At 63.0% G+C, this 459,439-nt stretch carries 403 protein-coding genes, 10 tRNA genes and 4 pseudogenes (2 of these 417 running past the window's edge); 166 read left to right on the top strand and 251 right to left on the bottom strand.

Annotated elements, in window-relative coordinates:
* Positions 1-1,225: the 5' portion of a glycoside hydrolase family 15 protein gene (locus tag ACN9M1_RS07730; RefSeq protein WP_426398627.1), read on the bottom strand. Its footprint begins 662 nt before the window's first position; only the first 1,225 of its 1,887 coding nucleotides appear in the window; the start codon lies at positions 1,223-1,225; its stop codon lies off the left edge, out of view.
* Between the two features lie 35 nt (positions 1,226-1,260).
* Here ACN9M1_RS07730 and ACN9M1_RS07725 point away from each other — a divergent pair, with 35 nt between their 5' ends.
* From ACN9M1_RS07725 to ACN9M1_RS07715, 3 genes are all read left to right on the top strand, one after another.
* A complete protein-coding gene (locus ACN9M1_RS07725; protein WP_426398626.1) occupies positions 1,261-2,493 on the top strand; it encodes a DUF2252 domain-containing protein in 1,233 nt (410 codons plus the stop codon).
* 154 nt (positions 2,494-2,647) lie between these two features.
* Positions 2,648-4,189 carry a methyl-accepting chemotaxis protein gene (locus tag ACN9M1_RS07720; RefSeq protein ID WP_426398824.1) on the top strand — a complete coding sequence of 514 codons (1,542 nt, stop codon included), beginning with the start codon at positions 2,648-2,650 and terminating at the stop codon, positions 4,187-4,189.
* Positions 4,190-4,294: 105 nt separating this feature from the next.
* Positions 4,295-4,762 (top strand): hypothetical protein, encoded by a 468-nt coding sequence (locus ACN9M1_RS07715; RefSeq protein ID WP_426398625.1) that lies wholly within the window; start codon positions 4,295-4,297, stop codon positions 4,760-4,762.
* 18 nt (positions 4,763-4,780) lie between these two features.
* On the opposite strand, the gene ACN9M1_RS07710 is transcribed toward ACN9M1_RS07715, so the two are convergent.
* The 12 genes from ACN9M1_RS07710 to ACN9M1_RS07655 all read right to left on the bottom strand — a co-directional run bounded on the left by ACN9M1_RS07710 (position 4,781) and on the right by ACN9M1_RS07655 (position 16,818).
* On the bottom strand, positions 4,781-5,503 hold the full coding sequence (locus ACN9M1_RS07710) for an MgtC/SapB family protein (protein WP_426398624.1): 723 nt from the start codon (positions 5,501-5,503) through the stop codon (positions 4,781-4,783).
* 108 nt (positions 5,504-5,611) lie between these two features.
* Positions 5,612-6,715 carry an SDR family oxidoreductase gene (locus ACN9M1_RS07705; RefSeq protein ID WP_426398623.1) on the bottom strand — a complete coding sequence of 368 codons (1,104 nt, stop codon included), beginning with the start codon at positions 6,713-6,715 and terminating at the stop codon, positions 5,612-5,614.
* Between the two features lie 316 nt (positions 6,716-7,031).
* On the bottom strand, positions 7,032-8,063 hold the full coding sequence (locus tag ACN9M1_RS07700) for an XdhC family protein (RefSeq protein ID WP_426398622.1): 1,032 nt from the start codon (positions 8,061-8,063) through the stop codon (positions 7,032-7,034).
* Between the two features lie 54 nt (positions 8,064-8,117).
* Complete coding sequence (locus tag ACN9M1_RS07695) at positions 8,118-8,762, bottom strand: SRPBCC family protein (protein ID WP_426398621.1); 645 nt, start codon at positions 8,760-8,762, stop codon at positions 8,118-8,120.
* Positions 8,753-9,985, bottom strand: a complete 1,233-nt coding sequence (locus ACN9M1_RS07690; RefSeq protein WP_426398620.1) for a vWA domain-containing protein — start codon at positions 9,983-9,985, stop codon at positions 8,753-8,755. The genes ACN9M1_RS07695 and ACN9M1_RS07690 overlap by 10 nt, the downstream gene beginning before the upstream one ends.
* Before the next feature lie 3 nt (positions 9,986-9,988).
* Positions 9,989-10,885: an AAA family ATPase gene (locus tag ACN9M1_RS07685; protein WP_426398619.1), complete on the bottom strand. Its 897-nt coding sequence runs from the start codon at positions 10,883-10,885 to the stop codon at positions 9,989-9,991.
* 8 nt (positions 10,886-10,893) lie between these two features.
* On the bottom strand, positions 10,894-11,700 hold the full coding sequence (locus ACN9M1_RS07680) for an FAD binding domain-containing protein (protein ID WP_426398618.1): 807 nt from the start codon (positions 11,698-11,700) through the stop codon (positions 10,894-10,896).
* 15 nt (positions 11,701-11,715) lie between these two features.
* Complete coding sequence (locus ACN9M1_RS07675) at positions 11,716-14,094, bottom strand: xanthine dehydrogenase family protein molybdopterin-binding subunit (RefSeq protein ID WP_426398617.1); 2,379 nt, start codon at positions 14,092-14,094, stop codon at positions 11,716-11,718.
* An 18-nt stretch (positions 14,095-14,112) separates the two neighbouring features.
* On the bottom strand, positions 14,113-14,640 hold the full coding sequence (locus ACN9M1_RS07670) for a (2Fe-2S)-binding protein (protein WP_426398616.1): 528 nt from the start codon (positions 14,638-14,640) through the stop codon (positions 14,113-14,115).
* 362 nt (positions 14,641-15,002) lie between these two features.
* Positions 15,003-15,179 carry a hypothetical protein gene (locus ACN9M1_RS07665; RefSeq protein WP_426398615.1) on the bottom strand — a complete coding sequence of 59 codons (177 nt, stop codon included), beginning with the start codon at positions 15,177-15,179 and terminating at the stop codon, positions 15,003-15,005.
* 159 nt (positions 15,180-15,338) lie between these two features.
* Positions 15,339-15,818 carry a CreA family protein gene (locus tag ACN9M1_RS07660; protein ID WP_426398614.1) on the bottom strand — a complete coding sequence of 160 codons (480 nt, stop codon included), beginning with the start codon at positions 15,816-15,818 and terminating at the stop codon, positions 15,339-15,341.
* A 37-nt stretch (positions 15,819-15,855) separates the two neighbouring features.
* Positions 15,856-16,818, bottom strand: a complete 963-nt coding sequence (locus ACN9M1_RS07655; protein ID WP_426398613.1) for a LysR family transcriptional regulator — start codon at positions 16,816-16,818, stop codon at positions 15,856-15,858.
* Positions 16,819-16,882: 64 nt separating this feature from the next.
* Between ACN9M1_RS07655 and ACN9M1_RS07650 the strand changes: the two genes are divergently transcribed.
* Complete coding sequence (locus tag ACN9M1_RS07650) at positions 16,883-18,436, top strand: MFS transporter (RefSeq protein WP_426398612.1); 1,554 nt, start codon at positions 16,883-16,885, stop codon at positions 18,434-18,436.
* Positions 18,437-18,706: 270 nt separating this feature from the next.
* Here the strand turns inward: ACN9M1_RS07650 and ACN9M1_RS07645 are convergent, their stop codons facing one another.
* Positions 18,707-21,742 carry a transglycosylase domain-containing protein gene (locus ACN9M1_RS07645; RefSeq protein ID WP_426398611.1) on the bottom strand — a complete coding sequence of 1,012 codons (3,036 nt, stop codon included), beginning with the start codon at positions 21,740-21,742 and terminating at the stop codon, positions 18,707-18,709.
* A 103-nt stretch (positions 21,743-21,845) separates the two neighbouring features.
* Positions 21,846-22,757 (bottom strand): LysR family transcriptional regulator, encoded by a 912-nt coding sequence (locus ACN9M1_RS07640; protein ID WP_426398610.1) that lies wholly within the window; start codon positions 22,755-22,757, stop codon positions 21,846-21,848.
* A 110-nt stretch (positions 22,758-22,867) separates the two neighbouring features.
* Between ACN9M1_RS07640 and ACN9M1_RS07635 the strand changes: the two genes are divergently transcribed.
* From ACN9M1_RS07635 to ACN9M1_RS07605, 7 genes are read left to right on the top strand one after another with little or no spacing between them, the layout of a single operon-like run.
* A complete protein-coding gene (locus ACN9M1_RS07635; protein WP_426398609.1) occupies positions 22,868-23,977 on the top strand; it encodes a muconate/chloromuconate family cycloisomerase in 1,110 nt (369 codons plus the stop codon).
* Between the two features lie 34 nt (positions 23,978-24,011).
* Entirely contained in the window at positions 24,012-24,302 is a 291-nt protein-coding gene (catC, locus tag ACN9M1_RS07630) for a muconolactone Delta-isomerase (RefSeq protein ID WP_426398608.1), read from the top strand.
* A 36-nt stretch (positions 24,303-24,338) separates the two neighbouring features.
* Positions 24,339-25,274, top strand: coding sequence for a catechol 1,2-dioxygenase (catA, locus tag ACN9M1_RS07625; RefSeq protein ID WP_426398607.1), 936 nt, complete (start codon positions 24,339-24,341; stop codon positions 25,272-25,274).
* Positions 25,275-25,302: 28 nt separating this feature from the next.
* Positions 25,303-26,661, top strand: coding sequence for a Rieske 2Fe-2S domain-containing protein (locus tag ACN9M1_RS07620; RefSeq protein WP_426398606.1), 1,359 nt, complete (start codon positions 25,303-25,305; stop codon positions 26,659-26,661).
* Positions 26,658-27,146 carry a benzoate 1,2-dioxygenase small subunit gene (gene benB, locus ACN9M1_RS07615; protein ID WP_426398605.1) on the top strand — a complete coding sequence of 163 codons (489 nt, stop codon included), beginning with the start codon at positions 26,658-26,660 and terminating at the stop codon, positions 27,144-27,146. The genes ACN9M1_RS07620 and benB overlap by 4 nt, the downstream gene beginning before the upstream one ends.
* A 48-nt stretch (positions 27,147-27,194) precedes the next feature.
* Positions 27,195-28,223 (top strand): benzoate 1,2-dioxygenase electron transfer component BenC, encoded by a 1,029-nt coding sequence (gene benC / locus ACN9M1_RS07610; protein ID WP_426398604.1) that lies wholly within the window; start codon positions 27,195-27,197, stop codon positions 28,221-28,223.
* Positions 28,220-29,002 carry a 1,6-dihydroxycyclohexa-2,4-diene-1-carboxylate dehydrogenase gene (locus ACN9M1_RS07605; RefSeq protein ID WP_426398603.1) on the top strand — a complete coding sequence of 261 codons (783 nt, stop codon included), beginning with the start codon at positions 28,220-28,222 and terminating at the stop codon, positions 29,000-29,002. The genes benC and ACN9M1_RS07605 overlap by 4 nt, the downstream gene beginning before the upstream one ends.
* A 78-nt stretch (positions 29,003-29,080) precedes the next feature.
* Here ACN9M1_RS07605 and ACN9M1_RS07600 read toward each other — a convergent pair whose 3' ends face one another.
* A complete protein-coding gene (locus tag ACN9M1_RS07600) occupies positions 29,081-29,254 on the bottom strand; it encodes a hypothetical protein (RefSeq protein WP_366171515.1) in 174 nt (57 codons plus the stop codon).
* Positions 29,255-29,614: 360 nt separating this feature from the next.
* Here ACN9M1_RS07600 and bioA point away from each other — a divergent pair, with 360 nt between their 5' ends.
* The 5 genes from bioA (at position 29,615) to ACN9M1_RS07575 (ending at position 34,209) form a co-directional block, all read left to right on the top strand.
* Complete coding sequence (gene bioA, locus ACN9M1_RS07595; protein ID WP_426398602.1) at positions 29,615-31,021, top strand: adenosylmethionine--8-amino-7-oxononanoate transaminase; 1,407 nt, start codon at positions 29,615-29,617, stop codon at positions 31,019-31,021.
* Entirely contained in the window at positions 31,008-32,255 is a 1,248-nt protein-coding gene (gene bioF, locus ACN9M1_RS07590; RefSeq protein ID WP_426398601.1) for an 8-amino-7-oxononanoate synthase, read from the top strand. The genes bioA and bioF overlap by 14 nt, the downstream gene beginning before the upstream one ends.
* A gap of 1 nt (position 32,256) precedes the next feature.
* Entirely contained in the window at positions 32,257-32,946 is a 690-nt protein-coding gene (gene bioD, locus ACN9M1_RS07585; protein WP_426398600.1) for a dethiobiotin synthase, read from the top strand.
* 56 nt (positions 32,947-33,002) lie between these two features.
* Complete coding sequence (locus ACN9M1_RS07580) at positions 33,003-33,530, top strand: hypothetical protein (RefSeq protein ID WP_426398599.1); 528 nt, start codon at positions 33,003-33,005, stop codon at positions 33,528-33,530.
* 154 nt (positions 33,531-33,684) lie between these two features.
* Positions 33,685-34,209, top strand: a complete 525-nt coding sequence (locus tag ACN9M1_RS07575; protein ID WP_426398598.1) for a hypothetical protein — start codon at positions 33,685-33,687, stop codon at positions 34,207-34,209.
* A gap of 10 nt (positions 34,210-34,219) precedes the next feature.
* Here the strand turns inward: ACN9M1_RS07575 and ACN9M1_RS07570 are convergent, their stop codons facing one another.
* Together ACN9M1_RS07570 and ACN9M1_RS07565 are read right to left on the bottom strand one after the other, a co-directional pair.
* Positions 34,220-34,429 carry a DUF1653 domain-containing protein gene (locus tag ACN9M1_RS07570; protein ID WP_426398597.1) on the bottom strand — a complete coding sequence of 70 codons (210 nt, stop codon included), beginning with the start codon at positions 34,427-34,429 and terminating at the stop codon, positions 34,220-34,222.
* A 7-nt stretch (positions 34,430-34,436) separates the two neighbouring features.
* Positions 34,437-34,784, bottom strand: coding sequence for a hypothetical protein (locus tag ACN9M1_RS07565; protein WP_426398596.1), 348 nt, complete (start codon positions 34,782-34,784; stop codon positions 34,437-34,439).
* A gap of 157 nt (positions 34,785-34,941) precedes the next feature.
* Between ACN9M1_RS07565 and ACN9M1_RS07560 the strand changes: the two genes are divergently transcribed.
* Positions 34,942-35,280, top strand: coding sequence for a zinc ribbon domain-containing protein YjdM (locus ACN9M1_RS07560; RefSeq protein WP_426398595.1), 339 nt, complete (start codon positions 34,942-34,944; stop codon positions 35,278-35,280).
* 64 nt (positions 35,281-35,344) lie between these two features.
* Here the strand turns inward: ACN9M1_RS07560 and ACN9M1_RS07555 are convergent, their stop codons facing one another.
* On the bottom strand, positions 35,345-36,217 hold the full coding sequence (locus ACN9M1_RS07555) for an SDR family oxidoreductase (RefSeq protein ID WP_426398594.1): 873 nt from the start codon (positions 36,215-36,217) through the stop codon (positions 35,345-35,347).
* Between the two features lie 104 nt (positions 36,218-36,321).
* Between ACN9M1_RS07555 and ACN9M1_RS07550 the strand changes: the two genes are divergently transcribed.
* The 4 genes from ACN9M1_RS07550 (at position 36,322) to ACN9M1_RS07535 (ending at position 40,080) form a co-directional block, all read left to right on the top strand.
* Positions 36,322-37,221 carry a LysR family transcriptional regulator gene (locus tag ACN9M1_RS07550; RefSeq protein WP_426398593.1) on the top strand — a complete coding sequence of 300 codons (900 nt, stop codon included), beginning with the start codon at positions 36,322-36,324 and terminating at the stop codon, positions 37,219-37,221.
* A 155-nt stretch (positions 37,222-37,376) separates the two neighbouring features.
* The gene (locus ACN9M1_RS07545) at positions 37,377-37,619 is read left to right on the top strand and encodes a hypothetical protein (protein WP_426398592.1); all 243 of its coding nucleotides are present in this window, start codon (positions 37,377-37,379) and stop codon (positions 37,617-37,619) included.
* A 603-nt stretch (positions 37,620-38,222) separates the two neighbouring features.
* Positions 38,223-39,116 carry a rolling circle replication-associated protein gene (locus ACN9M1_RS07540; RefSeq protein WP_426398591.1) on the top strand — a complete coding sequence of 298 codons (894 nt, stop codon included), beginning with the start codon at positions 38,223-38,225 and terminating at the stop codon, positions 39,114-39,116.
* Positions 39,117-39,828: 712 nt separating this feature from the next.
* Positions 39,829-40,080, top strand: a complete 252-nt coding sequence (locus ACN9M1_RS07535; RefSeq protein WP_426398590.1) for a hypothetical protein — start codon at positions 39,829-39,831, stop codon at positions 40,078-40,080.
* Between the two features lie 75 nt (positions 40,081-40,155).
* On the opposite strand, the gene ACN9M1_RS07530 is transcribed toward ACN9M1_RS07535, so the two are convergent.
* Positions 40,156-41,367, bottom strand: a complete 1,212-nt coding sequence (locus ACN9M1_RS07530; protein ID WP_426398589.1) for an MFS transporter — start codon at positions 41,365-41,367, stop codon at positions 40,156-40,158.
* A 66-nt stretch (positions 41,368-41,433) separates the two neighbouring features.
* Here ACN9M1_RS07530 and ACN9M1_RS07525 point away from each other — a divergent pair, with 66 nt between their 5' ends.
* Positions 41,434-42,477 (top strand): AraC family transcriptional regulator, encoded by a 1,044-nt coding sequence (locus tag ACN9M1_RS07525; protein ID WP_426398588.1) that lies wholly within the window; start codon positions 41,434-41,436, stop codon positions 42,475-42,477.
* Between the two features lie 136 nt (positions 42,478-42,613).
* Here the strand turns inward: ACN9M1_RS07525 and ACN9M1_RS07520 are convergent, their stop codons facing one another.
* Genes ACN9M1_RS07520 through pdhA form a run of 3 tightly spaced genes read right to left on the bottom strand, consistent with a single transcriptional unit; the run spans position 42,614 to position 45,806 of the window.
* Positions 42,614-43,732 (bottom strand): dihydrolipoamide acetyltransferase family protein, encoded by a 1,119-nt coding sequence (locus ACN9M1_RS07520; protein WP_426398587.1) that lies wholly within the window; start codon positions 43,730-43,732, stop codon positions 42,614-42,616.
* Positions 43,733-43,735: 3 nt separating this feature from the next.
* Positions 43,736-44,716, bottom strand: coding sequence for an alpha-ketoacid dehydrogenase subunit beta (locus ACN9M1_RS07515; protein ID WP_426398586.1), 981 nt, complete (start codon positions 44,714-44,716; stop codon positions 43,736-43,738).
* Positions 44,709-45,806 carry a pyruvate dehydrogenase (acetyl-transferring) E1 component subunit alpha gene (gene pdhA, locus ACN9M1_RS07510; RefSeq protein WP_426398585.1) on the bottom strand — a complete coding sequence of 366 codons (1,098 nt, stop codon included), beginning with the start codon at positions 45,804-45,806 and terminating at the stop codon, positions 44,709-44,711. Before pdhA ends, ACN9M1_RS07515 begins: the two co-directional genes overlap by 8 nt.
* 228 nt (positions 45,807-46,034) lie before the next feature.
* Here pdhA and ACN9M1_RS07505 point away from each other — a divergent pair, with 228 nt between their 5' ends.
* Positions 46,035-46,241 (top strand): YdcH family protein, encoded by a 207-nt coding sequence (locus tag ACN9M1_RS07505; RefSeq protein WP_426398584.1) that lies wholly within the window; start codon positions 46,035-46,037, stop codon positions 46,239-46,241.
* Here the strand turns inward: ACN9M1_RS07505 and ACN9M1_RS07500 are convergent.
* The gene (locus ACN9M1_RS07500) at positions 46,220-47,164 is read right to left on the bottom strand and encodes a LysR substrate-binding domain-containing protein (protein ID WP_426398583.1); all 945 of its coding nucleotides are present in this window, start codon (positions 47,162-47,164) and stop codon (positions 46,220-46,222) included. The genes ACN9M1_RS07505 and ACN9M1_RS07500 overlap by 22 nt on opposite strands.
* A 140-nt stretch (positions 47,165-47,304) precedes the next feature.
* Here ACN9M1_RS07500 and ACN9M1_RS07495 point away from each other — a divergent pair, with 140 nt between their 5' ends.
* Positions 47,305-47,985 (top strand): FMN-dependent NADH-azoreductase, encoded by a 681-nt coding sequence (locus tag ACN9M1_RS07495; protein WP_426398582.1) that lies wholly within the window; start codon positions 47,305-47,307, stop codon positions 47,983-47,985.
* Here ACN9M1_RS07495 and ACN9M1_RS07490 read toward each other — a convergent pair.
* From ACN9M1_RS07490 to ACN9M1_RS07465, 6 genes are read right to left on the bottom strand one after another with little or no spacing between them, the layout of a single operon-like run.
* Positions 47,982-48,830 carry a phosphodiesterase gene (locus ACN9M1_RS07490; protein ID WP_426398581.1) on the bottom strand — a complete coding sequence of 283 codons (849 nt, stop codon included), beginning with the start codon at positions 48,828-48,830 and terminating at the stop codon, positions 47,982-47,984. The genes ACN9M1_RS07495 and ACN9M1_RS07490 overlap by 4 nt on opposite strands.
* A 5-nt stretch (positions 48,831-48,835) precedes the next feature.
* Positions 48,836-49,897 carry an ABC transporter ATP-binding protein gene (locus ACN9M1_RS07485; RefSeq protein ID WP_426398580.1) on the bottom strand — a complete coding sequence of 354 codons (1,062 nt, stop codon included), beginning with the start codon at positions 49,895-49,897 and terminating at the stop codon, positions 48,836-48,838.
* Positions 49,894-50,691, bottom strand: coding sequence for an ABC transporter permease (locus ACN9M1_RS07480; protein WP_426398579.1), 798 nt, complete (start codon positions 50,689-50,691; stop codon positions 49,894-49,896). The genes ACN9M1_RS07485 and ACN9M1_RS07480 overlap by 4 nt, the downstream gene beginning before the upstream one ends.
* A complete protein-coding gene (locus ACN9M1_RS07475) occupies positions 50,688-51,539 on the bottom strand; it encodes an ABC transporter permease (protein WP_426398578.1) in 852 nt (283 codons plus the stop codon). Before ACN9M1_RS07475 ends, ACN9M1_RS07480 begins: the two co-directional genes overlap by 4 nt.
* A gap of 2 nt (positions 51,540-51,541) precedes the next feature.
* Positions 51,542-52,573 (bottom strand): ABC transporter substrate-binding protein, encoded by a 1,032-nt coding sequence (locus tag ACN9M1_RS07470; protein WP_426398577.1) that lies wholly within the window; start codon positions 52,571-52,573, stop codon positions 51,542-51,544.
* Complete coding sequence (locus tag ACN9M1_RS07465; protein ID WP_426398576.1) at positions 52,570-53,640, bottom strand: LacI family DNA-binding transcriptional regulator; 1,071 nt, start codon at positions 53,638-53,640, stop codon at positions 52,570-52,572. Before ACN9M1_RS07465 ends, ACN9M1_RS07470 begins: the two co-directional genes overlap by 4 nt.
* A 261-nt stretch (positions 53,641-53,901) precedes the next feature.
* Here ACN9M1_RS07465 and egtB point away from each other — a divergent pair, with 261 nt between their 5' ends.
* Entirely contained in the window at positions 53,902-55,200 is a 1,299-nt protein-coding gene (egtB, locus tag ACN9M1_RS07460) for an ergothioneine biosynthesis protein EgtB (protein WP_426398575.1), read from the top strand.
* Between the two features lie 17 nt (positions 55,201-55,217).
* On the opposite strand, the gene ACN9M1_RS07455 is transcribed toward egtB, so the two are convergent.
* The 6 genes from ACN9M1_RS07455 to mltG form a co-directional block, all read right to left on the bottom strand.
* The gene (locus ACN9M1_RS07455) at positions 55,218-56,051 is read right to left on the bottom strand and encodes an ankyrin repeat domain-containing protein (RefSeq protein ID WP_426398574.1); all 834 of its coding nucleotides are present in this window, start codon (positions 56,049-56,051) and stop codon (positions 55,218-55,220) included.
* A 25-nt stretch (positions 56,052-56,076) separates the two neighbouring features.
* Positions 56,077-56,880: a TatD family hydrolase gene (locus ACN9M1_RS07450; protein WP_426398573.1), complete on the bottom strand. Its 804-nt coding sequence runs from the start codon at positions 56,878-56,880 to the stop codon at positions 56,077-56,079.
* Between the two features lie 52 nt (positions 56,881-56,932).
* Positions 56,933-57,352, bottom strand: coding sequence for a PilZ domain-containing protein (locus tag ACN9M1_RS07445; protein WP_426398572.1), 420 nt, complete (start codon positions 57,350-57,352; stop codon positions 56,933-56,935).
* A 21-nt stretch (positions 57,353-57,373) separates the two neighbouring features.
* A complete protein-coding gene (locus ACN9M1_RS07440) occupies positions 57,374-58,384 on the bottom strand; it encodes a DNA polymerase III subunit delta' (RefSeq protein WP_426398571.1) in 1,011 nt (336 codons plus the stop codon).
* An 81-nt stretch (positions 58,385-58,465) separates the two neighbouring features.
* The gene (gene tmk / locus ACN9M1_RS07435) at positions 58,466-59,083 is read right to left on the bottom strand and encodes a dTMP kinase (RefSeq protein WP_426398570.1); all 618 of its coding nucleotides are present in this window, start codon (positions 59,081-59,083) and stop codon (positions 58,466-58,468) included.
* On the bottom strand, positions 59,080-60,078 hold the full coding sequence (gene mltG, locus ACN9M1_RS07430; RefSeq protein WP_426398823.1) for an endolytic transglycosylase MltG: 999 nt from the start codon (positions 60,076-60,078) through the stop codon (positions 59,080-59,082). Before mltG ends, tmk begins: the two co-directional genes overlap by 4 nt.
* A gap of 320 nt (positions 60,079-60,398) precedes the next feature.
* Between mltG and ACN9M1_RS07425 the strand changes: the two genes are divergently transcribed.
* The 3 genes from ACN9M1_RS07425 (at position 60,399) to ACN9M1_RS07415 (ending at position 62,705) form a co-directional block, all read left to right on the top strand.
* Positions 60,399-61,439: a YgfZ/GcvT domain-containing protein gene (locus ACN9M1_RS07425; RefSeq protein WP_426398569.1), complete on the top strand. Its 1,041-nt coding sequence runs from the start codon at positions 60,399-60,401 to the stop codon at positions 61,437-61,439.
* A 17-nt stretch (positions 61,440-61,456) separates the two neighbouring features.
* Positions 61,457-61,747, top strand: coding sequence for a DUF4936 family protein (locus ACN9M1_RS07420; RefSeq protein ID WP_426398568.1), 291 nt, complete (start codon positions 61,457-61,459; stop codon positions 61,745-61,747).
* Positions 61,748-61,880: 133 nt separating this feature from the next.
* On the top strand, positions 61,881-62,705 hold the full coding sequence (locus tag ACN9M1_RS07415; protein WP_426398567.1) for an NRDE family protein: 825 nt from the start codon (positions 61,881-61,883) through the stop codon (positions 62,703-62,705).
* Positions 62,706-62,711: 6 nt separating this feature from the next.
* Here the strand turns inward: ACN9M1_RS07415 and ACN9M1_RS07410 are convergent, their stop codons facing one another.
* Positions 62,712-63,608 carry a sterol desaturase family protein gene (locus ACN9M1_RS07410; protein ID WP_426398566.1) on the bottom strand — a complete coding sequence of 299 codons (897 nt, stop codon included), beginning with the start codon at positions 63,606-63,608 and terminating at the stop codon, positions 62,712-62,714.
* A gap of 104 nt (positions 63,609-63,712) precedes the next feature.
* On the opposite strand from ACN9M1_RS07410, the gene ACN9M1_RS07405 reads away from it, so the two are divergent.
* Positions 63,713-64,618, top strand: coding sequence for a LysR family transcriptional regulator (locus ACN9M1_RS07405; RefSeq protein ID WP_426398565.1), 906 nt, complete (start codon positions 63,713-63,715; stop codon positions 64,616-64,618).
* 11 nt (positions 64,619-64,629) lie between these two features.
* Here the strand turns inward: ACN9M1_RS07405 and ACN9M1_RS07400 are convergent, their stop codons facing one another.
* From ACN9M1_RS07400 to ACN9M1_RS07390, 3 genes are read right to left on the bottom strand one after another with little or no spacing between them, the layout of a single operon-like run.
* Positions 64,630-65,085: a GNAT family N-acetyltransferase gene (locus ACN9M1_RS07400; protein ID WP_426398564.1), complete on the bottom strand. Its 456-nt coding sequence runs from the start codon at positions 65,083-65,085 to the stop codon at positions 64,630-64,632.
* Between the two features lie 9 nt (positions 65,086-65,094).
* A complete protein-coding gene (locus ACN9M1_RS07395) occupies positions 65,095-65,532 on the bottom strand; it encodes an acyl-CoA thioesterase (RefSeq protein ID WP_426398563.1) in 438 nt (145 codons plus the stop codon).
* Positions 65,533-65,560: 28 nt separating this feature from the next.
* Entirely contained in the window at positions 65,561-66,535 is a 975-nt protein-coding gene (locus tag ACN9M1_RS07390; RefSeq protein ID WP_426398562.1) for an alpha/beta hydrolase, read from the bottom strand.
* 112 nt (positions 66,536-66,647) lie between these two features.
* Between ACN9M1_RS07390 and ACN9M1_RS07385 the strand changes: the two genes are divergently transcribed.
* Positions 66,648-67,796: an iron-containing alcohol dehydrogenase gene (locus ACN9M1_RS07385; protein ID WP_426398561.1), complete on the top strand. Its 1,149-nt coding sequence runs from the start codon at positions 66,648-66,650 to the stop codon at positions 67,794-67,796.
* 11 nt (positions 67,797-67,807) lie between these two features.
* Here the strand turns inward: ACN9M1_RS07385 and ACN9M1_RS07380 are convergent, their stop codons facing one another.
* The 12 genes from ACN9M1_RS07380 to ACN9M1_RS07325 all read right to left on the bottom strand — a co-directional run bounded on the left by ACN9M1_RS07380 (position 67,808) and on the right by ACN9M1_RS07325 (position 81,634).
* Entirely contained in the window at positions 67,808-68,734 is a 927-nt protein-coding gene (locus ACN9M1_RS07380; RefSeq protein WP_426398560.1) for an alpha/beta fold hydrolase, read from the bottom strand.
* 27 nt (positions 68,735-68,761) lie between these two features.
* Complete coding sequence (locus tag ACN9M1_RS07375) at positions 68,762-69,664, bottom strand: SDR family oxidoreductase (RefSeq protein WP_426398559.1); 903 nt, start codon at positions 69,662-69,664, stop codon at positions 68,762-68,764.
* Positions 69,665-69,717: 53 nt separating this feature from the next.
* Positions 69,718-70,674 (bottom strand): glutathione S-transferase family protein, encoded by a 957-nt coding sequence (locus tag ACN9M1_RS07370; RefSeq protein WP_426398558.1) that lies wholly within the window; start codon positions 70,672-70,674, stop codon positions 69,718-69,720.
* A gap of 26 nt (positions 70,675-70,700) precedes the next feature.
* Positions 70,701-71,549 (bottom strand): class II aldolase/adducin family protein, encoded by an 849-nt coding sequence (locus tag ACN9M1_RS07365; RefSeq protein ID WP_426398557.1) that lies wholly within the window; start codon positions 71,547-71,549, stop codon positions 70,701-70,703.
* Between the two features lie 97 nt (positions 71,550-71,646).
* Positions 71,647-72,657 (bottom strand): NADP-dependent oxidoreductase, encoded by a 1,011-nt coding sequence (locus ACN9M1_RS07360; protein ID WP_426398556.1) that lies wholly within the window; start codon positions 72,655-72,657, stop codon positions 71,647-71,649.
* A 41-nt stretch (positions 72,658-72,698) separates the two neighbouring features.
* The gene (locus ACN9M1_RS07355; protein WP_426398555.1) at positions 72,699-74,090 is read right to left on the bottom strand and encodes a serine hydrolase domain-containing protein; all 1,392 of its coding nucleotides are present in this window, start codon (positions 74,088-74,090) and stop codon (positions 72,699-72,701) included.
* Positions 74,091-74,176: 86 nt separating this feature from the next.
* Positions 74,177-74,626: a PaaI family thioesterase gene (locus ACN9M1_RS07350; protein WP_426398554.1), complete on the bottom strand. Its 450-nt coding sequence runs from the start codon at positions 74,624-74,626 to the stop codon at positions 74,177-74,179.
* A 33-nt stretch (positions 74,627-74,659) separates the two neighbouring features.
* Positions 74,660-75,442: an SDR family oxidoreductase gene (locus ACN9M1_RS07345; RefSeq protein ID WP_426398553.1), complete on the bottom strand. Its 783-nt coding sequence runs from the start codon at positions 75,440-75,442 to the stop codon at positions 74,660-74,662.
* 27 nt (positions 75,443-75,469) lie between these two features.
* Positions 75,470-77,338: an acyl-CoA dehydrogenase gene (locus tag ACN9M1_RS07340; protein WP_426398552.1), complete on the bottom strand. Its 1,869-nt coding sequence runs from the start codon at positions 77,336-77,338 to the stop codon at positions 75,470-75,472.
* A gap of 320 nt (positions 77,339-77,658) precedes the next feature.
* Positions 77,659-78,837 carry an acetyl-CoA C-acyltransferase gene (locus tag ACN9M1_RS07335; protein ID WP_426398551.1) on the bottom strand — a complete coding sequence of 393 codons (1,179 nt, stop codon included), beginning with the start codon at positions 78,835-78,837 and terminating at the stop codon, positions 77,659-77,661.
* 57 nt (positions 78,838-78,894) lie between these two features.
* Complete coding sequence (pncA, locus tag ACN9M1_RS07330) at positions 78,895-79,527, bottom strand: bifunctional nicotinamidase/pyrazinamidase (protein ID WP_426398550.1); 633 nt, start codon at positions 79,525-79,527, stop codon at positions 78,895-78,897.
* 25 nt (positions 79,528-79,552) lie between these two features.
* Positions 79,553-81,634: a 3-hydroxyacyl-CoA dehydrogenase NAD-binding domain-containing protein gene (locus ACN9M1_RS07325; protein ID WP_426398549.1), complete on the bottom strand. Its 2,082-nt coding sequence runs from the start codon at positions 81,632-81,634 to the stop codon at positions 79,553-79,555.
* Positions 81,635-82,001: 367 nt separating this feature from the next.
* On the opposite strand from ACN9M1_RS07325, the gene ACN9M1_RS07320 reads away from it, so the two are divergent.
* The 3 genes from ACN9M1_RS07320 to ACN9M1_RS07310 all read left to right on the top strand — a co-directional run bounded on the left by ACN9M1_RS07320 (position 82,002) and on the right by ACN9M1_RS07310 (position 85,686).
* Positions 82,002-83,543 (top strand): amino acid permease, encoded by a 1,542-nt coding sequence (locus ACN9M1_RS07320; RefSeq protein WP_426398548.1) that lies wholly within the window; start codon positions 82,002-82,004, stop codon positions 83,541-83,543.
* 88 nt (positions 83,544-83,631) lie between these two features.
* Positions 83,632-85,176, top strand: coding sequence for an amino acid permease (locus ACN9M1_RS07315; protein ID WP_426398547.1), 1,545 nt, complete (start codon positions 83,632-83,634; stop codon positions 85,174-85,176).
* 93 nt (positions 85,177-85,269) lie between these two features.
* Positions 85,270-85,686 carry a hypothetical protein gene (locus tag ACN9M1_RS07310; RefSeq protein ID WP_426398919.1) on the top strand — a complete coding sequence of 139 codons (417 nt, stop codon included), beginning with the start codon at positions 85,270-85,272 and terminating at the stop codon, positions 85,684-85,686.
* A gap of 80 nt (positions 85,687-85,766) precedes the next feature.
* Here the strand turns inward: ACN9M1_RS07310 and ACN9M1_RS07305 are convergent.
* Positions 85,767-85,928, bottom strand: a pseudogene (locus ACN9M1_RS07305) (SGNH/GDSL hydrolase family protein); the annotation flags it as partial.
* 291 nt (positions 85,929-86,219) lie between these two features.
* Here ACN9M1_RS07305 and ACN9M1_RS07300 point away from each other — a divergent pair.
* The gene (locus ACN9M1_RS07300; RefSeq protein WP_426398546.1) at positions 86,220-87,590 is read left to right on the top strand and encodes a hypothetical protein; all 1,371 of its coding nucleotides are present in this window, start codon (positions 86,220-86,222) and stop codon (positions 87,588-87,590) included.
* Positions 87,591-87,643: 53 nt separating this feature from the next.
* Here the strand turns inward: ACN9M1_RS07300 and ACN9M1_RS07295 are convergent, their stop codons facing one another.
* The 6 genes from ACN9M1_RS07295 to ACN9M1_RS07270 form a co-directional block, all read right to left on the bottom strand.
* Positions 87,644-88,363 (bottom strand): ABC transporter ATP-binding protein, encoded by a 720-nt coding sequence (locus tag ACN9M1_RS07295; protein ID WP_426398545.1) that lies wholly within the window; start codon positions 88,361-88,363, stop codon positions 87,644-87,646.
* A complete protein-coding gene (locus ACN9M1_RS07290; RefSeq protein ID WP_426398544.1) occupies positions 88,363-89,139 on the bottom strand; it encodes an ABC transporter ATP-binding protein in 777 nt (258 codons plus the stop codon). The genes ACN9M1_RS07295 and ACN9M1_RS07290 overlap by 1 nt, the downstream gene beginning before the upstream one ends.
* Positions 89,136-90,458: a branched-chain amino acid ABC transporter permease gene (locus ACN9M1_RS07285; RefSeq protein ID WP_426398543.1), complete on the bottom strand. Its 1,323-nt coding sequence runs from the start codon at positions 90,456-90,458 to the stop codon at positions 89,136-89,138. Before ACN9M1_RS07285 ends, ACN9M1_RS07290 begins: the two co-directional genes overlap by 4 nt.
* Positions 90,459-91,406 carry a branched-chain amino acid ABC transporter permease gene (locus ACN9M1_RS07280; RefSeq protein ID WP_426398542.1) on the bottom strand — a complete coding sequence of 316 codons (948 nt, stop codon included), beginning with the start codon at positions 91,404-91,406 and terminating at the stop codon, positions 90,459-90,461.
* A 123-nt stretch (positions 91,407-91,529) separates the two neighbouring features.
* Complete coding sequence (locus tag ACN9M1_RS07275) at positions 91,530-92,786, bottom strand: branched-chain amino acid ABC transporter substrate-binding protein (protein ID WP_426398541.1); 1,257 nt, start codon at positions 92,784-92,786, stop codon at positions 91,530-91,532.
* 226 nt (positions 92,787-93,012) lie between these two features.
* Entirely contained in the window at positions 93,013-94,641 is a 1,629-nt protein-coding gene (locus tag ACN9M1_RS07270) for a 3-(methylthio)propionyl-CoA ligase (RefSeq protein WP_426398822.1), read from the bottom strand.
* A 340-nt stretch (positions 94,642-94,981) separates the two neighbouring features.
* On the opposite strand from ACN9M1_RS07270, the gene ACN9M1_RS07265 reads away from it, so the two are divergent.
* The 9 genes from ACN9M1_RS07265 to ACN9M1_RS07225 all read left to right on the top strand — a co-directional run bounded on the left by ACN9M1_RS07265 (position 94,982) and on the right by ACN9M1_RS07225 (position 103,101).
* Complete coding sequence (locus tag ACN9M1_RS07265; protein WP_426398540.1) at positions 94,982-96,565, top strand: protein adenylyltransferase SelO; 1,584 nt, start codon at positions 94,982-94,984, stop codon at positions 96,563-96,565.
* Positions 96,566-96,692: 127 nt separating this feature from the next.
* On the top strand, positions 96,693-97,079 hold the full coding sequence (gene msrB, locus ACN9M1_RS07260; protein ID WP_426398539.1) for a peptide-methionine (R)-S-oxide reductase MsrB: 387 nt from the start codon (positions 96,693-96,695) through the stop codon (positions 97,077-97,079).
* 33 nt (positions 97,080-97,112) lie between these two features.
* A complete protein-coding gene (locus ACN9M1_RS07255; RefSeq protein ID WP_426398538.1) occupies positions 97,113-97,685 on the top strand; it encodes a septation protein A in 573 nt (190 codons plus the stop codon).
* Positions 97,685-97,957 carry a BolA family protein gene (locus ACN9M1_RS07250; protein ID WP_426398537.1) on the top strand — a complete coding sequence of 91 codons (273 nt, stop codon included), beginning with the start codon at positions 97,685-97,687 and terminating at the stop codon, positions 97,955-97,957. Before ACN9M1_RS07255 ends, ACN9M1_RS07250 begins: the two co-directional genes overlap by 1 nt.
* 41 nt (positions 97,958-97,998) lie before the next feature.
* Positions 97,999-98,796 carry a peptidylprolyl isomerase gene (locus ACN9M1_RS07245; protein WP_426398536.1) on the top strand — a complete coding sequence of 266 codons (798 nt, stop codon included), beginning with the start codon at positions 97,999-98,001 and terminating at the stop codon, positions 98,794-98,796.
* A 281-nt stretch (positions 98,797-99,077) separates the two neighbouring features.
* Positions 99,078-100,058 carry an ABC transporter substrate-binding protein gene (locus ACN9M1_RS07240; RefSeq protein WP_426398535.1) on the top strand — a complete coding sequence of 327 codons (981 nt, stop codon included), beginning with the start codon at positions 99,078-99,080 and terminating at the stop codon, positions 100,056-100,058.
* A gap of 172 nt (positions 100,059-100,230) precedes the next feature.
* Entirely contained in the window at positions 100,231-101,139 is a 909-nt protein-coding gene (locus tag ACN9M1_RS07235) for an ABC transporter permease (protein WP_426398534.1), read from the top strand.
* 1 nt (position 101,140) lies between these two features.
* Positions 101,141-101,935, top strand: a complete 795-nt coding sequence (locus ACN9M1_RS07230) for an ABC transporter ATP-binding protein (RefSeq protein WP_426398533.1) — start codon at positions 101,141-101,143, stop codon at positions 101,933-101,935.
* 62 nt (positions 101,936-101,997) lie between these two features.
* Entirely contained in the window at positions 101,998-103,101 is a 1,104-nt protein-coding gene (locus tag ACN9M1_RS07225) for a J domain-containing protein (RefSeq protein ID WP_426398532.1), read from the top strand.
* 74 nt (positions 103,102-103,175) lie between these two features.
* On the opposite strand, the gene ACN9M1_RS07220 is transcribed toward ACN9M1_RS07225, so the two are convergent.
* On the bottom strand, positions 103,176-104,252 hold the full coding sequence (locus ACN9M1_RS07220; RefSeq protein ID WP_426398531.1) for a porin: 1,077 nt from the start codon (positions 104,250-104,252) through the stop codon (positions 103,176-103,178).
* Positions 104,253-104,459: 207 nt separating this feature from the next.
* Here ACN9M1_RS07220 and ACN9M1_RS07215 point away from each other — a divergent pair, with 207 nt between their 5' ends.
* The 6 genes from ACN9M1_RS07215 (at position 104,460) to ACN9M1_RS07190 (ending at position 111,395) form a co-directional block, all read left to right on the top strand.
* The gene (locus ACN9M1_RS07215; RefSeq protein ID WP_426398530.1) at positions 104,460-105,128 is read left to right on the top strand and encodes a response regulator; all 669 of its coding nucleotides are present in this window, start codon (positions 104,460-104,462) and stop codon (positions 105,126-105,128) included.
* Positions 105,125-106,558 carry a sensor histidine kinase gene (locus ACN9M1_RS07210; protein WP_426398529.1) on the top strand — a complete coding sequence of 478 codons (1,434 nt, stop codon included), beginning with the start codon at positions 105,125-105,127 and terminating at the stop codon, positions 106,556-106,558. Before ACN9M1_RS07215 ends, ACN9M1_RS07210 begins: the two co-directional genes overlap by 4 nt.
* Positions 106,559-106,976: 418 nt before the next feature.
* Positions 106,977-108,065, top strand: a complete 1,089-nt coding sequence (locus ACN9M1_RS07205) for an ABC transporter ATP-binding protein (protein ID WP_426398528.1) — start codon at positions 106,977-106,979, stop codon at positions 108,063-108,065.
* Positions 108,066-108,136: 71 nt separating this feature from the next.
* Positions 108,137-109,177, top strand: coding sequence for an ABC transporter substrate-binding protein (locus ACN9M1_RS07200; protein WP_426398527.1), 1,041 nt, complete (start codon positions 108,137-108,139; stop codon positions 109,175-109,177).
* Between the two features lie 96 nt (positions 109,178-109,273).
* Positions 109,274-110,542 (top strand): ABC transporter permease, encoded by a 1,269-nt coding sequence (locus ACN9M1_RS07195; protein WP_426398526.1) that lies wholly within the window; start codon positions 109,274-109,276, stop codon positions 110,540-110,542.
* A 16-nt stretch (positions 110,543-110,558) separates the two neighbouring features.
* A complete protein-coding gene (locus tag ACN9M1_RS07190; protein WP_426398525.1) occupies positions 110,559-111,395 on the top strand; it encodes an ABC transporter permease in 837 nt (278 codons plus the stop codon).
* Between the two features lie 900 nt (positions 111,396-112,295).
* Here the strand turns inward: ACN9M1_RS07190 and ACN9M1_RS07185 are convergent.
* Entirely contained in the window at positions 112,296-113,060 is a 765-nt protein-coding gene (locus tag ACN9M1_RS07185) for an SDR family NAD(P)-dependent oxidoreductase (protein ID WP_426398524.1), read from the bottom strand.
* Between the two features lie 127 nt (positions 113,061-113,187).
* Between ACN9M1_RS07185 and ACN9M1_RS07180 the strand changes: the two genes are divergently transcribed.
* The 3 genes from ACN9M1_RS07180 to ACN9M1_RS07170 all read left to right on the top strand — a co-directional run bounded on the left by ACN9M1_RS07180 (position 113,188) and on the right by ACN9M1_RS07170 (position 117,200).
* Positions 113,188-114,114, top strand: coding sequence for a LysR family transcriptional regulator (locus ACN9M1_RS07180; RefSeq protein WP_426398523.1), 927 nt, complete (start codon positions 113,188-113,190; stop codon positions 114,112-114,114).
* Between the two features lie 120 nt (positions 114,115-114,234).
* On the top strand, positions 114,235-115,857 hold the full coding sequence (locus ACN9M1_RS07175) for an NAD(P)/FAD-dependent oxidoreductase (protein ID WP_426398522.1): 1,623 nt from the start codon (positions 114,235-114,237) through the stop codon (positions 115,855-115,857).
* 104 nt (positions 115,858-115,961) lie between these two features.
* Positions 115,962-117,200 (top strand): serine hydrolase domain-containing protein, encoded by a 1,239-nt coding sequence (locus ACN9M1_RS07170; RefSeq protein ID WP_426398521.1) that lies wholly within the window; start codon positions 115,962-115,964, stop codon positions 117,198-117,200.
* Positions 117,201-117,308: 108 nt separating this feature from the next.
* Here ACN9M1_RS07170 and ACN9M1_RS07165 read toward each other — a convergent pair whose 3' ends face one another.
* The 5 genes from ACN9M1_RS07165 to ACN9M1_RS07145 form a co-directional block, all read right to left on the bottom strand.
* Complete coding sequence (locus ACN9M1_RS07165) at positions 117,309-118,202, bottom strand: transporter substrate-binding domain-containing protein (protein WP_426398520.1); 894 nt, start codon at positions 118,200-118,202, stop codon at positions 117,309-117,311.
* Positions 118,203-118,442: 240 nt separating this feature from the next.
* Positions 118,443-122,264, bottom strand: coding sequence for an autotransporter domain-containing protein (locus tag ACN9M1_RS07160; RefSeq protein ID WP_426398519.1), 3,822 nt, complete (start codon positions 122,262-122,264; stop codon positions 118,443-118,445).
* A gap of 328 nt (positions 122,265-122,592) precedes the next feature.
* Positions 122,593-123,285, bottom strand: a complete 693-nt coding sequence (locus ACN9M1_RS07155) for a Pr6Pr family membrane protein (RefSeq protein WP_426398518.1) — start codon at positions 123,283-123,285, stop codon at positions 122,593-122,595.
* A gap of 3 nt (positions 123,286-123,288) precedes the next feature.
* On the bottom strand, positions 123,289-127,389 hold the full coding sequence (gene purL / locus ACN9M1_RS07150; RefSeq protein WP_426398517.1) for a phosphoribosylformylglycinamidine synthase: 4,101 nt from the start codon (positions 127,387-127,389) through the stop codon (positions 123,289-123,291).
* Between the two features lie 137 nt (positions 127,390-127,526).
* Positions 127,527-128,105: a winged helix DNA-binding protein gene (locus ACN9M1_RS07145; RefSeq protein ID WP_426398516.1), complete on the bottom strand. Its 579-nt coding sequence runs from the start codon at positions 128,103-128,105 to the stop codon at positions 127,527-127,529.
* Between the two features lie 85 nt (positions 128,106-128,190).
* Between ACN9M1_RS07145 and ACN9M1_RS07140 the strand changes: the two genes are divergently transcribed.
* Positions 128,191-129,786: an NAD(P)H-hydrate dehydratase gene (locus tag ACN9M1_RS07140; RefSeq protein WP_426398515.1), complete on the top strand. Its 1,596-nt coding sequence runs from the start codon at positions 128,191-128,193 to the stop codon at positions 129,784-129,786.
* A 70-nt stretch (positions 129,787-129,856) separates the two neighbouring features.
* Positions 129,857-131,476, top strand: a complete 1,620-nt coding sequence (gene pgi, locus ACN9M1_RS07135; protein ID WP_426398514.1) for a glucose-6-phosphate isomerase — start codon at positions 129,857-129,859, stop codon at positions 131,474-131,476.
* Positions 131,477-131,492: 16 nt separating this feature from the next.
* Here the strand turns inward: pgi and ACN9M1_RS07130 are convergent, their stop codons facing one another.
* A complete protein-coding gene (locus ACN9M1_RS07130; RefSeq protein ID WP_426398513.1) occupies positions 131,493-132,203 on the bottom strand; it encodes an ABC transporter ATP-binding protein in 711 nt (236 codons plus the stop codon).
* 73 nt (positions 132,204-132,276) lie between these two features.
* Between ACN9M1_RS07130 and ACN9M1_RS07125 the strand changes: the two genes are divergently transcribed.
* Together ACN9M1_RS07125 and lepB are read left to right on the top strand one after the other, a co-directional pair.
* Complete coding sequence (locus tag ACN9M1_RS07125; protein ID WP_426398821.1) at positions 132,277-132,879, top strand: arylesterase; 603 nt, start codon at positions 132,277-132,279, stop codon at positions 132,877-132,879.
* A gap of 89 nt (positions 132,880-132,968) precedes the next feature.
* Positions 132,969-133,661 (top strand): signal peptidase I, encoded by a 693-nt coding sequence (gene lepB / locus ACN9M1_RS07120; RefSeq protein ID WP_426398512.1) that lies wholly within the window; start codon positions 132,969-132,971, stop codon positions 133,659-133,661.
* Between the two features lie 77 nt (positions 133,662-133,738).
* Here lepB and ACN9M1_RS07115 read toward each other — a convergent pair whose 3' ends face one another.
* From ACN9M1_RS07115 to cyoA, 23 genes are all read right to left on the bottom strand, one after another.
* Complete coding sequence (locus ACN9M1_RS07115) at positions 133,739-135,679, bottom strand: SurA N-terminal domain-containing protein (protein ID WP_426398511.1); 1,941 nt, start codon at positions 135,677-135,679, stop codon at positions 133,739-133,741.
* Positions 135,680-135,743: 64 nt separating this feature from the next.
* Positions 135,744-136,304, bottom strand: a complete 561-nt coding sequence (locus ACN9M1_RS07110) for an NADPH-dependent FMN reductase (RefSeq protein WP_426398510.1) — start codon at positions 136,302-136,304, stop codon at positions 135,744-135,746.
* A 92-nt stretch (positions 136,305-136,396) separates the two neighbouring features.
* Positions 136,397-136,473, bottom strand: a tRNA-Asp gene (locus tag ACN9M1_RS07105).
* Positions 136,474-136,517: 44 nt separating this feature from the next.
* Positions 136,518-136,593: transfer RNA gene (locus ACN9M1_RS07100), tRNA-Val, on the bottom strand.
* A gap of 77 nt (positions 136,594-136,670) precedes the next feature.
* Complete coding sequence (locus ACN9M1_RS07095) at positions 136,671-136,943, bottom strand: HU family DNA-binding protein (RefSeq protein ID WP_426398509.1); 273 nt, start codon at positions 136,941-136,943, stop codon at positions 136,671-136,673.
* Positions 136,944-137,102: 159 nt separating this feature from the next.
* Positions 137,103-139,523, bottom strand: coding sequence for an endopeptidase La (gene lon / locus ACN9M1_RS07090; RefSeq protein WP_426398508.1), 2,421 nt, complete (start codon positions 139,521-139,523; stop codon positions 137,103-137,105).
* Positions 139,524-139,740: 217 nt separating this feature from the next.
* The gene (gene clpX, locus ACN9M1_RS07085) at positions 139,741-141,015 is read right to left on the bottom strand and encodes an ATP-dependent Clp protease ATP-binding subunit ClpX (RefSeq protein WP_426398507.1); all 1,275 of its coding nucleotides are present in this window, start codon (positions 141,013-141,015) and stop codon (positions 139,741-139,743) included.
* 186 nt (positions 141,016-141,201) lie between these two features.
* Complete coding sequence (clpP, locus tag ACN9M1_RS07080) at positions 141,202-141,849, bottom strand: ATP-dependent Clp endopeptidase proteolytic subunit ClpP (RefSeq protein ID WP_021194574.1); 648 nt, start codon at positions 141,847-141,849, stop codon at positions 141,202-141,204.
* A 35-nt stretch (positions 141,850-141,884) separates the two neighbouring features.
* Positions 141,885-143,228 carry a trigger factor gene (gene tig, locus ACN9M1_RS07075; protein WP_426398506.1) on the bottom strand — a complete coding sequence of 448 codons (1,344 nt, stop codon included), beginning with the start codon at positions 143,226-143,228 and terminating at the stop codon, positions 141,885-141,887.
* Between the two features lie 242 nt (positions 143,229-143,470).
* A complete protein-coding gene (mnmC, locus tag ACN9M1_RS07070) occupies positions 143,471-145,489 on the bottom strand; it encodes a bifunctional tRNA (5-methylaminomethyl-2-thiouridine)(34)-methyltransferase MnmD/FAD-dependent 5-carboxymethylaminomethyl-2-thiouridine(34) oxidoreductase MnmC (RefSeq protein WP_426398505.1) in 2,019 nt (672 codons plus the stop codon).
* A 76-nt stretch (positions 145,490-145,565) separates the two neighbouring features.
* Positions 145,566-146,726 (bottom strand): aromatic ring-hydroxylating oxygenase subunit alpha, encoded by a 1,161-nt coding sequence (locus tag ACN9M1_RS07065; RefSeq protein ID WP_426398504.1) that lies wholly within the window; start codon positions 146,724-146,726, stop codon positions 145,566-145,568.
* Positions 146,727-146,765: 39 nt separating this feature from the next.
* Positions 146,766-147,566 (bottom strand): siderophore ferric iron reductase, encoded by an 801-nt coding sequence (locus ACN9M1_RS07060; protein WP_426398503.1) that lies wholly within the window; start codon positions 147,564-147,566, stop codon positions 146,766-146,768.
* An 8-nt stretch (positions 147,567-147,574) separates the two neighbouring features.
* Positions 147,575-149,452 carry an IucA/IucC family protein gene (locus tag ACN9M1_RS07055; RefSeq protein WP_426398502.1) on the bottom strand — a complete coding sequence of 626 codons (1,878 nt, stop codon included), beginning with the start codon at positions 149,450-149,452 and terminating at the stop codon, positions 147,575-147,577.
* Positions 149,453-149,467: 15 nt separating this feature from the next.
* Positions 149,468-150,064, bottom strand: a complete 597-nt coding sequence (locus ACN9M1_RS07050; RefSeq protein WP_426398501.1) for a GNAT family N-acetyltransferase — start codon at positions 150,062-150,064, stop codon at positions 149,468-149,470.
* Positions 150,054-151,301 (bottom strand): MFS transporter, encoded by a 1,248-nt coding sequence (locus tag ACN9M1_RS07045; RefSeq protein ID WP_426398500.1) that lies wholly within the window; start codon positions 151,299-151,301, stop codon positions 150,054-150,056. The genes ACN9M1_RS07050 and ACN9M1_RS07045 overlap by 11 nt, the downstream gene beginning before the upstream one ends.
* On the bottom strand, positions 151,298-152,677 hold the full coding sequence (locus tag ACN9M1_RS07040; protein ID WP_426398499.1) for a lysine N(6)-hydroxylase/L-ornithine N(5)-oxygenase family protein: 1,380 nt from the start codon (positions 152,675-152,677) through the stop codon (positions 151,298-151,300). The genes ACN9M1_RS07045 and ACN9M1_RS07040 overlap by 4 nt, the downstream gene beginning before the upstream one ends.
* Before the next feature lie 290 nt (positions 152,678-152,967).
* On the bottom strand, positions 152,968-155,184 hold the full coding sequence (locus tag ACN9M1_RS07035) for a TonB-dependent siderophore receptor (RefSeq protein ID WP_426398498.1): 2,217 nt from the start codon (positions 155,182-155,184) through the stop codon (positions 152,968-152,970).
* 95 nt (positions 155,185-155,279) lie between these two features.
* Positions 155,280-155,786, bottom strand: coding sequence for a sigma-70 family RNA polymerase sigma factor (locus tag ACN9M1_RS07030; protein WP_426398497.1), 507 nt, complete (start codon positions 155,784-155,786; stop codon positions 155,280-155,282).
* Between the two features lie 157 nt (positions 155,787-155,943).
* Positions 155,944-156,138 carry a hypothetical protein gene (locus ACN9M1_RS07025; protein ID WP_426398496.1) on the bottom strand — a complete coding sequence of 65 codons (195 nt, stop codon included), beginning with the start codon at positions 156,136-156,138 and terminating at the stop codon, positions 155,944-155,946.
* Between the two features lie 47 nt (positions 156,139-156,185).
* Entirely contained in the window at positions 156,186-156,614 is a 429-nt protein-coding gene (gene cyoD, locus ACN9M1_RS07020) for a cytochrome o ubiquinol oxidase subunit IV (RefSeq protein WP_426398495.1), read from the bottom strand.
* Positions 156,611-157,267: a cytochrome o ubiquinol oxidase subunit III gene (gene cyoC, locus ACN9M1_RS07015; RefSeq protein WP_426398494.1), complete on the bottom strand. Its 657-nt coding sequence runs from the start codon at positions 157,265-157,267 to the stop codon at positions 156,611-156,613. The genes cyoD and cyoC overlap by 4 nt, the downstream gene beginning before the upstream one ends.
* Positions 157,260-159,263 carry a cytochrome o ubiquinol oxidase subunit I gene (gene cyoB, locus ACN9M1_RS07010; protein ID WP_426398493.1) on the bottom strand — a complete coding sequence of 668 codons (2,004 nt, stop codon included), beginning with the start codon at positions 159,261-159,263 and terminating at the stop codon, positions 157,260-157,262. Before cyoB ends, cyoC begins: the two co-directional genes overlap by 8 nt.
* Before the next feature lie 91 nt (positions 159,264-159,354).
* Positions 159,355-160,416 (bottom strand): ubiquinol oxidase subunit II, encoded by a 1,062-nt coding sequence (cyoA, locus tag ACN9M1_RS07005; RefSeq protein ID WP_426398492.1) that lies wholly within the window; start codon positions 160,414-160,416, stop codon positions 159,355-159,357.
* Positions 160,417-160,570: 154 nt separating this feature from the next.
* On the opposite strand from cyoA, the gene ACN9M1_RS07000 reads away from it, so the two are divergent.
* The gene (locus ACN9M1_RS07000) at positions 160,571-161,890 is read left to right on the top strand and encodes an MFS transporter (protein WP_426398491.1); all 1,320 of its coding nucleotides are present in this window, start codon (positions 160,571-160,573) and stop codon (positions 161,888-161,890) included.
* A gap of 35 nt (positions 161,891-161,925) precedes the next feature.
* Here ACN9M1_RS07000 and ACN9M1_RS06995 read toward each other — a convergent pair.
* The 3 genes from ACN9M1_RS06995 to ACN9M1_RS06985 form a co-directional block, all read right to left on the bottom strand.
* Positions 161,926-162,012 (bottom strand) — tRNA-Leu (locus ACN9M1_RS06995).
* A 124-nt stretch (positions 162,013-162,136) separates the two neighbouring features.
* On the bottom strand, positions 162,137-165,256 hold the full coding sequence (locus tag ACN9M1_RS06990; protein ID WP_426398490.1) for an efflux RND transporter permease subunit: 3,120 nt from the start codon (positions 165,254-165,256) through the stop codon (positions 162,137-162,139).
* Positions 165,257-165,298: 42 nt separating this feature from the next.
* Positions 165,299-166,507: an efflux RND transporter periplasmic adaptor subunit gene (locus ACN9M1_RS06985; RefSeq protein ID WP_426398820.1), complete on the bottom strand. Its 1,209-nt coding sequence runs from the start codon at positions 166,505-166,507 to the stop codon at positions 165,299-165,301.
* A gap of 195 nt (positions 166,508-166,702) precedes the next feature.
* Between ACN9M1_RS06985 and hpnD the strand changes: the two genes are divergently transcribed.
* Entirely contained in the window at positions 166,703-167,536 is an 834-nt protein-coding gene (gene hpnD, locus ACN9M1_RS06980; protein ID WP_426398489.1) for a presqualene diphosphate synthase HpnD, read from the top strand.
* On the opposite strand, the gene ACN9M1_RS06975 is transcribed toward hpnD, so the two are convergent.
* The 3 genes from ACN9M1_RS06975 to ACN9M1_RS06965 all read right to left on the bottom strand — a co-directional run bounded on the left by ACN9M1_RS06975 (position 167,537) and on the right by ACN9M1_RS06965 (position 171,039).
* Positions 167,537-168,730 carry a DUF1501 domain-containing protein gene (locus ACN9M1_RS06975; RefSeq protein ID WP_426398488.1) on the bottom strand — a complete coding sequence of 398 codons (1,194 nt, stop codon included), beginning with the start codon at positions 168,728-168,730 and terminating at the stop codon, positions 167,537-167,539.
* Positions 168,731-168,753: 23 nt separating this feature from the next.
* Positions 168,754-170,364: a DUF1800 domain-containing protein gene (locus ACN9M1_RS06970; RefSeq protein ID WP_426398487.1), complete on the bottom strand. Its 1,611-nt coding sequence runs from the start codon at positions 170,362-170,364 to the stop codon at positions 168,754-168,756.
* A 228-nt stretch (positions 170,365-170,592) separates the two neighbouring features.
* Entirely contained in the window at positions 170,593-171,039 is a 447-nt protein-coding gene (locus ACN9M1_RS06965; protein WP_426398486.1) for a hypothetical protein, read from the bottom strand.
* A 188-nt stretch (positions 171,040-171,227) separates the two neighbouring features.
* On the opposite strand from ACN9M1_RS06965, the gene ompR reads away from it, so the two are divergent.
* The 4 genes from ompR to ACN9M1_RS06945 all read left to right on the top strand — a co-directional run bounded on the left by ompR (position 171,228) and on the right by ACN9M1_RS06945 (position 174,755).
* Complete coding sequence (gene ompR, locus ACN9M1_RS06960) at positions 171,228-171,950, top strand: two-component system response regulator OmpR (protein ID WP_004627064.1); 723 nt, start codon at positions 171,228-171,230, stop codon at positions 171,948-171,950.
* Positions 171,951-171,988: 38 nt separating this feature from the next.
* Complete coding sequence (locus ACN9M1_RS06955) at positions 171,989-173,350, top strand: ATP-binding protein (RefSeq protein WP_426398485.1); 1,362 nt, start codon at positions 171,989-171,991, stop codon at positions 173,348-173,350.
* Between the two features lie 274 nt (positions 173,351-173,624).
* Positions 173,625-174,173 (top strand): peroxiredoxin, encoded by a 549-nt coding sequence (locus tag ACN9M1_RS06950; protein WP_426398484.1) that lies wholly within the window; start codon positions 173,625-173,627, stop codon positions 174,171-174,173.
* Positions 174,174-174,233: 60 nt separating this feature from the next.
* Entirely contained in the window at positions 174,234-174,755 is a 522-nt protein-coding gene (locus ACN9M1_RS06945; RefSeq protein ID WP_426398483.1) for a carboxymuconolactone decarboxylase family protein, read from the top strand.
* Positions 174,756-174,768: 13 nt separating this feature from the next.
* Here the strand turns inward: ACN9M1_RS06945 and ispF are convergent, their stop codons facing one another.
* Positions 174,769-175,275 carry a 2-C-methyl-D-erythritol 2,4-cyclodiphosphate synthase gene (gene ispF / locus ACN9M1_RS06940; RefSeq protein WP_426398482.1) on the bottom strand — a complete coding sequence of 169 codons (507 nt, stop codon included), beginning with the start codon at positions 175,273-175,275 and terminating at the stop codon, positions 174,769-174,771.
* 16 nt (positions 175,276-175,291) lie between these two features.
* Entirely contained in the window at positions 175,292-176,032 is a 741-nt protein-coding gene (ispD, locus tag ACN9M1_RS06935) for a 2-C-methyl-D-erythritol 4-phosphate cytidylyltransferase (RefSeq protein ID WP_426398481.1), read from the bottom strand.
* 157 nt (positions 176,033-176,189) lie between these two features.
* Between ispD and mfd the strand changes: the two genes are divergently transcribed.
* From mfd to serB, 3 genes are all read left to right on the top strand, one after another.
* A complete protein-coding gene (gene mfd / locus ACN9M1_RS06930; RefSeq protein WP_426398480.1) occupies positions 176,190-179,621 on the top strand; it encodes a transcription-repair coupling factor in 3,432 nt (1,143 codons plus the stop codon).
* A 37-nt stretch (positions 179,622-179,658) separates the two neighbouring features.
* On the top strand, positions 179,659-180,840 hold the full coding sequence (gene argE / locus ACN9M1_RS06925; RefSeq protein WP_426398479.1) for an acetylornithine deacetylase: 1,182 nt from the start codon (positions 179,659-179,661) through the stop codon (positions 180,838-180,840).
* A 100-nt stretch (positions 180,841-180,940) separates the two neighbouring features.
* Entirely contained in the window at positions 180,941-181,798 is an 858-nt protein-coding gene (gene serB, locus ACN9M1_RS06920) for a phosphoserine phosphatase SerB (RefSeq protein ID WP_426398478.1), read from the top strand.
* A gap of 84 nt (positions 181,799-181,882) precedes the next feature.
* Here serB and ACN9M1_RS06915 read toward each other — a convergent pair whose 3' ends face one another.
* The 9 genes from ACN9M1_RS06915 to phaC form a co-directional block, all read right to left on the bottom strand.
* Positions 181,883-183,094 (bottom strand): cystathionine beta-lyase, encoded by a 1,212-nt coding sequence (locus ACN9M1_RS06915; protein WP_426398477.1) that lies wholly within the window; start codon positions 183,092-183,094, stop codon positions 181,883-181,885.
* A gap of 75 nt (positions 183,095-183,169) precedes the next feature.
* Complete coding sequence (locus ACN9M1_RS06910) at positions 183,170-183,919, bottom strand: hypothetical protein (RefSeq protein ID WP_426398476.1); 750 nt, start codon at positions 183,917-183,919, stop codon at positions 183,170-183,172.
* The gene (bktB, locus tag ACN9M1_RS06905) at positions 183,894-185,078 is read right to left on the bottom strand and encodes a beta-ketothiolase BktB (RefSeq protein WP_426398475.1); all 1,185 of its coding nucleotides are present in this window, start codon (positions 185,076-185,078) and stop codon (positions 183,894-183,896) included. The genes ACN9M1_RS06910 and bktB overlap by 26 nt, the downstream gene beginning before the upstream one ends.
* A 113-nt stretch (positions 185,079-185,191) precedes the next feature.
* The gene (gene rimO, locus ACN9M1_RS06900) at positions 185,192-186,553 is read right to left on the bottom strand and encodes a 30S ribosomal protein S12 methylthiotransferase RimO (RefSeq protein WP_063391196.1); all 1,362 of its coding nucleotides are present in this window, start codon (positions 186,551-186,553) and stop codon (positions 185,192-185,194) included.
* 67 nt (positions 186,554-186,620) lie between these two features.
* Positions 186,621-187,601 carry a tRNA dihydrouridine synthase gene (locus ACN9M1_RS06895; protein WP_426398474.1) on the bottom strand — a complete coding sequence of 327 codons (981 nt, stop codon included), beginning with the start codon at positions 187,599-187,601 and terminating at the stop codon, positions 186,621-186,623.
* 205 nt (positions 187,602-187,806) lie between these two features.
* Entirely contained in the window at positions 187,807-188,361 is a 555-nt protein-coding gene (gene phaR / locus ACN9M1_RS06890; protein WP_021194616.1) for a polyhydroxyalkanoate synthesis repressor PhaR, read from the bottom strand.
* 407 nt (positions 188,362-188,768) lie between these two features.
* Positions 188,769-189,509 carry a 3-ketoacyl-ACP reductase gene (locus tag ACN9M1_RS06885; RefSeq protein ID WP_426398473.1) on the bottom strand — a complete coding sequence of 247 codons (741 nt, stop codon included), beginning with the start codon at positions 189,507-189,509 and terminating at the stop codon, positions 188,769-188,771.
* A 122-nt stretch (positions 189,510-189,631) separates the two neighbouring features.
* The gene (locus ACN9M1_RS06880) at positions 189,632-190,813 is read right to left on the bottom strand and encodes an acetyl-CoA C-acetyltransferase (protein ID WP_426398472.1); all 1,182 of its coding nucleotides are present in this window, start codon (positions 190,811-190,813) and stop codon (positions 189,632-189,634) included.
* An 87-nt stretch (positions 190,814-190,900) separates the two neighbouring features.
* On the bottom strand, positions 190,901-192,694 hold the full coding sequence (gene phaC, locus ACN9M1_RS06875) for a class I poly(R)-hydroxyalkanoic acid synthase (protein WP_426398471.1): 1,794 nt from the start codon (positions 192,692-192,694) through the stop codon (positions 190,901-190,903).
* 267 nt (positions 192,695-192,961) lie between these two features.
* Between phaC and ACN9M1_RS06870 the strand changes: the two genes are divergently transcribed.
* Positions 192,962-193,183 carry a hypothetical protein gene (locus ACN9M1_RS06870; RefSeq protein WP_426398470.1) on the top strand — a complete coding sequence of 74 codons (222 nt, stop codon included), beginning with the start codon at positions 192,962-192,964 and terminating at the stop codon, positions 193,181-193,183.
* A gap of 4 nt (positions 193,184-193,187) precedes the next feature.
* Here the strand turns inward: ACN9M1_RS06870 and pgeF are convergent, their stop codons facing one another.
* On the bottom strand, positions 193,188-193,997 hold the full coding sequence (gene pgeF, locus ACN9M1_RS06865; RefSeq protein WP_426398469.1) for a peptidoglycan editing factor PgeF: 810 nt from the start codon (positions 193,995-193,997) through the stop codon (positions 193,188-193,190).
* Positions 193,981-195,105, bottom strand: a complete 1,125-nt coding sequence (locus ACN9M1_RS06860; protein WP_426398468.1) for an RluA family pseudouridine synthase — start codon at positions 195,103-195,105, stop codon at positions 193,981-193,983. The genes pgeF and ACN9M1_RS06860 overlap by 17 nt, the downstream gene beginning before the upstream one ends.
* A 15-nt stretch (positions 195,106-195,120) precedes the next feature.
* Here ACN9M1_RS06860 and ACN9M1_RS06855 point away from each other — a divergent pair, with 15 nt between their 5' ends.
* Complete coding sequence (locus tag ACN9M1_RS06855) at positions 195,121-195,975, top strand: outer membrane protein assembly factor BamD (RefSeq protein ID WP_426398467.1); 855 nt, start codon at positions 195,121-195,123, stop codon at positions 195,973-195,975.
* A gap of 61 nt (positions 195,976-196,036) precedes the next feature.
* Here ACN9M1_RS06855 and ACN9M1_RS06850 read toward each other — a convergent pair whose 3' ends face one another.
* From ACN9M1_RS06850 to ACN9M1_RS06840, 3 genes are all read right to left on the bottom strand, one after another.
* Positions 196,037-198,166 carry an ATP-dependent DNA helicase gene (locus ACN9M1_RS06850; RefSeq protein ID WP_426398466.1) on the bottom strand — a complete coding sequence of 710 codons (2,130 nt, stop codon included), beginning with the start codon at positions 198,164-198,166 and terminating at the stop codon, positions 196,037-196,039.
* Between the two features lie 82 nt (positions 198,167-198,248).
* A complete protein-coding gene (locus tag ACN9M1_RS06845; RefSeq protein WP_426398465.1) occupies positions 198,249-198,452 on the bottom strand; it encodes a DUF465 domain-containing protein in 204 nt (67 codons plus the stop codon).
* A gap of 36 nt (positions 198,453-198,488) precedes the next feature.
* A complete protein-coding gene (locus ACN9M1_RS06840; RefSeq protein ID WP_426398464.1) occupies positions 198,489-199,253 on the bottom strand; it encodes a hypothetical protein in 765 nt (254 codons plus the stop codon).
* Positions 199,254-199,373: 120 nt separating this feature from the next.
* Between ACN9M1_RS06840 and ACN9M1_RS06835 the strand changes: the two genes are divergently transcribed.
* Both ACN9M1_RS06835 and ACN9M1_RS06830 read left to right on the top strand, forming a co-directional pair.
* Positions 199,374-201,710, top strand: a complete 2,337-nt coding sequence (locus ACN9M1_RS06835; RefSeq protein ID WP_426398463.1) for a Tex family protein — start codon at positions 199,374-199,376, stop codon at positions 201,708-201,710.
* A 185-nt stretch (positions 201,711-201,895) separates the two neighbouring features.
* Complete coding sequence (locus ACN9M1_RS06830) at positions 201,896-202,336, top strand: hypothetical protein (RefSeq protein WP_426398462.1); 441 nt, start codon at positions 201,896-201,898, stop codon at positions 202,334-202,336.
* 81 nt (positions 202,337-202,417) lie between these two features.
* Here the strand turns inward: ACN9M1_RS06830 and ACN9M1_RS06825 are convergent, their stop codons facing one another.
* Positions 202,418-204,319 carry a potassium transporter Kup gene (locus ACN9M1_RS06825; RefSeq protein WP_426398461.1) on the bottom strand — a complete coding sequence of 634 codons (1,902 nt, stop codon included), beginning with the start codon at positions 204,317-204,319 and terminating at the stop codon, positions 202,418-202,420.
* Positions 204,320-204,628: 309 nt separating this feature from the next.
* Here ACN9M1_RS06825 and ACN9M1_RS06820 point away from each other — a divergent pair, with 309 nt between their 5' ends.
* Positions 204,629-204,871, top strand: coding sequence for a hypothetical protein (locus ACN9M1_RS06820; RefSeq protein WP_426398819.1), 243 nt, complete (start codon positions 204,629-204,631; stop codon positions 204,869-204,871).
* A gap of 12 nt (positions 204,872-204,883) precedes the next feature.
* Here the strand turns inward: ACN9M1_RS06820 and ACN9M1_RS06815 are convergent, their stop codons facing one another.
* Positions 204,884-205,927 carry a quinone-dependent dihydroorotate dehydrogenase gene (locus ACN9M1_RS06815; RefSeq protein ID WP_426398460.1) on the bottom strand — a complete coding sequence of 348 codons (1,044 nt, stop codon included), beginning with the start codon at positions 205,925-205,927 and terminating at the stop codon, positions 204,884-204,886.
* Between the two features lie 229 nt (positions 205,928-206,156).
* Between ACN9M1_RS06815 and ACN9M1_RS06810 the strand changes: the two genes are divergently transcribed.
* From ACN9M1_RS06810 to ACN9M1_RS06790, 5 genes are all read left to right on the top strand, one after another.
* Positions 206,157-206,233: transfer RNA gene (locus ACN9M1_RS06810), tRNA-Met, on the top strand.
* Between the two features lie 28 nt (positions 206,234-206,261).
* Positions 206,262-206,338, top strand: a tRNA-Met gene (locus ACN9M1_RS06805).
* Positions 206,339-206,507: 169 nt separating this feature from the next.
* Entirely contained in the window at positions 206,508-207,095 is a 588-nt protein-coding gene (locus ACN9M1_RS06800; protein ID WP_426398459.1) for an NUDIX hydrolase, read from the top strand.
* A gap of 27 nt (positions 207,096-207,122) precedes the next feature.
* On the top strand, positions 207,123-207,869 hold the full coding sequence (gene aat / locus ACN9M1_RS06795) for a leucyl/phenylalanyl-tRNA--protein transferase (RefSeq protein ID WP_426398458.1): 747 nt from the start codon (positions 207,123-207,125) through the stop codon (positions 207,867-207,869).
* Complete coding sequence (locus ACN9M1_RS06790; protein WP_426398457.1) at positions 207,856-208,617, top strand: arginyltransferase; 762 nt, start codon at positions 207,856-207,858, stop codon at positions 208,615-208,617. Before aat ends, ACN9M1_RS06790 begins: the two co-directional genes overlap by 14 nt.
* Before the next feature lie 3 nt (positions 208,618-208,620).
* Here ACN9M1_RS06790 and ACN9M1_RS06785 read toward each other — a convergent pair whose 3' ends face one another.
* The 5 genes from ACN9M1_RS06785 to ACN9M1_RS06765 all read right to left on the bottom strand — a co-directional run bounded on the left by ACN9M1_RS06785 (position 208,621) and on the right by ACN9M1_RS06765 (position 211,636).
* Positions 208,621-208,788 carry a hypothetical protein gene (locus ACN9M1_RS06785; protein WP_426398456.1) on the bottom strand — a complete coding sequence of 56 codons (168 nt, stop codon included), beginning with the start codon at positions 208,786-208,788 and terminating at the stop codon, positions 208,621-208,623.
* A 14-nt stretch (positions 208,789-208,802) separates the two neighbouring features.
* Positions 208,803-209,117, bottom strand: coding sequence for a TM2 domain-containing protein (locus ACN9M1_RS06780; protein WP_426398455.1), 315 nt, complete (start codon positions 209,115-209,117; stop codon positions 208,803-208,805).
* 69 nt (positions 209,118-209,186) lie between these two features.
* Complete coding sequence (locus ACN9M1_RS06775; protein WP_426398454.1) at positions 209,187-209,468, bottom strand: hypothetical protein; 282 nt, start codon at positions 209,466-209,468, stop codon at positions 209,187-209,189.
* Complete coding sequence (locus ACN9M1_RS06770; RefSeq protein WP_426398453.1) at positions 209,465-210,874, bottom strand: LutB/LldF family L-lactate oxidation iron-sulfur protein; 1,410 nt, start codon at positions 210,872-210,874, stop codon at positions 209,465-209,467. Before ACN9M1_RS06770 ends, ACN9M1_RS06775 begins: the two co-directional genes overlap by 4 nt.
* 36 nt (positions 210,875-210,910) lie before the next feature.
* Positions 210,911-211,636 (bottom strand): (Fe-S)-binding protein, encoded by a 726-nt coding sequence (locus tag ACN9M1_RS06765; protein WP_426398452.1) that lies wholly within the window; start codon positions 211,634-211,636, stop codon positions 210,911-210,913.
* Positions 211,637-211,888: 252 nt separating this feature from the next.
* On the opposite strand from ACN9M1_RS06765, the gene ACN9M1_RS06760 reads away from it, so the two are divergent.
* Complete coding sequence (locus tag ACN9M1_RS06760) at positions 211,889-212,686, top strand: IclR family transcriptional regulator (RefSeq protein ID WP_426398451.1); 798 nt, start codon at positions 211,889-211,891, stop codon at positions 212,684-212,686.
* A gap of 69 nt (positions 212,687-212,755) precedes the next feature.
* Here the strand turns inward: ACN9M1_RS06760 and pbpG are convergent, their stop codons facing one another.
* From pbpG to ACN9M1_RS06735, 5 genes are all read right to left on the bottom strand, one after another.
* Positions 212,756-213,946, bottom strand: coding sequence for a D-alanyl-D-alanine endopeptidase (gene pbpG, locus ACN9M1_RS06755; RefSeq protein WP_426398450.1), 1,191 nt, complete (start codon positions 213,944-213,946; stop codon positions 212,756-212,758).
* A gap of 437 nt (positions 213,947-214,383) precedes the next feature.
* Positions 214,384-215,091 (bottom strand): nitroreductase, encoded by a 708-nt coding sequence (locus tag ACN9M1_RS06750; RefSeq protein WP_426398449.1) that lies wholly within the window; start codon positions 215,089-215,091, stop codon positions 214,384-214,386.
* Positions 215,092-215,105: 14 nt separating this feature from the next.
* Positions 215,106-215,549 (bottom strand): acyl-CoA thioesterase, encoded by a 444-nt coding sequence (locus ACN9M1_RS06745; RefSeq protein ID WP_426398448.1) that lies wholly within the window; start codon positions 215,547-215,549, stop codon positions 215,106-215,108.
* A gap of 58 nt (positions 215,550-215,607) precedes the next feature.
* Entirely contained in the window at positions 215,608-216,531 is a 924-nt protein-coding gene (locus tag ACN9M1_RS06740; RefSeq protein ID WP_426398447.1) for a DMT family transporter, read from the bottom strand.
* The gene (locus tag ACN9M1_RS06735) at positions 216,528-217,532 is read right to left on the bottom strand and encodes a histone deacetylase family protein (protein ID WP_426398446.1); all 1,005 of its coding nucleotides are present in this window, start codon (positions 217,530-217,532) and stop codon (positions 216,528-216,530) included. Before ACN9M1_RS06735 ends, ACN9M1_RS06740 begins: the two co-directional genes overlap by 4 nt.
* Between ACN9M1_RS06735 and ACN9M1_RS06730 the strand changes: the two genes are divergently transcribed.
* The 3 genes from ACN9M1_RS06730 (at position 217,437) to ACN9M1_RS06720 (ending at position 219,359) form a co-directional block, all read left to right on the top strand.
* Positions 217,437-217,775: a hypothetical protein gene (locus tag ACN9M1_RS06730; protein WP_426398918.1), complete on the top strand. Its 339-nt coding sequence runs from the start codon at positions 217,437-217,439 to the stop codon at positions 217,773-217,775. The two genes, ACN9M1_RS06735 and ACN9M1_RS06730, sit on opposite strands and share 96 nt — an antisense overlap.
* A 112-nt stretch (positions 217,776-217,887) precedes the next feature.
* Positions 217,888-218,466 carry a phasin family protein gene (locus tag ACN9M1_RS06725; protein WP_426398445.1) on the top strand — a complete coding sequence of 193 codons (579 nt, stop codon included), beginning with the start codon at positions 217,888-217,890 and terminating at the stop codon, positions 218,464-218,466.
* A 332-nt stretch (positions 218,467-218,798) separates the two neighbouring features.
* A complete protein-coding gene (locus tag ACN9M1_RS06720; RefSeq protein ID WP_426398444.1) occupies positions 218,799-219,359 on the top strand; it encodes a hypothetical protein in 561 nt (186 codons plus the stop codon).
* Between the two features lie 104 nt (positions 219,360-219,463).
* Here the strand turns inward: ACN9M1_RS06720 and lpdA are convergent, their stop codons facing one another.
* From lpdA to aceE, 4 genes are all read right to left on the bottom strand, one after another.
* Entirely contained in the window at positions 219,464-221,248 is a 1,785-nt protein-coding gene (gene lpdA / locus ACN9M1_RS06715) for a dihydrolipoyl dehydrogenase (protein WP_426398443.1), read from the bottom strand.
* Between the two features lie 57 nt (positions 221,249-221,305).
* Positions 221,306-221,878, bottom strand: a complete 573-nt coding sequence (locus ACN9M1_RS06710; protein ID WP_048932532.1) for an MFS transporter — start codon at positions 221,876-221,878, stop codon at positions 221,306-221,308.
* A gap of 115 nt (positions 221,879-221,993) precedes the next feature.
* Complete coding sequence (gene aceF, locus ACN9M1_RS06705; protein ID WP_426398442.1) at positions 221,994-223,670, bottom strand: dihydrolipoyllysine-residue acetyltransferase; 1,677 nt, start codon at positions 223,668-223,670, stop codon at positions 221,994-221,996.
* Positions 223,671-223,824: 154 nt separating this feature from the next.
* Complete coding sequence (aceE, locus tag ACN9M1_RS06700) at positions 223,825-226,515, bottom strand: pyruvate dehydrogenase (acetyl-transferring), homodimeric type (protein WP_426398441.1); 2,691 nt, start codon at positions 226,513-226,515, stop codon at positions 223,825-223,827.
* Positions 226,516-226,890: 375 nt separating this feature from the next.
* On the opposite strand from aceE, the gene ACN9M1_RS06695 reads away from it, so the two are divergent.
* From ACN9M1_RS06695 to ACN9M1_RS06680, 4 genes are all read left to right on the top strand, one after another.
* A complete protein-coding gene (locus tag ACN9M1_RS06695) occupies positions 226,891-229,422 on the top strand; it encodes a PAS domain S-box protein (RefSeq protein WP_426398440.1) in 2,532 nt (843 codons plus the stop codon).
* A 178-nt stretch (positions 229,423-229,600) separates the two neighbouring features.
* Positions 229,601-230,233, top strand: coding sequence for a response regulator transcription factor (locus tag ACN9M1_RS06690; protein WP_426398439.1), 633 nt, complete (start codon positions 229,601-229,603; stop codon positions 230,231-230,233).
* An 87-nt stretch (positions 230,234-230,320) separates the two neighbouring features.
* Positions 230,321-231,190: a bifunctional methylenetetrahydrofolate dehydrogenase/methenyltetrahydrofolate cyclohydrolase FolD gene (folD, locus tag ACN9M1_RS06685; protein WP_426398438.1), complete on the top strand. Its 870-nt coding sequence runs from the start codon at positions 230,321-230,323 to the stop codon at positions 231,188-231,190.
* Between the two features lie 107 nt (positions 231,191-231,297).
* The gene (locus tag ACN9M1_RS06680; protein WP_426398436.1) at positions 231,298-233,412 is read left to right on the top strand and encodes a M3 family metallopeptidase; all 2,115 of its coding nucleotides are present in this window, start codon (positions 231,298-231,300) and stop codon (positions 233,410-233,412) included.
* 54 nt (positions 233,413-233,466) lie between these two features.
* On the opposite strand, the gene ACN9M1_RS06675 is transcribed toward ACN9M1_RS06680, so the two are convergent.
* Positions 233,467-234,741 carry an amidohydrolase family protein gene (locus ACN9M1_RS06675; protein WP_426398435.1) on the bottom strand — a complete coding sequence of 425 codons (1,275 nt, stop codon included), beginning with the start codon at positions 234,739-234,741 and terminating at the stop codon, positions 233,467-233,469.
* A gap of 141 nt (positions 234,742-234,882) precedes the next feature.
* Between ACN9M1_RS06675 and xth the strand changes: the two genes are divergently transcribed.
* Together xth and hpaR are read left to right on the top strand one after the other, a co-directional pair.
* Positions 234,883-235,692, top strand: coding sequence for an exodeoxyribonuclease III (gene xth, locus ACN9M1_RS06670; protein WP_426398433.1), 810 nt, complete (start codon positions 234,883-234,885; stop codon positions 235,690-235,692).
* Between the two features lie 159 nt (positions 235,693-235,851).
* Complete coding sequence (gene hpaR, locus ACN9M1_RS06665) at positions 235,852-236,319, top strand: homoprotocatechuate degradation operon regulator HpaR (RefSeq protein ID WP_426398431.1); 468 nt, start codon at positions 235,852-235,854, stop codon at positions 236,317-236,319.
* A 152-nt stretch (positions 236,320-236,471) separates the two neighbouring features.
* Here hpaR and ACN9M1_RS06660 read toward each other — a convergent pair whose 3' ends face one another.
* Positions 236,472-236,762 (bottom strand): DUF1488 family protein, encoded by a 291-nt coding sequence (locus ACN9M1_RS06660; RefSeq protein ID WP_426398429.1) that lies wholly within the window; start codon positions 236,760-236,762, stop codon positions 236,472-236,474.
* Between the two features lie 372 nt (positions 236,763-237,134).
* Here ACN9M1_RS06660 and ACN9M1_RS06655 point away from each other — a divergent pair, with 372 nt between their 5' ends.
* The gene (locus ACN9M1_RS06655) at positions 237,135-237,893 is read left to right on the top strand and encodes a DUF1223 domain-containing protein (protein ID WP_426398818.1); all 759 of its coding nucleotides are present in this window, start codon (positions 237,135-237,137) and stop codon (positions 237,891-237,893) included.
* 19 nt (positions 237,894-237,912) lie between these two features.
* Here ACN9M1_RS06655 and ACN9M1_RS06650 read toward each other — a convergent pair whose 3' ends face one another.
* From ACN9M1_RS06650 to ACN9M1_RS06640, 3 genes are all read right to left on the bottom strand, one after another.
* On the bottom strand, positions 237,913-239,343 hold the full coding sequence (locus ACN9M1_RS06650; protein WP_426398427.1) for an amino acid permease: 1,431 nt from the start codon (positions 239,341-239,343) through the stop codon (positions 237,913-237,915).
* A 187-nt stretch (positions 239,344-239,530) separates the two neighbouring features.
* Positions 239,531-240,604 (bottom strand): DNA polymerase IV, encoded by a 1,074-nt coding sequence (dinB, locus tag ACN9M1_RS06645; RefSeq protein WP_426398817.1) that lies wholly within the window; start codon positions 240,602-240,604, stop codon positions 239,531-239,533.
* A gap of 158 nt (positions 240,605-240,762) precedes the next feature.
* Positions 240,763-241,122: a hypothetical protein gene (locus tag ACN9M1_RS06640; protein ID WP_426398425.1), complete on the bottom strand. Its 360-nt coding sequence runs from the start codon at positions 241,120-241,122 to the stop codon at positions 240,763-240,765.
* Between the two features lie 317 nt (positions 241,123-241,439).
* On the opposite strand from ACN9M1_RS06640, the gene ACN9M1_RS06635 reads away from it, so the two are divergent.
* On the top strand, positions 241,440-242,378 hold the full coding sequence (locus tag ACN9M1_RS06635) for an aldose epimerase (protein ID WP_426398816.1): 939 nt from the start codon (positions 241,440-241,442) through the stop codon (positions 242,376-242,378).
* 17 nt (positions 242,379-242,395) lie between these two features.
* On the opposite strand, the gene ACN9M1_RS06630 is transcribed toward ACN9M1_RS06635, so the two are convergent.
* Positions 242,396-242,731 (bottom strand): carboxymuconolactone decarboxylase family protein, encoded by a 336-nt coding sequence (locus tag ACN9M1_RS06630; RefSeq protein WP_426398424.1) that lies wholly within the window; start codon positions 242,729-242,731, stop codon positions 242,396-242,398.
* A 116-nt stretch (positions 242,732-242,847) separates the two neighbouring features.
* Here ACN9M1_RS06630 and ACN9M1_RS06625 point away from each other — a divergent pair, with 116 nt between their 5' ends.
* Both ACN9M1_RS06625 and ACN9M1_RS06620 read left to right on the top strand, forming a co-directional pair.
* Entirely contained in the window at positions 242,848-243,774 is a 927-nt protein-coding gene (locus ACN9M1_RS06625; protein ID WP_426398422.1) for a cupin domain-containing protein, read from the top strand.
* 78 nt (positions 243,775-243,852) lie between these two features.
* A tRNA-Pro gene (locus ACN9M1_RS06620) sits at positions 243,853-243,929 on the top strand.
* 77 nt (positions 243,930-244,006) lie between these two features.
* Here the strand turns inward: ACN9M1_RS06620 and ACN9M1_RS06615 are convergent.
* The 15 genes from ACN9M1_RS06615 to ACN9M1_RS06545 form a co-directional block, all read right to left on the bottom strand.
* Complete coding sequence (locus ACN9M1_RS06615) at positions 244,007-244,453, bottom strand: MerR family transcriptional regulator (protein ID WP_426398420.1); 447 nt, start codon at positions 244,451-244,453, stop codon at positions 244,007-244,009.
* A gap of 42 nt (positions 244,454-244,495) precedes the next feature.
* Complete coding sequence (locus ACN9M1_RS06610) at positions 244,496-244,921, bottom strand: integration host factor subunit alpha (RefSeq protein ID WP_426398418.1); 426 nt, start codon at positions 244,919-244,921, stop codon at positions 244,496-244,498.
* A 71-nt stretch (positions 244,922-244,992) separates the two neighbouring features.
* Entirely contained in the window at positions 244,993-247,422 is a 2,430-nt protein-coding gene (gene pheT / locus ACN9M1_RS06605) for a phenylalanine--tRNA ligase subunit beta (RefSeq protein ID WP_426398416.1), read from the bottom strand.
* Positions 247,423-247,484: 62 nt separating this feature from the next.
* Positions 247,485-248,519 carry a phenylalanine--tRNA ligase subunit alpha gene (pheS, locus tag ACN9M1_RS06600; protein WP_311528905.1) on the bottom strand — a complete coding sequence of 345 codons (1,035 nt, stop codon included), beginning with the start codon at positions 248,517-248,519 and terminating at the stop codon, positions 247,485-247,487.
* Between the two features lie 130 nt (positions 248,520-248,649).
* Positions 248,650-249,006, bottom strand: a complete 357-nt coding sequence (gene rplT / locus ACN9M1_RS06595) for a 50S ribosomal protein L20 (protein ID WP_012762124.1) — start codon at positions 249,004-249,006, stop codon at positions 248,650-248,652.
* Positions 249,007-249,034: 28 nt separating this feature from the next.
* The gene (rpmI, locus tag ACN9M1_RS06590) at positions 249,035-249,232 is read right to left on the bottom strand and encodes a 50S ribosomal protein L35 (protein ID WP_004636003.1); all 198 of its coding nucleotides are present in this window, start codon (positions 249,230-249,232) and stop codon (positions 249,035-249,037) included.
* A 168-nt stretch (positions 249,233-249,400) separates the two neighbouring features.
* Complete coding sequence (infC, locus tag ACN9M1_RS06585; RefSeq protein ID WP_426398815.1) at positions 249,401-249,922, bottom strand: translation initiation factor IF-3; 522 nt, start codon at positions 249,920-249,922, stop codon at positions 249,401-249,403.
* A gap of 42 nt (positions 249,923-249,964) precedes the next feature.
* Positions 249,965-251,872, bottom strand: a complete 1,908-nt coding sequence (gene thrS, locus ACN9M1_RS06580) for a threonine--tRNA ligase (RefSeq protein WP_426398411.1) — start codon at positions 251,870-251,872, stop codon at positions 249,965-249,967.
* 365 nt (positions 251,873-252,237) lie between these two features.
* Positions 252,238-252,314: transfer RNA gene (locus ACN9M1_RS06575), tRNA-Val, on the bottom strand.
* Between the two features lie 22 nt (positions 252,315-252,336).
* Positions 252,337-254,574 carry a RelA/SpoT family protein gene (locus tag ACN9M1_RS06570; protein ID WP_426398409.1) on the bottom strand — a complete coding sequence of 746 codons (2,238 nt, stop codon included), beginning with the start codon at positions 254,572-254,574 and terminating at the stop codon, positions 252,337-252,339.
* Positions 254,575-254,613: 39 nt separating this feature from the next.
* The gene (locus tag ACN9M1_RS06565) at positions 254,614-254,982 is read right to left on the bottom strand and encodes a RidA family protein (RefSeq protein ID WP_426398407.1); all 369 of its coding nucleotides are present in this window, start codon (positions 254,980-254,982) and stop codon (positions 254,614-254,616) included.
* Between the two features lie 31 nt (positions 254,983-255,013).
* A complete protein-coding gene (locus tag ACN9M1_RS06560) occupies positions 255,014-255,883 on the bottom strand; it encodes an alpha/beta fold hydrolase (protein ID WP_426398405.1) in 870 nt (289 codons plus the stop codon).
* A gap of 156 nt (positions 255,884-256,039) precedes the next feature.
* Positions 256,040-256,819 (bottom strand): 3-hydroxybutyrate dehydrogenase, encoded by a 780-nt coding sequence (locus ACN9M1_RS06555; protein ID WP_426398403.1) that lies wholly within the window; start codon positions 256,817-256,819, stop codon positions 256,040-256,042.
* Positions 256,820-256,832: 13 nt separating this feature from the next.
* Positions 256,833-257,468 carry a 3-oxoacid CoA-transferase subunit B gene (locus ACN9M1_RS06550; protein ID WP_426398402.1) on the bottom strand — a complete coding sequence of 212 codons (636 nt, stop codon included), beginning with the start codon at positions 257,466-257,468 and terminating at the stop codon, positions 256,833-256,835.
* A gap of 10 nt (positions 257,469-257,478) precedes the next feature.
* On the bottom strand, positions 257,479-258,180 hold the full coding sequence (locus ACN9M1_RS06545; RefSeq protein ID WP_426398400.1) for a CoA transferase subunit A: 702 nt from the start codon (positions 258,178-258,180) through the stop codon (positions 257,479-257,481).
* A 190-nt stretch (positions 258,181-258,370) separates the two neighbouring features.
* Here ACN9M1_RS06545 and ACN9M1_RS06540 point away from each other — a divergent pair, with 190 nt between their 5' ends.
* A complete protein-coding gene (locus ACN9M1_RS06540; protein WP_426398399.1) occupies positions 258,371-258,916 on the top strand; it encodes a LuxR C-terminal-related transcriptional regulator in 546 nt (181 codons plus the stop codon).
* A gap of 22 nt (positions 258,917-258,938) precedes the next feature.
* Here ACN9M1_RS06540 and ACN9M1_RS06535 read toward each other — a convergent pair whose 3' ends face one another.
* The gene (locus tag ACN9M1_RS06535) at positions 258,939-259,724 is read right to left on the bottom strand and encodes an SDR family oxidoreductase (protein ID WP_426398397.1); all 786 of its coding nucleotides are present in this window, start codon (positions 259,722-259,724) and stop codon (positions 258,939-258,941) included.
* A gap of 223 nt (positions 259,725-259,947) precedes the next feature.
* Here ACN9M1_RS06535 and ACN9M1_RS06530 point away from each other — a divergent pair, with 223 nt between their 5' ends.
* Positions 259,948-261,633: a 4Fe-4S dicluster domain-containing protein gene (locus ACN9M1_RS06530; protein WP_426398395.1), complete on the top strand. Its 1,686-nt coding sequence runs from the start codon at positions 259,948-259,950 to the stop codon at positions 261,631-261,633.
* A gap of 65 nt (positions 261,634-261,698) precedes the next feature.
* Here the strand turns inward: ACN9M1_RS06530 and aroC are convergent, their stop codons facing one another.
* From aroC to ACN9M1_RS06510, 4 genes are all read right to left on the bottom strand, one after another.
* Positions 261,699-262,799: a chorismate synthase gene (gene aroC / locus ACN9M1_RS06525; RefSeq protein WP_426398394.1), complete on the bottom strand. Its 1,101-nt coding sequence runs from the start codon at positions 262,797-262,799 to the stop codon at positions 261,699-261,701.
* A gap of 100 nt (positions 262,800-262,899) precedes the next feature.
* Positions 262,900-263,313: an FKBP-type peptidyl-prolyl cis-trans isomerase gene (locus ACN9M1_RS06520; RefSeq protein ID WP_426398393.1), complete on the bottom strand. Its 414-nt coding sequence runs from the start codon at positions 263,311-263,313 to the stop codon at positions 262,900-262,902.
* Between the two features lie 63 nt (positions 263,314-263,376).
* Positions 263,377-265,284: an MFS transporter gene (locus tag ACN9M1_RS06515; RefSeq protein ID WP_426398391.1), complete on the bottom strand. Its 1,908-nt coding sequence runs from the start codon at positions 265,282-265,284 to the stop codon at positions 263,377-263,379.
* An 81-nt stretch (positions 265,285-265,365) separates the two neighbouring features.
* Positions 265,366-265,830 carry a CBS domain-containing protein gene (locus ACN9M1_RS06510; protein WP_426398390.1) on the bottom strand — a complete coding sequence of 155 codons (465 nt, stop codon included), beginning with the start codon at positions 265,828-265,830 and terminating at the stop codon, positions 265,366-265,368.
* A gap of 240 nt (positions 265,831-266,070) precedes the next feature.
* Between ACN9M1_RS06510 and ACN9M1_RS06505 the strand changes: the two genes are divergently transcribed.
* Genes ACN9M1_RS06505 through ACN9M1_RS06495 form a run of 3 tightly spaced genes read left to right on the top strand, consistent with a single transcriptional unit; the run spans position 266,071 to position 268,576 of the window.
* The gene (locus ACN9M1_RS06505; protein ID WP_426398389.1) at positions 266,071-267,405 is read left to right on the top strand and encodes an O-acetylhomoserine aminocarboxypropyltransferase; all 1,335 of its coding nucleotides are present in this window, start codon (positions 266,071-266,073) and stop codon (positions 267,403-267,405) included.
* Complete coding sequence (locus ACN9M1_RS06500) at positions 267,405-268,229, top strand: alpha/beta fold hydrolase (RefSeq protein ID WP_426398387.1); 825 nt, start codon at positions 267,405-267,407, stop codon at positions 268,227-268,229. The genes ACN9M1_RS06505 and ACN9M1_RS06500 overlap by 1 nt, the downstream gene beginning before the upstream one ends.
* 29 nt (positions 268,230-268,258) lie before the next feature.
* A complete protein-coding gene (locus ACN9M1_RS06495; RefSeq protein ID WP_426398385.1) occupies positions 268,259-268,576 on the top strand; it encodes an Mpo1-like protein in 318 nt (105 codons plus the stop codon).
* Between the two features lie 4 nt (positions 268,577-268,580).
* Here ACN9M1_RS06495 and ACN9M1_RS06490 read toward each other — a convergent pair whose 3' ends face one another.
* Positions 268,581-269,891: a YihY family inner membrane protein gene (locus ACN9M1_RS06490; protein WP_426398383.1), complete on the bottom strand. Its 1,311-nt coding sequence runs from the start codon at positions 269,889-269,891 to the stop codon at positions 268,581-268,583.
* A 78-nt stretch (positions 269,892-269,969) separates the two neighbouring features.
* Here ACN9M1_RS06490 and wrbA point away from each other — a divergent pair, with 78 nt between their 5' ends.
* Genes wrbA through ACN9M1_RS06475 form a run of 3 tightly spaced genes read left to right on the top strand, consistent with a single transcriptional unit; the run spans position 269,970 to position 272,382 of the window.
* Entirely contained in the window at positions 269,970-270,563 is a 594-nt protein-coding gene (gene wrbA / locus ACN9M1_RS06485) for an NAD(P)H:quinone oxidoreductase (RefSeq protein WP_426398381.1), read from the top strand.
* Between the two features lie 7 nt (positions 270,564-270,570).
* Complete coding sequence (locus ACN9M1_RS06480; protein WP_426398379.1) at positions 270,571-270,963, top strand: DUF2069 domain-containing protein; 393 nt, start codon at positions 270,571-270,573, stop codon at positions 270,961-270,963.
* Positions 270,964-270,969: 6 nt separating this feature from the next.
* Positions 270,970-272,382, top strand: a complete 1,413-nt coding sequence (locus ACN9M1_RS06475; RefSeq protein ID WP_426398377.1) for an FAD-binding oxidoreductase — start codon at positions 270,970-270,972, stop codon at positions 272,380-272,382.
* A gap of 12 nt (positions 272,383-272,394) precedes the next feature.
* Here the strand turns inward: ACN9M1_RS06475 and ACN9M1_RS06470 are convergent, their stop codons facing one another.
* Positions 272,395-272,598, bottom strand: coding sequence for a hypothetical protein (locus tag ACN9M1_RS06470; protein ID WP_426398375.1), 204 nt, complete (start codon positions 272,596-272,598; stop codon positions 272,395-272,397).
* A 661-nt stretch (positions 272,599-273,259) separates the two neighbouring features.
* Between ACN9M1_RS06470 and ACN9M1_RS06465 the strand changes: the two genes are divergently transcribed.
* Both ACN9M1_RS06465 and ACN9M1_RS06460 read left to right on the top strand, forming a co-directional pair.
* Positions 273,260-273,336, top strand: a tRNA-Arg gene (locus ACN9M1_RS06465).
* A gap of 293 nt (positions 273,337-273,629) precedes the next feature.
* Positions 273,630-274,715: a tyrosine-type recombinase/integrase gene (locus ACN9M1_RS06460; protein ID WP_426398374.1), complete on the top strand. Its 1,086-nt coding sequence runs from the start codon at positions 273,630-273,632 to the stop codon at positions 274,713-274,715.
* 33 nt (positions 274,716-274,748) lie between these two features.
* On the opposite strand, the gene ACN9M1_RS06455 is transcribed toward ACN9M1_RS06460, so the two are convergent.
* From ACN9M1_RS06455 to ACN9M1_RS06415, 9 genes are all read right to left on the bottom strand, one after another.
* Positions 274,749-279,521 carry a transglycosylase SLT domain-containing protein gene (locus ACN9M1_RS06455; RefSeq protein WP_426398373.1) on the bottom strand — a complete coding sequence of 1,591 codons (4,773 nt, stop codon included), beginning with the start codon at positions 279,519-279,521 and terminating at the stop codon, positions 274,749-274,751.
* Between the two features lie 66 nt (positions 279,522-279,587).
* Positions 279,588-280,076 carry a hypothetical protein gene (locus ACN9M1_RS06450; RefSeq protein WP_426398372.1) on the bottom strand — a complete coding sequence of 163 codons (489 nt, stop codon included), beginning with the start codon at positions 280,074-280,076 and terminating at the stop codon, positions 279,588-279,590.
* 416 nt (positions 280,077-280,492) lie between these two features.
* On the bottom strand, positions 280,493-280,903 hold the full coding sequence (locus ACN9M1_RS06445) for a hypothetical protein (RefSeq protein ID WP_426398370.1): 411 nt from the start codon (positions 280,901-280,903) through the stop codon (positions 280,493-280,495).
* A 7-nt stretch (positions 280,904-280,910) separates the two neighbouring features.
* Positions 280,911-281,234, bottom strand: a complete 324-nt coding sequence (locus ACN9M1_RS06440; RefSeq protein ID WP_426398369.1) for a hypothetical protein — start codon at positions 281,232-281,234, stop codon at positions 280,911-280,913.
* Positions 281,235-281,428: 194 nt separating this feature from the next.
* Positions 281,429-281,728, bottom strand: a complete 300-nt coding sequence (locus ACN9M1_RS06435) for a hypothetical protein (protein ID WP_426398367.1) — start codon at positions 281,726-281,728, stop codon at positions 281,429-281,431.
* Complete coding sequence (locus ACN9M1_RS06430) at positions 281,728-282,249, bottom strand: hypothetical protein (RefSeq protein WP_426398365.1); 522 nt, start codon at positions 282,247-282,249, stop codon at positions 281,728-281,730. Before ACN9M1_RS06430 ends, ACN9M1_RS06435 begins: the two co-directional genes overlap by 1 nt.
* A 129-nt stretch (positions 282,250-282,378) precedes the next feature.
* On the bottom strand, positions 282,379-282,609 hold the full coding sequence (locus ACN9M1_RS06425; RefSeq protein ID WP_316894960.1) for a hypothetical protein: 231 nt from the start codon (positions 282,607-282,609) through the stop codon (positions 282,379-282,381).
* A gap of 596 nt (positions 282,610-283,205) precedes the next feature.
* A complete protein-coding gene (locus ACN9M1_RS06420; protein ID WP_426398364.1) occupies positions 283,206-283,886 on the bottom strand; it encodes a hypothetical protein in 681 nt (226 codons plus the stop codon).
* A 555-nt stretch (positions 283,887-284,441) separates the two neighbouring features.
* Positions 284,442-285,107, bottom strand: a complete 666-nt coding sequence (locus ACN9M1_RS06415; RefSeq protein ID WP_426398362.1) for a recombinase family protein — start codon at positions 285,105-285,107, stop codon at positions 284,442-284,444.
* Positions 285,108-285,503: 396 nt separating this feature from the next.
* Between ACN9M1_RS06415 and ACN9M1_RS06410 the strand changes: the two genes are divergently transcribed.
* Together ACN9M1_RS06410 and ACN9M1_RS06405 are read left to right on the top strand one after the other, a co-directional pair.
* The gene (locus tag ACN9M1_RS06410) at positions 285,504-286,124 is read left to right on the top strand and encodes a hypothetical protein (protein ID WP_426398360.1); all 621 of its coding nucleotides are present in this window, start codon (positions 285,504-285,506) and stop codon (positions 286,122-286,124) included.
* Between the two features lie 11 nt (positions 286,125-286,135).
* The gene (locus ACN9M1_RS06405) at positions 286,136-286,921 is read left to right on the top strand and encodes a hypothetical protein (RefSeq protein WP_426398358.1); all 786 of its coding nucleotides are present in this window, start codon (positions 286,136-286,138) and stop codon (positions 286,919-286,921) included.
* A 61-nt stretch (positions 286,922-286,982) separates the two neighbouring features.
* On the opposite strand, the gene ACN9M1_RS06400 is transcribed toward ACN9M1_RS06405, so the two are convergent.
* On the bottom strand, positions 286,983-288,002 hold the full coding sequence (locus tag ACN9M1_RS06400; RefSeq protein ID WP_426398357.1) for a site-specific integrase: 1,020 nt from the start codon (positions 288,000-288,002) through the stop codon (positions 286,983-286,985).
* A 689-nt stretch (positions 288,003-288,691) separates the two neighbouring features.
* Here ACN9M1_RS06400 and ACN9M1_RS06395 point away from each other — a divergent pair.
* Entirely contained in the window at positions 288,692-289,807 is a 1,116-nt protein-coding gene (locus ACN9M1_RS06395) for a GGDEF domain-containing protein (RefSeq protein WP_426398356.1), read from the top strand.
* A gap of 166 nt (positions 289,808-289,973) precedes the next feature.
* On the opposite strand, the gene ACN9M1_RS06390 is transcribed toward ACN9M1_RS06395, so the two are convergent.
* Positions 289,974-290,495: an Lrp/AsnC family transcriptional regulator gene (locus tag ACN9M1_RS06390; protein ID WP_426398814.1), complete on the bottom strand. Its 522-nt coding sequence runs from the start codon at positions 290,493-290,495 to the stop codon at positions 289,974-289,976.
* A 144-nt stretch (positions 290,496-290,639) separates the two neighbouring features.
* Here ACN9M1_RS06390 and ACN9M1_RS06385 point away from each other — a divergent pair, with 144 nt between their 5' ends.
* Positions 290,640-291,656 carry a 1-aminocyclopropane-1-carboxylate deaminase gene (locus ACN9M1_RS06385; RefSeq protein ID WP_426398355.1) on the top strand — a complete coding sequence of 339 codons (1,017 nt, stop codon included), beginning with the start codon at positions 290,640-290,642 and terminating at the stop codon, positions 291,654-291,656.
* A gap of 57 nt (positions 291,657-291,713) precedes the next feature.
* Here ACN9M1_RS06385 and ACN9M1_RS06380 read toward each other — a convergent pair whose 3' ends face one another.
* The 5 genes from ACN9M1_RS06380 to ACN9M1_RS06360 all read right to left on the bottom strand — a co-directional run bounded on the left by ACN9M1_RS06380 (position 291,714) and on the right by ACN9M1_RS06360 (position 297,009).
* Positions 291,714-292,316 (bottom strand): DUF2894 domain-containing protein, encoded by a 603-nt coding sequence (locus ACN9M1_RS06380; protein ID WP_426398354.1) that lies wholly within the window; start codon positions 292,314-292,316, stop codon positions 291,714-291,716.
* Positions 292,303-292,956 carry an OmpA family protein gene (locus ACN9M1_RS06375; protein ID WP_426398353.1) on the bottom strand — a complete coding sequence of 218 codons (654 nt, stop codon included), beginning with the start codon at positions 292,954-292,956 and terminating at the stop codon, positions 292,303-292,305. The genes ACN9M1_RS06380 and ACN9M1_RS06375 overlap by 14 nt, the downstream gene beginning before the upstream one ends.
* A complete protein-coding gene (locus ACN9M1_RS06370) occupies positions 292,953-295,061 on the bottom strand; it encodes a DUF802 domain-containing protein (protein WP_426398351.1) in 2,109 nt (702 codons plus the stop codon). The genes ACN9M1_RS06375 and ACN9M1_RS06370 overlap by 4 nt, the downstream gene beginning before the upstream one ends.
* A gap of 10 nt (positions 295,062-295,071) precedes the next feature.
* Positions 295,072-295,815 carry a DUF3348 domain-containing protein gene (locus tag ACN9M1_RS06365; RefSeq protein ID WP_426398350.1) on the bottom strand — a complete coding sequence of 248 codons (744 nt, stop codon included), beginning with the start codon at positions 295,813-295,815 and terminating at the stop codon, positions 295,072-295,074.
* Positions 295,816-295,890: 75 nt separating this feature from the next.
* Positions 295,891-297,009, bottom strand: coding sequence for a 3-deoxy-7-phosphoheptulonate synthase (locus ACN9M1_RS06360; protein ID WP_426398348.1), 1,119 nt, complete (start codon positions 297,007-297,009; stop codon positions 295,891-295,893).
* A 442-nt stretch (positions 297,010-297,451) separates the two neighbouring features.
* Between ACN9M1_RS06360 and ACN9M1_RS06355 the strand changes: the two genes are divergently transcribed.
* Complete coding sequence (locus ACN9M1_RS06355) at positions 297,452-299,782, top strand: putative bifunctional diguanylate cyclase/phosphodiesterase (RefSeq protein ID WP_426398346.1); 2,331 nt, start codon at positions 297,452-297,454, stop codon at positions 299,780-299,782.
* Here ACN9M1_RS06355 and ACN9M1_RS06350 read toward each other — a convergent pair.
* The 5 genes and pseudogenes from ACN9M1_RS06350 to ACN9M1_RS06330 all read right to left on the bottom strand — a co-directional run.
* A pseudogene (locus tag ACN9M1_RS06350) lies at positions 299,782-301,296 on the bottom strand (thymidine phosphorylase family protein); the annotation flags it as partial. The gene ACN9M1_RS06355 and the pseudogene ACN9M1_RS06350 overlap by 1 nt on opposite strands.
* Before the next feature lie 40 nt (positions 301,297-301,336).
* Complete coding sequence (locus ACN9M1_RS06345) at positions 301,337-301,615, bottom strand: DUF1488 domain-containing protein (protein ID WP_426398344.1); 279 nt, start codon at positions 301,613-301,615, stop codon at positions 301,337-301,339.
* A 53-nt stretch (positions 301,616-301,668) separates the two neighbouring features.
* A complete protein-coding gene (locus ACN9M1_RS06340; protein WP_426398342.1) occupies positions 301,669-302,640 on the bottom strand; it encodes a ribose-phosphate diphosphokinase in 972 nt (323 codons plus the stop codon).
* A 2-nt stretch (positions 302,641-302,642) separates the two neighbouring features.
* Positions 302,643-304,001 carry an MBL fold metallo-hydrolase RNA specificity domain-containing protein gene (locus tag ACN9M1_RS06335; RefSeq protein ID WP_426398340.1) on the bottom strand — a complete coding sequence of 453 codons (1,359 nt, stop codon included), beginning with the start codon at positions 303,999-304,001 and terminating at the stop codon, positions 302,643-302,645.
* 35 nt (positions 304,002-304,036) lie between these two features.
* Positions 304,037-304,459 carry an Hsp20/alpha crystallin family protein gene (locus tag ACN9M1_RS06330; protein ID WP_426398338.1) on the bottom strand — a complete coding sequence of 141 codons (423 nt, stop codon included), beginning with the start codon at positions 304,457-304,459 and terminating at the stop codon, positions 304,037-304,039.
* A 338-nt stretch (positions 304,460-304,797) separates the two neighbouring features.
* On the opposite strand from ACN9M1_RS06330, the gene ACN9M1_RS06325 reads away from it, so the two are divergent.
* The 4 genes from ACN9M1_RS06325 (at position 304,798) to ACN9M1_RS06310 (ending at position 307,612) form a co-directional block, all read left to right on the top strand.
* Positions 304,798-305,271: a lecithin retinol acyltransferase family protein gene (locus ACN9M1_RS06325; RefSeq protein WP_426398337.1), complete on the top strand. Its 474-nt coding sequence runs from the start codon at positions 304,798-304,800 to the stop codon at positions 305,269-305,271.
* A 20-nt stretch (positions 305,272-305,291) separates the two neighbouring features.
* Complete coding sequence (locus ACN9M1_RS06320) at positions 305,292-305,531, top strand: hypothetical protein (RefSeq protein ID WP_426398335.1); 240 nt, start codon at positions 305,292-305,294, stop codon at positions 305,529-305,531.
* Between the two features lie 116 nt (positions 305,532-305,647).
* The gene (locus ACN9M1_RS06315; protein WP_426398333.1) at positions 305,648-305,995 is read left to right on the top strand and encodes an HPF/RaiA family ribosome-associated protein; all 348 of its coding nucleotides are present in this window, start codon (positions 305,648-305,650) and stop codon (positions 305,993-305,995) included.
* A gap of 42 nt (positions 305,996-306,037) precedes the next feature.
* Positions 306,038-307,612 carry a bifunctional aminoglycoside phosphotransferase/ATP-binding protein gene (locus tag ACN9M1_RS06310; RefSeq protein ID WP_426398331.1) on the top strand — a complete coding sequence of 525 codons (1,575 nt, stop codon included), beginning with the start codon at positions 306,038-306,040 and terminating at the stop codon, positions 307,610-307,612.
* A gap of 17 nt (positions 307,613-307,629) precedes the next feature.
* Here the strand turns inward: ACN9M1_RS06310 and ACN9M1_RS06305 are convergent, their stop codons facing one another.
* Both ACN9M1_RS06305 and ACN9M1_RS06300 read right to left on the bottom strand, forming a co-directional pair.
* A complete protein-coding gene (locus tag ACN9M1_RS06305) occupies positions 307,630-308,277 on the bottom strand; it encodes a response regulator (protein WP_426398329.1) in 648 nt (215 codons plus the stop codon).
* Complete coding sequence (locus ACN9M1_RS06300; protein WP_426398327.1) at positions 308,274-309,641, bottom strand: PAS domain-containing sensor histidine kinase; 1,368 nt, start codon at positions 309,639-309,641, stop codon at positions 308,274-308,276. Before ACN9M1_RS06300 ends, ACN9M1_RS06305 begins: the two co-directional genes overlap by 4 nt.
* A 276-nt stretch (positions 309,642-309,917) precedes the next feature.
* Here ACN9M1_RS06300 and ACN9M1_RS06295 point away from each other — a divergent pair, with 276 nt between their 5' ends.
* A complete protein-coding gene (locus ACN9M1_RS06295; RefSeq protein WP_426398813.1) occupies positions 309,918-310,712 on the top strand; it encodes a helix-turn-helix domain-containing protein in 795 nt (264 codons plus the stop codon).
* Positions 310,713-310,749: 37 nt separating this feature from the next.
* Here ACN9M1_RS06295 and ACN9M1_RS06290 read toward each other — a convergent pair whose 3' ends face one another.
* The 6 genes from ACN9M1_RS06290 to ACN9M1_RS06265 are packed head-to-tail and all read right to left on the bottom strand — an operon-like array spanning position 310,750 to position 314,475.
* Positions 310,750-311,397: a BON domain-containing protein gene (locus tag ACN9M1_RS06290; protein ID WP_426398325.1), complete on the bottom strand. Its 648-nt coding sequence runs from the start codon at positions 311,395-311,397 to the stop codon at positions 310,750-310,752.
* Positions 311,398-311,444: 47 nt separating this feature from the next.
* Positions 311,445-311,807 carry a TraR/DksA family transcriptional regulator gene (locus ACN9M1_RS06285; protein WP_426398323.1) on the bottom strand — a complete coding sequence of 121 codons (363 nt, stop codon included), beginning with the start codon at positions 311,805-311,807 and terminating at the stop codon, positions 311,445-311,447.
* Between the two features lie 41 nt (positions 311,808-311,848).
* Complete coding sequence (locus ACN9M1_RS06280) at positions 311,849-312,379, bottom strand: flavodoxin family protein (RefSeq protein WP_426398322.1); 531 nt, start codon at positions 312,377-312,379, stop codon at positions 311,849-311,851.
* Positions 312,380-312,436: 57 nt separating this feature from the next.
* Positions 312,437-313,090, bottom strand: coding sequence for a BON domain-containing protein (locus tag ACN9M1_RS06275; RefSeq protein WP_426398320.1), 654 nt, complete (start codon positions 313,088-313,090; stop codon positions 312,437-312,439).
* Positions 313,091-313,118: 28 nt separating this feature from the next.
* The gene (locus ACN9M1_RS06270) at positions 313,119-313,958 is read right to left on the bottom strand and encodes a universal stress protein (RefSeq protein WP_426398319.1); all 840 of its coding nucleotides are present in this window, start codon (positions 313,956-313,958) and stop codon (positions 313,119-313,121) included.
* A gap of 16 nt (positions 313,959-313,974) precedes the next feature.
* Positions 313,975-314,475 carry a universal stress protein gene (locus ACN9M1_RS06265; protein ID WP_426398317.1) on the bottom strand — a complete coding sequence of 167 codons (501 nt, stop codon included), beginning with the start codon at positions 314,473-314,475 and terminating at the stop codon, positions 313,975-313,977.
* 309 nt (positions 314,476-314,784) lie between these two features.
* Between ACN9M1_RS06265 and ACN9M1_RS06260 the strand changes: the two genes are divergently transcribed.
* Positions 314,785-315,252: a CBS domain-containing protein gene (locus tag ACN9M1_RS06260; RefSeq protein ID WP_426398315.1), complete on the top strand. Its 468-nt coding sequence runs from the start codon at positions 314,785-314,787 to the stop codon at positions 315,250-315,252.
* 32 nt (positions 315,253-315,284) lie between these two features.
* Positions 315,285-315,467, top strand: coding sequence for a YgaP family membrane protein (locus ACN9M1_RS06255; protein WP_426398313.1), 183 nt, complete (start codon positions 315,285-315,287; stop codon positions 315,465-315,467).
* On the opposite strand, the gene ACN9M1_RS06250 is transcribed toward ACN9M1_RS06255, so the two are convergent.
* A complete protein-coding gene (locus ACN9M1_RS06250) occupies positions 315,468-316,694 on the bottom strand; it encodes an MgtC/SapB family protein (RefSeq protein WP_426398311.1) in 1,227 nt (408 codons plus the stop codon).
* Between the two features lie 148 nt (positions 316,695-316,842).
* Here ACN9M1_RS06250 and ACN9M1_RS06245 point away from each other — a divergent pair, with 148 nt between their 5' ends.
* Together ACN9M1_RS06245 and ACN9M1_RS06240 are read left to right on the top strand one after the other, a co-directional pair.
* Positions 316,843-317,853: a zinc-dependent alcohol dehydrogenase family protein gene (locus ACN9M1_RS06245; protein WP_426398310.1), complete on the top strand. Its 1,011-nt coding sequence runs from the start codon at positions 316,843-316,845 to the stop codon at positions 317,851-317,853.
* Between the two features lie 79 nt (positions 317,854-317,932).
* Positions 317,933-318,388, top strand: coding sequence for a universal stress protein (locus ACN9M1_RS06240; protein ID WP_426398308.1), 456 nt, complete (start codon positions 317,933-317,935; stop codon positions 318,386-318,388).
* Positions 318,389-318,398: 10 nt separating this feature from the next.
* Here the strand turns inward: ACN9M1_RS06240 and ACN9M1_RS06235 are convergent, their stop codons facing one another.
* Together ACN9M1_RS06235 and ACN9M1_RS06230 are read right to left on the bottom strand one after the other, a co-directional pair.
* A complete protein-coding gene (locus ACN9M1_RS06235; protein WP_426398306.1) occupies positions 318,399-318,716 on the bottom strand; it encodes a hypothetical protein in 318 nt (105 codons plus the stop codon).
* Between the two features lie 65 nt (positions 318,717-318,781).
* The gene (locus ACN9M1_RS06230; protein WP_426398304.1) at positions 318,782-319,432 is read right to left on the bottom strand and encodes a LysE/ArgO family amino acid transporter; all 651 of its coding nucleotides are present in this window, start codon (positions 319,430-319,432) and stop codon (positions 318,782-318,784) included.
* Between the two features lie 73 nt (positions 319,433-319,505).
* Here ACN9M1_RS06230 and ACN9M1_RS06225 point away from each other — a divergent pair, with 73 nt between their 5' ends.
* Positions 319,506-320,402 carry a LysR family transcriptional regulator ArgP gene (locus tag ACN9M1_RS06225; protein ID WP_426398303.1) on the top strand — a complete coding sequence of 299 codons (897 nt, stop codon included), beginning with the start codon at positions 319,506-319,508 and terminating at the stop codon, positions 320,400-320,402.
* Positions 320,403-320,417: 15 nt separating this feature from the next.
* Here ACN9M1_RS06225 and ACN9M1_RS06220 read toward each other — a convergent pair whose 3' ends face one another.
* The gene (locus tag ACN9M1_RS06220) at positions 320,418-321,278 is read right to left on the bottom strand and encodes an MBL fold metallo-hydrolase (RefSeq protein WP_426398301.1); all 861 of its coding nucleotides are present in this window, start codon (positions 321,276-321,278) and stop codon (positions 320,418-320,420) included.
* A gap of 88 nt (positions 321,279-321,366) precedes the next feature.
* Between ACN9M1_RS06220 and ACN9M1_RS06215 the strand changes: the two genes are divergently transcribed.
* From ACN9M1_RS06215 to ACN9M1_RS06195, 5 genes are all read left to right on the top strand, one after another.
* Positions 321,367-321,729, top strand: a complete 363-nt coding sequence (locus tag ACN9M1_RS06215; protein WP_366172492.1) for an ArsR/SmtB family transcription factor — start codon at positions 321,367-321,369, stop codon at positions 321,727-321,729.
* 14 nt (positions 321,730-321,743) lie between these two features.
* Positions 321,744-322,565: a sulfite exporter TauE/SafE family protein gene (locus ACN9M1_RS06210; protein ID WP_426398298.1), complete on the top strand. Its 822-nt coding sequence runs from the start codon at positions 321,744-321,746 to the stop codon at positions 322,563-322,565.
* Between the two features lie 35 nt (positions 322,566-322,600).
* Positions 322,601-322,677: transfer RNA gene (locus tag ACN9M1_RS06205), tRNA-Pro, on the top strand.
* 131 nt (positions 322,678-322,808) lie between these two features.
* Positions 322,809-323,282, top strand: coding sequence for a phosphohistidine phosphatase SixA (gene sixA / locus ACN9M1_RS06200; RefSeq protein ID WP_426398296.1), 474 nt, complete (start codon positions 322,809-322,811; stop codon positions 323,280-323,282).
* Positions 323,283-323,422: 140 nt separating this feature from the next.
* Complete coding sequence (locus ACN9M1_RS06195; RefSeq protein ID WP_426398294.1) at positions 323,423-324,256, top strand: GNAT family N-acetyltransferase; 834 nt, start codon at positions 323,423-323,425, stop codon at positions 324,254-324,256.
* Between the two features lie 75 nt (positions 324,257-324,331).
* Here the strand turns inward: ACN9M1_RS06195 and ppx are convergent, their stop codons facing one another.
* Positions 324,332-325,873: an exopolyphosphatase gene (gene ppx, locus ACN9M1_RS06190; protein ID WP_426398292.1), complete on the bottom strand. Its 1,542-nt coding sequence runs from the start codon at positions 325,871-325,873 to the stop codon at positions 324,332-324,334.
* Positions 325,874-326,047: 174 nt separating this feature from the next.
* Here ppx and ppk1 point away from each other — a divergent pair, with 174 nt between their 5' ends.
* On the top strand, positions 326,048-328,219 hold the full coding sequence (gene ppk1 / locus ACN9M1_RS06185; protein WP_426398290.1) for a polyphosphate kinase 1: 2,172 nt from the start codon (positions 326,048-326,050) through the stop codon (positions 328,217-328,219).
* Between the two features lie 69 nt (positions 328,220-328,288).
* Here the strand turns inward: ppk1 and phoR are convergent, their stop codons facing one another.
* The 11 genes from phoR to ACN9M1_RS06130 form a co-directional block, all read right to left on the bottom strand.
* Entirely contained in the window at positions 328,289-329,617 is a 1,329-nt protein-coding gene (gene phoR, locus ACN9M1_RS06180) for a phosphate regulon sensor histidine kinase PhoR (protein ID WP_426398288.1), read from the bottom strand.
* A gap of 97 nt (positions 329,618-329,714) precedes the next feature.
* Positions 329,715-330,428 (bottom strand): phosphate regulon transcriptional regulator PhoB, encoded by a 714-nt coding sequence (gene phoB, locus ACN9M1_RS06175; protein ID WP_252684284.1) that lies wholly within the window; start codon positions 330,426-330,428, stop codon positions 329,715-329,717.
* 22 nt (positions 330,429-330,450) lie between these two features.
* Complete coding sequence (phoU, locus tag ACN9M1_RS06170; protein WP_426398286.1) at positions 330,451-331,164, bottom strand: phosphate signaling complex protein PhoU; 714 nt, start codon at positions 331,162-331,164, stop codon at positions 330,451-330,453.
* 32 nt (positions 331,165-331,196) lie between these two features.
* On the bottom strand, positions 331,197-331,988 hold the full coding sequence (gene pstB / locus ACN9M1_RS06165) for a phosphate ABC transporter ATP-binding protein PstB (RefSeq protein ID WP_426398284.1): 792 nt from the start codon (positions 331,986-331,988) through the stop codon (positions 331,197-331,199).
* Positions 331,985-332,869, bottom strand: coding sequence for a phosphate ABC transporter permease PstA (gene pstA, locus ACN9M1_RS06160; RefSeq protein ID WP_426398282.1), 885 nt, complete (start codon positions 332,867-332,869; stop codon positions 331,985-331,987). The genes pstB and pstA overlap by 4 nt, the downstream gene beginning before the upstream one ends.
* 38 nt (positions 332,870-332,907) lie before the next feature.
* A complete protein-coding gene (pstC, locus tag ACN9M1_RS06155; RefSeq protein ID WP_426398280.1) occupies positions 332,908-333,882 on the bottom strand; it encodes a phosphate ABC transporter permease PstC in 975 nt (324 codons plus the stop codon).
* Positions 333,883-334,002: 120 nt separating this feature from the next.
* Positions 334,003-335,034: a phosphate ABC transporter substrate-binding protein PstS gene (gene pstS / locus ACN9M1_RS06150; RefSeq protein WP_426398278.1), complete on the bottom strand. Its 1,032-nt coding sequence runs from the start codon at positions 335,032-335,034 to the stop codon at positions 334,003-334,005.
* Positions 335,035-335,223: 189 nt separating this feature from the next.
* A complete protein-coding gene (glmM, locus tag ACN9M1_RS06145) occupies positions 335,224-336,567 on the bottom strand; it encodes a phosphoglucosamine mutase (protein WP_426398276.1) in 1,344 nt (447 codons plus the stop codon).
* 107 nt (positions 336,568-336,674) lie between these two features.
* Positions 336,675-337,538 (bottom strand): dihydropteroate synthase, encoded by an 864-nt coding sequence (gene folP, locus ACN9M1_RS06140; RefSeq protein WP_426398812.1) that lies wholly within the window; start codon positions 337,536-337,538, stop codon positions 336,675-336,677.
* A gap of 144 nt (positions 337,539-337,682) precedes the next feature.
* Positions 337,683-339,566 (bottom strand): ATP-dependent zinc metalloprotease FtsH, encoded by a 1,884-nt coding sequence (gene ftsH / locus ACN9M1_RS06135; protein ID WP_426398274.1) that lies wholly within the window; start codon positions 339,564-339,566, stop codon positions 337,683-337,685.
* Positions 339,567-339,698: 132 nt separating this feature from the next.
* Positions 339,699-340,364 carry an RlmE family RNA methyltransferase gene (locus tag ACN9M1_RS06130; RefSeq protein ID WP_426398272.1) on the bottom strand — a complete coding sequence of 222 codons (666 nt, stop codon included), beginning with the start codon at positions 340,362-340,364 and terminating at the stop codon, positions 339,699-339,701.
* 96 nt (positions 340,365-340,460) lie between these two features.
* Here ACN9M1_RS06130 and ACN9M1_RS06125 point away from each other — a divergent pair, with 96 nt between their 5' ends.
* On the top strand, positions 340,461-340,961 hold the full coding sequence (locus ACN9M1_RS06125; RefSeq protein ID WP_426398271.1) for a YhbY family RNA-binding protein: 501 nt from the start codon (positions 340,461-340,463) through the stop codon (positions 340,959-340,961).
* A gap of 53 nt (positions 340,962-341,014) precedes the next feature.
* Here ACN9M1_RS06125 and ACN9M1_RS06120 read toward each other — a convergent pair whose 3' ends face one another.
* From ACN9M1_RS06120 to gloB, 8 genes are all read right to left on the bottom strand, one after another.
* A complete protein-coding gene (locus tag ACN9M1_RS06120; RefSeq protein WP_426398269.1) occupies positions 341,015-341,482 on the bottom strand; it encodes a DUF4149 domain-containing protein in 468 nt (155 codons plus the stop codon).
* A 22-nt stretch (positions 341,483-341,504) separates the two neighbouring features.
* Entirely contained in the window at positions 341,505-341,981 is a 477-nt protein-coding gene (gene greA / locus ACN9M1_RS06115) for a transcription elongation factor GreA (protein WP_426398267.1), read from the bottom strand.
* Between the two features lie 195 nt (positions 341,982-342,176).
* Complete coding sequence (gene carB, locus ACN9M1_RS06110; RefSeq protein ID WP_426398265.1) at positions 342,177-345,422, bottom strand: carbamoyl-phosphate synthase large subunit; 3,246 nt, start codon at positions 345,420-345,422, stop codon at positions 342,177-342,179.
* Between the two features lie 16 nt (positions 345,423-345,438).
* Entirely contained in the window at positions 345,439-346,113 is a 675-nt protein-coding gene (gene leuE / locus ACN9M1_RS06105) for a leucine efflux protein LeuE (protein WP_426398263.1), read from the bottom strand.
* A 16-nt stretch (positions 346,114-346,129) separates the two neighbouring features.
* Positions 346,130-347,266: a glutamine-hydrolyzing carbamoyl-phosphate synthase small subunit gene (carA, locus tag ACN9M1_RS06100; protein WP_064802661.1), complete on the bottom strand. Its 1,137-nt coding sequence runs from the start codon at positions 347,264-347,266 to the stop codon at positions 346,130-346,132.
* Between the two features lie 321 nt (positions 347,267-347,587).
* Complete coding sequence (gene prpE / locus ACN9M1_RS06095; protein ID WP_426398261.1) at positions 347,588-349,486, bottom strand: propionate--CoA ligase; 1,899 nt, start codon at positions 349,484-349,486, stop codon at positions 347,588-347,590.
* A 145-nt stretch (positions 349,487-349,631) separates the two neighbouring features.
* On the bottom strand, positions 349,632-351,176 hold the full coding sequence (locus ACN9M1_RS06090) for a transglycosylase SLT domain-containing protein (RefSeq protein ID WP_426398259.1): 1,545 nt from the start codon (positions 351,174-351,176) through the stop codon (positions 349,632-349,634).
* A gap of 139 nt (positions 351,177-351,315) precedes the next feature.
* Positions 351,316-352,155 (bottom strand): hydroxyacylglutathione hydrolase, encoded by an 840-nt coding sequence (gloB, locus tag ACN9M1_RS06085; protein WP_426398257.1) that lies wholly within the window; start codon positions 352,153-352,155, stop codon positions 351,316-351,318.
* On the opposite strand from gloB, the gene ACN9M1_RS06080 reads away from it, so the two are divergent.
* Positions 352,154-353,059 carry a class I SAM-dependent methyltransferase gene (locus ACN9M1_RS06080; protein WP_426398255.1) on the top strand — a complete coding sequence of 302 codons (906 nt, stop codon included), beginning with the start codon at positions 352,154-352,156 and terminating at the stop codon, positions 353,057-353,059. The two genes, gloB and ACN9M1_RS06080, sit on opposite strands and share 2 nt — an antisense overlap.
* Positions 353,060-353,114: 55 nt before the next feature.
* Positions 353,115-353,570 (top strand): ribonuclease HI, encoded by a 456-nt coding sequence (gene rnhA, locus ACN9M1_RS06075; protein WP_426398254.1) that lies wholly within the window; start codon positions 353,115-353,117, stop codon positions 353,568-353,570.
* Between the two features lie 22 nt (positions 353,571-353,592).
* Here the strand turns inward: rnhA and ACN9M1_RS06070 are convergent, their stop codons facing one another.
* The 4 genes from ACN9M1_RS06070 to ACN9M1_RS06055 form a co-directional block, all read right to left on the bottom strand.
* Positions 353,593-354,102, bottom strand: coding sequence for a hypothetical protein (locus ACN9M1_RS06070; RefSeq protein WP_426398252.1), 510 nt, complete (start codon positions 354,100-354,102; stop codon positions 353,593-353,595).
* Between the two features lie 26 nt (positions 354,103-354,128).
* A complete protein-coding gene (locus tag ACN9M1_RS06065) occupies positions 354,129-354,581 on the bottom strand; it encodes a lysozyme (protein ID WP_426398251.1) in 453 nt (150 codons plus the stop codon).
* Complete coding sequence (locus tag ACN9M1_RS06060; protein ID WP_426398249.1) at positions 354,578-355,342, bottom strand: DUF2589 domain-containing protein; 765 nt, start codon at positions 355,340-355,342, stop codon at positions 354,578-354,580. Before ACN9M1_RS06060 ends, ACN9M1_RS06065 begins: the two co-directional genes overlap by 4 nt.
* Before the next feature lie 109 nt (positions 355,343-355,451).
* Positions 355,452-356,123 carry a DUF2589 domain-containing protein gene (locus ACN9M1_RS06055; RefSeq protein ID WP_426398248.1) on the bottom strand — a complete coding sequence of 224 codons (672 nt, stop codon included), beginning with the start codon at positions 356,121-356,123 and terminating at the stop codon, positions 355,452-355,454.
* Positions 356,124-356,526: 403 nt separating this feature from the next.
* On the opposite strand from ACN9M1_RS06055, the gene ACN9M1_RS06050 reads away from it, so the two are divergent.
* The 3 genes from ACN9M1_RS06050 (at position 356,527) to ACN9M1_RS06040 (ending at position 358,431) form a co-directional block, all read left to right on the top strand.
* On the top strand, positions 356,527-357,033 hold the full coding sequence (locus ACN9M1_RS06050) for a LuxR C-terminal-related transcriptional regulator (protein ID WP_426398246.1): 507 nt from the start codon (positions 356,527-356,529) through the stop codon (positions 357,031-357,033).
* Between the two features lie 418 nt (positions 357,034-357,451).
* On the top strand, positions 357,452-357,730 hold the full coding sequence (locus ACN9M1_RS06045; protein ID WP_426398245.1) for a DUF1488 domain-containing protein: 279 nt from the start codon (positions 357,452-357,454) through the stop codon (positions 357,728-357,730).
* Positions 357,731-357,894: 164 nt separating this feature from the next.
* A complete protein-coding gene (locus tag ACN9M1_RS06040) occupies positions 357,895-358,431 on the top strand; it encodes a hypothetical protein (protein WP_426398244.1) in 537 nt (178 codons plus the stop codon).
* Between the two features lie 20 nt (positions 358,432-358,451).
* On the opposite strand, the gene ACN9M1_RS06035 is transcribed toward ACN9M1_RS06040, so the two are convergent.
* From ACN9M1_RS06035 to ACN9M1_RS06010, 6 genes and pseudogenes are all read right to left on the bottom strand, one after another.
* Complete coding sequence (locus ACN9M1_RS06035; RefSeq protein WP_426398242.1) at positions 358,452-359,960, bottom strand: SpoVR family protein; 1,509 nt, start codon at positions 359,958-359,960, stop codon at positions 358,452-358,454.
* A gap of 111 nt (positions 359,961-360,071) precedes the next feature.
* A complete protein-coding gene (locus ACN9M1_RS06030; protein WP_426398240.1) occupies positions 360,072-361,334 on the bottom strand; it encodes a YeaH/YhbH family protein in 1,263 nt (420 codons plus the stop codon).
* Between the two features lie 45 nt (positions 361,335-361,379).
* A complete protein-coding gene (locus ACN9M1_RS06025; protein WP_426398239.1) occupies positions 361,380-363,302 on the bottom strand; it encodes a PrkA family serine protein kinase in 1,923 nt (640 codons plus the stop codon).
* Positions 363,303-364,244: 942 nt separating this feature from the next.
* Positions 364,245-365,030, bottom strand: a complete 786-nt coding sequence (gene istB / locus ACN9M1_RS06020) for an IS21-like element helper ATPase IstB (RefSeq protein WP_426394882.1) — start codon at positions 365,028-365,030, stop codon at positions 364,245-364,247.
* Positions 365,020-366,535, bottom strand: a pseudogene (istA, locus tag ACN9M1_RS06015) (IS21 family transposase). The gene istB and the pseudogene istA overlap by 11 nt, the downstream one beginning before the upstream one ends.
* A 109-nt stretch (positions 366,536-366,644) precedes the next feature.
* Positions 366,645-367,097, bottom strand: a pseudogene (locus ACN9M1_RS06010) (tyrosine-type recombinase/integrase); the annotation flags it as partial.
* A gap of 1,582 nt (positions 367,098-368,679) precedes the next feature.
* Between ACN9M1_RS06010 and ACN9M1_RS06005 the strand changes: the two are divergent.
* Both ACN9M1_RS06005 and ACN9M1_RS06000 read left to right on the top strand, forming a co-directional pair.
* Positions 368,680-369,084 carry a hypothetical protein gene (locus ACN9M1_RS06005; protein WP_426398237.1) on the top strand — a complete coding sequence of 135 codons (405 nt, stop codon included), beginning with the start codon at positions 368,680-368,682 and terminating at the stop codon, positions 369,082-369,084.
* 522 nt (positions 369,085-369,606) lie between these two features.
* The gene (locus ACN9M1_RS06000) at positions 369,607-371,856 is read left to right on the top strand and encodes a DotA/TraY family protein (RefSeq protein ID WP_426398235.1); all 2,250 of its coding nucleotides are present in this window, start codon (positions 369,607-369,609) and stop codon (positions 371,854-371,856) included.
* Positions 371,857-371,899: 43 nt separating this feature from the next.
* Here the strand turns inward: ACN9M1_RS06000 and ACN9M1_RS05995 are convergent, their stop codons facing one another.
* The gene (locus ACN9M1_RS05995) at positions 371,900-372,391 is read right to left on the bottom strand and encodes a hypothetical protein (protein WP_426398234.1); all 492 of its coding nucleotides are present in this window, start codon (positions 372,389-372,391) and stop codon (positions 371,900-371,902) included.
* A 378-nt stretch (positions 372,392-372,769) separates the two neighbouring features.
* Between ACN9M1_RS05995 and tnpA (ACN9M1_RS05990) the strand changes: the two genes are divergently transcribed.
* Genes tnpA (ACN9M1_RS05990) through tnpC (ACN9M1_RS05980) form a run of 3 tightly spaced genes read left to right on the top strand, consistent with a single transcriptional unit; the run spans position 372,770 to position 375,169 of the window.
* Entirely contained in the window at positions 372,770-373,237 is a 468-nt protein-coding gene (gene tnpA / locus ACN9M1_RS05990; RefSeq protein ID WP_426396463.1) for an IS66-like element accessory protein TnpA, read from the top strand.
* Positions 373,213-373,563: an IS66 family insertion sequence element accessory protein TnpB gene (tnpB, locus tag ACN9M1_RS05985; protein ID WP_426396465.1), complete on the top strand. Its 351-nt coding sequence runs from the start codon at positions 373,213-373,215 to the stop codon at positions 373,561-373,563. Before tnpA (ACN9M1_RS05990) ends, tnpB (ACN9M1_RS05985) begins: the two co-directional genes overlap by 25 nt.
* A gap of 31 nt (positions 373,564-373,594) precedes the next feature.
* Positions 373,595-375,169, top strand: a complete 1,575-nt coding sequence (gene tnpC, locus ACN9M1_RS05980) for an IS66 family transposase (RefSeq protein ID WP_426398811.1) — start codon at positions 373,595-373,597, stop codon at positions 375,167-375,169.
* On the opposite strand, the gene ACN9M1_RS05975 is transcribed toward tnpC (ACN9M1_RS05980), so the two are convergent.
* A complete protein-coding gene (locus tag ACN9M1_RS05975; protein ID WP_426398232.1) occupies positions 375,127-375,402 on the bottom strand; it encodes a hypothetical protein in 276 nt (91 codons plus the stop codon). The two genes, tnpC (ACN9M1_RS05980) and ACN9M1_RS05975, sit on opposite strands and share 43 nt — an antisense overlap.
* A 77-nt stretch (positions 375,403-375,479) precedes the next feature.
* On the opposite strand from ACN9M1_RS05975, the gene ACN9M1_RS05970 reads away from it, so the two are divergent.
* Positions 375,480-377,555 (top strand): hypothetical protein, encoded by a 2,076-nt coding sequence (locus ACN9M1_RS05970; RefSeq protein WP_426398230.1) that lies wholly within the window; start codon positions 375,480-375,482, stop codon positions 377,553-377,555.
* Positions 377,556-377,568: 13 nt separating this feature from the next.
* Here ACN9M1_RS05970 and ACN9M1_RS05965 read toward each other — a convergent pair whose 3' ends face one another.
* From ACN9M1_RS05965 to ACN9M1_RS05915, 11 genes are all read right to left on the bottom strand, one after another.
* Complete coding sequence (locus ACN9M1_RS05965) at positions 377,569-377,994, bottom strand: hypothetical protein (protein WP_426398228.1); 426 nt, start codon at positions 377,992-377,994, stop codon at positions 377,569-377,571.
* Between the two features lie 298 nt (positions 377,995-378,292).
* The gene (gene tnpC / locus ACN9M1_RS05960) at positions 378,293-379,867 is read right to left on the bottom strand and encodes an IS66 family transposase (protein WP_426398811.1); all 1,575 of its coding nucleotides are present in this window, start codon (positions 379,865-379,867) and stop codon (positions 378,293-378,295) included.
* Between the two features lie 31 nt (positions 379,868-379,898).
* Complete coding sequence (tnpB, locus tag ACN9M1_RS05955; RefSeq protein ID WP_426396465.1) at positions 379,899-380,249, bottom strand: IS66 family insertion sequence element accessory protein TnpB; 351 nt, start codon at positions 380,247-380,249, stop codon at positions 379,899-379,901.
* Positions 380,225-380,692, bottom strand: coding sequence for an IS66-like element accessory protein TnpA (tnpA, locus tag ACN9M1_RS05950; protein WP_426396463.1), 468 nt, complete (start codon positions 380,690-380,692; stop codon positions 380,225-380,227). Before tnpA (ACN9M1_RS05950) ends, tnpB (ACN9M1_RS05955) begins: the two co-directional genes overlap by 25 nt.
* Before the next feature lie 85 nt (positions 380,693-380,777).
* Complete coding sequence (locus ACN9M1_RS05945) at positions 380,778-381,860, bottom strand: hypothetical protein (protein ID WP_426398226.1); 1,083 nt, start codon at positions 381,858-381,860, stop codon at positions 380,778-380,780.
* A 17-nt stretch (positions 381,861-381,877) separates the two neighbouring features.
* Positions 381,878-383,239: a hypothetical protein gene (locus ACN9M1_RS05940; RefSeq protein WP_426398224.1), complete on the bottom strand. Its 1,362-nt coding sequence runs from the start codon at positions 383,237-383,239 to the stop codon at positions 381,878-381,880.
* Positions 383,236-383,898 carry a hypothetical protein gene (locus ACN9M1_RS05935; protein WP_426398222.1) on the bottom strand — a complete coding sequence of 221 codons (663 nt, stop codon included), beginning with the start codon at positions 383,896-383,898 and terminating at the stop codon, positions 383,236-383,238. Before ACN9M1_RS05935 ends, ACN9M1_RS05940 begins: the two co-directional genes overlap by 4 nt.
* Positions 383,899-384,198: 300 nt before the next feature.
* Positions 384,199-384,540: a hypothetical protein gene (locus tag ACN9M1_RS05930; protein WP_426398220.1), complete on the bottom strand. Its 342-nt coding sequence runs from the start codon at positions 384,538-384,540 to the stop codon at positions 384,199-384,201.
* Positions 384,541-384,546: 6 nt separating this feature from the next.
* Positions 384,547-386,346: a relaxase/mobilization nuclease domain-containing protein gene (locus ACN9M1_RS05925; protein WP_426398218.1), complete on the bottom strand. Its 1,800-nt coding sequence runs from the start codon at positions 386,344-386,346 to the stop codon at positions 384,547-384,549.
* Entirely contained in the window at positions 386,343-386,684 is a 342-nt protein-coding gene (locus ACN9M1_RS05920; protein WP_426398216.1) for a plasmid mobilization protein, read from the bottom strand. Before ACN9M1_RS05920 ends, ACN9M1_RS05925 begins: the two co-directional genes overlap by 4 nt.
* A gap of 394 nt (positions 386,685-387,078) precedes the next feature.
* Positions 387,079-387,339 (bottom strand): hypothetical protein, encoded by a 261-nt coding sequence (locus ACN9M1_RS05915; RefSeq protein ID WP_426398214.1) that lies wholly within the window; start codon positions 387,337-387,339, stop codon positions 387,079-387,081.
* A 1,461-nt stretch (positions 387,340-388,800) separates the two neighbouring features.
* Here ACN9M1_RS05915 and ACN9M1_RS05910 point away from each other — a divergent pair.
* Genes ACN9M1_RS05910 through ACN9M1_RS05895 form a run of 4 tightly spaced genes read left to right on the top strand, consistent with a single transcriptional unit; the run spans position 388,801 to position 393,852 of the window.
* On the top strand, positions 388,801-390,060 hold the full coding sequence (locus tag ACN9M1_RS05910; RefSeq protein ID WP_426398212.1) for an N-6 DNA methylase: 1,260 nt from the start codon (positions 388,801-388,803) through the stop codon (positions 390,058-390,060).
* Between the two features lie 11 nt (positions 390,061-390,071).
* On the top strand, positions 390,072-390,962 hold the full coding sequence (locus ACN9M1_RS05905; protein WP_426398210.1) for a phosphoribosyltransferase-like protein: 891 nt from the start codon (positions 390,072-390,074) through the stop codon (positions 390,960-390,962).
* Between the two features lie 26 nt (positions 390,963-390,988).
* Positions 390,989-392,923: a hypothetical protein gene (locus ACN9M1_RS05900; protein WP_426398209.1), complete on the top strand. Its 1,935-nt coding sequence runs from the start codon at positions 390,989-390,991 to the stop codon at positions 392,921-392,923.
* The gene (locus tag ACN9M1_RS05895) at positions 392,920-393,852 is read left to right on the top strand and encodes a hypothetical protein (protein ID WP_426398207.1); all 933 of its coding nucleotides are present in this window, start codon (positions 392,920-392,922) and stop codon (positions 393,850-393,852) included. Before ACN9M1_RS05900 ends, ACN9M1_RS05895 begins: the two co-directional genes overlap by 4 nt.
* Positions 393,853-393,858: 6 nt before the next feature.
* On the opposite strand, the gene ACN9M1_RS05890 is transcribed toward ACN9M1_RS05895, so the two are convergent.
* The 9 genes from ACN9M1_RS05890 to ACN9M1_RS05850 form a co-directional block, all read right to left on the bottom strand.
* Positions 393,859-394,299: a pyrophosphatase gene (locus ACN9M1_RS05890; protein WP_426398205.1), complete on the bottom strand. Its 441-nt coding sequence runs from the start codon at positions 394,297-394,299 to the stop codon at positions 393,859-393,861.
* A gap of 347 nt (positions 394,300-394,646) precedes the next feature.
* A complete protein-coding gene (locus ACN9M1_RS05885) occupies positions 394,647-395,036 on the bottom strand; it encodes a hypothetical protein (RefSeq protein WP_426398204.1) in 390 nt (129 codons plus the stop codon).
* 6 nt (positions 395,037-395,042) lie between these two features.
* Positions 395,043-397,322 (bottom strand): RHS repeat-associated core domain-containing protein, encoded by a 2,280-nt coding sequence (locus ACN9M1_RS05880; protein WP_426398202.1) that lies wholly within the window; start codon positions 397,320-397,322, stop codon positions 395,043-395,045.
* A gap of 196 nt (positions 397,323-397,518) precedes the next feature.
* Entirely contained in the window at positions 397,519-399,930 is a 2,412-nt protein-coding gene (locus ACN9M1_RS05875; protein WP_426398810.1) for a DUF6531 domain-containing protein, read from the bottom strand.
* Between the two features lie 441 nt (positions 399,931-400,371).
* Positions 400,372-404,070 carry a discoidin domain-containing protein gene (locus ACN9M1_RS05870; RefSeq protein ID WP_426398200.1) on the bottom strand — a complete coding sequence of 1,233 codons (3,699 nt, stop codon included), beginning with the start codon at positions 404,068-404,070 and terminating at the stop codon, positions 400,372-400,374.
* Positions 404,071-404,096: 26 nt separating this feature from the next.
* Complete coding sequence (locus tag ACN9M1_RS05865) at positions 404,097-406,349, bottom strand: RHS repeat domain-containing protein (RefSeq protein WP_426398198.1); 2,253 nt, start codon at positions 406,347-406,349, stop codon at positions 404,097-404,099.
* 712 nt (positions 406,350-407,061) lie between these two features.
* On the bottom strand, positions 407,062-407,607 hold the full coding sequence (locus ACN9M1_RS05860; RefSeq protein WP_426398197.1) for an Imm57 family immunity protein: 546 nt from the start codon (positions 407,605-407,607) through the stop codon (positions 407,062-407,064).
* Positions 407,604-409,895 (bottom strand): RHS repeat-associated core domain-containing protein, encoded by a 2,292-nt coding sequence (locus ACN9M1_RS05855; protein WP_426398195.1) that lies wholly within the window; start codon positions 409,893-409,895, stop codon positions 407,604-407,606. The genes ACN9M1_RS05860 and ACN9M1_RS05855 overlap by 4 nt, the downstream gene beginning before the upstream one ends.
* Before the next feature lie 28 nt (positions 409,896-409,923).
* Positions 409,924-412,047, bottom strand: a complete 2,124-nt coding sequence (locus ACN9M1_RS05850) for a hypothetical protein (protein ID WP_426398809.1) — start codon at positions 412,045-412,047, stop codon at positions 409,924-409,926.
* A gap of 473 nt (positions 412,048-412,520) precedes the next feature.
* Here ACN9M1_RS05850 and ACN9M1_RS05845 point away from each other — a divergent pair, with 473 nt between their 5' ends.
* From ACN9M1_RS05845 to ACN9M1_RS05775, 15 genes are all read left to right on the top strand, one after another.
* A complete protein-coding gene (locus ACN9M1_RS05845; RefSeq protein ID WP_426398193.1) occupies positions 412,521-414,809 on the top strand; it encodes a secretin and TonB N-terminal domain-containing protein in 2,289 nt (762 codons plus the stop codon).
* 13 nt (positions 414,810-414,822) lie between these two features.
* Positions 414,823-415,389, top strand: a complete 567-nt coding sequence (locus ACN9M1_RS05840) for a hypothetical protein (protein WP_426398192.1) — start codon at positions 414,823-414,825, stop codon at positions 415,387-415,389.
* A 1-nt stretch (position 415,390) separates the two neighbouring features.
* On the top strand, positions 415,391-415,885 hold the full coding sequence (locus ACN9M1_RS05835) for a hypothetical protein (RefSeq protein ID WP_426398190.1): 495 nt from the start codon (positions 415,391-415,393) through the stop codon (positions 415,883-415,885).
* Positions 415,882-416,358: a type II secretion system protein gene (locus ACN9M1_RS05830; protein WP_426398188.1), complete on the top strand. Its 477-nt coding sequence runs from the start codon at positions 415,882-415,884 to the stop codon at positions 416,356-416,358. Before ACN9M1_RS05835 ends, ACN9M1_RS05830 begins: the two co-directional genes overlap by 4 nt.
* Positions 416,352-416,750 (top strand): type IV pilin protein, encoded by a 399-nt coding sequence (locus ACN9M1_RS05825; protein ID WP_426398186.1) that lies wholly within the window; start codon positions 416,352-416,354, stop codon positions 416,748-416,750. Before ACN9M1_RS05830 ends, ACN9M1_RS05825 begins: the two co-directional genes overlap by 7 nt.
* On the top strand, positions 416,737-417,201 hold the full coding sequence (locus tag ACN9M1_RS05820; protein WP_426398184.1) for a type II secretion system protein: 465 nt from the start codon (positions 416,737-416,739) through the stop codon (positions 417,199-417,201). Before ACN9M1_RS05825 ends, ACN9M1_RS05820 begins: the two co-directional genes overlap by 14 nt.
* A 739-nt stretch (positions 417,202-417,940) precedes the next feature.
* Positions 417,941-419,815: an RHS repeat domain-containing protein gene (locus tag ACN9M1_RS05815; RefSeq protein WP_426398182.1), complete on the top strand. Its 1,875-nt coding sequence runs from the start codon at positions 417,941-417,943 to the stop codon at positions 419,813-419,815.
* 484 nt (positions 419,816-420,299) lie between these two features.
* The gene (locus ACN9M1_RS05810) at positions 420,300-422,078 is read left to right on the top strand and encodes an RHS repeat protein (protein WP_426398181.1); all 1,779 of its coding nucleotides are present in this window, start codon (positions 420,300-420,302) and stop codon (positions 422,076-422,078) included.
* A 447-nt stretch (positions 422,079-422,525) separates the two neighbouring features.
* A complete protein-coding gene (locus ACN9M1_RS05805) occupies positions 422,526-424,391 on the top strand; it encodes an RHS repeat protein (protein ID WP_426398180.1) in 1,866 nt (621 codons plus the stop codon).
* A gap of 166 nt (positions 424,392-424,557) precedes the next feature.
* Positions 424,558-426,744 (top strand): hypothetical protein, encoded by a 2,187-nt coding sequence (locus ACN9M1_RS05800; RefSeq protein WP_426398808.1) that lies wholly within the window; start codon positions 424,558-424,560, stop codon positions 426,742-426,744.
* Positions 426,745-426,804: 60 nt separating this feature from the next.
* The gene (gene gspG / locus ACN9M1_RS05795; RefSeq protein ID WP_426398178.1) at positions 426,805-427,239 is read left to right on the top strand and encodes a type II secretion system major pseudopilin GspG; all 435 of its coding nucleotides are present in this window, start codon (positions 426,805-426,807) and stop codon (positions 427,237-427,239) included.
* Between the two features lie 3 nt (positions 427,240-427,242).
* Positions 427,243-428,439, top strand: coding sequence for a type II secretion system F family protein (locus tag ACN9M1_RS05790; protein ID WP_426398176.1), 1,197 nt, complete (start codon positions 427,243-427,245; stop codon positions 428,437-428,439).
* A gap of 1 nt (position 428,440) precedes the next feature.
* Positions 428,441-430,066 carry a GspE/PulE family protein gene (locus tag ACN9M1_RS05785; protein WP_426398174.1) on the top strand — a complete coding sequence of 542 codons (1,626 nt, stop codon included), beginning with the start codon at positions 428,441-428,443 and terminating at the stop codon, positions 430,064-430,066.
* Entirely contained in the window at positions 430,059-430,772 is a 714-nt protein-coding gene (locus ACN9M1_RS05780) for a hypothetical protein (RefSeq protein WP_426398173.1), read from the top strand. The genes ACN9M1_RS05785 and ACN9M1_RS05780 overlap by 8 nt, the downstream gene beginning before the upstream one ends.
* Positions 430,765-431,256, top strand: coding sequence for a hypothetical protein (locus ACN9M1_RS05775; protein ID WP_426398171.1), 492 nt, complete (start codon positions 430,765-430,767; stop codon positions 431,254-431,256). Before ACN9M1_RS05780 ends, ACN9M1_RS05775 begins: the two co-directional genes overlap by 8 nt.
* Before the next feature lie 100 nt (positions 431,257-431,356).
* Here ACN9M1_RS05775 and ACN9M1_RS05770 read toward each other — a convergent pair whose 3' ends face one another.
* The 6 genes from ACN9M1_RS05770 to ACN9M1_RS05745 all read right to left on the bottom strand — a co-directional run bounded on the left by ACN9M1_RS05770 (position 431,357) and on the right by ACN9M1_RS05745 (position 436,871).
* Complete coding sequence (locus ACN9M1_RS05770) at positions 431,357-431,899, bottom strand: exonuclease domain-containing protein (protein WP_426398169.1); 543 nt, start codon at positions 431,897-431,899, stop codon at positions 431,357-431,359.
* 1,182 nt (positions 431,900-433,081) lie between these two features.
* Entirely contained in the window at positions 433,082-433,963 is an 882-nt protein-coding gene (locus ACN9M1_RS05765; RefSeq protein ID WP_426398167.1) for a site-specific integrase, read from the bottom strand.
* Between the two features lie 271 nt (positions 433,964-434,234).
* Positions 434,235-434,309 (bottom strand) — tRNA-Val (locus ACN9M1_RS05760).
* Positions 434,310-434,394: 85 nt separating this feature from the next.
* A complete protein-coding gene (dnaQ, locus tag ACN9M1_RS05755) occupies positions 434,395-435,126 on the bottom strand; it encodes a DNA polymerase III subunit epsilon (protein ID WP_426398165.1) in 732 nt (243 codons plus the stop codon).
* A gap of 15 nt (positions 435,127-435,141) precedes the next feature.
* Positions 435,142-436,008 carry a formyltetrahydrofolate deformylase gene (gene purU, locus ACN9M1_RS05750; RefSeq protein WP_426398163.1) on the bottom strand — a complete coding sequence of 289 codons (867 nt, stop codon included), beginning with the start codon at positions 436,006-436,008 and terminating at the stop codon, positions 435,142-435,144.
* A gap of 8 nt (positions 436,009-436,016) precedes the next feature.
* Entirely contained in the window at positions 436,017-436,871 is an 855-nt protein-coding gene (locus tag ACN9M1_RS05745) for a DUF4743 domain-containing protein (protein WP_426398162.1), read from the bottom strand.
* Positions 436,872-436,975: 104 nt separating this feature from the next.
* Between ACN9M1_RS05745 and ACN9M1_RS05740 the strand changes: the two genes are divergently transcribed.
* Positions 436,976-437,368: a hypothetical protein gene (locus ACN9M1_RS05740; protein ID WP_426398160.1), complete on the top strand. Its 393-nt coding sequence runs from the start codon at positions 436,976-436,978 to the stop codon at positions 437,366-437,368.
* 4 nt (positions 437,369-437,372) lie between these two features.
* On the opposite strand, the gene ACN9M1_RS05735 is transcribed toward ACN9M1_RS05740, so the two are convergent.
* Positions 437,373-437,921 carry a hypothetical protein gene (locus tag ACN9M1_RS05735; RefSeq protein ID WP_426398158.1) on the bottom strand — a complete coding sequence of 183 codons (549 nt, stop codon included), beginning with the start codon at positions 437,919-437,921 and terminating at the stop codon, positions 437,373-437,375.
* Between the two features lie 267 nt (positions 437,922-438,188).
* Between ACN9M1_RS05735 and lpxO the strand changes: the two genes are divergently transcribed.
* The 12 genes from lpxO to ACN9M1_RS05675 all read left to right on the top strand — a co-directional run bounded on the left by lpxO (position 438,189) and on the right by ACN9M1_RS05675 (position 451,942).
* Entirely contained in the window at positions 438,189-439,091 is a 903-nt protein-coding gene (gene lpxO, locus ACN9M1_RS05730; protein ID WP_426398156.1) for a lipid A hydroxylase LpxO, read from the top strand.
* 305 nt (positions 439,092-439,396) lie between these two features.
* Entirely contained in the window at positions 439,397-440,002 is a 606-nt protein-coding gene (locus ACN9M1_RS05725) for a BPSL1445 family SYLF domain-containing lipoprotein (RefSeq protein ID WP_426398154.1), read from the top strand.
* A 199-nt stretch (positions 440,003-440,201) separates the two neighbouring features.
* Positions 440,202-441,320 carry an ABC transporter substrate-binding protein gene (locus tag ACN9M1_RS05720; RefSeq protein ID WP_426398807.1) on the top strand — a complete coding sequence of 373 codons (1,119 nt, stop codon included), beginning with the start codon at positions 440,202-440,204 and terminating at the stop codon, positions 441,318-441,320.
* A gap of 162 nt (positions 441,321-441,482) precedes the next feature.
* Positions 441,483-442,457 carry a LysR substrate-binding domain-containing protein gene (locus ACN9M1_RS05715; RefSeq protein WP_426398153.1) on the top strand — a complete coding sequence of 325 codons (975 nt, stop codon included), beginning with the start codon at positions 441,483-441,485 and terminating at the stop codon, positions 442,455-442,457.
* Positions 442,454-443,968, top strand: coding sequence for an NAD(P)-binding domain-containing protein (locus tag ACN9M1_RS05710; protein ID WP_426398151.1), 1,515 nt, complete (start codon positions 442,454-442,456; stop codon positions 443,966-443,968). Before ACN9M1_RS05715 ends, ACN9M1_RS05710 begins: the two co-directional genes overlap by 4 nt.
* Positions 443,965-444,948 (top strand): ABC transporter permease, encoded by a 984-nt coding sequence (locus ACN9M1_RS05705; RefSeq protein WP_426398149.1) that lies wholly within the window; start codon positions 443,965-443,967, stop codon positions 444,946-444,948. Before ACN9M1_RS05710 ends, ACN9M1_RS05705 begins: the two co-directional genes overlap by 4 nt.
* Positions 444,945-445,871 carry an ABC transporter permease gene (locus tag ACN9M1_RS05700; protein ID WP_426398147.1) on the top strand — a complete coding sequence of 309 codons (927 nt, stop codon included), beginning with the start codon at positions 444,945-444,947 and terminating at the stop codon, positions 445,869-445,871. The genes ACN9M1_RS05705 and ACN9M1_RS05700 overlap by 4 nt, the downstream gene beginning before the upstream one ends.
* A complete protein-coding gene (locus tag ACN9M1_RS05695; RefSeq protein ID WP_426398146.1) occupies positions 445,868-446,872 on the top strand; it encodes an ABC transporter ATP-binding protein in 1,005 nt (334 codons plus the stop codon). The genes ACN9M1_RS05700 and ACN9M1_RS05695 overlap by 4 nt, the downstream gene beginning before the upstream one ends.
* Entirely contained in the window at positions 446,869-447,870 is a 1,002-nt protein-coding gene (locus ACN9M1_RS05690) for an ABC transporter ATP-binding protein (RefSeq protein ID WP_426398144.1), read from the top strand. Before ACN9M1_RS05695 ends, ACN9M1_RS05690 begins: the two co-directional genes overlap by 4 nt.
* A gap of 30 nt (positions 447,871-447,900) precedes the next feature.
* On the top strand, positions 447,901-449,469 hold the full coding sequence (locus tag ACN9M1_RS05685; RefSeq protein WP_426398142.1) for an ABC transporter substrate-binding protein: 1,569 nt from the start codon (positions 447,901-447,903) through the stop codon (positions 449,467-449,469).
* Positions 449,470-449,474: 5 nt separating this feature from the next.
* Positions 449,475-451,355 (top strand): acyl-CoA thioester hydrolase/BAAT C-terminal domain-containing protein, encoded by a 1,881-nt coding sequence (locus ACN9M1_RS05680; RefSeq protein ID WP_426398140.1) that lies wholly within the window; start codon positions 449,475-449,477, stop codon positions 451,353-451,355.
* Positions 451,352-451,942, top strand: coding sequence for a peroxidase-related enzyme (locus ACN9M1_RS05675; RefSeq protein WP_426398138.1), 591 nt, complete (start codon positions 451,352-451,354; stop codon positions 451,940-451,942). Before ACN9M1_RS05680 ends, ACN9M1_RS05675 begins: the two co-directional genes overlap by 4 nt.
* 64 nt (positions 451,943-452,006) lie before the next feature.
* Here the strand turns inward: ACN9M1_RS05675 and ACN9M1_RS05670 are convergent, their stop codons facing one another.
* Together ACN9M1_RS05670 and ACN9M1_RS05665 are read right to left on the bottom strand one after the other, a co-directional pair.
* Positions 452,007-452,249 (bottom strand): hypothetical protein, encoded by a 243-nt coding sequence (locus ACN9M1_RS05670; RefSeq protein WP_426398136.1) that lies wholly within the window; start codon positions 452,247-452,249, stop codon positions 452,007-452,009.
* Between the two features lie 60 nt (positions 452,250-452,309).
* The gene (locus ACN9M1_RS05665) at positions 452,310-453,698 is read right to left on the bottom strand and encodes an FAD-binding oxidoreductase (protein ID WP_426398134.1); all 1,389 of its coding nucleotides are present in this window, start codon (positions 453,696-453,698) and stop codon (positions 452,310-452,312) included.
* Between the two features lie 272 nt (positions 453,699-453,970).
* Here ACN9M1_RS05665 and ACN9M1_RS05660 point away from each other — a divergent pair, with 272 nt between their 5' ends.
* Both ACN9M1_RS05660 and ACN9M1_RS05655 read left to right on the top strand, forming a co-directional pair.
* The gene (locus ACN9M1_RS05660) at positions 453,971-454,228 is read left to right on the top strand and encodes a DUF4242 domain-containing protein (protein ID WP_426398132.1); all 258 of its coding nucleotides are present in this window, start codon (positions 453,971-453,973) and stop codon (positions 454,226-454,228) included.
* Positions 454,229-454,432: 204 nt separating this feature from the next.
* Positions 454,433-457,360: an ATP-binding protein gene (locus ACN9M1_RS05655; protein ID WP_426398130.1), complete on the top strand. Its 2,928-nt coding sequence runs from the start codon at positions 454,433-454,435 to the stop codon at positions 457,358-457,360.
* A gap of 2 nt (positions 457,361-457,362) precedes the next feature.
* Here ACN9M1_RS05655 and ACN9M1_RS05650 read toward each other — a convergent pair whose 3' ends face one another.
* Positions 457,363-459,439: the 3' portion of a molybdopterin cofactor-binding domain-containing protein gene (locus ACN9M1_RS05650; RefSeq protein ID WP_426398128.1), read on the bottom strand. 224 nt of this gene lie beyond the right edge of the window; only the last 2,077 of its 2,301 coding nucleotides appear in the window; its start codon lies beyond the right edge, outside the window; its stop codon occupies positions 457,363-457,365.

Below are 459,439 nucleotides of genomic sequence, written 5' to 3'. Positions count from 1 at the left end.
CTTCATCGGGCGTTTGCCAGAGGGTTTCCAGATGCGTCATCAGCGCGACCTGCAGGCGCCAGGACGCTTCATCGCCATCGAGGCCGCCCTTGCGCGCGATGTAGAGGGCGTCCATCAGTTCGCCATACACGTCGAGTTGCAATTGCAAGGCCGCTGCATTGCCGATGCGCACGGGTTGCGCACCTTCGTAGCCAGGGAGCCACGGCACGGTCCATTCGCCCAGACGGCGTTCACCTGCTATGCCGTACATGATCTGCACCTGCGAGGGGCTACCTGCGATGGCGCGCTCCAGCCATTCACGCCAGGCACGGGCTTCGTTGTAGTAGCCGGCGTTCATCAGCGCGAGCAGGGTGAGGGTGGCGTCGCGCAGCCAGCAGTAGCGGTAGTCCCAGTTGCGCACGCCGCCGAGCTGTTCGGGCAGCGATGTGGTGGGCGCGGCCACCACGCCCCCGGTGCGGTGATAGGTGAGTGCCTTGAGCGTGATGAGCGAACGCAAGACGGCCTCGGTCCATTCGCCCGCGCCCTGGCAGCGGCCCGACCACGCCCGCCAGCGCGCCTCAATGTCGACCTGCGCTTCGAGCGCATCGATGGAATCCGGCAACGGCAGATGCGATGGCGAGTGCGACAACACGAAGGGCATCGCCTCGCCTTCGCTCACGGAAAAGTCCGCCACGGTGGACAGGTTCTCGCCCCGGATGGGCGCGGGCGTGCGCAAGGTCACCATGTCGGGCCCGGCGATGGCGCGCAGCACGCAGTCAGGCATGTCACACGGGGGCTCGGCGGGTGTACCGGTGGTTTCCGATACGCGGCTGACCCACGGTACGGAGGCGCCGTAGTCGAAGCGAAGGGTCAGATTCATGCGCATATCGACCGTGCCCGATAGCCCTCGCACGATGCGGATGAGGTCCGATGTGTCATCGCGTGTGGTTGTGGTGCCGGGAAGGCGCACGGTCATCAGGTCGGTCAGGCTGACCGTGCCGGTGTCGGTTTCAAACACCGTCTCCAGCACGAGCGTGCCGGGCAGGTAGCGCCGATGCACTGTACGTACGTTGCCCTGCGGGGCAATGCGCCACCGGCCATGGTCAGGCGTGCCGAGCAGCGCGGCAAAGCACGCCCCGGAATCGAACCGGGGCCAGCACAGCCAATCGATGGAGCCATCGCGCGAGACCAGCGCCGCGGTTTCGCAATCGCCAATCAACGCGTAATCTTCGATTTTCGAGGGCATTGCACTCCACTTCACATCATCGACGAGGCCGGACCATGCACGACAGCACGCGCACCATTCTTGAATACAACGCCGGGCGCGATCCGGAACGCTTTACCCGCAAGCTCGCCGCCATCGCGGCCGATCCGTTCTCGTTCTTTCGCGGCACCAATAACCTGTACGCCGCCTCCCTGGCCCACGCGCCGTTGCTGCACGAAGCGCCGCGCACGCTGGTCTGCGGCGATCTCCACCTGGAGAACTTCGGCAGCTTCAAGGGCGACAACGGCCTCGTCTATTTCGATATGAACGACTTTGACGAGGCCCTGGTCGCGCCTTTCACGGTCGACCTCGTGCGCGTGCTGTCGAGCCTGCAGGTGGCGGCACGCAGCTGGAAGCTGGCCGACGAAGACGCGCACAACCTGTGCCGGCGCTTTCTCGATACGTATGCCGCTGCGCTGGTCGACGGCAAGGCGCGCTGGGTGGAGCGCGCCACCGCCACCGGCATCGTGTACGAGCTGCTGCGCGGCTTGCGCAAGCGCAACCGCGCCGCTTACCTAGCCAGCCGCACGGAACGCGACGGCAACCGCATCAGCCTGCGCATCGACGGCCGCCGTACATTGCGTGCCAGCAAGGAAGAGGCCCGCCGCGCGCGCCGCATCCTGGAGGCGTATGGGGAACAGGGCAATGGCCATGGCCAGCGCTTCATCGCCATTGACGTGGCAAGGCGCATTGCCGGCACCGGTAGCCTGGGGCTGGAGCGCTATTCCGTGCTCGCACGCCCCGAGAACGACCCCGCCACGCTACGGCTGATCGACATCAAGCTCTCCGTGCCCAGCGTCTGGGCGGATACGCTGGGCAGCGCGTGCAGTGTGGCGCCGTGGCGTAGCGAGGCCGGCCGCGTGGTGGACATCCAGCGCGTGTCGCAGGCGATTTCGCCCGCGTTGCTGCGCGGGGTGGTCTATGGCGCCAAGGGCGAAAAACCGAAGTCGTACGTGGTCAAGAGCCTGCAGCCGACCGCCGACCGCGTGGCGCTGGGCTCGGGCAAGCACGTCATCGCCAACCTGGACGATGCCCTGCAAACCATGGCGCGCGTGGCCGCATGGTGCCACCTGCGCGGCTGCGGCCGGCACGGCACCGACCTGGTAGAGCGGGTGCAGGACTATGCCGCCGGCACGGCATGGCGCAAATCGGCGCTCAAGCTGGCGGCCCACGGGCGCCAGGTGTCCCTCAAGCAGTGGGCCGAATTTGCCGAGGACTACCGGCAGGCCCGCAAAGGCAATCCCGGCTGATCTTGCACCAAAATGAGGGCGAAGGGTGCGCTAATGCGCACGCTGCCCTCAAGTTCTGCACCAAGGCAACCGATAGTGCGGAGGTAGCCGGCCGCCCGGCGCGATCGTCGCGCCTGCGTGAGAAGCCGTGCACGCCACTCTCGCCGCCCCGCCCATGTCCGCCCGCCTGACCATCCGCACCCGTCTGGTGCTCTCGGTTTCACTCCTGTTCTCGCTCGCTTTGCTGATTGGCGTCGCCGGCTTGCTGGGGCTGCGTGATGCCAACCGCGCGCATGAAGAAACCTTCACCAACCAGTTTCCGTCCGCACTCGCGCTGGGCGAGTCTGACCTGAGCCTCACGCGTGCCCGTACAGCACTCGACAAGGCAATGCTGTATCCGGAAGACAAGGGTGCGATGAAGCTGCTGGATCGCACCGAAGAGCTGATTGCCGAGTCGGATGTCGCCTGGAAGAAATACCTGGCCCTGCCGCGTGATGCGGAAGAGGACCGCTTGGCCAAGGAGGTGGCCACCAAGCGTGAAGCTGCGTCAGGCAGCCTGCGCGACATCATCAAGGCACTGCGCGCCGGAGACCGCGCAACGGCAGACAAGATCATGGAAAAGGGCGTCTCGGCGGCCTTCCGTGATTCCAATGACTCCAGCCAGGCACTGAGCAAGAAGCAGCTCGCGTTCTCGAAAGCCAACTACGACGCATCGCGCGAGGCGTATGCGCGCTTCCGCATGATCGTGGTTACCGCCATCGCCTTTGCGCTGGTGGTGGCGCTGTGGTGTGCGTGGTCCCTGCTGCGCGCGATTGTGGGGCCGCTCAATGCCACGCTGGCGCAGTTCGACCGCATTGCTGCCGGCGATCTGACGCAACCGGTGCACATTGACCGCCAGGACGAAATGGGCCGCCTGCTCGAAGGCCTGGCCCGCATGCAAAACGCGTTGACCGATACGGTGCGCCGCGTGCGTAACGGCTCGGAATCGATTGGCTCCGCCACCAAGCAGATTGCCGCCGGCAACGCAGACTTGTCGCAACGTACGGAAGAACAGGCCAGCTCGCTGGAAGAAACCGCATCGAGCATGGAAGAGATGACCTCCATCGTGCGCCAGAACGCCGATAACGCACGCCAGGCCAGCCAGTTGGCCGACAGCGCCTCGGACGTCGCCGCCAAGGGCGGTGCCGTGGTGACCGACGTGGTCGCGACCATGCGCGAAATCAGCGCATCCTCGCGCACGGTGTCGGAAATCATCGGCGTGATTGACGGGATTGCGTTCCAGACAAACATCCTCGCGCTCAACGCCGCCGTAGAAGCGGCCCGTGCGGGCGAGCAGGGCCGCGGCTTTGCCGTGGTGGCTGGCGAGGTGCGCAACCTCGCGCAACGCAGTGCCGCTGCCGCCAAGGAAATCAAGGAGATGATCGAGGCGTCGCTGGCCAAGGTCGAGACCGGCAGTGCGCTGGCCGAACGCGCCGGCAGCACGATGGAAGACATCGTGTCCTCCATCCGCCGCGTGACCGACATCATGGGTGAGATTGCTGCCGCCTCGAACGAGCAAAGCTCTGGCATCGAGCAGGTCAACAAGGCGGTCACGCTGATGGACGAAGCCACGCAGCAGAACGCTGCGCTGGTGGAGCAGGCCGCCGCCGCCGCCGAATCGCTGGAAGAACAGGCCCAGGCGCTGAATGCTGCGATTGCGGCGTTCCGCCTAGTCTGAGCGTATCGATACGATTTGCCGTATGCGTCGGCATGTGTTGCGGTAACTTGCGTTGAGCACGGTTTCGGTTGATATAACCGGCTGGCTCAATCAAGGAATCACACCATGCCGTTCATCATTGCCGGGTTCGCGCTGATTGGTCTGCTCGTCTACGGCGCAGTCCGGTTGTACGTAATCGTCGCTGCGGCTTACGGCGCCGTGGCAGGCAGTGCGGCGGTGCTGGTTGCCACGGCGCTGCTAGCCTGCGCGGTCATCACCCTCATCCGACGTTACCGCGCTGTTCATGGCGTCAACGTGAAAGGGCAGCGGATCGTGTCGCTCAGCGGGAGCTGGGGCCAGGTCGCAGTAGATGCCGAAAGCAAGCGCGGGACGCTGCAACTCCATGGTCAGGACGCCCGCTTTCTCTTTGCTGATATTGCCGGCGCCGATGCGGTCGAGCGCGAAGGCGCCTGGACGGTGGCGCTGCGCCTGAAGCATCAAGCGCAGGCGGAGTGGCTGATCCCGATGCGCAATCATCAGGAAGCCAAGCGCTGGGCGAAGATTTTTGCCCTGGCAGCCACACAAGAGCTTTGAGCGGCGGCCTGATCCCGATCACTCCGTCGTGCTCGGGTTCCAGAACGCCTGGGCCACATGCGGCTGCGATTGCAGCGCATTGACGATGCGGTCCAGCTCGGCCGCATTCACGGCGGTGGACATCAGCATGGCTTCGATTTCCACATGGTCTTCCCCAAAGGGCTCGACCGACAGATCGCTGATGGGGTAGCTGGCTTCTTCCAGCAGGCGCTCCAGATCGGCCAGGGCTTCCTTCTGGCGCTCGCTCGTGGAGATCACGCACATCGTGTACGTGACTTCGCTGGCTTGGTTGTCCAGCGGCGTGCGGTTGATGCGGTCCACCACGGGCCGCAGCAGGATGTTCGACGCAAGCACGAATAGCGTCACCAGAATGGCCTGACCGATCAGATCCGACCCCGCCGCCGCGCCCACAGCGGCTGAACCCCACAACGTGGCGGCAGTATTCAGCCCGCGCACGTTCAGCCCTTCCTTCATGATGGTGCCGGCGCCCAGAAAGCCGACGCCCGACACCACATAGGCGATCACGCGGGTGGTGTCCGATGCCGTGCCGATCTGCGCGGCCATATCGACGAAGGCTGCGGCCGCCACGGCCACCAGTGCGTTAGTGCGCAGGCCAGCCGTCCGCTGCCTGATCTGCCGCTCGAAGCCGATCAATGACCCCAACGCAAACGCCGAGGCAAGGCTGATGAATGAATCCACCAGCGTGGCGACATTGAGATGGACGAGGGCTTGCAGCGTCATCGGCGGCTCCTTATTGATGTGGACCGGAGTCTCAGTTCGGGGCGCCGAGGGTTATAGCATGGCGCCATGACACGCCGTGCGGCCCGGTAGGTTGAACGGGCTGAACGGCTACTTATAGTCCCACTGCATCTGCTCGGGGATCGGCACGGCGTCCGAGGTTTCGAGGCAGCGGTCGAGGTAGGCGAGCAGGGAGCGCGGCTGAAAGCCGGTCTCTTGCACCAGCCGCGTGTTGTCGAACACGTAGCTCATGCTGGCGAACTTGGCATACAGATGGATGCAGCGCGCGACCAGGCGCACGTTGCCTTCGCCGGTCATGCTCAGGAATTTGCGCGCCAATGCTTTCTCGGCGATTTTTTCCTGGTACACGTAGCCAGCCAGCGCCTGGGCGTCTTCTTCCGGCGTCTGGCAGCGCTTGAAGCGCGGGTACAGCGTTTCAATGCGCTCGGAGTTCGCATCGCCGGCGCTGATGTGGTACAGGTTGTGCGCCAGCGTGGGCTTAGTCGACAGCCGCACGATGGCTTCCGCGCAATCATCCACGGGCAGGATGTCGACGCGGTCGCTCAGGCGGCAGCTGAAGGTCTCGAGCATGGCCACCATGCGCAGCATCCAGAAAATGCTGCCCGAGGGCTCGCAGCCGAGCGTGCTGTGGCCCACCACGATGGACGGCCGTACCACCACCAGCGGCAGCTCCGGCACGTCTTCGCGCAGCTTCAGCTCAGCCATCCCCTTGGAATACGTATAGGGCACCGCGTGATGCTCGATGGTCGGTACGTCCCAGCTTTCGCTGACATGGCGGTTGGCCAATTGACCACACGACATGGCTGTGCCGATCTGCAGGAAGCGCTTGAGCCGCTTGCCCTGCGCGGCCAGCTTGCCGAGCGCCAGCACGCCACCGACGTTGGTTTCCCACAGCGACGGGTGATTCGAAAACGTGGCCAGCGCCGCGCAATTGATGATGACTTCCGGATCGCCCAAGTTGGCGGCCCCGGCATCGCGCAGGTCGAACAGCACGATTTGCGATTCGGTGATGGCGTCGAGCGCGGCCGGCTCGAACGCAAACCGGCGCAGATTGCTGCGCAGCCGCGCCAGCCCTTCGGCAGGCGTGTCGCCGCGCACGGCAAAGCGCGTGTCAGCCAGCAAACCTTTGGCTGCCAGATTCGCGGCAATGGCGCCGCCTACGAAGCCGGTCGCGCCGGTCAACAAAATACTCATGCGAAAAAACTCGAAATCCTAAGGGGGCGAAGCGGATGACCTTTCCGCTTGCAAACAGTGTTCCGCTGCATTCCGCTGCAATACGAGCGGCGCCGCATGACGCGACTGTCACGCAACAGTTACGCGACATGCTCGGTAGGGAACGGGCGCCGCCACCCGCTCAGGGCAGCGCACGGTGCGGGGTTTGCCGGGGCCGCATGGCAGGCGCCATGCAGGGCGGCCGGAAACCCGCGCAAAACCGATCATTTATATGAATGTAACCTTTCAGCCACCTTTCTAGCGAGCGTTTTCGAGCCGCTCCTCAGGAGGATTGACGTCAGGCCTGTGGTAGGGCGCACCCCGATGTTGCATTTGCGGCAATTTCGCGCGCGGCCTTGGCGCCTTCCACCTGCAGGATGGTTGGCAGCGATACGCCGTTCTTGGCGGCCGTCACCTCGGCCAGGATGGAAATGGCGATCTCCGGCGGCGTGCGGCTGCCGATGTAGATGCCGACCGGCCCGTGCAGGCGTGCCAGTTCGGCATCGCTCAGGTCGAACTCCTTCAGACGCTCCCGGCGGTTGGCGTTGTTGCGGCGGCTGCCCAGTGCGCCCACATAGAACGCGGGCGTTTTGAGCGCCTCCATGAGCGCGAGGTCGTCCAGCTTGGGGTCATGCGTGAGGGCGATGACGGCGCTGCGCTCGTCAAGCTTCATGGCCATCACTGTGTCGTCGGGCATGGTGCGGACCATGGCGACGCCCGGGATTGACCAGTCTTCGCTGTATTCCTCGCGCGGGTCGCATACCGTGACCTGGTAGTCCAGGCCCACGGCGATCTGGCACAGATAGCGCGAGAGCTGCCCCGCCCCAATCACGAGCATTCGATAGCGTGGGCCGTGGATGGTGACTAGGCGCTGTTCGTCAAACTGCAGGCCGTCGGTGGCGTTGGCGTGTTGCAGCACGGTCGCGCCGGTGGCCATATCCAACGTGCGGGCGACGAGCTGACCGGCTTCCACGGCGTGCAGCAGGGCATCGATACCGCTGGAGGCATTGAGCGGCTCCAGCACCAGTTGCAGCGTGCCACCGCAGGGCAGGCCAAAGCGGTGGGCTTCTTCTGCGCTGATGCCGTATTTCACGGCTTCGGGCTTGGTGTGGTGCAGGCCTTCGCGGCGCACGCGGTCGATGAGGTCGTCTTCAATGCAACCGCCCGACACTGAACCCACGACGACACCATCGTCGCGCAGGGCGAGCATCGCGCCTTCCGGCCGGGGTGACGAACCCCACGTTTTGACCACCGTGACGAGCAGCACGCGCCGCCCCTGTTCCAGCCAGCGCACGCTGGTTTTCAAGACTTCAAGATCGACGCTGTCCATGATGCGGCTCCTGCGCGTTGGCGTCAGTGCGAGAGGGATACCAAGGGAGGCCGATTATGCCCCGTGGTGCAAAAACAGGTAGGCCGCCACCACGGCCACCACAGCCACGATGATCCACGGCCACGGGTTGCGCGGCTGCACCGCCGGGCTGATGGCGGATGTGCCTTGCCGTGCACCGTGGGCCTGGAGTTCGCCGCCTGCCAAATCGGGGATGGCGTGTTCGGCCGGCACGCCGTCCACAGTGGGCGAGGCGCCAAGCTCCGCCGCAAAACGCTGGAAAAATTCATCTGCCAGCTTGCGTGCGGCGCCATCGACGAGCCGCGAACCAATCTGCGCGAGCTTGCCGCCCACCTGTGCGGTGGCGGTGTAGGCCAGTCGCGTTACGGTCGGTCCCTCGGGCGTCAGTTGGACTTGCGCCGTGCCCTTGCCGAAGCCTGCGGCACCGCCTTGGCCGTCGAAATGCAGTGTGTAGCTGCGCGGCGGCGTGATCTCCGACAGTTGCATGCGCCCCTTGAAGCGCGCCTTCACGGGCCCGACGGCGGCTTGCATGGCGATGTCGTAGGCGGGCGTGTCGCCGTCGGAGGCAGCGGTCAGGCTTTCGCAGCCGGGAATGCAGCGCTGCAGCACGGCCGGGTCGTTCAACGCATCCCAAGCGGTTTGCAGGGGCACGGGCAGGAGGTGAGTCTGGGTCAGTTCCATGGGGCGGTTGGTCGTGCAGGGGTGGCGTGAGACGGCGTGCGCGGGATGCGTGTGCGGCGAGCATGCGCCAATTCCTGCTCCAGCGCAGTCAGGCTGTCGAAATGGTGAGCCGGCACCATCGCGTCCACGTATGGCAGGATCGCCCGCACACCGCGTGCCCGGGGTTCAAAGCCGGCAAAGCGCAGCAGCGGGTTCAGCCAGACGATGCGATGCGCGAACCGGGCCAGACGCGCCATTTCTGCGTCGAGCAGGTCGATATGCTCGTGGTCGAGCCCATCGGTCACCAGCAACACGGTGGCGCGGCCGGAGAGCGTGCGGCGTGCCCAGTGGCGGTTGAATTCGGCCAGCGCGGCGCCGATGCGTGTGCCACCGGACCAATCCGGCACAAGCTGCGCGATGGCCTGCACGGCGATGTCCGGATCGCGCTCCCGCAGTTGCCGCGATACGTTTGTCAGCCGCGTGCCGAACAGAAAGGCCTGGATGCGCTCGCGGGATTGCACCAGCGCGTGGCAGTAGTACAGCACCGCGCGCGAATAGCGGCTCATCGATCCGGAAATGTCGAGCAGCAGCACGAGCGGCGGTGTGCGGTCGACAGGTTGGCGGTATTTCCAGCCCGTCCATTCGCCGCCGGCGCGCACGGTTTGGCGAGCGGTGGCGCGCAGGTCCGGGTGCCGGCCGCGCGAGGCGGCCTTCAGCCGGCGCGTGCGCTCCTGCGCCAAGTGCACCCGCCTGCGCCGGATCATGTGTTGCAGCGTGCGCCATTCCGCGGCGTTGAGTGTGTCGAAGTCGCGCGTACGCAGGGCTTCGTTGGCAGAAAACGCCAGCGGCGCAACGATGTCATGGCGCTCGCCGTCGGGGGTGGATGTAGGCGGCAGGCTGGTCGATGATTGCGCGCGCAGCGCATCGGCCAGGCGGTTGCTGCGTGCAGCGGGGGGAACGCCACCGCGCACCTTGGGCAGCAGCAGGGCGCGCAGCTTGCCTTCCCAGTCCGGATCACGCCAGAACACATTGAAGGCGGCATCGAACAGCGTGCGTTCATCGGGGTGGGAAACGAGCAGGGCGGACAGCGCGGCCTTCACGTCGTCTCGGCGGCCGATGTCGATGTGGCTGAGCGCTTCAATGGCATCGACCGCACGTGACGGCGCCAGCGGCATGCCGGCATTGCGCAGTAGGCGCACGAAGTGCGTCACGTTGCGGGCGAGCATAGGCAGGTGCGCTTGCATGCCTTATTCCGGCAAGGCGGGTGCCGCCAGCAATTGCCCGATCGTCGGCGCGTCGACGCGGGCCAGATCATCCTGGTATTTGAGCAGCACGCCCAGCGTGTCTTGCACCGACTGGGGGTCGAGCTCCGTCACGTTCAGCGCGGCCAGTGCGCGGCACCAGTCGATGGCCTCCGCAATGCCCGGCGCCTTGAACAAATCGATGCCACGTAGGCGATGCACAAAATCCACCGCGCGCTGTTGCAGGCGGGCAGACGTTTCGGGCGCACGCTGCGCCACGATCTGCAGTTCGCGCGCCTTGTCCGGGTAGCCGATCCACTGATACAGGCAGCGTCGCTTGAGCGCGTCGTGCACCTCGCGCGTGCGGTTGGACGTCATGATGACCAGCGGAATCACCTGCGCGCGCACCGTGCCGAACTCCGGGATCGACACCTGGAAATCCGAGAGCAACTCCAGCAGAAAGGCCTCGAACGGCTCGTCAGCGCGGTCGATTTCGTCGATCAGCAAGACGCGGGGTGTATCGGGGTGGTTGGGGTCCGGCAGCAGCGCCTGCAGCAGCGGGCGTTTGAGGAGGAATTCATCACGGTAGAGCGTATCGGCGCTCGGTTTGTCGCCCGCCGCCTCCGCCAGGCGCAGGGCCATGATCTGGCGCGGGTAATCCCATTCGTAGAGCGCGCTGGCAGTATCCAAGCCTTCGTAGCACTGTAGCCGCAGCAGCGATGTGCCGAGCAGCCCGGCCGCCGCCTTCGCCAGCTCGGTCTTGCCGACGCCCGGTTCGCCTTCCAGGAACAGCGGCCGCTGCATGCGCAGCGCCAGGAACAGGGCCGTGGCCAGCGCGCGGCTGGCGAAGTAGCCCTGGCCCTGTAGTTGCGCGATGCAGTCGTCAATGGAGTCGACCGGCATGCCGCTCCTTAGTGGTGTTTCACCAGCGCGTGCTCGACTGCCCGCGCTGCCAGCACCGGAATCAGGTGCGCCCGATATTCCGGCGAGGCATGCAGATCGCCCACCAGATCATCGGCCGGCACCACCACGTGGCGCGCGGCTTCCGACGTGAAATTGGCCGACAGCGCCTGCTCCAGCGGCGTGCAACGGAACACGCACGGCGCCGCGCCCGTGACTGCCACGCGCACGTTGTTGCCCTTGCGGCTGACAAACACACCCACCAGCGCAAAGCGCGATGCTGGGTTGCGGAATTTCACGTAAGCGGCCTGATCCGGCACGGGAAACTGCACTTCGGTGATCAGCTCATCCGCTGCCAGCGCCGTCTCATACATCCCAAGGAAGAAATCGTCCGCCGCGATGTTGCGCCGTTCGGTGACGACGGTGGCGTTCAGGCCCAGCACCGCTGCCGGGTAGCACGCGGCTGGATCATTGTTGGCGAGCGAGCCGCCCAGCGTGCCCATGGCGCGGACCTGTCGGTCGCCGATACCGCCGGCCAGTTCTGCCAGCGCGGGTAGCATGCGGACGATGTCAGCGTTCTCGGCCACGTCGGCATGGCGTGTGGCCGCACCCACGGTGATGACACCCGGCTGCGAGCGGATGCCCGTCATGCCGGGAATACGCGTCACATCCACCAGCGTGGACGGCTGCGCCAACCGTAGCTTCATCGCCGCCAGCAGGCTCTGGCCGCCGCCGAGGTACTTGGCGTCCGCATGCGTCTTCATCGCGGTGACGGCGGTCTGGGCATCGGTGGCTTTCTGGTACTCGAAGTCGTACATGGTGGGCTCCTCTACCTAGGCCTTGGCCGCTTGAATGGCTTGCCACACACGATGCGGCGTCGCGGGCATCTGGATGTCTTTCACGCCCAGCGGTGCCAGCGCGTCGACGATGGCGTTGATGAGCGCGGGCGGCGAGCCGATGGCGCCGGCCTCACCGCAGCCTTTCACGCCCAACGGGTTGTGCGTGCAGGGCGTGCCCTTGGCCGTTTCCACCGTAAAGCTGGGTAGATCGACAGCGCGGGCCATGGCGTAGTCCATGTACGAGCCCGTCAACAACTGGCCGGTCTCGTCGTACACACACCGCTCCAGCAGCGCCTGGCCGATGCCCTGGCCGAGCCCGCCGTGCACCTGCCCCTCGACGATCATCGGGTTGATGATGTTGCCGAAGTCATCGACCGCAACGAATCGGTCGATGTGGACTTCGCCGGTATCGGAGTCGACTTCCACCTCGCAGATGTACGCGCCGGCCGGGTAAGTAAAGTTGGTCGGGTCGTAGAACGCGTTCTCATCCAGCCCGGGTTCGAGCTTGTCGAGCGGGTAGTTGTGCGGCACATACGCCGTGAGCGCGACCTCGCCGAAGGTCTTGGTGCGATCGGTGCCGGCCACGCGGAATACGCCGTCCTTGAACTCGATGTCTTCAGCCGAGGCCTCCAGCAGATGCGCGGCGATCTTCTTGGCCTTGGCTTCGATCTTGTCGAGCGCCTTCATGATGGCCGAGCCACCCACAGCAATCGAGCGTGAACCGTACGTGCCCATGCCGAACGGGATGCGGCCCGTATCACCGTGCACGACTTCGATGTTCTCGATGGGCACACCCAGGCGATCGGCCACCACCTGCGCAAACGTCGTCTCATGGCCCTGGCCGTGGCTGTGCGAACCGGTGAACACGGTGACGGAGCCCGTGGGGTGCACGCGGATTTCGCCAGCTTCAAACAAGCCGGCCCGAGCACCTAGCGCACCCGCAATGTTCGACGGCGCTAGCCCGCACGCTTCGATGTAGCAGGAGTAGCCCATGCCGCGCAGCCGGCCCTTGGCGCGCGAGGCGTCGCGGCGGGCAGGGAAACCTTTCACGTCGGCCAGTTCGATGGCGCGTTGCAGGAGGGGCTCGTAGTCACCCGTGTCATAGGTCAGGCCGACTGGCGTGGCGTAGGGGAACGTGCGGATGAAGTTGCGGCGGCGCAGTTCGGCGGGGTCGATCTGCAGTTCGCGCGCAGCGGTCTCAACGAGACGCTCGACAACGTAGGTGGCTTCCGGCCGCCCGGCGCCACGGTAGGCATCCACGGGCGCGGTATTCGTAAAGACCGCTTTCACCTCGGCGTAGATGGCCGGCGTCTTGTACTGGCCGGCGAGCAGCGTTGCATACAGGATCGTCGGCACGCTGCTGGCAAACGTCGACAGGTATGCGCCCATGTTGGCCGTGGTGTGCACCCGCATGGCGAGGAAGTTGCCCTGGGCATCGAGCGCCAATTCGGCGTGCGTGGCGTGGTCCCGGCCATGCGCATCGGTCAGGAAGGATTCGGACCGCTCCGCCGTCCACTTGATCGGCAGGCCAACCTTCTTGGAAGCCCACGTGAGCGCCACGTCTTCCGGGTACAGGAAGATCTTCGAGCCGAAACCGCCGCCCACGTCCGGCGCAATCACGCGCACCTTGGCTTCGGTCAGGCCCAGCACGAACGCCGACATCAGCAGGCGTTCCACGTGCGGGTTCTGGTTGGCGACGTAGAGCGTGTAGCTGTCGTCCTGGCGTGAGTAGCTCGCGTTGACGGCGCGTGGCTCGATCGCGTTCGGGATCAGCCGGTTGTTGACGATGTCGAGCTGCGTGACATGCGTGGCCTTGGCGAAGGCGGCATCAGTGGCGGCCTTGTCGCCGTGGCCCCAGATGTAGCAGGTGTTGTTCGGCACGTCGTCGTGGACGGCGGCACCGGCGGTGTCTGCCGTGGCAGTGTCCACCACGGCGGGCAGCTCGTCGTATTCCACGTCGATCATCTCGACGGCGTCCTTGGCGATCTTCACGGATTCCGCCACCACCAGCGCCACCTGGTCGCCCACGTGGCGCACCTTGCCTTGCGCGAGCACGGGGTGGGGCGGCTCCTTCATCGGCGTGCCGTCAATGCTGTGGATCAGCCAGCCGCAGGGCAGGCCGTTGACCTTGTCGGCGGCCAGGTCGTCGCCGGTGAGCACGGCCAGCACGCCTGGATGCTTGCGCGCCGCATCGGCGTTGATGTGCTTGATGCGGGCATGCGCATACGGCGAGCGCAGGAACACCGCATACGACTGGTGTGCCTGGACGACATCATCCGTGTACTGTCCGGCGCCGGTGAGGAAGCGGAAATCTTCCTTGCGCTTGACGGCCGCGCCGATCAGGTGGTGGTTGGGTTCTGCGGGAGCGTTCATGATGGTCTCCTCGCCGGATCAAGCGGCGTGGGCGCGCGCGGCGGCCAGGCTTTGCAGGGAAGCATCGTTGCCTTCGGCTTCGGCCATCGCTTCGGCGCCCTGCAGTACGGCGCGCACGATGTTGTGATAGCCCGTGCAGCGGCAGAGGTTGCCGTCAAGCTGTTCGCGCACCTGCCGTTCGTCCGGATGCGGGTTTTGCGCAACCAGCGCAGTGGCGGCCATCACCATGCCGGGGGTGCAGAAGCCGCACTGCAGGCCATGGCACTCGCGGAAGGCCGCTTGCATCGGGTGCAGTGCACCGTCTTTGGACAAGCCTTCGATGGTGGTCACGTCCGCACCATCGGCCTGCACGGCCAGGATGTTGCACGACTTCACCGCGCGCCCGTTCATGTGCACCGTGCAGGCGCCGCATTGCGCTGTATCGCAGCCGACGTGGGTACCGGTCAGACGTAGTTGCTCGCGCAGCAATTGGACCAACAGGGTATGGGGTTCGACACTGACGGTGACAGGCGCACCGTTGACCGACAGCTTGAGGCTGATCGCCATGGGAGTCTCCTTGGGGGATGGTCGCCGTGTGCATGCGTCGCAGCGAGGATGCGCGCAGTGTCTGGGTATGGGTGGTCGCGGCTCTACTCAGTAAAGCACAGGCGATGGAGAAGACAACCGGGAAGCGGTCTAGGTAAAGCGGAGGGGAGGGCGATGCCGCAGCGCGCAAAAATACGCGCCGCAGACATGACAAAGGGCCGGAATCCGGCCCTCGATTGGCACCAGGCGGTCATGACCTGGCGGGTGTGGCGGCAGGTGTGAAGACACTTGGCCGGCGCACGGTGCTACGGTGTTGCGAGTACAGCGATGCAGCTAGCTCGGGCACACGCCCATCGACAACAACGGCGGCTGATGACTAAAGATCAGGCCTTGGCGGTGCCATGCGTGGTGAACAGGCTCGCGATTGCCGAGAAGAACTGGGCAAACGAGAACGAGGTGCCGTTCGGACGGCGATAGTAGTAGATACCTTCGGACATTTCGCGCTCGATCAGTTCGCGTTCGAGTTGATCGGTCAGCTTCAGGTCGTTCGTGTTTTGCATGATTGGCCTCTTAGGGATTTCCCGGTTAGGGAATACCCTGACTATACACCAGATGATGCAATGCACCATACGTAGGCTTACGTATGCACCACTTCGCGTTGTTTGGCCGCCACGCTCGCACGACGCCGCACCGATATGGTGCGGCTAATGCTTTCCGCCTTATTTGACGGGAATCGGTTGGCTGGCTGGCACCGGCACGGCTGTCACGCTGTTCTTGGGGCTGCCGGAAATGACCTTGTCGGAATACGTCAGATACACCAGCACATTGCGCTTGCGGTCCACCACGCGCACCACGTGCAGTGTCTTGAAAACGAGCGACAGGCGCTGCGTGAACATATCGTCCTGCTGGGGCAGCGGTTTTACGAAGGTGATGTCACCGACCTGGCGGCAGGCAACGGCCGCTTCGCTCACGTCTTCGGCCACGCCCAGCGTGCCCTTGATGCCGCCCGTGCGGGCGCGCGACACGTAGCAGGTGACGCCTTGCACGAGCGGATCATCATAGGCCTCGACGACGATCTTGTCCGAGCCAGTGATGCGGAAATTGGTGCTGACGCTGCCGATGTCTTCAGCGCGGGAGCAGGCGGTGGCGCTTAGAGCAAGCAGGGCAACCAGAATGGGAAAGCGAGTAAATGGGCGCATGGCTTTGCGTGGTTGATGTGAAAAGGGCGTTGCAGGATCAAAGCAGGGATTCGGGCGGCCACGGCGCGGCTTCGTCCACGAAGGTGGGGCGCACGTCGCTGTGTTGGCGAGACTGTTCAATGCGACGGTGCAGGGCGTCCATGAAGACTTTCACCTTGGCCGGCATGAGGCGGCGGCCGGGGAAGATGGCGTACACGCGCATCGGTGGGGACTGGAAGTCGGTCAGCACCTCTTGCAGTGCACCCGATGCGATGAGATCCGCCGCAAATACCGAGGTGATACGTGCGACGCCCAGGCCGGCGATGGCCGCCTGCATGCGCAACTCGCTGTTGGACGTGCGCATGCGGAAATCCAGCGGCAAGTTGATGGTTTCGCCGCCGGGCGTGCGGAACTGCCATTCGGCTTCGTTGGAGGTGCCCAGGCAAGGCCAATCGGCGAGCTGGTCTGGGTGCGTGAGCGGGCCCAGTCGTTGCAACAACGGCGGGGCGACCACCACGGTGCGACGCAGATCGAAGACGCGCTGCGCGACGAGGCCGGAATCCGGCAGCGGCCCGCGCGGCACGGTCAGCATGATGTCGTAGCCCTGGGCGAGCGGATCGATCTGGCGCGGGGCGACATCCACTTCGATGCGCAGGCCGGTGTGTTCGCGCATGACTTCCAGCACCACCTCGGCAAATTGCCGTGCGGCAAACTCGTACGGCATGGCAACGCGCAGGGTGCCGGCGGGCGACTGGAATGTGGCAGCCGCATCCTCCGACACTTCGCGCAGACGCTGAAACAGGGGGCCCGCATCACGTAGCAGCGCTTCGCCGGCGTCAGTCAGGCGCAGGCGGCGCGTACTACGCTCGAACAGGCGGGCGCCGAGCTTGCCCTCCAGCCGCGACACCGCCGTACTGACTGACGACTTGGGCAACCCCAGCCGATCGGCCGCCCGGGTGAAGCTGCCGAGGGTGGCCACGGTGCAGAAAGTGTCCCAGTCGTTCCAGTCCGTCGTTCGCATAATTGAACAATGAATTTGTTGGCAGGCGATTTCCGCCGATTTGCGGGCAAATTACCATCCCTGCATGAACACGCCAAGCACAGACCACACCATTTCACCCGCCCCAGCGCCACGCCGTGCGCCGGCGGAATCCACCGTCGGCAGCCGGATGGAACTGCGCATGGTGGGCATGGTGATCGGCCTGGCGACGGGCGTGGACTACATGGCCAACCTGATGTTTTCGATTGCCGGCCCGCATATCGAAGGCGGGGTGCTGGCGTCACAAGATGTGTATCTGTGGGCCGTGACGGCGTATGCGGCGGCGGCCAGCCTGGCCATTCTGGTGATGGGGCGGCTGGCGGATCACATGACGTATCGCCGGCACACGCTGTTGTCTCTGCTGGTCTTCATTGCGGGCACGCTGATGTGCGCGGCGGCTGAGGGCGGCACGATGCTGATTGTCGGCCGCGCGGTGCAGGGGTTTGGGGCGGGGCCGATGCTGTCTACGTCGCGCATCTTCGTGCAGCACAGCCCGGCTCACGAACGCCGCACGATGATGAAGGGGATGATCTACGGCATCTTTGGGTTGAGCTGCGTGTCGCCCATGCTGTCAGCGGCGCTGACCGAGCAGTTTGGCTGGCGCGCCATCTTCATTGCGCAGCTGCTGGTGGCGGTTGTGGTGGCCGGGCTGGTGGCGGCGTTCTATCCGCACCCCAAGATGCATGAGCGCAAGGGCGATTTTGCGTCGCTCGACTGGCCCTCGGCCATTGCGTTCGGGCTGGCGGCATTGATTGCGCTGCACGGTTTTCAGCAGGCGCGGTTCGTGCACCCGGATGGCTCGCCTGCGCAGGTGCTGCCCATCATTGCGGTGGCGGCGTTGATTGCCTGGATCGGCATCCGCCAGACTGGACACCCGCTGCCCTGGGTGGATCTACGCGCTACGTTGCAGCGGCGTTTTCTGATGGGGATGGTGTTCTACGCCATCTATTACCTGTTTGCGAGCGCGTGGGGGTTTTTGTCGTCGAGCCTGCTGCAGAACGGGCTGGGGTTTCGCTATGAGACCACCGCGCAGTTGATGAGCCTGGGCGGGCTGGTGACGGTGGTGCTGGGCACCCTGAACTTTCAATTGACGAATGTGCTGCCGCCCAAGCGGGTGCTGATCTCCATCGGCTTTGTGTTGATGGCCGTGGCGTTCCTGTGGATGTCGCATGCGGCGATGCCGGGGGCGTCGGTGACGGCGGTGGCGCCGGGGTTTTTGATCGAAGGCATGGTGGGGATGTTTGTCGTTATTCAGGTGGCGGGGCTGACGTATGTCGATATGCCGGCCAAGGACTTTGGTCATGCGTATCAGTTCAAGGGGATCATGCGGGCCTGGGCGCAGGCGTTTGGGACGATGGGGGCGACGTTGTTGTTGCAGCGGGGACAGGCGCAGCATCGGACGGACCTGGTGGGGCATGTGAGTGCGTTTACGCCGGACTGGCAGTGGCCGCATGCGCTGCAGGGCGTTGAGCTGATTCGGATTTCTGCGGAGATTGATCGGCAGGCGGCGTTGTTGGCGGTTAGGGATTTGTTTGGGTGGGGGGCACTGATTGCGGTGGTTTGTGCTGGTGCTATTTGGTTGCAGCGGGCTTTGCGGTAAGGGTGCCGGTTCATCCCTTGTTTCATCCCCTGCCGGGGCTGACTCACTTTCTTTGTCTTGCCAAAGAAAGTCAGCAAAGAAAGGCGCGCCCGAGATGGCGAAAGACTCCTTGAATTTCCGTAACCGGGCGGAGACGGGAAAAACTCGCTTCGCTCAGACAGTTTCCCGTCTTTTTTCCGCCCGCTTACAGAAATTCAAGGCGCCATCTAGGGCAGGGTACGGCCACACCATCTGGGTGCGTGTGTTGGCGCCGGGTGGTTTGCTGCTGGTTCAATCCAGCTTCTGTTCCGGCGCTGTTGCCTGGGGCAGTTTGCAGTTAAACGCTGGGGCTTCGTCTTTCAGATCCAGGTGGTCCATCAGCGTGGGGGCCAGGACTTTGAGGACCTGCACGGTTAGTGCGCTGGTGAACTTGTATTTGGCGGCGTCTGCGCCGGCCACGTAGGCGACGACGGTGCCGAAGTAGCGGTCGCCCAGGTAGAAGACGAAGGCGCCGGAGCGGCTGACGACGCGTTCGGAGATGAGGCCGCCGCCGCGGCTGAAGGTTTTGAAGCGGTTGTCGCCTGTGCCGGTTTTGCCGCCGACCGCGAGGGGTTTGCCATCTTTCTGGACGAAGGTGCCGGAGATGCGCTTGGCGGTGCCGCCTTCTACGACGCCGGCCAGCGCGGTTTTGACCAGCGCGGGAATCTCGGGTGGGAGCACGCGTTCGCCGGCGTTGGGGTCGCGGCAGAGCATGACTTCATAGGGGGTGTTGGCGGCAAAGCGCAGGCGGTCGATGCGGACGCTGGGCAGGCGGATGCCGTCGTTTTCGATGATGCCCATCAGCTCGGCCAGCGATGCGGGGCGGTCTGCCGAGGCGCCAATCGCTGTGCCGTATGAAGGCACCAGCGATTCAAACGGATAGCCGAGGCGCTTCCACATGGCGTGGATCTGCTGGAAGGCTTCGATCTCCAGCATCTGTTTGATGCGCTTGTCCTGCGCGCCTTTGCGGTGCGATTGCAGCAGCCATTTGTAGACGGCCAGCCGCTCGTCGGCGCTGGCTTGGTTCACTTGCGCGAGCGTGGCTTGCGGGTGGGTTCGCAGGTAGGCCACCAGCCATAGCTCCAGCGGATGCAGCTTGGCGATGTAGCCGCGGTCGGCCAAGTCGAAGCGTTGGACGGAGTAGTTCACATACAGCTTGGTGAGGGCGGCCTCGTCCAGCTTGGCGCCGGGGAGATAACTGCGGATGAACGCGGCGAGTTTGCCCGGGCCGGCTTCCGGGTCGATGCTGCGGAAGATGGTCGCCAGCCGCACCGGCGTGGCACGCGTGCTTTGCACGAGGATGGCTTCGCGCTCGGCGTCGGTCTTGCCCTTGTACTTCGTGTAGAACCGGCCCATGAAGAGTTTGCCTTCGCGGTCGGCAAAGCGTTGCAGGTAGACCTGTCGCTGGGGCGACTCGGGATCGGTCAGCGCTTCGGCGCCTGCGCTGGGCAACTGGTGCTGAAAGTAGCGCGAGATGTCGCGCATGATCCGTACGAAGACGAGGTTGACGGAGTGCTTGAGCCCCTCGCGCACCGTGAAGAATTGGGTGCCTTCCCATTTCTCGAAGTTCTCGAAACTCTGCATGCCGCCGCCGGTGGCGAACCACTCGCCGGCGTTGCCGGAGTATTTGCGCTCCATGGAGGCATCGAGCATGGCTGCGAGCGAGCGGTCTTGGGTGTGGGCGAGGTAGTCCACGGCCCAGCGCTCGATCGGGTTCTGCACGGGGATGTTGATCTTGCGCAGCGCCGTGGCTGGCTGATCGGCATAGCGCTTGTGCAGCTCGGCCACGATTTCGAGATATGTCACCAGCGTGCGCAGCTTGGCGGTGGAGCCGAGGTCCAGCTTTACGCCTTCGTTGATGTCGAATGGCTTATCGAACGTATCGGCTTGCACCAGCACGCGGTTGCCGCCGGGGGCGCGCTCGTACAGCGTGAAGCTATACGTTACGCCGCGTGGGTCGCCGTGTTCTAGCATCTTGTCGCCGACGAGGCCGGCTGCCTTGGCGCGCTCGGGGTCGCGCAGCTTGCGCAGTTCGGTGGTGATGTCGCGCTGCAAGGGCGCGTCGAGCGTGCTGCTGGCCGTCAGGTCGAGCCGGTCCAGCGCGTACATGCGCGAGATGCCCAGCATGCCGGCCAGGTTCACGCGCACGGCATTCGTGCCCTTGTGCTCGATGGGCGGGGGCGGCACGCGCCTGTTCAGCGCCTGCTGCTTGAGGGATTGCGCAATGGCTGCATCGCGCAGCGCGGGTGGAATGACCGATGTTGCGGCCAGCACACGCAGGTAGGCGTCCGTCAGCGACTCCAGCTCGTCGAGGTTCTCCTGGTAGTACGACGGCCGCCGCTGCGACACCAACAGACTGAGCGCTTCCTTGTAGGCCAGCGCACGATCCGCCAGCGGCGCGGTCGACTTGTCCGACAGCAGCGCATTCACCTGCGCAAAGTCGCGCCCGTACCAAACCCACAGTGCATCGCCGATGCCCTGGATCTCGCCAAACCCGGCGCGCGCGCCCAGCGGCACGGTGTTCAGGTAATCGACGACAAGCTGGTGACGTGTCGCCGTGGTGTCTTCGCCGTTGAGGTAGGCGCGTGCCGATGCGGACGCCATCTGGCGCAGCTTCTCGGTGGGGGATTCGGTACGGCCTTCGGGTGAGTGGCGGTACTTCTCGATTTGCGTGGCGAGCGTGCTGCCGCCGGGCGATTCGTGCGCGGCGTTGACGGCATGCAGTGCGCGGTCCCACACGGCACGCGCGAGGCGCGACCATTCCACGGCCGGATTGCGCTTGGGATATTCGGTCTGCAGCAGTGTGCGGTTTTCGATGGCGAGCAGCGAGTCGACCAGCAGCGGCGGCACCGACGCGAAACTGTCATATACGCGTTCTGGGTGCCGCACGCTATAGATCGGACGGCCATCGTCGTCGAGCAATTCCAGACCGGCTTGATCTTTCTCGCGGTAGGGCGCGTTCATGCCGCGATCCATCCACGCGATCATGTCCTGGGAGGGCGCCGCCTGCTGCGCGACGATGTAGCCGCGTGTGCGCAGGCGTTCTAGAAACGTGGGGAGGTCGTGGTAGCCGAGCCGCTCATCGTAGGGCCCGGAGTTGGGGTAGCGGGCCACGTTGTTGGGCCCTGGCTTGACGGGAAAGGTTTGCGATTGCGCGATGCGCGTGAAGTACTGCGCCTGCCACGAGGACGTGCGGAACTCGCGGTCGGCGAACCACGCGGCCACGGCCAGCACCAGCGCCGCAATGAGGGCCAGCTTGATGATGACGGGGCGGCGTATTTTTTTCACTCGCTTGCGCTCCAATCGCAGGCGGACGGGCGCCTCACTTCAATCTAGCCCATGCGGGCGTCGTGTCCAGCGGCTTGTAACTTTGGGGCCACCATTGCAAGCCTTACGACGGGGCGTAGTACGGAATCTTCTGCTCGTCGTACAACCGGTAGGTCAGGGCCAGCATGGCCTGGATGTCTTCGGATTCATCCAGCAGGCGAGTGCTGAATATGATGGGCGACACCAGCTGCGGATCGTCCAGCTCCATATAGCAAACGTCTTCGCGCTTGAGGCCCGCCACGCTGCGCGGTACCACCGACACCCCTTCGCCCGCGGCGACCAGCCCCAGGGCGATTTGCAATTCCCGTGCCTCATAAATCTTGCTCGGCTCCAAGGCACGGTCATGGAACAAGGCAAGCACCTGATCCGCGTAGCTCGGACGCGGCGCGCGCGGGTAGATGATCAGCGTATCGCCCACTAGGTCGCGCAGCGACGCCGCAGGCTTGGCGTCCAGCAACGGATGGCCCGAGGGCAGGGCAACCATCAGCCGCTCATCGCGCAGCAGGATGCGCCGCACGTTCGGGTCTTCATAGCGGATGCGGCCGAAGCCGACGTCGATGCGGCCCTCTTTGAGCGCCTGGATTTGGTCCATGGTGGTCATCTCGTGCATGGTGAGATCGACCATCGGGTATTCCGCCCGGAAGCGCCGGATGACCTTCGGGAGCATCCCATACAGCGTCGAGGCAACAAAGCCGATCGACAGGCGCCGCTCAATCTGCCCGACACGCTGCGTCATCGAGGCCAGCTCGGCCGTCTGCGCCAGCAACTGGCGCGCGTGCGCGTGGAAGAAGCGGCCGGCTTCCGTGAGCTTGAGCGGGCGGCTGCCGCGCTCGAACAGCAGCACGCCGATTTCCTCTTCGAGTTGCTGAATCTGGCGGCTCAACGGCGGCTGGGCGATGTGCAAGCGCTCGGCCGCGCGCGTGAAGTTCAGCTCCTCGGCGACGGCCACGAAGTAGCGCAGGTGGCGCAGTTCCATATCCAACCTTATAGGTATGAAGCTGATACTAAATCGGTGTTGGACGCAATAAATCGCGCTGCGTAATCTGGTTTCCAAGTTGATCGTCATCACTCTGATACCTGGAAAACATGATTCGCTCGATCGAGGCCATTCTAGTGGATGTGCCCACCATCCGTCCGCACAAGCTCTCTGTCGCCACCATGCACATCCAGACGCTCGTCCTCGTACATGTGCGCTGCGAAGACGGTATCGAAGGCTGGGGCGAGGCCACCACCATCGGTGGTCTCAACTACGGCGAAGAGAGCCCCGAGAGCATCAAAGTCAACATCGACACGCATATCGCGCCGCTGCTGATCGGCATGGATGCACGCAACGTGGCGGCTGCCATGGCAAAGGTGCGCAAAACCATCCAGGGCAACCGCTTTGCCAAGTGCGCGCTGGAAACGGCGCTGCTCGATGCGCAGGCCCGTCGCTTGAATGTGCCGCTATCGGAACTGCTGGGCGGCCGCCTGCGTGATGCGCTGCCAGTGGCCTGGACGCTCGCCAGCGGCGATACCAAGAAGGACATTGCCGAGGCAGAAGCGATGCTGGCCGAACGCCGCCACCGCATCTTCAAACTGAAGATCGGTCTGCGCCCGGTGGCGGACGATGTGGCGCATGTGCTGGCCATCAAGCGCGCACTGGGCGACGCCGTGAGCGTGCGCGTGGACGTCAACCAGGCCTGGAGCGAACTCGACGCCGCCAACGGTATCGCTGCACTTCAAGCCGGTGGCATCGACCTGATCGAGCAACCCGTGCGCGCTGAAAACCGCGCCGCGCTGGAGCGCCTCGCCCGCCAGTTCGCCGTGCCGATGATGGCCGACGAAGCGCTACACGGTCCGCTGGATGCATTCGAACTGGCCTGCAGCGCCAGCGCAGATGTCTTCGCCGTGAAGATTGCCCAGTCCGGCGGCCTCGTGCCGGCCATGCAGGTGGCAGCCATCGCGCAGCTTGCGGGCATCAGCCTGTACGGCGGAACGATGCTTGAAGGCGCAGTCGGCACGGCGGCTTCGGCCCACGTGTTTTCCACCTTCGGTGACCTGCAGTTCGGCACCGAGCTGTTCGGCCCATTGCTGCTTACGCAAGAACTGCTGACCGAGCCGCTGCAGTACCGCGACTTCATGTTGCAGGTGCCCACCGGCCCCGGCCTCGGCATCCAGATCGACCGCGACAAGCTCGCGCGCCTACGCCGGCAATAAATCCAGAACGAACGACACCACCAAGGAGACCACGATGCTGTTCCACGTCCGCATGGATGTCCACCTGCCTGCCGACATGCCCGCCGATGTCGCCAACGAGATCAAGGCGCGCGAGAAGGCCTACTCGCAGGAGCTGCAGCGCAGCGGGAAGTGGCGCCACATCTGGCGCCTAGTGGGCGAGTACGCGAACGTCAGCGTCTTCGACGTGCAGAGCAATGCCGAGCTGCACGACATCCTGACGGCGTTGCCGCTGTTTTCGTACATGCAGATTGCCGTGACGCCGCTGTGCCGTCACCCGTCGTCAGTTCATGGCGATGACGCCTGAGACATTTCCCTAGAAAACCACGTGGAGACACCCATCATGAACGCGCACGTATTCCAAACGAAAGAAGTGCAGGACCTGCTGAAGGCCGCCACCAACCTGGACGGCAACGAGGGCAACGCCCGCCTGAAGCAGATCACCCATCGTCTGCTGGCTGACCTGTTCAAGGCCATCGACGATCTCGACATCACGCCGGATGAGGTCTGGGCCGGTATCAACTACCTGAACAAGCTTGGCCAGGACGGCGAAGCGGCTCTGCTTGCCGCCGGTGTGGGCCTGGAGAAGTACCTCGACATCCGCATGGACGCCGCGGACGAGGCGCTTGGCCTCAATGGCGGGACGCCGCGCACCATCGAAGGCCCCCTGTACGTTGCGGGTGCGACGGTGCGCGATGGCGTGTCCCGGATCGACGTCGATCCGGACGCGGCTGCCGGCCCGCTGATCATTCACGGCGTGGTGACGGGCCCGGACAACAAGCCGCTGGCAGGCGCCCTGGTCGAGTGCTGGCACGCGAACTCGAACGGCTTCTACTCGCACTTCGACCCGACTGGTGCGCAGAGCGCGTTCAACCTGCGCGGCGCAGTCCGGACCGGTGCCGATGGCAAATATGAATTCCGCACGCTCATGCCGGTGGGTTACGGCTGCCCGCCGCAGGGCGCGACCCAGCAACTGCTCAACGGTCTGGCCCGCCACGGCAATCGTCCGGCGCATGTGCACTTCTTCGTTTCCAGCGACGGACACCGCAAGCTGACCACGCAATTCAACATCGAAGGCGATCCGCTGATCTGGGACGACTTCGCCTACGCCACCCGCGAAGAACTGATTCCGCACGTGGTCGAGAAAACCGGCGGCGCCGCGTTCGACCTGAAAACCGATACGTACAAGGACATCGAATTCAACGTCGTGCTGACGCCGCTGGTGCAGGGCAAGGACAACCAGCGCGTGAACCGCCTGCGCGCTTCGGCCGAGGTTTAAGGCCCAACGCCTCAACGTGGAGACGACCATGTCCGCCTTGATCGACAAAGCCAACGAACTGGATCACCTGCTCTCAACCGCGGTGGTGGATGACGAAGAGGCGGGCGTTTTCCGCTGCCGTCGCGACATCTTCACCAACCCGGACCTGTTCGAGTTGGAGATGAAGCACATCTTCGAGAACAACTGGGTGTATCTCGCGCACGAAAGCCAGATTCCGAACAACAACGACTACTACACCACGTGGATCGGCCGCCAGCCGATCGTCATCACCCGGGACAAGACCGGCGAGCTGAACGCAGTCATCAACGCTTGCGCCCACAAAGGGGCCATGCTGTGCCGCCGCAAGCACGGCAACAAGGGCAGCTTCACGTGCCCGTTCCACGGCTGGACGTTCTCCAACACCGGCAAGCTGCTCAAAGTGAAGGACGAAAAGACCACCGAGTACCCGGTGCAGTTCAACACGCATGGCTCGCATGATCTGAAGAAGGTCGCGCGGTTCCAGAACTATCGCGGCTTCCTGTTCGGCAGCCTCAATGCCGATGTGCAGCCGCTCGAGGCGTACCTGGGCGAAGCGCGGGTGATCATCGACCAGATCGTCGACCAGGCGCCGGAGGGACTCGAAGTGCTGCGCGGCAACTCCTCGTACGTCTACGACGGCAACTGGAAGATGCAGATGGAAAACGGCTGCGACGGCTACCACGTCAGCACCGTGCACTGGAACTACGCCGCAACGATGGGCCGACGCAAAGAGGGTGGCACCCAGGCGGTGGATGCGAACAGCTGGAGCAAGTCGGTGGCAGGCGTCTACGGCTTCGAGCACGGCCACATCCTGCTGTGGACGCAGACGATGAACCCGGAAGTGCGGCCGGTCTATGCGCACCGTGAGGAGATCAAGGCACGTGTGGGCGAAACCCAGACTGACTTCATCGTCAACCAGACCCGCAACCTGTGCCTGTATCCGAGCGTGTTCCTGATGGATCAGTTCAGCACCCAGATTCGCGTGGTGCGGCCGATCAGCGTCGACAAGACCGAAGTCTCGATCTTCTGCTTCGCGCCGAAGGGCGAGAGCGCAACCGATCGCGCAACACGCATCCGCCAGTACGAGGATTTCTTCAACGTCACCGGCATGGGCACGGCGGACGACCTCGAAGAATTCCGCGCCTGCCAGAACGGCTATGCCGGTACCACCGCCCTGTGGAATGACCTCTCACGCGGCGCACCGCTGTGGGTGCACGGCCCCGACGAGAACGCCACCAAGATGGGCTTGAAGCCACGCATCTCGGGCGAGCGCAGTGAAGACGAGGGCCTGTTCGTCTGCCAGCACGAATACTGGGTGCAAGTCATGCGCGATGCGCTGAAGAAGGAATGCGAAGGGGTGCCAGCATGAGCGCCGATTACCAGAACATCTGCGCCGCCCTGTACCGCGAGGCGCGATTCCTCGACGACCGCCAGTGGGACGCATGGCTGGCGTGCTACGCCGAAGACGTCACGTACTGGATGCCAGCCTGGGATGACGACGACCAGTTGACCGAGGACCCACAGAGCCAGATCTCGTTGATGTACTACCCCAATCGCTGTGGGCTGGAGGATCGCGTCTTCCGCATCAAGACCGAGCGCAGCGGTGCCTCAACGCCGGAGCCGAGAACCAGCCACAGCATCACCAACGTGGAAGTCATGGCCGAGCGCGACGATGAAGTCGACGTGCGCTACAACTTCCACACGCTCTGCCACCGGTACAAGGTCACCGACCATTTCTTCGGCACGATGTTCGTCACCCTGCGCAAGTCCGGTGACGGCTTCCTGATTGCATCCAAGAAGATCGTCCTGAAGAACGACTACATCCGGCAGGTGCTCGACGTCTATCACGTCTGACCTCAGGTCAAAGAACAGCGCACGCAGCAAAGGCAGTGGAGGTATCCCATGTCCAGTTTCAAAGTTGCATTGAATTTCGAGGACGGCGTCACGCGGTTCATCGATTGCAAAGCGGGGGAAAAGGTGCTCGATGCCGCCTTCCGCGCCAAGATCAACCTGCCGATGGATTGCTCCGACGGTGTGTGCGGAACCTGCAAGTGCCGCGCAGAGAGCGGCAGCTACGACCTCGGTGACGACTACATCGAAGACGCCCTGACTGAAGACGAGAAGAACACCGGCCTCGTCCTGACGTGCCAGATGGTGCCGCAAAGCGATTGCGTGATCGCGGTACCGACTACCTCGACCACATGCAAGACCGGGCAGAGCAGCTTCGGGGCGACGCTGTCCAAAGTCGAGTTGCACAACGATGCGGCCGTCGTGCTCGAACTGGATGTGGATGCCACGGCTCCGGTGTTCCTGCCCGGCCAGTACGTCAACATCGGCGTGCCTGGCAGCGGCCAGCATCGTTCGTATTCGTTCTCATCGGCGCCCGGCGAAGCGAAGGTCAGCTTCCTGATCAAGAAGATTCCCGGCGGCGTGATGAGCAACTGGCTCGAAGCCGCGCGCCCGGGCGACAAGCTCGATCTGCAGGGGCCGCTGGGCAGTTTCTATCTGCGCGACGTGCAGCGGCCGCTGTTATTCCTCGCCGGTGGCACGGGCCTCGCGCCGTTCCTGTCGATGCTCGAAGTGCTGGCGCGCGGCCATTCACAGCAGAAGGTGCATCTCATTTATGGCGTGACCCGTGACCTCGACCTGGTGCAGGTCGATGCGATCGAGGCCTATGCGGCACGGCTGCCGAATTTCAGCTACGCCACCGTCGTCGCCGATGCCGCATCGAGCCATCCGCGCAAGGGCTGGGTGACGCAGCACATCCCGGCCGACGCGCTGAACGGCGGCGACGTGGATGTCTACCTGTGCGGGCCGCCACCGATGGTCGACGCCGTGCGCACCTACTTTGACGATGCAGGCGTGAAGCCCAACAGCTTCCACTACGAGAAGTTCACGCCCAACGCCACACCGATCGCAAAGGCAGCATGAGCATGCAACGATTCTCAGGCAAGGCCGTCGTCGTGACCGGCGCGGCGCAGGGCATCGGGCGCGGTGTCGCAATGTCCGCCGCAGAAGAGGGCGCCCAGGTGCTGCTGGTGGACCGCGCAGAGCTGGTCTACGAGGTGCAGGCCGAGATTGCCGCCGCTGGTTGCAAGGCTCACGCCACGACCGCTGATCTCGAAACCTATGCCGGCGCGCAGCACGCCGTGCAGACTACGCTCGACGCCTTCGGCCGCATCGACGTGCTCATCAACAACGTGGGCGGCACGATCTGGGCCAAGCCGTATCAGCACTATGAAGAGGCACAGATCGAGGCGGAGATCCGCCGCTCGCTGTTTCCGACGCTGTGGTGCTGCCGCGCGGTGCTGCCGCACATGGTGGAGCGCCAGCAGGGCGTGATCGTCAACGTCTCGTCGATTGCCACGCGCGGCATCTACCGGATTCCGTACTCGGCGGCCAAGGGCGGCGTGAATGCGCTCACGGCCAGCCTGGCGTTGGAACATGCGGACGACAACATCCGCGTCAACGCCGTCGCCACGGGTGGCACGGAGGCACCGCCGCGCAAGATTCCGCGCAATGCGGCACCCATGTCGGAGCAGGAAGCCGTCTGGTACCAGGGCATCGTCGACCAGACCCTCGCTAGCAGCCTGATGCACCGCTACGGCACGATCGACGAGCAGGTGCGGGCGATCCTGTTCCTGGCTTCGGACGAGGCTTCGTACATCACGGGGACGGTGCTGCCGGTGGGCGGCGGGGATCTTGGCTGACCGAATCGGATGCCCCAAAACAAAAAAACGGCGCCGATGCGCCGTTTTGTCGATACGTGCTGCTGGAACCGTTGTGTCTTAGCCGATATACGAACCGGACTTGCCAACCACTTCGGCGTTTTCCAGATTGTCATCCCAACCGTTGCGGAAGTAGTTGAACACGGCGCGCATCAGCGCCAGGGGCTTGCTGTCGGCGGCTTGTGCCTGGGCTTCGGCGGCGAACTTCGGGGTGTAATAGGCTTGCTGGATCATGATGTTGTTCTCTCTAGGGTTTTCCCGAGTATAGGGTTATCCCTAGGGTTGGACAATGTCGCACTCCATCCTTTCAGTACATTCTGAATATCACCCTCTCCTGATGTGCGGCCGCTCCCGCAGGTGCCGAAAAAGGCGCCTCGCCGCATTTCCCAAAATTTTTTTTGCGCAAAGATCACCGCAAGACCGCCGACGTTTTGCCTAAAAACCTTGCTTCATCGTGCTTTATCGACAATTTTTACGATAAAAAGCGCTGATCTGTCCGCTTGTTGATTGACCGACAAGCCGCCTACCATACGCCGCCATGTGCCGGCCCCTTCTGTTGCATCGTGGGGCCGGCGTTGTTACTTGGAGGTTCGTATGGCGTATCCCCCCATCCCTGTGCCGGTCGACGGCGTGCCCAGTGCCAACACGGCGTGGCAGGCGCGCAGCCGCGCGGCCGTCTGGCATCCGTGCACGCAGAACGCGCGGCTCGATGCCGTGCCTCCGTTGCCCATTGCACGCGGCCAGGGTCCGTGGCTGATCGACTTTGATGGCAAGCGCTATCTGGACGGCACCAGCTCGTGGTGGGTGAACCTGTTTGGCCATGCGAATCCGCATATCAATGCCGCGCTCAAAACACAGCTCGATTCGCTTGAACACGTGATGCTGGCCGGGGCCACGCACCGCCCGGCAGTTGAACTGGCCGAGCGGCTGATTGGCCTGACGGGCGGCGTGCTCGGCCACAGCTTCTTCGGCTCGGATGGCGCCTCCGCCGTGGAAATCGCGCTCAAGATGAGCTTCCACGCGCATCGCAATGCCGGGCAGGGCACGCGCAGCCGCTTCGTCTGCCTAGAACATGGCTACCACGGCGAAACGCTCGGCGCGCTGGGCGTGACCGATGTGGCGATCTTCCGCGATGCGTATGACCCGCTGATCCTGCAATCGCACCGTGTGCCGTCGCCGGATGCGCGCTTGGCGGCTCCCGGCGAGACCGCCGCTGATGTTGCCGAACGCGCGTTGGCGGCGCTGCGCGATTGCCTGAGCACGAACGCCGGCACTATCGCCGCCGTCATCATCGAACCGCTGGTGCAGTGCGCCGCCGGCATGGCCATGCACGACGTGAGCTATCTGCGCGGTGTGCGCGCGCTGTGCGATGAGTTTGGCGTGCACTGGATTGCCGATGAGATTGCTGTCGGCTGCGGGCGTACCGGCACCTTCTTCGCGTGCGAGCAGGCCGGCGTGTGGCCCGACTTGCTGTGCCTGTCGAAAGGCATCAGCGGGGGGTATCTGCCGCTGTCGATCGTGCTGTCGCGCGATGCCATCTATAACGCCTTCAACGACGACGCGCCGGTGCGAAGCTTCCTGCATTCGCATTCGTATACTGGCAACCCGCTCGCGTGTCGCGCCGCGCTGGCTACGCTCGATCTGTTTGCGGAGGAAGACGTGTTCGCGCGCAACCGCGTGACCGCCGCGCGCATCGCACAGGGGCTGGCGCCGTTGTCGCACGACGCGCGCTTCGCCCATCTGCGGCAGACGGGAATGATCACCGCGTTCGACGTCCACCCCGAAGTGGCCGGCGCGCGCTTTGCCGAGCGTTTTGCGTTGACGGCGCGCATGCATGGGCTGCTGCTGCGCCCGATCGGCAACACCGTCTATTTGCTGCCACCTTATGTGCTGAGCGACGAAGAGGCCGACACGCTGGTCGAACGTACGCTGCAGACGCTTGAAGACACGCTGGCCCAGGCCACGGGCGAAACCGAAGGACACACCTATGCGATTGCTTGACGACCTGCAGGCGGGCCTCGATGCCATCGACGCTGCGCACTTGCGCCGCGTGCGCCGCACCGCCTACAGCCCCACCGACCGCAGCCAGCGCACCAGCATGCCGGGCAGCGAGCCACGCGACATCCTTGGCTTCTGCGGTAATGACTACCTGGGCCTTGCAGCGCATCCTGCGCTGGCCGAAGCCGTGTCGGAGGGCGTACGGCAGTACGGATTCGGTAGCGGCGGGTCGCACTTGGTGAGCGGCCATTCGATTGCCCACACGCAATTGGAAATGCGCATGGCTGCGCTGCAGGCGCCGCATATCCCCGAGGCAGACGCGCTGTTCTTCTGCACCGGCTACATGGCCAACCTGGCCGTGGTGAGTGCCATGGCGCAAGCCGGCGGCATCCCGCCAACGCAGGACTGCACGGTGTTTTCCGATGCGCTGAATCACGCCTCGCTCATCGATGGCGCGCGGCTGTCTCGCGCACCGGTCAAGGTCTATCCGCACGCCGATGTGGCAGCGCTGGAAGCCTTGCTGGCGGCGAGCACCAGCCGCAACAAGCTGATCGTTACCGATGGCGTGTTCAGCATGGACGGCGATATCGCGCCGCTGCCGGAACTGCTGGCGTTGGCGGAGCGTTACGACGCCTGGCTGATCGTGGACGACGCGCACGGCCTGGGTGTGGTGGGCGACCATGGCGCGGGCGTGCTGTCGCACTTCGGCTTGCGTTCCGAACGCCTGGTCTATGTCGGCACCTTTGGCAAGGCGGCGGGCGGTTCGGGCGCGGCCATCGTGGCGCACCGCATGGTGATCGACTGGCTCATCCAGCGGGCGCGCACCTATATCTTCACGACGGCCACGCCACCGGCGATCGCGTGCGCCGTCGAGGCGGCGCTGGACGTGATTGCAAGCGAGGAGGGTGCCGAACGCTGTGCGCGCCTGAACCGCCACATCGCCGTGTGGAGTGCGCATGCGCAACGTCTGTCGTCCCGCTTTGGCTGGCAATGGATGCCATCGCCCACGGCCATCCAGCCGATCGTGATCGGCGAGAACGCCCCTGCACTGGCCCTGGCCGCCGCACTGGAACGCGAAGGCATCCGCATCGCCGCCATCCGCCCGCCCACGGTGCCGGTGGGCACGGCGCGGCTGCGCATCACGCTGTCGGCGGCGCATACGGAGGCGGACATCGAACGGTTGGCGCAGGCACTGGAGGCGGCTGGCCAGTCGCTGCAACCGGCAAAGGCCGCTTGAGATGCCCGCGCGCTTCGATTGCTTCGTCACCGGCACGGACACGGAGATCGGCAAAACGCTGGTCAGCGCGGCATTGTTGACCAAGCTGGCCGGTGCGGGGTATCGCTCGGTCGGTCTCAAGCCGATTGCTGCCGGTACGCTGGCAGGCGCGCCCATGCGGACCAATGAAGACGTCGAGCAGTTGCGTGCCGCAGCATCGCTCGATTTGCCCCTCGAAACCGTTTGCCCGTGGCTGCTCGAGGCGCCGATGTCTCCGCATCTGGCTGCCGCACGCGAGGGGGTAACCATCACGCTGCCGCCCATCCTCGATGCGTTTGCACAGGCGAAGTCGCTGGCCGATGCCGTGGTGGTGGAGGGCGTGGGTGGTTTTCGCGTGCCGCTGTCGGATGACTTTGATACGGCGGAGATGGCGGTCGCGCTCGGTTTGCCCATCGTACTGGTGGTCGGCCTACGTCTGGGCTGCCTGAACCACGCTGCATTGACGGCCGAGGCAATGGCCGCGCGTGGGCTGCGCCTGGCGGGCTGGGTCGGCAACGTGATTGATGCATCCATGGACGGGCTGGACGATAACGTTGCCACGCTGCGCCGCTGGATCAACGCGCCGCATCTGGGCACGATCCCGCGCCTGCCCCGCGCGGATGCGCACCTTGCTGCGACACACCTCGACATCACGCCGCTGCTTGCCCGGTGAGGCCGCACGCAGCGCTACACTGTTTCGCTTCAAGGAACGCGATGGAGGCGGCTGTCATGCGCGCAGTGCGTTGGCTGACGGTAGTGAGTGTGATGGCGGTGGCTGCGGCAACGGCCGGATGTGCGGCATTGGAATCCCCCGTGACCAAGGGGCAGCGGCTTGTCGGCGCGGACGAATCCGCCGTGCAAGCGCAGTTCGGCCCGCCGCGTGAGACGTATCCGCTGGACGGCGGCACGCGTTGGCTGTATCCGACCAAGCCGTACGGCCAGTTCACCTATGCGGCCGACTTTGACGCCAGCGGCAAACTCATCGACTTCAAGCAAGTGCTGCGCAGCCTGGAATTTGCCCAGGCCAAGGTCGGCGTTTGGACCAAGGACGATGTGCTGCGGCATTTCGGCCAACCCGTTGAGACGGCGTACTTCCCCCGCATGGATCGGCTGGTCTGGTCGTACCGCTTCAAGGCGGACGATGTCTGGCCATCGCTGATGCACTTCTACTTCGACCCCGCCGGCGTGCTGCAACTCACGCAAATCACGCCCGACCCGCTGTACGACCCAGACCGCCCACGGCTCTTCCGTCGGTAGTTGATGTGGCACAAGCGGGGGTGTGCGCTCAGGGTTCCTCCTGCGTTGCGCGCTTGGCCGCGCGACCTAAGCTAGAGAGCAGGGGAGGTAGACGCCGCCGGCGTTGGCCGACAGCAACCCGTCATAAGAACGGGCGCATCGTTGGGGGTGCATCATGCTGACGCATCACTGGGTCGACATCGATCCGCTGGAAGCGGAACGCCATCCGCTCTACGGCATGGCCGGCTGGCTGCCGTGGGTGGTTGCCGCGGCCATTGCCGGGCCAACGTGGGTGTTCTGGCAGGGCTTGTCGGTCGACGCCTTGCAGACGGCGGGCGCCGATCTGTTCAATGCCGACACGCCGGGCAGCGGGGCCATCAACCTGACCATGCTCCTGTATCTGATCTCTTGTGTGACGGTGCTAGTTTTGGCCACCACGCATGACAGCGCGTTCCGGCGCGCCATGATCGTGCATATGGCGCTGTTGCCGCCGATGATCGGGTTGACGCTGATGGCCGGCGGTGTGCCGGGTGCGTACCAGACCTTCGTCGACGGCGTGGCGGTCGCTGCCGCGTTGCTGCTGACTTGTGGCGTCTACCTGCAGGTTTCTCGCCGCGTACATGTCACCTTCGAACTGCGCGACTGGGCGCCCGGCGAGCATGCCTGGTTCAAGCGTCGCGCCCGGGCGGCAGCCAGTTAAGCGACGGTACTCACTCAATCAACGCAAAGCGCGGCACCTGCCGGCCATCGACTTCAACCATCTCGTGGAACATGGTGGAAGGGCGCGTCCAGATCGTGCCGTTGGCGGCGCGGTAGACCGTCATCTTGATGGTGGGATCGGGCTCGTACGTGGCCTCGCACAGCCATTCGTATTCGCCGCCCTTGTAGTGGCGGTAGCGGCGTGCCGGGGTGTTCTGCATGGCCACCTCAGTGCTGCGTGGGCTTGTCTTCGTCATCGACGTAGGGCGTGTGCTTGCCCTCTTGGGTCTGCGCGCCGAGCTTCGCGTCTTCCATGGCGTCTTGATACGCCAGCATGGCAGCGGCCACGGCTTCGGGCTCGCCGTTGAAGGAGATCACGCTCTCACCGCAGTTCGGGCATTCGCCGCCGAAGATGGCGTGGATGCCGGGCATGTCGCGCGGCTCCATGCCTTCAAATTCGGTAAAGGCGGTCTGGCAGGCGCCGCAGACCAGCTTTTCCGGGCGCAATGCCTCCAGCCGGCTTTGCGCCTGAGAAATGCGTTCGGCTTGCGTGCCGCGTCGTTTGGCTTCGCCCATGGTGGTCTTCCTGTGTTCAGAGATGGAGGAGGGGATCATACCGAACTGGCGTGGCAGCACGCGCTCAAGCGGACTCAGCGTGACGCTCGTCAACCGGCTTGCGCGACCCGACTGGTATAGTGCGCCCCCTTATCCGCTATCTACTTTCCCGTACGCCATGTCGACCATTCCAGCCTGCCCCCAATGCGGCTCTGAAAACACCTACCCAGACGGCGAGCTCTACATCTGCCCGGATTGCATGCACGAGTGGAACCCGGCCGCGCAGCAAGAGGAAGTAGAAGCCGAGACTGTCATCAAAGACGCCAACGGCAACCCGCTGGCCGTGGGCGACTCCGCGACCCTCGTCAAGGACCTGAAGCTCAAGGGCGGTTCGGGCACGCTCAAGGCTGGCACCAAAATCAAGAACATCCGCTTCGTCTCGGGCGACCATCCGATCGATTGCAAGATTGACGGCGTGAGCTATCTGCTCAAGCCGGAGTTTTTGAAGAAGGCGTAAGTCGCCAGCCACACCGACAGGGCGCCCAGGTCGTCGGTGTGGCTTCCAGACAATGTGGTCTGGCTCATGCGGCTGCGCCGGCCAGCGCAGTCGCAAAGTCTCGATACGAGCGCAGCGGGCGACCGAGGATGCTGGTCAATCGCTCCACATCGCCCGTGCCGGGCACCATGCCATCGCTGACATAGCGTTCAGCCATCAGACGCATTTCATACGCCATCCACTTCGGCAGGAAGTTCGCCGCGTTCTGCTCGAACCCGCTAGGGTCATCGCCGCCATAGGCCACGGGGCGATCAAGAATTTCTGACCAGATGGCTGCCAGTTCGGGGCCCGTCAGCGTATCTGGCCCGACGAGGTGGAGGGTCTCGATCGGCAGGTTGCCTGGCGCCTGGTCCCGGCGGATCAGTTCGATGGCCGCCACCTCCGCAATGTCGGCGGTATCCACCATGGCGACGCCTTTGCTGCCAATCGGCATCGGATACACGCCATGGCCGACGATGACGTCCTTGACCATGTGTTCGTTATCCATGAAGTAGGCCGGACGCAGGATGGTGGCGCTGAAACCCATCTGCGCGATCATGCGTTCCGCTCCCGATTTCACCGCAAAGTGCGGCACGTTCACAAAGCGTTCCGCGTGCATGACGGATAGATACACCACCCGATCCACGCCGGATTCGCGCGCCACGTTCAGGGCGATGAGCGCCTGGGTGAATTCATCACCCGCAACCGCATTGAGCAGGAACAGGGTCTTGATGCCAACGAACGCGCGCCGAAGCGATTCGACGTCGAGCATGTCACCCTGCACGACGTTCACACTGGCCGGGAAATCCGCCTTAGCAGGGTCGCGCACCAGCGCGCGCACGTCCGCGCCGCGGGTGACGAGTTGATTGACGACTTGGCGGCCGATGCGGCCCGTAGCGCCGGTAACGAGGATAGTCATCGTGTGGACTCCTTAGTGAGGGTTGGTTGCGTACCTAAGGTAGGTGATCCATTTTTGGTTCGGTAGATGCTATAAATAGACCACGTGTCTCATGAGCGGAACACATGGATCTACTTGCCCTTGCCGATTTCAACCTGGTTGCCCGTCATGGCAGCTTTGGCGAGGCCGCGCGCGCAACAGGGCGGCCGAAAGCGACGCTTTCCCGCAGAGTCTCGGAGCTGGAGGACAGCCTCGATCTACGCCTGTTTGAGCGCGGATCACGCGGGCTGAAGCTGACTCAGGAAGGGCGTGCCCTGTACGAGCGCACAGGGGCGCTTCTGGCTGAAATTGCCGAGAGCGCCACTGCCATCGCATCGGGAAGCGAACGACCACGCGGGCGGCTGCGCATCAGCGCACCGGTGCTTTTTTCTCAGATTGCCATGGGCAAACTGGTGGCCACGTTTGCACTGAAATACCCCGAAGTGCAGCTCGAGGTGACGACAGAAGACCGAGGCGTGGACATGATCGAAGAAGGGTACGACCTCGTCATTCGCGTCAACCCCAACCGAGACGAAAACCTGATCGGGCGCGTGTTTCTTCGCGATCGGCTGGTCGTCGTGGCAGCGCCGAGCCTGGCACGGCCCACTGACAACGCAATTGTGCCGGCGGTCTTGCGTCGGGAAGGCGATCAACGTGCTTTCTGGGAAGTTACCGGCCCGACGGGAACATCGCGCATCTCGATCAAGCCAGTCGCGCTGCTGTCGTCGTTGATCATGGTTCGGGATACCGTCCGCCTTGGGGTTGGCGCGGCGTGCTTGCCGGTATCGCTTGTGAGCCACGATCTGGGGGCCGGCACGCTGGTGCATTGGGGCGACGTCGAGGGCCCGGACATCGCCTTATGGGCGCTTTATCCATCTCGCCGGTTGCTGAGTGCGCGCGTTTCGGCGTTTCTGGATCACCTCAAGGAGGCGTTTCCTTTGGGGGCGCCGGAGGAGTTGGCGGCTTATGTCCGACCTGGGCCCTGAAAAAGGTGGAGGCGGCCGTATCGCCGGCGGCTGCCAGCCGGTTGTTATTTTACATAAGACAAATTATGAGAAATCTGGAATAAAGAAGCGGGGCCGGTTCGTGTGCGACCACGGGCCGGCCCCTAACCACAATGAATCTGAACAGGAGGTTCACTATGGCTCAAACCGATTCTATCGCTGCAGCTTGGGAGCGTCTGAATAACGGCATTTACGCCATCCAGGCACTCGGTCAAATTTTTTTAACAACTTCGCACTACTCCGGCTACGACGCGGAGGAGATGTCGTCTGTTTTTTGCTACATGGCCGACTGTCTTGCCCGTGATCGCGACGCTTTTGAGGAAGCCCAAGGGGAAAAAATTTCTGACGCTCCCCGGGTGCTGGAGGTGGCCCGTGGCTAAGGACCCGTCCCGCAAGTGGGCGCTGCACTCCGAGTGGTGCTACGAACGGCAGGGATTGTCGTTCAAGGCTTTGGCTCGCAAGCTGCGTACCGGGCGTAAGACGCTGAATGCGTGGGATGTCGGTACGCGCCCTGTCCCTCATTGGGCTCCGCAGGTGTTGCGCCTTCAGCGTATCGAATCCGCCAGCTATCTCAGGCAGCTTGGGCGGCCGGATCCTCGTAATGACAGTGCTGCTCGTACCGGGTTGGTGTCGGTGAACGATGTTCGGCTGCTGCCTGCGTCCAATGAGGCGGTAGCAGGGCGTGTGAGCGATGCTGCTGTAGCGGACCTGTGCCCGCCCCTACTCTGTTTGTTCCGGCGTGTGTTTGGCGCGTCGTGGTGTTGCGGGCGCAGCCAAGGGGCGGGCTCGTGTCACCCGGGCTATCTCGGCGCAGCCGGGGTGGCCCGGGTGGCGCGAAGCGCCGCCCCTACTTGTTTCTATAACACTTAACGTACAGAGAACCGGGGAACCCAACAGATACGCGGGTTCCGGGGCAAAAGAAAAGCCCCGCATTGCTGGCAGGCAATCGGGGCGGTGGCACACAACACATAGGTGGAGAAGTCATGCGCCATGACATTGTAGGTGAGCGGGCTAGCTTTGATAAGGGTTACGCCTACCAGGAAGGTATCGCCGTTCGGCAGATGGTCTTTCCGAACGGACAGGTTGAGGTTTCCGGTTTTCCGATGACGCAGTGGCAGCGTGCTGGTCAGTTGCACATGATGCCGCGTGCTGCTCGTGGTAAGTCTGAGAAGCGTGAGCAGAATGAGGCGTCAGCCACCCAGCGTGCTACGCAGGGCATTCGGTTGCGTTGCAAGGCGATCGGTGCGACGGTGATGATCACCCTGAACACCCGCAGGAACATCACGGACTTGGATGAGTTCATGAAGCTTTTTGATCGCTTCCGCCGCATCATGTCGTGTGCTCGGGTGTTCCACTACGTGGCTGTGCCGGAGAGGCAGAAGCGAGGCGCTTGGCACCTTCACATCGCGGTTGAGGGCCGTGTCGCTAGACACTTTGCGATCCGTGCTTGGCTGCGTGTTGTCGGTGGCAAGGGCGAGGGCTACTGTCATTTGCCGCGTCCGAATGGTGGCAAGGGTCGTGGGCCCTGGGCTACGCACAAGCTGGCCTCCTACATCAGCAAGTACATCGGCAAAGACATCGGTGATCGGGAGATGAACCGCAAGCGCTATTGGACCTCTCGGGGCATCGTTGTTCCCCGTCGCCAGGTCTACGGCAATTGGGGTAACTATCCCTCCATGTATGAGGCGCTCAAGCCCGTTCTGGCCGATCTGCATCGGGACTTTGGCATTCACGACCTCGTCGCCCATGTGAGCGCTCGTAATGGCACGTTCTGGCTGGCTACGGGGCCACGGCCGGGGCATTTCTTTGGGCCACCGTCTCCGTTTGCTACTGAGCAGGATCGGGTGTTGGCTGATATTCGCTCTGTGCTGCAGTAGCCGGTTCGTGGCGTGCCTCCCCTCTTCTGCTTGCTGGTTTTTCGCGCGCGTGTCTCTGTTGGATGGCGCATTCGTTTGTTCAGAGTGTCAGCCGCGTAGGTGCGCAGCGGGGTGTGTAGTGTAGGGAGGGGTCCCACTTTCAGCGATGAACGGGGGTGCCTGGAGTGGATGCAGACGGGGCCCACTTTCAGCGCCGAACGGGAGTACCCGCAGTGGAGCAGACACGCGGCGCGCGGCGGAAGGCAGACGGTGCCCTGGATGGTCGTCATGAATGAAATTCGTGGCGAGCGTAGCGGAATGGGTGTGGGCAAACCGGCGTTGACGAACCTGTGGGCAAGTTGTGTAGCGGGCGTGGGCAACGGTCGCATCGTTGTCCATCCCCGATGCACGGCTTGTCCACGGGTGAGTGCCGGAGTTGTCCACACTCTGTAGCGGAGTCCCCACGGGGGCTTGCCCCCGTGGGCCGTCTCGCACCGTCTGCCTTCCGCCGCGCGCCGCGTGTCTGCGGAACGGAGTGGGGAGGCTCACTTTCGGCGCTGAACGGGGGTGGATGCAGGAACGGAAGGCGGGGCCCACTTTCGTCGATGAAAGGGGGTGCCCGGAACGGAGCGCAACGCGTAGCACCGCAGAGGCGGGCGTGGTTCAGGCACCAAGACCTTAACGACAGGCCGCGCGCGCTCGGGAGAAACAGTTTTGCGTGATGGAGGTTGTTATGTTTGGCAAGCTGTCAGACTTTGAAGAGTTCCATTTCCCGTTTCGTTTGTTTGTTGACGGGTATTTGGCTGGTCGCTTACCTACCGATGGGGTGCGTGCTGAGGGTCAAGGCCCGGGGTTGCCTTCTCAGGCGGTAGTTGATGATTTTGTGGCTGGTTATATCGCCGATCTGCCGTCTGGTTACGGCTCGGTCGAGTGGTACGTCAAAAGCGGAAAGCAGGTGGTTTTAAAGGGAAAGGTGGATGTCTGATCGCCGATTTTCGAATTGGCGAGTAGACAAATTATGGGTGAAGTAGCCGGGTGCAACGCAGCACCCAGCAGCACCTCACTCAACCATCGCCGCCATCGCCCCAATCCGCTTTGGCACGCCGGCCACGATCGTCGCGACAGCAATGGCAAGGATCATGGCCGCGCCGACAAACACACCCGCCGCACCATTCGCGTCAAACACCACGCCGCCTGCCGCTGCGCCCGTTGCAATAGCGAGTTGCACGGCCGCGACGATCAGACCGCCTGCCGTTTCCGCCTCGTCGGGCACGGTGCGCGTGACCCACGTCGACCAGGCGACCGGCACGCCGCCGAATGCCATCCCCCACAGCGCAACGAGCACCGCATCCATGACGGGAGCCTGGCCCAGCGCAACGAGAGCAATGCCGAGCACAACCATCAGCGCGGGCATCGCGATCAGCATTGGCCGCAGCCGGTGTTCGAGCACGCGGCCTGCGAGCGACGTGCCGACGAAGTTGGCGATACCGTAGCCGAGCAAAATCGCCGACAGCCCGTTGACGCCAACACCCGCCACCTGCTCAAGGAACGGCCGCAGGTACGTGAAGAACGCGAAATGGCCCGTGAACACAAGGATGGTCGCAAACATCCCGAGGCCAACGGTTGGCCGGCGCAGCACGTCAATCAGCGTGCGCAACCGCGTAGTGCCGCTGGGCGCCATCGACGGCAGCGTCATCGCTTGTGACAGGAAGGCGATACCACCCAGCGCAGCCGCGGCCAAAAACACGTTGCGCCAGCCGATCAAATGGCCGAAGTAGCTGCCCAGCGGCGCGGCGGCGATGGTCGCCACGGCCACACCGCTAAAGATGATCGACAGCGCGCGCGGCACCATGGCGGCTGGCACCAGGCGCATTGCGGTGGCTGTTGCCATCGTCCAGAAGCCGCCCAGCGCGATACCGAGCACAACCCGGCCGATCAGGATCATTGTCAGATTGGCCGCAAACGCAACCATGAGATTCGATGCGACGAGCAGCACCGAAAACGCCAGCAATACGCGCCGCCGGTCAATCGTGCGTGTTGCGGCGGCGGTCAGCAGGCTGGTGATGAGCGCGATCGTTGCGGTGGCGGTAACGGCTTGTCCGGCGACGCCCTCGGTCACGCCGAGGCTTTCCGCCATGGGCGTGAGCAAGCTCGCCGGCAGGAATTCGGCCGTAACGAGGCCGAACACGCCGAGCGCCATCGCGAAAACCGCGCCCCAGGCGGGTTCATGGGGAGCCGCCATCGGGTCGGCTGTGGAAATTCCGGGATTCATGCGTCGGTCCGTATCAGGGAAAACACCAGTGAGAACGCATCGTAGGAAACTACAGCAGGACGGTCTATGACATACAATCCGCCATTATTGATTAATCGTCCGAATTCGATGCCCGAGGTCTCATCACCGTCCCTGCCCCACGTGCATGACCTTGTCAGCGAGTTGCTGCTCGGCATGCGGTTGAGTGGCGTCCAGTACCGGCGCATTCAGGTCGCGCGGCCTTTCGGCTTGAGCTTTGGCGATGCGCCGGGCCGCGCGCAGTTTCATTTCGTCGGGCGTGGGCCTGTGCTGCTGCGGGATGCGGCCGGCATGACCATGCAGCTTGAAGCCGGCGACGCAGTCCTGTTGCCGCGCGGCAGCATGCACGCCCTGGTGTCCGATGCCGATGCGCCCTGCCAGGCCATCGACGGCTTCGAAGCCGCGAAGATCTGCGAGACGGTAGCGTCGGTCGGCGCCGCAACGGAGCCGGCAGCCGGCGACGCGCTCATCTTCAGCGCATGCATGGAGTTCGATCTGGGCGGTATGCAGCCGCTTGTCGGCACGATGCCGGAGTTCATGCACGTCGGCACCCTGCTCGCGCGCTACCCGGAAATCCGCCCGATGCTGGATGCGATGGAGCGTGAATCCTGCTCGGAACGCGCGGGCTTTGCGGGCATTCTGGCGCGGCTCGCAGACGTGGTGGCCGCGTTTATTGTGCGTGGCTGGGTCGAGTGCGGCTGTGGCGATGCAACGGGCTGGGTGCAAGCGTTGCGCGAGCCCAAGCTGGGTCGCGCGATTGTCGCGCTGCATCGTGATCCGGGCCGCAACTGGAGCGTGGCCGAACTGGCCACCGAGGCGGGCGTCTCGCGTTCGGTCTTTGCCGAGCGCTTTCTTGCCGCGACGGGCATGACACCTGTGCGCTACCTGACCGAGTTGCGGATGCGGCTCGCTGCGCAATGGATCGCGCGCGACCGCGAGGCGATTGAAACCGTCGCATACCGGCTCGGTTATGGGTCGCTCGCGGCATTCAGCCGCGCGTTCAAACGGGTGGTTGGGCGGCCGCCGGGCGCCATTCGTACGGAAGGCTCAAAACGCACCGAAGGCACGGAAAACGTGGCATTCGATGCATGACGCGCGAGGCCGCGTTCAGCCGTGTCCATCGCGCAGCGCAACGCGTCGAGGGCGCGCCTGAGCCGTCGACGCTCGGGGCGCGCAGGCTGGGTGCCGGCGGTTTGCGTGCCGGAGGTCTGCATTGGCAGGCCGTGCGTCAGGCGGGGGCTTGCAGGTCGGCGATCACCGCCGCTAGAAACCGCGCCGCTTCACCGCCGGTGACAACGCGGTGATCGAACGTCAGGCTCAGCGGCAACACACGGTGGACGGCGGGCACGCCGCCGGCCGCAACCACCTGCTCGTGGATACGCCCGGCACCCAGAATCGCCACCGTGGGCGGCACGACGATGGGCGCGGCGTACTTGCCGGCGATCATGCCGAAGTTCGACAGCGTGATCGTGTTGCCGCGCAGCTCGTCGGGCGGAATTTTGCGGGCCTGGATGTCGGCGCGCATGCGGTCGAGCCCGGCGCGCAGGTCCGCCGCGCTCCGATGCGCCACGTCGCGCAGCACCGGCACGAACAGCCCATCGGGCAAATCCACTGCAATGCCCACGTCGATCTTGTCCACCACGTGGCGCCGCCCCGCATGGCCGTCGAACCACGCATTGAGCCCCGGCACTGCGCGGCAGCCGGCAACGAGTGCGCGGATCAGACGGATGGTGATGTCGGTGTTGGGCGGCCAGGCGTGAATGTCGGCATCGTCGATGACGGTGGCGGCGGCCACTTCGTTTTGTGCGCGGGCCATGTTCTGCGCCATCGCGCGCCGCACGCCGCGCAGCACTTCGGGCGGGCCCAGTTCGGCGAAGGTCTTGGCGGCGCGCTCTACATCCGCCGCTGTAATCACGCCGTCCGGCCCCGATGGCGTGACCATCGACAAATCCACATCCAACTTGCGGGCCAGCGCGCGGACGGCCGGGATGGCCTTGATACCGTTGGCTGCGTTTGCTGCGCCGCCGCCCACCACAGCCGGCGCTTCGCGCACGACGTGCTGCCCAGCGGGCATCTGGCCGACCACGGTGCCTGCATCGGCGTCATCGCTGCCGGTGCCCTCGAACGCAGCCAGTGGCGCACCGATGTGCACGATGTCGCCCGGCTGCCCGAACAGCTTGGCAATGCGCCCCGCTTGCGGCGATGGGATCTCCACGATTGCCTTGGCCGTTTCGACCGACACCAGCGGTTGGTCGACCGCAATGGTGTCACCGGCCTGCACGTGCCATTGCACGATCTCCGCTTCCTGCAACCCTTCGCCGAGGTCCGGCAGTTTGAAGACGATCATCGCTCAGGCACCCTCCAAGGCTTTCCGCGCCGCAGCAAGGATGCGCTCCACGCTCGGCAGGTAGTGATGTTCGAGCCGGGGCAACGGCATGACCACGTCGTAACCGGTCACGCGCTGCACCGGCGCCAGCAATGAGTACAACCCATGCTCGGCGATGTTGGCGGCGATTTCCGCGCCAAAGCCGGAGGTGCGCGCCGCCTCGTGCACGATCACGCAGCGGCCCGTTTTGGCCACCGACGCCAGGATCGATTCCATGTCCAGCGGCTTGAGCGTGGCCACGTCGATCACCTCGGCGCTGATGCCCTCTTCGGCCAACTGGTCTGCGGCGGCCAGCGTTTCCTGCAATGCGCCGCCCCAGCTCACGAGCGTGACGTCGGTGCCGTCGCGCAGCAGGAAGCAGGTGTCCAGCGGCAGCGCCTGGCCGTCGTCTTCCACCGGCTGGCGGAACACGCGATAGAGCTTGGTCGGCTCGAAGAACATCACCGGATCGGGGTCGCGGATGGCCGCCAGCAGCAGCCCATACGCCCGCGCCGGCGACGAGGGCACCACCACGCGCAGCCCTGGGATATGCGTGAACAGCGCCTCGGGGCTTTCGGAGTGGTGTTCCGGCGCGTGAATGCCGCCGCCCGATGGCGAGCGAATCACCAGCGGGCAAGACAGCCGCCCGCGTGTGCGATTGCGCAGCCGCGCCGCATGGTTGAGCACGTTGTCGATGGCCGGATAGAGAAAGCCGCTGAACTGGATCTCGACCACCGGCTTGAGCCCCATGGCCGCCATGCCGATCGCCGTGCCGGCCAGCGCGGTTTCCGCCAACGGGCTGTCGATCACGCGCTGCGGGCCAAAGCGCGCCTGCAAGCCAACCGTCGCGCGAAACACGCCGCCGTTGACGCCGATGTCTTCGCCCATCAGCACAACGGCGGAGTCGTGCTCCAGCGCATGCGCCAGCGCCAGGTTGATGGCTTCGACGAGGTTGACGTCAGCCATGGCGGCCTCCGTTGGGCGCGAAGGCGAGCGCCATGGCGCGCTGCCATTCCAGCGCGCTCGGCAACGTGGCGTACAGGTGGTCGAACATCGCGGATGGGTCTGGGTGTTCGACAGCCTGGTAGGCGGCCACCGCGTCTTCGACTTGCGCATAGCAGGCACGGCCAAGCTGCTCTTCCTGCGCCTTGTCCCACGCGTTCACACGCATCAGGTAGTTGCGCAAGCGCAGGATCGGCTCGGCCTCCCACGCCTGTTTGACGATGTCGGAATCGCGGTAGCGCGTGGCGTCGTCGGCGGTGGTGTGGTCGCCCAGGCGGTACGTCACGGCTTCGATGAGCGTGGGGCCGCCCCCTGCCCTGGCGCGGTCAATGGCCTCCTGCGCGGCCTGGTGCATGGCGATGACATCGTTGCCGTCCACCTGCACGCCCGGGATGCCGGCGGCGATGGCTTTTTGCGCCAGCGTCTGCGCGGCGGTCTGGCGGCTCCGGGGCACGGAGATGGCCCACTGGTTGTTGTTGACGACGATCACCAGTGGCGCATTCCACACGCCGGCGAAGTTCATGCCCTCGTAGAAGTCGCCCTTGGAGGTGCCGCCGTCACCGAGGATCGTCACGGCCACACGTGGCTCGCCGCCGGATAGGCAACCTAAGTGAAACGCATACGCCGCACCCGCTGCATGGCAGACCTGGGTGCCGATCGGCACGCAGTTCGGAAAGTCGCTGGCCACGGCGCCGAACTGGCTGCCGCGCTCGTCGCCGCCCCAGTACAGCAGGCTCTCGGCCATGGTGACGCCGCGCAGCAATTGCGCGGCATGGTCGCGGTACGAGGGAAACAACACGTCTTCGGGCCGCATGGCGCTGGCCACGCCCACGCCGATGGCCTCCTGGCCGACCGACGACGCAAACGTGCCGAGCTTGCCCGTGCGCTGCAGCGCAACAGCCTTGCTGTCGAACGCGCGCGTGAGCACCATGGCGCGATACAGCGCGAGGAGTGCCTGCACATCCTGCGCAAACGCCGGGAGTGGCTGGACCGGCTTGCCCTCGCGGTCCAGCACTTGCAGGAACTCGATCTGAAAGCTGCCGACTGTGGTCATGACTGCAGCCCCTCTTTGTTTTTCTTGGGGAGGCGGGCAGCGCTGACGCCCGCGTCTGTTTCCACACTAGACGGTGGGCGACCGAAAACAAGCTCAGTCTTTTGGCTGAGTCGAAGGTGGCACTTGCCCGACGGCGTAGCACTTTTCCATGGCTGCCGTAACACATGTCCAACTCCATCGAAAACCGTGGCTGGACAATGCCACCTCGTTTCTTTTCAAGGAGCCACGATGTTTTCCGAGTACCGCGATCGCATCTCGCAGCTCAAGACCGAAGATGCACATTTCGCCCGGCTGTTGCGCCGACACACCGCGCTGGACCAGCACGTCCGCAACATGGAGTCGAACGTCCGGCCACCCGCCCAGCCAGTGCTCGAAAGCCTGAAGCGCGAGAAGCTCAAGCTCACCGACACGCTTTACGCCATGCTGCGCGCCTGATCTTCGCTTGGGCCCACGTTGGTGTCGTCGCGGCACCGGCGCAGCCAATTCCACACCGCCCGTACGCCTGCGTCTTCGAGCCGCGCGGCGGGCGTCACCACCCAGAACGCATAGCGCCGGATCACCGGGCCGTCGAACGGCTGCACCAGCGTGCCGGCCTCCAGCGCATCGCGCACCAACGGCAGGTTCGCCAGAATCACGCCCTGCCCCGCCATTGCGGCAGACATGGCGTGCCCGTCGTCAGACAACACAATGCCTGCGTCCATCTTCAGCGTGTGCTCGATACCTGCCGCACGCGCCCACATCGGCCAGCCAATTGGCTGCGGCAATGTGCGCTGCCATTCGGAGTGAATGAGCGGCACGCGCGCCAGATCGCCATGGGACTGAACATTCAGGCCTGGGTGGCAGGCCGGCGCATAGGCGTCACCAAACAGGCGTTCAGCGGCAAGATCGGGGGCGGCAGCGGGCATATCGCCGTAGCGTACGGCCAGGTCAGCGCTGCCGCCGTGCAGGTCGACGACGGTGTCCGATGCATGGATGCGCAGATCGACCTCCGGGTGCGCCGTGGCAAATGCGCCCAGCCGGGGGACCAACCAGCGCGCCGCCAGTCCCATCGGCGCGGTGAGCGTGACACGCTGGCGCGCTGGTTGCACGTCGGGCGCGCGAATCGAATCAATGGCGTGTGCAAAGGCATCAAAGCCCGTGTTGAGCACCGGATACAACCGCTGGCCGGCCTCGGATAAGCGCAGCGCGCGTACTTGGCGCTCGAACAGCGTCACACCCAGCGCCTCTTCCAGGCGACGAATCTGATGGCTGACAGCCGTGGGCGTGACCGACAGTTCGTCTGCCGCACGGCGCATGCTGAGGTGGCGTGCAGTGGCCTCAAAGGCCCGCAGCGCGCTGAGGGGCGGGAGTTTTCGCATGCGCGGATTGTGTCACGGGTGCTTTTCCCCACGCCGGGCATGGGTGAATCCATGTCAGCTATCGCGCGTAAAAGATGTCGTTTGTCGCAGTGCAGCGTGGTTCGTAGAGTGGGCACACCTCCACTCATCAACGATTCACCATGACTCGCCTTCTGCATCTGGATTCCAGCGCCCGTCCGGGCCGCTCTGACACCGACCGCCACGGTTCGCACACGCGCCGGCTTTCTGCGCGGTTCGTCGCGCGCTGGCTGGAGCGCGAGCCCGATGCGCACGTCGCCTATCGTGACATCGGCGCCGAACCGCCCTCGCCGGTTGACGGCGGCTGGGTGCATGCCGCATTCACGCCGCCCGCGCGGCGCGAACCGTGGATGCACGACCGGCTGGCGCAAAGCGATGCGCTGATCGATGAGCTGCTCGCCGCCGATGTGATCGTGGCCGGCGTGCCGATGTACAACTTCGGCATGCCTGCGCAGTTCAAGGCGTATATCGACAACATCGTGCGTGTCGGCCGCACATTCGGCTTCGACCGCAACCGCACAGGCGAGCCCTACTGGCCGCTGCTGGCAGGCATGGGGAAGCGCCTCGTCATCCTCAGTTCGCGTGGTGACTTCGGTTATGGCCCCGGCCAGCGCATCGCCCACATGAACCACGTGGAAGGCGGCGTTGCCACGGCATTCAGCTATATCGGCATCATCGATGTGGCATCCGTTGCCATCGAATACGACGAGTTTGCGGATGACCGGCTGCGCGCGTCGATTGCTGCCGCGGAGGCGCAGGTTGATGCGCTGGTCGAGCGCATGGCTGCTGTCGAAGTGGCTTAGTCGATCAACCGCCCATCTGGCTCGAAGAACGGGTGCGGGCCGTCAAAGTCGCCCACATACGCGAGATGGCTCACCAAGCCTTGACTTGGCACCCACGCGTGCACCTTGTAGGCCGGTGGTTCCATCACAAAGCCGGGTTCGGCATCCGGATTGAGGTCCAACGCCACCTGGTGCGCGGGCGACGGGCACGTCGATGCCACCGTGCCCGCGAACCGCACGTCGATGGAGCGATGCAGATGGCCGCAGATGATGCGCTCGACGTTGCCGGCGGCACGCACAATCTGCGCGAAGGCGGGGATGTCGTCTTCGGCGAGCGATTGCACATCCATGTGGCCGATGCCGGTGGCAAACGGCGGATGGTGCATCGCGATGACGGTCGGGCGCTGTGTTTCCAGCGCCAGCGCATCGGCCAGCCAGTCGAGCCGTTGCGCGCCCAGACGCCCGCCCGGGTGGCCTGTGTCGAGCGTGTCGAGCACGATCAGGCGAACGTCGCCGATGTCGGTCCAGTACTGGAAGGCGTGCGGGTCTTGCGCCGCCGTGGGAATCGGTGCGAGCCAGTCGGCAAAGGCTGCGTGCGCGGCATCGCGGGCGTCATGGTTGCCCAGCACCGGCAGCATGCGGATGCCCGCCGCATCGAGCGGCGCCAGCACGGCGCGCAGGTGGGCATATTCCTCCGGCGCGCCGGCGTCGACCAGATCGCCGGTCAGGACGATGGCATCGGGCCGCTCCGGCTGCGCCAGGATATGTGCCACGCAGCGGGCCAGATAGGCGGCCGAATCCACGCGCCGGTACGCCAATCGCCCAGGGCGCTTGATATGAAGGTCGGTCAGTTGCAGAAAGTGCATGGGGCTCAGGCTTGCAAGGTCAGGAGGCGCTCTGCCGGCACATCGAAGCCGACCGCATGGCCCGGCGCAAAGTGCTGGCGGCCGGGCACATCGATGAAGAGCGGCGAGGTGGACACACCTGCCACACGCACACGGGTGCGGAAGCCGAGAAACACGGCCGACTCCACGGTGCCTTTAAGCGCTGCGTGCGCAGGATCGGCCAGCACGGCATCTTCCGGGCGGAAGAACACCGTATCCCCCTCGCCTGCCGGCACGGGCACGCGGCCTCCGGTACAGACGAACACACCATCCCGCCGCAGGCCATCAAGCCGGTTCATGATGCCGATGAAATCCGCCACTTGCCGGTTGGCCGGCTGGAAGTAGATCTCGCGCGGCGAGCCGATCTGCGCGATGCGTCCGGCGTCCATGACGACGATGCGATCAGCCAGCGCCATCGCCTCTTCCTGGTCGTGCGTCACGTAGATGGTGGTGATGCCGAGGCTGCGCAGCAGACGGTCCATCTCAGCGCGCACGGATTCGCGCAGCTTGGCATCGAGCGCCGTGAGCGGTTCATCGAGCAGCAGTACGCGCGGCTCCGGTGCCAGCGCGCGGGCCAATGCCACACGTTGACGCTGGCCGCCGGAGAGCTGGCTGACGCCCCGATCGGCATACGGCGTGAGGTGCATCATTTCCAGCAAGGTGTCGGCACGGGCGCTGATCTGCGCGTCCAACAAACCGTTCTGCCGGCGCTGGATGCGCAGGCCGTACTCCACATTGCCACGCACGCTCAGGTTCGGAAACAGCGCGTAGCTCTGGAACACCATGCCGACACGGCGGCGCTCAATCGGGCGTGCGGTGACGTCCTCGTCGCCAAAGTGTACGGTGCCGCCGGCATCCGGCGCTTCCAGCCCGGCGACGATGCGCAGCGTGGTGGTCTTGCCGCAGCCGGAGGGGCCGAGCAGCACGACGGTCTCACCGGCGGCGATGTTGAGGTCGAGCGGGTCCAGCACGCGCTGTTCGCCGAAGTGTTTACCGCAACCGCGCAACTGAATCGGCACGGGCGCGAGTTGAAGAGGTTCGTTGCTCATCGGGAAGCCTTTCCGTTATTCACACGCAGGCCGCCAAAGCGCTGCATCAGCACCAGCAGCGGCACGATCATGACGAAGAAGATCAGCGTGTAGGCGCTGGCAATCTCCAGCCGCATCGACGCGTAGGTGTCGGCCAGGCCGACCGGCAGGGTTTTGGTTTCGGGCGTGTGCAGCATCCAGGTCAGGTTGAATTCGCCCACCGAGAGCGTCACCACCGTCAGCGCACCGGCCAGGATGCCGGGCTGCACGTTGGGCAGCACGATAGTGCGAAAGCGCTGAACAAACGTTGCACCGAGGCTGGCTGCGCCCTCCTCCAGCGTCTTCAAGTTCTGCCCCGACGCCACGGCCGCCACCGAGCGCACCATGAACGGCAGCGTGAACACCACATGCCCGACCACGATGAACCACAGGCTCTCGCGAAACCCGCCAAAGCCGCCGTACGCCACGATCAACCCCAGCGCCGTCGCCAAGCCGGGCAACGCCACGGGCAGCGTCAGAAATTCTTCGATCAAGCGGCTTGCACGGCTCTGGCGGCGCGCCAGCACATAGCCGGCCGGCACGCCTGCAGCTAGCACGATCACTAGCGTGCACAGCGCCACCAGCAGCGACATCCAGATCGACGCGTGATACATGTCCCACACCTGGGCGACCCAATCCAACGTCCAGCCGCTTTTGAATCCGCGAATGTAGTTGCGCGTCAGGCCCACAGCCATCGACAGCATGACCGGCACGATCAGGAACAGGCACAGCAGCAGCGTAATCAGCCACTGAGCAATGGAAAGTGCGCGCTTCATGCCGCTGCTCCCGCTTGGCCGCCCGCAGCCGTCCGTGCAATCGCCAGCACCAGCCACGTCACGATGCCGAGCACGACCGACAACGCCGCCGCCATCGCAATCCCAGCGTTGAGGGTGAACTCCGTATAGATCGTCATCGGCAGCACGTCGATATCGGTAGCGAGCGTGAAGGCGGTGCCAAACGCGCCCATCGACGTGGCAAAGCAGATCGCGCCCGAGGCGATGAGCGCGGGCGCCAGCCCCGGCACCAGCACATCGCGCGTGACCTGCCACGACGATGCGCCTAGCGAGCGCGCCGCTTCTTCCAGCGATCGATCCAATTTCTCCGCCGCCGCCATGACCGTCAGCACCACGCGGGGGATCGAGAAATACAGGTAGCCGAGAAACAGCCCGCCGATGGAATAGGCGAAGACCCATTTCTCGCCGAGGAGCTTGTGCGTCATGTCACCCAGCAAGCCCTGGCGACCGGCCAGCAGGATCACCATGAAGCCAACCACCACGCCCGGAAACGCCAGCGGGAAGGTCAGCATGGCCGTGATCATCCGTTTGCCCGGCACGTCATGACGCACCAGGAACAGCCCGGCGATGGTCGACAGCACCAGCGTTGCCAGCGTGACGGCGGCCGACAGCACCACCGTCGAGAACAAGCTGCCCAGGTAGCGCGGCGTTGTGAGCGCCGCCGTGTACGTGGCGATCACGCCCTCGCTGCCGCTCACGCGCAGCAGCGCGGCCATCGGCAGCAGCCAGAACGCGCAGAACAGCGCGACGGCCGGTGCCAGCAGCGCCACCCGCCACCGTGCGGGCAGTACCGCATCCTCTGGCAAGGTGGTTCGGGTGACGGTGCTCATGCTCAGCGGACCTCGTTCAGATAGCGCGTGCCGAATGCCTGCTGGCCGGCTGCCATCTTGTTGAAATCGACTGTCTTGGCGCGGGCGTATTCGCTGGCCGGCAGGAAGCGGGAGGCGGCTTCCTTGCTCATGGCGTTGGCGCGCACTGGGCGCAGGTAGGCGTTGGCCCACAGCGTCTGGCCCTCGTCTGACAGCACGAAGTCGAGCACCTTCTTGGCGTTGTCGGCATGCGGCGCGCCGGCGGTCAGGCTCATTACGTAGGGCACGGCAATCGTGCCTTCCTGCGGAATCACGAACTCCACATTGGCGTGATCCTTGTACTTGGCGCGGTAGGCGTTGAAGTCGTAGTCGAGCAGGATGGGGATTTCACCGGCGACAACGCGTGCGTAGGCCGTCTGCTTCGGCACGATCGGCGCGTTCTTCTTCAGTTGCTTGAACCACTCGATGGCCGGGCTGAAGTTGTCCAGCGTGCCGCCCAGGGCCTGGTTGACCGCCACGGCGCCCACATAGCCAACGAAGGCGCTACTCGGGTCCAGGTAGCCGACCATGCCCTTGTATTCGGGCTTGAGCAGGTCTTTCCACGAACGCGGCACGGGCTTGCCTTCCAGCGCATCCTTGTTGACGAAGAAGCCCAGCGTGCCGGAGTGGATCGAGAAAAACGCGCCGTCCGGGTCTTTCATGCCGGCCGGAATGTCATCCCAGTGCTTGGGCTTGTAGTTGGCGACCAGACCCTTCTCCTTCGCCTGATACGCAGACGTGATGCCGAGGTAGGCCACGTCGGCCACCGGGTGCGACTTCTCCGCCAGCATCTGCGCGATGGCCTGGCCGGAGTTCTTGTTGTCGAACGGCACGGTGATGCCGGTCTTGTCCTTGATGGCCTTGATCTGGCTGGCCCAGTCGGCCCACTCCGGCGGGCAGTTGTAGCAGATGGCGACTTGCTGGCCGGCCGGCTGAGCCTGCACCGGCGCGGCCACGGCAAATGCGCCGGCAGCCACGAGGCCGCATGCACGCAGCCATTGAATGAGACGTTTCATCGAGACGCTCCTTGCGTATCAGACGTGAGGGAAGAAACAACGGAGAGAGAGGCTTCGGCTGGCGCCTTGGCAAGCGTGCCGCCGGCCAGCAGTCGGTGCGGCAACGTGATCGACGACACGGCCTCCCCGTCGATGCGGCGGGCCAGCGCCAGCGCGGCGTCGGTGCCGATTTGGCGATGCGGCTGCGCGACCGTCGCCAGCGCGGGCGATAGCCATTGCCCCATCGCCAGGCCGTCGAAACCGACCACGCTCACGTCTTCGGGCACGCGCAGGCCCATTTCACGCAGCGAGCGGATCGTGAGCAGCGCCAGGCGGTCATTGCTGCAGAAGATGGCGGTCGGACGCGGCGGCGCCAGCAGGCGGGCCAGTTCGGCGGGCAGCATGGCGTCGGCATTGAAGTCGATTTCGATGGGCGGTTGCGGGGCAATGCCGGCGGCTTCCAATGCTTCGCGATAACCGTCGTGGCGCAGCGCCGCACGGTCGGAGGCGGCCAACGTGCCGGTCAGCATGCGGATCTGTCGATGCCCCTGCGCCAGCAACGCGCGGATGGCATCCCGTGCGGCGGCGCGGTTATCGACCGTCACGCTGCATCGCGCGGGAATGCGCGCCTGACCAGTGGTTTCGTTGTAGGCCAGCACATACGGCACGCGCTCGGCATCCAGCCGATCGAGGTGCGGGTTGGCGGCTGCATCGGCCACCGTCAGGATCAGCCCGTCGACGCGCTGCTCGAGCATGGTCTCGATGGCACGGGCCTCGCGCTCGCGGTCATAGGAGGTGGTCATAAGCATCACGCGTTGCCCGGTGACCGAGGCGGCATCTTCAATGCCCTGCATGCATTCGGCAAACACCGGGTTGGCGAGCGACGGCAGCACCACGCCCAGCAACCCCGTGCGAACGGCGCGCAACTGCCGGCCCAGCGCGTTCGGGCGGTATTGCAGCGCGTCCATGGCGGCCTGCACGCGGGCCAGCGTCGAGGCGCTCACGCGCTCCGGCGTATTCACCGCACGCGACACCGTGGCGATCGAAATGCCGGCATGCGTTGCCACGTCCTTGATGCTGCTTCCCACGCCACCCCCTGGAATTTGTAAACGTTTACATCGTAGGTGCCGGGAGTGACCGTTTCATGACAACCGATGCTGCACTGCAGTCATCGCTGCAATGCAGCATCGCCATGGTTGCAATCCGTTTGAGATAGCAAAGTTACAAGGCTCGCATATGCTTCTTACCAACCTGAGCCAGCCAGACGCGCCAGTGCACGTACCCCGGCATGGCCCGCTTGCTGCTCTACCTCCTGCTCTGCCGCTCGCCGCCCCCGCTCTGGAGACTCCATGCGTGTATCGCCTGTACTCGATGTGCCCGCCACCGCCTTGCCAGTCTTGATGCAGCAATACGGGGTGGTACGGGCACAGTCCCTGGCCCTGGCCGCACCGCTGTCCGACGCCGATGCCACCGTCCAATCCATGGACGACGCGAGCCCCGCGAAGTGGCACCTGGCCCATACGACGTGGTTCTTCGAGGAGTTCATCCTTGGGCCGAACGCGCCGGGCTACCGCTCGCCCGATCCGCGCTATCGCTACCTGTTTAATTCGTATTACGAGACGGTTGGCGCACGGCACCCACGCCCGCGCCGGGGCATGCTGACGCGCCCGACGTTGGATGAGGTGCGCGCCTATCGGGCCCACGTCGATGCGGCCATGCAGCGCCTGCTTGCAGATGGCGTGACGGACGACCTTGCTAGGCTGATCACCCTCGGCCTGCACCACGAGCAGCAGCACCAGGAGTTGCTGCTGACCGATCTGCTCCACTTGTTCGCGCAGAACCCGCTGTGTCCGGCCTATGCCGAAGGGCCGGTGCCGCGTGTGCATGCAGCACCCGTGCAGCCGGGCTGGGTCAGCTTTCAAGGGGGCGCCGTGCAGATCGGCCAGACCGATTCCAGCACCGGCTTCATGTTCGACTGCGAAGGCCCACGCCACACGGTCTGGCTGGAGCCGTATGCCTTGGCCACGCACCCCGTCACCAACCGGGATTGGCTCGCTTTCATGCAAGACGGCGGCTACCGGCAACCCACGCTGTGGCTGTCCGACGGTTGGGCGTGGGTGCAGCGCGAAGGTATTGACGCCCCCCTCTACTGGCGTGCCGGTACGGACGAGGGCGAAGGTTGGCAGCAGATGTCGCTACACGGCCTGCAGCCAGTGGAGCTGGACGCGCCCGTGACACACGTCAGTTTTTATGAGGCCGAGGCCTTTGCGCGCTGGGCCGGCGCACGGCTACCCAGCGAAGCCGAATGGGAACACGCCGCAGAAGGCTTGCCCGTGCAGGGCAACTTCGCTGGCCGGGGTGCCCTGCGCCCGCTGCCCGACCACGGCATCGCCGAGGCCGGCAGCCTACGCCAGATGTTCGGTGACGTGTGGGAATGGACTGCCAGCCCCTACGGCCCCTACCCGGGCTTCGAGCCGGCCGAGGGCGCGGTGGGCGAATACAACGGCAAGTTCATGTGCAGCCAGATGGTGCTGCGCGGTGGGTCGTGCGTATCGCCCGAGGGGCACCTGCGGGCGACGTATCGCAACTTCTTCTACCCGCACCAGCGGTGGCAATTCACCGGGGTGCGGTTGGCGCGGCGGGCGTAGCCGCCACAGCCGGGCACCTAGCGGTTGCTGTCGAACAGCATGTTGGTGGGGGTGCCAACCGTGTCCGGGCTGCTGGGCGCAGCGGCAGCCGGCTTGGCGGCCGGCATTGGCGTTGGCGCGTCAGGCACTGCTGGTTTGCTAGTCTGAGCGGCGGGAACGGCAGCGGGTGGCGCTGTCGGCGTCGGTACGGGTGCCGGCTTGGCGCCCTGCTCGGCCAGTTTGCGGCGGCGAGATTCCAGCCCCGCCGCAATCTCATCCTGGTGATACCGCTTCGCAAAATCGATCACGTCCATCTTCTGCTGGTTGCGCAGGTTCATGTCCGCGCCTTCGTCCAGCAGCAGTTTGACCGTGGTGATGTGGCCGTTCATGGCCGCCATCATCAGCGGCGTGGTGGCGTTGGGGCTTTCCGCATCGATGTAGGCCGCGTGGTCCAGCAGGTATTTGACGACATCGTCGTGCCCATTGGTAGCGGCGTAGTGCAGCGCGGTCCAGCCGGTCTTGTTGACCTCGACTTCGTAGGTTTCCACCATCAGCTTCACCATGGGCATCAAGCCCTGGTAAGCCGCCATCATCAGTGCGTTCTCGCCGGCGGCGTTCGTCCGTTCGAAGTCGATGTTCTTCGCGCGGATAAGCGCCTGGGCCACCTCGATGTTCTTGTCCTTGAACGCATCCACCAGCAGCGGCGTGCCGTCACGCGTGTTCAGGTTCGGGTCGACACCCTGCGCAACGTACTTCTGCACCAGCACCGGGCGGTTGTATTCGACCGCCGTGCGCAGGTCGTCCTGCGGCGTGGCGAATGCGGCGCTCGATAGCGCCATCGCCAGGCTGGCGGCCAGTGTGATTTTTCTCATGACTTGCTTCAAGTGATACCGCAACTTATCGCGGTATTTTGTTGAATAGATGGAAGAAATTCTCGGTGGTCACGCTGGCGATGCGCTCCAGCGGCTCGCCGCGCAGCGTGGCGAGGAACTCGCCCACGTGCCGCACGTAAGCCGGCTCGTTGGTCTTGCCGCGGAACGGCACGGGCGCCAGGTAGGGCGAATCGGTTTCGATGAGCATGCGGTCCAGCGGCACTTTCTTGGCGGTCTCCTGCAGGTCCACCGCGTTCTTGAACGTCACGATGCCCGAAAACGAGATGTAGAAGCCCAGGTCCAGCGCGGCTTTGGCCACGTCCCAGCTTTCGGTAAAGCAGTGCATGACACCGCGCGCAGCCTCGGCGCCCTCTTCGCGCATGATGGCCAGCGTGTCGTCTGCGGCCGACCGCGTATGGATCACCAATGGCTTGCCCGTCTGCTTGGATGCACGGATATGCGTGCGGAAGCGATCCCGCTGCCATTCCATGTCAGCCACGGTGCGATCGCCCAAGCGGTAGTAGTCGAGCCCCGTCTCGCCGATGCCGACGACGCGCGGATGGTCGGCCAGCGCCAGCAGGCGCTCCAACGTGGGCTCTTCAATGCGCGTGCCTTCTTCGATGTCGGCTTCGGCATCGGGATGCACACCCACCGTGGCGTACACGTTCGGCTCTTGCTCGGCAATTTCGAGCACGCTCGGAAAGTCTTCCAGTGTGACGGAAATGCACAGCGCGTGGGTGACGCGGTTCTCGCGCATGCGCGTCAGCAGCTCAGGCAAACGCGCGCGCAAGTCGGGGAAATTGATATGGCAGTGGGAATCGACAAACATCGAATAATCAGAAAGTTACGGCGCAAACTTCGTGCGCCGTATCAGGGAAATGTCAGAGGGTTTGCGTGGGCCGCTGCGAGTTGAGCTGCTTACCCAGCAACTCTTCGATCACGCGACGCAGGATGCGGCCTTGCTCGTCTTCGCCCAAGTGCACGCCAATGCCGGGCGTTTTGGAGGGGGTACCCACGGGCGTAATCCAGGCCACCTTGCCGGCCACTTGGTACTTCTGGGGGCGGTCCAGCAGCGACAGCACGAGGAACACCTCCTCACCGATCCGGTACGGGCGCTGCGTCGGCACAAAAATGCCGCCGTTCTTCAGGAAAGGCATGTAAGCGGCGTGCAGGCCGGCTTCATCCTTGATGGCCAGGGAGACGATGCCCGGACGCGTCGGCGCGCCGGGTGCTGTGCCAGGCGCGGCAGGCGCACCAGGAGCGACGGGAGTACCAGGCGGGCGAAGAGGTGCAGTGCTCACGGAGATTCCAGAAGTTCAGGTTCAGGCAGCCGGAAAAAGCTGCCGGTAATCCAGCAAAAGGCTTTCGATCACGAGCCGCGCGGCCAGCGGATGCTGCTCGGTGCGGCGCCGCTCCGGCAAGGCACGCGCGAAACGTTCCAGGCGGTCCAGCGGGATGGCGTTTGCGCAACGCTGCAACGCATCACGTTGCGCGGGGAAATACCGTGGCCGCCCCGCCAGCCGTGCCGCCATCAAATCAAAGATCCAGCGGTGCATGGTACTGAGAACGGCAGGGACCGACAATTTCTGTAAATGTTCAGCCGTTGCCAGTGCATCGAGTTTTGCCCCCTGGCCAAGCTGTTCGAGCAGGAATTGCAGCAACGGGCGGTCTTCGGACTCGGCGGCGGCCAGTGCGGCCAGCGGCGCGTTGCCGAACTCGGCCAGCAGGCTCTGGGCATGCGGCACGCCCTGCTGCTCCAGCCACTGGCGCGCGGCCTCGGGCTGCGGCGGCTGCAGCGGAAACTGCCGGCACCGCGACAGGATGGTCGGCAGGATGCGGTCGATGCGGTCTGTCACCAGCAGGAAGACGGTGTTCTGCGGCGGCTCTTCCAGCGTCTTGAGCAGTGCGTTGGCGCCCTCGGTTTGCAGCGCGTCCAGCGGATATAACACCACCACGCGCAGCCCGGCCCGGTGTGTGCCGACCCCCACTGCCTCGATCAGGTTGCGCACCTGTTCCATGCGGATGATCTTGCTGGGTGCCTTCTTCTTGCCTTCAGCGTCTTTTTCCGTCTCGGGCGCGTCCTCCATGGCTTCGGGGCGCACGAGGTGGAAGTCCGGGTGGTTGCCCTGCGTGAACCAGTTGCAGGCCGCGCATGTGCCGCATGGCTGGCCGTCGGCCGCCGGCGTATCGCACAGCAAACCTTGCGCGAAATGCATGGCGAAATCGCGCTTGCCCGTGCCGGCCTGACCATTGAGCAGGATCGCGTGGGGCAGCTTTGCCCGCATGGCCTGCAGGCGGGACCAATCAGCGGATTGCCAGGGATAAAGCATCATGAATCAATGGGTTGCGTCAGATTGTTGATGCAAAAACTCGCCGTGAAACCATTATTTCTGGATTAGAAATTGCCCGCGAAATCAGAGCGTTGCGAGCAAATTCTCCAGGTCTTTCTGGATATCACTGCGCTCCCGATTGGCGTTCAGCACGACAAAGCGGCCGGGCTCAGCGGCTGCCCTGCGGAGATATTCCGCGCGCGTACGCAGGAAGAACTGGGCGGACTCGGCCTCAAACTTGTCGGGCGTACGGGCATCGGCCAAGCGCGCGGCGGCAATTTCTGGGGCCAGGTCGAAGAGGATGGTCTTGGTCGGTTGCAGGCCCTGCTGGACCCACTGCTCCAGTGCTTCAAGGCGGTCGATGGCTAGGCCCCTGCCCCCACCTTGGTAGGCGAAGGTGGCATCGGTAAAGCGGTCGGAGATCACCCAATCGCCAGCGTCGAGCGCGGGCTGGATCACCTCAGCAATGTGCTCCCGGCGGCTGGCGAACATCAGCAGCGCTTCGGTTTCCAGGTGCATGCGCTCGTGCAGCAGCACCTCGCGCAGCCGCTCGCCCAGGGGGGTGCCACCCGGCTCGCGGGTGATCACCACCTTTTTGCCTTGGGGCGCCAGCTTGGCTTGCAGTTGCTGCGCAAACCACGCGACGTGCGTGCTCTTGCCCGCGCCGTCGATACCTTCGAATGTGATGAATTTGCCGGTCATGGTTGGCCGCGCTGGTATTTGTTGACGGCCCGGTTGTGGTCCGTCAGGTTGGTCGAAAACTGGCTGCTGCCATCGCCACGCGCCACAAAGTACAGCGCGTCGGACGGCGCCGGGTTCAGCGCCGCCTGCAGCGATGCCATGCCCGGCAGCGCGATCGGCGTGGGCGGCAGGCCCGTGCGGGTGTAGGTGTTGTACGGCGTGTCAGTCTGCAGATCGCGTTTGCGCAAGTTGCCATCAAAGCCTGCGCCAATGCCGTAGATGACGGTTGGGTCCGTCTGCAGCAGCATGTTCTTGCGCAAGCGGTTGACGAACACGGCGGCAATCATCGGACGCTCCAGCTTCTGGCCGGTTTCCTTCTCGACGATCGACGCCATGGTCAGCGCCTCATACGGCGTCTTGTACGGCAAGTCGATCGCGCGCTTGGCCCAGGCATCGTTCAGGCGTTTCTGCATGGCCTGGTAGGCGTGGCGGTAGAGCTCCACATCGCTACTGCCGCGCGCGAACAGGTAGGTGTCCGGGAAGAAGAGGCCTTCCGGGTTGGCCTCGGGCGCGCCGATCTTGCGCATCAGATCGGCATCGGACAGTCCCGCCGTGTCGTGCTTGAGCGCGGGCTCGGCGTCGACCGCCGCGCGCATCTGGCGCATGTTCCAGCCTTCAATGACGGTGACGACGTAGTGCGTGACCTCGCCGCGTGCCATCTTGTCGATGATCGACCACGGCGTCGCACCGGCTTCCAACGCGTAGCCGCCAGCCTTCAGGCTCTTAGCGTTGCCCGTCGCGCGCGCTACCAGCGAAAACAGCTGCGGCTGCACACCCACGCCGGCACCGGCGAGCTGCTTGCCGACCGAGATCACGCTCGAGTTCGGCTTGATCACCACCTCCAGCGGCGAGGCCGCCAGGCTCACCGGTTGCTGGGCCCACCACACCACACCGCCTGCGGCTGCCAGCACAAGCAAGAACGCCAGCAGAATCAAGCGCTTGAAAAATGAGAGCATCGTATTTGTATCTGACATGTGGAACCCGCCGACGCCGACGATTCCCGCACGCTTGAAATGGATAGACAGGGCACAAACTGCCCATAGAGCGTGTTATGCACTTAGACAGGAGACGCGTTCGTCCCAAAACGGTTTGCGTGGTAGGCGCAGTCCGCCGCCCTTGGTGATTCCAAGGGCAAGGGCTGCAACACCCCACGCAAACCGTTTTGGGACGAACCCTCCGGGAAGCCCGGATGGGCTTCGCACTCCTGTCTAAGTGCATAACACGCTCTAGTACAGCCCAATATAATACCGGGTCACACTAGGCAGCCCCGCACACCATGAATGATGTCTTTCACGATTTCGTCGATACGCTGAGCTTTCCGCCCCTCGACGTGCAATTTGATGCCGCCGCCCGCGGCAGCGTCCTGTGCGCGCCGACCGATCTGGCGCGTATCGCCGTCGAAGGCGCCGACGCCGCTGAATTCCTTCACAACCAGCTCACCAATGCCGTAACGGGCCTCGGCCTGAACCAAGCGCGGCTGGCCGGCTACTGCTCGCCCAAGGGCCGGTTGCTGGCCACCCTGCTGGTGTGGCGTCAGGCCGATACGATCGTTCTGCAGACCGACAAGCAGATCGCGCCCGCGTTGACCAAGCGCCTGTCCATGTTCGTGCTGCGCGCCAAGGCCAAGCTGCGCCCGATGGACGAATTCATCGCCATCGGCGTCGCTGGCCCGGAAGCGGCGGAAGCGCTGCGCGAAGCTGGCGCCGTGTTGCCCGAGCCGGACGCCGTCAACGGCGTGGCACAGCAGCCCGCAACGGTTGGCCAGCAGGTCGGCGCGGTCGTCCGTCTGCCAGACGCCAACGGGCGCCCGCGCTACCAATGGATGGTGCACGCCGAGCACTTTCAGCATGCCTGGAAGACGTTGTCGGCCCGCCTGTCGCTGGTCGGTACCGAAGTGTGGGACTGGATGAGCCTGCAGGCAGGTGTGCCGCACATCACCCTGCCCACGCAGGAGCAGTTCGTGCCGCAGATGGTGAATCTGGAGTTGCTCGGCGGCGTCGATTTCAAAAAGGGCTGCTATCCCGGCCAGGAAATCGTCGCGCGCAGCCAATATCGCGGCACGCTCAAGCGCCGCATGCAGCGCGCGCACGTCAACGCCCCCACGTCGGCCGGTGCCGAGGTCTACAGCGCGGCCGATCCGAGCCAGCCGTGCGGCATGGTCGTCAATGCTGCCATGGCGCCAGATGGCGGCACCGATCTGCTGGTCGAGTTGAAGCTGGATGCAGTCGATACCGTCATCCACCTGGCCACGGCGGATGGCCCCGTGCTAACGCTGCAGAACCTGCCGTACACCATCCCCGCACCCGAAAACGCCTGACTGGCACTGAGCACATCATGGCCGACCACCTGTTCGTCTACTTCCGCATCGCCGAGCGCGACGCTGCTGCTGCCCTGCCGCGCTGGCAGGCTTGGCTCGACACCGTGGAAGAGGCGACGGGCGTGGCCAGCACCTTGATGCGCCGCCCCGAAATACGCGACGGGCAAGCCACGTGGATGGAGTCCTATCACGACGTTCCGTCTGCATTTGCCGCCACCTTGGCTGGCCTGTGGGAAACCGGCGGGCCGCGCGAATTCGTCGTCGGCGAACGTCATGCAGAGCTGTTTGTCGATCTGGAAATCGGCTGACAACGCTGCGCTGCAATCGACTCGCAAAAGTTCGGCAGGCTGCTATGCTTGGCCGAAGCCCGTGCAACACCGGTCATCACATTGGCCATTCGCATTCGTCGTGCGTTGTGCGGCATGTTCAAAGGAAGTCCTCATGTGTTTGATTCTCACGGCCTGGCACGCCCACCCCGCCTATGCGCTGGTGGTGGCCGCCAACCGGGACGAATTCTATGACCGCCCTGCCGCGCCACTGGCGTGGTGGAGCGATGCGCCCAACGTGCTGGCCGGGCGTGATATGGCCCAGGTGGTCGGCCAAGCAGGCACGTGGATGGGCATGACGCGAGATGGCCGCTTTGCCGCGTTGACAAACTACCGCGCCCCCTCCGAACGCCGCCCCGATGCGCGCTCGCGCGGTGAACTCGTCTCCAATTTCCTGACCGCGGACGACGCATCGATCCCGGCGTATCTCGACAGCCTGACCGCCCGCGACCGCGCCTACAACGGCTACAACCTGCTGACCGCCACGCGCGATGAGCTCTGGTGGACCAGCAACCGCGCAGATGCGCCGCGCAAGCTCGCGCCTGGGGTGTACGGGCTTTCCAACGCGCTACTTGATACACCGTGGTTCAAAGTGCGGCATCGCATGGCAGCCTTTGCCGAGGCGCTGGCCGCCGATACGGGCCAGACAGGTGGAAATGGCAACGCGCTGGACGTGGCGCGCTATATCGACCTGATGGCAGAAACGCGCGAGGCGCCAACGGGCGCCCTGCCCGCCACAGGCGTTGCCCCGGAATGGGAAAAGCTGCTCTCGGCCGCGTTTATCCGCTCCCCGCGCTACGGCACGCGTGCGACTACCGTGCTGCGCATTCGCCACGACGGCTGCTTCGACGTGACCGAGCGCCGCTTCGATGCCCAGGGCCAGATCGGCGAGGCACGCTACCTTGGCGTGCTCGACACCGTCACGCACGCCGATACCTGAGTGCCCTCACGCGGCCTCGCGTTGGGCTGCGGCAAGCTGATCCGCTTCCGTTACCGCTGCGCCGCCCGGGCGCAGGGCCGAGTGCTCGCGCTTGGAATGTACGAGCGGATAGAACATCTGGGCCGTCCAGCGTTCCGGGCCAAACAACTGGTCGTCTTGCAGGCCGATCTGCGCTGGGTATTGGCGCGTGATGTGAGCCGTGCCGAATAGCACGTCCCAGAAGAACAGCAGGTTGCCGAAATTGCCCTTGTAGTGGCCGATGCCGTCGGCATTGGTGAGCGCATGGTGTGCCCAGTGCGTGGCCGGTGTGGAGATCGTGCGCTCGACCACCCACATCAGCGGACGCAACGCGCGGATGCGGTACAGCGGCGCATCCCACGGCCAAGCGCAGTGCGCGCCAATGATGACCGCCAGCTTGATCACCAGATACGCCGCATAGACGGGGCCAAAACCCAGGTACACTGCCACGCCGCCGATCCACAGGCCGGGCATCATCAGGTAGTAGAAAAAGTTGTTGCGGTACGTGATCCGCACGCTCATGTACGACGCGCTGTGGTGCGCACGGTGCAGCGGCCACAGCAGCGGCGTATGCGAGGCGCGATGCCAGAGGTATTGCGTCAGGTCGTCGCCGATCAGCAGCAGCCCCGCCATGGCCCACCATGGCAGGTGACTCCAGGCATTGTGCTGCGCGGGAATGAGCCATTGGCACAGCGCGTTGCTGCCCAGCAATGCAATCGGCTGGGTCACGGCGAGCAGGCTGATGAACATCAGCGCCTCCAGCCACGCATCGTTGGCCGTCGCGCGGCCACGCACCGTGCGCTGGTAGCGTCGGCTGATGAATTCCATGGCGGTAAAGCCGAGGAGGCAGACCACGATCAGGGCATGCTCCATGTGCGAACTCATTCGGTGTCTCCTCGCGTTGGATATTTGTGGAGGCAAGCGTAGGAGTGGTATTTCAATGCGTCCAATGCATAATCAACATCCGTTCAATGCAATGGACGCAATACATGGATCTGCGCCGCTTGAGTCACGTTGTTGCCCTGGCTGACACGCTCCACTTCGCCCGCGCTGCCGAACGCGTTCACCTGAGCCAGCCCGCCTTCAGTCGCAGCATCCAGGCGATGGAAGATGCGTTGGGCATCCGCCTGTTCGATCGTGAAACCGGGGATGTGCGCCCCACCCCCGCAGGCGAATTCGTCATCGAGCGAGCGCGGCACTTGCTGTTCGAAGCGCGCTGCCTGCAGCGGGATGTCGACCTCTACCGCGACAGCCAACTGGGCGACACGGCCTTCGGTGTCGGGCCACTGTTGACGGCCACGCTCATGCCGCAAGCGCTGCGCGAACTGCGGCAGCAACATCCGCAAGTCGCGTTGCGCATGGAAGTCGGCAACTGGGTGCAACTGCTGGAGAGCCTGCGCAGCGAGAGCATCGAATTCTTCGCCGCTGACGTGCGTGACATGCCCAAAGATGCCGCGCTGGACGTTCAACGGATCGGCGGACAGCCACCGCACCTGTATGTGCGCGCCGGCCATCCGTTGGCCGGTCGTACGCCTACGCTGGGCGACGTGTGGGAATACGGCATTGCCGTGCCGAAGCTGCTGAGCCCGTCAAAGGTGGAATTGGCCGCGCTGCTGGGCCTGCCGGCGGGTCAGGAAGCCAGCATTGCGCTGGAGTGCGACAACTACGGCGTGCTGAAGGCGGTGGCGCTCACCACCGACACCGTGCTGGGCGCGACGGATGCTGCTGCCCGGGAGGAGTTGGAATCCGGCGCACTCGTGCGGCTGGCGGTACAGGGTTGGCTGTCGACGCCGTCCACGACCGGCATTGTGCGGCTGCACGGCAGAACTGCATCGCCGGCGGCGCAGGCGGCCATCGCAGCCATCGTGCGGGCCGCCCAGGCGATCAACGTTTAGGTTAGGTTGCGTTACAGCACGCGGCGCATGGTCCGGTGCGGAATGCCGGCCTCTTCAAACTCATCCCCTTCGGGGATGAAACCGACGCGGGCATAAAACGGCATCGCGTGGGTTTGTGCGTTGAGGACGAGCTCCGGATATCCCAGCGCCTGGGCCTTGCTGATCAGCGCTTCGAGCACGCGTGCCCCCACGCCCGTACCGCGCGCTTCCTTGCGCACGGCCATGCGCCCGATATGGCCATCGGGCAGCAAGCGGCCGGTAGCGACCGAGCGCCCTGCAGCATCACGCGCCAGGGCGTGCCAACACTGGTCGTCCCACTCGTCCCATTCGAGCTCAACAGGCACGCCCTGCTCGATGACAAACACGTCGTAGCGGATGGCACGCGCGTCTTCACGCACAGCGTCCCAGCGGTCAACGGTAATAGCGGCAGCACCGGCGAGCGGGCGGACAGATTCAGGGGCAGTCATGCTCAGTTCTCACACTTCAGGCTTCAGGACTTCAAAATTGACGATGCGCTCGCGCAGCATGTCGGGCACCGGCGCGGAGGTCTGCGTGGTTGGATCCGCGCACACGTAGATGACTTCGCCGGTGATGAGATGCTCGTCTGCGCGATACATCTCGATAATAAAGCGCATGCTGGAGCGTCCCAGGCGCGCCACGCGGCAGCGCAGGTCCAGCTCGTCGTCAAAACGCGCGGACGCATGGTATTCCAGCGTGGATTTGACCACGTAGAAGTCGACGCCAAACGTATCCACGACCTCCACTGGATACCGCACGCCGATGCTGCGCCAGTACTCGGTGATGCACACATCGGCGTACAGCAGGTAGTGGCCATTGAAGACGATGCCCTGTGCATCGACTTCAGCCCAGCGCACGCGCAACGGCGTGCTGTGGCGGAAATCCTCGATCGCCATGCGGTCTCCTTTCGTTTCTCGTTGTGGCTTATTCCGTCTCGGTGCCGAAGGCGCGGCGCAGCGCGTCGGCGGCGTCCCGGTGGGCGTCTTCGACGGCCGGCACGAAGCGGCCGATCTTGAAGAAATCGTGAATCATGCCTGTGTACAGCTTCAGCTCAACCGGCACTTCTGCCGCGCGCAGCTTGTTCGCATAGCCGATGCCGGCGTCGCGGATGGGGTCGAAGCCGGCGACCGCAATCCACGCAGGGCACACGCCGGTCACGTCGGCGCCATGGCCGCCGGCATTCAGCGGGGCGAAGCGCCAGTCGTCGCGATCCGCATCGGTGCGCAGGTATTGCGAGAAGAACCAGCGGATCATCTCCTGCGTCAGCAGGTAGCCCTCGGCAAATTCGCGGTGCGATGGTGTGTTCTCGTGTGCGGTGGTGCCGGGGTAGATCAGCAGTTGCAGAACCGGTGTGAGGCCTCGGTTGCGGGCCTCAATGGCCGTGACGGCGGCGAGCGTGCCGCCCGCGCTATCACCGCCAAACGCGATGCGCGCAGGGTCGGCGCCAATGGTGGCGGCTTCATCGAACACCCATTGCAGGACGTCGAACGCGTCGTTTGCGGCGGTCGGAAACTTCCAATCGGGGCCGAGCCGGTAATCGACCGACAACACCATCGCCCCCGATTTGGCGGCGAGCGAGCGGCACAGCGCGTCGTGCGTCTTGATGCTGCCCACCGTAAAGCCGCCACCATGGAAGTACACCAGCAACGGCAGCGGATCGGCCCAACTCGCTTCGCGCGCGGCGTACGTGCGAATGGGGATGGGATAACCATCGCGCGCCGTGACCGTCAGGTCATGCACCGATTCCAGCGCAATGGCCGGGATGTCGACAATGGGGCTGCTCTTTTCGTAGGCGATCTTGGCGTCGGCGGGGTCAAGTGCGTTCAACGGTGGACGCTTGGCACGCGCCACCAGATCCAGTAATTGGGCGACGTGCGGGTCGAGAGACGGAGACTGCATGGGCGACAACTGAACGATCGTTCTAATTTGGCTATTATCAGGGACTCCATTGAACCACGCCCGCACAGCACGACGGGCGACGTGGACGAACAACACCATCCGGAGACAGCGCATGGCCCTTATCTACTACCTCACCCACGTCCACCTTGGCTTTGGCACGATCAGCGAGCTGAAAAGCGAATGCGCGCGCGTCGGCATCCGCCGGCCGATGATTGTGACCGACAAGGGCGTCGCTGCCGTCGGACTGGCGCAGCGCGCCATCGATGCCACGGGCGGCCTGCCCGTCACCGTGTTCGACGAGACGCCCTCCAACCCGACCGAGGCGATGGTGTTGAAGGCCACCGCGCAGTACAAGGACGCTGGCTGCGATGGACTGATCGCTATCGGAGGCGGTTCATCGATCGACCTGGCCAAGGGCATCGCCATTGCAGCGACGCACCCGGCGCCGCTCACCACGTACGCGACCATCGAAGGCGGCAGCGGTAAGATCACCGAAGCCGCAGCGCCCCTGATCGCCATTCCCACCACCGCAGGCACCGGCAGCGAGGTTGCGCGCGGCGCGATCATCATCCTGGAAGACGGCCGCAAGCTCGGCTTCCACTCGTGGCACCTGCTGCCCAAATCGGCCATCTGCGACGCGGAGCTGACGCTGGGCCTACCGCCCGCGCTGACAGCGGCCACTGGCATGGATGCCATCGCGCATTGCATCGAGACCTTCCTTGCCCCCGCCTTCAACCCGCCTGCAGACGGCATCGCGCTGGATGGTTTGGAACGCGCCTGGGCCAACATCGAACGCGCCACGCGTGATGGCACCGACCGTGATGCGCGGCTGAACATGATGAGCGCGTCCATGCAGGGGGCGATGGCGTTCCAGAAGGGGCTGGGGTGCGTGCATTCGCTGTCGCACCCGCTGGGCGGCGTAAAGGTGAATGGCAAGACAGGGCTGCACCACGGCACGCTCAACGCCGTGGTGCTGCCGGCGGTGCTGCGCTTTAACGAGACGGCGGAAACGGTGGTGGGCGACAACCGCTACGCCCGCATGCGTCGCGTGATGAACCTGCCGGAGGGGGCCGACCTTGCACAAGCCGTGCATGACCTCACGGCCCGCCTAGGTTTGCCGACCGGCCTGCGCCAGATGGGTGTGCCAGATGATGCGTTGGAACACGTGGTCGAAGGCGCCCTGCTCGATCACTGCCACAAGACCAACCCGCGCATCGCCACGGCGGATGATTACCGCCGCATGCTGGCGGAGTCGATGTAACGCCGAGCGCGCTACGAAACGAACGGCCGGATCAACGCCGTGATGCGCTCCGGCTGTTCGTGCACGACCCAGTGCGTGCCGTTGGGAATGCGTTCGAGCCGCATATCCGGAATGAAGCGCTCCAGCCCGTTGAGCAGGCTCTTGGGTAGCGCCATATCCATCTCGCCCCAGATCACCAGTGTGGGCATCTTCACGACAAACGCTTCCGGCGGCATCTGGTCGATACGCAGCGGTGCGGCGCCCTCGGTGGGCGGATGCAGCGGCGAGGCGCGGTAGTAGTTCACGCCGCCCGTCAGACCATGCGAGCCGCCTTCGCCCGGTTGGCTCCACGCCGCGTGATAACGCGCCCGCACCTCGGGCGTAAACCACTCGGCCACCGGTTGGCCCATGCCGTGGAAAAAACCTTCGAGCTTCTCAAAGTCGTTGGCAGCCAGCGCTTGTTCCGAACCCGGCTGGCGCAGCCAGTTCATGTACGCGGATGACGCCTGCTGGGCCGGATCGCTTAGCAGCGCATTCGCAAACACCCAGGGGTGCGGCGAGTTGATGATCGCCAGCCGCTCGACACGTTCCGGATGCTGGATCGCCAGGTTCCAGCAGATCGCACCGCCCCAGTCGTGCGCGACCACGATAGCGCGCTCATATCCAAGCGCCGTGATGAACTGCTCCAGATCCTGCACCAGGAACTTCGGGCGATACGCATCCACTGCAGCCGGCTTGCTCGACAGATTGAACCCCCGCATGTCGGGCGCCACGGCAAAGTGCGTATCACCAAAGGCGGCAAGCTGCGCTTCCCACTCGTACCAGAACTCCGGAAAGCCGTGCACGAACAGCATCAGCGGCGCACCGCGCTTGCCGGCGCTGGCGTAATGCAGCCGCGTGCCGTTGGGCAGATCGGCGAATTGCGATTCAGTGATGGCCGCAGCCGTTGCTGTGTTCATGGCAATTCCAGAGTCGTAACAGTGTGATTACCCGCGCAGCGCATCCACCAGACGCGCACGCACGTCCGGCTTGCTTTCGAAGGGGTCGGACGGATTGCGCTGTGAAACGATGTCTTCAAAACGGTGCTGCACCGGCGCCAGCGACTGCGGGTGCGAGTAGATGTAGAAGCCCGCGTTGCGGATGGCATCGAACGTTAACTGGGCGACCTCCTCGGCGGTCACCTTGCCGGAGCTGACGGCCTTGTCCGACATGGCTTGCGCTACGAGTTGCGACTTGGTGGGTGGCGCGTTGTTCGCGAGATCCTGTGGTCGATTGCGGTGGGATTGCGTAATGCCGGTGGGCACAAAATACGGGCACAGCACCGAGCAATGCACCTGCTCGGTCACCAGGCTCAAATCCTGGTACAGCGATTCGGACAGCGCCACCACCGCATGCTTGGACACGTTGTAGATGCCCATGGCCGGCGCGTTCAGCAGGCCTGCCATCGACGCCGTGTTGACGATATGGCCTTCGTACGACGGGTCCTTCTTCGCGGCCTCCAACATGAGCGGCGTGAAGATGCGCACACCGTGGATCACGCCATGCAGGTTTACGCCGAGCACCCAGTCCCAATCCTTCTCGGTGTTCTCCCAGACCAGGCCGCCTGCGCCGACGCCAGCGTTATTGAACAGCAGGTTGACCTTGCCGAACGTCTTGATCGCGGCATCGGCCAGCGCCTGTACGTCTTCCACCTTGGACACATCGACACGCAAGCCGACCACTTCCACGCCCTGCGCTTTGAACTCGGCCACGGCAGCGTCTAGCGCATCCTGTTGGATATCGGCCAGCACCAGCTTCATGCCCAACCTAGCACCGATCTTGGCGAACTCCTTGCCGAACCCCGACGCACCACCCGTGATGACGGCCACGCCGCCTGCGAATTGCTTCATGTGTGTCTCTCTCGTGTTGTTGTCATGAAATGCGATAGCGGAGGCAAAGGCTGTCAGCCTGCCGCCTCAACCTTGCGCACGGCGTAACCCACGCGCGGGAAATGCACCACCACTTGGCCGACGCGCGGGTCTTCACGCAACACGCCAACGGAATCGCGCGTGGACACGACCAGTTCGCCTTCGACTGGGTCAACGCCATAGTCGACTGCAGCCACCGTGACGCGCGTGCCCTTGGGAAGATCGTAGCGATCGTCGAACGGGGCATTCGTTTCGGTCAGCGCGCGCGGCGTGGCAGCCTTGGCGATGTCGAGTGCCTCAGCGGGCGTCATCGGTTGGGCTTGCGAGTGGCCAAATGCGGCAACGCGATGCATCCATGCCACGACTTCGGGGTGGGCATCCAGAATGCCCGCGACGCCCGTTGCGCGGCGAATAAACCACAGGCAGTGGTAGACGGAAAAATCCGCCACCGTCGGCTGTTCACCAAACAGGAAGATGTGCTCGCCGGTGGCGAACTGCCGCTCCAACTGTGCGAGGAAGACGTGCAGCGTGGACGTGGCTTCCGGTAGCGGCGTACGCAAACCAATGCCGCCCGCGCGCATCGCTTTCCGGTCTTCCACAAAGGCTTTGACAGCCGCCTCCGGCATGTTGCCGAACAGGCTTTGAAAACCCGCCGGCTGCATCACAAAGGTGGCCGACGCCCAGAACAGCGTCGTATCCGCCCACTGCGCCATGGCGAACACGGCGGCGGCATGCTCAGAAGGCACGAGCTTCGGCAGCGGATGAATCGATTCGAGCACCTGCGTAATCAGCGCGGTATCGCAGTAGATGTCCGCGCCGATCTGCAGGAATGGCGTACGCCGATAGCCGCCGGTGAGCGGCATCACATCCGGCTTGGGTAGGATGACCGGCACGGTGACGGACTTCCACGGCTGGTCCTTATAGCCGAGGATCAAGCGCACCTTCTCTGAGAACGGCGAGGTGGCGTAGTGATGCAGGATCAGATCCGTCATGGAGGCTCCAGAAAATTGCGGGCCGATCAATCGAGCAGATCGGGTTGTTCTTTGACGATGCGCGCGTACAGCGGCTGAAACTGGAACCACCCTGCCTGCGCGGAACCGACGATGGAATATGCCTGCCGCGCAGCCGCATCGGAGATCGTGCGCGGGGCCTCGCCGGTGCGCGCCGCAGCGGCTTCGGCCAGCAGTTGCACCTGGCAGGAGCGCTCCATCGTGATGAACCACCACGCGGCCTCATCGACCGTTTTGCCGACGGTCAGCAACCCGTGGTTCTGGAGGATGGCGGCCTTGTTGTCGCCGAGTGCTTCGGCAATGCGCTGGCCTTCATCCAGCTCGACCACAACCCCGCCGAAATCGTCATACAGCGCATGATCGTCATAGAAAGCGCAGACGTCTTGCGTGAGCGGATCAAGCTTGCGGCCGAGCGTCGACCACGCGCGCCCATACGTGCTGTGGGAATGCGCAGCGGCCACTGCATCGGGCCGCGCTTGATGCACGCGCGAGTGAATCGCAAACGCCGCTGCATTGACCGGGTAATCCCCCTCGACCACGTTGCCGTGGTGGTCACAGCGGATCAGGTTTGACACCGTCACCTGACTGAAATGCACGCCGAACGGATTGACCCAAAAGCTGTCCTGATGCTCTGGGTCGCGCGCTGTGATGTGCCCGGCCACGCCTTCGTCAAAACCGAATTTGGAGAACAACCGGAACGCTGCGGCCAGACGCTGTTTGCGATGCAAGCGTTCTTCGGCAACGGTTGCGAACTGCGGCGGACGCGGCAGGTTGCGATAGCGGGCAGCAGCCTCAGGGCTGAGGCTGCTGGCCATGTCTTCGGGCCGCTTGGCTTGCGCGGTTTCGGGTGCGTTCATGGTGTCTCCTTCACGCGTTTGTTTTGGGTGGAGCCATTCTGTGGCGGCCCTCACCCGGCGGACTGTCAAACCATTGACAATCCGCTGGCGGCTGAACTCAAACCAGCTTGACGAGCTGCTTGCCGAAGTTCTTACCCTTGAGCAGGCCCATGAAGGCTTCGGGCGCGCTCGCCAGGCCTTCAGCCACGCTCTCGCGGAACTTCAGCTTGCCTTGCGCCACGAAGCCGCCCAGCTCACGCAGTGCTTCCGGCCACACGTCCATGTGTTCGGAGACGATGAAGCCTTCGATCGTCAGGCGCGACACGAGGATCAACTGCGGGTTCTGGAGCGGCAGCGGCTGGCCGTCGTAACCGGCGATCATCCCGCACATGGCGATGCGGCCGAACGGGTTCATGCGCGAGAGCACCGCATCCAGAATCGAACCGCCCACATTCTCGAAGTACGAGTCGATGCCGTCCGGCGTGGCTTCCTTGAGCATCTTGTAAAGCTCTTTCGGATCCTTGGCGGCCTTGTAGTCGATGCAGGCATCAAAGCCCAGTTCGTTGACCACGTAATCGCACTTGTCCTTGCCGCCGGCAAAGCCCACGGCGCGGCAGCCCTTGAGCTTGGCAAGCTGGCCGACCACGCTGCCAACGGCGCCCGACGCGGCGCTCACCGCCACGGTCTGGCCGGGCTTGGGCAGCATGATCTTGTTCAGGCCGTACCACGCCGTCACGCCAGGCATCCCCACCGAACCCAGATACGCCGACAGCGGAATGTGGCGCGTATCGACCTTCTGGATGCCACGGCCATCGGAGATGCCGATCTCCTGCCAGCCGAACATGCCGACCACGCTGTCGCCCACGGCAAACGACGGGTTCTTGGAGGCCTCCACCACACCAACCGTGCCGCCAATCATCACTTCATTCAGCGGCTGCGGCTCTGCATACGACTTGCTATCGTTCATGCGGCCGCGCATGTACGGATCGAGCGACAGGAAATGGTTGCGCACCAGCACTTGGCCGTCCTGCAGCTCAGGGACGTCCGCCGTCTCCAGGCGGAAGTTGTCCGGCGTGACGGCACCCTGCGGACGGGAAGCCAGAACAATGCGTTGATACGTCTTCGACATGAATGCGCTCCTAGGAATCGTGGTTGCGGTTTGCGTGTTCTTCACTTGTGCTGCATGAAATACTCGGCCAGCGCCGCATACGCCCGGTGCGTGACCGGATCGTTCGCGGCGTTGGCGGCAATGGGGTGCGAGGCGTAGCGCACGATGGTCATCTGGGCCACCGGATCAATATAGATGCGCTGGCCATGGATGCCGCGTGCCTCGAACGTGTGGTGATCGTTGCTGGAGACCCACCACATGTTGCGATACGAATACCCTGGCAGCGTCGCGTAGCCTGCCTTGGCAAACTTGGCAGGGTCACCGCCGCGGCGGATGTCGTCAATCACGCTCTTGGGCAAGATCTGCTTGCCGTTAAAGCGGCCTTCGTTACGGATCATCTCGCCAAAGCGTGCAAGATCGCGCAGCGTGGTATTCAACCCGCCGCCGCCCGATTCGGTACCGATGCTGTCCACCTGAAAGTACGCGTCATCCTGTGCACCCATCGGCTGCCAGATGCGCTCTGACAGCAGCGCCGCCAGCGACTTGTTGGACGCACGGCGCACGATCCAGGCGAGCACTTCTGCATTGACGGTCTTGTAGGCGAAGGCCTCGTCGTGCTGGCCTTCCTTGCGCAGCGTGACGAGGTAGTCGTAGAAGTTGTCCGGCCCCTTGTAGCCAGCCGGGCGCGGCAGCATGCCGCCAGCACGGGCGTAGGCCCAGACATCGGCGTTCGGGTCGGCGTAGTTTTCGGAGTACTGCACGCCCACAGTCATGTCCATGACCTGGCGCACGGTGGCATCGGCGTAGGCGCTGTCCTTCAACTCCGGAAGGTATTGCGTGACAGGCGCAGCCGGATCGAGTTTGCCGTCGGCCACCAGCATGGCGGCCAGCGTGCCAACAAACGATTTCGTGACCGACATGGCGATGTGCGGCGTATGCGCGTCGAGCACGCCAAAGTAGCGCTCGTACACCACCTTGCCCTTGTGCACGACTAGGATGCCGTCGGTGTAGGTCAGCTTGAGCGCTTCGGAAAACGTGCGGCGCGTACCGTTGGGGTCGGTGAACAAGACGCCGCTGATGTCGCGTTCAGCACGCGGCAGCTTGCTGACGGGGCCATCGCCACGCCAAATGACGCGCGTCGGCACAAACTCCCGCACGTGGCTGTAGCCGTAGCGCGTGCGCGGGAACATGTTGCCTGCCATGTCAAAGCGGATGATGCGATCCGGCGGCGGCGGGAAGCCCTGCATCCAGCCCATCTTGTTCGGGTCGGATTCGTCCGCCGTGAGGGGTTTCTGTACCGGAGGGTTCGAGGCCGGCGGTGCCTGCACGGCGGTGGGCGTCTCCGCGGCCGGTGCGGAGTTGGAGGCGCATCCTTCCAGGGTCATGGTCAGTCCGGTGCAGCAAAGCAGCGTGATGGCAAAAGCGGATGCCGTCCGCCGTGCGGGTTGTTGCATGGTTGTCTCCGTGGTTGCTTTTCTTATGTGCCGGACGCCGTCCGGTGTGCAACTGGGTACTGCCTTACTGCAACTGCGTAGGTCAATCAGCCGTCCGCGCCTGGCTCGGGTGTGCGCGGCGGTACACGGCTGGCAATCTGCGCGCGCTTGACGAACTTGAACGTGCCCGAGCCGCGGGCAACCAGCTTGTCATCGGCATCCCTCACCTCGCCTTCGCAGAACGCCATGGTGGTGGACTGGTGCACGCAGCGCGCGCTTGCCCTGAGCGTGCCACGCCCGGGCTGCATGAACGCCGTCTTCATCTCGATCGTCACCACGCCGCGGCCGTGCACGTCAGCTGAGCGGCCAGCCATGGCCATCGCCACGTCGAGCATCGTCATGGTCACGCCGCCGTGGGCCATTTCCCAGCTGTTCATGTGCTGGGCCTCGAGTGCGAGTTCGACGATGCCCTCGCCGCCTTCCGCCTTCAGGCACCGCATGCCCAAAAGCTTCAGGAAAGGGATGTCGATCGGAAAACCGTTGTTGTCTGCGCTCATGCTGCGTTTCAAAAGAGTGGAAAGCAGCCGAAATTAGACCACGCTCACGCCGCCATCCACGGCCAAGATCTGCCCCGTGATGTGTTTGGAGGCGTCCGATGCGAACAGAGCGGCCACGCCCTTGAGGTCTTCCTCATCGCCAATGCGGTGTAGCGGCGACTTCTCGGTCAGCTTGTCGACACCCAGCTTTTCCAGCGAGCCGCGCGTCATCTTCGACGGGAAGAAGCCAGGGGCGATGGCGTTGACGGTGATGCCGTGCTCGCCCCACTCGCCTGCCAGCGCGCGCGTAAAGTTGACCACGGCGCCCTTGCTGGTGTTGTACGCAATCGTATCGAGCGAGCCCGGTGGATTGCCCTTCAGGCCGGCAATCGATGCCACGTTGACGATCTTGCCGTACTTGCGCGGGATCATCGAACGCTTGCCGATCTGCTGCGTGAGCAGGAACAGGCCGCGGATGTTCAGGTTCATCACCTTGTCCCAGGCTTCGACCGGGTGGTCTTCCGCCGGGGCACCCCACGTGGCACCCGCGTTATTGACGAGGATGTCGATGTGGCCCAACTTTGCGAGCGCTTCATCGGCCAGGCGCTGGATATCGGCTTCGACGGCGCCGTCGGCGGCAATCCAGTCGGCCTCGATACCGAGCGACTTCAGATGCGCCTGCGCTTCCTTCAGTTCATCGGCCTTGCGCGCCGACAGCACGATGCGCGCGCCCTGCTCGCCCAGTGCCTCGGCAATCTGCAGGCCAAGCCCGCGCGAGCCGCCAGTGATCAGTGCAGTCTTGCCGGAGAGATTGAACAGCGATTTCAGCGTACCCATGGTGTCTCCTATGTATCGTTGTCTTAGTTAGAACCAAGCGTCCTGCATGTCCAGCGTGGTCGTGTCGAGCGAGCCCAGCAGCACGATCTGCGGGTCAATCTTCGGCAGTTCCCACTGGAAGAAGTAGCGTGCGGCCTGCAGCTTGCCGCGGTAAAAGTCAGCGTCTTCGCCCTGTGCGTTGGGCAGAGCCTTGGCGGCGGCCAAGGCCTGCTCCAGCCAGATCCACGCGACGACGACGTGGCCGAAGGCTTCCAGATAGATCGATGCGTTGGCCAGCGTCACACGCGGGTCACCTGCTGCCCACAGCGTCTGCGTGACCTTGGCCAACTTCTGCGTCGCCATGCCGAGTGCGCGGCCGTAGCTGATCAGCGTTTCATCGCCGGTCTCCAGCGCACGGCCAACGGTCGCCTGCACACGCTCGCCGAGTGCGTTAAAGGCGGCGCCGTCCTGCATCACGACCTTGCGGCCGAGCAGGTCCAGGCCCTGAATGCCGTGCGTGCCTTCGTGGATCGGGTTGAGGCGGTTGTCGCGGTAGAACTGTTCGACGTTGTATTCGCGCGTGTAGCCGTAACCGCCGTGCACCTGAATCGCCAGGCTGTTGGCCTCCAGGCACCACTGCGACGGCCAGCTCTTCGCAATCGGCGTGAGGATGTCGAGCAGCAGCCCGAGCTTGGCGCGCTTGGTTGCATCCGTCTCACCGCGCTCTTCGTCGACGAGCTTGGCGCAATACAGGTTCAGGCCGAGTGCGCCTTCCACGTAGGCCTTCTGCGCCAGCAACATGCGGCGTACATCAGCGTGATCAACGATGCGGATTTGCGGGGAAGCGGCGTCTTTGCCCGACGGCCCGATCGGGCGACCTTGCGGGCGGTTGCGCGCGTAATCCACCGCGTGCAAGTAACCCGTGTAGCCGAGCATCGTCGCGCCCATGCCGACACCGATCCGCGCCTCGTTCATCATGTGGAACATGCATGCGAGGCCCTTGTGCGGCTCGCCAACGAGGTAACCGATGGCGCCGGCGCGCGGCTGGCCATCTGCACCTTTCGGACGGAACTGCGTGCCTTCGCCAAAGTTCAGCAGGCAGTTGGTCGTGCCGCGATAGCCCATCTTGTGGTTCAGGCCGGCCAGCGCCACGTCATTGCGCTCGCCCAGCGAGCCATCTGCATTGACGAGGAATTTGGGCACGATGAAGAGCGAGATGCCCTTCACACCGGGGATCAGCTTGCCATCCGGCCCTGGAATCTTTGCCAGCACGAGGTGGACGATGTTCTCCGACAGTTCGTGCTCGCCGGCAGAGATCCACATCTTGTTGCCGGTCAGGCGGTATTGCGCGCCGAGCGGCGATTCGCCTTCGTATTCCGCGCGTGTGACGATGTCTGACAGCGACGACCCGGCCTGCGGCTCCGACAGGCACATCGTGCCGTAGAAGCGGCCTTCCATCTCCGGCTGCACGAACGTTTCGATCTGCGCGGGCGTGCCGTGCGCCAGCAGCAGGTTCGCATTACCGATGGTGAGGAACGGATACGAGCTGGTGCCGACGTTAGCAGCTTTGAAGTAGCCGAAGCCGGCCTTCTCCACCACAGTCGGCAGTTGCATGCCGCCGCGTTCGAAGTCTTGTCCTGCGGCCATCAGACCGGCCTTGTTGAAGGCGTCCAGTGCGACCTTCACTTCCGGGATGATGTGGACCGTGGTGCCGTCAAAATGCGGCTCTTCCTGGTCGTTCTTTTTGTTATGTGGGGCGAAGAGGTCCGTTGCGATGCGCTCGCAGGTGTCGAGGGCGGCGTCGAAGGTTTCGCGGGAGTGGTCGGCGTAACGCGGAATGCTTGTGAGTGACTCGACGTTGAGCCATTCGTAGAGCAGGAAGCTCAGGTCGCGGCGGGATAGCAGTTTCGAGGACATGATGTTGTTGGTACATCCTGTGTTTTCGTCCCCTGCCGGGGCCGACTCACTTTCTTTGTCTTGCCAAAGAAAGTAAGCAAAGAAAGGCGCGCCCGAGATGGCGAAAGATTCCTTGAATTTCCGTAACCGGGCGGAGAAGGACCGAAACTCGCTGCGCTCAGACAGCGGTCCTTCTTTTTTCCGCCCGCTTACAGAAATTCAAGGCGCCATCTAGGGCAGGAACGGCAACGGCCAAACCGTCTCGGTGCATGCGCTGACACAGAGGTCAGCTCTGGCAGAAACAAATCAGGCTCCCGTTTTGAGTGGGAGCCTGTGTCTTTTTAGAGCACCTCGAACAGGCCGGCTGCGCCTTGGCCGCCGCCGATGCACATGGTGACGACCACGTACTTGACGCCGCGGCGCTTGCCTTCGATCAGCGCATGGCCGACTAGGCGTGCACCCGACACACCGTACGGGTGGCCCACGGCGATGGCGCCACCGTTGACGTTCAGGCGGTCCATGGGGATGCCAAGCTTGTCTGCGCAGTACAGCACTTGCACAGCGAATGCCTCGTTCAGTTCCCACAGGCCGATGTCATCGACCTTCAGGCCGGCTTTCTTCAGCAGCTTGGGCACGGCAAACACCGGGCCGATGCCCATTTCGTCCGGCTCGCAACCGGCCACGGCAAAGCCACGGAACACGCCCAGCGGCTGCAGACCCTTGGCGGCGGCGACTTTGCCATTCATCACCACGGCAGCGGATGCGCCGTCGGAGAACTGGCTGGCGTTACCTGCCGTGACCACACCACCCGGCATGGCAGTGCGGATCTTCGACACGCCTTCGAGCGTTGTATCCGCGCGGATACCTTCGTCGGCGGAGATCGTGACTTCGCGCGTCATGAGCTGGCCGGTCTTGGCATCGGCCACGCCCATCACCGTGGTCATCGGGACGATTTCGTCGTTGAACTTGCCGGCTGCAGCGGCTGCGGCGGCGCGCTGCTGGCTCTGCACGCCGTATTCGTCCTGGCGCTCCTTGCTGATGTTGTAGCGGTTGGCGACGTTCTCGGCGGTCTGGAGCATGCTCCAGTAGATCTCGGGCTTGTGCTTGCGCAGCCAGCCTTCCTGCAGCATGTGGTGGTTCATCTCTTGCTGCACGCACGAGATGGATTCCACACCACCGGCCACGAAGATGTCGCCTTCATCGGCAATCACGCGCTGCGCGGCCATGGCGATGGTTTGCAGGCCTGACGAGCAGAAACGGTTGACGGTCGCACCCGGCACGGTCACGGGGCAGCCGGCGCGCAGAGCGATCTGGCGGGCGATGTTGGCGCCCGTTGCGCCTTCCGGGTTCGCGCAGCCCATCAGGATGTCTTCCACTTCGCCCGGCTCGATCTTGGCGCGCTCGATGGCGTGCTGGACTGCGTGGCCGCCCAGCGTGGCGCCGTGCGTCATGTTGAAGGCGCCCTTCCAGCTCTTGGCCAGGCCGGTACGTGCGGTGGAAACGATGACTGCTTCGGTCATGGTGTTGCTCCTCGTATCTGGTGGCGGGCGCGGCTCTAGCGGCGCCCGGTATCTCTGTTATCCGTTCAGAACTTCGTGCGACTGCAACCGCGCGATGCCCGCGTCCTTCATGTGCTGCCACGCCTGCGCGAGCGACCCATTCAGGTCAATCGCGCGGCAGGCATCCTCGATGACGGCGACTTCCAGCCCCGCAGCATGCGCATCCAGCGCCGACCACGCCACGCAAAAGTCCGTGGCCAGCCCGACGCAGAACACGCGCTTGATCCCAAGCTCGCGCAGGTAGCCCAGCAGGCCGGTCGGCGACTTGCGATCCGCTTCAAAGAACGCGGAATAGCTGTCGATGTGCGGGTGATAGCCCTTGCGGACAATCAACTGTGCATGCGGCACGTCCAGCCCATCGGCCAGCGCGGCACCGGTGCTGTGCTGCACGCAGTGGGTAGGCCACAGCACCTGCTGCCCGTACGGCAACTCGATCGTGCCGAACGGCAGCGTGCCGGCGTGGTTGGCTGCGAACGACACGTGTTCGCTCGGATGCCAATCCTGCGTCAGCACCACGCGTCCGAAATCCTTGGCAAGCTGGTTGACGACCGGGATGACCTGGTCGCCGTCCGGCACCGCCAGCGCACCGCCGGGCAGAAAGTCGTTCTGCACGTCGATGATCAGCAGGCAATCGGTGGGCGTGAGTTGCATGGCGGTTGCTTAGTCGCTTGGTCGATCAGCCGTTGAAACCCTTACCTTCATCGGCCAGCTTCTGCAGCAACGGCGCCGGCTTCCAGGCCTCGCCGTGATAGCCCTTGCTGTAGCGGTGCATGGCTTGCGCGACGTTGTACAGGCCGACGGTATCTGCGTAGAGCATCGGGCCACCGCGGAACAGCGGGAAGCCGTAGCCGGTCAGATAGACCATGTCGATGTCCGACGCCTTGGAGGCAATGCCCTCTTCCAGGATCTTCGCGCCTTCGTTGACCAGCGCGAACACCAGGCGTTCGACGATCTCTTCATCCGAGATCTTGCGGCGCGTGATGCCCAGATCCTTCGAGTGCTGGACGATCATGTCGTTGACCTGCTGGTTCGGGTACGGCTTGCGGTCGCCCGGCTTGTAGTCGTACCAGCCGCCGCCGGTCTTCTGGCCGAAGCGACCCATCTCGCACAACAGATCAGCCGTCTTGGAGTAGACGATGTCCGGTTTGTCCACGGCGCGGCGCTTGCGGATGGCCCAGCCGATGTCGTTACCGGCCAGATCGCCCATGCGGAACGGGCCCATCGCAAAGCCGAACTTTTCGATGGCCTTGTCGACCTGCTCCGGCAGCGCGCCTTCGTCCAGCAGGTAGCCGGCCTGGCGGCTGTATTGCTCGATCATGCGGTTGCCGATGAAGCCATCGCACACGCCGGAAACCACGGCCGTCTTCTTGATGGCCTTGGCCAGCTTCATGACGGTGGCCAGCACATCATTGGCGGTCTCCTTGCCGCGCACCACTTCCAGCAGCTTCATCACGTTGGCCGGGCTGAAGAAGTGCATGCCGACCACGTCTTGCGGGCGCTTGGTGAAGCTGGCGATCTTGTCCACATCCAGCGTGGAGGTGTTCGATGCCAGGATCGCGCCCTGCTTGACCACTTCGTCCAGCTTCTTGAACACAACTTCCTTCACGCCCATTTCTTCAAAGACAGCCTCGATGACGAGGTCGGCGTCCTTGATGTCGTCGTACGACAGCGTCGGGGTCAGCAGGGCCATGCGCTGCTCGACCTTCTCTTGCGTGAGCTTGCCCTTCTTGGCGCTGTTCTCGTAGTTCTTGCGGATGGTGGCAACGCCGCGGTCCAGCGCTTCCTGCTTGGTCTCCAGCATCGTCACCGGAATGCCCGCGTTCAGGAAGTTCATGGAGATACCACCGCCCATGGTGCCGGCGCCGATCACGGCGACCTTCTCCACCTTACGCACCGGGGTGTCTTCCGGCACATCGGGGATCTTGCTGGCAGCACGCTCGCCGAAGAAGGCGTGGCGCAGCGCGCGCGATTCGGACGTATTTACCAGTTCGATAAACAAGTCGCGTTCGAACTTGATGCCGTCGTCAAAGCGCTTTTCAAGGGCAGCCTGCACCGCGTCAACGCACTTGCCCGGTGCCGGGAAGTTCTTGGCGACAGCGGCCACGGTATTTCGGGCGAATTGCAGGAAACCTTGCGGGTTGTCGTGCTCGACCTTGCGATCGCGCAGCTTGGGCAGCTTGCCTTCAGCCGCAGCCTTCAGCGCGAAATCGATGGCGCCGGCCATCAGGTCGCCTTCGATCATCTGATCGAACAGGCCGCTCTTGGCCAGCTTTTCCGACGGAATGGCGTTGCCCGAGACGATCATGTTCAGAGCGGGCTCTAGGCCGATTGCACGCGGCAGACGTTGCGTACCGCCCGCGCCCGGCAGGATGCCCAGCTTCACTTCCGGCAGTGCGATCTGCGCGCCCGGCGCGGCCACACGGTAGTGACAACCCATCGCCAGTTCCAGCCCACCGCCCATCGCCACCGAATGGATGGCCGCCACGACTGGCTTGCTGCTCGACTCCACCGCCTTGATGACGGAATGCAGCGACGGCTCCTGGCTTGCCTTGGGGGTGTTGAACTCGCGGATATCAGCGCCGCCCGAGAAGGCTTTGCCAGCGCCGGTGATCACGATGGCCTTGACGTTGGCGTCGTCGCCAGCCTTGACCATGCCTTCGACAATACCCAGGCGCGTGGAGTGGCCAAGGCCGTTGACCGGCGGGTTGCTGAGCGTGATGACGGCAACGCCGTCCTGGACCTTGTACTCCGCTGTCATGCTGGTTCCTTTGGTGGTGCGAGGGCCAGTTGTAAATCTCACCGTGCCTCGCGGTTGAACTGTCTCTTGAGTATCGTTTTTTTAACGCGCGGTAAGGCCGCGACTCGACACAGAATACACAAAAAAGCACGGTCGTTCAATTTCTATTTTTCCGCTGCGCGGCGCCGTCCGGCGGGCGATGTTGCCACCACGCGCCCGTTCGAACGCGGTGACGGAAGCGTCAATTTTTTGCCCGCTCCGTGACGGTTTTGATAGAGTCGCGCATTTCGTCGCTCGGGACGAGCTTGGCGCCCATCAGGCGCGGGAACGTCTCGTCACATTAGTCGATTGAGCTCGCGATCCGAGCAAAATCGTCCACTCTGTATTCATGTCAGAAAAACACGCCACCCCGTCCGCAGAGACGCCGGGCTTGCGCCGCACCTTGCGCGCGCGCCACCTCACCATGATCGCCATTGGCGGATCGATCGGCACGGGGCTCTTCGTGGCCTCGGGCGCATCGGTCTCGCAGGCAGGCCCCGGCGGCGCACTGGCCGCCTACATCCTGATCGGGGCGATGGTCTATTTCCTGATGACGAGTCTGGGCGAGCTTGCTGCTTACATGCCCGTCTCCGGCTCGTTCGCCACCTACGGCGCGTTGTACGTCGACGAGGGTTTCGGCTTCGCGCTGGGCTGGAACTATTGGTACAACTGGGCGGTGACGATTGCCGTGGAATTAGCCGCCGCGCAGCTCGTCATGCATTACTGGTTCCCCGATGTGCCGGGCGTGCTGTGGAGTGCGGTCTTCCTCCTCATCATGTTCCTGCTCAACGCCATCTCGGTACGCGGCTTTGGCGAGGCGGAATACTGGTTCGCGCTCATCAAGGTCGTCACCGTCATCCTTTTCATCGGCATTGGCCTGGCGATGATCTTCGGGATCATGAAGGGCGGTCCGCAATCGGGCTTGCAGAATCTGACGCTGGGCGATGCGCCGTTCGTGGGCGGGCTACCGGCGATGATCGGCGTGGCGATGATCGCGGGGTTCTCGTTCCAGGGGACAGAGCTGATCGGCGTGGCCGCAGGGGAATCCGCCGATCCGGCGCGCACGATTCCGCGTGCGGTCAAGCAGGTGTTCTGGCGGATTCTGCTGTTCTATGTGCTGGCAATCTTCATCATCGGTGTGCTGGTGCCGTACACCGATCCGAACCTGCTCTCGACCGAAGTCACCAACATTGGCGTGAGCCCGTTTACGCTGGTGTTCAAACATGCCGGCCTGGCGTTTGCGGCCGGGCTGATGAATGCGGTGATCCTGACGGCCGTGCTGTCGGCGGGTAACTCGGGGATGTATGCGTCCACGCGCATGCTCTACAACCTGGCGACCGAAGGCCGGGCACCGCGCATCTTTGCCCAACTCACCAAGAACGGCGTGCCGCGCAATGCGCTGCTGGCCACGACGGCTGTGGGCGCGCTGTGTTTCCTCAGCTCGCTGTATGGCGACAAGACGGTCTACCTATGGCTGCTGAACACCTCGGGCATGACCGGCTTTGTGGCGTGGCTGGGCATTGCCATCAGCCACTACCGCTTCCGCAAGGGGCTGGTGGCGCAGGGGCATGATCCGGCGCAGTTGCCGTATCGATCGAAGTTCTTCCCGTACGGTCCGCTGTTCGCGTTCGGGCTGTGCCTGGTCATCACGCTCGGCCAGAACTACCAGGCGTTCACCAGCGGCACGATCGACTGGCCCGCGGTGATCGCCACCTACATCGGTATCCCGGTCTTCTTCCTGATCTGGATTGGCTACCGGCTGGTGCGGGGCGGCGGCATTGTCCGTTACCACGACATGCACTTCCCGCGGCCGCCCGTGGTGCGCGATCCGCTGGCCGGCCAGGACCCTGGCCCCGAACTGCCGACCGTCGCCGCCCACACGCAGCAATAACACTTGCCCCGCCTGCCGTTTGCTTCGCATTCGGCGGGCGTTTTCATTTGCGCGCCCCACCCTGGCCGCTTTGGCACCATTCGCCGCTATGCACACACCGATTACCCCGACTGGCCTCGAAGCCCAATCCGAACTACGCCGACGCCTGCGCTCGCGCCATCTGATGATGATCGCCCTGGGCGGCGCCATCGGCACGGGGCTGTTCGTCGCATCCGGCGCATCCATTGCGCAAGCCGGCCCTGGCGGCGCGCTGCTGACGTATGTGCTGCTTGGTGCGATGGTCTACAGCCTGATGACGAGCCTGGGCGAGCTGGCAGTGCATCTGCCGGTCTCCGGTTCGTTCGTCACCTATAGCCGGCTGTATGTCGAAGAAGGCTTTGGCTTTGCGCTGGGCTGGAACTACTGGTTTGCGCTGGCGGTGTCGGTGGCCGTGGAACTGGCGGCGGCGCAACTGGTGATGAAGTACTGGTTCCCGGGCGTGTCAGGCATGGTGTGGAGTGCTGCGTTCCTGCTGCTCATGTTTGGCCTCAACGCCGTCTCGGTGCGCGGCTTTGGCGAAGCGGAATATTGGTTTTCGATGATCAAGGTGGTGACCATCGTCGTGTTCCTGATCATCGGCCTGGCGATGATCTTCGGCATCATGCACGGCGGTCCATCGTCGGGCTGGCACAACTTCTCCATCGGTGAGGCGCCATTCGTTGGCGGGCTCCCGGCCATGGTGGGCGTGGCGATGATTGCCGGGTTCTCGTTCCAGGGCGTTGAGACCATCGGCGTGGCCGCCGGCGAGGCAGAGAACCCCTCCCGCACGATCCCGCGCGCCATCCGTCAGACGTTCTGGCGCATCCTGCTGTTCTACGTGCTGGCGATCCTGATCATCGGCGTGCTGCTGCCGTACACCGATCCGAGCCTGCTGCGTAACGAGGCGACAGACGTTGCCGTGAGCCCGTTCGCCTTGGTGTTTCAGCACGCCGGCCTTGCGTTTGCCGCGGGGATGATGAATGCGGTGGTGCTGACCGCGCTGCTGTCGTCCGGCACGTCGAGCCTGTATGTGTCGACGCGGATTCTGTATGACCTGGCGCTCGAAAAGCAGGCGCCGCGCTGGTTTGCCAAGGTGTCGGCCAATGGCGTGCCGCACCGCGCGCTGCTGGCCACCTCTGCCGTGGGCGCGCTGTGCTTCTTCAGCTCGCTGTTTGGCGATCAGGTGGTGTACCTGTGGCTGCTGAATACGTCTGCGGTGACGTGCTTCATTGCGTGGTTTGGTATTGCGCTGGCGCACTACCGCTTCCGCAAGGGGTTCGTGAGCCAGGGGCATTCGGTGAATCAACTGGCCTATCGGTCGCCGTTCTTCCCGTTCGGGCCGATCATGGTGGCGATCCTGTGTGTGGTGATCATTCTTGGGCAGAACACCACGGCGCTGTTTGCGCCCATCGATAACTTTGGCCCCTTCGTCGCCACGTATTGCGGGGTGTTCCTGTTCGTGGCGATCTGGCTGGGATACCGCTGGAAGTTCAAGACGCGGTTTGTGCGGTATGCCGATATGCAGTTCAGCACAGAGCATCTGAAGCACGATGCAGCATCCCCAACCAAGGTTGCCCCTCCAGCCTCGCAGACGGCGTGCCATTCGGAAACATGATCAAAGCATTACCTACAAGGTGCATGGCGCATTGATGGCAAGCACGTCTATCTCGATACGCTGCCCATCGAACCGCTCTCCATCATTGAGAGCGTGCGCGCACAAACGCAGGCGAGCGCCCCGGCTCATCTGCTCACCGTTCGTGTCTACGCCGGGAAGCGCCCGGTAAAGGTACAAGTAGCGATGTCGTCAGCGGAAGCTGACTACGCTGGTGAGCCCCTTAAGAGAGCCGACTCGGCAGAGTCCGATTCGAAAGAGCGCTACGACATTGCGGCACCCATCGCGCCGGGCGCGTTAAAGGCGCTGGCTGTGTTCTTGCCACTGCCCTCTGGCGAGCGCTGGCACGCCGTGGACATCGCAAAGCTCGATCTGGCCGCACGGTCCATCCGCATCGATCTGGCCCTGCCAGAGTCCGTCAATTGTTCGCCGCTGCACAAGATGCTCGTCCTGCGTGAAGATGGCGCGCTCGTCGATGGCGAGCGCGAGCGGCTCCGATACATCAAACAGTAAGGCTGGCGCGGCATCGCTCCCGCATTGGCCATCGCGGCATATCCCGCATCATCGGGGTGCAGGCAATCCCCGCCGTCGAGTGCCTGCAGCAGGCTTTGCGGGCTGGCTGGATCACGCAGCGCGACATCGAAATCCACTACCGCATCAAACGCACCGCTCGTGCGAATCCACTGGTTCACTGCCTGACGCGTCGCTTCTTTCTGCGGCGACCAGTAGTTCGGGTACGGCACTTTCAACCCCATGGACGGTGTCAGCGTGCTGCCCATCACCTTGATGCCGCGCGCGTGGCTGCGCACGAGGATCTGCACTGCATGCCACTGCCCCGGCCGGCCGGCGCCACCGAGATAATCCGACGGCGATTTATTTCAGTGACATAAAAAAGAAAATCAATATTTCTCTCCTACTCGCCTCCCGGGACATTCAAATAACCTCACGTCCCATTCCAATTCGCGCGGGTGCGTTTAAGCTTTCCCCCGCGGATGCCTGCACGGTGCGCTTTCCGGGTTGAACAGATATCGCCTTGCCGAGTCTGCGTGAAGAATTTACAAGCCGGAAGCCGTGCGCCGCCGCACGCATGTCTCAATGAAACTGAGGAGGTCGGGATAATGAAAAAAGGAAGTGATTGGAGCAATGCGCCGGAAATTCGTTGCACTGCCAAATCAGATGGCCATCACCATCGATTCTCGCGCGGGTATATTGCCGCAGCGTTGATTTCACTCGCGTTGTTCGGCTGCGGCGGCGGAAGCGATGACGCATCCACAGGCAACGCAACTACGCAAAGCAGCAGCGCATCAGGCTCGGCACAAACGGGCACCGGCTCTGGCGACGCCAAGCGGGTCATGGGTACGGACACCAACTCCGCCGCGGCGATTCTCAGCAAGATGGGCAGAACGGGGCGCGTACAGATCGGCTTGGGTTCGGGGCAATCGATCGACGATATGAAGGCCCAGGGCATTCGTCCTGACATTGTCGACGTTTACCTCGTCGGCGTTGGCTCAGGCGCCTGGCCTTCGTGGAACAGCCCGACCGGTGCGTACGTTACCTATCAGGCCAAAAATGCCATCAGCTATGGCGCGACCCCGATGTTCACGCTTTACGGGATGGCCCAGCGGGGCGACAGTAACCTGAGTGGCATCAACGATCCGAGCTTCATGAATGACTACTGGTCGCAGGCGCGGACGATGTATGACCGCATTAACGAGCTGGATACCGCGGTGCTCGTCAACCTGGAGCCGGACTTCTGGCCTTACGTCTACGCGCAGGCGCCCAACCACGACATGACTCAAATGCCTGCCGTGATCAATAACCAGCCGGAATGCAGCTGGATGGCGAACACCGCCGCCAACATCGGCAGTTGCCTGGTGTCGATGGCGCGTTGGCATGCGCCCAAGGCACTGATTGGCTTTCCCCCGGCATTCTGGAATGCCACGCCAGACGTATTTGCAAAGCAAATGCAGCTCGTTGGCGCGGATCGGGCCGACTTCATCGTTGCGCAGACGAGCGACCGGGATGCCGGCTGCCTCGAACTCGCGCAGCTGGATGAGTGCAAGGGCCGCACGGGTCCGTTCTACCTGGACGAGAACAACGTCAACACGCCCAATTTCCACCAACAGCAGAACTCCTACTCAGCCTATCGCGACGCGCTGGGCAATGGGCTTCCGATTCTTTGGTGGCAAACGCCGTTGGGCGTGGCATCCGACACACCCGGCGGCACGCCGAACCACTTCCGGGACAACCACGTTGACTACATGTTGCGCAACACGTGGGAGTACGGCGGCATGCATACCTTTGCCATTGTGTTTGGCGGCGGCGGTACGTATTCGACGAACATCAACACGGATGGAGGCCAGTTTGCGCGCCTCTTCGGTCAGTATCTGACGTCGGGTGGCGTGGCAGCGTTCTAAGCATGAAGCATGAGTCAGAGGGGTGCGTTGGCGCCCCTCTGCTCTGATCGCCATCACACTTCCAACCACTCCTGCCGAACCTTCGCATCGGCCTTCAGCTCCGCGGGCGTGCCTTCAAACACAATCTGCCCGTGCCCCATCACATACACCCGCTGTGAGATGTCCAGCGCGATGGCGAGCTTCTGCTCCACCAGAAGCACGGAAATCCCCCGCTCCTTGAGCGTCTTCAGGTATTCGCCCACCAGCGTGACGATCAATGGCGCTAGGCCTTCGGTCGGCTCGTCGATGATGATGAAATCCGGGTCACCCATCAGTGTGCGGCACAGCGTCAGCATCTGCTGTTCGCCACCAGAGAGCACACCGGCCGCGGTGTTCTCACGCTCCTTCAGGCGCGGAAACATCTGGTACATGTCTTCGACCTGCCAGCGCGGCTTCGGGCTATTGGGGTTGCGCTTTTCACCCAGCAGCAAGTTCTGGCGCACCGTCAGCGTGGGGAAGATGTCGCGGTTCTCGGGCACATAGCCGATGCCCTTGTGGGCCACCTCGAAGGTGCGCAGGCCACTCACGTTCTTGCCACGCAGCAGGATTTCGCCTTCGTGCCTGACCATGCCCATGATGGACTTGGCCAGCGTCGAACGCCCCACCCCGTTGCGCCCCAGCAGCGCGACGATCTCGCCCTCGCCCACGTGCATGTCAACGCCGTGCAGGATGTGGCTCTTGCCGTAGTACGCGTGCAGGCCGCGCACCTCCAGCATTGGAGTATTCGTTGCCATCAATGCGCTCCTGCGGGTTCATCCAGCGTGGTGCCCAGGTAGGCCTCCTTCACGCGACGGTTGTTGCGAATGGCTTCGGGCGTGTCGGTGGCGATCACCTCGCCGTAGACCAGCACCGAGATGCGGTCGGCGAGGCCGAACACCACGCTCATGTCGTGCTCGACCATCACCAGCGTCTTGCCCACGGTGACCTTGCGGATGAGGTCCACGGCGTGGTCAGACTCAGACCGGCTCATGCCAGCCGTCGGCTCGTCCAGCAGGATCACATCGGCACCACCCGCGATGGTGATGCCGATCTCCAGCGCGCGCTGCTCTGCATAGGTGAGCAGGCCCGCGGCGGCATCACGCCGGTGCGTCATGCCGATCTGCTCAAGCACCTCCTCCGCGCGTTCACGTGCATCGCGCAGCTCGGCCAGCTTGTGCCAGAACGAATACTTGTAGCCGAGCGACCAGAGCACCGCGCAACGCAGGTTCTCGAACACCGACAGCCGATGGAAGATGTTGGTGATCTGGAAGCTGCGCGACAGGCCCTTGCGGTTGATCTCGTACGGCGCCAGGCCGCTGATCTCTTCCCCATTCAGCTTCACGCTGCCTGAACTCGCCGGAAAGCGGCCAGAAATCAGGTTGAACGTGGTCGACTTGCCGGCGCCGTTCGGCCCGATGAGCGCATGGCGCTCGCCCTTGCCAATGGTGAGGTTGACGCCTCGGATGATTTCCGTCGCGCCAAAGCGTTTGCGTACGTCACGCAACTCCAGTGCTGCGGTCGGTTGGCTCATGGTTGCGGTTCCTGCAATGCGTTGTCCCAGGCGGCGCGCAGCTTGCCCGCGGCGGCACGCAATCCGAAAGCGCCCACCAGCCACAACACGGCGGCGGCGACCCACGGCTTCCAGGTGTTCGGTTCGACGGCCAGACCGAACAGCGTGGCCACGCCGCCGGAGCTGTCGTCCTGCACCGCGTAGATCATTTCCACGGTCGAGATCAGCGCCACCAGCAAGATAATTGCCGGCACGATCGCTACGCCGTAGGCCGGCAGCAACGTCTTCAGCTTGCCGCGCCGCACGATCGGCAGATGCATTACCAACAGGCTGGCGATGCCGCCCGGTGCATACATGACCATCAGCACGAAGAAGAGGCCCAGATACAGCAGCCATGCCTTGGTGATGCCGGACAGCGCCACGGTAAAGAACACCGTCAACACCGCGCCGATGATCGGCCCGAAAAAGCTGCCCATGCCGCCAATGAAGGCCGCCAGCAGCACCGAGCCCGAGCGCACGGCCGACACGTTCTCCGCCGTCACGATCTCGAAGTTGATGCACGACAACGCCCCTGCAATACCTGCAAAGAACGCCGACAGGATCACCACCAGATACCGCACACGCTGCGTGTTGTAGCCGATGAATTCCACGCGCTCTGGGTTGTCGCGCACGGCGTTGGCGATGCGGCCCAGCGGCGTTTGCGTCCAGGCGTACATCAGCGCCATCGAGATCAGGCACCACGCGGCGATCAGGTAATACACCTGGCGCGCCGGCCCGAAGGTGACGCCGGCCAATGCATCGCCGATGCTGCGGTTGGTGGAGACACCGCCCTCGCCGCCGAAGAAATCCGGGAACATCAGCGCGCTGGCGAAGACCATTTCGCCGATACCGAGCGTGATCATGGCAAACGTGGTGCCGGATTTCTTGGTGGTGACGTAGCCGAAGATCACGCCGAACAGCGCGCCGCCCAGGCCGCCTGCAATGGGCAACAGCGCCACGGCCAGCGGCCCAACGATACCAAGCGCTTGCATGGCACCGATCTTGTTGAGCGCATGCACCGCCATGAAGGCACCCAGGCCCGAATAGACGGCGTGCCCGAACGACAGCATGCCGGACTGCCCCAGCAGCATGTTGTACGACAGCGCGAAGATGATCATGATGCCCATCTGCGAGAGCAGCGTGATCGCAAAACCCTGCGACCAGATGAGCGGCAGCACGATCATCACCAGTGCGGTGGTGCCCCAGATCAGCCAGCGTGCGAGGTTGACGGGCTTGAACCGCATCGTCCGCGCACGATCGTTGGCAGGCACCGCTTGTTGTTGCGACATGACTCGTTCCATTTAGCTCTCCCGCGTACCCATCAGCCCGCGCGGGCGGAAGATCAGCATCAGCACCAGCAGCAGATACGGCAGCACCGGTGCGACTTGCGCAATCGTGAGGTTCCAGACCGAGATGAGCGGCACGTCCGCATTGAGCGTGACGCCGATCTTGGTCAGAAGACTCGTCACCGAAATATCCAGCGTGACGGCAAAGGTCTGAATGCACCCGATCAGCAGCGACGCGATGAACGCGCCCACCAGCGACCCCATGCCGCCCACCACCGCCACCACGAAGACGATGGAGCCGACCGCCGCCGCCATGGACGGTTCGGTCACAAAGGCATTGCCGCCGATCACACCCGCCAGCCCGGCCAGCGCGCACCCGCCGCCGAACACCAGCATGAACACGCGCGGCACGTTGTGGCCGAGCGCTTCCACCATGTCCGGATGCGTGAGTGCCGCCTGGATGACGAGCCCGATGCGGGTGCGCGTGAGCAGCAGAAAGATGCCCACCAGCATCAGCAGTGACACCAGCATCATGAACGCCCGGTACTTGGGGAACGACGACGTGAACAGCGTGAAGAGCGGACCGTCCAGCGCGTCCGGCACGCGATATGGCACAGCCGGCAGACCCCACACCAGCTTCACGCCTTCTTCAATGAGATAGGCCAGGCCAAAGGTGAACAGCAGCTCGGCGACGTGGCCATAGCGGTGCACCGTGCGCAGGCCGAAACGCTCGACCACCGCGCCCAATGCCCCCACCAGCAGCGGTGCGACGATCAGCGCCGCCCAGAAGCCCAGATGGCCGCTGACAACATAGGCGAAATACGCGCCCAGCATGTAGAAGCTGGCATGCGCAAAGTTGAGAACGCCCATCATGCTGAAGATCAGCGTGAGGCCCGAAGACAGCATGAACAGCAGCAGCCCGTAGCTGATGCCGTTCAAGAGATTGATGACTAGGAATTCCACGCTACAGCCTTTCCAGCAGATTCGGGAAAGGCATGGACTCGGCGCACCGGCCCATGCCTTTCCTCGTTTAAAACATCGCCGCACGATAGCATCGGGCGGCCCTTCGGCACACCGCCTACCGCGTTATTGCGGGCGCTTCATCTGGCAGGAGGTCGGCTGCGACGCGACGAACTGATCAAGCACCGCGTCGGTCTTCCAGCCGTAGCCGGTGTTTTCCTGGTCGTACTTGACGTTCTTGCCGTTGGTCTTTTCCCAGGTGGCGATGTAGAGCGGCTGCTGGCCCTGGTGGTCAGACGCGCGCATCTCGAAGGTGCCGTTCAGGCTGTCGACCTTCATGCCTTCGAAGGCCTTGGCAACCTTGGCAGGTTCCGCCGACTTCGTCTGTTTGATGGCCTTGGCCAGCATGGCGATGCCGGTGTACGACGCCATGAGGTAGTAGTCGTCGTTGTACTTCTTCTTGTAGCCCTCGACGATGTCGGCGCCCTTGTAGCCGTCGTTGTTGACGTTCCAGTAGGCGACAAACTTGACGTGGTCGGCACCCGCCGCGCCCATGGCGGTCGGCACGCCGGTAGTGGCCGCGTAGTAGGTATAGAAGTTGGCGTTCAGGCCCGCGTCCTTGCCGGCTTTGATCAGCAGTGCCAGGTCACTGCCCCAGTTGCCGGTGATGATGGTGTCCGCGCCCGACGATTTGATCTTCGAGACATACGGCGAGAAGTCCTTCACCTGTGCGAGCGGGTGCAGGTCTTCGCCCACGATCTCGATGTCGGGGCGCTTGCGCTTGAGGTATTCCTTGGCCGCACGCGCCACCTGGTGACCGAACGAGTAGTTCTGATTGATCAGGTAGACCTTCTTGACCTTCGGATCCTTCGCCAGGAAGCTGGTCAGGGCTTCCATCTTCATGTCGGAGTTGGCGTCCAGGCGGAAGTGCCAGTAGTTGCACTTGCTGTTGGTCATGTCCGGGTCAACCGCCGCGTAGTTCAGGTAGACGATTTCCTTGCCTGGATTGCGCTCGTTGTACTTGGCCACGGCGTCTTGCAGCGCCATGCCTACGCTGGAACCATCGCCCTGGGCGACGTAGCGGATGCCCTGATCGGTGATCTGCTTGAGCGCGGTCAGGCTTTCCTGCGGCGAGAGCTTGTTGTCGAAGCCCACCACTTCGAACTTGGTGCCGTCACCGGCCCAGTTCTTCTGCGTGGCGAGATCGGCGATGTACTGCCAGCTGCGCAACTGGTTCTGGCCCAGCGCGCCCATCAGGCCCGACAGCGGGTCGATCCAGGCGATCTTGACGGTTTCGGCGGCGGACGCTGCGGTGGGCAACGCTGCCCCACCGATTGCCGCGACACATGCAACAGCCACAACCAACGGACGGAACTTCGTCATGCGTGTCTCCTTCATGTGGTGGAGCGCCGACGAGTCACTCGCCCGCATGCCACGGGCGGGCATGTCGGCTGTTGGCGTCTCCAGGTTGCAACGCGTCCGGGCTTCATCCCACCGCTTCATCGCGCGGCAGCCGACCCTGATCCGGTTGTCTTACGCCCGCCATCCTCATGCCTGGCTTTTTGTCAGTGCACGCGCGGCGGTTTCTGTTTTGTCCTTATGTTTGTCGTTAAGCCTGCGCGGACGGGAACTGGTAGTCCTTGAACTGCTCGCGCAACTTCAGCTTCTGCATCTTCCCCGTCGCCGTCAGCGGAATCTCGGTCACGAACACCACGTCATCCGGAATCCACCACTTGGCGATCTTGCCTTCAAAAAATTTCTGCATCTCCTCGCGCGTGAGTTCCATGCCGGGTTTCTTCATCACCACCAGCAGCGGGCGCTCATCCCACTTCGGGTGATGGCACGAAATGCAGGCGGCCATATGCACAGCGGGGTGCGCGGCGGCCACGTTCTCCACGTCAATGGACGAGATCCATTCGCCGCCGGACTTGATCACATCCTTGCTGCGGTCGGTGATCTGCATGTAGCCGTCGGGGTCGATGTTGGCCACGTCCCCGGTTGGGAACCAGCCGTCCACCAGCGGCGAGATGTCGTTGCGGTAGTAGCTCTGGATGGTCCACGGCCCGCGCACGTAGAGGTCGCCGAAGGCTTTGCCGTCCCACGGCAACTCGTGGCCTTCGGCATCGACGATCTTCATTTCGACACCGTAGATGGCACGACCCTGACGTTCCAGCACGTGCTGCTTGGATTCCTCCGGCAAATCGGCATGCTTGCTCATCAGCTTGCACGTTGTGCCCAGCGGTGACATTTCCGTCATGCCCCAGGCGTGGATGGTCTCGACGCCGAGTTCCTTGAGCGTGCGGATCATGGCCGGCGGCGCAGCCGACCCGCCGATGACAGTCTTGCGGAACGTCGAAACCTTCAGGTTATTAGCCTGCACGTGCTGCAGCAGGCCAAGCCACACGGTCGGCACACCTGCGGAGAAGCTCACCTTCTCCTGCTCGAACAGTTCGTAGAGCGACGCACCATCGAGCTTCGGGCCCGGAAAGACCAGCTTGGCGCCCACTAGCGGCACTGAATACGGCAGGCCCCATGCGTTCACATGGAACATCGGCACCACGGGCAGGATCACGTCCTGCGCCGAGCACCCCAACGCATCCGGCATGGCAGACGCGTATGAATGCAGCACCGTGGAGCGATGCGAATACAGCGCGCCTTTCGGGTTGCCCGTCGTGCCTGACGTGTAGCACAGGCTGGACGCGGTGTTCTCGTCGAACTGCGGCCAGGTGTACTCGGCGCTCTGCGCGTCCAGCAGTTCTTCGTAGCAAAGCATCGGCACGCTGGAGGTGGGCATGTGTGCGCGGTCGGTCATCGCCACCCAGCCCTTCACGTTCGGGCAATGCGGCGCGATGCCCTCGATGAGCGGCACGAACGTCAGGTCGAAGAAGACGTACTGGTCGTCAGCGTGATTGACGATGTAGGCGATCTGATCCGGAAACAGCCGTGGGTTGATGGTGTGGCACACCGAACCCGAGCCAGAGACGCCGTAATAGATCTCTAGGTGGCGGTAGCCATTCCAGGCCAGCGTGCCAATGCGCTCGCCGGGCTGCACGCCCAGCGCGGCCAACGCGTTGGCCAGTTGCTTGGAACGGTCTCGCACTTGCCGGTACGTGGTGCGATGGATATCGCCTTCCACGCGGCGCGACACAACTTCAGTCGAACCGGAATTACGCGCGGCATGTTCGATGATGGTCGAGATAAGCAACGGCGTGCTCATCATTTGTCCCATCAGGGGCAAGGGGGCCATCGTGTCTCCTAGAAAAAACTGAACAACCGTTCTATTTTTTGGCCGATTGTTCCCGTGATCGTCTAATGCGTCAACGGGATATTGTTGTGCGCCGCCGCATCAGCCCCCGTGTATACCCAGCCACCTGAAAAACCCGCCGAACCGTTGTGGTGCAAGGGTTCGCGGGCTGCAGCTTTTTTTACTCGCAAGTACAATACGCGATAGCGTTGCTGCGTCTCAACATGGCGTTTTCCCTACGGTGAGTGCTCTTCTGCGCACCCCGCCACGTATAACATTTCACGAAACGGCACTGTGTTTGCGCCGCTTCTCGTGCTAGCCCAGTCGCCCCCTCATGACCACCTCCTCCGCCAACTTGCCTGACGATTCCCTTGTGAGCGCCTTCGATTGGCCCGGCCGCCCTGCGGCAGCACCAGGCTTCGCCGCGCTGGGCGCGCGTTTTCTCACACGGTTGCCGCCGCAACCTATGCCAACGGGCGGTGCGCCCTACCTTGTAGGCTTTTCGCCCGACGCCGCTGCACCGCTGGGCATCACACGGGCTGAACTGGAATCTGTGGCCGGATTGAGTGTATTCACCGGCAACGCCATCGCCGCATGGAGCGATCCGCTCGCCACGGTGTATTCGGGCCATCAGTTCGGCGTCTGGGCTGGGCAATTGGGCGATGGCCGCGCGCTATTGCTGGCAGAACTGCAAACCGCCAACGGCCCGTGCGAGGTGCAGCTCAAGGGCGCCGGCCGCACGCCCTATTCCCGCATGGCCGACGGGCGTGCAGTGCTGCGTTCGTCCATCCGCGAATTCCTGTGTTCGGAAGCCATGGCCGGCTTGGGCATCGCCACCACGCGCGCACTGTGCGTGACCGGCGCCGACGCGCCCGTGCGCCGCGAAGAGATCGAAACCGCCGCCGTCGTCACGCGCCTGGCGCCCTCGTTCGTGCGCTTCGGCCATTTCGAGCACTTTGCCGCCAGCGAAAAACTGCCCGAACTGCGCACACTGGCCGATTACGTCATCGACCGCTTCTACCCCGCCTGCCGCAGCGAGCCGCAACCGTACCTCGCGCTGCTGCGCGAAGTCGCCCGCCGCACGGCTGAACTGATGGCCGATTGGCAAGCCGTCGGCTTCTGCCACGGCGTGATGAACACCGACAACATGTCGATCCTCGGCCTCACGCTCGACTACGGCCCCTTCGGCTTCCTGGACGGCTTCAATGCCAACCACATCTGCAACCACTCCGACACCAGCGGTCGCTACGCCTACGCCCAGCAACCGCAGATTGGCTACTGGAACCTGTTCTGCCTCGCGCAAGCCCTGCTGCCGCTGTTTGGTGAAGACCCGGACAACTTCGTCGCCTTGGATGACGAAGCGCAAGCCCAACCCGCCATCGACGCCGCACAAAACGTCCTGCTGACCTACCGCGATGTCTACGGCGCAGCGTTCTATGCGCGCTATCGCGCCAAGCTGGGTCTGACGACCGCGCAGGACGAAGACGAAGCGCTCTTCGGTGATCTCTTCAAACTGCTGCACAACCAGCGCACCGACTACACGCTCTTCTTCCGCCACCTCGCCGACGTGCGCCGCGATGACACGGCCGCCGCAGCCGAGGCCCGCACCGTGCGCGACTTTTTCTTCGATCGCGCCGCAGCTGACGTGTGGCTGGCCGCCTATCGGCAACGTCTGCAAGCCGAACCCCAATCCGACGAAGGTCGCGCCGCCGCCATGCAGCGCGTCAACCCCAAATACGTGCTGCGCAATCACTTGGCAGAAATCGCCATCCGCCGCGCCAAGGAAAAGGATTTCTCCGAGGTCGAAAACTTGCGTGCCGTGCTGGCGCGCCCGTTCGACGATCACCCCGGCTTCGAGCACTACGCGCAGCCGGCGCCAGACTGGGCGTCATCGCTGGAAGTGAGCTGCTCGTCGTGATGATCGGTTGAAGCCGTGCTCTAATCCGCGCCTGTCAGGAATCGCCGCCCCAGCACGACAAACACACACCGGCTGCCCCAAGACCGCCAACAGGCCGCCGGCAATATCAACCAGGAGTCTCACCACCATGACCGTCCACAAGACCGACGCCGAATGGCGCGACCAACTGACCGACATCGAATACCGCGTCACCCGCGAAGCCGCCACCGAGCGCCCCTTCACCGGCAAGTACTGGGACCACTGGGACCGCGGCGTCTACAACTGCGTGTGCTGCGGCACCCCGCTCTTCGAATCGTCGACCAAGTTCGACGCGGGCTGCGGCTGGCCGAGCTATTTCCAGCCCATCAACGGCGAGGTGATCGCCGAGAAAACCGACCGCTCGCACGGCATGCTGCGCATCGAGGTGCAATGCAAGAACTGCGGCGCGCATCTGGGCCACGTGTTCGAAGACGGCCCTGCGCCCACCGGCCTGCGGTATTGCATCAACTCGGCTGCGCTAAAATTCGGCGATTGATTGTTCGCACAAGCCCACAGAAGCACACCCCGCATGAAATTCCTGTTCGATCTGTTCCCGGTCATCCTGTTCTTCGCTGCCTTCAAGGTGGCCGGTATTTATGTGGCGACCACCGTCGCGATGGTCGCCACCGTGCTGCAGATCGCCTGGGTGTGGTTCAAGCACCGCAAGGTGGACGCCATGCAGTGGCTGTCGCTGCTCATCATCGGTGTGTTCGGCGGCGCCACGCTCATCTTCCATAACGACACGTTCATCAAGTGGAAGCCGACGGTGCTGTACTGGCTGTTTGGCGTCGTGCTGCTGGGCAGCGTGGTGTTCGTCCGCAAGAACCTCATCCGCGCCATGATGGAGCAGCAGGTCTCCCTGCCCGAAGCGATGTGGGGCCGCCTGAACGCCGTGTGGGCGATCTTCTTCCTCGCCATGGGCTGCCTGAACCTTTACGTGGCGTACAACTTCAACACCGATGTCTGGGTCAACTTCAAGCTGTTCGGCTCGATGGGCCTGATGGTGGTGTTCATCATCATCCAAAGCATCTGGCTGGCGCGCCACATGCAGGAGCGCCCCGCCAATGCGGCCAATGACGCCAAGATCGGAGACGACCGCTGATGGCTGCAGATCCGCGCGAAATCGAACGCCTGCTGCGCGAGGCCTTCCAGCCTGACCACCTCACCGTGGAAGACGACAGCGCCAAGCACGCCGGACACGCCGGGGCAGCATCGGGCGGCGGCCACTACAACGTCGATATTGTCAGCGCGGCCTTTGCCGGCAAGAGCCGGGTGGCGCGACATCGCATGGTGTATGATGCGCTGCGCACGCTGTGGCCGGCGGCAATCCATGCCCTGGCGATCCGCGCTGTCACTCCTGAAGAAAACACGTAAGCGCTTCTACGCTCACTCGTCCTTCCCTCGAACGCAATCCCATGAAGATTTCCAGCCTCACTGCCAGCCTGCTGGCTGTTGCCCTTGCTGCGACCGCTGCACCGGCCCTGGCCCAGAACGCCGCCGTCGTCAACGGCAAGGCCATCCCGAGCGCCAAGGTGGACGCGCTGATCAAGAAGTCGGGCCAGCCCGAATCGCCGGAACTGCGCAGCAAAGCGCGCGACATGCTGATCGACCGCGAGCTGATCGAGCAGGATGCCGCCAAGCGTGGTCTGCTGGAGCGCGATGACGTGCAGGAACAACTCGCCGCATCCCGCCTGAACGTGCTGGTGGCCGCCGAGTTTGAGGACTACGTCAAGAACAGCCCCACTACCGACGAAGAACTGCACAAGCAGTACGACAAGATCAAGTCGCAGTTCGGCAACGGCAAGGAATACCACGCCCACCACATCCTGGTGGACAAGGAAGCCGACGCGAAGGCGATCATCGCCAAGCTGAAGGCTGGCGCCAAGTTTGAAGACATTGCCAAGGCCCAATCGAAGGACAAGGGATCGGGCGCCAACGGCGGCGATCTGGACTGGGCCAACCCGGGCACCTACGTGCCGGAATTCTCGGCAGCCCTCACCGGTCTGAAGAAGGGCCAGATCACCCAGACACCGGTCAAGACGCAATTCGGCTGGCACGTGATCCGCCTGGACGACACGCGCGACGCAAAGATCCCGTCGTTCGAAGACGTCAAGCCGCAGTTGCTCGAAATGATGATGGGCGACCAGAACTGGCAGCGTGCCAAGTTCCAGGCCATGCTGAAGGACCTGCGCGAAAAGGCGAAGATCCAGTAAGCACGAGCCCGATGGGCAGTCAAAAAAAGGGGCCGCGTGCCCCTTTTTGATTTGATGGGCCGCTCGCGCGATGCACGACCGGAAATCCCCCGCCCGTTCTGATGTTCTTTTGAAGCGTTTGCTGAAAAGCATTGTAATTTGTCCCATAATGTGCGCCCACGTGCGCCGAAATTGCACTGCTTCGGTGCATCCAAGAACATCTGAAAAACCAACCACGCCAGCACGGGCATATCCCGCCCATCGCCAGAGCGAAACCACCCAAAAGGAAACAGGAGATCCTTATGTCCCACTTCAAGAACGCCTTCCGCATTGCTGCGCTTGCGGCCATCCCCATGGCGCTTTTGCAAGCCGCGCCGGCACTGGCGCAGGCCACCAAGTCGGTCGAAGTGCTGGCCATCGTTGAGCACCCGGCGCTTGACGCCATCCGCGACGGCGCCAAGGAGCAGCTCAAGGCAGAAGGCTTCGACGCCGGCAAGAACCTGAAGTGGGAATACCAGAGCGCCCAAGGCAGCACCGCCACCGCCGCGCAGATCGCCCGTAAGTTCATCGGTGACAAGCCGGATGCCATCATCGCCATCGCCACGCCGTCGGCGCAGGCTGTGGTCGCCGCCACCAAGTCGATCCCGGTGGTGTATTCCGGTGTGACGGACCCGGTTGCCGCGCAACTGGTCAAGAGCTGGCAGCCGAGCGGCACCAATGTGACCGGCGTGTCCGACAAGCTGCCGCTGGACAAGCAGATTGCCCTGATCAAGCGCGTGGTGCCGAATGCCAAGCGCGTGGGCATGGTCTACAACCCGGGCGAAGCTAACTCGGCCGTGGTCGTGGAAGAGCTGAAGAAACTGCTGCCCGCCGCCGGCATGACGCTGGTGACGTCGGCTGCGCCGCGCACGGTCGATATCGCCCCGTCGGCCAAGAACCTGATCGGCAAGGTCGACGTGATCTACACGAACACCGACAACAACGTGGTGTCGGCGTATGAGTCGCTGGTGAAGGTGGCCAACGAAGCGAAGATCCCGCTGGTGGCTGGCGATACCGACAGCGTGAAGCGCGGTGCCATCGCTGCGTTGGGCATCAACTACTACAAGCTGGGCCAGCAGACCGGCAAGGTCGTCGCTCGCATCCTGAAGGGTGAGAAGCCGGGTGCGATTGCCTCGGCCGGCAGCACCGATCTGGAACTGTTCGTGAACGAAGGCGCCGCCAAGAAGCAAGGCGTGACCCTGTCGGCAGACCTGCTGAAGGACGCCAAGGAAGTCATCAAGTAAGTCGCAAGGCGCCGGCCGACTCCTTCCAACGGAGATGGCCGGCGCGGGTCATGTAGCCCGTGCCAAAACGTGGTTATCCACCGCATCATGGCCGGGCGCTCGCGCTCCACCCACAAGCGTCCCCGTTCATTGCCTTCTGGCGCGGTGCCCAACCGCCGCACCCTACTCTGTCATGTCACTGTTTTCATTGCTCGGCGCCCTGGAGATCGGTCTGATCTTCAGTCTCGTGGCGCTCGGGGTGCTGATTTCCTTCCGCATCCTCAATTTCCCTGACCTCACTGTCGACGGCAGCTTCCCCATGGGCGGCGCTGTGGCGGCCACGCTCATCGCCGGCGGACACGATCCGTTCATGTCGACGCTGGGTGGCACGCTGGCTGGCGCCGCTGCGGGCTTCGTCACGGGTTGGCTCAACGTGCGCCTGAAGATCATGGATCTGCTCGCCAGTATCCTGATGATGATTGCGCTGTACTCGGTCAACCTGCGCATCATGGGCAAGCCGAACGTGCCGCTCATCTCCGAGCCGACCGTGTTCTCGCTGCTGCAGCCGGAATGGATGCCTGACTACGTCTTCCGCCCGGTGCTGCTGGGTGTGGTGGTCGTGATCGTCAAGCTGCTGGTGGACTGGTTCTTCTCCACGCAGATCGGCCTGTCACTGCGTGCTACGGGTGCCAACCCGCGCATGGCACGCGCCCATGGCGTCGCCACCGGTGCCGCTACGCTGGCCGGCATGGCGCTCTCCAACGCGCTGGTCGCCCTTGCTGGCGCGCTCTACGCGCAAACGCAAGGCGGTGCGGATGTGTCGATGGGTATTGGCACCATCGTGATCGGCCTGGCCGCCGTCATCATCGGCGAGACCGTACTGCCCGCACGCCGCCTGGTGCTGACCACGCTGGCCGTGGTGGTGGGCGCGATCCTGTATCGCTTCTTCATCGCCTTGGCGCTCAACAGCGATTTCATCGGCCTGCAGGCGCAGGATCTGAACATGGTGACCGCCGCGCTGGTGGTGATCGCCCTCGTGCTGCCGGGTGTGCGCCGCAAGGTGTTCGGCAAGTTCGCCAAGACCGCAACCAAGGGGAACTGACATGCTGAGCGCACAAGGACTCACTCTTACCTTCAACGCTGGCACGCCCATCGAGACGCGTGCACTGCGTGGCCTGTCGCTGGACATTCCGACGGGCCAGTTCGTGGCCGTGATCGGCTCAAACGGCGCCGGCAAGTCGACGTTCCTGAATTCCATCAGCGGCGACTACCTCGTCGACTCAGGCCGCATCACCATCGACGGCGAAGACGTCACACGCAAGACCGCGTGGCAACGCGCCGACAAGGTCGCCCGCGTGTTCCAGGACCCGATGGCCGGCACCTGCGAGAACCTGACCATTGAAGAGAACATGTCGCTGGCCATGTGCCGTGGGCAGCGTCGTGGTTTTGCGTTCGCAACCAACCGCAAGTGGCGCGAGATCTTCCGCGAGCAACTGCGTCGGCTGGATCTGGGCCTTGAGAATCGCCTGACGGACCGTATCGGTCTGCTCTCGGGCGGCCAGCGTCAGGCGGTGAGCCTGCTGATGGCCTCGCTGCAACCGTCGCGCATCCTGCTGCTGGATGAGCACACCGCTGCGCTGGACCCGAAAACGGCCGCCTTCGTGCTGGAGCTGACCGCCAAGATCGTCTCGGAGAGCAAGCTGACGACGATGATGGTCACGCACTCCATGCGCCAGGCGCTCGACTACGGCGACCGTACGGTGATGCTGCACCAGGGCAACGTGATCCTCGACGTGCAAGGCGAGGAACGCAAAGGTCTGGAGGTGCCGCACCTGCTGCAGAAGTTCGAGGAAACGCGCGGCGCCAAGGTCGACGACGACGCGCTGCTGCTCGGCTGACCATCCGCATCAACATGACAATCGCCGGGCTCCCTTCGTGGAGCCCGCGACATTTCCAGCCCATGAGCAAGGCACGCCGTCCGTCCATCAGCATCGCGCCCAATCAGAATGAGCGCGACGCGCCAACGCTGTCGAAAGGACAGAGCGCATTCAACGCGCTGATCAAGCAGATCGAGAATCGGCGCAAGCGACTTGCTGACTGGGAAACAACCACCGCCCAGTTTCAGACCCGGTATGCCGGCGAGTTCGTGCCGCTGAAGCGGACCAGCACCGAGCTGCAAATCCGGATGGTGCACGGTCTGGACCAAGCCTACGAGCACGAAGGACTCACCAAGCCCGAGCGCCGCAGGATATCCGCGCTCATCATCGATCTGGCCGGCAATTTGATCGAAGAAGACGCCAGCCTGAAGGCCATTTACAACAAGTACAGCGGAACGGATTTCGATCGTGAAACCGCGGCGCAGGCCGCGGAGATGAAATCAAGGCTGGAGGCGATGCTCGGTGTCGATCTGGGGGATGACGCGGATCTGCATTCGCAGGAAGCCCTGCTGCAACGCGCCCGAGCACACATCGAACAGCAGGCCGCAAAAAAGGCCGCCCTCGCAAGCAAGCGCGAAGCGCGTCGGGCTGCCCGGAAGAAATCACCCAAGCAGCTCGCAGCCGACGCACGTGAGGAGGCGGAACAGGCGCAGGTCAGCCTGTCCATCCGCGAGGTCTATCGCAAGCTCGCCAGCGCTTTGCATCCGGACCGTGAGACCGATCCGCAAGAGCGCGGGCGAAAGACCCGGCTCATGCAGCGCGTGAACGAGGCGTATGACAAGAACAACCTGCTCCAACTGCTGGAGTTGCAGCTGGAACTCGATCACATCGACCAGCACTCGATCAACCGCATCGGCGAAGCGCGGCTCGCGCACTACAACCAGATTCTGAAAGATCAGGTGCGCGAGCTGGACCGGCAGATTCATCGTGCAGAGATGGGGTTTCGGCACGCCTATGGGTACCACTCGCCCGGGGCACTGTCTCCCGATGCGGTCTTGCAGCACCTCGGCAGCAACATCGAGGCCCTGCACCGGAGCATTCACGACACCGAGCAGGACCTCGCCGCGTTTGACGATCTCAAGCAGTTGCGGCGCATGCTGAAAGCACGCACGTCCTTGGATAGATGACCTTTTGAGCGAGGCACTCTCGTCAAGCGAAACGGGCACCCGAAGGTGCCCGCTTTTTTTGAGACAGGGATCGATCAGAAGCGGTGCTGCAGACCTGCCGTCACACCCACTTGGTTTTTGCCATAGCCAACCACATCACGCGACAGGCTCACGTTCTGGCCGTTCTGGGCCTTGGCGTAAGCCGCCGACAGGTACGCCGTGGTGCGCTTGGATAGCGCGTACTGGCCGCGCAGCGAGAACAGGATCGGATCGGCCGAGTTGTTCACGCCCTTGATGTTCTGCTTGTACACCGCGCCGTACAGCGTGAAGGCCGGCGTGAAGTCGTAGCTGGCGCCGGCCCAGTACATATCGCTGCGCTGGGTGGCTGCGGCCGTGGTGAACGCGCGCTTGTAGTTGCGGTAGCCCGCAAACAGCTTGAGCGCGCCGAAGTCGTAGCTGGCACCGGCGTGAATGCCCTGGATGTAGTCCGTCGCATCGGCCGGCGTGGTGCTCGTGCCGGCGCCGTTCTGGCGGTCCCACGTGGCTGCGGCCGAGAAACCACCCACGCTATAGCCGATACCCAGGTCGTACTTGCTGCTGCTCTTGAAGTTGCCCGCCACCTCGCCAAAACCGACGGTCGCGCCCAGCTTCAGGCCGCCGAAGGTGCCGTCATAGCGCACGGCGTTGGACGCACGCGAGAAGATGCCGTCCTTGCGATCACCCGTGGCGGTGGACGACGTGGCCCACGAGTAGTTCGGCGCGTAACCCATCGGGTCGTACGGGGCCATGAAATCGTACGAGGTGGTGAACGTACGCCCTGCCGTCACCTGACCAAAGTTGCCCGCCAAGCCCACGATGGCGCGCCGGTCGAACAGTGTGTTGTCGGTATCGAGCCTGCCGGTGTCGATGGCAATACCGCTCTCCAGGCCGAAGATCGCCTTCATGCCGCCGCCCAGGTCTTCGGTGCCGCGCAAGCCCCAGCGCGAGGTGTTCTTGCCGCCCGATACCAAGCGCGTGACGCCGCCGCCGTTCGGGCCGGCGTGGTTCACGTACTCGATGCCCGAGTCCATGATCCCGTACAGGGTCACGTTGGACGATTGTGCGGCGGCTGTGCCGGCAGTCGTTGCGGCGGCGAGTGCAACCACTGCCAGCGCCATCGAAGTCTTGTTCATTGGGTCTCCCTTATGCGTTGTCTGGCCACCAAAGCCGCTGTGACGGGGCCTTGGGGCGGCACGGATCGTATGAGGGACGCACTTTCAGTTCACTTTCGATTGCCGGGAAATTGGAGGGGTGTAGCCGCGTGTTCTTGGGGGATTCCCTAGCTTCAAAACGGTTGGGGATGGCGGTATTTCTCAGCGCCTTGCCGAGAAAAGTCCGATATGCGCATCCTGTTGGTGGAAGACAACCTGAAGCTGGCCAGCACGCTGGAAGAAGCCCTGGGCCAGGCCGGCTTCACGGTCGATTGCGTGCACGACGGCCACGCGGCCGATCTGCTGCTCACCACGCAGGACTACGCGCTGGCCATCCTCGATATCGGCCTGCCGCGCATGGATGGATTGGAGGTATTGCGTCGCCTGCGCGCCCGCAAGAACCCGCTGCCGGTGATGATCCTGACCGCCCATGGCGCCGTGGAAGAACGCGTGCGCGGCCTGAACCTCGGAGCTGACGATTACCTTGCGAAACCGTTCGACCTGACCGAAGTGGAAGCGCGCGCCCGCGCACTCATCCGTCGCAGCCACGGCCACGAGAGCACGCAACTGCAATGCGGCCCGCTGCACTACGACGGCATCAGCGGCGCCTTCACGCTGAACGGCGAGTTGCTCGCCCTCACCGGCCGCGAGCGTGCCGTGCTGGAAGTGCTGATGCTGCGTGACGGCCGCGCGGTCAACAAAGCCGCCATCTCGGAAAAGATCTTCAGCATCAACGAATCCGTCAATGCGGATGCGATCGAGATCTACGTGCACCGCCTGCGCAAGAAGCTCGACGGTAGCGGCGTGGCCATCGTCATGCTGCGCGGGCTCGGCTATCTGCTGGAAGCCACCCCATGAGGGCGGCCAGCCTGCGCCGGCAGCTCTCCCTCTGGCTGGTGCTGCCCTTGCTGGCGCTGCTCGCGCTCGATGCGTGGCTGACTTACACGCGCGCCATGACTGTGGCCAACGCGGCATTCGACCGCACGCTCGAGGCTTCGCTCAAAGCCATGCGAGACGGCGTGCGCCTGCGTGATGGGCATTTCGCCATCGACCTCCCCTACCTCGCGCTGGAGATTCTCGAATCGGAAACGGGCAGCAGCATCTTCTACCGCCTGGCGGATGGCAACGGCGCCACGCTCACCGGTTACGACGGCCTGCCGATGCCCAGCGGGCGACAACCGCCGCCCTACCGCACGGTGTTCTATGACACCGCGTTCCGTGGCATGCAGATCCGCATGGCGGCGCAACCCGTGCCCGTGCAGGATTCGCAACAAGCGGCACAGTCCGCGCAAATCCAAATGGTGTGGTTGCTGGTGGGCGAAACCTTGGAACCGCGTGAGGCGTTTGCACACGAAATTCTTGCCGGATCGCTGCAACAGGAAGGGCTGCTGGTGGTGCTGGCCGTGGGCATCGTCTGGCTGGGCGTGCGGCGCGGGTTGCGGCCACTGCGTCAGTTGAGCGAAACCGTCAGCAGCCGCGGCGCCGATGAACTCGCCCCGCTGCCGCAACAGGGTCTACCGGCTGAAGTTGCCCCGCTGGTGGAGGCGATCAACCAATACGTCGCGCGCCTGCTGCGCATGGTGCAAGCCCGCAAGCGCTTCTTTGCCGATGCCGCACATCAGTTGAAGACGCCGCTGGCCGTGATCCAGGCGCAATCGGAACTCGCCTTGCGCGAGCCTGATGGAGACCGCATCCGCCGCCATCTGGAACCACTGCATGGCACCGTGCGACAGGCCGCGCGGGGCGTGCAGCAGTTGCTGTCGCTCTCGCGCCTGGATACCGACAGCGGTTACGCCCCGCAGCTGCAGCCGCTGCGCCTCGACACGCTGGCCGGTGATGTGGCGCTCGAGTTGGCGCCCGTGGCACGCAAATCCGGCGTCGACCTCGGCTTTGAGGGCGACGAACCCGTGAGCGTAGCCGGCGAGCCCCAATGGCTGCAGGAGTTGATCGGCAACCTGCTCGACAACGCCATCCGCTATGCCGGCAAGGGCGCGCGTGTCACGCTGCGCGTCAAACGCCAGGCGATGGCAATGCTGGGCGAGCAAGCCGTGCTGCAAGTGGAAGATGACGGCCCCGGCATCGCCGCGCCCGAGCGCGATGCGGTGTTCGGCCGCTTCTATCGCGGTGCGGCATCGGAAGGCCACGACGGCAGTGGCCTGGGCCTGGCCATCGTGCGCGAAATCGCCCGCATGCATGGCGGCACGGTCGCCCTGTCGGACACGCCTGGCGGCGGGTTGACCGTGAGCGTCTACCTGGCACTCGCGCTGGCGGACGAACCGGTGAACTGAGCCCGGTTGCCGCAAGGCGACATCTTTTTTTTGGCGACGCAACAACGCGCCACACACCGTGCACCGTTTGCGTGACGACGCAGCGCACCATTTCCAAGCGCCCTCGCGTTCGCGGCTGCGCTGTCGAAATTGGCTCCATTCGCACACGCTGATGCCCGCCGCATATGCGCTGGCGGCGACCTACACTCAGAGCACACCCCTGGCGTGACCCGATTGGCCGCCGCGCTTGCTCGGGCAAGGCATCCGGGGTTTTCCCTATTGTGGTGCCGTGGGCCGCACGCCCATTGGCTGTGCCCGCAGCGTCGCCTGAAATGGCTCCATCAAATAACCGGGATTGGGTCCACTTGGCAGAACAATGAGCCGCTATAGTCCATTCACAAATCGTCACAACACGACGGGAAATGGCAGGAGGCAGCAAATGAAGACCGACGACGTGATCGTCAGCTTTCGCGGTGTACGCAAGACGTATGACGGCGAGACCCTCGTAGTCAAACACCTGGATCTCGACATCTACCAGGGCGAGTTCCTGACCCTGCTCGGCCCCTCCGGCTCGGGCAAGACCACGTGCCTGATGATGCTGGCCGGGTTTGAATTCCCGACCGGCGGCGAGATCCGCCTGGAAGGCGCCCTGCTCAACAACGTGCCGCCGCACAAGCGCAACATCGGCATGGTGTTCCAGAACTACGCGCTGTTCCCGCACCTGACGGTGGCGCAGAACGTGGAATACCCGCTGACTGTGCGCAAGATCCCCGCCAGCGAGCGCGCAGACCGCGTGCACAAGGCCCTGCAGATGGTGCGCATGGAAGGCTTTGCCAAGCGCTACCCGGCGCAGCTCTCCGGCGGCCAGCAGCAGCGCATTGCACTGGCCCGTGCGCTGGTGTTCGAGCCGAAGCTGGTGCTGATGGACGAACCGCTGGGCGCGCTCGACAAGCAACTGCGTGAACACATGCAGTACGAGCTGAAATCGCTGCACGAAAAGCTCGGCGTGACCTTCGTCTACGTGACGCACGACCAGGGCGAGGCACTCACCATGTCCGACCGCGTGGCCGTGTTCGACAAGGGCATCGTGCAACAGCTCGATACGGTGGACAGCCTGTACGAACGCCCGTGCAACGAGTTCGTCGCCAACTTCATCGGCGACAGCAACACGCTGCGCGGCACCGTCACCCGCGTCGACGGGGATTACTGCGAACTGCAGCTCAACGACGGCGCGCGCGTCGTCGGTCGCAACATCGCCGGTGCCAGCGTTGGCGCCACGGCCACCGGCTGCATCCGCCCCGAGCGCATGCGCCTGATGGACGGCGCACCGGCCAACGGCAACGCGTTGACCGGCCAGACGCGCGGCCTCGTCTACTTTGGCGACCACGTGCGCATGCGCTGCGCCCTGCCCGATCAACCCGAATGTTTCGTCAAGGTGCCGCTGGGCACGCGGGCGCTCGAAGGCTTTGCGCCGGGCGCGCCGATCCAGCTGGAGTTCGCACCCGAACACCTGCGCGTTTTTGCATGACGCACGCGGGCAACCCTGCCCGCATGCCACGACCACACGTTGTACCCACACGCCAAAAAGAGGAGCCAGGAATGAAACACATCACGAAGACGCGGTTGAGCGTACTTGCCGGCGCATTCGCCATTGCATTCGGCGCGCATGCAGCGGAAATCACCGTCGTCAACTTCGGCGGCGCCAACGGCGACGCGCAGAAAGCCGCCTTCAACAAGCCGTTCGAGGCGCAGACCAACAACAAGGTCACCGTGGTCGAGTACAACGGCGAGCAAGCCAAGATCAAGGCCATGGTGGAAGCCAAGCACGTCAACTGGGACGTGGTGGAAGTCGAATCCGGCGACATCGGCCGCGGCTGTGATGAAGGCCTCTTTGAAAAGCTCGACTGGAGCAAGATCGCCAAGAAGAGCGACCTGATCCCCGAGTCGCCGAGCACCTGCGGCGTGGGCTTCTTCGTGTGGTCGACCGCGATGGCATACAACGCCGACAAGCTCAAGACCGCCCCCACCGGCTGGGCCGATTTCTGGGACGTGAAGAAATTCCCGGGCAAGCGCGGCATGCGCAAGGGTGCGCGCGGCAACTTGGAATTCGCACTGATGGCCGACGGCGTGCCGGTCAAGGACGTCTACAAGGTGCTGGCCACCAAGGACGGCCAGGCCCGCGCGTTCAAGAAGCTCGATCAGCTCAAGCCGAACATCCAGTGGTGGGAAGCCGGCGCGCAGCCGCCGCAGTTCCTGGTCGCGGGTGATGTGGTGATGTCCACCGCGTTCAACGGCCGCATCGACGCCGCGCAGCGCGAAGGCAAAAACCTGAAGGTGGTCTGGAACGGCAGCATCTACGACCTGGACTACTGGGCCATCCCCAAGGGCACGCCCAACAAGGCGCTGGCTGAGCAGTACATCGCCTACACGCTGTCGCAGAAACCGCAGCAGGAGTACGCCAAACACATCGCGTACGGCCCGGCCAACGTCGCGGCCATCAAGGCGCTGGATGCCAAGACGCAGGCAAACATGCCCAACTCGCCGGAGAACAGCAAGAACGCCGTGCTGCAGAACCTGCAGTTCTGGACCGACCACGGTGACGAGCTGGAACAGCGCTTCGCCTCGTGGGCGTCGAAGTAACGATGTAGTGCAGTGACCGCGCGGATGCTGTGTCGAGTCGACATGGCATCCGCCGGATGAATCTCCGCAGCACTTGGCGAGGCAGCATTGAACACCATGACCATCGCGGCTGAATCGGTTCCGGAATCGACGGCCAAACTCAAACGCGAATTGAAGAGCGCTGAGGCGCGCAGGCGTGCCATGGCGCTGGCGCTGGTGGCGCCGCTCGCCATCTTCCTGCTGCTGATCTTCGTTGTGCCGATCGGCGCCCTGCTCACGCGCGCCGTGCAGAACCCCGAGGTGGCCGACGCGCTACCCAAGACGGTGACCGCGCTCAAGAACTGGGACCGCAAGACACCGCCCGCCGATGCCGCCTACGTTGCATTGGCCGCTGACCTCACCACCGTGAGCGAAGGCGAAGCGATGGGCGCGCTGGCCCGCCGCCTGAACACCGAAATCCCCGGCTTCCGCTCGCTGGTCGCCAAGACCGCGCGTGCCATGCCGCTGGCCGATGACAGTGGCAAGCCTCAAGCGCTCACGCCCGCACAAACGCGCACCAAGCTCCTCGAAGTCGACGAGCGCTGGGGCGATGCCACCTACTGGCAGGCCATCGCCAAGAACGGCAGCCGCACGTCGCCGTTCTACCTGCTGGCCGCGCTCGACCACCGGCAAGACGCCTTCGGCCACATTGAAGCGACCGACCCCGACGAGCAGATCTACATAACGGTGTTCATCCGCACCTTCGTCATCAGTGCGATGGTGACGTTGTTTGCGCTACTGCTGGGCTACCCGCTGTCGTACTGGATCGCCTCGCTGCCGGAGCGCCGCGCCAACCTAGTGATGGTGCTGGTGCTGATCCCGTTCTGGACATCCATCCTCGTGCGTGTGGCCGCGTGGATCGTGCTGCTGCAGACCGAGGGGCTGATCAACCACGGCTTGACGGACCTGGGCATCATCAAGGAGCCGCTGGCGCTGCTGTTCAACCGCGTGGGCGTCTATATCTCGATGACGCACATCCTGCTGCCGTTCATGATCCTGCCGCTGTACAGCGTGATGAAGTCGATCCCGCCCACGTATCAGCGCGCAGCCGTGTCACTGGGTAGCCATCCGTTTGCCGCGTTCTGGCGCGTGTACGTGCCGCAGACGTATCCGGGTATTGGCGCCGGTGCGCTGCTGGTGTTCATCCTCGCGCTCGGCTACTACATCACCCCTGCGCTGCTGGGCGGCCCGAACGACCAGATGGTCAGCTACTACGTGGCCTACTTCACCAACGTCACCATCAATTGGGGCATGGCGTGCGCACTCGGCGCCCTGCTGCTGCTCGCCACGCTGGTGCTGTATGCGGTCTATGGGCGCTTCACGCGGCCCAAGGTTCGCGTCGGTTGAACGGAGCCCATCGACCATGAAACTCACCAAACCGATGTTCGCCCCGCACACCTCGCTCATCGAGCGCATCTGGTACTTCGCGCTGCGCGGCCTGGCCGTGCTGACGCTGCTGTACCTCGTGTTGCCGGTGCTGGTGATCGTGCCGCTGTCGTTCTCGTCGAGCACGTTCCTCTCGTACCCGATCCCGAGTTATTCGCTGCGCTGGTATCAGAACCTCGTCACGTCCGACGAATGGCGCATGGCGGCCAAGAACAGCTTCATCGTCGCGCCGGCCGCCACCATCGTGGCAACGGTGCTTGGCACGCTGGCCGCCATCGGGCTGAACAAGGCGGACTTCCGTGGCAAGGGGCTGTTGATGGCCGTGCTGGTGTCGCCGATGATCGTGCCGGTGGTCGTGGTCGGTGTCGGCATGTATCTGTTCTTCGCGCCGCTGGGGCTGGCGAATACGTATATCGGCCTGATCCTCGCGCATGCAGCGCTGGGCGTGCCGTTTGTGGTGACGACGGTGTTGGCGACGCTACAGGGCTTCAATCACAACCTGGTGCGGGCGAGTCTTTCGCTGGGGGCGAACCCTGTGATGACGTTCTTCCGCATCACCCTGCCGGTGATTGCCCCCGGCGTGATTTCAGGTGCGCTGTTTGCCTTTGCTACGTCGTTTGATGAGGTGGTGGTCACGCTCTTCCTCGCCGGGGCGGACCAGGTCACGCTGCCGCGTCAGATGTTTACCGGGATTCGCGAGAACATCTCGCCGACGATTGCTGCGCTGGCGACGATCCTCATCGTGTTTTCCACCTGCCTGCTGCTGACGTTTGAATGGCTGCGGGGGCGGGCTGCGGCTAAGGCGATTGCCTGACTGTTTGTCCTTCGCCATGCGCTAGCGTTGCTGGTGCATCCCTTGTTTCATCCCCTGCCGGGGCTGACTCACTTTCTTTGTCTTGCCAAAGAAAGTAAGCAAAGAAAGGCGCGCCCGATGCGGCCACCCCCTCCTTGGATTTGTGTCGCAAGGAGGGGAAGGAGCCAAACTCGCTGCGCTCAGACAAGGCTCCTTCCTTTTTCCTCCTTGCAACAAAAATCCAAGGCGCCGCATAGGGCAAGGGAAAGCAAACCATCTTTTGCACGGGCGCGACTTCGTCTTCCTTGCAGGCACGCAGCGCCGCTTATTTTGACTGCTGTCGCTCGCGGTCTGTTGGTTTGGCCTTTGACGTTCCTGCCCTTGATGGCGCCTTGAATTTTCGTAAGCGGGCGGAAAAAAGACGGGGAACTGTTTGAGCGCAGCGAGTTTTCCCCGTCTCCGCACGGTTACGAAAATTCAAGGGATGGGTCGCCATCTCGGGCGCGCCTTTCTTTGCTTACTTTCTTTGGCAAGACAAAGAAAGTAAGTTGCCCCCGGCAGGGGGTGAAACAGGGGATGAGCCCCTGCGCCAAGCATCAAGCCCCGGCGCCTCCAGTTCAGAACTCGACGCACGGAGCAATTTTCTCGGTACGCCGAGTCCAGAACTCGACGTGTCGACCTTTTTTCTCGACACACCGAGCTCAGATCCCGACACGCGGAGCATTTTTCTCGGCGCTTCAAGTTCATAACTCGACAAGTCGAGCATTTTTCTCGGCATGCCGAGCTCGGAACTCGGCACGCGGAGCTTTTTTCTCGACGTGCCGAGTTCAGAGCTCGACGTGTGGAGCTTTTTTCTCGGTGCGTGGAGTTCCGAACCCGGCCGTCGGGGTTCCGAACACCACGCGCTGGGAGTTATCCCGCTCAGAGGAACATCCCACCCGAAGCCTCAATGCGCTGCGCGTTGATCCACCGGTTATCCGGCGACAGCAGCGAGGCGACGACACCGCCGATGTCATCCGGCAGGCCTGCACGCCCCAGCGCCGTATTGGCGGCCACCATGGCGTTGAGATCAGCGTTGTCCCGCACGGCGCCGCCGCCGAAGTCGGTCTCGATGGCGCCCGGTGCGACTACGTTGACGGCAATGCCGCGCGGGCCGAGCTCCTTCGCCAGATAGCGCGTCAGTACCTCTACCGCGCCCTTCATGGCCGCATACGCGCCGTAGCCCGGCAGCGCAAAGCGCGCGAGCCCCGACGAGATATTGACGATGCGCCCGCCGTCGGCCATCAGCGGCAGCAGGATCTGCGTGAGGAAAAACACGCCCTTGAAGTGCACGTTCATCAGTTCGTCGAACTGGGCTTCAGTGGTTTCGGCCACGCTGGCATGCGCGCCAACGCCGGCGTTGTTGACGAGGTAGTCAAAGCGCTCGGCCTTCCACTGCGCCAGCACACTGCGCACGGCATCCGCAAAGGCCGGGAAGGTGGCGATCTTGCCGGTGTCGAGTTGCAGGGCGGCGGCGCGGCGGCCCTGAGCGGTCAGCTCGGCCACCAGCGCATCGGCATCTGCGCGGTTGCTGCGGTACGTGAAAATCACGTCGGTGCCGCGTTGGGCCAGCTTCTGCACCATGTTCTTGCCGAGGCCGCGGCTGCCGCCGGTCACGATGGCGATGGGGGTGTGGGATTGGGTCATCTTGCTCTCCGTTCGGTTAGGGGTGTCAAACACCGTGAGAGCATGGTATTGGGCGACAAAACAAGAATAAATCTCGCCTATCCTATTGCTGTGTTTGCTCACAGATAACAATCACCGCACCCCCGCCATGTCCACCAACCAACTCGAAGCCATGCAGATCTTTGTGCGCGTGGCTGAACTTGCCAGCTTTACGCGTGCGGCGGAGGCCTTGAGCATCCCCAAACCGGCCGCCTCGGTGGCGGTGCAGCAGCTTGAGACGATGCTGGGCACGCGCCTGCTGCACCGGACCACGCGCAAGGTGCAGCTCACGCAAGACGGCCAGGCCTTCTACGAGCGCTGCCAGGATCTGCTGGCCGATATGGACGAGCTGCAGACCATGTTCCGCCAGAGCCCGCAGGCGCTGCGCGGCCGGTTGCGTGTCGACATGCCGGTGGGCGTGGCACGCCGCATCGTCATCCCTGCCCTGCCCGGCTTTCTGGAGGCGCACCCCGATCTGGAGATCGAACTCTCCAGCACCGACCGCCGTGTCGACCCCGTGCGCGAAGGCTTCGACTGCGTGCTGCGTATCGGCGCCCTCACCGACAGCAGCCTGATCGCCCGCCCGCTCGGCCAACTGCATCAGGTCAACTGCGCGAGCCCCGCGTACATCGCGCGCTATGGCATGCCGACGACGCTGGAAGACCTCGACCACCATCGCATCGTCCATTACGTGCAGACGCTGGGCACCAAATCGCCGGGATGGGAATACGCGGTGGATGGCCGCTCGGCGTTTCGGCCGATGAAAGGTGCGGTAACAGTCAGCTCGGCGGAGAGCTATGACGCGGCGTGCCGAGCCGGGCTGGGGATGATTCAGGCGCCCGTGTATGCGGGACTGTCATCGGCCATTGCGGATGGCACGCTGGTGGAGGTGATGCCCAACCTGCGCCCGCCACCGATGCCGGTGTCGTTTGTGTATCCAAACCGGAGAAATCTGCCGGTGCGGGTGCAGGTGTTCATGCATTGGATGGGAGAGTTGCTGGGGCCGTATTTGGAGGCGCGGCCGTCGGGTTCGTAGGAAGTCGCGCGTCGAAGAATCGAAGAAATCGAACAGGCCAGCTCCTTTCCATTTGAGACGCCGCTGAACCTATAAAATACGGCTTCGCCGCGATTCCCGTGGCAACCGCACTCAGCACCCATGTTACGTTTAAGCGAAGTCAAACTCCCTCTGGACCATGCCGAAGACGATCTTGAAGCCGCAGTTCGCGCGCGCCTCAAGGATCTCGGCGTTGCGGCAGACGGGCTCGTCCGTTACACCGTATTCCGCCGTGCCCACGATGCACGCAAGCGCTCGGATATCAAGCTGACCTACATCGTCGACGTCGAAGTCAAGGACGAGGCGGCGGTGCTCAAGCGGATCGCCGGCAAGCCGCATTGCGGGGTGACGCCGGACATGACCTACCGCTTTGTTGCGCAGGCACCCGAGCACACGACGCGCCCGCGTCCGGTGGTGATCGGCATGGGGCCGTGCGGTCTGTTCGCAGGACTGATCCTCGCGCAGATGGGATTCCGCCCCATCATCCTCGAACGTGGCAAGGCCGTGCGCGAGCGCACCAAGGACACCTTTGGGCTGTGGCGCAAGAGCGTACTCAACCCGGAATCCAACGTGCAGTTCGGCGAAGGCGGCGCGGGGACGTTTTCTGACGGCAAGCTGTACAGCCAGATCAAGGATCCGCACCACTACGGCCGCAAGGTGCTCGAGGAATTCGTCAAGGCGGGCGCGCCGGAAGACATCCTGTATCTGAGCCGACCGCACATCGGCACGTTCCGCCTCGTCAGCATGGTGGAAAAAATGCGCGCCGCCATCCACGAACTGGGTGGCGAAGTGCGTTTCGAAACCCGGGTTGACGATATCGAGATTGATCAGGGCAAGGTGCGCTCGCTCAAGCTCTCGAACGGTGAAACGCTGCGGTGCGACCACGTCGTGCTGGCCGTTGGCCACAGCGCGCGCGACACGTTCCAGATGCTGCACGATCGCGGTGTGTATATGGAAGCCAAGCCGTTTTCACTGGGTTTTCGCATCGAACATCCGCAGGGGCTGATCGATCGCGCCCGCTTCGGCAAGTTTGCGGGCCACAAGGAACTCGGCGCGGCCGACTACAAGGTGGTCCACCACTGCAGCAATGGACGGGCGGTCTACAGCTTTTGCATGTGCCCAGGCGGCACGGTGGTGGCGGCGACCTCTGAACCGGGCCGCGTGGTCACCAATGGCATGAGCCAGTATTCCCGCGCCGAGCGCAACGCGAATGCGGGCATCGTCGTCGGCATCACGCCGGAAGACTATCCCGGCGGGCCACTGGCAGGCATCGCGTTCCAGCGTAAATGGGAAGAGCGGGCATTCGAACTCGGCGGCGGCAACTACCAGGCGCCCGGTCAACTGGTTGGCGATTTCATCGCCGGCCGGCCGTCGACGTCGCTTGGCTCCGTCATACCGTCGTACAAGCCGGGCGTGCACCCCACCGATCTCAGCACGGCGCTCCCGGACTACGTGATCGAAGCCATCCGTGAAGCACTCCCCCAGATCGATAAGAAGATCGCAGGCTTCGCGCTGCACGATGCCGTGCTCACCGGCGTGGAGACGCGCACTTCGTCACCGCTGCGGATTCGACGCAAAGACAATTACCAAAGCATGAACGTCGAAGGTCTGTATCCGGCTGGCGAAGGTGCCGGGTATGCCGGTGGGATCTACTCGGCGGCCATCGACGGTATCGAAGTGGCGCAAGCGGTGGCACTCAATCTGACATCGACGCACGCGTCCTGATGTGTGGGAGTGAAGGCGGCTGGTGAGCCGCCGCACGACGCGAATGCGCAGTTTCCTGAAGCCAGCAAATCTGGACGTGCTGCCGGATTTTCGGCCGCCCCATCATGAAAGCTCTCCAACACGGTGCCATGTGCGCGCTACTCGCCTGTAGCGTCGCCATCGCCTCGCCCGATGAAGATCGGCTCGGCAAGCCGCAGGGCTATCCGCTTGCGCCAAGCGCGGCACGCATCCACGAGGCCCAATACATCGTGGGGGCCTTCAGCGGCATGGACCGTATCTCGCCGTCTTGCGAACTTGCGCCGGCCGACAAACCGGCGCCATTCAAGATCGCAGAACAGGAGGCGGATGTCCGGTATCGCTTCCGCAACCATGACTACACGCTTGCGGATTACATGGAGCATCAGCGCGCGACTGCCGTGCTGATTGTTCAAGACGGCGTCATCCTGGCGGAGCATTACGGCTACGACCGCACGCAAGACATGCGCATGCTGTCCAACTCGATGGCCAAGACGCTGGTAGCACTGGCAATCGGCAAGGCGCTGGAGGACGGAAACCTGCGTTCGCTGGACGACCGCGTTGACCAATACGTGCCCGGGCTGGCGGGCACGCTGTACGGTGAAACGCGCATCGTCGATCTTCTGCGCATGGCCTCCGGCGCCAAGTACGTCGAGGACTACACCCCCACCGACGACCGGGCGCGCTTTCTCAAGACGGCAGCCAAGCAAGGCGTGCTCGCGGCAGCCGCCCAGGTCAATGAGCGCGCCGATGCGCCAGGCACGCGTTTCAACTATGCGGGCGCGCAAACCGAAGTGTTGGCGCTGGTGCTGCAAGCGGCGACGCGGCGCAGCCTGTGCGATTTCGTTGACGAGAAGCTATGGAAGCCGATGGGAGCACAAGCCAAGGCGACCTACCTCCTGCGTGAATCCGACGGATCCGCGTTTGCACAAGGCGGCTTCAATGCGACGGCTCGGAACTACGCGCGCCTCGGGTCCATGCTGGCCAACGACGGCGCGGTGCAAGGCCAGCAAGTCGTGCCGCGCGCGTTCCTGTTGGACATGACCGACGCATCGCGCCAGCCCGAGCCGTTTCGCCCAGGGCAGATGGTCTATCACGGCAATCGCTACTACGGCTACGGGTTCCAGGTCTGGCTTCTGCCGGGAGAAGCACGGCGGTTCGTGCTGCTCGGCATCCATGGACAGGCGATCTACGTCGACCCGCAATCCAGGCTCACCATGGTCCATCTGGCGGTGGGGCAGGACGCGGCGGGCGATGCGAGCGGCGCCCACTTGGGCGCAGAGCGGGAGGCGCTGTGGCGCGGTGTCGTGGAGAAGTTCGGTCGCTAAACCGCGCCGCCTAAGAACAGCGAGGCCGTCTCGGCACCCAAGGTACGACGCTGAATGGGCCTCGGGCAGCCGATGGCACGGTGGCCCTGGCCGGGCCACATCGCCTGGTTATTGCGCCGGCTTGTCGCTGCGCCTCTTCAGGTTGGTGCGTAGCGCATCGCTCATCGGCATGCTGAGGTTTGCACCCGCCGGTGGGATGGGCGACTCGAACCACTTCTTGTACAGCGCGGTGAACTCGCCAGATTTCATGAGCCGTGTGATGGTTCCATCCACGAGCCGCTTGAAGGTGGGGTCGTCCTTGCGGACCATGCAGGCGTAGGGCTCGACCTGCAAGGTTTCCGCCACGACTTCGAGCGCGGCCGGGTTCGCCGAGTTGGCGCGCAGGCCATAGAGCAGCACGTCGTCTAACGCCAATGCCGAGGCACGACCCGTTTCAACAAGCTGCAGCGCCTCCGCATAGTCTTTGCCAAAGACAATCTGCATATCGATGTTGTGGTCGACGGCAAACTTCTTCAGCACCTTTTCGTTTGTGCTGCCCGCTGTGCTGGCGACGGTCTTGCTCGCCAGGTCCGGGTAGTTCTTGATACCCGAATCGCGTTTGGTGAGCAGGCGCGTGCCGGCATAGAAGAAGTTGATGGAGAACGCCACGTCCTTGCCGCGTGCGCTGGTATTGGTGGTGGAGCCGCACTCCAGGTCGTACGTGCCGTTGACCAGGAGTGGAATCCGGTTTTGCCCCGTGACAGGGATGTAGTCGACGTTGAGAGAAGGCTTCCTCAACTGGTTGCGCACGTCGTCGACGATGGCTTGCGTGAGGTCAACGGAGAACCCAACCGCCTTGTGCGAGCCAAGCAGATAGCTGAATGGGACGGCCGACTCACGGTACCCAACGGTGATCTTGTCTGCCGCAGCGATTTTTTCGAGCGTCTGCGCGTGGATGTCTGCCGCAGCAACCGGTAGACCCATCACGATGAGCGCAGAGGCAAGTGTGCGAATCGTCTTCATTTCTTGGTCTCCTTGGATGTGCCCCGCTTGTTCTGCCGGTCTGATGACCGCCACAGGCCCCTGAAACGAATCTAGGCGCTCGGCCAATCCCGCCATTGAGCCAAGTCAATTGGGCGCAAAGCGCTGCACCGCACACCGACGGAACGCCCCAAAAAAAAACGCGCCGAGTCGCCCCGGCGCGTTTTGCGTTGGTGGATACAGCAGACGGATCAGCGCATGCACATCTCCGCGCTGCCGCCCTCAGAACCGATGATTGACCCGCACGTAGCCGGACTGGGCCGACACATGGCTCGTGTTGATGACGGCATCGACGCCCACAGACACGGTGGTCGCCTTGGTGGCCTGAAGCGTGATGCTGGCGCCGGTGGTCAGGAACGAGCGCGGCAGATCGGTGCCCGGGGCCGCGAACACGGTGCCATCCTGGCTTTGCACCTGAACGACGCGGCCCGCGCTCAGTACTTCGTGCGCATAGCCGGCACGAAGTTGCACGTTGACGGGGCGAACCTCGCCGAACGCCTTGTCGAGCGTGATGCCCACATAGGGCTGGAGGCTGCGCGCGCTGTCGGGGCCGACTTGCAGGTTCTGGCCGTTGGCGCCGGTCTCGCCGAAGCCGCTGCCGCGCACGTAGGCGTAGCGCAGCCCAACGTGCGGTGCGAGCCGGAAGCCGCCGGTGTCCATGGGCAAGCTCGCCTGCGTGGCGGCGGTGAACGTATGCGCGAGGTGGTCGCCTTCGGCGGTGCCCACACTGCCAAAGGGCCGCTTCTGCGAGAAGAAGTTGAGGCCATACCCCACCGTGCCCGACAGATGGATGGCGCCCATCGGCTGCGTGCCGTAAAGGGCCACGCGTACGGTATCGATGGCGCCTGACGAACCCGTACCGTCTTCGCCCAGTGTGGTGTGGGTGTAGCCCCCGGCTGCGCCCACCATAGCGCGCCCCAGGCGCCCTTCGGCACCGGCAAGGAAACCGTAGGCGTGGGTGAGAAAGCCCGGCGCGCTGCTGGTGCCACCCACGTTGGTGCTGGAGCCCGTTGCGGTAATCCACACATCCTTGGCGCCCGCCAGGTTGTCTTGCGGATTGGCGACGCGGGCAAGCAGCGCGGCGTTGGCGTCCTGGGCCTGTAGCAGCGCGGTCGTGCCCAGCGCCGTATAGATGGAGGTTTTTGTTGGCGCCACCACCGTCGTGCCGATGGGTACCCCCGGCGTGGACGGATCGGCAAGCAACAGGTCGACCGCGTTGGCTCTGTAGTCCACCGAGGATTGCAAGGTACCCAGGTTGGCCCCCGCTGTCGCCGTGCTGACGTTGGCAAAGCGGCCCGTGATGCCGTTGGCGGCGCTCAGTACGGTGTAGCGGCGCGCGGTGTAGGTGCCGGGGTCGAATACCACGGCCAGCGTGCCGCCCAGCGCTGCGGCGCCGCCCACACGCAATTGCGACGCCTGCGTCGGGCTGACCTCGATCGACAGCATCGCGCCAGGCGCCTGCGTGTAGTTGCCGGCCACGGCCAGTGTTCCGATGGAGCCGCCGGGCGCGACCACGCCGCTGCTGCTCACGTCGCCCAATACGGTGCCATGGCCGCGTAACGTGCCTTGCGCACTCACCAGCACGTTGCCGCCCAGTACCGCACTGGCATTGGCCGCATCGCCCACGGCAAGGGTGCCGCCCGCCACGGTGGTCGTCCCGGTGAATGCGGAGCTGACCCCATTGAGCGTGAGCGTGCCGGTGCCTTGCTTGGTGAGCACGCCGCTGCCGGTCAGGCTGCCGCTGAAGGTTTGGGACGAGCTATCGGCCAGTGTGAGCGCGGTGCCGGCGCCAAGCGTCAGGCGGCTGCCCGCCACACCGGAAAGATGCGTCACCGTCTGGTTACCGGCCACCACATCGAGGGCCGCCCCCTCTGCCGCCAGCGTGACGCCGCTGGATGCCGCAATGCTGTTCGCCCCTGACAACGCCAGCGTGCCCGCGCTGATGGTGGTCGCCCCCGTGTACGTGTTCACGCCCGACAGCGTTTGCGTGCCGCCGTTGAGCGTGAGCCCGCCCGTGCCGGCAATGGCACCGCTGAAGATGCCGCTGGCATTGGCCACCGTCAGCGTTCGGCTGCCGAGCGCAACGGTGCCGGTGCCCGTCAGTGCGTTGATGGTGGCGCCGGAGGTTGTCCCAGAGATATCGAAGGTGCCGTTGTTGACCACACCGCTGGAAGCGGCAACCGTGCCGGCACCCGACAGTGCGAGTGTCCCGGCGTTGATCGTCGTCGCGCCGGTAAATGCGTTGACGCCGGACAGTGTTTGCGTGCCACCGGCGACCGTCAGCCCGCCCGTACCACCGATGGCACCGCTGAATGTACCGGCAGCATTGGCGAGCGTCAGCGTCTGGCCACCCAGGGCGACAGTCCCCGTACCGGTCAGCGCATTCACCGTGGCACCCGAGGTCGTTCCGGAGATGTCGAACGCGCCGTTGTTCACGATGCCGCTGGACGCAGCAAGGCTGCCGGCCCCTGCCAACGCGAGCGTGCCGGCGTTGATCGTGGTGCTACCCGCGTAGGCGGCATTGCTGGAAATCGTCAGCGTGCCGGTACCTGCTTGCACCAGGCTGCCCGTGCCGCTGATGTTGCCGGCGTACGTCACCGCGTCGCTGTGGTTGAAGGCGAGCGTCCCGTTGTTAACGATATTGCCCGCGACCGCGCCTGTGGTGCCACCGTTGCCGATCTGCAGCGTGCCGGTGGTGATCGTGGTGTCGCCCGTATAGGTGTTGTTGCCCGTGAGCGTGATCGTTCGACTGCCGCTGACGCCCACGCTGCCCGCGCCCGAAATGACGCCTGACACCACGAGGTTCGTCGTGGTCGAATCGAGCGTGACGCGCGACGTGGCATCGCCCAGCGTGACGTTGTTGGACAGCGAGAGCCCTGCGCTGCCGGCCGTGATCTTGGCCGCCGCCCCCGCTGCCACGTCGAGGTTGCCGATGAGGTTGGACCCTGTCAGCAGTTGCAGCGTGTTGTTCGTCCCATTGAACCGGATGGCTGCCGCACGCGTTACGCCGTCGCTGAACAGCCCGCCGCTGATGGTGCCGCCATTGACGATGACATCGCCATTGGCAATGACACCCGCGCCAGCGGCACCGCCGTTGCCCGCACCGCCAGTAATCGTCCCCACGTTCGAGAGCACGTTGAATCCGCTGGCCAAGTTGACACCCGCGCCGCTGGTGCCGGCCGTGCTGCCGCCCCCACCGCTGGCGCCGCCGATGCCGCCTACGATCGTCCCAATGTTGGTGATCTGCGAGCCGGATCCCAGGCTCAGCAACCCATCTCCACCGCCTCCACCACCGCCTGGGTTACCGCCGCCACCGCCATTGCCACCATTGCCGCCGACCAGGGTGCCCTGGTTGTTCACATCAGCAGCCGGCGTCACCATGACGAACGCCGCACCACCGCCCCCGCCACCGCCGCCGTTGGAGGCCGGCCCCGATGTGCCGGCGCCCCCGTTGCCGCCGTTGCCACCCTGCACCGTCACCCCGTTGTTGACCGTGACGCTGGTGCCGGTGGAATACACACCCGCACCGCCGCCGCCCGCGCCGCCTGCAAAGTTGAATCCGTCAAACGCTTGGCCGGCCCCGCCTTGCGCATTCGCGTTGACCACGGCATCGCCTGCGAGCACGACAGCGGCCGAGCCTCCCGGGCCGCCCTGCCCGCTGTCGTTCGTGGCGCCGGTCCCGCCCGTCCCGCCTGAAGTCGGCCCACCCGGGACCTGGACGGTGGATGAGCCTCCGCCCAAGGTGGACGAACCGCCGCCACCGCCATTGCCGCTGCCGCCGTTGCCGCTGCGATCAGGGATGCCGTTGCCGCCAGCGGCGCTGCAGTTTGCAATCGTGGTCGGAGAGCACGTGACTGCCCAGCCCGGGAGGGCCGCACCGGCCAAACCGAGCAATACGCCGATCGAAATGATGGATGGGCGCCGACGCACGTGCGTCGTGTCGCGGCTAGCGTCAACACCCCCGTGCGGCGCCTTTGTCAGTTCGGATGCCACTTGCGGAGCGCGCAAGCTGCGGCTCCAAACCAGCCGATAGACCCGGTTCATGTTGATCCCCTCGTGCGCAGACCCATGCGCCAACGCGGGTCGTGTTCAGAGGCAAGACCGGTTGTGGCGCTGACCCGCTATGTGTTGTCTTTCTGAGTTGCGCCAACGGCAGACGATCATTGTTCAGGCTAATAAGTGCCGGCGCATGCGCGCGAAATATAGCACCGGACCATGAAAATTGTCCCTGGTCCTTTCACCCTGTCCGCCAACAAAAAAGCGCGCCGAGTTGCCACGGCGCGCTTCATTTTTCTGCTTCACCCTTTCTGCTGGGTAGGTAACCTGGACCCCAGGCACGGCGCCACCACCGTTACCGAAGCGAGCCTCGGGTTCACGCTGTCGCAGACGTCCCACCCGCCTTGCGCGCGCGCATCAACAGCAACGGCGCGGGCGCCCAGCGGTCTACCGCCTTGAACACCAGGACGACGAGACACGCCCCAGCAAGCACTGCCGCTGTGTTCGTCAGCGCAGCCGGATAGCCGATCTTCGCCACATTCAAGAACGGATAGGGATACCACCCACTCAACGCGCCGTGCACAAAGGTGTACGCAAGCCACGCCGCCGGCCAGATCAGCGACAGCACCACGGTCGACCACCCGATGCGCGGCCGGGGGCCAAACAGCAGCCAGCCGACCAGCGCCATCCATGGCGAGACGTAGTGAAAGCCGTTTGAGGCCAAAAGCGCCAACCCCGTGGCCTTCGAGATCGGCGCCAGCACGATGTGAAACACCAGTCCCGTCGTCGCGATGCCGAGCAAACCATCCAGCCTGAGTACGCGCCACCATTTGCCATCGCGCGCAGGGTCCAGCACGAGAGAGATGGCCGCCGCCGCAACCAGGAGGTTGCTTTGGATGGTGAAATAGCTGAACAACCGGACAAGTCGCGTGGCAAGCGAGACCTGGCTACCCACACCGCTGATGGTCACGCTGAGCTGCACGATCAGTGCAACGACAATGACGGCGGCCAACAGGGCGTGCCACGCCCGTGCCGGCCGCATCGGTGATGCAGTGGACAACTCAGCCACGCATCAACCCATCCACTTACGTGCGTTGCGGAACATGCGCATCCACGGGCTGCTGCCGTCGCCGGCGGCTTCCCATTCCTTCGGATGCCAGCTCATCTGCACCGCGCGGAACACGCGTTCCGGGTGCGGCATCAGCGCAGTGAATCGACCGTCGTGCGTCGTCACCGAGGCAATGCCCTGCGGCGAGCCGTTCGGGTTCAGCGGGTACGTCTGCGTGACTTCGCCGCGGTTGTCGACATAACGCAGGCCGACGGCCACCTTGCTGATGTCGCCTTGCTGTGAGAAGTCGGCATAGCCCTCGCCGTGCGCGACGACGATGGGGATGCGGCTGCCTTCCATGCCCGCGTAGAAGATCGACGGGGAGGCTTCCACCTGCACGGTCACCAGACGGCCTTCGTACTGCTCCGACTGGTTGCGCGTGAATTTCGGCCATGCGCCGGCGCCCGGGATGATCGGGGCGAGGTTCGCCATCATCTGGCAGCCATTGCACACGCCCAGCGCGATCGAGTCGGTGCGGTTGAAGAACGCCGCGAACTGCTCGGCCAGCATGCTGTTGAAGAGGATCGTCTTCGCCCAGCCTTCGCCGGCGCCGAGCACGTCGCCGTAGCTGAACCCGCCGCATGCGACGAAGCCCTTGAAGCCGGCCAGATTCGTGCGGCCGGCCAGCAAGTCGCTCATGTGGACGTCGTAGGTGTCGAAGCCGGCCTTGTCCATCGCGTAGGCCATTTCGATCTGCGAGTTCACGCCCTGCTCACGCAGGATCGCCATGCGCGGGCGAGCGCCCGTGGCGATGAACGGCGCAGCCACGTCTTCCGCATTGTCGAACGTGAGCTTGGGCGAGATGCCCGGGTCTTCGGCATCCAGCAGGATGTCGTATTCGCTCTGCGTGCACTCGGGGTTGTCGCGCAGGCTGGCGATGCGCCAGGAGACGTCCGTCCAGGTGCGTTGCAACTCGATGCGCGAGGCGCTGAAGACCCTCTTGGCGTCGCGCCAGATTTCGATGTGGCCGTTGGCGTTCGGTGCGCCGATGACGTGGCTGCAGCCGGCCAGGCCGTGCTCGCGCAGCACCGCGAACACCGCATCGCGCTGAGCCAGTGGCACTTGAATGACGGCGCCGAGTTCTTCGGAGAACAGTGCGCGCAGCGTCAGATCGGCACGGCGGCCGGAGACTTGCTGCGCCCAGTTCTTGGCGTCGCCGTGGTCGGCCGCATCGTCCAGCGTGAGCATGTCGACGTTGATCGACACGCCGCAGTGGCCGGCGAAGGCCATTTCGCAGACGGTCGCCCACAGGCCGCCGTCGGAGCGGTCGTGGTAGGCGAGCAGCGAACCGCTAGCATTCAGTTGCTGGATGGCGGCGAAGAAGCGCTTGAGGTCTTCGGCGTCGTCCACGTCCGGCACGCTGTTGCCGATCTGCTGCGTGACCTGCGCCAGGATGCTGCCGCCCATACGGTTCTTGCCGCGCCCCAGGTCGATGAGGATCAGCGTCGTGTCGGCCGGTGCATTGGTCGATTCGACTTGCTTGAGTTGCGGCGTGAGCGTCTTGCGCACGTCCGTCACGGGCGCGAAAGCCGAGACGATGAGCGACACCGGCGCCACGACTTCCTTGGCGGCACCCTCGTCTTCCCACTTGGTGCGCATCGACAACGAATCCTTGCCCACCGGAATGCTGATGCCCAGCGCCGGGCACAGCTCCATGCCGACGGCCTTCACGGTGTCGTACAGGCGGGCGTCTTCGCCGTTCACGCCGCAGGCCGCCATCCAGTTGGCCGACAGCTTGAGTTGCGTGAGCGAGTCGATCGATGCGGCGGCGATGTTGGTGATGGATTCACCGATGGCCATACGGCCCGATGCCGGTGCGTTGATGACGGCCAGCGGCGTGCGCTCGCCCATCGTCATCGCCTCACCCGTGTAGCCCTTGTAGTCGAGCGTGGTGACGGCCACGTCAGCCACCGGCACTTGCCACGGGCCGACCATCTGGTCGCGCGTGTTCAGGCCGCCGACGGTGCGGTCGCCGATGGTGATGAGGAACGACTTGCTGGCCACCGTCGGATGACGCAGCACATCGCGTGCGACGACTTCCAGATCCAGGCCAGTGACATCGACTTCCGGCAGTTCCTGCGCCACGCGGCGCACGTCGCGGTGCATGCGCGGCGGCTTGCCGAGCAGCACGTCCATCGGCATGTTGACCGGGAAGTGCTCGGCGGCGTCCGCTGCGGCGTCGCTGTCAACCACTTGCAGTTGCTGTTCATCCGTGGCGAAACCCACCACCGAGAACGGTGCGCGCTCGCGCTCGCACATGGCCTGGAAACGCGGGAAATCGCCCGGGGCGATCGCCAGCGTGTAGCGCTCTTGCGATTCGTTGCACCAGATTTCTGCAGGGCTCAGGCCCGACTCTTCCAGATGTACCTGACGCAGGTCGAAGCGTGCGCCCTTTTCCGCGCCGTCGACGATTTCCGGGAAGGCGTTGGAGATGCCGCCCGCGCCCACGTCGTGAATCGACAGGATGGGGTTGTCTGCGCCCAGCGCCCAGCACGCGTTGATGACTTCCTGCGCGCGGCGCTGCATTTCGGGATTGCCGCGCTGGACGGAGTCGAAGTCCAGATCGGCGGTGTTGGTGCCGGTGGCCATCGAGCTGGCAGCACCGCCGCCCATGCCGATGCGCATGCCGGGGCCGCCCAGTGCAATCAGCAGCGTGCCGGCCGGCAGGCCGTGCTTGTGCGTGTGGCCGGCGTCGATGTTGCCGATGCCGCCGGCGATCATGATCGGCTTGTGATAGCCGCGCACGGTGCCGCCCACGTTCTGCTCGTAGACGCGGAAATAGCCACCCAGGTTGGGCCGCCCGAATTCGTTGTTGAACGCGGCGCCGCCGATCGGGCCTTCGATCATGATCTGCAGCGGCGAAGCGATGCGCTCGGGCTTGCCGATGGGGCCGGCTGCAGCCTCGTCGGGATTGCGGTGTGCCACGGGCTGGGCCGTATCGCGGGCGTTTTCCCACGATTGTTCGGCGTCCGGCAGCAGCAGGTTCGACACGGTGAAGCCGGTCAGGCCCGCCTTGGGCTTGGCTCCACGGCCGGTTGCGCCTTCGTCGCGGATTTCACCGCCTGCGCCAGTCGACGCACCCGGGAACGGCGAAATGGCCGTCGGGTGGTTGTGCGTCTCCACCTTCATCAGCGTGTGCGTGAGCGCTTCGCGGCGGCCGTATTGCGGCACACCCGTCTGACCTTCGGTGCCCGCGTGCGGGAACCAGCGCTCGGCCATGCCGCCTTCCATCACGGCGGCGTTGTCCGAATACGCCACGATCGTGCCCTGCGGCGCGAGCTGGTGCGTGTTGCGGATCATCGCGAAGAGCGATTTGTCTTGCGTCTCGCCGTCGATGGTCCAGTCGGCGTTGAAGATCTTGTGGCGGCAGTGCTCGCTGTTGGCCTGCGCGAACATCATCAGCTCGACGTCGGTCGGGTTGCGTTCGAGCTTGCGGTAGGCGTCGACGAGGTAGTCGATCTCGTCATCGGACAGGGCCAGACCCATTTCGACGTTGGCAGCTTCAAGCGCACGACGACCAGCATCATGGCCACCGGCAATATCGACAAAGCGCAGCGACTTGGCTGGCAGCACGTCGAACAGGCCGTAGCCGGCTTCGCGCGAGTCGATCACCACTTCGGTCATGCGGTCGTGCAGGTGCTCGGCCACGGCGGCGCGGGTGGCGTCATCCAGGTGCTTGGCCGCACCGGTCAGGCTGCGGATCAGGCCCTTCTTGCACGTAACGGTGAATTCCACACCGCGCTCGATGCGGTGGATCTGCGGTAGCGCGCAGTGGCGGGCAATTTCCGTCGCCTTGCTGGCCCACGGCGAGATCGTGCCGAAGCGCGGGATGACCACGAAGCGGTCGCCTTCAACCTCAGCGGGCGCGGGCGAGCCGTAGGTCAGAAGCGCCTGCACACGAGCGGATTCATCGGCCGACAGCGGCGTGTCGGCTGCAACAAAGTGCAGGTATTGAGCGCTGACGGCTTCGATATCGGGATCGATGCTCTTGAGGGTGGAAAGCAGGCGTTGCTGACGGAAGGCGGACAGCGCGAGAGCGCCGGGAAAGCACGAGAAATGCGCCATGGTGGGCAAGGCAGGCAGTAGCTGGAAGAGGAGACTCCCCGGCGTGCGCGGGGAAACCGCTATTGTACCTTGCCCAGCCCGTCTTACCGAGCCTCAAAGCGCCTGGAAATGCGCTTGCCGAGGCTGAAACAGGCGTTTTACAGCGAAGTTGCCGAGCGCGCGGCTTGTTCGTACAGCCCCGTCAGCACGCGCAGCAGGCGCGCCAGCTCGCCAATCTCGGCATTTTCTTCACCGCTGGGCGAAATATTGCTGGTCAGGCACTGCTCGCGGATCTCGCGGTAGCGGGCGCAGGCCTTTTCGCCGGCCGGGGTGGTGGTGTAGGTGACTTCCTTGCCGTTGCGCGTGCCTTCCACCAGCTCCATCCCCTGCAGCTTCTTGAGGGAATACGTGACAAGGTGGGTATCTTCTACGTTCAGCACAAAGCAGATGTCGGCCAGCCGCTTGGCGCGACCCCGGTGGTTGACGTGATGCACGACCAGCACATCGAGGAAGGTCAGGTCACGCACACCGGCAGCCGCCATGCAGCGCACGCACCAGCGGTTGTAGGCGTTGTAGGCCGTATTCAGCGCAAACTCGAACTCCGACAACTCAGGGCTGCGCGCCGACACCAGATGCGACGACGACACGATCGGCCCGCCGGGGCTTCCCGCCTTCCCCGCCTCATTGGCTGCAGATTGCGGCAGATCAGCTTTCGGAGTGTTCGGCGACTTGGACATTGCAACGGGCTAGGAAGGGACCGGGAACGCGGGCTATTGTAAGAGAATAGATCGTCATGTCTGTTCCGGTTTCTCCGTAGTCGCCATGTCTGCACACTCCTCCTGGCGTGAAATTCTGATCGACGGTGCCCTCGCCGCGCACCACGGCGCCGATCTGCTATTCGGCACGGCAGGCATCCGCGCGCTGGAAGCTGCCGCCTACCGTTCGCTCGAACCTTTTACCTTGATGGCCCGCGCCGGCGAGGCTGCTGCGGATTGGCTGCAGACGCGCGCGCCACATGGGCACCTGCTGTTCGTCGCTGGCCCCGGCAATAACGGTGGAGACGCCCTCGTCGCCGCAACCGTGCTGCATCTGGCCGGCCGCGCCGTCACCGTATGGCTCGCCGCCGACCCGGCCAAGCTGCCCGACGATGCCCGTCGCGCCTGGACTGAGGCCAGCGCTGCGAATGTCCCCATGGAAGTCCTGCATACCCCCGCCTCGGTGCCGCCTGCGGCCACCGCCATCGTCGATGGGCTATTCGGCATCGGGCTCGCGCGGCCATTGACTGGGTTGCATGCGGCATTGGTCGACACGCTCAACGCCAGCGGCTTGCCGGTGTATGCGCTTGACATCCCTTCGGGGCTGAACGGCGACACCGGCCAGCCACCCGCGCCGGAGTCGCCCGTGATCCAGGCGCGCGCCACGATCACGTTTCTTGCCTTGAAGCCCGGCTTGCTGACCGGCAACGGACGCGATGCTGCGGGCGATATCGCGTTGGCTGACTTGCAGGCCGCGCAGCCTGCGTACGATGGCGTGATCGAGGCAGATGCGCTTATCAATACACCGGCCCGCTGGCTCGGGCACGTGCCGCGCCGGCGCCATAACGGACACAAGGGCACCTACGGCAGCGTGGCGGTCATCGGCGGCGCGCCGGGCATGGTGGGGGCGCCGCTGCTGTCGGCGCGCGGGGCGCTGTACCTGGGTGCGGGCAAGGTGCACGTGGTGTCGCTTGCCGCCGATACGCCACGCGTCGATGCCGTTCAGCCCGAACTGATGCTGCACACGTGGGGCGCGCTCAACGCTGGCGACATGCAAGCGCTGGCGGTCGGCCCCGGCATGGGCACCGGCCAGGAGTCGGAAGCCGCGCTCGAGCATCTGCTGGATCGCATGCTGTCGAGCCGCACGCCCGCCGTGTTCGACGCCGATGCGCTCAACCTCTTTGCGAAGGTGCCCGCGCTGCTTGCGCGCCTCACTCAGTTGGCGGGCAGCGGCGTGCCGTTCGTGCTGACGCCGCATCCACTGGAAGCCGCGCGTCTGCTGCACATCGATGCGCGCAACGTACAGCACGATCGGCTGGCCGCAGCCAAGGCGCTCGTCAACCGGACCGGTGCGGTCGTGGTGCTCAAGGGCTCGGGCACGATCATCGCGGCGCCCGGCATGCCCCCCGCCATCAACCCCACCGGTAACGGTGGGCTCGCCACCGGCGGCACCGGCGATGTACTGACCGGCATGATCGGTGCGCTGCTTGCGCAAAGCATGCCGCCGCGGGAAGCCGCACTGGCCGCCGTGTGGCTGCACGGCCGCGCGGCAGACAACCTCGTCCAGATGGGTGAAGGCCCCATCGGCCTGCATGCCGGGGAACTGTGCGCGCCCGCGCGGCGCGCACTCAATGCGTTGCTCGCGTCAGAAACTCGCCGATAGAAAACCGCCATATCGCGCCGTTATACTGCGCATTCGTTTTCCTACGTCGACTCATCCCCCATCACGCCGTATGCCCATCGCCCTCCCCGCCTGGCAGTCCCTGACGCAACATGCAGAATCGATTCGCTCGGCGCATATGCGCGATTGGTTTGCCGCGCCGGACGCCGAGGAGCGGGTGCGCGCCTTCACGCTGGAAGCCGCAGGCCTGACGGTCGACTACTCGAAAAACCGCATCACCCCCGAGACGTTGGCTCTGCTGTTGCAACTGGCCGATGAAGCCGGCGTACTCGCGCTGCGCGACGCCATGCTGCGCGGCGACCGCATCAACAACACCGAGCACCGCTCCGTCCTGCACACGGCCCTGCGCGGCCATGCAGAAGACGACTTCCGCGCCGACGGCGAACCGGTCATGCCGGAGGTCTTGCGCGTGCGCGCCCAAATGCGCGACTTCGCCAACCGCGTGCATAGCGGTGCCTGGACCGGCCACTCCGGTCAGCGCATCACGGATGTGGTGAACATCGGCATTGGCGGCTCGGATCTCGGCCCGCGCATGGTGTGCCGTGCGCTGGAACACCTGGCAGTGCCGCAGGTGCGCGTGCATTTTGTCTCCAACGTCGACGGCACGGACCTGGCCGAAACGCTCGACCACCTGAATCCGGACACCACCCTCGCCATCGTCTGCTCCAAGACGTTCACCACGCTGGAAACGATGGCCAACGCGCACAGCATGCGCCGCTGGTTTGTCGAGCATGGCGTGGCGGAAGCGCAGCTCAAGCAGCACTTCGTCGCTGTCTCCACCAACCGTGAGGCCGTTGTCCAGTTCGGCATCGATCCGGACAACATGTTCACGTTCTGGGATTGGGTTGGCGGGCGCTTCTCGCTGTGGTCGGCCGTGGGGCTGTCGATCGTGCTGGCGATCGGGCCGCAGCAGTTTGAAGCGATGCTGGATGGCGCGCGCGCAATGGACCGCCACTTCGCCACAGCCGCGCCGCGCGAGAACCTGCCGCTCATTCTCGGGATGCTGTCGGTCTGGTATCGCGGCTTCTTCGACGCGGCAAGCGCCTGCACCGTGCCGTACTGCGCGCCGCTGGAACTGCTGACGGATTTCATGCAGCAACTGGAGATGGAGAGCAATGGCAAATCCGTCCAGCGCACCGGCGCCACCATCGATACCGACACCGGCCCCATCGTCTGGGGCACGGCCGGCACCAATGGCCAGCACGCGTATTTCCAGTTGATCCACCAAGGCTCGCAGATTGTGCCGGTGGATTTCATCACCACGCTGGAGCCCGTGCGTAGCCTGCCCGGCCATCACGCCAAGCTGCTCGCCAACTGCTTTGCGCAGGGCGAGGCACTGCTACTTGGCCGCACTGCAGATGAGGTGCGCGCGGGCGGCATCACCGACGAAGCGCTGGTGCCGCACATGGTGTTCGAGGGCAATCGCCCGAGCACGACCATCCTGATGGAGCGACTCGACGCCGCGTCATTCGGTGCACTGATCGCCTGCGCGGAACACCGCACCTTCGTGCAAGGCGCGGTGTGGAACATCAACTCGTTCGATCAGTGGGGCGTGGAGCTTGGCAAGAAGCTCGCCAAGCCGATCCAGGCCGAGCTGGAAGGCGCGCCCGCCTCTGTGGCGCACGATGCATCCACGGCGGCGCTGATCCGCCGCGCAAAGGCCGCGCTCTAGGTACTCAACGAGGCACTCAAAGTTCGGTGACGGTTTCGTCGCCGACCAGGTGCCCCGCTTCGATGGTCAGGATGCGGCTGCAACGCGCGGCAACGGATCGATCGTGCGTCACCAACACCAGCGTGGAGCCGGCACTCCGATTGAGTTCGAACATCAACGCGATGACCGCCTCGCCGGTGGCGGTGTCCAGACTGCCGGTCGGTTCATCGGCAAAGAGGATGTCGGGCTCGGTCACGAACGCCCGGGCCAACGCCACGCGCTGCTGCTCGCCGCCCGACAGCGTCTTCGGATAGTGCGACAGCCGCGCGCCCAAGCCGACGCGCTCCAGCAATGCCGTGGCACGGCGACGCATCTCGGCGGCACCAACATCGCCGCGCAGCTCCAGCGGCAACATCACGTTCTCGAGCGCCGTCAGATGTGGCAATAGCTGGAACGATTGGAATACGAAGCCGACATGGCTTCCGCGCACAGCGGCGCGGCCGTCCTCATCGAGCTTGAACAGATCATTCCCCAGCAACTTGACCGAGCCCGACGTCGGCAGATCCAGCCCAGCGAGCAACCCGAGCAGCGTGGACTTGCCCGACCCCGATGCGCCGACGATAGCCAGCGTCTCACCCGCTTCCACGCGGAAGGCAACATCGCTCAGAATAGGCAACTCGCCGGTGGCATCGCGCACGGTCTTGTGCAGCGAATCGACTTCAATCACCCAGGTAGCGGAAGACGACATGATTGGACAGGTAGGTAGGAAGAGGCGCTTCATCCAGGCACTGGCTGCAGCGGTCGGCTGCGCAGTGTTCGGCATGTCGATGGCACAGACAGCAGCACAGGCCGCGCCGGCATCGCATCGCGTGGTGGTGCTGGGCGACAGCTTGTCCGCGGGATATGGCCTCGCGCAGGGCACCGGCTGGGTCGCGCTGCTCGACAAGCGCCTCAAAGAACAGAAGCCCGATTATAGCGTTGCCAATGCTAGCATCAGCGGCGACACCACGGCCGGCGGGCGCTCGCGGCTGCCCGCAGTACTGGCGCGCGAGAAGCCTGCCGTCGTGATCCTGGAACTGGGCGCCAACGATGCGCTGCGCGGCCTGTCGCTGGCGTCGAGCGAGGCCAATCTGAAGGCCATGATTGAAGCTTCGCAAGCGGCGGGCGCGAAGGTGCTGCTGGTGGGCATGCGCATTCCGCCCAACTACGGGCCCGATTACAGCGAGCGCTTCTTCGCCATGTTCAGCAAGCTCGCGCAGCGGTACAAGCTGCCGCTGGTGCCCTTCCTGCTCGACGGGGTGGTGCAGCGCGCGGAGTGGTTTCAGGAAGACCGCATCCATCCGATCGCCCAGGCGCAGCCCACCATGCTGGATAACGTCTGGCCCAAGCTGGAACCTCTGCTGAAGGGCCGGGTCGGAGGTTGACGGCCCGCCCGCGCCAGCTTGCTCACTAGAAGCATCACGTATCAGCGCTGCGCTGGGTGTTGGAGCCGCATTTCACTCGGGGGACCATCATGAAGCTTCTGACAGGCGCACTGCGTGCAGCGCGCGACAACAAACGATTCCTGGTCGGCATGTCGTTGCTGTTCGCCTTCCGCGCCTGCATCGCCGATTGGTCCGTCGTGCCCAGCGGCTCGATGAACCCGACACTCATCGAGGGCGACTACATCCTGATGAATCGGCTGGCTTACGGCGTACGCATACCCGCCACCACCGTCTGGCTCAAACGCGGCAACGAGCCACGACGCGGGGATGTCGTCGTCTTCTCTTCTCCGGAAGACGGCACAAAACTGGTGAAACGCCTGATTGGCCTGCCCGGTGATGTGGTCGAAATGCGAGGCGAAGCGCTCTATCTCAACCACCGGCGCATCGCCTATACGCCTTTGCCGGATGTCGCGCCTGGTGGGTTACCGCAAGCCACAGCCATGCTGCAGCATGAACTCTGGTCCGAAGCGTTGCCCGGCCGTAACCATCCTGTGATGGTCTTGCCTGAAGTGCGCGCGTTGCGCAGTTTCGGCCCGATCACCGTGCCACAGGACCACTACCTGATGCTCGGCGACAACCGCGACAACAGCCGGGATTCGCGCTACTTCGGCCTCGTCCCGCGCGCGAACCTCATCGCCCGCGCTTCGCATGTAGCGCTGTCGTTCGATCCGGACCGCTGGTACCTGCCGCGCATTGCGCGCATCGGCAAGCCGCTGGACTGAGCGAAAGCCAGCACCAAAAAAGAAGCCCCCTCACAGCGAGGGGGCTTTTTCGTCAGGCTAACTACGGCGCGTCGAGATCAGTCTTCTGCCGTATTGGCAGGCTTGGCACTGTCGATCACGCTGCTGTTGACCTTCACCTTCGAGCGCGCCTTCAGGGCGTCGTAGTAGGCATTGAAATCCGCTTGGCCGGCAGCTTGCGACAGTTGCTGCGCATCGGCTGCGCGGCGGGCTTGATCCACATTGGCCGGCGGCAGCACCTTGTTGATGCGATACAGCGCATAACCCTGCGCACCCAGGTCCACACCGATGGTGGTCGGCAGCTTGCTTGCATCGGCACGCAGGATCGCCGTCAGCGCAGCAGGCTGCGTGCCCTGCGCCTGTTGGCGCGAAACCGTCTGTGCCGCACTGAAGCCATCTGCGCTATTGCTCTGCTTCACGGCAGCCAGCTTCTCTTCGCCAGCCTTCTTCGCCAGCGCAGCCGACTGCTCGGCGATCACCTTCGCCTTCACCTGCTCGCGCACATCGGCCAGCTTCTTGACTGTGGCGGGACGGTACTCCGCCGCGCGCGCGGCCACCAGCGTGGTCGGGCCAACCTGGATCGCCGCCGTGTTGCGGTGCTTCTTGATCACGTCGTCGGCAAACAGCGCCTTGAGCACCTTGTCGTTGCCAATCGGGCTGTTGGCCAGCGCGGGAGTCGGCGTGCGCGTCACGTTGTCAACGGTCTGGATTTGCAGCTTGAGCTTGTCGGCCACCGGCTTCAGGCTGTCAGACTGATCTTCCACCGTGTTGGAAAACGCATCCGCCAGTTCCGAATACTTCTTGTTGGCCAATTGCGTACGCACTTCGCGCTCAAGCTCCGGCTTGACGGCTTCCAGCGGCTGCACACCGCCGCCCTTCACTTCTTCCAGCTTGATGATGTGGAAGCCGAAATCGCTTTCGACCACATCGCTGATGTCGCCCGGTTGCTTGAGTGCAAACAGTGCGTTTTCGAACGGCGGCACAGTCGCGCCCTTGCTCAGGAAGCCGAGCTCACCACCCTGCGCGGCCGAACCCGGATCACCCGAGTACTTCTTCGCCAGATCAGCAAAGCTCGCAGGGTTCTTGCGCACTTCAGCCAGCACTTCCGCGGCCTTTTTCTTGGCGGCATCCTTATCGGCCGGCTTGGCATTGTCCGGCAGCTTGATCAGGATGTGTGCAGCACGGCGTTGCTCGTCCAGCTTGAAGCGGGCAGCGTTCTGGTCGTAGTACTCCTTGATCTGCTCGGGCGTGACCGGAATCTGCTTCATCATGTCTTCGCCCGAAAACACGACGTACTCGGCCTTGACCTGTTCCGGCACCGTGAATTCCTGCTGGTGCGCGTCGTAGTAAGCCTGGATAGCCTTGTCGTCGACGTTGACCTTGGCGGCGTAGTCAGCGGGCTTGAACAGCAGCGCCTGCACTTCGCGCTGCTGGTCACGCGCCTGAATCAGACGATCCACCAGGGACTTCGGCACGAAAGCCGTCGAGGCGATGGATTGCGGAATCTGCTGCTGGGCCAGCTCGAAACGCAGATTGCCCTCCAACTGCTCGGGGGTCATGTTTTGCGCGGCCAGCAGTTGCACATAGGCTTGCTGGTCAAACGAGCCATCCGGCTTGCGCAGCGCTGCCACGGCCGGAATCTCCAGAATGGTGTCGCGAACCTTGTCGTTCGAGACGCTCAGATTTGCGCGCGCAACTTCATTGGCCAGTACACGCTGTTTGATGATGCCGTCCAGCACGTCACGGCGCAGCTGCGGACCTTCAAACTGGCGCGGATCATATTGCGCGCCCAGCATCTGACGCAGACGCTCGGTCTGCTCACGCACGCGATTGTCGACCTCGGTGGTGGTGATGACCTTGCCGTCGACCTTGGCCGCGTCGTGCGAGCTGTCCATGAAGCTCGAATAACTTTGCACACCAAAGAACACGAACGACGGGAACACCAGAATCAGCAGCACCAGAAACATCAAGCGCCGATGCGTACGTACGAAATCAAGCATGCTGAACGGAGTGAGGATGAGATGGAAAATCCGCTGATTCTATCAGGGCTGGCGATCACCCCGGTCAATCGACCGCGTGATTCATTTCGTGCCGGCGATCCAGGACGTATTGCCGCAGCGCGTCCAGCGCATCACGCAACGTCGCCGCCAGCACGGGATGGCGCGCAATACCAGACGCATCGAGCCTGCTGCCAAGCGCCGGCAGCGTGACTGAAGCCTCCGGCACAAGGTCCGCTGACATGACCGACAGCGTCTCTTTGAGCGCCGCATCGGCGTGCATGGCGCGCGGCGATGCATTTAGCACCGCCGTCGGCTTGTAGACGAAGGCCTCGCAGCCAACAACCCAATCCAACGCGTTCTTGATCACGCCTGTCACGCCATGCGCATATTCCGGGCTGGCAATCAACACGGCGTCTACTGCGACGAGTTGCTCTCGAAACGCCTGCACCGGGGGCGGGAGCGGATATTCGGTATCGGGATTGAACAGCGGAAATTCGCCGAGGCGCGCGAACGGCATGACGGCGATTCCGGCAGGTGCCACTGCAGCGGCAGCCGTCAGCACGGCGGTATTGACCGACGCGGCACGCAGGCTGCCAGAAATGGCCAACACTCTGATGGTTTGCATTGCCTCGCCCTAACGGGTGCCTCCGAAAAGCGCACGCCGTATCAGCCGCAGAAAAGACAAAGGCCCGAACAAATCGGGCCTTTGCAGTGTTTTGGCGGAGCGGACGGGACTCGAACCCGCGACCCCCGGCGTGACAGGCCGGTATTCTAACCGACTGAACTACCGCTCCAGATTGGATCGGACCACCCGACGCAGGAGCGGCAATACGAACGATGGTGGGTGCTGAGAGGCTCGAACTCCCGACCCGCGCCTTGTAAGGGCGCTGCTCTACCAACTGAGCTAAGCACCCGTTCGTACTGCCGGCGTGAGCCGGACTGTCCGGCGCTTGCGATTCGTTGTCACCCGAATCGTGAGCACCAAAGCCCGCTAGTTTAGCGCATCTTTTAGCGCTTTGCCAGGTTTGAATTTCGCAACCTTGCCACCTTCGATGGTGATGGTCGCTCCGGTGCGTGGATTGCGGCCGTTACGCGACGATCGCTTCCCCACCAGGAACGTGCCGAAGCCGACCAGCGTGACCGACCCGCCATCGCACAGCGCGTCTTTGATGCCGTCGATCAGCGCGTCGATTGCGCGCCCGGCTGCGGCTTTGGACATGTCTGTCTGCGCCGCTACATGGTCGATGAGATCTGTCTTGTTCATCGTGCCACCTCCCCGAACACCCGCTTAGTGTGGATTCATTAAAGTGGCCGCCTATCGACGTGTCAAGGCGAAGAACCGACTACACCTCGCCGCCTATGGCGCAATGAAAAAGGGCCCGAACACTGTCGGGCCCTTCTTCAACCTAAGCAGGCTGCGGCATCAATGATGCACCATCTCCTGCGACTTCCCGTCATCCGTTTTCGCGGCTTCGGGTGCCGGCTTGGCTTCCTCTTCCGGCAGGGGCTCGGGCTTGCGCACCAGCGCGAGTTCCAGCACCTTGTCGATCCAGCGCACCGGCTGAATTTCGATGCTGTTCTTCACGTTGTCCGGAATGTCCGCCAAGTCCTTGACGTTCTCTTCCGGAATCAGCGCCAGCTTGATGCCACCACGGTGAGCAGCCAACAGCTTTTCCTTCAGACCACCGATCGGCAGCACTTCGCCGCGCAGCGTGATTTCGCCAGTCATCGCCACGTCGGCACGCACCGGAATACCGGTCAGCACCGACACCAGCGCCGTCGTCATCGCGATACCTGCCGATGGGCCGTCCTTGGGCGTCGCGCCTTCGGGCACGTGGATGTGGATGTCGCGCTTCTCGAACATCTCATCCTTGATACCCAGACGCGCCGACCGCGAACGCACCACCGAACGCGCAGCCTCGACCGATTCCTTCATCACGTCGCCCAGCGAACCGGTGCGGGTAATGTTGCCCTTGCCCGGCATCACCGCGGCTTCGATGGTCAGCAGATCGCCGCCCACTTCCGTCCACGCCAGACCGGTCACCTGGCCCACCTGGTCTTCCTTGCCGGCCAGACCAAAGTCGAAACGACGCACGCCCAGGAATTTGTCCAGGTTGTCCGAATCCACCTTCACGGACGTGCCGGCTTCCTTCTTCAACAGCAATTGCTTGACGACCTTGCGGCAGATCTTCGAGACCTCGCGCTCCAGCGAACGCACACCGGCTTCGCGCGTGTAGTAGCGGATGATGTCGCGCAGCGCGGCTTCGGTCACCTCGATCTCGCCTTCCTTCAGACCGTTGCTCTTGATCTGCTTAGGCAGCAAGTAGCGGCGGGCGATGTTGACCTTTTCGTCTTCGGTGTAGCCCGACAGGCGGATCACTTCCATCCGATCCAGCAGCGGCGCCGGAATGTTCAGCGAGTTCGACGTCGCCACGAACATCACGTCCGACAGGTCGAAGTCCACTTCGATGTAGTGGTCCTGGAACGTGTGGTTCTGTTCCGGGTCCAGCACTTCGAGCAGCGCCGACGACGGATCGCCGCGGAAGTCCGCGCCCATCTTGTCGATTTCGTCGAGCAGGAACAGCGGGTTACGCACGCCGACCTTGGTCAGGCTCTGCAGGATCTTGCCCGGCATCGACCCGATGTAGGTACGGCGGTGACCGCGGATCTCCGCCTCGTCACGCACACCACCCAGCGCCATGCGCACGAACTTGCGGTTCGTCGCACGGGCCACGGACTGCCCGAGCGAAGTCTTACCCACACCCGGCGGCCCCACGAGGCACAGAATCGGCGCCTTCAGCTTGTCGACACGCTGTTGCACCGCGAGGTACTCGAGAATGCGTTCCTTCACCTTCTCCAGACCATAGTGGTCCTGATCCAGCACCTGCTCGGCGTTCGACAGGTCATTGTTGACCTTGCTCTTCTTGCGCCACGGCAGCCCGACCAGCGTGTCGATGTAGTTGCGCACGACCGTTGCCTCGGCCGACATCGGCGACATCAGCTTGAGCTTCTTGAACTCGGAGTCGGCCTTCTTCTTGGCCTCCTTCGGCATGCGGGCGGCCTTGATCTTCTTGTCCAGCTCTTCAAGATCAGCGCCTTCTTCGCCCTCACCCAGTTCCTTCTGGATGGCCTTGACCTGCTCGTTCAGGTAGTACTCGCGCTGGCTCTTCTCCATCTGGCGCTTGACGCGGCCGCGGATGCGCTTTTCCACCTGCAGGATGTCGATCTCACCTTCAAGTTGCGACAGCAAGCTCTCCAGACGTTCGGTCACGTTGAACATCTCGAGAATCTTCTGCTTCTGCTCGAGCTTGATCGGCAGATGCGCGGCGATGGTGTCAGCCAGGCGACCCGGCTCGTCGATACCCGACAGCGAGGTCAGGATTTCCGGCGGGATCTTCTTGTTCAGCTTCACGTACTGATCGAACTGCGACACGATGGCGCGACGCAGCGCCTCGGTCTCGGCCGACTCAGTCGGTTCCGGGCCGACGGGCACCGCTTCGCAGAAGAAGTGCGATTCGTCGTCGGTCACGGTCAGGATATTGGCGCGTTGCGTGCCCTCGACCAGCACCTTCACAGTGCCGTCCGGCAGCTTCAGCATCTGCAGGATGTTGGCGATACAACCGACCTCGTAGAGGTCCTTGTCGGTCGGCTCATCCTTGGCGGCGGTCTTTTGGGCCACCAGCATGATGCTCTTGCCCGCCTCCATCGCGGCTTCCAGCGCCTTGATGGACTTGGGGCGCCCCACGAACAGCGGAATCACCATATGCGGAAACACCACCACGTCACGCAGCGGCAACAGCGGCAGGCGAATCTGCTCAGCGGGTAAAAGTTGGGTTCCGGACATTATTTTCCCCAGAAAGTCATGTAAGGGCTAAATTGGGCGCAGCGACGGTTTTACAAGACCGCTGCTGCAAGTCGCATGCCGGCCCGGTTTCCCGAAGCAAAAAAGCCGCTCGCGTGCGAACGGCTTCCTGCTTGGGATGCTTACGGCACATCCCGGCCGGGCATTCGCATCAGAACCTGTGCACAGTCACAACCAACGGCTGGACCGTGAATGGCTCTCAGTTGGAACCTGCAACTTTGGGCTGCTCTTCGTAAATCAGCAAGGGCTTGCCGTCGCCAGCGATCGTGCTTTCATCGATCACCACCTTCTGCACACCCTTGTGGTTGGGGAGGTCATACATCACATCCATGAGCGCGTGCTCGACGATGGAACGCAAACCGCGCGCGCCCGTCTTGCGCTTGATTGCCTTGCGGGCAATCGCCGTCAGCGCGCTGGGACGAATTTCCAACTCCACCCCTTCCATTGCCAGCAGTTTCTGATACTGCTTGACGATCGCATTCTTCGGTTCGACCAGAATTTCCATCAGGGCCGCTTCGTCCAGCTTGGCCAACGTCGCCACCACAGGCAGACGGCCGATCAGCTCGGGAATCAGGCCAAACTTGATGAGGTCTTCCGGCTCCACCTCAAGCAGCACTTCGCTGACCTCGCGCTCTTCCTTGCTCTGCACTTCCGCGCCGAAACCGATCCCGGTCTTGTCGGAACGCTGCACGATGATCTTCTCCAGACCATCGAACGCACCGCCGCAAATGAACAGGATGTTAGTGGTATCGACCTGCAGGAAGTCTTGGTTCGGATGCTTGCGACCACCTTGGGGTGGCACGGAGGCCATCGTCCCCTCAACCAGTTTGAGCAGCGCCTGCTGCACGCCTTCCCCAGAAACGTCTCGGGTAATGGAAGGGTTGTCAGACTTGCGCGAAATCTTGTCGATTTCATCGATGTAGACGATGCCGCGCTGGGCCTTGTCCACCTCGTAATTGCAGTTCTGCAGCAGCTTCTGGATGATGTTTTCGACGTCTTCGCCCACGTAGCCGGCTTCAGTCAGCGTGGTCGCATCGGCGATGACGAACGGCACATTCAGCAGACGTGCCAGCGTTTGCGCAAGGAGCGTTTTACCCGAGCCCGTGGGGCCGATGAGCAGGATGTTGCTCTTGGACAGCTCGACATCATCCTTCTTGCCGAGGTGCTTCAAGCGCTTGTAATGGTTGTAGACCGCGACCGCCAGGATCTTCTTGGCCTGCTCCTGACCAATCACATATTGGTCGAGGCTTTGGCGGATCTCATGCGGGGTGGGAAGGTCGGACTTGACGGCCAGACCACCTTCCTTCTCGGAGATGGCTGCTTCGTCCCGGATGATCTCGTTGCACAGGTCGATGCATTCATCGCAGATGAAGACCGAGGGGCCGGCAATCAGTTTCTTGACCTCATGCTGGCTCTTGCCGCAGAACGAGCAATACAGCAGCTTTTCGCCAGTCGAGCCTTTCTTGTCCGCCATAACGATTACCAGTAGTTCTTGGCAGCATCATACGCCAAATTATCTGGCGACGATCCGCTGGTGTTGTACAAAGCAAAAACGAGGCGCGAAGCCTCGTTTTTGACACCGCTTGACATGCTTTGCGCGCTCAACCAGTGTGCCGCCGAGGTGCCTCGGAATGCACCGGCTATGGCGCACATCCGCGTTTTACCGCTTGCTGATGACCTGGTCGATCAGGCCGTATTCCTTGGCCTGTTCGCTGCTCATGAAGTTGTCGCGGTCCGTATCGCGGGCAATCTTGTCGACCGGCTGGCCAGTCGCCTCCGAGAGCACCGTGTTCAGGCGCTCGCGCAAGTACAGGATTTCGCGCGCCTGGATCTCGATGTCGGATGCCTGACCACGCGCACCACCCAGCGGCTGGTGGATCATGATCCGCGAATTCGGCAGCGCCAAGCGCTTGCCCTTCGCGCCAGCGGCCAGCAGGAACGCACCCATGCTGGCGGCCATGCCCATGCACAGCGTCGACACATCCGGCTTGATGAACTGCATCGTGTCGTACATCGCCAGACCCGACGACACCGAGCCGCCCGGCGAGTTGATGTACAGCGAGATGTCCTTGTCGGGGTTCTCGCTTTCCAGGAACAGCAGCTGTGCCACCACGAGGTTGGCAGTCTGGTCGTTGACCTCGCCCACCATGAAGATCACGCGCTCCTTGAGCAGGCGCGAGTAGATATCGTAGGCGCGCTCGCCGCGGCCAGACTGCTCGACCACCATCGGCACCAGACCGAGCCCCTGCGTTTCGAGCGCGGAAGCCTGGGTGCGGGCAAGTTGGTCGATCAGTTCATTGCGGATCATGCGGTTCTCCGGTGCTTATTTCGGAATCGATCGAATCAGCCTTGCGCCGGGGTGGCGGTCAGCTCTTCGAACGACACAGCCTTGTCAGTGACCTTGGCCTTGTCGCACACAAAATTTACCACGTTGTTTTCGAGCACGTAGGCTTCCATTTCGGCCAGGCGCTGTTGGTCACCGTAGTACCAGCGGATGACTTCCTTCGGATCTTCGTAGCTCTTGGCGAACTCTTCGATCTCGGCCTTGATCTGCTCCGGCTTGGCTTCCAGGTTGTTCGCCTTCACGACTTCAGCCAGCACCAGACCCAGTTTCACACGGCGCTCGGCTTGTTGCGTGAACATCTCGGCCGGGATCGGCATGTTCTTGGCGTTCGGCATGCCGCGCGATTCGAGGTCACGGCGGGCCATTTCGACCAGGCGCTCTTGATCTTGTTCGACCAGCGACTTCGGCACGTCCAGCTCTGCCACCTTCAGCAGCGCTTCCATGACTTGGTCCTTGAGCAGCGCGTGCGTGCGACGCTTGACTTCACGCTCGAGGTTTTCGCGGATGTCGGCGCGCATCTTGTCGAGGTTGCCGTCGGCGATACCCAGCGATTGCGCGAAGGCTTCGTTGACTTCCGGCAGGTGTGCCCACTCGACCTGCTTGAGCGTAACGGTAAATTCCGCGGTCTTACCGGCCACGTCCTTGCCGTGGTAGTCCTCGGGGAAAGCCAGCGGGAATTTCTTCGACTCGCCCTGCTTCAGGCCCAGCGTCGCTTGCTCGAATTCCGGCAGCATGCGGCCTTCGCCCAGCACGAAGCTGAAACCTTCAGCCTTGCCGCCAGCGAATTCCACGCCGTCGATCGTGCCAACGAAGTCGACCGTCACGCGGTCGCCGTTTTGTGCGACAGCTTCGCCACCGTCACCGTGGTCACCGGCTTCGCCGCGCGGGTGATAGTGCACACGTTGCTTGCGCAGGATGTCCAGCGTCTTGTCGATTTCAGCGTCGGTGATCTCGGTCTTGGTGCGGGTCAGTTCCGCGCCGGCCAGATCGCCCAGCTTGACTTCCGGATACACCTCGAAGGTGGCGTCGAATGCGACTTGGTCGTCAGCCACGCCTTCCGTCTTCAGCTCGAAGCGCGGTTGGCCGGCAACCTTCACGCCTTGCTCATTGGTGATGTCGAAGAACTGGCGAGCAGCCTTGTCGTAGCGGACTTCGAATTCAACTTGCTGGCCGTATTGCTTCTCGACCATCTTCATCGGGACCTTGCCCGGGCGGAAGCCGGACATCTTGACGGTCTTGGACAGACGCGCCAGACGGCTTTGCTTCTCTTGCTCCACTTCGGCCTTCGGGACAGCCAGGGTCACTTTGCGATCAAGCTTGCCGAGGTTTTCGATAGTCGACATGGTCGTAATTCCAGAATCAGATGAAAGTTGCGTCGAACGGCGCAGCGCCAGCAGCAGCCGTGGTTCAGTTCTTGGTCTTGCCGGGCTTGCAGGAATGCGATGCTGGGACCGCTTAGGTGGGACTTCAGCGGCACAACAACCGTATTCAGGCTGGCAAACGCAAAACGCATATTATGGCATGGAACGTTCGGCAGCCTTGATTTTTTGGGTCTGAACGCTCGGAAAACCCTTCAAACGGCGCGTTAATCCTGCGTATCCGCCGCCTCGCTTTCGGCGGGGGCGGCGCCCTCCGCTTGCGTGCGCCCATGCTGCAATGCGCGCAGGGCAAACCGGCCTGGATCAACCGCGGCCGCAAGATCACTCTCCAGTGGCAGCGGGCCCCCATCGATTTGCGCCGCTAGCACTTCCGCGCCAAGCACCGACCATGTAAGGCCGCGCGACCCATACGCAAGTGCGGCATACAGCCCGGCAAGGCGCGGAAGCTGCGCATGCGGCCCGCGTAGACGGAAACCCGGGGCCATGGCAGCCGCCTCATCTACCACTGGGCCGATCAGTGGCAGCCGGTTAGCAGAGACACAGCGCACACCGACGTAGCCCCGCAGTTGCGTAGGCTCGACCCGCGCAAGCGCGGAGGATTGCTGCGGTTGCAGCGCGGCGAGTCGTCGAAGGTTGGCCGCGTGATCGGCGGTGCGCTCGGTCAAACTGTATTCGCCTGGCTGGAAGGAGGACCCGGTGCGCACCGTTTGCGCGCCCTTCTCGGCCGGCAACAGATAACCATCACCGCAGACAACGGCTTTGGGCCACGCGGCGCCGGCTTCCAGACTGGTGACAGGCACATCGGTGAGCTGACCGCGCACCGGCTTGAGCGACGCCGATGCCAATGGCGCAAGACGTGCTGCGTCCAGGCTATTGGCGAGAACGACGACGGGCGCTTCAACAATTAACAGACCGTGAGCATCAAGCACTTGCCACAGGCCGTCTTGCTGCCGCAGCGATGCAACCAGCGTCTTCCAGCATGTGTGGATGGCGTGACCGGCCGCCGCAAGATTTGCACGGCAGACATCGGGCGGCGCCACCCAACCAGCTTGCGCGAACCACCAGCCACCCTGCGGGACGCTGGCGCCAACACGTTTGGCGGCTTGATCTGCATTGAGCCAATCGATGTAGTCGGTGGGGTAGCCGAGCGCTGCCACGATGCGCTGCTGCTCGAGGGCGTCTTCAGCGTGCTCGGCAAGTTGCAGCACGCCAGTGGGCTGGAAACCCGTGGTGAAGCCAGCGTGATCGAGCGCATCCCAATGGCGGCGTGCGAGCAGGTTCCCAGCGCGCGACAAGCGTGACAGCACGCTGTCATCGATGGACACGTGCGGATGCATGGCTGCTGCGCGATGCGCCGACGTACCGCGCGCCGGTCCATCATTTGCATCGATCAGCGTGATGCGCCAGCCGCGGGCCACGAGCCGTTCCGCGACGGAGCAGCCCGCAAGCCCGGCACCAATGACGATGGCATGACGCTCACTCCAGACGGGCGCTTCAGCGGGCCCGCGCCGTGTACGCCAGTGCGTTGGAAACTGGGCGAGGGTCATGTCGCGCTTGGTACCGAAACCGGGGGCCTTGCGCGTTTCGAAGCCGGCCTCCTGCAACCCGCGCCGCACGAAGCCCGCAGCGGTGTAAGTGGCCAACGTGGCGCCGGCGCGCGCCACACGCGCGAGCTGCTTGAAGACGCGCGGTTGCCAGAGATCAGGGTTCTTGGCGGGAGAAAAGCCGTCGAGATAGAACGCATCGGCCGCGCAGGAAAGCTGCGGCAGCATCTCCATCGCATCACCGAAGAACAACGTGAGCGTAACGCGGCCCCCATCAAATACGAGGCGATGCACACCGGGCACCGGCACAGGCCACGCCTGACGCAGCGCTTGCGCAAGCGGTGCAAGCACGCCGTCTTTCGGATGGACGACGGACAAGCCTGCGCGATCGAACGGGTGCTTCTCGATGGAAACGAAATCGAGCCGCGTGCAACGCTGCGGATCGTCGCGCCACGCCTGCCATGTCGCCAGAAAATTCAGGCCCTGGCCGAAGCCGGTCTCGACAATGGTGAATGCACTCTTGCCGTGCCACGCGCCGGGCAGACCATTGCCGCCGATAAAGACGTGCTGCGCCTGCGCCAGTCCGCCTTCGGTGCTGTGATAGACGTCGTCGTATTGCGCGGAGAACGGCGTGCCTTCAGACGTGAGTTGAGGCGTGGCGAGAACGAGGCCGCGTGGCATGAAACACCCTGGAAAGAAGCTGCGGATTGTACCGCCGCCCTCCTCGCCCGCGTTGACTTGGCGCAGGCCCATGCGGCTAGACGTCCGCGATCGGCAATGTGCCCATGAGCCGGCGGTACCACGCATGGAAATGCCGCATGCCGTCTTCGAGTGGCGACTGGTACGGACCGGTTTCCGACACGCCGCGCGCCATCAGTGCGCGGCGCCCCGCGTCCATGCGCTCGCCAATCTCGTCGTCTTCGATGCAGGTTTCCATGTAGGCAGCGCGTTGTGCTTCCACGAACTCGCGCTCGAACGCGGCGATCTCTTCCGGGTAGTAGAACTCGACCACGTTGACGGTGTCCTGCGGCCCCTTGGGGTACAGCGTGGAAAGCACCAGCACGTGCGGATACAGCTCGATCATGTGGGTGGGGAAATACGTGACCCAGATGGCGCCGAAGTCAGGCGATGTGCCGGCGCGGTAGTCGAGCAATCGGTCGTGCCATGCGCCATACACGTCGGAGCCAGGCTGGCTGAGCGCCTGATGAATGCCGACGCGCTGCATGCTGTACCAGTCGGCAAACTCCCATTCCAGGTTGTCGCACGTCACGAAATGGCCGAGGCCGGGATGGAACGGTGCGACGTGGTAATCCTCCAGGTAGACCTCGATGAAGGTCTTCCAGTTGTAGTTGCATTGGTGCACCTCCACGTGATCGAGCACGTAATCGCCAAAGTCGAACTCGGGCCGTGCGAACAGCGGCGCCATGTCGCGAGCAGGATCGCGCGGCCCTTCGAACAGCAAGCCATGACAGTTGCGCAGCGTGAAGCGCTGCAGGTTCTTGCAGGGTGTGCTGGCAAACTGCGGCGCGCCGATCAGCTCTCCGCGGTCTGTGTACGTCCAGCGGTGCAGCGGGCAGACGATGTTGCCGCCGGCTGCGCGCAGGTTGCCGGTGGCATGACCTGCGCCGGTAACGTTGCCAGCCTCACCGCCGAGGATGAGCGCCTGCCGGTGGCGACAGACGTTGGACATCAATTCCACGCCGCCAGCGTTGCGCACGAGCACGCGGCCGCCACCTTCGTGCACAAGGCGGCGCCAGTCTCCGGATTCGGGCACGGCTTTCTCGTTGCCGACGTAGCAGGCGGATTGCCTGAAGATGGTTTCCAGTTCGAGAGCGAACAAGTCGTCGTCAAAATACGCGGCGACGGGTAATTGGGTATGCGCTGGCATCACGTGGGCCAGGCGTCCGATATCGGTCATCGGGGCTCCAACATGGGTGACGGTCAGGCACGACGCAGGCTATGACGCCTCATCCAGCAAGCGGGCGATGCGTGCGTCGAGCGAGAGCTTTGGACAGGTGCTGCACTTCACCCCGTCGTGGCGACGGAAATGGTGGCAGCAGACCTTGCGGTCGAGCGCGAGTGCAGCCGTGCCGTCACGAGCGCGGTAAGCGAAGAAGCCGCAGCCGCCAGTAATGCCCAGGCGCGCGAGCCACGCTTCCCCCATGACCATCACCTCAGCATTGGACAACGACGTGTGCGGGCGCTCGGCCAGGAGCGCGCCAAGCACGCATTCCGCTTGCAGCCGATCGGCCGCGCGGTCATGGAGTGCCACCTTGGGCTTCAGCATCCGACGGACTGTCGCGCAGAACCCACGAAGCTCAACGGCAGCGGCGTCCATCCGTTCGGCGAAGAGGCCATCGATTGGCGCGTGTTCCCGCAAATGCAGGCCACTGGGGAAGCCGTCTCTGACCGGCTGCGACATACCCGCCAGTTGCGGCACCGGCGCCCCGAGGTGGACGGCGATCACGCAGAGATAGATCGGTTGCCAGATCGCCAAGCCCCAGCAGCGTAGCGCGAGGTAATGCGCGCCAGCTTCCGGATAAGCCCGCGCCCAGTGATCGCACAGGCGCTGCCATGCAGCGTCGTCGTCAAGTTGCAGCGCGTCGGCTGTAGCCGCCCCGCACCGCCCGCCACGCAGGCTGGGGATGACGCGCTCGACTGCCTCCCACACGCGGGTGAGATCGGGTGCGGACGAGGGGCGCCAGACGGGTGCCATGACGAAGCCCTGCCCGCTGGCTTCTTCGGAAAGGCCTCGCATGCCGTCCGTCATGCAGCCGCTTCTGCAACGTCAGCCGGTGCAGGCTGTACCACGCGGCGAAACTTGGCAATCGGGTTGATCAGGTGGCCCGCGATTTTCAGGCTCGACGCGGGGTCAGCCAGATTCACCATCTGCACGTTGTTGCCGAGTTGCAGGCGATTCAGGCACGAGTGCAGGAACTCGGGCACGAACATGTCGTAGTGCGCGTACTTGGCGGCATGCTCGGGGTGGGCGTCCTGATAGTCATAGACGCATTCGGCCACGGCACCCCAGAACGCGTCTTCAGTGCAGCAGTCGTTTTCCACCAGCACTTGATTGATGTGGCGCAGCACGCCATCAAACACGTCGATGAAGATGCCGAGCAGCTTGAAGTGGTCTGGCACTTCCACGGCGAGGCGCTGGACGCGTTCGGGCAGCCACGCGCGCGCCTTGATATCGAGGATGGCGCATTCCTCGGCAATGTCTTTCATGATGGCGCGCACGGGCACGTAGTTGTCTATCACGAGAATGAGGTTTTCACCGTGCGGCATGAAGGTGAGCTCGTAGGCATAGAAGCAATGCAGCAGCGGTGTGAGGTACACCTCAAGGTAGCGGCGAATCCAGGCAAGCGCCGGCAGGCCAGAGCGACGAATCAACTCCGGCATCAGCGCATGGCCGTCCTTGTCGACGTGCAGCAGTGCCGCCATCGTCATCAGGCGTTCGCCCGGTTGCAGCAGCGGCAGCGGGTTTTCGCGCCACAGCGCCGAGAACTGCTTCTTGTAGGGCGTATCCACCGGGATGGCCGCCTCGTAATAGAAGTTGCGAAAGCCGATGGCTGCAACTTCCTGCAGGATGGTGAATCCGTTTTGGCGCAGGAACGCATCGTCCGCCACCAGCCCCTTGATGAACTCGTTGATGGCCGGGGTGCCCGACATGTAGTACGGCGACAGCCCGCGCATGAACCCCATATTCAGGATCGACAGCGACGTCTTTACGTAGCGCTTGGTGCGATCGCTCGTGTTGAAGAACGTACGGATGGATTGCTGGGCGATGTAGTGGTCGGCGCTGTAGTCCAGGCAAATGATCTTGCGCTGGGCGACGTAGCCCGCAAACGCGATGGAGAGCTTGTTGAACCACTGCCACGGATGCGCGGGCATGAAGTGGTAGTCGGCCGGGTCCACGCCCTTGGCAGCCACCTGGCGCGTGAAATCGTCCACCGTGTCCTGGCCCAGTTCCTCAACCAGCAATTGCGCATAGCTCAACGTGGACAGCGTGGATGGCGTGGCGTGGTCCTTGTGCACAGCCAGCCAGATCACGCGAATGTCCGAGCCGGCTTCCGGCGCATAGGCCTGATAGTCGACGGCGGTGAAGCCCAGGCGCCCGTTGTTGGCGACGAAGCCCGGGTGCCCTTCCATCATCGCGACTTCGATGGTCTGGAAATCGGCAGCTTCGGCAAGTTGCGCGCTGCTCGGCGCATCAGCCTTCCCGCGTTTGAAGGCGCTGCCAAAGAGCGTGCTGCTGATCTCATCGAGGTAGATCGGCAGCAGCTCGTCTCGGATGCCCAGGCGCTGGCGGCATTCGATGATGAACTGCAACGCATCGAGCGGTTGCTCCACACCGTCGACCGATCGACGAATCGACGCCGGCTTGATAAACCAGTGGCGCAACGCGAGTTGCTGTGCCTCAAACTGGTAGCAAACCTTGCCGTCATCGGAGAACACCTGATACAGCGCAAAACCATAGGCCGTGGCATTCAGGTGTTCTGGCCCCAGGATGAGCTCGTGTGCGTATTCGGCAATCGCCTTACGCAGCAACAGGCGGTTGGCCTGGGCCCAGACTTCGGGCGTGAGATGCGCGGCGGCCTGGGCCGGGTGCTGGGAAAGCTGGTTGTGGAGGGTGACGTTCATGAGAAATCCTTGGTCTTAGACGATGGCTGTGGTGGCCTGTTCGAAATCTCGCTGGGTGCAAAAAGCGAGGCTGGCAATCTTTTCGGGAAACGCCACATTGCGGTCGTACACAAAACCCGCAGCGCGGTTGATGGCATGAATGCGTGTGTTGTTGGCATCGGGCTCGACCACGATGCGTGCCGCGCCCAGGTGCACGAACATGAAGCGCATCAGCGCGAAAAACACCGTGCGCGTGTAACCGGGGATGCGCACATCCGATGGCCCGATGAAGATGTGCATGCCGAGATCCCCAGGCTGCACGTCGTAAAACGCGCGGATACGGTCATGCGCGGGGTCGTAGCATTCGGCTAGAAAGGCTGGTTGACCGCCCCTCCACCCCAGGTACGCAGTCGCGTGGCCCGAGTCCATCAACTGCGTGTAGACCTGACCGATCTCGGCCTCCGTCTTGTCGCGCATCAGCCAGAACGACGCACGTTCGGGCTGAAACCAGCGATGCAGCGTTCGGATGTCTTCCGGAATGCGCAGCAGGTAGAAGGTAAAACCCTCGGCATCGGTGTACGGCGCGCTGGCGGCATCCGCACGGCGATGCTTGGTGCAAGCGTCAGTTGGCATGGGCAGGCGCCTCCAATGGAGCGGCGGCGTCTACCCTCTCCGCCTCATGCACATGGCCCGCGCTGGGCACATTCAGGATCAGTCGGTCGAGCCAGGCCGTCAGCACAAAACCGCCGGCCGCGAGCAGAAACGGTACGTGCAGCCCGTAGCGATTGACGATCGCCCCCGCCGCAAACGAAGACAGCAGCACCCCCATGTTCTGGAAGAAGTTGGTGATGCTGTAGTCGTGGGCATAACGCTGCGGCGTGGAGAGGCGGAACAGGTTCACCTCCAGCTTCACGATGATCTGGAACAGCGCCCAGCCGTACAGCACGCGCCCAAGCACGATCAGCATTGGATTCGGCGCCGCATGCAACAGCAGGCCCACCATACCCAGCAGCAGGTTGCCGACCGTGTGGTCCGGCAGTTGGCCGCCACGCGCACGAATACGCGCGTGCAGGCGCAACGCCACGATGGCGACCACGCCCGGAATGGCAAACGCCATGCCGGAGACGAACTCGCTGTCGACGCCTGACGCCCGCTGCCAATACACCGAAAAAAACGGGCGGATGAGATACGCGCTGAAGTCGAACACCAGCATCACCAGTGCCAGGCGCAGGATCGGCAGGCGGTCGCGCCAACCCGTGCGCGGCACCTTGGCGGCTTCTGCGGCTGCCGCCTTGGCATGCTCGCCCGAGTTGACACGCACGATCTTGCCGCTGCGGATCAGGTAGCAGCACACGCCCATCTGGAAGAAATCGCCCGCCGCCATGGCGACGATGCTGGCGCGCGGCCCCCACGTCTGGAGCACGAGGCCGCCTACCACCGCCCCAAAGATGGCGCCAAAGTGCACGACCACTGACAGCGTGCCCACCGTGGCGGCGTGCTGGTCCTTGGGCGTCAGCCGCATCATGTACGGGTACATCAGCAGATAGCTGCTCTTGCACATGAACATCAGCATCGATAGCACCCAGTACGTCAGCACATCGGGCGCCCAGTCGCTCAACAGGCTGAACGTGCCTGCCGCACACTGCGTGTAGACCAGCAAATGCAGCGGTTCGACACGCTTGGCCACGCGCGCCCAGAACGGCAGCGTGCACATCACCGCAATTGAAATCGCCGCCACGTAGGCGCCAACGTGCACTGGGCTGTCCAGCCCGTAGCGCGACGCAAAGAACTGCGGATAGAACGGAATCAGGATCGCATCGCTGATGACGGCAAACACCGTCATCAGGATGATGGTGTTGCGCAGCTTCATGCGGTCACCTCGGCAGCCGCTACGACAACCGTGCCATCCCGATCGCTCACCCCCTTCTCTGCGCTCAGCGGGATGAACTCCGGCGTGGCCGGGATCGCAAAGTCCTGGATGGCGACGCGCGGTTCGATCTTGTAGTGCTCCACACCGGTCAGCTCACGCAGGATGTAGGAATTGCGGTAGCAGCTCATGCCGATGTCCTGATTGGTCACGCCGTGCGTGTGCAGGCCTGCGTTCTGGACAAAGATCTCGCTGCCGTTGACGTCTGCCGCATAGTTGCGCGCGAGCTGGTAACGGCCCTTGGCGTCCCAGCGCAGCCGGTGGCGAATGCCTTCCAGGAAGGCCGGGATGTTTTGCTCATAGCCCGTGGCCAGCACGAGACCCTCAGTACGATGGGCATAGCGCGCCCCGCTGTCGACCTGCTGGAATTCGATCGCGTAATTGCCCGCAGCGGCGTCGTAGTGGCACGCCTGCAACTCGCAGTTGGTGATCAGATGCGTGCGCAGATCGCCGACCTTGCGTCTGTCATCCAGAAGGTCGTAGATCTGGTTGATGAGGCTGGCGTTCACACCCTTGTACAGACTGTCCTGCGCTCGGATGATGTCGTCCTTGCGACCATCAGGCAGGCTGTAGAAATGGTCGATGTAATCCGGCGAGAACATCTCCAGCGTCAGCTTGGTGGTCTCCATCTGGAAGAAGCGTGGCGAGCGCGTGATCCAGACCAGGCGGTAGCCGTGTTTGTCGCTCTCCTTGAGCAGGTCGCAATAGACTTCCGCTGCGCTCTGCCCGCTACCGACGATGGTGATGGAGCGCTTCTTGTGCAATGACTCGCGCGCGTCGATGTAGTCGGCGGTGTGCAGGTAGCGATGGCCATCGCGCCGCACGCACGCCGGGAACGACGGCGACGACCCCACGCCAAGCACGAGCTTGCGCGCACGCAACACAAACGGTTCGCACTCCGCGCCACGAAAACCCGTGACGACATAACAGCGGTGCTGTGCGTCATACGACAACGCCTGCACGTCGTGGTGAAAGCGCGTGCTGGTGAGCTGCGCGACCACCCACTTGCAGTAGCGGTTGTATTCCCCGCGGCTCAGATAGAAGTTCTCGCGAAAGTAATACGAATAGATCTTGCCTTCCTGCTTGCAGTAATTCAGGTAACTGAAGCGGCTTTTCGGGTCTGCCAGGCTGACCAGATCTGCCAGAAATGGATTCTGCAATGTAGTGTTATCAATCAGCATACCAGGGTGCCAATTGAATTCCGGAGAACGCTCCAGGAATACCCCATCCAGATTCGCAATCGGTTCAGCCAGGCAAGCCAGGCTTAAATTAAACGGACCTAACCCGATGGCAATAAAGTCATGAATCTCGGATTCCATCACAATCGCACCTCCTGATTGACAAAGCGATGACAGCAAGACGCCAGCCGGGCGAACGCACGCGCGCTTCCCTTCGGCTGACGGCATCAAGCCGCGCCTAGGCTGGGTGATTTCAGGTGGGGGTTGATCACGACCGATGCATGCCGGTCGCTGGAAGATCATGGAATACCGCGGAAGCGGTATCAGGACTGATGCTGAATGACCCGGCAACCATAATACAGGGTTGCCGGACAACAATCTAATTCACAATACTACACAGAGAGCAGAATGTCTTCGTGAATAAAATTTGATTACCATTGATAATAAAGGGTTGCTGTCACATTACGCGCATCACCCCAATAACAATAGTTGCTGTTCATGCAAGATGCCACATACGTTTTATTCAAGATGTTTTTGGCCGACAACTGCAGCTTGGCACCCTTGAGCGACGGGTCCCAGCGCGCCAGATCGATACGTAGCATCAGATCGATCAGCGTGTACGGCGGCACTTTGAAGCGATTGGCGTTGTCGCCATAGCTCGTTCCAACGTAGCGCACGCCCATGCCCGCCGTGTAACCCGGCATGAACGTCCAGTCACCCCAGACCGACGCCACGTGGCGCGGCGCCTGGTACGGCGTGTTACCCGTGAACCCTTCGGCCGACTCGACAAACTTCATATCGGTCAAGGTGTAGCTGGCCAGCACCGAGACAGTGTCCATCACCCGTGAACGCGCCTCCAGCTCCACCCCGCGCGTGCGGATCTTGCCCGTGGGCAGGTAGTAGACCTGGCCAACCGGTTTGCTGGCCACGTTCTCCTGCTCCAGGTTGAACACCGCAGCGGAGAGCATCGTGCTCGAGCCCGTCGGCTGATAGCGCACCCCAGCCTCGAACTGCTTGGCCGTCGCGGGTTGCAGCAGGTTGCCCCCCTGATCTGCGCGCAGGCTGGGGTTGAAACCATCCGCGTAGCTGAAGTACGGAGCGATGCCGTTGTCGAACAGGTAGACCACCCCAGCGCGCTTGGTGAACTTCGATCCGCTCCACTCTGACGGTGTGCCCGTGCCATACAGGTTCGACGCCTTGGCGTGGTCTTCACGCACGCCAAGCGTGAAGCGCCAGCGGTCAATGGCAATCTGATCTTGCACGTACACGCCGGTCTGCTCCAACCAGCGATCGATCGGCGCGGCCGACACCCCGGTCAGGCCCGGATTGCCATAGACCGGGTTGAACGCGTTGATCGGGTCTGCGCTGCCGGACTCCCAGAATCCATCGACATGACGCTTCTGGTAGTCGAGGCCGACCAGCATCGTGTGCTTGACGGCGCCAGTCGTGAACCTGCCCTCGAGCTGGTTATCGACCGTATAAGCGTGCGCCGCTTCCTTGGCGCCGGAGTAATAGCGCGCGAGGTTGTCCGCATCTGCCCAGCCATAACCGTAGATCTGGCGCAGACGCGTATCACCGAAGACATAGCGGAAGTTCTGGCGCACCGTCCATTGATCATTGAAGGCGTGTTCAAACTGATAGCCCACCATGCGTTCGGTGCGGCGGAATTTTTCAACCGTCGGGTCGCCATCGAAGAAGTTGCGTGAAATGGTGCGGCCATTGCTTGGGAAGAGGCTCCCCTCGGCCGGCACCCCGCTATGGAAGCCGCCCTCCGGGTCGTGCTGCAGATACGCCTGCAGCAGCAGATGCGTGTTGGGCGTGAAGTTGATCGCCAGCGACGGAGCGATGGCAAAGCGCTGCTCGCGCACGTGGTCAAACTGCGTGTCCATGCCCCGCGCCAAACCGGTCACGCGAAAGGCCATCACGCCGTTCTCATCGATCGGCCCCGAGATATCGAACGCGCCTTCCAGGCGGTTGCGGTTGCCTACCGTCATTTCGACTTCGTGGTACGGCTGGAACAGCGGCTTTTTGGTGGTCAGCGCCACCACCCCGCCCGGCGACGCACGCCCATACAGGATCGAACCCGGCCCCTTCAGCACGTCAATGCGCTGCAGAAAATACGGATCGATCTGGAACGACGTGTAGCTGCCTTGATCTCCCAGCAGGTTCAAGCCGTCGAGAAACGTGTTGTTGACGCTGCTGTCGGCAAAGCCGCGCAGCGCGACGTAGTCATAACGGTTGGATGCACCCACCAGCCCGGTGAACGCGCCCGATGCGTAGTTGAGCGCCTCTGAAATACCGCGCGGTTTCTGATCTTCAAGTTGCTGCTGTGTGATGACCGAGATCGACTGCGGTGTCTCGATGATCGGTGTATCGGTCTTCGTGCCGGCGGCGCTTTGCTTGGCGACAAAACCCTTACCCGGGCTCTGCGCCGTCTCGCCGCGGCCGACTGCCGTGGTCGCTGGCAGCGTGGCACTGACTTCGCCAGTGGTACGCTGCGCGATTCCCTGCGCCGTTGCCGATACGGGCAGCGCGGCCCCCAGCAGCGCTGCGCTAGTCAACCGTGCAGCGAGCGCCAGCGGGCGCAACGTCGTACGGCAAGTCGTTTCAATGGGAAGAACCCTTGGTGCTTTGGTGTGCGTTGGCATGGTGTGTTGGAAGATGCGTGTCGTTTCCACACCCATCGACGATCCACACGGCAAAAGCGGAACCCCGTGCAGAACTTTTTTCCATCAGACCATCGCTACATCGCGCAACGCTCGACCGCCTGCACGAGGTACTTGCGCACCATGCGCGTCGACTTGCCGAGCTGTTCGGCAATGCACGCATGGGACTGCCCTTCGATGTAACGCAAGCGAACCGCCTCGCGCGCGGCGGTCGACAGCATCTCCAACATCGCGCTGGTGTGCTGGAGCGCCTGGGCCTGCGCCATGCGCTGCTCTGGCGACGGTGCATGACCGAACGCCTCAGATCGCAGCGACAGTTCATCCAGGCAGGCGCATTCGACACGCCGCCGACGCGCGCGATCGATCATCAGATGCTTGGCAGTGGTGGTCAGGTACGCGCGCGGCTCGTGCACGCCATGCAGCGCACCCGGCAGGGCCAGTACGCGCATGAAGGTATCGTGCAGCACGTCCGCAGCTTCCTCCGCGCAAGCGAGCTTTTTGCGCAGCCAGGCAAACAGCCATTCGCTGTGGAGCACGTAAAGGGCGTCGATATCGTGCAGCGGCTCGGGCTGTACGGCAGGCATGCGGGCTCCAGGGAATCCACCAGGCGCCCGCACGCAGACATGCACGTGCAGCGCCAATACAAATGAGAATTATTCTCATTGTAGGGTCTGGAAAGCCCTGCTCGCAAATAGGAATTTGAAAGGAAGCGCTCAGAATTGAGCGCTGCGGCAAGAAGGTCTACGTCGCGTCGCGGGAAGAACGCTGCCGCCACACCATGAGTGCAATCGCCAGCGCGCCGACAGACAAGCCGATCGCCAGCCCGGTCAACCGGCCGGCGCGACGCGCTTCATCCACCCGGTCCCGCGCCTCGATGGCCTGGCGCACGGTCTCCCAGAAGGCCTCGCGGTGTTCGTTCTCATCGAAGATGGACATGGCGCGTGTTCCCGTTCGGTATGACTGGCCTTGTCAGTGCGCGCAACCTACTGCGTCCGGGGCGGCAGCATCGTGCCGCCCGCCTGCGCTGGCGGCCGCATGTGCGGCATCATGTTGGTATTCAGGTGGTACATCACCCACAGCGAGCCGGTAAGCGTGATCACCACCAACACCAGCGTGAACATCAGCGACAGCATGTTCCAGCCACCTTCCGATTTGGCGTTCATGTGCAGGAAGTAGATCATGTGCACCACGATCTGCACCGCGCCAATCAGCAGGATCGCCACGGCAGTGGTGGACGATCTCTCGAAGACATTGCCCATCACGAGCCAGAACGGAATCGCCGTCAGGAAGACGGACAGCACGAACCCCGTCAGATAGCCGCCCAGCGTGGCGTGGGGCCCGAGGTCTTCCTCATGGTGATGGCCATCGTGTGCATCGCCATGACCATTCATCGTTTGATCTTGCGCGCTCATGGCAGCGTTCCCATCAGGTAGACGAAGGTAAAGACGCCGATCCAGACGACGTCCAGAAAGTGCCAGAACATCGACAGGCACATCAGCCGGCGCTTGTTGGCGACGATCAACCCGTGTTGCGACACTTGCAGCATCAGCACGATCAGCCAGATCAGGCCGAACGTCACGTGCAACCCGTGCGTGCCGACCAGCGAGAAGAACGAGGTCAGGAAGGCGCTGCGTGTCGGCCCCGCACCCTCATGGATCAGGTGCGCGAATTCATACAGCTCCACTGCAAGGAACGCTGCACCGAACAGCCAGGTGATGGCCAGCCAGATCTGCATGGCAGCGGCCTTGTTCTGCTGCATCTGCAGCATCGCAAAGCCATACGTGATGGACGACAGCAGCAGGAACGATGTGTTGAGCGCCACCAATGGCAATTCGAACAGCTCCGCGCCGGTCGGGCCGCCCGCGTATTCGCGGCCCAGCACGCCATAAGCGGCGAAGAGGCACGCGAAGATCAGGCAATCGCTCATCAGGTAGAGCCAGAACCCAAGCAGCGTGCCGTTGGGCACGTGGTGCTCTTCGGTCACGTGGAACTGGTAGCCGCCGGGCGGCACGACATTCGCCATGGTGGTGCCGTTGGTATGCAGGGTTGCGGTCGTATCAGCCATGGCCTGCCATCAGTTGGGTGCGCAATGTTTCGGTCCGGACCACATCTTCTGCCGGGATATAGTAGTCGCGCTTGTAGTTGAAGGTATGGACGATTGCCGAGAGGATCGTGGCCGCGAACGACACAATGGCCAACCACCAGATGTGCCAGATCAGCGCAAAGCCGCACACCGTGGACAGCCCTGCCAGCACAATGCCGGCCGCAGTGCCCTTCGGCATGTGGATCGGCTTGAAGCCTTCCTGCGGGCGCCGGTAGCCGTACTGCTTCATCTGCCACCAGGCATCGGTGTCATGCACGAGCGGCGTGAACGCGAAGTTGTACTGCGGCGGTGGCGATGAGGTCGACCACTCCAGCGTGCGGCCATTCCACGGGTCGCCAGTCGTATCGCGCAATTCCTCACGGCGCAGGAAGCTGACCACGAGTTGGATCAGGAAGCACGCAATGCCGATGGCGATCAGCAGCGCGCCGAGCGCTGCAAGCTGGAACCAGATCTGCAGCGAAGGATCGTCGAAATGGCTCATGCGACGGGTCACGCCCAACATGCCCAGCCAGTACAGCGGCATGAACGCCAGATAGAAACCGACGAACCAGAACCAGAACGACGCCTTGCCCCACGACGACACCAGCCGATAACCGAACGCCTTCGGGAACCAGTACGTGATCCCGGCCATGAGTCCGAACAGCACGCCACCAATGATGACGTTATGGAAGTGTGCAATCAGGAACAGGCTGTTGTGCAGCGAGAAGTCCGCCGGCGGCACCGCCAGCAGCACGCCGGTCATGCCGCCCACCACGAAGGTGACCATGAACCCGACTGTCCACAGCATCGGCGGCTCGAAGCGGATCTTGCCGTGGTACATCGTGAACAGCCAGTTGAAGATCTTCGCGCCCGTCGGGATCGAGATGATCATCGTGGTGATCCCGAAGAACGAGTTGACGCTCGCGCCCGACCCCATCGTAAAGAAGTGGTGGAGCCAAACCAGATACGACAGCACCGTGATCACCACCGTCGCATAGACCATCGACGCGTAGCCGAACAGGCGCTTACGGGAGAGCGTCGCCACCACTTCCGAGAAGACGCCGAACACGGGCAGCACCAGGATGTAGACCTCGGGGTGGCCCCAGATCCAGATCAGGTTCACATACATCATCGCGCTGCCGCCCTGCTCGACCGTGAAGAAATGCGTGCCGAGGTAGCGGTCCAGGGCCAGCAGCGTCACAGCAGCCGTCAGCACCGGGAAGGCGGCAACGATGAGCGTGTTGGTGCACAGGGCAGTCCAGGTGAAGATCGGCATGCGCATCAACGTCATGCCGGGCGCGCGCATCTTGACGATGGTCACCAGCAGGTTGATGCCCGATAGCACCGTCCCTACCCCGGCAATCTGTAACGCCCAGATGTAGTAATCGACCCCCACATCCGGGCTCGCGATGATGCCGGAGAGCGGCGGATAGGCCAGCCAGCCCGTACGCGCAAACTCGCCCACAAACAGCGACATCATCACCAGGATGGCACCGCCCGTGGTCATCCAGAAGCTGAAGTTGTTGAGGAACGGAAATGCCACGTCACGCGCGCCGATTTGCAGCGGCATGACGAAGTTCATCAGGCCCGTTACCAACGGCATGGCGACGAAGAAGATCATGATCACGCCATGCGCGGTGAAGATCTGATCGTAGTGATGCGGCGGCAGGTAACCGAGGTTGTCGCCAAAGGCCACGGCTTGCTGGATCCGCATCATGACGGCATCGGCAAAGCCGCGCAGCAGCATCACGATGCCGAGCACCACGTACATGATGCCGATCTTCTTGTGGTCGATGCTGGTGAACCATTCACGCCAGAGGTATCCCCAGACGCGGTAGTACGTGAGTGCGCCCACCAGCGCCAGGCCGCCGATGGCGACCGCGGCGAAGGTGGCCAGCAAGATGGGTTCGTGGTACGGAATGGCCTCCCACGTCAGGCGGCCAAAGATCATGTTGGCGAGTTCGGAGCGCTCGGGCATGGTTGTCACCTGGGCCTTATGTTGGCCAATCGGGGTCGATCAAGGTTTCGCGAAAAACGTCAAAAGGGGCAAGGAGGCGCAAGGCTCTTCGCTACCGCAACACCTGTCGGCCGTCGTTGACGGCGGCATCCGGCGCAAACACCGTGCCGGCATCCGCGATGTTGCTTGCCGTGCAGACTTGTGCAAACGGATCGAACCCGCTGCGGTTGCCGCGGTTGCTATCACGCGCCATGGTGTCTGCCACGCATGCCTGGCCGTCCACGCAACGGTTCAGGATGCGGTCGTAGAGATCGGGTGCCACGCTGGCGTAGCGTTGCACCGGCTCGCTTTCGCTGGGCTTGGCCAGCTTCAGGTAGGTGTCTTTCGATAGCGGCGTGCCCGATGACTTTGCCTGCTGGACCCAGCGGTCGAAGTCTCCACTCGACAAGCCGTGGAACTTGAACCGCATGTGCGAGAAGCCCGCACCGCTGTAGTTGGATGAGAACCCGTCATAGACGCCGGGCTGGTTGATGACCGCATGCAGCTTGGTTTCCATGCCCGGCATCGCGTAGACCATGCCTGCCAGCGACGGCACGAAGAACGCGTTCATGACGGACGTGGCCGTGATCTTGAACGCAATCGGGCGATCCACGGGTGCTGCCAGTTCATTGACGGTGGCAATGCCCTGCTCGGGATACACGAACAGCCACTTCCAGTCCATCGCCACCACCTCCACGGTGAGCGGCTTGGTCTCCGCCGGCACAGCGCGCGCGCCGTCAAGCCGCGTCAATGGCCGATACGGATCGAGTTGATGGGTGCTGACCCAGGTAATGGCACCGAGCGTGATGATGATCAGCAGCGGCGCGGCCCAGATCGCCAGCTCCAGCACCGTGGAATGGTCCCAATCCGGGTTGTAGGGCGCGTTCTGTGCGCTCTCCCGATATCGCCATGCAAAGACCAACGTGAGAATGATCACCGGCACGATGATCAGCAACATCAGGCAGGTGGAGATGATGATCAGGTCCCGCTGCCGCACCGCCATGTCGCCAGCGGGCGACAACAGCACTGCATTGCTACATCCCGCAAGCCCCAGCAACAGGGCGACTGCGGCACTTCGTAAAAGCGATCTTTCCGCAATTTTGAGAGGCATCACGGCTGCACCGAAGCGTGGCATGGTCTCTGAAGTGTCGTCGAATTGATGTCATCGCGCATTGGGGTGATCCCCAACGATCTTTCGATTTGCCGTTGCAGTTTAGGCGGCTATTCTGGTGATTGCAGAACTTTAAGTACCGTACGACATCCTTCCCGGTTCCGATGGAGACTCTACGATGGCCAGTCTGACCCACCAACACCGCGCATCGCCAACGGCTCCTCCGGCACCAGGACACCACGAAGTGGCGCCTGCCGAAATCGCCACCGGCGTGGTGATCGGGCGAGCGTCGGAGTACTTCGATTTCTTCGTCTACGGCATCGCCTCGGTGCTGGTCTTCCCAACGGTCTACTTTCCGTTTGCCAGCGAACTGGCCGGGCTGCTTTACAGCTTCGCGATCTTTTCCTTCGCCTTTATCGGTCGCCCATTCGGAACCGCGCTATTCATGCGCATCCAGCGACGTTGGGGCCGTGGCACCAAGCTGACTGCGTCACTGTTTCTGCTGGGCACGGCCACGGTGGGCATTGCGTTCTTGCCGTCGTACGCATCGATCGGCAGCGCAGCGATCTACCTGCTGGCGCTGTTCCGTGTCATGCAAGGCATTGCGTTTGGCGGCTCGTGGGATGGCCTGCCATCGCTGTTAGCACTAAACGCGCCTGAGAACAAACGCGGGTGGTATGCCATGGTGGGGCAACTGGGCGCCCCCACGGGCTTCCTCGTAGCGGGCGGCCTGTTCCTGTTCCTGCATGCCAGCCTGACGCCGGAGGAATTCATCGACTGGGGTTGGCGCTATCCGTTCTATGTCGCCTTTGCCATCAACGTCGTGGCGCTGTTTGCGCGCCTGCGTCTGGTGGTGACGTACGAATACACGCAGTTGCTCGAAGAAGGCGAACTGGAACCGATCAGCACGCTGCAAATGGTCAATGCGCAGGGTTTCAACATCTTCCTGGGTGCGTTCGCGTCATTGGCCAGCTACGCGCTGTTTCACCTGGTGACGGTGTTTCCGCTGTCGTGGGTGTCGCTGCACAAGACACAGGACGTGTCGAATGTGCTCGTGGTCCAGATCGTCGGTGCGGTCATCGCATTCATCGGCACCCTGGTCTCGGGCTTGATCGCCGACCGCATCGGCCGGCGCACCACGTTGGCGGCCATGGCGGTGCTCATCGGCATCTTCAGCCTGGCTGCGCCGTGGCTGCTCGATGGCGGTGCGGCGGGGCAGGACACCTTCATCCTGATCGGCTTTGGCCTGCTGGGGCTGTCCTACGGGCAAGCAGCCGGGGTGGTGACGTCGAACTTCGAGAGCCGATTCCGCTATACCGGTGCGGCCCTCACGACCGACTTTGGCTGGCTTTTTGGCGCGGCATTCGCCCCGCTGGTTGCGCTGGGCCTGTCGTCGCTGTTCGGGCTCGCGGCGGTGAGCTTGTATCTGCTGTCCGGGGTCGTGGCGACGCTGGTGGCGTTGCGGATCAACAAAGCGCTGGGAACGCCAGATGCGTAACGGCTCTTGCTGGAGAAACCTCAGAACGAGGTAAGTGGTGCGAGGGAGGGGACTCGAACCCCTACACCATTGCTGGCGTCAGGACCTAAACCTGGTGCGTCTACCAATTTCGCCACCCTCGCTGGATGGATCGCGGCGCCCCTAGAACAAGGGGTGCCGGAAAGGAAGCCCGCGATTATATCGCAGTCGCCCGGGGGTTGCCATCCCCGCCGCCGCAGAAGCTGCCGGGCGGCTGCGGAATGACGTTTAGACCGTCGGTGCAGTCGCCTCCGATTCGGGCCGCTTGACCCGGAACCACGCCGCATACAGCGCCGGCAGGAACAGCAACGTCAGCACCGTTGCGATGATCAGCCCACCCATGATGGCGGCGGCCATCGGCCCCCAGAACACGCTACGCGACAGCGGAATCATCGCCAGCACGGCCGCAGCCGCCGTCAAGATAATGGGGCGGAAACGCCGCACCGCTGCCTCGACAATGGCCGTCCAGGTGGGCACACCCGCCGCCACGTCCTGCTCGATCTGATCCACCAGAATGACCGAGTTGCGGATGATCATCCCGATCAGCGCGGTAATGCCGAGCTGCGCCACGAAGCCCATCGGCGCACGCAGCAGCAACAGCGTCGCGGCCGCGCCAATCAACCCCAGCGGGCCAGTCAGGAACACCATCACTGAGCGCGAGAAGCTGTGCAGCTGCAGCATCAGCAGCAGGAAGATGATGAAGATGCATAGCGGCATCTGCGCGGCAATCGATGCCCCTGCATTGGCGCTTTCCTCTTCCGCGCCGGCAATCTTGATCTGGTAGTCGGGCGGCAAGTCCGCGCGGATCTTGTCGAGCAGCGGGTTGATCTGCGCCGTTACCGTCGGGCCCTGCACGCCATCCACCACGTCGGACTGCACGGTGATGCCGTAATCGCGGTTCTCGCGCCAGATCACGCCAGGCTCCCACGTGAAGCCCACACGCGCCACTTGCGTGAGCGGCACTGTGCGGCCGCTAGCCGTCGGCACCTGCACGCGTTGCAGCGCGTCGAGCGTGTTGCGCTCGTCTTCCTGCGGACGCATGACGATGTCGAGCAGCTTGTCGCCATCACGGTACTGGGCGATCGGTGCGCCGGACAGGACCGTCTGCGTAACCTGCGAGATCGATCCCGTCGACACACCCAGCGCGCGCGCCTTGTCCTGGTCGATGTCCAGGCGCAGCACCTTGACGTTCTCGTTCCAGTTGTCGTTCACGCCCACGGTGTTCGGGTTGGCGATCATGATCGCCTTGACTTGGTCGGCGATCTTGCGCACGCCGCCAATGTCCGGACCCATCACGCGGAACTGAACCGGATACGGCACCGGTGGACCGTTCGGCAGCAGCTTCACACGACCACGCAGATGCGGGAATTGCGACTTGAGCAACCCGATCAAATGCTGTCGCACGCCCTCGCGCGTCTCCAGCGAGGTCGGCATGACAATGGCTTGCGCTACGTTGGTCTGCGGCAGGATCTGATCGAGCGGCAAGTAGAAACGCGGCGCGCCGGAGCCTATGAACAGCGTCACGCTCTCGACGTTCTGTTCCTTGCGCAGCAGGGCTTCAAAGCGCTTGGCCTCGGCTTCCGTCTGGTTGAAGCTGCTGCCTTCGGGCAGCCACAGTTCCACCATCAACTCGGGGCGGCTGGAATCCGGGAAGAACTGCTTCTCCACATACTTGAAGCCGAACACGCCCAGCCCGAACGCCACCAGCGTGATGGCGATCACCGTCTTGCGGTATTCCACGCACCAGTTCACCCAGCCCCGGAAGCGCGTGTAGAACGGCGTATCAAACAACTCATGATGGCCGCCGTCACCCACGTGCGACTTGGTACGCAACAGCAGGAAACCGAGGTACGGCACAAACACCACCGCCGCAAACCACGACAGCACCAGCGCCAGCGCCGTCACCGCAAAGATGCCGAAGGTGTATTCGCCCACCGTCGAACGCGCCAGCCCCACCGGCAGAAAGCCCGTGGCGGTGATGAGCGTACCGGTCAGCATCGGCATGGCGGTCGAGCTGTAGGCAAAGGTGGCCGCCTCCATCTTGGAGAAGCCCTCTTCCAGCTTGCGCACCATCATCTCGACCGCGATGATCGCGTCGTCCACCAGCAGGCCCAGCGCGATGATCAGCGCGCCCAATGAAATCTTGTGCAAGCCGATATCGAAGATGTTCATGAACAGGAACGTCACCGCCAGCACCAGCGGGATCGTCAAGCCCACCACCAGACCGGGCCACACGTCGATGCGCAGCTTCGGCTTGGTGTGCAACCCCAGCGAGAGAAAGCTCACCGCCAGCACGATCACCACAGCCTCGATCAGCACGTGCACGAATTCGCCCACCGAGCTCTGCACCGATTTCGGCTGGTTCTGCACCTGCTCCATCTCGATGCCCACCGGCAGCTTCGCGCGGATCTTCTCGACCGTGGCGCGCAAGTCCTTGCCCAGCGTGATGATGTCGCCGCCCTTGGTCATCGAAATGCCTAGGCCGATGACCTCCTTGCCGTTGAAACGCATCTTGGCGCGCGGCGGGTCGATGTAGCCGTGCTTGACGGTGGCGATGTCGCCCAGGCGGATGTTCGTCGTGCCGCCAGGGCCGCGCAGCGTGAGGTTCTCCAGATCGCGGAGATCTGAGAACTGCCCCGACAGGCGGATCTGCACGTTGTCGGTCGGCGTCACCAGCACGCCGCTCGGGCCGATATTGTTCTGCTGGCCGATCTGCGTGGCGATGCTGTTGATGTCGAGCCCCATCTGCGACAGCTTGGCCTGCTGGAACTCGATGTAGATCTTCTCGTCCTGATCGCCCAGCAACTCCACCTTGGCGACGTTGGGCACGCGCAGCAACTGCTGGCGGATCGAATCGGCGTAATCGTTCAGTTGACGATACGTAAAGCCATCTGCGGACAGCGCGTAGATGGAGCCATACACATCGCCGAAGTCGTCATTGAAATACGGTCCGCGCACGCCCTGCGGCAGCGTGGGCGCGATGTCGCCCACCTTCTTGCGCACCGTGTACCAGGATTGCTGCACATCCTTGGCGGGGGACGTGTCGGCCAACTGGAAGGTGACGAGCGTTTCACCGGGCTTGGAGTAGCTGCGGATCTTCCAGGCGTACGGCACCTCCTGCAGCGCCTTTTCGATCTTGTCGGTCACCTGGCGCGACATCTGTTCGGCCGTAGCGCCGGGCCAGAAGGCCTGCACCACCATCGCGCGGAAGGTGAAGGGCGGGTCTTCGTCCTGCCCGAGTTTGGAATACGCAAAGATGCCGCCGAGCAACAGCGCCACTAGCAGAAAACGCGTGAGCGGCTGATGTTCGAGTGCCCAGCGTGACAGGTTGAAACGGGAGTGTTCCATGCGCGCGAAGGTTGGCGTGTTGGAGCGGAGGCCTGCGGCGGATTAGCGGCGCGGCGTAATGGCGGACTGCGCCGACGGCTGATCCGCCGGTGCCATCGGCATGACTTTTTGGCCGGCCTTGAGCAGGTGCACGCCGGCCGTCACGATGGTCTGACCAGGCTGCAGCCCACTCGTGACCAGCAGCACGTTGTCGCGCGGCGCACCCACCGTCACGGGCACAGGTTTCACCGTTTGCGATGCAACGTCGTACAGCCACACCACGTTCTTGCCCTGCTCCTGCAGCAGCGCGGTGATCGGCACGCGTACGCCCATGCCACCGCTGCTCCCGTTACCGCCCGGTTTCGTGAATGTCGCCACCGCTGTCATGCCGAGCTTCAAATCGGGCGGCGGGTTCGGGATCGAAATCTTGACTGTATACGTACGCGTCAGCGGGTCCGCCGCAGGAGCGATCTCACGCACCTTGGCCGGAATGCTGCGCGACTGGTCCGCCCAGAGTTTGACGCTCACCTCGGGCGATTTGCGCAGCGTATCCACCTGGTCTTCGGGAATACCAACGACGACTTCCTTCTCCGCCGTCTGCGCCACGCGCACGACCGGTTGGCCGGCGGAGACCACCTGCCCGACTTCCGCATCCACGCCCGTCACGACGCCATCGGCGTCGGCTTCAAGTGTGGCGTAGCCGGCTTGGTTGGACTGGTTGCGATACCCCGCCGCGGCCTGGTCGTAGCGCGCCTGGGCGCCGTCGAAATTGGCTTGATGGCGTTGCTGCTCGGCCGCGCTGATGAAGCCCTTGGCGGACAGTTCGGAATAGCGTTTGAGGTCGGCCGCGGCCAGGTCACGGTCCGTCTTGGCGGCGGACAACTGGGCTTGGGCCGATTGTTGAGCCAGTGCGAGATCCGTTGGGTCGAGGCGAGCGAGCGTCTGCCCTTTCTTGACCGTGGCGCCCACGTCCACGAGGCGGGCGACGATCTTGCCCGGCACACGGAAGCCCAGGCGCGATTCAATGCGCGGGCGCACATCGCCGGAAAATTCAGCCGTGCCCGCGCCTTGCTCGCTGGCAACGGTCAGGGTGCGCACGGGACGCACGTCGGGGGCTTTGGGCGCCTCTTTGCTGCAACCTGCCAGCAGCGCCACGCCAGCCAACATGGCTGCCGATGCGGCAACAGAAAACGAGCGCCTGCGCGACAAAGACTGCGTGTCGGTAGGACCAATGGAATCGGAATGCGGGTACGGCAAACTCATCGCAGGCACGGCAGGCATGACACGCTCTCAGTAAATAACTGACCGGTCAGTAATATACCCACGCCCATGCGCAGGGTCAACGACACGGCCCCGTCTGATTGACTTTTCTTAGTGGATGTTCCAGCAAGGGCCCGCAGTATGCTGCGCTGCAACGCGCTGTAGAATGGCCGCCCTGCACGAAACCTCATCAAAACGGCCCCTTCCGTGACCCCCGACGATTACTGCGCCGACAAGGCCGCCCCGCCCGGCAGCGACGTGTACTACAGCGTATTGTTTCTCGCGCCCGAGCGCCGCCGCGCGACCATCGCGCTGGAAGCCGTGCGCCGTGAGCTGGAAGACGCCGTGCGTGATGCCAGCGACCCAGGTGTCGTGCAATCGAAGCTGCAATGGTGGCGGCAAGAACTGGCGCGGCTGTTTGAAGGCCGCCCGGAGCACCCAGCGGCCAAGGCATTGCAGCCGCATCTGACTACGTACGACATCGGCGCCGTGCACCTGGGCGAACTGCTGGCCGGCGTCGAGGCCGATGCCATGCAGAACCGGTATCTGGATTGGCCCAACCTGCGCCGACATGGTGATCAAGTCGCCGGCGTCGCGGGCCGCCTGACGGCGCGCATTGCCGGCCACACGCATGCGCGCACGCTGGAATTCGCACGGCTGCTGGCACTGGCCGAACAGCTCGTCCACTTCATCCGCAATCTGCATGAAGACGTGCGCCACAACCGCGTCTACATCCCTGTGGACGAACTCCAGCGGTTCAACGTACCCGCGGCCGATCTGTTCAACCGCCGGTATGCAGAAGGGTTCAAGCCGCTGATGGCGTTTCAGGCCGAGCGCGCCCGCGCAACGTACAAAGAAGCGCTCGCCGCGCTGCCAGCAGAAGACCGCCGCGCCCAGCGCTCAGCGCTGATCCGCGGCGTACTGGCCATGCGCCTGCTCGACGAGGTGGAGGCGGACGGTTTCCAGGTGCTCACGCAGCGCACGGACCTCACGCCGCTGCGCAAGCTATGGCTGGCCTGGAAGACCCACATCCGCGGCTGATCAGGCCTTGATGAGATCGAGCGGCGCAAACCGCCCAGCGAGCACGGACTGGGAATCCATTCCCCACCAGCGCTCCAGCACCGTCGCGTAAAGCGAGCGGAAGTCGACCGACGGATCGAGATTGCCGCCGCCGTCCAGCCGCTCCAGCACCGGCCCCTGCCCCGCCAGACCACCCTTTACGCGACCACCGGCCACGAAGTGCGCAGTGGCAGTGCCGTGGTCCGTGCCGTTGTTCAGGTTTTCGCGCGGGCGACGACCGAATTCGGAGTACGTGACAATCAGCGTGTCGTTCCAGCGGCCAAGCTCCGTCAGCGCACTCTTGAGCGAGGCAATGCCGTCGCCCAACTGGCGCAGCAGGTTCGCCTGTGTGCCTTGTTGGTTCGTGTGGGTATCGAAGCTGCCCAGCGACAGGCACACCACGGCGACATCCGCACCGCCATGTCCTGGTGCCGCCACAACCTGCATCGCCGCCTTGATCGAATTGCCGAAGCCGCCATCGGGAAAGTGCGTCTGAAACGCGAACTTACCGGCTTTCGGACGCAGCCCGTCGGCGGCTTTGACAATATCCGCCTCCACCTTCAGCACGTGCGCGAGCGTGGCGTTGCCCATCGCGTGGGACGGCATCGCCAGCTTGGCATCGTTGAGGAAGGCATCCGGATTCGCCAGCGCCACGGCGCGTGAGCCGCCCTCAAGCGGGCCAAGATCGGCGGTGCCGATGATCACGCCATCCGCGCCAAACGATGCGGGAACCGGCTTGGCGGCAAACGCCCGCGTCAGCCAACCTTCGCGCAAATACTGGTCGGAACGTGATGCCGTATCCCAGATCTCGATCGAGCGGAAGTGCGAGAGATTCGGCTGCGGATACGACAGCCCCTGCACCACCGATAGCTCCCCCGCCTGCCACAGCGGCATCATGGCCTGCAATGACGGATGCAGCCCGTAGCGGTCATCCAGTTGCAGCACCTGCTCACGCTTGATGGCAATGCGCGGGCGCAGCGCGTAATACTGCGCACTCGTGTATGGCACCACGGTGTTCAGCCCGTCGTTGCCACCCTTCAGTTCAATGAGGATGAGCAGGTTGCCGTAGCCCTTGCGCCCCCCCTGATCCCGCTGCCCTTGCGCAAAGACGACTCCCGGTACAGCACCACCCATGCCGAGCATGGCGCCTGCCTTGAGAAAATCGCGACGTTCCATGATGTGCTCCTGCAGAGGTGGCGTTACTTCAACTGATAAGCCGGGTCCATCATCAGCGTGCGCAGGTACGCCGTACCGGCCAGCTTGACGGGGATCGGCGCGGTCGGCTCAATCGGCAGCACCGCGCGCTGGATCGAAATACGCGGCGCAAGCTGCGGCGGGTCATCCCCATCCGCACCAAATTGCGCCAACCACTTAGCCGAGTTGAAGGACACCATCGTCTGCGACTGCGCCAGCTTGAAGCGCCCTTCCTGCCCCATGCCCTTGAGCGCCTGGCCCAGGCCCTGCACGTTGCCGCCCTCTTTCAACTCCTGACGCATGGCCGCGACCATCACGCCGGGTTTCTGCGCTTGCGGGGGCGCTTTCATCTCGGTCGACCGGAACAACTGATCAAGAAACTGCTTGCGCCCGAGCAACGTGGTCGAGTTGATCCACGCATCACCGCCGGGCCAGCCCTTCACATTGGGCGGCGCCAGCAGGTTCTGCCCAAGCTGCGCGGATTTGATCGCAAACGGCGTGGGGTCGGAGTACTGCACGTTGAACTGCTTGAGCGTGCCGACAATCATCTCCACCGGCGACTTCACCAGCGTCGCGTGCGACTGCGGCGCCCAGAATGCGGGCGTCATGAACAATTCGCGCAGCGCCACCTTGATGTCGTAACCGCTCGCCCGGAACGCATCGGCCACATGCTGGACCTGTGCCGCATCCACGTCCGGCGAGACGAATTCATGCCAAAGCTTGGTGACGATGAAGGTGGCCGCCTCGGGGCGTGACAGCAGGATGTCGAGCATCTGGTCGCCGTCGTAATCGCCGCTTTGGCCGAACACCGTTTTGGTGCCGGTGTCGTGGATTTGCGGGCGCCAGATATAGGCGAAGTCGTGGTCGCGGTCGATGCTCCAGCCAGTGTACGCGCGGGCGGCTTCCTTGATGTCCTGCTCGGTGTAATGGCCCTCGCCTAAGGTGAAGAGCTCCATCACCTCGCGCGCGAAATTCTCGTTGGGCTTGCCCTTGCGGCTTTCGGCGCCATCGAGGTAGATCAGCATCGCCGGGTCTTTGCCGATGGCGTGCAGCATCGCGCCGAAGTTGCCCACCGCGTTCTGGCGCAGCAGTACGTTCTGCCGGTACATCAACTGCGCGAACGGCACCTTCTGCGAGCTGGAAACGAAATGGTTGTGCCAGAACAGCGTCATGCGTTCGGTCAGCGGCGATGGCGTCTTGATCATCTCGCCCATCCACCACGCGCGCAGTTCCAGCTCGTGCGCAGCGTTCTGCTGGCGTGCGGCCTTGCGGGCGTCCTCGTCAGGCAGCTTGTTGTAGGGAATGATCGGATCGTTCACCCACGCTGGCGGCGCCTGGGTAGCCACGGTGCCGGTCTGGGCCAGCACGCGGTCGATCGCCTCGCGGTGGGTGAGTCCGGCATAGGCATCGAGTTCGCTCTCGGACGGCGCAAAGCCGATGCGGGTGAGGAAGTAGCGCGCATCGTCACGGTCCAGTCGCTGCTCTTCGGCGGCGGCCGCCTTGGCGTGGGCGGTGTGGCGATGCGGTTTGTCCTGCGTTGCCGCGTATGCGGGCTGCAGTGAGAGTGCGCCGACGGCGGTCAGCGCCAAGAAAATGGTGGTGCTACGGATTCGCATGTCGGTCCCCCGATCGACCCTACTGCCTTGCCGGGACAGCGACTGCGCGCTGTTCCTCAGCCCCTACCTAGTCCGCTGAATCACTGAAATTGGTCGGTGCTTGCCACGCCATGTGGGCTCATCGCGTCGTTGCAAATGCTCGCAATAGCCTGCTATTGCTGCGCTTTGCGCCTAGCGCTGCATCCCGCATGGCATGTCCTGCCCCTCCCATTTCAATGATTCAGCGGACTAGCCGCCACGGTGGTAGATGTCCCGCGTGACGTCGTAGATGTTCTGCCGCAATTGCTTGCGTTCCTCGGGAGACAGCTTGCGCTGCGGGGATGGGCGGTCGGCGTTCTCACCACGGCGGTTTTCCATCGCGGCGGCACGACGGCTGCGTTCTTCGCCGCCATGACCCCGCGCTGGACCCTGTCCGCCCTTTTTGTCCTGGCCCCCGGCCTGCATTGCATGCCCGCCGCCGAAAAAGCCACCGAATCCGCCAAAGCCACCGCGGTCGCCACGCGCGTGCGCCGGCGAGCCGGCCGCGCAGAGGGCAAGTACACAGGTGAGCAGCGAGAGGCGCTGCCGAAACATCACTGAGCGATTCAAAAAAGGGAGTTGAGAAGCCACGTCCATGTTGCTGGAAACCGATGCGCCATGCATCATTGCGCGACAATCGATAACAAGCAACCACATTGCACGCCAGCCCTCTGTCCGGGGCGACTGCGTCGAGCCCGTTGCGAGGAACTGCCAAGGCAGTGTAGCTGCGCGTCCTACAGACTGTTCGCGTGACTCGGTAAATAATGTAACCGTCTGTTTCAATTGGGCTTTTACCGCCTTCTGTTGTCCATTGGGCCCATGTTTTTGTCGTTACCATTAGCGCCATGGAAAATTCCGGTCAAAAGATTCTCGTCGTCGACGACGACCCCCGCCTGCGTGACTTGCTGCGCCGCTACCTGGGGGAACAGGGCTTCACCGTGCTGGTGGCGGAAAACGCCACGGCCATGAACAAACTCTGGCTGCGCGAGCGCTTCGACCTGCTCGTGCTCGACCTGATGATGCCCGGCGAAGACGGTCTCTCGATCTGCCGCCGCCTGCGCGGTGCCAATGATCAGACGCCGATCATCATGCTCACCGCCAAGGGCGAAGACGTGGATCGCATTGTCGGCCTGGAAATGGGCGCCGACGACTATCTGCCCAAGCCCTTCAACCCGCGCGAACTGATCGCCCGCATCCACGCCGTGCTGCGCCGCCGCGGCCCGGCTGAGATTCCCGGTGCGCCGTCGGAGACGCCCGAAACCTTCGCCTTTGGCGATTTCGTGCTGAACCTGGCCACGCGCACACTCAAAAAGAACGACGAAGAGATCACGCTCACCACGGGTGAATTCTCGGTGCTCAAGGTGTTTGCGCGGCATCCGCGCCAACCCCTGTCGCGCGAAAAACTTATGGAAATGGCGCGCGGCCGTGAATACGAAGTCTTCGACCGCAGCCTCGACGTGCAGATCTCCCGCCTGCGCAAGCTGATTGAGCCGGACGCCAGCAACCCGCGCTTCATCCAGACGGTGTGGGGCCTGGGCTACGTGTTCATTCCTGACGGCGCCAAGTAAGCTGGCGTTCGAGCAACCCCTCCTTTTCCGCATCCGACTTGCGCATCCCGCGTCCGGCCGCGTTGCGGCGTCTATTGATCAGTGTGTTTGGTTCGCTGTTCTGGCGAACCTTCATGCTGATCGCACTTCTGATCGCGATCTCGCTGGGCGTCTGGTTCCAGAGCTTCCGTATTTTCGAGCGTGAACCGCGCGCGCAGCAGATCGCCATGCAGGTGGTCAGCGTGGTCAAGCTCACGCGGGCGGCACTGCTGTATTCGGACCCGGCACGGCGGCGCTTCCTGCTACTCGACTTGGTGCAGAACGAGGGCATCAAGGTCTACCCGCGCGAGAAGGAAGACGAATACCGCGAGCCGCACACCAACCCGTATCTGACGCAACTCGTGCAGCAGGAAATCCGCAACCGGCTCGGCGCTGATGCGGTGATCGCTACGGCCGTCAATGACATCCCCGGCGTGTGGGTGAGCTTCCAGATCGAGGGCGACGATTACTGGGTGGCCATCAGCCCGGACCGTTTCGAGCATGTGCCAGGGCTGCAGTGGCTCTGGTGGTCGATGGCGGCGCTGGTGCTGTCGGTGCTGGGCGCGGCGTTCATTACGTCACGTGTGAATCAGCCGCTCAAACGTCTGGCGGATACCGCCCGCGCCATTAGCGCGGGCGACGATCCGAAGTCGCTGCCTGAAGGCGGTGGCACGGAAGTGGCGCAGGCGAATCACAGCTTCAACCAGATGGTGCGCGACCTCAAACAGCTCGAGGCCGACCGCGCCGTCATGTTGGCCGGTATCTCGCATGACCTGCGCACGCCGCTCACGCGCCTGCGCCTGGAAACCGAGATGAGCCCCGTCGACGAGCAAACGCGCGAGTTGATGGTGGCCGACATCGAGCAGATGGACGCGATCATCGGCCAGTTCCTCGACTACGCCCGCCCCAGCGGCGAAATGCTCGAAGACGTGGACCTGACTGAACTCGTGCGCGACACGGCGCCCGTCTACTCCGCGCATGACGACATCGACCTCACGCTCAAGCTCGCGCCCGAAGCCATCGCCCGCTGCAACCGCATGGAGACGCAGCGCATTCTCGACAACCTGATCGAAAACGCACGCCGCTACGGCAAAACCCCCGGCACAAACCGCGCCGAGATCACCGTCAGCACGTTCCTGCAAGGCAACGAAGTTGTGTTGTGCGTGGCGGATCGGGGTGCCGGTGTGCCGGCCGATCAGCTTGCCTTGCTGACGCGGCCGTTCTATCGGCTGGAGTCTGCGCGCAGCGAGGCCAAAGGTGCGGGGCTCGGCATGTCGATCGTCAATCGCATCTTGCAGCGCAGCGGCGGCCGGCTCGTGCTGGAGAACCGCACGCCGCCCGAAACCGGGCTGCTCGTCAGCGCCTGTTACGCGCGCGCCTGATCCGCCGCCCGCAGGCATACCCCCTGCTTCCCACGACTGTCACGCTGCCAATAACGTGGGAGCACGGGCGCCGCTATGGCTGGCGTTGAGATTATCAATTAGCCGGTTCCGGATTCATCGCCAATACTCCAGCCGCAGGCTGTCTGCCCGTGTCCTGCGTCTCTCCGACCGCCTTTCTTCCCCCACCGGACGGCCGGTGAGCGTGTGTCTGCAAGCCCCATTGGGGCCATTTGGGTGACCCCCGCCCATTGCTACACCCCTCCAGGAGAAGCTCATGAAGACCATTGGTGACAAGCTCGAACCGTTCAAGGTTGTTGGCGTCAAGCCGGGATTCAACAACCACGAGGAAAACGGCGAGTCGGCGTTCGAAGACATCACGGAAACCTCGTTCCCGGGCAAATGGAAGGTCATCTTCTTCTATCCGAAGGACTTTACCTTCGTGTGCCCCACCGAGATCGTGGCCTTCGCCAAGCTGAACACCGATTTCGCCGATCGCGACACCATCGTGCTCGGCGGCTCGACCGACAACGAGTTCGTCAAGCTCGCATGGCGCCGCGAGCACAAGGATCTGAACAAGCTCAACCAGTGGTCGTTTGCCGACTCGACCGGTGCGCTGGTCGACCAGCTTGGCGTGCGCGAGCATGAGGCCGGCGTTGCGTTGCGCGCGACTTTCATCGTTGATCCGGACAACGTGATCCAGCACGTATCGGTCAACAACCTGAACGTGGGCCGCAACCCGGACGAGGTGCTACGGATTCTCGATGGCCTGCAGACGGATGAACTGTGCCCGTGCAACCGCGCCGTCGGCGGCGCCACGCTGTAACCGACACCGCACTTTGCAAGCCCGCTCGCGCGGGCTTCGTTGTCTCAACAGGAGACAGGCATGGAATTTCTGCAAACGATCAAGGGGCTTATCCCTGACTACGCCAAGGACATCCGCCTGAACGTCGACGGCACGATCGCCCGGTCCTCGCTGGAAGATAACGATGCCGTTGGGGTTGCACTGGCCGCGGCGTTTGCCGCCAAGAGCAAGGTGCTGGTGGATGCGATCCGCAATGCGGGCGTGCTATCGCCCGAAGAGGTGAACGGCGCGCTGACGGCCGCCGCGCTCATGGGCATGAACAACGTCTGGTATCCGTACGTCGAAATGGCGGATGACACCGACCTCTCGCAGCAAAAGGCGGAACTCAGAATGAACGCCTATGCAAGCAACGGCGGAGTCGACAAGCGCCGCTTCGAAATGTATGCCCTGGCTGCGTCCATCATCGGGAAGTGCCATTTCTGCATCAAATCGCACTACGACTTGCTGAAGAACCATCAAGGCATGAGCGCGCAGCAACTGCGTGATGTCGGGCGCATCGCTGCCGTGATCAACGCCGCTGCGCAGGTGATTGCGGCGGAGTAAATGTTGAGCGCGCTTAGTCTTGGTCGGCGGCTTCCGCGCGATAGATCAGCACCACGGCCTGAGCGACGATGCCCTCTTCCTTGCCTTCAAAGCCGAGCTTTTCGTTCGTCTTGGCCTTGACGTTGCAACGCTCGGGGGCGATGCCGAGGTCTTCCGCCAGATTGGCGACCATGCCCGGCACGTGCGGCGCAAGCTTGGGCTTCTGCGCAATGACAGTGGCGTCGACGTTGCCGACGGCGTAGCCAGCTTTGTGCACGCGGCGTACGGCCTCACGCAGCAACACGCGGCTGTCGGCGCCAGCAAAGGCCGGATCGGTATCGGGAAAATGCCGGCCGATATCGCCCAGGCCGGCCGCGCCGAACAGCGCATCGGTAATCGCATGCAGCAGCGCGTCGGCGTCGGAATGGCCGAGTAGGCCGCGCGTGTGCGGAATGTCTACGCCGCCGAGAATCAGCTTGCGGCCCTCCACCAGCGCGTGCACGTCGTAGCCTTGGCCGATGCGAATGTCCATCCAGTTCATGCTTGCGATGCCTCTCTTAGTCGTGGCGTGCCCGCGCGAGGATGGCCTCGGCAAGCGCGAAATCATCGGGATACGTCACCTTGAAGTTGCGCAGTGCGCCCGGCACGAGCAGCGGCTTGTGGCCGACACCCTCGATGGCGCTGGCTTCGTCCGTGACGATGCGTTGCTGCACAAGCGCGTCCCGCAAGGCGCGTTCCAATAGACCTAGCGGGAACATCTGCGGCGTCTGCGCCTGCCACAGCCCGTCGCGCGGCACGGTGGCGTCGATGTGCTGTGCGGTATCGGCGCGCTTGAGCGTATCCGCCACCGGCAGTGCCAGAATGCCGCCGACTGCCTGCGTCCCCTCTTCTTCAACCGCGGCGATAAGGCGAGTGATCAGCGCGGGCGTGAGGCCCGGGCGGGCGGCATCATGTACAAGCACCCAGTCGTCGTCATGCGCACCGAGGCCCCGCAATGCCGCCAAGCCGTGCGTGACGGATGCGTGACGCGAATCGCCGCCGCAATCGACCTCCACCAGCTTGGGCGCGTCGAAACCATCATCGGGAAAGCGCTGCGTGAGCGGCTGTGCGCCGGGCGTGGTGACGATGAGCACCGTATCGACTTCCGGGCTGGCCAGAAAGGCCTGTGCCGTATGCCAAAGCATCGGCCGCCCAGCGATCGCCTGATATTGCTTCGGCAGATCACCGCCGGCGCGCGAGCCGGTGCCGGCCGAGGGAATCAGCGCAAAACGACGTCGGCGAGGAAGGGGAGCGGGCATAAAGGCTGGAAAGTCGGCGTGGGACCAGCGTTTGCTAGGGTTTTGGTCCGTCGCCAGCGCAGGATTCGCGCGGATTTTATAATAGCCGCCAGTGCCACGACACCCCGCCTGCAAATGCCGGCGGGGTGTCGTGCTTTGTCCCCGATCCCGACGTCCCATGTCCGACTTTTCGCTCTCTGCCCTGCCCGCCGTCAAACCAGGCGCGCGCTTCGTCTTCAGCGGCCTCCAGGGCGCGGCAGATGCCTTGCTGCTCGCGCGCTACCTGGAACAGCATCGTGCCAAGGTGCCCATGCTGGCCGTGGTCTGCGCCAATGCCGTCGATGCCCAGCGCCTGGCCGAAGAGCTGCGCTGGTTTGCCCCGCAGGCGCGCGTGAAGCTGCTGCCGGACTGGGAAACGCTGCCATACGACAACTTCTCGCCGCACCAGGATCTGATCTCCGAGCGCCTGGCGACGCTCCATGACCTGCAGAACGGCGCCTGCGACATCCTGCTCGTACCTGCGTCCACCGCCCTACAGCGCATCGCCCCGCCGTCGTTCCTGGCGGCCTACACGTTCTTCTTCAAGAAGGGCGAGAAGCTCGACGAAGCTGCGCTCAAGGCGCAGTTCACGCTGGCCGGCTACGAGCACGTGAGTGCCGTCATGCGCCCCGGCGAATACTCCGTGCGCGGCGGCCTGATCGACCTCTTCCCGATGGGCTCGCCGCTGCCCTACCGGCTGGACCTGTTCGGCGACGAAATCGAAACCATCCGCTCGTTCGACCCCGACACGCAGCGCAGCCTCTACCCCGTGAACGAAGTGCGCCTGCTGCCGGGCCGCGAATTCCCGATGGACGAGGCCTCGCGCACCGCCTTCCGCGGCCGCTGGCGCGAAGTGTTCGAAGGCGACCCCACGCGCTCGCCCATCTACAAGGACATCGGCAACGGCGTACCGAGCGCCGGCATCGAGTACTACCTGCCGCTGTTCTTCGAAGAGACCGCCACGCTGTTCGACTACCTGCCGAACACCACTCACCTCGCCTTTGTCGGCGACATTGAAGCTGCAGTCCGCCGCTTCTGGGCTGACACCACGCAGCGCTACAACTTCATGCGCCATGACCGCGAACGGCCGCTGCTGGAGCCCGCCGCGTTGTATCTGGATGAAGAGGCATTCTTCGTCGCCGCCAAGCCGCATGCGCGCCTTGTGCTGCGCGTGGAGCCCGGTGACGCACCGCTCTCGCTGCCGCTGCCGAACGTGGCGGTCAATCGCCGCGTGGAAGACCCGCTGGTCAACCTCGAATCGTTCCTGATGCGCGGCAACTGCCGCGTCATGATCTGCGCAGAATCCGCCGGCCGCCGTGAAACGCTCGCGCAAATGCTCGCCGCGAGCAGCCTGCACCCCGAAGGCGTGGCCGACTTTGCCGACCTGCTGGCCGGCGATGCCAAGTTCGTGCTCGGCGTCGCACCGCTGTACCAGGGCTTCATCCTCGGTGACGAACGCATCGCCATCATCACCGAGGCCGAGCTGTACGCGCAGACCACGCGCCGCGCTGGTCGCCGCAAGCAGGAACAGGCCACCGCCGTCGATGCGATGGTGCGCGACTTGGCTGAGCTGAAGATCGGCGACCCGGTGGTGCACAGCGAGCACGGCATCGGGCGCTATCAGGGGCTGGTGTCCGTCGACACGGGCAATGGCGAGGAAGAATTCCTGCACCTCGACTACGACAAAGGCAGCAAGCTCTACGTGCCGGTGCATCAGTTGCACGTGATCTCGCGCTACTCGGGCGCCGATCCGGAAACCGCGCCGCTGCATTCGCTAGGCTCCGGCCAATGGGAAAAGGCCAAACGCAAGGCTGCGCAGCAGATTCGCGATACCGCCGCCGAGCTGCTGAACCTGTACGCGCGCCGGGCGCTGCGCCAGGGCTTCGCCTTCCCGCTCACGCCGGAGGACTACGTCAAGTTTGCCGAGAGCTTCGGCTTTGAAGAAACGCCCGACCAGGCCGCGGCCATCGCCGCCGTCATCGCCGACATGACCTCCGGCAAGCCGATGGACCGCCTCGTCTGCGGCGACGTTGGCTTCGGCAAGACGGAAGTCGCGCTGCGTGCAGCCTTCGTGGCGGTGATGGGCGGCAAGCAGGTCGCCATCCTTGCGCCGACCACGCTGCTGGCCGAGCAGCACTACCAGACGCTGGTCGACCGCTTTGCCGATTGGCCCGTGCGCATTGCCGAGATCTCCCGCTTTAAGAACAAGAAGGAAATCGACGGCGCCATCGGGGCCATCAACGCCGGCACCATCGACATCGTGATCGGCACGCACAAGCTGCTCTCGCCCGACGTGAAGTTCAACCGGCTGGGGCTCGTCATCATCGACGAGGAACACCGCTTTGGGGTGCGCCAGAAGGAAGCACTGAAAACGCTGCGCGCCGAGGTGGACGTGCTCACGCTCACCGCCACGCCGATCCCGCGCACGCTGGGCATGGCGCTGGAAGGCCTGCGCGATTTCTCGGTGATTGCCACGGCGCCGCAGAAGCGTTTGGCCATCAAGACCTTCCTGCGCCGCGAAGAAGACGGCGTGCTGCGCGAGGCCATCCTGCGTGAGTTGAAGCGCGGCGGCCAGGTCTACTTCCTGCACAACGAAGTCGAGACCATCGAGAACAAGCGTGCCAAGCTCGAAGAGCTGATCCCGGAAGCGCGCGTGGTGGTCGCCCACGGCCAGATGCACGAGCGCGAACTGGAACGCGTGATGCGCGATTTCGTGGCCCAGCGCGCCAACATCCTGCTGTGCACGACGATCATCGAAACCGGCATCGACGTGCCAACCGCCAACACGATCCTGATCCACCGTGCCGACAAGTTCGGGCTGGCGCAGCTGCACCAGTTGCGCGGCCGCGTCGGGCGTTCGCACCACCAAGCGTATGCGTATCTGCTGGCACATGACCTGGACGGCCTGACCAAGCAGGCGCAGCGCCGGCTCGAAGCCATTCAACAGATGGAAGAACTGGGTTCGGGCTTCTATCTGGCGATGCACGATCTGGAAATTCGCGGCGCCGGTGAGGTGCTGGGCGACAAGCAGTCGGGCGAAATTTCCGAGATCGGCTTCCAGCTCTACACCGACATGCTCAACCAGGCTGTGAAGTCGCTCAAGGCCGGCAAGGAGCCCGACCTGATGGCGCCGCTGGCCGCCACCACCGAGATCAACCTCGGCACGCCCGCCCTGCTTCCACAGGACTATTGCGGCGACGTGCAGGAACGCCTGTCGCTCTACAAGCGCCTAGCCAACTGCGAGAGCGGCGAAACCATCGACAACATCCAGGAAGAACTGATCGACCGCTTCGGCAAGCTGCCGCCGCAGGCGCAGTCGCTCATCGAGACGCACCGTCTTCGCATCGCCGCGCAGCCGCTAGGCATCCGCAAGATCGACAAAGGCGCGGAAGCCGTCACGCTGCATTTCGTGCCGAACCCGCCCATCGATGCCATCAAGATCATCGACCTCGTGCAGAAAAATCGGCAGATCAAGCTGGCCGGGCAAGACCGTCTGCGCATCGAGAACATTCCCGCCGAAACGGCCGCGCTGGCGCAGACGATTCGCCATGCCATGCGCCAGTTGACGTGATCCAGTAGGATCAGCCGATCAGAATAAGGAAACCATCATGACCGCCCTCACCACACTGGACTGGACCCGCAAGCTCGTCAGCTTCGACACCACCAGCCGCGGCTCCAACCTGGCGCTGATCGAAACGGTGCGCGACTACCTGCGCGGCGTCGGACTCGAATCGCACCTCTCGCACAACGACGACGGCAACAAGGCCAACCTGTTCGCCACCATTCCGGCAGCGGACGGTAGCGTGCAAGGCGGCATCGTGCTGTCGGGCCATACCGATGTGGTGCCCGTGGATGGGCAGAAATGGGACAGCAACCCGTTTGCGCCGGAAGTGCGCGACGGCAAGCTCTACGGCCGTGGCACGTGCGATATGAAGGGGTTCATCGCTTCGTCGCTGGCACTGGTGCCCTCGCTGTTGCAGGCCAAGCTGCGCGAGCCGGTGCACCTGGCGCTGTCCTACGACGAAGAAGTCGGCTGCGTGGGCGCGCCGCGCATGATTGAAGAGCTGATAGCCCGCGGCATCAAGCCCGCCGGCTGTATCGTCGGAGAGCCCACCTCCATGCGCCCCATCGTCGCCCACAAGGGCATCAATGCCTATCGCTGCCGCGTGCATGGCCGCGCCGCGCATTCGTCGCTGACGCCCCAAGGCGTGAACGCCATCGAATACGCCGCGCGCATCATCTGCTTCGTGCGCGACCTCGCCGACGAATTCCGCGCCAAGGGCCCGTTCGATGACGCGTTTGATGTGCCGTTCACCACAGCATCGACCGGTCTCATCAACGGCGGCATTGCGCTAAACACGATCCCCGCCCTGTGCGAGCTGGTCTTCGAATTCCGCAACCTGCCCGGCGTGGATGCGCCAGCCATCCGCGCGCGCGTTGAGCGCTATGTGCGAGAGACCATCGAGCCCGCCATGCAGCGCGAGCACCCGGATACCCGCATCGAGCTCGACGAGATTGCCGCCGCGCCGTCGCTGGATGCCTCCGAGCAGGCTGCTATCACGCAACTCGTGCGCGTACTGACCGAAGACAACGACAAGCGCAAGGTCGCCTACGGCACCGAAGCGGGTCTGTTCCAGCGCGCCGGCATTCCGGCCGTGCTGTGCGGCCCAGGCAACATTGAACAGGCGCACAAGGCCAACGAATACGTCGAGCTTGCCCAACTCGAGGCCTGCGACCGCTTCCTCGCCAAAGTCGCACGCAGCCTGATGGTCGAGACCGCGTCCGCCTAGCGCTTACACAACAACCCTTCACCTTTTGGTGGGGAGCATTCCGGCCGGGGCGTTCGCTACAATAGCGGGCTTCCCCGGCGCCTCTTTCCTCCTCGCTCTCATGCCTGTCGTCCTGCAAAGCCTGTCGCCACTGTCCACTGGCGACATTGAATCCGTCCGCAACCTGTTCGGTAGCGCCACGTACGAGATGCGCGCACCCAACGTCGCCGCCATCGAATGGGTGCACGAGCTGCCCAGCGAATTGCGCGTCCAGCTCGACGCCATCTGCGCCAACCTGAAGCTGGACTACGCGTGGATTCCCGACGAATGGACGTTCGGCGATTTCCGCGTGCTGGCGATGGACATGGATTCCACGCTCATCACCATCGAGTGCATCGACGAGATTGCGGATTTCTGCGGGCTCAAGGCGCAGGTGGCCGCCATCACCGAGGCGTCGATGCGCGGTGAGATCAAGGATTTCAACGAGAGCCTGACGCGCCGTGTCGAGCTGCTGAAGGGCTTGGATGCGAGCGTGCTGGAGCGTGTCTACGCCGAACGCCTGCAGCTGTCGCTGGGTGCTGAAAAAATGCTCAAAGCCGTGCAGGCGATGGGCATCCGCACGCTGCTGGTGTCGGGCGGCTTCGAATTCTTCACCTCGCGCCTACAGGAGCGCCTGGGCCTGGATCGCACGCGCGCCAACACGCTGGAGATTGTCGACGGCAAGTTGACCGGCCGCGTGCTCGGCGAGATCGTCAACGCCGATGTGAAAGCCCAGACGCTCAAGGCGTTCTGCAAAGAGCTTGGCGTGTCGCCAGATAACGCCATCGCCATGGGCGACGGTTCGAATGATCTGAAGATGATGGGTGTGGCCGGCTTGTCGGTCGCGTTCCGCGCCAAGCCCATCGTGCAAGCACAGGCGGACGTGGCCTTCAACGTGGTCGGTTTGGATGGTCTGTTGAACCTGTTCCCGCAGCAGTAAGGCCCAACAACCGGTTGGTGCAATCAAAACAAAACGGGGCGCAACCTGCGCGCCCCGCTCCATAGCCCTGACGGACTGACCGGATCAAGCCCGCAGGTGCGTCTCCATCGCCTGCTTGAGATCGGCAATCAGGTCGCGCGGATCTTCCAGGCCGATATACAGCCGCACGAACCCACCCGCGTTCTCCCAATCGGCCGGCGGCCACGCAGTCGCCGTGCGCATCGATGGGATGTTGTACGGCAGTGCCAGGCTGTTCGCCCCACCCCACGAAAAACCGATCGCAAAGTAGCGCAGGCCTTCGATAAAGGCGTCAATCTGTGCCTGCGAATAACGTTCGTGCAGCACGATCGAAAACAAGCCGCTCGCGCCAGTAAAGTCGCGCTTCCAGTTTTCATGACCTGGACAGCTGGGTAGCGCCGGGTGCAGCACGCGTACGATCTCTGGGCGATCCGCCAGCCATTCCGCCACTTCGCGCGCGTGCGCGTCGTGGGCAGCCAAGCGCGTCGGCAGACTCGGCAGGCCGCGCAGCACGAAATAGCAGTCGTCCGCCGACACACCCCACCCCATGCGCATGCGCGTAGCCAGCAGCTTGTGGTGCAGCGCCTCGTCGTTGGTGATGGCGGCGCCCATGAGCACGTCGCTGCCGCCGGACTGGTACTTGGTCAGCGCCTGCACAGAGATGTCGATCCCGTGCTCGAACGGCTGGTAGTACACGCCGCCACTCCAGGTATTGTCGATGGCCGTGATCGCACCTGCTGCGCGGGCCGCCTCGGCAATGGCCGTGCAGTCGGGCACTTCCATCGTCACCGAACCCGGCGCTTCGAGCCACACCAGCTTTGTGTTGTGGCGGATCAGGTCGGCAATACCAGCGCCGATCATCGGGTCGTAGTAGCGGACGGTGATGCCGAACTGTCGCGCCATCCATTCGCCGTGATCGCGGTTCGGGCCGTAGGCGTTGTCGGGCACCAGCACGTCATCGCCGGACTTGATGAGCGTGAAGTACACCAGCGAAATCGCCGCCAGCCCCGAGGGCAGCAGCAGCGTATGCGAGCCGCCTTCGATCTGCGCCAGCGCCTGGCACAGCGTGTCGGACGTCGGCGTGGCATGCAGGCCGTAGCGCCAGTGCACCACGCTGCCGCTGCCAAAGGCGCGCATGTCGGCGAGGTTCTTGAAGACCACCGTGGATGCGCGATGCGTGGCATGCGAGAACGCCGCAAAGCCGGCCGGAACGTGCAGATCCGGATGCACAGCCTGGGTGGCAGGGAACATGGGCGGGAGCTTGGTGTCGTCGGTCACGGGCGATTCCTGGAATTCCTGGTGCGTGGCGAATGAGCGGCGGCTGGCCGCTGATTTTGCCGCTGACCCGGCAGCTTACCAGTGCGCGCCAGACCGCGCGGGGTTAACCGGCGGCAGCACGGGCGCAGGGGCAATCTTCCCGGGGCTTGCGGGCACCAGGGGTGTCGCGGCTACGGCGGCATTGCTGTTGGCGGCGGCATCGTACGGCGGAATCACCACCACCGCGACGGGCCGCAGCACAAAGGGCAGCGTATGGCCATCGTGGGCCACGTCCGTCCATGTGCCGCGCACGATGCCGTGGCCGTCGATGGCGCCTTCCCACGTGCCGGTGACGTGCGTGCCGTCATCCGACTCCTCCATCAGGAAGCCGCCGTTTTCATACTCACCGGTCACGAGACGCACGCCCGCTGCTTTGCCGGCGACGTATTCGCCGTGGACGCTGTCGATTTCACCGGTCTTGCGGCCAAGGCGCATGTGGATCGGCATGTCGCCGATGACGCCGGTGTAGACAGGGTATTTCGCGTAGTCGGGCTGCGGTTGCAGCACGTGGGCCGGCTCGGTTTGGGCAGAGAAGCCATTGCCGGCCTTGGCGGCTTGCGCGGCGCGCCGTTTGTCGCCGTCCGCGATGGCACGGTTCAGCCCGAGGTCGGCCGGCTGCACATTCATGCTGCCGGTCGAAACGTCATAGCCGTTGTTGGCGGCCGGCGTCTGGGCAGACACCGGCACCGCGCCTGCGGCCAACACCAGCGCGAGCAGCGCGCCGGTCGGCCACATCAGGCGTTCAATCGAAATTCTGCGCTCAGATGCGTTCAAACACCGCCGCAATGCCTTGTCCTCCACCAATACACATGGTCACCAGCGCGTAGCGACCACCAATGCGCTGCAGCTCGTGCAGCGCCTTCACCGTAATCAAAGCCCCCGTTGCGCCAATCGGGTGGCCGAGCGAAATGCCCGAGCCGTTCGGGTTGACCTTGGCCGGGTCCAGGCCCAGTTCCTTCGTCACCGCGCAGGCTTGGGCGGCGAAAGCCTCGTTGGCTTCGATCACGTCGAGATCTTTGACCGTCAGGCCCGCACGTTCCAGCGCCTTGCGCGTGGCCGGCACCGGACCAATGCCCATGATCTTCGGCTCCACACCAGCGTGGCCATACGAAACCAGACGCGCCAGCGGCTTGAGACCGCGCTTCTCCGCTTCCGAGCGCTCCATCAGCACCAGCGCCGCGCCGGCATCGTTCAGGCCCGAGGCATTGCCTGCGGTGACGGTGCCGTTTTCCTTCGCGAAGACCGGCTTGAGCTTGGTCATGTCGTCGATGGTCGCGTCGTGGCGGACGTGCTCATCGGTATCGAACTGGATGTCGCCCTTGCGCGACTTGATCGTCACCGGAACGATCTGGTCTTTGAAGTAGCCGGCCTGGATGGCACGCGACGCACGCTGGTGCGATTCCAGCGCGGTCTGGTCCTGCTGCTCGCGGCTGATGCCGAATTCGCGGGCGACGTTTTCTGCCGTCACGCCCATGTGGATCGTGTGGAACGGGTCGTGCAGCGCGCCGAGCATCATGTCGACCATCTTGGCGTCGCCCATGCGCGAACCCCAGCGGGCAGCGGGTGCCAGGTACGGGGCGCGGCTCATGCTTTCGGCACCGCCGGCAATGGCAACATCGGCGTCGCCCAGCAGGATGGTCTGCGCGGCGCTCACCACGGCCTGCAGGCCCGAGCCGCACAGGCGGTTAACGTTGAATGCGGGCGTCTCGGCTGACACACCGCCGTTCACAGCCGCCACGCGCGAGAGATACATGTCGCGCGGCTCGGTGTTGATGACGTGGCCGAACACCACATGGCCAACCTCCTCGCCCTTCACGCCGGCGCGGGCCAGCGCCTCGCGCACGACCAGCGCGCCCAGCTCGCACGGCGCCACGTCTTTCAGGCTACCGCCAAATTCGCCGATTGCGGTACGAACGCCGCTGACCACCACCACTTCACGTGCCATTGCTGTCTCCTGTGCCATCGCGATTGAAATTGGATGGCGGCCAGTATAAACGCACGACCGTTCGCAAATTTTAGGTGCGATTACCTAAAGAGGAACCCCAGGAACCCCGAACCTTAAACCTCGCCCCAAAGGTCATGACCGTCCGCGCCGGTGATCTTGACCGACACGAAATCGCCCGCCTTGTAGCGCTTGTACGGCTTCGACGGCGGCGCGATGTAGACCAGTCCATCAATTTCCGGCGCATCTGCCGACGAGCGGCCGATACCGCCATCCTGGTTCACTTCGTCGACCAGCACACGCAGCGTCTTGCCGACCTTGCGCTGCAGGCGGCGCGCCGACACGCGCTCGGCCACTTCCATGAAGCGCGCACGGCGCTCTTCGCGCACCTCGTCGGGCAGCGCGCCCGGCAGATCGTTGGCCGTCGCGCCTTCGACCGGCGAATACGCGAAGCAGCCCACGCGATCCAGCTCAGCCTCGGCGATGAAGTCGAGCAGCGTCTGGAATTCTTCTTCCGTCTCGCCCGGGAAACCGGCGATGAACGTGCTGCGGATGGTCAGTTCCGGGCACACCTCACGCCAGGCGCGGATGCGGTCGAGCGTTTTTTCGGCATTGGCCGGGCGCTTCATCCGCTTGAGCACATCCGGGTGGGCGTGCTGGAGGGGCACGTCGAGATACGGCAGCACCTTGCCTTCGGCCATCAGCGGCATCACTTCGTCCACGCTCGGGTACGGATAGACGTAATGCAAGCGCACCCATGCGCCATATTGCGATGCCAGTTCGCCCAGCGCTGCCACCAGTTCGGTCATGCGCGTCTTGAGCGGGCGGCCATTCCAGAAGCCCGTGCGGAACTTGACGTCGACGCCGTAGGCGCTGGTGTCCTGCGAGATGACGAGCAGTTCCTTCACGCCGGCCTTCAGCAGGTTTTCCGCCTCCAGCATCACTTCTGCCACCGGGCGCGACACCAGATCACCACGCATGGACGGGATGATGCAGAAGCTGCAGCGGTGGTTGCAGCCTTCGGAAATCTTCAGATACGCGTAGTGCTTGGGCGTGAGCTTGATGCCCTGCGGCGGCACCAGGTCGATAAACGGATCGTGCGGCTTGGGCAGGTGCGTATGCACCGCTTCCATCACCTCGCCCAACGCATGAGGGCCGGTCACGGCCAGCACTTTCGGGTGCACGCTGGTGATGATGTCCTGGCCGGCGGCGTCCTTCTTGGCGCCCAGGCAACCGGTGACGATCACCTTGCCGTTCTCGGCCAGCGCTTCGCCAATCGCGTCCAGGCTTTCCTGCACCGCCTCGTCGATGAAGCCGCAGGTATTCACGACCACCAGGTCCGCTCCGCCGTAGGTGCCGGAGATCTCGTACCCCTCCGCGCGCAGTTGGGTGATGATCTGCTCGGAATCGACGAGTGCCTTGGGGCAACCGAGCGAAACGAAGCCCACCTTCGGGCTCTGGGTACTGACGTCGGACATGGGAACAACCTGATGTGGGGAGAGGAGTTGCGCTGCGCACACCGGGTGTGCCGCGCGGTTGCGTATTTTAACCGTTCGCCGTGCTTGGGCGACCAAGCTGGAGCTGCATCTGTTCAATCACGCGCTCGATATCTGACGCGTTTTGCAGACGGCGGATCGCATCGTGCAACTCCGCGGCCTGCGGCCACGTCCGCTTCAGATAGCTGAGCCACAGTTTGACGCGGCCATGCTCGTGCTTGGCTTGAATGCGGGCATGCAGCTTCTTCAGATAATCGGCGAGATAACCCAGCACGATCGGCCATTCGGCGGCGGACGGCGCTTGGTCCATCTGCCCGCGAATGCGCTGGGCCAGGAACGGGTCGGACACCGCACCGCGCCCAATCATCACGTCATCGCAACCGCTGACGGCACGGCAGCGCTCCCAGTCGGCAACGGTCCAGACTTCGCCGTTGGCGGTCACGGGAATGCTCACGGCATCGGCAATACGCGCGATCCAATCCCAATGCGCAGGCGGGCGATAGCCGTGATCGCGCGTGCGGGCGTGGACGACCAGCGATTCGGCACCGCCTTCGGCCAGCGCCCTCGCACAGTCAATTGCCCGCGAGGTATCCGACACCCCCAGCCGCATCTTCGCCGTCACCGAAATGTGGGCTGGCACCGCCGCTCGTACCGCGCGCACGATGTCGTGCAGCACTTCCGGCGTCGCAAGCAGCATCGCGCCACCGCCATGCCGATTCACGACCTTGGCCGGGCAGCCGAAGTTCAGATCAACCCCGTGCGGCGACAGGGTCGCGGCATAGGCGGCATTGCGGGCCAGCCATTCCGGATCGCTGCCGAGGAATTGGATGACCATCGGCGTGCCGCTGGCGGTATAGCCGCCGTTGGCGATTTCCGGCGTTTCACGCTCGTAGGTACGAAAGGGAAGCAGCGAGCCCGTCACCCGGACGAATTCCGAGACGCAGCCGTCATAGCCGCCGGCCTGTGTCAGCACGTCGCGCATCACGTAATCCGCGACCCCCTCCATCGGGGCAAGCAACAGCCGGCTCATGCGGCGCACGCAACGGCGGAGGATAACCGGCGTGCAAGCCGGGCGTGGACATCAAACATGGGAAACCGGGGCGGGAGGCATGATCGTCGATGAGACGCATGCCTCACCTGAAGGGCACGTATTTTACCTTGCCGCACTATCTCGCGCCCCAAACAAAAAAGGCGAACCGCCATGCGATTCGCCTTGCCTTGTCAGCCGCAAGAACTTACTTCTTTTCAGGCGGCTGGTTGAACGGAAACGTCCCGAACATGTTCTTGGCTTGACTCTGCATCTGCTCCTGCATCTGCACGAACAGGTTTTTGCTCTGCTCGATGTAGTTGCTCATCATGCCTTGCATCATCGGCCCCTGCATGTTCATGAACTGCGACCACATGTCGGGGTTGAAGCTGTTGCCGCTGTACAGATCCTTCGAGTTCTCGGCGAGCTTGCTTTGGATGTCGACAAACGCCTGGATGTTCTTTTCCAGATACGTGCCCATCATCCCCTGCATGGCGTTGCCGTAGAAGCGGATGATCTGCGCAAGCATCGAGCCGGAGAACATCGGCACGCCGCCGGTTTCCTCTTCCAGGATGATCTGCAGCAGGATGCTGCGGGTCAGGTCTTCACCGGACTTCGCGTCGACCACGCGAAACTCCTCGGTTTCCATCACGAGCTGCTTGACGTCTGCCAGCGTGATGTACGTGCTGGTCTGCGTATCGTAGAGCCGGCGGTTTGGATATTTCTTGATCAGCCGTTCAGTGCCCTTCTTGCTGGTGGCCATCGTGCCTTTCCGTGTTGGCGATGCTGCTGCGGTGCAGCCGATGCAGTGCGAGATGACTGCACCGGGCGGTGCAGCAAAACGCGGTTGCGCGACTGTGTCGATTCGCATTGTGCGAATGCTTCAATGCAAACTCAGCGCAGATGCATCCGGTTATGATCGGACGCCCCGTGTCTCCCTGCGGAGCGCCTCCGTGGTTGGATTCTATGCGGATCGCCCTGCAAAGAAAAGGCGACGTTCCCCGGTAAAAACCCGCAGCATTTTGATACGACCGCCCCACCTGAACCGCGGTGGTACAAACGCAAAAACGACTGCTGCGATGCAATTGAGCACCGCAGCACTGCAGACAAACCAAGGGGAAAATTGCTGCGCCGATGCTGCAGCAACGCCGCAGCATCGGCGTTGAGCGGTCAGCCCATGTGCAAGCCGCCGTTGAGGGAGAAGTCCGCGCCCGTGGAGAAGCCGGATTCTTCGGATGCCAGCCACGCGCAGATCGAAGCGATCTCGTTCGGCTCACCCAGGCGCTTGACCGGGATCGTGGCGACGATCTTGTCGAGCACATCCTGACGAATCGCTTTCACCATATCCGTAGCGATATAGCCCGGCGACACGGTGTTGACCGTCACGCCCTTCGTAGCCACTTCCTGCGCCAGCGCCATCGTGAAGCCGTGCAGGCCGGCCTTGGCCGTCGAGTAGTTCGTCTGGCCGAACTGGCCCTTCTGACCATTCACCGACGAGATATTGATGATGCGGCCCCAGCCACGATCCACCATGCCGTCGATGACCTGCTTGGTCACATTGAACAGCGACGTCAGGTTGGTATCGATCACGGCATCCCAATCGGCGCGGGTCATTTTGCGGAACACCACGTCACGCGTAATGCCGGCATTGTTGATGAGCACGTCCACCTCGCCCACCTCAGCCTTGACTTTGTCAAACGCGGCCTTGGTCGATTCCCAGTCGCCGACGTTGCCTTCGGACGGAACAAAGTCGAAACCCAGTGCCTTCTGCTGTTCCAGCCACTTCACCTTGCGCGGCGAGTTCGGGCCGCAACCAGCAACCACGGTAAAACCGTCGCGCGCCAAGCGCTGGCAAATCGCCGTTCCAATACCGCCCATGCCGCCGGTGACGTATGCGATGCGTTTGGTCATGTCCACTCCTGGTCCTTGTTGTTAGAGCCGCCCGGCCGTTTGCTGGGCGGAAATGCTCGGTGTGTCTCGGATCGGCGCATGCGACTTTTGTTCCACATGGCGCCGTCCAATCCGCAAAAAATTTACGGGCGCTCAACCGCCAGCGCCACGCCCATGCCGCCGCCAATACACAGCGAGGCCAGGCCCTTCTTCGCGTCGCGCTTCTGCATTTCGTGCAGCAGCGTCACCAGGATGCGGCAGCCCGAAGCGCCGATCGGGTGGCCGATGGCAATCGCACCACCATTGACGTTGACCTTGGACGTATCCCAGCCCATTTGCTGATGCACGGCAAGCGCCTGCGCAGCGAATGCCTCGTTGATTTCCATCAGGTCCAGATCGTCCACCGACCAGCCCGCGCGCGACAGACACCGCTTGGATGCCGGCACCGGGCCCATCCCCATGACCTTCGGGTCCAGGCCAGCGCTGGCGTACGCGCGGATCGTCGCCAGCGGCGTCAGGCCGAGCTCCTTGGCCTTGGCGGCGGACATCACCACCACGGCCGCGGCACCGTCGTTCAAGCCCGACGCATTGGCCGCCGTCACCGTGCCAGCCTTGTCGAATGCGGGCTTCAGGCCGGCCATCGAATCCAGCGTTGCGCCGTGGCGGACGAACTCGTCCTGCGTAAAGGCGATCGGATCGCCCTTGCGCTGCGGAATCAGGATCGGAACGATTTCGTCGTTGAAGCGACCAGCCTTTTGCGCGGCTTCTGCCTTGTTCTGCGAAGCGACGGCAAACTCGTCCTGCGCCTCGCGCGTGATGCCGTACTCCTTGGCAACGTTCTCCGCCGTGATACCCATGTGGTACTGGTTGTAGACGTCCCACAGGCCGTCCACAATCATCGAATCGATGAGTTTGGCGTCGCCCATGCGGAAGCCGTCTCGCGAGCCCGGCAGCACGTGCGGCGCAGCAGACATGTTCTCCTGTCCGCCGGCCACGACGATATCGGCATCACCAGCAATGATGGCGTTCGCCGCCAGCATGACGGCCTTCAGGCCCGACCCGCACACCTTGTTGATGGTCATGCCGGGAATCATGTTGGGCAGCCCGGCCTTGATGACAGACTGGCGTGCCGGGTTTTGGCCCGAGCCGGCCGTCAGCACCTGGCCCATGATGACTTCGCTCACCTGCTCCGGCGACACCTTTGCGCGTGCCAGAGCCTCGCGGATAACGGCCGCGCCAAGATCAGGCGCAGCAATCTTCGCCAGCGAGCCACCAAACTTGCCCACGGCGGTACGTACCGCCGATACGATCACAACATCGGTCATTTTGCTTACCTTCCACATTCAAGAGGGAGTCGTGGGAACCGTCAGCGGCCGTAGCCGCCACGGCAACGGGGGTTGATGCGCGCGATCTTACGCTTTCTGTTTGACGTAGCGGCCGGGTGCGGGCTCGATCTCGGGGTAGTCCGCATTGCCGTAACGCTTGGGCGCCGCCTTCTGCGCGCCAGCGTGTGAGGCGAGCCAGCTTGACCAATCCGGCCACCAGCTGCCTGGGTGCTCCTTGGCGCCCTCAAACCATGCTTCCGCGGTTTCCGGCAGTTTGGCGTTAATCCAGTGCGAGCGCTTGTTCGCGGCAGGCGGGTTGATGACGCCCGCAATGTGGCCCGACGCGCCCAGCACGAAGCGCCGCTCGCCCTTGAGCAGCGGCACGGACGCATACGCCGACTGCCACGGGACGATGTGGTCTTCGCGGGAACCGTAGATATAGACGGGGGCCTTGATCTTACCGAGGTCGACGGGCGTGCCGTTCACGCTCAGCTTGCCCGGCGTCTTCAGATCATTCTGCAGATACGTGTGGCGCAAATACCAGCAGTACCAAGGGCCCGGCAGGTTGGTCGAATCACCGTTCCAGTACAACAGGTCAAACGGTGCGGGCGTCTTGCCCTTCAGGTAATTTTCGACGACGTAGTTCCAGACCAGATCATTCGGGCGCAGGAACGAAAACGTGTTCGCCAGTTCCACGCCGCGCAGCAGGCCAGGGCCGGTCGGCGCATTGGCGCCGATGGTCTTCTCCCGCATTTCCACCTGGGCCTGGTCGACGAAGACATCAAGGATGCCGGTGTCGGTAAAGTCCAGCAGTGTCGTCAGCAACGTCAGGCTGGCGGCGGGATGCTCGCCGCGCGCAGCCAGCACAGCCAATGCGGTGGACAGGATCGTGCCACCCACGCAGAAGCCCAGCGCATTGATCTGATCCTGGCCGGAAATCTCGCGCGCTACGCGGAGCGCCTCAATGGCACCGCCTTCGATATAGTCGTCCCACGTGCGGGACGCCATGCTTGCATCCGGGTTACGCCACGAGACCAGGAACACCGTATTGCCCTGCTCCACCGCATAACGCACCAGCGAATTGGCCGGCTGCAAGTCGAGGATGTAGTACTTGTTGATGCATGGCGGCACCAGCAGCAGCGGCCGCGCATACACCTTGGCCGTCAGTGGCTTGTACTGGATGAGCTGGAAATAGTCGTTTTCGAAAACGACTGCACCCTCGCTGTTGGCCACGTTGCGGCCGATCTCGAAGGCGGTCTCGTCTGTCTGCGAGATCTTGCCGCGCTCCATGTCCTGCAGCATGTTGAGAATGCCTGTACGCAGGGATTCTCCGCGCGATTCAATCAGGTGCTTCTGCGCTTCCGGATTGGTCGCCAGGAAGTTGGACGGCGACATGGCAGCCGTCCACTGCGAGACCGCAAAGCGCACGCGCTCGCGCGTCTTGGCGTCGGCTTGCACGGCATCGGCCATTTCCATCAGCGTGCGCGCATTGAGCACGTAAAAGGCAGCCGCATAGCCGTATAGCGGGCTTTTGCGCCAGGCATCGTTCGAAAAGCGGCGATCGGACGGCGCTACCGCCTCGGCGCTTTCGCCAGTGCTCATATGGCGCCAGATCTGCAGCCATTCTTCGAGATATTTCTGCTGGATTTCTGCCAATCGCTCGGGCGGAATCAGTGCGAAGGGCACGGCGCCCTCGCCCACTTGTCCGCCGTTGAACTGGCCGAAACCCGGCGCGGCTGCACCGGGTTGGGCAAAGGCGCCCGCAAAGGCTTGCCATTGCTTGAACTGCTCCGCCCACTGCGCTGGGTCCGACAAGCCCTGCCAGGGGGCTTGAGTGTGGGCGCTAGATGCTTTGGAAGATGTCGATTGACGCGATGCCATAGTGCCCTCGATGCGTACGATAGACGCCACTCCGTTCGGGAAGCGGCGCAAATCGCAGTGTTGCGGGGCATTGTTGCCTTGCCGTTTCAAGACTGTCAATCAGAGGAACCTGATGATTGGCCGAAAACCTTGATCCAGCGCGGGTTTTGCCGCATCCCCCCGAGCACAGGCATCGGCCAAATGGCTAAGCGTGGCGGCGGGCTATGCACCTAGCGGCACCGTTTCATGCGAGACTGCCCCATTGCGCCAACGTCGGGCCTGTTCCCCATGTATATCGTCGCAATCGCCTGGCTGTATGTCGTGCTGATGATGTCGTTGACTGAGCAATCGTGGGTCGCCGGCATCAGTACATTTGTTCTGTATGGCGCGGCGCCATTGGCGCTTTTCCTGTGGATCGTCGGCTATCCCGCACGCAAACGGCGGCGCCGAGCGCAGGAGCAAGCTGAGCAAAAGGCGAACGCCGCCACCTCAGGCGACAGCGCCGTTTAAGCCATCACTCAGCCCGCCAGATCAGCGTGGCCATGCGACCGGTTGTGCGATCACGGCGGTAGGAATAGAAGCGCTCAGCGTCAATCATCGTGCACAGACCACCGCCATATACGTCCGTGCAACCTACGCGTGCCAGCCGCAGTCGGGCGAGCGCGTAGAGGTCGGCAAAAAACTTTCCCTCGCCCTCACCTTGCACAAACGCAGCCTCGGTGGCTGACAACTCGGTTGGCTGGGCCGCGTCGATAAAGGCTTGCCGCACCTCCGCGCCCACTTCAAAGCAAGAGGGACCGATGGCCGGCCCGAGCCATGCAAGCCATGTCGGATCAGCTTCCTGGCCACTGGCGCGTAGCCGTTGCATCATCGCGTCGATCGTGCGCTCGATCACGCCGCCGCACAGGCCACGCCATCCGGCATGTGCCGCACCGACGGTCACGCCGCGTGCATCGCTCAGCAACACCGGCAGGCAATCGGCGGTCATGACCACGCAGACGCGGTCTCGCCAAGACGCGACAGCCGCGTCGGCAACCACGGGTGTCGGCGTATTGACGAGCTGATCAAGGTCAGCCACGCCGGTGCCGTGCACCTGCTCCATCCAAACAGGCTCGGCGGGTAGCGCCGCGCGCAGAATGCGGCGATTCTGCTCAACGGCCTCGGGTGTATCGCCCACGTGCGTGCCGAGGTTCAGCCCGCCCGGCAAGCCGCCAGCCAAACCGTAGGGGCCGGCACTGACGCCCCCCAGGCGCGTCGTCGCCAGCGCCTTCACGCGCGGATGGGCCGGCCAGTCGGGAACGATCCAATCAGGTGAAATCGACATCGGGGTCCAGGTCCAGGGCTTCCATCAGTTCGGCAAAATCGTCCGGCACAGGGGCTTCCCAATGCACCGACTTGCCCGACGCAGGATGCACCAGGCCCAGGCGCACTGCATGCAATGCCTGCCGCGCAAACGGCACCGGCAGCTGTGCCTTGATCGTCTGCGGCTGGCCACGACGGAAGTTGCGCGTGTACACCGGATCGCCCAACAGCGGATGGCCTTCCGATTCAAAGTGCACGCGGATCTGGTGCGTGCGCCCCGTCTCCAGCTGGCAGCGCACGAGGGACACCTGCGCCCGCCCCACGTCCACCACATCCAGCGTCTTGAAATGCGTACGCGCCGGTTTGCCGCTGGCCGTTTCGATGATGGCCATGCGCGTGCGGTCGCGCGGGTCACGGCCGATCGGGGCGTCGATGGTGGCCTCTTCCGGCGTCTCACCCCACACCAGCGCCAGGTAAGTCCGCTTGACGGTGCGCGCCTGCAACTGGCGCACAAGGTCGGTTTGCGCGGGCAGCGTTTTGGCGACGACCATCAGGCCCGACGTGTCCTTGTCGAGCCGATGAACGATGCCAGCGCGCGGCAATTCCACAGCCGCCGGATAGCGATGCAACAGCCCGTTGAGCACGGTGCCGCTCCAGTTGCCGGCAGCCGGATGCACGACCAGCCCGGCAGGCTTGTTGATGACGAGCAACGTATCGTCTTCGTACACCACGTCGAGCTCGATCGGCTCCGCCACGAAGGCGTTCTCGTCAGCCGCGCGCTGCGGCACGACCTCGATGCGGGCGCCGCCGGACACTGCGGCACGCGGGCGCACCGCGGCGCCATCGACGCGGACAGCGCCAGCGTCGATCCATTGCTGCAGGCGGCTGCGCGAGTAATCGGGCAGCAGCTTGGCCAGCGCCTTGTCCAGGCGTTCGCCATGCATGGCCTCGGGAATCTCCACGATGATCGGCTCGGCCGCCTGAACCACGCCAGCGACGGGCAAGTCCAGTGCTTCGTCGTCGAGGGCCTCATCGGTGTCCTGCGCGGTTTCCTGCCCAGTGAGGGAAACGTCAGCCGCTGCGTCGTCCGACACAGGGCTTGGGCTATAATCCTTGGTGCGATTTTTCATTCAAAAAAGGTGCCCATGTCGGTCACGAGCGTAAAGCAGGCGCGTATTGATGGTCGTTTCGGCGGTCGAATCCGCGCGCAAATCGGAGCAGTGTTGGTGGCAGGTGCATGCCTTGCCATCTCGGCCTGCGGCATCCTGCCGGAACAGCAAGACGAAACGGCGGGCTGGTCGGCCAACAAATTATATTCGGAAGCGAAGGACTCCCTGAACGGCGGCGACTACGCCAAGGCCGTGAAGTACTACGAAAAGCTCGAAAGCCGCTATCCGTTTGGCCCGTTCGCTCAGCAAGCGCAGATCGAAACCGCCTACGCCAACTACAAGGATGGCGAAACCGCTGCTGCACTGGCTGCGGTCGACCGCTTCATTCAGCTGCACCCGAATCACCCCAGCGTGGATTACGCCTACTACCTCAAGGGCCTGATCAACTTCAACGACAACCTGGGCTGGCTCGGCCGCTTCTCGAACCAGGATCTGAGCGAGCGCGATCCGAAGGCTGCGCGTGCTGCCTACGATGCGTTCAAGACGCTGGTCACGCGTTTCCCGAACAGCAAGTACACGCCAGACGCCACCCAGCGCATGCAGTACATCGTGAACGCGATGGCCGAGCATGAAGTGGGCGCGGCGCGCTACTACTACCGCCGCGGCGCCTATCTGGCCGCTGTCAACCGCGCGCAGGACGCCATCAAGGATTACGACCGCGCACCGGCTGTGGAAGAAGCGCTGTACATCATGATGAAGTCGTACGAGGCGCTGGGCATGAAGGACATGCGCGACGACACCGAACGCATCATCAAGCAGAACTACCCCAACAGCGATTTCCTCGCTTACGGCCAGCGCAAGAAGAGCAAGCCCTGGTACCAATGGTGGTAAGGGGCGCCTGAACAGCGCAAACAAAAAGCCCGGTCAATTGGCCGGGCTTTTTGTTGTTCGATCACTCGGATGAAGGATCCTTGGGCGGCGCTTCAGGGCGCAGCGAGCGCAGAAAATCCGCTGCCGTATCAGCCTCGCGCGTGCGCTTGAACGGCGGCAGGCTCTGCCAGATCTGGCGGCCGTAGTTTTTTTCCACCAGACGCGGATCGCAGATCATCAGCACGCCGCGATCCGTCTCCGAACGAATCAATCGCCCTGCCCCCTGCTTGAGCGTGATCACCGCGTGCGGCAGCTGATGCACGGCAAACGGGCTTAGCCCCTTCTTTTCGAGCGCTTCCATGCGGGCACTCAGCACCGGATCATCGGGCGGGGCAAACGGCAGCTTGTCGATGACGACGAGCGACAACGCCTCGCCGCGCACGTCCACGCCTTCCCAGAAACTCTGGCTGCCGATCAGCACGGCATTGCCCAGCGTGCGGAAGCGGTCGAGCAGTTCGGTGCGGCTCGCCTGGCCCTGCACAAGCAGCGGGAAATCCCAGCCGCGCTGCGCAAACTCGTCGGCCAGCCGTTCGGCCGCGCGGTTGACGGCACGCAGCGTCGTACACAGCAAAAACGTCTTGCCGCCCGCCGCTTCGATCAACGGCAAGGTGGCGTCGAGCACTGCATCGGTAAATCGCGGATCGCTGGGCTGCGGCAGATCGCGCGGCACGTACAGCAAGCCTTGTGATGCGTAGTCGAATGGGCTGTCGAGCGTCATCGAGCGATTGCGATCGAGCCCAAGCTGCGCCGCGTAATGCGTGAAGTTGCCGCGCACCGACAACGTGGCCGAGGTAAAGATCCACGCCCGCGGCTGCCCAGCACGCTGGCGCGAGAAAATCGGTGCAATCGACAGCGGCGTCAGGTGCAACTGAACCGAATTGGCAAACACCTCGACCCAGCGGACGCGTTCATCGACAGGTGCTGCGCTTTCACCCCCACCTCCTTCGTCGCCGTCTTTCTTGGGCGCTTGGGGCGGCTTGGGATCGACCCACGCTTCAAGCTTTTCACACAGCGCGATGGCGCGGCGGTGGCATTGCTCGATGGTCTCGGCGCGTTCGGCCTGGGACTCTAGCGCGCCCGTGAAATCCGAAAGCGCTTGTTCCAGCTTTGGCAGCACCTCGTAGAACGGCTTGGCGATCGCAGCATCGTTGTCGATCTGCTTGATCGACAGCCGTGAGCCATCCTGGCGGAAGACGAGGCGCAGATCGCGCGCGGCACGTTCGAGTGGCGCGGCAATCGCCACCCAGTCCACGGCATCGCGCGCGTGCGAAAGACCCTCGGCCACGCTGTCGCGCGCGAGTTCGAGAATTTGGTTCGTGGAGATGGTCTCGCCGAAGAACAGCGTGGCTGTCTCGGGTAGCTGGTGTGCTTCGTCGAAGATGATCGTGTTGGCCGCAGGCAGCAATTCGGCCATGCCGGTGTCCTTCAACATCACATCAGCGAAGAACAGGTGGTGGTTGACGACCACCACATCGGCCTGTTGCGCCTCCTTGCGGGCGCGCATGACGAAGCAGTCCTTGTAGTACGCGCAGTCCGAACCGAGGCAGTTATCGCGCGTGGAGGTCACGAGGTTCCACACCGGCGCGTTCTCGGGCACGGTCGACATTTCCGCCTTGTCGCCCGTTTTCGTGGTTTTCAGGAAGAGATTGATCTGCCGCAGCCAGGCTGCGTCCTGCCGCGACGATAGCCGCCCATTCTGGGATGTGCGCTCCAGGTGGTAATGGCAAACGTAGTTGGCCCGTCCCTTGAGCAGCGCCACCGACACCGGCGCATTCAGCGCCTTGCGCACCGTTGGGATGTCGCGCAGGAAGAGCTGATCCTGCAGATTCTTCGTCCCCGTGGAGAGAATCACCTTGCCGCCCCACAGCATCGCCGGGACGAGGTACGCATAGGTCTTGCCAGTGCCGGTGCCTGCCTCGACGATGACCGAATCGGCGGCCTCGATGGCGTTGGCAACAGCCTGCGCCATCGTCAGCTGCGCGCTGCGGGGTCGGTAGCCCTCGATCCCCTTGGCCAGCGTGCCTTCATCGGCGAACAGCGTCGCCAACTCGGCATGGTGGGCATCGGCAGGTACGGGGGTGGCGGGAGCGTCGCTGGCGTCGGCGGATTCAAGTCCAGGCGACGGCTCGGCGAGCGGGGAAAGCGAAGTCAACGCGGAGTCTCTGGGGATCAAATGACGGAGGCCGCACGTGATTGCGGCCTCTCGGGAAAATCGAACCAGCTTTGAGCAAGCACTAGGCCGGTACGTCCGGCTCAAGCTGCAACTGTAGCAGGGTGATGGTGTCCTTGAGTTTGAGCCGGCGCTTCTTGAGGCGGCGCAGTTGCAATTCGTCGTGATCGGCTTCTGCTGCCAGCCGGTCGATCAGGAAATCAAGATCGCGGTGCTCGATCTGCAATTCAATGATGCGACGCGAGACCGTATTCAGATCGCTGTCCATCTCGCTTTCCTCCGGAAACCCGATCTTGGCTGGAGTTTAGAACCCCAGCGGACTGGTGTTGTTCTGGTTTTGCTGGTTGCGGCGCTTGGCGTCTTCGCGGCGCTGCTCCAGCTCTTTCTGGCGCTGTGCGGCGCCCTGCTGCTTTTCCTCGTACTGCTTGACGTTGTCGGCGCGCTTGGCGGCGTTGGCTGCACCCTGCTCCTGCGCGGCCTTGAGCTTGGCGTTGTAGTCCGCCTGTTTCTGGCCATACGCCTGTGCGCTGGCGGCACGCTGTGGGGCGCCCGCCTGGCGCTGCGCTTCGTTCAGGCGCTGCTGCTCCTGCTTGCTCTGGAAATCGGCGCGGTTCTTCTGCTCGGCGGCCTCGCGTTGCGGGCGTTCGGCGTTGTATTGGGCATCGCGGATGGCGCGTTCCTGATCGCGGCGGGCGGCACGGTCGGCGCGCTCGGCCTCATCCAGCGCGAGTTCACGTTCGCGGATGGTGTGGAGTTCCGTGCGGCGTGCTTCCTTGGCTTTGTCGATGCAGCGCGCGACGAGGAATTTGTCATAGCAAGCGCGCTCGGCCTCGGCGTACCGGTATTCGGCCCACGCTTTGGCACTGCTGATGCGGTCGTGTTCGGCACCAAAATCTGGCGGCGCGCTGGACACCGGAGCAACTGGCGCGGCAACCGGCTGGGACTGGCTCCATGCGGGCGCGGCATTCAGCGCTGCCAGCAGTGCAGCGACAGGCAGCATCAAGCGGGAAACATGGCGCGCACCAGCGCGACAGCGAGCGGAAAACGTGAGCGTAGGCATAACGCGCATTTTATCACCGCGCCTGTGCGCGCTTGTGCCCCCAACACCGCGCGACCACGGATTTCCGCTCAGGAACGCGGTTGGCGTTGTGGCAAAATGCGCGGCTTTCCATCGCACTCTCTGGAAGCAATGACTGATTCCGTGTTGCAGAAGATCGTCTCCCGCATCGCCGTTGAACTGGCGGTGAAGCCGCATCAGGTTGCGGCCGCCGTGCAACTGCTGGACGAAGGCGCCACCGTGCCCTTCATTGCGCGGTACCGCAAGGAAGTGACGGACAACCTGGACGACACGCAGCTGCGCAACCTGGAAGAACGCCTGCTGTACCTGCGCGAGCTGGAAGATCGCCGCGCGGCGATCCTGGCTTCCATTGAAGAGCAAGGCAAGCTGACCGACCCGCTGCGCACCGCCATCGAAGCAGCCGAAACCAAGCAGGTGCTGGAAGATCTCTACCTGCCCTACAAGCCCAAGCGCCGCACGCGCGCCCAGATCGCCCGCGAATGCGGCTTGGAGCCGCTGGCGCAGGCACTGCTGGCAGACCCAACACTCGACCCGCAGGTTGAAGCCGCCAAGTTCGTCAACGGCAATCCGACCGCAGACGGCGGCGTGCCCGACGCAAAGGCCGCGCTGGATGGCGCGCGCGACATCCTCTCCGAACAATTCGGCGAGACGGCCGAGCTGCTGGGCAAGGTGCGCGAGCACCTGTGGAACCAGGGTTTGGTCTCGTCGACGGTGGTGGAAGGCAAGGAAACCGCCGAGGAAGAAAAATTCCGCGACTACTACGCGTATAGCGAGCCGATCCGCAACGTGCCGTCGCACCGCGCGCTGGCGCTGTTCCGTGGCCGCAATGCGGGCGTGCTGTTCGTCAAGCTTGGCCTGGGCGAAGAGCAGGACGCGCTGAGCCCGCATCCGTGCGAAACCATGATCGCGCGCCATGTCGGCATCGAGAACAAAGGCCGTGCGGCTGACAAGTGGCTGTCAGACGTGTGCCGCTGGTGCTGGCGCGTCAAGGTGCAGCCGCATATCGAGACCGAATTGCTGACGCAGCTGCGCGAATCGGCTGAAGCCGAGGCCATCAAGATTTTCGGCCGCAATCTGCACGACCTGCTGCTGGCTGCGCCGGCAGGCCCGAAGGCCGTCATGGGCGTCGACCCGGGCATCCGCACGGGCTGCAAAATCGCAGTGGTCGACCATACCGGCAAGCTGCTGGAAACGGCCACGATCTACCCGCACGAGCCCCGCCGCGACTGGAACGGTTCGCTCGCAACGATGGCGCGTCTGGCCAAGCAGCACAACGTGGCGCTGGTCTCCATCGGCAACGGCACGGCCAGCCGCGAGACCGACAAGCTGGTGCAAGACCTGATGCGCAACATGCCCGAACTCAAGCTGACCAAGATCGTGGTGAGCGAGGCCGGCGCATCGGTGTACTCGGCGTCGGAGCTGGCAGCTAAGGAATTCCCGGAACTGGACGTATCGCTGCGCGGCGCGGTGTCGATCGCCCGCCGTCTGCAAGACCCGCTGGCGGAACTCGTGAAGATCGACCCGAAGTCGATCGGCGTCGGCCAGTACCAGCACGACGTGAATCAGCGTGAACTGGCCCGCGCGCTGGACGCCATCGTCGAGGACTGCGTGAACGCGGTCGGCGTGGACGTGAATACGGCGTCTGCCCCACTGCTGGCGCGCGTGTCGGGCCTGAACTCGATCCTCGCCAAGAACATCGTCGAATATCGCGATGCCAACGGCGCGTTTGCCAACCGCGATGCACTCAAGAAGGTGCCGCGCCTGGGCGACAAGACGTTCGAACAGGCCGCCGGCTTCCTGCGCATCAATGACGGCGACAACCCGCTCGATCGCTCGTCTGTCCACCCGGAAGCGTATCCGGTGGTCAAGCGCATTCTCGACAGCATCAAGAAAGGCATCGGCGAGGTGCTCGGCAACCGCGAGGCCCTGCGCGGCCTGACAGCCCGCGAGTTCACCGACGAGAAATTCGGCCTGCCGACCGTGGTCGACATCCTGTCCGAACTGGAAAAACCCGGCCGCGACCCGCGCCCCGAGTTCAAGACGGCGACGTTCCAGGACGGCGTGGAAGACATCAAGCACCTGCAGCCCGGCATGGTGCTCGAAGGCGTGGTGACCAACGTGGCGGCCTTTGGCGCGTTTATCGACATTGGCGTGCATCAGGATGGGTTGGTGCATGTGTCGGCGCTGTCGACCAAGTTCGTGCGTGATCCGCACGAGGTGGTCAAGCCCGGCCAGATTGTCAAGGTCAAGGTGATGGAGGTGGACGTCAAGCGCAACCGTATCGGCCTGACGATGCGCCTGTCGGACGAGCCCGGCCAGGCAGCCGCACGTGCCGGCGGCGGCGATCGCCCGAACGGTGGAGGCAATCGCCAGGGCGGCCAACAACGCCGTGAGGCTGCGCCGGCGGGTGGCGCGATGGCGGCCGCCTTCGCGAAGCTCAAGCGCTAACACGCGTTCTGCGCTGCGAAACCCGCCCAGTCTCGGACTCGGCGGGTTTTTTCATGCCTCGCCGAGAACGTTACAAGTCCTTACGAGCATGGAACTTTGCTAACACTCGGGCGTCGTCGGCCCGTCTTTTTGGCTCGTTAAGGAGGCACAGGCAACCACCGCCTGGCACCCACGAGGAGAACACCATGAAGACGAGCCACACCCTGATTGCCGCCCTGCTTGCTGTTGCCGGTACCGCTGCCTTCGCGCAAGCCACGCCCGCCCAACAAGTGCAGCAAGACAATCAGCAGATCCGCCAGGACAACCGTGACATCCGTCACGACAACCGCGATATCCGCCGCGACCGCGCTGATATCGGCGCCGACAAGGCCGCACTGAACGCCGACCGTGCCGCACGCAACGCCGATCAACGCCGCGAAGACCGCGACCTGGCCAATGGCAACGTCAAGGGTGCCGAATACTGGAACAAGAAGCGCGCCGAAGAGCAGCATGAAGTCAACGCCGAACGCCGTGACCTGCACCACGATCGCAAAGACCTGCGCCATGACGTGAAGGACCGCAACCACGACGTCCACGCCCGCAACGACGAAGTCCGCGAGCGCAATCACGCCGCCGCGAAGATGTAATTGGAACCCTGCCCCAACAAACAAAACGGCCCGTGCGTCTCTCTCGCACGGGCCGTTTTGCTATGCAGCGATCTGGGTTGATCAGATCTCGACCTTGGTCCCCAGCTCGACCACGCGGTTGGCGGGAATGTGGAAGAAGTCCGACGGCTTGGCGCCGTTCTGGTGCATCCACGCGAACAGACGCTCGCGCCACATCGACATGCCTGGCAGCTTGGACGGCACCACCGACTCACGCGCGATAAAGAACGACGTGTCCATCAGCTCGCAGCGCGTGCCGATCTGCGGCTGGCCGAGTTCAAGCACGCGGTACACGTCCGGCGTTTCCTTGAAGCCATATTCGGCCGTGACGATGTAGATGCCGCTGCCCAGATCCCGCACGTTGACGCGATGCTTGTCATCCACATAAGGAATATCGCGCGTGACGAAGCTGATGAAGATCACGCGCTCATGCAGCACGCGGTTGTGCTTCAGGTTATGCAGCAGCGACACCGGCACGTATTCCGTATTGCCGGTCAGGAACACCGCCGTGCCCTCCACGCGATGCGGCGGGTGTGCCAGCAGACCTGCCAGGAACGGCTCCAGCGGAATACCGTCTTCCAGGCTACGTGCACGCACCAGCTTCTTGCCCTTGTACCAGGTCATCAGCAGGAAGAACACGAAGGCGCCCAGCGTGAGCGGGAACCAGCCGCCATCGCGGATCTTCAACAGGTTGGCCGAGAAGAACGCCACGTCGACCACCAGGAAGCCCAGGCTCACCAGCGTCACCAAGGCCGGGTGCCAGCGCCATACCGAGCGCATCACCACCGCCGCCAGCACGGTCGTGATGACCATCGTGGTCGTCACTGCAATACCGTAGGCCGCCGCCAGGTTGTCGGACTTCTTGAACGCCAGCACCACGCCGATCACCAGAATCAGCAGCATCCAATTGACCACCGGCACGTAGATCTGGCCGATCTCCACTTCCGACGTGTAGCGAATGCGCATGCGCGGCACAAAGCCGAGCTGAATCGCCTGGCTCGTCAGCGAGAACGCGCCCGAGATCACCGCCTGCGAGGCGATAACGGTGGCTGCCGCTGCCAGCACCACCATGGGTAGCTGCAGCGCTTCGGGCACGGCACGGTAGAACGGGTTTTCGATGGTGCTCGGGTCAGTCAACAGCATCGCGCCCTGGCCGAAGTAGTTCAGCAACAGGCTCGGCGCCACGATAAAGAACCACGCCCAGCGGATCGGACGCGCGCCAAAGTGGCCCATGTCGGCATACAGCGCTTCGGCACCGGTCAACACCAGAAACACCGAACCCAGCACGATGAACGCCTGCAACGCATGCTCATGCAGGAACGAAATCGCATACATCGGATTGACGGCCGCCAGAATCTGCGGGGCCTTCACCAGGTTCATCAGCCCGAGAGCGGCAAGCGCGGCAAACCACACCAGCATCACCGGCCCGAACAGCTTGCCGACCACCGACGTCCCGCTGCGCTGGATCAGGAACAGCGCAGCCAGGATGACGATCGTCACCGGCAGCACGAACGGCGACAACGCCGGCGCGGCGATCTCCAAGCCCTCCATGGCGGAAAGCACAGAGATGGCCGGGGTGATAACCGCGTCCCCATAAAACATGCACGCGCCGAAGACGCCCAGCATCATCAGCAGCGACATGCGCTTGGAGCTGGTGCTGGCGGTGCGCAGCGACAACGCCATCAGTGCCAGGATGCCGCCCTCGCCGTTGTTGTCCGCGCGCATGACGAACAGCACGTACTTGAGCGACACCACAATCACCATCGCCCAGAACAGCATCGAAATGATGCCCAGCACCGCAGCGCTGGAAAACGGAATGCCGTGCTCGGGGCTGAAGCACTCCTTGAGCGCATACAGCGGGCTCGTGCCGATATCACCGAACACCACACCCACGGCACCCACGACCAGGGCGCGCAAATTCACATTGGACTGGGGAGACCCCGTTGCTGTGAGAGCTTGACTCATAAACTGGAAGTCAGCCGAATTGCCGGCTGTTCAAAAAATAGTGCAATGCACAATGAAGGCGGATTGTACTCGCGGCCTTTTTTACGCCAACCCCCTCCCACGAACATTCGTTGCCGTGTCGCATCACAGCAAATTTCGCTTGCGACCGCCGCGCAGGAGGAGCAAAGAGCACGTCCGAAACGAAGCCTCAGCCAAAAGTAGGACTCTCCCCGACAGAACTTTGTAGGAGAATGCCGGACAAACCAGGATTGCAAACTTCTGTCGCACACCATCTGGATGACGGCGCGGCAATCCCTGAACAAGGACGCTGTGTTGTCCGATTCTTCTTTTCGCTCGTGGGCTCGGGCTCAAACGTCGCTGGCCGCGCTGATTGTGCTGCTGGTCGTGGCGGGCGTTTTGGTTGCTATCCCCAGGGTGATTCTGCCCTGGGCGCAAGCCGCGTTCGCACAGCGGCTCGACCCCGCCATCTGGGCGGACTACGCTGGCCCCTTCGACTTGGCCGCCACGGTGGTGGCCGCGGCCGCCGTCGTCATCTATCTGATCCGGCGCTAGGGCAAGCGCAGCTCAGCGCGCCAATGCGCGCGCGCATTCCGCTACCAGCGACGGGCCGCGATAGATCAACCCTGTATACAACTGCACTAGCTGGGCGCCGGCGTCGATCTTCTCGCGCGCATGTTCGCCCGCCAGAATGCCGCCCACGCCAATGATGGGCACCGCATCGCCCAGCAGGCCGTGCAGGGAGCGGATCACGCGGGTCGAGCCCTCGCGCACCGGCTGCCCTGACAGACCGCCCGCCTCTTCCGCATGTGCCAGCCCAGCCACAGCTTCCCGGCGGATCGTTGTGTTGGTGGCGATCACGCCGTCCATCTTGTGGCGCAGCAGCGCATCGGCAACGTTGGCAATCTGATCGTCATCCAGGTCCGGCGCGATCTTCAGCACCACCGGCACATAACGCTTATGTTGATCCGCCAGACGATGCTGGGCGTCGCGCAACGTGCCGAGCAGGCTGTCGAGCTCGCTTGCACCCTGCAGCTGGCGCAGATTCTTGGTGTTCGGGGACGAAATGTTGACGGTTACGTAGCTCGCATGCGGATACACGCGTTCCAGGCAGTACAGGTAGTCGTCGACGGCACGTTCGATCGGCGTGTCTGCGTTCTTGCCGATATTGAGACCCAGCACACCGCCAGCCTCGCGCCACTTGGATGCCTTCACGTTGCTGATAAACGCATCGACACCGCCGTTGTTGAAACCCATGCGGTTGATCAGCGCATTCGCGGCCGGCAAACGGAACATGCGCGGACGCGGGTTACCCGGCTGGGCACGTGGCGTGACCGTACCGACCTCAATAAAGCCGAAGCCCAACGCACCGAGCGCATCAATATAGGCACCATCCTTGTCCAGCCCCGCTGCCAGGCCCACTGGATTCGGAAATGTCACCCCCATCACCGTGCGCGGCGCTGGCGCAATGCGGGCGCCAATGCAGCCAGACAGCCCCATCGCATGGGCCCGCTTGAGCTGGTTCAACGTGAAGTGGTGCGCGTCTTCTGGGTCCATCGAAAACAGCAGCGGGCGGGCAAGCGGATACAGGGCAGGCAGAACGTTGGGCACGGTCGGAATCAGGAGAAGAACGCGAAAGGCGGCATTGTAAACGGCGCAAGCGCCGCAAGGCATCGTATGCACCGCTTTCGAACGTCGAGGCGCGCAGCGGGTCTAAAAGCAAACTGGCGCCTCACGTAGCAGACCCATTGCACGGGCACGGCGCACCATCACGATGCAATCGCGCACGAAAAGTGTTGCGTCGCCACAAAGCTTTCGATATACTCTTTTATTCGACGGACGCGGGGTGGAGCAGTCTGGCAGCTCGTCGGGCTCATAACCCGAAGGTCGCAGGTTCAAATCCTGCCCCCGCAACCAGCCAGAAGTCGAACGTGTTTTCTACGGACGCGGGGTGGAGCAGTCTGGCAGCTCGTCGGGCTCATAACCCGAAGGTCGCAGGTTCAAATCCTGCCCCCGCAACCAACAAGTAGAATGGCTCGCTCCAAGACCTGAGCCAAACATCAAGCCCGCATACAGCGGGCTTTTTGCTTTTCTGCGCACCACTTAACCCGCAACTCAGCGGATACCCTGCCCACACGGAGCCGGGCCACCTCGGTGATACACTGAGACATTCCACCCGCGCCAGATCCCCATGAAATTCTGTTCCAACTGCGGCCACCCCGTTGTCTCGCGCATCCCCGATGGCGACAACCGGTTGCGCGCTGTTTGCGACCACTGCAATACGATTCATTACGTGAATCCGCGCAACGTGGTCGGCACCGTGCCCGTTTGGAACGACCAAATCCTGCTGTGCAAGCGCGCCATCGAGCCGCGCTATGGTTTCTGGACGCTGCCCGCAGGCTTCATGGAAATCGGCGAGACCACCGCGCAGGCCGCCGAGCGCGAAACGGCGGAAGAAGCCGGTGCCCGCATCGAAATCGGCGAGTTGTATTCGGTGCTCAACGTACCGCACGTGCACCAAGTGCACATGTTCTATCTGGCCAAGTTGAGCGATCTCGACTTCGCGCCGGGCGAGGAAAGCCTGGAGGTGGCGCTGTTCAACGAGGCCGATATCCCCTGGGATGACCTCGCTTTCCCGACCGTCATCCACACGCTGCGCTGCTTCTTCGCCGATCGCGCGGCTGGCAAGCTCACCGACGGCAGCTTCCGCCTCCACACGCTGGATATCTACAAGCCGATGCGATCGACCACGATTGACGCCACGGCTGCCACGTCGTAATCCACACCGTTATCGGTTTGACGCACCATGATCGCCTGGCTGGATCCCCACGATCCCTTTCCGCCGGTCGATCGGGCACTGGGCCCTGAATCCGAGGCGCCCGGGCTGCTCGCCGCAAGCTCGGAACTCTCCCCTCAACGGCTGCTGATTGCCTATCGGCAAGGCATCTTTCCGTGGTACGCACAGGGCCAGCCCGTGCTGTGGTGGAGCACCGATCCACGCATGGTGCTGCGCCCGGAAGATTTCCGCGTCTCCACCACCTTCCGCAAGACACTGCGCCGCGTGCTGGATGACCCAGCCTGGGAAATCCGCATCGACCACGCCTTCCGCGAGACGATGGTGGACTGCGCGACCACCGCACGCCCTGGCCAGCACGGCACATGGATCACCGAAGACGTGATTGCCGCCTACACCGCCCTGCACCGCCGCGGCTACGCACATAGCGTCGAAGCATGGTATGCGGGGCAACGCGTCGGGGGCCTGTACGGCGTAGCATTGGGCCGCATGTTCTACGGCGAATCGATGTTCGCGCACCGCACCGACGCATCGAAAATTGCGCTGGCAGCACTGTGCGCCTTCCTCGGCAGCCAGGGCGTTGCGATGATAGACTGCCAGCAGGAAACCGAGCATCTGGCGTCGCTGGGCGGGGCTCCGGTGCCGCGCGCGGCGTTTCTCGCACACGTGCGCGAGGCGTCAAATGCGCCGGCCATCGTGCCTTGGCACTTTGACAAATCCGTGCTCCGCCGGTGGACCGTGCGCAATGAGCAAGCTTAAGGAACTCCCTCTCTCGGCATTGCAGTTCTATGCCACCGCGCCTTACGCATGCAGCTATCTCGATGGCCGCCTAGCGCGCTCGCAGGTCGCCACGCCGGCGCACCTGATCAACGCAGATGTCTACTCCAAGCTGGTACGCGCCGGCTTTCGGCGTAGCGGCATCTTCACCTACCGCCCGCATTGCGACGACTGCCACGCGTGTACGCCATGCCGTGTGGTCGTCGATCAATATTCACCGTCGCGTGCGCAACGCCGAGCCGCTCAGCGGCATCAATCGCTCGAAGCACTGGTTGCACCGCTCACCTATGTCGAAGAGCACTACCAGCTCTATCTGCTGTACCAATCGGTGCGCCATGCCGGCGGCGGTATGGACCACGACAGCCGCGACCAATATGAGCAGTTCCTGCTGCAAAGCCGCGTGAATTCGCGCCTCGTGGAGTTTCGCGAACCACCCGAGTCGCCATTCGCCGGCAAACTGCGCATGGTCAGCATGATCGACGTGCTGGAAGATGGGCTGTCATCCGTCTACACGTTCTACGATCCGATGGAACAGAAGGCCAGCTACGGGACGTACAACGTGCTGTGGCAAATCGCCCAGGCGCAGGCGCTGGATCTGCCCTACGTCTATCTCGGTTACTGGATCGAGCAGAGCCGGAAGATGGCCTACAAGGCGTTGTTCCAGCCGCTGGAACTGCTCGTCAATGGGGAATGGCGGCGGTTTGAGGACGTGGCGCCCGCCACGGAGTAAGGATCAGCGCGACGTGCGCTCGATGCCGACATCGACCACGCCATAGGCGCTGACGTTCGAACTCTGGCTATATTGCTCGCGCGACGTCGTGCAGCCCGCCAGCGTGCCTCCCACGCAAGCCACGCCGACAGCCCACAGCGCGGCACGTTTCCACCAAGTCATCTTGTTCATGAGGTCGATTCCTTTCAAGGCGTGGCCGTGAGCCGCTCGGCCAGTACTGTGTTGTATGTGCGGACCATCCCGGGAATTAGGAACATATCCACCAGCACCCACACGCCGCCGATGACGGCCAGCACCCAGCCAGCGGTGTTGTTCATGTCCCGGAATGCCAGCCATGTGCCGCCGATATTGGCGATGGCCTGCGCGATGCCACTGCCCGGCCGCTTCAGATAGAAGCGGTGCGCACCCAGAAAGCCCAGTAGGAACCACCACAGGTAAGCGACGCCCGAACTCTTCTTCTGGGCGTCGTACAGCATGATTTCGCGGGCGGTCTGGTTCATGGCATTGGCTGACACGGGAATAAGGTGTCAGACACTAGCACGCACCGCGCGTTCCATGTCGACCGTCGATTACATGCTGGCGAGCTTGGCCTCCGCCTTGTCTGTCCACAAACGCATTTCGGCCAGCAGCGACGAGGGCGAGAACGAGCAGCTCTCTTCGCCAAACGACACTGCCATGTCGAGCCGCTGCAATAGCGAGCGCCGCACCTGATCGTATGCAGGAGGCAAGACACCCAGTGGCGCGAGCGTGGCGTCGTCTCGCCACTGCTTGAGCAAACGCGGCAGATCAGGCGATTTCGTATGACGCTCAAGGGCGTCGCGCAGCGTTTGGATGGAATCAGCAGCGGTCATGCTCGGGCCTTCTTTTCTCGATATAGCTCGCGGAACGTTTTGCCTGCAGGGGCCGGCATGTCACGCGTGTCGGTCCACCCTTTGCCGACGGGCAGTGAGTGAATCAGCTTCTTGTCGCCGCCCATCCAGCGCAGCACTCGCGCGGCGACCCATGTACCCGCCGAATACAGCGCCGGACGCCGCGCCATGAAGCCCCACACGCGCAAGCCGAAGCGCTCTGACTGCGGGCGCAGTTCTCGCTCCATCTGCTTCTCGCGCAGCGTGCGCAGCAGGTCCGACAACGGAATCGACGCCGGGCACACGCGATTGCATTCGCCGCACAGCGTGGCGGCCTGCGGCAGATCCAGCGCGTTCGACAGCCCAACGTAGCTCGGCGTCAGCACGCTGCCCATCGGGCCCGGATACACCCAGCCATACGCATGGCCGCCAATCTTCTGATAGACGGGGCAATGGTTCATGCACGCGCCGCAACGGATACAGCGCAGCATCTCCTGGAATTCGCCGCCGATGAGGCCGCTGCGGCCGCCGTCGACGATGACGAAGTACATGTGCTCGGGGCCGTCTTTCTCGCCCGGTGCACGCGGGCCGGTCAGCAGCGAGAAGTAGTTCGAAATCGCCTGCCCCGTGGCCGAACGCGGCAGCAGGCGCATGACGGTCGCCAGGTCTTCGAGCGTTGGCAACACCTTCTCGATGCCCGTCACGGCGACATGCACGCGCGGCATGATCGTGCACATGCCCTCGTTGCCTTCATTCGTGACGATGGCTACCGAGCCCGTCTCGGCAATGATGAAGTTGCCGCCCGTCACGCCCATGTCGGCGGACAGAAACTCGGGCCGCAGCACTTCACGCGCCTCGCGCGTCATCTCGGGAATGTCGGTCAGGCGCGGCTTGTGATGCGTCTTGGCGAAGAGATCGGCGATCTCTTCCTTATCCTTGTGTACCACCGGCGCGATGATGTGCGACGGCGGCTCGCTGTCGTTGATCTGCAGGATGTACTCGCCCAGATCAGTCTCGATGCTCTGCACGCCCATCTCGCCGAGCACCTGGTTCAGGCGCATCTCTTCGGTCACCATCGACTTGCTCTTGATGACCTTCTTCACGTCGTGCTTGCGGGCGATCTCGGCAACCAGGCGCGCAGCATCGGCCGTGGTTTCGGCAAAGAGGACCTTGGCGCCGCGGCGCGTGGCTTCCGCCTCGAACGTGGCGAGCCAGACGTCGAGATTGTCGAGCGCACGATTGCGGCGCTCCTTCAGCGCTTCACGCGTGGCCGGGAAATCGATGTCCTGGATGGCGACCGCGCGCGCGGTGACGAACTTGGTCGAGAGCTTGGTGAGGTTCTGCTGCAGGCGCTTATCGGCGAGCTTCTGCCCGGCGCGCGCCTTGAATTCCATGCTGCGGACTTGCATGTGATGGCGTCTCCGTCGTGTTCTTGGCGCAGCGACTTACGCGTCGCCAGCGAGGACTTGGGCGATGTGCAGCACGCGCGTCTGCGTGTCGCCGGTGCGGCGCAGGCGCCCTTCGATATTGAGCATGCACCCGACATCGCCGAGCACCACGGCATCCGCGCCGCTGGCTTTGATGTTGGCGCACTTCTCGTCCGCGATGGCGGTCGAGATGTCGCCGTACTTAATCGAGAACGTGCCGCCGAAGCCGCAGCACGCCTCGCATGCGGGCATCTCGGTCAACTGCACGCCGGGCAGCTTGCCGAGCAGTTCACGCGGTTGCGTCTTCACGCCCAGTTCGCGCAGGCCAGAGCATGAATCGTGATACGTGACATGGCCATTGAATTGGGAATCCAGCGATTCGATACGCGCCACGTTAACGAGGAAATCGGTCAACTCATACACGCGCGGGGCCAAACGTTCGTAGCGGCCAGCGAGCTCCGGATCATCACGGAAGAGATCGGCGTAGCCCTTGCGGATCATGCCGCCGCACGAGCCGGAGGGAATGACCACATAGTCGAATTGCTCGAATTCCTTGAGCGTTTTCTCGGCCAGGTCGCGTGCCAAGGGGCGATCCCCCGAGTTGTACGCGGGCTGGCCACAGCACGTTTGTGCGGGCGGCACCACCACGTCGTATCCGGCCTTTTCCAGCAGCTTGAGCACGGAAAAACCGATGTCGGGCCGCATCAGATCAACCAAGCAAGTGACGAACAGACCTACGCGCATGGGGAGTCTCGTATGTTCTTCGGGAGGCCGCCATTATGCGCCCAAGGTCGCGCACCCTCACCGCCCAGCGCGGCTTTTGAGGCACAGAAGTTCTTCATGCCGATGGTGAGTGCGCTTCATGTGCTGCACGCAAGCACAGTCCGGCCCGAGTTGAAAAAGCGCTCGAAAATACCCGGAATCATGCATCGGGAGGGTGCGTATTTTCACATCGTGGGATAGAATTTTGCATCGCATTCGCAACCCACTGCACCCATGGCAGAAGCAGAGAAGGACCCCGGCAAGACGTCCATCCAGGTCATCGAACGCATGATGATGCTGCTCGACGCGCTGGCCGATCATGCCGATCCGGTCAGCCTGAAGGCGCTGTCCGCCAGCACCGGCCTGCACCCTTCCACCGCGCACCGTATCTTGAATGACATGGTCGCGTGCCGTTTTGTCGATCGCTCCGACCCGGGTAGCTACCGCCTCGGCATGCGCCTGTTGGAGCTCGGCAATCTCGTCAAGGCGCGCCTGTCGGTGCGTGAAGCGGCGTTGGCGCCGATGCGTGCCCTGCACCGCCTGACGGGGCAGACCGTCAACCTCTCGGTGCGCCAGGGCGATGAGATTGTCTACATCGAGCGCGCGTATTCCGAACGCTCGGGCATGCAGGTGGTGCGAGCCATCGGCGGCCGCGCTCCGCTGCATCTGACCTCGGTCGGCAAGCTGTTCCTAGCTGCGGACGACATCGGCCGCGTGCGCGCTTATGCCACCAAAACAGGCTTGGCAGGCCACACCCGCACGTCGATCACGGACCTACCCAAGCTCGAGCGCGAACTCAACTGGGTGCGCACCAATGGTTACGCTCGCGACAATGAAGAACTGGAACTCGGCGTGCGCTGCATCGCGGCTGGCATCTACGATGACTCGCGTCGACTGGTCGCTGGGTTGTCGCTCTCCGCGCCGGCAGACCGACTGCAAGATAGTTGGCTGGAGAACCTCAAGGACACGGCTCTGCAGATCTCCAAGGGCATGGGCTACACATATGAGGAAGACGCTGTGCGCACGGAATAAGCATGGGTTTTGCCAACAAAAAAGCGCGTCCGAAGACGCGCTTTTTTGTTGGGCAATCCTGCAAGCAGATCAGGCGCCGTGCTGTTGATCCGACGCCAGCACCGTCGCCGGCTGTGTGGACACCGGAACGGTGCGCAGCGGCGCTGCCGCCTGCGTCGGCGCTTCGGCGTGCGGATTGCGCTCCAGCCAGTTACGCACGCGCGTGGCATCGGCAAAGCGCGTCAGGTTGCCGGCGGAATCGAGGAACACCATCACGACGTTGCGGCCATGCACGTTCGCTTGCATCACCAAGCAGCGGCCTGCTTCGTTGATGAAGCCGGTCTTCTGCAGACCGATGTCCCAGTCGCCGCCACGCACGAGGCGGTTGGTATTGACGTAGTGCAGCGTGCGGCCGTTGGCGTTGACCGTGTGTTCAGTCGTGGTCGTGAACTGGCGGATCAGGGGCACCTTGTACGCGGCCATCACGATCTTCGCGAGATCCTGGGCGCTCGACACATTGCTGCTCGACAGGCCGTTCGAATCGACATAGTGCGTATCGTTCATGCCGAGTTCGCGCGCCTTGCGGTTCATGGCGGCAACGAATGCCGGACGGCCGCCCGGATAGCTGCGGCCCAGCGCCGAAGCCGCGCGGTTTTCCGACGACATCAGCGCCAGCAGCAACAGGTCTTCACGCGTGAGCATCGTGCCGAAGCGCAGACGCGAGCCCGTGTTGCGTTCGTAATCGCGATCTTCTTCGGTGACTTCAAGCAGCTCGTCCATCGGCTGATGCGCGTCCGTCACGACCAGTGCCGTCATCAGCTTGGTGATCGACGCGATCGGCAGCACGGCTGACGAATTCTTCTGGAACAGCACCTCGCCGGTGTTCTGGTCCATCACCAGTGCGACAGACGAACGCAGCGCCAGCGCATCCGGTGTGGCACGCAGGCCCATGGCTTCGCCAAGCGTCGGCGCCGCCGGAACGAACGCCGCGCGCACCGCGCGAGCCCCGCGCTCAACCACGATCACGCGGCGCTTGCCCTTAACGGTAACGACTTTGCGAACCTTCGTAGACCCCGCCGCATCGGCATCCGCGGCAGCAACCTTGGCGCTAGCCTTGCGGCTGCCCACGGCTTTGCCTTTGGTCTTGGCGGTCTTGCTGGCGGCGGGTTTCTTGGTGGGCGTGGCCGCGTGGGCGGTCGCGACGGAGGCAGCGGCGAGCGCGACAGTCATCAGCGATGCTAGGCCGAGACGTCGGAAAAATGAGGAAACAGACCGTGACATGATTCGATCACCCGCGCGTGAGATGGCGCAAGTGTAGGCAAAAACAAAATTCTTAGCAAGATGAAGGACTTAGCTCACAGCCTTAAAGTTTGACCTTTGGAGCCTTATCATTCGGTCATCATTTCGACGCAATTCCCTGCCTCCGTGAAGCCAGAATGCGATGAAAAGTTGCGCAAGAAGCACATGACCTCGGGCGCGGAATCAGAAACGGAGTCGGGAATCGTTCCGGGATTCCGTCGCCAATGGCGACAATCACGGTTTACAACCTGCCTCAACACTTCCTCACAACGCACCCACGTTCACACGCGAGCCGCATGATGGAAGTCTAACGACGGATCGGCCGAATCTGTTGACATAATTCGACGATTTTTCCGTGCCAATTCTCGCTTTGAACGAAGAAGTGCGCTGTAGCGTGCAGCCGGCAGCGAGATAACGACTCAGTCGAGGAACCGAGTGAAGCCGGAGACAGGCGCGCGCTCGGTGATGAGCGTGTTTTCCACGGCAGCCGGATTGGCGTAGCCCATGGACATCCCGCACACGACCATCTCCTCGTCCGGCAAAGCGAGGTGTGCTTTGATGACGCGATGGAATTGCGTGAATGCCGCTTGCGGGCACGTGTCGATGCCGCGCGCCCGCGCGGCCACCATCAGCGCCTCGAGGAACATGCCGTAGTCGAGCCAACTGCCCTGCTCCATCACGCGGTCGATCGTGAAGATGAACCCGACCGGCGCGTCAAAGAAACGAAAGTTGCGCGCGTGCTGAGCATGCATGCGCTCTTTCTCGGCACGGCCAATGCCGAGCAAGCCGTAAAGATCCCAGCCGACCTTGCGACGGCGGCTCTGGTATGGGTCCACCCAGGTGCGGGGGTAGTACGGGTACTCTTCGCGATGCAGCGTGTCGACCTCGGGATGCGCATAGGCGGCCAGCACGGATTCCGACAGACGCGCCTTCGATTCGCCCGTCAGCACGTAGACCTTCCACGGCTGCGTGTTGCTGCCCGATGGCGCACGCCGCGCGACATCCAGAATCGCTTCGATGTCTTCGCGCGCAACTGGCGTGGGCAGGAACGCGCGAATCGAGCGGCGCGACGTGATTGCCTGGTCGACAAGCTCGACTTCAGCGGAGGTGGGGCGTCGGTCGGTCATGGCAAGCGGAAACGTCAAGCAGCAATCTGGATAGCGAGCGGTTCGAGCGCTGCGCGCAGCGCGGTGGGCAGCGACACGGGCCGACGCGTTTCCCGGTCGACGTAGACATGCACGAAATGCCCTTGTGCGGCGGCTTCACGCGCGTCACCACGGAACAGGCCAACCTCGTAGCGCACGCTGGTGTTGCCCAGGCGGGCAACGCGCAGCCCCGCGACCACCGTGTCGGGAAACGACAGCGGCGCGAAGTAGTTGCACTGCGTCTCGATGACCAAGCCAATGGTGTCGCTGCGCTCGGGGTCCAGCACGCCCTGCCCGATCAGGTAGGCGTTCACCACGGTATCGAAATAGCTGTAATAGACGACGTTGTTGACGTGGCCGTAGACGTCGTTGTCCATCCAGCGCGTGGTGATGGTGTGGAAGTGGCGATAGTCGTCGCGCGTCTGGCGGGGCGTGCTCATGGGCGGCAGGCGATTGGCAATGGAAAGTGATGAGGATACGCCCGCCACTTGCCGGCGGTCACTTGCGGATAACGAGCGCGACACCGCACGCGGCAATCACCATGCCCAGCGCTGCCAGCGGCGGGAAACGCTCACCAAAGAGCGCCCAGGCCATCACCGCCGTCGTGGGCGGCGTCAGGTACAGCAGCGAAGTCACCTTGGTCGCGCCACCCCTGCGGATCAGCACAAACAGCAGAGAAATCGCCCCAATCGACAACGCCGACACCGACCACACCAGCGCGCCGATCATCTGCGCGGTCCAATGCACCTCGCGCGTCTCCAACAGGAACATGAAGGGCAGGCACAGCAGCGCCGATGCGCCGAACTGGATGCACGCGCCCATCCGTAAATCGAACACGGGGCAACGGCGCTTCTGATAGAGCGTGCCAATCGTGATCGACAACAGCGCGCCCACGCACAGCGCAAGCGTGGTCACACCCACGCCCGCCAGATGCAGCTTGTTGGCCACCACCAGACCCACGCCGGCGATGCCGCACAGCAGACCCAGCCATTGGCGGCCAGAGACGCGTTCACCGCGCATCGACACATACAACGCCGTGAGAATCGGCTGCATGCCCACGATCAGCGCGGTCATCCCCGCAGGCATGCCGAGCTTGACGGCCGCCCACACGCCGGCCAGATAGCCCCACTGCATCAGCACACCGGCCACGGCGATATGGCCGACGGTGGCCCAGTCGGTCTCGTCCGAACCCGCACGACGCGGCAGCGGAACGCGGGCCAACCACACCAGCGGCAACATGCACACCAGCACGCCCACGAAACGCAGAAACAGGAAAGTGATCGGCTCCGCGTACGGCATGCCGTACTTGGCCACGATAAAGCCCGTGCTCCAGATCAGCACAAACAGCCATGGCATCGCGGCCACGAACAGGGAATCGCGGGCCCGGCTAGATGGCGGCACCACGGAACAGGCTTGGGTCATGCGGAAAGCGGAAGAGAGGTCGATGCGGCGGCAGCCTCGCGCGCCGCCCAGCGCTGTGCGTGCCGGGCAGCCAGCGCGATGGTCTGCGCGTGGACGGCGACGGTGTCGTCAATGTTGTTGCCGTAACCGCCCGCCATCGTAACGGCAATCGGAATCCGCCGCTGGTAGGCAAAGTCGAAGACTTCCTGGTCGCGGCGGGCCAGCCCGTCCAGGGTCAGCTTGAGCCGCCCCAGGCGATCGCCCTCATGTGGATCGGCGCCGGCCAGGTAGATGATCAACTGCGGCTTGAAGCGCCCGGCCAGAATATCCAGCGCACCAGTCAGCGCCTGCAGGTAATCCTCATCACCGCAGCCGTCGTGGAGCCCGACATCCAGATCCGACGCTTCTTTGCGGAACGGATAGTTTTTCTCGCCGTGCAGCGACAGCGTGAATATGGAGGGATCGTCGCGCAGGATCGAGGCCGTGCCGTTGCCCTGGTGCACATCCAGATCGACGATCGCCACGGGAAATTCCGCCGGCGCCCTGCCCGGCTGGCGCTGCATCCACCGCGATGCCACCGCCGCATCGTTGAAGACGCAAAAACCGCCGCCTTTGTCCGCATAGGCGTGGTGGGTGCCGCCCGCCAGGTTCACGGCAACGCCATCGACCAAAGCCGCCTCGCAAGCCGCCATCGTGGCGCCAGCCGAGCGCCGGCTACGCTCGACCATCTCGGGCGACCAAGGGAAGCCGATCTCGCGCTGGCGCGCCGGGTCGAGTGTTCCAGTACTGACCGCCTCAACATAGTCCGACGTATGAGCTAGAAAAAGTGCGCCATCGTTCGCTCTTGGCGCCTCGTGCAACACCACGCCCGGCACATCCGCCAGAATGCGCGCCCGCAAATCGCTGTACTTGCGCATCGGAAACCGATGGCCCGGCGGCAGTGGCAAAACAAAGTGGTCGGTATAGAACGCCCGCATGTGAAGAAAGAATCGCAACGCAACAAAATTGGCAACCGGACGCATCCTAACCTACGCTGCCGCAGTGAGTTTTTTGAGACGAATCTGCCGCCTGCTGGGCTATGTATCCGACGGCATGCACCAGAGGCGCGCATTTTTCTGCCACAAAAAATCACGCCAAACGGTTCGTCGCGCAATTCCTATGCACGAAAAATCAGCGGATTCCGATTTTTGTGCGATGCACAAAGAATGCTTGACACTGGTTTGACGTTCAACAACAATGAAATTGTTGCGATGCACCATCCCTAATTCATCGCGATGTCGCCTGGAAGGCCCGACGTGACCGTCATGCTTTGTACATCTGGGCGATCTAAATTTTGAATTTGATTCCCCGACCCACCTTTGTATTTGGAGAGACAACATGCTGACTCAGGAACAGATCGCTGCGGCGCACAAGGCCAACCTGGAAACCTTCTTCGGCCTGACCAACAAGGCATTTGAAGGCGTCGAAAAGCTGGTCGAGCTGAACCTGCAAGTCGTCAAGGCCACCCTGGCTGAGAACGTCGAACACGCCAAGAAGGCCCTGACCGCCAAGGACGCCCAAGAGCTGCTGTCGGTGCAAACCGCCGCCGTGCAGCCGCTGGCTGAAAAGGTGCTGGCATACAGCCGTCACCTGTACGAAATCGCTTCGGACACGCAAACCGAATTCAGCAAGGCCGCTGAAGTGCAAATCGCCGAAAACAGCCGCAAGCTGCAAGCGCTGGTCGACAACGTGTCGAAGAACGCTCCGGCCGGTTCGGAATCGGCTGTGGCCCTGGTGAAGTCGGCCCTGTCGGCCGCCAACAACGCCTACGACTCGGTGCAGAAAGCCACCAAGCAAGCTGTGGAACTGGCTGAAAGCAACTTCCACGCTGCTGCCAACGCTGCCAGCAAGGCCACCGCTCAAGCTTCGGCTCAAGCGCGCGCTGCTACCGGCAAGAAGGCAACGACCGCTGCCTAATCGGCAACCGGTTTCTGCCGCTCAGACGGGCCTCCTTCGGGAGGCCCGTTTTGTTTTGCGCGTCGAATCACGCTTCCAAACACCGCGTTTGCGCACATTTGCGCGGAACCGAAACGCGCGCCCAGCGGTCCATCCCACCGTATTTGTCAGATTGTCTCCTCGGTACCGCTAAGAAAACCTGTCCTCAGTGGTGATCAGTGGGTACCTTTGACCCGGCCTCGGCCGGGTTTTTTGTGTGCGCTCGATCAACTTGCCGCATACAACATGCGAACTTTTGCGCGCGATCGGCGCTCCATTCTGTATTGCGGCTCGCCGCTCCCGCCCTCACGTCGATGTCCCCGGAGTCCTTTGCCAAGCGCAGCCTGATCGTTGTAGCCGCCCTGATCCTAATGTTTGAAGAATGGATCTGGAACGCCATGCTGCGGGCAACTGCGCGGCTAGTAATGCACCCCTGGGTCCAGGCCGCAGAGCGCAGGCTGGCTACGTTTGAGCCCATTGAGGCGCTGTGCGTGTTCATCCTGCCGATGCTGGTGCTGCTGCCATTCAAGCTGGCGGCTTTCTATGTGCTGGCGCGCGGCAAGGTGATCGCGGGGACGCTGGTGCTGATCTTGGCGAAGGTGGCCAGCACCGCGCTGGGCGCACGTATCTACTACGTCGTCCGCCCGCAACTGCACACGATCGCGTGGTATCTCCGCTGGGAAACGGCGTTCCTCGGCTGGAAGCGCCGCATGCTCACCGCACTGCGCGCCACGCCGACGTGGCAGGCCCTGCAAGCCCGCATCGCTATCTGGCGGGCGCACCGCCATGGGCTGATGCGTTTGGCCTGGCGCCGGCTGACCGCAGCGCTGCGCTTGCTGCGCCGGCATCGCCGCCGCGCAGAACCCCGGCACTGAACCGTCCCAAGTACAAACAAGAAGGGCTGCCCAATCGAGCAGCCCTTCTTGCTTTGCCAGCCTAGTTTTTCGGTTGCACCAAAAACTAGACGGTTAATTGCAGATCAGCGCTTACGAGCTGGCGGCACATCCGTGCAAACGCCTTCGTAGATCTCGGCTGCCATGCCCACCGATTCACCCAGCGTCGGGTGCGGGTGGATGGTCTTGCCGATGTCCACAGCGTCCGCACCCATCTCGATGGCCAGGCAAATCTCGCTGATGAGGTCGCCCGCATGCGTGCCGACAATGCCGCCGCCGATGATGCGATGCGTTTCTTCGTCGAAGATCACCTTGGTGAAGCCCTCGTCGCGGCCGTTGGCGATCGCGCGGCCCGAAGCGGCCCACGGGAACACGCCCTTGCCGTACTTGATGCCCTGCGCCTTGCACTGGTCTTCGGTCAGGCCGGCCCAGGCCACTTCCGGATCGGTAAAGGCCACCGACGGAATCTGCTTGGCATCGAAGTACGCCTTCTCGCCGTGCGCAGCTTCGGCAGCCACGTGGCCTTCATGCACGGCCTTGTGCGCCAGCATCGGCTGACCGACGATGTCGCCGATCGCGTAGATGTGCGGCACGTTGGTGCGCTGTTGCTTGTCCACGTCGATGAAGCCGCGGTCCGTCACAGCCACGCCAGCCTTCTCGGCGCCGATGCGCTTGCCGTTCGGGCTGCGGCCCACGGCCACCAGCACCATGTCGTAACGCTGCGGCTCGGCCGGTGCGGCTTCGCCTTCGAACTTGACGTAGATGCCGTCAGCTTTGGCTTCGACACCAACCGTCTTGGTCTTGAGCATGACCTTGTCGAAGCGGCCCTTGTTCATCTTGTCCCACACCTTGACGAGGTCGCGGTCAGCGCCCTGCATCAGGCCGTCGAGCATTTCCACCACGTCGATGCGCGCCCCCAGCGTGCTGTACACCGTCGCCATTTCCAGGCCGATGATGCCGCCGCCGATGACCAGCATCTTGGCCGGCACTTCACGCAACTCCAGCGCGCCGGTCGAATCGACGATGCGCGGATCTTCGGGAATGAACGGCAGCTTCACGGCCTCGCTACCCGCAGCGATGATCGCCTTGGCGAAGCGGATGACCTTCTTCTCGCCCGTGGTTGCCTTGCCGTCGCCGCCCGTCAGTTGAACTTCCAGGTGGTTCGGATCGAGGAACGCGCCGACGCCGCGCACGACCTGCACCTTGCGCGCCTTGGCCATGCCGGCCAAGCCGCCAGTCAGCTTGCCGATCACGGATTCCTTGTGCTTGCGCAGTTGGTTGATATCAACCTTCGGCTCGCTGTAGACGATGCCGTGTGCGGCCATCGCCTTGACTTCTTCCATCACGGCGGCCGTGTGCAGCAGCGCCTTGGACGGGATGCAACCCACGTTCAGGCAGACACCGCCCAGCGTGGAGAAGCGCTCGACCAGCACGGTGTTCATGCCGAGATCCGCGCTGCGGAATGCAGCCGAGTAGCCGCCAGGGCCGGAGCCGAGGACGAGCATGTCGCATTCGATATCGGCGCCACCAGCGTGCTTGGCCGCTTGCGGTGCAGGGGCCGATGCAGCCGGAGCGGCAGCAGGTGCGGCGGCCGGAGCCGGTGCTTGCGCAGGCGCGGGAGCCGCAGCGGCTGCACCAGCTTCCGCCGTGGCAATCACCGTGCCTTGGCTGACCTTGTCGCCCACCTTGATCTTGACTTCGACAATCTTGCCGGCCACATCCGACGGCACATCCATGGTGGCCTTGTCGGTTTCCAGCGTGATCAGCGCCTGATCGACGGTGACGGCGTCGCCCGCCTTCACCATCACTTCAATGACGTCCACGTCCTTGTAGTCGCCGATATCCGGCACCTTGATTTCCACCACGCTCATTCCTGACTCCTTGTTCTTGTCGTCGGCTGCAGGCACTCGCCTTGGCCGCCGACGCTTTCAATCCTGCAGACGTACTGTATGCACCTCGATCGGGCCGCCGGAGCTCTTGTCGAATTCCACGCCAGCGGACACACCGACCTGCGCAACATCCGCCGCCGTCTTGCCCGGCATATCGAACACCGCCGACATCGCCCCCAGCGCGAAATTGCGCCCCGAGCCAATGCCCCAGAAACGGTCGAACGAAAACACCTCGCGGTACGAATAGACGCCGTAGATGCCGGTTGCGTTGGCGATCAGGCAGGTGATCTGCGACGACTCGTAGGGATCGTCGTCGTCTTCCTTGGTGTTGACGAAATACTCGTCCTTGAGCTTTTCGTGCACCTTGAGGAAGGTCCGGAAGACGTCGTCGCGCGTGCCCAGGCGGCACTCATCGGCCAACCCCGTCAGCAGGCTGCGCATGACCGGGAAGTGAGCCGTCGTACCCGCCAGCGCGATCAGCGAATCGCCCACTTGGAAGATCTTCTGGTTCTGCTCGTACCCGCGCGCCAGGCGCGTGTCGCCGAACGTCACCAGAGAATCGGCTGCGATTGCCACTTCGCCGTCTTTCTTGACCACCACGCACGTCGTCATGTCGTCCTCGCGAAAAATTCGCCGACCGCTGCAAACCCATGTGGGCCCTAAGGGAGATGATAGGCACAGGCCCGAAGCCAGATGCCCACCACACCCACTCGGTGCCCGCGCGGGCTTACAGGCTGACGCGGCGGAAGTCCGCCAGCAGGCTGCCCAGATACGCGTTGAAGCGTGCAGCCTCCGCGCCATCGATCACACGGTGATCGTACGACAGCGACAGCGGCAGCGTCAGGCGCGGCACGAACTGCTTGCCGTCCCACACCGGCTTCTGATAGCCACGCGACAGACCCAGGATGGCCACTTCCGGCGCGTTGATGATCGGCGTGAAGTGCGTGCCGCCAATGCCGCCCAGGGACGAGATCGAGAAGCAACCGCCTTGCATCTGGTCCGGCTTGAGCTTGCCTTCGCGCGCGGCCTTCGACAGGTCGGCCATTTCCTTGGCGATATCGACCACGCTCTTCTTGTCCGCATCGCGGATCACCGGCACCACCAGCCCGTTGGGCGTGTCGGCCGCAAAGCCGATGTGGAAGTACTGCTTGAAGACGAGGTTGTCGCCGTCCAGGCTGGCGTTGAAGGTGGGGAACTTCTTCAGCGCCGACACCACCGCCTTGATCACGAACGCCAGCATCGTGAACTTCACGCCGGCCTTTTCGTGCTCCTTGTTCATCTGCACGCGGAAGGCTTCCAGATCGGTGATGTCCGCTTCGTCGTTGTTGGTGACGTGCGGGATCATGACCCAGTTGCGATGCAGGTTCGCGCCCGAGATCTTCTTGATGCGCGACAGCGGCTTCGGATCGATCGGGCCGAACTTGGTGAAGTCCACCTTCGGCCACGGCAGCAGGTTCAGCTCGCCACCGCCAGCCGGTGCGCCTGCAGCGGCCTTGCCCGGGGCTGCAGCCTGGCCGCTCATCACGCCCTTGACGTAGCGTTGCACGTCTTCCTGCGTGATGCGGTTTTTCGGGCCCGTGCCGCCAACCAGGTTGACGTTCACGCCGAGTTCACGCGCGTACTTGCGCACCGACGGGCTGGCATGGGCTGCCTTGCCCACCGTGCCGACGGTGTCAGCAGTGTACGTGGCGGGTGCAGCAGCCGGAGCGGCTGCGGGCGCAGCCGCAGGGGCCGGGCTCGGTGCAGCGGCAGCCGGTGCAGGCGCCGGAGCTTGTGCGGGTGCCGGAGCAGCGGCAGCAGCACCGCCAGCGCCCTCCAGCACGACGATCAACGTGCCTTCCGACACGGCATCGCCCACCTTCACGCGGATTTCCTTAACGACACCTGCTGCCGGCGACGGCACATCCATCGTGGCCTTGTCCGACTCGAGCGTGATCAGCGACTGCTCGGCTTCCACCTTGTCGCCTACCTTCACGCTGATCTCGATGACGGGCACGTCGGTGTAGTCGCCGATGTCCGGGACCTTCACTTCAACCGTGCCGCCACCTGCTGCTGCCGGCGCGGGGGCCGGAGCTTGCACAGCGGGTGCGGGGGCCGGCGCAGCAGCGGCCGGAGCCGGTGCGGGCGCAGCCTGGGGTGCCGGGGCCGGAGCAGCCGCGGCGCCCTGCTCTTCGAGCAGCAGCACCAGCGAGCCTTCCGACACGGTGTCGCCCACCTTGATCTTCACTTCCTTCACGACGCCGCTCTTGGGCGACGGCACGTCCATGGTCGCCTTGTCCGATTCCAGCGTGACCAGCGAATCCTCAGCGTTGACGGTATCGCCCGCCTTGACCAGCACTTCGATCACCGGGACGTCTTTGTAGTCGCCGATGTCCGGCACTTTGATTTCTACGACTTGACTCATTCTTCTGTCTCCAGAGGGTCTGGCAGCGAGTGCGTCCGGCGGCGGGCACAAACTGCTCCGCAGGCTACCGCATCGTGCAGGCAAATGCACGTCGCGGAAAGTCTGTCAGAGCGGTGCCCGGCCGGGGACGCAACCCGCGCGCCCGGCGGCTCCGTTATACGGTCATCGGGTTGGGCTTGTTCGGATCGAGGTTGTACTTCTTCAGTGCCTCGGCCACCTTTTCGCGCGGCAGCACGCCTTCATCGGCGAGTGCCTTGAGCGACGCGACCGTCACCCAGTAGCGGTCCACCTCGAAGAAGTGGCGCAGCTTCTCGCGGGTATCCGAGCGACCGAAGCCGTCGGTGCCCAGCACCACGTAGCGACGCGGCACGAAGGCGCGGATCTGCTCGGCGAAGGTACGGACGTAGTCGGTCGATGCGATGACCGGGCCGCGTGCGTTCTTGAGCAGCTTCTCGACGTGCGACTCGCGTTGCGGTTCGGTCGGGTTGAGCAGGTTCCAGCGTGCGGTGGCGTTGCCTTCGCGGGCCAGCTCGGTAAAGCTCGGGCAGCCCCACAGGTCCGACTCCACGCCCCAGTCCTTCTTCAACAGATCGGCAGCGGCAATCACTTCACGGAAGATCGTGCCCGAACCCAGCAGTTGCACGCGCGGCGCGTTGCTGTTCTCGACGCCCTTCTTGAACTGGTACATCCCCTTGATGATGTCGGCCTCGACACCCGCCGGCATTTCCGGGTGTTCGTAGTTCTCGTTCATCACCGTCAGGTAGTAATAGACGTCTTCCTGCTCGACATACATGCGGCGCAGGCCGTCTTGCATCACCACCGCCAGTTCGTACTGGAAGGTCGGGTCATACGAGATGCAGTTCGGGATGGCAGCGTGGTACACGTGCGAGTGGCCGTCTTCGTGCTGCAGGCCTTCGCCGTTCAGCGTGGTGCGGCCAGCGGTGCCGCCCAGCAGGAAGCCGCGCGAGCGCATGTCGCCAGCGGCCCAGCACAGGTCGCCGATACGCTGGATGCCGAACATCGAGTAGTAGATGTAGAACGGGATCATCGCCACGCCATGCGTCGAATACGACGTGGCGGCCGCGATCCAGTCGCACATGGCGCCGGCTTCGTTGATGCCCTCTTGCAGCACCTGACCCGTCTGCGATTCCTTGTAGAACATCAGCTGGTCGTGATCCTGCGGCACGTACTTCTGGCCTTCCTGGTTCCAGATACCAACCTGGCGGAACAGACCTTCCATACCGAACGTGCGCGACTCATCCGGCACGATGGGCACGACGTGCTTACCGACGTTCTTGTCCTTCAGCAGGATGTTCAGGATACGCACGAAGGCCATCGTGGTGGACACTTCGCGACCTTCACCGGTGGCCTTGAGCAGCGCGTCGAACGCCGACAGTGCCGGCACTTGCAGCGCATCGGCCTTCTGGCGACGGGCCGGCAGGTAGCCGCCCAGGTCCAGGCGCGCCTTGCGCATGTATTCGAGTTCCTTCGAGCCTTCCTCGAACTTGACGTACGGAACCTTCTCGAGCTGGTCGTCAGCCACCGGGATGTTGAAGCGATCGCGCAGCTTGCGGATGGCATCCACCGGCATCTTCTTCTGCTGGTGGGCGATGTTCATCGCTTCGCCGGCTTCGCCCATGCCATAGCCCTTGATGGTCTTGGCGAGGATGACGGTCGGCTGGCCCTTATGGTTGCTCGCCGATTGGAATGCCGCGTAAATCTTGTGCGGATCATGGCCGCCGCGGTTCAGCGCCCAGATATCGTCGTCGGACCAGTCGGCCACCATGGCCTTGAGTTCCGGCGTGTTGAAGAAGTGCTCGCGCACGTAGGCGCCGCTCTTCGACTTGAAGGTCTGGTACTCGCCGTCGACGCATTCCATCATGCGGCTCATCAGCAGGCCCTTGGTGTCGCGGGCGAGCAGTTGGTCCCAGCGGCTGCCCCAGATGACCTTGATGACGTTCCAGCCGGCGCCGCGGAATTCGCTTTCCAGCTCTTGAATGATCTTGCCGTTGCCGCGCACCGGGCCGTCCAGGCGCTGCAGGTTGCAGTTGATCACGAAGACGAGGTTGTCCAGCTTTTCACGGCCGGCCATGCCGATCGCGCCCAGCGATTCCGGCTCATCGGTTTCACCGTCGCCCAGGAACGCCCAGACCTTGCGGTTTTCCCAGTTCTGGATCAGGCCGCGGCTGGCCAGGTACTTGGTGAAGCGCGCCTGGTAGATCGCCATGATCGGGCCCAGGCCCATCGACACGGTGGGGAACTGCCAGAAATCCGGCATCAGCCACGGGTGCGGATACGACGAAATGCCCTTGCCGTCCACTTCCTGGCGGAAGTTATCGAGCTGCTCTTCGCTCAGACGACCCAGCAGGAAGGCACGCGAGTACACGCCCGGTGCCGAGTGGCCCTGCACGAACACCATGTCGCCGCCGTGCTTGTCCGACGGGGCATGCCAGAAGTGGTTGTAGCCGACGTCATACAGCGTGGCTGCGGACGCAAACGACGAGATGTGGCCACCGACGTTGGTGTCCTTGTTCGCACGCAGCACCATCGCCATGGCGTTCCAGCGCGTGTACGAACGGATGCGGTGCTCGATTTCCTGGTCGCCGGGAATGCGGTCCTGGTTTTCGACCGGAATCGTATTGATGTAGGGGGTTTCTGCGTGCAGCGGCGAGGTCACGCCGTTGATGCGTGCGTACTCGATCTGCTTGTCGAGGAGGAACGCCGCGCGCTGCGGGCCTTCCGCGCCGATGACGCCTTGCAGCGCCTCCAGCCATTCCTTGGTTTCCTGGGGATCGACGTCGCTGGCGCGCGTGGCGCCCAGGACTTGCTCTGGTACGGCCGACATGGCGGTCTCCTTGGGTAGCAGTAACGTTTGATGCGTCTCTTGAGAGGCGCCCGCCGGCACGTACGTTCACACGTACAGACGGGCCGCCCCGACTTTTGCGCTGATTCTATGGGCACCCCCAAACACTGCACAAGCGGAATTTTCAAATTGCGATATGGTTTTTTATAATGCGGAATATTGCCGCAATGCAAAACAAATCACTTTTGACGCTGCACTGCAGCAATTTCGGTCTTAACGAAAACCCTTCACCAAGCGGTTTCCCCAAGCGACGTGTAAGTTCATTGCCGTTACACTTGGTTTTGCGCAGTTGCACAGATGTCCACCCCGCTACTTCCACCCGCCCTTCCGCAGAATTCAGGCGTTCGTCCGCCCATCATGCTTTCCCCCTCCCACGCCTCACAGGATTCGGCTGCACCCGAGCCGGCGAAACCTGCCTCGCCCCCTGCGATCTCGGTTTCAGTGCCTGCGCCCGAATTGCCGCCCGAAAACGGTGGGCGCCCCAACATGCCGCGCCGCCTGTGGCTGACGCGCCTGGGCCGGCTGTGGACGACCAACTGGTTCATGTTCATCCCGCTGGTGGCAATCGTCCTGTTTGCCGGCGCGATGATCTTCATCCTGTATCAACTGCACGCCACCGAGGTACAGCAGCAGCGTGACGCGCTCTACCGCGACGCGGCCTGGGCCGAGCAGAAGGTGCGGCTGTCGCTGCAGAGCAATCAGGACCAGGTGGCCGCGCTGGCACGCGACATCGGCGCCGCGCAGCTCGACCCGAGCGCCTACCGAGACGCCGCCCGCCAGCTCCTGCGTGAAAACCCCGAACTGGTCTTCATCAACTGGCTCGATGCCACGCGACGGCCGCGCTGGGCGTTTCCGTCCAACTCCGAGTTCGTCACCCGTCTGCGCGAAACCCGCGACCACCCGCTCGAGCCCGAAATCCAGGCCGCCTACGACGCCGCGCGCGAAACACAGCGCGCCGTCTATTCACGCCCGATCCAGAACGAGCGCGGCGAGAGCTTCATGCTCATGGAAGTGCCCATCGTGCGCGACAACGAGTTCCTGGGCACCGTGGGCGCCCTGTACTCTGTCACCGGCATCCTCACGCAATTGCTGCCCGGCGAACTAACGGACCGCTACCGCTTCTCGCTGGTCGACAAGAACAACGTGATCCGCGCGAGCACATCGCTGCGGCCCGTGCCCAAGGCGGCCGCTTCGTATGAAGTGCTGCTCGATCCGCCGGGGCACTCGCTGTCGTTGCGGGCGGAGGCCTACCCGGCGCCGACCAACCTGCCCAACAACATGCTGATGTGGCTGGTGGCCGGGCTCTCCTGCTTCGTGATCTGGAGCCTGTGGAGCGTGTGGCGCCACACCAGCCGGCGATCCGAGGCGCAGCGCGCGCTGCTGGCGGAAACCTCGTTCCGCCGCGCCATGGAGAACTCCATGGTGATCGGTATGCGCGCACTGGATCTCAACGGCCGCATCACCTACGTCAACCCCGCGTTCTGCCGCATGATCGGCTGGACGGAAGCCGAACTGGTCGGCCGCATGCCGCCGTTCCCGTACTGGCCGCCCAACGAGATCAGCGAGATGCAGAAGCACATCGAGCTGACCCTGCGCGGCAAGGCCCCGGCCAACGGCATGGAACTGCGCATGATGCGCCGCGACGGCACGAGCTTCTACGCGCGGATGTACGTCTCCCCGCTGATTGACGCGCGCGGCCGCCACACGGGGTGGATGAGCTCGATCACCGACATCACCGAACCCAAGCGCGCGCGCGAAGACCTGGCCGCCGCGCACGATCGCTTTACGACCGTGCTGGAGAGTCTGGACGCGGCCGTCTCCGTGCTCTCCACGGACAAGGCTGAGCTGCTGTTTGCCAACCGCTACTACCGCCAGCTCTTCGGCTGGGAAGCGTTCGGGCACCTGCAGCTCTCGGGCCAGGACGTTGACACGGAAGATGTGTCCAGTGATGCACTCGACCTGGTGGACGCCTACGCCGGCCTGCCCGCCTCCGAACTGACGCCGCACGCGGCGGATGCGCGCGAAATCTACGTGCCGTCGATGCAGAAGTGGTTTGAAGTCCGCCGCCGCTATATCCAGTGGGTCGACGGCCACCTCGCGCAAATGCAGATCGCCACCGACATCACCGTACGCAAGGCGGCTGAAGAAATGACGCGTCAGCATGAAGAGCGCCTGCAATTCACCAGCCGCCTGACGACCATGGGCGAGATGGCATCGTCGCTGGCGCATGAGTTGAATCAGCCGCTGGCTGCCATCAATAACTACTGCATGGGCGCCGTGGGCCGCCTCAAGAGCGGGCGCAGCACAGCGGAAGAGCTGATCCCGGTGCTGGAAAAGACCTCCGCCCAGGCCGTCCGCGCCGGCACCATCATCCAGCGCATCCGCGGTTTCGTGAAACGCAGCCAGCCCCAGCGACGTGAATCCGACCTGCGCGACATCGTGGCCGATGCCGTCGGACTGGCCGAACTGGAAGCCACGCGGCGCGGCATCACCATCCTGACGCGCCTACCTGCCGACCTGCCGCACCTGTATGTGGACCCGGTGCTGATCGAGCAGGTGCTCGTCAACCTGCTCAAGAATGCGGCCGAAGCCATGGCCGCCCACCCGCGCCTGCGCGCCGCCAGCGTCCTGCGCCTGCACGCCAACCTGATCGACGACCCGGAAAACTCCGTGCTGATCGAGGTGATCGACCAGGGCCCCGGCGTGGACGACAGCACCAAGGAACGCCTGTTCGAGCCGTTCTTCAGTACCAAATCCGATGGAATGGGCATGGGGCTCAATATCTGCCGCTCCATCATAGAATCCCATCTCGGCCGGCTGTGGGTGGAAAACAATGCCGACGGGATCGGCTGTACGTTTAAAATCATCCTGCCGCTGAACCCGCTGTAATCGGTAACTGACTGGCAATAAGAGTCGCTAACAAAACTGTCCTGGCTAGGCGTGCCGACGCAGACAGTATAAGTAGTACCGAATGGTCGTCACTGCGGGAGGCGCAACGACGCCAGGGCGGTTTTGTTAGCGGCTCTAAATCGTTTTTAAAACATAGAACGTAAACCGAGGACTCTCCATGAGCACAACGCCCGCAGTTGCGCCGCGTAACGAAACCGTGTTCGTTGTCGACGACGATGAAGCCATGCGTGACTCGTTGACGTGGCTGCTCGAAGGCAACGGCTATACCGTGCGCACCTATCGCAGCGCCGAAGAATTCCTGGTGGACGACAAACGTGGCGAAGGCGTTGGCTGCCTGATCCTCGACGTGCGCATGCACGGCATGAGCGGCCCGGAACTGCAAGACCGCCTGCTGGCCGAAAACAGCCGCATGCCCATCGTCTTCGTCACCGGCCACGGTGATGTGCCGATGGCCGTGTCGACCATGAAAAAAGGCGCGGTGGATTTCATCGAGAAGCCGTTCGACGAAGCGGAACTGCGCGAGTTGGTCGAGCGCATGCTCAGCAAGGCACGCTCGGAAGACTCCGTTGCCCGCGAGCAAAAGGCGGCCAAGGAACTGCTTGGCAAGCTCACCACGCGCGAGCAGCAGGTGCTGGAGCGCATCGTTGCCGGGCGGCTGAACAAGCAGATTGCCGATGATCTGGGCATTTCCATCAAGACCGTCGAAGCACACCGCGCCAACATCATGGAAAAGCTCAGCGTGAACACCGTGGCCGACCTGCTGCGCCTGGCGCTGTCGCGCAACAGCTAAACAGCGTCGCAAAACACCAAGCGGGCGGCTGAAGGGGGAAGCACCGATTTATAATCGCGGTTTGCTTTCCCTCTCCTCCGCCCAACCATGACCGCCCAACTCATCGACGGCAACGCGCTTGCCAAGCAACTCCGCGCCGAAGCCGCACAACGCGCGGCTGCCCTCACCGCCCGCGGCCACCAACCCGGCCTCGCCGTCATCCTTGTTGGCGAAGACCCGGCCAGCCAGGTCTACGTACGCAACAAGATCAAGGCGTGCGAAGACAACGGCTTCCTCTCCGTTTTCGACCGCTACCCGGCTGACCTGACCGAAGCGGACCTGCTCGGCCGCATCGACGCCCTGAACCGCGATCCGCGCATCCACGGCATCCTGGTGCAACTGCCGCTGCCCAAGCACATCGACAGCCACAAGGTGCTCGAAGCCATCGCGCCCGAAAAGGACGTCGACGGCTTCCACATCGCCAACGCCGGCGCGCTGATGACCGGCGCCCCGCTGTTCCGCCCCTGCACGCCGTACGGCTGCATGAAGATGCTGGAATCGATCAACTACCCGGTGCGCGGCGCCAATGCCGTGGTGGTGGGCGCCTCCAACATCGTCGGCAAGCCGATGGCGATGCTGTTGCTGCAGGCCGGCGCCACCATCACCGTCTGCAACAGCAAGACGCGCGATCTGGCCGCCCACACGCGTGAGGCCGACATCATCGTGGCCGCCGTCGGCCGCCGCAACATCATCACCGCCGACATGGTCAAGCCCGGTGCCGTCGTCATCGACGTGGGCATGAACCGCGACGACGCCGGCAAGCTGTGCGGCGATGTCGACTTTGCGGGCGTGAAGGAAGTCGCCGGCTACATCACGCCCGTACCGGGCGGGGTCGGCCCGATGACGATTACCATGCTGCTGGTCAACACCCTGGAAGCCGCCGAGCGCGCTGCCGAAGGATCTGCGCTGGCGGCCTGACATTAGCGACCTAAGCTTCACCTGATCCTGTTGGAAACGAAAAAAGCGTCCCCACCTGCTGGATCGGACGCTTTTTTTGTCCCCCCGATTTTTCAACCGAGCCCGCCATGACCGACACTTCGCCCAATGTGGCCACCCCGGCAACCAACCCGCTGCTCGATTTCTCCGGTCTGCCCCGCTTTGCGGACATTCGCCCCGAACACGTCACGCCGGCCATCGACGTGCTGCTCGAACGTGCCGCAGCCGCCGTCGCCAAGGTCAAGGACCCGGCCACGCCCGTCACCTGGAGCACCGTCGTCACGGCGCTCGAAGACGCCACGGAGCCGCTGGGCCGTGCCTGGGGCATCGTCGGCCACCTGAGCGCTGTGGCCGACACGCCCGCACTGCGCGAAGCACACGCCGCCAATCTGCCGCGCGTGACGGAATTCTGGTCGGGTCTGGGCCAGGATCTGGAGCTGTTCGAAAAGTACAAGGCGATCGCCGAAAGCGCGGAATACACCACGCTCTCGCCGGCCCGCAAGAAGCTGCTCGATAACGAGCTGCGCGGCTTCCGCCTGGGTGGCGCCGAGTTGCCGGAAGATCAGAAGCCGCGTTTTGCAGCCATCCAGGAACAACAGGCGCAGCTGACCAAGGCCTTCAGCGACCACGTGCTTGATGCGACCAATGCCTACGCGCTCATCATCGACGATGAAGCCCGCTTGGCTGGACTGCCAGACGACGCCAAGCAAGCCGCGCAGGAAGCGGCCAAACGCGATAACCCGAGCGCCACCGGCTGGAAGTTCACGCTGCACTTCCCGTCGTACTTCCCGGTGCTGCAATACGCGGAAGACCGCGCCCTGCGTCGCACGCTGTACGAAGCCAACGTCACGCGCGCATCCGAGCTCGGCGCGCAATACGGCGGCGGCAAGGCTGAGTGGGACAACACCGCCAACATGGCCGAGCAGCTCGCGCTGCGCACGGAAGAGGCGCACATGCTCGGCTATCGCAACTTCGGCGAGGTGTCGCTGGTGCCGAAGATGGCCGATTCGCCCGAAGACGTATTGCGCTTCCTGAGCGAACTGGCCGACCGCGCCCGCCCCTTTGCCGAAAAGGATTGGGCCGAACTGCAAGCCTTCGCGAAAGACAAACTCGGCATCGACAAGCTCGAGCCCTGGGACATGGCCTATGCGTCGGAGAAGCTGCGCGAAGCGCGCTACGCCTTCTCCGAGCAGGAGGTGAAGCAGTACTTCCCCGAGCCCGCCGTGCTGGATGGGTTGTTTGAAGTCGTGCAGACGCTGTTCTCGGTCAAGATCCGTCCGGAGCAGGCCGAGGTGTGGCACCCGGACGTACGTTTCTTCCGCGTGGAATCGGCGCAGGGCGAGCTGCTCGCGCAGTTCTACATCGACCTGTACGCCCGAGAAGGCAAGCGCGGCGGCGCCTGGATGGACGACGCGCGCGGTCGCAAGCTGCTGGATGACGCACGCGTGCAAACCCCGGTGGCCTACCTCACGTGCAACTTCTCCGGCCCGGTCGGCAACAAGCCCGCCCTGTTCACGCACGACGAGGTCATCACCCTGTTCCACGAGTTCGGCCATGGCCTGCACCATATGCTCACGCAGGTGGATGAGCTGGGCGTGTCCGGCATCAACGGCGTGGAATGGGATGCGGTGGAATTGCCCTCCCAGTTCATGGAGAACTTCTGCTGGGAGTGGGAAGTGCTCTCCCGCATGACCCGCCACTCGGACACCGGCGCGCCACTACCAAGTGCCCTGTACGACCGCATGCTGGCCGCGAAGAACTTCCAGAACGGCATGATGACGCTGCGCCAGATTGTGTTCTCGACGTTCGACATGCACCTGCATACGGACTTCGACCCAAAGGGTGCGACGTCGGTGCTGGAGCTGTCGCGCCAGGTCAACAACCGATTCCACGTGGTGCCGCAGGCGGAACTGTCGCGCTGGCCGAATACGTTCAGCCACATCTTCGCGGGCGGTTACGCAGCCGGGTATTACAGCTACAAGTGGGCCGAAGTGCTGTCGGCCGATGCGTATGCCGCATTTGAAGAAGCGGGCAAGCTGAGTGGTTCGGTGCTCGACGCGCAAACCGGCGAGCGCTATCGCCGTGAAGTGTTGGCCGTTGGTGGCAGTCGCCCGGCGATTGAGTCGTTTACGGCCTTCCGTGGCCGCGCACCCTCGATCGACGCGCTGCTGCGTCACGGCGGCATGATGGCTGAAGCCGCCTGACGCTGCACGGCATCCCCACAGCGCCGCTTCGTGCAACTGCCGAAGCGGCGTTTTTCATTGGGGCAAACGAAAGTCGACGTGTGCCGGCCGCCCCGGCAGCGAGAGCGTGGCATGCGGTGCGGGCGTACGCGCCACCACCTTGCCGCGTCGCATGACCAGCGTGCGCGCGGCACGCAGGCGGATCGCCTCGATCGGGTCACGGGCATCCAGCACAACCAGATCGGCATGACACCCGGGCGCAATGCCATAGCCCTCCAGGCCGAGAATGCGCGCGGGGGTTTCCGTCACTGCGGCAAAGCATTGGCGCATGGCATCTTGCCCCGTCATCTGCGCAACATGCAGGCCCATGTGCGCGACCTCCAGCATGTCGCCGGAGCCCAGGCTGTACCACGGGTCCATCACGCAATCGTGGCCGAAGGCGACATCGATGCCCGCAGCCAGCAACTCTGGCACGCGTGTCATGCCACGCCGCTTCGGATACGTGTCTGAGCGGCCCTGCAGCGTGATGTTGATGAGCGGATTGGCGATCGCCGCCACGCCGGCTTCGCGCATCAGCGGCAGCAGCTTGCTAACGTAGTAGTTGTCCATCGAGTGCATCGACGTCAGATGCGAGCCCGCCACGCGCCCATGCAAACCCAAGCGGTGCGTTTGCGAGGCTAGCGTCTCGATATGGCGCGAGAGCGGATCGTCGGATTCGTCGCAATGCATGTCGACACGCAAGCCGCGCTCGGCGGCAAACTCGCACAGCAGCCGAACGGACTCCGCGCCATCGGCCATCGTGCGCTCGAAATGCGGGATACCGCCGACCACGTCGACGCCCATATCGATGGCGCGCTTGAGGTTGTCGAATGCGCCGGGGCTGCGCAGCACGCCATCTTGTGGAAACGCCACGAGCTGCAAGTCCAGATACGGCGCCACCTGACGCTTGACGTCGAGCAACGCCTCGACGGCCAGCAAGCGGGCGTCACACACATCCACGTGCGAGCGAATCGCCAGCAGGCCGCGCGCGACCGCCCAATCGCAGTAACGCCGGGCACGCTCGATCAGCGCTTCCTGCGTCAACACGGGCTTGAGCTCGCCCCAGAGCGCGATGCCCTCGAGCAGCGTGCCGGACTGGTTCACGCGCGGCAGGCCATACGAGAGGGTCGCATCCATATGGAAGTGCGCATCGACAAACGGCGGCGATACCAGCATGCCCGCCGCGTCGACCTCCTCCGCACCCCGCGTGGGCAGACTCGGCTGCACCGCGGCAATGCGGCCGGCGTCGATACCGATGTCGATGCCGACACGCCCATCGGGCAGATTGGCGTTGCGGATCACGAAATCCATACGGGCTCCTCTGAGTGCATGGGGTTCAATCTACCTCAAGCCAGTGATGGCGGCAGCACGGGGGCTTGATGGCACAATACCGGACACTCTGAACGGCGCTGCCGGTATGCGCCGTCGCCATTTGCAAGGATTGATTGCCCCATGCGTGTCGCTACTTGGAACGTTAACTCTTTGAAGGTCCGCCTGCCGCAGGTACTGCAATGGCTGGCTGAACGCGAAGCCGACGCCATGCCCATCGACCTGCTCTGCCTGCAGGAACTCAAGCTGCCCGACGATCGCTACCCGCTCGCCGAGCTGGATGCCGCGGGCTACGCATCGCTGTTCACCGGCCAGAAGACCTACAACGGTGTCGCCATCCTGGCGCGCAAGGCCGCGGTGCCCGAGGGCCGCGATGTAGTGAAGAACATCCCTGGCTTTGCCGACGAGCAGCAGCGCATCGTGGCCGCGACGTACGACATGCCGGGCGGGCCGGTACGCGTAATCTCCGCCTACTTCCCGAACGGCCAGGCGCTCGACTCCGACAAGTTCGTCTATAAGCTGCGCTGGCTGGAAGCGCTGCAAGTGTGGTTGAAGGCCGAGATGGCGCAGCACCCGCGCCTGATGCTGCTGGGCGATTTCAACATCGCCCCGGACGATCGCGACGTGCACGATCCGAAAAAATGGGAAGGCCAGAACCTGGTGTCGCCGGAAGAGCGTGCTGCGTTCCGTGCGCTGGAGGGTGCGGGCCTAGTGGATGCTTTCCGTCTGTTTGACCAGGAAGACAAGCTCTTTTCCTGGTGGGATTACCGGCTGTTCGCGTTCAAGCGCAATGCGGGGCTGCGCATCGACCACATCATGCTGTCGCCGGAATTGGCCAAGCTGTGCGAGTCGTGCCATATCGACCGCGTGCCGCGCACGTGGGAGCAGCCATCGGACCACACACCTGTCGTCGCCGCCTTGCGCGACGCGTAAGAACGTGTTCACGATCCGTAGCGAGCGGCCCTCAGCGGGGTGAAGAGCAGCGCAGAAACCGGAATGTACTCAAGTACATGAGGATTTCGAGCAGCGCATGAGCCCCGATCAGGGCCGCGCAGTAGGATCATGGACACGTTCTAAGACCACCACTCAGGCATGGCCTCTACCTTCAAGCACCGAAACCTACCGCATCTGCTCCTGCGCGCGCGTGAGACGTTCATGGCGGGCTTCCGACCGCTTCTGCGCGAGCATGGCCTATCCGAACAGCAATGGCGCGTGCTGCGCACGCTCAACGACATGGGCGACATGGAGCCCAACCAGCTCGCCGATGCGTGCCTGATCCTCAGCCCGAGCCTGACGCGCATGCTGGCGGCCATGGCCGAGTCTGAAATGATCGTCCGCACGCGTTCGTCGGTGGATCAGCGCCGGCAAGTCATCTCACTGACACCGAAGAGCCGCGAATTCATCGCCAAGGTCGAACCGCAAGTCGATGCGGAATACGCGCGCATCGAAGCCCTGCTGGGGCGCGCTCGGCTGGATGGGCTGTACGCCATCCTCGACGAATCGATCCTCGCCATGGAAACCCATTCGCCGATGGCACGTCTGGCTGACGACGAAGAATAACGCCGACCCGCCCACGCCCTACCCGTCAGCCGGGAAACACGCACCCACGAAAAAGCCGGTCACGCAGACCGGCTTTTTCTCAAGGCAGCGGACACTGATGTCCACCTTGTCTGCACCGGTCATGCCGATGCCAATGTCGCCACACGATTTACTCAAGCCACTGCGACATGCGCGCGCTTGACCACGACCGGTTGCGGCAACTCGTTTAATCCGTTGGATCGCTGCACGCCGTCTGCAATCAGCACACGGGCGGCATCCTGGATCCGCTCCTGACCGGCCTCGAAGGCCGCTTGAAGGGACAACACCTGATCACCTTCCAGGCCTTCCCAAAGCGCCTCGCGCGTTGCCACGCAAGTCACCTTTTCACCGTCGACAAGCGCGTCGAACAGCAGGCCTTCGTTGTTGATGTCGTACGCCTCTTTCTTTTCGAACTTGATTTCCATCGTCAAAGCCCTCCGATTGCAATGGACAACAACGCACACGCTGTTGGCGTGGAAACCATGCGGGGGGGCCGGCACGGTTCCGTCAAACTTCGTGTCTGACTGCAAGGATCATTTTAACCAAAGCTTGCGAGGCGCGTGCGAATGACATTGGCCGCGAAGAGAAAGCGCGCCAAGGCGATCGCCGGCCATCCCAGGCGGCATCAGACCTCGCGCGCCATCCGGCACGGGTATGCTTTTTTGTCAGGGTCGAGCGCCTCGCCCGACTAAGCAAAGCGAGGGCCACACGCAAGGCCCGTGCCGGCACACCAATCGGAGGCGACGATGGCAATACAAACCCACCGTTTGCGACACGCCTATGTCAGCGTCGCGTTGATGCTGCTGGCCTCGCGCCCAGCGTACTCGGCCGATTGCGGCGCACTGCATGTCCAGAGCCCACCGCACACGGTTGCGGTGGTTGAACTCTATACATCCGAGGGTTGTAATAGTTGCCCGCCGGCGGATCGCTGGCTCAGTCGCGCACCGCTCGACCCCCAACACTGGATACCGCTGGCCTTGCACGTGGATTACTGGGACAGCCCCAGCTGGAAAGACACCTTCGGCCGTGCCGCCTTTGCCGAACGGCAGCGCGCGCTTGGCGATGTGGGGCACGCGCCGACGATCTACACGCCGGAAGTGTTCGTCTCCGGCCGTGAACTGCGGCACTGGGCGAATGCAACGGATTTCTCACGCGCCGTCGCCGCACGCAATGCGCAGCCTGCAATGGCGGACATTTCGCTGGATGCCAACCGCGTCAATGCGCCGCGTGCAGCGTTGCAAACCCGCGCACGCTTTACGCTACGGCCAAGCGCGGCTTCCGCCGCAAGCCCAGCGGTCGCGTGGATCGCCTTGACGCAAAACGGCTTGATCAGCCACCCGAGCGGCGGCGAGAACGGGGGCGTGGAACTACGCCACGGCCATGTCGTAAGGGAATGGATCGGCCCGATCCGGTTGACTGGCACCAGCACGCAATGGCAGGGCGAGATTCCCCTGCCCGCCAATGCGCGCCCTACCGATGTGAGCCTGGCCGCCTTCGTTGAGCGGCCGCGCGACGCAGAGATCCTGCAGGGGGTCTCCGCGCCGCTGTGTCGTTAGACGTCTGTTGATCGGGCGATCAGCGCGCCGTTTCCGACACTTGCACGGCGCCATGCTCCGGCGTGTGCAACAGCGAGCGACGACGCGCGTAGCCGAAGTAGACCACCAGCCCGATCACCACCCACACCAAGAAGGCGATCCACGTGACCGCCTGGAGATGGCTCATCAGGAACAAGCACATGCCGATCGCCAGCAGCGGCACCACCGGCACGCCCGGGCAACGGAAGCCGCGGTGCAGATCCGGACGCGTACGGCGCAGCACCAGCACGGCCACGGCGATCAGCGAGAACGCGGCCAGCGTACCGATGTTGATCAGCTCTGCCAGCACGTTCAGCGGCACGAACGCGGCAATCACGGCAAACACAATGCCAACCACCCAGGTATTGAGGAACGGCGTCGCGTAGCGCGGATGGATGTGCGACAGGCTCTTGGGCAGCAGACCGTCGCGCGACATGGCGAAGATGATGCGGGTCTGGCCATAAGCCATCACCAGGATCACGGTCGTCATGCCGATGATGGCGCCCAGATCGACAAAGCCGGCCACCCAGCCTTCACCCGCCATCTGCAACGCCAGCGACACCGGGTGGTCCACACCCGCGAACTTCGCGAACGGCACGATGCCGGTCATGATCGCCGCCACCATCACGTACAGGATCGTGCAGACCGCCAGCGAGCCGATGATGCCGATCGGCAGGTCACGCTTGGGGTTGCGCACTTCTTCCGCCGCGGAGGTGACCGCGTCGAAACCGATGAAGGCAAAGAACACAATGGCGGCCGCCCCAAACACGCCGTTCATGCCGAACGGCATGAAGGGTTGCCAGTTGGCCGGCTGCACGTGGCGCACGCCCACGAAGATGAACAGCAGCACCACCGTCACCTTGATCACCACCATGATGTTGTTGGCGCGCGCCGATTCCCGCACGCCAAACGACAGCACCGTGGTAACGAGCAACATGATCACGAGCGCCGGCAGGTTGAACAGCGTCTGCACGCCCGGAATGGCCCCCGGTGCAGCCGTCAGCGCTTGCGGCAGATGCATGCCGAAGCCCGCCAGCAAGGATTGGAAATAGCCCGACCAGCCCACCGATACGGCGGAGGTCGCCAGGCCATACTCGAGCATCAAGTCCCAGCCGATGATCCATGCAACCAATTCGCCCATCGTGGCGTAGGCGTAGGTATAGATGGAGCCCGAGACGGGGATGGTCGAAGCAAATTCGGCGTAGCACAGTGCGGCAAACCCGCACGCCAGTGCGGCCACGATGAAGGACAGCGTGAGCGCCGGCCCGGCGGTCAGCGCGCCCGTGCCCGTCAGCACGAAAATACCGGTGCCGATGATGGCGCCGACGCCAAGGAAAGTCAGGTCCACGGGCCCGAGCACTTTCTTCAGACCCGTATTGCTATGGCCAGTGCGGATCATGTGATCCACGTTTTTGGTACGGAACAAGCTCATTGACTGCGTCTCCTATCTGCATGCCTGTCCAGATGTAGTGGAAGGCACTGTCGCGCACGTTTGGCGCGCGGCGGCGGATTTTTGCAAAAAGCGGGCATTCTACCCGCTGGCGACACTCCGCCCTTCTATCGCCGACTTGCAGACAGGAAAATAGGACAATTCACGCCCGGTTGACGTCGCCTGGGGCTCACATGCCAGCGCTCAGGTCGTCGGCAAACAGCGGTTGCTGACGCGCATGCGCATCGGACTCGTACAACCGCACGCCCACCCCAAGCAAGCGCACAGGAATCTGCCGGCGCTCGAACCCCTGGGCCAGCAGCTTGGAGAACACCGGCAGCGACACCTGTGGCGAAATGCACTCCACCGTCGTGCCACGAAAATCCGCAAACCGCAGCTTCACATACGTCTTGTGGATCATGTTGGCGGCGCGGGCGCGCTCAACGCGAGCGGCAAGCTGTTCGACGAGAATGGTCAATTCGCGCTGGCAATCCTCCAGCGTGCGCAGATCGGTCGCGTAGGTTTCTTCCACGCTGACCGACTTGCGAATCTGCGAGGGTTGCACCTGCCGGTGATCAATGCCTCGGCAAAGGTCATGTAGCCGAAAACCGAACACACCGAAATGCTGCTGCAAGCGGTCTGTCCCCCAGGCGCGCAGGTCGCCACAGGTTTCCGCGCCTAGGCGGCGCAGCTTGGCGGCGGTCACCTTCCCCACGCCAAATAGCCGCTCCACGGGCAATTCGGCGGCGAAGGCATCCACCTGCTCCGGCCGCACCACGAACAAGCCATCGGGCTTGCGCCAATCGCTGGCGATCTTGGCAATGAACTTGTTGGGCGCAACACCCGCCGACACGGTAATGCCAATCTCTTCACGCACACGGCGGCGGATGTCCTCGGCGATGCGCGTGCCGCTGCCGGCGTGCATGGGGCTGTCGCTCACATCGAGGTACGCCTCGTCCAGTGATAGCGGCTCTACCAGCGGCGTGTAGCTGTGATAGATGGCGAAAATCTGGCGCGCGACCTGGCGGTACTTATCCATGGCCGGCGGGACGATGAGCAGGTCAGGACAGCGCTTGACGGCCTGCGCCATTGGCATCGCAGAATGGATGCCGAACTTGCGCGCTTCGTAATTACAGGTCGCCACGACCCCGCGCCGCTCGGGCCGTCCACCCACGGCCAGCGGCTTGCCGAGCAGGCGCGGATCGTCCCGCATCTCGATGGCAGCGTAGAAACAATCGCAGTCGCAGTGGATGATCTTTCGCACGGCAGCCGGCCGCGTGAGGACTTGGCGTTCAGAAGAGGAACGCAAGCGTACCAGCTTCCGCTCGGCGTGCAGGGAATGTATGAGCTTGACTGCGCAACAATGCATTTCGCCGATACTGCAATGCAGCATCGGCGAATGCGGGGAGAGAAAATCGGCGATTAGCGGCCGATGTCGTGGGACACGGCGCCGAGTTCCTCGTTCAGCGCACGTTGTTCGTCACCGGACAAGCCACCGCGGTGCTGGCTGGCCATATCGTTGGCTTCCTGGCGGATGCGACGCAGGCGATCACGCAGGCCATCCGCGCGGTACGGATCGATATAGCCTTGCGACTGGCGCACGTCGATGCGATGGAATTCTTCAGCAAGTCGGCCTTGCACTTCGTCAAAGCGGGCGCGCGGGTCTACCGGGGCCGGTTCGCGCACTACCACGGTGCGAGTCTGCGCGGGAGGCGCCACCACACAACCGGCCATGGAGGCCACCAGCACAGCGCACAAGGTCAGACGCGGAAGAATCGACATGATTTGGCTCGTAGTGTCGTTATCGAACCGCGCAAGCCGCGCGGGACTGGCGCTATCTTACGAACCGTTTTACGCAAAGCTGTGACGATTGGTAACCATGCATTACACCGCAAATGCCTCCGGCGGCTCGACGGGCGGCGGGGGTTCATCGGGCGAAGGCAAATCAGGAGGAACGCCCGGCGGCGCTGGCTCGTCGGGCGGGGGCACGGCATGTGCGGGCAACGCGCAATCGACAGACATGGTTTCCCTCCGGACAAAACGCATTGACAATCTAGTACGCGATTCCCATGCCAACAAGTCACCGCTGCGCCGAACCCATGCACGATCTACCGACCACCCGCTTTCAAGATCAAACGCTCGTCCGCATTGGCGATGCCCATGTCGATGGCTCCATGCTGCTGCTCGCCCCACACGCTGGCGGGCGGTTGGTGCGCTGGCGCCATCGCGGTGAAGACATCCTTTTCTGGCCCGACTCTGCCGACTGGTCCAACCCGGCGAAGGTACGTGGCGGCAATCCGTTGTTATTCCCCTTCATCGGGCGGCATTTTGTCGACGGTGAAGTCGGCCGCTGGCGCGATGCGCGCGGCCAGGTTCATGCCCTGCCGCAGCATGGCTTTGCGCGCGACCTGCCGTTCAGCGTGGAAGACGCCAGCGACGCGCACATCGTCATGCTGTTGCGCGATAGCCCCCAGACACGCGTGGGGTATCCGTTCGCGTTTGAGTTTCGCGTGACGTACCGGCTGATTCACGATGGGCTGGAGGCAACGTTCTCCGTCAAGCATCTCGACGAAGGCGCCGGACACGCGCCCATGCCGTTCTACGCGGGCCACCATTTCTATCTGGCACTGCCGCATGCGTTGCGTGGCGCGACGGAACTGTCGATGCCACCGTCGCGGCTGTCGCGCCAGCTCCCGGACGGCAGCCTCGATGTTCCGGCACCCGGGCGTAGCACGTACCAAATCGATGACCCGGCGCTGCAAGACCGCTATCACCTGCTGGATGCCGCCGGTGCCGCGACACTGGCCATTCCCCCGTATGCAGACGCGCCGCTAGGCCGCAGCATTCGCATCGAGGTGGATGGCGCACCAGTGCCCTGGCACGCCATCACCACCTGGACAGAAAACGCGACATCCGACTTCTATTGCGTCGAACCGTGGATGGGCCTGCCCAATGCGATCCACCACGGCGAAGGCTTGCACCTGCTTGCCCCCGGCGAATCGCGGCAAGCCACCTGCCGTCTGCGGATCGCACGCTAGCGAACACGCTCGTCCGCTCAGGCCTTCTCGTAGGCCTGCACCGCGTCCATCACGCGCGCCGAGTACACCAGCGCCGCGCCCGCATTGAGCGAAATCGCCACGCTCAATGCATCGGCAATCTCTTCATGCGTCGCGCCACGCTTGATCGCCTCGGCGGTATGCACGGTGATACAGCCATCGCAGCGCGTCGTCACCGCCACGGCCAGTGCGATCAACTCCCGCGTCTTGGCGTCCAGGCTGCCCGTCGATGCACCCGAGAGCGTTTGATAGCCCTTCACCGTATCCGGCGTGATCTTGCCAATCTCGCCAATGCGCCCAAGCAGTTCTTTCCGATACTCGACCCAGTTCAGCATGATGTGCTCCCGGTGGTGTGGCGCTGGCCCGATGCCTGCGCCGTTGGAAAGAGTGTTGTCTTTAGGCGTGATCCGTTGAATACTTTATTAACGCAATTTCTAGCGAAATCGTCTCAATGGACGCACTCAGCCAGTTCATCCGACTCACCCGCCCGCAGGCGAGTCTCGATTTGCGATGCCTGTTCCAAGGGCCCTTCTCAATCCCGCACGACCCCGAACCCAATGGCCAGGTGCTGTTCCACTTGGTGTTGTCGGGCAGTTGCCTGGTAGAAACCAATGACCGCACGTTCACGCTGCATGAAGGCGATTTCATCCTGTTCCCGCGCGGCCATGCCCACACGATCCATGACTTGGCGAGCACCGCCGACACGTCCGTGCGCAAGCCACGCGTCTCGCACGACGGCATGCTGCCCTTGCGGAAAACCGGTCGCGGCGCGGCAGAAGTCGACCTGCTCTGCGGCCGCTTCGTGCATGAGCCCGGCTCGACCACGCTGCTCATCCGCACGCTGCCGGACCCCCTATGTGTGTCGTTGAGTGATAGTGCGTCGTTTCCAGCGCTGCAAGCCCTTATTGGGCTGATGCGCAGCGAGGCTGAAACGCGTGCCCCTGGCGCACTGGCGATCGTTACGGCGTTGAGCCAGGCGTTGCTGACGATGGCGCTGCGCGTCTACGGCCAACGCGAGCATGCCGCCCCCGGCACGCTTACGCTGCTGTCAGACACGCGCCTCGGCCCCTCCATCCAGGCGATGCTGAGCACCCCTGAACGTGCGTGGACCATCGATGCACTCGCTGATCTGGCCGCCATGTCGCGCGCCACCTACGCGCGGCACTTCAAGGCACGCGCCGACATGACGGTGTGGGAGTTCCTCACACGCGTGCGCGTGACACTCGCCTGCGACGCGCTCATCCACACCCGCCTCAGCGCAGGTGAAATCGGCGCGCGCGTCGGTTATCAATCCGAAGCGGCGTTCGGCAAGGCGTTCAAGCGGCAACTGGGGATGACGCCGGCGCGCTATCGGCGGGCCGCCAACACCGTCGAGTGATATCGCACCAGACACGCATCGCGTTACCGTGCGAACCACTAGTCATCGGCGCCCGGCCTCTGTTATACTTTTGTGCTTCGGGGCGTAGCGCAGCCTGGTAGCGTACCTGCATGGGGTGCAGGTGGTCGGAGGTTCAAATCCTCTCGCCCCGACCAAAACAAAAAGCCCGCGTAACGTGATCCGTTACGCGGGCTTTTTCACGTCTGTTTGCAGCGCGAGCTTGGCTTGGGTTTTACGGCTTATCAGTGCGCAGAATGTCCAGCACAGCCGTCAGCGCATGTCGCAGGCTCAGCACATCAACTGAGCCGCTACCACTTGCGGCGATGACCGGCGCAGGCGCGACAACCTCGACCTCTGTCGTCTCCACTTCCGGCTCCATGGACTGTACGACAGCTGCGCCATGTCGCAACTCATCCAGTCGATTGCGCGCGCCGTTGATCGTGAAGCCCTGCTCATACAGCAACTCGCGGATGCGCCGGATCAGCAGCACTTCATGGTGCTGGTAATAGCGACGATTGCCGCGCCGCTTGACCGGCTTGAGTTGCGTGAACTCCTGCTCCCAATAGCGCAGCACGTGCGGCTTGACCGCACACAGGTCACTCACCTCACCAATGGTGAAGTAGCGCTTGGCAGGAATCGGTGGCAGGTTGACCCGCTCCGTGTGTTTATCGGCGGCCATGAAGGGCTGGCGAAAGAGACGGAATGATTGAAACGGCTGGAATTACACAGCGCCCACAGCATCGGCCGGCAAGGGCTCGACGCGCTCTTCCACGAGCGCCTTGAGCTTCTGGCTGGCGTGGAATGTGACGACGCGACGGGCGGTGATCGGGATGATCTCTCCCGTCTTCGGGTTGCGGCCCGGACGCTGCGGCTTGTCGCGCAACTGGAAGTTGCCGAAGCCAGACAGCTTGACGCTATCACCTTGCTCGAGCGCTTCGCGAATCACGTCAAAGAACGCCTCGACCATGTCCTTCGATTCACGCTTGTTCAGGCCGACCTGCTCGAACAGCATCTCGGCGAGTTCGGCCTTTGTGAGTGTCGGCACTTCCTGGCCGCGCGCATCACGCGCGTCGGCCAGTGCTGACGAAGAAGAACCGAGCGAGTCGCCCAAGGATGCCGCCAACGCGGGCGCGTGTTGATCGTTCATAGGATTCGCTTAGGCGTTGATCGATCCGAATGCGGAGGTTCGTTCGAGCTGTCTCTCGCGAGGCGCGGACGTCAGGCGCGCAGGCGCGCGCCGAATGCATCGCCGGCCGCTCGAATCAGTTGCTGTGTGGCGGCCTCGACAATGTCGTCCTGGAGGGTGCTGTCAGTATCTTGCAACGTAATTCTGAAGGCAAGGCTTTTCTCCTGCGCCCCAATGGCCGCCGTGGCGGCCTTCGGACGGAACTCGTCGAACAGCACAACGCCCTGCAGATAACGCTGCCAAGGGGTGCCAACGGCCGTTTTCTCGAACGTATCAACGAGGTCCTGCACCGCCACATCCTGGCGCACGACCAATGCAATGTCGCGCGTCACAGCCGGCACACGCGGCACTTCGCGATACTTCGGCAGGCCAACAGCGGTCATGGCGTCGAGCTCAAGCTCCCACACCACCGGCGCGGTCGGCAGATCGTACTTCTGCAGCCAGCGCGGATGCAGTTCACCGATCCAGCCGATAGCGCGACCATTCAGCACCACACGTGCAGAGCGTCCCGGATGCAGCGCAGGATGCTCAGCGCGCTCGAAGCGTGCTTGCAGCGGCCACAGCAGCGACTCAACATCGCCCTTCACGTCGAAGAAATCGACAGCGCGCGTTTGCACGCCCCACTGCTCTTCCTTGGCCGGACCGTAGGCGATACCGCCCGCCATCATCGGTTGCGCATAGCCAGCGATCGACAGGCCGCCATCCGCAACGCTCGCATCTCGGTGGAACACACGGCCCACTTCGAACATGCGCACGCGCGAAGCCTTGCGGTTCAGGTTGTAGCGCACCTTGTCGAGCAAACCGCCGATGAGCGTGCTGCGCATCACCGAGTACTGGCTGGCGATCGGGTTCAGCAACGGAATCGGATTGGTGTTGCCGGCAAAGTCAGCTTCCCACTCCGTCTCGACGAAGGCGAAGTTGACGACCTCGTGATAATCGCGCGCTGCCACGGCGTGACGCACATCGTGCATCGTGCGGCGTGCTTCGTCGGTCGGGCGCATCGCGCTCTCGGCCACCGGCGGCTTGGCCGGAATCTGTTCGAAACCGTAGATGCGGGCGACCTCTTCGATCAGGTCTTCCTCGATCTCAAGGTCGAAGCGGTACGACGGCGGCTCGACGATGAACACATCGCCATCCACATTGAACGCGAGGCCGAGGCGCTTAAACACATCCGCCACGACTTCGTGCGACAGCGGAATGCCAAGCACACGCGCTGCACGTGCGACACGCATGCGCACCGGCTCGCGCTTGGGCAGATTGACGATCTGATCGTCGATCGGACCAGCCTGCCCCCCGCAGATTTCGAGGATCAGCGCGCTGATGCGCTCGATGTGTTCAACGGTGGTCGCGTAGTCGACGCCGCGCTCGAAGCGATGGCCGGCATCGGTCGAGAAGTTGTAGCGGCGCCCGCGACCCTGAATGGCCTCCGGCCACCAGAATGCGGCTTCGACGTAGATGTTCTGCGTGTCGAGCGTGACGGCCGTCTTATCGCCACCCATGATGCCGGCCAGGCTTTCGATGGCTTGCTCGTCGGCAATCACGCCGACCTTTTCGTCGACGGTGATGGTGTCGCCGTTGAGCAGCTTCAGTTCTTCGCCGGCCTTGCCCCAGCGCACCGTCAGGCCGCCGTGGATCTTGTCCAGATCGAACACGTGCGACGGACGGCCCAGCTCCAGCATCACGTAGTTGGAGATATCGACCAGCGCCGACACGCTGCGCATGCCCGCGCGCTCGATGCGCGAGACCATCCACGCCGGCGTCTTCGCGTGTGCATTCACGCCGCGGATGATGCGGCCCGAGAAGCGGCCGCACAGGTCCGGCGCCTCCACCTTGACCGGCAGTTTGTCAGCCAGCGTCACCGCCACCGGCGCCATCGACGGCACCGTAATCGGTGCGCCCGTCAGCGCGGACACTTCACGCGCCACGCCATGGATCGACAGGCAGTCCGCCTTGTTCGGCGTGAGCTTGATGACGAAGATCTGGTCGTCCAGATCGAGCACCTTGCGGATGTCCTCGCCCACCGGCGTATCTTCCGGCAGGATCAGCAGGCCGCCATGGTCTTCCGACAGCTTCAACTCGCGCGCCGAGCACAGCATGCCGTAGCTTTCCACGCCACGCAGCTTGCCGACCTTGATCTTGAACGGCTTGCCGTCTTCACCCGGCGGCAGCTCGGCGCCGACCATCGCGCACGGCACCTTGATGCCCACCGACACATTCGGCGCGCCGCAGACGATCTGCAGCAGCTCGCCCGTGCCCGCATCCACCTTACACACGTTCAGGCGATCGGCGTCCGGATGCTTGTTCACCTCGACCACATGGCCGACGACGATATTTGTGAACGGCGGCGCGACGGGGTCGACCTCTTCCACTTCGAGGCCAGCCATCGTCAGGCGATGGGAAAGCTCATCAGTAGTGATCGGCGGATTGACGAAACTGCGAAGCCAGGATTCCGGAAATTGCATGGCGCGACGGAAAAGAGAATTCGATTAACGGGGCGACGGGTTGGTCGGTGCGAGCGCAGCGCTTAAGCGAACTGGCGCAGGAAACGCACATCGCCCTCGAAGAACAGGCGCAGATCGTTGATGCCATAGCGCAGCATCGTCAGGCGCTCCAGGCCGGAGCCGAACGCAAAGCCGATGTAGCGCTCCGGGTCCAGGCCCATGTTGCGCACCACGGTCGGGTGCACCTGGCCGGAACCGGAAATCTCCAGCCATTTGCCGTTGCCGAAGGCCATGTCGATCTCGGCCGACGGCTCGGTGAACGGGAAGTACGACGGGCGGAAGCGCACGTTGATGTCGTCGCGCTCGAAGAACTTGCGCAGGAAGTCGGTGTAGACGCCCTTCAGATCCGCAAAGCTGATGTTGTCGGCAATCCAGAGGCCTTCAACTTGATGGAACATCGGCGAGTGCGTGGCGTCGCTGTCGACGCGGTACGTGCGACCCGGGGCGATGACCTTGATCGGGGGAATACGGTCGAGGTGCTTGTACTTCTCGACGTGCATGCGGGCGTAGCGCACCTGCATCGGGCTGGTGTGCGTGCGCAGCAGCAAGAGCTTGTCTTCGCTGTCACGGCCATCGATGTAGAAGGTGTCCTGCATCGAGCGCGCCGGATGGTTGTCCGGGTTGTTCAGCGCCGTGAAGTTCATCCAGTCGGATTCGATTTCGGGGCCGTCGGCCACATCGAAACCGATCGAACCGAAGATCTTGGCGACGCGCTCCCAGGTGTTCATCACCGGGTGCAGGCTGCCCTCAGCCACGTCGCGGCCGGGCAGCGTCACGTCGATCGCCTCAGCAGCCAGGCGGGCGTTCATGAGCGCATCGGCCAGCGCCTGACGGCGGGCATTCAGCGCTTCTTCAACGCGGCTCTTGGCCTGGTTGATGCGCGCGCCTTCAGTCTTGCGTGTCTCCGGATCGAGCTTGCCGAGGCCCTTGAGCAAGTCGGTCAGCACTCCGGACTTACCGAGAAAGCGCGCCTTCTCGTTTTCCAGCGAGGCGTTGTCCTCCACAGAGGCAAACGCGTTTTGGGCATCGACGACCACTTGGTCCAGATCCAGTGACATGGGAAGGCGAGCGAAAAAATTCGAGTGATTCGGAACGACAGAATAAAAAACGGGGCTCGGTGAGAGCCCCGTCAGGGTGATCAGCCGGCAAAGTTACTGGGCAATTCCAGCAGCCTGCCCGGCCAATCCATCAGGCGACGTTGGCTTTCACCTGGTTCACGATAGCGGCAAAAGCCACCTTGTCGTGAATGGCCATGTCCGACAGCACCTTGCGGTCCAGCTCGATGGACGCCTTCTTCAGGCCGTTCATGAACTTGCTGTAGGTCAGACCATGTTCGCGTGCGCCTGCGTTGATACGTGCAATCCAGAGAGCGCGGAACACGCGCTTCTTGTTGCGACGATCGCGGTAAGCGTACTGGCCAGCACGCATGACCGCCTGCTTGGCGATGCGATAGACGTTATTGCGGCGGCCGCGGTAACCCTTGGCTGCACTGATAACTTTCTTATGACGGGCCCGCGCTGTGACCCCACGTTTTACTCGAGGCATGAAATGCTCCTTTCGTAGTTAGTTAGGGTTAGGCGTACGGCATCATTGCGCGAACGGACTTCAGGTTCGTCTCATGGACGCCCTCGGTACCGCGCAGGTGACGCTTGTTCTTGGTGGTCTTCTTGGTCAGGATGTGACGCTTGAAGGCTTGGCCACGTTTGATCGTGCCACCAGGACGGGCAGTAAAGCGCTTGGAGGCGCTTTTCTTCGTCTTCATCTTCGGCATGGAACAACTCCGCTTTTGACATGAAGCCAGGTGGACGGCTGGCGCCGACACTTTTAAGACCCGGACTCACTTGTTGTATCGCGATGGGTGATGAAGCCCACCGCGGTTTCCGACGTTTCCGTCTGGAACCTGCTCAGCGCAGCCGGAATCGTCCGACCGCCACTGCTATTACTTTTTCTTCTTGGGTGCCAACATCATCACTGCCTGGCGACCTTCCATCTTCGGCATCTGCTCAACCTGGCCGAATTCCTCCAGGTCAGACTTGATACGCTCCAGCACGCGCATGCCGAGCTCCTGGTGAGCCATTTCGCGGCCCCGGAAACGCAAGGTAACCTTTACTCTGTCACCATCTTCCAGGAAGCGCGTCGCGTTGCGCAGCTTGACGCCGTAGTCGTTGTCGTCTGTGCCAGGGCGGAACTTGACTTCCTTCACCTGGATGACCTTCTGCTTAAGCTTGGCTTCGTGAGCCTTCTTCTGCTCCGAATACTTAAACTTGCCATAGTCCATCAGGCGGCAAACGGGCGGCTGCGCAGTCGGCGCGATTTCGACCAAGTCGACGTCTTTTTCTTCTGCCAGACGCAGTGCGTCGAACAGTTTGACGATGCCGAGCGCTTCTCCCTCAACCCCGGTCAGCCGGACTTCCGGTGCGCTGATCTCGCGGTTGATGCGGTGAGATTTCTCAGTAGCGATGTTGATGTCCTCGAAGAATCAAAAAAACAGGCCGTGCCCAGCTCATGACTTGTTGGCGAGATCGTTCTGCAGTCGCTCAACGAACGCCGACAGCGGCATGGAGCCTAGATCGACGTTGCCACGGGCACGCACGGCCACCTGATTTTCATCCCGCTCTTTGTCGCCCACCACAACCTGGTACGGGACCTTCTGAACGGAATGCTCGCGAATTTTATACCCAATCTTCTCATTCCGCAAATCAACAACCGCCCTAAAGCCTTGTTTTTGCAGGGATTGCGCAACGGATTGTGCGTATTCGGCGTGCGAATCGGTGATGCTGAGCACCGCGACCTGTACCGGCGAAAGCCACGTCGGCAGCGCACCGGCGTATTGCTCGATCAAGATACCGATAAAGCGCTCCAGGCTGCCGACGATGGCCCGGTGCAGCATGATCGGACGATGGCGCGCGCCATCTTCGCCGACAAACTCGGCATCCAGACGCTCCGGCAGGTTCGGGTCGACCTGGATCGTGCCGCACTGCCACTGGCGTCCAAGTGCATCTTTCAGCACGTATTCGATCTTCGGGCCATAGAAGGCACCCTCGCCCGGCAGGTATTCGAATTCGCAACCGGAGGCACGCAAGCCGTCTGCCAAGGCAGCTTCGGCGCGATCCCAGCTTTCCTCGGAGCCAATGCGCTTTTCCGGACGCGTCGACAGCTTGTACAGAATCTCGGTAAAGCCGAAATCCTTATAGACCTTCTGTAGCAGCGTCGTGAACGCCGTCACTTCGGCCTGGATCATGTCTTCCGTGCAGAAGATGTGACCATCGTCCTGCGTAAAGCCGCGCACGCGCATGATGCCGTGCAGACCGCCCGAGGGCTCGTTGCGATGGCAGGCGCCGAATTCACCGAAGCGCAGCGGCAGGTCGCGGTAGCTCTTGATGCCCTGCTTGTAGATGAGGATGTGGCCGGGGCAGTTCATCGGCTTGAGCGCGTATTCGCGCTTTTCCGATTCCGTGATGAACATGTTCTCGCGGTACTTGTCCCAGTGGCCGGTTTTTTCCCACAGCGACTTGTCGAGAATCTGCGGCCCCTTGACTTCCTGGTAGCCGTTTTCACGGTACACGCGGCGCATGTACTGCTCGACCTCTTGCCACAGCGTCCAGCCCTTGGGGTGCCAGAACACCATGCCCGGAGCGGTTTCGTCGATGTGGAACAGGTCGAGTTCGCGGCCGAGCTTGCGATGGTCGCGCTTCTCAGCCTCTTCCAGCATGCGCAGGTAGGCTTCCTGGTCTTCCTTCTTGGCCCAGGCCGTGCCATAGATGCGCTGGAGCATCTCATTGTTGTGATCGCCGCGCCAGTAAGCGCCTGCCACCTTCATCAGCTTGAAGACCTTGAGCTTGCCCGTGGATGGCACATGCGGACCACGACACAGATCGACGAAATTGCCTTCGCGGTACAAACCAATCTCTTGGTCTTCCGGAATGGAGGCGATGATCTCGGCCTTGTACTTCTCCCCCATCCCCTCGAACAGCTTGACGGCGTCGTCACGGCCCCAGACTTCGCGCGTGACCTTCTCGTCTTTCTTAGCGAGCTCGGCCATCTTCTTTTCGATGGCGACGAGGTCTTCCGGCGTGAAGGGGCGCTTGTATGCGAAGTCGTAGTAGAAGCCGTTGTCGATGACCGGGCCAATCGTGACCTGCGCTTCCGGATACAGCTCCTTGACGGCGTAAGCCAGCAAGTGAGCGGTCGAGTGGCGGATCACGTCAACGCCGTCGGCGTCCTTGTCGGTGATGATGGCGAGCTTGGCATCGCGGTCGATCGTGTAGCTGGTGTCCACCATCTGGCCATCCACGCGGCCAGCCAGTGCAGCCTTCGCGAGACCGGCGCCGATGCTTTGCGCCACTTCAGCCACCGTCACCGGGCCGGGAAACTCGCGCCGGGAACCGTCCGGCAGGGTGATTGCGATCATGCTTGCTCCTGTGGAGTCACCGTCGCGCTTGTCGTGCGCGCGAAGGCTGTCATTCTGTCGTGCGCCACACCAAGCTGGTGCAGCAGGTTGTCGAATCGATGCTTCGAAGCGCTTTCAGCCTGATCGCCACGCATGACACGAAAACGCGGACGAAAAAAAACGCGGCCAAGGCCGCGTTTTCTTTTGCGCTGACTACCGCTTGGGCAGAGCACAAAGGGCGAAAACCGCACCTTGACTACTGTCGCTCCGAAGCGGTTGTAGTTCGCGGTGCTTGAATCATGTTTTGCCCTTCACTTCAGTTGTACGGGACTAACCCGAGGGATGACGGCTTGGACATCCTACCCGACGCGTCCTGCTAAATGCGTTGGTAGGCTCGATTGGACTCGAACCAACGACCCCCACCATGTCAAGGTGGTGCTCTAACCAGCTGAGCTACGAGCCTGCCGAAGAACAAGACTATACCGTCACTTGCGCCTGGCTGTCAACACCCCTTGCACTTCTTCTATCAAAGTCAGCGCGCGTTGCAGTTGTGTCGCCTCAGCCACCTCGGCGGTGAACTGCATTTTGGCGACACCCTTGCTCGATAGCGTGCGCACGCCGGTCACGTTGATCTTCTCGCGCGAGAGGATTTCCGAGATGTCGCGCAACAGCCCCTGGCGGTCCAGTGCCTCGACCTGAATATCGATCGGATAGACCGAATCGCTGCGCTGGCCCCACTCCGTCTGGATCACGCGGCCCGGCGCGCGGGCAGCCAGCTGCTGGAACGTCGAGCAGCTTTGCCGATGGATCGACACACCGCGCCCGCGCGTAACGAATCCGACGATCGGGTCCGGCGGCGCCGGCTTGCAGCAGCGCGACATCTGCGTGAGCAGCGAATCGACGCCGACCACCAGCACGCCACTCTTGGCGCCTCGCGCGACGCTGGTGGCCTTGCTCTTCTTGGTGATCGACGCCTCATCGTCCACAGGCGCGGGTGGCGGCGCACCGTCAGAGCGCAAGACTGCCTCGACCCGGCGCAGGCTGAGTTCGTCCTTGGCGACAACGGCGTACAAATCATCCGGAGTCTTGAAACCGAGCTTGGCAGCCAAGTCCTCCAGGTTGACTGCAGTCTTGCCTTCACGCTGCAAGGTCTTGTCGATCAGGGCGCGCCCCTGAGCCAGCGTTTCTTCCAGCTCAAGCGCATTGAACCAGGCACGCACCTTCGTCTTGGCGCGGCTGCTTGCCAAATAGCGCAGTTCAGGATTGAGCCAGTCGCGCGACGGCCCGCCCTGCTTCACGGTGACGATCTCGACGGTCTGGCCGTTCTTGAGCGGTGTATTCAGCGGCACCATCGTCCCGTCGACGCGCGCGCCACGGCAACGGTGGCCGAGATCGCTGTGCAGGTAATAGGCGAAGTCGACCGGCGTCGCGCCTTGCGGCAAGGCGATGACGCGTGCCTGCGGCGTCAGCACGTAGATGTGGTCGTCCAGCTCGGTGTGCTTGAGCTGTTCCCATGGCGAATCTTCGTGCGCGACGGTGTGTTCGGCGTCATCCTTCCAAGCCAGCAGCTGACGCAGCCAAGCGATCTTCTCGTCGTAGCGCTCGCTGGCAGAGAACTGGCCCGCGTAGCCCTTGCTGCCGGCCTCCTTGTAGCGCCAGTGCGCGGCGACGCCGTACTCCGCAAAGTGGTGCATCTCGCGCGTGCGGATCTGCACCTCCAGCGCGCGGCCGTCGTCACCGATCACCACCGTGTGCAGCGACATATAGCCGTTGGCCTTGGGACGCGAGATGTAGTCGTCGAACTCCTTCGGGATCGGCTGCCACATGTGGTGCACGAAACCGAGCACGGTGTAGCAATCCTTGATGTCGTCGACGATGACGCGGAAAGCGCGCACGTCGTACAAGTCGGCAAAGTCGAGTTCCTTGCCGCGCATCTTCTTCCAGATGCTGTAGATGTGCTTGGGGCGGCCGCTCACCTCGGCCTGGATGCCCGCGTCATGCAGCGTCTTTTGCAGCTTGGCGATCGCCTCGCCGATGAACTTTTCGCGCTCGATGCGCTTTTCATCGAGCAGGCGGGCGATGCGCTTGTACGTGTCGGGGTCTTCAAAGCGGAAACCGAGGTCTTCGAGCTCCCACTTGAGTTGCCAAATGCCCAGGCGGTTGGCCAGCGGCGCGTAGATGTCGAGCGTCTCGCGCGCGATGCCCTCGGGCGCTGGGCGTTTGGTCTGCGCCAGCCAGCGCAGCGATTGCAACCGCGACGCCAGCCGGATCAGCACCACGCGAATGTCCTGCGCAAAGGCGAGCAGCATTTTGCGCAGCGCCTCGACTTGCGCACGACGTGCTTCCGCTTCGTTCTTGCGCGTGACACCGGCTTCGGTTGGGCTGACCAAGCCGGCAATGGCGCCGATGCGCAGCAGTTGCCGCACGTCGTGCACGAGCTTGACGACCTCGGCGCCAAACGCGGGCTCAAGCGCCTTTTCGTTGTCCATCGCCAACGTCGGCAACAGGAACAGCGCAGCCGCCTGCAGCGACGGCGTATCAACGCGCAGCCCCTCAAGAATGGCGATCGTGCCGCGGGCGTGCGACTCCAGCGTCTCGCCGGTCAGCGTGACTTTGTCTGCGGCGTTGGCGGCCAGATATTCGATCGCCCGTGCGACCTGCTCTGCCGGTGAGGTTGCCACCTGCCCAGCCCCTTCGGCCGGCCGGTCGGTCTTGTGCTCCATGATGCGTCCTGCTTTCGTCTCGCCTGATATGCGCCGAGCTCAGCCCTTCAGCGCGGCCGTCACGACGATTTCGATGCGGTACTTCGGGTTGGCCAGCGCGGCCTCCACCGTGGCGCGCGGCGGCGAGTTCTTGGAATCAGCAGCGACCCACTGGTCCCACACCTTGTTCATCTCGCCAATCTCGGTGATGTCCTTCAGGAAGATCTGACACATCAGGATGCGCGTCTTATCGCTGCCGTTGGCGGCCAGCACGCGGTCGATGATGGCGAGCACCTCGGCGGTCTGCTCGACAATGCCGGCGTCCAGCGTGGTCTCGGGCACTTGGCCGGCGACATAGACGACACCGTTGTAGACGGCGGCGTCGGAATAGCGATGTTCGACGTTGTAACGCTTCAGTTCAGTGCTCATGTTGCAAATCAAATGGGGGGCAAACAAACGGTCATTGACCGAGGAAGAACTTACGGGCGATCGCTACCTGATCCGGCTGGATAAAGGTCGGCGCGTGGCCCACGTCGGGAATCTCTACCGTGTTCACGTGCTGGCCGCGCTGCATCATGGCTTCGACGGTCTCGCGCGTGAGCAGGTCCGATTGCGCACCGCGCACGATCAGCACCTCACCGGGAATCGCTTCGAACAGCTTCCACAGCATGGCCTCGCCAGCGGCGATCATCTCCGGCGTAGTGTTCTTGAAAGGCTCGGCCAGGCGCGGATCATAGTGCAGGATCCACTCGCCGCCCTGCGGCTTGAGGATCGCGGTGTTCAGCTCGCGCCATTGTTCTGGCGTGTGCGGCCCGAATGAGGTGCTGATCGTCTTGAGGTACGCCAGCCCTTCGTCGAAGGTCTTGAAGCGGACGCCCAGCCCAAGATACGCACCAATGCGCGTCAACGACGACTCCGTCACGCGCGGGCCCACATCGTTGAGCAATAGCCTGCGGATCGGCGACTTGGGCAGGCCCGCCAGGCTCATGCCGATCAGCCCGCCCATCGAGGTACCAAACCAATCGACCGATTCCACATTCAGTCGCGCCAACAACGTGACCATGTCGGACACGTACTGCGGAATGACGTAGCCCTTCGGATCCACCAACCAGTCAGAGCGCCCACGGCCGACCACATCCGGGCAGATAACGCGATAGTCATTGCAGAGCGCTTGCGCCAGCACGTCGAAGTCGCGCCCCGTGCGCGAGAGACCATGCACGCAGACCAGCACACGCGGATTCTGCGGATCGCCCCACTCGTGATACGCCATCCGATGCAAGCCGGATGGGCTCAGGCACTGCACGAAGGCAAGGCGCGGCGAAACAGGCATGAACATCTCCTACACGTGAACAACGGCGAGAGAACAAAGCCTGATTGTACGCGGGCGCACAAGCATGCGGCAGTGCAGCAGCCGCGCATGGCCGACAGAAACGAAAAAGCCCCGCTGCAGCTCCATGCAGCGGGGCTTTTTCTGTGCAGGATGCGCTTACTGCGCGACCCAGCCGCCATCCATGTTCCAGGCCACGCCGCGCACCTGCTCGGCGGCGTCACTGCACAGGAACACCGCCAGCGCGCCGAGCTGATCGGGCGTAACGAACTCGCCGGAAGGCTGCTTTTCCATCAGCAGTTCCTTCTTGGCCTGCAGCGCGGGAATGCCTTCCTTCTCAGCGCGCGCGTCGATCTGCTTCTGCACCAGCGGCGTCAGCACCCAGCCCGGGCAGATTGCGTTGGACGTGATGCCCGTCTGCGCCGTTTCCAGCGCCACCGACTTGGTCAAGCCGACGATGCCATGCTTGGCCGCCACATAGGCCGACTTCTGCGCCGACGCCACCAGCCCATGCGCCGACGCGATGTTGATGATGCGGCCCCAGTTTTTCTTCTTCATGCCCGGCACCGCCAACCGTGTGGTGTGGAACGCCGAAGTCAGGTTGATGGCGATGATGGCGTCCCAACGCTCGGTCGGGAAATCCTCCACATTGGCCACGTATTGGATGCCCGCGTTGTTGACGAGGATGTCCACGCCGCCAAACTCAGCGTCGGCATACGCGAACATCGCTTCGATCTCGGCGGGCTTGCTCATGTCGGCGCCGTGGTAGCCGATGCGGATGGCGTTCTTGCCCGCGGCAGCGATCTGCGCCTTGGGTGCGTCCACATCGCCGAAGCCGTTCATGATGATGTTGGCACCCTGCGCGGCCAGCGAGCAGGCGATGCCCAGACCGATCCCGCTGGTCGAGCCCGTAACGAGGGCGGTTTTTCCTTGCAGCATCGTGGTCTCCGAATTACAGCAAATTCACGCCAGTCTTGGCCTGGATCTCTTCGCGCGACACGCCGGGCGCAGTTTCCACCAAGCGCAGACCCTGCTCCGTCACGTCGATCACGCCCAGGTCCGTAATGATGCGGTCGACCACGCCGACGCCCGTCAGCGGCAGTGTGCACTTGGGCAGGATCTTCAGGTCTTCGGTGCCATCCTTCTTCTTGGCAACGTGTTCCATCAGCACGATCACGCGCTTGACGCCGGCCACGAGGTCCATGGCGCCGCCCATGCCTTTGACCATCTTCCCGGGGATCATCCAGTTGGCCAGATCGCCCGTCTCGCTCACCTGCATGGCACCCAGAATCGACAGGTTAATCTTGCCGCCGCGGATCATCGCAAAGCTCTGGTCGCTGCCGAAGATGGCACTGCCGGGCAGCGTCGTCACGGTCTGCTTGCCGGCGTTGATGAGGTCGGCGTCGACTTCGTCTTCCGTCGGGAATGGGCCGATGCCGAGCATGCCGTTTTCGCTCTGCAGCCAGACTTCCTTGTCGCCGGTGTGGTTGGCGACCAGCGTGGGGATGCCGATGCCGAGGTTCACGTAGAAACCGTCTTGCAACTCTTGCGCGGCGCGCGCCGCCATTTGGTCTTGTGTCCAGGCCATGTCGGTCTCCTTAGTTGGCTGCGCGAATGGTGCGTTTTTCGATGCGCTTCTCGGGCGTGGCGTTCAGCACAATGCGATTCACGTAGATGCCGGGCAGATGGATGTCGTCCGGCGCCAGCTCGCCCACCTCCACGATCTTCTCCACCTCGACGATGCAGATCTTGCCCGCCGTTGCCGCGGCCGGATTGAAGTTGCGCGCAGTCAGGTTGAAACGCAGGTTGCCGGATTTGTCCGCCACCGCCGCTTTGACCAGCGACACATCGGGCACCAGCGAGCGCTCCATGACGTACGTTTCGCCGTCAAACTCGCGCAGCTCTTTGCCCTCGGCCACGATCGTGCCGACGCCCGTCTTGGTGAAGAACGCCGGGATGCCCGCGCCGCCCGCACGCAGCTTTTCGGCCAACGTGCCTTGCGGCGTGAATTCCAGCTCGAGCTCCCCCGCCAGATACTGGCGTTCGAACTCCTTGTTCTCGCCCACGTAGGACGAAATCATTTTCTTGATCTGGCGAGTTTCCAGCAGCAGGCCCAGGCCGAAACCATCGACGCCGGCGTTGTTGGAAATACAGGTGAGGTTCTTGACGCCCGAATCGCGCAGTGCGCCGATCAGCGCCTCGGGAATACCGCACAGGCCGAAACCGCCCACGGCGATCGTCTGGCCGTCTTTAACGACGCCCGCGAGCGCCTCGCTGGCGCTGGCGAAGATTTTGTTCATGCGTGCTCCTTCCTTGGTGGTCCAACGAATCCGGCAGGGTTTTGACCGATCACACAGTTGGGGTTTGTGCGATGCAGCGCCGGAAAATAGTAACGATACAATCTGGCGAGAATACGCAAGCGTCACGCAACGCAGCAATACGTACGACTACATAAGGCCCACTCCTAGCCTTCCCTAGCCCTGGACACCCATGACAGCACTTGATTACCAGACCGCGTTCCAGCTTGCCCCGGTCGGCATGGTGATGTCACGTGAGCGCGTGATGGTCGACGTCAACGACGAGGCAGCGCGCATCTTTGGTCACGCACGCACGACCATGATTGGCCAGTCGTTCGAACTGCTCTATCCCACGCATGACGAATACGAACGCACCGGCGCACGCATCGTGCCCATCATGGGCGCGCGCGGCAGCTATTCGGATGAGCGCATCATGAAGCGCGCCAACGGCGAGCTGTTCTGGTGCCACGTGACGGGCCGCGCGCTCGATCGCACCAAGCCGCTGGGTGAAGGCATCTGGACGTTTGAAGACCTTTCCGCGCACCGGCCAGTCACGGCGGCGCTCACACCGCGCGAGCGAGACATCGCAGCGCAGCTGGTGGAAGGCAAGACCAGCAAGCAGATCGGCAAGCAGCTGGAAATCAGCCCGCGCACGGTAGAAATCTATCGCGCGCGGTTGATGAAGAAGTACGCCGCCAACACCTCGCTTGAGCTTGTGCAGCGGCTGATGGGGCATTGAGCCCAACGGCAAGGTCTAGGCGTTACACCATCCCGTCATCGGCGTTGATGATGGCGCCGTTGATGAAATCCGATTGGTCCGACGCCAGCAGCAGGATCAACCCATCCAGATCTTCCGGCTTGCCGACGCGCTTGCGCGGTAGCATCTGCACGAGCTTCTGGCCGGCTTCGGTTTCCCAGTGATGGTGATTGATCTCGGTATCGATATAGCCCGGGCAGATGGCGTTCGTGTTGATGCCCAAACGCCCCCACTCCAGCGCCATGGCCTTGGTCATATGCACCACAGCCGCCTTGCTCATGCAATACACGCCGATCTGCGACAGCACCTTCAGCCCCGCCACCGAAGCGATATTGATGATGCGCGATTGCGGCAGCGGCGAACCGTTCTTCTCCGCGCCCTTGGCCCGCGCAATCATGCGCTTGGCGGTTTCCTGCGCAACGAAAAAGGCGCCACGCGTGTTGGTATCGAAGATGAAATCGAAGTCATCGGGCGTGACGTCCACCATGCGCTGCGTGGTCGAAACGCCCGAGTTGTTGACCAGGATATCGATCGTGCCGGCTTCCGTTTCAGCATGGGCGATGGCAGAGCGGATGCTGTCCGGGTCCGTTACGTCCAGCCGCACGACGTGAGCGCTGCCGCCCTTCGATTCGATGTCGGCGCGCAATTCCTTCAAGCGCTCGACACGGCGCGAGGCCAGCACGACCTTGGCGCCGGCCGCCGCGAGCGTATGCGCGAACCGCGCGCCCAGGCCGCTGGAAGCGCCCGTGATCAGCGCGACCTTGCCTTCCAGATTGATCGACAAGCCCATGATGCGTGTTCCCCGTATGTTGGTTTGACAGGCACCGGATCGCTAGTGAGCGGCCCGGGCACGTGATTTCGGCGCAGCTTAGCAAAAAATCGAACGATCGTTCAGAAAATTCTCTTGCCGCATCCGGGCGCCTCCCGGACAATGCGGAAAATTCTAATGCAGCAATCCGCCATACCAATAAGCAAACGCCCCTAACTGTCCCCAAAGCAGCGACGAGACATCTATGAACCAGCAGCAACTCCTCGAACAGTACGGTCCCCGAGAGTCCATGGAGTACGACGTCGTGATCGTCGGCGGCGGCCCTGCCGGCCTGGCGACTGCGATACGGATCAAGCAACGCGCCGCCGAGACCGGCAAGGATGTCTCGGTGGTGGTTCTGGAAAAAGGCTCTGAACCCGGCGCACACATCCTCTCTGGCGCGGTAATGGACCCGCGCGCCATCACCGAGTTGTTGCCCAACTGGAAGGCCGACGGCGCCCCGCTCAACCAGGCGGTGACTGGCGACGACGTGCTCTTCCTGAGCGAAACCGGCTCGAAGCGTACACCCGACTGGCTGGTGCCGCGCAACTTCCACAACCACGGCTGCTACGTCATCTCGCTGTCGAACGTGGTCAAGTGGATGGCCACGCAGGCTGAAGCGCTGGGCGTGGAAATCTTCCCGGGCTTTGCCGCGGCTGAAGTGCTCTATGACAACAAGGGCGCCGTGCGCGGTGTTGCCACCGGCAACATGGGCATCGGCAAGGACGGCGAGCCGACCGAGAACTTCCAGCTCGGCATGGAGCTGCTGGGCAAGTACACGATCTTCGCCGAAGGCGCGCGTGGCCACCTGGGCCGCCAGCTGCTGGAGAAATTCAAGCTCAACGCCGGCAAAGATCCGCAGACCTTCGCCATCGGTATCAAGGAACTCTGGGAAATCGATCCGGCCAAGGCCAAGCCCGGCCTGGTGGTGCATACCGCCGGCTGGCCGATGGAAGACGACACCTTCGGCGGCGGCTTCCTGTATCACCTGGAAGACAACAAGGTCACGCTCGGCTTTGTGATCGGCCTGGACTACAAGAACCCGTGGATGAGCCCGTTCGAAGAGATGCAGCGCTGGAAGGCCCACCCGGCCATCCGCGCGCACATCGAAGGCGGCAAGCGCATTGGCTACGGCGCCCGCGCAATCAACAACGGTACGCCGCAAGCGCTGCCCAAGACGGTGTTCCCGGGCGGCGCGCTGGTCGGCTGCGACGCCGGCTACCTGAACGCTGCCCGCATCAAGGGCAGCCACGCGGCCATCAAGAGCGGCATGATGTGCGGCGAAGCGGTGTTCGACGCGGTGACGGCTGGCCGCTCGGCTGATGAACTCTCCGCCTACCCAGCCGCCTTCGAAGAGAGCTGGCTGAAGGAAGAACTGGACCAGTCGCGCAACTTCAAGCTGTGGTTCAAGAAGAGCCCGACGCTGGGCAAGATCATGACCGGCGTCGAGCAGTGGCTGCTGCCGAAGATCGGCATCAGCAACCCGCCTTGGACGTTGCATGGCACCAAGTCGGATAACCAATCGCTCAAGCCGGCCGCGGAGTGCGAGAAGATTGCGTATCCGAAGCCGGACGGCAAGATCACGTTTGACCGTCTCTCGTCGGTGTTCATCTCGAACACCAACCACGAAGAGAATCAGCCGGCCCACCTGACGCTGAAAGACCCGACCGTTCCAACGCGCATCAACCTGACGCAGTTTGCGGGCCCCGAGCAGCGCTACTGCCCGGCCGGCGTGTACGAGTTCGTCAAGAACGACGAAGGCACGGAGCGCCTGCAGATCAACGCGCAGAACTGCGTGCACTGCAAGACCTGCGATATCAAGGACCCGACGCAGAACATCGTGTGGGTGACGCCGGAAGGCGGTGGCGGCCCGAACTACGTCGGCATGTAAGCTGGCGAGCGCTCAACAAAAAAGACGGCTTCAAGCCGTCTTTTTTGTTGTCTGCGCGAATCGACTCAGGACGCCTTCGCTGCGATCGCCGGCGTCTCCACCGACACATCGCCGCATTGCGCGCGATGGCGCAGGGCGTGGTCGATCAACACCAGCGCCAGCAACGCTTCGGCAATCGGCGTAGCCCGAATGCCCACGCATGGGTCATGGCGGCCGAACGTTTCCACGACCGCCGGATCGCCCACCTTATCAATCGAACGACGCGGCGTGCGAATGCTCGATGTCGGCTTGATCGCCAGCGACACCGAAATGTCCTGCCCCGTCGAAATCCCACCCAGAATGCCGCCGGCGTTGTTGCCGACAAAGCCCTCCGGCGTCAGTTCATCACCATGCTCGGAACCTCGCTGGGCTACAGCGTGGAAGCCAGCGCCAATCTCAACGCCCTTGACCGCGTTCAAACCCATCATGGCGTGGGCGATGTCGGCGTCCAGACGATCGAACAGCGGCTCGCCCCAGCCGACCGGCACGCCGGTGGCGACCACTTCAATGCGTGCACCGACGGAATCGCCGTCCTTGCGCAGTGCATCCATGTAGGTTTCCAGCTCGGGGATGACCTCGGCATTCGGCGCGAAGAACGGGTTGTTCGGCACCTCGTTCCAGTCGATGAACGGGATCTGGATATCGCCCAGCTGCGACATGAAGCCGTGGATTTCCACGCCAAACTTTTCGCGCAACCACTTCTTGGCGACGGCGCCTGCGGCTACCGTCGGCGCCGTCAACCGTGCCGACGAGCGGCCACCCCCGCGCGGGTCGCGGATGCCGTACTTGTGCCAGTAGGTGTAATCAGCGTGCCCGGGACGGAAGGTCTCGACGATGTTGCTGTAGTCCTTGCTGCGCTGGTCGGTGTTGCGGATCAGCAGGCAGATGGGGGTGCCGGTCGTCTTGCCCTCGTATACGCCGGAGAGAATCTCGACCAGGTCCTCTTCCTTGCGCTGCGTGACATGGCGCGAGGTGCCGGGCTTGCGGCGATCCAGGTCGGGCTGGATGTCTTCTGCGGAAAGTGCCATGCCTGGCGGGCAGCCGTCGATGACGGCGCCGATGGCGGGGCCATGCGACTCGCCGAAGGTGGTAACGGAAAACAGCAGGCCCAGGGTATTGCCAGACATGATCGTGCTCGCGAAAGCGCCGCCATGGCGGAGGCGGCGCGAAACATCAGGAAACTGCTATTGTAAATCCGATCAACCAATTGGCCGATCAGCCGCCCAATTAGCCACCGATACCAAGCAACTCGACTTCAAAGTTCAGCGTGGAATTGGGCGGAATCGTGCCGGGCACGCCACGCTCGCCGTAAGCCGTCGCCGCCGGGCAGGTCAGCTTGGCCTTGCCACCGACTTGCATCTTCTGCACGCCTTCGGTCCAACACGGAATCACGCGGTTCAGCGGGAACGAAATCGGCTGGCCGCGCTTGTACGAGCTATCGAACTCTTTGCCGTCAGTCAGCGTGCCGCGGTAGTGCACCTTGACCGTGTCGCTCGCTTTGGGCGACGGGCCGGTGCCCTTGATCAGCGTCTGGACAATGACGCCCGAGGGCAAGGTTTCGCTCGACGGGGCTGCAGCTTGCGCAGCAACGGCAGCCAGGGCAAACGACGAAGCACACAGCAGCAGAGAAAGGCGTTTCATAAGCGGATGCCAAAAAAGTTGAGGAGCCGGCAGTGTATCGAATTGCGCGGCGGTTAATGGTGATTAGAGGCGCTCGCCACGCAATGCCAGCACCGCAGCCTGCAAGCCTTCGGGCGATACGGCATGTGCGGGCACTGGCGTACCAATGCACAGCTCAAGCCTGTTCAGGAAGCCACGCCGGAACGGCCGCGTCATCGCTGCGCCGCCATGGCGCGAGAAGAAGCTACCCCACAGCCCGCGCAGCGCCATCGGCACCACCGGCACCGGGGTGCGCTCGACGATGCGGCGCACGCCCTCCTTGAAGGGGTTCATTTCCCCCGTCGCGGTGATCTTGCCCTCAGGGAAGATGCAGACCACCTCGCCCTCCGTCAGCGCGGCGGCAATGCTGTCGTAAGCGCGCTTGAGCATCTCCGGATCTTCGTGCATGGGCGCAATCGGAATTGCCTTGACCGTGCGGAAGAACCACGACAGCACCGGCACTTTGAAGATGCGGTGGTCCATCACGAAGCGCACCGGGCGACGCACGAACGCGCCCACCACCACTGCGTCGACAAAGCTCACGTGATTGCAGACCAGCAGGCAGGGGCCCTCATCCGGGATCTGCTCGGCGCCCTCCACCTTCACGCGGTAGACGGTATGGATCAGCAGCCACATCACGAAGCGGATCAGGAACTCCGGCACGAGCGTGTAGATGTAGATCGCCACCACGGCGTTAAGGATGCCGGTCACGAGGAACAACTGCGGGATCGTGAACCCGGCGCGCGTGAGCACCATCGCCAGCACCGCCGAGGCGATCATGAACAGCGCATTGAGGATGTTGTTGGCGGCGATGATGCGCGCGCGGTGCGTCGGCTCACAACGGCTCTGGATCAGCGCGTACAGCGGCACGCTATAGAACCCGCCGAACATGGCCAGCAGGAACAGATCGGCCAGCACACGCCAGTGGCGATGGTTCTGCAGGAAACCCGAAATGCCCGTCAGCACATCGTGCGCGACCAGTGCCTCGGCATGCGAGGCGAAATACAGATCCACCGCAAACACCGTCATGCCGATCGAGCCAAACGGCACGAGGCCAATTTCCACCGTGCGGCCCGAAAGCTTTTCACACAGCATCGACCCGAGCCCGATGCCGATGGAAAACACTGCCAGCAGCAGCGTCACCACGTTTTGATCGCCGGCGAGCACGTTGCGCGCAAAGGCAAAGAATGACGTCAGGAACGTCGCGCCAACGAACCACAGCCACGAGATGCCCATCAGGCTCAGAAATACCGCGCGCTGGTTGCTGGCCAGCTTCAGGTTGCGCCACGTCTCGGAGATGGGGTTCCAGTTGATGCGCAAGTCCGGTTGCGAGGCCGGCGACACCGGCACGCCACGCGCCGTCAGCCAGCCGCTCACCGCGATGATGATGCAGGCGATGCCCGTGAGCGTTGGCCCGATGAGATCACCATTGCGCGTGAAGTTGGCCAACTCGCCGCCACCGATGGTACCGACGAGGATGGCGACAAACGTGCCCATCTCCACCAACCCGTTGCCGCCAACCAGCTCGGACGATTGCAGATGCTGCGGCAGATAGGCGTACTTGACCGGCCCAAACAGCGTCGAATGCACGCCCATCAGGAACGTGCAGAGGTACAGCAGCTCAACGTGGCGCAGCGCAAAGCCCGCGCAGCCGATGACCATGATGGCGATTTCCAGCGTCTTGACCAGGCGGATCAGCCGAGCCTTGTCCATGCGATCGGCGATCTGGCCGCTTGTGGCCGATAGCAGCACGAATGGCGCAATGAAGATGGCTGAGATGAGGAACGCTGCCGAGGCGGGGTCCGCATTGCCGAACAGCGCGGCGTGGTACGTCACCAGCGAGGAAAACGCGACCTTGAAAACGTTGTCGTTCATCGCCCCGAGGAACTGGGTCCAGAAGAACGGGGCAAAACGACGTTGCTTCAGCAGGGAAAACTGGCTCGATTGGCTCATCGGCAGAGGATTGAGGGTTCAACAAAAAACCCGCTCGCTGCGGCGGGCGGGTTTCAGGAATATGGCGAACAACTAGGCGGATCAGTCAGTCTTCGCTGGCTGTTCTTCTTCCGCCGGCCAATCGCGGATATAGGCCTTGAGCATCTTGTTCTCGAAGCCCTGGGCCTCGACCACAGCCTTGGCCACGTCGTAGAAAGAAATCACGCCCATCAGCGTGCGGTTGTCGAGCACAGGCAGATAGCGGACGTGGTGCTCCAGCATCATGCGGCGGACCTCGTCAACGTCCGTTGCCGGCGTACAGGTAACGGGATGGTCGTCCATCACCTTGCGAATGGTGGTTCCGTCGCCAACGGAACCATGATTCTTGGCAAGAACCACGATGATCTCCCGGAAGGTCAGCATGCCGACCAGTTGACCATGCTCCATGACCACCAACGAGCCGATGTCTTTGTCGGCCATCGTCAGCACAGCTGCCTGGAGCTTGGTTTCCGGGGACACGGTGTAGAGCGTGTTGCCCTTCACTTGAAGAATATCGCTGACTTTCATAGTGCGTCTCCCAGGGTATCGGGGTGCCGGTCTGCCGGGGGGCGACCGTGCGCGGGTTGTGGTTATGGTTGTGTCTCGATCCTAGCCCAAACCGGATCGCTTCGACAAGCATGCGGCGCAGAAAAAACCTGTCAAAAACCGCGCCCGCTCGGCGTTTGCCCGAGATGCACTGCAACAGGGAGCAGTGCTAGCATGCCCCGTCCAAACCTGCTCCCGCGCCCTGTCTGGGCGCTTGAATCCATGTCCAAAGCCCGCTTTGATACGCTGGCCCTGCATGCCGGTGCCGCGCCTGACCCCACCACGGGGGCGCGCGCCACGCCCATCCACCTGACCACGTCGTTCGTGTTCCGCGACAGCGAACACGCGGCGTCACTGTTCAACATGGAACGCGCGGGCCACGTGTACTCGCGTATTTCCAACCCGACCGTCGCGGTGTTCGAAGAACGCATGGCCGCGCTGGAAAACGGCGTCGGGGCCATCGCCACGGCGTCCGGCCAGGCAGCGCTGCACCTGGCCATCGTCACGCTCATGGGTGCGGGCTCGCATATCGTGGCCTCGTCGGCGCTGTATGGTGGCTCGCACAACCTGCTGCACTACACGCTGCGCCGTTTCGGCATTGAGACCACCTTCGTCAAGCCCGGCGACATTGATGGCTGGCGCGCCGCCATCCGCCCGAACACGCGGTTGCTGTTTGGCGAGACGCTCGGCAACCCGGGGCTGGATGTGCTCGACATCCCGACCGTGGCATCGATTGCGCATGACGCGGGCGTGCCTCTGCTGGTCGATTCAACCTTCACGACGCCGTGGCTGCTGCAGCCGTTTGCGCATGGTGCGGACCTCGCCTACCACTCCGCCACCAAGTTCCTCGGTGGCCACGGCACGACCATCGGCGGCGTGCTGGTTGATGGTGGCACGTTCGACTACGTGGCCGCCGGCAAGCACCCCGAACTGACTGAGCCGTACGCGGGCTTCCACGACATGGTCTTTGCCGAGGAAAGCACCGTGGCGCCCTTCCTGCTGCGTGCGCGCCGTGAAGGCTTGCGCGACTTCGGCGCGTGCATGAATCCGATGGCGGCATGGCAACTGCTGCAAGGCATCGAAACGCTGCCGCTACGCATGGCGCGGCACGTAGACAACGCCCGCCGCATTGTCAGCTTCCTGGCGAGCCATCCGATGGTGGCATCGGTCGCCTACCCCGAGCTGGAATCGCACCCGGATCACGCCCTTGCCAAGCGCCTGCTGCCACGCGGCTGTGGTGCCGTTTTTAGCTTCGACCTCAAGGGCGATCGACGTGCTGGCCAGCAGTTCATCGAATCGCTCGGTTTGTTCTCGCACCTGGCCAATGTGGGCGATGCGCGGTCGCTGGTCATTCACCCGGCGTCCACCACGCACTTCCGCATGGACGCCGCCGCACTGGCCGCAGCCGGCATCAGCGAGGGCACGATCCGCCTGTCGATCGGCCTGGAAGACGCCGACGACCTGATCGACGATCTCAAACGCGGCCTGAAAGCCGCCGAACGCGCAATGTCGGCAGCACCGGGCAAGACCGCCACCAACACAACGGGAGCCCGCTGATGGAATGGACCGTACAAGGCCAGCAGGCCTACGCCTACACGGGCGGCAAGCCGTTCAACGCCGAATTGCCGTGCGTTGTGTTCGTGCACGGCGCGCAGAACGATCATTCGGTGTGGGGGCTGCAGACGCGCTGGTTTGCGCACCACGGTTTCAGCGTGCTGGCAGTGGATCTGCCCGGGCACGGCCGCAGCGCTGGCGCTCCGCTGCAGAGCGTGGAAGCCATGGCCGACTGGGTCATGGCGCTCGCGCAGGCCGCCGGCGTGATGCAACCGGTGATGGTGGTCGGCCACAGCATGGGCTCCCTGATTGCGCTGGAGTGCGCTGCACGCTACGCCGATCGCGTGCGCCGCATCGCGCTGGTGGCGACCGCCTGGCCGATGAAAGTGTCGGATGCGCTGCTCGATGCGGCACTCAATAACACCGCGGGCGCAATCGACATGGTGAATACCTGGTCGCATTCCAGCCTGGCCAACAAGCCGTCTTCCCCCGGCCCGGGCTTCTGGATGCACGGCGGCAGCCAGCGCTTGATGGAACGTGTCGCGCGCGGCACCGAAGCACCGGTCTTCCATACGGACTTCGCAGCCTGCAACGCCTATGCGCGCGGCGCGGAAGCCATGGCCGCCGTGAAGTGTCCGTCACTCGTGATCGTGGGCGAAAAAGACCAGATGACGCCCGCAAAAGCCGGCCGGCAGGTCGCGGCAGGATTGGCAGGCAGCCGCGTCGTCGGGCTGCCCGGCGGACACGCCATCATGGGAGAATGCCCCGACGGCACGCTCGACGCGCTGATCGCCTTTGCACGTGAACGCGAGCCGGTCGCCGCGTAGCCGCCCCACTCCGCAACAGGAGACGCATCATGGCCACCACTGAGTCCCGCCACTTCGGCAGCTTCGCCGAGTTCTACCCGTTCTACCTGGGCGAGCACCAGGACCGCACTTGCCGGCGCCTGCATTTTGTCGGCTCGACAATAGCGTTGGCATGCCTGATCTTGCTGGTCTTTACGGGCAACCTGTGGTGGCTGCTGGGCGCGGCGGTGAGTGGCTATGCCTTTGCATGGGTCGGCCACTTCGGCTTTGAGAAGAACCGGCCTGCGACCTTCCGGCACCCGTTCTACAGTCTGATGGGCGACTGGGTGATGTACCGCGACATCTGGGTCGGAAAGATTCCGTTCTGAGCCGTCAGGCAGTGACCTCGGCAGATGCCGGTGCGGTAGCGGCTTGCGCGGCTGAGGCCACACCGCGCTCGCCGGAAGCAAAGACGGCTTCCAGCGTGGCGTCGAGCGCTGGATTGTGCAATCGATCCACCAGCCCATGCGTGTCGCCCAAATGGCGCGCCAGGGCGGTACGCGGCAAGCGCGGCAGATTCAGCACCAGCTTTTCGTAGAGCGGCCGCAGCGTGGTCACGTGGGCATCGCACAGCAGCGCCCAGTGCGTTTCACCGCGATCCTGCTGCAGCTTGCCCACCAGGTGCAGCGCCTTCAGTTTGGTCAGCAGATCGGCGAGGTAGTCCGCTTCAAGCTGCAGGCGTCGGCCGATTTCCTGCTCGGCCACCGTGCGCGGAGCCTGTTCGCGCGCGCGGTACAGCAGCAGCAGAATGCCCAGCGCATCAAAAAACTCACTGCCCGGAAACGTGCGCCGCTGCCAGTAACCCTGGCGGATGATCGGCAGCGTCGATGCAATCGTAGCCCCCAGGAGGGTGACCAGCCAGCTCACATAGATCCACGTCAGGAAGATCGGCAACGTGGCGAACGCGCCGTAGACGGCCGTGTATGTGGGAATGTGCGCAACGTACGAGCCAAAGACCCGCTTGGCGATTTCAAATGCGCCGGCAGCAATGAGCCCCGCCACGAAGGCGTCGCGCCGATCCACATTGGTGTTCGGCACAAACACGTAGAGCATCGCAAACGCAATCGCCGACAGCAGAATCGGCACCACACCCACGATCACGCCCAGGCCAAACGGCAGCTTGTGCACATAGCCCGCCGAAATCGACACCAGATACGAACTGACCGACAGGCTCGCGCCAATCAGCACCGGTCCAAAACTCACCAGCGCCCAGAACACCAGCACCCGCTGCGCCAGCGGGCGCCGATGACGCACGCGCCAGATGGCGTTGAGCGCGTTCTCTACCGTCAGCATCGTCATGACGGACGTAACCACCAAGCCGATCAAACCCGCTGCCGTGAGCCCCTTGGCGTTGGTCGAAAACTGGTTGAGATACGTCAGGATCGGCCGGCTGATACTGCCGGGCACGAGGTTGCTGAACATGTAGCCTTCGATGTCCGCGCGAAAGCTCTTGAACATCGGGAACGCCGTGAACAGCGCAAACGCCACCGTCAGGATCGGCACCAGCGAGAGCACCGTCGTAAACGTCAGGCTGCTGGCCACCTGCGGCAGACGATCTTCCCCCGCGCGGCGCAGCGCGTAACGCGCCAGTGCACGCACCTTGGTTGCATTCCATTGACGAAGCACTCGGGGGGGAAAAAGCATGAAGAATGAGGCGGCGCAAGGCCAACGAGGGGATCGGGGGGCGCAACTATAATACCGCGACGCTCTCAACGCTTTGTTATGAAAGATATTCTGGTCCTGTACTACAGCCGCCACGGCAGCACGCGCGCGCTGGCCGAAGCCATCGCGCATGGCATTGAAACCGTGGACGGCGCACAGGCGCGCGTGCGCACAGTGCCAGCGGTCTCCACGGTGTGCGAAGCCACGCAGCCCGACGTGCCCGACAGCGGCCCGCCCTATGTGGAAGTGCGCGACCTGGAAGAATGTGTGGGCCTGGCTTTGGGCTCGCCCACGCGCTTCGGCAATATGGCCGCCCCGCTCAAGTACTTTCTGGATGGCACCACGCCGCAATGGCTGGCTGGCGCACTGGCCGGCAAACCGGCGTGCGTATTCACGTCCACCGGCAGCATGCACGGCGGGCAGGAAACCACCCTGCTCTCGATGATGCTGCCGCTGTTGCACCATGGCATGGTGATCCTCGGCCTGCCGTATCAGCAGAGCGAGCTCCTTTCCACCGAGGCCGGCGGCACGCCCTACGGGCCCTCGCACGTCGCGCACCGTGGCGATACCGCTCCGCTCACCGCGCACGAACGCACGCTTGCCACCGCCATGGGCCGACGGCTTGCGCAGACTGCTCTCAAGCTCGCCGCATGACCGCCGCATGACAGACACCCACGACGCCATCGCCGAATCCCGGGCACTGTTTCTGCTGAGCGCAGCGAGCCTTGTCGCGCTAATCCTCCTGTGTGCGGCGTGGGAGCTGTGGCTCGCGCCCGTGCGCCCAGGCGGCTCGTGGCTGGCGCTCAAGGCGCTGCTGCTAGCGTGGCCGTTGCCCGGCGTGCTGCGCAAGAACCGTTACACCATGCAGTGGGCGTCGATGTTCATTCTGCTGTTCTTTACCGAAGGCATCGTGCGGGCAACGTCCGATGCTGGGCTGTCGCGCTCGCTCGCGTGGGGCGAGGTGATGCTCAGCGTGGTCTTCTTCTTTGCGACCATCTTCTATCTGCGCCCATTCAAGCGTGCTGCCAAGGCACGTGCCCGCCAGCACACCTGATCCGCCATGACCGACGATGCCTTCCTGCAAGCCTGCGTTGATGCCGTTGGCGCTGCGCACGCTCTGACAGCCCCCGAAGACCAAGCGCCCTATCTGACCGACTGGCGCAAGCGTTATTCGGGCCGTGCACGCGCGGTGCTGCGCCCCGCCAACGCAGGGGAAGTGAGTGCGCTGGTGCAGCTGTGCAACGCGCACGGCGTGCCGATCGTTCCGCAAGGCGGCAATACGGGGCTGTGTGGCGGCGCCACGCCCGATATGGAGGGCAGCGCGGTCGTCATCTCTCTGCAGCGCATGCAGCGCGTACGCGCGGTCGACGCGATCAACAACACCATCACCGTGGATGCTGGCTGCATCCTGGCCAACGTGCAGCAGGCTGCTGCGGATGCTGATCGGCTCTTCCCGCTCAGCTTGGCGGCGGAAGGCAGTTGCACCATCGGCGGCAACCTGGCGACCAACGCGGGCGGCACCGCCGTCCTGCGCTACGGCAACGCGCGCGAGTTGTGCCTGGGTATCGAAGCCGTGCTGCCCAACGGCGAACTGTGGAACGGCCTGCGCGGCCTGCGCAAAGACAACACCGGCTACGACCTGCGCGACTTGTTGATCGGCGCGGAAGGCACGCTGGGCATCATCACCGGCGCCATGCTGAAGCTGTTTCCGCAGCCGCGCGCCCAGGTAACGGCGCTGGCGGCACTGCAATCCCCGCGTCAAGCGCTGGCATTTCTCTCTCTGGCGCAAGGTCATGCCGGGACGCTGCTGACAGGCTTCGAGCTGATGTCGGCGTTTTGCCTCGACCTCGTGCGCAAGCACTACCCGCAGTTGCGCGTGCCGTTCACGCAGGCCTATCCGCAATACGTGCTGCTGGAACTGTCTGACCTGGAAAGCGAAGAACACGCCCGCGCGCTGTTCGAATCGCTCATGGAAGACGCGCTCGCACGCGGCGTAATCGATGACGCAGCCGTGGCGGAATCGGTGGCGCAGTCACGCGACTTCTGGAACCTACGCGAGCACATCCCCTTGGCCCAGGCCGACGAAGGCAAGAACATCAAGCACGACATTGCCGTGCCGATCTCGCGCATTGCCGACTTCATCGACGTGACAGACCGCGCGCTGGCGGCGGCGTACCCGAGCATCCGCATGGTCACGTTCGGGCACCTCGGTGACGGCAATCTACACTACAACGTGTCGCCGCCGGAAGGGCATGCGCACGACGATTTTCTCGCCAACCAGGACGGCATCAACCGCATCGTGTACGACAGCGTGCATGCGCACGGCGGCTCGATCTCTGCCGAGCATGGCATCGGCCAGCTCAAGCGAGAAGACAACGCGCGCTACAAGAGCGCCGTGGAACTGGCCACCATGCGCGCGATCAAGCAGGCGCTGGACCCGCGCGGGCTGATGAATCCTGGGAAGGTGTTGTAGTAACGCTGGGTTTCAGCCGAAGAGCTTCAGCGTGTAGTTGGCCACCGCAAAGAGAATTGTCGCCCCCAGCAACCACAGCAGCATGCGCGGCACGCCGGTGGGCGGCAAGCGATGATCGGCTGCATTGGAACGATCGCCGATGCGCCCACTCTGGGCGTTACGGACGTAGGTGCCTCGAGACGCCCCCGTTGGGCGTCGTGCGTGACGCGTGCTCATTGATGTTTCCTCCCTGCCCCATGGCTGTCGCCTCGCCTGGCCCCCTGTTGCCGGCGAAACACAGCAGCACGGGCCGCCCAAAAAGGCTGCCCAAACAAGACTCCCCTGATTTCCCGTCTGGTCGGAACCGAAAAGGCATCCGTCACGCGCATTGGCGTGCGTAGGCACGGTGTTCCACGTCGTTGCGTGGAATTTCGAATAAAAACTGTTGTTGTATGTGGCACTACCCGACGCCACGAAATGTATCAAAAATCCCCCCATTTGGGGGGTACGTATTTTAGGTATCACCATTTGGATGATGCGCAGGAACGACGCTTGCGGGGTGGATCAGGGCAAACCCCGACTCTTCGCACTGATACCCACGGAGCTGCCATGTATTCCGTCCTGCCAGATCTGCCCTGGTCCGCGCATATCACGCCGCCGATGCCGTCAGAGGCGCCCCCTCACCCACCGCCAGAAATGCCGCCTCCGGATGAGCCGGCGCATGATCCCGTCCACGACCCTGAACCGCAGACGCCCCCCATCGAACTGCCGCCCGGCGAGGTGCCGCCCGAAATCCCGCCTCAGCACTAGCAAACCGGGGCATGCCCATCTGTTAGAATCGCGGCCTCCCAGGTATCCGGAGGCCGCGCGCCAGTGGTTTGCCTGGGCAGCCTCGCATCTGCCCATAGCTCAGTTGGATAGAGCATCGGCCTTCTAAGCCGACGGTCGGGGGTTCGAATCCCTCTGGGCAGGCCAAAGACTCTATAAGAATCAAGGACTTACGAAAGGCACATCCAACGGTCGTTGGTTGAAAGTTGGTCGTAGTCACAATTCAGTGTGACTACGGTGTGACTGATTCTACCGCCCCAAGCGGGGCGCTCTACAGCCCTCCCGATCCGCTCACTGCACCAAAGGCAGCGGCAGCCATTGGCGGGAGGGACACCGGTGACATAAGCTGTCCAAGCGTCCGCGATGGGCGCGCAACCTGCACAGAGTCACGAGCGCAAAGCTTAAGTACCGTCGTGCATCCACCAAGGAGGATGACGGTCATGGGCACCATCTTCGAGCGCGCCGACAACGCAGGCGAACCGACCTTCCAAGTACGCATCCGGCGCAAGGGTTTTCCGCACCTCTCCCGAAACTTTCCGACCCGCGACGAGGCCGAGCAATGGATGCTCGCAGCCGAAACGGAGTTGAAGGCGCGCATCGCTGCTGCCAAGCAAGCACCCCCGCCGCCACAGACGCCACCGGAGCCCCCACCAGAAACCCCTGAGCAGCGCCTCGTCGTCGCGGACCTCCTAAAGCGCTACATGACCGTAGAGACGCCGAAGAAGAAAGGGGCCGACGTGGAGGCGATACGCCTGCGCGCCTTGATGAAATCGCCGCTCGCCCTGATTCGTGTAGCAGAGTTGACGCCGGGCGACCTGCGCGAGTGGCGGGATAAGCGACTCAAGAAAGTCGCAGCCAGTACGGTCAACCGCGACCTGAACCTCCTGAGCGCGGTGTTCAAGCTGGCAGTCCAGGAGTGGGACATCGCCATCCCCAAAAGCGTGCTCAATGGAATCCGCCGCCCGAAGAACCCATCGCCCCGTGATCGCCGTCTCTCGGCCAAGGAGGAGGCAGCGCTGTTCGCGGCAATCGCAGATGCGCGTGGAGGCTACCTGCGTCAGATCGTAGAGCTGGCCCTAGAGACAGGCATGCGCCAGTCCGAGCTGGTGGCCCTGACATGGGAGCGTGTGCTCCTGCCCAATCGAACAATCCGGTTGATGACGGGCCAGACCAAGAACGGCCACGGACGCGCTGTCCCGCTGTCTCGCCGTGCAGTCGAGACCCTTGAGGGCATCGCCCCGCAGGGTATGCGACGCAGGCGGGTATTCCCCGGCCTAACCGGCGAAGCGGTGAAACGGTCCTTCATTCGCTCATGCCAGCGAGCTGGTATCAAGAACTTCCACTTCCACGACCTGCGGCACGAAGCAACCAGCCGCTTGTTCGAGAAGGGGTTGAACGTGCCGGAGGTCGCGTCCATCATCGGCCACAAGGACACGCGGATGCTCATGCGATACACCCACCTGGATGCATCCAAGCTGGCTGACAAGCTGGACCCTGAACCGGATACGGATGAACCGCACCGTTGAAGAAAATCCCCGCCGAAGCGGGGCCAATCATCATTACCGGGCCTCGCGCACAAGCTCGTTGGACAGCGCCGTACCGAAGATGGTGTTCGCACCGGGCACCCAGCGGGTTCCGTTCTTCACCTCCTTCAAGTAATCCACCGGATCGACGCTACCCTGCTTGTGGCCGGTTGCCGCGCCGTAGGCCATGTTGCCCACGGCTGACACGCCACGCCCCAGGTTCTGGAGGTAGCCCAGGGCTGCGATGGGGCCGCTGTTGCCGTGCGTCTGGCCGCCGAACATCAGCGAGCCTGCGTCCATCGAGTCGGGCAGGAGGCCCGCCATGTTCACCATGACCGCCACGCCGGTTGCCAGCTTGTAACCGGACAGGTTCTCCTTGAGGTACTTGTCCCGCTGCTGATCGGACATGCCGATGGTGTTGGTGTACGCCTTGGCTTGATACAACATTGCGCCCCAAGCCGTCGCAAAGGTGAACGCCGTGTAGGTGTTCGAGTCGCCGATGAACAGGTTGCGCATCATCTGCTTCTCGGAGGCCAGGAGGCCGGAGCGGCGGAACTGGCTGACCACCTTACCAAGCGTGCCTTCGGCGGCCCATCGCGGCACCTCACCGATCATGGCCCGCTGCATGGACTGGAACGTCGCCCGGTGTAGCACGCCGATGAAGGCGTCCGCAGCGTGCTGGTCATCCCACTTGTCCCAGTTGATCGCGTCACCCTTGGCGCGGCCTGCGTCGTACTTCTGCATCTGCGCCTGGATGCGCTCGATGTCCGAGGCTTGGAAGCCCAGGTCAGCGAAGCGGCGGTCGCCCATCACGGACTTGCCCGTGGCGAGGTGCTGCCAGATTTCCTCGGTGATGGCAGGGAGCAGGCCACGGTGCACCATCTTGCCGACGAGGTTCAGGCCGGACAGGTGGTTCACTGCGTTGACGCCCTTGTCCATCATGCGTCGGAACGTGCTGCCCTCGGCCAGCAGGCTCTCCGGTCGGAGGTGTCCTTCCGAGGTCTGCTGCATGTGCAGACGGTAGTCCACGCCCAGCAGGCTGCCAGCTTGCTCCGCCAGTTGCTTGATGAGCGGCGTCTCCAGCTTCGAGAAGCCGGTGCCCAGCACCTTGAAGAGGCCACGCACGCCGACAGCAGCAACCACGCCCGCAGCATCGGCCAGGGCGTTGAAGCCGATCTTGCCCATCATCGACATGTGTGCGCCCATCTGGAGCATGGAGGCCACGGCGGACTCACCGTTGTTCAGGCGGTCCTGGTGGCTGCGGATCAGGAAGTCGATGTCGTCGATCTCTTTGGGGCTTGCACCGTCGCGTCGCAGAGCTTCCTTGAGAGCGTCGATGTGCTCCACGCTCTTGAGGCCACGACGGGCCAGGGCGATGCTGCCTGCGAACTTGGATGCGTTCCCATTGACCATGCGGCCCAGGTCCGTGTCCAGGAAGTCCATCAGCGACACGCCGTTGGGTGACTGCGCCAGGAGATCGAACTCCGTGCGCGTGCGGTCGTCACGAATCTCCGCCAGCCTCTGCTTGAAGGCCGAGATCATTTCCGGCGTCACCTTCGCATTCTTCCAGTCCTCGGCCAGCAGGTCGCCAGCGATTGCCTGGAAGTGATTGTCGGTGTGCTGGATGCGCTCCTCGGGACTGCGCATCACCATGTCCACGTAGCGGTCGGTCAAGTTGCGGACCTTCTCCATGACTTCCGTGTGCAGGGCGTCGAATGCCTCGGGCGTCTGCGGACCAACGTCACGCAGCTTCGCCATCATTGGGTCCAGCACCTTCGCCACGTACTGCTCGCGGATCAGGCCCTTGAACTCGTTGAACTTCGGCACGTCGTTGTGGTACGCATCCAGAATGCCTGACCAGTCCCATCGGTAAGGCATGTGGCCCTGCCAGCCCATCCCGTTGTGGATGGCCGTACCGAGTGCTTCGCCAGCCTGGAGAGAGTCCTCCGTGATGTTGCGCCAGAAGCCGTCCAGTGCTGCGGCCAGCTTGCCGTACGGCGTGTCCTCATACTTCCCGCTGTCGCGGCCTGCCAGCCGTTCCTTGCGCTTCGCCTCACGCAGCTCGGCCACCTTGCGTCCGATTGCCTTCTCGGCTTCCATACCACCGCCCGCAGCGAGCTTGAGCTTGTCCTTGCCGTTCAGAAGCGTCGGGAGGATTTGGTTGTACAGCTCGATGAAGCCCTGCTTGTACAGGTGCGTCAGCCTGATCTTGTCGATGGCTGCGGAGTTCGCGTGCTGGCGGTTGATGCCGGTGGCGGACTCGCCCAGGATGGACGACCACAGGCGTACGCCCTTGGACTCCGACATGCCCAGGCGGAGGCCCACCGAATCCAGCGCACGGCGCAGCTTGCCCAGGCCCGGTGTGTCCCACAGGATGTTGGATTTGCCGTACCACGCCTCGGCGCGGCGGGACACGTCCGTCTTGAGTTCCTGGTGGTCCGCGATGTGCTGGCCGAAGGCTTGCACCAGCGGCGATGCCTTGGACTCGTCGCGCAGCGTGTTCGGGCTTTGCAGCACCGAGAAGTGGCGACCGTCGCTGCGGAATACCGTCGTGCTCAGTGGCTCGTCCAGCAGCCGGTCGGTGAGGTTCATGGCCCGTGCCAGGGCGGACGACTCGGACACGTCCAGGCCAAGCAGGCGACGTACACCGTTGAACAGGCGGCCCAGGATGGACTGGCCTTCCTTCTTCATGCCAGCCAGCAGGTTGATGAACTCGGACTTGCCACTGAACAGGCCGGCTACGAACTCGTGCACGTTGCCGAGGTAGTGCTTCGCCATGCGGTCGTTCTTCTCAAACGCAGCGGCAGCTTCCTCACGCAACGCCTCCAGCTCCTTGACAATCTTGCCGTGTGCCGAGTTTGGGTTGCTCAGGCCGTACTCCAGCTTGTACGCCGTGGCCGCGTGCGCTGCCTCGTGCAGCACAACGAAGTCGTCGGCTTTGCTACCTACGCGAACCGAGTGGTTGGAGAGACTGTAAGTCCCTCCGTTGGACTCGTGGTCCGTGCGGGTGAACGCTACGTCATCGCGAATGGAGTCGCGCAGGCGCACTGCCAGTGACGCGGCCAGTGAGTCTTGACTGTCAGCGATACGAGCCAGCTCTGCACGGATGCCTTGCGTCGATGCCAGCGGCTCGGTCGCGTTCTTCGCTACACCTTGCTCGCGGATGTACTCAGCTCGCACAGCCCCCGTCTCGGCCCGGTCCTTCTTGAACATTTCGGTGACGTTGGCCGTGAACGTGTCGTTCGATGCGACACGGCGGAGGTCGCCCACCTTCGCCTGCTCGTGCATCAGCGCGCCGTAGTCACGCACCGAGTACAGGTGAGGCTGATCGGCCAGAACGTCCCGACCTGCGTTGGCGGCTACGTCCGGGTAGCCGACCTTGCCAACGTTCGGGTCCACCAGTGTGCCATCCTCGCGGACAGACACAAGACGCGGTTGCTCCTGGAGGTGGGCAGTCGGGTCGTGGGCTGCAACTTCGGTCAGATTGCTGCCGATGGTGCCACCGCTGTTGTCGCGCACGGGGTCGGAGACTCGTGCTACGGCGTTGTCCACTGTCGTCTGGAGATTGCCCTCAGCGCCTTGGACCGCGTGAATGTCATCGCGGCCCATCATCTTGGTGTGCAGGAGGTGGCCGAAACCGCCGAGGGCCGCACCTACCATCGCCTGTTGCGCGACGCCGGTCCACTCGATGTCCTGGTTGTCCAGCTTGCGCATTGCCACGTCTGCAACGACGTTCTCGGCTGCTGCTGATGCGATGGCCGAAAGCGGGCTGGGGACGCGCGCTGCGACGCCTGCGGCCTCCGCCGCCCGGATTGCGTTCAGGGCTCGCATCCCGGACACCGCAGCACCCAGGCCGAGGGTTCCAACCAGCATGGCAGGGTCGCCCAGACCCGCCGCAAACATCATCGTATGCGCCCCTACGCCCTGCATCCCCCGGGTGTTATCCAGACGGTGCAGGAAGTCAGCGCGCTGCTGCGCCCAACCCATGCGGCGTGCCCACTCGGCATCGCTGCCTGCGCCCAGCACGTAGTTGCGGAGGTCGTCGTTCATCCAGACACCCGGCGTCTCGTTGCGCATAGCGTCGCGCTGATCGCTGTTCATCGTCCAGCCAGGGGTAGCCTGCTCGCGGCGGAACACGTCACCAATGCGCCCGGTCAGGTTGCTCCAGATAGCGCCCTGCGTGAACGACTCAGCGAGCCCTACCTCGTGCGTCGTGTCCGCAATCTGCGCAGCGCCTTCCTGCTCGATGCGGTCCATGACACTCATGTTGTCCGTGCGGCCAATCGCGGCCAACTGCTCGGCGTTGCTGGTGGCCGCGTCCTGCGTGGCCTTCTGCTGGAACGACGGGCGGAAGCGCTCGGCCATCGCCAGCTTCTCGCGCAGCGCACCGCCGCCCGTGCTACCCGCCGCAGCGCGCGGCGTGAAGTCGGTGTTGCCCATGATCGTCTCGATGTACCCGTTCGTCTCCGGGTTGTTCCAGGTGCTCTTGTCCCAGCCTGCGTTATAGGCGCGCAGGGCGTCGGGCGTGTTGCCGAACTGGCGCAGGTTCTCGCCCATCACCTCACCGTGGATGGTGAGGGCATCGTCGAAGTTCGACGGGTCCAGCTTCATGTTCAGTCGCTGCTCCAACTTGGAGAGCGTTTTGGGGATGACCTGGACATAGCCCATCGCGCCCTTGGCCGACACGGCGTTCGGGTTCCACCCGGACTCCTGGGTAATCTGGCGGGCAGTGGTGCCTCGCGGCAATCCGAGCTTGTCGTCCTGCTGTTGTGCCTTGGACAGTTGGTCGTCGGTCGGTTGAAACTTCATGTGTTCTCCAGATGTGACAAAGGCCGCTTGCGCGGCCCTTGGGAATGGGTTGGGTTGTTGCTTCGTCTATGCAGAGGCAGCCAGTGCATCGAAGGCCCTCACAGCCTTGTATGCGCCAACGCACCGCGCATGCCCCTTCTCGTCAGCCTCTCGCAAGTGCGCGATGGCCTGCCATGCAGCCTCATGCGCGGCGTCGGCTTCCTGGTGCAGCTGCTCGTACATGCGAGCCTCTGCGACCAGCACTTCGCGAGCGTCCTCGAATCCGGACATGCCGCTCGTGGCCCGACGTGCTACCTCGTCGTTGAAACCGTCGAGAAATGGGTCCAGGAGGCCACGCCCCTCGGGCGAGAAGGTCGCCAGCAAATCGGCCTCGCACTTGAGGCGGTAGTCGCCGATGGTTGCTCCTGCGGGCAACGCCTTACGGGCGGCGGGCCAGTACATCGCGGCGAACTTGCCGAGGTTGTACGCGGCCTTTACCTCGCACTGGGGGTAGCGGGATTGGCGGGTAACTTGGGAATGACAGGCTTGCTCAGGATGAGCGATGGCTTGGCGCATGATGCGGACTCCTGCTAGTGGGTGTGGAGGTCCGCCGTGCATCGGCCAAGATACGGGTGGCGGACCAAAGGCGGGGTTGGCCGACCGGCTAGCAGGCACCGGCACACCTGAAGGTGTCCCCGCCTCGGCCCGCCATTGAAAGGGCGTGCGAAGGCAACGGCGCAGATGATACCGCCGCTCACGACGGGATCGCGCCTCTGCTAGTCGAGCGGCCAAGCCCGGTCGCGTTTGTCTACGCAACGGCGCGCAGTCTAGTGACGTGCATACAGCCCGACAAGTGCGCAGAAAGAGATTGATTTGTCCCGCGACTGCCGAACGTCTACAGTCACTCCAAGCGCCCCGCCCTTTGCGCGCTCGCAGTGTCAACTGCTGTGCAGAGCGTCGAGCGAAGGGCTGTCGTTGTATACCCGCCACGTTCACACGGGTCGGACAGCATCCAGCAAAGCCAACGTGCCCCGCGCGGCGCTCAATTGTCCCGACAAGCGAAACTCACTTGCCGGTTGCTCCCACTTCTCCAGCGCCTCTAAGGCAGGATGCATCGGCTGGTCTTTGCGGTCCTCGCTGCGCCACCAGACGTACAGCGGATGAAGCATGGTGAACAACGCATCCCAGTCGTGTTTGCACGTGCCCATGTCGCGCGTGCGCGCCCACCACTCCCAGCACAGGGCATCCAGCTCGGCCTGCTTCTGCTCGTCGGTCATACGATTGATGGCATCTTTCCAGAGGAAAGCCATGTGGTCCGCTCGGCGGGCGGCTCCCCACTCGGCCTCCAGCATTGCTATGTCATGCCCGATCTTGTTGGCTCTTGCCGCGTACGTAATGCTCATGCTCACCTCAGTACGTGTACGACACACGACGCGTGCGCAGCGGATGTCCAGGCGGGTACTGCTCGTCCGTCACCGTCGTGCAACCGCCGCCCCGATGTGTCGAGCCGAAGCAGCGTGCGGTGGAATGTACCGCCTGTTGTGCTGCATCCGGCGACAGGCTGCCGTGCGGATCGAGGCCGCTGAGGCCGGCAGCGTTCAGGATGGTCTGCGACTGTCGGTATTGCGACAGCGAGACGTAATCAGGTGCCGTTGTCAGGGCCTGATTCCGAGCATGGTCTCGCTGCGTCTGTTGCTGGAATTCCCTGTAGGCGGAGGTTTGTTCGATTTCCATGTTGGTTCCTTGTGGATTGGTGTTGGGGGCCGGACGCCTGCGGCGTTCAGCTTGGGTAGCCTTCAGGCCTTGAGAGGCGTGGGGCGACTGAGTTGGGTGAATGCGCCCTTGGGCGTTGGCAGCACCTTGAAGCGCATGGTGAACCTTTAGCGGGCTTCAAACGGGCGGCGCTGATTGCTACGTGTGGCGAAGGCCTACACCACCTGAGCAAGGCCGCCACTGCGCGCATCGGCCAGCAGCCCCGCTAAGTGGACTTGCACGGCCAGCTCCAAGTTAGCCGCGTTGCGGAACTTCCCCGCCGTCCATCCTGCTTCGATGAGGCCGTGCCGCGCCGCAGCTTCTGCCGTAAGGGCCTTCTCCAGTTCAGCACGAAGGGCAAGCCTATCGGCGGCCGGCATACCGCTGCTGTCGTCGAATTCAGCACGTGCAGCCGCACGCTTTGCCATGACGCCATGCAGTGCCTGCCCATGCGATGCATCTAGCTCGGCAGCCATCAGTCCGTCAGGTAGCCACGACGGTACGCTGCCTGCCATTTCGCCAGAGCCTCGGCGGGCGTGGCGGCCAGCTTCAAGACGTAGAGCGGTAGCTTGTCGGAATCCAAGACGGCCATCTGTTCGGCGGGGTTCAGGCCATGAAGCTGCACCGTACGTAGTACCGGGACCGGGCGGCCATAGTCCTGAGAGTATTGATCCTGCTCGATGTCCACCACAGTGCTGACGAGAGGGTTGTCCTCCAGTTTTGGGGCCGCCTTGCGTACACTGAGAATGCGCAAAGCATCCGCCTGACTACGGAGGATGTACGCCTTGGACTCTTCCAGTTCGGCACGAAGCGCCTGAGCTTGCTGCTGCGCCGCCTGCATGGCGTCTGCCGCCGTGCGCAGCTTCTCGAACTGCTCAGCCAAGGGGCGCAGTTCGTTGATGACGCCAGAGAGTTGAAGGATGCTGCTCTCGATTGCTTCGGGGCTGCGGTAGGTCTTGGCGGGCTTCACAGTGGGCTTGGTGGTCTTGCTGGTCATGGTTTGTTTCTCCTGTTAGATGCGGCTACGACGTTGCATACGCCGCTTGATGGCCTGCCTGTTGGCGATGGCCCGGGGGTGATGGACGCTCACGCACTGGTCGTGGCGTGCGCTCCTTTTGACTTCTGCTCATCGAGCCGACATCGGATCGCCGCCGTACTTGCGGGATACCGCCCTGCGCGGGCGGCCACCGGCCTTGCGTTGTGCGTAGCTCGGCAGAGCGCCGCCCGTAACCAGCTCCAGCACACAGCGAGCTGCTGCTGCCGCATGAGCGCTGTTCGGCGTTACAGCTAGATCGGTGAAGTACTGCTTGAGGGCGACGTTGGACTCCAGCACATAAGCCGGAACGGTATTGCTCATGGTGTTACTCCTTTGGGGCTCACGCCGGGACAGACCATCCAGCCCACGCAAGCACTTCGCGTAGCTCGGGGTACAGTCGGCATAGGTGGATGATTCGCGGGCCAGGAAGGCTCGCTAAATCGAGCTGATTGATGTGGAGAGAGTCGGCCTGGACAGCCAATCTCCCGGTGGGGTATCGGCGGGCCACAAAGGGTCCGAAGGCATGTTCCAGGTACTCTCCGGATGCCTCTCTGCGCTGTTGCTCGCGGAGGGCTTGTAGGCCCGCCATAGAGCGGTCTGCTGGCGGGGCGATACCGGCTCGCACTTTCTGCCAGTCGCTACGGTTGGCCGTGAGCGTGCAGTCGTAGCAGCAGGCATCACGTACGCGGCGGCGAGTTGATTTGCACCGACGGCATGTCTTGCCGTGGTAGTGGTTCTGTCCTGCCAGGAACGCAGCCCATCGAGCGGGATCAGAGACACGAGGGCGTAAGGCTGCCTCATAGGCAGGATCAGTGCGGCATAGACGCAGTTGCTCCCGTGTCAGCTTCCCGCCTCGGGGCTGACGATGGTGTGAGGTGAATCGGGGATCGTGCTTAGGTCCGTAGCGCTGTCCCACCTTAGGCATGGGCGCAAGCCAGCTCATGTGCGGTATGGGCGACGGGAAGACCCACACGACGCATCAGCTCACAATAAATCTCTTGGGTCATCAGATTGCCGGTGGGCTCTGCATCATCGAGCCATGCAGGGCGGACCTTGCGCTCCAGCTTGAACACCTCGGGCAGAACCACCGGCATACGGCCATCTTGCTCGTCGGCGTCAGGTGCGAACTTCCCGGACAAACGGTCTCGAAGGAACCGATCCGCCGCGCGGACCTCCTCTCCTCGGTGACTCCGGGCAGTCCCTCCAGTGCGCTGGAACAGCAACCCAAGCAAGTTCTCCCCGTCAAGAATGCCTGCGGCCTCCACCTTCGGGATGTAGCGTCGGACATGCTGTGGCTGTTTCGCTGCCAACCCTGCGTACCAGTGGCACAAGGTATCTATGCCGGGAGTGAGGCCTCGTCGGTTGTTTGCGTAGCCCAGTACAAAGTGTGCGAACTTCCTAACCTCCGGTCGCAAACTAGCGAGGGCCGCGTCCTTCTTCGCTTGTTTGCCTCGAAGGTCCAAAGGCGTCATCTGGACGGTTGTTGGCGGGATGATCTCACCGCTCGTCATGTCGATGAGTTCCGTTACGGCCTTGATCTTGCCCGCCTTAGTCTTATCGACGGACCATGCTGCGAAAGATTCGATGCTGATGTTCATACTGCTTGCTCCTTCGAGCGTGAGCGAGCGTCGTCGTTCCCCTGTGTGTATTCGGGGAATCTTGTTCGTTTGGCTCAACCACGCGGGTTTACGGGGAGACGAAGTGGACGTGCGCACCACTTTCGCCAGGAATGGAGGAGGACGGTGCCCGAGATGGACACCGCCGTGGCTGCGCCGGACACATGTTGGACAGCCGTTGGAAATCTGTACTGCGACCTACGGGTACAGGGCGTGGAAGCGGACTCCTCCAGTGTACGACCAGCCACGGTCATCAGCCCAACAACGAGGCCAGCGAGAACTCTGCGAGGAACCGTGGCTGATTTCTGTCCGAGTGGGACACAAATAGCTGTACACCCACTGGAGCATGATTCCGGTACTGCTCTCTTCCACTAGCCGCATGTCAGGCCTAGCGATGGTGCGTTTGGCTGTATTGTGTCTTTGAGGGACACAAAATGACTGGCACCCCGATGTGCAGGTCTTTGGAGGCCCAAAAGAAAGGGCCGCCCGGATTGCTCCGAAGCGGCCCGCGCTACGCCGGGGGGAAAGGCCAGCGGCCTACGTCAGCCGAGCCAGCGTGCGCTGTAGCTGCGTCAGATGCCACGCCCCGCCCGTGGCGGACTTGATGCCCAGGCCGTTCAGTTCATCAACCATAGCCCGCCTCGTCAGGCCCCTAGCCTGCATACCGTTCAGCACGCCACGTAGCCTCTCCGCAAAGGCGTCTGCCTGCTGCTGGCGTTCCTCCACGTTCGGCTTGAGGTTGGCGGGGCCAGCCACCCCGAGCTTCACACCACGGCCCTTAGCGGCTGCCAGCGCTGCCTTGGTCCGAGCGCTGATCTGGTCTCGCTCCCACTCGGACATCACCGCGTGCATCTGGATCATGACCTTATTGGCCTGCGGCATGTCCGCCGCCACGAAGTCCACGCCTGTCTCCAGCAGCCCCGAAATGAAGTGAACGTTGCGGGCAAGACGGTCCAGCTTGGCAATCACCAGCGTAGCGCCGTGCTTCTTGCACAGGGCCAGCGCCTCGGCCAGCTTGGGCCGCTTCGCCAGCGCATCTGCGCCCTTCCCTGTCTCCACCTCCGTGAACTCGGCCAGCACGGCCCAATCACCGCCGTTCAGGTACGCCTGCACGAGCTGTTGCTGCGCTTCGATACCGAGGCCGGACAGCCCTTGCTTCTGCGTTGATACGCGGTAGTACGTGACGAACTTGCCGTTTGCCATGCTTGTTCACACCACAAGATGTTCGTTTAATGTGTGTACAGATTGGGAGACGGCGGCCCGGCTGTCAAGCGTGGGATGCGCTAGGACGCCGCCGCAGGCGCGGCAATCGCTCCCGGCATCGGGCCGTCCCTCGGTAGCTGCTCGTGTCTTGCACCAAGCCTGGTCGCCTCCCAGCGCGTCCGTTGCGATTCAAGGGAGGGCCATTGGGGACATTGGCTGCGGCTCAGGCGGCGCTGGCCCCCGCAAAAATGCCGGTCAAAATTCGGGCCACCGGATTATTTGAGCGAGGACAAATGCAAAACTCTGTTCGGCGTGCGGCGAGGCGATGGGAGATACACAAACCGGTGTATGCTTTCCAGCACACCAAGCGCTTATTGGCAACTCGGGGAGGTTGTTATGTCGAAAATCAAGATCAAGATGAAGCTGACTGGGTTTGAGTTGGAAATCGAAGGCTCACGAGAAGACGTGCCAGCGATTAGCCAGAGTCTCGGTCGGCAGTTGGCAGGTCTAATGCAACCGCCAGACGCAATCATCGACGGCAAGGCAAGCCATGACCTCCCCCCGGCCGCTGCCATTTTTCCTGCACTCGACGGGGATAATGAGGTGGCAGCCCGCAGAAAACCCAGGCGGCGGCGGGCAGTTTCCCCGGCAGGAGTCACTGACGTGGAAGATAGCAGTGCGGTGGATTGGCGGCATGATGCATCGAAGTACGGCTCGCCAAGCCAGTCTTGGAATACGGCCAATAAAGCATTGTGGACCCTGTATGTAGTCGCCCAAGAAACCGACGAAAAAGAGCTGTCTGGTCGCCGCATTGCTGCCACCTTCAACAAGCACTTCCGGCAAGCCAAGGCCGTCACAGTTACCAATGTCAACCGGGACCTTGGGCGGCTGAAACTGAAGAAACAATCCCATGTGTCAGAGGATACGACGAAGAACCCTAGCGCTTGGTATCTAACAGAGGAAGGCAACAAGCATGTCCAAGGGCTCATTGCGGAAGCGCTGGGGCGCAAAGAATAAAGTGTGCGACTGTGGCTCTGATTAACAAGAAACTTCTGCTGGCAGAGTTAAGCCCCCCACTGGACCACTTGCTCTGCTCGCAGTTGCTCGACGAATTTATTTCTGCCGAGCGACGGTACATACAGCGCGATTGGGAACCCGCCGAACTTGACGGTGGACAATTCTGCGAGATTCTCGCGCGCATTTACTATCACCGGGACTCGGGCGTCCTTAGTCAAGGCAAGGACTTCGACGACTGCTGCAAGCATTTGGAGAATGAGCAGGCCACCCATAAGCTCATGCCTCGACGCGATGCTCTGCATGTCGTACGGGTATTGCGCACTGTCTACAAGTTCCGTAGCCAGCGGGGGGCAGTTCACATCTCGCCAAGCTATCAGCCGAATCACATGGATTCGAAGCTGGTTATTGAGTGCGTTAGGTGGGCGATGAACGAGACCTTACGTCTGTTTTGGCGCGGAGACCGAGAGGCTGTCGCGAAGGCGATCCGCGAGCTGCTGCAGTTTGACGTGCCGAGCGTGGGGGTATTCGATGACATTCTTCTCGTGCAGCGTACAGACCTGAGTGCGGAAGAGGAGTTGCTTGTCCTTCTGCACTATGCTGGCGAGGATGGATTCAATCGCACAGAACTAGGCAAGCACGCTCAGAGGGCACCATCCACCATTACCTCCGCATTGAAGAAACTTACAGCGGCAGATTGTCGCCAAGTGGTCTTGCTGGGGAATGGGAAATACAGGCTCACCGATCTAGGCTCGCGCCGGGTCCGAGAGCAGTTGTCGAGCAAGCTATTGCTCCAATAGCAGGGCACCTGCGGCGGACTCGCGATACAAGGGGTCCGCTGCAACTGCTCCAACGGCTTCGCTAACCCAACTTCAACGCAACGTCTTGCGCCCGCAAATGCGTGTACCGCTTGAGCATTTCCATGGTTTTGTGGCCGGTGATCGTTGTCACCTCCATGACAGATAGCCCCTTCTCGAAGAACCTGGACGTGGCCTCATGACGTAGATCATGCAGCCGGATGCCGACAAGCCAGCGGGCTGATGGTGGTTTGCCCTCTGCCACGCATGATGCCTCATAGACACGCCTAGCGCGACGCACAGCGCGCATGAACGCCGTGGTGACCGCATCCTCGCTCATAGCAAACGGAACGCCCTCGCCCGCCTCCTGACGCTTCTGGAGAATGGCAAGGGCCTTGCTGGACAGCGGAACCGTCCTCGGCGTGTCGGTCTTGGTCTTGGGGATGTAGGCGGTGCGCCGGTGAAAGTCGATGTACTCCCAGTCTAGTGCCAGCACCTCACCTCGGCGCATGCCCGTCTCGACAGCGAAGGGAATCAGGTCAGCCAGCACAGGGGACAGCGTGGCAGCCACGATGGCGTCTATCTCGCCTTGTTGGACTCGTCGGTCACGCCCGGGCGGCAGCTTCGGCTTCACGACCTTCGGCACGCCACCGGGCAGCACAAAGCCCCACTCGCGGGTTGCCAGCGTCAGGGCACGGTTGATGAGCGCAAGGTGATGGATGACGGTCTGCGGGTTCAGCGTGCGTAGCTTCTCGTCGCGGTACTCCGCCAGCAGCTTCGGTGTCAGAGCCGTGAGCTTGTATGCGCCCAGGCGCTTAGTGACCGCCGCCACGCGGCTCTTATCGCTGTTCCCGCTGCGCTTGGTCGGGGAGATTTCCTCCAGGTAGCGGTCCAGCAGGTCGGCCAGAGTCGTGTCCTCGGCCTGCCGGTCGGATAAGTGGACCCCACGGTCCATCTCGGCCTCAATCGACCGCCCCCATGCCACTGCATCTGTGCGTGAGCTGAACGCCTTCGCTCGATGCGGGAAACCCTTCCTGCGTACCTGACACAGCCATGCGCCGCTGCGCTTCGTGATCGTTGCCATACGGTTCTCGGTGGAACCGTTGGTGTGACTATCGTGTGACTAAACGGGGCTCAGTTGGATAGAAGCCGCGCCAGCAAAGGCGCGGCGACCAGACGCTGAGGTCCTTCTAAGCCGACGGTCGGGGGTTCGAATCCCTCTGGGCAGGCCAAAATCCCTCGAAAAATCAAAAACGCACCGCCATCAGCCACATCCAACGATCGACGGATGTAAGTTGGCTGCAGTCACGTTTCACGGTGACTACGGTGTGACCGGCGCTGACGCTGGCGCCCAATCAGCACGCCATCGGTGCACGGCGCTTCAACTCGGCGTGGCATGCCCTCCCGCCCCCCTCCCTTGCCCAGTACGCAACACACGTCGCTCCACTGGCGACAGTCTGTTGCCAAAAAAAAAGAGCCTTAAGCGGCGCACAGATCCGCCGATAAGAAAAGGTTGTGGTGGATACCTTGTCGCACCAAAGCGTCGCCGCTCACGCGTGGCCTTGAAGCCCGGGGACCGCGCTGCGGCGGCTTGAGGTGTGCGCCACGGTTATTCCCGCAGGTTCGCAGCAGTCGCGGGCGCAGGCGAGTCCATTCGGTTTGGGTTCTGTTGCCGAATGCGCTCGCGTGTCTGGCTTCCCCATTCTTGTCACCTGTCCCGATTTCATGCTCAGCCCGCTCGCTCTGATAGGTATCGTGATGGTGTCCTGCTTGATGAGCGTCGCCATCCTTGGGTCGCTGCTTCGGACAGCCGTGCCGGGCATAGGCCGCTGGTGCGTGGCCCACGCGTTGTTGGCCACGGCATCGGCATGGGTGCTGATCGCCGGCGCTCAGCCGGGGCAGTTCGTCACGCTGGGCGCCGCGCTGGTTACGCTCACGGCTGTCCTGTTGCTCATACAGGGCATGCGTCAGTTTTTCGGCAAGGGTCCGGCGCGGCATGAGGAAACTGCGGCGTTCGTCATCGCGGGCGTTGCGCTCGTGTATTTCACGTTTGTATCGCCGAACATCGGGATGAAGACCGGGGTCGTCTCCATTTTTTTCGGCTATGCGCGGATTGCCGTTGGAACATTGGCGCTGCGGCACGCGCCGCATGATGGCGCACGTTACCCCTATCGGTTCGTCGCCGCAGCCGCCTACCTGGGCGCGTTATTCCATGTCACGCGGGCTATCGCCATTGCGTTTGGTATGCCGCAAACGGGTTTTCTCCAGCCATCGACGTGGAACGTGCTCTTTCTTGGGCTGGCGATCGTCACCTTCCCGTGCATGTCGACGGGCATGGTGATGCTTGCGCACGATCAGCTTGCCCGAAGGATGGAGCAGCTCGCCAATATTGACGAGCTGACGGGCGTCCTGATGCGGCGAGCGTTCATGGCAAAGGCGAATGCCCTGCTTCACGAAGCCGTGGCACATGGGAGGCCATTGTCGATTGCCGTTCTGGACATCGACAAGTTCAAAGCCGTCAACGACGCCTTCGGCCATGCGATCGGCGATCGCATCCTCAAGCATGTCGCATCGGTGGTATCCACGCGGCTGGGGTCCGGCGACCTCTTCGGGCGGCTCGGTGGTGAGGAGTTTGCGATTGTGTTCGTGGATGAGCAAAAGACGGCTGCGGCGACGGTAATGGATGAACTCCGGCTCGCGGTCGAGCGATCGCCCAAAGAAGGCGTGTGTTGCACTTTCAGCGCGGGCGTCGAATGCGTAATGCCCGAAGACACATTGGCAGCCGTCTTGGCACGGGCCGACGCTGCGCTCTATATCGCGAAGGCCAAAGGGCGCAACCAGGTCATCATGGCTTCACAGGCCAACGAATGCGAAATCGAAACGCAATAAGCCCGGCCCCAGCAGCACCAGTCTGCTGATTTGCGGTGGCAGAGCGCGGGGAAAGTTTCAAATCAGGTCCGCCCGCCAAGCCAAGCACACCGAAGAACCGCATGGGTGATGAGGGCGCTCTTCGAACGGCTTGTCGGCGCGCAGGCACGTGCCTATGCGCTGCGCCCTACACCACTGGCAACTCCGTCGTCGACAACACCTCCTTGAGCACCATGAACGTCCGGATCTGCCGCACGCCGGGCAGGTACAGCAACTGTTCCGCATGCAGGCGGTTATAGCTCTCGCTGTCCTTGGTGCGAACGAGCATGAAGTAATCAAACTCGCCCGTGACAACGTGGCACTCCAGGCAACCTGAGACCTTCTGCACCGCCTTCTCGAACGCCGCGAAAGATTCCGGCGTGGAGCGGTCCAGCACGACGCCGATCATCACGAGCGAGCCCAGGTCCATCGCGCGGGGGTTGAGCAAGGCCACAATCCCTTTGATCAAGCCCAGTTCCTTGAGCCGCTCCACGCGTCGCAAGCATGCTGGCGGGCTGAGGTTCACCTTGGCCGCCAGCGCGACGTTTGAAATCGAAGCATCACGCTGGAGCGCCTTCAGGATGGCCCGATCGGTGCGATCCAAGGCGTGGCGTGCAGAAGCTGCCGCACTGTCAGATGCCGCCTGCAATTTCATTTCGTTCTTTCTCATTTTCAAGAAATAACCGCATCCAGATTCGATGGTTTGATTTTCCATATTGCGGATACGCGACTATCTTTGCAACCGCATTTTGCGGCGTTCTGCGTACCATTGGTTTCCAACATCCCGCCATTTGCGGCATTGAAGGAGCCCCTCATGAACCTGCAGAAATTCCCCCGCTATCCCCTCACGTTCGGGCCGTCGCCGATCCAGCCATTGAAACGGCTGAGCGCGCACCTGGGCGGCAAAGTCGCGCTGTATGCCAAACGGGAGGACTGCAACAGCGGCCTGGCCTTCGGCGGCAACAAGACGCGCAAGCTGGAATACCTGATTCCGGAAGCGCTTGAGGGCGGGTACGACACGCTGGTGTCGATTGGCGGCATCCAGTCGAACCAGACGCGCCAGGTGGCGGCCGTAGCAGCACACCTCGGGCTCAAATGCGTGCTGGTGCAGGAGAACTGGGTGAACTACTCCGATGCCGTGTACGACCGCGTCGGCAACATCGAGATGTCGCGCATCCTGGGCGCCGATGTGCGCCTCGACGCCGCGGGCTTCGACATCGGCATCCGCCCGAGCTGGGAACAGGCCATGGAGGACGTGCGCAAGCGCGGCGGCAAGCCGTTCCCGATTCCGGCCGGTTGCTCGGAACATCCGCTGGGCGGGCTGGGCTTTGTAGGCTTTGCCGAAGAGGTACGTCAGCAGGAAGCGGAGCTCGGCTTCAAGTTCGACTACATCGTGGTGTGCTCGGTCACGGGCAGCACGCAAGCCGGCATGGTCGTTGGCTTTGCGGCGGATGGCCGGGCCGACAAGGTGATCGGCATCGATGCCTCCGCCAAGCCCGAGCAGACACGCGCGCAGATCCTGCGCATTGCGCGACACACCGCCGAGCTGGTCGGCCTCGGCCGCAATATCACCGAACAGGATGTGGTGCTTGACACGCGCTACGGTGGCCCCGAATACGGCTTGCCCAACGCGGGCACGCTGGAAGCCATCCGCCTATGCGCACGCCAGGAAGGCATGCTGACCGACCCCGTGTACGAGGGGAAATCCATGCACGGCATGATCGACATGGTGCGCAACGGTGAATTTCCTGAAGGCTCGCGCGTGCTGTACGCGCACTTGGGCGGCGTGCCGGCCTTGAACGCGTACAGCTTCATCTTCCGCAATGGGTGAAGCGTCAAGCCGATCTGCGGTGCGCGCTGCCGTCTCTGAGCGCGCCCGCTGAGCCCGTTAGCGCGCCTTGCTCCGCCCACTCTTGCGGGCACTGGCGCCACGCGTTGTCTCTCGGGAGGGCGGCGCGCTGTCCGCGCTCATCTGCTCGAGCCACGACAGCGCATCGACATACGACAGAAACTGCCGCAGATACGCCGGCGACAGCTCACGCATCGACAACAACGCGCGGTGCACGAGGCTGCTCGAATTGAGCGGCCCGGCATTCGACGGCACCTCAAGCTCCAGCGATTGACGCAACTGCGTTTCGGCGCTGAGCTTTGCCCAGATGTTCCGGAAGTCATCGAGCATGCTCACTTCCGGAGACGTGCTCGCCGCGCGGATCTGCTTGATGTCGCTCAGCAACGCAGCCAATGGGCTGCGCGCGGGCTGGCATGAAGGCGCGGCGCTCTCAGCCGAACTGGCCGCTGAAGTACGGCTAGCGTAATCGGCCAGCAATTGGTGCACCCGCGTATTCAGTGTGTCTTGCACAGCGCCGGTCTGAGCGGCCGCCCGCCGGTGCAGCGCCTCGATCAAGCGAAAGCGAATCGGGTCTGCGCGATCGGCACCGCTGGCGCGCAGGGCGTCAATCGCGGTGGCGAGCGTTGCTTCAGTTGGCTTCACGGCGCCCACCGTTGGAAGCCGACGAGCGCGGCACGGGCGCGATTTCCACGCGCCGGTTCTTGGCGCGGCCCGCGTCGTCTGCGTTGGAACTCACCGGCTGCTCCGAGCCGAACGCCGCGGCAAATACGCTGGATGCAGGAATGCCCTCGTCGATGAGCGCGCGCGTCACCGTCAGCGCACGCTTGGCCGACAGCTCCCAGTTATCCGCAAACTGGCGATTGCCGGATTGCACTTGCTGGTCATCGGTAAAGCCGCTCACCATCAGGATCTCATCGCGCGACTTCAGGTATGCAGACAGCGGGCCGGCCAAGCTCTTGAGCAGCGTGCGCCCTTCCGGCTGCAGTTGGTCGGAGTTGAGCGCAAACAGCACGCTGCCGTTGATACCGATACGCCCGTTGACGAGCGTCACCCGCCCAGCCGCCAGCGGGCCCGCCAATGCCTGTTCAAGGGTCTTGCGACGCTGCGCTTCCGCCTCGCGCTGCTTGACCTCACTCTCCAACTTGGACGACAGCTCCAGCTGCACGCCGATCACACCCACCAGAATCAGCACAAAGGCGCCGAGCAGCACCGACATCAGGTCGCCAAAAGCCGCCCAGACAGGCGCCGTGGCTTCGACGCCGGCGTCAATGTCGTCGTTCATGCCGCCTCGGCTCCGGCAAAGCGCTGCGTATCCTGGGTGCCGCCAAGGCGCTGCAGGTCTTCGATGATCTGCTTTTGCGACAGCATGCTCAGGTCGATCACCTCGCGCGCCTGCGCCACGTAGTAGGCAAGCTGCTCGTCGCTGCGCGTGAGGGACTTGTCGAGCGCGGATTCGATGCGCTCCAGCTGCGCCATCAGCTTGTCGTTCGATTCGCCAAACAGTTGCACCGCCGCGCCGAACGCTTCACCCAAGCTCGCGACCTCGGCAGCGCTGCCCGTCACCTGAGCAGCCACGGCGCCGAGCTTGCCGGTTTCGGCTTCGACATGGTCCGTGAACCGCGTGCCGACGCGCTCCAGCAAGCCTGCTGAGGTGGCCACCAGCCCATCCACTGCGGTGCGCTGCTCGGTGGAAGCATGGTTGACGGCGTCGAGCAGCGTTTCCAACGTGCCCAGCAGGCGCGTGCGCTCTTCCAGCATGGCCGTGTCGCGCGCCATGCTGTCCGACAGCTTCTGGCGCAGCTCGGCCACCACTTCAGCCGCTGCCTTGGGTGCCTCGGATGCGGCCTGCACGAGCTGCGCAATCTCGGCGATCGTGCCCTTGGCGTGCGCCTCCGCTTGCGCGGAGATGTCGCGCGCGGTCTGCGCCAGCGCGTTGCAAATGTCCTGCTGTCGGTTGGCGGTGTCGGCGCCGGCCTGCTCCCATGCCTGGCTCAGGCGGGTGCCCATCGCGCCGAGCGTCTCTGCCCAGGCGGCCAGCCGCTGCTGATCACGGGCCTCCAGCGCAGTCTGCAGTTCGACGTGCGATTGGTTCAACGCTTGCAGCAGCGCGGCACCATGCTGCTCGAACGTGGCAGCTGCGCGTTCCAACGCGCGTTGATGCTGGCTGGCGGCCTCGGTCTGCGCATGCGCTTGCCGCGCCAGTGCCTCATCCCAAGCGCCAGACAGGCGATCTGCCGTGGTGTCGAGGCGCGCGGACACGCCGTCGAGCAAGCGGGTCGAACGCTGCTCAAACGTATCGGCAAAGCGGTCCAGCGATGTGCTCACCTGGCCGACCAGCGCCTCGCTCGAACGCTGGTGCGCGGTCAACGCGGTGTTCCAGATGCCGGCCACCGTCTCGGCCGTGGCTTCGAAACGCGTCGATAGCCCCTCCAACTGGCGCTGTACAGCGTGCGTAACCGTGTCGTGCAGCGTGGCGGATTCGCGGGCGAGCCCGGCCATGGTCGTTTCCACCACGGGCTGGATGGCGGCGCTAGCGGCACGCGCGCTATCAGCGGCACTCTCCTTCAGCGACTGCCCCACCGAGACGGCGAGATTGCTGTACGCCACCTCAGCCTTGTCCAGAAACGCTTGCTGCGTAGCAAGCTGGCGCTCGCTGCTGGTGGCGCTCTGTTGCTCGAGCGCGGTCATCATGGCCTGCAGGCGGTCCACCAGCTCGGGCATCACGTCAGACTGCCGCTGCAGAAGCTGGAACGTGGCTTCGCGCTGATGCGCATGCGAGTGGATACGCAGCGTGGTGGCAATGTGGGCGTCCAGCGCCTGCACGGCCTGCAGACGTTCACGCCGGCACAGCGCGGAGAGCAGCCCCAGCATGGCGGACGTCGCCACACCGGCAATCGAGGTGCCGAACGAAAACCCCAGCCCCTTGATCGGCGCTGCCAGCGATGCACGAATCGCTTGCAGGTCTGTCGCGCTTTCCAGTGCGGCGCCGGTGCCCTTGAGCGTGACCACCATGCCGAGCAATGTGCCCAGCATGCCCAGCAGCACGAGCAGCCCCACCAGATATGGCGTCAATGCCGGCCCCGGCAGCGCAGCGCGCTCGCCCTCCACGCGCAGGCGCACCGCATTGCGCAGGCTGGGGTGCAGTGGTTCCAGCCAGGTGCTCAGTTGCGCAGGCGGCTCGGACAGCCCCGCCACGGCGTGTGCAAGCGTGCCGGTCGCCTGTTGGTAGCGGCGCAACTCCAGCGCACCCGTCAAGTAGATGGCACCGATGAGTACCGTCACGGCAAGCGCCAGCGCATTCCAGCCGACCAGATAGCCGCCGGCAATCCAGCCCACAGCGGCCACGCCGGCAAAGAAAACGATGAGATTCAGGTGATGTCTGGACATGGTGTCCCGCTTAGCGAGTACGAAGGGCGGCAAGCAACCCTTCGACCGGTTGAAAACGAACCTCCAATTCCGCCAGCAGCACGCTCCGCATGTCGTTGCGGAATGCGTTCAGCCACGCATTGGATGGGGCGGTGAGGGATTCAGTCGCGTGATCGGCCTGCCGTTGCTGCTCTGCCGCGCGCAGGCGCTCGAAATACTGCCCGAGCAAGGTTGGGATGCCCCCCAGCAGCGTGCGTTCGCGCACGGCGAGGGCTTGCTCCATGCTGGCATCCAGCACCGCAAGCTTGGCCAGCGCCGGTGAGTTTGCCGCCAGGGCGCGACGCAGGCTGCTGCGCAGGTTGCCGACGTCCATCTCCATGGCTTGCTGCATGGAGAGATAGCGCTGCCGAAAATCCGCGTAGTCGACGTCAGCCGCAGCGGGCGCGCTCTGCACCGGCGCGCGCAAAGCGTTGGTCGACCTCGTGTCTGGCGAGCCGCTTGCGTTGATGGCTTTGGTCAATGCCGTGCGAACGCGGCTGCACATGGCCTCTGCATTGGCCGCCTGCGCTCCAACCGCCCGCGCGCTGGGCGCCACGGCCGGCGGGCTGGCCGCCAGCGCGCTTGACAGCGTGATGGCGTCAGTCCAGCTCAGCCATTGGCTCAGCCGGTCGGCCAGCGATTGCGCCGGTTGAGGCACATCGGCGTCGGCCAAGCGAGCAAGTAAACGGATGAGCGCGGGGCCGCTCAGGGCTCCGCGCGGCTGGGCGTGCGCCATGCTGCGAATGCAAAAAAGGCAGAATTTTACACACGCCCGCCTAGGCGCCCGCCCCCGCCCGGGGGAAACGTGCCGTCAGCCGTGCCGACGGGCCCGCACCGCGCCGGCCAGCGTGTCCAGCAACGGCTCGGTCTGCGCCCAGCCCAGGCACGCATCGGTAATCGACACGCCGCGCTGCAGCGGTACGCCCGATTTCAGGTCCTGGCGTCCTTCTTCCAGATGGCTTTCGATCATGACGCCGACAATGCGGCGCTCGCCGGCGGCCAATTGCTGCGCCACGTCCTGCCCCACGTCGATCTGGCGCAGGTGGGATTTGCCGGAGTTCGCATGGGAGCAATCGACCATCACCTGCTCGCGCAAGCCCGCCTTCCGCAGAATCGCGCAGCTGTCTTCAATGGCGGCTGCATCGTAGTTGGGCCCCTTCTTGCCGCCTCGCAGGATGACGTGCGCATCGCTGTTGCCGCGCGTCTCGAAAATCGCGGCCATGCCCATCTTCGTCATGCCCATGAACGAGTGCGAGGAGCGCGCCGCCAGAATCGCGTCGGCGGCAATCTGCACGCCGCCATCGGTGCCGTTCTTGAAGCCGATCGGGCAGCTCAGCCCCGAAGCCAGTTGCCGGTGACTCTGGCTCTCGGTCGTGCGCGCGCCAATGGCGCCCCAGGCGACCAGGTCGGCAATGTACTGCGGGCTCAGCAGATCCAGAAACTCGGTGGCCACCGGCAGGCCGAGCGCCGTCACCTCCAGCAACAGCTCGCGCGCGCGGCGCAGGCCTTCGTTGATGCGGAAGCTGCCGTCGAGCCGCGGGTCATTGATGTAGCCCTTCCAGCCGACCGTCGTGCGCGGCTTTTCAAAGTACACGCGCATCACGATCAGCAGGTCATCACGCAGGCGCGCCGCTGCGGCCTTGAGGTGATGCGCGTACTCCATCGCCTGGTCATGGTCGTGGATGGAGCACGGGCCCACCACCGCAATCAGCCGATCGTCCCGGCCCTGCAGCACGTTGGTGATGGCGGCGCGGCTGGTTTCCACCTGGGCCTGCACCTCGGGCGATACGGGCAGTTCGTCCAGCAGCAGTGCCGGGGAAATCAGCGGGCGGACGGCGCCGATGCGCACGTCGTCAATACGGGTCGTGTCTTGCGTGGCGTCGGCCACGCCGACTTCCTTGTCGTGCTTGGGATCGTCAATACGGGTCATGGCAAGCGGTGTTCTGTGGACTAGCAATGAAAAACAGCGCTCATTAGGCCCGTGCGGGGCCGGCCGCGCAAGCGCAACGGTGCGCCAGCCGCACGGAATCTGCTCTCCGACAAGAAACCGGCTAGCGACGGCCATCTCAAGGGGTGGGCTCACATCGACCTAATCTTTCTCTCCGAGCCGCCTCATACGAATGCGCTATTCAGAAAAGGGACGAATCGGCCGCTCCTAAGGAGGTGGCAGTGCACAATCTCCATCACGCCGTTACGTTGAGAAAAAAGAGGAACCCATGCCGCTGGCCCGCCAGCTTCCGTTGTCCAGCTTGCAGGTTCGCGCCGCACCTGCCACCTATGTGCTGGCCCCTGCCCGAACTTAACCACCCGCCCTTGCCGACCGTGTTGGGCGTCCGCTCGCCGCCCGACCGTTCCAAACCCTGGAGCGCTCCATGACCGTCAGAACGTTTGCGAGCACCGTGGCGGGCTTCATGGGTGTGTCGTCAGACAACCCGGAGCTGCTCAAGGCGCAGTACCGCGCCTTTTCGCGCCAGCTGCCGATGATGTATTTCATCCTCATCAGCAGCACCTGGGCGGTCGCCCTCGCCTTCCGCGGCCATGCACCCAACTGGCTCGCCATCGGGGTGCCGCTGCTACTCACAGCGGCCTGCGTCGTGCGCGTGCTGCACTGGTGGCGGTCTCGGCGGGTGGACCCAACGCCCGAACTCGCCCTGCGCGCGCTCAAACGCACCAACCGACTGGCGAGCATCATCGCTGCGGCGTTCACCGCGTGGTCGCTGGCACTGTTCCCTTATGGGGACCCGTACACGCGTTCGTACCTGGCCTTTTACATGGCCATCACCGTGATCGCCTGCATCTTCTGCCTGATGCACCTGCGCTCGGCAGCCGTCATCGTCACGGTTATCGTCAGTGGTGTGTTCATCGCGTTTTTTTCCGCGACGGGGCAACCGACCTTTGTGGCCATTGCTATCAACATGGCGCTGGTGTCGTTGGGCCTGCTCGTCATCCTGATGATCAACTACCGCGATTTCACCCTCATGGTGAACGCGCAAACCGAGGCCCGCCGCCGTGAAGCCGAACAAGGCCGGCTGCTGCAGATGATCGATGACATGCCCATCGCGGTCATGACGGTCAAGCCGGACTCGCTGGTCATCAACTACGCCAACAACACTTCCAAGCGCCTGGTCGACCGGATCGCACACCTGCTGCCAATCAAGAGCGACGGCTTGCTCGGTACCTCCATCGACATCTTCCACGCACGACCGGAGATGCAACGCCGGCTGCTGGCGGACCCCGCCAACCTGCCATACAACACCCGCGTACAGCTCGGCCCGGAAGTACTGGACCTGAAAATTTCAGCCGTGCGTGCCAACGACGGCAGCTACATCGGCCCCATGCTGACCTGGGCGCTGGTGACCAAAGAGGTGGAAGCCGAAAACCGCATCCGCCAGTTGGCCCACTACGACATGCTCACGGGGCTGGCCAATCGCACCAACTTTCGCGAACAACTGGATGCACGGCTTGCGGTGCCGGGCGCCCGCCTTGGGTTGCTGTATATCGACCTGGACGGCTTCAAGGTCATCAACGACACCAAGGGCCACCGCGCGGGCGATGCCCTGCTTGAACAAGTGGCGGCAAGGCTAAGTTCGGTGTGCAGCTCCGCCGGCACCATCGCGCGGCTGGGCGGGGACGAATTCGCCGTGCTCGTGCCGCACGACGATGCCAACCAGGCAACGGCGCTGGCCTGCGCCATCATCGCGGCGCTCAGCACGCCGTATCCGCTGGGCACCGACCAGAGCGTACGGATTGGGGCGTCGGTCGGCATGGCGCTGGCGCCAGCGCATGGCCATGATGCCGAGAGCCTGCTCGCGCGTGCGGACATCGCGCTTTATGCCGCCAAGGCGGCCGGCAAAGGCATGGCACGCCTGTTCAGCGCAGACATGGAAACCCGCATTCAGGAGCGCGCCCGTCTGGAAGCGCAGTTGCGCGTGGCGCTGGAGCGTGAAGAACGCCTGTTCGTTTTCTATCAGCCAATCATCGAGGTGGAGACCGGCAAGGTCACCGCGCGCGAAGCGCTGGTGCGTTGGCACCATGCCGAGCGCGGCTGGGTGCCGCCGGCGGAGTTCGTGCCCATTGCCGAACAAAGCGGCCTGATCGACCAGCTCGGCCGCTTCGTGCTGCAACGGGCCTGCCGAGAAGCCGCCCGCTGGGAAGACGGTGCGCGCGTAGCGGTGAACGTATCGCCCATGCAACTGGGCAAGGCGACGCTGGCGCAGACGGTGCGTGCCGCGCTGCTCGATGCGGGGCTCGCGGCTGACCGGCTGGAGATCGAAGTCACGGAAACCGCGCTCGTCCAGAACGAGGCCGAGAGCATTGAAGACCTGCGCGAGCTCTATCAGATGGGCGTGCGCGTTGCGCTCGACGACTTTGGCACGGGGTACTCATCGCTGGCGCATCTGCGCGCGTTTCCGTTCGACAAGATCAAGATCGACCGCTCGTTCGTCTGCGACTTGCAGCAGCGGCCTGATAGCGCCGTGCTGGTCAAGGCGATTGCCGACCTGGGCCGGCAGCTTGGCGTGATTACCGTGGCGGAAGGGGTGGAAACACCGGCCCAGGCGCGGCTGATCCGCGAGGCGGGTTGCACACAGGCGCAAGGGTATTTCTACGGCCGCCCTGCCCCGTCCGAAGCGGACCGGGACGCCGTGGAAGCCTGCTCTGCGGTGGAGCTGGCGGCCGCGGGGCTCAGCACCTGCGCCGGTTGACTCAGCGCCACCGCCGGATGCATCCGTGCGTAGGCAAACGCATAGTCCAACTCCCCCGACGCCTGCGCGTGCAACGTGAAGAGCGGCTGCCCAACCTGCACCTGATCATGCAGCCGCACGTGCATTTCCACGCCGGCCACTTGGCGCATCGGCGCACCGGCCAGCTTGGCGATCCGCGCGAGATGCCGGTTGTCGATACTGCTGATGATGCCGTCCTGCTCGGCCACCACATCGCGGCGGAAGATGGCCTCACCGGGCACACGCAGGCCGCCCTGCGCTTCGCAGATCTCTTCGAACTTGCGCCAGGCAGCGCCGCTGTCGAGCACGCCCTCGGCGTCCGCACTGCCTGAGCCGGGTGCCGCCGCCCCGCAGAACTCCAACAACGCGCCAGCCAGCAGCAACGAGCGCTCGCGCAGGTCGAACGGCGCCGTCGGCAAGCGCTGCAGCACGGCCAGCACGTCACGCGCCTCCAGCGCAGGCCCGATCCCCCGGCCCACGGGCTGCATGCCATCGGTCGGCACGATCAGCACATGCACGCCAAACGCCCGCGCCACACGTTCGAGCAACATGCGCAGGCGCTCCAGATCGGGCTGGCTGCGTACCTTGGCAGTGGGCCCGACCGGCACATCGATCACGACATGGGTCGAGCCCGCTGCGATCTTCTTCGACAGAATCGACGCTACCAGTTGTGCATCACTGTCCACATCCAGTGCCCGCTCGACGCGGATCAACACATCATCGGCCGGGCTGAGGCTCAGCGCACCGCCCCACGCCAGCGATGCGCCCACGCGGTCAACCACGTGCCGTAACTCCGTCGCGCTGAGGTTCACGCGCGTGAGCGTTGCCATGGTGTCGGCCGTGCCGGCAGGCGATGTGATGGCGCGCGACGATGTCTTGGGCAACAGCAACCCTGCCGCTGCGGCAATGGCCACGACAATCGGGCTGGTGCGGTTGCCAGGCAGCCCGCCCACGCAATGCTTGTCGGCAACGATGGGGCGATCCCACGTGAGTCGCTCGCCTGAATCGACCATCGCCTGCGTCAGGTCGATCGTCTCCTTCACGCTCATGCGCTCGCCCGCGCATGCGCTCAGGAACGCGGCGATGTGCACGTCGGCGTAGCGCTCGTTGGCGATGTCTCGGATGACGCTGCCGAGCTGATGCGCATCCAGGTGCGCGCCATAGATCTTGGCGCGCACCGCCCGCAGCGATTCCAGCGCCGGCGCATGGCTCACGCTCACCACATCGCCGGGCCGGGCCATCAGCGATTCGGCAGCGCTGACGGACAGGCTGACCTCGCATTTCTCCAGCAACGTGGACGCGACGAGGTTGAGCGTGGCGATCAGCGCGCGCTCGCCAATACGCACCTCCACCCGGGCCTGCGCGGCAAACCCCTCTGCACGACAGACCGCGCAATCCGGGTGCATGTAGATGACATGTTCCTGCCACGTGTCGATGCCGAGCGGCTTGAAGGTCAGCCGGTCGGGCAACGCCGTCACCTCGGATGGCTCGCGCATGGCAATGGCTCCGGAGTCCGCCGAGGTTTCTGACCGGCCATCACACGGGAAAGCGAAAGTGCCCGCTATGCAGGGTGATCTGCTTGGAGCCGGTCAGCTCGAACATGGCCCGGGCAACGGCTTCGATGTCACCGCGATGGCCGGCAAACGCTTGCACCAAGTCTTCGGAACGGCAAGAGCGCGCGCCGAAGTGGTCTTCCAGTGCCTCGGCCGTGATGGCGTAGGTGGCGTTGTTGCCGTCCACCGAGGCACGGCATTGCAGCACCGGGCCGGCCGCGCAGTAAGTGGGCTCGCTGGTGGAAAACTCGATCTGTTTCATGATGCATTCCCCAGGGTTGGGATGTTGCTATCGCCAGCGTAGGAGCGCCGCCCTTAGCGGACAAGCCGACTTGTGACCTCGGGCAGAGGTAGATCAAACAGTGGCGCGATTGCCTCCACCAACGGTGCAGTCAACGCAATGCGGTTGGACGGATGCGCGATGGTGTCGCAGGTGACGACATCCGCAGCCACGTCGCACAACGCGCTGTACGCGCGCTCAGCAAAGACCGCGTGAACGGCTACGCAATATGGGCGTGGCAACCCTGCACGCTGCAGTTGCTCGGCGGCGGCAACCAGCGTGCGGCCGGTGGAGATGATGTCGTCAACCAGCACTGGCACACATCCCGGGCGCATGTCGGGCATGGTCGACCCTATGGCCGACACTTCCACGTGCCACGCGCTATGGCGTGTCTTGTTGAGCACCCTCCACGGCGCATCGCACAGCTTGGCGACGTGTTCGACCCATTGGCGGCTCTCCTCATCGGGGCCGATCAGCATCGGGCTTTGCACGTGCGCGCGCACCCAGGCCGCCAATGCAGGCGCCGCCTGCACGGCAACAGTCGGAATCCCATAGACCTCCGACAGCGTGGAGATGCGATGCAGATGCGGGTCGACCGTAACGAGCCAATCGAAGTACTGGGTCAGCAACGCGGCAAAGTGCTGCGCGGTGCAGATCTCGCCGAACTGGAAGATGGCGTCTTGCCGCATGTAGGCCAGGTACGGCGCTACCAGCCCCACGCGGCGCGCGCCGCCTTCGCGGGCAGCAAGGGCCAGCCACAATAGGGGCAGCAGCTTGTCGTCGGGCCGGTCGAGCGTGCAGATGATGGCGACATCGGCGCCGCGCACTGGCGTTCGCAGCCGCACGTAGGAATCCCCATCGGGAAAGCGCTTGAAGTCCGCATGGCCGATTTCCGCGCCCAGCGGGAGCGCCAATCGGGCAGCGGCAGCTTGGTTGCCCGGCATGGCCAGCACGATGCGCCTGCCCGTCGTGCGCGCAGATGATAGAGCCGGTGCCCGAGATTCCATGATCAGATGAGCGGATAGGTTTGCCGATACTCCGGCATGCGCACCGGCCATTGCAGTTCGCGCTCGATGCGCTGGCGCAGGGCATCGCTGGCGGCCGGCTCTCCGTGGACGACGAAGGTCTGCCGTGGTGCGCGCGTGAAGCCGTGCAGCCACGTCATCAACTCGTTAACATCGGCATGGGCGGAGAGGTTGGCAATCTGCTCGACCGTCGCGCGGATTGGGACTTCCCGCCCGTGCACACGCAACGCACGTTGCCCGGCCAACAGGGCCGCACCGCGCGTACCCGCAGCCTGAAACCCCGACATCAGGATGGCGTTGCGCTTGCCGCCGCCAAAGCTCTTGAGGTGATGCAGCACCCGGCCACCTGTGGCCATGCCGCTGGCGGCAAGAATGATCTTGGGCGTGCGGTCGCTGCTCAAGTGCATCGACTGCTGCGGGCTCTGAATCGGCACAGCCAGCGCACACGCCGCCTGGCAATCCGCTGCTTCGATATGCAGATCATCAACGTGATGCGCAAACACCTCGGTTGCGCGCTCAGCCATCGGGCTGTCGAGGTAGATCGGCACATGCGGAATGCGGTGGGTGCGGATCAACTGATACAGGCAGAACAGCAGTGCCTGCGTGCGCCCGACGGCAAAGGCGGGAATCAGCAGCGTACCGCCCTGGCCGATGGTCCGCCGCACGATCTGCTCCAGCACGTCGAGCGGATCGCCGGCCGGGTGCACGCGGTCGCCATAGGTGGATTCCACCAGCAGCGTATCGGCCTCGGCCACGGGTTCAGGTGGCCGCATCACCGGGTCGACTTGCCGGCCCAGATCGCCGGAAAAGACGATGCGCTGGCCGCCAGCAAACAGCGTCAACGTGGCCGCACCGATGATATGGCCGGCACGATGGAACTCGGCCTCTACACCATCCACCACGGGAAAGCGCTCGCTATACGCCATCGGGTGCAGCTTGCGCAGCGCCTTGGCGGCGTCCTTCTCGTCATAGAGCGGCAAGGCCGGATGGTGGCGGGAGAAACCCTGCGCGTTGGCGTACTGCGCATCTTCCACCGCCAGCCGGGCGCTGTCGGGCAGCATGATGTTGCAGAGCTCGGCCGTGCCCTTCGTGCAATACACGGGGCCGCGAAACCCGTTGCGCACCAGCAGCGGCAGGTAGCCGCTGTGGTCGATATGCGCGTGGGTCAGCACCACAGCATCCACGTGATGGGGGTTGATGGCGAGTGGGTCCCAGTTGCGCAGCCGCAAGGATTTGTACCCCTGGAACAGCCCGCAATCGACCATCACGCGGTGCGCGCCGGTGTCCAGCACGTACTTGGAGCCGGTGACCGTATCGGTGGCGCCGAGAAACTGCAGCCGCATGTCTCTCTCCCTCTTTTTCCTGCTTGCTGCGCTGCTCAGCGAATGGGGACGCGCTGCTGCGGCGAAGCCTCCTTCTTGGGCAGCGTCACGCGCAAGAGCCCATCGGCGTAGGTCGCGTCGACCTTGCTTTCGTCAACGGCGGCATCCAGCGTGAACATGCGCTGCATTGCGCCGCTGTAGCGCTCGCTCCGAATCACGCGCTCGCCTTCCTTCTTCTCGGTCTGCCGCTCCACCTTGGCCGAGATCATGACCGTACCCCGATCGACCGTGACGTCGATGTCTTCCTTCTTTGCACCCGGGATTTCCGCCACCACGTTGTACGCGGAGTCGGATTCCGTCACGTCCACCTTGAACGGCAACACGCCATCCATGTTGCCCCGGAACGAACGCAACAGCCCCTGGAAGATATCGCCCACCGGTTCAATGGCGAACGGGTCGTAACGCCTGAGTTGGCTCATGGCTACCTCCTGATACGTGAACATGACTGGATTGCCGGTACTCGCCGACACATTCATCGTGGCACGGCATGCCGTACGTGCCTTGCGGCAGATCAATGTCCAGAGACGGACACGGAGAAACCCATGCCGGCATGTCGTATGGCGCACGCAATGCAGGGCATGCCGGTTTCCACAGCCGCTGTCAGGTTTTGCTGACAGCGCAGTCCACCCGGCCGACAGGATTCTCAGCCCAGCCTGCATGACGGCACCGCGCGCGCGCCGTCAATACTGGACTCACACAACCAGGCAACCACGCAGCGCAACGGTTGCGACCGCCCCACGATGCACTGGAGTCCGCCATGATCCAGAACCGCAACGCCCCCGCCGCCGACACCCTGCTCTTCTCGCTGGGCGCGCACCTCGTCACCGAGCGTGATGGGTACGAGCACCACGGCATCTACGTGGGCGATGGACAGGTGATCCATTACGCGGGCTTTTCGGGCAGGCGGCGGTGCGGGCCGGTGGAACAGGTCTCTACCGATGCATTTGCCGGCGGACACGCCGTTCACGTCCGGCCGGACCACTGCCCACGGTATGCCGGCGCGGAGGTCGCCCGCCGTGCTGGCTCGCGCCTTGGCGAAAGCAACTACCGGCTGCTCACCAACAACTGCGAGCACTTCTGCGCTTGGTGCGTGTTTGGCGAGGGCCGCAGCGAACAGGTCAGCGCCTGCTTGAGAAGCCCCGTGCGCGCGATGCGCACGGCGTCCAGACTGCTCATGGTGATTGTCGCGGCGCAATGGCGCATACCGCATGCCACTGAACATGCAGCCTGACACCTCTGCTGGAGGACACGATGCACCAACACACCACAGCCCTGCGCGAGCTCATCGCCAAATGGTTTGGTCACGGCAATGCGACGCACCTGCGCATCACACGTCTGCATGGCCCGGGGCTGGAACGCGGTTGCATCCGGGCCGAGCTTGCCAACGCGGCGCAACCGCTGGCGATTGTGTTCTTCCGGCATCAGGCGGGGTGCTGGCGCATCTTTCCGCCCGCGCGTGCCCAAGGCGTCCACGGAAACCGGGAGCGTTGACACGCGTCAACCCCTTAGCGCAAGAGATGGGAAGAATACATAGGCAGGCGCTGCGCTAAGGCGTGCGCCGGACGATGCAGCGTGTTGCTGCACCCCCTGCTCAATGGAGTTACACCGTGACGATTCCCGTCGAACTTTCGTTTCAAGGCCTGCCCCACTCCAATGCGATTGAAGAGGCCGTCGCGCACCAGCTCAGCCGCCTGGAACGGCTGCGTAGCCACATCACGCGCTGCCGGGTCAGCCTGAGCCAGGAGGCCAAGCACCAGCAGCAGGGTCGCCCCTTCAGCGTGCGCGTGGACCTGATGACACCGCTGAGCGACCGCATCTTCAGCGACACGTCGGAACAAGATCCCTACGTTGCCCTGCGCGAGGCGTTTGCGCGCGTGGAACGCATGCTGATCGACGCTACACAAAAGCAACGCAACCACAGTGGACAACCGGCCGATCCAGCCGAAGAAGCCTGACCCGCTCCGGGTTGTCGAGAGCGGGCCACAGGAGGTACACACATGACCGCTCCATCCAGTCCGACTCTCGCCACCCAGGCTGCGCCGCTGGGACCTGATGCGGATGCATTGGTCACCAGCCTGCTGACGGCGGCCGCTTATCCGCACCCGGCCACCCGTCCGCGGCTGATCGAAACGCATCTGTCGTGGGTGTTTCTGGCCGGTGAGTTTGCGTACAAGGTCCGTAAGCCGGTGGCGCTGGATTTTGTCGATTTCTCATCGTTGGCGGCACGGCGCGCGGATTGCGAAGAGGAATGGCGGCTCAACCACCCGCTCGCGCCCGGCTTGTACCTGGGCGTGGTGCCACTGACGCGCGATGCCGACACCGGCGCCATTCTCATTGGCGGGCACGGTGACACGGTCGACTATGCCGTGCGCATGCGGCGCTTTCACCAGCACGACGTGTTGCACGCCATGGCGCTTGAACGACGGCTCAGCGCGCAGCAGATCGACCCGCTGGCCGACCTGATCGCCGACTTTCACCGCGCGGCACCCATTGCCGACGCGAGCACCGATTACGGTACCGCCGCACGCATTCGCCAGACACTAGAAGACTGCGCGAATGCCGTACTTGCGCTGAGCACAAACTGGGCACACGCACGGGCTGCCGTATCGCTGCTGCGCCAGCACGCCGAACGGCTGGACTGCGCATTCGAGTCACGCAGGCGCACGGGACACATCCGCGAATGCCACGGCGATCTTCATCTGGGCAACATCGTGCTGATCGGCACCCGGCCGACACCGTTTGATTGCCTGGAGTTCTCCGCCGCATTGCGGTGGATCGACACCATGTATGACACGGCATTCCTGTTCATGGACTTGCTTGCGCTCGGCATGCCAGACTTGGCCTACCGCCTCATCAATCGCTACCTGGAACGCAGTGCAGACTATGGCGGCCTGGCTGTGCTGCCCTTCTACGCCGCCATGCGCGCGCTGGTACGCGCCCGCGTGCTGCTGGAGCGCGCACGCCAACTGGAAGACACCGACGAAGACGCCACCATGCAGCGCGACGAAGCACACCGGCTGCTCGATCTTTCGGTGTCGTTGCTCACGCGCGATGACGGCTGCCTCCTCCTCATGCATGGCCTGTCCGGCAGCGGCAAATCCACCCGCGCCGCACAGTACGCGGAGGCCGAACAGATGATCCGCGTGCGCTCAGACGCTGAACGCCAACGCAGGCATGACGCCACCGCAACCGAGCGCTACACCCCGCACGCCATCGACCGCACATATCGGCGCATGGCAGCCATCTGCCGTATCGGCGTGCGTGCGGGTTTCCCAATGATTGCGGATGCCACCTTTTTGGCACGCCACCATCGGGACCAGTTCTTCGCATTGGCGAAACGCCTTGGCGTGCCGGTGGCGATTGCCGACTGCGCTGCAACCTTCAACGTCTTGCAAACGCGCATTACCGCGCGTGCCAGGCGCGGCACGGATGCGTCCGAGGCAGACCTCGCCGTACTGGATGGGCAGATTGCAACGCAGCAGCCGCTGTCTGGCGATGAGCTTGTCCACGTGATTCCCGCCGAGGTGTCTGCGGTGTTGCCGTGGGTGCTTCGCACGCTTGCACACCGATGAGCGCATGCGCGGGCCGGCTACAGCGTGTCTTCGTCCGAAAACAAGTGATGACGGATGGCGTAGCGCACGAGTGCCGCTTCGCTGGAGAGCTGCAGCTTGTCCATCAACCGCATCTTGTACGTGCTGATGGTTTTGGCGCTGACGCACAGGCTGGTGGCGATGTCGGTCAACGGCTCGCCCTGCACCAGCCGGCGGTAGACCTCCATTTCACGGTCGGACAAGCGCGTGTGGGGCGCTTCTTCATTGGCCTCGCCCAGGCTGTGCGCGAGTTTTTCTGCAATGGCCGGGCTGACGTAGGTGCCACCACTGGCGACCTTCTGCAGCGCCGTCACCAGTTCGGTCGCGGCGCTTTCCTTGGTCAGATACGCCGCCGCGCCGGCGCGGAATGCCCGCGCAACGTACTGCTCTTCCGCGTGCATGGTCAGTACCAGCGCACGCACACCGGGGTGGTCCGCATGCAGCTGGCGCAGCAGTTCCAGCCCGTTGCGGCCGGGCATGGACAAATCCAGCACGATCACGCGGGGTTGATGCTCACGCACGAGTTGCAGCACCTGCGTGCCGTCGGAGGCTTCGCACACCACGTCGAAATCTCCGGCGCGCTCCAGGATATGGCGCACGCCGTCGCGCATCACGGCGTGATCGTCGGCGATCATCACGCGGATCATGAACGGCTCTCCTCAGTCAAAACTTGGTTAGCAGGAAAACACACGGTCAACCGGAATCCAACGTCGAGCGCATGCGAAGTCGTGGCCTGGCCACCCAGTTGGCGCGCGCGCTCGCGAATCCCGAGCAAGCCGAGCGGCCGGCGCTCACCTTCCGCGGGCGGGGCGCCGCTCCAGCCGCGGCCATTGTCTTGAATGCTTAGTTCGAGCATATCGCCCTGGCGGCCGAAGTGGATGTCCACGCGGGTGGCATCGGCATGGCGCACCACGTTGTTCAACGCTTCCTGCACGATACGGAACACTGAGATGGCCGAGTGTTCGTCCATCGCCACCTCTTCGGCCCGCACCTGAATGATCAGGCCGAAGCGCTGGCGCACATTCTTGGCAATCCATTCAATGGCCGGCACGAGGCCCAGTTCATCCAGCAACGGCGGGCGCAAGTCGGCGGAGATCTGTCGCACGGCGGCGATGGTTTCGTCAATCACGCGTTGCATGGCCGCAGTCTGCGCTGTCAGCGTGCCCGGTGTGCCGGCTGCCTGCAGATCGGCCGCCAGCAGCGAGATATCCATCTTCAGCGCGCTCAGGCGCTGGCCAAGATCGTCGTGCAATTCTCGGGCGATGCGGCGGCGCTCTTCCTCGCGCGCGGCGAGGATGCTGTCAGACAAGTGCTGCAGCTCTTCCTGCGAGCGCCGCAGTGCGGCGTCGGCGCGCATGCGCTCGGTGGTGTCGCGCAGCATCACCGTATACAACTTGGCGCCGCTGTCCTCGATCTGCGAGATGGACGCCTCGATGGGGAATTCACGGCCGTCCGCGTGCAGAGCAAACAAGGCACGCTGGCGGCCCATCTGGCGCTCCGACACGCCTGTCACGCCAAACCGGCGCACATGCGCCTCGTGTGCGTGGCGAAATCGCTCAGGGATGAAATCGGCCAGCGGGCGGCCAATGGCGTGGCTGGCGGGGCACCCAAACAGCGTTTCGGCCATCGGGTTGAACAGGACGATGCGTTGCGCGTCGTCCACCGAAATGATGGCCTCCATGGACGAGCGGATGATGCCCGCCAGACGGGCCTCGCTCTTTTCCAGATAGGCGAGATAGTCGGTGACGGTGGCGCGCAGCATGCGCAGCCGGAACCAGTAGAACGTGAGCGCCAGCACGGCCACCAGGCTGGCGATGCCCAGCAGCAGGATGGCCGCCCCGCGCACGCGGGGAATGGCGACCGATGCCAGCCATGCCGCCGACACAAACAGCAGCACCACCGCCAGCCCCCCAGCCAGCAGTTCGGCCGGCGTGGAATGCAACTGCAGCAGGCGCCTGCGCCCGGCGGCTGCCGAATGCCCGGTATGCCCGGTTTGTCCCTCTTGCTTCATGGCTGAATGCCGGCCCCGCGCAGACGAAGATGCCGTCACATTAATGCATCTGACCGGCAATGGGAATTAACCATGTGATCAATGCATCTCTAAACAGCAACCTCATGTCAGGGTTTCCTGACAGGCACACGGCGCACACCGACACGACTCTCAGCGCACCCTGATTTCGCCTGACGCGGCACTTTCAGATACTTCCCATATACGGACACCGGGACAGCCAGATAAGCGGCGATCGGAAACCGCAACCTGTTCGCCCCCTCAGGAGAGGCCGCCATGATGCCCAACGCAGTCGAAGCCCGCCCCCAAGCCAAAGTGGGCCGCCCCGCCCCCGTCACCCAGCTCAAGCTGGTGCGTGACATCAACTCCCCGGCCCCGATGGACCCGGCGCTGCAAAGCCAATGCGCCAATTGCGTGATGCACTGGGCGTGCCTGACCAACGCCGTACCGACGGCTCAGCGCATGCAGCTGGACCGCATGGTCCACACGTGGCGCAAGATCGGCAAAGGCGAGACCCTGTTCCGCGCCGGGGACACCTTCCACGCCATTTACGCCGTGCGCTCCGGCTCGTTCAAGACGGTGGTATCGCACCCCAACGGTTCGAGCCACGTCACGGGTTTTCAGTTGTCGGGCGAAACGCTCGGCCTGGATGGCATTGCCGCTGACAAGCACACCTGCGACGCCATCGCCCTGGAAGACAGCACCGTCTGCTCCATGCCGTTCCATTGCGTGGAAGACCTGTGCCAGGACATCCGCCCGCTGCAACACCGCCTGCATCAACTGATGGCTGAAGAGATCGTGCGGGAATCCGGCCTGATGCTGTTGCTGGCTGGCCTGACCGCCGAGGCGCGCGTGGCGACTTTCCTGCTGAACCTGTCGTCGCGCATGCAGGCGCGCGGGTATTCGCCGTCGAGCTTCACGCTGCGCATGACACGCGATGAGATTGGCAGCTACCTCGGCATGCAGCTGGAAACCGTCAGCCGTGCGCTGTCACGCTTCCAGCGCGAAGGTTGGATCACAGTGGAAGGCAAGCGGATCGCCCTGCTGGATGCCGCTGCGCTCGGCGCGCTGTAACCGCGTCATCGACCGATTGCGCCTGTGCAACCCGCTTTCAACCGCCAAGCTGCAGATGGTCGATGACCTCCGTCACGCCGGGCGCGGACCATGCCGCGCCCATGGCGGCGCGCCGCTCCGAAGCAGAGTCCACGCGCCCGCTCAGCGTGACGGTACCGCCTTGCACCGACACCTGGATGTGGCTGGCTTCGCGCTCCGCATGCCGCCGCAGCGCAGCGCCGATCTGCTGCGACACATCCGCCGGCACCAGCCGCGCCTTGATCGTCAGCCGGTTGATCAGTCCGCCCACACCCCGCAGCGTGCCAACCGCACGCGCGGCCAGTTCGCTCTGGTAGGGCCAGTCGACCTCGCCTGACAGCGTCACCCAACCGTTTTCCACCAGCACCTCGATGCGGTCGGACGGCACACTCGCATGCCACTCCAGGGCGGAACGTGCAGCCTGTGCGATGTCTTCATCGGCGTGCGTGCCTGGCAACCGTACTTCGATCTTCTGCACCACGCCGCGCACGCCGGCCACGCGTTCCGCGGCATGCTCGGCGGCCAGCTTTTCGGTGTAGCTGTGGACATGGCCGGTCAGGGTAACGACCCCGTGATCGACCTCCACGCCTATGGAGGCGGCATCCACAGCCGGCTCCCAGACCAGTTCGTCACTGACATCCTGCTTGATGCCCAGGTCGCTTTTCATGGTGGTCTCCTTGCCTTGTTGGTTCGTTTGCCTGGCGTTCACGCGCCTCAGGCCCAGTGACGCTCACGCGCCGATTGGCAAGCGAGGCAGCGCAACGCGGTGGGCTGGGCTTGCAACCGGGCAAAGGGGATGGGCTCGCCGCAGTCCGCACACACGCCGTACTGGTGCTGGCGCATCCGCTCGCGCGCGGCGTCGATCTCGACCAACTCTTGCCGGTAGTGCGTCTGCATGATGTCGCCCGCCAGTTCGCTGGTTTCGCGCTCGGCCAGGTCGACGTTCTGAAATGGCTCTTGCGCCATCGGCGGCGGCGCACTGGACATGGCGCTGGCCAGCTGGCGCCGCGCGCGTGCTTCGTGTTCATCGAGCAACGCGTTGAGCCGTTGCCATTGCGCGTCGGTCAAGTGGGTCATGCCCCTCTCCTTGTCGTGCGGGTCTGTTGTCATGTGCCGCGTCAAGCTTCGGAGGGCGACAGCCATGCCGGGCGCCGCCTCACCTGCCCCCACTGCCCGGCCACCCTAACCTGCTCGACAAAGCCGGCCACCTCTTCATGTGACAGGCCGGTCAGTACATCCCGCTGGCACAGCGCCAACACCGGCGAGGGAATCATCGAGGTGATCTGCGCGATCTCCTCCACGGCCCGAAACGCGCCGCGCGCCGCCATCACGCACACCACCGACAGGTGCCCCGGCAGCGGGGTCTGGTCTTTCAGGAAATCGCGCATGGGCGCGGCAAGATGGCCCATCCAGATCGGCGCCAGCACCACGATTTGTTCGAACGAGCCGAGGTCGGGCCCTTCATAGCGATACGGCGCGCGCTTGCCGAACACGGTTTCGATCACGCATCGCACGTCGCCAAGAAAACCGGCACGCGGGCGGGCGTCCGTCACCTCGGTCAGTTGCCAGCCGCTCTGCGCAGCCATCAGTTCGGCCACCAGGCGAGCGGTGCCGGTGCGCGAGTAATAGACGATCAATGTTCTGCTCATGATGAACTCCCAGGCAAGCAACTCGGGCGCGAAATTCGGGGCACAGGATTGACGCGGTCAGGCCTTCACCCACAGATGGTCGATGACGGCCCGCACGCCGGGCGCATCCCACGCAGCCTCGCGCGCGGCACGGCACTCGTTGAGATTGCGCAGCGCGCCGGTCAGCGTGACCGTACCGTCCACCACCGACACATGCACCCGCGCTGCATCCAATATGGCCTGACGCTCCAGCGCCTTCGTGATGCGGGCGGTCAGATCCGTAGGGCCCACCGCGCCACGCAAGGTGAGCGCGTTGGCGACGGCCCGAACGCCGCGCACTCGGCGCACGGTGTCCAGAGCAGCACGACGCTGAAAATCCTGGTCGACCTCACCGCGCAAGGTCACCGCGCCGTCGTCGACCGTCACCGCCACGGCACCTTCGGGCACAGAGGTGTTCCAGTGCAGCGCGGCGCAGATGGCCTGGGCAATCTCCTCGTCGGGGCGGCGCATGTCGGGCGGCACGCGTACATCCACGTGCACGACCAACGCCGTCACGCCCGCCACACGCCGGGCGGCGTCCTCAGCAGCGGCCTTGTCGGCAAACGTGTCGACGCTGCCGGTCAGCGTGACCACACCGTCCTTGACGCGCACGGCAAAGCGGTCGTCCTGTACGGCCGGATCCCATTCCAGTTCTTCCTCCACATCGTGCTTGAGTACGATGTCGCCTTTCATGGTGCGCTCCTTCGATTCACGCGCGCGCTCAGTGGGACAGCAGCACCGGCACCGTCATCGTGGCCAGCAAGGTGCGCGTGACCCCGCCCAGCACCAGCTCGCGCAGGCGGCTGTGGCCGTAGGCGCCCATCACGATCAGATCGGCGTTGCTGTCGGCGGCGCGCGAGAGCAGCATCTCACCGATCGCCACATCCGACTCCACACAGCGCACCTCTTCGACGGTCGCATCAATGCCGTGCACTTTGAGCGCGCGGGCCACCTGGCCGACCGTGGTGTCTTCGGCCCAGTGCGGCGGGCGTTCGCCCAGCATCTGCAACACGCGCACGCTGGCACCCGGCATCAACGGCAGCGCATCGTGCAGCGCGCGCGCCGATTCACGCCCGCCGCTCCATGCCACCAGTAGCCGCTGGGCGACCTCGGTAAACCGCCCGGCGTAAGGCACCACCAGCACGGGCCGCCCGGATTCGAGAATCAGCGTTTCTACAAAATCGGCTGCAACAAAGCCAGTCTGGTCATCCGGGTTGCGCTGGCCGACGATCAGCAGATCCGCCTCGCGCGCCTCGCGCAGCACCAGGGCGAGCGGGTCGCCCTCGACCGCGCGCCACTCGGCCTGTTCGCCCAGTGCTGCCGTGGCGTCACGAAAGTTTGCGTGCACGACGTCCCGCACGCGGTCGCGGCGGTGGCGGTCTTCCTCCAGGTATCGCGCCGCGCCTTCCATCATGTAGAACCAACTGGGGCTCGGCATGAAGCTGGCATACACGCCGATCAACCGGGCGTGGTGTGCGCGGGCGTACTGCATGGCAAGGTGCAGGCGGTGCACGGCGGCTTCGCTGGCATCCAGATGCACCATCACGCTGGCATAGGTCATGTCGGCTCCTTAACGTTTAGGCAATCACGACGTTGGAGAGCGGCTGGGTTCCCTCGTGCTCGGCTTGCGCCTCGGTGGCACGCACCAGCAGCACCGGCAACCGGCTCTGCCGCACCACGGCTTCGGCCACGCTGCCCAGCAGCATCCGCCGGAAGCCACGCCGGCCGTGGGTGCCGAGCACGATGGCCTTGGCATCCACATCGTGGGCCGCCTGTTCAATGGCGTAGCCCATGTCGAACGTGCCGATGGGGTCATCCACCACCATCGTCTTGACGCGCACCCCAGCCTTCTCGGCTTTTGCGCGGCCGGTGCCCACAATCTGCTTGCCTTGGTCGATGAGCGCTTCGGTAAAGCCGCGCACGTCGATATAGCCGACGTCGTACTTGAGGTAGCTGTTGTCAATGACGTGAGCGATGACCAGTTCTGCATCCAGCTTGCGTGCGAGCTCGATGGCTTGGTCGAGGGCGCGATCGGCGGTTTCGCTGCCATCCAGCGCTACCAGGATCCTGTCGTACATGGTGAGCCTCCGTATCAAACGGGCTGCACGCAGGGTTCGGCATGCGGGCCTCGGTTTGTCTGCTTCCATGTTGGATCAACTGCGCGGTGGCCCCTTGATTTACATCAGCGTTTGGCCCAGCGCTGGTGCGTGGCGATCGCTTGATCTGCCTCAATGGGCAAGATGCGACGCCCGCTAGACTCATCCGCCTATTTGCCGCGACGCCCACCCAGGAGAAGCCGCGTCGCAGGGGCCTCACACCTTGTGCGGGATCAACACCCGATAGCGCCCCGTCCTTATAGTGAAAATGAATGTGCAACGGAGTCCAGCATGAGGGTTGACGAGATTTGCTCGCGCCGCATCGTCCACGTTTCGGCGTCGACGACGCTGCAGACAGCCGCCCGGATGATGCGGGACCAGGGTCTGCGTGCGCTGTTCGTGACCGAGCAAACGGCAACCGGCACGCGCGTAGCGGGCATCGTCACCGACCGCGACATGGTGGTCCACGGGATCGCCGACCACGACGATTGCTCCCGCGCCACGGTGGCCCAGGCCATGACGCGTGGCGTGCTGACCATCCAGGGCCATGCTGTCATCAGCGAGGCGCTGCGCACGATGATGGGCCACGGCTTGCATCGGCTGGCGGTGATCGACGCGCAGCAACGGCTGATCGGCATGCTCACGCTGGACGACGCCATCCGCGCGATGGGCAGCGAATGGACACTGCTCGCCGGCATCCTGGGCCGCGACCGCTGCGCGGAACCGGCTTCAAGCACACCGTCACATCTGACGGTCTAGCGCGTCTTCTTTCTCACCACGAGGAGCACATCATGCTGCCCAATGTTGGAACCCCCGATCGCGTTGTCCGCATCCTGATCGGCATCGCCATGATTCTGCTGGCTGCGTTCGGCAAGGTGCCGGTGTGGGTGGGCTGGCTAGGCCTGGTGCCACTGGTGACGGGCGTGATTCGCATCTGCCCGCTCTATTGGGTGCTGGGCATTGGCCGGGATTGATCAACGCACCACCAAGAAACCCGCCCAACCCAGGGCCACCATGGTCAGCAGGCCGATGGCAACACGGCCCGCAAAGACCTTGCCGCCGCCGAGTGCCGCCACCAGCTTGGCGAGCGTATTGACCGTCAGGGCCAGCATGATCAGCAGGCTGGCCGTCGGAGGCGCAAGAGTGCCATTGATCGTCTGCGCGGCAATGGAAGCCGTGGCGGCATGCACATCTGCCAGGGCACCCAACAGGGTCACGGCAGCCACAGCCACCGATCCAAACCACATCTTTGCCAAGGCCGTCACCAGCAAGAGTGCAGCGGTCCACCCTCCAAAGCCGATGGCGATGCGCCAGTCAATCGACGAGGTCGCGCTGTCTTCCGCTGCCTGAGGCGCGCTGCGATCACGCAGCATCCAGAAGGCAACCCACGCGCCAACGCCCACTCCGGCGGCCATCAATGGCAGCGCCATCAGCTTGAGCAACGCAACATTGACCGCCGCGACAAGCAAGGCCATCTGGACCAGCGTGGCAACGTTGGACATCAACGCAGCGGCAACCGCACCTTCCACAGACGCCTGCTGCGCCCGCGCCCGCCCGCCCATGGTGGCGATGGTCGCCACGCTGGAGGCAAACCCGCTGAACAGCCCGGCCAGCGGCAACCCGATGTGGCTGCCCAGCCACCGCGCCGCCAGGTGTCCCGCATTGCCCGTCACCATCACGAGCAGCACCACCAGCCAAAGCGTATGCGGGTTCCACACCTGCAGCGGCCCCATGGGGCGATCGGGAATGGCGGGCCACACCAGCAGCGCGGCCACGGCCAGCGTCAGCAGGTCAGCCAGTTCACGCTGGGTGATGACGGTGCGGGCAAACCGATGCAAGGCGGCCTTGGCATACAACAGCACCAGCAACACGGTGCCCAGGCCTGCGGCCATGTCGGGGGCAACCACTGCGTAGGCCCCCAGCAAGGTGGTGGCCACCAGCGCCACTTCGGTCGTCACACCTGGGTCTTGCTGCGCGGAGTGGTGATAGCTCAGCGCAGCCAACACCGTCACCGCCAGCAGCACCATCGGCAAGGCAAGTGGAATCGGCAGGCTGGCGGCAATCGCGCCCGCCAAGCCAGCAATGGCAAACGTCCGCATGCCGGCGGTCAGTTCCGCCGTATCGGGGTGACTGCGCTCGCGCTCCAGACCGATCGCCAAGCCCAGCCCGAGCGCAACCGAGAACGACAATAACGAAGACATCACATGCGTGGCCGCGTCCATTCGATGATTCAGTATGCGCGCCGGCCGCCCCTGCCGTTTGACGCAGCGCAGTGGCATGCCTGGCCCCATGCGACGGCCGGCCGCCGCTCGACCATACTCAACACATGAGCCTCAGCCGGAGACATCCATGCCTGAATCCATGCAAGCCATGGTCCTCCAGAACGCAGGGGCACCGTTGGCACGGCGCACCGTCCCCAAGCCGGTGCCGGGGCCGGGTGAAGTCCGGATCGCCGTGTCGGTTTGCGGTGTCTGCCGGACAGACCTGCACATCGTCGACGGCGAACTCGCACACCCCAAAGCCGCGCTGATCCCCGGCCATGAAATCGTCGGCACGGTGGAATCGTGTGGCCCCGGCGTGGCCGCTCCCGCACCGGGAGAACGCGTAGGCGTGCCGTGGCTCGGCTGGACCTGCGGCGTCTGCCCCTTCTGCCTGCATGGGCAGGAAAACCTGTGCGACCGCCCCGCCTTCACCGGCTACACGCGCGATGGCGGCTACGCCGAATACGTGGTCTGCGACGCACGCTACTGCCTGCCGATTCCCGAGCGCTACGACGACGCCCATGCGGCCCCACTGCTGTGTGCGGGTCTGATCGGGTTCCGCACCTTGCGCATGGCCGGTGATGCGCGACGAGTCGGCATCTACGGCTTTGGCGCGGCCGCCCACCTGATCACGCAGATCGCCGTTGCCGAGCAACGCAAGGTCTTCGCCTTTACACGTGCCAACGACACCGCGGCCCAGCGGCTCGCCATGGAGACCGGCGCGTGCTGGGCCGGCGCCAGCGACGAGGCCCCGCCCGAACCCCTGGATGCCGCGTTGATCTTTGCGCCTGTCGGCGCGCTGGTGCCGCAAGCGCTACAGGCCGTGACCAAGGGCGGCGTGGTGGTCTGCGGTGGCATTCACATGAGCGACATCCCGGCGTTCCCATACCGCCTGCTGTGGGAAGAACGCAAGCTCATGTCCGTCGCCAACCTGACCCGCGCGGATGGTCTGGCGCTGATGCGCGTGGCGGCCGAAGTGCCGTTGCAGGTGCATGTCACACCGTATCCGCTGCACGAGGCCAACGTCGCGCTCGATGACTTGCGCGCGGGCCGCGTAGCGGGCGCCGCCGTACTGCGCGTGGCACGCCAAGACGGTTGATGTGCATCAATGGGCGCGCCACCGCCACGCCTACGCTGAAGACATGCGGCATGAGTCCGCACATACTCGGGAGGCCGCCATGTACCAACGTATCCTGCTCGCCATTGACGGCAGCCATGCTTCGCGACTGGCGCTGCATCAGGCGATTGTCGTGGGCAAGGCCACCGGCGCGGAAGTCGAGGCGCTGTTCGTGGCCGACACCACGGACGCGGCCATCGATATGGTCGGCTTCGACGCCATTACCTACGCGGAACGTGTCACCACCTATGGTCGCGACACCCTATCCGACGCCGCGGCCAAACTCGAGGCCGCCGGCATCAAGCACTTCACCAAGCTGCTCGAACACGCCGTTGCCGCAGGACAGATTTCCGCCACCATCGTGAGCGAGGCCAACGAAACCGGCGCCGACCTCATCGTGCTCGGCACGCATGGCCGACGTGGGCTCAAACACCTCTTGATGGGGAGCGTGGCCGAAGGCGTCGTCCGCAAGACCAACAAGCCGGTGCTGATGGTGCGCAGCGAGGTGGAGGAGTAAGAACTGCGCCTCAGCGAGACACGCCGTGCATGGTGCGCGACGTGTATCGCGCAATCTCGTCCGTCACCGCTTGCCGCAAGTCCTGCAGTGAGATCGGCGCGCGCATCAGCACGCTATTGTTGTTGTCCGACGATACGCACAGCCGGATATGGCGCACAGCGTCATCGCCGCCGTATTGGACATGCAGGATGCGCGTCGTGGTAGACGGATGCCACACGACGTGCCCGAGAAAATAGGTGCGCGCCTGGCCTCGCTCAACCGGGTCGACGACCAGATCAAAATGCGTCACCAGGAACTGGTGCAGTGTGTCTTTCGCGATGTCCTGCATGGAATGGTCGGATAGGTCAGATGTACCCACGACGAAAGCGCGGACTATAGCTGACCCGCACGTGCTCACAAACCCACGAGCGCATGGCGCAGCAGCAGCGCCGCCAACACCAGCATCGTCACGCCAATCAACCCGTCCAGCACCTGCCAAGCCCTGGGCCGCGCAAACCATGGCGCAAGCCAACGCGCACCAAAGCCCAGCGAAGCAAACCAGAACAGGCTGGCCGAACTCGCGCCCGCCACAAACCACCCACGCAATGCCGCCGCTTGTTGGGCGCCGATGCTGCCCACCAGCAGCACGGTATCCAGATAGACATGCGGGTTGAACAGCGTGAAGGCCGCCGCCTGCGTCAGCGCAGCCACTCGGCTTAGGCCATCGCCGGCTTGGGAGGCCCGCAACTGGCTGGATTGCCGCGCACGCTGCAGTGCCCGCCAGCCGTACATCAAGAGGAACGCCGCGCCGGCCAGCGCTAAGGCACGCGCCAGCCCGGGCCGGTCGCCCAGCGCCTGTGCCATGCCGAGAACGCCCGCGCTGATCAACAGCGCATCGACCAAGGCGCAAAACAACACCACGCTGCCAACGTGCTCGCGACGCAAACCCTGGCGCAGCACGAATGCGTTCTGCGCGCCAATGGCCACGATCAACCCGAGGCTCAGCGTCAAGCCCTGCAGAAAGACGGGAAACATGGGTGGAAGCGAGTGGATGGAAGTCGTCATGCGCGCAGCTTGCCTGCCCCACAAGATGAAGACAAACTATCCTTTCTTCATCCAATTAAGAAAAACTTACGCCATGCTCGATTACGCTGCCCTTTCAGCACTGGCTGCCGTCGTGCGCGAAGGCAGCTTCGAGCGTGCAGCGCGCGCGCTGCATGTCACGCCATCGGCCATTTCGCAACGCATTCGCCTGTTGGAAGAGCGCGTCGGCTGCGCCCTGGTGGTGCGCGACCAGCCCTGCCGCGCGACCGAGACGGGGCGCCGCCTGTGCCAGCACATCGACCGCGTACGGCTGCTCGAACAGGAATTGCAGACCACCCTGCCGACGCTCGCGCCCGAAGGCGTTGCACGCGTTGCGCTGCCGATTGCCGTCAACGCCGACAGCCTGGCCACGTGGCTCGCGCCGGCCATCGCGCGTTTCGCTGCGGAACAACCGGTGCTGATGGAAGTGGCGGTGGATGATCAGGACCACACCACGGAGTGGCTACGCAGCGGTGCGGTGCTGGCCGCCGTGACGGCCACGGCGCGGCCCGCCGCAGGCTGCAATAGCCGTCCGCTCGGGGCCATGCGCTACGTGGCGGCGGCGAGCCCGGCCTTCATGGCGCGCCATTTCGCCGATGGCGTGGGTGCCGGCACGCTGGCACAGGCGCCCAGCCTGCTGTTCAACACCAAGGACGAACTGCAGGCCCACTGGGCGCGGCGGCTGTGTCATCGGCATGTGGAGCTGCCGCACCACACGCTGCCCTCATCGCAGGGTTTTGTGACGGCCGCACTGGCCGGCATGGGTTGGGGGCTGCATCCGCAGGCGCTGATCGCGCCTCATCTTGAAGACGGCTCGCTCGTCGAACTGGTGCCCGACACGCCGCTGGATGTGCCACTGCACTGGCAGCACGCACGTGCGGCGTCCGCGCTGTTGGATGGCCTGAGCCGCGAGGTCATGGCAGCCGCGCGCGTTGCGCTGCGTGCGCCTTGATGGCTTGAAGCGGGCTTAGAGCGCGTTCAGCGGAATCTTCAGATACTGCACGCCGTTGGGCTCCGCCGGCGGCAGCGCACCCGCGCGGATGTTCACCTGAATGGACGGCAGCATCAGCGTGGGCATGCCGAGGGTGGCATCGCGCCGGGTGCGCATCTGCACGAACTCGGCCTCGGTCACGCCGTCGCGTACGTGGATGTTGGCGCGGCGCTGTTCCGCCACGGTGGTGTGGCTCATGGCCTCGCGGCCGTTGGGCGGATAGTCGTGGCACATATAGAGCCGCGTATCGGCCGGCAAGTCCAGCAGGCGGCGAATGGACTGGTACAGCGTGCAGGCATCGCCGCCAGGGAAATCGCACCGCGCGGTGCCGACATCCGGCATGAACAGCGTATCGCCCACGAACACCGCATCGCCCACGCGATACGCCATGTCAGCCGGTGTATGGCCCGGCACGGCCAGCGCTTGCGCCTCGATCTCGCCAATGCGGAACACCTCATCCGGCGCGAACAGGTGGTCGAACTGCGAGCCATCGAGCTGGAACGAGGGCTCCAGGTTGAAGATCGGCTTGAACACCCCCTGCACCACGCGAATGCGCTCCCCAATGGCGATGCGCCCGCCAAAGCGCCCGCGCAGGTACGGCGCGGCCGACAGGTGATCGGCGTGCGCGTGCGTTTCCAGCAGCCACTCGACTTTCAAGCCTTGCGCCTCAATGAACGCCGCCACACGGTCCGCCGATTGGGTGCGCGTACGGCCGGATTTCGGGTCGTAATCGAGCACCGAATCGATGACGGCGCAAGGCGTACCGGGCCCGGCATGGACCACATACGTCATCGTGCAGGTATCGGGGTCGAAAAAGGGTTCGATCTGAGCGTGCATGGAGGGCTTCCGCAAACAATCTATATTTTTATAGAATATCGCCAGATATTGCGTTCTGCCAAGCGTCCAAATTGCGCCTCCCGCCCTGATGACTGATCCAACCCCTGCCCCCACCGAAGTGACTCCGCTGCCCGAAGCGGCCATCTCCATGCTGCGCGCCTCTGCTTCGCAGGCGTGCGCCGTGCTCAAAGCCATGGCCCACGAAGACCGCCTGCTGCTGCTCTGCCAGCTCACCCAAGGCGAGCGCAACGTGGGCGAGCTGGAAGCCCTGGTCGGCCTGCACCAGCCGAGCCTGTCGCAACACCTTGGTGTGCTGCGCGACGAGGGCCTCGTCGCCACCCGCCGCGAAGGCAAGTACATCTACTACCGCCTGGCCAGTTTCGAGGTCATCCAGATCATGCAAACGCTCTCTGACCTGTACTGCGGCAAGGTCATGAAGAGCGTCCAGTAACTGGAGCGCGGAACGTGTCTCCACTGGAAGCAGGCTGGATCATCAGCGCGGTGCTGGGCTCGGTCGTGGGGCTCATCCTGGCGCTGACGGGCGCAGGCGGTGCCATCGTGGCGGTGCCGCTGCTCATCTTTGGGTTGCGTCTGACGGTGTCGCAAGCTGCGCCGATTGCGCTGCTGGCGGTAGGCCTCTCGGCCGGGCTTGGCGCCGTGCTGGGTCTGCGCGAGGGCCGCGTCCGCTACAAGGCGGCGGGCTTGATGGCGCTGTGCGGCGTCGCGGTTTCACCGCTCGGCATCTGGGTGGCGCATCGCGTGCCCAACACGCCGCTGACGGTGCTGTTTGCCATGGTGCTCGGCTACGTGGCGGTGCGGATGTTCCGCCAGGCGCATGGTGTGTCTGCCAATGCGGAATCGGCGGATCGTGCATCGACGCCCTGCCATCTCGACACCACCACCGCCAAGCTCATCTGGACGCTGCCGTGCGCGCGCGCCCTGGCCGCTTCGGGCGTGGGCGCGGGTTTTCTGTCGGGGCTGTTGGGCGTGGGCGGCGGCTTTGTGATTGTGCCGGCATTGCGTCGCGCAACCGATCTGCCGATGCAAACCATCGTCGCAACGTCGCTGGCGGTGATTGCGCTGGTGTCCACTGGCGGCGTGGTCGCCTCGGCCCTCGGCGGGCATGTCGACTGGCAGATTGCCCTGCCATTTGCAGCGGGCGCGCTCGCGGGCATGCTGCTCGGCCGCAGCTTTGCGCGGCATCTGGCAGGCCCGGCGCTTCAGCAAGGCTTCGCCGCATTTGCGGGCGTGGTGGCACTCGGATTGATCGCCAGAACGTTCATTTGACCTCCGTGTGGCAGAAGCGGTACAATCGCCGGCTTCGGAGCGTAGCGCAGCCTGGTAGCGCAACTGGTTTGGGACCAGTGGGTCGGGAGTTCGAATCTCTCCGCTCCGACCAGAATTGAATTGGCAGGACAACAAAAGCGGCTTGCGTGATCCACGTCAGCCGCTTTTGCTTTTGGGGCCGCAGATGGTGTCATCTGGCGATGCTATAACGACAGCATTGACGCACCGCTCGACCCATCCTCCATGAACCTCATCCTCTGGCGCCACGCCGAAGCCGAAGACATTGCCGCGCCGCTGCGTATTCAGCGCAACACCGATCTCCAACGAGAACTGACCAGGCGCGGCGAGAAACAAGCCGAAAAGATGGCCGCGTGGCTGCGTCCTCGCTTGCCCGAGGGCACACGTGTGATCGCCAGCCCAGCCGTCCGCACACAACAAACCGCACGCGCCCTCACCGAGCATTTCCACACGCTGCCGGAAATCGCCCCTGGCGCGGATGTCAGCGAGATCCTCGCCGCCATCGACTGGCCGTCGAACACGAACCTGCTGCTCGTCGGACATCAGCCGTGGATCGGCCGCCTGGCCAGCTTGCTGATTGCGGGCACCGAAATGGACTGGAGTGTGAAGAAAGCCGGTGTCTGGTGGCTGTGCCGCCGCGTGCGCGAGGGCCAAGCCCAGACCGTGCTGCGCGCGGTGGTCAGCCCGGACCTTGTGTGACACATTAGCCTTGTCACGCTAACGACACGCAAAATTCATGCAACGGTCACGCTTGACACGCTTTTGTCGCTGATCTGTCATGCGGCGTCTCTAGAATCGCCCCCGAAAGCCAACCCTGGCCACCCTTGGGGGATACACGAATGCGAGACTTGCCGACGCCCACCCAGCCGTTGATCGACGCACTGCCGAGCCTGAATTTGGGCAACGCTCGGAGGGGCCTTCCTCGCTCACCCGACGCTGTTCCGACGCGTGACAAGCCTGTTCTGGCTGTTTCGTGGGCGCGCCATCAGGATGAAGTGACCGAAGCGCAGCGCCTGCGCTACAAGGTCTTTGCCGAGGAAATGGGCGCCCGCCTGCCCTCGGCCCACACCGAGCTGGACGTCGACATGTTCGACGCCGTGTGCGATCACCTGATCGTGCGCGACCAGAAGACGCTGCGTGTGGTCGGCACCTATCGCGTGCTGCGCCCCGACGCCGCCAAGCAGATCGGTTGCCTGTACTCCGAATCCGAATTCGACCTCGTGCGTCTGACGCACCTGCGCCCGAAGATGGTTGAACTGGGCCGCTCGTGCGTGCACCGCGACTACCGCTCCGGCAGCGTCATCATGGCGCTGTGGGCCGGCCTAGGCGAATACATGCAGCGCTACGGCTTTGAATCGATGCTCGGCTGCGCCAGCGTGTCGATGGGCGACGGCGGCCATTTTGCCGCGAGCCTCTATCGCAGCTTCGTCGACGACGGCTCGCTGGCGCCGATCGAGTACCACGCCTTCCCGCGTGTGCCGTTGCCGGTAGATGAGTTGAACCAGACTCTCGAAGTCGAGCCGCCCGCGCTGGTCAAGGGCTACCTGCGCCTGGGCGCGCAAATCTGCGGCGCGCCGGCCTGGGACCCCGACTTCAACGTCGCCGACTTCCTCACCCTGCTGCGCCTGTCAGACATCAACCCGCGCTACGCCCGCCACTTCCTGCGCGGCTGAAAACACCCGCACCAATGCAAACGGCCCGGATCACACCGGGCCGTTTTGTTTTGGAGCGTCGTAACGACGATCCGCTTACACGTAGACCACCTTGTAGCGGCGGCCAATGCGCTGCCACTCGTCGGCTTCTTTCGTGAGGCTGTATTCCACCAGCGGGTTCTGCTCGATCCAGCTCTTGGGCAACTCGACTTCGAAGCCGCCTTCGTTAAGCTCGCCCTCGCTATGGCGTACACGCAGTTCGGGCAGCTGGATCGCACCACGCCGACGGCACAGCACAAACGCTAGGCGCAGGCTGAACAGCATTCGCCAATCGAGGAACTTGCCCCCGCCCGAAAGCTTGCCCAGCTTGCCGGCGTGCCCCAGCAGCAGCGTGGCCAGGCGCGCCTGATCCGTCTTGGAAAAGCCGGGCATATCCGCATGGCTGGCGATATAAGCCGAATGCTTGTGGTACCCGCCATGCGAGATGCTCATGCCGATCTCATGCAGATTCGCCGCCCAGCCCAGCAACGCGAGGTTGTCCTCCCGACGCTCATCGGGCGGATCGGGAAACTGCGACAGCAATGACGTCGCCGCATCACGCACGCGGTGCGCTTGTGCGCGGTCCACGTTGTAGCGGCGCATGAACTGCTCGATCGTCACCGTGCGCATGTCTTCGTGGTGCGTGCGGCCCAGCAGGTCATACAGCACGCCCAGGCGCAGCGCGCCGTCGGTCACGTCCATGCGGTCGATGTCGAGTTCGGCAAACACGCCCAGCATGATCGACAGCCCGCCCGGCAGCACCGGAATACGATCCGCCTTCAGGCCAGCCAGCTTCAGCCGATTGGTATTCTCCACCTTGACGAGCGCGCGCTTGAGGCGCTCCAGCCCCTCGCGCGTGATGATGCCGTGGTCGGTGCCCTTGTCGTTGAAGCCGTTGAGCTCGATCAGCTCCGCCAGCGCGCGCGCCGTGCCCGACGAGCCCACCGCCTGGTTCCAGCCCGCCGTACGGTACTGCTGCACGAGCACCTGGATTTCGCGACGCGCGGCCAGTTCGGCCTGCTTCATCGCGTAGTCGTCCACATTGCCATTCGGGAAGAAATGGCGGCTGTGCGACACGCAGCCGATATACAGCGATTCCATCAGCTTGGGCTTGTACCCGTTGCCGATGATGAATTCGGTCGAGCCGCCACCGATATCGACCACCAGCCGGTTGCCCTGGCATGCTGGCGCATCGTGCGAGGCACCGAGGTAGATCAGACGTGCTTCTTCGCGCCCGGCAATGACTTCGATGGGAAAACCGAGCGCGGCTTCCGCCTCGATCAGGAATTCCTGCGCGTTCTTGGCCACGCGCAGCGTGTTGGTGGCGACCGCGCGCACGTGCTCGGGAGCGAAGTCGCGCAGACGATCGCCAAAGCGGCGCAGCGCATCCACACCACGGCGGCGCGCGGGCTGGTCCAGGTATTTGTCTTGCGTCAGGCCTGCGGCAAGGCGCACGGGTTCACGCAGCGCATCAACCTGGAAGATCTGGCTGCTGCTCGCGCCACTGGCAGTGACGGTTTCGTCGACGCGGCCGATCATCAGCCGGAAGCTGTTGGAACCCATGTCGACAGCGGCCAGCAGACGGGGGGTGGGACTCATGAATGGAAACGGGAACGGGTAAAAAGCGGAATCGGGGGCGCGACTATTGTCGTTCGAAACAATGCGCAACAAAATATGTCTCTATTGTGTCCCGAACATGACAATTTCAATGTGTCACAAATTTGACACCTAACTATGAAAAAGTGGCCGGATCGTCATCCGTCTGAACGCAACATGTCCACCCTGCCCGCCGGCGACCTGCTCAACCGCGAACTGGGCATCCTGGAATTCAACGCCCGCGTGCTGGCCCAGGCTGCCGACCCGGGGGTGCCGCTGATGGAGCGGCTGAAATTCATCTGCATCGTGTCGAGCAATCTGGATGAGTTCTTTGAAATCCGCATCGCCGGGTTGAAGGAACAGATGCGCGACAACCCTTCGTCGATGACGCCGGATGGGCTATCGGTACAGCAGGCGTTTGGGGTGGTAACGGAGCAGGTGCGGCGGCTTGTGGCGCAACAGTATGCCATGCTGCAGGACGAGATCCTCCCCCTGCTGGAGAAGGAAGGCGTCTTCTTCCACATGACCACCAACTGGAACGAAGCCCAGCGCGCCTGGTGCCGCAGCTTCTTCCAGCGCGAGCTGGTTCCCATTCTCACGCCGATGGCGCTGGACCCGGCGCACCCCTTCCCGCGCGTGCTCAACAAGAGCCTGAACTTCATCATCGAGCTCTCAGGCAAGGACGCCTTTGGGCGCGAAGCCGAACTCGCCATCGTGCAGGCACCGCGCGCCCTGCCCCGCCTGGTGCAGATGCCGCCGGAGCTGTCGGGGTATCCGCATGGGTTCGTGCTGCTGTCGTCATTCATGCAGGGCTTTGTGCACGAGCTGTTCCCGCAGATCGACGTGCATGGCTGCTACCAATTCCGCGTTACGCGCAATTCCGATCTGTTCGTATCGGAAGACGAAATCACCGATTTGCGCGAGGCGCTCCAGGGTGAATTGTCGACCCGCCACTTCGGCGATGCAGTGCGCCTGGAACTCGCGCACGACACCTCGCCCGCGCTGGTGCGCCGACTGCTGCAGGAGTTTGGCCTGAGCGAGGCCGACTGCTACCGCGTGAAAGGCCCGGTGAATCTGGTGCGCCTGCTGCAGGTGCCTGACCTGGTGGACAAGCCGATCCTGAAGTACCCGCCGCACGTGCCGGCGACGGTCAAGCAGGTGGCAAACAGCTCCAGCGTATTCGACGCCATCCGCCAGGGCGACATCCTCTTGCATCATCCCTACGAGAGCTTTACGCCCGTGCTGGAACTGCTGCAGCAGGCCGCGCGCGACCCAGACGTGGTGGCCATCAAGCAGACGGTGTACCGCACTGGCAATGAATCGCCGGTGATGGAAGCGCTCATCAAGGCGGCGCTCAACGGCAAGGAAGTCACGGTGGTGGTCGAACTGCTGGCGCGCTTTGACGAAGAAACGAACATCAACTGGGCAGACCAGTTGGAATCAGCCGGGGCGCACGTCGTGTATGGCGTGGTCGGTCACAAATGCCACGCCAAGATGCTGCTGGTCGTGCGCCGTGAAGTGTCGGGCAAGGGGAAGGCCGTCAAGCTGCGCCGTTATGCGCATCTGGGTACCGGCAACTACCACCCTAAGACCGCCCGCCTCTATACCGACTTCGGCCTGATGACGGCCAACGAGCAGATCTGCGAAGACGTGCACAACGTGTTCCAGCTGCTCACCGGCACGGGCGCGCAGGTCAAGCTGCATCATCTGTGGCACTCGCCGTTCACGATGCACGAGAACCTCGTCGAGCATATCCGCGCAGAGGCACGTGCGGCGCGCTCGGGCAAACGTGCGCGCATCATCGGCAAGATGAACGCGCTGCTCGAGCCGACCATCATCGATGAGCTGTACAAGGCGTCGCGCGCGGGCGTGAAGATCGACCTGATCGTGCGCGGCGTGTGTGCGCTCAAGCCGGGCGTGGCCGGGCTGTCGGAGAACATCAGCGTGCGCTCGATCGTGGGGCGTTTTCTGGAGCACCACCGCGTCTATGCGTTCCATGCCGGCGGCGAGGAAGTGGTCTACCTGTCCAGTGCCGACTGGATGGACCGCAACCTGTTCCGCCGCGTGGAGGTGGCCTTTCCGGTGCTCGATCGCAAGCTCAAGGCGCGCGTCATCAAAGAAAGCCTGCAGGTGCATCTGCGCGACAACGCATCGGCGTGGGTCATGCAATCGGACGGCACGTACATGCAGCGTCAAACGCGCGGCAAGCACGTGCGCATCAGCCAGTTGGAATTGCTGAACCACTTTTCACCGCAGGCGGCAGCGGCGGCAGAGACGGCAGCTGCCGTGGCGGCCGCTACCGCCGCGGAACCGACCGTGCGTGCGCCGGTGGAAATCTCGGCCGGCTAGCTCAGTTCCGGTTTGGTAAACAAAAAACGCACGCTCAACGGCGTGCGTTTTTGTTTAGGTGAACGACGATCAGGCCGCGCGTTCGTCGCTCACGGTGGCGCTGCGCACCACGGTCCGCTCGGGCGGAAACACAGCGCGGAACGTACTGCCCTTGCCGTGCTCGCTGGTCACCTGCAATTCACCGCCGTGGCGCGACAGCACATGCTTGACGATCGCCAGGCCAAGGCCCGTGCCGCCCGTATCGCGTGAACGGCTGCGGTCCACGCGGTAGAAGCGCTCCGTCAAACGTGGGATGTGCTCGGCCGCAATGCCGATACCCGTATCCGTGACGGAGTAAACGGCGTGGCCATCCTTCACGCTCCAATCGAGATGGATCTTGCCGCCCTCCGGCGTGTAACGCACGGCGTTGGACGCCAGATTGCTGAAGGCCGACAGCAACTCCAACTCCGCTCCACACACGCTGACTGCCGGATCGCACGACATGCTCACGGTATGCCGTCCGGCAGAGAGTGCTTCGATGTCATGCTGAAGCTGCAGCATCATGCGCTGCATGGGCACCGGCGCCAGCGACGGGGGCTCCGAATTGCCTTCCAGCGTGGCCAGGGCCAGCAGGTCTTCCACCAGATGCTGCATACGCATGGCTTGCGTATGCATCATGTCCAGGTATCGCTTCTTGTCTTCTTCGGGCAGCGGAATATCGCGCACGGTTTCCAGAAAACCCGAGAGCACGGTCAGCGGCGTCTTCAGTTCATGCGAGACGTTGGCGACGAAATCACGCCGCATCGCCTCGGTGTTCTCCAGCTTGGTGATGTCTTGCGACACCAGCAGCTTGCGATCCTCGCCGTACGGCAGGATCTGGGCAGAGACGATGCTTTGTTTGTGCGGGCCCACGTCATGCATGGTGAGCGGCTCCTCGAACTCGCCGCGCGCCAGATAGCGCACGAACTCCGGTCGGCGGATCAGGTGGGTAATGCGTTGGCGCAGATCACGCTTGGCAGAGAGCCCGAAGTGCTCCTCGGCCACGGCGTTGCACCATTCGATCTGGTCTTCGGCATCCAGCATCAGCACGCCGTTGGGTGATGCCTGGATGGCCTGGATGAAGCGGCTGTGCTGCTGCTCCACCTGCAGCACCTGCATGCGCCAACCCTTCACCAGCCGGTGCAGGCGATAGTAGACCTCACCCCACAGGCCGATCGCGCTGGGGATCTCGCCATAGGCGGGCGAATCCAGCACGCGCCACAGGCGCTGAATTTGGTAGACGTAATAGAGCAGCATCGCCAACAGCATTGCACTGAGCACAGCCAGCGCGATGACCTGATTGGCGAACACATACAGGCATGCCGTGATGATGCCCAGCAGAGCACCAAAGACGGCGAAACGGGTCCAGAAGACGTTCATGAAGGCATTCTAAGCGCTGGACCGCAAGGATCGTAGACTGCATCGCATGACCGCGCGATCGACGACAAGCAGAATCGCGCGGCAGATCAGCGAAGGGTTACTGCCCCGGATTGCGCGCTAGGCGATAGCCGCTGCCGCGCACGGTTTCGATCATGTTGCTGTAGCCGCCTGGGGCGAGTGCCGCGCGCAGACGCTTGATGTGCACGTCCACTGTGCGCTCTTCCACGAAGACGTGATCGCCCCAGACCTGATCGAGCAGCTGCGAGCGGCTGTGCACGCGCTCCGGGTGCGTCATCAGAAAATGCAGCAGGCGGAACTCGGTTGGGCCCAGGTCGAGCTTGATCGGGTTTTCTGCTTCGGTGTTCGTGGCCGTCACGCGGTGCGTGGCCGGGTCCAGCTTCAGGCCGTTGATGGCGACCACATCGTCGGTCAGCTGCGGCGCACGGCGGCGCAGCACGGCCTTGATGCGGGCCAGCAGTTCCTTGGGCGAGAACGGCTTGGTGACGTAGTCATCGGCACCGCTGTCGAGGCCCATGATCTTGTCCTGCTCTTCGCTCCGGGCCGTCAGCATGATGATCGGGATCTGGCGCGTGCGCTCGTTGGCGCGTAGCTCCTTGGCGAACATCACGCCGGACTTGCCCGGCAACATCCAGTCCAGCAGGACCAAGTCGGGCAGCACGTCGCTCATCAGCGAAAGTGCCTGTTCTGCGTTGTAGGCGCGGATCGGGTAGTGCCCTGCGTGCTGCAGGTTGACGGCGATCAGTTCGGCGATCGCCGGTTCATCTTCCACGACCAGAATACTGCTCGGCATGCTCACGTCTCCAATCCCTCTCTTATTCGCCCTCGCCCAGGATTTCACGCTCCAGCGCTTCGCGTCCGGCATGCCGAACGTCGGTTCCCTTGACGATGTAGATAATAAATTCTGCGATGTTCTTGGCGTGGTCGCCAATGCGCTCGATAGCCTTGGCAATGAACAGCAGATCCAGCGCCACCGAAATCGTGCGCGGGTTCTCCATCATGTACGTGATGAGCTCGCGCATGAAGCCACGGAATTCCTCATCGATGGCCTTGTCTTCCTGCAGGATCGACACAGCCGCCGCGGTATCCAGGCGCGCGAAGGCGTCTAGCGCGTGGCGCAGGATGGTCGCGGCCATCTCGCCCGAGCGTTCCACACCGGCGTAGTTCAGCGCATGCGCCTGCTGGTCTTGCATGAGGCGCTTGGCGCGCTTGGCGATCTTGGCGGCCTCGTCGCCGGCGCGCTCTAGGTTGGTGATGGTTTTGGAAATGGCCATCACCAAGCGCAAGTCACGCGCGGTCGGCTGGCGGCGCGCGATGATGTTGTTGCAGTCGCCGTCGATTTCGATTTCGAGTGCATTGATCTCCTGCTCCACCGCGAGCACCTGATCGCACATGGCGGTGTCGAAGTTGGCCAGGGCGCGCATCGCACGGGCGATCTGCGCTTCGACCAGGCCACCCATCTGCAGCACCTTGGTGCTGATGGAAGTCAGGTCGCTATCAAATTGCGATGACAGATGTTTCTCGGACATCGTTTTTCTCCTTGTCGTTTCAGCGTGGCAGATCAGCCAAAACGGCCGGTGATGTAGTCTTCCGTTTCTTTGCGCTGCGGCTTGATGAAGATCTTTTCGGTATCGCCGAATTCGATCAGCTCACCCAGATACATATACGCCGTGTAGTCGGAGCAGCGCGCCGCCTGTTGCATGTTATGCGTGACGATGACGACGGTGTAGTCATCCTTCAGTTCGGCGATCAGTTCTTCGATCTTGCCGGTAGAAATCGGGTCCAGCGCGGAGCACGGCTCATCCAGCAGCAGCACTTCGGGGCGGATGGCGATGCCGCGTGCGATACACAGACGCTGTTGCTGGCCGCCCGACAAGCCATAGCCCGACTGGTTGAGCTTGTCCTTCACTTCGTTCCACAGCGCGGCCTTGGTCAGCGCCCATTCCACGCGGTCGTCCATTTCCGAGCGCGACAGACGCTCGAACAGCTTCACGCCAAAGGCGATGTTGTCGTAGATCGACATCGGGAACGGCGTCGGCTTCTGGAACACCATGCCCACCTTGGCGCGCAACAGGGCGATGTCCATGCGCGAGGTCAGCAGGTTCTCGCCGTCCATGTTGATCTGGCCTTCTGCACGCTGCTCTGGATACAGCGCGTACATCTTGTTGAACGTACGCAGCAGCGTGGATTTGCCGCAGCCCGACGGGCCGATGAAGGCCGTCACCTGCTTCTCGGGAATCTGCAGCGAGACGTTCTTCAGCGCATGAAACTTGCCGTAGTAGAAGTTCAGGTCGCGAACATCGATCTTGGGTTGTTGCGTGCGCACTTCGAGGGACGTAGCAGTCATGATCATTTCTTCGTGAACAAGGCACGCGCAAGGACGTTCAGCCCCAGCACACCCAGCGTAATCAGGAACACCCCGGCCCAGGCCAACTGCTGCCACTCGGGGAACGGGCTCATCGCAAAGCGGAAGATCACCACCGGCATGGTCGCCACGGGCTGGTTCAGGTCCAGGCTCCAGAATTGGTTGTTCAGCGCGGTGAAGAGCAGCGGCGCGGTCTCACCGGCAATGCGGGCGATGGCCAGCAGCACACCGGTAATCACGCCGGCATACGATGCCTTGAGCGTGATCGACAGGATCATCTTCCACTTGGGCGTGCCGAGTGCCATGGCGGCTTCACGCATGGCGTTGGGCACTAGGTTCAGCATGTTTTCGGTGGTACGCACCACAATCGGAATCTGCAGCAGCGCCAGCGCGAGCACGCCAGCGAGGCCCGAGAAGTGCTGCACGCGCGCCACCACCAGCGCATACACGAACAGGCCGATGACGATGGACGGCGCCGACAGCAGAATATCGTTGATGAAGCGCGTGGCACTGGCCAGCGGTGACGTCTTGCCGTATTCGGCCAAGTAGATGCCCGCCAGGATGCCCAGCGGCGTGCCGATCAGTGTAGCCATACCCACCAGCAGGAACGAGCCCGCGATGGCGTTGGCAAGGCCGCCTCCCGGCGTGTTCGGCGGCGGCGTCATCTCCGTGAAGAGCGACAGCGACAAACCACCCACGCCCAGCGACAGCGTGGTCCACAGAATCCACGCCAGCCAGACGAGGCCGAAGGCCATGGCGGCGAGCGACAACGTAAGCGCCACACGATTGACGTTGCGGCGACGGGCCTGCAGGCGCGACTTGATCTTCTCCGAGTCGGCGCGGACGGCAGGAATGGAAGGCGTACGCATGGTATTGGGTCTCATAGCTTCGGGCAGGTCGCGTTGGTTCACTTCTTACCCTCGCCCTTCTGCAGACGCAGAAGCAGCAGCTTGGACGCCGCCAGCACGATGAACGTGATGACGAACAGGATCAAGCCCAGCTCCATGAGCGCCGCGGTGTGCAGGCCCTGGCCCGCTTCCGCAAATTCATTGGCCAGCGCCGAGGTGATGCTGTTACCCGGCGAGAACAGCGACACATCCGACAGCAGGTTGGTGTTGCCGATCACGAACGTCACGGCCATGGTCTCGCCCAGCGCACGGCCCAGGCCAAGCATCACACCGCCGATCACGCCGGCCTTGGTGTACGGCAGCACCACGTTCCACATGACTTCCCACGTCGTGCAGCCCACGCCGTAGGCGGATTCCTTGAGCAGCGTCGGCGTGATCTCGAACACGTCGCGCATCACCGCCGAGATGTACGGGATGATCATGATCGCCAGGATCACCCCGGCGCACAGCAGGCCGATACCGATCGGCGCACCCTGGAACAGCGCACCGATGAACGGAATCTTGCCGATGGTATTGGCCAGCGGCGTTTGAAAGTATTCGCCAAAGATCGGCGCAAACACGAGTAGGCCCCACATGCCGTACACGATGGACGGCACAGCTGCGAGCAACTCGATGGCGGTACCCAGCGGTCGACGCAGCCAGGCCGGCGACAGCTCGGTCAGAAACAGGGCAATGCCGAAGCTCACGGGCACGGCAATGATGAGCGCGATGAGCGAGGTGACCAGCGTGCCGTAGATCGGCACCAGCGCGCCATACACGTCGGCGGGCGGATCCCACTCCGCGTTCCACAGGAACGACAGGCCGAACTTCTGAATCGACGGCCAAGCACTGATGATGAGCGAGACAATGATGCCGCCCAGCAGCAAGAGCGTAATGATGGCCGCAAGGCGGGTCAGACCACCGAACAGCAGATCGCCGGTGCGACTCGGCGCGCGCATGCTGGAGGCGCCGGAGGAATCAGAAAGCGTGGCCATGAGGGACACCAGTTAGCCGTGAGAGCCGTGAAAGAAGCGTTGAAATGGCGCGGGCCGCCAAACGACACCGCCCGCGCCCTGTGCTGCATGTGTTGACGAGCACGGATGCAGCGGCAACGATCAGTTGTAGATCGCCTTGCCCGATGCGTCCTTCACGCTCGACTTCCACGTCGCGCGGATCTGGTTCTTCACCACGTCCGGCAGCGGCACGTAGTCCAGGTCCTTGGCTGCGCCGTCGCCGCCCTTGTAGGCCCAGTCGAAGAACTTCATCACTTCAGCGCCTTGCGCCGGCTTGTCCTGCGTCTTGTGCAGCAGGATGAACGTTGCGCCAGCGATCGGCCATGCGTCCTTGCCCGGCTCGTCCGTCAGGATCTGGTAGAACGACTTGTTCCAGTCTGCACCGGCAGCCGCGGCCTTGAAGGCGTCGGCGGTCGGCTGCACCACGTTACCGGCCTTGTTCTGCAGGTTCACGTGCGTCATCTTGTTCTGCTTGGCGTAGGCGTACTCAACGTAGCCGATCGCGCCCTTCAGGCGCTGCACGAACGCAGCCACGCCTTCATTACCCTTGCCGCCCGTACCGATCGGCCAGTTCACGGTCGTGCCTTCGCCCACCTTGCTCTTCCACTCGGCATTCACCTTCGACAGGTAGTTCGTGAAGATGAACGACGTGCCCGAGCCGTCAGCGCGGCGCACCACCAGGATGTCCTGGTCCGGCAGCTTGGCCTTCGGGTTCAGTTTGGCGATGGCCGGATCATTCCACTTCTTGATCTCGCCCAGGTAGATCTTGCCCAGCACGTCACCGTTGAGCATCAGTTCGCCCGCCTTCACGCCCGGCAGGTTGATCACCGGCACCACGCCGCCAATCACGGTCGGGAATTGCACCAGGTTGTCCTTGTTCAGATCGGCGTCTTTCAGCGGCATGTCCGATGCGCCAAAGTCGACCGTCTTGGCCGTGATCTGCTTGATGCCACCACCCGAGCCGATGGCTTGGTAGTTCACCTTCGTGCCAGTCGCCTTTTGATAGGCGTCAGCCCACTTGCTGTAGACAGGAGCCGGAAAGGTAGCGCCAGCGCCGGTAATGTCGGCAGCAAACGCAGCACCAACGATAGCCAGCGAGACGACGCCCGCGATCGCGGTCTTAACCAGTTTCATGTGTGTTCTCCGAGGAGCGGTTGAGCGATGACAAATTTTTGACACCCGAACTTTAGGCCGCCTAAATGACAGTTCCGTGACAACACAGAAACTTCTTATAACTGCTCTGTAAGACACGAAAGTCGCCTCGCGCGCATAAAAAAAGCGACCCGTAGGTCGCTTTAGAGGCATTCGCTTGACGCGGCAGTGTCACTGAAATGTCGCCGCCAAGCGCTCCGCATGTTGGTTTGCGAGTTCGGCGTCTTGGGCTTCCACCATCACGCGCACGACCGGCTCGGTGCCAGAGGGGCGGATCAGCACGCGGCCCTTGCCTTCCAGCTCAGCCTCGCTCGTCTTGAGGGCGGCCTGCAGGCCCGTGTGCGACTTCCAATCGAAGCCCTTTTCCACCCGCACGTTGATGAGCTTTTGCGGGAACAGGCGCACGCCGTCGAGCATTTCCGCCAGGGTCTGGCCACTGCGGCACAATGCCGCCAGTACCTGCAGTGCCGAGATGATGCCGTCGCCCGTACTGTGCTTGTCCAGGCAAAGCAAGTGGCCCGAGCCCTCGCCACCCAGCAGCCAGCCGTTCTTCTTCAGCTCTTCCAGCACGTAGCGGTCGCCCACCTTGGCGCGCACAAATTCAACGCCCTGCGCCTTAAGGGCCAGCTCCACGGCCAGGTTCGTCATCAGTGTGCCTACCGCGCCCTGCACCGGCAAACCGGCGGCGCGGCGCGCCTGCACCATCACGTAGAGCAGTTCATCGCCGTTGTAGAGGCGGCCGTTGCGGTCGACCACCTGCAGGCGATCGGCATCGCCGTCGAACGCCAGACCGATGTCGGCGCCATGCTCGCGCGTGGCTTCGACCAGCTTGGCCGGTGCCGTAGCGCCATAGCCGTCGTTGATATTGCGGCCATTCGGCTGGTTGCCGATGGAGACCACGTCCGCTCCCAGCTCATGGAAGACATGCGGCGCAATGTGATAGGCCGCGCCATGCGCGCTGTCCAGCACAACTTTCATGCCGAACAGGTTCAGGTCGCTCGGGAACGTGCTCTTGCAGAACTCGATGTAGCGGCCAGCGGCATCGTCGATGCGGCGCGCGCGGCCCAGCGCGTCGGAGGCCGCATATTCCATTGGCTTTTCCAGCTGCGCTTCGATCTCCAATTCGGTCTCATCGGGCAGCTTGTCGCCCGTGGCCGAGAAGAACTTGATGCCGTTGTCGCAGTACGGGTTGTGTGATGCGGAGATCACCACACCCGCCGACAGGCGCAGAGCGCGCGTCAGATACGCCACACCAGGCGTGGGCAGCGGGCCGCTCATCAGTACGTCCACCCCAGCCGCCGTAAAGCCCGCTTCCAGCGCCGCTTCCAGCATGTAGCCCGACAAGCGCGTGTCCTTGCCGATCAGCACCGTGGGGCGTCCATGGCCGTGCGCTTCATTGCCATGCGCCAGCACCCGACCGGCGGCATAACCGAGGCGCAGCACAAAATCCGGCGTGATCGGGCTTTCGCCGACGCGTCCGCGAATACCGTCGGTGCCGAAATACTTCCTGGACATGGGGAATCTCTCCTGAAGATGTTGCTTTCTCTGTTTGTAAGGCGCCGGACACAGCCGGGCAATCGTCTGTTCGCTCGACCCCCGACCGCGCGAGGCCGGGGCGGTTGTCATTCCAGCGGCGGATCGACGCGTTCGTGGCGCATAGCCCACCAGACCTGCAGGGCTTCCACTGTCGGCTGCACATCATGCACACGCACAATGAACGCGCCCCGCTCGGCGGCCAGCAGCGCTGCCGCCACGCTGGCCGTCACCCGCTCTGCCGGGGGCTTGCCGCCGAGCACCGCGCCCAGCGTCGATTTGCGTGACAAGCCGGCGAGCAATGGCAAGCCAATCTGTTCGAACTCCACCAAGCGATTGAGCATCGTGAGATTGTGATTCGGCGTCTTGCCAAAGCCAAATCCCGGGTCAAGCGAGATGCGCTCCGCCGTCACGCCGGCCGCCATGAGCGCCTCGACTTGCGTGCGCAGGAACGCCGCCACCTCGCCCATCAAATCCGCATAGCTCGGCGATTCCTGCATGGTTTCCGGATCGCGCTGCATGTGCATCACGCACAGGCCGGCGCTACCCGTCGCGATCGCCTCGATCGCACCCGGGCGCCGGAAGCCCCAGATGTCGTTGATGAGATCCGCGCCGGCGTTCAGCGTGGCGCGCATCACCTCGGGTTTGTAGGTGTCGATCGACAGCGGCTTGCCGCAATCGCGCAGCGCCTCAACGATCGGCATGACCCGGTCAAGTTCTTCCTGCAAGCCGAGCGGCGCGGCACCTGGGCGGCTCGACTCACCACCGATGTCAATCATGTCGACGCCCTCGGCGATCAGTTGCTCCGCATGACGCAATGCTGCGTCGCGCGTCGCATGCTGACCGCCGTCGGAAAACGAGTCCGGCGTGACATTAAGAATGCCCATGACCAGCGGGCGCCGATGACGCGGATAACGAAAACGGCCGCACTGGAAATGCGTTGTGGTCGGGATGAAGGCAAACAAGATAGACGAGGCAGAATGCAGCGCAGGACCGGAATGCTACGCGAGGCACGCTAAAAATGGCAGCCACAAAAAAGCCGGTGCGCTGGCACCGGCTCTTCTGCGTCACCGCTTGGGCAACAAACTACGTGATCATCATGCCGTGGCAGGCACATTGCCCGGATTCACGGCCGGAGTGCCACCACCCGGCGGCGTGCTGCCACCGCCGGTGGACCCGTAGCGCGGCGGGCGCGGCGGCTTGCCGTCCATGATGTCGTTGACTTGGTCCGCGTCGATGGTTTCCCATTCGAGCAGCGCGGCGGTCATCGCCTCCACCTTGTCGCGGTTCGATTCCAGCAGGCCCTTGGCCAGGGTGTACTGCTCGTCCACGATACGACGGATTTCCGAGTCCACCTTCTGCTGCGTCGCTTCGGACACCGTCTTCGAAGCCATGCGACCGAAGAAGCCGTCCTGCTCCGTATCAACGTAGACCATGGTACCGAGCGTGTCGCTCATACCGTAGCGCGTCACCATGTCGCGGGCCATCTTGGTGGCACGCTCGAAGTCGTTCGAGGCACCAGTGCTCATCGCGCCCAGGAATACCTCTTCCGCAGCGCGACCGCCGAACAGGATGGCGATCTCTTCAAGCATCGTGTCCTTGTAGGCGTAATGCTTGTCGTGCTCAGGCAGCTGCCAAGTCAGACCACCCGCCCAACCGCGCGGCATGATCGTTACCTTGTGCACCGGATCGGCCTTCGGCAGCAGCTTGGCCACCACAGCGTGACCCGACTCGTGGTACGCCGTGGCCTTGCGCTCCTCTTCACGGATCACAGCGGACTTGCGCTCCGGACCCATGTAGATCTTGTCCTTGGCGTCTTCGAAGTCCTGCATGTCGACCACACGCTTGTTACGGCGGGCAGCAAACAGCGCAGCTTCGTTAACCAGGTTGGCCAGATCCGCGCCCGAGAAGCCCGGCGTACCGCGTGCCAACACCGATGCATCCACGTCGTTGCCAATGGGCACCTTACGCATGTGCACCTTGAGAATCTGCTCGCGACCACGGATATCCGGCAGGCCAACGTAGACCTGGCGGTCAAAGCGACCCGGACGCAGCAGCGCCTTATCGAGCACGTCCGCACGGTTGGTCGCCGCAATCACGATGACGCCCGAGTTGGCCTCGAAGCCGTCCATCTCAACCAGCATCTGGTTCAGGGTCTGCTCGCGCTCGTCGTTGCCGCCGCCCATGCCAGCGCCACGATGACGACCGACCGCGTCGATTTCGTCGATGAAGACGATGCAAGGTGCCTGCTTCTTGGCGTTTTCGAACATGTCGCGCACACGGGCCGCGCCCACGCCCACGAACATTTCAACGAAATCCGACCCGGAGATGCTGAAGAACGGCACCTTGGCTTCGCCGGCGATGGCGCGTGCCAGCAGCGTCTTACCGGTGCCCGGGGGGCCCACCAGCAGCACGCCGCGCGGAATACGCCCGCCCAGCTTCTGGAATTTTTGAGGATCTTTGAGAAAGTCGACCAGCTCGACGACTTCTTCCTTCGACTCGTCGCAACCGGCCACGTCGGCAAACGTGACGCTGTTGTTGTTCTCGTCGATCAGCCGCGCGCGCGACTTGCCGAACGAGAAGGCGCCGCCTTTCCCGCCGCCCTGCATCTGCCGCATCATGTAGAACCAGAACACGATGATCAGCAGCGTCGGGCCCAGGTAGGTAAGTATCGAATAGAGCATATTCGGCTCGTCTTCGGCCTTACCCGTCACCTGCACACCGTACTTCATCAGGTCGCCGACCATCCAGATGTCGCCCGGCGAGATGATCGAATACTTGTTGCCCTCGTTGGGCGTGACCAGCAGCGTACGCCCCTGCACTTCTACGCGCTTGACCTTGCCGGCCTTCGCGTCATCCATGAATTGCGAGTACGTCACGCCTTCTTGAGCGCGTGGCTTGTCGAACTGCTTGAAGACGGTGAACAGCACCAAGGCAATCACCAACCAGATGGCCGCCTTCTGAAACCAGTTGTTATTCAAGGCGAGACTCCTTTAGAAATGCCTTGACGGGATGCTTGGCATTGTAATGCACGGATACCGCCGTAGGTTGATTGCCCGCAAGACCATCGGCAACGCAACCTCGCACCGAGCGCCTTTCCTGACTATCGTCCGTCAGCCCGGATGCTTGAGCTGTCGGCCCAGCAGGAACGTCTCGGACGATTTGTCGCGGGAGGCCTTAGGCTTGCGCGGCGCCACGATCTTGAAATGGCGCTTGAACATCTCGACGATCTGACTATAGCCGCTGCCGTGAAAACATTTGATCAGCAGTGCACCTTCAGGTTTCAGGTGCGCCATGGCAAATTCCACGGCCAGTTCGGCGATGTGCTCCATGCGCGCGGCGTCCGCCGACGCCACTCCGGACAGATTGGGGGCCATATCGGACAAAACAAGGTCGACTTTGCCTCCGCCCGTGGCTTCCAGCACGATTTCTTCCAGTTGCCGGAAGACCTCATCCTCGCGGAAGTCGCCTTGGATGAACTCGACGTCGGCAATCGCTTCCATCGGCAAGATATCGATGGCGACGATGGCGCCGTCAATGCGGCCATCCTTGGCGCGCGGCGAGGCGGCCAGCTTGTTGCGCACGTACTGGCTCCAACTGCCCGGCGCGGCACCGAGGTCAACGATGACCTGGCCCGGCTTGATCAGCTTGTCCTGCTCGTCGATCTCCTTGAGCTTGTAGGCAGCGCGCGCGCGATAGCCCTCGCGCTGCGCCAGCTTGACATACGGATCGTTGATATGGTCGTGCAGCCACGACTGGTTGAATTTGTTCTTTGCCATCGAATGGATTGCCAAACTGCCTAAACATGGCGGCTTGGACTGATTTTGGCGGATAATACGCGCCGTTTGTCTTTTTCTGCGATCCCGCCCTTATTTATGCCCGCCCTCACCCTCACCCCTGCCCAGCGATCGGAACTGCGCTCGGAAGCGCATGCATTGAATCCGGTCGTCATCATCGGTGCGGAGGGCCTGACGAAGGCCGTTCTGGCCGAAATCGACCGCTCACTGGCAGCCCACGAACTGATCAAAGTCCGCGTGGCCGGCGACGACCGCGAAGCGCGCATCGAAATCTACGACACCATCTGCGCCCGGCTGCAGGCTGCTCCCGTGCAGCACATCGGCAAGCTGCTGGTGATCTGGCGCGAAGGTCCGGCCTACCTGAAGGAAAACCAACCGAAGGACCTCAAGCCACCACGCAAGACCATGGTGGGTGCCGGCCCGCGTTCGGTCACGGTCCGCAAACCCAATCCGAACAGCGCCCGCCGCCCGAAGCCGGTCCGCCTGAGCGTGCTTGGCAACGAGCGTGTCACGGCGGGCGGCAACGTCAAGCGTGCCAAACCGCGTCAAGCCAGCCAGAAAAAGAAGGCGCTGTCCTGATTCAAGGCTGCACACAAAACGACCGGCGTCTCAGCCGGTCTTTTTTTTGTGCCTTAGGAAGCCTGCCGGACGCCGGCCGCCTTCCAGATCAGCGCGAGACCGAGCAGGCTCTGGACCAGATAGAACGCACTGGACACGCCATGGAGCATGCCGAACTGCGCACGGTAAGCCGAATCGCCCACGGCCAAGCCCTGCGCTGCAGCTTGTTCACGCAACGACGCCATGAACGGCTGCAGCCCGAAATAGCCGACCAGCACGCATACCAGCATCCCCAGCACCAGCCAGCGCAACGGCTTGTAACCACCCTGCTCGCGCCGCACTAACGCCGTCGCCGCCAACAACAGGAGGCAGCCGCTCGCGAGGCCGATCCACGCCTCCGCATGGAACAACCGCCCGGCGATCGCGCCCGCCAACTGGCGATCTTCCAGCATGGCAAACAGCGTGGGCGCGGCGACGTAGCCGATGGTCCAGAGCGAACCGCACCACACCGTGGCAAGCAACTGGAAGAAGCGCTGCGGCATGGTGGCTGACTCCGAAGTCAGATTAAAGGTACTTGACGGCCAGAACTTCGTACTCGCGCTCGCCGCCCGGGGCGACCACGGTGGCGACGTCGCCTTCGGACTTCCCGATCAGCGCACGGGCAATCGGGGAGCTGATCGAAATCTTGCCGGTTTCCAGATCGGCTTCGTCATCACCAACGATCTGGTATGTGACGGGCTTGCCCGAATCCAGGTCTTCCAGATCGATGGTGGCACCGAAAACGACACGACCTTCAGCGTCCAGCGAGGACGGATCGATGATCTGCGCAGCGGACAGCTTGCCTTCGATTTCCTGGATGCGGCCTTCGATGAAGCCCTGGCGCTCCTTGGCGGCATCGTAGTCCGCGTTTTCGGACAGATCGCCCTGGGCACGCGCCTCAGCGATGGCGTTGACGACGGCCGGACGCTCCTTGGTCTTCAAGCGCTGCAGCTCTTCCTTGAGCATCTCGGCACCGCGCTTGGTAATGGGAATGGTGCTCATAGCGAGTAATTCGAAATCACAAAAAAATCAGCCGCTGCGAAGCGGGAGGGCGCGTAGCGCACACCCGCCTGACGGCGGCTGTCGTTGTTTTGACACGGACGCTGTAGTGTAGGCGAACCGCCCGGAGGCGGCAACTGCCCCTCTCCGGTCGGTTCACCGCGACGCTATGCCGCGTCGCGGGGTCTGACGATGGCCTTACAGAGTGGCGTGCAGACCTTGGAGGTCGTACACATCCAGATTCTGCATGTGCTTCAGACCTTCCACCGCAGCGCGTGCGCCGGCGATGGTGGTGTAGTACGTCACGCGTTGCGCCAGAGCCGCTTGGCGGATCGAGCGCGAGTCGGCAATCGCAGTACGCGTCTCGTCGACCGTCGTGAACACGAGGGCGATCTCGGCGTTCTTGATCATGTCGACGATGTGCGGGCGACCATCCTTCACCTTGTTGACCACGCGCACCGGAATGCCGGCGGCTTCGATGGCCGAGGCCGTACCGCGCGTGGCGACGATCGGGTAGCCCAGCGTATGCAGGGCGCGGGCCACTTCCACCGCGGCCGGCTTGTCGCTGTCCTTGACCGTCATCAGCACAGTGCCCTTTTCAGGCAGGCGCGAACCGGCGGCAAGCTGGCTCTTGAACAGCGCCTCGCCGAAGGTCTTGCCGACGCCCATCACCTCACCGGTGGAGCGCATTTCCGGTCCAAGCACCGGATCAACGCCCGGGAACTTGTTGAACGGGAACACAGCTTCCTTGACGCTGTAGTAGTCGGGCACGACTTCGTGCTCGACGCCCTGCGACTCCAGCGACTGACCAGCCATGCAGCGCGCAGCCACCTTGGCCAGCGAAATACCGGTCGCCTTCGACACGTACGGCACCGTACGCGATGCACGCGGGTTCACTTCCAGCACGTAGACAATGTCTTCGCCGCCCTTCTGCTGGATGGCGAACTGCACGTTCATCAGGCCGACCACGTTCAGGGCCTTGGCCATGGCGGCGGTCTGGCGCTTCAATTCGTCAACGGTCGCCTGCGACAGCGAGTACGGCGGCAACGAGCACGCCGAGTCGCCCGAGTGCACGCCAGCCTGCTCGATGTGCTCCATCACGCCGCCGATGAAAACGTTCTTGCCGTCGGAGATGCAATCCACGTCGCATTCGATGGCGTCGTTCAGGAAGCGATCGAGCAGCACGGGGCTGTCGTTCGAGACCTTCACGGCTTCGCGCATGTAGCGCTCGAGGTCGCGCGGCTCGTGCACGATTTCCATCGCACGGCCACCCAGCACGTACGACGGGCGCACCACCAGCGGGTACCCGATTTCTTCGGCCAGCTTGAGGGCTTCGTCCTCGGCACGCGCGGTGCGGTTGGGCGGCTGACGCAGGCCCAGCTCGTGCAGCAGCTTCTGGAAGCGCTCGCGGTCTTCGGCCGCATCAATCATGTCCGGCGACGTACCGATGATGGGCACGCCGTTGGCTTCCAAGTCGAGCGCGAGCTTCAGCGGGGTCTGGCCGCCGTATTGCACGATCACGCCGACCGGCTTTTCCTTGTCGACGATCTCGAGCACGTCTTCCAGCGTCACCGGCTCGAAGTACAGGCGGTCGGACGTGTCGTAGTCGGTCGAGACGGTTTCCGGGTTGCAGTTGACCATGATGGTCTCGTACCCGTCTTCGCGCAGTGCCAGCGCGGCGTGCACGCAGCAGTAGTCGAACTCGATGCCCTGGCCGATCCGGTTCGGGCCGCCGCCCAGCACCATGATCTTCTTGTTGTTGGTCGGCTCGGCTTCGCACTCACCGTGCTCGGCTTCGTACGTTGAGTACAGGTACGCGGTGTTCGTGGCGAATTCAGCAGCGCAGGTGTCCACGCGCTTGTAGACCGGGCGGACCTTCTCGGCGATACGCTTCTCGCGCACGGCCTGGGCCGTCGTCTTCATCAGCTTGGCCAGGCGGCGATCGGAGAAACCCTTCTGCTTGAGCAGACGCAGTTCGGCAGCCGACAGGCTATCCAGCGTGCGGGCCTTGACCAGCGCTTCAGTCTTGACGATGTCTTCAATCTGCGCGAGGAACCACGGGTCAACGGCGGTCTCGGAGTAGACCTCGTCGATCGACAGACCCAGGCGGAATGCATCGCCCAGATACCAGATGCGGTCCGGGCCGGCTTCGCCGATCTCTTCGATGATCTCGTCGCGGTCGGTCGACTTTTCGTCCAGACCATCCACGCCGACTTCCAAGCCGCGCAGTGCCTTCTGGAACGACTCCTGGAAGGTACGGCCCATGGCCATCACCTCGCCCACCGACTTCATCTGCGTGGTGAGGTGGCTGTCGGCCTGCGGGAATTTCTCGAACGCGAAGCGCGGCACCTTGGTGACCACGTAGTCGATCGACGGCTCGAACGACGCCGGGGTCGCGCCGCCGGTGATTTCGTTCTTCAGCTCGTCCAGCGTGTAGCCCACGGCCAGCTTGGCCGCGACCTTGGCGATCGGGAAACCGGTGGCCTTCGAAGCCAGTGCCGACGAACGCGACACACGCGGGTTCATTTCGATGACGATCATGCGACCGTCCTTCGGATTGATCGAGAACTGCACGTTGGAACCGCCCGTGTCCACGCCGATCTCGCGCAGCACGGCCAGCGAGGCGTTACGCAGGATCTGGTATTCCTTGTCGGTCAGCGTCTGCGCCGGCGCCACGGTGATCGAATCACCGGTGTGGATGCCCATCGGGTCCAGGTTTTCGATCGAGCAGACGATGATGCAGTTGTCGGCCTTGTCGCGCACCACCTCCATCTCGTATTCCTTCCAGCCGAGCAGCGATTCTTCGATCAGCAGCTCGTTGGTCGGCGAGAGGTCGAGACCGCGCTTGCAGATCTCTTCGAATTCTTCGCGGTTGTAGGCGATGCCGCCGCCCGTGCCGCCCAGCGTGAACGACGGACGGATCACGATCGGGTAGCCGCTCGTGCCGGTTTCCTTGGCGATGTGCGATTGCACGGCCACGGCTTCGTCCATCGAATGCGCAATGCCCGACTTGGCCGAACCCAGGCCGATCTTGGTCATCGCGTCCTTGAACTTCTGGCGGTCTTCGGCCTTGTCGATGGCCTCGGGCGATGCGCCGATCAGCTCGACGTTGTACTTGGCCAGCACGCCGTGGCGGTGCAGGTCCAGCGCGCAGTTCAGCGCGGTCTGGCCGCCCATGGTCGGCAGGATCGCGTCCGGGCGCTCCTTGGCGATGATGCGCTCGACCACTTCCCAGGTGATCGGCTCGATGTAGGTCACATCGGCCGTGCTGGGGTCGGTCATGATCGTGGCCGGGTTGCTGTTGACCAGGACCACCTTGAAGCCTTCTTCACGGAGCGCCTTGCAAGCCTGCGCGCCGGAGTAATCGAACTCGCACGCCTGGCCGATGATGATCGGACCCGCGCCGATGATCAGGATGGTTTTAATGTCTGTACGTTTTGGCATAACCCGCTCGATTCGATTAATTCAGTGTGGCCGTCGCCAGCTTGGCGGAAAAGCCGATAAACATGGCGCCGACGCCGCTGCTCATACCAGCAGACAAACGTCGTCGCGCGCGGAACGCCGCGGCCAGCCGCGCGCCCACGAAGATGATGGTGGTCAGGTACAGGAAGCTGCAGATCTGGCAGACCAGTCCCAGCACGACGAACGACACCACCGGCAATGCGTAGTGCGGATCGACGAACTGGATGAAGAACGAGATGAAGAACAGGATCGCCTTCGGGTTCAGCAGGCTGATGATCAGTGCCTTCTTGAACGGATGCGATTCATCGGCTGGCGCCGCGTTCTGCTCGACCGACTCGCCGGCCTTGCGAGCACGCCAGCTGCGTACCGCGCCGCGCAGCATCTGCAGGCCGATCCACGACAGGTAGGCCGCGCCGATGTACTTCACCACGTAGAACAGCGCCGGACTCGCCTTCAGCAGCGAAGCCACGCCCGCCGCCGACAGCACCATCAGGATGGCATCGCCCAGGAACACGCCGCATGCGCCCTGGTAGCCCGCGCGCACACCGCGACGGGCCGCCACCGACAGCACGTACATCGAGTTGGGCCCCGGCAACAGCACGATGAAGATCGTGCCGAGCAGGAAAGTCCAGAACTCGGTGATGCCGAAGTGGGCGAGCATGAAGGCGTTCATGGCGATCTCGTTTGCCTTACTGCTTGGCTGCGTCCATCGCCGCGGTGAAGCGGTCGAACAGATACGCAATGTCGTGCGGGCCAGGCGAGGCTTCCGGGTGACCCTGGAAGCAGAATGCCGGGCGGTCCGTCAGTTCGAAGCCCTGCAGCGTGCCGTCGAACAGCGAGACGTGCGTCACGCGTGCGTTGGCCGGCAGCGAGTCCGGGTCCACCGCAAAGCCGTGGTTCTGCGAGGTGATGACCACGCGGCCGTCCTGCAGATCCTTGACCGGGTGGTTGGCACCGTGGTGGCCGGTCTTCATCTTGAGCGTCTTGGCGCCGACGGCCAGGCCCATGATCTGGTGCCCCAGGCAGATGCCGAACGTCGGCAGGCGACGGTCCAGGAATTCCTTGGCAGCCGCGATGGCGTAATCGCACGGCTCCGGATCGCCAGGGCCATTGGACAGGAACACGCCGTCCGGGTTGTGCGCCAGCACATCGGCAGCGCTGGTCTGCGCCGGCACCACCGTCACGCGGCAGCCGCGCTCGGCCAGCATGCGCAGGATGTTGAACTTGACGCCGAAGTCATACGCAACCACGTGGTACTTCGGGGCTTCCTGCTTACCGTAGCCGCGGCCGAGCTCCCATTCGGTCTGGGTCCACTCGTACGGCTCGGTGACGGACACCACCTTCGCCAGATCCATGCCCGACAGGCCCGGGAACGAGCGCGCTAGGTCGATGGCCTTCTGCACGTTGTCTTCGCCGGCCAGGATGCAGCCGTTCTGGGCGCCCTTCTCGCGCAGGATGCGGGTCAGCTTGCGGGTGTCGATACCGGCAATGGCAACAACCTTCTCGCCCTTCAGGTAGTGCGAGAGCGAGTGTTCCTTGCGGAAGTTCGACGCGAGGATCGGCAGATCCTTGATGATGAGGCCGGCGGCATGGACTTTCGTGGCTTCGACGTCCTCACGGTTCACGCCGACGTTACCGATATGCGGGTACGTGAGCGTGACGATCTGGCGCGAGTAGCTCGGATCGGTAAGGATTTCCTGATAGCCGGTGATGGCGGTGTTGAACACCACTTCGCCGATCGTATGACCGGCCGCACCGATGGAATAGCCACGAAAGACCGTGCCGTCTGCAAGCGCAAGAATGGCGGGCGGGAAAGACGGCAACACGGGTAGCTCCTGCTGGATTCACCCTGTGCCGACCTGATCGCCTTGGCGCCGAAGCGGAATTCCGGCTGTGCGGAATCCGGGCCGTTTGCGCGTCGAAACTGGGGCGACATTCACCAGAAAACGAGGCAAGACGGGGCGGTAGGCGGGAGGTAGGAAGCGGTTGGCGCTAGGGTGATGGGTTTCTGAACTCAAACCTGAAAATTATACCGTCACGCCACAAAAAACTCAATGAAAGGAAGGACTTATCGACGGGTCGTGACGGCCCGCCTGTGTCGCCGACCCGCCTCCAGACTGGCGGGCACGTCACTTTTCTTTGCGTTGCTACCCCTGCATTGCCGCTTGCACCTGCGCCAGCGCGGTCGGGTCTTCAATGGTCGTCAAATCGCCCGGATCACGGCCTTCGGCCACGGCCTGCATCGCGCGGCGCAGCAGCTTGCCCGAGCGCGTCTTGGGCAGCGCATTGACGAAAAACACGCGTGACGGCCGCGCCACGGCTCCCAATTGCGCCTCCACCGTGCGCATCAGTTCGCCTTCCAGCGTCAGCCGATCTGCAGGCTCAGCGACTCGCGACGCGTCGCGCACGATGGCAAACCCCATCGCCACCTGCCCCTTGAGTTGGTCCGCCACGCCAACCACCGCCACCTCCGCGATGGCCGGATGCGACGAGAGGCTCTCTTCGATCTCGCGCGTGCCCAGGCGATGGCCGGCGACGTTGATGACGTCGTCCGTGCGGCCGAGGATGGTGACGTAGCCCTCCTCATCGCGCACACCCCAATCGAAGCTGGAATAGATGTGCCGGCCGGGGAACGCGGACCAGTACGTTTTCAGGAAACGCGCGTCGTCGCCCCAGACCGTTGTCATGCAGCCCGGCGGCAACGGCGCGGCGACCGCAAGCAGACCCTTCTCGCCGGGGGCGCAGGGTTCGCCGGTCGCTTCATCCAGGATGTCGAGCTTGTAGCCATACACCGGAAACCCGGGCGAGCCGAGCTTTTGCGTGGAGGGCTCGACGCCCTGCGGAATCGCCAGCATCGGCCAGCCGGTTTCCGTCTGCCAGTAGTTGTCGACGATCGGCTTGTGCACGGCTTCACCGATCCAGCTTGCGGTTGGCTCGTCCAGCGGCTCGCCGGCCAGGAACAGGCGACGCAAGCTGGACAGATCATGCCGCTGCAGCAGCGCCGGATCTTGCTTCTTGAGCACGCGAATGGCCGTGGGCGCGGTGAACATCACGTTCACGCGGTATTGCTCGACGATGCGCCACCAGATCGCACCATCGGGCCGGATGGGCGTGCCTTCATACATGACGGTCGTCAGGCCGGCGAGCAGCGGCGCGTAGACGATGTAGCTGTGCCCCACGACCCAACCGACGTCCGATGCGGTGAACATCGTGTCGCCGGCCTGCGCGCCAAAGATGAGCGGGATGGACGCCGCCAACGCCGCGGCATAGCCGCCGGTATCGCGCTGCACGCCTTTCGGTTTGCCGGTCGTGCCCGAGGTGTAGAGGATGTACGACGGCTCGCTCGATTCCATCCATTCGCAAGGCGCGTCTGCGTCGGCATGCTGCGCAGCGAGCGTGGCGTAATCGACATCACGCGGGTGATGCTGCATGGGCGCGAGCTTGCGATTGACCAGCAGCACACGCTCGGGCTTGTGCGCGGCAAGGTCGATGGCAGCATCGAGCAGCGGCTTGTACTCCACCACCTTGCCCGCACGCGAACCCGCATCGGCACTGACGATCACGCGCGGCGTGGCATCGTCGATGCGCGTGGCGAGGCTATTGGACGCGAAACCGCCGAACACAACCGAGTGAATCGCGCCGATGCGTGCGCACGCCAGCATGGCAAAGGCTGCCTCAGGAATCATCGGCAGGTAGATCAGCACACGGTCGCCGCGCTTGACACCCAGCGCCTGCAGACTGGCCGCCATGCGATTGACCTCGCGATAGAGCTGGCGATACGTGTAAGTGGTCTCGATGCCGGTTTCGGTGGAGACATACACCAGCGCGGGCTGCTCACCGCGCGTGGCAAGGTGCCGGTCAACGGCGTTGTGGCACAGGTTGGTGCGCCCACCCACAAACCAGCGCGCGAACGGCAAGCGCGAATCGTCGAGCACGGCGGAATATGGCGTCTGCCAGTCGATGCGCTGGGCTTGTTCACCCCAAAAGCCGGCAGGGTCGTCAATGGAACGCTGATACAGCGCGCGATACGCGGCGGACATGGGCATGACGTTGTCTCCTGGCCATCGTGTGCGATGGCTCGATCTTGATGTGTCGAATGCGCCAACTTTGAGGCCGCGAACTTACGCAGGTCTTACCCGCCGCCCAAAAGCAAAACGGCGCCCCGCAGGACGCCGTTTTCTCGTACCAATCTCAGTGCTTCTTGCGCTTGGCCGATGTGCTCGCCACTGGCTTTGCCTTGACCACGGGCTTGCCTGCCACCTTGGCCGCCGGCGCACGTGCGGTCGCAAGTGGGGCACGGGCCCCGGCAGCCGACACACGCACCACCCGCGCCTGGCCGCTCCGAGCGCCGCCGCGCGTCTGCGGCAGCATCAGCACGACGTTGTGCCCGCGGGGGATGGCATCACCGGGCAGCTGGTTCCACGCACGAATCTGCGCAACCGACACGCCATAGCGGCGCGACAGACCCGCGACAGTATCGCGCTTGCCCGCACGCACCACCACCTTCCTCAGATCAGGCATGTCGGGCTCAACCGCCATGGTGGCGTTCTCGGCCAGCTCGGGGCTGATGTCGGGGGTGTCCTCCTTGGCGCCATCGGTACGCGGCACCACCACGGTGGAGCCCGCCTTCAGCCGCATGCCCTTCGGAATGCGGTTGATCTCGCGAATAGTGTCCGGGTCGACCTTCAACCGCGCCGCCAAGGCTTCCACACGTTCGCGATTGCCGACCGTCACAGCCGTCCAGCTCGACAGGCCGCCGCGATACGTGTTCAGGTTGTATTGGAACGTTTCCGCGTTGTCGTACGGCAGCAGGATCTGCGGGTTCGACGCGCCCAGAATCACCGGCCGGTTGAACGACGGGTTCAGCGCCTTGAACTCGTCCATCGGCAGATTGGCCAGCTTGGCCGCCAGCGTCACGTCAATATCACGCGAGGTGGTGACGGTGACGAAGTACGGGTGGTTCGGGATGTCCGGCAACGAGACGTTGTAGCGCTCCGGATTGGCGATGATGTTCTTGACCGCCTGGAGCTTGGGCACGTACATGCGCGTCTCGGCGGGCATGTTCAAGTTGACGTAATCCGTCGATAAACCGGCGGCCTGGTTACGGGCAATCGCCCGCGCAACCGAACCTTCGCCCCAGTTGTAGGCGGCCAGCGCGAGTTGCCAGTCGCCAAACTGGTCGTGCAGCTTGGAGAGGTAGTCCAGCGCGGCGTCGGTCGAGGCCAGCACGTCGCGGCGCTCGTCCTGGAAGACGTTCTGCTTGAGGTTGTAGGTTCGGCCAGTGCTCGGGATGAACTGCCACATCCCGGCCGCCTTGGCGCTCGACACTGCCTGGGGGTTGAACGCGCTTTCCACGAACGGCAGCAGGGCCAGTTCGGTGGGCATGTTGCGCCGCTCCAGCTCTTCAACAATGTGATACAGGTACCGGTTCGAGCGGTCCACCATGCGGCGGAACGCTTCCGGGCGCTGCGCATACCAGTCGGTACGCTCATCCACGGCCGAGCTTTGCAGATCGGGCATGGAGAAACCCTGGCGAATGCGCGCCCAGAGATCCTTGGCAGGCCCTTTCAGGGACGCCACAGGCTGCTGGTCAACATTGACGACCGGCGCATTTTGGCTGGTCGCAGAGGCAGAGGCGTTTGTGCTGGCGGTGTCGGCGTTCGGCGCGGGAGCCGTAGCACAGGCCGCGAGAAGCAGACTGAGCACAGATGCCGCAAGAAGTCGCACGGATCGCATCAAGTTCTGAGGGGTTGGGGCTAAAAATTGCCCCCGATAGTATGGAAGGCATCCAGCCGCGTCAACCCGCGTTCACCCGGCGCTTGCCGGGGCAAAGGCGTCACGGCGCGCCACTCCACACCCCGCGCGCCCAGCGGGCTCAACGAAAACCGTTCTTCCACTCACGCAAAGCAGCGAATACCGCGACCGGGTCCGCCGCATCGATACCAGCGTGATCGGCCACGGCCTGAATCACTTCGGGCTCGTCCGATCGCATGAATGGGTTGGTCGCACGCTCGTGGCCCACGGTGGTGGGCACCGTGGAGCGCCCTTCCGCCCGCAGCGCCGCTACTTCATCCTCCCACACGGCGAGCGCGGCGTTGCCGGGTTCGACGGCGCGCGCAAAGCGGACATTCGATGCAGTGTATTCATGCGCACAGTAAGCACGTGTATCGGGCGCCAAGGCGGCCAACTTTGCCAGCGACGTGCGCATCTGCGCGGGCGTGCCCTCGAAGAGGCGGCCGCAGCCGGTGGCAAAGAGTGTGTCGCCGCAGAACAGGCTTTCGGGAGCGCCGTCTCCTTGCAGGTGGCCAACGTAGGCAACGTGCCCGCTGGTATGGCCAGGGACGTCGATGACGCGGAACGTGGCCGCCGGCTGTGCGAGCGTCACAACATCGCCTTCGCGCACCGCCTGTGTCCGGCATGGAATCGACTCGCCGGCCGGGCCGATCACCAGCAGGGGGGCACCCTCGGGATTCTCCGGATACGCCGCAACGAGTTCCGCCACCCCGCCGACGTGATCCGCATGATGATGTGTGATTACAATGGCACCGAGCGCAAGCCCGCGCGCCTTCAGGAAGCGCAGGACCGGTTCCGCATCACCTGGGTCGACGACCGCAGCCACACGGCCATCGTGAAGTGCCCAAATATAATTGTCGGAAAACGCAGCGATCGCTTCGACTTCAAGCGCCACACCATGCGGCACACCACTCTGGACCATGTCCGACCCCTCTAACGATCGTCGCATTATAGATTGGCACCACTGGCTCGCTTCGCCGCCCGGGCAATACGTCCTGCGGTGGGAGCAGGCGCAGTTCGACCGCACCGTGGCCGACATGTTTGGCTTTCACGCGCTGCAACTTGGCCACCCCGGTTTTGGCGCGCTGCGTGAAAACCGCATTCCGCTGATTGCCCGTGTGGTGGACGATATCGACCCCACCGCCCCGACCGAAACGCTGGATTCGATGGACGGCAACCCGGCCGAGCCCGCCGATGCTGCCGAAGGGGAATCCGACCCCAATACCCCGCTGCGCCAGGCCAAGCCCCGCGTCATCTGCCGTTACGACGAACTGCCCTTTGCCTCCCAAAGCATCGACCTCGTCGCTCTGCCCCATGTGCTCGAATTTACCGACGACCCGCACGAAGTGCTGCGCGAGGTCGCGCGCGTGCTGATGCCCGAAGGGAGGCTCGTCATTACCGGTTTCAACCCGCTGAGCCTGTGGGGCGTGCGGCAAGGCATGCGCCGCCTGGGTACCGAATCGTTCCTGCCCGCGCAGAGCCAGATGATCGCGTTCACGCGCCTGAAAGACTGGCTCAAGCTGCTCGGATTTGATATTGTGCGCGGCCGTTTCGGCTGCTACTGCCCACCCAATCGCACCGACAAATGGTTGCAGCGCACGGCCTTCATGGAGAAAGCCGGCGACCGCTGGTGGCCGATCTTCGGCGCGGTCTACATGCTGCAGGCAGTCAAGCGCGTGCGCGGCATGCGACTGGTCGGGCCGGCATGGAAGACGCGCAAGGCATCCGCCCTGGTGCCGGCCGGTACGCCGGTTGCCACGCCCTCCGGCTCGCATTCGACCAAGACACCACCAGCAGCCGCGCGCGATGGCCAATCGGGCGCCTGACGCCTGAGCGCAGCGTCCTCGCTGACCCCTCACTCACCTTTTACCAATCGTTTTCATGCAGGAAGTCACCGTCTATTCCGATGGCGCATGCAAGGGCAACCCTGGCCTTGGCGGCTGGGGCACCGTGCTCGTCTCTGGCAGCCACGAGAAAGAACTCTTTGGCGGTGAAGCCGTCACCACCAACAACCGCATGGAGCTGATGGCCGTGATCGAGGCCTTCCGTGCACTCAAGCGGCCGTGCCGGGTGAAGGTCTATACCGATTCGCAGTACGTGCAAAAAGGTATCAGCGAATGGCTGGCCGGCTGGAAGGCGCGCGGGTGGAAAACCGCCGACAAGAAGCCTGTGAAGAACGACGACCTGTGGCGCACGCTCGACGAACTCGTTGTCGGCCACGACGTGAGCTGGCACTGGGTGAAGGGCCATGCCGGCCACCCCGGCAACGAGCGCGCCGATGCGCTGGCCAACAAGGGCGTCGAAATGGCGCGCAAGGCCACGCAGGCCGGCGCCTGACGCCCTCCCTCCCCTTGCCGATCTACGACGGGTCCGTGCAACGCTGTGCCGGTACCCTCGGTGCGCCCGGCGCGGTCGTTGTCAGGAACTGCGGCACGCCATCGCGGGCATAAATCAACCGCAGCGGGCCGCGCTTGCCTAACCCATCATCGACATCCGCCTGTAGCCAACCGGTCTGACCCCATGGGCCACCGCCCACACTGCGCTTGATGAGCAAGGCCGGGCGGTTGGCGCCATCAGGCCAATCAACCTTGCCTTCAGGGTCGTAGCGATTGGGCAGGCGGCCGTACATGGTGAGCGTGTTCAGCGTCTCGGCCAGGTAGGCCACCCCTTGCGGCGTCAGGCGCGGCAAGGCTTGCTTGGCGAGTTCTGCGTTCAGTCGCTCGGCTTCCGCTGTGCAGGTGGGCGGCGCATCCGCCGCACGTGCATACGAAACACCAATGGCGACAGCGGTGGCGATGGCCCAGATCAACAGCCCACGCAAACGACGCGACGGTACGGTGGGGATGGCGGGCAGCGGTTCGGTACGCATGGCAGATCTCCTCGGTGGTGTGAAGGTCAGGACAGAAACAACTTGCGTTCGGCCTGGCGGCGCTTGGTCAGGCCCTTGAGCGGCTTGCCGCCGGCCTTGTCCCACAGCAAGAACTGGTCGGCCGCGCCGGCGTAGTCACCCGCGTTGAGCTTGCGCAGCAGCGTCGATGAGCGCAGCCGCCCCGCCCCCAGGTTGAAGACAAACGACGCCAGCGCATCGAACTGCCCCTGTGTGATCGACACGCGCACCGCCTTGGCAATGCCCTGCTCGGTGTCGGCCAAATCCTTGCGCAGCAGTGCTTCCGCCTGCTGCTGTGAGATCGGGCCTTTGAAGGTTTCGCCCGGGCGGATCAGGTGGCCGTAGCCGATGGTCGGTTTGCCGACCGCATCCAGATACGTCGACAAGCGCAGGCCTTCCGATTCCTTGATCAGCGCGAGACCTTGCTCGCCAGTGGTGCGCGGGTTGTGCTCAGTGCTCATTGCTCTGCTCCTGGAGGTTGCTGGGCGGTGTTGGGGGTGGCATCGGGCGTGGCGCCGGAAGCGGGCTGGACGGGTCGCGGCAGCAGCCGGTTCGTGTATTCGTCAATCAGCCGCATCACTGCCTCGGGTGGCTGCAGCGCGGTGAACTTCATCTCGATGTCGATGTGCTCGCTGTCGCGGCCGCGCATGTCACCAGCCCCTCGGCTCGAATGCGGCGCCAGCGAGACGTAGAACCGGCCGACACCGCCCGCGCCCTGACCTTGTGCGGGGAGGGTCTCGGCGATGTCGCTGCGCACGGTCATGTTCACGGTCATCTCGTCGAGCGCGAGGCCACGCGGCATCGCAAATGACACCAGCGGCAGCGCCAGTCGATGCTGGCTGTCGAGGGCGAGTTCCACTTCGCGGGCGACCAGCGTGCCGTTTTCGTCGGCATCGAAAAACTGGTCGAGCAGCGCGGTGTACTGCTGCGCCAGCATCTGGTTGGCCGACGACGCTGCGTGCTGCATGCCGCGCGTGATGTCATCGAGCGTCAGGCCGTTGAGGCCTGGATGACCGTGGTTGCCACTGCCCCCGCCGGCACCACCATCGCCACTGGGCGGCGGGGAAATAGGCGGCAACGGAGGCGATGCCTCGGCAGCGGGCGCGTCGGGCGGCGTGCTGTGGAATGGCGTGGGGGCAAACGGCGGCGCAGGTGGTGTGTCTGCGGGCGCTGACGACGCACGATCGTCATCACGCCGGCGGCGGCTGAAGAGTTTGAACATGGTGTCGGGTCGGTCGGATTGATCGAGTCAATCGGTGGCGCGCGGCATGCGTGCGCCCGTCACGACGCCAGCCGTGGGGAGGCCGGCCGGCGTCCATTGCCAAAGTGGCTTAGCCTCCAGCGGCCGGCGCCGGGGCCGGTGCGTTGCCGCCCGCGGGCACTTTTTCGCCGACCATCGTGCCGTCGGTCGGCGTGGCCGGCAGCGGCTTGACGTCGTTCTCCTTGCCCTTCACGACCACCGGCTTGGTCGCGGCGTCGGTCAGGAACTCCATCACGCGCATCAGCGCTTCGGGTGGGTTCTGCCGCTTGACCTGGGTGTGGAAGGAGTACTTGGCACGCGTGTCGGTGCTGCGCGTCTGCTCCGACTTGTGCGAGGCGCGGCCCGACACCGACACGCTGAACGGACCCCAGCCCAGCTTGGCCTGGAACGAACCCTCTGCCTCCGTGCTGGACGACGATTTCTCCGATTGCGAAATCTCCAGCTCGAAGTCGATCGTGCCTTCCTCGATGGCAATCACCGGATGCACCACCGCGCACAGCAGCGGAATGCGCATCGTCTTCTGGATCGTGCCCTGCGATACCCCCTTCTCATCGACAATGGTTTCGTCGTAGTCAAATTGCACCGCAACGGCCTTGCCGTTCTGAATACACACCTGCAGCAAAAAATCTGCATAAGATTTTGCCGCCGAGGTTTGCGCTGCAATCATCGCCTGCAGCGGCGCAGAGATCATCTTGTCGATCGGCAGGGCATTGATAACCGACCCGATAAGTCCGTTGTCCATTTAAAACTCCTTACTTTGAATTAATTGGACGCACAGGGCTGTGCGCCGGAATTCAAGGTAAGCGCTTTGAGCACCGGATTCGACGCCCCAGAAGTCCCGATCAAGGCACCAGAACGGTGGCCCTAGCACCAGCCAACGCCTGCCCCATGACTTTCGGCACGGCACTTCCGTTTCAATGCACCCGGATCATCTACGCCCTACAAAACAATCGGTTTCGCTTGAAAACAATTAACCGAAGCACGAGGGGTCGATGAATATTCTGGTAATCGATAGCTTGCCGCTTTTTGCAGCAGGCGTGTCTAATGTATTGAATGCTCTTGATGCGCATGGCGTATTTATCGATACGCACTATTGCGTGCCCATTGGGCCAGCCTGCAGAGAGGCTGAGCCCAGCGCCGTCGTCATGGAATGGAGCGCACAGGATGACGGCGCACGGCAACGTTTGTCAGAGCTGAAAGCGATGCTGCCGGAAGTGCCGATCCTACTGACGGTGCCAGCCATTGGCCGTCACGTGGTGGGTGACGCGCTGCGGTTTGGCGCAGCCGGCGTGGTCGACCGCCAAGCCACCGCTGCCGTGTTGCTCGAAGCCTTGCAGCGCATCACCTCGGGCGCGGTCTACCTGCCACCCATCAGCAACCTCGCGCTCGACGACGCAGGGCAGCGCATCGGGGAAAGCCCGGCAGAGGTATGGCAGCGACTCACACCGCGCCAGCATGAAGTGCTGCAACTGCTTGCAGAAGGCAAGTCCAACAAGCAGATCTGCCGCGTGCTCAATGTGGCCGAGGGCACCATCAAGAACCACCTGTATGCGCTGTTCCGGCAAATCGGCGTGAGCAACCGCACAGAAGCAGCGCTCTGGCTATCGCGGTGCAAGGCCGGCATGGCGCGCCTGCAGCTGTGCACGATGTAACACTGTGCCCAGCGCACCCTCGGGGGCATCCGCGACAGAGTGGCTCGCCGCAGGATGCCCCCTTTGGCGTCGCACTTCATACGTAGCGCAACGGAAGTCTCCACCGACGTGGTCGAGCGCGCCGCATTCATCGTCTGGTACTCCTCCTCTCCGTCGGGTTGAGGAACATGCAGGCTTCGTGCGCAGCAATGCGCTCTCTGATCGTGTTCGCACGGCGCGGCGCGAACCATGGAGCAATGGACAGGGTTCGACGGCCCAGGCGATGTGTTTGACGGGCCACCCTGGACAGAGATGACATTGCACGTGATCAACCATGCAGCGCGACACCCGATTTAACGCATTGCATTCGCGTGGCCGCGCCATACACTGAGTGCGAGGCGGCGCGCGGTGCATCGCCGTTTTTTCATGGAGGTCGGCCATGAAAACCATCGAGTTTCACACGGGTGCGCCACGCTACTGCGCGGCAGATCTCACGCTCACGTGCACGGCCAGCGTCGATGGCTCCTTCGCCTGCTACGCCGTGACCGCAGAAGCGCTGGAAGAACATTTCGGCGCGCGCTCCTGGCGGCAGGAAGATCTGCTGCAGGCAATGGAATCGCATCGCGGCACCATCGAAGACATGGCTCGCTCACTGTTCAAGCTGACCGACTCACACAACATCGTCTTGCGCAGCGGACATTTCCGCTTCGGCATGTAAACCTGCATCTGTAGATCAGGCGTTGCCTGCGAGCGGCGCCGGCCGGCACGTTCGCGCGCACCACAGCAGCGGGCGGCCAAGGGAACGAGGGGACGGGGGACACCGGGGCACCATGCGGGACAACATCGGCTGGGCCTCGCCACCACATCCTTTGGAGGCTCACCGTGGAAGCACGCATCGATCTCTCTCTCGAAGTCTTTCGCACGCAGTTGCAGACTGCCCTGCACATTCTGACCACGCTGGAAGAAACCCAGGAGCGCCTGCTCAAGATCACGCTCAAGAGCGTGGAAGACGCCGAGCGGCGCGCCTTGCAGGCTTGCGCATCCGTTGCCGAGGCCAATTCATGGGAAGACTTGGCCACCCTGCCCGCCACACTGCTGCAAACCCGCATGGAGCAAAACGGCCGCCTGTTCCAGACCATGCTGAACCTGCTTAACGAACAGCATCAGGCCCTGCTGCAAGAGGGCACGACCTCGGTCGACGCCTGGCGCACGCTGGCCACACACTGGGGCAACGAACCCATGATCGCGCCGGTGCGCGCGCTGTTCGGGGGTTTCGGCACTGTAGAAACACCGACCATGCCGGAAACGCGACCCTCGGCGCCGTCGGCATCGGACAAAAAGAAAGCCAACGTCAAAGCTGGCCTTCCGGTTTCCGACTCAACCAGCCCGGGCGTTGAACCGGCGGCCCCTGCGGTTTGACGATGTGATGCTGAGGCGAACTAGTCCGGCTTGCACTCGTATTTCATTTCGCGCCGCCCGTCTTCGTAGACCACCTCCAGCCGGCACGTAAAGCCCCACAGCCGGACCACGTGCCGCAGCATCTCTTCGTAGTTGGCGCCCAGCGGGCGGCGGGCGCTCTGCTGGTGGCGCAGCGTCAAGGAGCGATCGCCGCCAATGTCGACGTTGGTCACCTGGATGTTCGGCTCAACGTTGGACAGGTCGTACTGGGCTGCGAGCAGTTCGCGGATCATGCGATAGCCGTCATCGTCGTGGATGGCCGTGACGCGCAGCTTGGCATCGCGGTCGTCATCGAGCACGGAGAACAGCTTCAACTCTCGGATCACGCGCGGCGACAGGAACTGCAGCAGGAAGCTTTCGTCCTTGAAGTTGCGCATCGCAAAGTCCAGCGTCTGCTGCCAATCACTTCCGGCAATCTCCGGCGCCCAGCGGTAGTCCTCGTCGGTGGGCGATTCGCAGATACGGCGGATGTCCTGGAACATCAGGAAGCCGAGCGTGTAGGGGTTCAACCCGCTGTAGTAGGGGCTGTGATACGGCGGCTGGTAGATGACGTTGGTGTGCGCCTGGAGCAGCTCCAGCATGAAGGCATCGTTGACGAGCTGCTCGTCGTACAGCTTGTGCAGGATGGTGTAGTGCCAGAACGTGGCCCAGCCTTCGTTCATCACCTTGGTCTGGCGCTGCGGATAGAAGTACTGCGCGATCTTGCGCACGATACGCACGATCTCTCGCTGCCAGGGCTGCAACTTGGGCGCGTTCTTCTCGAAGAAATACAGCAGGTTCTCTTCAGGCTCGGGCGGAAAGGTCGGCTCGGGCTCCGGCAGCTCGTCCACTGTGGTCACCGCGCGCGCGCGATGCGTTGGCAACGTGCGCCACAAGTCGTTGACTTGCGCTTCGAGGTACCGCTCGCGCTCCGCCTGGCGCGCTTGCTCTTCATTGATCGACAGCTTCTTGGGCCGTCGATAGCGATCCACGCCGTAGTTCTGCAGCGCGTGGCAGGAATCGAGCAGCAGTTCCACCTCCTGCTCGCCATAGCGCCGCTCGCATTCCGCTACATAGCTCTTGGCAAAGAGCAGGTAATCGACGATGGCATCCGCGTTCGTCCAGGTGCGGAACAGGTAGTTGCCCTTGAAGAAGGAGTTGTGGCCGTAGCAGGCATGCGCGATGGTCAGCGCCTGCATCGGCATTGTGTTCTCCTCCATCAGATAGGCGATGCAGGGGTTGGAGTTGATGACGATCTCGTAAGCCAGCCCCATCAGCCCACGCTGGTAGCCACGCTCCGATGCAAGAAAGTGCTTGCCGTATGACCAGTGGTTGTAACCCAGCGGCAGACCCGACGACGCGTAGGCATCGAGCATCTGCTCGGCGGTGATGATCTCGATCTGGTTCGGATAGGTGTCCAGGCCGAATTCAGCGGCAATGCGGGCGATGCTTTGGTCGTAGCGCCTGATCAGCTCGAAGGTCCACTCCGAGCCCGTAGATAGGTAGGCCATGCTCGTTCCCGTTCGTCCATCTCACACGTGGCGTGTTCGCCATGGCATGCACTGCCGCCGTGCAGCGACGGTGCACTGGTTGGGGGACGACTCACATCCGCTGATCAGCAATCAAGCGGCGCGCTTCTGAAACAGATCGTGCAGCACCGGGTAAATCTCGTCCGCTTTGAGGATGCGCTGCATCGCGAAGTTGTCGTGCCCAGCCTTCAACGTAAGATACTCTTCCCACAGGTTCTGTGGCTCTGTCGACACCACCTCCACATAGGCGTAGTACTGCGTGACCGGCAGGATCGATTCGCGCAGGATCTTGGCGCAGAGCTCTGAATCGCCCGCCCAGTTGTCACCGTCCGATGCCTGCGCGCAGTAGATGTTCCACTGGCTTGGTGAATAGCGCTCCTGAATCACCTCGGCCATGAGCTTGAGTGCGCTCGACACGACGGTCCCGCCGGATTCGCGCGAGTGGAAAAAATCGTCTTCATCCACTTCTTTCGCCACGGTGTGATGGCGGATGAACACCACGTCGATGCGCTCGTAGTTCCGTTTCAGGAACAGGTACAGCAGCATGAAGAAGCGCTTGGCCAGGTCCTTGCGCGTTTCGTCCATCGAGCCGGACACGTCCATCACGCAGAACATCACCGCCTGCGCCTGCGGGCGTTTGCGCTGCACGCGGTTGTTGTAGCGCAGGTCGAGTTTTTCGATAAAGGGCACGCGGTCCAGGCATGAGCGCAGATGACGCATCTCCTTCATCAGTTCCTGCGCGCGCGCGCAGTACGGGCCGTCGTTCTCGAGCACCTCGTTGTATTCGGCCTCGAGCTCGTGCAGGCGCCGTTGGTAAGGACTGGACAGCGCGATACGGCGGCCGAGCGAGCTGCGCATCGTGCGCAAGATCGACAGGTTTGACGGTGTGCCATCGAGCGAGAAGCCCGCGCGCACCTTGCGCACCTCCGCGAGCTTGGCCAGGCTGCGCTTGGCCAAGTCGGGCAATGCCATGTCTTCAAAGAAGAAGTTCAGGAAGTCCTCGCGCGAGAGCGTAAAGATGAAATCATCTTCGCCCTCGCCCGAGTCACTCGCCTGCGAGCCTGATCCGCCGCTGCCCTGCTGCGGCCGGTCAAAGCTGTCACCCCGCACAAACTGGCGGTTGCCGGGGTGGATGCCTTCACGGCGCCCACCCTGGCCATGGTGGAACATGGGCTCGGAGATGTCCTTGACCGGAATGGACACCTGGCCGCTCTGCTCGATGTCCATGATCTTCCGGCCCGACACCGCCTTGGCCACCGCACGGCGGATCTGGTCCCGATAGCGCTTGATGAAGCGCTGCTTGTTGACGGTGCTCTTGCCGCCACCGTTCTCCCGCCGATCGATGATCGTGCCCATGTGACTGCCCTCGGTTGGAAGTTGTACGCGCTCGGCACTCCCTCCTTAGGACGACTTCCTGACACGCAGGTACCACTCCACCAGCAAGCGCACCTGCTTCGGCGTGTAGCCCTTTTCCACCATGCGGTTGACGAAGTTCTCGTGCTTCTCCCGATCGTCGTGCGATGACTTGGCGTTGAACGAGATCACAGGCAGCAGATCCTCCGTGGTCGAGAACATCCGCTTTTCGATCACCATGCGCAGCTTCTCGTAGCTGGTCCAGAGCGGGTTCTTGCCACCGTTCTTGGCCCGCGCACGCAGCACGAAGTTGACGATCTCGTTGCGGAAATCCTTCGGGTTGGAGATACCCGCCGGCTTTTCTACCTTTTCCAGTTCGTCGTTCAATGCGCTGCGATCGAGAATCTCGCCGGTGTTCGGATCACGGTATTCCTGATCCTGGATCCACAGATCAGCAAACACCACGTAGCGGTCGAAAATGTTCTGCCCGTACTCCGAATACGACTCCAGATAGGCGGTCTGGATCTCCTTGCCGATGAACTCCACATAAGGCGCCGTCAGATACTCCTTGATGTAGGACATCAGCTTGGATTCCGTCTCGGGCGGAAACTGCTCGCGCTCGATCTGTTGCTCAAGCACATACAACAGGTGCACCGGGTTGGCCGCGACCTCCGTGCCATCAAAGTTGAATACCTTCGACAGCACCTTGAACGCAAAGCGCGTCGACAAACCCGTCATGCCTTCGTCGATGCCGGCAAAGTCGCGGTACTCCTGATACGACTTGGCTTTCGGGTCGACATCCTTGAGGCTCTCGCCGTCGTACACGCGCATCTTCGAGAAGATGTTCGAGTTCTCGGGCTCCTTGATACGCGTGAGCACCGCAAACTGCGCCATCATCTTGAGCGTGCTCGGCGCGCACGGCGCCGCCGCCAGCGAACTGTTGCGCAGCAGCTTGTCGTAGATTTTCACCTCGTCCGACACGCGCAGGCAGTACGGCACCTTGACGATGTAGATACGGTCTAGGAAGGCCTCGTTGTTGCGGTCTGACTTGAAGCTTTGCCACTCCGCCTCGTTCGAGTGCGCCAGGATCACGCCATCGAACGGGATTGCGCCAAAGCCCTCGGTGCCCTTGTAGTTGCCCTCCTGTGTAGCCGTCAGCAACGGGTGCAAGACCTTGATCGGCGCCTTGAACATCTCGACGAATTCAAGCAGCCCGCGGTTGGCCAGGCACAGCCCGCCGGAATACGAATACGCGTCCGGATCGTCCTGCGGATAGTCCTCCAGCTTGCGAATGTCGACCTTGCCGACCAGCGACGAAATGTCCTGATTGTTTTCGTCGCCCGGCTCTGTCTTGGAAATCGCAATCTGCGACAGCACCGAAGGGTGCAGCTTCACCACGCGGAAGCGCGTGATGTCGCCATTGAACTCATGCAACCGTTTCACCGCCCACGGTGACGCAATCGTGTTCAGATAGCGCTTCGGAATACCGTAGTCCTCTTCGAGGATCTTGCCGTCTTCCTCGGGCGAGAACAGCCCGAGCGGGGACTCGTGAATGGGCGAGCCCTTGAGCGCGTAGATGGGCACCTGCTCCATCAGCGCCTTCAACTTCTCGGCAAGCGAAGATTTGCCACCGCCCGGCGGGCCCAGCAGATAGAGGATCTGTTTGCGTTCCTCAAGACCCTGCGCGGCATGTTTGAAGAAGGAGACGATCTGCTCGATCGTGTCCTCCATGCCGTAGAACTCCCGGAAGGCCGGGTAGATCTTGATGACCTTGTTGAAGAACAGCCGAGACAGGCGTGGATCGTGATGCGTATCCACCAGTTCGGGCTGACCGATCGCAGCAAGCATGCGCTCCGCGGCGGTCGCATAGGCGGTCGAGTCCTTCTTGCAGATATCCAGATACTCCTGGATGCTGTACTCGTCCTCTTTGCGAGCCTCAAAACGCGTTGCGTAGTGGCGGAAAATATCCATATCTCCCCCGTAGACGCTTCCTCATCCCAACATGGCTGCCGCAGACGAGGCTAGTTGTGACGTGCATGAAGTGCGGTAGTGATTCCACTGTAGACCAACCAGCCGCCAGCACAAGGGCCAAGAAAAAAAACATCGCCCCTCCAAAACCCGCGTCCGGCGTGCATTAGCGCTCGATACCCCTCAGTGCTAACGATGCCGACGCGGCCGCGCTGACGCTTGCCACGTTTGTCGCTCCCACCCGGCTTTCAATAAACAACGAATCTGCGCTGCAACACAACACCCACGCAACGCCATCGTGCCGATTGCAACACAGCAGAAACCATACCCATGTCGATGCGCTATGCACGCCAGTGTGCGTGCCAGTTGGTGTGTAACCGATCGGTGCGAGTTCCCGCCTGCGTTGAGACACGCAAAAGGAACGGCCGATACCAAAGATGGACGAGGAGACGGCGATAGCCGCCACTTGCAGCGGCAACGTTCATTGCTTCACGCAACGGCAAATTGCGCCATTCGCGCGCACTACGCCTCAGCGCGGTGCATATCGATTTGCGGGATTCGTCTTTGAGGCGGGGCAACTGGCCAACGTCCAGTTGGCGCTGCTACGAAAAGAAGACGACAGCCGGGTGACAGGGCGAGAGAAGGCGCAGCAAACGCAAGACAAACAAAAAGGCCCTCGGCGATTGCCAGAGGGCCTTTTTGTGCGATTGCTCGCGAATTTGGTGGTGGTACAGCTACCAAACAGTTGCCGCAAACCAACACTGTGCGGCCTTCTCGTTTTTCACAACAGAGAAAGTACCCCCAAAAATACCCCCAGACCAGCAACGCTACCCCACTTATCCAGAGGCACGATGACGGTTAGAGTGCGGGCTGCGCATCCTGTGTTGATTTGCACCGAATCCTGACCCAGGATTTGCATCGAAAACTGACCCACCCCAAAGGCTGTTAGGTGTCGCTTTGTGCGGGTTGTTTGGCGGTGCGTTTCTCCTTCTTGGGCTGGGTGGTGCTGTGCTTGAAACGATAGCTATCGTTGCCGGTTTCAACAATGTGGCAGTGGTGCGTGAGGCGATCCAATAGCGCGGTGGTCATCTTGGCGTCCCCGAAGACGCTGGACCATTCGCCGAAGCTCAGGTTGGTGGTGATGACGAGGCTGGTGCGCTCGTAGAGCTTGCTGATCAGGTGGAACAGCAATGCGCCGCCGGTCTGGCTGAACGGCAGATAGCCCAGCTCATCGAGGATCACCAGGTCGGCATACATGAGTCGCGTGGCCAGGTGTCCCGGCTTGCCTGAGACCTTCTCCAGTTCCAACGCGTTGACGAGCTCCACGGTCGAGAAGAAGCGCACTCGACGGTGATGGTGCTCCACGGCCTGCACGCCGATGGCGGTGCCGAGATGGGTCTTGCCCGTACCTGGGCCGCCGACCAGCACGATGTTGTGCGCCGACTCGAGGAACTCGCAGCGGTGAAGCTGCCGCACCAGTGCTTCGTTGGCCCCGCTGCAACTGAAGTCGAAGCCGGTCAGGTCTCGGTAGGCTGGGAAGCGCGCCACCTTCATCTGATAGGCCAGCGAGCGCACCTCGCGCTCGGTGAGCTCGGCCTTGAGCAGACGCGACAGGATGGCCACGGCCGACTGGTAGGCCGGCGAGTCCTGCGCCGCCAGGTCGCCCAGCGCTTGTGCCATGCCGTGCAGCTTCAACGACTTGAGCATCTCCAACATGACTTCATGCTGCATGATGCACCTCCCGATCTCGCAAGCTGTCGTAGCGGCCGACGTTGGCCTGCGGTTCGACGTGCAGCGCCAGTGCCTGTGGTGAGGTGATCGGTGCCACGGGCTCGCCTTCCAGGAGGCGGCTGAGGATGTTCAGGATGGTTTGCTTGGACGGGGCACCCGCCTCCAGTGCGAGCTCCACCGCAGTGAGTACGGCCTGTTCGTCGTGCAACAGCACCAGCGCCAGGATCTCGACCATCTCGCGATCGCCACCAGGGCGTTTGAGCAGTGTGGATTGCAGGCGTCGGAAGCCCTCTGGCAGTTCGGCGAACGGTGCGCCGTTACGCAGCGCACCGGGCTTACGCTGCAGCACCGCGAGGTAGTGGTGCCAGTCATAGATTGTGCGCCCCGGAAGATGGCTACGGTCGATGTGCCGCACGTGCTCGGCAATCACCTGGCCTTCGGCCACGAACACGAGCCGATTGGCATAGACGCGCAGACTGATGGGCCGGTTGGCAAACGACGCCGGTACGCTGTAGCGGTTGCGCTCGAAGGTCACCAGGCAGGTTGGTGAGACGCGCTTGGTGTGCTCCACAAAGCCATCGAACGGCTGCCCCACGGGCATCAGGTGTGGCCGCTCCAGCGACCAGGCCTCCCAGAGGGTCATGTCCAGCTCAGGATGGCGGGTCTGCTGCCACAGCCGTACGCACTGGTCGGCCAGCCAGTCATTAAGTGCCGCCAGAGAGCCGAATGCAGGGATGCGTTGCCAGATGCGGTGACGGCTGTCCTGCACGTTCTTCTCTATCTGCCCCTTCTCCCAGCCCGAGGCCGGGTTACAGAACTCGGCGTCGAACAGGTAGTGGCTGACCATGGTGCTGAAGCGCAAGTTGACGTCACGCAACTTGCCCAGGCGCACGCGATCCACGGCGGTCTTCATGTTGTCGTAGATGCCGCGACGCGGGATACCGCCCCAGGCCACAAAGGCGTGGTGATGGGCATCGAACAGCATCTCGTGGGTCTGCAGCAGATACGCGCGCAGGAAGAATGCGCGGCTGTGGCTGAGCTTGAACTGAGCCACTTGCAGCTTGGTGCGCTCGCCGGCGATGACCGCCCAGTCCTCGCTCCAGTCGAACTGGAAGGCCTCACCCTCTGCGAAGCGCAGTGGGATAAAGGTGCCTCGCCCCGACGCGGGCTTGCTCCTGTTGCTCCTGGCGCCAGCGGCGAGCGAATGCGGCAACGCGATCGTAGGAGCCGGTGAAGCCCAAGGCACACAGATCAGTGTGGATCTGCTTGAGTGTGCGCCGTTGCTTGCGTGGCTTGTTGGCCTCGGTCTTGAGCCAAGCGGAGAGCTTGGCGGCATGGCCGTCGAGCTTGCTCGGACTCTGCCGTGCAGGATAGGCCGGTGCCGTGGTGTCAGCGCGCAGATAGCGCCTGACCGTGTTCCTGGAGATGCCCAGGCGTCTGGCGATCTCGCGCAGCGGGATCTGGTCGCGAAGATGCCAGCGTCGAATGATGCTCAGTATGGCCACGTCGATCACTCCGATCTCCCGCTCGTTGCCGAGCGGGACAGTGTTCTATACGTGGGTCAACATTCGATGCAAAAACCTACCTCGGGTGGGTCAGGATTCGGTGCAAATCAACAGCCAGCAGATCAGGCGCTTTCAGCTCAGCAATCGGCCGACCGCCAAGCCAGGGGAACACGTCGTTCTGCAGGCGGGCGATCACCTTGTCGGCGTTGCTCTTGGACCAGTTCGGCGCGTATTTGGCGTGCCACTCGCGGGCCACGGTCTCGAAGCTGCTCGCCGCCCGCTCGACCGACGCCACCTTCCGCACCTTGCGCTCAACTGCTGGGTCAACGCCCTCGCTCAGCAGCCGTTTGGCTTCCTCGCGCCGGTCCCTCGCCTCTTTTAGGCCAACTTCCGGGTAGACGCCAATGGCCAGCAGCTTCTCTTTGCCCGCAAACCGATACTTCAACCGCCAGTAGCGCTGCCCGGCGGGCGTGACGTGGAGAAACAGTCCGCCCCCGTCGAACACCTTGATCGGCTTGTCGGCAGGCTTGGTGTTGCGGATTGCGGTGTCGGTGAGTGCCATCTGGGGGTATCTCCATCTGGGGGTATCAGATGTACCCCCAAAAATACCCCCACACACCCCCTGCTGCCAATGGGCAAACATGGGCATTGCGGGCAACAAAAAACCCGCGAAGCCTTGAGCTATCGCGGGTTTTTTGGCGTTGCTGGGCAACGCTTGCTGCTAATTTGGTGGGTGGTACAGGGATTGAACCTGTGACCCCTGCCGTGTGAATCGGAAGTGATGCGCCAGTCCCACAAGGGGAAAATCAATAATACGCTTTAATAACAAGAGCTTACGTTAGCTCGCAGTGCTTCATGTTAGCACTAGTTAGCTTTTCGCGTGGAGCACTTTTGGGCCGCCTCTGCGATTTTTTCTTGGGCCCATCCCATGAATGCCGGCAGCGACTGAGGCTCCGGAACCCTTGAAGGGACAAGCGGAACCGGCCCACTCCGAGGTCGCGGGGAAACATCCCATTGCCGCTCCTTGACTACCCTCATCGCCACGACGAAGCGCTGAGGCGACATGCTCCGGCGACGCAGGTCCCCTCTCTTGATCGCGCGCCACTCATCCGGGGAAAAGTGCAACAGCTCGCTCAGTTGCCTTTGTGTGAGCCCGTCCTTCCTAGCCCGAGTCTCAACGTAGTTCGCCCACTCGCTGTACACGCCGTATCGGTACGCCCGATAGACCGGCGGCTCATTGCGCGGACGCCCGGGCCTCCGCGGCTCGGTAGCTATGCCAGAGGTCTGTGCGAGCACCTCTGCAGCAAGAACCTGCTCTGCTACGCCTTTACGAACTCTGTCGATCAGCCTCTCGGCCGTCCACTTAGCCCAAAGCTCTTGCTCATGCGTCAGCAGGTCGTCGGCTCCTGCTTTGCAGCCATCACTGGCCGGCGCAACGGCGTCGATCCGGCCTCTGGACAGCGAGGCAGCGACAAGCGATCTCAATACACCCATTTTCCCTCACCCCGAATTTTGCACCCTCGTCATCGCTAGCCCCCTTGGCTAGCGTGACGCTTGTTATTCGCACCGACGTTGGAGATAGGTCATGTTAGCCGATCGAACGAGAAATTTTGCACTGGCAATACAGGTGTCTCGCATGAGAGACGACGTGCTTGTTGGCGTAACGGAGGTTGCAGCCCTGTGCGGGCTATCTGAGGTGTACGTCAAACAAAAGCGTTTGCCTGGTTTCCCCCGCCCCCATCCTGGTTTCCGCCTACTCAAGTGGCGGCTTGGAGATGTCCGCGACTGGATACGCACGGCCGCACCTGCTGGGGAACCTCAGTGAACCCCAGAACTACGTGGGCGGTGCTTTGCTCACTCTCGCTTGCCAGCGCGGCCGCGTTCGCGACGAATGACATGAACGTCGACGAGCACGTTGAGCTGCAAATCTCCACAAGTCAGCGGAAATCCGTATCGATACAAGAGTGCCAGGACGCCTCTGCTCAACTGGCCAGCCACGGGTACTGCGGTCAGGGGGGCCTGGCCTGTGTGACTAGGTTGGAGGCCGAGCTGCTGAACAGTGTTGAAAAGACGTGTGTACAGGCCATCAATGATCTGAAGCCCATCGCTCCCTGACTCTATTGCGCAACGCACAAAAAGACGTTATGACCCGCGACAACTGGACCTCATGGGCCCAATGGTGTTGGCAGACGGCTGGGGGCTACGCCGTCCTTCTTGGATTCATCTGGCTTCCGCTGGGGCTGCATCGCCTCGTGATGCGCCGTCGCGCCTGGTGGATGTTTCCCACTCTGTTTTTCATGGGCGGCGGCATCGGCGCTGCTGGCCTCCGCTACCTATCGCACTCTCCAACCTGGGGACTGTTCCTGTTGCCCTACGTTGCGCTGGTGACACATGACACCTTGACCCTGTGGACGTGGGCCTGGCCCCGACGCGAAGCGTTTACTGACTCGGTACGCCGCTTCGATTTGCACTTTGAGATATCGCTCCATCTTGCGATGGGCATTGCGCTAGCGGTGGTCCTCTGGTTGTTGGAAGCACGTCGTGGCTAATCAGCGCGGCTTCTCAACCCTCGCATCGAGCGCTCGCATTCAAACGGTAGAAGGAAAAAGAAGATGACGCGAATGTGGAAGATTCAACTACTGGCTCTAATGCTCTTGGCAGGGCGCAGTGCTCTGGCAGCGCCGATGCTCTGCTCGCCGGGATATCAAGACTCGACTTGCGTATCTCCGATTCAACATGAGGCGAATCCTCCGCCCGTCTGTCCAGCCGGCTACACGCAGACGACATCGCCCGTTTGGATGGGGGCGGTTTGGAGCGCCCCGGGGTGCCAACCGCCATCGCCACCGCCCGCTGTCGCGGCGCCCGCCGCACCCTTCGTGGTCTCGGTTGGATATGGGTGCCCTGGGTGGACCATCTACACCTACTCGGACGGGTCAGTACAGCGTGTTTGGGACCCGAACAATCCTAACAACGTGCTGGTTCAAGGCGGTGCTTGTAGCGATCGTGGCTAATCACATGGGGCATTTTCACAAGACTGTCGCGACGTTTAGCCTGGGCGGACAGAGCTCGTCATGAAAAGAACATTCCTAATCCTGCTCCTTGCCCTGGCCGCCGGCGTGGCGCACGCGGACTCATCGCTGGGCACGTCCCTCAATCAGTTCACGCCTCCTGCCGGCGACACATCTGTTGAGTTCATGCGGGAGGTATTCGGCAGCATCGTTGGCATGATTTCCTCGGGCGGAAATCTTCAGACTGGCCAAGCAGATGGCGTGCTGGGTTCGATGATGAAGGTGTTCAACAGCGCGGTCCTGTTCCTGGGCATGCTGTTCGTTGGCTACACGACGGTCAAAGGGACCGTTGACTCCGCGCATGATGGCGAGATCCTCGGCAAGAAGATGTCGTCGATCTGGATCCCGCTTCGCACTGTCGGCGGCACTGCCCTTTTGTTGCCCCTCGGTTCCGGGTACTCGCTCATCCAGATTGGGATCCTCTGGCTGGCTTTGCAGGGCGTCGGCGTCGCCGACGCGGTGTGGAAGGCCGCGATCGAACAGATCAACCGGGACAACATGATCTCGCGGCCGATGATCCCCGACTCACGGCCGCTGGCCGCGAACATTCTGAAGTTCGAGGTCTGCGCCGCAGCGATGAACAAGCAATTCCAGGACTCTGGGCGGTCCACGAGAATTCAGCCGACATCCGCCAACCAGGTCCTGACGAACACGGGGGAAGTACTCAACTACGACGTCTTTGACGCAGTCCCGGCTGTTGGCGCGTATACGACCACGCAGAATTTCTCCAACGCTCAGTACACGGTCACCAGCTACCAGTGGAAGGCGAATGACAACAGCTACCTCAATCCTGTCGTCTGCGGTGGGATCTCGTGGAAGCAGTCTTGGGAAGCTTCTGCAGGAAACAGCAACACCAAGGTCATCAAGGCCCCGATCATGACTGCCCATGCGCAGGCAGTGCAGTCAATGATTCAAGAGCTGCAGCCCGTTGCCGCGCAGATTGTGGCGGGCCAAAAGCCGACGACGGGAGCCATCGACCGAGCTGCCAACAACTACGAGAACGCGCTGCGCAACGCCGCAAAGAATGCGGTTTCGCAGACCAACGATCGAGCCCGAAGCGACTTCCTGCAGGCGGCCAAGGACGGCGGCTGGATTTTCGCGGGCACCTGGTACAACCACATCGTGAAGATGAACGATGTGATGCAGTCGACCTTGAATGGCCTCCCGACCTCCGAGCCGATTGACATCACGGATAAGGAGACCAAGGACGCATTGCAAACTTACCAGGACGCGATGGCCGCGGCTGACGAGTACACAAGGAATCGTGTGGACGGGATCCGGCAGGTCTACTACAACCAGACCGACGTCCGGGCCCCGCAGCAAGGTGAAGGTGCGTGGGAATACGTTCGCAAGCTCGTCTCGGCCCCGTTCATGGGTGCAATCAATCTCATGACACAGTCGATTGCGGGCTCGAACCTCAATCACATGAGTCAGATGAAGTCCTTTGGTGACACGATCGTCGGCACCGGCGAGGCGCTATTGGCAACAATGGCGGCTGCCACGGGCACAACAAACAGCGCCGCGGCAAAGGCAACTGTAGGCCTGGCTTTCGATGTCGGGGCCGTCATCCAGTTTCTTTCAGGTTTGGTGACAACGCTCACCATCGCCCTGTTCTTCTTCGGCGCTGTGCTGTCGACCTACGTCCCAATGATCCCGTTCATCACCTGGATGACCTCTGTAGTGAACTGGTTCGTGCTGGCGCTAGAGTCGGTCATTGCCGGCCCTCTGTTCGCGGTTGCACACGTCCATCCTGACGGAGACGACGCCGTCGGGAAGGCCGGTCATGGGTACATGATGACCCTGTCGCTCGTGATGCGACCCTCGCTGATGCTATTCGGACTCATTGGAGGCATGCTACTGACGCAGCCGGTGGTTGGCCTCATCAACATCGCGTTCATGACTGTAGTGGCAGGAGTACAAGCTGACTCCACCACGGGCATCGTCTCTTTCTTTGCCTATGTTGCGATCTACGTCACGATCATGATGACAGTGGTACACATCGTCTTTTCTCTAATCCACTGGATTCCGGACAACATCCTGCGATGGCTTGGCGCCCACGCAGGTGGCATCTCCAGCGCTGAGAGCGCCGGCGACAAGGGGCACGATATCCTAGTCGGCGGGGTACGCGAGGTTAAGCATGGGGCCGCCGGCCTCGGTGGCCCCCATCAGAAGCGGCCAAATAGTGATGGAGGCGTGGGAGGAGAGCTCAGGCCGAGCGCATCGCCGTCGAACAAAGACCTTCTCGGTGACTGAAGGGCGAGCGGCGAGCCCTTCTTAGCGTCGGCACCACACAGCGTCAGTCGAAGCGCCCCCTAAGAATGTCCCAAGCGCCGCTGATTCTGCCCCAGGCCGTATGTGTATAGCCTCGCCCACGGTAACGGTTAGTCCACCTTTGCCCTTTCGGCGGCTCGATATACACGGGCATGTATTTCTCCAGGAAACTGCGTGCGTGGCCTGGATTCTTGTAATAATCCCACGGTTGCAGCTTTCCTTCGTCAACGTGGATGGCATCGATGGGCAGGGTCACCACCCCCGTTGGAGAACGGTTTATAACCTGCCACTCTCCCGATTCGCCAGCACCTCGTGTGTGAAAGCCGCCCTCAGGTTTTTCTCGGTTCACAACGAGATTGGTGCAATACAGGACGTCTTCCGCCGGGACCGCCAGCCGCATGCCGATTGGGAAATGCTGGTATGCCCCATCGTCGCCAAACGCATTCAGCGAATCCATTTCAATCTCGATCTCCCTAAGACCGAGCGTCTTAGCTGACTGCCAGAGTGCCACAAACATGTGGCCATAGTCCGCGCGAGCTAGCGTGGTGTCGTCCGTTTGGCAATACAGTCGACGCCCCAGCGTTATCGTTGTTAGCCCTGACGCCGACAAACATTTCTGAGTGTGCGAGTATAAGGCGCGTGTCTCCTTTACCAGCTTATGAACACGATCGGCCGATAGTGTTTGCATCAGCTTCGCAAAGCTAACCTTGTCCTCATCAGGCATATACCCGGACAAGATCCGGTCCTCACAGTATGGGAACCGATATAGCCCCAACGCTTGACGAGTGAGGAACGTCAGAAGCACGGTAAGGCGTCAATTATTGACGCCCTGGCGTCGCGCTGAGGGTTCACAGATGCTACGTGTCCATGTTGATGAACGTGGACAGGTGCACACATGGACGAAAGGGAAGAGAGTTTGCAGGATCGCCTCGTCATCGGCCGCAAGCGAGATGGCCGGCGGCAGTATGACGAGGTGGCTAAAGAGGAACTGATACAAGCCTGCTTAAAGCCAGGAGCTTCTATCGCCCGCACGGCAATGAAGTATGGCGTCAATCCGAATCTCGTGAGGACATGGATAGCAGCACACCAGCGCAAGCATCGCTGCACTACGGCGGTTGTCGACGAGCAGGAAGGCGGCGCCGACACCATTGAGTTGCCGCCCTCACGAGATGCATTTGTTCCCGTTGTCGCCGAGCCGGCATCGCTGGCAGGCCGACCGCCCAGCGTCGGCATGGCAATCGCCTTGCACGTGCGTTTGCCCAATGGAGTCGAGTTCGAATTAGGCGAAGCCAATCTCGATGAACTGGCCACGATCGTCCAGATGCTGGGGAGGCTGCCGTGTTCCGGTTCGACGACGGCCTGAAGGTCTTCCTGCATCGCGAGCCCGTCGACTTCCGGCTTGGCATCAACGGCCTGTCGATCCTGGTCGAGCAGGCGATGGCGCTCAATCCGATGGCCCAAGCCTTGTACGTGTTCGGCAATCGCCGGCGCGACCGCATCAAGATTCTCGGCTGGGGCGGCAACGGCTTCTGGATGTTGCTCAAACGATTGGAGGCCGACCGGTTCATCTGGCCCGACACGTCCGACATCGTCAAACTGAGCGTCGAGCAACTGCACTGGTTGCTCGACGGCATCGATATCGCCGTGGTCAAGAAGCATCCGCAGCGTTTCTACGCACGCGCAAGCTGAACCGCACCTGGGTATGTCGGTCCAAGCCGACATGCCCATCAACGTCACGATCGCCGCCGAGGAACTCCAGGAACTGCTGGCTGCGCGCGAGGCGCTTGGCCAGCTCCAGCGGGATCACGATGTGCTGCGTGGCGAGCTGCGCTTGGCAAAGGCCGAACGCGATCTGGCCGAGGAACGGTTGCGTGCCTATCGCCGCGAACTGTTCGGCGCGACCAGCGAGGCCCGCGATGCAGGCCAGCTCGGTCTGTTCAACGAAGCCGAAGCACTGACGGCCAGCGCGCAACCCGCACAGGAGGATGTCCCCGGCACGAAGGTCGCCGCGCACACGCGCAAGAAGCGCGGGCGCAAGCCGCTTGATCCCAATCTGCCTCGCGAAGTGGTGCGTCACGATCTGCCCGAGGCCGAGCGTTTCTGCGTCAACGATGGTCATGCGCTGGTCGAGATCGGCGTCGAAACCAGCGAGCAACTGGACGTGATTCCAGAACAGGTCCGCGTCATCCAGCACCAGCGCGTCAAGTACGCCTGCCCGTGTTGCGACCTGGGAATCAAGGTCACGCCGGCGCCGGCACGCATCATCCCTCGTGGGCTGTTCACCGAGTCAGCGCTGGCGTGGATCGCTACGGGCAAGTACCAGTTCGGCATGCCGCTGTACCGTCAGGCCGGCTTGCTGCGCCGCTTCGGCGGCGACATCTCGGCCAACACGATCGCCGCCAGCATGGTCCGCGTGGGCTTGGCGGTGCAGCCCGTGATCAACCTGCTGCGCGATACGCTGTTCGAGTCGGATCTGATCCATGGCGACGAGACGACATTCCAGGTCCTTAAGGAGCCAGGGCGCCGAGCGCAAGCCAAGAGCTATATCTGGGCGCAGATGAACGGATCGGGACCACCCGTGCGGCTGTTCAGTTACGCGCCGGGGCGCGGCGCTGCGCACGCCCGCGCGATCTACGCCGGAATCCGGCCGGGCACGGCATTGATCACCGACGGCTATGAACTCTACAACGGCCTGGCCGTCGACAACCAGCTCGTCCACTTGGGCTGCTGGGCTCACGCGCGCCGTGGCTTCATCAAGGCCGAGGAGGCGGTGCCGAAAGCCGCGCGCACGCCGCAGTTGACGGCTACGCGCTTCGTCAAGCTCATCGGTAGGTTGTTCGCTGCGGAATCGCGTTCGGCAGACTGGCCGGCGGCGCGCAGACAACGGCTGCGCCAGCGCTACAGCGCCCACGTCCTGCAGGCCATCGCAGCGTTGCTGCGCGAGCAGATGCCGGCCGTAGTGCCTGGCAGCTTGCTGGGCAAAGCCATGCAGTATCTCCACGGCCAGTGGCACAAGCTCGCCCGCTACGTCGAGGACGGTACATGGCCGATCTCCAACAATCCCTGCGAGAACGCGATCCGTCCGTTCGTGCTCGGAAGAAAGGGCTGGCTGTTTGCGACCACCGTGGCCGGCGCCAACGCAAGCGCCAATCTCTACTCGCTGGTCGAAACCTGTAAGGCCAACAGCCTCGATCCGTACCAGTATCTCGTCTGGCTGTTCAGGAAACTCCCGCTGGCGACAACCGTCGATGACTACGCCGCGCTCTTGCCGTGGGCCATGGCTGCGACACGCTGAGAGGCGTCGTTTAAAGACTGCTTACGAAGCACGTAACCCGTAGAATGCTTTGACTGCCACACGCCATTCATTTGTTGGCCGCGGCCGATATCAGTCGTCCACATCAGCGCCGCATACAACAGATCGTCCTGAATGGCGAATTTCTGGGCCTTTACGCGGGCTGCTGCTTCCTGATATGGCTCGTCTTTTTTCGGCCAGACTGGAAAATGATCATCTTGGCTGGTAAATCGCATCGGTGATTTAGTGCTGTGGAGACAACTCCTATACGGCAGAATTACGAGATTCTGAAGCGCAGACGTGTCCGCCAGGTTTGACGCGAATTTCCACAGAGAAGATCAGTCGCCACACGCGCCGCGACAAGCTGCAGCGGTTTTGGTGCATCCGAAAAGAAACAAGCAATGGAGAGGGGTTAGTGGGTGATTTTTCCGAGAAAGTCAGGCATGGCAATGTGGATGGCCCCCGCAAGCGCTCATTCACGCTGGATGGATGGCGCAAGGCATATGAAGAGTTCTCATCCGGCGACAAAACGGATTCGGACCTATACGTCTCCGGCCAACACATTCATGCGAAGCTCGCGGCCATCCGCAAAGCCGCGGAAGGCCTGTCGCTATCGCGCCTATCCACTAAGACGCGGATTCAGGCGCTCGTCGCGTTCGCCAATCATCAATTCGAGGCGGTTGAGCTCCGGATGCAGGACCACGCAGCCGCGAAGGCCGACGGGGGCGGAGAGGTCCACCTTCTGGATATTGCAACTACGCAAGTACAGCTAGCCGATGGTGCTAGCTACAACGTCGACGCAGTCCTTGCAAGTGCACTCGACGGCATCGCAATTCCGGTGAAGGTCGCACTAATGGGAAAGCCCACCGTCACAGACGACAGCCTTGACGACGTCAACTGGCACGACATCCAGTTGGAAATCAACCTTGGTGTGCTATACGACCAAGCCGAGAACATATGGGAAGACTGCGTTTGGAACACGTATGCATTAGTCGGCACCCGTGACAAGATGGTCGCGATTCCCAAAAACGTCGACGCAAAGCGTGGTACTCAGACGGCAGTGGCCAGAAAGCTCGCGCTGGCAATTGAATCGACCTCCGCTAGCATCCGTGCCTTCAGGCTTGGGGAGTCCCGAGGTCTTTCGTCGAGGATCAAGGAAGTTCGGTCTGTCGTGACCGAAGGCAATCAGCAGCGCATCGAGCTGGGCCGGAACGATATGGACCGGCATAGTGCAGCGACGCTCTTTGCTCTGCGGATAATGGCGTGTCCCCCATACTACGAATCGCTCCTCGACGAACCCCAACCGCTGCTGGCCGGAGCAACCCTGTCGCAGCTCTTTGATGGTTGGATGGTAGTTTCGCACGCAGCCCGGCGCTTGTGGGAAGCAACGTCCCTGGCACACCGGCCTGAATCGTCAGAAGGCCCCAGAGCAGCAAGCGTAATGCGTGAATACATCCCGTTCTTCACGAAGGAGGCACTAGTTGCGGCCGTCAATGAAGCTGCAGGCATTCCTGTTGCAAGAGCGCAAGCCATCATCGATTTTCTTACTTTCCGGGGCCGAGAGAAGCAAGAATTTTGGACACAGCCGCTTGTACCAACTGGCGATCCGTCGAAGCTCTATCCCGTGTTTGGGGCCGTGGCCACCCCTCCTAGTCTGCGATTCGTCCTTGAACGGTGGATGGCCCAACTTAAGGTAAGGCTCGACGAGCGCGGCCCGGCGTTTGAGGAGTACCTGCGCACGAGTCTTATTGAGGCGGTAAAGACTTCGCCGGTGCTGTCCCAGTCAGCGAAAGTCGTCCCCCGAGACTACACGTTCAAGTGTATCGATGGGGCTTTCGCCCAAGTAGACGCACTGTTCTGCGTCGGGTCGAGCGTTTTCGTAGTAGAAGCAAAGTGCATTTTGGAACCGACTGAGTCCACGTCCATCGGCACACATCGCTCAGCAATCGAACACGCCGTCCAGCAGGCAAGGGCTCGCGCAACACTGATCGAAGAACACCGCGATGAGTTCATTGCGGACATGAAACCGTTTGGCTGGGACCTTCCGCCGGAGTTTCGTGTCTATCCACTAGTTGCGGTCAGCACTGTCGCGCATGTGGGGGTTTCTTGGGACGGTGTACCTGTCGTCGACGAACTCGTCCTAGATAGGTTCTTCGCCGGTGGCTACGAGTACGCCGCGCTTGACACCAGCGATTTGTCGATCGTGCGGACCATTCGGCGCCCCTTCTATGCCAACGCGGCGGAGGCAGAGGCAGGCGCAGCCCTTTACTTTGAGCAACCACCACAATTGCAGCAATACAGCGAAGCTCTGCAACCGCGGACCATCCCGATGTATGCAGTGTCGGATGACGACTGGGGGGGCTTAATGGTCGACTTCGAGCAGAGCTAGACGTCTTAGCTGCCTACGCACTTAGCACCGGTACGGTCTCGCTCAGAGTGTAGGGGTGGCTCGGAGAGTTCAATATAAGTCTGATCGTATATGGGCTCTTGGCTGGATCAAATGCAAATTTGCCTGCGTAAGGCGCAAGCGAAGTGTCCACCGGGTAGACCATGTTGTGTTGCGTCCTCGGATCGACATCCGTTGGAGGCTGATTGGGTTGCGGGGCGGGCAGCAATTGCGCAAGATCAAAATCTTCGCCGGTAGCGTCAGTCACCGTAACGGTGTACAGGTGCGAATCAGTCCACGTGACAGAGACTTTCGTGTCGGTGCTGTTGTCGAAAATGACGGCGAGAGTGACCTTGCCTTGGACAATGGGCGAACACACCAATCCGATATAGAAGCCGTCCGGCAAGCTAGGCGGAGCATTGCCATCGAATGTTTGATCCATGCACACCTCTCAGACGTGTAGATTCAGCGCGAGACCGCAAATGAGCCCGGTCGAGGAGACGTTTGTGAATGATGGGGAGACGTCGACCTTGAATGGTGTGCCCTGCCAAGCGATCTGGCGCCTCAGGTCAATACCTTTACCGTCAAGGAAGTCCGACAACATTGTGTCCGTCCATGGTTCGAGTAGGTCCGCGACGCCGCGGATAAGTACCTGGCCGACAACTAGGTAGAGAAAGAAGAACAGTGCCGAGGATGCAGTTGTCGCTCCCCAATCGTAAGCAGTCTTTAAACGACGCCTCTCAGCGTGTCGCAGCCATGGCCCACGGCAAGAGCGCGGCGTAGTCATCGACGGTTGTCGCCAGCGGGAGTTTCCTGAACAGCCAGACGAGATACTGGTACGGATCGAGGCTGTTGGCCTTACAGGTTTCGACCAGCGAGTAGAGATTGGCGCTTGCGTTGGCGCCGGCCACGGTGGTCGCAAACAGCCAGCCCTTTCTTCCGAGCACGAACGGACGGATCGCGTTCTCGCAAGGATTGTTGGAGATGGGCCAAGTACCGTCCTCAACGTAGCGGGCGAGCTTGTGCCACTGGCCGTGTAGATACTGCATGGCTTTGCCCAGCAAGCTGCCAGGCACGACGGCCGGCATCTGCTCGCGCAGCAACGCTGCGATGGCCTGCAGGACGTGGGCGCTGTAGCGCTGGCGCAGCCGTTGTCTGCGCGCCGCCGGCCAGTCTGCCGAACGCGATTCCGCAGCGAACAACCTACCGATGAGCTTGACGAAGCGCGTAGCCGTCAACTGCGGCGTACGCGCGGCTTTCGGCACCGCCTCCTCGGCCTTGATGAAGCCACGGCGCGCGTGAGCCCAGCAGCCCAAGTGGACGAGCTGGTTGTCGACGGCCAGGCCGTTGTAGAGTTCATAGCCGTCGGTGATCAATGCCGTGCCCGGCCGGATTCCGGCGTAGATCGCGCGGGCGTGCGCAGCGCCGCGCCCCGGCGCGTAACTGAACAGCCGCACGGGTGGTCCCGATCCGTTCATCTGCGCCCAGATATAGCTCTTGGCTTGCGCTCGGCGCCCTGGCTCCTTAAGGACCTGGAATGTCGTCTCGTCGCCATGGATCAGATCCGACTCGAACAGCGTATCGCGCAGCAGGTTGATCACGGGCTGCACCGCCAAGCCCACGCGGACCATGCTGGCGGCGATCGTGTTGGCCGAGATGTCGCCGCCGAAGCGGCGCAGCAAGCCGGCCTGACGGTACAGCGGCATGCCGAACTGGTACTTGCCCGTAGCGATCCACGCCAGCGCTGACTCGGTGAACAGCCCACGAGGGATGATGCGTGCCGGCGCCGGCGTGACCTTGATTCCCAGGTCGCAACACGGGCAGGCGTACTTGACGCGCTGGTGCTGGATGACGCGGACCTGTTCTGGAATCACGTCCAGTTGCTCGCTGGTTTCGACGCCGATCTCGACCAGCGCATGACCATCGTTGACGCAGAAACGCTCGGCCTCGGGCAGATCGTGACGCACCACTTCGCGAGGCAGATTGGGATCAAGCGGCTTGCGCCCGCGCTTCTTGCGCGTGTGCGCGGCGACCTTCGTGCCGGGGACATCCTCCTGTGCGGGTTGCGCGCTGGCCGTCAGTGCTTCGGCTTCGTTGAACAGACCGAGCTGGCCTGCATCGCGGGCCTCGCTGGTCGCGCCGAACAGTTCGCGGCGATAGGCACGCAACCGTTCCTCGGCCAGATCGCGTTCGGCCTTTGCCAAGCGCAGCTCGCCACGCAGCACATCGTGATCCCGCTGGAGCTGGCCAAGCGCCTCGCGCGCAGCCAGCAGTTCCTGGAGTTCCTCGGCGGCGATCGTGACGTTGATGGGCATGTCGGCTTGGACCGACATACCCAGGTGCGGTTCAGCTTGCGCGTGCGTAGAAACGCTGCGGATGCTTCTTGACCACGGCGATATCGATGCCGTCGAGCAACCAGTGCAGTTGCTCGACGCTCAGTTTGACGATGTCGGACGTGTCGGGCCAGATGAACCGGTCGGCCTCCAATCGTTTGAGCAACATCCAGAAGCCGTTGCCGCCCCAGCCGAGAATCTTGATGCGGTCGCGCCGGCGATTGCCGAACACGTACAAGGCTTGGGCCATCGGATTGAGCGCCATCGCCTGCTCGACCAGGATCGACAGGCCGTTGATGCCAAGCCGGAAGTCGACGGGCTCGCGATGCAGGAAGACCTTCAGGCCGTCGTCGAACCGGAACACGGCAGCCTCCCCAGCATCTGGACGATCGTGGCCAGTTCATCGAGATTGGCTTCGCCTAATTCGAACTCGACTCCATTGGGCAAACGCACGTGCAAGGCGATTGCCATGCCGACGCTGGGCGGTCGGCCTGCCAGCGATGCCGGCTCGGCGACAACGGGAACAAATGCATCTCGTGAGGGCGGCAACTCAATGGTGTCGGCGCCGCCTTCCTGCTCGTCGACAACCGCCGTAGTGCAGCGATGCTTGCGCTGGTGTGCTGCTATCCATGTCCTCACGAGATTCGGATTGACGCCATACTTCATTGCCGTGCGGGCGATAGAAGCTCCTGGCTTTAAGCAGGCTTGTATCAGTTCCTCTTTAGCCACCTCGTCATACTGCCGCCGGCCATCTCGCTTGCGGCCGATGACGAGGCGATCCTGCAAACTCTCTTCCCTTTCGTCCATGTGTGCACCTGTCCACGTTCATCAACATGGACACGTAGCATCTGTGAACCCTCAGCGCGACGCCAGGGCGTCAATAATTGACGCCTTACCCCCAATCAAGGTTGACGTCTAGGTGAACTGACACGTCGTTCGCAAAGAGCCTGCCCGCCGAAACGGTCGGCTGAAACTCTAGTGTGGCATTCACTGTGATCGGCAAGCCAACTACCTTGCGTTGTGCAAACACTCGCAACTGCAACTTGCCTGAGTCCATGGCGGCGAAACTCAGCCTCTCGATCCAGATAGGGCCCGACGAGCTGGGTTGCCCCTTGTCGTCGAAGCGTGTTGGGATGGCGTCTCCCGTCCATAAATCCTGCAGGACCTGGGTGAGGAAGCGCGTGCTCAGCGCGATCGCTATGTCACCACCGGATTCGCTTATTGACAGCACCGATTGGTACGACTGCTGGCCGAGGTTTTGCTGGGCCTGCAGCAGCAGTTGCAACTCGTCTGGCGCGTCAACATCAGCGCGCGCAGTAACTTTGAAATCGGTAGCGCCAATCTGTGCCGACTGGCTATCAAGCAGTGCCTTTGCCGGCGCGGTCAGCGACCCGGGCAGAGCATTGAGCGCTGGGAACTTGATCTTGTCTCGGAGTGCCATCACGGCCATTCGCTCGAGAATGGCACGTATCACCTCTGTAAAATCAACACCAGGCGTAAGCGAACCTATTTTTGCTATATCAAGCTGATCCAACCGCGCAAAGCTGATCGTCAACACGCAGTTGTCGCCAACCTGCTGAAGCAAAACGTCTGCAGTGGCCGAAAACTCTCCGTCGAAGGGGATAGTGAATGTCTGATCCAACCCTGGGTCGATATAGGGACCATTGGGGGGGGACAAGGTCCATTCCGCGAGCGTTACCCGGACCGTGACAGAGCCGGCCCATGTGGCGCGAAGGCCAACCAACTGGGTCGCATCCCCTTCGGAAAAGAACGCGATGTTCGAGACGGAGAGGTTCAGATCTGTTCGGACCGCGAGGCCCAGCGGGTCCTCTGCGGCCCCAAAGGTCAATTGAAAGCTTGAAGGCAGGACGCCGGTAGTAATTCCGAGTGCCAGTGCTCGGTTAAGAAAGTCCTCGGTCAATGCGATTTGGACATCGTATTGCGGCGACCTCGCTGTCGCTGGCGTCACGAGCATTGTTCTCTGGGCCGGCATTAAGCTTGCTCCACTTTGAAGTCCCCGTGGAGTGCCATGCACCCGTCCGGCCAGTCGATCAGCGCAGCCGCCGCGCGGAAGTGCAACTGCGTCCCGGGAATGGGGCTGTCGATCACGCTCGTATTGCTGGTGCTATCGACGAAGCCGGTGACAGCACGGTCGGCGAAGATCTTACCGATGATCATCAAGACCACGCTAACGTAACCCCCAAGTGGAATAAGAGCATCAGCGGCAACGAAGATCAGCGCTTTCACTGGCAGCGACAGGTCAACGTCGATATGCTGAGCATGAACTCGGAAGTTGCCACCTTCGACGTAAGGCGTGAAGCTTCCGGAGGCGTGCGCAAGTTGGTCGAGCTGAACCCATTGGACGACAGTGTTGAACACCTTTTTGCATATCAAGTTGCAGGGGTCCAGCGCGGTGCAAAGCACCTGCTCAACAGTCTTCTCAACTTTTTCCAGTGTGCTTGATTGAACCTTGATGCCGTCGAGGACGAACGCTCCTGGTTGAACATGCATCTGCGCGTCTTCGAAGATCAGGTCACCTTTCACTCCTCCCGAATTCGGAAAAACGCGATATCCCTGCAAGGAAGCGCAGGTTTTGACGAGGGCATATTGGATCAACTGCAGCGACATCAACACAGAGAAGTTGGCGCCGGCAGCAATGGCAAAACCAACCTGGTTCCAGTCGACATCCTCGTTCATCACCTGTAGAAGGATCGAGAGAGCGCGCCTACCATCGCCCGCTTGGACAACCTTGTAGTCGACGGCTACGGGGATGTGTAGATCTCCAAGAATGGGGATCTGGGTGTCGAAGGCGAAACCCACGGGAATCAGCGCGACTTGATGAGCCAGGATGTAAACGGCTGCTCTGCGCGCGACCGCGCTGATCACGTTGAGGGCAGTAGCTGACAAGGTCAAGTCAGAATTGCCGATGCCCAGCTCGAAACTCGTCACACGCAGAGCGGCAAGATCGAGCGCCAAACATGGCGAGCCGGCTACCGTAGTGCGCACTGCGTTGACCTCGATGGCGATACTACCGCTTAGAACGATGGACAAGGTCGGCGGTTGTGGTGGCACGGTGCCGCCAGGAAGCGAGTCGAGACGCGTCTGTACAGTCGCCGAAACTTGCACACCGAGCGCCAGCCCGATCATCCGGTCATGGTCGAGATGGATTTGCGGACGCACCAGCGATACGACCCAGCTCAAATCCTCGCGCACGCCGAACTCGGGCAGCGGGATTTGGCGGTCGATCGGATGGTGAAGCTGTTGGTCTGCTGCCGCTACAAATGTGTCAAGACTCGCTTGGAGCGCCGCTTCGGTGAGTTGCAGGACGACGCCGTATCCGCCGTTAACGCTCATGGCTGTGAGGGCTCAGTGGTCATGGTCTCCGGCCGGAACTCTTTGGAGATCGTTACCGGGATACGGAAGCTGGCGATCTGTGGCTGACCATCATCGGGCCGCGGATGGTTGGGGCGTGCCAGACTCACGCGCACCAGTAAGTCGCCGGTCACGCCAACGCGAGTGCGGTCAGGGTGAACGACTATGGCAAAGTCGCGGCGGTAGTTTGCCTCGTTGAGTGGAAACTCAGAAGCGTCGGGGATGATGTCTGGGAAGCGCCGACCTGGCTTGACGGTCTCACCGCTGGCGCCGGCTAGGCGCACTTCGGGCACGCCAATAATGGGCGCGTTTTCGGAGGTCACTTCCACCGATGGCACCACATCGCTGAACAAGACTCGGTGCCAACTCTTGTCCGAGTGCCTATAGCACGCGAAGCACAACGACCGGGGGCCCTCGCTGTCGTTCTGAAGCGCCAGATAGATGATCGCTATGTCATTGGCGGGCGGGGTGCCAGCTACCGGTTTGTAGATCACCAACGCACGAGGTCTGAGCACCTCAAAGTGGTAGTTGGCGATGGGGCCGTCGCTTTGGAGGCAAGCACAAGCCTGCAGAGTCATCGTGGCGACTAACGAGGTCGCCAGCGCAACCCGTCGCCAGATCCGAAAGGCGTCAATTGCCATTCTCCCCCCCAAGCAGTGTGCTACGAGGATATTTAGCGAATGCATGACACGCCAATCGTGTCAAATACCTAGTCAGTTCTGTGAGAAATTCTACTGATATCTGACTTAAAACAAATTGGCTGGATAGCAACTTACCAGGACTTCACCATTCACTACACGCGTAAGACTTGCTATTGAGGGATGGCCTAGCAATGGCAATCTGTGCAAGCTATCGTGAGCGGCTCGGCATATAGCGAGTTGGCTTGGCTCTGCCAAGCCTGGCGCTTTTGGATAAGCTACTGGGCGCATATCGGAAAGAACCTAGCCCCTCTTTGAGAGCACCCCCGATTTAGCGTCGTACGCATAACCACGTTCAGCGTAAGCCTTAGTTCGCGACTCTTCAAAGAGGGTCGCGGCCACGTCGTCTCTGAGAAGAGGATGGGTCGGAGCCAACTCGGCCAGGGCTTTCCGTAGAGCGCGAACGTAGTCAACACTGACCTTGCGCTCAACATATTCGTTAAGTTCGGCATTCAAGGCAGCTGATAGCCGTCCCTGCAATTTCTGTGAATGCTCGGCCCATTCCGCAACCGCAGTTCGCCCGTCTCGCACGGCCGCATTTCGGGCTGCCATCCCGGCGGCCAAACCATTCGTGTAGTTGCTCATCGCGCTCTACCTTATTCGATGTCGAGGGCCATCCGCCTCGGATACAACCTCATCACAGGTATCGCCTCCCGCTGGCAGATTGACGTCGCTGCCTTGTACCTCTCCCACCTCCAGCCTGGAGATCAATACGTCGGCAACAGCCACAGCGTGGGGCTTCGATCCAATTTTGCCATCAATAGCGTCTTGCAGCTCACGCGGCATGCGACCCGCACGGATTTCTCGTAGCCAGAACGCCAAATCCTCGACCTCAAATACCAGCCGGCTGCGATCAGCGTCTACCGCGCGTAGGATTCGCTCGCAGTGACGCAGGTATACGGACCAGGCCTCCGAATTTCTGGCCATGGCCCGCTCGATCAACGACATATCCTTCGCCTCTAGCAATGCAGCCCGACTCGCAGCAGCGATACTCTTCGCCTCATGGTATTGCCCGTCTGCGTGTAGTTCGGCAAACATGTATTGATCAGCACGCAACGTGTCACCCTCGATGCTGGTCAACGGAATCTTGGCGTAGCGTGCCCGATGTACCGCCAAATCCGCTTCTGCCCGGGCTTTAAGCAAAAGAAGTTGTCGCACCACGGGATCTTTCTCGTTCTTAGCAGCCCGTATAGCAATGTCGCAGCGACGTTCTGCAAGCGCGACCAAATCTTGCTTGGTCGGCTCGTAGCCGATCACCGTAATCCCCGTGAGCCGCCCCTGCATCCATGCCCGCCGGCGAAAATCGATTGAGCCAGCGACTTCGGCCTCAGTCCATCCCTTCTCACGCGCGAGCTGCAATGCCGCTCTCACGGCCGCGTCGGGTGAACGCTCGAACCGTATCCGATCACCCAAATCGCGGAAGGCTGGCGATTGGCTTCGCTTCCACGCATACGTGCCGTCAACCAGACGGACAAACAGAGCGTCAATAGTGCGGTTGCTACGTACCGGACTCACCCATTCTTCGGAGGCAACCGTTTCTGCCCGCAGAACATTCCCCGATTCTTCCCCCTTGCGCGCCTTCGCTGTAGCAGCAAGCTTTTCAATGAGGGACATATGTCTGTCCTGGTCAAAACCAGTCTTCTCGGCCAGCTTGGCCCATTTGTATTTTGAGCCGAGGTCAGATGCCTTCATCTCCTCGCCGTCAAGGCGGAACGAGAACCCATTCATCCGCCCAGTGCTGGCCAAGTTGGGCACAAGTTGCAACCCAGCTTCATCGCAAATCTGTACAAAGCCCTCGAAGCTACCAGCTCGGATTGCACGATTCAAAATGACCTGCATGCGCTCCTTGAGAGACGTCTGCCCGGTGCGTTTCTTCCGCGCCGCCTCTCCCTTCGCTCGCTTCGGGTGTTCAGGCTCGCTATTCAGCCCAGGCGTCAATTGCAACCCAAACTCGCGCTCGAGCGTCTGTGTCGACTTAATCGCGGCCTTCACATCATTTCGGCCGTGCCACAAAGTGGCATCGAGACCAATTCGACTAACAACAAGATGCACGTGATCGAAATCGGTATCGTCATGACGCACCGCAACCCACATGTGATTCTCGTCGTCGATACCCATGAGCTGCAGATGACGCTTACAAATTCGCTGCCAAGCCGTTCTATCAAGCCTCTCCCCTTTGGGCAGCGCTAGCGAACAGTGCCAGACCGGGTTCTTGACTTCGAGTCGGAGCTTACGGCAAACAGCGAACTCGGCCGCCAAGCCGCGAGGGTCGGTAGCGGCCATGTTGCCGCCGACGATTGAAGCACGGTCGCCCTTCCCTTTCTGACCCACCCCAAAAACATACGCCAGCAGGCCCCGAAACCCATTGCCTCGGCCGACTTTGGCCTTCATCGCCGCCTTTCACTCAAGACTTGCAATGCCAGCGACTTCGCGACTGCGGCCAGTCGCCGGATGACACTCTCATCGACACCGGTAGCCGTACCCGCATTCAAGTGGTGGGCGATCTGATTTAAGTTGCTGCCAACGCGTGCCAGCTCAAGATACGTCTCCCGATTCACCGCAGGGATCTCTCCTCGCGCTGGCACCACCGAACCCATCGCAGCCTGGCGAATGAAGGTCGCTGGAGGAAGGCCTGTCTCAGATGCACGTCTTTCTATGTGCGCCCGCTCGCCTCTGTTCAGCCGAATAGCCACGACATGCCGCAGGCCACGTTCCGGAACTTCCGCCATCCCATCCCTCATCTGCCCTCCTGACTCTCAGGGTGGGGAAGCAAAGCGCCCCACCTACCCCGTAGGGCGAGGTGAACTCCGGATGAAGCGTGCTAACACGCGTAATACGGAGTTATACCTCGCTACCTGCTTAATCTGAGAGCAATATAGGGTTGCGCCGGCAGATTTAACAAGCCGAGTCACGGTGACCTATTCCGATAACCAAATCTCGATAAATTGCGCCACATTGGCTATCAAGCCCGCTGAACCAGGGAATTTGGTCAACAGTGACCTACGCTTGCTTAAAAAACGATCAGATTTAGGTCACAGTGACTGCATACGCCACGAAACTTAGGTCACAGTGATCCTCTCCCATGTAGGAATTGGGTCACATTGACCTGAATTGAGCCCGTCATCAGGTTTGGATCACAACAAATTCAGTTTGGCGTATTACTTTTAGTGTTGTTTTAATGCTCAAAATCAAACCACCTGAAGCACGTTGCCCCGTGGCGTCAAGCTCGGGCACAAAACGCTCTACGTCGGTGATCGAAATCCTTCTTGGCCTCCAGCCCGCCTGGAGCTCAGTGCTGACACCGACTGCTTGAGCAGCCTCTTCGACACAACCCGGATACTCTGCCCCCGCCCCCAAGCGGAGACTGCCCAACTTGAGATGCATCTCGCTCCCGTCGGCCGGAGTCCATGCTCGGGTGACTGATACAGCCGCATTCCGCTCCGATGGGCGATTGAATACTCATCAAAACACAGGTAGATTACGCACGTCGAAGCGACTGACCGGATGAGATTGAGCGCTTCCCGGCGGCGAGAGTCGTACCCGTGCAAGGCGGGTCGAAAGTGGTGTCCGGATCTGTTTTACAGCTTGTGAAGAGGCGCCGTCGGCGCCTCTTTCCATTTCTGCGCCACAGGTTGAGCGTGCATGCTGTACGTACGCCAAAGTGACCAACACCCTCACAACGCGCCGCTATTCTTAGGTCACATTGACACATCCGGTGTTCTGTGGATATCTCCCCATATCCTTTCACCTTAGCCTCATGGTGAAAGTTTATGGGGCTATAGGTGAAAGCTTATGGGGGTTCGTCGAACCCCATATTTGTTCACCTATGGCCCCATATATATTCACCTACAGCCCCATATCCTTTCACCCTCACCCCATATCCTTTCACCTTCAGCGCGAATTTCGCTTTCCTTTCATATACTTACAAGCACGTAAACGTATTGTTTGTTTGTTATTTAAAGACAAACAAACAAACCAAAGACGGCTAGCGAGAAGGTTGAGCGCCGCTGGTGCATCAAGCTGTGGACAGCCGCTACGCGGCCCGCGTGGATCGGCTGATGGACAACCCGATGGACAGGCTACGAGCCTGCCCACAGGTTGCCCACGAGCCGCCCCACACTTGACCACAGCAGCTATCGGTATGCACGCCAAAACCCCGAGCAAGCGAGAGGGAGAGAGAGCGTCATCAAAACGGCGCGCACGCGCGCCCAACGCATCGCCATAGAACACCACAAGCCAGCTACGCTCGCGATTGATGTCGCGTGGCAGTAAGCGAGTGGGATTCGACCTTTCGGTGGGCAAATAGAAGCCGCTAGGTTATTGGCACAACGAGAAGATGAGCGGAACCTTGAACCCGAAGAATCCGGCGGCGCCTGCCCCACCGAAGATCTTGATTCGTCGCTCATCCAAGCGCGTGGTGGTCACCGCGGCGATGAAGGAACGCCTACGTGCCAACGCAAAGATGTCCAAACGCAGCGCCTTCCCCCGAGTTGCCAGAGTGGTCCTTGCGTCACACAAAAGGACGTATCAGGTCCAAGCCCTAGACTTTGCGCATGAAAACGCATGCCGATAATGAAGCCTGAGTAAAACTACGTCAAAGCGATTGAAACTGGCGGCGATATCGCTTGTTCAGCCGTGGCTTGTTGCCAGCAAAGGGGACGCAAGCAACCCTCTCATGCACAACATTACGGCATGCTGTATCTAACGCACGTCAGGTCGGCATCGCAAGTACTGGCTGCTATACACTGTCATAGCTTGCTACAGAAAGGCGCGCTGTATTTGTAGCGGCTTCAAAGAATAACAGTGCTGTATCAGGCGAGGGAGATGGTTACGTCATCTAGCGGCATGCGCGAAGTTTTGGCCCGAGCCGGCCACACGTCCGACCCGTGGGGACGGTACTACACCACGCCCATTGTCAGCCAATCTTTGGTTGATCGGATCGAAGTAACCAAGCCGAAGCTAGTCCTTGAATTAGGTTCTGGCTCCGGCTCCTTGTGCACCGCTGCCGCGACTCGCTGGCACAGCGCCAAGTTGGTGACGGTAGACGTAGACGGCCACGCCTCGAAGGGCCTAGATGCTGAGAAGCTCGGTTCCGAGCGCCGACACAGCCATTACGTGCATGATGCTCTCGACTCGGCACTATCTGACAAGATCGGCTTGACTCTTGGCACGGTGGATGTGGCAGTCTGCAACCCGCCATATATTCGGCCCAGGTGGCGATCTGACTTCGGCAAGATCTTGGAGGATGCTGGATTGTCGGGCACCCTAGCCTCACGGCACGATGCTGGCGCTGACCTACTCTTCCTTGCTCAAAACCTGCGCTTGTTACGCAAGAACGGAAAGCTCGGGCTGATCCTCCCTGATGGTCTTATTACTGCCGAACGGTTCAGCCTTGTACGCAAGGCTCTACTTCAACAACATCTGGTTGAGCAGGTAATTCAGCTGCCACGAGGAGTATTCAAGGGCACCGAGGCCCAGGCCTACCTCGCTGTGCTTTCCAAGAGCGCTGGCGAAACGAATCAAGTAATACTCAGGCAGATGGGGCTCGACGGGCAACTGAGCGCGCCGATTGAGATCCCGCAGGATGCGGCAGTTAAACGACTGGACTTTACTTATCATGCGCGAGTCGTCTCTCCTCAGCGTAGTGACGAAGGCCCGATGCGGATACCTGTCCGCCAAGCGTTGACGGACGTCGTGCGAGGGACAATCTGCTCGTCCGCAATTTCAGCGTTCCCGGTTCCCGTGTTCCACCTAGGCGACTTTTCAGAATCGCTAGGCGCGCACGCCGTGAGGGTCGTGCCAAAGCGCTTTGCGCTTAGCGAGCGCAAAACTCTTCAAATGTCGCGAAACGTCCGACTGGCACTACCTGGCGACATTCTGCTTGCCCGCGTGGGCAGATCCCTTCAAGACCGTCTAGCCTTGGTAGTTCACGGACCGTGCGTTATTAGCGACTGCATATTTGCGTTGCGCGCGACGGATGAGCATCGCGAGCGCCTATATCGATTTTTCGAAAGCGATCTGGGTAGGCATGCCCTAGCCTCTTCAGCTCATGGTGTAGCTGCAAGATTCCTGTCGAAAACCAACCTGTTTGAGATTCAGTTCTGACCCGTCCCACGATGTCGCAGATACCCCAACTCGGTGGCTTTGATCAGCTTGCCGTGGAGAGGGCGGTCCACGCCCTTAGCCGCTCGAACGTGCGCAGCCCCCTGTCCGTCGAGCGCATCAAGGTGTGGGTTAAGCAGTTCGTGTCGGATGAGGAAAAGACGCTCGCTTGGCTGATCCTACGCAACTTGATCTTCCGCACCAACGAGCAACTGCAGTCGTCGATGCGTCAGGCCCTGAAGCAGGCGGCCTTGCACTTCCTCGACCAGGTCGGCCAGCGAGAGACCGTCGCTTGGACCGATGCCCTAAAGGGCGCCGCTGGTCTGGACTTCTACTGCGGACCACCGTCGCTCGTCCAGTACGGCATGGGGCAGCCCGGCAAGAGTGGTGATGTGATCGCTCGGGCGATCAACCAGCGGTACGGCATTAAGAAGCAATTCCCGTCCGGCATCAACGTACTGTGCGAGAAAGAGCGGTTTATTGTCGTGGACGACGGCACCTACACCGGCATGCAGCTTGAAACCTTCCTTCGCAATTGGGAGCAGGACTATTCCACCGGCCGCGTGGCCATCGCCGTCGGCATGGCGCACCAGACGGCTTGCCACCACCTTGGCGCCCAGTTCGCGCAGGTGCCGCTGTTTCACGGTGAGCTGCTGATGCCCGAAACCTGCTTTGCCGCGTTGTCCCAGAAGTGGATCGAGACCCAGCAGTGGACGTACGAGAAATCGCCCCTTGAGGTTTACGCTGAGGTCCACAAACGCGCCCAGCCATTCGATGATGGAAATGAAGGCAATGGTTACGGCGACATCGGGGCGTTGGTTGCGTTCAGCCACGGCGTGCCGGATGACTCGATTCAATTGCTCTGGGGCGTTTCCAAGACCTGGAAACCTCTGGTCGAACGGTAGGCTTGATCATGCATATTGACGCTTCCATGCTCGCGCGCACCCGCGCGGAGGAACACAGCGCCGACGTTTGGGGCGAGTTCTTCATTCCCCCCTACTTCGACCGGTTGGCTCTCACGTCGGCCACGCGCTCGGTCTACATTACCGGCAAGCGGGGCTGCGGCAAGACCATGCTGCTGAAGTACTTCGACTACCACACCGCGTTTTCCAAGCGACGCAAGGAAATCCCATCCGATGCGATTAGCCATGTCGGCATCTACTGGCGCGTCGACACTCAGTTCTGCAGCTCGCTGAAGCACCGCGGCATCGAGGAGAACGAATGGAGCGTGGTGTTCGAGAGCTACTTCGGCCTGGTGATCGCCACTGAACTCCTGCATGCCGTTGAGACCATCGCCGAGAGCGCCTTCTCCGGCTTCAACCGTGAAGACCTGGCTACGCTAAGCCTGCCCAGCGCGGCGGACTACCTCGCCGAGGCACCCACTAGCGTGCGCGAACTGACCAAGTACCTTGAATCGCTGCGGCGCAGATTCACGACCTGGGTGTCCAATGTCAAGGCCATGGACTGCCCTGTCCTGCCCCCGGGCCGAGAGTTCATCCTATCCTTGATCGCCGACTTGCAGGCCAACGTGGCGCTTTCGACGCTCGCCGTCTTTGTCTACGTCGATGAGGTCGAGAACCTGGTGCCCTACCAGCGCCACGTGCTGAACTCCTTCCTAAAGCACAGCCAGCGCCCGATGATCGTCAGCTTCACGTCGAAGGAACATCCATCCGACAACGACACGTCCGGCTCCGAGTCAATCAATGCAACCCACGACTACCGGTTGGTAGACCTGGACTACTTGCTGGCCCTCAGCGAGGCCGCGATGATTTTTTTCGCCGAGGTGTTCCTCGGCAACCTGGACATCGCTGCTGGCCGAGCGGAGAGCCAGCGGCTGGATATCGTCAGGTCGCACGACCGGCTGGCTGAGCGCCAGACGCCCGCATATCAGAAGGCGGTGGTGGCGGACATGCGCTCGCGGTTCCCCAGCATGACGGACAAGCAGATCGCCGGCCACGCTTTGCAGCAAGCCCCGCTGCGCAAGAGCATCCACGAGAGGATCAGCAAAGCCCTGAAAGATCGCAGAAGCAGCCTGACCGTCGATGACTTCCTGTTCGAGGGCGCGCCGGCTGAAGCGGTCGTTACGCTGCCCGCGCTGCTTAACCGAGAAACACTTCACCCTGACAAGGTACTGGCCGAACTGAAGAACTTTGCCGCCGATCAGAAGGGGCAGTTCAGCAGCAGTTGGGTGCACAACAACCTATTCGGGTCCCTGCTGGAGTTGTATCGACCTTTCGGGCGCGAATGCCCGCTGTACAGCGGCTTCGAAACTCTGTGCACGATGTCGAACAACAACCTACGGAACTTCCTTATCCTTTGTTATAAGACCCTTGAAGTCGCCGAATTGCGCGACCAGCCAGACGCGCCGTACGCGGTGTCGATCCAGTGCCGCGCGGCATATGACGCGTCAGAACAATTGATCAAGGAAATCCGAACCTTTGGGCGGTTCGGCGAGCCGCTGCGGATGTTCGTACTGAGGCTGGGCAATATCTTTCGGGCGTTGCAAGCCAGCCCGACCATGAGCGAGCCCGAGCAGAACCAGTTCACGATCAATTCCGGCGGTCGCTCACTCGATGAAGCCGAGCTGGATTTCATCGCGGAGGCGCTCCGTTACGGCATCTTGGTCGAACAATTGGAAACCAAATCAAAGTCGGGGGTTGGCCAGGACATCGTCGACTACCAGTTGAACCCTATCTACGCGCCCTACTTCCAAATCAGCTACAGGCGCAAGCGTAAGCTCGAAATCTCGGTGGAACAGTTCCACACGCTGGTGATGGGTACCGAGAACGAATACAAGGAGCTGGCACGTGGCCTCGCGCGGCAGCTATCGGAGGCTGACGTCCAACAACTCGGCTTGCAGTTATGATGAAGACGAAGTTTTTCTCAGTCTCCGGAAAAAGCGCTGCAGACCTCCAACTTCCCGAGGGGATGATCCTGCTGCACGGCGAGGAATTGGATGATCGAGGTAAGTCGGCCTGCCAAAGCGCGCCTGAAAGCAGCAGAGTTCCGCTGAGCTTCGGTGTTGACGACATGTCGCTGACCGTCGGTACACGGAAGAAGTCCAGCGACTCAGCCGCCGAACTGCTAAGCGAGTATGACTGGCGCAAGGTGGTGCTGGAAGCCACCACGCTCGGCTTTGCCGAGCTGTTTTGTGCAGTCAACGCTCTGCTGGCGTGCGGCGCCACCTCGATCAACATCATCTACGTTGAGCCGGCCGAGTACACGCGCGACGGCAAGGGCGCAGAGCTGTTCGCGTTGTCCGAGCCAACACGCGGTTACGGGGCCATCCCTAACGCGATCGTGGACCTGGCCAGCGAGGAGGTCGAAGCCGGGGTCTTCTTCCTCGGCTTCGAGCCTGAGCGGCTCGACCGCGCACTTGAGGAATACCAGATGATCGCGTCGAAGTACGTAAAGGTGGTGTTCGGGATCCCGGCATACCACCCGGGCTGGGAGCTCGACGCCATCATTCCGCACCTCACGGCCTTGGAAAGCCACAAGCTGCAGCTCGACTATTGCTCGGCCAACGACCCTGAGGCTGCGTTCGAATGCCTAGAACGTACGCGCGACACGCTTGGTGCCGAAAAGCGGATGTTTGTTGCTCCCATCGGCCCGAAGCCATGCGGCATTGCGTCAGCGATCTTCGCGAGTGTCTATCCCACTCAGGTTGGCCTTCTGTTCGACCACCCACGTCGCAAGAAGAAGCGTTCCTCGGGCGTTGACCTTTGGCACCGATTCACGGTGACGATCGACCGCAGCGACGCATCGGCGGCTGCGGCGCCAGCCGCAACCGTCTGAGCCGGTTCATGCCTCGGCGTTAGCAAGGGCGGCCTGCAGGAGTTCCCTGATCTTCGGCTCGGGCTTCCAGTAGTTCGGCCCCTTCAAGAACTTGCCGTTGTCGTCGTAGATGGGCTTGCCATCCGCGCCGAGCTTGCTCTCGTTACTGTCCATGATAACGGACAGAACCTCTTCGAGCGGGATGCCGTATTTCAGCGCCTCTGATCGACAGTAAACGATGACATCACCCAGCAGGTCAGCAACTGCGACTAAGACGTCAATGGGCTCAGCATTGCGTTCACAAGCAGCGACGATATCGTCGATCTCGTTGATCTCGTCCAAGAGTGTGGCCTTGAACTTGCGCAACCGATCTGCTGGGTCGGCAGGCAGGCCCGGCGTCGCTTGCGCCGGCAGCTTATACATCGCGTTCATGTCGGCGATGCGTTTTGCAAAGGACGGGTTGCTCAATTGTTTCTCCAATAACGTCCGAGCGTTTACGGTAACAGAACCGATGCATGGGACATGCTCCTGAATGCCGCTTGACGTCCCCGGCTAGGGCGAGCGAGTGTCGTCTGTCTCATTTCCGCAGCACAGAATGTGCTGTCAGCTTGATGCGTTCCGTCTCGGGGAGCGCACTAGACGAGAGCGGAGAGCTATCACGGACCCAGCGAGACCTTTGCTTCCCGCGATGAAGCGCTCGCCGCTAGCCTCGCCTGGCGCAACACCAAACAACAACCCTAGAAACAACGACGCCCACCGCATGGGAGGGCGTTGCTGGCCACTTGAGCGCTCAACGTGGAAGGGCACGCAAACAACTAAACATCCTTGCGCGTCCCTTTGGAAGCCTCGATCCATAAAGCCAAATCCAGAACTGTCTCCAGCGCCGGCGGCTTGCCGAGTTGCTTATTTTCGAGCCACTGACTAAGAGTGTCCCCACCTTTACCCAAGTCCCAGCTATCAATCGCGTTGAGACTTTTCAGGGTATCGTCCGGCCGAACTAATCGAGGATCAATCGAGAACGCATCCCCAACCTTTGACCAAACCTCGTTAAAAACCTCTGCCGAAACTCGGTTGTTTACTAGCGCGTAGATTTCCACCAACGATAGCGGCTCTCGTTCTTTACCAAAGGATTTTCTGGCCAAAGCCTTAAATCCCAGAACCGCCACAATCGCCACTGCCACTATAGAGATAAATAATAGGTTCATGGCATCTCACTTCTTGCAAGCGCAGCTTCCACCGCCCGGGATAGCGTACACCAAGCCCTCTGCCAACACCGTAGCGTTGTAGATGCCGATTCCTACTGTAGCCAGCCCAATGCCCGCAGCTCCAGTTCTTACCACCGCTCCACCTGTGCCAGGGATGCCAAGGCCACGGGGAACGCTAGTGAGCGGATTCGACGACCCCAGCAAAGGCGGCCTAAATCCAGTTGCTGGCGCCCACGATTTCGGCATTAGCCCACCGGCCATAGCCATCGCGTATGGTCCAACGTTGACGGTATATTGAAGCGCGAAATCCATATACCGATCCCAATAATCCGGGCCACAGTCACAGGTCTGCGAGCAGCTATTTGACTGAGATGCCGACGAGCTACTGCCAGACGACCCGGCAGTGCCGTACCCCATCAGCCCAAGCGGATCGACGTTGCTGGTCGGTTTCCCGTCGACATAGGCGTAGGTCGAGGGCTGCCCTCCGCTGAGCCCAATCGGATCGGACTGCACGTAGCGCCCACCCACCGGATCGTAGTCCCGATTCACGTTGTAGTGCTTGCCCGTCTCCGCGTCATAGACCTGGCCGGGGAAGCGTAGGTTGTACGTGAAGGTGCCGAGGCTCGTCGGGTTCTCATTCGGCGCTGCCACCCCAAACGGATCCGCCTGATCCCACCGCCACACCATCAGGTTGTTCATGTCCGTGATCACCCGCGGCGTGTCGATCTGGTCCGCATACACGTAGTACGCGGTTTGGTTCTTGATCGTCGCCACCGGCGTGTCGCCCAGGTACACCGTCTCCTGGACGGGGGCGCCTGTTTGGTCGTATTCGCCGATCAGGTGACCGGCGGCGTCGTATGCGTAGCGCGTCGCTCCGCTCGGCACGCTGCTGCCGGTCTTTGTGATGCGTTGGCCGAGGCCGTTGTACAGGTAGCTTGTGGTCGTGCCCGCCTTGGTGACACTGGCCAGCCTGCCCCGGTCGCTGTAGCTGTACGTGACGTTGCCGTCACTGGTCTGGTTGCCCGCCGCGTCGTAGCTGTTCGTCGTGGGGGTCGGGCCCGTGCTGGCCGTCTGACGGTTGCTCGCCGGGTCAATGGTTTGGGTGTAGCTGCTACCGCCGATGGTCTGGCCGGTGCGGTTGCCGTTGGCGTCGTAGCTGTAGCTCTGGCTGCTGGCCGCCGGCAGATAGCTGATCAGCCGGTCGTTGTCGTCGTAGCCAAACGTCTGGTTGGCGGCCGTGGCCGTGCTGCTGCTCGGGCTGCCTGCTGTGTCCGTGTGGGTGTACGCCGTGATGCGTGAGGCGACGTCGTAGTTGACGGTGCGCGACAGGCCGTTCGGGGTGGCACCGGTGCCGGTGGTCGCCCCGAGCGGGAACTGGGTCAGGCGACCGTTGAGGTCGAAGCTGCGTGTATAGGCGGTGCCATTGCCCCAGGTCCAGCCGGTGGGCTTGCCGAACGGTTGGTACTGGATGCTCGACAGCAATGCGGTATTGCCCTTGGCGGTGGTCAGCGTGAGGCCGGCGATGCGGCCGCCCGCATCGTAGCTGTAGCCAATGACGTTACCGCTCGGGTAGGTCTGGCTGACCACGTGGCCGGTGCTGCTGCCAGAAGTGCCGTAGGCGTACGACACCGTTTGCGTGACGGTAACGCTATTGGCGGTGCTGGTCTGGGCCATGCGCACCAGATTGCCGAAGCCGTCGTACTGGAAGCGCGTGCTGCCGGACTCGTCGGTGATCTTGGTGAGGTGACCGATGTCGTTGGGCTGCGGGCTGGTGCCACCGTCGTATTCCATGACGGTGGGGGTGCCGCTGGCGTATGTTGCCTTGGTGAGCCGGTTCAGGGCGTCATAGGTGTATGTGGTGGTCTTGCCGCGGGCGTCGGTACGGGTGATCAGGTTGCCGGCGGCGTCGTACGTCGCGTTCGTGGTGCCGGTGTCCGGGCTTTGCTGGGCAGTGGTGTTGCCCAGGCCGTCGATGGTGTAGGCGGTCACCAGGCTGCGTGGGTCGGTGACCTTGGTGACGCGGTCCTGGCCGTCGTAGTTGAACACGGTCACCGGGGCAGCTCCACCCGATGCGGCGGGCGGGGCCTGCACTTGCGTGCGGCGGCCCAGGGCGTCGTAGGTGAACGTGGTCACCAAGCCTCGAGGATCGGTCACCTGCGTCAGGTTGCCCGCCGCGTCGTAGGTGTACTGCGTGGTGGAGTACTGCGTGGTCTGGGCCAGCAGTTGCCCGCTTAGACTCAGCAGCACCGCCGCGCTGAGCGCTCGATACAGTTTAGTGTGTCGCATGTTGAGTATTTACCCCCTGCCCTTGATTCGTTGTACGTGTCTGAGTATCTCGATGCTTGCCAATCTGCAATGACTTGCCCCTAGCCTTGTGTAAGTACCGCGTCTTCGTGTATTGCGCCTCCACCTAGTGCAAAAACCGCACCGCCGGACGTGAAGACCCTATAGGTAGCGATATAAACGATTCGCATACGACTGCTCACTTATAGAACTCAAGCTCTCGCCACGAGACCCACGAGGAACTGCTGGTGGTGGTGATTCGAATGAATCGCGTTGGCGGCAACGTGTCGCTCGGCGTAAAGGTGAGCCACTGCTGATCGGCGGTTTGACCCGACAGAGTTGTCAGCACATTGGTCGGGGCCGGAGCCACATCACCTGTAATGACGTGTGTTGAAGGGCCATTAGGCTGCTGGTTGACCAGCAAGCGAATCGATCGAAGCACCACAGGAGCTCCAAGATCGATCTCGATCCACTGAGGGGCATTGGTGTTCAGCCAGTACGTACTGGTGTTGCCATCCAAAGCCATCGTTGCCTGATAGCCGTCTGCATAGAACCCCGATGCGGTAGCACCCAACGGGATGACTTTGACCAACGGCCCGGTACCGGGCTGTGGTTTTACCTGTGGTGACGTTCCCACGGTCACCTGCAATGGCCGGTTCATCGAATCAAACACCCGGGTGATCTGGCGAGCCAGGTTCCCACTCGGATCCTTGGACTGTTCCTGTGTGCGGTTGCCCATCGCATCCAGCGTGTAGCTGACGCTGTTGCCCGCGCTATCCGCCGCCCCGATCAGCCGATGCGCTCCGTCGTAGCTGAGACTCATCGTGCCGCCATCGGGCCGGTTCACCTTAATTAGCTGCCCCGCCTTGTCGTAGTCGTAGCTAGTGGTCTGCCCTGCTCCGTTCAACGGTGTCGTCGTCTGGCTGATGAGCCAGCCCCGGCTCGAGTACGTAGAGGTTGTCACCGTGCCGTTGGCGTCCGTCATCCGCAGCGGGCGGCCATTCGCGTCGTACTGATTAATGGTCGTGGCATGCCCAGCTGCGTCGACGATCTGGTACAAGTCGCCCTTGCGGTATTGCGGCGGGCTGCTGGTGTCGTCTGCCGTGCGATAGACGTATGCCGTGCCGTCGTTGACATCCGTACGCGGACCGCTACGGCTGGCGACCTGACCATCTGCGGTGTAGGTCCACGTGGTCGTGCGCGTCGGACCTGTAGCCGTTGCATTGAAGCCCTGGCTACCGTTAGCGTCGGTGGTCGGCGTCTCGCTATAGCTGATCAAATTGCCGCCAGTGTCGTAACTGTAGTTCTGCAGCTTGGTTGGCAAGGCGATCTGGGTGGGCAGATTCGAGAATTTCGGATGCCACACAGTGGTGACAGTGCGAGCGCCAGGCGTCCCCGCCCCCTCCACGCGCTGGATCTCCCGATTCTGGCTGTCGTAACTGTGTGTAGTGACGTTGCCCAGATAATCGGTTTCCTGGATCAGGTTGTTGTTGGCGTCGTAGCTGCTGCTACTGCGCGTGCTGCCGCACAGCCCGCAGGGGGCGCTCACCGCAGTCGGCAATAGCACGCCGTTTTGTCGGAGAAACGTATAGACGCTGCTCTTCCCTGTGGGATCAACAACAGTCGTTTGATTATTCGTCCCATACAGGAATTGATAACGGTCCACAGCCCCCGCATGCTCGCTCGCAATCGCTCGACCCGAATCGTCGTACGCGTAGGTGCTGTAACGCGTTCCGTTCTCATCAACAATGCCTGTCAGTGCCCAAGGAAACCGACTGTCCTCATAGACGTATTGCCGCGTTGTTGCATCTGGCCAAGTCACCGAGATTAGCTGTCCGGCAGGGCTATAGGCATACTGCGTGACGCCCCCGGTCGGATCGATCACTGAGCTAATGCGCTTATTTGAATCATAGGTAAATGCCAGCTTGCGTCCAAAACCGTTTTGGACGCTGATCAATAGACCGGCTGACGGGGCCGTTGTAGTCGCAGTGGATGCATCGCTGTAGGTCAGCCGCGTTGTTTCACCATTTGGAGCGGTGACGCTAGAAAGCAATCCATTCGCATCGTAGGTCTCCGTGCTCCCGTCATCCAGTACGTTCAGCTTCCAGCCCAATAGATTATTTTGGGTATCCAGTAGCCGCACGAGGTTGTCTCGACTACCGTTGTCCGCAAGCCAACTTCCGTTTGCCAGATGGAATGTTCTCGTATTGCCGTCCTGACGCCGCAGCGCCACGCTGCTTTGCGTCAGCATTTGGACGTATCGATGCCACGCGTGGGTCCAACCCAGGCCGAGGTCTCCCTGGCTGGCGGTGAAGGACGACGATTGCGCGACAGTACTGCGATACGTTCGCTCAAATACCAACGCCTGAGGGCCAGCACCTTGATAGTCCCTCTCTAATTGGATTTTGATGCCGGACCCTGGAAACACAGGATTTGATACAGGCCGGGCACTTGAGGCCGAACAGCTCTCCTCAGGTGTGTCAGGCAGACCGCAAGAATTAAAACCGACGCTTCCCGAATTTCCATCGGTATACGTTTCATAACAAGTCGTATCAGAGTCGGGCGTCGACGACTGGACTAGACCTTTTACGCCGACCCGAGCCGTGCACATTTCTTGAATCGTCGCCACGCATCGCCCACCTGCGGTGTCGGACCACTGAAATCCGGCATACGCGTTCGCGTGTGCCAACACCGCGGTAACCGTGAGAAGCCCTATCTGGTACGGCTTTCGAAAACCCTTTCCTCTCATCTTCACCTCTTCTTTTCTTGTAGGCATTACATAACTCTCGGTGTTGTCGGATTTGGTTGGGCGCATAGGTCTCTCGTTTGCGGATCTGGTGACAAGAGGCCATTTGGGAGCGAAAGCGCCAGTCCTTGCTGGCGTGCCAGGGCTAACAAGCGCATCAGCAGCGCGTTTTTCTTGTTGGCTCTATGGAGGCTGAGCCAGTTGTCACCCTAAGACGTGAACTCATCGCGTCCGCCCAACCCGCGCGTCGGTGTAGCGGTCTGTTCCGTCAGTCAGCGGTTCCCGCATAGGTATATGTGGAACCTCTCATTTGTAGAACTCAAGCTCGTACCACATCACCCAAAACGGGCTGCTGGTCGTTGTGATGCGGATATAGCGCACCGGCGACGGCGAGCTGGTCGGCGTGAATGTCACCCACTCGTGATTCGAGGTCGTGCCGGACAGCGTCCCCAGCACGTTCGTTGGGGATGGAACCACGTCGCCTGTAATAACGTGGGTGGTATTGCCAGTGGCGTCCTGATCGGGCATCAGCCGCATTGATCGAAGGACAACCGGCGCCCCGAGATCAATCTCGATCCACTGGGCTGGATACCCGCCGCTTACCCAGCGCGTATCGAGGTTGCCGTCAATGGCCATACCGGGGGTAAGCGTGTTGTCGTAATACCCAGAAGCCCTGGCGTTCACCGCCGCAATCTTGACCAACTGCCCGGAACCTGATGCGGGGCCAGTCCCCGACGATAGCGATGGCCCCTCCATCACCTGCACAGGCCGGTCCATTACATCGAACATGCGAGTCGTCTGGCGAGTCAGCGTGCCAACGGCATCCTTGAACTGGTCGCGAGAGCGGTTTCCGTTCGGATCAAGCGTGAAGCTAACGTTATTGGCTTGACTGTCAGATGCTGCTGTCATCCGACCTGCGTTGTCGTACTGATACGCGGTATACGTTCCGTCGGGCTGGCTTTTACGGGTGAGCTGACCAGTGCTGTCGTAACTGTACGATGTGGCGTGCACAGTCCCATTCGCCGTGGTGACGGTTCGTTCAGCCAGTCGATCGCTTGGGGTGTACGTCAAAGCAGTGACGGTGCCATTGCTGTCCGTCATGCTCTTCATCTTGCCGCTTGGGTAGTAGTCGTACTGGATACTGCGGCCAAGCGGGTCTGTTACCTGCACCAGGTTGCGCACGCTGTTGTAAGCGTACTGAGTGGTTCGACCTAACTGGTCGGTACTGCTTGCCAGATCGAGCTTATTCCAGGTCTGCACGCGAGTCGTGCCATCGGGATATTGGACCTGCGTCAAGCGATTCAGCGCATCGTACTGGTATGCGAGCTTGTAGCCGACGGCATCGGTCCAGCTAGCGATGCGTCCGATCGCATCATAGGTATAGCTCGCCTCGGATTTCCCCGCTGCGTTGACGATGCGCTGCAGGAAGCCATTCGTGTCGTACTCCCAGCGTGTCGTGTTCCCGAGTGCATCGGTTTCACTGATTTTCTGACCGGCCGCGTTATAAGCGTAGGAGGTCAGCTGACCCGCCGCATCCCGGTACGTGAGCGGTTGATGCTGGCTGTTGTAGGTGTACTCGGTAACCGCACCGTTGGGTTGCGTGACGCGCAGAAGGTCAATGCCATTGTCGGCGTAGCTGTATTGCGTCTGGTTGCCAAGCGGGTCAATCTTACTGGTGCGATTGCCCTGCGCGTTGTACGTGTAGCGCAACAGTTGGGTGCTGCCATCAGCCTGTACGCGGCCTATCGATATAGGTAGGTCGGACGTACCGGCAGCCCCGGTCCATGGCTGGTTGGGGTAGTTGTACCAGACGCGATTCTCGAGAGGCGCCTTGGTGCTTTCGATCACGCCGGCAGTGTAGTTGGCGTTGTCTTTTTCGTGCAGCCAATGGGTGATGCGAGCTCTCGTGTAGTCCCCCGCCCCTTCGGCATACGCCTTGGCATTCCAGTAATACGTATTGCGATCGTTGAGATAGGAATTGAACAGGTTCATGCCGACCGGGGTCGAGGCTTCCGAAGATGGAATGCCTGGGGCCTCGTGAACGTATTCAACGCGTTCAGTCTGTCCTAGCGAGTCTGTGATGTTGACCCAACGCTGTATGCCGTTCTCGCCGTATGCAAACTGGGCGGTGCCATAGGGCGTGGTCATCGCGTTGATGAAGGTCCCGGCGTCATAGCTGAAGCTGGACTTCATGCCCATGGCATCGGTGATGTCGCTCAGGCGCCCGCCCGCGTCATAGCCGATTTTGGCGGTCCGACCAAAGGGGTCGGTGATCTGCGTGACCAGCAATGGATTACTTGCATTGCCGTAGCCCAGCGTACTCTGTTTGCCCAGCGCGTCGGTCACCGTAGTCAGCCGCAGTTGAGCATCGTAATTGAGGCTGACTGCATTTCCCTGCGGATCAATGATCTGGCTCAGGAAAACAAGGCGTGGATAGCTCGCGGCACCATCAGGTTGGCTGTACACCTCTTTGCTGCCATCCTTCATGCGCCGTTCGTAGCTCGTAGCGCTGGTGCGCACGAGTACAGACATGTCCTGCGGGTCCGCGCCAAACGCTCCAGTAGTTGAGTTATACGAATCACTCTCCCAAACGGCCCCCCCACCTGCAACGATGCGGCGGACACTGGTACCCGGATTGGTGGGATCGTCCTGGATGTACGCGAGCCAATTGGAAGTCCACTTCTGGCCGAAGTTGAAATAGCTGAAGTTGGCCGGTTGATAGGCCTCGCGCTGGTTGTAGGTGAGCGTAAAGTTGACTGGTGGCCCTTTCGGCGGCCGATAGCTGATTGGTGTGTCAACAAAGTTGAGGCTGACCAGCATGGCATGCACGTTGTAGGTCGGCATGCCGACACTGGGCGCCTCCGCACCAGCATCCCCAGCGCTGTCGTCATCGGGCGACGGGCTCTTGCAGTCGCACGCCTTCTGATCATTCGGACGTGTCCGTGCTGGATCAGAGAACTGGGTGTACCCCATACCGAACACCTTCCTGGCTTCGGCTTGTGCAACCGTCTTCCAGCCTGCTTTTTTGGCGGCTTGCCGAGGAATCAAGAAGTAGTTACTGGTTTCAGCTTCCAACGCGTCCTTGCTGATCCAGAGATCCTGTCCAAAGGTGGGATCTTTGAGGTGATAGCGTCCGTTCTGCTCATCAATGATGGCGGCGTAGTGATTGATCTTCCAATGCACCACGGCGGGCAGCGGGATCGGCGTGCCGGGGCTGCGCTTGGCAATGGTGTATTGGAGGTTGACCTGCTTAGCTAGTCGTCCAACGGTATCGAGCGTGACCCCGTTTGGGCTTGAGCGGACGGCGTTGATCTTCGCAATACGGCTGCTATCCGCTCCTTGAAACTGCAGGATGCTCTTGAGTGCCATCGGGCCGCACAGGTACGCAACGCCGGGGTCGTTTCGCATCACCCACAGGCCTTCCCGTGCACCGGCAACAGCCTCGGTTGCAGCGCCTTGCAGCGGACGGCTCTCGGCTTCCTTCAGGAGTGCGTTCACCCGGTCGGCATGTCCGATACGGGCGTGCATCCGGATCAACTCGCCCAGCGCGCGATCGGCAAGACGTTTTGTGGCCGGCTGCGCCGGGGCACGCGTATCTCGCCATGCTGCCTCCCATGCATCGATGGCCCGCGAAAAGTAGCCGAGGTGGTAGTACGCCAGCCCCATATTCGTCCGCAGAGCAAGGCTCCATGGGCTGTCCGGATACTGGTCGAGAAATGCTTGCAATGGCACAAAGGCCTCGGCACCTTCGCCGTCACGGTACTGCTGAATAGCTTCCCAGAGCGCTTGCTGCTCCTCAATACTGCTTGGACCTGTAGCGATCAGGGGCTCCTCGAACAGGCGTGCTTCGCGCAGCCGGGTCTCAAGTGCAGCCGTGCTCGAATCCGTGGGTATCGCGACTGCAGCAGGCAAACCGAATCCGAAGGAGGACAACAGCAATGTGAAGGCAATAGCCCGTGCTGGTGACCGGACACTCGAAGCACGGGGCAAATTGTTTTGCGGCATGTTAGTTCGTTGTGGATGTCGTTGTTTTACTGCGCAGCACCGACCGTAAGCTTTTGCAAGCGGCTAAGGCTGTCCATCACCCGCGTAACTTTGCGAACCAGCGCACCACTCGGGTCCTTCACACTCTGGCTGGTCCGATTGCCTGCGTTATCGAGCGCATATTCGATGCGGTTTCCCAAGCTATCCGTCACGGCTGTCAACCGATGCGCGGCATCGTATTCATAGCCGAGCCAACTGCCGTCTGCCTCTGCGACCTTGAGCAACTGACCCGCCGGGTCGTACACGTAAGTCGTAGTCCGGCCACCCACGCTCGTGGTCAACGGGCGCTGCCTCACGTCGTAGGTGTTGGTTGTGATCACACCATTTGCATCCATGCTCTCCAACACGTTGCCGTGTTTGTCGTACTTCGTGTAGCGCGTCACCTGACCCTTGGCGTTAGTCCGGCTTTGCAGATCGCCCAGTGTGTGGCCCACGGCATTCGGATCTGCTCCTGTGAAGCTGGTGTCGCCGTAGTACGCGTAGATCGTGGTGTTCTTCAGTGGGTCGGTCTGAGTCAGGATTTGTCCGTAGGCGTTGTAAGTCCAACTCGTGACGCGATTGGGAACGGCGCTTTGCAGGGTCGCGCTGAATCCCTGGCTACCATCCGTATCGGTCGTCGCCTGTTCCACCTGCTTGCACAGCACCGCAATGGGCTTACCGTCCGGCAGCAAGGCCGTCGAAGGGGCGCAGCTCGCTGGGGCATTGGCGTTGAGCGGGTCAGCCTGGCCGTTATATACGTTGGTGACGATCCTCCCTGGCTCGGCCCTCTTTACCTCCAGCCGCCAGTCCGGGTGCCACTGCGTGCTCACCTTGAGACTGCCCGCTGGCAGGGTTGCTCCTGTCGCCGTATAGGTGCTGCACGCCGCCGTGTTGCTGAGCCCTTGAACACGCGTCGTCTCCAGGTTGCGGCTCAGGTCATACGCGGAGCAAGTCTGATTCGAGTTGACATCCAGCGTGCTGGTGGCGTTGCCCTGCGCGTCATAGGACCATGACGTCGTGGAGGCCGAGCATCCGCTGCCGGCGGGCTGCGACTTGCTGGTGGGGCGGGTCGCACCCAACAGCGTCTGGAATGCCGTCGTGCGTTGTGCACCTAGGGGATCCGTTACGGTGACGGAATCGCTAGATCGGCTGGTAACGGCATATTGATCGAGGCCGCCAGCCCTTTGCGTGAGGCTCGACAAGCCGTTGCTGTCATAACCGAATGTGCTCGCTCGCACGGTCTGACCAGAAGAAGCGGATGTTGCAGGCCAGACTTCGTTAATCCCGGTCAACAACGGCGGGCTGGGCGGCGTAGACGCACCGATCAAATTCGATTCGTTGTACAGATACTGGCGCGCATACTGGTCTGGGAACTGAACCTGCACCACTCGGCCGCAAGTTCCGCCGGCGCACTCAGCGCTGGTTGTGTCGTAGGTATAGAGATAGGCCTGCCCGGCTGGATCCGTCATCTGGGTCATCAGCCCGGCGCTGTTGTACTGGAAGGCGAGCGTTCGCCCAAACGGATCGGTCTGCGCGATCAGCAACCCGCTGGCGGGCGCAATTGCCGCTGGGGTACTGGCGGTCGAGTAGCTGTACGTCACGGTCTTACCATCCGCTGTCGTACGACTCAGCAGTGCACCATTGGCCGCGTACAGTTCTATCGCGTTGTCCTCGCGCGTCAAACGCCATTGCACGTTGCCGGAGGCATCGGTGGTCTTGATGGCGCGATCATTGACATCGGCGTTGGGCACCGGCGTTCCGTTGCTCATGTCGAAGTCAATCTGGCGGCCAGCTTCGTCCCAGAGCAGTGCCCGCGGCGAGCCGTTGTTGGGACCAATGGGCGTCAACGGGAAGCAAAACGACCCCTGAAGGGTGTTGCCGCTTGCATCCTTGGCATAGGTATTGGACCAATGACCGTTGACGCAGCGCCCCGTCGGCGCCGACGGGGCGCTGGTGTAGTCGAAGAAGCCGGACGACGACACGGCCGAGGTGAACTGCCCGACATCGCTGCGATACGTACGGACGAACTGCAGCAGACCGTTCGGTGCACGGTAGTCCGACTCTGTTTGCTTCTTGACCCCCGAAGTGGGCTCGATGGGGTTGCCAACCCAATGGCAACCCGTTTGCGGCGGATCGGGTTTTGTTTTAGTCAACTCGCAGTAGAGAATGCTGTTGCCAGCGTTATCTATTCTGACTTGACGCGCCCCACTGAAGCCATCCGGGCATGCAGAACCCGCCATAAATGCGGATTTCGTTGTCATCACTGGGGACGACGGATCCGGGTTAGAAATGGTCGAGCATCGATAGACGGCTTGGCCATTCACCATTTCGACACCGGGGCACGCAAAGTCGCCAGAGTAGATACCGGACTGATTCCTCGCGCGGTAGCAGGCAATGCTCGCTTGAACAGCTTGGCCTTCTGTGTCGTAGAAATTGTCGCTGCCTATACACTCCGTAGCACGCCAGAGCAGTTGCGCCTCAACGCGGGTGACTGCGGTGCCGCCAAATGACAGGCTCGGGAGAAGCGAAAGAACGACCGTAACGCTCGACAATGCAAGCTTTGCGAAGCTGGTTGTGGCTCGCCAGGTTTGGATTCTTTGGCCTGATCGAACACAACCAGTACCGATAGACTGATCTTTCATTTTTTCCCGCACTTTCGCCCCATGGCTTGGCGCACGCGATCTCCCCCATGCGCCAAGCAAGCGTGTTTTTCTTACTTAGATAACTGCGTTAATCGATTCTTCTAGACTTGCAATGCTCCATCAGACCAATTGGTCTCTGGAGTTGGAACAATGAGCCTCTCCGCTATCGATGAGAAGAGTGTCCATAGGATCAACGGCACAAGGTCTAATCCCAATGCACCATTCTTTGCTCTATACCGTATGTACGAATCGCGTAGCGGCTGCCATTTCTCCTCCGTAACGCCAAATTGACTGTCTTGGGATGGGACTGGAGAGCTAAAGGACATGGAAGCTACTGTTCGCACATCACGTGTGAATTGATTGCCTTAAGCAACTCGGCTTGAGCGCGGCGAACCTCCACCTCCGAACGACATACCTGCCCCACGTCTACGTCAGGAATATCGGCAAGTTCTCGCCTTTGTAGATCAGAGAAAGTCGACTGACAGTGCTCTACCAGAGAATTCACTTGCACGCTCGCCAGACGACTTGAGAGCGCATGGCCACGAGTAAGGATTTGGCAATTCAACTCCTCAGAGCCTGCACCATCCAGGCGAAGGCCCAACAAGTTGACTAACGTGTCGGCAGAGGCATCGCCTCTAGCGATACCAATCAAACCAATCGCAAGTTCCAAGGCCCCAGTCTCTGGGCACGCGTTCAGGCATTTTTCTCTTGCCGCTCGAACCGAAGGGCTCAAGGCTCTCGCCAGCCCGATGGTGACGACCCGCTCGGCAAAGCGAAGCTGCCGTGCTTCATTTGCGGCGGCGGTCACTTCTTGAGCAGCAGCCAGTGGCATACAGCTCATAGCGGAAAAGAGCGCTAGCACGATCTTTGTTTTCATGGCACCACCTGCAAAGTACTACCCGGCTCTGCGTCAATTAGCCCGTTAAGATTCTGCATATCGTGGACCGTCCCAGTTACACAACCTTCAGAACAGTACTGCGGACCGAGACCAGGACCGAACGGATTAGCACAACTATGAGAACGAATCAGGGTCCGGTTCTCGGTCACATTTGTATTGGTTCCCGGGCAAGGCTCCAGCACTCGACCATTCGGCTTGCTCGTTGTGCCATTCGTCCATCGCCAGCATCCTGTCGGGATGGGTCCATGGTTCGCAATAGCTGTACATGCTGGGTTGTTTCGGCATTGCTGGCCACCACCGTTGTTGCCAGATGCCACAGGAATATTGACAGAGGAATTTTGCGAGTTCGTAGGCGTGCAGATTAGGCGCCCTGTCGACATGGTGAACGTACAAGACGCAAGCCCAAGCGGATCGACATTGCTGGTCGGTTTCCCATCGACATAGGCGTAGGTCGAGGGCTGCCCTCCGCTGAGCCCAATCGGATCGGACTGCACGTAGCGCCCACCCACCGGATCGTAGTCCCGATTCACGTTGTAGTGCTTGCCCGTCTCCGCGTCATAGACCTGGCCGGGGAAGCGTAGGTTGTACGTGAAGGTGCCGAGGCTCGTCGGGTTCTCATTCGGCGCTGCCACCCCAAACGGATCCGCCTGATCCCACCGCCACACCATCAGGTTGTTCATGTCCGTGATCACCCGCGGCGTGTCGATCTGGTCCGCATACACGTAGTACGCGGTTTGGTTCTTGATCGTCGCCACCGGCGTGTCGCCCAGGTACACCGTCTCCTGGACGGGGGCGCCTGTTTGGTCGTATTCGCCGATCAGGTGACCGGCGGCGTCGTATGCGTAGCGCGTCGCTCCGCTCGGCACGCTGCTGCCGGTCTTTGTGATGCGTTGGCCGAGGCCGTTGTACAGGTAGCTTGTGGTCGTGCCCGCCTTGGTGACACTGGCCAGCCTGCCCCGGTCGCTGTAGCTGTACGTGACGTTGCCGTCACTGGTCTGGTTGCCCGCCGCGTCGTAGCTGTTCGTCGTGGGGGTCGGGCCCGTGCTGGCCGTCTGACGGTTGCTCGCCGGGTCAATGGTTTGGGTGTAGCTGCTACCGCCGATGGTCTGGCCGGTGCGGTTGCCGTTGGCGTCGTAGCTGTAGCTCTGGCTGCTGGCCGCCGGCAGATAGCTGATCAGCCGGTCGTTGTCGTCGTAGCCAAACGTCTGGTTGGCGGCCGTGGCCGTGCTGCTGCTCGGGCTGCCTGCTGTGTCCGTGTGGGTGTACGCCGTGATGCGTGAGGCGACGTCGTAGTTGACGGTGCGCGACAGGCCGTTCGGGGTGGCACCGGTGCCGGTGGTCGCCCCGAGCGGGAACTGGGTCAGGCGACCGTTGAGGTCGAAGCTGCGTGTATAGGCGGTGCCATTGCCCCAGGTCCAGCCGGTGGGCTTGCCGAACGGTTGGTACTGGATGCTCGACAGCAATGCGGTATTGCCCTTGGCGGTGGTCAGCGTGAGGCCGGCGATGCGGCCGCCCGCATCGTAGCTGTAGCCAATGACGTTACCGCTCGGGTAGGTCTGGCTGACCACGTGGCCGGTGCTGCTGCCAGAAGTGCCGTAGGCGTACGACACCGTTTGCGTGACGGTAACGCTATTGGCGGTGCTGGTCTGGGCCATGCGCACCAGATTGCCGAAGCCGTCGTACTGGAAGCGCGTGCTGCCGGACTCGTCGGTGATCTTGGTGAGGTGACCGATGTCGTTGGGCTGCGGGCTGGTGCCACCGTCGTATTCCATGACGGTGGGGGTGCCGCTGGCGTATGTTGCCTTGGTGAGCCGGTTCAGGGCGTCATAGGTGTATGTGGTGGTCTTGCCGCGGGCGTCGGTACGGGTGATCAGGTTGCCGGCGGCGTCGTACGTCGCGTTCGTGGTGCCGGTGTCCGGGCTTTGCTGGGCAGTGGTGTTGCCCAGGCCGTCGATGGTGTAGGCGGTCACCAGGCTGCGTGGGTCGGTGACCTTGGTGACGCGGTCCTGGCCGTCGTAGTTGAACACGGTCACCGGGGCAGCTCCACCCGATGCGGCGGGCGGGGCCTGCACTTGCGTGCGGCGGCCCAGGGCGTCGTAGGTGAACGTGGTCACAAGACCGCGTGGGTCGGTCACCTGAGTCAGGTTGCCTGCCGCGTCGTAGGCGTACTGCGTGGTGGAGTACTGCGTTGTCTGCGCCAGCAGCTGGCCGCTCAGACTTAGTAACACCGCGGCGCTGATCCCCCGGAGGATTCTTGTGTGTCGCATGATGGTTCGTTAGTGGATGTTGTTGTGCTTACTGTGTGGCGCCGACCGTGACCTTGAGCGGTCGGTTCATCGAATCGAAGACGCGAGTGATCTGGCGAGCGAGATTCCCGCTCGGGTCCTTGGACTGCTCCTGCACTCGGTTGCCCATGGCGTCCAGCCTGTACGTGATGCTGTTGCCAGCGCTGTCGCCAGCCCCGACCAACCGGTGGGCGCCGTCGTAGCTGAAGCTCACTGTGCCGCCATCGGGCTGCGTCACCTTGGTCAGTTGGCCGACCTTGTCGTACTCGTAGCTCGTGGTCTGCCCTGCTCCGCCTGATGGCGTCACCGTCTGGCGGATCAGCCAGCCACGGTTCGAGTACACGAATGTGATGATGCTGCCATTGGCGTCCGTCATCTGCAGCCGGCGGCCATTGGGGTCGTATTGGTTGATCGTGCTCGTGTGGCCCAACGCATCGACGACCTGGTACAGGTCGCCCTTGCGGTACTGCGGCGGGCTGTTGGTGTCATCGGCCGTGCGGTAGACGTACGTCGTGCCGTCGTTGACATCCGTGCGCGGCCCCTTGGAGGTCGCTACTTGGCCATCGGCGGTGTAGGTCCACGTGGTTGTGCGTGCGGGGCCAGTTGCCACAGCGTTGAAGCCCTGGCTGCCGTTGGTATCCGACGTCGGCGTCTCGCTGTAGCTGACCAGGTTGCCGTTGGCGTCGTAGCTGTATCTCTCCAGCTTGGTCGGCGAGGCCACCTGGGTCCGCAAGTTCCAGAACTGTGGGTGCCACTGCGTGCTGGTAGTGCGGGCGTTCGGCGCGCCGGATCCCTCGACCCGCTGAGTCTCGCGCTTCTGGCTGTCGTAGGCGTGAGTCGTGACGTTGCCCAGGTAGTCCGTCTCACGGATCAAGTTGTTGTTGGTGTCGTACTTGCTGCTTTGCCGCGTAATTCCGCACGCCGCGCAGGGTGCGGTGACGGAAGTCAGCAGCAGCTCGCCGTTCTGCCTGAGGAAATTGTAGGCGCGAACCTTGCCAGTTGGATCGGTAACGTTGGTGTAGTTGCCGGAGCCGTACTGAAACTGGTAGTGATTAACCCCATTTCCCAGTGAGCTACTGATAGCATGGCCCGATGCGTCGTAGGCATAGGTGACGTAGCGACCGCCGTTCTCGTCGATAACGCCAGTCAACGCGGTGGGAAGGTGGCTGTCCTCATAGACGTACCGGCGGGTCGTGCCGTCCGGGTATGTTACGGTCGATAGCATGCCTGCAGCGTTGTAGGCATATTGTGTAGTCGCTCCATCCGCAGTGACTACGCTCGCCACACGACTCTGGTTGTCATAGCCGAAGACCAAGCTGCGGCCGCTGGGGGCCGTGACCGAGGTCAATTGCCGAGCAGCGTTGTATGTGAGTGTCGTTGTACGGCCGCTGCGTTCTCGCACCGATTGCAGTTTGCCATCAGCGGCGTAGTTTTCCACCACGCCGGTATCAACGGTCGTGTACTGCCAGCCAGTAACGTTGCCTGCGGCGTCCGAAACCGGCTGCAGCGTGTCTTGCGTGCCTACAGCCGTCCAGGCCCCACTGCTCAGCTGGAAGACGAAAACGGTCCCATCGTCGCGCAAAGCGCTGATTCTGCCCCGGCTAGTGCTGGCCCCAACATCAAGCTCCCGCTGCCAGCCGAAGACCCATTGACCCAGACTAATCTGCGGACCAAAGAGAACAGACGAACGGTAGAAGCGATCAACGGGCAATTCCGTGTTACCAGCGACGTCCCGCTCCGTCAAAATCGTGATTTGAGATCCTGGGATTACCGGGTCGGCAATCGGGTTGGCCCGCACCGCTGCCGAATTGATTGGCTGACACGGATCTGTCGGCGGATATCCCCTATATCCAGGAGCGCATTCCAACGTTACGCCGGCATTGCCATAGTCATACGGAGGATACGAATACGTTGGAGTGACAATAGTGGAGATGCAGCCGTAAGCCCTCGGGGAACTTGGTGGGTTCGTGCCAGAATCTAACGCAACAAATTTCCAGACCCAGTTCGGCCGGCTTTCCCAGTCAAGAATCGCCCGGCAGGCCGCCTCCGGGCTGCTTGCGGATCGATATACATAAGGATTTGCTTGTACGCTATCCGATGACGTCGCTATCCAAACATAGCCGTCCGCGCCCATCGTGGAGCTAAAGGCCTGCCCCGCTCCTGCGAGCAGACATGCAGCGAGAACGCATCGCGCAAGAGATATCTTCTTAGACGTGGAAGCGCACCACATTGCAGCCACGCTCAAAGGTACCGCCATGCGTTGACGCCATCTCATGACAAATCGCTTCATCCCCGCTCCGGAGTTTTGTTATCCGCTATTAACAAAGCGCTCCGACGCGTCGTTCGCACTCCGTCAAAAAATCCCTGACAACTGATTTAAGGAAGCTTTATTTCACTTCTATGCAGATTTTCTGCGCCCGAAGCCTGCCATTCGGCCGGACGATATGCAACATTGGCGAAGTGGGGTGTCGAGATTTACCTACTGAGAAAATTTGAGTATCCCGGGCAATTGCGTTCAAGCGTTGTGCTATCAACAACCCGCACTGCATAATGCGCACCGGCCCGCGGGCCAAGTCAAAAAAACCAAATCGGCACGGGGAGTTAGCAGTGATTCGGCACAATGGGATGCGCTGGTGCGCAGCGCTCCTGATCGCGTTGGCGCTGGGCGGTTGCGCGGAGCAAAGAATTCGGGACGAAGCCAATCACCAGATGGTGGCTGGCGCCTACGAAGATTCGCTGGCCACGCTGGATGCCGGCATTGCCAAGTACCCCGAGAGCGCCACCTTACGTGTGGCGCGACGCACGACCCAGGACACGGTCGCAGACAAGCTGCTCCAACAGGCCGGCAAGGAACTCAACGCGGGCAAACGCTCTGCGGCACAAACCACGCTTAAACGCCTGCTGGAAATCGAGCCCCAGAACGACCATGCGCAGGCCCTGCTGCAGACCGTCAAGCGCGAAGAACAAAACGCCGCTGCGCTAGAACTCTCCAAACAAAAATCCGTCAGCGGATCGCAGGAAACCGCACTCGCCGCCATTGAAGCCGCGCTGCGCGGCGATCCCAAAAACCGCCGCTTGCTGGAAGCACAGGCCGCGCTAGAGCAGCAGTCTGGGCAGCGCGACCCTCCCCAAGCCAAGGGCCCAGCGGCGAAGCAGCCGATTAACCTCGATTTCCGTGATGCTAGCGTGCGGATGATTTTCGAGGCCATGGCGCGCAGCACAGGCATCAATTTCATCCTGGACAAGGATGTCCGCCCCGATTTAAAGACCACCGTCTTTCTGCGCCAAGCCAAGCTGGAAGACGCGCTGGATCTGATTTTGTCCACCACACAGCTCAACAAGAAGCTGATGAATGGCTCGACCATTCTGATCTACCCGAACACGCCGGAGAAACAACGCGATTATCAGGATCTCGTGGTGCGCGCGTTCTATTTGACGAACGCCGAAGCGAAGCAAACCGGCGCGATGCTCAAGACGATGCTCAAGATCAAGGACCCATACATCGACGAGCGCACCAATATGGTGGTGATTCGTGAATCGGCGGATGTTGTGCGACTGGCTGAGCGTCTGGTTGAGCTTCAGGACCGCAACGATTCGGAAGTGGTGCTGGAAGTCGAAGTGCTGGAAGTCAGCTCGACCAAGCTCACGCAACTGGGCATTCAATATCCCAACAGCTTTACGCTCACGCCGCTTTCTGCCACCGGCGCTTCCTCGCTTACCCTCAACGATCTTAAAAGCATCAACAGCGATCGCATTGGTGTGAGCACGCCCAACGCTGTGATCAACCTTCGGCGCGAACTCGGTGACACCGATCTGCTAGCCAACCCGAAGATCCGCGCCAAGAACCACGAAAAGGCCAAGATTCTGATTGGCGACAAGCTGCCTGTTGTCACCACGACGTCCACGTCAACCGGTTTTGTATCGGAAAGCGTCCAATACCTTGATGTTGGTCTGAAGCTTGAGGTGGAGCCATCGATCTCGCCAGACGACGAGGTCAGCATGAAGATCAACCTCGAAGTCAGTTCACTCGCCAACCGCGTCACCACGCGCAGCGGTAGCGTGGTCTACCAGATTGGCACGCGCAATGCCACGACGGTGCTTAAGCTGCGCGATGGCGAGACGCAGCTTCTCGCAGGCCTGATCAAGACGCAGCAGACGTCCACCTCGTACCGCATTCCGGGGCTGGGTGATATCCCGTTGCTTGGTCGCCTGTTCTCCTCGCAGTCGGACGATGGCGCGCGCAACGAGATCGTGCTGTCGATCACGCCGCGCATCGTCAAGCCGGCACACCGGCCGGATACCAATTTCATGGAGTTCTGGTCGGGCACCGAGACCAACGCTCGGGCACGCCACAGCCTGCCGGACGGAAAACCGCCAGCGGAACTCAAGATCGTCGATGGGGCACCCGCCAACCCGGCAACCGCACAGTCATCGAACACCGCGGAATCTGGTGAGGCCCCTGCCGCTGCCCCGCAGGAAGGCGGCAGCATCGCCCTGACCATAAATGGCCCGTCGGCTGCCAAGGTGGGAGAAACCTTTTCGGTCTCGCTGAACCTGCGTACCGATACCGCACTGCGCAGCGTGCCGATTCAGTTTGCGTACGATAAGGACCGCTTTGCTTTCGACGGCGTCGAGGCTGGCGGCATGTTCGCGGGGCAGAAAGCTGCACCCAATCTCGCCAAGACCGACCTGCCAGCCGTGGGCCGCGTCATGGTCACCCTCTCGTCTGATGAGAATGCGCCCCTCACCGGCCAAGGCGAATGGGCCAAGCTGCATTTCCGCGCGAAGGCAGCCGGGACGGGTGCAATCTCGGTCGCTACGGCGACACCGATCGGTATGACGGCGGCCCCGCAGCCACCGCAGATGCCGGCGCCGGTCTCCATTTCGGTCAAGTAACGTGGCGGCGTCGGTGCTCCGCAGAATCGGATCGGGACTCGGGCAGTGGTTCGAATGGACGCTGTTCCGTCTCGCCCGGCTGGTGTCACGCGTTCCGGTCTTTGCGGCGATCGGGGTGCTGCTCTTGGGTGGCGCGGCGTTTCTGTGGGCGGTGTGGGAGCCTCGCACCGCGGTGCAACTCGCGCGGGTTCAGCGAGACCTTGCGAAGAAACGTGCGGCAGCGCCCGTACCGGTGCGCCAGACCAGTCCGCTGGAAGCCGTTGCCACGCAACTGGAATCGCCGCTGAACCGTTCAGTAATCGGCAGCGACATCTTTACCGCCTTCACCGCGCAAAGCGTGCGAGTCGACCAAGTCGTATTCAACAAGGATGTGGAAGAAGCATCGGCGGAGGATGTCCACTCAGTCCGCCTGCAAACCACGGTCATTGGGCTGTACCCCGCCATCAAGACCGGCTTGGCCGATCTGCTGCAGAAGCACCCGAGTCTCGCGCTCGAAAGCCTGACCTTTACCAAGAATGGCGGCACCGAGCAGACCGTCACGGCCGACCTCACGTTCGTGCTGTGGTACCGGGGGCACTGACGTGAAGCCGGTCTATCTCGTCGCCTTGGGACTCACGCTGGCCGCCACTGGGTGGATCTGGCTGCAGGATCACGGGATGCTCAACACCGACGTTGCCGTGGTGGAAGTGAGCACGCCCCGGCAGCGCAAGCCGGAACGCCAGCCAGAGGCGCCCACGCCTGCGCCGACCACAGTCATCACGCGCGCAGCGCTTGATCCGGCTGGGGGTGATCCGTTCAATGCGGTCGTACCACCGCCCCCACCTCCTCCGCCAGCACCACCCCCACCGCCTCCGCAACCACCGCCGTTTCCGTTCCGGTATTTCGGCGTGATGTCTGACGAGTCCGGCAAGCCGGCCCACTTCCTGGCCAAGGGTGATGCACTGGTGCCGGTCAAACCGGGGGCGTCGCTGGGGGACGGCTATCGCGTTGAGAGCATGAACGACAAGACGCTGGTGGTGTTCTACGAGCCAATCCCAAGCAAGACGGTGATTCAGCTTGGGAGTGCCGCGCCATGAAGACTACCAAGTGCCGGGGCTACAGCCTGATCGAGCTGGGCGTGGTGCTGGCCGTGCTGGCCACGCTGGCGGTGCTCGCCACGCCGGTTGCTCAACTCATGACCAAGCGTGCGAAGGAGCACGAACTGCGCGTGGGCTTGGAACGCATTCGCGATGCACTGGATGCGTACAAGCACGCGGTTGAGGTAGGCGACATTCAGTCGCCCGGAACGCTGTCGGGCTACCCGCCTTCACTCGCCGTGCTGGTGACGGGCGCGCCGTCGGCGCGCGACCCGGACCACCGCAAGCTCTACTTCCTGCGGTCGGTCCCGCGCGACCCATTTGCGCCGCTGTCGCTCGAAGCCGAGCAGACCTGGGCGCCACGCAGTTACCGGTCACCCGCCGATGCGCCGCAGCCCGGCGAGGATGTGTACGACGTGCACTCAACCAGCGAGGAGGTCGGCCTGGACGGCCGGCCGTACAAGCAATGGTGAAAGTTCCGCGGCCCGCTAAACAATCCCGCGCGCGTGGGTTCACGCTGATCGAGCTGATGGTCGTCATGGCGGTCATCGCCCTGCTTACGACGATTGCGCTGCCCCAGTATTTCAAGCACGTGGATGTGGCCAAGGAGCGTGTGCTGCGTGCCAACCTGGAGATGGTGCGCGACGCCATCGACAAGTTCTACGCCGACAAGAATCAGTACCCGGCATCGCTGGCGGACTTGGTGAAGCAGCGCTATCTCAAGGCGCCGCCGATGGACCCGATCACGGATCGCACGGATAGCTGGAAGCCCCTGCCCTCGCCCAATGGCGAGCCGGGTATCTATGACATCCGCAGCGGCGCGCCGGGCAAAGCCATGGATGGAACCCTTTATGCGGACTGGTAAGGCGCGCGGCTTTGCCTACCCCGCTCTACTGGTCGGCGTGCTGGTGTTCGGCATTGGCTTGGCCAAGGTCGGTGAATGGGCATCGCAGCAAAGACGCCGCGAGGATGAACACGCGTTGCGCTGGGCCGGCGAGCACGTCGTGCTGGCGATCAAGAGTTACTACTACTCGTCGCCGAGCCAGCCGCGCGCCATGCCGAAGTCGCTGGAAGACCTGGTCGATGACAAGCGGTTTCCGGTGACCCGGCACCACCTGCGCGATGTGCCGTTTGACCCGATCAGCCGATCGAAGGACTGGGGCATTGTGCGGGCGCCGGATGGGGGGGTGACGGGTGTCTATTCGAAAGGTAGTGGGACGCCGTTGGCCACAGCAGGCTCACCGGGAGCCGACGCCAACCAGACGCGAACGACGTATGCCGATTGGAAGTTTGTGTTCGATCCGAATGGAAAGTAAAAACATGAAAAGGCTCAATAGAACTCTGCGGTGGGCGGTATGCCTAGCTGTTTCCATGCTCGGCTGCCAACAGATCTATGCCCAGCAGACTCGGCGCGTAACGTTGATGCCCGTGAGCTTGTTTTTCGCAAGCGACATATATGACACGGCCCAAGCAGCGTTTGACGCTTACAAGGCAGAGCTTGCAGCTAACTGTTCGCCGGATCCGCGATATCACTGCGAAGCCTTAAATTTCCGCCGAAGTGACTCTCCGGCATTTTATTGGGGCCTCAGTCATATGTGGATACATGACTACGAGCTCACGTTTAATGGCAATCTCTATACGAGCGGCACAACGAGCGTTGTTACTGAAGGTCTTTTCTGCCCAGCTGGCTGGGCGATGGAAGACAACTTAAAAAAGGGGACCGGTACGGCAACCGACCCTCGCTACTTCGAGCCCTACTGCTATCAGGACATTCCGGTTCAGCAATGTCCTGAAGGCTCCTGCCATGGGCAGGGAGAGCCAATCTTCCCGGAAGACGGAACATACCGGCAAGCGGATGTCGACTATGTTGACCCGCGAGGCATCTTGTCCTTTGAGCGCTACTACAACAGCAGTCAGCGCAACATGGGAACGGCACTCTCTCAGAGCGTGGTGCCTCCCCAGCCTGTCACTGGCCTCGTTCCCAGTGGCTTGACTTACACAGGCGACATTGTCGACTTGCCCCCTCCTAACGGCGGCATCGGAGGTAACAGAACGATGACCCGCACGTTCCGCTATATCAACATAGCGGGCGTAACAGGCACTCAAACAATCGACCAAGGCGGCGGCTTCCATACGACAAACCAAGTCCACATCGCCCGCCCCGGCGGTCTGCTCTACGACTACAACTGGGATGGTGCCAGTGCGACGACGGTCAGCCCTTCCACACATGACACGCTGCGCTTCATGTCACCGCCTACTGACACCAGCGTTCCCGCTGGGGCTGCCAACGGTCAGTGGACCGTGCGTCGTGGAATCAACGACGACACCGAGCGCTATGACGCCAATGGCGTGCTGCGCCAGATTCAGTACCGCAATGGCCAGACAAAGACGCTGATCTACTCGGACGCCAGCACCCCGGCCAGCATCGCCCCCGGCGAGGGTTACCTGATTGGGGTTGCCGATGGTTTCGGTAAATCACTGAGCCTGCGTTACGACAGTTACGGTCGACTCACCGCCTTGGTGGACCCGATGGGACAAACGGTCAGTTATGGTTACGAACCCATCCGCTCGAACTGGAACTGTCGCACGGCCAGTTGCTTCCGCACCAAGACCGTCACTTACCAGGACGGCCAGACCAAGACGTACAACTGGGACGAGCCCGACTACAACCCCAACGCCAGCACACGGCGCAATCTGCTGACCGGCGTCACGGACGAAAACGGCCAACGCTATTCGACCATCCGCTACGACAGCAAGGGTTTCGCAGTGTCGACTGAACTGGCTGGCGGCGTATATCGCTACACCTTCTCGAACCTGCAGCCGCGAACGTCTGTCACCGTGACGGACCCGCTGGGCACAGCGCGCGCGTTCAACTTCGTCAATGCCCAGGGGCTGACACAACTGGCAAGCCTGACTGGTGCTCCTTGCGACGATTGCGGGCCCGCCTCGGCGACCTACGATGCCAACGGCAACGTTGCCTCACAGACGGACTTCAACGGCAACGTCACCTGCTTTGGCTATGACCTGACACGCAATCTGGAAACTACGCGAGTCGAAGGTCTGCCTGCCGGTACAGCATGCCCGAGCAGTCTGGATGGGTATGCCGTTCCCGCAGGCGCCCGCAAGATCAGCACGCAATGGCACCCGGTCTGGCGCCAACCGGTCAAGGTCGCTGAGCCCAAACAGATCGTGACGACCGTGTTCAATGGTGATAGCGGCCAATACTGCGCGCCGACCAGCGCCAAGGTGGACGACACGCCCATCGGCGTCGTATGCAGTCAGACCGTGCAGCCCACGGCGGACGAGACGGGCAGCCAAGGTTTGAACGCTACGGCAATTGGCACGGCCCGCACCACCACTTGGACCTACGACGGCGATGGACAGGTGCTGACCAAGCAAGGCCCGCGTACCGACGTGAGCGATAAGGTCAGCTTCAGCTACCGCAACGCGGACGACACCAATTCGCCACCGCAGTACCGCCGTGGCGATCTGGCCAGCCTGACAGATGCCCTGGGCCACGTCACGACCATTGACCTGACAGACCTGAACGGCCGTCCGCTCAAGATGACGGACGCCAACGGCACCGTCACGACCTTCACCTATGCCCCGCGCGGATGGCTCACCAGTCAGGTCGTCACACCGGCCGGCGGAACCGCCCAAACCACCAGCTACAGCTATGACGCCGCTGGCCAGTTGACCCGAGTGACGCAGCCTGATGGCAGCAGCATCAGCTTCACCTACGACGGGGCGCATCGCCTGACTAACGTTGCCGACAGTGCGGGGAACAGCCTCAGCTACACGCTCGACGCCATGGGCAATCGCGTTCAGGAGCAGGCGAAGGACCCGAATGGCAATCTTGCTCGCCAGATCACGCGTGTTGTGGATTCGATCAACCGGCCGTTGAAGATCACGGTCGGGCCGGCTTCGTAAAAGAATAAAGAAACCAAACCATCAGAGACTCACCGCAAGTTATGGAGCATGCGCTGCCTTAATCGTGCTCCTGGCTGAGTTGGTAGACAAAAAGATGAAACAAGCCAGATTTCGCCATCGGAAACGCTTCCGCCCGAGTCTTACGCTACTTGTAGCAGCCTGTGCGCTTGCCCCAACTTGGGGCTTTAGCCAAACGTCGAGTTCTAACGGCCATAGGTGGTTTTATGTGTACCACGGCGTTTCGTACTATGGCAGTGATCCTATGTCGGCTTGCCAGATCGGATTTGATCTTGAGGGACTCGTGAGTCCCTGGGCATTCGCTGGTGTTGGGGCGGCGCAGAGTCTGGGAAATCAGGTACCTTGTTTGGCGTCAAATCCAAACGCGCCGGGTATTGACTACGGCTATGGCATCGCTCAGAAGGATTCTTGCCAGTCGGGCTACACACTGCAGTCGAATGGCACATGCAAGCCTCCCCCGCCACCCGTGCAAACCTGTACTGCCGGAAGTCCTGCCATTCCCGGCACCGGCACCAAGACCTTCTTTGACGGAGATGAGGGCGGCAGTCCCGACCTGCCCGTAACGCTAGCCTACCAGTCCTACGGTGTCAGTGGGGGCGGGCAATGGACGCCGAACTGGCAGCGCGGTCTGGATACCAGTGCCGCCGTGAACTCGGCACCGCAGGTGTCTGCCGGGCGCGAGGACGGCTCGGTCGTTACCTTCAGTGGAAGCGGCACGGGGTGGAGCGCCATCGGCAGCCAGGACACGCTGCAATCTGTCACCGACGCCAGCGGCAAGGTGACCGGCTGGCAGTATGGCGTGCAGGCAAGCGGTGCTGTGGAGACCTACGACACCAATGGCAAGCTGCAGTCGGTGCGGGAGCAAAACGGGCGCACTACCACGCTGACTTACAACGCAGCCAACCAGCTCACCACCGTCACAGCCCCGAGCGGCCGCAGTCTGAGCTTCGCCTATGACGCTCGGAGTCGTTTGGTCAGTGTGACCGCGCCGGACGGGGCCACCACAAAGTACGCCTACAACGCCAGCGGCGTGCTATCGAGTGTGACCCGGCCGGACGGTGCTGTGCGCAAGTACGTCTATGAAAACACTGGCATCCCGACCGCGCTGACCGGTGTCATCGACGAGAACGGCAGCCGGTACGCCACCTATGCCTATGACACCCAGGCCCGCACTGTCAGCAGCGCCCTCGCCGGTGGCGTGAATCAGTACCGGTTTCAGTACGGCGACAACTACCAAACCACCATCACTGATCCAACCGGCAAGACCAGCGTCTACAGCTTCCTCAAGCAGAACGGCGTGCTTCTGCCGACTTCGATCAGCGCCCCTTGCGGCCTGTGCGGCAGTACGCGAAAGACAAGCAGCTACGACGCGAACAACAACCTGACCCAAGAAACCGACTACCTCGGCAATGTCACGACCCACGCCTACGACAACCAGAAGCGCGAGATTCAACGTGTCGAGGGATCGGGCACGCCTGGTGCCCGCACCACCAGCACGCAGTGGCACGCTCAGTTCTGGAACCTGCGGACACAGGTGGCCTCGCCGACGAAGCTGGAAACCTACAGCTACGACAGCAATGGCAACCTGATCAGCTACAGCGAAACGCCGACGTCCGACAGCAATGGAAGCCAAGGCTTCAGCGCTACGGCAACGGGGCCAACGCGCACGACCACATGGACCTACACCGCCGACGGTCAGGTAGCGAGCCGCAGCGGTCCACGTACGGATGTCAACGACGGCACGACCTATGTCTACCGCACGGCGGACGACACCAACACCCCACCGCAATATCGCAAGGGTGACGTGTACCAGATCGTCGATGCGCTGGGCCACACCACCACGGTCAATCAGTACGACCCGAACGGTCGCCCACTGCAGGTAACCGACGCCAACGGCGGCGTCACCGCGTTCACGTACTCGAACCGGGGCTGGTTGATCAGCCAGGTAGTGACGCCTGCAAGCGGAGCAGCGCAAACCACGAACTACAGCTACGACGCGGTGGGCCAGTTGACCAAGGTGACACTCCCGGACGGCAGCACTATGAGCTTCACCTACGACGCGGCGCACCGCATGACGGGCGCAACGGACGGCCAGGACAACAGCATTGCCTACTCCCTGGATGCGATGGGCAACCGTACCGAAGACAAAGTCAAGGACCCGAGCGGCAACCTCGCGCGGCAGATTACGCGTGTGTTCGATTCGATGAGCCGGCCGCTCAAAGTCGCGGTCGGCGCCACGCAGTAAGACGACAGCACTAACTAACGAGCCAGCAACGTAATACGTCAGACGGTTCGCAGATACCTGAAATGAATTGCCCGGGAAAATAGACGAATGAAAATTGCTTTTGGAAGGGGGTGGCCGATACAGATGGAGACGTTTCGACCATATGTTGCTGCACATTCGGCGCGCATCTTGACCGGTCTCCGCCGGTTTTTTTCGTTACTAGTGTTGGCGTTTTTCTGTAGCCCGAGTGCGGTTTTTAGTGCTCCTTCCGATCCGGGTTTTAACGGCATGGGCTGGCAGGTGTATACGTTTTTTGGTGACAGTCCGCTTGCCGCGTGGAAAGCGTTTGTTGCTGGCTATCCGCCTTACGCTGGCTGGACGGTTGTCGGTGTCACCCAGACTGATCCGATTACGTATGCAACCAATGGCCTGAACCCGAACGGGCAGGCGCAGAATGGGCCGCCTGCGATGTCCACGGGTCAATGTCTTGCTGGTTACACAAAACAGTCGAATTGGACGTGCAAATCATCGCCGCTGCCCACTCCCGTGCAAGCTTGTGCGGTTGGTAACCCAGTCATTCCCGGCACCGGCACGAAGATTCTCTTCGAGCAGGATCCAGGTAGCAGCGCCGAACTCCCCGTCACGTTTGCCTACCGCTCCCAGGGCGTGTACGGATCGACTGGCGGTGCGGGTCAATGGACCGTGAACTGGCAGCGCAGCCTCGACACCAGCTTTGCGACGTTCTCACCACCGCAGGTCACGACACTGCGCGATAACGGGTCAGGATCCGCCTTCATCAAGACCGGCGGGAGCTGGGCGGCATCGGGCACGCGCGACACGCTGCAACCGGTGACGGACGCTACGGGCAAAACCACCGGCTGGCAGTACACCGTTTTTGATACGGGCGCGGTCGAGACCTACGACAGTGGTGGCAAGCTGCAATCGGTGCGCGAGCGGAACGGCCGCACAACAACGCTCACGTACAACGCGCAAGACAAGCTCAATCAAGTCACCGCCCCCAGCGGCCGTAGCCTGACGTTCGCCTATGACGCACAGGGTCGCGTGTCCAGCATCACCGCGCCCGATGGTGCTGTTACGAAGTACGCCTACAACGCTAGCGGCATGCTGTCGTCCGTCACCTGGCCGGACAACACCGTGCGGCAGTACGTGTATGAGGACACGCGCTTTCCGACTGCACTGACGGGCGTGATCGACGAGGCTGGCGGGCGGTATGCCACCTATGCCTACGACGATCAAGCGCGCGGTATCTCCAGTTCACATGCAGGGGGCGTCGATTCGTATCAATTCCAATACGGTGACAGCAACCAGACCATCGTCACCGCCCCCACCGGCAAGACAAGCGTCTATAGCTTCCTGCTGCAGAACGGCGTGCTGCTGCCAACTTCGATCAGCGCCCCTTGCGGTCTGTGCGGCAGCACGCGCAGTAGCAGCACCTACGATGCGAACAACAACCTGATCCAGGAAACGGACTATCTCGGCAACATCACCACGCATGCCTACGATAGCCAGAAGCGAGAGATCCAGCGAGTCGAAGGAGCCAGCACAGCCACTGCCCGCACCGTTACCACTGAATGGCATCCGAGCTGGAACCTGCAAACACGGGTGGCCTCGCCGACGAAGCTGGAGAGCTACAGCTACGATGCCAACGGCAACCTGACGAGCTACAGCGAGACCCCGACTGCTGACACGAATGGCAGTCAGGGCTTCAGTGCCGCAGCGGCAGGTCCAACGCGCACGACCACGTGGACCTATACCGCCGATGGTCAGGTTGCCAGCCGCAGCGGCCCGCGTACCGATATCAAAGACGGCACCACCTACGTCTACCGCACGGCGGATGACACCAACACCCCACCGCAATACCGGAAGGGCGACCTGTATCAAGTCGTCGATGCGCTGGGCCACACCACCGCGATCACCCGGTACGACCCGAACGGCCGCCCGCTGCAGATGGCAGATGCCAACGGCACGGTCACCGCGTTCACGTACTCGAACCGTGGTTGGCTAACCGCCCAGGTGGTGACACCGGCCAGCGGTGCGGCGCAAACCACAAGCTACAACTATGACGCCGCAGGCCAGTTGGCGAAGGTGGCATTGCCCGACGGCAGCAGTGTGAGCCTCACCTACGACGCGGCGCATCGCATGACCGGTGCGACGGACAGCCTGGGCAACAGCATCACGTACACGCTGGACGCGATGGGTAACCGGACACAAGAACAGTCCAAGGACCCCGGTGGTACCCTCGCCCGCCAAATCACGCGCGTCTTCGACTCGATGAACCAACCGCTCAAGGTCACGGTCGGTACCGCACCGTAAACGGCACGTAATCAAATCGGTCCAACGCATGACATCTGCGTGTCAGCGCACTCAGCTTGTGTTGAATTACAAAGGGCGAGATAAAGGTTTGGGGGAAGATTCGTTGATGCAACGCAATCCAACAATGAAACAGAAGCCACTGCGTGGTTTGTTGACCTGGCGGCTGATGCGCACTTGCGCAGGCATACTCCTGGGGATAATGCTTACATGTAGCCCGAGACTAAGTTTTGGCGCGACTTCCGGCAATGAAATCACCGGTTTTATGTGGTACGGCGTTGCGTTCGCTGAGCTAGGCGCAAAAGCCCCTACTCCACAAGCTGCATGCTCGGCCGCACTTGATAGATACAACGCGGCATATCAGGCATCGTGGACGCTCGTGGACGTCTGGCCTTACCAAGTCGGTTCTGGGACCACGAATTATGCGTGCACGATCACAGCCCCGACTCGTCCTGAAGGCTGTACCTATTGTCTCTACGCAACCCCTACCGGCGTATGCCTGCCTGGCTATGAGTGGACCGGGAACCAGTGCGTCCCGATTCCGCACGTGCAAGTCTGCCCGATAAGTAATCCTGTTACCCCTGGCGCAGGTACCAAGGCGGTTTTTGAACCGAACGAGGGCGGCAGCGCAGACATTCCGATCACGCTCGCCTATCAATCCTACGGAGGGCGGTTCGACGGCACAGGTCACTGGACGTTCAACTGGCAGCGAAGCCTAGACACGACACGGGTGGGTTCCACCGCACCACAGTTGACCGCCATGCGCGATGACGGGACAGTGTCGACTTTCAGTCAAAGCGGCACCACTTGGGTTGCGGCGGGTGTGCAAGACACCTTGCGATCGGTAACGGACAGCAATGGCAACGTCCCTGGCTGGCAATACACGGTGGTCAACACGGGGGCGGTTGAGACCTACGACGCAGCCGGCAAGCTGCAATCGGTGCGCGAGCGCAATGGCCGCACCACCACTCTGGCCTACAACTCGGCCAATCAGCTCGTCTCAGTCACGGCGCCGAGCGGCCGCAGCCTCGCGTTTGCCTATAACAGCGCCGGTCGCGTATCCAGCATCACGGCGCCGGATGGCGTCGTGACCTCCTACGGCTACAACGGCACCGGCATGCTGTCGAGCGTGACACGACCGGACGGCAGCGTGCGTCAATATGTCTACGAAGACATTAGTTTCCCCACAGCACTGACCGGTATTATCGACGAGAACGGCGGTCGCTACGCTACCTATGCATACGACAGTCAGGGTCGGGCGGTGTTGAGCCAGCACGCAGGTGGCGCAGATGCGTATCAGTTTCAATACAGCAGCGGCCCCGAGAATCAATACGGAGGCAACTACCAAACCACCGTCATCGACCCAACCGGCAAGACCAGCGTCTACAGCTTCCTCAAGCAGAACGGCGTACTGCTGCCGACCTCGATCAGCGCCCCCTGTGGCCTATGCGGTAGCACCCGCCAGAACAGCAGCTACGACGCCAACAACAACCTGGTTCAGGAAACCGACTATCTCGGCAACGTCACGACCCACGCTTACGACAACCAGAAGCGCGAGATTCAACGTGTCGAGGGATCGGGCACGCCCGGTGCCCGCACCACCAGCACACGGTGGCACGCTCAGTTCTGGAACCTGCGGACACAGGTGGCCTCGCCGACGAAGCTGGAGAGCTACAGCTACGATGCCAACGGCAACCTGATCAGCTACAGCGAGACGCCGACGTCCGACACCAACGGCAGCCAAGGCTTCAGCGCTGCGGCTGCGGGTTCGACACGCACGACTACGTGGACCTATACCGCCGATGGTCAGGTTGCCAGCCGCAGCGGTCCGCGTACGGATGTCAACGACGGTACGACGTATGTCTACCGCACGGCGGATGACACGAATAGTCCGCCGCAATATCGCAAGAGCGACCTGTATCAAATCGTCGATGCGCTGGGCCACACCACCACGGTCAACCGGTACGACCCGAATGGCCGCCCGCTGCAGATGACGGACGCCAACGGCACAGTCACCGCGTTCACGTACTCGAACCGTGGTTGGCTAACCGCCCAGGTGGTGGTGCCGGCCAGCGGTGCGGCGCAAACCACGAGCTACAGCTATGACGCAGTAGGCCAGTTGACAAAGGTTGCCCTGCCCGACGGCAGCACAGTGGGCTTCACCTACGATGCAGCGCATCGCATGACCGGTGCGACGGACAGCTTGGGCAACAGCAACACGTACACGCTGGACGCGATGGGTAACCGGACACAAGAACAGTCCAAGGACCCCGGTGGTACCCTCGCCCGCCAAATCACGCGCGTCTTCGACTCGATGAACCGACCGCTCAAGGTCACCGTCGGCGCCGCCCAGTAAGACAACAAGACCCGAACAAGAATGGAATCAACAGCCCATCGGCCTCACATCAAGATGAATATGCCTGCATTATCAAAACTGAAGCTCACCCGAGCTGCGCGCGGCTTCACGCTGCTGGAACTGCTCGTCGTCGTCGCCATCATTGGCCTGCTGGCCGCCTATGTGGGGCCACGCTACTTTGCGCAGCTTGGCAAATCGGAAGTGGGTGTGGCCAAGGCCCAGATCCAAGCCTTCGAAAAAGCCATCGACCAGTACCGGCTCGATACGGGCCACTTCCCGACCACCGAACAAGGCCTCAAGGCGCTGATGTCCGCCCCCACCGGCGAGACGCGTTGGGGTGGCCCCTACCTGAAGAAAGAGGTGCCGCTGGATCCATGGGGCCACGCATACGAATACCGCCAGCCCGGCGCCAGCGGCCGTGACTACGACATCGTCTCCTACGGTCGTGATGGTGCCGCCGGCGGCGATGGCGAAAACGCCGACCTGACGAACTGAGCGATGCGGTTCAAAGTCAGTACGTTCGATTCGGCCACCGCGCGTGTCTCCACGCGCCGGGTTACAGGGAACGACCGTGCCTCGGTGGATGCGCACCTCAAAGCAGAGGGCGCAACGGTCCTATCCGTCGAACCGATCGGAAGCAAGCTGACGCTTCCCGCCCTGAAGACCGGGCGCCGCAAGGTCGATGCCGGACTGGTGTGTATCGAGCTGGGCGGGCTGCTGCGCGCGGGCCTTACCGTGTCGGAAGCGCTCGATTCGCTCGCGCACCGGGATGATCACCCCAATGTGGGGGTGTACCGGCAGTTGTATGACGGCCTGCTGAGCGGCCTGCCCTTGTCCGAATCGATGAAGCAGGTCGAGGGCGTGTTTCCCGGCATCCTGGTTGCCGCGATCCAGGCCAACGAACGCTCCGGCCGCATCCCGGATGCGCTCGAAGAGTACGCAAAGTATGCGCAAGCGCAGGAAGCACTGCGCAAGAAGGTCGTCAGCGCCGCCGTCTATCCAGCCACCGTTATCGGCTTCGGCCTGCTGGTGGTGATCTTCCTGCTCGCCTACGTCATCCCACGGTTTGCAATGGTCTATGACGGCACCGTCATGCAAGCCTCCGGAGCGACTCGAATTCTGCTCGCCGTGGGGCACTTCATTCATGACCGGGGCTGGGCGCTGTTGATTGGCATTGGGCTGGGCGCCCTCCTCGTTGCCTATCAGTTCGCCCGACGGAATGCGGCCGAACGCCTGCTGAGTGCCATCGGCAATCTTTGGCCGTTCAAGAAGCTGGGAGAGCGCTTCCAGCAAGCACGCATCTGCGCCTCACTCTCGATGCTGACGCGAGGTGGTTACGACTTTCCGGAAGCCATGCGACTTGCCTCGCCACTTGCCATTTCAGCGATCACCCGCGCCCAACTGGATGAAGCGCGCGAACGCATCCTGGAAGGCGTACTCGTGAGCCAAGCCCTCATGAAGACGGACTTTGGCGATGGCTTTGCGGTACGCATCCTGCAAGCCGGCGAACGCGTCGGCGATCTCGCCGGCAGCTTCGAGATGCTGGCGCAGACCTACCGGCGCGAGTTGGAAACCATGCTCGAGCGGACCATGCGGCTGGTCGAGCCGATTCTGCTCATGACGGTGGCCAGCCTGATCGGCGCCATCGTCGTGCTGATGTACCTGCCCATTTTTGATCTTGCGGGAGCAATCTGACATGTCCGACGCGGTACTCGATTGGACAGCCTTCGGCAGTTGGCTGCGCTCTGCCCGCATGGCGCGTGGTGAAGGCAGTCTGGCAGCGGCGCTCGCTGGCCAAGCCGGAATACCTGTAGAGACACTGGTTTCGGCCGTTGCGGACCGATTCGACTTCCACCATGTTGGTCCGCAAGCCGAGCTTGCCAGTCAAGTCACGCTAGACCCCATCTCGCTCAAGGACTGCCGCCAGCACAAGATTCTTCCGCTGCGCATTGCCGACCAATGGGTCGTAGCAATGGATGACCCCTGGGATGAAGCACTGGTGCGCTGGACCCACGAACGGCTTGGACAGGCCAAGCTGGCGTGGATCGACGGCCAGCACAGCATGGTCATCCTGGAGCGGGCACTGAGTACGGCATCGGCTTCAGCCCTGCTCGCCCAGCGCGGCGCGGAAACCACCGTCCAGGACCAGGAAGTCAGCCGCGTCGTCTCGCACGATTCCATTGAATCGGCGGAGAGTGCAGTGGTCCGCTTCCTGGATGCGGTCCTGCTCGACGCCTGGCGGGCCGGTGCCAGTGATATTCACGTCGAGACATCGCGGTCGGGCCTGCATATCAAGCTGCGGCTGGACGGCGTCCTGGTGCCTGGCCCCGCGTTCACTGGTGCGCGGTCACCGAGTGAAGTCCTGAACCGGATCAAGGTGCTGGCGCAGTTGGACATCGGCGAAACCCGCCTGCCGCAGGACGGTCGCTTCCGGGTGCGGCTGGAGGGGCGCGATGTGGACATGCGTGTTTCGATCATGCCCAACGTGTTCGGCGAAGATGCAGTCATCCGCTTGCTGGACAAGGCTCAGCTGCGCGGAGCGTCGGAGACGCTCACATTGGAAGCGCTGGGCTTCGATACCGCGGCCACCACGACCATTCGCCGGTTGACCAAGGAGCCGCACGGCATGCTGCTGGTGACTGGCCCCACCGGCAGCGGCAAGACGACGACGTTGTATGCCTCGCTTTCGGAGATCAATACCGGGCGAGACAAGATCATCACGATCGAAGACCCGGTCGAATATGAGCTGTCGGGCATCCTGCAGATTCCCGTCAACGAGAAGAAAGGCCTGACGTTTGCGCGTGGCCTGCGTTCGATCCTGCGTCACGATCCCGACCAGATTCTGGTCGGTGAAATCCGTGACTCGGAGACGGCGGAAATTGCGGTGCAGGCCGCCCTGACCGGCCACTTGGTCTTCACCTCCGTGCACGCCAACTCAGCGCTCGATGTGGTCGGTCGTTTCCTGCACATGGGTGTCGACCCGTACAACTTCATGTCGGCGTTGATCGGCATCGTGTCGCAGCGGTTACTGCGTTTGAAATGCACGGAATGCGCCCCCGCTTCTGCGGCGCCTGGCACGCACTCTACCGGGTGTCCGGCCTGCCGCTATACCGGCTATCGTGGCCGGACCGTGGTGTGGGAGATCGTACCTGTCAACGACACCATCCGGGAACTGGTTATCCGCCGTGAGCCGTTACGGTTAATCCGCGAACAGAGCCGGCAGATGGGTGTCGTCTCGCTGCGTGAGCAGGCCGTGCGCATGGTGGAGCAAGACCTCACGACTTTCGAAGAAATTGACCGCGTGGTGTCGCCCAATGAATGACTATTGGCTGTACCTCTCCAAATCCGAGATGGTGGTCGGCAGAGCGCGCGGAAGGCGCCGTGAAGCCACGGTCCTGGACACCGCTGAGTGCCAGATGGACGGGCTCGGGGAGTTTGTAGGACAGCGTGTGCCGCGCGGCAAGCGCCTGTATGTCTGGTTGAGCGGCGGCTATTGCCACTACGTGACCTTCCCGCGGCCGCGCTGGGTATTTGCTTCTCGCAAGCTGCAGATGGTGGCGGCCAAGGTCTTCGAGCAGAAGACGATGCTGAACGCCCCCGACTATGCATTCAGCCTGCAGCCGTCGCGCTCGAATCTGCACGTCTGCGCCATCCGGCAACTGGATATGTCGAACGTCCTCCGAGCGGTCGGCGTCCGATACCAAGTGCGCACAGTCGCACCGCTTGCGCCACTGGTGCTTGACGCCTACAGGCGTGCCAACAAAACCTCGTCTTGCGTGCTTTACGAGTCGGACAGCGTGACTCTGGCCCGCGCCAGCAAGAAGAGCGGATTGCTGCTCGCCACAACTGCGGGGAGCTCACATGCGTCCGTCCTCACGCGCCTGCTGGCAGCCCAGGCCGATGCTCCGTCCGGTATCGAAGTCGTTTCGGCACCCTCCGTGCAGACTGACCTCGGCCTCGCTGAACAATCCGGACTGATCCTCAATGGGTGGCTCAAGCGCCATGGGAGCCTACAGAATCATGGCTGATTTCACGTTCCAGGCGCGACCGAAGAATCGGCGATTGTCGTTGCTGGTGATGGCATTGGGTTGTACCGCTGCCTTCATCGCGCTGGATAAATTCACGGAGACCGAGAAGCAACTGGTCGCCGCTCGGCAGCGCGTAGCCACGCTCTCACGCGAAGCCCCTGTGCAGGAGAGCAAGCCGAGCGAAGCCGACGACAAGAAGAATGCACTCGCAAGGGGCATCCAAACCTCGATCGCTGTGGATTGGAACCGGCGGCTCAATCAGCTTGAGAGTTTGCGCGGCGAAGCGGTGTGGGTTGGCTTGCTCAAGCTGACTGCCACGGACCCGAAGGCCGAGTTACGCCTGATGAGTGACACGCTGGAGGCGGCGAACGGTGCGTTGGATCGGTATGCGCAAGCGGCTGGCGAGGAACTGCGTGCAACTGTGACCTCCATCGCTTTGCGCGATCGGCGGTATGTAACTACAGCTACGGTCCCTATTCGATAGGGCAGCACAAAAGGTGAGCCATTTGATCGCGTGGCAGCGCCGCACTCGACTCCATCTGGTCACTAGCGCCCCGATCGATTTTGCGAATAAGGCGCAGCGCTCATCCCCTTTCACCGAATACCCACGGCAGCAACTTGGCGACATTCAGCGCGTCGTCAAGGGCTCGATGGTGTGTGCCCTCGAGCCGCAGACCGACCAGCTCGCAAGCCTTCGCCATCCCTACCTCCTTGCCGATGCGTCGCACCCTAGTGAACACCCGCTTGACGTTGACGTGTGGCAAGTCGATGGGCTGAGTGATGCCATGGCGGACACTGTCGAGTTCGAGCTGCCTGCGGTCCCACTCGCCCCAGCTCGCCCACGTCGCGTCTGGTTGCCGATGCCGCGCGACAAAGGCGCGCAAGGCCTCGGCGACGGCAGGAAAGGCTTGGGCCCTGTCTACGTCTGCCTGGTGAATGCCCGTCAGCTTCGAACAGAACGGCGTCAGCCGGGGATTGACCACAGGACGCGCGAAGGCTTGGAAGCTGTCGAGCACTGCGCCATCGGATGCGACCCACACCGCACCCACTTCGATGGTTTCCATATCGAAGCTGGACGCATTGTCGTCACACGTAGCTTCGAGATCCACGACAAGGATGTTTGGCATAGCAGCCTTGGTTTCCTCGGGTTGGGGGGTTATCTTACTCTCGTCGGCGGGCACGGCGGAGTGCGGCCGACGCATTCGGAAGCCGCGTAGGCGGTGTGTCAAACGACAACCGCTCCTGCCATTCACCACCGTCGGTCACCAAGCGGCGCCCGCAGCGATCGCAGGTACGTGCTGCCAGCCGCTAGACGGCGTGGTGTCGATATTCGCGCATGGTGAAGACCTCGTGAGGGGGACTTACCTCTCAATGGTCGCAAGGCAAGGCCGCAGTGTGGGCAAGCGTGGGAAACCTCGTGGGCAGGCTGATGGTCAACCCGCAGGGTTGTCCAACAGCCTGTCCACCAGGTTATCCATGCGAGGCGCGCAGCGGCTGTCCACACGGAAGGCCGCGTCAGTCCCAGTAACCCTCCCTGAGGTCACGCCGCCAAAGCCATGCCAATTCGCGTTGTCTCGGGAATGCGCTTTTCCCCATAAATGTTCACCTTCGACCAAAGAACGCATGGAGTCACGCTAGCGGCTCCCTCCACGTACCCAGACCGCCAACTCGTCATATGGCTCTCTCGCTCGGCGCGTCATGTTCGCCCGCGCCATAGCCCGCAGGCGCATATATCTCCGCTCTGCCAAACATGCAAGCGCGGGGCATCTTGTTCACACCAATCAACAAGGATTGCTTAACGACGGTGCTGAGCTGGATATGTACGCAGGATTTCAATCAGCTGTTGGACGTCATTGCTGGTCCTCCATGGCCTCGGTCAAGTTAGCGACAAAGATCTCAAACGCCGCTGCCGCTGCAGCAACCGGTGCCAATCGCTCCCGTTGGCGACAGATGACACTCGACAGATCACCCCTTTGTCGGCACGCCCGAACAAGTCGATGCAGCGACGGCCGCAGGAAGTTCATGAGGTCACTAGGTACCGCGTCATCCAAATCTGGTTGCGCTTCGATCAGGAGACTAGCGACGAAGAACCGCGATGGCGATATGCTGCTGGTAGCCATGATTCACCTCTCTCATAGGTGGGTGGTGGTCAGGCGCGCGCGAGGTGCCAGCCTCTCGCACGCCGTCAGAATCGCTTTCGCGACGTTGTGTTGCTCGTGCCCCATAAACGTTCACCATTGGTGGGGTCTATCCTCGACGATGCCTAAAGCCGCGGCGTAGGCCCGGGCTGCATCCCAAAGCCTCCGCAGCTAACCCAGTTTTTGTGCCAAATCTCTGGCGCGCGGGTGGTAGTACCGTTTGAGCATTTGCACCGTCTTGTGGCCCGTGACCGCTGAAAGCTCCAGGATGTTGTCCAGTTTTTCCGCAATGCGACTCGTCGCCTCATGGCGCAGATCGTGGAAATGGAGATCTTGGAGGCTCGCTCGGACCACAGCGCGGCTAAAAGACTTTTTCACGGCGTCTGCGCTGAGGGGGAAGACTTGCCCCGAGATGTGTCGAGGGAGCCCCGCGAGCGTGGACGCAGCTCTGGTGGACAGCGGCACGTCGCGAGGGTCCCCATTTTTTGTGTCGTGAAGCCGCACAAATCGGTCATGCAGTTCGACGTCCTGCCAGCGAAGCGCCAACAATTCACTTCGTCGCATTGCTGTCTCTACAGCCAGGATGACAAGGGGGCGCACCCACGGATTGCTCGGGCCGGTAAGCCGCCCTTTCTCATCACGGGGCGGCACATCAAGAGCTGCTAGCAAGCGCTCCTCCTCACCGAGAGCCAGCCGCCGAGTGCGGCCGCGGTTCTCCGGCGGGCGACGAATCATGGAAACTGGATTGTCGACGTGCACGCCCCACTCCTTGCGTGCGACGTTGATGACGTGAGAAATGAGGTTCAGGTCCCTGTTAGTCGTCGAGCCCGACACCTCTTTGAGGCGCTTATCCCGCCATTGCGCCATGAGCTTCCCAGACAAGGCAGCAACCTTCGTCTTGGCGATCGGATCCCGAAGAAGGGAAGCAACCCGATACCGTTCCGAATCCCGGCCTTTCTTTTGACTGGACACCTCGACCGCGTAGCGCTGTAGGAGATCACCAAGGGTGTTCTTCTCGGCCTCGGTACGGTCGATATAGACGCCCCGCTCCATCTCCGACTCGATGACGGTAGCCCAGGCGCGAGCGTCTGATTTTGTGGGGAAACTGCGGGAGTGCGTTGGCCATCCTTTGCGGCGGACCCGTGCTTCCCAATAGCTTCCTCGCTGTCGAATCGTTGCCACTTCTCATCTCCAAAGCTCTGCGCGTAGGCGCGTGGAGCAAATCTGGAGCAGCTGTTCCGATTCAGCGAGGGTGCAAAATTCCGTGTTAGTGATTCCTAACCCGGAAATAAAGAAAGCCAGCACGAGGCTGGCTTTCCGAACTTGGTGGGTGGTACAGGGATTGAACCTGTGACCCCTGCCGTGTGAAGGCAGTGCTCTACCGCTGAGCTAACCACCCGAAAACTGCTGCCGGGATGCGGCGAAAACGAGATTATGACGAAAAGCGATTGCCGTGTAAAGACCCCGACCGCACTTTTTTTTCGTCAGGCGGCCGGCGGCGCAGTTTCAGGGGCCTCGCGCGCCCAAACCGTCTTGCCGCCGCTGGCCTTGTCGATTTCTTTGAGCACGCCGGCGTGGGCGTCCGCCTCTGCCTCCGTGGCCAGCAACACAGGCAATTCCAGCGCGCTCAGATCGACGGCAACCGCTTCGGCCGACGCACCATCGCCAGTTTCGAGCATGTCGATCACTAGCGTGTTCTGGCCGCGCGTCATGGCCAGGTAGACCTCGGCCAGCAACTCCGCATCGAGCAAAGCCCCGTGCAGCGTGCGGTGCGCGTTACTTACGCCCAACCGGTCGCACAGCGCATCCAGCGAGTTGCGCTTGCCCGGGAACATCCGGCGCGCTTCGAGCAGCGTGTCGATATGGCCCGACAGGTGTTCGCGGAAGGTCGGCAAGCCCAGGCGCTGGAATTCCATGTCCAGAAAGCCCAAGTCGAACGCGGCGTTGTGGATGATCGCCTCGGCGCCCTGCACGTAGTCGCGGATCTCGCTGACGACTTCCGCAAACTTCGGCTTGTCGGCCACGAACTCGTTGGTGATGCCGTGCACCGCCATCGCGCCCGGGTCGATCTCGCGCTCGGGGTTGATGTAGAAGTGCAGATTCCGGCCAGTCAGGCGCCGGTTGACCATCTCCACGCAGCCGATTTCGATCACGCGGTCGCCGGTGGCGGCGTTCAGGCCGGTGGTTTCGGTATCGAGGATGATCTGTCGTGTCATGCGTCCCCCTCCCCCTTATTTGAAGACGACGGTCTTGTGGCCGTTGAGCAGGATGCGGTGTTCGGCATGCCATTTCACGGCGCGGGCCAGCGCCACGCATTCCACGTCGCGGCCGACGGCGGTGAGCTGCTCGGGGTCCATGCTGTGGTCGACGCGCTCGATTTCCTGCTCGATGATCGGGCCTTCGTCCAGGTCGGCCGTCACGTAATGGGCCGTCGCGCCAATCAGCTTCACGCCCCGCTCGTGTGCCTGGTAATACGGTTTGGCGCCCTTGAAGCTCGGCAAGAACGAGTGATGGATGTTGATGGCGCGGCCTTCCAGCTTGCGGCACAGATCGTTCGACAGAATCTGCATGTAGCGCGCGAGCACCACCAGGTCGATCTGCTGCTCCTGCGCGATTTCCCAGATGCGGGCTTCCTGCTGTGCCTTCTGTTCGTCCGTCCCCTTGAGCAACGGCAGGTGCGTGAACGGCACGTTGTACGACGCCGCCAGCTGATAGAAATCGCTGTGGTTCGACACGATGGCGGCAATCTCGATCGGCAACTGGCCGGCGCGGGATCGGAACAACAGGTCGTTCAGGCAGTGGCCGATCTTCGAGACGAGGATCATCACGCGCGGCTTGACGGCAGCGTCGAACATGCCCCACTGCATGGAAAAACGCTCGCCGATCGCCGTGAAACGTTCACGCAGCGTGGCCAGGTCAAGCGGCTGCCCCTGCGGTACGAAATGCACGCGCATGAAGAAGCGGCCCGTGAATTCGTCGCCGTATTGGTCGGAGTCGAGAATGTTGCAGCCCTGCTCGAACAACAGGCCCGACACGGCGTGGACGATGCCGGGCTGGTCCGGGCACGATAGGGTGAGGATGAAACCGGAGTGACTCATGAAGCGTTTTACGTATTGTTGTCGGGCGCGAACCGTTGCGGCACATGGGGCGAACTCAGGCGCGCCAGGGCATCGAGGGTGACGAGCGTGGCGTCAACCGTCATCGCGCAGTCCGCCATGATATCAAGGGCGGCGTCCGGGCTGGCGCGCAGATGGCCGACCACTTCGCCGTCCTGGTTGGCGGGAGTAAAGTCGGCAGGCAGCGTCAGGTCGAAGGCAAACAGGGTTTCGCATTGGATGCCTTCCGGCACGTCACGCAGGACGTCCAGGGTGCCTCGCTGCACCAATTGGGCCGCCAGATCAGCGCCGATACCCGCTTCTTCCCAGCATTCCTTTTCCAGCGCGCCGCGCGCGTCGAACCCGTGGCCGATACCGCCCGCAACGAGGTTGTCCCACATGCCGGGGTCAATTGGCTTGGTAGCCGCACGCCGGGCCAGCCAGAGCATCGGCCCGGCTTCGTCCATCCCGTCGATCAAGCCATTCATATGCGCCGCATAGGTGCGGATGCCGAAAAAGCGCGCCGCAGCCCTTTCAATGAGCGCCAGCGTGGGCGTGCCCCAGCCGGTGTTGACGGCGAAACGCTCATCGCGCCAGCCGCGCACGTGGCCGTCTTCCGCCAGGCGCTCGATCACTTCGGCCAACGCAGCGGTGCGCTCCGCCTCGGTGGCGAGCGTGCCGCACAACTCGACGCGGTCCGCCGATACCTCGAACCACTGGGACCAGCGCCTGAGCAAGGCAGCCCGCTCGCGGCTGAGCCAGCCAACACGCTGCCCAGCGACGATCCACGGGACTACGGCTGCGGCATCGAACGTCTGGCGCGCCGCCAGACCCTCCAGGACACGCTCAATGCGTCGGTCCGTCATGCCAGCCGCCCACAGGGCCGGGCGTGCATTGTGCTTTCCGTGCAGCACGCGTCGCGCGATAATGCGCCATTCATACAAGCCGTCATCAGACTGGAGAAACAAGGATGGATGAAATCGACGAGCTGTCGGATCTGCCGACCCCGCGCTTTATCTGGGGGTTCGCCATTGCCGTCACACCGTCCGGCGAAGTGTCGCACGACGAGTTCGAATACCTGACCCACACCCGCGCGCCGCGCTTTACGTGCCGCGTGGTCGAACTGGAAGATGCCCCCGCCGAGCCAGAAGACGAAGGCGATATCGATGGCCGCATCGTCCACTTCGACAACCCGAAGCGGATGTTCTACATCACCGACCTGGGCCTGGCGCTGATGAACTTCACCCTGTTCGACAAGGTGGACAACAAGGCCAAGCTGAAGAACGCCTGCGACGAAGCCATTGCCGACTGGCTGACCCGCCGCGACTTCCTCGACTCCGAACCGGACGACGACGAGGAATAAGCCACTAACCCTGGCTGCCTGGGCTGCCGTCTTCGGTAAAGCGCAGGTCGGCCAGGTGCACATCGGCGTAGGAGCGGCCCGCATCCAGCAGGGCCGACACCTGCGCTTTCACCTGCTCCTTCTGCGCACGCATGGCCCGCGGCGGCATGGCCGGATCCTGGCCGGTGTGATGCAGATACAGCATCTTGTAGGTGAGTTGGCTCACCATCCATTGCCGCAGCACGCGGCGCCGGCCAGCGTGGTCCGCCTCGAGTGTGCCGATCTGGCCCAACAGCGTGGAAAACGCGCGCGCCACGTCTGCGGCATTCCCCGGCTCACCGGCAATGCAGCGCTCCGCCAGGGCGCGCGCATCCGACGGCGACATGGCATCGGTTTCGACAAAGCGATCCGCCACCTGGACGGGCGCCGGTGCTTGCCGCGCCAGCCTTGCAGACACCCCCGAGAGCGCTTCCTGCGCACGGCGGATAGACGCATCCAACGACTCCGCACTGCCCTGCACCATGCCGGCAAAGGGCATTTCGCTGGGTTGTTCGGCGCGTTTCTTGGCGTCCATCGCTCCCTCCGGGTGGCTGCCCGCTGCGCTGTTGCGCTGCGAGCGAAAACGGAATTGTAGAACGCCGCGCACATTTATCGACAAATCCGCACAGAGGCTCCACATGGCTCGCGGAGCGCAAACGATAACGCCGCGTCACAATGCGTGGCGGCTGTTGGCCGCAACCCACGCGGGGTGGCCACGCCACGGTTAAAATACGCGTTTGTGCGGCACCGCCGCATCTCGCGCCTCATTTGCTGACCGCCTTTGCGCGGCAAGGAACACGCCTTGATCAAGTGGATTCTCGTAGCCCTGTATTTGGGCTCCATTCTGTATGTGCATTTTCGCGGCAAGGTGCGCCTGAAATTCTGGCGCCAGATGTTCGACCACTCCGCGGTGGTCGCGCCGGTCAACTGCTTCATGTATGCGTTCTCGGGCGTGCCGCAAACCCCGTACGTGCCGGTCGAGCGCTTTCCCGATCTGGAAAAGCTGCAGGCAGCATGGCCGCAGATCCGCGACGAGGGCATGGCGCTCGTCAACCTGCGCAAAATCAAGGCCGCCGAGAAGAACGACGACGCCGGCTTCAACTCCTTCTTCAAGAATGGCTGGAAGCGCTTCTACCTGAAGTGGTATGAGGCCAGCCACCCATCGGCCGAGCAACTGTGCCCGAAGACGGTCGCCCTGCTGCGCGAGCTACCCAGCGTGAAAGCGGCGATGTTTGCCGAACTGCCGCCGGGCGGCAAGCTCAACCCGCACCGCGATCCGTTTGCGGGCTCCCTGCGCTACCACCTGGGCCTGGCCACGCCCAACGACGACCGCTGCTTCATCGAGGTCGATGGCGAACGTCACAGCTGGCGCGACGGCCAGGGCGTAGTCTTCGACGAGACCTATCTGCACTGGGCCGAAAACGCTTCCGACAAAGATCGCTTGATCCTCTTCTGCGATATCGAACGCCCGATGAAATTCGGCTGGGCACAGAGCATCAACAAGTGGCTGGGCCGCAAGGTCATGACGGCCGCCAGCTCGCCCAACGATGACGGTGACCAGACCGGCGGCATCAACAAGCTGTTCCGCTATGTGTGGTTGATGGGCCAATACCGCCGCCGCTTCAAGGCGTGGAACCGCAAGCTGTATTACGTGGTGAAGTTCGGCTTGATCATCGGCGGCGTCGCACTGATCGTGTGGATCTGATCCTCGTCTCGGCAGTCATCGCTTTGCACAAAACCGGCCTCGCGCCGGTTTTTTGTTGCGTTTGCAAAACGTACCGATGCTGCTCGAACCTTTTGCCGCGTCGCAAAGCAGGTGTGGAAAAGCGCTACATCCGGCACAGATCTCACCTAATGTCAGGAACTGAGCGCTTCGGTGCTCATCTGATATGGCGGGCACGCCGCTTGCTGCTCGGTGTTTGACACCCTTGCCGATGGCGGGGCGCAAGTCAAAGCCGGGATGCGGGTGGCTGTATCCCCTCCTTCCACACCAGAGACAGAGAGATCGCCATGAACAAGAAGCTCTTCAGCCGTCGTACCGCTGCCACGCTTGCTGCCGTCACGCTGCTTGGCACCCAGATCGCAGCCTGCACGACCACGAGCCCGAATGCACAGGGCTCCGACGTGATGACGTCGACCAACAAGCATGCCACTACCAACTCGCAGGCCGATTCGGTGCTCTCGCGCCTGTACACCACGGCCAACGGATCGCGTGACCTGGTTTCGCGCGCCAAGGGCGTGCTGGTGTTCCCGTCGGTGCTCAATGCCGGGTTTGTCGTGGGCGGCCAGTACGGCGAAGGCGTGCTGCGCACGGGCGGTGGCAAGCCGCTGGGGTACTACAACATCGCCTCGGCGTCGGTGGGCTTCCAGGCGGGCGCCCAGTCGCGCGCGCTCATCATCCTGTTCATGACGGATGAAGCGCTGCAGAAATTCCAGAACAGCCAAGGCTGGACGGCCGGTGTGGACGCTACCGTCGCGCTCGCCAAGATTGGCGCGAACGGCGCGATCGACACCAACACCGTGCAGCAACCCGTCATCGGCTTCAACCTGACCAACGCGGGCCTGATGGCAGGCGCGTCGATCGAAGGCACGAAGATCACCAAGCAGAACAACTGATCCGTACCGGCTTAGCCGTAACAGCCGCCGTCTTGCACGGCGGTTTTTTTTTTGCCCATTTCAAGCGTTGCAGCAACGTCGCAGACACGGGGAAACCCGGAGAGGGTGTATCAGCCTTCTCGGCTAGCATCGCGGCACGCAAAACGACCACCCAAGACAAGGGGGAGACATGACGAGTCGCAATTTCGCCTGGCGCGGGATGCTGGCGGGTGTACTGCTGACGGGCGTACTGGCAGCGGCCAGTGCGATGGCCGAGCCCGGCATCACAGACAACAAAATCCTCATCGGCCAGACCGCCGGCTTTACGGGCCCCGCGGGCGAGCAGGTCAAGGAGATGACGCAAGGCGCCAAGCTCTACATCGACGCGGTCAACCAGTCGGGGGGCATCTATGGGCGCAGGATCGAGCTGATCTCGGAGGACGATGGGTTCGATGCCAATGCATCAAAGAAGCATGCGCACACGCTGATCGCCGATAAGCAGGTCTTCGCCCTCTTCCTGCCGCGCGGCACGCCGAACACCGAGGCGATCATGACCGAGGCGCGGCCCTTGGGCGTGCCCGTGGTGGCACCGTCGACCGGCGCCGCCACGTTCTTTGACCAGCCGGACCCGCTGCTTTTCGTGGTGCGTACGAAATACCAGACGGAGATTGCAGAACTGGTGCGGTACTTCGGCACGCTGGGGTTGCGCCGCCTTGCGCTGGTCAATGTGAATGACACATTCGGCAAGGACACGGAGATCGGCTTCAACAACGCCACGCAGAACCTGCCGGCCGATGCACACCGCATCTTCACCGTCGACCGCCTGAAGCCAGACGTCGCCAAGGCCGCAGCGGAGGTGGGCAAGTTTGCACCGCAAGCGGTGATCCTGGCCTGCCCGAGCACCACCGCGCGCGCCATGATCGAAACGCTGAACAAGCAAGGCACGGCCACGCAGATTGCCGCGCTGTCCAACAACGCCGCACTCGCTTTTGCGCAATCGCTGGGGGCGCTGGGCCGTGGTGTGGTGGTGTCGCAGGTGATGCCGTCTCCGGTGCGATCGACGTCGCGGCTCGGCCGTGACCTGTCCGCCAGCGCAAAAGCGGCGGGCGTAGCGCCGTCGTACGCCATGATGGAAGGCTATGCGGCCGCCCGGGTGCTGGTCGAGGGGCTCAAACGGGCCGGCAAGACGCCCACGCGCGCCAGCTTTGTTGCTGGGCTGGAAGCGGCGGGCACGATCGACCTGGGCGGGCTCGACGTGCACTACGGCCCCAATCTGCGTAAGGGTTCGAACTATGTCGAACTGACGGTGATTGGCCCAAATGGGACGTTCGTCAAATAGGTGCGCGCCGCGGTGCAAGCTGCCTGGGCAGCGGCTCCGGCGCGGGGCATAGCGGTTGCCCGCGTAAAATGCATGACTACATAAGAAAATACAATTTGGAATTCGCATACTGCCCATAACAGAATGCATGAACAACATGCATGACTGGGATCAAAGCGGCAGATGGAACTCCGACAACTTGAAGCATTTGCAGCGGTCATGTCGACCGGCAGCGTCACCGCGGCGGGCAAGCTGCTGGGCCGGTCTCAGCCTGCCATCAGCCGGCTGATCCAGGATCTCGAAGCGGAAATCGGCTATGCGCTGTTCACGCGCGCCGGGCCCCGTGTTTCGCCCACGGAACAGGGTTTCCTGCTGTACGAAGACGTTGAACATACGCTGATCAGCCTGCGGCAGATCCGCACCCGCGCTGAAGAAATCGCTCGCGGCGAAGCGCGTCCGCTGCGCCTGGCCGCCACGTCCGCACTGGCGGCCGGCCTGCTGCCATCCGCCCTGGCGGAAGAGCCCGAACTCGCTCAGCACGTTCAGATTCGCAGTGCCTCGCCCGAACAGGTCGTACACGCGGTGCTGACCGGCGCGGCGGACCTGGGCATCAGCAGCCTGCCGCTGGAGCATCGCGGCGTGACGGTGCATTGGATTGGCGAAGCGGCCTGCGTGGCCGCCGTGCAGGACAGCGATCCGCTGGCCGCCGGCCAACGCGTGGCGCTCGCCGACTGCGCGGGCCGGCGCATCATCACGATGCACAACCCGTATCGCCTGCGTCGCCGTCTGGATCAGGCGCTTGCGCAAACCGGCGTCGCGCCGGCCGAACTCATCGAGACCAACGCCTCGCTCAACGCGCTGACCGCCGTGCGTGCGGGCCTGGGCGTAGCGCTGCTGGAGCCCGTTACAGCCTATGGCGTGCCGATCGACGGTGTCGCCGTGCGGCCGATCGATGCCAGCATCCCCTTCTTCTTTGGCGTGATCACGCCCGAAGCCAAGCGGCCGTCGGCTGCGGTGACCTCGCTGATCGACGCGCTCTCCCGCGCTGCACAACGCCTGCTGCCCGATTGCAAGCTGCACGACCCTGCGCGCCACGCCAGCATGCTGCAGGTGCTGTACGGCGAGCCCATCAACGAAACGGAAGACGCGTCCGCATGACCGCTGCACACCAAGACGATGCGCAGCAGGCCACCGGCGCCGCAGGGCTTGCCGCGCTGGAAGCGCGCTTGCTGCAGGACCTGGCCTGGCTGGAATTGCCGGCCAAATCATGGACGCTGCCACACACGCTCGAAGGCCAGCCCGTGCTGGACGTCGCCATCATCGGCGGGGGCATGGCGGGGCTGGCGGCAGCGGCATCGCTCAAGCATCTGGGCATTGGCGCCGTGGTGTTCGACCGCGCGCCAGTCGGCTTTGAAGGCCCGTGGGCAACGACGGCGCGTATGGAAACCCTGCGCTCGCCCAAGCAGTTGACCGGCCCCGCACTCGGCCTGCCTGCGCTAACGTTTCGCGCTTGGTTCGAGGCGCAGTTCGGTGCCGATGCCTGGGAAGCGCTCGACAAGATTCCGCGCCTGCAATGGATGGACTACCTGCGCTGGTACCGCCGCGTGCTGCAGCTGGATGTCCGCAACGAACACCACGTGAAGGCGATCCATCCGCGTGTGGACGGCGCCGTTGAACTGTTGATCGACGCACCGGGGCAACCGACCCAGCGTGTCTATGCGCGCCGCGTGGTGCTGGCGACCGGGCGCGATGGCCTTGGCGGCCCCTCGGTGCCGGACTTCGCGCACCGGCTGCCGCGCCGCTGGTGGGCGCATTCATCCGACGAAATGGACTACGGCACGCTGGCCGGCAAACGCGTCGGCGTGATCGGCGCGGGCGCTTCTGCCATGGACTCCGCCGCCACGGCACTGGAAGCCGGCGCAGCGAGCGTCGACCTGCTGATCCGTCGCGCCGATCTGCCCCGCGTCAACAAGGGCAAAGGCGCCGGCAGCCCTGGGCTCGTGCATGGCCACCTGCATCTGCCCGATGCATGGAAATGGCGCATCCGCCATTACATCAATGTCGAACAGGTGCCGCCGCCACGCGGCAGCACGCTGCGCGTATCGCGGCACGCGAATGCGCGCTTCAACCTCGGCTGCGGCATCCTGGGCGTGGACGAGCACGATGGCGTGTTGCACGTCGCCACGACCAAAGGCGTGTTCCAGCTGGACTTCCTGATCTTCTCAACCGGCTTCCGTACGGACTGGGCCTCGCGCCCCGAGTTCAGCGCACTGGCACCGCACATCCGCCAATGGCGCGACCGCTATACCCCGCGCCCTGGGGAAGAAGACGCCGAGTTGAGCGATTCACCCGATCTCGGCCACGCATTCGAATTCCGCGAGAAAACGCCCGGCACAATGCCCGGCCTGTCGCGCGTGCATTGCTTCTGCTATCCGGCATCGCTCACGCACGGCAGCGTGTCGGGCGACATCCCGGCCATCAGCGAAGGGGCGCGTCGCTTGGCGCAAGGGATTACCGGCCTGCTGTACAACGAAGACATCGAAGCGCACTACGCGGCCATCCAGTCGTATGCCGAGCCGGAAATCTTCGGTGACGAATGGACACCGGCAGCGCCGCCTGGCAACGATGCCAATGCAGAGGCCACCTCCAGCCAGGAGGCCGCACGATGACGGGCTGGTTACTGCGCCGCATCGGCCAGGCGCTGCTGGTCGTGCTGGTGATGACGGTGATCGTGTTCGTCGGCCTGCATGCCATCGGCAACCCGGTCGATATCCTGATCGGCCAGGACGTCGACCAGATCGACCGCGCACGCATCATTGCCGAGCTCGGGCTGGACAAGCCGCTATGGCAGCAGTACCTGAGCTTCCTCAACGGCGCGCTGCACGGCAACCTGGGCAAGAGCTTCGTCTACAACGAACCGGCCATCCAGCTCATCTTGCAGCGCCTGCCGGCCACGCTGGAACTGGCGTTTGCGGCGTTGATCATCGCAGTGGTGATCGGCGTGCCGCTGGGGCTGTTCGCGGGGCTGTATCCGAACCACCCTGCATCGCGCCTGTTGATGACGGGCAGCGTGGTGGGCTTCTCTCTGCCGACGTTCTGGGTGGGGCTGATGCTGATCATGGCCTTCAGCGTCAGCCTCGGTTGGCTGCCGGCCAGCGGACGCGGCGAGACCGCCCGCCTGTTCGGCATCGAATGGTCGTGGCTGACGGCCGATGGCCTGCGCCACCTGCTGCTGCCGGCGATCAACCTGTCACTGTTCAAGCTCTCCCTGGTGCTGCGGCTCACATCCGCCGGCGTGCGCGAGGTGTTGCCGATGGACTTCGTGAAGTTTGCGCGTGCCAAGGGGCTTTCCCCGCTGCGTGTGGTGCTGGCGCACGTGCTGCGCAATACATTGATTCCGCTGGTGACGGTGCTGGGGCTGGAACTCGGCTCGACCATCGCCTTTGCCGTCGTCACGGAGAGCATCTTTGCGTGGCCCGGCGCGGGCAAGCTGATTCTGGACAGCATCAACTCGCTGGATCGCCCGGTCATCGTGTCGTACCTCGTCGTGGTGGTGTGCTTGTTCGTGTCGCTCAACCTGATCGTCGACATCCTGTATCGCCTGCTGGACCCGCGCGTGCGCACGGCGGATAACGCGGAGACCGCATGACCACGAGCTCGCAAGCGACAACTGCGGCCGCAGTGCCTGCACCGCGCAAACAATCGCCATGGCGACGTGTGGCGGCAGATTTTCTGGCATCCAAATCGGCCATCTTCGGACTGATCGTCGTGGCGGTGTTGATGCTGGCTGCACTGGCCGCACCGTGGATCACGCCGCAGAACCCGTACGACCTGATGCAGCTCGATGTGCTGGACTCGCGTCTGCCGCCGGGCTCGCCCAACGGCTTGGGCACGTTCACCTATTGGCTCGGCACCGACGGCCAGGGGCGTGATCTGTACTCGGGCATCCTCTACGGCCTGCGGATCAGCCTGGGTGTGGGGATTGGTTCCGCAGCGGTAGCAGCCGTGATCGGCACGCTGCTCGGCTTGATTGCCGCGTATGCCGGCGGCCGCGTCGACAGCATCATCATGCGCACGGTCGATCTGCTGCTGTCGTTCCCGTCGGTGCTGGTGGCGATGATGATCCTGGCCTACCTCGGCAAGAGCATCACCAATGTTGTGCTGACGCTGGTGCTGCTGGAGTGGGCGTACTACGCGCGCACGGTGCGCGGGCAAGCGCTAGTGGAACGCCGCCGCGAATACGTTGAGGCGGCCCGCTCGCTCGCCCTGCCCGGCTGGCGCATCGCACTCAAGCACATCCTGCCGAACTGCCTGCCGCCGCTCATCGTGGTGGGCACGCTGCAGGTGGCGCGCGCGATCACGCTGGAGGCAACGCTCTCGTTCCTGGGCCTGGGCGTGCCGATTACCGAGCCGTCGCTGGGTCTGCTCATTGCCAACGGATACCAATACATGCTGTCTGGCCAGTACTGGATCAGTTTCTATCCGGGCATTGCGCTGCTGCTGGCGCTGGTGGCCATCAACCTGGTGGGCGATCGCCTGCGTGAAGTGCTGAACCCAAGGACGCAGCGATGACGGCGTCCAACAACGCGACCACGCTCGAAGTCCGCAACCTGCGCACGCATTTCTTCACGCGTGAAGGCGTGCTACCGGCGGTGGACGACATGTCGTTCTCGCTGGAGCGCGGGCGCATCCTGGGGCTGGTGGGCGAATCGGGCTCGGGCAAATCCGTCACCGGTTTTTCGATCATGGGCCTCGTAGACCCGCCTGGCCGCGTCGTCAGCGGCGAGATTCTCTACCAGGGCCGCGACCTGACGAAACTGCCGGCACACGAACTGCGCAAGCTGCAAGGCAATCGCATCGCCATGGTCTTCCAAGACCCGATGATGACGCTCAACCCCGTGCTGCGCATCGATGCCCAGATGATCGAGGCCGTGCGTGCGCACAGCAGCATGAGCCACGCGCAGGCACGCGAACATGCCCGCGACACGCTCGGCCTGATGGGTATTCCCAGCCCGGAAGAGCGCCTGCGCGCGTACCCACATCAACTGTCGGGCGGCATGCGGCAACGTGTGGCGATTGCCATTGCGATGTTGCATCGCCCCGACCTGATCATTGCCGACGAGCCGACCACGGCGCTGGACGTGACCATCCAGGCGCAGATTCTTTCCGAAGTGCAGAAGCTGGCGCGCCAGCACGGTACCGCGCTGATCTGGATCACGCATGACTTGTCCGTCGTGGCTGGCCTGGCCAATGAAGTGGCCGTGATGTACGCCGGCCGCATCGTCGAACACGGCCCGGTGGATGCCGTGCTTGATGCGCCGTTGCACCCGTACACCATGGGCCTGATCGACAGCCTGCCGAGCGAGAACCGCCGCGGCCAGCGCCTGCGACAAATTCCCGGCATGACGCCGAATCTGCTGTCGCTACCCGCCGGCTGCGCGTTTGCCGCACGTTGCCCACGGGCTTCTGAAGCCTGCGGCGTGCGCCCGGACATCACGCAACCCAATCCCGGCCGCCTTGTGCGTTGCTTCCACCCAGGCACCCTGCCCACAGCCACGCGGGAGGTTGCATGACCACGCCGCTGGTGGAACTTAAACAGGTTGGCAAACGCTTCGGCGACCGCAAGATCAGCCCCGTCGATGGCATGCTGCAACGTGTTGGTTTGGCGAAGCCACCCGCCGTGGTGCGTGCCGTGGATGGCATCGATCTGGCCATTCAGCCCGGCGAGGTCGTTGGCCTCGTTGGTGAATCCGGCTGCGGAAAATCCACGCTCGGGCGCATCGCTGCGGGGTTGATGCGCCCGTCCAGCGGCGAGGTGCGCGTCGACGGCAAATCGATCGACACGCTCTCCGCACACGAAGCGCGCGATGCCCGCCTGAAGATCCAGATGATCTTCCAAGACCCGTACGCCAGCCTCAACCCGCGCCTGCGCGTGGAAGAAATCATCGGCGAAGCGGCCCGCGTGCACGGCCTGACGGATCGCGCCAACTTTGCCGACTACGTGGCCGCGCAGATGCAGCGCGCGGGCCTCGACCCTGCCCTGCGCGATCGCTATCCGCATCAGTTCAGCGGCGGGCAGCGGCAGCGCATCGGCATTGCGCGCGCCTTGGCGGTGCAGCCGTCAATGCTCGTGTGCGACGAGGCGGTGGCGGCGCTGGATGTCTCCATCCAGGCGCAGATCCTGAACCTGTTCATGGACCTGCGCGAGCAGCTCAATCTGACCTACCTCTTCATCAGCCACGACCTCGGCGTGGTGGAGCATCTGTCAGACCGCGTGGCGATCATGTACCTCGGCCGCGTAGTGGAATCGGCCCCGGCCGAAGAGGTCTTCCGCCGCCCAAATCATCCATACACGCAGACGCTGCTTGCGGAGATTCCGCGCCTATCAGCCCGGCACAAGACGTTCACCGCGATCCAAGGCGAGATGCCCAGCCCGCTGCACCCGCCCACCGGCTGCCATTTCCACCCGCGCTGTCCGCACGCCATGCCCCGCTGCAAGACTGAAACGCCGACATTGAAAGGCATTGCGGTCAACCATGTCAGCGCCTGTCATTTGAACGATCTTCAATAGCCCAACCAAACAACAACGAAGGGAACAACCGTGAAACGCCTCCTCGCCTCGTCGCTTGCTGTTGCCCTGTTTGCCGCCGCCGGTGCGGCGGGCGCACAGACGCTGAACATCGCCTTTGCCGATCCGCTGTCGTCGCTGGACCCACAACTGAACAACCACGCGGGCGACCGCTCGGTCGACGTGCATTTCTGGGATCTGCTGGTCGAAAACAAGTGGAACAAGCTGCAACCTGGCCTGGCGCTGTCGTGGAAGACGCTGGACCCGAAGACGTGGGAGTTCAAGCTGCGCCCCGGCGTGAAGTGGCACGACGGCCAGCCGTTCACGGCGGATGACGTCATCTTCTCGTACCAGCGTGCGCGCAGCGTCCCGGGCAGTGTGGCGACGTTCGCAGGCTATTTGCGCACGGTGGAATCCGTCACCGCCAAGGACCCGCTCACGCTCATCATCAAGACGAACATCCCGAACCCGGACCTTCCGCTGAACCTCGCGTCCGTGCACATCGTCAGCAAGCACGTGGGCGAAAAGTCCGCCACCGAGGACTACAACGCCGGGCGTGCCGTGGTGGGCACGGGCCCGTACAAGTTTGTCTCTTACGTGCCGGGCGACCGCGTGGTGATGGCGCGCAACGACAGCTACTGGGGCGGCAAGCAACTCTGGGAGAAGGTCAACTACCGCTACATCAACAACGCCGCGGCGCGTACGGCCAACCTGCTCTCGGGTGAAGTGGACGTGATCGACAAGGTGTCGGTGGCTGACCTCGCGCGCCTGCGCCAGTCGCCCAGCGTGAAGGTGTTCGCCTACCCCGGCTTGCGCGTGATGCTGCTGCAACCGAGCTTCCGTAAGGGAGCCAACGAATTCATCACCGGCGCCGATGGCAAGCCGCTCGCGAACAATCCGCTGCTCGACGTGCGCGTACGCCAGGCGCTGTCGCTGGCGATTGATCGCAAGGCGATCGTCGATCGCATCCTGCAAGGTGCGGCCACCGTCGCCAACCAGTGGATGCCCGCCGACACCTACGGCTACAACCCGGACGTGAAGAACATTGCCTACGACCCGGCACAAGCGAAGAAACTGCTGGCCGATGCCGGCTTTCCGCAGGGCTTCAACCTGGTGATGCACGTGCCGAACGACCGCTACCCGCAAGGCCCCGAAACGGCCCAAGCGGTGGCACAGTTCTGGACGCGCATCGGCGTGAAGACCAAGGTGGAGGTTGTGCCCTGGTCGGTGTACTCCAGCCGCGCCAACAAGAATGACTACGCGATGAGCATGCTGGCGTGGGGTAACGGCACGGGCGAGGCGAGCTACGCGCTGGTCAACGTGCTGGCCACGGTGGACACCAAGAAGGGCCTGGGCGCCTCCAACTGGGGCCACTACAGCAACCCGGCCGTCGACAACGCGCTGAACGCCTCCACCGAGGAGTTCAACACCGAGAAGCGCGCCGCCATCCTGCGCCACTCTGTCAAGCTGGTGTCGGACGACGTGGGCGTGATGCCGCTGTTCCACTATCAGAACGTGTGGGCCGCCAAGAAGGGGCTGAAGGTGACGCCGATGACCAGCGACCGCACCGCGGCGCAGATGGTCACCAAGGACGGCAAGTAAGCGCCATGGGAACGTTCACGCTCAGCGTTACGCCGGCAGATGATCTGATCGACGTATCACGCCAGATCGTTGTGACGGGGCTGGTGCCCAGCGCACAGGTCGGCATCGTTGCGCAGACGCGTCGTGGCAATGACGTGCTCTGGCACAGCCGCGCAGCATTCATCGCCGATGCGCAAGGCACGGTCGATCTGACACGCGATGCGCCCGTCTCCGGCGACTACACTGGCGTCAGTGCCATGGGCCTGATCTGGAGCCAGCGCCCCGATGATGGCAAGGCGCGCGAGGTGTTTCCGCAACGCGTGACCGAACCGCTGACGACCACGCTCACGGCCACGGCGAATGGCGAGTCCGTCCACGCGAGCTTCGTGCAACGGCTGGCCGCGCCGGGTGTGGCACGCCACGACGTGTGCGATGAAGGACTGGTCGGCACGCTGTACCAGCCCGACCCATATGCGCACCCTGGCCTACGCCCTGCCGTGCTGATCCTCAACGGCTCGGGCGGCGGCATCAACGAACCGCGTGCGGCGCTGTATGCCTCGCACGGTTATGCCGCGTTTGCGCTGGCGTACTTCAAGGCGCCGGGGCTGTCGGATTACATCTCCAACACGCCGCTGGAGTATTTCGAGCGGGCCCTCACGTGGCTGCGCAAGCGCGTGGAGCCGCTGCATGACTTTGTCGCGGTGAGTGGCCAGTCGCGCGGTGGCGAACTGGCGTTGCTGCTGGGCGCGACATTCCCAGAGGCCGTGTCTGCGGTGATCGGCTACGTGCCGGGCGCCGTCGTGCACAGTGCGCAGAACGCCGCCGACCCGGCCATCGGCCGCGAAGGCCCGACGTGGCTGTATCGCGGCCAACCGCTGCCGCATCTGTGGGAAGGCAACCGCACCGCCAGCTGGGCACCGTTCGATGAAGGCCCCGCCCCACATCGGCATGAACGCGCCATCCGCACTGCGCTGCAGGACGCCGATGCCGTGGCCCGTGCCCGCATCCGCGTCGAACGCACGCGTGGGCCTGTGTTGCTGCTCTCCGGCACCGACGACGGCTCGTGGCCCTCGGGCGATTACTCGCGCATGGTGACCGCCAAGCTGGCCGAGGTGCGCCATCCCTACCCCGTTGAGCATTTCGACTACGAAGGCGCGGGCCACGCGATCGTCTTCCCCTACGTGCCGACCACGCAGCTCGTCTACGCACACCCGGTGTCAGGCCGCATCAGCACCGGCGGCGGCGAGCCGCGTGCCAACGCCCGCGCCGATGCGCAATCGTGGGCGGCAGTGCGACGTTTCCTCGCCAGCGCAGTGGCTGCGCGCGGCGCCTCCGTACCCGATTCTCGGAGCCTTTCATCAATGGACTTCACGCCCGCTCAAGATGTGGTCGACCAGGTTGCTGGCTTGGACGACGGTAGCGCCACGCATGCGCTGCGCCACGCGCGCGAGAAGGTCGCCACGGCCACGCAAGGTAGCTATGACGCGTTGTTCGACGCCGGCCTGCCCGGCCTCACGCTGGGCGAACGCCTGCTCGTGGCCCTCTACGCCTGCCGCCTGACGCCCGCGCCCGAGTTGGCCGAGCATTACCGCGCACGCCTAGCCAACACGCCCGTCGATGCCGCCGCGCTGCAAGCCGTAGACGATGGCGATATCGACACGCTGGCCGACACGCGCCTACGCGCCATCCTCACCTTCACGCGCACGCTCATCGAGCGCCCCATCGAAGGCGACCGTGATGCGCTGCTGCGCCTGCCCGCCGCCGGCCTCGCCACTGCAGACGTCGTGACGCTGGCGCAGCTCATCGCCTTCCTGTCGTACCAGACGCGGCTGGTGTCCGGCCTGCGCGCGCTGAACGCACTCAACGGCGCCAGCACCGCCACCGCCTCCACGGAGACCGCAGCATGACCGAGATCATCCGCGCCCACGGCTTCACCAACGAATCGCTGGAATGGAAGGCGTGGCTCGATGTGGTCGACCTCGACCGCGCCACGCCCGAGCAGATCGCCGTGCTGGAAGAGAGCCACCCGAAGGCGAAGACGTCGGACTACTACCGCTTTCTCGTCCACCAGCCGGAGATCCTGCGGCAGCGCTCGGCCGCATTCAACGCGATCATGTACGCGCCGGGCGGCCTGTCGCGTGCCGAGCGTGAACTCGCCAGCGCCGTGGTGTCGCGCGTGAATGGTTGCGTGTATTGCGCGTCCGTCCACGCCCAGCGCTTCGAGCAGTTGGCCAAGCGCAATGACGTCATCAAGCAGGTCTTTGAAGACCCGCATATCGCGGGCACGAATGCGCGTGAGCGCGCCATCGTGCTGTTCTCGATCGACCTGACCATGCGCCCCGGCGACGTGCGCAGTGAAGACCTGCAACCGCTTAAGGCCGCCGGGCTGACGGATGCGGAGATCCTCGATCTGATCCACGCTGTCGCGATCTTTGCGTGGGCCAACCGGTTGATGCTGAATCTGGGTGAGCCGGTGTTTCCAGACGCGGCATAAATACTGCGCCACTCAAAAGAACAAGCCGCAGGTTTGCGCCTGCGGCTTTTTTGTAGCCGAAAGGCTAGCGAACGCGGTCCGTCGTCGGCCCGTGCATGCCGTCGGTATAAGAATCGAATTTGCCGGCCTTTGCGTCGTCTGCGTAGACGTCGAATCGTGTAGCGAGCCCACCATCGGTGTAGGGATTGCGTGCCGCCATGGCCGCGCTGCCATCTGTGTACACATCCCGCGTGGCGCTTGCATGCGCCACGGTTGCACCCAACGCAGCGGCGATCGCCGCGACGAGGGTCCACAGTCTCCTGTCCATTTCACACCTCCTTTTCTGCAGGATCGGTTTCCCGCAGCCAACTGACCAAGATGGGCATGCTCACGACGCCGGCCGCACGTTCTGGTTGACCCGGAACAGGTTGCCCGGATCGTATCGAGCCTTGATCGCGGCCAACCTGGCGTAGTTGTCGCGGTAGGTCGCCTGCACGCGTTCCTGCCCTTCGTCCATCATGAAGTTCACGTAGGCCCCGCCTGCTGAATAGGGGTGCAGTGCGTCCCAGTAACCCTTGCACCAGTGGGTGATGCGCTCGCGCTGGGCAGGGTCGGGGTCAACGCCAACGATGACCGCAGCCCACTTCGAATCGCGGTAGGCAAACGGCGTTTCCTTGCGCCCCATGCGATGCACAGCGGCATCGATCGGATACAGGTGCATCGTTGAATGCATGGTCGGCAGTTGCGAGCCATGTTCCACATGCAGGGCAATCGCCTCTTCCGGCAGGTCGTTGACGAAGTCGGCGCGCCAGTACCACTGCAGGCCGGGCGGGTACAGCCCATCGAAGGCTGTTTGCAGCATCGGATAGGGCATGGTCCCTATGCCGTACAGCGCAGGCTGCTGCGCGCGCACCGGCGCGAACGCCTCTTCTGCCGTTGCAGGGTCGCCTGTGTAGCACCAGACGACGCCGCACATCTTCTGCAGATGCAGTTCCGGTGGGAACGGTGGCGCCGGCGGCACAGTGAGGAACGCGAAGAAGCCGTTGAGTTCGGGCGGTGCCTTCGGCAGGAAATCGCGATACCAGCGCAACACTTCCGCAGCTTGTTCCAGCGGCCACAGCGTGGGGCCCGCGATCACGTTGCTCAGCGCGTGCAGGCGGAACTCGAATGAGGTGACGACGCCGAAATTGCCACCACCACCACGCACCGCCCAGAACAGATCGTCATTGGTGTGCGCACTGGCTGTCACGAAGCTGCCGTCGGCGAGCACGACATCAACCGACAGCAGATTGTCGATCGTCAGACCAAAGCGCCGCGCCAGATGGCCAATGCCACCGCCGAGCGTTAGCCCGCCGACGCCGGTGGTGCTGATGATGCCGGCCGGCGTGGCCAGACCGAAGGCGTGCGTCGCATGATCGACATCGCCCCAGGTGCAACCACCTTCGGCACGCACCGTGTGGGCGACCGGATCGACGCGAATGCCGCGCAGACGGGCCAGGTCGATCACCAGACCGTCATCGCACACACCCAAACCACCGCCATTGTGAGCGCCGCCGCGCACCGCCAGCAGCAGGTCATTCTCGCGCGCGAAGTTAACCGACGCGATCACGTCGGCCACGTCCGCGCACTGCACGATGAATCGTGGCCGCTTATCGATCATCGCGTTATAGACGCGGCGGGCCGCATCGTAAGACGGATCGCCGGGCTCGATCAGCGCCCCACGCAACTGGGCGCGGAATGCCTCAACTGAGGCCTGCACCGTGGTGTCTTCGATCATCTTGGTCTCCTCAGCAGGCGTGGCCGAACAGTGTCTGGCGATGTCTGCAGCGCAGTTTGAATTGCCCGCATCACAACCGTTTCAGACTGGGAAACGGTGATGGAAGTCTAGGAAGCCGTCGTCGTCCGTTCTATCCGCTGCCTTGATCATTTTTGTGCGGACCGCGTGCGCGCTGCTGATAGTCAATACTGACTATTTGTTTTGCGCGATCTTCGGCCTTCAATGAAACGCAATGGCGGCATGGCCCGTCGACGCGTCAGGAGGTTAGACAAATGCCGCTATTCGTCATCGAACGCCAGTTCGCCGAGGCGTTGGAACTCCAAGCTGCAGGCGTTGCAAACGTGCAGAGGATCAATGCCGACGTGGGTGTGAACTGGGTCTTCTCCTTCCTCTCGGCCGACCGCAAGAAGACCTATTGCCTGTATGAAGCACCGAGCGCCGAAGCCATCCGGCAGGCGGCGCGCTTGGCCAACCTGCCTGCCGATGCAGTGATCGAGGTCACGCAAGTGCGTCCGGAGAGCTTTGCGTAGCGTGCTGTCAACATGCCCGTCGACATGCGCTGTACTCGCTGCAACCGACTGTGCCGGCCGGACGCCAGGTTCTGCGACGGCTGCGGTGCGTTGCTCTCGTCTGCGTCTTCAACGCCGGATACCACCGTCGGGGGCGCCCCGAATGCAGCAGCCACAGCACGCTTTGTCGGCCGTGAGCATGAGCTCGAGGTACTGGAGCGCTTGATGGCGCAAGCGCAGGCCGGCGCTGGCGGCATTGCCGCACTGGCCGGCGAACCCGGCATCGGTAAAACGCGCACCGCCGAAATCGTCGCCGAACGGGCCGAGCGGCGCGGTATGCGTGCACTCTGGGGGCGCTGTAATGAAGAGCCCGGCGCGCCGCCCTACTGGCCCTGGCAACAATTGGTGCGAAGCTGGATCGCGTCGCACGACGAGGCCAGCATCCGCCAAGCACTCGCGGGCGGGGTCGCGCCGCTCGCGGAGATCGTGCCGGACCTTGCCGATCGGCTGCCCGATCAAGCACTTGGCCCTGCAGTTGGCCCACTACGCGACCGCGCCGTTGCCGCGCCAAGCACCGAAGTCGCCCAGGCGCGCTTCCGGCTGTTCGATGCCGTGAACACCTTCTGGCAGCGCGCGGCACAACAACGCCCGCTGCTGCTGGTGCTCGACAACGTGCATTGGGCCGATGCGTCCTCGCTACGGCTGCTCGAATTTCTTGCGCCCGACCTGTGCGGCAGCCGCATTCTACTGCTCGTGACGTACCGCGACGTCGAGCTATCGAGGCAGCACCCGCTGTCTGCCACGCTGGGCGAGTTGGCACGCCAGCCGCGCTTCGAACGCCTGCGCCTCGGCGGGCTGACCCATGCCGAGACAGCGGACATGATGCAGTTGGCGGGTGGCGCAACCTTTGCGCCGGCGCTGGTCGATGCAATCCATGCGCAAACCGAAGGCAACCCCTTGTTCGTCGGAGAAATGACACGCCTGCTGGCGCAGGAGAGTTCATCGGGCGGCGCAGGCTGTGCGCTGCGCATTCCCGAGGGCATCAAGGAAGTCATCGGGCGCCGTTTGAACCGCTTGTCTGCGCGTGCGAACAAGGTGCTCACCGCAGCAGCCGTCATTGGCCGCGCCTTCGAGTTCCGCCTGCTGACCGCACTCGCAGACGATGTCGACGAAGACATCTGCAGCGCGGCCATCGACGAGGCCCTGCAGGCCCGTGTGGTCGAAGCCCTGCGCGAGCCCGGCCACTACCACTTCGCCCATGCCCTCTTCCGCGAGACGCTTTACGACGAGATCCCCGTGCCCCGGCGCAGCCGGCTTCACCTCAAGCTGGCGCGCGCCATCGAGATGATCCACGGGGACGATCCCGAGCCCCATCTGCCGGCGCTGGCCTACCACCACTGGGCGGCATTGCCCGGCGGAGATGCCGCACTGGCCGTGGACTACGCGCAGCGCGCAGCGCGGCGCGCCGACCGCCAACTGGCACACGAGGAATCGGCACGCTACTGCCAGATGGCACTGCAGGCCATGGACGCCGGCAGCGGCGTGTCGCGTGACACGCGCGAAATGCACGAAATGCGCTGCAGCCTACTCAATGCGCTTGGCACCGCGCACAGCCGCGCCGGCGACTGGCTTCAGGCCATGCAGACGTTCAAGGAGGCGGCACGCCTGAGCGTCGAATACGGCAATACACGGGAACTGGCAAACGCCGCGCTCGGCTTCGAAACGGCGAGCTGGAGCCCCGGGCTGCCCGGCGGCCCCGCGGCCGAGCTCCTGCGCGAGGCCCTCGCAGCCCAGGGCAGCGGCGACCCTGTGATGAGCGCGCGGCTGCTGAGCGCTCTGGCGCGCGCCCTCATCTTCAGTGGCGAGGAGGAGCAGGCAACCCGCGTGCATGAGCAGGCCATTGCGGTGGCACGCAGGGCCGGTGATCCCGCAACGCTGGCCGACACGCTGGTCGCCACGGTGTCGCTGCGCTGGCAGCACGAGCGCATCGCCGAACGCATCGCCGCATCGGACGAAGCCTATGAACTTGCCAGGCAGGCCGGCGACCCCATCCTGATGTGCGCGACGCGCGCCTGGCACCTCTTCGATGATTTTGAGCTCGGTGACATGGCGGCCTGGCGCGCGAATCTCGAAGAATACGAGCGCGGTGGAGAGACACTGCGCCTGCCGTTCGTCCATTACACCGCCAGCATGTCGCGCGCCATGCACGCACTGTTCGAAGGGCGCTTTGCCGATGCGGAGCGCCTGATACCGAGCGCTTACGAGATCGCACGACGCATGCCCGGCATGGATACCGCGGGCGTCTACGGCGTTCAGATGTTCATGCTGCGCCGCGAGCAGGGCCGGCTGCACGAGGTAGCGCCGCTGGTGGAGCATTTCGTTCAGCACACCAGCGCGATGGATATCTGGCAGCCCGGCATCGCCTTGATGTACGTCGAGCTTGGCCAACTGGAGGCGGCACGCAAAAAGTTCGACGCGCTCGCCAACAACGACTTCCGCAGGATCGCGCGCGACGGCGTCTGGGTGGCCAATCTCACCTACCTGGCCCTTGTCTGTCATGCCCTTGGCGATGCGGCCCGGGCGCCGACGCTCTACCGACTGCTTGCCCCTTTCAGCGGGCGCAACCTGGTGTTCGGCACTGCCATCGCTTCATTCGGCGCGGCCGACGCGATACTCGGCGCATTGAGCACAACAATGGGCGACTGGCCGCAGGCGCAGCAACACTTCGAGGCCGCGCTGGCAATGAACGAGCGCCAAGGTGCACGACCGGCGCTCGTGCGCACTCGCTTGGCCTTCGCCCAGATGCTTCTGCGCCGCGGCGTGCCCGCCGATCTCGCGCGTGCCGATGCCTTGCTGCACGCAGCCGAAGCGGAGGCGGCAACGCTTGGGATGGCCGGCTTGCCGGCATGCATCGACACCACAAGGGCGTTGGCCAAGGCCACGGCGGTCGAGCATTACCCCGCAGGCCTGAGCCGTCGCGAAGTCCAGGTGCTGCGTCTGGTCGCCCTGGGGAAGGGTAATCGGCAGATTGCCCGCGAGCTCTTCGTCAGCCCCAACACGGTGGCCAATCACGTGAGCAGCATCCTCGGCAAAACGCACAGCGCCAACCGGGCGGAGGCGGCAGCGTTTGCCATCCGGCACGCGCTGCTGTGAGATCAGACCATCGGCAACTGCCGCACCGGCTTGCGCGTTAACTGTGCAACAGCGTGCGCCACAGCCGGCGCAATCGGCGGCACACCAATCTCGCCCACGCCGCTGGGCTCGGCCGTGCTCGGCACGATGTGCGTTTCGATGATGGGCGTCTCGGCCATCTTGAGCGCCGGATAGTCTGGGAAGTTCGACTGCACGACCTGCCCGTCCTTGATATCGATCCGCCCGTAAAGCGCCGCGGTCAGACCAAAGATGACCGCGCTCTCGATCTGCTGCGTGACGATCCGCGGGTTGACCACCGTGCCGCAATCCACCGCACACACCACGCGATGCACGCGCGGCTTGCCGTCCTTCATCGATACCTCCACCACTTGCGCCACGACGGAGCCAAAGCTCGGGTGCAGCGCAATCCCACGCGCACGCGGTGCACCATCTGCGGCCGGTGCCAGCGGTTGGCCCCAACCGGCTGCCTGCGCTGCCGTGTCGAGCACCTTCAACTCACGCGGATGGGCTTTGAGCAAATCGCGCCGCATCGCCAGCGGATCGAGCTTGGCTGCCGCCGCGACATCATTTAGGAAGCCCTCCATGAAGAACCCGCTGTACGAGTGCCCGACGCTGCGCCAGAAGCCGATCGGCACCGGCAAGTCCACGGCCAGATGCGCGATGTGCTCGTGCTCGATCTCGTATGGCAGGTCGAACAGCCCTTCAGCCGTGTAGCGATCAATGCCCGCCGAGGGCGCACCGAACAGCCGGTCCAGCTCGCCCGCCAAGATGGATTGCCCTGCGCTGCGCGAGGCGATGGCCGTCACCTTGCCGTTCTCCACACGCGCCTTGAGCCGCGCGATGGCGTGCGGGCGATAGAAGTCATGGCGGACGTCTTCTTCGCGCGACCAGATGACCTGCACCGGCTTGCCCTCGGTCTTGGTGGCAATGGTCACGGCCTGGCCGATGAAATCCGATTCCAGCCGCCGCCCGAAACCGCCGCCGATGAACGGGATGTCGATGTGGACCTTATCACCGCTCACGCCTGCCGCACGCGCGGCCACCAGTTGTGCCAGCGTGGCGACCTGCGTAGGCGCCCAGAGGTGCACGCCGTCCTGCGTCACCTGCGCCGTGCAGTTGATCGGCTCCATGGTGGCATGCGCGAGATACGGTGCGGTGTACTCGGCCTCCACGAGGGTCGCGCCGTCGGCCTTGTCGAACGCCTTCAGGCCGTCGCCCATGGACCGATACGTGAAGCCGCCTTTGTCACTGTCGAGCGCGCTGACGAGTTGCTGCCGGATGCCTGCGGAATCGAGCGTGGCATGCGGGCCGTTGTCCCACACTGGCTCAACCGCTGCGAGCGCCTGGCGCGCCTGCCAGTAGTGGTCGGCCACGACGGCCACGCCGGGCGAACCTCCCGCGGCGCCATCAAATGGCACCACATAGCGCACGCCCGGCATGCCGAGCGCCGCTTTCGATTGAAACGTCTTGAGCTTGCCGCCAAACACCGGGCACATCACGACGGCGGCGTACAGCATGCCGGGCAGGCGCGTGTCGATCGAGAAGCGCGCGCTGCCATCCGTCTTGGCTGCCACATCGTTGCGCAGCGCCGGCTTGCCGATCAGTTGGTATTGCGAAGCGGGCTTGAGCGTGACGTTGGAAGGCGCGGAGATACCGCGCGCCGTCTTCGCCATGCCGCCAAACGTGGCCTGCTTGCCACTAGGGCCGATCAATTGGCCGTCTTTGATGCTCACCTGCGCTGCGGGCACATTCCATTCGCGCGCCGCAGCTTCCACCAACGCGGCACGCGCCGTGGCGGCCGCTTCGCGCACCGGCTGCCAGCCATCGGCCACGCTGCTGCTGCCGCCAGTGATGATCAGGCCGATCTCACGCGCGCTCTTGGACATCACCCAAGCCAGCGCACGTGCCCAGGCCTTGTCCTCACTGTCAGGGTGCACCGGCAGCGAGCCGATCCCCATGGCGACGACGTTGCCGTAGATCCGCTCCACCGGCGAGGTTTCGATGCTCACGCGCGCGAGCGGAATATCAAGCTCCTCCGCCGCCAGCATCGACAGCGCGGTGTGGATGCCCTGCCCCATC

The organism is Ralstonia sp. R-29, from assembly GCF_049913345.1.
GTDB lineage: Bacteria > Pseudomonadota > Gammaproteobacteria > Burkholderiales > Burkholderiaceae > Ralstonia.
This window is presented reverse-complemented; position numbering and strand designations above follow the sequence as displayed.

Bases quoted from the DNA above. Each gene is read 5' to 3' on its own strand.
- ACN9M1_RS07725 (WP_426398626.1), top strand. From the start codon at position 1,261: ATGCACGACAGCACGCGCACCATTCTTGAATACAACGCCGGGCGCGAT.
- ACN9M1_RS07720 (WP_426398824.1), top strand. From the start codon at position 2,648: ATGTCCGCCCGCCTGACCATCCGCACCCGTCTGGTGCTCTCGGTTTCA.
- ACN9M1_RS07715 (WP_426398625.1), top strand. From the start codon at position 4,295: ATGCCGTTCATCATTGCCGGGTTCGCGCTGATTGGTCTGCTCGTCTAC.
- ACN9M1_RS07710 (WP_426398624.1), bottom strand. From the start codon at position 5,503: ATGACGCTGCAAGCCCTCGTCCATCTCAATGTCGCCACGCTGGTGGAT.
- ACN9M1_RS07705 (WP_426398623.1), bottom strand. From the start codon at position 6,715: ATGAGTATTTTGTTGACCGGCGCGACCGGCTTCGTAGGCGGCGCCATT.
- ACN9M1_RS07700 (WP_426398622.1), bottom strand. From the start codon at position 8,063: ATGGACAGCGTCGATCTTGAAGTCTTGAAAACCAGCGTGCGCTGGCTG.
- ACN9M1_RS07695 (WP_426398621.1), bottom strand. From the start codon at position 8,762: ATGGAACTGACCCAGACTCACCTCCTGCCCGTGCCCCTGCAAACCGCT.
- ACN9M1_RS07690 (WP_426398620.1), bottom strand. From the start codon at position 9,985: ATGCAAGCGCACCTGCCTATGCTCGCCCGCAACGTGACGCACTTCGTG.
- ACN9M1_RS07685 (WP_426398619.1), bottom strand. From the start codon at position 10,885: ATGCCGGTCGACTCCATTGACGACTGCATCGCGCAACTACAGGGCCAG.
- ACN9M1_RS07680 (WP_426398618.1), bottom strand. From the start codon at position 11,700: ATGTACGACTTCGAGTACCAGAAAGCCACCGATGCCCAGACCGCCGTC.
- ACN9M1_RS07675 (WP_426398617.1), bottom strand. From the start codon at position 14,094: ATGAACGCTCCCGCAGAACCCAACCACCACCTGATCGGCGCGGCCGTC.
- ACN9M1_RS07670 (WP_426398616.1), bottom strand. From the start codon at position 14,640: ATGGCGATCAGCCTCAAGCTGTCGGTCAACGGTGCGCCTGTCACCGTC.
- ACN9M1_RS07665 (WP_426398615.1), bottom strand. From the start codon at position 15,179: ATGCAAAACACGAACGACCTGAAGCTGACCGATCAACTCGAACGCGAA.
- ACN9M1_RS07660 (WP_426398614.1), bottom strand. From the start codon at position 15,818: ATGCGCCCATTTACTCGCTTTCCCATTCTGGTTGCCCTGCTTGCTCTA.
- ACN9M1_RS07655 (WP_426398613.1), bottom strand. From the start codon at position 16,818: ATGCGAACGACGGACTGGAACGACTGGGACACTTTCTGCACCGTGGCC.
- ACN9M1_RS07650 (WP_426398612.1), top strand. From the start codon at position 16,883: ATGAACACGCCAAGCACAGACCACACCATTTCACCCGCCCCAGCGCCA.
- ACN9M1_RS07640 (WP_426398610.1), bottom strand. From the start codon at position 22,757: ATGGAACTGCGCCACCTGCGCTACTTCGTGGCCGTCGCCGAGGAGCTG.
- ACN9M1_RS07635 (WP_426398609.1), top strand. From the start codon at position 22,868: ATGATTCGCTCGATCGAGGCCATTCTAGTGGATGTGCCCACCATCCGT.
- catC (WP_426398608.1), top strand. From the start codon at position 24,012: ATGCTGTTCCACGTCCGCATGGATGTCCACCTGCCTGCCGACATGCCC.
- catA (WP_426398607.1), top strand. From the start codon at position 24,339: ATGAACGCGCACGTATTCCAAACGAAAGAAGTGCAGGACCTGCTGAAG.
- ACN9M1_RS07620 (WP_426398606.1), top strand. From the start codon at position 25,303: ATGTCCGCCTTGATCGACAAAGCCAACGAACTGGATCACCTGCTCTCA.
- benB (WP_426398605.1), top strand. From the start codon at position 26,658: ATGAGCGCCGATTACCAGAACATCTGCGCCGCCCTGTACCGCGAGGCG.
- benC (WP_426398604.1), top strand. From the start codon at position 27,195: ATGTCCAGTTTCAAAGTTGCATTGAATTTCGAGGACGGCGTCACGCGG.
- ACN9M1_RS07605 (WP_426398603.1), top strand. From the start codon at position 28,220: ATGAGCATGCAACGATTCTCAGGCAAGGCCGTCGTCGTGACCGGCGCG.
- ACN9M1_RS07600 (WP_366171515.1), bottom strand. From the start codon at position 29,254: ATGATCCAGCAAGCCTATTACACCCCGAAGTTCGCCGCCGAAGCCCAG.
- bioA (WP_426398602.1), top strand. From the start codon at position 29,615: ATGGCGTATCCCCCCATCCCTGTGCCGGTCGACGGCGTGCCCAGTGCC.
- bioF (WP_426398601.1), top strand. From the start codon at position 31,008: ATGCGATTGCTTGACGACCTGCAGGCGGGCCTCGATGCCATCGACGCT.
- bioD (WP_426398600.1), top strand. From the start codon at position 32,257: ATGCCCGCGCGCTTCGATTGCTTCGTCACCGGCACGGACACGGAGATC.
- ACN9M1_RS07580 (WP_426398599.1), top strand. From the start codon at position 33,003: ATGCGCGCAGTGCGTTGGCTGACGGTAGTGAGTGTGATGGCGGTGGCT.
- ACN9M1_RS07575 (WP_426398598.1), top strand. From the start codon at position 33,685: ATGCTGACGCATCACTGGGTCGACATCGATCCGCTGGAAGCGGAACGC.
- ACN9M1_RS07570 (WP_426398597.1), bottom strand. From the start codon at position 34,429: ATGCAGAACACCCCGGCACGCCGCTACCGCCACTACAAGGGCGGCGAA.
- ACN9M1_RS07565 (WP_426398596.1), bottom strand. From the start codon at position 34,784: ATGGGCGAAGCCAAACGACGCGGCACGCAAGCCGAACGCATTTCTCAG.
- ACN9M1_RS07560 (WP_426398595.1), top strand. From the start codon at position 34,942: ATGTCGACCATTCCAGCCTGCCCCCAATGCGGCTCTGAAAACACCTAC.
- ACN9M1_RS07555 (WP_426398594.1), bottom strand. From the start codon at position 36,217: ATGACTATCCTCGTTACCGGCGCTACGGGCCGCATCGGCCGCCAAGTC.
- ACN9M1_RS07550 (WP_426398593.1), top strand. From the start codon at position 36,322: ATGGATCTACTTGCCCTTGCCGATTTCAACCTGGTTGCCCGTCATGGC.
- ACN9M1_RS07545 (WP_426398592.1), top strand. From the start codon at position 37,377: ATGGCTCAAACCGATTCTATCGCTGCAGCTTGGGAGCGTCTGAATAAC.
- ACN9M1_RS07540 (WP_426398591.1), top strand. From the start codon at position 38,223: ATGCGCCATGACATTGTAGGTGAGCGGGCTAGCTTTGATAAGGGTTAC.
- ACN9M1_RS07535 (WP_426398590.1), top strand. From the start codon at position 39,829: ATGTTTGGCAAGCTGTCAGACTTTGAAGAGTTCCATTTCCCGTTTCGT.
- ACN9M1_RS07530 (WP_426398589.1), bottom strand. From the start codon at position 41,367: ATGAATCCCGGAATTTCCACAGCCGACCCGATGGCGGCTCCCCATGAA.
- ACN9M1_RS07525 (WP_426398588.1), top strand. From the start codon at position 41,434: ATGACATACAATCCGCCATTATTGATTAATCGTCCGAATTCGATGCCC.
- ACN9M1_RS07520 (WP_426398587.1), bottom strand. From the start codon at position 43,732: ATGATCGTCTTCAAACTGCCGGACCTCGGCGAAGGGTTGCAGGAAGCG.
- ACN9M1_RS07515 (WP_426398586.1), bottom strand. From the start codon at position 44,716: ATGGCTGACGTCAACCTCGTCGAAGCCATCAACCTGGCGCTGGCGCAT.
- pdhA (WP_426398585.1), bottom strand. From the start codon at position 45,806: ATGACCACAGTCGGCAGCTTTCAGATCGAGTTCCTGCAAGTGCTGGAC.
- ACN9M1_RS07505 (WP_426398584.1), top strand. From the start codon at position 46,035: ATGTTTTCCGAGTACCGCGATCGCATCTCGCAGCTCAAGACCGAAGAT.
- ACN9M1_RS07500 (WP_426398583.1), bottom strand. From the start codon at position 47,164: ATGCGAAAACTCCCGCCCCTCAGCGCGCTGCGGGCCTTTGAGGCCACT.
- ACN9M1_RS07495 (WP_426398582.1), top strand. From the start codon at position 47,305: ATGACTCGCCTTCTGCATCTGGATTCCAGCGCCCGTCCGGGCCGCTCT.
- ACN9M1_RS07490 (WP_426398581.1), bottom strand. From the start codon at position 48,830: ATGCACTTTCTGCAACTGACCGACCTTCATATCAAGCGCCCTGGGCGA.
- ACN9M1_RS07485 (WP_426398580.1), bottom strand. From the start codon at position 49,897: ATGAGCAACGAACCTCTTCAACTCGCGCCCGTGCCGATTCAGTTGCGC.
- ACN9M1_RS07480 (WP_426398579.1), bottom strand. From the start codon at position 50,691: ATGAAGCGCGCACTTTCCATTGCTCAGTGGCTGATTACGCTGCTGCTG.
- ACN9M1_RS07475 (WP_426398578.1), bottom strand. From the start codon at position 51,539: ATGAGCACCGTCACCCGAACCACCTTGCCAGAGGATGCGGTACTGCCC.
- ACN9M1_RS07470 (WP_426398577.1), bottom strand. From the start codon at position 52,573: ATGAAACGTCTCATTCAATGGCTGCGTGCATGCGGCCTCGTGGCTGCC.
- egtB (WP_426398575.1), top strand. From the start codon at position 53,902: ATGCGTGTATCGCCTGTACTCGATGTGCCCGCCACCGCCTTGCCAGTC.
- ACN9M1_RS07455 (WP_426398574.1), bottom strand. From the start codon at position 56,051: ATGAGAAAAATCACACTGGCCGCCAGCCTGGCGATGGCGCTATCGAGC.
- ACN9M1_RS07450 (WP_426398573.1), bottom strand. From the start codon at position 56,880: ATGTTTGTCGATTCCCACTGCCATATCAATTTCCCCGACTTGCGCGCG.
- ACN9M1_RS07440 (WP_426398571.1), bottom strand. From the start codon at position 58,384: ATGATGCTTTATCCCTGGCAATCCGCTGATTGGTCCCGCCTGCAGGCC.
- tmk (WP_426398570.1), bottom strand. From the start codon at position 59,083: ATGACCGGCAAATTCATCACATTCGAAGGTATCGACGGCGCGGGCAAG.
- mltG (WP_426398823.1), bottom strand. From the start codon at position 60,078: ATGCTCTCATTTTTCAAGCGCTTGATTCTGCTGGCGTTCTTGCTTGTG.
- ACN9M1_RS07425 (WP_426398569.1), top strand. From the start codon at position 60,399: ATGAATGATGTCTTTCACGATTTCGTCGATACGCTGAGCTTTCCGCCC.
- ACN9M1_RS07420 (WP_426398568.1), top strand. From the start codon at position 61,457: ATGGCCGACCACCTGTTCGTCTACTTCCGCATCGCCGAGCGCGACGCT.
- ACN9M1_RS07415 (WP_426398567.1), top strand. From the start codon at position 61,881: ATGTGTTTGATTCTCACGGCCTGGCACGCCCACCCCGCCTATGCGCTG.
- ACN9M1_RS07410 (WP_426398566.1), bottom strand. From the start codon at position 63,608: ATGAGTTCGCACATGGAGCATGCCCTGATCGTGGTCTGCCTCCTCGGC.
- ACN9M1_RS07405 (WP_426398565.1), top strand. From the start codon at position 63,713: ATGGATCTGCGCCGCTTGAGTCACGTTGTTGCCCTGGCTGACACGCTC.
- ACN9M1_RS07400 (WP_426398564.1), bottom strand. From the start codon at position 65,085: ATGACTGCCCCTGAATCTGTCCGCCCGCTCGCCGGTGCTGCCGCTATT.
- ACN9M1_RS07395 (WP_426398563.1), bottom strand. From the start codon at position 65,532: ATGGCGATCGAGGATTTCCGCCACAGCACGCCGTTGCGCGTGCGCTGG.
- ACN9M1_RS07390 (WP_426398562.1), bottom strand. From the start codon at position 66,535: ATGCAGTCTCCGTCTCTCGACCCGCACGTCGCCCAATTACTGGATCTG.
- ACN9M1_RS07385 (WP_426398561.1), top strand. From the start codon at position 66,648: ATGGCCCTTATCTACTACCTCACCCACGTCCACCTTGGCTTTGGCACG.
- ACN9M1_RS07380 (WP_426398560.1), bottom strand. From the start codon at position 68,734: ATGAACACAGCAACGGCTGCGGCCATCACTGAATCGCAATTCGCCGAT.
- ACN9M1_RS07375 (WP_426398559.1), bottom strand. From the start codon at position 69,664: ATGAAGCAATTCGCAGGCGGCGTGGCCGTCATCACGGGTGGTGCGTCG.
- ACN9M1_RS07370 (WP_426398558.1), bottom strand. From the start codon at position 70,674: ATGACGGATCTGATCCTGCATCACTACGCCACCTCGCCGTTCTCAGAG.
- ACN9M1_RS07365 (WP_426398557.1), bottom strand. From the start codon at position 71,549: ATGAACGCACCCGAAACCGCGCAAGCCAAGCGGCCCGAAGACATGGCC.
- ACN9M1_RS07360 (WP_426398556.1), bottom strand. From the start codon at position 72,657: ATGTCGAAGACGTATCAACGCATTGTTCTGGCTTCCCGTCCGCAGGGT.
- ACN9M1_RS07355 (WP_426398555.1), bottom strand. From the start codon at position 74,090: ATGCAACAACCCGCACGGCGGACGGCATCCGCTTTTGCCATCACGCTG.
- ACN9M1_RS07350 (WP_426398554.1), bottom strand. From the start codon at position 74,626: ATGAGCGCAGACAACAACGGTTTTCCGATCGACATCCCTTTCCTGAAG.
- ACN9M1_RS07345 (WP_426398553.1), bottom strand. From the start codon at position 75,442: ATGGGTACGCTGAAATCGCTGTTCAATCTCTCCGGCAAGACTGCACTG.
- ACN9M1_RS07340 (WP_426398552.1), bottom strand. From the start codon at position 77,338: ATGTCCTCGAAACTGCTATCCCGCCGCGACCTGAGCTTCCTGCTCTAC.
- ACN9M1_RS07335 (WP_426398551.1), bottom strand. From the start codon at position 78,837: ATGACCGAAGCAGTCATCGTTTCCACCGCACGTACCGGCCTGGCCAAG.
- pncA (WP_426398550.1), bottom strand. From the start codon at position 79,527: ATGCAACTCACGCCCACCGATTGCCTGCTGATCATCGACGTGCAGAAC.
- ACN9M1_RS07325 (WP_426398549.1), bottom strand. From the start codon at position 81,634: ATGACAGCGGAGTACAAGGTCCAGGACGGCGTTGCCGTCATCACGCTC.
- ACN9M1_RS07320 (WP_426398548.1), top strand. From the start codon at position 82,002: ATGTCAGAAAAACACGCCACCCCGTCCGCAGAGACGCCGGGCTTGCGC.
- ACN9M1_RS07315 (WP_426398547.1), top strand. From the start codon at position 83,632: ATGCACACACCGATTACCCCGACTGGCCTCGAAGCCCAATCCGAACTA.
- ACN9M1_RS07295 (WP_426398545.1), bottom strand. From the start codon at position 88,363: ATGGCAACGAATACTCCAATGCTGGAGGTGCGCGGCCTGCACGCGTAC.
- ACN9M1_RS07290 (WP_426398544.1), bottom strand. From the start codon at position 89,139: ATGAGCCAACCGACCGCAGCACTGGAGTTGCGTGACGTACGCAAACGC.
- ACN9M1_RS07285 (WP_426398543.1), bottom strand. From the start codon at position 90,458: ATGGAACGAGTCATGTCGCAACAACAAGCGGTGCCTGCCAACGATCGT.
- ACN9M1_RS07275 (WP_426398541.1), bottom strand. From the start codon at position 92,786: ATGACGAAGTTCCGTCCGTTGGTTGTGGCTGTTGCATGTGTCGCGGCA.
- ACN9M1_RS07265 (WP_426398540.1), top strand. From the start codon at position 94,982: ATGACCACCTCCTCCGCCAACTTGCCTGACGATTCCCTTGTGAGCGCC.
- msrB (WP_426398539.1), top strand. From the start codon at position 96,693: ATGACCGTCCACAAGACCGACGCCGAATGGCGCGACCAACTGACCGAC.
- ACN9M1_RS07255 (WP_426398538.1), top strand. From the start codon at position 97,113: ATGAAATTCCTGTTCGATCTGTTCCCGGTCATCCTGTTCTTCGCTGCC.
- ACN9M1_RS07250 (WP_426398537.1), top strand. From the start codon at position 97,685: ATGGCTGCAGATCCGCGCGAAATCGAACGCCTGCTGCGCGAGGCCTTC.
- ACN9M1_RS07245 (WP_426398536.1), top strand. From the start codon at position 97,999: ATGAAGATTTCCAGCCTCACTGCCAGCCTGCTGGCTGTTGCCCTTGCT.
- ACN9M1_RS07240 (WP_426398535.1), top strand. From the start codon at position 99,078: ATGTCCCACTTCAAGAACGCCTTCCGCATTGCTGCGCTTGCGGCCATC.
- ACN9M1_RS07235 (WP_426398534.1), top strand. From the start codon at position 100,231: ATGTCACTGTTTTCATTGCTCGGCGCCCTGGAGATCGGTCTGATCTTC.
- ACN9M1_RS07230 (WP_426398533.1), top strand. From the start codon at position 101,141: ATGCTGAGCGCACAAGGACTCACTCTTACCTTCAACGCTGGCACGCCC.
- ACN9M1_RS07225 (WP_426398532.1), top strand. From the start codon at position 101,998: ATGAGCAAGGCACGCCGTCCGTCCATCAGCATCGCGCCCAATCAGAAT.
- ACN9M1_RS07220 (WP_426398531.1), bottom strand. From the start codon at position 104,252: ATGAACAAGACTTCGATGGCGCTGGCAGTGGTTGCACTCGCCGCCGCA.
- ACN9M1_RS07215 (WP_426398530.1), top strand. From the start codon at position 104,460: ATGCGCATCCTGTTGGTGGAAGACAACCTGAAGCTGGCCAGCACGCTG.
- ACN9M1_RS07210 (WP_426398529.1), top strand. From the start codon at position 105,125: ATGAGGGCGGCCAGCCTGCGCCGGCAGCTCTCCCTCTGGCTGGTGCTG.
- ACN9M1_RS07205 (WP_426398528.1), top strand. From the start codon at position 106,977: ATGAAGACCGACGACGTGATCGTCAGCTTTCGCGGTGTACGCAAGACG.
- ACN9M1_RS07200 (WP_426398527.1), top strand. From the start codon at position 108,137: ATGAAACACATCACGAAGACGCGGTTGAGCGTACTTGCCGGCGCATTC.
- ACN9M1_RS07195 (WP_426398526.1), top strand. From the start codon at position 109,274: ATGACCATCGCGGCTGAATCGGTTCCGGAATCGACGGCCAAACTCAAA.
- ACN9M1_RS07190 (WP_426398525.1), top strand. From the start codon at position 110,559: ATGAAACTCACCAAACCGATGTTCGCCCCGCACACCTCGCTCATCGAG.
- ACN9M1_RS07185 (WP_426398524.1), bottom strand. From the start codon at position 113,060: ATGACCCAATCCCACACCCCCATCGCCATCGTGACCGGCGGCAGCCGC.
- ACN9M1_RS07180 (WP_426398523.1), top strand. From the start codon at position 113,188: ATGTCCACCAACCAACTCGAAGCCATGCAGATCTTTGTGCGCGTGGCT.
- ACN9M1_RS07175 (WP_426398522.1), top strand. From the start codon at position 114,235: ATGTTACGTTTAAGCGAAGTCAAACTCCCTCTGGACCATGCCGAAGAC.
- ACN9M1_RS07170 (WP_426398521.1), top strand. From the start codon at position 115,962: ATGAAAGCTCTCCAACACGGTGCCATGTGCGCGCTACTCGCCTGTAGC.
- ACN9M1_RS07165 (WP_426398520.1), bottom strand. From the start codon at position 118,202: ATGAAGACGATTCGCACACTTGCCTCTGCGCTCATCGTGATGGGTCTA.
- ACN9M1_RS07160 (WP_426398519.1), bottom strand. From the start codon at position 122,264: ATGAACCGGGTCTATCGGCTGGTTTGGAGCCGCAGCTTGCGCGCTCCG.
- purL (WP_426398517.1), bottom strand. From the start codon at position 127,389: ATGGCGCATTTCTCGTGCTTTCCCGGCGCTCTCGCGCTGTCCGCCTTC.
- ACN9M1_RS07145 (WP_426398516.1), bottom strand. From the start codon at position 128,105: ATGTCCAAGTCGCCGAACACTCCGAAAGCTGATCTGCCGCAATCTGCA.
- ACN9M1_RS07140 (WP_426398515.1), top strand. From the start codon at position 128,191: ATGTCTGCACACTCCTCCTGGCGTGAAATTCTGATCGACGGTGCCCTC.
- pgi (WP_426398514.1), top strand. From the start codon at position 129,857: ATGCCCATCGCCCTCCCCGCCTGGCAGTCCCTGACGCAACATGCAGAA.
- ACN9M1_RS07130 (WP_426398513.1), bottom strand. From the start codon at position 132,203: ATGTCGTCTTCCGCTACCTGGGTGATTGAAGTCGATTCGCTGCACAAG.
- ACN9M1_RS07125 (WP_426398821.1), top strand. From the start codon at position 132,277: ATGTCGATGGCACAGACAGCAGCACAGGCCGCGCCGGCATCGCATCGC.
- lepB (WP_426398512.1), top strand. From the start codon at position 132,969: ATGAAGCTTCTGACAGGCGCACTGCGTGCAGCGCGCGACAACAAACGA.
- ACN9M1_RS07115 (WP_426398511.1), bottom strand. From the start codon at position 135,679: ATGCTTGATTTCGTACGTACGCATCGGCGCTTGATGTTTCTGGTGCTG.
- ACN9M1_RS07110 (WP_426398510.1), bottom strand. From the start codon at position 136,304: ATGCAAACCATCAGAGTGTTGGCCATTTCTGGCAGCCTGCGTGCCGCG.
- ACN9M1_RS07095 (WP_426398509.1), bottom strand. From the start codon at position 136,943: ATGAACAAGACAGATCTCATCGACCATGTAGCGGCGCAGACAGACATG.
- lon (WP_426398508.1), bottom strand. From the start codon at position 139,523: ATGTCCGGAACCCAACTTTTACCCGCTGAGCAGATTCGCCTGCCGCTG.
- clpX (WP_426398507.1), bottom strand. From the start codon at position 141,015: ATGGCGGACAAGAAAGGCTCGACTGGCGAAAAGCTGCTGTATTGCTCG.
- clpP (WP_021194574.1), bottom strand. From the start codon at position 141,849: ATGATCCGCAATGAACTGATCGACCAACTTGCCCGCACCCAGGCTTCC.
- tig (WP_426398506.1), bottom strand. From the start codon at position 143,228: ATGTCGACTATCGAAAACCTCGGCAAGCTTGATCGCAAAGTGACCCTG.
- mnmC (WP_426398505.1), bottom strand. From the start codon at position 145,489: ATGCCACGCGGCCTCGTTCTCGCCACGCCTCAACTCACGTCTGAAGGC.
- ACN9M1_RS07065 (WP_426398504.1), bottom strand. From the start codon at position 146,726: ATGACCGATATCGGACGCCTGGCCCACGTGATGCCAGCGCATACCCAA.
- ACN9M1_RS07060 (WP_426398503.1), bottom strand. From the start codon at position 147,566: ATGCGAGGCCTTTCCGAAGAAGCCAGCGGGCAGGGCTTCGTCATGGCA.
- ACN9M1_RS07055 (WP_426398502.1), bottom strand. From the start codon at position 149,452: ATGAACGTCACCCTCCACAACCAGCTTTCCCAGCACCCGGCCCAGGCC.
- ACN9M1_RS07050 (WP_426398501.1), bottom strand. From the start codon at position 150,064: ATGCCAACTGACGCTTGCACCAAGCATCGCCGTGCGGATGCCGCCAGC.
- ACN9M1_RS07045 (WP_426398500.1), bottom strand. From the start codon at position 151,301: ATGAAGCTGCGCAACACCATCATCCTGATGACGGTGTTTGCCGTCATC.
- ACN9M1_RS07040 (WP_426398499.1), bottom strand. From the start codon at position 152,677: ATGGAATCCGAGATTCATGACTTTATTGCCATCGGGTTAGGTCCGTTT.
- ACN9M1_RS07035 (WP_426398498.1), bottom strand. From the start codon at position 155,184: ATGCCAACGCACACCAAAGCACCAAGGGTTCTTCCCATTGAAACGACT.
- ACN9M1_RS07030 (WP_426398497.1), bottom strand. From the start codon at position 155,786: ATGCCTGCCGTACAGCCCGAGCCGCTGCACGATATCGACGCCCTTTAC.
- ACN9M1_RS07025 (WP_426398496.1), bottom strand. From the start codon at position 156,138: ATGTCCATCTTCGATGAGAACGAACACCGCGAGGCCTTCTGGGAGACC.
- cyoD (WP_426398495.1), bottom strand. From the start codon at position 156,614: ATGAGCGCGCAAGATCAAACGATGAATGGTCATGGCGATGCACACGAT.
- cyoC (WP_426398494.1), bottom strand. From the start codon at position 157,267: ATGGCTGATACGACCGCAACCCTGCATACCAACGGCACCACCATGGCG.
- cyoB (WP_426398493.1), bottom strand. From the start codon at position 159,263: ATGCCCGAGCGCTCCGAACTCGCCAACATGATCTTTGGCCGCCTGACG.
- cyoA (WP_426398492.1), bottom strand. From the start codon at position 160,416: ATGCCACGCTTCGGTGCAGCCGTGATGCCTCTCAAAATTGCGGAAAGA.
- ACN9M1_RS07000 (WP_426398491.1), top strand. From the start codon at position 160,571: ATGGCCAGTCTGACCCACCAACACCGCGCATCGCCAACGGCTCCTCCG.
- ACN9M1_RS06990 (WP_426398490.1), bottom strand. From the start codon at position 165,256: ATGGAACACTCCCGTTTCAACCTGTCACGCTGGGCACTCGAACATCAG.
- ACN9M1_RS06975 (WP_426398488.1), bottom strand. From the start codon at position 168,730: ATGGAACGTCGCGATTTTCTCAAGGCAGGCGCCATGCTCGGCATGGGT.
- ACN9M1_RS06970 (WP_426398487.1), bottom strand. From the start codon at position 170,364: ATGCGAATCCGTAGCACCACCATTTTCTTGGCGCTGACCGCCGTCGGC.
- ACN9M1_RS06965 (WP_426398486.1), bottom strand. From the start codon at position 171,039: ATGTGGTTGCTTGTTATCGATTGTCGCGCAATGATGCATGGCGCATCG.
- ompR (WP_004627064.1), top strand. From the start codon at position 171,228: ATGGAAAATTCCGGTCAAAAGATTCTCGTCGTCGACGACGACCCCCGC.
- ACN9M1_RS06950 (WP_426398484.1), top strand. From the start codon at position 173,625: ATGAAGACCATTGGTGACAAGCTCGAACCGTTCAAGGTTGTTGGCGTC.
- ACN9M1_RS06945 (WP_426398483.1), top strand. From the start codon at position 174,234: ATGGAATTTCTGCAAACGATCAAGGGGCTTATCCCTGACTACGCCAAG.
- ispF (WP_426398482.1), bottom strand. From the start codon at position 175,275: ATGAACTGGATGGACATTCGCATCGGCCAAGGCTACGACGTGCACGCG.
- ispD (WP_426398481.1), bottom strand. From the start codon at position 176,032: ATGCCCGCTCCCCTTCCTCGCCGACGTCGTTTTGCGCTGATTCCCTCG.
- mfd (WP_426398480.1), top strand. From the start codon at position 176,190: ATGTCCGACTTTTCGCTCTCTGCCCTGCCCGCCGTCAAACCAGGCGCG.
- argE (WP_426398479.1), top strand. From the start codon at position 179,659: ATGACCGCCCTCACCACACTGGACTGGACCCGCAAGCTCGTCAGCTTC.
- serB (WP_426398478.1), top strand. From the start codon at position 180,941: ATGCCTGTCGTCCTGCAAAGCCTGTCGCCACTGTCCACTGGCGACATT.
- bktB (WP_426398475.1), bottom strand. From the start codon at position 185,078: ATGGCACGTGAAGTGGTGGTGGTCAGCGGCGTTCGTACCGCAATCGGC.
- rimO (WP_063391196.1), bottom strand. From the start codon at position 186,553: ATGTCCGACGTCAGTACCCAGAGCCCGAAGGTGGGCTTCGTTTCGCTC.
- ACN9M1_RS06895 (WP_426398474.1), bottom strand. From the start codon at position 187,601: ATGAGCCGGCTGTTGCTTGCCCCGATGGAGGGGGTCGCGGATTACGTG.
- phaR (WP_021194616.1), bottom strand. From the start codon at position 188,361: ATGGCCACCAGCAAGAAGGGCACTGAACGGCTGATCAAGAAATATCCA.
- ACN9M1_RS06885 (WP_426398473.1), bottom strand. From the start codon at position 189,509: ATGACCAAACGCATCGCATACGTCACCGGCGGCATGGGCGGTATTGGA.
- ACN9M1_RS06880 (WP_426398472.1), bottom strand. From the start codon at position 190,813: ATGACCGATGTTGTGATCGTATCGGCGGTACGTACCGCCGTGGGCAAG.
- phaC (WP_426398471.1), bottom strand. From the start codon at position 192,694: ATGGCATCGCGTCAATCGACATCTTCCAAAGCATCTAGCGCCCACACT.
- ACN9M1_RS06870 (WP_426398470.1), top strand. From the start codon at position 192,962: ATGTATATCGTCGCAATCGCCTGGCTGTATGTCGTGCTGATGATGTCG.
- pgeF (WP_426398469.1), bottom strand. From the start codon at position 193,997: ATGTCGATTTCACCTGATTGGATCGTTCCCGACTGGCCGGCCCATCCG.
- ACN9M1_RS06860 (WP_426398468.1), bottom strand. From the start codon at position 195,105: ATGAAAAATCGCACCAAGGATTATAGCCCAAGCCCTGTGTCGGACGAC.
- ACN9M1_RS06855 (WP_426398467.1), top strand. From the start codon at position 195,121: ATGTCGGTCACGAGCGTAAAGCAGGCGCGTATTGATGGTCGTTTCGGC.
- ACN9M1_RS06845 (WP_426398465.1), bottom strand. From the start codon at position 198,452: ATGGACAGCGATCTGAATACGGTCTCGCGTCGCATCATTGAATTGCAG.
- ACN9M1_RS06840 (WP_426398464.1), bottom strand. From the start codon at position 199,253: ATGCGCGTTATGCCTACGCTCACGTTTTCCGCTCGCTGTCGCGCTGGT.
- ACN9M1_RS06835 (WP_426398463.1), top strand. From the start codon at position 199,374: ATGACTGATTCCGTGTTGCAGAAGATCGTCTCCCGCATCGCCGTTGAA.
- ACN9M1_RS06830 (WP_426398462.1), top strand. From the start codon at position 201,896: ATGAAGACGAGCCACACCCTGATTGCCGCCCTGCTTGCTGTTGCCGGT.
- ACN9M1_RS06825 (WP_426398461.1), bottom strand. From the start codon at position 204,319: ATGAGTCAAGCTCTCACAGCAACGGGGTCTCCCCAGTCCAATGTGAAT.
- ACN9M1_RS06800 (WP_426398459.1), top strand. From the start codon at position 206,508: ATGAAATTCTGTTCCAACTGCGGCCACCCCGTTGTCTCGCGCATCCCC.
- aat (WP_426398458.1), top strand. From the start codon at position 207,123: ATGATCGCCTGGCTGGATCCCCACGATCCCTTTCCGCCGGTCGATCGG.
- ACN9M1_RS06790 (WP_426398457.1), top strand. From the start codon at position 207,856: ATGAGCAAGCTTAAGGAACTCCCTCTCTCGGCATTGCAGTTCTATGCC.
- ACN9M1_RS06785 (WP_426398456.1), bottom strand. From the start codon at position 208,788: ATGAACAAGATGACTTGGTGGAAACGTGCCGCGCTGTGGGCTGTCGGC.
- ACN9M1_RS06780 (WP_426398455.1), bottom strand. From the start codon at position 209,117: ATGAACCAGACCGCCCGCGAAATCATGCTGTACGACGCCCAGAAGAAG.
- ACN9M1_RS06775 (WP_426398454.1), bottom strand. From the start codon at position 209,468: ATGACCGCTGCTGATTCCATCCAAACGCTGCGCGACGCCCTTGAGCGT.
- ACN9M1_RS06770 (WP_426398453.1), bottom strand. From the start codon at position 210,874: ATGCAAGTCCGCAGCATGGAATTCAAGGCGCGCGCCGGGCAGAAGCTC.
- ACN9M1_RS06765 (WP_426398452.1), bottom strand. From the start codon at position 211,636: ATGCGCGTAGGTCTGTTCGTCACTTGCTTGGTTGATCTGATGCGGCCC.
- ACN9M1_RS06760 (WP_426398451.1), top strand. From the start codon at position 211,889: ATGGCAGAAGCAGAGAAGGACCCCGGCAAGACGTCCATCCAGGTCATC.
- pbpG (WP_426398450.1), bottom strand. From the start codon at position 213,946: ATGTCACGGTCTGTTTCCTCATTTTTCCGACGTCTCGGCCTAGCATCG.
- ACN9M1_RS06750 (WP_426398449.1), bottom strand. From the start codon at position 215,091: ATGACCGACCGACGCCCCACCTCCGCTGAAGTCGAGCTTGTCGACCAG.
- ACN9M1_RS06745 (WP_426398448.1), bottom strand. From the start codon at position 215,549: ATGAGCACGCCCCGCCAGACGCGCGACGACTATCGCCACTTCCACACC.
- ACN9M1_RS06740 (WP_426398447.1), bottom strand. From the start codon at position 216,531: ATGACCCAAGCCTGTTCCGTGGTGCCGCCATCTAGCCGGGCCCGCGAT.
- ACN9M1_RS06730 (WP_426398918.1), top strand. From the start codon at position 217,437: ATGGCCCGGCGGCAGTGGCAAAACAAAGTGGTCGGTATAGAACGCCCG.
- ACN9M1_RS06735 (WP_426398446.1), bottom strand. From the start codon at position 217,532: ATGCGTCCGGTTGCCAATTTTGTTGCGTTGCGATTCTTTCTTCACATG.
- ACN9M1_RS06725 (WP_426398445.1), top strand. From the start codon at position 217,888: ATGCTGACTCAGGAACAGATCGCTGCGGCGCACAAGGCCAACCTGGAA.
- ACN9M1_RS06720 (WP_426398444.1), top strand. From the start codon at position 218,799: ATGTCCCCGGAGTCCTTTGCCAAGCGCAGCCTGATCGTTGTAGCCGCC.
- lpdA (WP_426398443.1), bottom strand. From the start codon at position 221,248: ATGAGCGTGGTGGAAATCAAGGTGCCGGATATCGGCGACTACAAGGAC.
- ACN9M1_RS06710 (WP_048932532.1), bottom strand. From the start codon at position 221,878: ATGACGACGTGCGTGGTGGTCAAGAAAGACGGCGAAGTGGCAATCGCA.
- aceF (WP_426398442.1), bottom strand. From the start codon at position 223,670: ATGAGTCAAGTCGTAGAAATCAAAGTGCCGGACATCGGCGACTACAAA.
- aceE (WP_426398441.1), bottom strand. From the start codon at position 226,515: ATGTCGGCCGTACCAGAGCAAGTCCTGGGCGCCACGCGCGCCAGCGAC.
- ACN9M1_RS06695 (WP_426398440.1), top strand. From the start codon at position 226,891: ATGCTTTCCCCCTCCCACGCCTCACAGGATTCGGCTGCACCCGAGCCG.
- ACN9M1_RS06690 (WP_426398439.1), top strand. From the start codon at position 229,601: ATGAGCACAACGCCCGCAGTTGCGCCGCGTAACGAAACCGTGTTCGTT.
- folD (WP_426398438.1), top strand. From the start codon at position 230,321: ATGACCGCCCAACTCATCGACGGCAACGCGCTTGCCAAGCAACTCCGC.
- ACN9M1_RS06680 (WP_426398436.1), top strand. From the start codon at position 231,298: ATGACCGACACTTCGCCCAATGTGGCCACCCCGGCAACCAACCCGCTG.
- ACN9M1_RS06675 (WP_426398435.1), bottom strand. From the start codon at position 234,741: ATGGATTTCGTGATCCGCAACGCCAATCTGCCCGATGGGCGTGTCGGC.
- xth (WP_426398433.1), top strand. From the start codon at position 234,883: ATGCGTGTCGCTACTTGGAACGTTAACTCTTTGAAGGTCCGCCTGCCG.
- hpaR (WP_426398431.1), top strand. From the start codon at position 235,852: ATGGCCTCTACCTTCAAGCACCGAAACCTACCGCATCTGCTCCTGCGC.
- ACN9M1_RS06660 (WP_426398429.1), bottom strand. From the start codon at position 236,762: ATGGAAATCAAGTTCGAAAAGAAAGAGGCGTACGACATCAACAACGAA.
- ACN9M1_RS06655 (WP_426398818.1), top strand. From the start codon at position 237,135: ATGCTGCTGGCCTCGCGCCCAGCGTACTCGGCCGATTGCGGCGCACTG.
- ACN9M1_RS06650 (WP_426398427.1), bottom strand. From the start codon at position 239,343: ATGAGCTTGTTCCGTACCAAAAACGTGGATCACATGATCCGCACTGGC.
- ACN9M1_RS06640 (WP_426398425.1), bottom strand. From the start codon at position 241,122: ATGTCGATTCTTCCGCGTCTGACCTTGTGCGCTGTGCTGGTGGCCTCC.
- ACN9M1_RS06635 (WP_426398816.1), top strand. From the start codon at position 241,440: ATGCACGATCTACCGACCACCCGCTTTCAAGATCAAACGCTCGTCCGC.
- ACN9M1_RS06630 (WP_426398424.1), bottom strand. From the start codon at position 242,731: ATGCTGAACTGGGTCGAGTATCGGAAAGAACTGCTTGGGCGCATTGGC.
- ACN9M1_RS06625 (WP_426398422.1), top strand. From the start codon at position 242,848: ATGGACGCACTCAGCCAGTTCATCCGACTCACCCGCCCGCAGGCGAGT.
- ACN9M1_RS06615 (WP_426398420.1), bottom strand. From the start codon at position 244,453: ATGGCCGCCGATAAACACACGGAGCGGGTCAACCTGCCACCGATTCCT.
- ACN9M1_RS06610 (WP_426398418.1), bottom strand. From the start codon at position 244,921: ATGAACGATCAACACGCGCCCGCGTTGGCGGCATCCTTGGGCGACTCG.
- pheT (WP_426398416.1), bottom strand. From the start codon at position 247,422: ATGCAATTTCCGGAATCCTGGCTTCGCAGTTTCGTCAATCCGCCGATC.
- pheS (WP_311528905.1), bottom strand. From the start codon at position 248,519: ATGTCACTGGATCTGGACCAAGTGGTCGTCGATGCCCAAAACGCGTTT.
- rplT (WP_012762124.1), bottom strand. From the start codon at position 249,006: ATGCCTCGAGTAAAACGTGGGGTCACAGCGCGGGCCCGTCATAAGAAA.
- rpmI (WP_004636003.1), bottom strand. From the start codon at position 249,232: ATGCCGAAGATGAAGACGAAGAAAAGCGCCTCCAAGCGCTTTACTGCC.
- thrS (WP_426398411.1), bottom strand. From the start codon at position 251,872: ATGATCGCAATCACCCTGCCGGACGGTTCCCGGCGCGAGTTTCCCGGC.
- ACN9M1_RS06570 (WP_426398409.1), bottom strand. From the start codon at position 254,574: ATGGAGCACAAGACCGACCGGCCGGCCGAAGGGGCTGGGCAGGTGGCA.
- ACN9M1_RS06565 (WP_426398407.1), bottom strand. From the start codon at position 254,982: ATGAGCACTGAACTGAAGCGTTACAACGTCGAACATCGCTATTCCGAC.
- ACN9M1_RS06560 (WP_426398405.1), bottom strand. From the start codon at position 255,883: ATGCCTGTTTCGCCGCGCCTTGCCTTCGTGCAGTGCCTGAGCCCATCC.
- ACN9M1_RS06555 (WP_426398403.1), bottom strand. From the start codon at position 256,819: ATGCTGCAAGGAAAAACCGCCCTCGTTACGGGCTCGACCAGCGGGATC.
- ACN9M1_RS06550 (WP_426398402.1), bottom strand. From the start codon at position 257,468: ATGGCCTGGACACAAGACCAAATGGCGGCGCGCGCCGCGCAAGAGTTG.
- ACN9M1_RS06545 (WP_426398400.1), bottom strand. From the start codon at position 258,180: ATGAACAAAATCTTCGCCAGCGCCAGCGAGGCGCTCGCGGGCGTCGTT.
- ACN9M1_RS06540 (WP_426398399.1), top strand. From the start codon at position 258,371: ATGACAGCACTTGATTACCAGACCGCGTTCCAGCTTGCCCCGGTCGGC.
- ACN9M1_RS06535 (WP_426398397.1), bottom strand. From the start codon at position 259,724: ATGGGCTTGTCGATCAATCTGGAAGGCAAGGTCGCGCTGATCACGGGC.
- ACN9M1_RS06530 (WP_426398395.1), top strand. From the start codon at position 259,948: ATGAACCAGCAGCAACTCCTCGAACAGTACGGTCCCCGAGAGTCCATG.
- aroC (WP_426398394.1), bottom strand. From the start codon at position 262,799: ATGTCTGGCAATACCCTGGGCCTGCTGTTTTCCGTTACCACCTTCGGC.
- ACN9M1_RS06520 (WP_426398393.1), bottom strand. From the start codon at position 263,313: ATGAAACGCCTTTCTCTGCTGCTGTGTGCTTCGTCGTTTGCCCTGGCT.
- ACN9M1_RS06515 (WP_426398391.1), bottom strand. From the start codon at position 265,284: ATGAGCCAATCGAGCCAGTTTTCCCTGCTGAAGCAACGTCGTTTTGCC.
- ACN9M1_RS06510 (WP_426398390.1), bottom strand. From the start codon at position 265,830: ATGAAAGTCAGCGATATTCTTCAAGTGAAGGGCAACACGCTCTACACC.
- ACN9M1_RS06505 (WP_426398389.1), top strand. From the start codon at position 266,071: ATGTCCAAAGCCCGCTTTGATACGCTGGCCCTGCATGCCGGTGCCGCG.
- ACN9M1_RS06500 (WP_426398387.1), top strand. From the start codon at position 267,405: ATGGAATGGACCGTACAAGGCCAGCAGGCCTACGCCTACACGGGCGGC.
- ACN9M1_RS06495 (WP_426398385.1), top strand. From the start codon at position 268,259: ATGGCCACCACTGAGTCCCGCCACTTCGGCAGCTTCGCCGAGTTCTAC.
- ACN9M1_RS06490 (WP_426398383.1), bottom strand. From the start codon at position 269,891: ATGCTTTTTCCCCCCCGAGTGCTTCGTCAATGGAATGCAACCAAGGTG.
- wrbA (WP_426398381.1), top strand. From the start codon at position 269,970: ATGAAAGATATTCTGGTCCTGTACTACAGCCGCCACGGCAGCACGCGC.
- ACN9M1_RS06480 (WP_426398379.1), top strand. From the start codon at position 270,571: ATGACAGACACCCACGACGCCATCGCCGAATCCCGGGCACTGTTTCTG.
- ACN9M1_RS06475 (WP_426398377.1), top strand. From the start codon at position 270,970: ATGACCGACGATGCCTTCCTGCAAGCCTGCGTTGATGCCGTTGGCGCT.
- ACN9M1_RS06470 (WP_426398375.1), bottom strand. From the start codon at position 272,598: ATGAGCACGCGTCACGCACGACGCCCAACGGGGGCGTCTCGAGGCACC.
- ACN9M1_RS06460 (WP_426398374.1), top strand. From the start codon at position 273,630: ATGGGCACCATCTTCGAGCGCGCCGACAACGCAGGCGAACCGACCTTC.
- ACN9M1_RS06455 (WP_426398373.1), bottom strand. From the start codon at position 279,521: ATGAAGTTTCAACCGACCGACGACCAACTGTCCAAGGCACAACAGCAG.
- ACN9M1_RS06450 (WP_426398372.1), bottom strand. From the start codon at position 280,076: ATGCGCCAAGCCATCGCTCATCCTGAGCAAGCCTGTCATTCCCAAGTT.
- ACN9M1_RS06445 (WP_426398370.1), bottom strand. From the start codon at position 280,903: ATGAGCATTACGTACGCGGCAAGAGCCAACAAGATCGGGCATGACATA.
- ACN9M1_RS06440 (WP_426398369.1), bottom strand. From the start codon at position 281,234: ATGGAAATCGAACAAACCTCCGCCTACAGGGAATTCCAGCAACAGACG.
- ACN9M1_RS06435 (WP_426398367.1), bottom strand. From the start codon at position 281,728: ATGGCTGCCGAGCTAGATGCATCGCATGGGCAGGCACTGCATGGCGTC.
- ACN9M1_RS06430 (WP_426398365.1), bottom strand. From the start codon at position 282,249: ATGACCAGCAAGACCACCAAGCCCACTGTGAAGCCCGCCAAGACCTAC.
- ACN9M1_RS06425 (WP_316894960.1), bottom strand. From the start codon at position 282,609: ATGAGCAATACCGTTCCGGCTTATGTGCTGGAGTCCAACGTCGCCCTC.
- ACN9M1_RS06420 (WP_426398364.1), bottom strand. From the start codon at position 283,886: ATGAACATCAGCATCGAATCTTTCGCAGCATGGTCCGTCGATAAGACT.
- ACN9M1_RS06415 (WP_426398362.1), bottom strand. From the start codon at position 285,107: ATGGCAAACGGCAAGTTCGTCACGTACTACCGCGTATCAACGCAGAAG.
- ACN9M1_RS06410 (WP_426398360.1), top strand. From the start codon at position 285,504: ATGTCGAAAATCAAGATCAAGATGAAGCTGACTGGGTTTGAGTTGGAA.
- ACN9M1_RS06400 (WP_426398357.1), bottom strand. From the start codon at position 288,002: ATGGCAACGATCACGAAGCGCAGCGGCGCATGGCTGTGTCAGGTACGC.
- ACN9M1_RS06395 (WP_426398356.1), top strand. From the start codon at position 288,692: ATGAGCGTCGCCATCCTTGGGTCGCTGCTTCGGACAGCCGTGCCGGGC.
- ACN9M1_RS06390 (WP_426398814.1), bottom strand. From the start codon at position 290,495: ATGAGAAAGAACGAAATGAAATTGCAGGCGGCATCTGACAGTGCGGCA.
- ACN9M1_RS06385 (WP_426398355.1), top strand. From the start codon at position 290,640: ATGAACCTGCAGAAATTCCCCCGCTATCCCCTCACGTTCGGGCCGTCG.
- ACN9M1_RS06375 (WP_426398353.1), bottom strand. From the start codon at position 292,956: ATGAACGACGACATTGACGCCGGCGTCGAAGCCACGGCGCCTGTCTGG.
- ACN9M1_RS06370 (WP_426398351.1), bottom strand. From the start codon at position 295,061: ATGTCCAGACATCACCTGAATCTCATCGTTTTCTTTGCCGGCGTGGCC.
- ACN9M1_RS06365 (WP_426398350.1), bottom strand. From the start codon at position 295,815: ATGGCGCACGCCCAGCCGCGCGGAGCCCTGAGCGGCCCCGCGCTCATC.
- ACN9M1_RS06360 (WP_426398348.1), bottom strand. From the start codon at position 297,009: ATGACCCGTATTGACGATCCCAAGCACGACAAGGAAGTCGGCGTGGCC.
- ACN9M1_RS06355 (WP_426398346.1), top strand. From the start codon at position 297,452: ATGACCGTCAGAACGTTTGCGAGCACCGTGGCGGGCTTCATGGGTGTG.
- ACN9M1_RS06345 (WP_426398344.1), bottom strand. From the start codon at position 301,615: ATGAAACAGATCGAGTTTTCCACCAGCGAGCCCACTTACTGCGCGGCC.
- ACN9M1_RS06340 (WP_426398342.1), bottom strand. From the start codon at position 302,640: ATGGAATCTCGGGCACCGGCTCTATCATCTGCGCGCACGACGGGCAGG.
- ACN9M1_RS06335 (WP_426398340.1), bottom strand. From the start codon at position 304,001: ATGCGGCTGCAGTTTCTCGGCGCCACCGATACGGTCACCGGCTCCAAG.
- ACN9M1_RS06330 (WP_426398338.1), bottom strand. From the start codon at position 304,459: ATGAGCCAACTCAGGCGTTACGACCCGTTCGCCATTGAACCGGTGGGC.
- ACN9M1_RS06325 (WP_426398337.1), top strand. From the start codon at position 304,798: ATGATCCAGAACCGCAACGCCCCCGCCGCCGACACCCTGCTCTTCTCG.
- ACN9M1_RS06320 (WP_426398335.1), top strand. From the start codon at position 305,292: ATGCACCAACACACCACAGCCCTGCGCGAGCTCATCGCCAAATGGTTT.
- ACN9M1_RS06310 (WP_426398331.1), top strand. From the start codon at position 306,038: ATGACCGCTCCATCCAGTCCGACTCTCGCCACCCAGGCTGCGCCGCTG.
- ACN9M1_RS06305 (WP_426398329.1), bottom strand. From the start codon at position 308,277: ATGATCCGCGTGATGATCGCCGACGATCACGCCGTGATGCGCGACGGC.
- ACN9M1_RS06300 (WP_426398327.1), bottom strand. From the start codon at position 309,641: ATGAAGCAAGAGGGACAAACCGGGCATACCGGGCATTCGGCAGCCGCC.
- ACN9M1_RS06295 (WP_426398813.1), top strand. From the start codon at position 309,918: ATGCCCAACGCAGTCGAAGCCCGCCCCCAAGCCAAAGTGGGCCGCCCC.
- ACN9M1_RS06290 (WP_426398325.1), bottom strand. From the start codon at position 311,397: ATGAAAAGCGACCTGGGCATCAAGCAGGATGTCAGTGACGAACTGGTC.
- ACN9M1_RS06285 (WP_426398323.1), bottom strand. From the start codon at position 311,807: ATGACCCACTTGACCGACGCGCAATGGCAACGGCTCAACGCGTTGCTC.
- ACN9M1_RS06280 (WP_426398322.1), bottom strand. From the start codon at position 312,379: ATGAGCAGAACATTGATCGTCTATTACTCGCGCACCGGCACCGCTCGC.
- ACN9M1_RS06275 (WP_426398320.1), bottom strand. From the start codon at position 313,090: ATGAAAGGCGACATCGTACTCAAGCACGATGTGGAGGAAGAACTGGAA.
- ACN9M1_RS06270 (WP_426398319.1), bottom strand. From the start codon at position 313,958: ATGACCTATGCCAGCGTGATGGTGCATCTGGATGCCAGCGAAGCCGCC.
- ACN9M1_RS06265 (WP_426398317.1), bottom strand. From the start codon at position 314,475: ATGTACGACAGGATCCTGGTAGCGCTGGATGGCAGCGAAACCGCCGAT.
- ACN9M1_RS06260 (WP_426398315.1), top strand. From the start codon at position 314,785: ATGAGGGTTGACGAGATTTGCTCGCGCCGCATCGTCCACGTTTCGGCG.
- ACN9M1_RS06255 (WP_426398313.1), top strand. From the start codon at position 315,285: ATGCTGCCCAATGTTGGAACCCCCGATCGCGTTGTCCGCATCCTGATC.
- ACN9M1_RS06250 (WP_426398311.1), bottom strand. From the start codon at position 316,694: ATGTCTTCGTTATTGTCGTTCTCGGTTGCGCTCGGGCTGGGCTTGGCG.
- ACN9M1_RS06245 (WP_426398310.1), top strand. From the start codon at position 316,843: ATGCCTGAATCCATGCAAGCCATGGTCCTCCAGAACGCAGGGGCACCG.
- ACN9M1_RS06240 (WP_426398308.1), top strand. From the start codon at position 317,933: ATGTACCAACGTATCCTGCTCGCCATTGACGGCAGCCATGCTTCGCGA.
- ACN9M1_RS06235 (WP_426398306.1), bottom strand. From the start codon at position 318,716: ATGCAGGACATCGCGAAAGACACACTGCACCAGTTCCTGGTGACGCAT.
- ACN9M1_RS06230 (WP_426398304.1), bottom strand. From the start codon at position 319,432: ATGACGACTTCCATCCACTCGCTTCCACCCATGTTTCCCGTCTTTCTG.
- ACN9M1_RS06225 (WP_426398303.1), top strand. From the start codon at position 319,506: ATGCTCGATTACGCTGCCCTTTCAGCACTGGCTGCCGTCGTGCGCGAA.
- ACN9M1_RS06220 (WP_426398301.1), bottom strand. From the start codon at position 321,278: ATGCACGCTCAGATCGAACCCTTTTTCGACCCCGATACCTGCACGATG.
- ACN9M1_RS06215 (WP_366172492.1), top strand. From the start codon at position 321,367: ATGACTGATCCAACCCCTGCCCCCACCGAAGTGACTCCGCTGCCCGAA.
- sixA (WP_426398296.1), top strand. From the start codon at position 322,809: ATGAACCTCATCCTCTGGCGCCACGCCGAAGCCGAAGACATTGCCGCG.
- ACN9M1_RS06195 (WP_426398294.1), top strand. From the start codon at position 323,423: ATGCGAGACTTGCCGACGCCCACCCAGCCGTTGATCGACGCACTGCCG.
- ppx (WP_426398292.1), bottom strand. From the start codon at position 325,873: ATGAGTCCCACCCCCCGTCTGCTGGCCGCTGTCGACATGGGTTCCAAC.
- ppk1 (WP_426398290.1), top strand. From the start codon at position 326,048: ATGTCCACCCTGCCCGCCGGCGACCTGCTCAACCGCGAACTGGGCATC.
- phoR (WP_426398288.1), bottom strand. From the start codon at position 329,617: ATGAACGTCTTCTGGACCCGTTTCGCCGTCTTTGGTGCTCTGCTGGGC.
- phoB (WP_252684284.1), bottom strand. From the start codon at position 330,428: ATGCCGAGCAGTATTCTGGTCGTGGAAGATGAACCGGCGATCGCCGAA.
- phoU (WP_426398286.1), bottom strand. From the start codon at position 331,164: ATGTCCGAGAAACATCTGTCATCGCAATTTGATAGCGACCTGACTTCC.
- pstB (WP_426398284.1), bottom strand. From the start codon at position 331,988: ATGATCATGACTGCTACGTCCCTCGAAGTGCGCACGCAACAACCCAAG.
- pstA (WP_426398282.1), bottom strand. From the start codon at position 332,869: ATGCGTACGCCTTCCATTCCTGCCGTCCGCGCCGACTCGGAGAAGATC.
- pstC (WP_426398280.1), bottom strand. From the start codon at position 333,882: ATGGCCACGCTTTCTGATTCCTCCGGCGCCTCCAGCATGCGCGCGCCG.
- pstS (WP_426398278.1), bottom strand. From the start codon at position 335,034: ATGAAACTGGTTAAGACCGCGATCGCGGGCGTCGTCTCGCTGGCTATC.
- glmM (WP_426398276.1), bottom strand. From the start codon at position 336,567: ATGTCCAGGAAGTATTTCGGCACCGACGGTATTCGCGGACGCGTCGGC.
- ACN9M1_RS06130 (WP_426398272.1), bottom strand. From the start codon at position 340,364: ATGGCAAAGAACAAATTCAACCAGTCGTGGCTGCACGACCATATCAAC.
- ACN9M1_RS06125 (WP_426398271.1), top strand. From the start codon at position 340,461: ATGCCCGCCCTCACCCTCACCCCTGCCCAGCGATCGGAACTGCGCTCG.
- ACN9M1_RS06120 (WP_426398269.1), bottom strand. From the start codon at position 341,482: ATGCCGCAGCGCTTCTTCCAGTTGCTTGCCACGGTGTGGTGCGGTTCG.
- greA (WP_426398267.1), bottom strand. From the start codon at position 341,981: ATGAGCACCATTCCCATTACCAAGCGCGGTGCCGAGATGCTCAAGGAA.
- carB (WP_426398265.1), bottom strand. From the start codon at position 345,422: ATGCCAAAACGTACAGACATTAAAACCATCCTGATCATCGGCGCGGGT.
- leuE (WP_426398263.1), bottom strand. From the start codon at position 346,113: ATGAACGCCTTCATGCTCGCCCACTTCGGCATCACCGAGTTCTGGACT.
- prpE (WP_426398261.1), bottom strand. From the start codon at position 349,486: ATGCCCATGTCCGCCGCGTATCGCGCGCTGTATCAGCGTTCCATTGAC.
- ACN9M1_RS06090 (WP_426398259.1), bottom strand. From the start codon at position 351,176: ATGCGATCCGTGCGACTTCTTGCGGCATCTGTGCTCAGTCTGCTTCTC.
- ACN9M1_RS06080 (WP_426398255.1), top strand. From the start codon at position 352,154: ATGTCCGACCCCTCTAACGATCGTCGCATTATAGATTGGCACCACTGG.
- gloB (WP_426398257.1), bottom strand. From the start codon at position 352,155: ATGGTCCAGAGTGGTGTGCCGCATGGTGTGGCGCTTGAAGTCGAAGCG.
- rnhA (WP_426398254.1), top strand. From the start codon at position 353,115: ATGCAGGAAGTCACCGTCTATTCCGATGGCGCATGCAAGGGCAACCCT.
- ACN9M1_RS06070 (WP_426398252.1), bottom strand. From the start codon at position 354,102: ATGCGTACCGAACCGCTGCCCGCCATCCCCACCGTACCGTCGCGTCGT.
- ACN9M1_RS06065 (WP_426398251.1), bottom strand. From the start codon at position 354,581: ATGAGCACTGAGCACAACCCGCGCACCACTGGCGAGCAAGGTCTCGCG.
- ACN9M1_RS06060 (WP_426398249.1), bottom strand. From the start codon at position 355,342: ATGTTCAAACTCTTCAGCCGCCGCCGGCGTGATGACGATCGTGCGTCG.
- ACN9M1_RS06055 (WP_426398248.1), bottom strand. From the start codon at position 356,123: ATGGACAACGGACTTATCGGGTCGGTTATCAATGCCCTGCCGATCGAC.
- ACN9M1_RS06050 (WP_426398246.1), top strand. From the start codon at position 356,527: ATGGAATGGAGCGCACAGGATGACGGCGCACGGCAACGTTTGTCAGAG.
- ACN9M1_RS06045 (WP_426398245.1), top strand. From the start codon at position 357,452: ATGAAAACCATCGAGTTTCACACGGGTGCGCCACGCTACTGCGCGGCA.
- ACN9M1_RS06035 (WP_426398242.1), bottom strand. From the start codon at position 359,960: ATGGCCTACCTATCTACGGGCTCGGAGTGGACCTTCGAGCTGATCAGG.
- ACN9M1_RS06030 (WP_426398240.1), bottom strand. From the start codon at position 361,334: ATGGGCACGATCATCGATCGGCGGGAGAACGGTGGCGGCAAGAGCACC.
- ACN9M1_RS06025 (WP_426398239.1), bottom strand. From the start codon at position 363,302: ATGGATATTTTCCGCCACTACGCAACGCGTTTTGAGGCTCGCAAAGAG.
- istB (WP_426394882.1), bottom strand. From the start codon at position 365,030: ATGCAGCATGAAGTCATGTTGGAGATGCTCAAGTCGTTGAAGCTGCAC.
- ACN9M1_RS06005 (WP_426398237.1), top strand. From the start codon at position 368,680: ATGACCCGCGACAACTGGACCTCATGGGCCCAATGGTGTTGGCAGACG.
- ACN9M1_RS06000 (WP_426398235.1), top strand. From the start codon at position 369,607: ATGAAAAGAACATTCCTAATCCTGCTCCTTGCCCTGGCCGCCGGCGTG.
- ACN9M1_RS05995 (WP_426398234.1), bottom strand. From the start codon at position 372,391: ATGTTTGTGGCACTCTGGCAGTCAGCTAAGACGCTCGGTCTTAGGGAG.
- tnpA (WP_426396463.1), top strand. From the start codon at position 372,770: ATGGACGAAAGGGAAGAGAGTTTGCAGGATCGCCTCGTCATCGGCCGC.
- tnpC (WP_426398811.1), top strand. From the start codon at position 373,595: ATGCCCATCAACGTCACGATCGCCGCCGAGGAACTCCAGGAACTGCTG.
- ACN9M1_RS05975 (WP_426398232.1), bottom strand. From the start codon at position 375,402: ATGCGATTTACCAGCCAAGATGATCATTTTCCAGTCTGGCCGAAAAAA.
- ACN9M1_RS05965 (WP_426398228.1), bottom strand. From the start codon at position 377,994: ATGGATCAAACATTCGATGGCAATGCTCCGCCTAGCTTGCCGGACGGC.
- tnpC (WP_426398811.1), bottom strand. From the start codon at position 379,867: ATGCCCATCAACGTCACGATCGCCGCCGAGGAACTCCAGGAACTGCTG.
- tnpA (WP_426396463.1), bottom strand. From the start codon at position 380,692: ATGGACGAAAGGGAAGAGAGTTTGCAGGATCGCCTCGTCATCGGCCGC.
- ACN9M1_RS05945 (WP_426398226.1), bottom strand. From the start codon at position 381,860: ATGCTCGTGACGCCAGCGACAGCGAGGTCGCCGCAATACGATGTCCAA.
- ACN9M1_RS05940 (WP_426398224.1), bottom strand. From the start codon at position 383,239: ATGAGCGTTAACGGCGGATACGGCGTCGTCCTGCAACTCACCGAAGCG.
- ACN9M1_RS05935 (WP_426398222.1), bottom strand. From the start codon at position 383,898: ATGGCAATTGACGCCTTTCGGATCTGGCGACGGGTTGCGCTGGCGACC.
- ACN9M1_RS05930 (WP_426398220.1), bottom strand. From the start codon at position 384,540: ATGAGCAACTACACGAATGGTTTGGCCGCCGGGATGGCAGCCCGAAAT.
- ACN9M1_RS05925 (WP_426398218.1), bottom strand. From the start codon at position 386,346: ATGAAGGCCAAAGTCGGCCGAGGCAATGGGTTTCGGGGCCTGCTGGCG.
- ACN9M1_RS05920 (WP_426398216.1), bottom strand. From the start codon at position 386,684: ATGGCGGAAGTTCCGGAACGTGGCCTGCGGCATGTCGTGGCTATTCGG.
- ACN9M1_RS05915 (WP_426398214.1), bottom strand. From the start codon at position 387,339: ATGCATCTCAAGTTGGGCAGTCTCCGCTTGGGGGCGGGGGCAGAGTAT.
- ACN9M1_RS05910 (WP_426398212.1), top strand. From the start codon at position 388,801: ATGCGCGAAGTTTTGGCCCGAGCCGGCCACACGTCCGACCCGTGGGGA.
- ACN9M1_RS05905 (WP_426398210.1), top strand. From the start codon at position 390,072: ATGTCGCAGATACCCCAACTCGGTGGCTTTGATCAGCTTGCCGTGGAG.
- ACN9M1_RS05900 (WP_426398209.1), top strand. From the start codon at position 390,989: ATGCTCGCGCGCACCCGCGCGGAGGAACACAGCGCCGACGTTTGGGGC.
- ACN9M1_RS05895 (WP_426398207.1), top strand. From the start codon at position 392,920: ATGATGAAGACGAAGTTTTTCTCAGTCTCCGGAAAAAGCGCTGCAGAC.
- ACN9M1_RS05885 (WP_426398204.1), bottom strand. From the start codon at position 395,036: ATGAACCTATTATTTATCTCTATAGTGGCAGTGGCGATTGTGGCGGTT.
- ACN9M1_RS05880 (WP_426398202.1), bottom strand. From the start codon at position 397,322: ATGCGACACACTAAACTGTATCGAGCGCTCAGCGCGGCGGTGCTGCTG.
- ACN9M1_RS05875 (WP_426398810.1), bottom strand. From the start codon at position 399,930: ATGTGCACGGCTCGGGTCGGCGTAAAAGGTCTAGTCCAGTCGTCGACG.
- ACN9M1_RS05870 (WP_426398200.1), bottom strand. From the start codon at position 404,070: ATGCCGCAAAACAATTTGCCCCGTGCTTCGAGTGTCCGGTCACCAGCA.
- ACN9M1_RS05865 (WP_426398198.1), bottom strand. From the start codon at position 406,349: ATGACAACGAAATCCGCATTTATGGCGGGTTCTGCATGCCCGGATGGC.
- ACN9M1_RS05860 (WP_426398197.1), bottom strand. From the start codon at position 407,607: ATGAAAACAAAGATCGTGCTAGCGCTCTTTTCCGCTATGAGCTGTATG.
- ACN9M1_RS05855 (WP_426398195.1), bottom strand. From the start codon at position 409,895: ATGCGACACACAAGAATCCTCCGGGGGATCAGCGCCGCGGTGTTACTA.
- ACN9M1_RS05850 (WP_426398809.1), bottom strand. From the start codon at position 412,047: ATGGGCGCGGACGGCTATGTTTGGATAGCGACGTCATCGGATAGCGTA.
- ACN9M1_RS05830 (WP_426398188.1), top strand. From the start codon at position 415,882: ATGAAGACTACCAAGTGCCGGGGCTACAGCCTGATCGAGCTGGGCGTG.
- ACN9M1_RS05825 (WP_426398186.1), top strand. From the start codon at position 416,352: ATGGTGAAAGTTCCGCGGCCCGCTAAACAATCCCGCGCGCGTGGGTTC.
- ACN9M1_RS05820 (WP_426398184.1), top strand. From the start codon at position 416,737: ATGCGGACTGGTAAGGCGCGCGGCTTTGCCTACCCCGCTCTACTGGTC.
- ACN9M1_RS05815 (WP_426398182.1), top strand. From the start codon at position 417,941: ATGACCCGCACGTTCCGCTATATCAACATAGCGGGCGTAACAGGCACT.
- ACN9M1_RS05805 (WP_426398180.1), top strand. From the start codon at position 422,526: ATGTCCACGGGTCAATGTCTTGCTGGTTACACAAAACAGTCGAATTGG.
- ACN9M1_RS05800 (WP_426398808.1), top strand. From the start codon at position 424,558: ATGCGCACTTGCGCAGGCATACTCCTGGGGATAATGCTTACATGTAGC.
- gspG (WP_426398178.1), top strand. From the start codon at position 426,805: ATGCCTGCATTATCAAAACTGAAGCTCACCCGAGCTGCGCGCGGCTTC.
- ACN9M1_RS05790 (WP_426398176.1), top strand. From the start codon at position 427,243: ATGCGGTTCAAAGTCAGTACGTTCGATTCGGCCACCGCGCGTGTCTCC.
- ACN9M1_RS05785 (WP_426398174.1), top strand. From the start codon at position 428,441: ATGTCCGACGCGGTACTCGATTGGACAGCCTTCGGCAGTTGGCTGCGC.
- ACN9M1_RS05780 (WP_426398173.1), top strand. From the start codon at position 430,059: ATGAATGACTATTGGCTGTACCTCTCCAAATCCGAGATGGTGGTCGGC.
- ACN9M1_RS05775 (WP_426398171.1), top strand. From the start codon at position 430,765: ATGGCTGATTTCACGTTCCAGGCGCGACCGAAGAATCGGCGATTGTCG.
- ACN9M1_RS05770 (WP_426398169.1), bottom strand. From the start codon at position 431,899: ATGCCAAACATCCTTGTCGTGGATCTCGAAGCTACGTGTGACGACAAT.
- ACN9M1_RS05765 (WP_426398167.1), bottom strand. From the start codon at position 433,963: ATGGAGCGGGGCGTCTATATCGACCGTACCGAGGCCGAGAAGAACACC.
- dnaQ (WP_426398165.1), bottom strand. From the start codon at position 435,126: ATGACACGACAGATCATCCTCGATACCGAAACCACCGGCCTGAACGCC.
- purU (WP_426398163.1), bottom strand. From the start codon at position 436,008: ATGAGTCACTCCGGTTTCATCCTCACCCTATCGTGCCCGGACCAGCCC.
- ACN9M1_RS05745 (WP_426398162.1), bottom strand. From the start codon at position 436,871: ATGACGGACCGACGCATTGAGCGTGTCCTGGAGGGTCTGGCGGCGCGC.
- ACN9M1_RS05740 (WP_426398160.1), top strand. From the start codon at position 436,976: ATGGATGAAATCGACGAGCTGTCGGATCTGCCGACCCCGCGCTTTATC.
- ACN9M1_RS05735 (WP_426398158.1), bottom strand. From the start codon at position 437,921: ATGGACGCCAAGAAACGCGCCGAACAACCCAGCGAAATGCCCTTTGCC.
- ACN9M1_RS05725 (WP_426398154.1), top strand. From the start codon at position 439,397: ATGAACAAGAAGCTCTTCAGCCGTCGTACCGCTGCCACGCTTGCTGCC.
- ACN9M1_RS05720 (WP_426398807.1), top strand. From the start codon at position 440,202: ATGCTGGCGGGTGTACTGCTGACGGGCGTACTGGCAGCGGCCAGTGCG.
- ACN9M1_RS05715 (WP_426398153.1), top strand. From the start codon at position 441,483: ATGGAACTCCGACAACTTGAAGCATTTGCAGCGGTCATGTCGACCGGC.
- ACN9M1_RS05710 (WP_426398151.1), top strand. From the start codon at position 442,454: ATGACCGCTGCACACCAAGACGATGCGCAGCAGGCCACCGGCGCCGCA.
- ACN9M1_RS05705 (WP_426398149.1), top strand. From the start codon at position 443,965: ATGACGGGCTGGTTACTGCGCCGCATCGGCCAGGCGCTGCTGGTCGTG.
- ACN9M1_RS05700 (WP_426398147.1), top strand. From the start codon at position 444,945: ATGACCACGAGCTCGCAAGCGACAACTGCGGCCGCAGTGCCTGCACCG.
- ACN9M1_RS05695 (WP_426398146.1), top strand. From the start codon at position 445,868: ATGACGGCGTCCAACAACGCGACCACGCTCGAAGTCCGCAACCTGCGC.
- ACN9M1_RS05690 (WP_426398144.1), top strand. From the start codon at position 446,869: ATGACCACGCCGCTGGTGGAACTTAAACAGGTTGGCAAACGCTTCGGC.
- ACN9M1_RS05680 (WP_426398140.1), top strand. From the start codon at position 449,475: ATGGGAACGTTCACGCTCAGCGTTACGCCGGCAGATGATCTGATCGAC.
- ACN9M1_RS05675 (WP_426398138.1), top strand. From the start codon at position 451,352: ATGACCGAGATCATCCGCGCCCACGGCTTCACCAACGAATCGCTGGAA.
- ACN9M1_RS05670 (WP_426398136.1), bottom strand. From the start codon at position 452,249: ATGGACAGGAGACTGTGGACCCTCGTCGCGGCGATCGCCGCTGCGTTG.
- ACN9M1_RS05665 (WP_426398134.1), bottom strand. From the start codon at position 453,698: ATGATCGAAGACACCACGGTGCAGGCCTCAGTTGAGGCATTCCGCGCC.
- ACN9M1_RS05660 (WP_426398132.1), top strand. From the start codon at position 453,971: ATGCCGCTATTCGTCATCGAACGCCAGTTCGCCGAGGCGTTGGAACTC.
- ACN9M1_RS05655 (WP_426398130.1), top strand. From the start codon at position 454,433: ATGGCGCAAGCGCAGGCCGGCGCTGGCGGCATTGCCGCACTGGCCGGC.